The 454874-nt window shown below is 70.1% G+C and carries 439 protein-coding genes, 3 tRNA genes, 6 pseudogenes and 1 riboswitch (2 of these 449 cut by a window edge); of the genes and pseudogenes, 263 read left to right on the plus strand and 185 right to left on the minus strand.

The annotated features are described in order from the left end of the window. The 4 genes from OG381_RS29640 to OG381_RS29655 form a co-directional block, all read left to right on the plus strand. Window positions 1–580: the 3' portion of an IclR family transcriptional regulator gene (locus OG381_RS29640; protein ID WP_327719121.1), read on the plus strand. 185 nt of this gene lie to the left of the window's left edge; 580 of the gene's 765 nt are visible here — the last part of the coding sequence; its start codon lies off the left edge, out of view; its stop codon occupies window positions 578–580. Then, entirely contained in the window at window positions 577–996 is a 420-nt protein-coding gene (locus OG381_RS29645; RefSeq protein WP_327719122.1) for a RidA family protein, read from the plus strand. Before OG381_RS29640 ends, OG381_RS29645 begins: the two co-directional genes overlap by 4 nt. A gap of 113 nt (window positions 997–1109) precedes the next feature. Further along, complete coding sequence (locus tag OG381_RS29650; protein WP_327719123.1) at window positions 1110–2582, plus strand: GntP family permease; 1473 nt, start codon at window positions 1110–1112, stop codon at window positions 2580–2582. Window positions 2583–2742: 160 nt separating this feature from the next. After that, window positions 2743–3288 (plus strand): hypothetical protein, encoded by a 546-nt coding sequence (locus tag OG381_RS29655; RefSeq protein ID WP_327719124.1) that lies wholly within the window; start codon window positions 2743–2745, stop codon window positions 3286–3288. 73 nt (window positions 3289–3361) lie between these two features. Here the strand turns inward: OG381_RS29655 and OG381_RS29660 are convergent, their stop codons facing one another. Beyond that, complete coding sequence (locus OG381_RS29660; RefSeq protein WP_327719125.1) at window positions 3362–4711, minus strand: M14 family metallopeptidase; 1350 nt, start codon at window positions 4709–4711, stop codon at window positions 3362–3364. A gap of 244 nt (window positions 4712–4955) precedes the next feature. On the opposite strand from OG381_RS29660, the gene OG381_RS29665 reads away from it, so the two are divergent. Together OG381_RS29665 and OG381_RS29670 are read left to right on the plus strand one after the other, a co-directional pair. Then, window positions 4956–5441 (plus strand): ATP-binding protein, encoded by a 486-nt coding sequence (locus OG381_RS29665; RefSeq protein WP_327719126.1) that lies wholly within the window; start codon window positions 4956–4958, stop codon window positions 5439–5441. A 77-nt stretch (window positions 5442–5518) separates the two neighbouring features. Further along, complete coding sequence (locus tag OG381_RS29670; RefSeq protein WP_327719127.1) at window positions 5519–6844, plus strand: Nramp family divalent metal transporter; 1326 nt, start codon at window positions 5519–5521, stop codon at window positions 6842–6844. On the opposite strand, the gene OG381_RS29675 is transcribed toward OG381_RS29670, so the two are convergent. Both OG381_RS29675 and OG381_RS29680 read right to left on the minus strand, forming a co-directional pair. Beyond that, window positions 6820–8091: a hypothetical protein gene (locus OG381_RS29675; RefSeq protein ID WP_327719128.1), complete on the minus strand. Its 1272-nt coding sequence runs from the start codon at window positions 8089–8091 to the stop codon at window positions 6820–6822. The genes OG381_RS29670 and OG381_RS29675 overlap by 25 nt on opposite strands. 82 nt (window positions 8092–8173) lie before the next feature. Continuing rightward, window positions 8174–8683 carry a SigE family RNA polymerase sigma factor gene (locus tag OG381_RS29680; protein WP_266888627.1) on the minus strand — a complete coding sequence of 170 codons (510 nt, stop codon included), beginning with the start codon at window positions 8681–8683 and terminating at the stop codon, window positions 8174–8176. A gap of 166 nt (window positions 8684–8849) precedes the next feature. Here OG381_RS29680 and OG381_RS29685 point away from each other — a divergent pair, with 166 nt between their 5' ends. Further along, window positions 8850–9197, plus strand: coding sequence for a hypothetical protein (locus OG381_RS29685; RefSeq protein WP_327719129.1), 348 nt, complete (start codon window positions 8850–8852; stop codon window positions 9195–9197). A gap of 75 nt (window positions 9198–9272) precedes the next feature. Here OG381_RS29685 and OG381_RS29690 read toward each other — a convergent pair whose 3' ends face one another. Continuing rightward, window positions 9273–10961: a chitinase gene (locus tag OG381_RS29690; protein ID WP_327719130.1), complete on the minus strand. Its 1689-nt coding sequence runs from the start codon at window positions 10959–10961 to the stop codon at window positions 9273–9275. A 291-nt stretch (window positions 10962–11252) separates the two neighbouring features. Between OG381_RS29690 and OG381_RS29695 the strand changes: the two genes are divergently transcribed. From OG381_RS29695 to OG381_RS29760, 14 genes are all read left to right on the plus strand, one after another. Further along, window positions 11253–12104 (plus strand): hypothetical protein, encoded by an 852-nt coding sequence (locus tag OG381_RS29695; protein WP_327719131.1) that lies wholly within the window; start codon window positions 11253–11255, stop codon window positions 12102–12104. 40 nt (window positions 12105–12144) lie between these two features. Continuing rightward, complete coding sequence (gene cpaB, locus OG381_RS29700) at window positions 12145–12852, plus strand: Flp pilus assembly protein CpaB (protein WP_327719132.1); 708 nt, start codon at window positions 12145–12147, stop codon at window positions 12850–12852. Window positions 12853–12859: 7 nt separating this feature from the next. After that, complete coding sequence (locus tag OG381_RS29705; protein ID WP_327719133.1) at window positions 12860–14113, plus strand: AAA family ATPase; 1254 nt, start codon at window positions 12860–12862, stop codon at window positions 14111–14113. Beyond that, window positions 14110–14517, plus strand: coding sequence for a TadE/TadG family type IV pilus assembly protein (locus OG381_RS29710; protein ID WP_327719134.1), 408 nt, complete (start codon window positions 14110–14112; stop codon window positions 14515–14517). The genes OG381_RS29705 and OG381_RS29710 overlap by 4 nt, the downstream gene beginning before the upstream one ends. 1 nt (window position 14518) lies before the next feature. Then, window positions 14519–14869, plus strand: coding sequence for a TadE/TadG family type IV pilus assembly protein (locus tag OG381_RS29715; RefSeq protein WP_327719135.1), 351 nt, complete (start codon window positions 14519–14521; stop codon window positions 14867–14869). 72 nt (window positions 14870–14941) lie between these two features. Further along, entirely contained in the window at window positions 14942–16279 is a 1338-nt protein-coding gene (locus OG381_RS29720; RefSeq protein WP_327719136.1) for a CpaF family protein, read from the plus strand. 10 nt (window positions 16280–16289) lie between these two features. Beyond that, complete coding sequence (locus tag OG381_RS29725; protein ID WP_327719137.1) at window positions 16290–17234, plus strand: type II secretion system F family protein; 945 nt, start codon at window positions 16290–16292, stop codon at window positions 17232–17234. 14 nt (window positions 17235–17248) lie between these two features. Beyond that, window positions 17249–18136: a DUF5936 domain-containing protein gene (locus tag OG381_RS29730; RefSeq protein ID WP_327719138.1), complete on the plus strand. Its 888-nt coding sequence runs from the start codon at window positions 17249–17251 to the stop codon at window positions 18134–18136. 15 nt (window positions 18137–18151) lie between these two features. Continuing rightward, the gene (locus OG381_RS29735) at window positions 18152–19585 is read left to right on the plus strand and encodes a sensor histidine kinase (protein WP_327719139.1); all 1434 of its coding nucleotides are present in this window, start codon (window positions 18152–18154) and stop codon (window positions 19583–19585) included. Window positions 19586–19649: 64 nt separating this feature from the next. Next, window positions 19650–20456, plus strand: a complete 807-nt coding sequence (locus OG381_RS29740; protein ID WP_327719140.1) for a response regulator transcription factor — start codon at window positions 19650–19652, stop codon at window positions 20454–20456. Window positions 20457–20575: 119 nt separating this feature from the next. Next, entirely contained in the window at window positions 20576–20728 is a 153-nt protein-coding gene (locus tag OG381_RS29745; protein ID WP_307026437.1) for a hypothetical protein, read from the plus strand. Next, window positions 20728–21321 (plus strand): pilus assembly protein TadG-related protein, encoded by a 594-nt coding sequence (locus OG381_RS29750; protein WP_327722588.1) that lies wholly within the window; start codon window positions 20728–20730, stop codon window positions 21319–21321. Before OG381_RS29745 ends, OG381_RS29750 begins: the two co-directional genes overlap by 1 nt. 34 nt (window positions 21322–21355) lie before the next feature. Next, entirely contained in the window at window positions 21356–21937 is a 582-nt protein-coding gene (locus tag OG381_RS29755) for a hypothetical protein (protein WP_327719141.1), read from the plus strand. A gap of 7 nt (window positions 21938–21944) precedes the next feature. Continuing rightward, window positions 21945–22577, plus strand: a complete 633-nt coding sequence (locus OG381_RS29760; RefSeq protein WP_046262336.1) for an OmpA family protein — start codon at window positions 21945–21947, stop codon at window positions 22575–22577. A gap of 61 nt (window positions 22578–22638) precedes the next feature. On the opposite strand, the gene OG381_RS29765 is transcribed toward OG381_RS29760, so the two are convergent. Both OG381_RS29765 and OG381_RS29770 read right to left on the minus strand, forming a co-directional pair. Further along, window positions 22639–23112: a carboxymuconolactone decarboxylase family protein gene (locus tag OG381_RS29765; RefSeq protein WP_327719142.1), complete on the minus strand. Its 474-nt coding sequence runs from the start codon at window positions 23110–23112 to the stop codon at window positions 22639–22641. A 134-nt stretch (window positions 23113–23246) separates the two neighbouring features. Next, the gene (locus OG381_RS29770) at window positions 23247–23612 is read right to left on the minus strand and encodes a DUF192 domain-containing protein (protein WP_327719143.1); all 366 of its coding nucleotides are present in this window, start codon (window positions 23610–23612) and stop codon (window positions 23247–23249) included. A gap of 275 nt (window positions 23613–23887) precedes the next feature. Here OG381_RS29770 and OG381_RS29775 point away from each other — a divergent pair, with 275 nt between their 5' ends. Then, a complete protein-coding gene (locus tag OG381_RS29775; protein ID WP_327719144.1) occupies window positions 23888–24544 on the plus strand; it encodes a hypothetical protein in 657 nt (218 codons plus the stop codon). Next, on the plus strand, window positions 24532–25560 hold the full coding sequence (locus OG381_RS29780; RefSeq protein ID WP_443061944.1) for a hypothetical protein: 1029 nt from the start codon (window positions 24532–24534) through the stop codon (window positions 25558–25560). The genes OG381_RS29775 and OG381_RS29780 overlap by 13 nt, the downstream gene beginning before the upstream one ends. Before the next feature lie 80 nt (window positions 25561–25640). Here the strand turns inward: OG381_RS29780 and OG381_RS29785 are convergent, their stop codons facing one another. From OG381_RS29785 to OG381_RS29805, 5 genes are read right to left on the minus strand one after another with little or no spacing between them, the layout of a single operon-like run. Further along, the gene (locus tag OG381_RS29785; RefSeq protein WP_327719145.1) at window positions 25641–26294 is read right to left on the minus strand and encodes a hypothetical protein; all 654 of its coding nucleotides are present in this window, start codon (window positions 26292–26294) and stop codon (window positions 25641–25643) included. Continuing rightward, window positions 26291–26908, minus strand: a complete 618-nt coding sequence (locus tag OG381_RS29790) for a hypothetical protein (RefSeq protein ID WP_327719146.1) — start codon at window positions 26906–26908, stop codon at window positions 26291–26293. Before OG381_RS29790 ends, OG381_RS29785 begins: the two co-directional genes overlap by 4 nt. Further along, window positions 26905–27393, minus strand: a complete 489-nt coding sequence (locus tag OG381_RS29795) for a hypothetical protein (protein ID WP_327719147.1) — start codon at window positions 27391–27393, stop codon at window positions 26905–26907. Before OG381_RS29795 ends, OG381_RS29790 begins: the two co-directional genes overlap by 4 nt. Beyond that, the gene (locus tag OG381_RS29800; protein ID WP_327719148.1) at window positions 27371–28666 is read right to left on the minus strand and encodes a hypothetical protein; all 1296 of its coding nucleotides are present in this window, start codon (window positions 28664–28666) and stop codon (window positions 27371–27373) included. The genes OG381_RS29795 and OG381_RS29800 overlap by 23 nt, the downstream gene beginning before the upstream one ends. A 3-nt stretch (window positions 28667–28669) precedes the next feature. Beyond that, window positions 28670–28984 carry a hypothetical protein gene (locus OG381_RS29805; RefSeq protein ID WP_327719149.1) on the minus strand — a complete coding sequence of 105 codons (315 nt, stop codon included), beginning with the start codon at window positions 28982–28984 and terminating at the stop codon, window positions 28670–28672. Between the two features lie 523 nt (window positions 28985–29507). Here OG381_RS29805 and OG381_RS29810 point away from each other — a divergent pair. Together OG381_RS29810 and OG381_RS29815 are read left to right on the plus strand one after the other, a co-directional pair. Then, window positions 29508–30380: an LLM class flavin-dependent oxidoreductase gene (locus OG381_RS29810; protein WP_327719150.1), complete on the plus strand. Its 873-nt coding sequence runs from the start codon at window positions 29508–29510 to the stop codon at window positions 30378–30380. A 100-nt stretch (window positions 30381–30480) separates the two neighbouring features. Next, a complete protein-coding gene (locus tag OG381_RS29815) occupies window positions 30481–31287 on the plus strand; it encodes a class I SAM-dependent methyltransferase (RefSeq protein WP_327719151.1) in 807 nt (268 codons plus the stop codon). On the opposite strand, the gene OG381_RS29820 is transcribed toward OG381_RS29815, so the two are convergent. Beyond that, window positions 31278–32444, minus strand: coding sequence for a winged helix DNA-binding domain-containing protein (locus OG381_RS29820; protein WP_327719152.1), 1167 nt, complete (start codon window positions 32442–32444; stop codon window positions 31278–31280). The genes OG381_RS29815 and OG381_RS29820 overlap by 10 nt on opposite strands. A 742-nt stretch (window positions 32445–33186) precedes the next feature. On the opposite strand from OG381_RS29820, the gene OG381_RS29825 reads away from it, so the two are divergent. The 7 genes from OG381_RS29825 to OG381_RS29855 all read left to right on the plus strand — a co-directional run bounded on the left by OG381_RS29825 (window position 33187) and on the right by OG381_RS29855 (window position 40111). Then, the gene (locus OG381_RS29825; RefSeq protein WP_307026412.1) at window positions 33187–33960 is read left to right on the plus strand and encodes an isoprenyl transferase; all 774 of its coding nucleotides are present in this window, start codon (window positions 33187–33189) and stop codon (window positions 33958–33960) included. A gap of 321 nt (window positions 33961–34281) precedes the next feature. Then, a complete protein-coding gene (locus OG381_RS29830) occupies window positions 34282–35607 on the plus strand; it encodes a PhoH family protein (protein ID WP_327719153.1) in 1326 nt (441 codons plus the stop codon). A 401-nt stretch (window positions 35608–36008) separates the two neighbouring features. Continuing rightward, window positions 36009–36713 (plus strand): transglycosylase SLT domain-containing protein, encoded by a 705-nt coding sequence (locus tag OG381_RS29835; RefSeq protein ID WP_327719154.1) that lies wholly within the window; start codon window positions 36009–36011, stop codon window positions 36711–36713. A 152-nt stretch (window positions 36714–36865) separates the two neighbouring features. Further along, entirely contained in the window at window positions 36866–38188 is a 1323-nt protein-coding gene (locus tag OG381_RS29840) for an AI-2E family transporter (protein ID WP_327719155.1), read from the plus strand. Between the two features lie 170 nt (window positions 38189–38358). After that, a complete protein-coding gene (locus OG381_RS29845; protein ID WP_327719156.1) occupies window positions 38359–39213 on the plus strand; it encodes a MarR family transcriptional regulator in 855 nt (284 codons plus the stop codon). Between the two features lie 78 nt (window positions 39214–39291). Beyond that, window positions 39292–39678 carry a roadblock/LC7 domain-containing protein gene (locus OG381_RS29850; RefSeq protein WP_327719157.1) on the plus strand — a complete coding sequence of 129 codons (387 nt, stop codon included), beginning with the start codon at window positions 39292–39294 and terminating at the stop codon, window positions 39676–39678. Window positions 39679–39682: 4 nt separating this feature from the next. Next, window positions 39683–40111 (plus strand): hypothetical protein, encoded by a 429-nt coding sequence (locus OG381_RS29855; RefSeq protein WP_307026400.1) that lies wholly within the window; start codon window positions 39683–39685, stop codon window positions 40109–40111. A 52-nt stretch (window positions 40112–40163) separates the two neighbouring features. Here the strand turns inward: OG381_RS29855 and OG381_RS29860 are convergent, their stop codons facing one another. The 5 genes from OG381_RS29860 to OG381_RS29880 all read right to left on the minus strand — a co-directional run bounded on the left by OG381_RS29860 (window position 40164) and on the right by OG381_RS29880 (window position 44971). Beyond that, window positions 40164–42488, minus strand: coding sequence for an ABC transporter permease (locus OG381_RS29860; RefSeq protein WP_327719158.1), 2325 nt, complete (start codon window positions 42486–42488; stop codon window positions 40164–40166). Further along, window positions 42485–43171: an ABC transporter ATP-binding protein gene (locus OG381_RS29865; RefSeq protein WP_327719159.1), complete on the minus strand. Its 687-nt coding sequence runs from the start codon at window positions 43169–43171 to the stop codon at window positions 42485–42487. Before OG381_RS29865 ends, OG381_RS29860 begins: the two co-directional genes overlap by 4 nt. Further along, window positions 43168–43692, minus strand: coding sequence for a PadR family transcriptional regulator (locus OG381_RS29870; RefSeq protein ID WP_327719160.1), 525 nt, complete (start codon window positions 43690–43692; stop codon window positions 43168–43170). Before OG381_RS29870 ends, OG381_RS29865 begins: the two co-directional genes overlap by 4 nt. 116 nt (window positions 43693–43808) lie before the next feature. Then, window positions 43809–44042, minus strand: a complete 234-nt coding sequence (locus OG381_RS29875) for a hypothetical protein (protein WP_327719161.1) — start codon at window positions 44040–44042, stop codon at window positions 43809–43811. Continuing rightward, window positions 44039–44971, minus strand: coding sequence for an SPFH domain-containing protein (locus OG381_RS29880; RefSeq protein WP_327719162.1), 933 nt, complete (start codon window positions 44969–44971; stop codon window positions 44039–44041). Before OG381_RS29880 ends, OG381_RS29875 begins: the two co-directional genes overlap by 4 nt. Window positions 44972–45231: 260 nt before the next feature. Between OG381_RS29880 and OG381_RS29885 the strand changes: the two genes are divergently transcribed. Then, window positions 45232–47538 carry a transglycosylase domain-containing protein gene (locus tag OG381_RS29885; RefSeq protein ID WP_327719163.1) on the plus strand — a complete coding sequence of 769 codons (2307 nt, stop codon included), beginning with the start codon at window positions 45232–45234 and terminating at the stop codon, window positions 47536–47538. Between the two features lie 46 nt (window positions 47539–47584). Here OG381_RS29885 and OG381_RS29890 read toward each other — a convergent pair whose 3' ends face one another. The 4 genes from OG381_RS29890 to OG381_RS29905 all read right to left on the minus strand — a co-directional run bounded on the left by OG381_RS29890 (window position 47585) and on the right by OG381_RS29905 (window position 53983). After that, a complete protein-coding gene (locus OG381_RS29890; RefSeq protein ID WP_327719164.1) occupies window positions 47585–49630 on the minus strand; it encodes a SpoIIE family protein phosphatase in 2046 nt (681 codons plus the stop codon). 295 nt (window positions 49631–49925) lie between these two features. Beyond that, window positions 49926–50618, minus strand: a complete 693-nt coding sequence (gene fomD, locus OG381_RS29895; protein WP_327719165.1) for a cytidylyl-2-hydroxypropylphosphonate hydrolase — start codon at window positions 50616–50618, stop codon at window positions 49926–49928. A gap of 72 nt (window positions 50619–50690) precedes the next feature. After that, a complete protein-coding gene (locus OG381_RS29900) occupies window positions 50691–52076 on the minus strand; it encodes a class II fumarate hydratase (RefSeq protein WP_327719166.1) in 1386 nt (461 codons plus the stop codon). A gap of 239 nt (window positions 52077–52315) precedes the next feature. Next, entirely contained in the window at window positions 52316–53983 is a 1668-nt protein-coding gene (locus tag OG381_RS29905) for a fumarate hydratase (protein WP_266822505.1), read from the minus strand. Between the two features lie 155 nt (window positions 53984–54138). Between OG381_RS29905 and OG381_RS29910 the strand changes: the two genes are divergently transcribed. Continuing rightward, window positions 54139–54822, plus strand: a complete 684-nt coding sequence (locus OG381_RS29910) for a DUF1707 domain-containing protein (RefSeq protein WP_327719167.1) — start codon at window positions 54139–54141, stop codon at window positions 54820–54822. Between the two features lie 163 nt (window positions 54823–54985). Continuing rightward, complete coding sequence (locus OG381_RS29915) at window positions 54986–55360, plus strand: WhiB family transcriptional regulator (protein ID WP_307026377.1); 375 nt, start codon at window positions 54986–54988, stop codon at window positions 55358–55360. A 172-nt stretch (window positions 55361–55532) separates the two neighbouring features. Here OG381_RS29915 and glpX read toward each other — a convergent pair whose 3' ends face one another. Further along, window positions 55533–56567 (minus strand): class II fructose-bisphosphatase, encoded by a 1035-nt coding sequence (glpX, locus tag OG381_RS29920; protein WP_307026374.1) that lies wholly within the window; start codon window positions 56565–56567, stop codon window positions 55533–55535. Window positions 56568–56694: 127 nt separating this feature from the next. On the opposite strand from glpX, the gene OG381_RS29925 reads away from it, so the two are divergent. Further along, window positions 56695–57219, plus strand: coding sequence for a DUF4245 domain-containing protein (locus OG381_RS29925; protein ID WP_327719168.1), 525 nt, complete (start codon window positions 56695–56697; stop codon window positions 57217–57219). A 95-nt stretch (window positions 57220–57314) separates the two neighbouring features. Here OG381_RS29925 and OG381_RS29930 read toward each other — a convergent pair whose 3' ends face one another. The 4 genes from OG381_RS29930 to OG381_RS29945 all read right to left on the minus strand — a co-directional run bounded on the left by OG381_RS29930 (window position 57315) and on the right by OG381_RS29945 (window position 60992). Next, window positions 57315–57905 carry a malonic semialdehyde reductase gene (locus OG381_RS29930; RefSeq protein ID WP_327719169.1) on the minus strand — a complete coding sequence of 197 codons (591 nt, stop codon included), beginning with the start codon at window positions 57903–57905 and terminating at the stop codon, window positions 57315–57317. A 134-nt stretch (window positions 57906–58039) separates the two neighbouring features. Continuing rightward, the gene (locus OG381_RS29935; RefSeq protein WP_327719170.1) at window positions 58040–58273 is read right to left on the minus strand and encodes an exodeoxyribonuclease VII small subunit; all 234 of its coding nucleotides are present in this window, start codon (window positions 58271–58273) and stop codon (window positions 58040–58042) included. A gap of 91 nt (window positions 58274–58364) precedes the next feature. Further along, a complete protein-coding gene (xseA, locus tag OG381_RS29940) occupies window positions 58365–59573 on the minus strand; it encodes an exodeoxyribonuclease VII large subunit (protein ID WP_327719171.1) in 1209 nt (402 codons plus the stop codon). A gap of 48 nt (window positions 59574–59621) precedes the next feature. Next, window positions 59622–60992, minus strand: coding sequence for an APC family permease (locus OG381_RS29945; RefSeq protein WP_327719172.1), 1371 nt, complete (start codon window positions 60990–60992; stop codon window positions 59622–59624). Window positions 60993–61108: 116 nt separating this feature from the next. Between OG381_RS29945 and OG381_RS29950 the strand changes: the two genes are divergently transcribed. Both OG381_RS29950 and ppgK read left to right on the plus strand, forming a co-directional pair. After that, complete coding sequence (locus tag OG381_RS29950; RefSeq protein ID WP_327719173.1) at window positions 61109–62119, plus strand: 4-hydroxy-3-methylbut-2-enyl diphosphate reductase; 1011 nt, start codon at window positions 61109–61111, stop codon at window positions 62117–62119. Window positions 62120–62148: 29 nt separating this feature from the next. Continuing rightward, window positions 62149–62892 carry a polyphosphate--glucose phosphotransferase gene (ppgK, locus tag OG381_RS29955; protein ID WP_327719174.1) on the plus strand — a complete coding sequence of 248 codons (744 nt, stop codon included), beginning with the start codon at window positions 62149–62151 and terminating at the stop codon, window positions 62890–62892. Between the two features lies 1 nt (window position 62893). On the opposite strand, the gene OG381_RS29960 is transcribed toward ppgK, so the two are convergent. Continuing rightward, the gene (locus tag OG381_RS29960) at window positions 62894–63424 is read right to left on the minus strand and encodes a DUF6542 domain-containing protein (RefSeq protein WP_327719175.1); all 531 of its coding nucleotides are present in this window, start codon (window positions 63422–63424) and stop codon (window positions 62894–62896) included. Between the two features lie 168 nt (window positions 63425–63592). Here OG381_RS29960 and ychF point away from each other — a divergent pair, with 168 nt between their 5' ends. Beyond that, complete coding sequence (gene ychF / locus OG381_RS29965) at window positions 63593–64681, plus strand: redox-regulated ATPase YchF (protein WP_327719176.1); 1089 nt, start codon at window positions 63593–63595, stop codon at window positions 64679–64681. A 65-nt stretch (window positions 64682–64746) separates the two neighbouring features. Here the strand turns inward: ychF and OG381_RS29970 are convergent, their stop codons facing one another. The 3 genes from OG381_RS29970 to OG381_RS29980 all read right to left on the minus strand — a co-directional run bounded on the left by OG381_RS29970 (window position 64747) and on the right by OG381_RS29980 (window position 67273). After that, on the minus strand, window positions 64747–65328 hold the full coding sequence (locus OG381_RS29970) for a Uma2 family endonuclease (RefSeq protein ID WP_327719177.1): 582 nt from the start codon (window positions 65326–65328) through the stop codon (window positions 64747–64749). Between the two features lie 84 nt (window positions 65329–65412). Further along, window positions 65413–66321 carry a phytoene/squalene synthase family protein gene (locus OG381_RS29975; protein WP_327719178.1) on the minus strand — a complete coding sequence of 303 codons (909 nt, stop codon included), beginning with the start codon at window positions 66319–66321 and terminating at the stop codon, window positions 65413–65415. 46 nt (window positions 66322–66367) lie between these two features. Continuing rightward, complete coding sequence (locus OG381_RS29980) at window positions 66368–67273, minus strand: LysR family transcriptional regulator (protein WP_327719179.1); 906 nt, start codon at window positions 67271–67273, stop codon at window positions 66368–66370. Between the two features lie 82 nt (window positions 67274–67355). Here OG381_RS29980 and OG381_RS29985 point away from each other — a divergent pair, with 82 nt between their 5' ends. Next, window positions 67356–68186 (plus strand): oxidoreductase, encoded by an 831-nt coding sequence (locus OG381_RS29985; protein WP_327719180.1) that lies wholly within the window; start codon window positions 67356–67358, stop codon window positions 68184–68186. A gap of 16 nt (window positions 68187–68202) precedes the next feature. On the opposite strand, the gene OG381_RS29990 is transcribed toward OG381_RS29985, so the two are convergent. Continuing rightward, on the minus strand, window positions 68203–69174 hold the full coding sequence (locus OG381_RS29990) for an SMP-30/gluconolactonase/LRE family protein (protein ID WP_327719181.1): 972 nt from the start codon (window positions 69172–69174) through the stop codon (window positions 68203–68205). Between the two features lie 128 nt (window positions 69175–69302). On the opposite strand from OG381_RS29990, the gene OG381_RS29995 reads away from it, so the two are divergent. Next, on the plus strand, window positions 69303–69743 hold the full coding sequence (locus OG381_RS29995; protein WP_327719182.1) for a MarR family winged helix-turn-helix transcriptional regulator: 441 nt from the start codon (window positions 69303–69305) through the stop codon (window positions 69741–69743). Here OG381_RS29995 and OG381_RS30000 read toward each other — a convergent pair whose 3' ends face one another. Next, complete coding sequence (locus OG381_RS30000; RefSeq protein ID WP_327719183.1) at window positions 69744–70850, minus strand: pyridoxal-phosphate dependent enzyme; 1107 nt, start codon at window positions 70848–70850, stop codon at window positions 69744–69746. It abuts the gene before it with no gap. 28 nt (window positions 70851–70878) lie between these two features. On the opposite strand from OG381_RS30000, the pseudogene OG381_RS30005 reads away from it, so the two are divergent. Next, window positions 70879–71163: pseudogene (locus OG381_RS30005) on the plus strand (proprotein convertase P-domain-containing protein); the annotation flags it as partial. A gap of 4 nt (window positions 71164–71167) precedes the next feature. Here OG381_RS30005 and OG381_RS30010 read toward each other — a convergent pair. Continuing rightward, complete coding sequence (locus OG381_RS30010) at window positions 71168–72361, minus strand: serpin family protein (protein WP_327719184.1); 1194 nt, start codon at window positions 72359–72361, stop codon at window positions 71168–71170. Window positions 72362–72450: 89 nt separating this feature from the next. Here OG381_RS30010 and OG381_RS30015 point away from each other — a divergent pair, with 89 nt between their 5' ends. The 6 genes from OG381_RS30015 (at window position 72451) to OG381_RS30040 (ending at window position 78978) form a co-directional block, all read left to right on the plus strand. Beyond that, window positions 72451–73605 carry a DUF4190 domain-containing protein gene (locus OG381_RS30015; RefSeq protein ID WP_327719185.1) on the plus strand — a complete coding sequence of 385 codons (1155 nt, stop codon included), beginning with the start codon at window positions 72451–72453 and terminating at the stop codon, window positions 73603–73605. 147 nt (window positions 73606–73752) lie between these two features. Further along, entirely contained in the window at window positions 73753–74505 is a 753-nt protein-coding gene (locus OG381_RS30020) for a GntR family transcriptional regulator (protein ID WP_327719186.1), read from the plus strand. 309 nt (window positions 74506–74814) lie between these two features. Next, window positions 74815–75009 carry an SPOR domain-containing protein gene (locus OG381_RS30025; RefSeq protein ID WP_307026324.1) on the plus strand — a complete coding sequence of 65 codons (195 nt, stop codon included), beginning with the start codon at window positions 74815–74817 and terminating at the stop codon, window positions 75007–75009. A 30-nt stretch (window positions 75010–75039) separates the two neighbouring features. Further along, window positions 75040–75444, plus strand: coding sequence for a (deoxy)nucleoside triphosphate pyrophosphohydrolase (locus OG381_RS30030; protein ID WP_327719187.1), 405 nt, complete (start codon window positions 75040–75042; stop codon window positions 75442–75444). Between the two features lie 159 nt (window positions 75445–75603). Further along, window positions 75604–76041, plus strand: a complete 438-nt coding sequence (locus OG381_RS30035; protein ID WP_327719188.1) for an ATP-binding protein — start codon at window positions 75604–75606, stop codon at window positions 76039–76041. A 261-nt stretch (window positions 76042–76302) separates the two neighbouring features. Further along, window positions 76303–78978 carry a SpoIIE family protein phosphatase gene (locus OG381_RS30040; protein ID WP_327719189.1) on the plus strand — a complete coding sequence of 892 codons (2676 nt, stop codon included), beginning with the start codon at window positions 76303–76305 and terminating at the stop codon, window positions 78976–78978. 13 nt (window positions 78979–78991) lie between these two features. On the opposite strand, the gene OG381_RS30045 is transcribed toward OG381_RS30040, so the two are convergent. After that, on the minus strand, window positions 78992–80419 hold the full coding sequence (locus OG381_RS30045; protein ID WP_443062054.1) for a hypothetical protein: 1428 nt from the start codon (window positions 80417–80419) through the stop codon (window positions 78992–78994). A 229-nt stretch (window positions 80420–80648) separates the two neighbouring features. Here OG381_RS30045 and OG381_RS30050 point away from each other — a divergent pair, with 229 nt between their 5' ends. Beyond that, on the plus strand, window positions 80649–81638 hold the full coding sequence (locus OG381_RS30050) for a phosphotransferase family protein (protein WP_327719191.1): 990 nt from the start codon (window positions 80649–80651) through the stop codon (window positions 81636–81638). A 5-nt stretch (window positions 81639–81643) separates the two neighbouring features. Continuing rightward, window positions 81644–81964 carry a hypothetical protein gene (locus OG381_RS30055; RefSeq protein WP_327719192.1) on the plus strand — a complete coding sequence of 107 codons (321 nt, stop codon included), beginning with the start codon at window positions 81644–81646 and terminating at the stop codon, window positions 81962–81964. On the opposite strand, the gene OG381_RS30060 is transcribed toward OG381_RS30055, so the two are convergent. Genes OG381_RS30060 through OG381_RS30075 form a run of 4 tightly spaced genes read right to left on the minus strand, consistent with a single transcriptional unit; the run spans window position 81945 to window position 85804 of the window. Continuing rightward, on the minus strand, window positions 81945–82715 hold the full coding sequence (locus OG381_RS30060; protein ID WP_327719193.1) for a succinate dehydrogenase/fumarate reductase iron-sulfur subunit: 771 nt from the start codon (window positions 82713–82715) through the stop codon (window positions 81945–81947). The genes OG381_RS30055 and OG381_RS30060 overlap by 20 nt on opposite strands. After that, the gene (locus tag OG381_RS30065; protein ID WP_327719194.1) at window positions 82712–84655 is read right to left on the minus strand and encodes a fumarate reductase/succinate dehydrogenase flavoprotein subunit; all 1944 of its coding nucleotides are present in this window, start codon (window positions 84653–84655) and stop codon (window positions 82712–82714) included. Before OG381_RS30065 ends, OG381_RS30060 begins: the two co-directional genes overlap by 4 nt. Window positions 84656–84672: 17 nt before the next feature. After that, complete coding sequence (locus tag OG381_RS30070; RefSeq protein ID WP_327719195.1) at window positions 84673–85494, minus strand: hypothetical protein; 822 nt, start codon at window positions 85492–85494, stop codon at window positions 84673–84675. A 19-nt stretch (window positions 85495–85513) separates the two neighbouring features. Further along, window positions 85514–85804 (minus strand): hypothetical protein, encoded by a 291-nt coding sequence (locus OG381_RS30075; RefSeq protein WP_307026301.1) that lies wholly within the window; start codon window positions 85802–85804, stop codon window positions 85514–85516. Window positions 85805–86088: 284 nt separating this feature from the next. Between OG381_RS30075 and OG381_RS30080 the strand changes: the two genes are divergently transcribed. The 8 genes from OG381_RS30080 to OG381_RS30115 all read left to right on the plus strand — a co-directional run bounded on the left by OG381_RS30080 (window position 86089) and on the right by OG381_RS30115 (window position 97896). Beyond that, a complete protein-coding gene (locus OG381_RS30080; RefSeq protein ID WP_327719196.1) occupies window positions 86089–88281 on the plus strand; it encodes an ABC transporter family substrate-binding protein in 2193 nt (730 codons plus the stop codon). Between the two features lie 89 nt (window positions 88282–88370). Then, window positions 88371–88970, plus strand: coding sequence for a hypothetical protein (locus tag OG381_RS30085; RefSeq protein WP_327719197.1), 600 nt, complete (start codon window positions 88371–88373; stop codon window positions 88968–88970). 134 nt (window positions 88971–89104) lie between these two features. Then, window positions 89105–91012 carry a translational GTPase TypA gene (typA, locus tag OG381_RS30090; RefSeq protein ID WP_327719198.1) on the plus strand — a complete coding sequence of 636 codons (1908 nt, stop codon included), beginning with the start codon at window positions 89105–89107 and terminating at the stop codon, window positions 91010–91012. 643 nt (window positions 91013–91655) lie between these two features. Further along, a complete protein-coding gene (locus tag OG381_RS30095) occupies window positions 91656–92693 on the plus strand; it encodes an ABC transporter permease (RefSeq protein ID WP_327719199.1) in 1038 nt (345 codons plus the stop codon). A 121-nt stretch (window positions 92694–92814) separates the two neighbouring features. Continuing rightward, window positions 92815–94623 carry an ABC transporter substrate-binding protein gene (locus OG381_RS30100; RefSeq protein ID WP_327719200.1) on the plus strand — a complete coding sequence of 603 codons (1809 nt, stop codon included), beginning with the start codon at window positions 92815–92817 and terminating at the stop codon, window positions 94621–94623. A gap of 87 nt (window positions 94624–94710) precedes the next feature. Then, window positions 94711–95691 (plus strand): ABC transporter permease, encoded by a 981-nt coding sequence (locus OG381_RS30105; RefSeq protein WP_327719201.1) that lies wholly within the window; start codon window positions 94711–94713, stop codon window positions 95689–95691. A gap of 10 nt (window positions 95692–95701) precedes the next feature. After that, window positions 95702–96763 (plus strand): ABC transporter ATP-binding protein, encoded by a 1062-nt coding sequence (locus OG381_RS30110; protein WP_327719202.1) that lies wholly within the window; start codon window positions 95702–95704, stop codon window positions 96761–96763. Between the two features lie 11 nt (window positions 96764–96774). Continuing rightward, entirely contained in the window at window positions 96775–97896 is a 1122-nt protein-coding gene (locus OG381_RS30115) for an ABC transporter ATP-binding protein (RefSeq protein ID WP_327719203.1), read from the plus strand. A gap of 73 nt (window positions 97897–97969) precedes the next feature. Here OG381_RS30115 and OG381_RS30120 read toward each other — a convergent pair whose 3' ends face one another. From OG381_RS30120 to OG381_RS30145, 6 genes are all read right to left on the minus strand, one after another. Beyond that, complete coding sequence (locus OG381_RS30120) at window positions 97970–98710, minus strand: class I SAM-dependent methyltransferase (RefSeq protein WP_327719204.1); 741 nt, start codon at window positions 98708–98710, stop codon at window positions 97970–97972. 175 nt (window positions 98711–98885) lie between these two features. After that, window positions 98886–99932, minus strand: a complete 1047-nt coding sequence (locus OG381_RS30125; protein WP_327719205.1) for an ABC transporter ATP-binding protein — start codon at window positions 99930–99932, stop codon at window positions 98886–98888. A gap of 23 nt (window positions 99933–99955) precedes the next feature. After that, window positions 99956–100981 (minus strand): ABC transporter ATP-binding protein, encoded by a 1026-nt coding sequence (locus OG381_RS30130; RefSeq protein WP_327719206.1) that lies wholly within the window; start codon window positions 100979–100981, stop codon window positions 99956–99958. A 9-nt stretch (window positions 100982–100990) separates the two neighbouring features. Continuing rightward, complete coding sequence (locus OG381_RS30135) at window positions 100991–101971, minus strand: ABC transporter permease (RefSeq protein WP_327719207.1); 981 nt, start codon at window positions 101969–101971, stop codon at window positions 100991–100993. 82 nt (window positions 101972–102053) lie between these two features. Continuing rightward, window positions 102054–103832, minus strand: a complete 1779-nt coding sequence (locus tag OG381_RS30140) for an ABC transporter substrate-binding protein (protein WP_327719208.1) — start codon at window positions 103830–103832, stop codon at window positions 102054–102056. A gap of 80 nt (window positions 103833–103912) precedes the next feature. Further along, on the minus strand, window positions 103913–104941 hold the full coding sequence (locus OG381_RS30145; protein WP_327719209.1) for an ABC transporter permease: 1029 nt from the start codon (window positions 104939–104941) through the stop codon (window positions 103913–103915). A 448-nt stretch (window positions 104942–105389) separates the two neighbouring features. Between OG381_RS30145 and OG381_RS30150 the strand changes: the two genes are divergently transcribed. From OG381_RS30150 to OG381_RS30180, 7 genes are all read left to right on the plus strand, one after another. After that, a complete protein-coding gene (locus OG381_RS30150) occupies window positions 105390–107030 on the plus strand; it encodes a peptide ABC transporter substrate-binding protein (protein WP_327719210.1) in 1641 nt (546 codons plus the stop codon). A 6-nt stretch (window positions 107031–107036) separates the two neighbouring features. Next, entirely contained in the window at window positions 107037–107960 is a 924-nt protein-coding gene (locus OG381_RS30155) for an ABC transporter permease (protein ID WP_327719211.1), read from the plus strand. Continuing rightward, window positions 107953–108933 carry an ABC transporter permease gene (locus tag OG381_RS30160; RefSeq protein WP_327719212.1) on the plus strand — a complete coding sequence of 327 codons (981 nt, stop codon included), beginning with the start codon at window positions 107953–107955 and terminating at the stop codon, window positions 108931–108933. Before OG381_RS30155 ends, OG381_RS30160 begins: the two co-directional genes overlap by 8 nt. 7 nt (window positions 108934–108940) lie before the next feature. Further along, window positions 108941–109087 carry a hypothetical protein gene (locus OG381_RS30165; protein WP_327719213.1) on the plus strand — a complete coding sequence of 49 codons (147 nt, stop codon included), beginning with the start codon at window positions 108941–108943 and terminating at the stop codon, window positions 109085–109087. A 37-nt stretch (window positions 109088–109124) separates the two neighbouring features. After that, a complete protein-coding gene (locus OG381_RS30170; protein ID WP_327719214.1) occupies window positions 109125–109262 on the plus strand; it encodes a hypothetical protein in 138 nt (45 codons plus the stop codon). Between the two features lie 159 nt (window positions 109263–109421). Continuing rightward, window positions 109422–110396 carry an ABC transporter ATP-binding protein gene (locus OG381_RS30175; protein ID WP_327719215.1) on the plus strand — a complete coding sequence of 325 codons (975 nt, stop codon included), beginning with the start codon at window positions 109422–109424 and terminating at the stop codon, window positions 110394–110396. Next, window positions 110389–111441 (plus strand): ABC transporter ATP-binding protein, encoded by a 1053-nt coding sequence (locus tag OG381_RS30180; RefSeq protein WP_327719216.1) that lies wholly within the window; start codon window positions 110389–110391, stop codon window positions 111439–111441. The genes OG381_RS30175 and OG381_RS30180 overlap by 8 nt, the downstream gene beginning before the upstream one ends. 128 nt (window positions 111442–111569) lie before the next feature. Here the strand turns inward: OG381_RS30180 and OG381_RS30185 are convergent, their stop codons facing one another. Then, window positions 111570–113687: a S9 family peptidase gene (locus OG381_RS30185; RefSeq protein WP_327719217.1), complete on the minus strand. Its 2118-nt coding sequence runs from the start codon at window positions 113685–113687 to the stop codon at window positions 111570–111572. A gap of 176 nt (window positions 113688–113863) precedes the next feature. Here OG381_RS30185 and OG381_RS30190 point away from each other — a divergent pair, with 176 nt between their 5' ends. From OG381_RS30190 to OG381_RS30230, 9 genes are all read left to right on the plus strand, one after another. After that, window positions 113864–114058, plus strand: a complete 195-nt coding sequence (locus OG381_RS30190; protein WP_266888429.1) for a hypothetical protein — start codon at window positions 113864–113866, stop codon at window positions 114056–114058. A 19-nt stretch (window positions 114059–114077) separates the two neighbouring features. Next, complete coding sequence (mshB, locus tag OG381_RS30195) at window positions 114078–114938, plus strand: N-acetyl-1-D-myo-inositol-2-amino-2-deoxy-alpha-D-glucopyranoside deacetylase (protein ID WP_327719218.1); 861 nt, start codon at window positions 114078–114080, stop codon at window positions 114936–114938. After that, window positions 114935–115345: a DUF6113 family protein gene (locus OG381_RS30200; RefSeq protein WP_327719219.1), complete on the plus strand. Its 411-nt coding sequence runs from the start codon at window positions 114935–114937 to the stop codon at window positions 115343–115345. Before mshB ends, OG381_RS30200 begins: the two co-directional genes overlap by 4 nt. Before the next feature lie 160 nt (window positions 115346–115505). Next, entirely contained in the window at window positions 115506–118151 is a 2646-nt protein-coding gene (locus OG381_RS30205; protein WP_443061945.1) for a hypothetical protein, read from the plus strand. Between the two features lie 184 nt (window positions 118152–118335). Further along, entirely contained in the window at window positions 118336–118794 is a 459-nt protein-coding gene (locus OG381_RS30210) for a hypothetical protein (RefSeq protein WP_327719221.1), read from the plus strand. A gap of 148 nt (window positions 118795–118942) precedes the next feature. Then, window positions 118943–119848, plus strand: coding sequence for an ABC transporter ATP-binding protein (locus OG381_RS30215; RefSeq protein WP_327719222.1), 906 nt, complete (start codon window positions 118943–118945; stop codon window positions 119846–119848). Then, a complete protein-coding gene (locus tag OG381_RS30220; protein WP_327719223.1) occupies window positions 119845–120585 on the plus strand; it encodes an ABC transporter permease in 741 nt (246 codons plus the stop codon). The genes OG381_RS30215 and OG381_RS30220 overlap by 4 nt, the downstream gene beginning before the upstream one ends. A 5-nt stretch (window positions 120586–120590) precedes the next feature. After that, window positions 120591–121781, plus strand: a complete 1191-nt coding sequence (locus tag OG381_RS30225) for a sensor histidine kinase (RefSeq protein WP_327722591.1) — start codon at window positions 120591–120593, stop codon at window positions 121779–121781. Next, a complete protein-coding gene (locus OG381_RS30230; RefSeq protein ID WP_307026238.1) occupies window positions 121778–122392 on the plus strand; it encodes a response regulator transcription factor in 615 nt (204 codons plus the stop codon). The genes OG381_RS30225 and OG381_RS30230 overlap by 4 nt, the downstream gene beginning before the upstream one ends. Window positions 122393–122455: 63 nt before the next feature. On the opposite strand, the gene OG381_RS30235 is transcribed toward OG381_RS30230, so the two are convergent. Continuing rightward, window positions 122456–123307, minus strand: coding sequence for a transglutaminase-like domain-containing protein (locus OG381_RS30235; protein WP_327719224.1), 852 nt, complete (start codon window positions 123305–123307; stop codon window positions 122456–122458). Window positions 123308–123324: 17 nt separating this feature from the next. Beyond that, window positions 123325–124353, minus strand: a complete 1029-nt coding sequence (locus OG381_RS30240) for a GNAT family N-acetyltransferase (protein ID WP_327719225.1) — start codon at window positions 124351–124353, stop codon at window positions 123325–123327. 140 nt (window positions 124354–124493) lie between these two features. On the opposite strand from OG381_RS30240, the gene fdxA reads away from it, so the two are divergent. Further along, window positions 124494–124814, plus strand: a complete 321-nt coding sequence (fdxA, locus tag OG381_RS30245) for a ferredoxin (RefSeq protein WP_019058397.1) — start codon at window positions 124494–124496, stop codon at window positions 124812–124814. A 116-nt stretch (window positions 124815–124930) separates the two neighbouring features. Next, entirely contained in the window at window positions 124931–126025 is a 1095-nt protein-coding gene (locus OG381_RS30250) for a bifunctional succinyldiaminopimelate transaminase/glutamate-prephenate aminotransferase (protein WP_327719226.1), read from the plus strand. Between the two features lie 67 nt (window positions 126026–126092). Here OG381_RS30250 and OG381_RS30255 read toward each other — a convergent pair whose 3' ends face one another. Both OG381_RS30255 and OG381_RS30260 read right to left on the minus strand, forming a co-directional pair. Next, entirely contained in the window at window positions 126093–126539 is a 447-nt protein-coding gene (locus tag OG381_RS30255; protein ID WP_327719227.1) for an ATP-binding protein, read from the minus strand. A gap of 310 nt (window positions 126540–126849) precedes the next feature. Then, window positions 126850–127812 (minus strand): heavy metal transporter, encoded by a 963-nt coding sequence (locus tag OG381_RS30260; protein WP_327719228.1) that lies wholly within the window; start codon window positions 127810–127812, stop codon window positions 126850–126852. Between the two features lie 84 nt (window positions 127813–127896). Between OG381_RS30260 and dapE the strand changes: the two genes are divergently transcribed. Both dapE and OG381_RS30270 read left to right on the plus strand, forming a co-directional pair. After that, window positions 127897–128976, plus strand: a complete 1080-nt coding sequence (dapE, locus tag OG381_RS30265; RefSeq protein ID WP_327719229.1) for a succinyl-diaminopimelate desuccinylase — start codon at window positions 127897–127899, stop codon at window positions 128974–128976. Window positions 128977–129074: 98 nt separating this feature from the next. After that, the gene (locus OG381_RS30270; protein WP_327719230.1) at window positions 129075–129833 is read left to right on the plus strand and encodes a TIGR00730 family Rossman fold protein; all 759 of its coding nucleotides are present in this window, start codon (window positions 129075–129077) and stop codon (window positions 129831–129833) included. A gap of 142 nt (window positions 129834–129975) precedes the next feature. Here OG381_RS30270 and folP read toward each other — a convergent pair whose 3' ends face one another. Beyond that, entirely contained in the window at window positions 129976–130836 is an 861-nt protein-coding gene (gene folP, locus OG381_RS30275; RefSeq protein ID WP_327719231.1) for a dihydropteroate synthase, read from the minus strand. A 142-nt stretch (window positions 130837–130978) separates the two neighbouring features. Between folP and OG381_RS30280 the strand changes: the two genes are divergently transcribed. Together OG381_RS30280 and OG381_RS30285 are read left to right on the plus strand one after the other, a co-directional pair. Beyond that, window positions 130979–131353 carry a DivIVA domain-containing protein gene (locus OG381_RS30280; RefSeq protein ID WP_327719232.1) on the plus strand — a complete coding sequence of 125 codons (375 nt, stop codon included), beginning with the start codon at window positions 130979–130981 and terminating at the stop codon, window positions 131351–131353. Next, a complete protein-coding gene (locus OG381_RS30285) occupies window positions 131350–131931 on the plus strand; it encodes a DNA-3-methyladenine glycosylase I (RefSeq protein ID WP_327719233.1) in 582 nt (193 codons plus the stop codon). Before OG381_RS30280 ends, OG381_RS30285 begins: the two co-directional genes overlap by 4 nt. Before the next feature lie 3 nt (window positions 131932–131934). Here OG381_RS30285 and OG381_RS30290 read toward each other — a convergent pair whose 3' ends face one another. Beyond that, window positions 131935–132726 (minus strand): enoyl-CoA hydratase/isomerase family protein, encoded by a 792-nt coding sequence (locus OG381_RS30290; RefSeq protein WP_327719234.1) that lies wholly within the window; start codon window positions 132724–132726, stop codon window positions 131935–131937. Between the two features lie 364 nt (window positions 132727–133090). On the opposite strand from OG381_RS30290, the gene OG381_RS30295 reads away from it, so the two are divergent. Next, window positions 133091–133258 (plus strand): DUF3117 domain-containing protein, encoded by a 168-nt coding sequence (locus tag OG381_RS30295; RefSeq protein WP_003966491.1) that lies wholly within the window; start codon window positions 133091–133093, stop codon window positions 133256–133258. Between the two features lie 87 nt (window positions 133259–133345). Here OG381_RS30295 and OG381_RS30300 read toward each other — a convergent pair whose 3' ends face one another. Continuing rightward, a complete protein-coding gene (locus OG381_RS30300; RefSeq protein ID WP_327722592.1) occupies window positions 133346–133978 on the minus strand; it encodes an O-methyltransferase in 633 nt (210 codons plus the stop codon). 301 nt (window positions 133979–134279) lie between these two features. On the opposite strand from OG381_RS30300, the gene sigE reads away from it, so the two are divergent. The 5 genes from sigE (at window position 134280) to OG381_RS30325 (ending at window position 139460) form a co-directional block, all read left to right on the plus strand. Then, window positions 134280–134975 carry an RNA polymerase sigma factor SigE gene (gene sigE / locus OG381_RS30305; RefSeq protein WP_171147868.1) on the plus strand — a complete coding sequence of 232 codons (696 nt, stop codon included), beginning with the start codon at window positions 134280–134282 and terminating at the stop codon, window positions 134973–134975. Further along, on the plus strand, window positions 134972–135907 hold the full coding sequence (locus OG381_RS30310) for an anti-sigma factor family protein (protein WP_327719235.1): 936 nt from the start codon (window positions 134972–134974) through the stop codon (window positions 135905–135907). Before sigE ends, OG381_RS30310 begins: the two co-directional genes overlap by 4 nt. Before the next feature lie 155 nt (window positions 135908–136062). Beyond that, a complete protein-coding gene (locus tag OG381_RS30315; protein ID WP_327719236.1) occupies window positions 136063–137931 on the plus strand; it encodes a trypsin-like peptidase domain-containing protein in 1869 nt (622 codons plus the stop codon). Window positions 137932–138101: 170 nt separating this feature from the next. After that, window positions 138102–138542, plus strand: coding sequence for a sec-independent translocase (locus OG381_RS30320; protein ID WP_327719237.1), 441 nt, complete (start codon window positions 138102–138104; stop codon window positions 138540–138542). A gap of 261 nt (window positions 138543–138803) precedes the next feature. Continuing rightward, window positions 138804–139460 (plus strand): hypothetical protein, encoded by a 657-nt coding sequence (locus OG381_RS30325; protein WP_307026213.1) that lies wholly within the window; start codon window positions 138804–138806, stop codon window positions 139458–139460. A 61-nt stretch (window positions 139461–139521) separates the two neighbouring features. Here the strand turns inward: OG381_RS30325 and OG381_RS30330 are convergent, their stop codons facing one another. From OG381_RS30330 to OG381_RS30340, 3 genes are read right to left on the minus strand one after another with little or no spacing between them, the layout of a single operon-like run. Then, window positions 139522–140655, minus strand: a complete 1134-nt coding sequence (locus tag OG381_RS30330) for an Mrp/NBP35 family ATP-binding protein (protein ID WP_327719238.1) — start codon at window positions 140653–140655, stop codon at window positions 139522–139524. Between the two features lie 43 nt (window positions 140656–140698). Next, the gene (locus tag OG381_RS30335) at window positions 140699–141283 is read right to left on the minus strand and encodes a DUF1003 domain-containing protein (protein ID WP_327719239.1); all 585 of its coding nucleotides are present in this window, start codon (window positions 141281–141283) and stop codon (window positions 140699–140701) included. Continuing rightward, window positions 141273–142556: a magnesium transporter MgtE N-terminal domain-containing protein gene (locus tag OG381_RS30340; protein ID WP_307026206.1), complete on the minus strand. Its 1284-nt coding sequence runs from the start codon at window positions 142554–142556 to the stop codon at window positions 141273–141275. The genes OG381_RS30335 and OG381_RS30340 overlap by 11 nt, the downstream gene beginning before the upstream one ends. 175 nt (window positions 142557–142731) lie before the next feature. Here OG381_RS30340 and OG381_RS30345 point away from each other — a divergent pair, with 175 nt between their 5' ends. Then, window positions 142732–143487, plus strand: a complete 756-nt coding sequence (locus tag OG381_RS30345; protein ID WP_327719240.1) for a hypothetical protein — start codon at window positions 142732–142734, stop codon at window positions 143485–143487. 10 nt (window positions 143488–143497) lie between these two features. Here OG381_RS30345 and OG381_RS30350 read toward each other — a convergent pair whose 3' ends face one another. Next, window positions 143498–144010, minus strand: a complete 513-nt coding sequence (locus tag OG381_RS30350) for a hypothetical protein (RefSeq protein WP_327719241.1) — start codon at window positions 144008–144010, stop codon at window positions 143498–143500. A 37-nt stretch (window positions 144011–144047) separates the two neighbouring features. Further along, window positions 144048–145166: a magnesium and cobalt transport protein CorA gene (locus OG381_RS30355; RefSeq protein ID WP_327719242.1), complete on the minus strand. Its 1119-nt coding sequence runs from the start codon at window positions 145164–145166 to the stop codon at window positions 144048–144050. A gap of 478 nt (window positions 145167–145644) precedes the next feature. Here OG381_RS30355 and OG381_RS30360 point away from each other — a divergent pair, with 478 nt between their 5' ends. After that, on the plus strand, window positions 145645–146229 hold the full coding sequence (locus OG381_RS30360) for a suppressor of fused domain protein (protein WP_307026198.1): 585 nt from the start codon (window positions 145645–145647) through the stop codon (window positions 146227–146229). A gap of 30 nt (window positions 146230–146259) precedes the next feature. Here OG381_RS30360 and OG381_RS30365 read toward each other — a convergent pair whose 3' ends face one another. After that, on the minus strand, window positions 146260–147483 hold the full coding sequence (locus OG381_RS30365) for an MFS transporter (RefSeq protein WP_327719243.1): 1224 nt from the start codon (window positions 147481–147483) through the stop codon (window positions 146260–146262). 172 nt (window positions 147484–147655) lie between these two features. Between OG381_RS30365 and OG381_RS30370 the strand changes: the two genes are divergently transcribed. From OG381_RS30370 to OG381_RS30380, 3 genes are all read left to right on the plus strand, one after another. Then, window positions 147656–148297, plus strand: a complete 642-nt coding sequence (locus OG381_RS30370; protein WP_266888370.1) for a DUF6758 family protein — start codon at window positions 147656–147658, stop codon at window positions 148295–148297. Window positions 148298–148486: 189 nt separating this feature from the next. Continuing rightward, complete coding sequence (locus tag OG381_RS30375) at window positions 148487–149344, plus strand: PHP domain-containing protein (RefSeq protein WP_327719244.1); 858 nt, start codon at window positions 148487–148489, stop codon at window positions 149342–149344. A gap of 53 nt (window positions 149345–149397) precedes the next feature. Then, window positions 149398–150003, plus strand: coding sequence for a MarC family protein (locus OG381_RS30380; protein WP_327719245.1), 606 nt, complete (start codon window positions 149398–149400; stop codon window positions 150001–150003). A gap of 83 nt (window positions 150004–150086) precedes the next feature. On the opposite strand, the gene OG381_RS30385 is transcribed toward OG381_RS30380, so the two are convergent. Continuing rightward, window positions 150087–150239 (minus strand): hypothetical protein, encoded by a 153-nt coding sequence (locus OG381_RS30385; protein WP_095046964.1) that lies wholly within the window; start codon window positions 150237–150239, stop codon window positions 150087–150089. Window positions 150240–150445: 206 nt separating this feature from the next. Here OG381_RS30385 and OG381_RS30390 point away from each other — a divergent pair, with 206 nt between their 5' ends. Next, entirely contained in the window at window positions 150446–151336 is an 891-nt protein-coding gene (locus OG381_RS30390; protein ID WP_327719246.1) for an NYN domain-containing protein, read from the plus strand. Here OG381_RS30390 and OG381_RS30395 read toward each other — a convergent pair. Together OG381_RS30395 and OG381_RS30400 are read right to left on the minus strand one after the other, a co-directional pair. Further along, entirely contained in the window at window positions 151333–152241 is a 909-nt protein-coding gene (locus OG381_RS30395; RefSeq protein ID WP_327719247.1) for an alpha/beta fold hydrolase, read from the minus strand. The genes OG381_RS30390 and OG381_RS30395 overlap by 4 nt on opposite strands. 232 nt (window positions 152242–152473) lie before the next feature. Beyond that, the gene (locus tag OG381_RS30400) at window positions 152474–155122 is read right to left on the minus strand and encodes a DEAD/DEAH box helicase (RefSeq protein WP_327719248.1); all 2649 of its coding nucleotides are present in this window, start codon (window positions 155120–155122) and stop codon (window positions 152474–152476) included. 494 nt (window positions 155123–155616) lie between these two features. Here OG381_RS30400 and OG381_RS30405 point away from each other — a divergent pair, with 494 nt between their 5' ends. Then, complete coding sequence (locus OG381_RS30405; protein WP_266888354.1) at window positions 155617–156354, plus strand: ferritin-like fold-containing protein; 738 nt, start codon at window positions 155617–155619, stop codon at window positions 156352–156354. An 83-nt stretch (window positions 156355–156437) separates the two neighbouring features. Here the strand turns inward: OG381_RS30405 and OG381_RS30410 are convergent, their stop codons facing one another. The 4 genes from OG381_RS30410 to OG381_RS30425 form a co-directional block, all read right to left on the minus strand. Next, a complete protein-coding gene (locus OG381_RS30410; RefSeq protein WP_327722593.1) occupies window positions 156438–156707 on the minus strand; it encodes a hypothetical protein in 270 nt (89 codons plus the stop codon). A 197-nt stretch (window positions 156708–156904) separates the two neighbouring features. Beyond that, window positions 156905–157132: a DUF3107 domain-containing protein gene (locus tag OG381_RS30415; RefSeq protein ID WP_046262201.1), complete on the minus strand. Its 228-nt coding sequence runs from the start codon at window positions 157130–157132 to the stop codon at window positions 156905–156907. A 136-nt stretch (window positions 157133–157268) separates the two neighbouring features. Further along, window positions 157269–157910, minus strand: coding sequence for a TetR/AcrR family transcriptional regulator (locus OG381_RS30420; RefSeq protein WP_266822312.1), 642 nt, complete (start codon window positions 157908–157910; stop codon window positions 157269–157271). Window positions 157911–158101: 191 nt separating this feature from the next. Further along, the gene (locus OG381_RS30425) at window positions 158102–158320 is read right to left on the minus strand and encodes a hypothetical protein (RefSeq protein ID WP_327719249.1); all 219 of its coding nucleotides are present in this window, start codon (window positions 158318–158320) and stop codon (window positions 158102–158104) included. Between the two features lie 164 nt (window positions 158321–158484). On the opposite strand from OG381_RS30425, the gene OG381_RS30430 reads away from it, so the two are divergent. The 12 genes from OG381_RS30430 (at window position 158485) to moeZ (ending at window position 173185) form a co-directional block, all read left to right on the plus strand. Continuing rightward, window positions 158485–159540 (plus strand): alpha/beta fold hydrolase, encoded by a 1056-nt coding sequence (locus OG381_RS30430; protein ID WP_327719250.1) that lies wholly within the window; start codon window positions 158485–158487, stop codon window positions 159538–159540. 8 nt (window positions 159541–159548) lie between these two features. Continuing rightward, entirely contained in the window at window positions 159549–161147 is a 1599-nt protein-coding gene (locus OG381_RS30435; protein ID WP_327719251.1) for a DUF3152 domain-containing protein, read from the plus strand. Window positions 161148–161203: 56 nt separating this feature from the next. Next, complete coding sequence (locus OG381_RS30440; RefSeq protein ID WP_323185132.1) at window positions 161204–161296, plus strand: Ms4533A family Cys-rich leader peptide; 93 nt, start codon at window positions 161204–161206, stop codon at window positions 161294–161296. Between the two features lie 148 nt (window positions 161297–161444). Next, the gene (locus OG381_RS30445) at window positions 161445–163163 is read left to right on the plus strand and encodes an ABC transporter substrate-binding protein (protein ID WP_327719252.1); all 1719 of its coding nucleotides are present in this window, start codon (window positions 161445–161447) and stop codon (window positions 163161–163163) included. Between the two features lie 4 nt (window positions 163164–163167). Further along, complete coding sequence (locus tag OG381_RS30450; protein ID WP_327719253.1) at window positions 163168–164154, plus strand: ABC transporter permease; 987 nt, start codon at window positions 163168–163170, stop codon at window positions 164152–164154. Beyond that, entirely contained in the window at window positions 164151–165149 is a 999-nt protein-coding gene (locus OG381_RS30455; protein WP_327719254.1) for an ABC transporter permease, read from the plus strand. The genes OG381_RS30450 and OG381_RS30455 overlap by 4 nt, the downstream gene beginning before the upstream one ends. Further along, window positions 165146–166891: an ABC transporter ATP-binding protein gene (locus OG381_RS30460; protein WP_327719255.1), complete on the plus strand. Its 1746-nt coding sequence runs from the start codon at window positions 165146–165148 to the stop codon at window positions 166889–166891. Before OG381_RS30455 ends, OG381_RS30460 begins: the two co-directional genes overlap by 4 nt. 190 nt (window positions 166892–167081) lie before the next feature. Continuing rightward, window positions 167082–168773, plus strand: a complete 1692-nt coding sequence (locus tag OG381_RS30465) for a DUF3492 domain-containing protein (protein ID WP_327719256.1) — start codon at window positions 167082–167084, stop codon at window positions 168771–168773. Continuing rightward, a complete protein-coding gene (locus OG381_RS30470) occupies window positions 168770–170068 on the plus strand; it encodes a hypothetical protein (RefSeq protein ID WP_327719257.1) in 1299 nt (432 codons plus the stop codon). The genes OG381_RS30465 and OG381_RS30470 overlap by 4 nt, the downstream gene beginning before the upstream one ends. 178 nt (window positions 170069–170246) lie before the next feature. Next, on the plus strand, window positions 170247–171206 hold the full coding sequence (locus OG381_RS30475; protein WP_307026154.1) for an NAD-dependent epimerase/dehydratase family protein: 960 nt from the start codon (window positions 170247–170249) through the stop codon (window positions 171204–171206). Further along, window positions 171194–171943: a spherulation-specific family 4 protein gene (locus OG381_RS30480; protein ID WP_327719258.1), complete on the plus strand. Its 750-nt coding sequence runs from the start codon at window positions 171194–171196 to the stop codon at window positions 171941–171943. The genes OG381_RS30475 and OG381_RS30480 overlap by 13 nt, the downstream gene beginning before the upstream one ends. A 63-nt stretch (window positions 171944–172006) precedes the next feature. After that, a complete protein-coding gene (moeZ, locus tag OG381_RS30485) occupies window positions 172007–173185 on the plus strand; it encodes an adenylyltransferase/sulfurtransferase MoeZ (RefSeq protein WP_327719259.1) in 1179 nt (392 codons plus the stop codon). A 62-nt stretch (window positions 173186–173247) separates the two neighbouring features. On the opposite strand, the gene OG381_RS30490 is transcribed toward moeZ, so the two are convergent. The 3 genes from OG381_RS30490 to OG381_RS30500 form a co-directional block, all read right to left on the minus strand. Next, window positions 173248–174807: an alpha/beta hydrolase gene (locus tag OG381_RS30490; protein ID WP_327719260.1), complete on the minus strand. Its 1560-nt coding sequence runs from the start codon at window positions 174805–174807 to the stop codon at window positions 173248–173250. Window positions 174808–174937: 130 nt separating this feature from the next. Then, on the minus strand, window positions 174938–176482 hold the full coding sequence (locus OG381_RS30495) for an alpha/beta hydrolase (RefSeq protein WP_327719261.1): 1545 nt from the start codon (window positions 176480–176482) through the stop codon (window positions 174938–174940). A 118-nt stretch (window positions 176483–176600) separates the two neighbouring features. Beyond that, window positions 176601–179303, minus strand: a complete 2703-nt coding sequence (locus tag OG381_RS30500) for a lysylphosphatidylglycerol synthase transmembrane domain-containing protein (RefSeq protein ID WP_327719262.1) — start codon at window positions 179301–179303, stop codon at window positions 176601–176603. Between the two features lie 186 nt (window positions 179304–179489). Here OG381_RS30500 and OG381_RS30505 point away from each other — a divergent pair, with 186 nt between their 5' ends. From OG381_RS30505 to nudC, 5 genes are all read left to right on the plus strand, one after another. After that, window positions 179490–179855, plus strand: a complete 366-nt coding sequence (locus OG381_RS30505; protein WP_327719263.1) for an MGMT family protein — start codon at window positions 179490–179492, stop codon at window positions 179853–179855. 275 nt (window positions 179856–180130) lie between these two features. Beyond that, complete coding sequence (locus OG381_RS30510; RefSeq protein ID WP_327719264.1) at window positions 180131–183547, plus strand: ATP-dependent helicase; 3417 nt, start codon at window positions 180131–180133, stop codon at window positions 183545–183547. A 116-nt stretch (window positions 183548–183663) separates the two neighbouring features. Continuing rightward, window positions 183664–187182, plus strand: coding sequence for an ATP-dependent DNA helicase (locus OG381_RS30515; protein WP_327719265.1), 3519 nt, complete (start codon window positions 183664–183666; stop codon window positions 187180–187182). Window positions 187183–187192: 10 nt separating this feature from the next. Continuing rightward, entirely contained in the window at window positions 187193–188605 is a 1413-nt protein-coding gene (locus OG381_RS30520) for a dipeptidase (RefSeq protein ID WP_327719266.1), read from the plus strand. A 153-nt stretch (window positions 188606–188758) separates the two neighbouring features. Then, a complete protein-coding gene (gene nudC, locus OG381_RS30525) occupies window positions 188759–189700 on the plus strand; it encodes an NAD(+) diphosphatase (protein ID WP_327719267.1) in 942 nt (313 codons plus the stop codon). A gap of 58 nt (window positions 189701–189758) precedes the next feature. On the opposite strand, the gene OG381_RS30530 is transcribed toward nudC, so the two are convergent. After that, window positions 189759–190001, minus strand: coding sequence for a mycoredoxin (locus OG381_RS30530; RefSeq protein WP_307026129.1), 243 nt, complete (start codon window positions 189999–190001; stop codon window positions 189759–189761). Between the two features lie 182 nt (window positions 190002–190183). Between OG381_RS30530 and OG381_RS30535 the strand changes: the two genes are divergently transcribed. The 5 genes from OG381_RS30535 to OG381_RS30555 all read left to right on the plus strand — a co-directional run bounded on the left by OG381_RS30535 (window position 190184) and on the right by OG381_RS30555 (window position 194078). Continuing rightward, window positions 190184–192382, plus strand: a complete 2199-nt coding sequence (locus tag OG381_RS30535; protein WP_327719268.1) for an ATP-dependent DNA helicase UvrD2 — start codon at window positions 190184–190186, stop codon at window positions 192380–192382. A 197-nt stretch (window positions 192383–192579) separates the two neighbouring features. Next, entirely contained in the window at window positions 192580–192864 is a 285-nt protein-coding gene (locus OG381_RS30540) for a hypothetical protein (protein WP_095046840.1), read from the plus strand. A 175-nt stretch (window positions 192865–193039) separates the two neighbouring features. Then, window positions 193040–193408 carry a WhiB family transcriptional regulator gene (locus OG381_RS30545; protein ID WP_171145190.1) on the plus strand — a complete coding sequence of 123 codons (369 nt, stop codon included), beginning with the start codon at window positions 193040–193042 and terminating at the stop codon, window positions 193406–193408. Beyond that, complete coding sequence (locus OG381_RS30550; RefSeq protein ID WP_307026124.1) at window positions 193405–193731, plus strand: hypothetical protein; 327 nt, start codon at window positions 193405–193407, stop codon at window positions 193729–193731. Before OG381_RS30545 ends, OG381_RS30550 begins: the two co-directional genes overlap by 4 nt. A gap of 137 nt (window positions 193732–193868) precedes the next feature. Next, window positions 193869–194078, plus strand: a complete 210-nt coding sequence (locus tag OG381_RS30555) for a hypothetical protein (protein ID WP_327719269.1) — start codon at window positions 193869–193871, stop codon at window positions 194076–194078. Window positions 194079–194120: 42 nt separating this feature from the next. On the opposite strand, the gene OG381_RS30560 is transcribed toward OG381_RS30555, so the two are convergent. Further along, complete coding sequence (locus tag OG381_RS30560; RefSeq protein ID WP_327719270.1) at window positions 194121–195485, minus strand: ABC1 kinase family protein; 1365 nt, start codon at window positions 195483–195485, stop codon at window positions 194121–194123. Then, entirely contained in the window at window positions 195478–196722 is a 1245-nt protein-coding gene (locus OG381_RS30565; protein WP_443061946.1) for a TOMM precursor leader peptide-binding protein, read from the minus strand. Before OG381_RS30565 ends, OG381_RS30560 begins: the two co-directional genes overlap by 8 nt. 231 nt (window positions 196723–196953) lie before the next feature. Between OG381_RS30565 and OG381_RS30570 the strand changes: the two genes are divergently transcribed. From OG381_RS30570 to OG381_RS30585, 4 genes are all read left to right on the plus strand, one after another. Continuing rightward, window positions 196954–197550, plus strand: a complete 597-nt coding sequence (locus OG381_RS30570) for a M48 metallopeptidase family protein (RefSeq protein ID WP_327719271.1) — start codon at window positions 196954–196956, stop codon at window positions 197548–197550. 118 nt (window positions 197551–197668) lie between these two features. Beyond that, window positions 197669–199369, plus strand: a complete 1701-nt coding sequence (locus tag OG381_RS30575) for a TerD family protein (protein WP_327719272.1) — start codon at window positions 197669–197671, stop codon at window positions 199367–199369. Between the two features lie 11 nt (window positions 199370–199380). Then, complete coding sequence (locus tag OG381_RS30580) at window positions 199381–200061, plus strand: AIM24 family protein (RefSeq protein WP_062718094.1); 681 nt, start codon at window positions 199381–199383, stop codon at window positions 200059–200061. Window positions 200062–200078: 17 nt separating this feature from the next. Then, a complete protein-coding gene (locus tag OG381_RS30585; RefSeq protein WP_327719273.1) occupies window positions 200079–200834 on the plus strand; it encodes an AIM24 family protein in 756 nt (251 codons plus the stop codon). Window positions 200835–200885: 51 nt separating this feature from the next. On the opposite strand, the gene OG381_RS30590 is transcribed toward OG381_RS30585, so the two are convergent. Together OG381_RS30590 and OG381_RS30595 are read right to left on the minus strand one after the other, a co-directional pair. Continuing rightward, entirely contained in the window at window positions 200886–201401 is a 516-nt protein-coding gene (locus OG381_RS30590; RefSeq protein ID WP_327719274.1) for an NUDIX hydrolase, read from the minus strand. After that, window positions 201398–202840, minus strand: a complete 1443-nt coding sequence (locus OG381_RS30595) for a zinc-dependent metalloprotease (protein ID WP_327719275.1) — start codon at window positions 202838–202840, stop codon at window positions 201398–201400. Before OG381_RS30595 ends, OG381_RS30590 begins: the two co-directional genes overlap by 4 nt. Window positions 202841–203033: 193 nt before the next feature. Between OG381_RS30595 and OG381_RS30600 the strand changes: the two genes are divergently transcribed. The 4 genes from OG381_RS30600 to OG381_RS30615 all read left to right on the plus strand — a co-directional run bounded on the left by OG381_RS30600 (window position 203034) and on the right by OG381_RS30615 (window position 206160). Next, window positions 203034–204146, plus strand: coding sequence for an SDR family oxidoreductase (locus OG381_RS30600; RefSeq protein ID WP_327719276.1), 1113 nt, complete (start codon window positions 203034–203036; stop codon window positions 204144–204146). Window positions 204147–204248: 102 nt separating this feature from the next. Further along, window positions 204249–204710: a molybdenum cofactor biosynthesis protein MoaE gene (locus tag OG381_RS30605; RefSeq protein WP_327719277.1), complete on the plus strand. Its 462-nt coding sequence runs from the start codon at window positions 204249–204251 to the stop codon at window positions 204708–204710. Window positions 204711–204847: 137 nt separating this feature from the next. Next, a complete protein-coding gene (locus OG381_RS30610) occupies window positions 204848–205003 on the plus strand; it encodes a hypothetical protein (RefSeq protein WP_327719278.1) in 156 nt (51 codons plus the stop codon). A gap of 59 nt (window positions 205004–205062) precedes the next feature. Further along, the gene (locus OG381_RS30615; RefSeq protein WP_327719279.1) at window positions 205063–206160 is read left to right on the plus strand and encodes a YlbL family protein; all 1098 of its coding nucleotides are present in this window, start codon (window positions 205063–205065) and stop codon (window positions 206158–206160) included. 94 nt (window positions 206161–206254) lie between these two features. Here OG381_RS30615 and OG381_RS30620 read toward each other — a convergent pair whose 3' ends face one another. Then, window positions 206255–206797 (minus strand): PPA1309 family protein, encoded by a 543-nt coding sequence (locus OG381_RS30620; RefSeq protein WP_266888290.1) that lies wholly within the window; start codon window positions 206795–206797, stop codon window positions 206255–206257. A 163-nt stretch (window positions 206798–206960) separates the two neighbouring features. Between OG381_RS30620 and OG381_RS30625 the strand changes: the two genes are divergently transcribed. The 4 genes from OG381_RS30625 to OG381_RS30640 all read left to right on the plus strand — a co-directional run bounded on the left by OG381_RS30625 (window position 206961) and on the right by OG381_RS30640 (window position 212213). Further along, the gene (locus OG381_RS30625; RefSeq protein ID WP_327722596.1) at window positions 206961–209891 is read left to right on the plus strand and encodes a UPF0182 family membrane protein; all 2931 of its coding nucleotides are present in this window, start codon (window positions 206961–206963) and stop codon (window positions 209889–209891) included. Between the two features lie 59 nt (window positions 209892–209950). Beyond that, window positions 209951–210024: transfer RNA gene (locus OG381_RS30630), tRNA-Met, on the plus strand. A gap of 207 nt (window positions 210025–210231) precedes the next feature. Then, window positions 210232–212064, plus strand: a complete 1833-nt coding sequence (locus tag OG381_RS30635; RefSeq protein WP_327719280.1) for a tetratricopeptide repeat protein — start codon at window positions 210232–210234, stop codon at window positions 212062–212064. Window positions 212065–212139: 75 nt separating this feature from the next. Continuing rightward, window positions 212140–212213 (plus strand) — tRNA-Met (locus OG381_RS30640). A 50-nt stretch (window positions 212214–212263) separates the two neighbouring features. Here OG381_RS30640 and OG381_RS30645 read toward each other — a convergent pair. The 6 genes from OG381_RS30645 to hisN form a co-directional block, all read right to left on the minus strand. Further along, window positions 212264–213400 (minus strand): ABC transporter substrate-binding protein, encoded by a 1137-nt coding sequence (locus OG381_RS30645; protein ID WP_327719281.1) that lies wholly within the window; start codon window positions 213398–213400, stop codon window positions 212264–212266. Then, window positions 213397–214257, minus strand: a complete 861-nt coding sequence (locus tag OG381_RS30650; RefSeq protein WP_327719282.1) for an ABC transporter permease — start codon at window positions 214255–214257, stop codon at window positions 213397–213399. The genes OG381_RS30645 and OG381_RS30650 overlap by 4 nt, the downstream gene beginning before the upstream one ends. Further along, window positions 214254–215021: an ABC transporter ATP-binding protein gene (locus OG381_RS30655; RefSeq protein WP_327719283.1), complete on the minus strand. Its 768-nt coding sequence runs from the start codon at window positions 215019–215021 to the stop codon at window positions 214254–214256. Before OG381_RS30655 ends, OG381_RS30650 begins: the two co-directional genes overlap by 4 nt. 130 nt (window positions 215022–215151) lie before the next feature. Further along, the gene (locus OG381_RS30660) at window positions 215152–215568 is read right to left on the minus strand and encodes a Fur family transcriptional regulator (RefSeq protein WP_266822234.1); all 417 of its coding nucleotides are present in this window, start codon (window positions 215566–215568) and stop codon (window positions 215152–215154) included. Between the two features lie 131 nt (window positions 215569–215699). Further along, the gene (locus tag OG381_RS30665) at window positions 215700–216092 is read right to left on the minus strand and encodes a CBS domain-containing protein (RefSeq protein WP_327719284.1); all 393 of its coding nucleotides are present in this window, start codon (window positions 216090–216092) and stop codon (window positions 215700–215702) included. A 136-nt stretch (window positions 216093–216228) separates the two neighbouring features. Then, window positions 216229–217029 (minus strand): histidinol-phosphatase, encoded by an 801-nt coding sequence (gene hisN, locus OG381_RS30670; RefSeq protein WP_327719285.1) that lies wholly within the window; start codon window positions 217027–217029, stop codon window positions 216229–216231. 175 nt (window positions 217030–217204) lie between these two features. Here hisN and OG381_RS30675 point away from each other — a divergent pair, with 175 nt between their 5' ends. Next, entirely contained in the window at window positions 217205–217813 is a 609-nt protein-coding gene (locus tag OG381_RS30675) for a TetR/AcrR family transcriptional regulator (RefSeq protein ID WP_327719286.1), read from the plus strand. Between the two features lie 6 nt (window positions 217814–217819). Here OG381_RS30675 and OG381_RS30680 read toward each other — a convergent pair whose 3' ends face one another. From OG381_RS30680 to OG381_RS30695, 4 genes are all read right to left on the minus strand, one after another. Then, window positions 217820–218143 (minus strand): DMT family transporter, encoded by a 324-nt coding sequence (locus OG381_RS30680; RefSeq protein ID WP_327719287.1) that lies wholly within the window; start codon window positions 218141–218143, stop codon window positions 217820–217822. A 76-nt stretch (window positions 218144–218219) separates the two neighbouring features. Further along, window positions 218220–219230 (minus strand): ribosome small subunit-dependent GTPase A, encoded by a 1011-nt coding sequence (gene rsgA / locus OG381_RS30685; RefSeq protein WP_327719288.1) that lies wholly within the window; start codon window positions 219228–219230, stop codon window positions 218220–218222. 13 nt (window positions 219231–219243) lie between these two features. Continuing rightward, window positions 219244–220560 carry a 3-phosphoshikimate 1-carboxyvinyltransferase gene (gene aroA / locus OG381_RS30690; RefSeq protein WP_327719289.1) on the minus strand — a complete coding sequence of 439 codons (1317 nt, stop codon included), beginning with the start codon at window positions 220558–220560 and terminating at the stop codon, window positions 219244–219246. Window positions 220561–220658: 98 nt separating this feature from the next. Further along, on the minus strand, window positions 220659–221372 hold the full coding sequence (locus OG381_RS30695) for a M50 family metallopeptidase (protein ID WP_327719290.1): 714 nt from the start codon (window positions 221370–221372) through the stop codon (window positions 220659–220661). Window positions 221373–221732: 360 nt separating this feature from the next. On the opposite strand from OG381_RS30695, the gene OG381_RS30700 reads away from it, so the two are divergent. The 5 genes from OG381_RS30700 to OG381_RS30720 all read left to right on the plus strand — a co-directional run bounded on the left by OG381_RS30700 (window position 221733) and on the right by OG381_RS30720 (window position 226666). Beyond that, window positions 221733–222317 carry a sigma-70 family RNA polymerase sigma factor gene (locus tag OG381_RS30700; protein WP_327719291.1) on the plus strand — a complete coding sequence of 195 codons (585 nt, stop codon included), beginning with the start codon at window positions 221733–221735 and terminating at the stop codon, window positions 222315–222317. Next, window positions 222314–223063, plus strand: a complete 750-nt coding sequence (locus tag OG381_RS30705; protein WP_327719292.1) for an anti-sigma factor — start codon at window positions 222314–222316, stop codon at window positions 223061–223063. Before OG381_RS30700 ends, OG381_RS30705 begins: the two co-directional genes overlap by 4 nt. Before the next feature lie 213 nt (window positions 223064–223276). Beyond that, complete coding sequence (locus OG381_RS30710; protein WP_327719293.1) at window positions 223277–224905, plus strand: sulfite oxidase; 1629 nt, start codon at window positions 223277–223279, stop codon at window positions 224903–224905. Window positions 224906–224979: 74 nt separating this feature from the next. Next, on the plus strand, window positions 224980–225636 hold the full coding sequence (locus tag OG381_RS30715) for a fasciclin domain-containing protein (RefSeq protein ID WP_327719294.1): 657 nt from the start codon (window positions 224980–224982) through the stop codon (window positions 225634–225636). Between the two features lie 124 nt (window positions 225637–225760). After that, the gene (locus OG381_RS30720; RefSeq protein ID WP_327719295.1) at window positions 225761–226666 is read left to right on the plus strand and encodes a YihY/virulence factor BrkB family protein; all 906 of its coding nucleotides are present in this window, start codon (window positions 225761–225763) and stop codon (window positions 226664–226666) included. On the opposite strand, the gene OG381_RS30725 is transcribed toward OG381_RS30720, so the two are convergent. Genes OG381_RS30725 through OG381_RS30750 form a run of 6 tightly spaced genes read right to left on the minus strand, consistent with a single transcriptional unit; the run spans window position 226633 to window position 232039 of the window. Further along, on the minus strand, window positions 226633–227355 hold the full coding sequence (locus OG381_RS30725; RefSeq protein ID WP_327719296.1) for an alpha/beta family hydrolase: 723 nt from the start codon (window positions 227353–227355) through the stop codon (window positions 226633–226635). The two genes, OG381_RS30720 and OG381_RS30725, sit on opposite strands and share 34 nt — an antisense overlap. A 26-nt stretch (window positions 227356–227381) precedes the next feature. Continuing rightward, window positions 227382–228185 carry a DUF1295 domain-containing protein gene (locus tag OG381_RS30730; RefSeq protein ID WP_327719297.1) on the minus strand — a complete coding sequence of 268 codons (804 nt, stop codon included), beginning with the start codon at window positions 228183–228185 and terminating at the stop codon, window positions 227382–227384. Then, window positions 228182–228694, minus strand: coding sequence for a hypothetical protein (locus tag OG381_RS30735; RefSeq protein WP_443061947.1), 513 nt, complete (start codon window positions 228692–228694; stop codon window positions 228182–228184). Before OG381_RS30735 ends, OG381_RS30730 begins: the two co-directional genes overlap by 4 nt. Further along, window positions 228691–230001, minus strand: coding sequence for a class I SAM-dependent methyltransferase (locus tag OG381_RS30740; protein ID WP_327719298.1), 1311 nt, complete (start codon window positions 229999–230001; stop codon window positions 228691–228693). Before OG381_RS30740 ends, OG381_RS30735 begins: the two co-directional genes overlap by 4 nt. Beyond that, window positions 229998–230738 carry a DUF1365 domain-containing protein gene (locus tag OG381_RS30745; protein WP_327719299.1) on the minus strand — a complete coding sequence of 247 codons (741 nt, stop codon included), beginning with the start codon at window positions 230736–230738 and terminating at the stop codon, window positions 229998–230000. Before OG381_RS30745 ends, OG381_RS30740 begins: the two co-directional genes overlap by 4 nt. Next, on the minus strand, window positions 230735–232039 hold the full coding sequence (locus tag OG381_RS30750) for an NAD(P)/FAD-dependent oxidoreductase (RefSeq protein WP_327719300.1): 1305 nt from the start codon (window positions 232037–232039) through the stop codon (window positions 230735–230737). Before OG381_RS30750 ends, OG381_RS30745 begins: the two co-directional genes overlap by 4 nt. Window positions 232040–232254: 215 nt before the next feature. Between OG381_RS30750 and OG381_RS30755 the strand changes: the two genes are divergently transcribed. The 10 genes from OG381_RS30755 (at window position 232255) to OG381_RS30800 (ending at window position 242232) form a co-directional block, all read left to right on the plus strand. Further along, window positions 232255–233070: an SOS response-associated peptidase gene (locus OG381_RS30755; protein ID WP_327719301.1), complete on the plus strand. Its 816-nt coding sequence runs from the start codon at window positions 232255–232257 to the stop codon at window positions 233068–233070. 10 nt (window positions 233071–233080) lie between these two features. Continuing rightward, on the plus strand, window positions 233081–233710 hold the full coding sequence (locus OG381_RS30760) for an alpha/beta hydrolase family protein (RefSeq protein WP_327722598.1): 630 nt from the start codon (window positions 233081–233083) through the stop codon (window positions 233708–233710). 257 nt (window positions 233711–233967) lie between these two features. Beyond that, the gene (gene sigR, locus OG381_RS30765; RefSeq protein ID WP_266822218.1) at window positions 233968–234651 is read left to right on the plus strand and encodes an RNA polymerase sigma factor SigR; all 684 of its coding nucleotides are present in this window, start codon (window positions 233968–233970) and stop codon (window positions 234649–234651) included. Then, window positions 234648–234953, plus strand: coding sequence for a mycothiol system anti-sigma-R factor (gene rsrA, locus OG381_RS30770; protein ID WP_307026071.1), 306 nt, complete (start codon window positions 234648–234650; stop codon window positions 234951–234953). Before sigR ends, rsrA begins: the two co-directional genes overlap by 4 nt. Before the next feature lie 126 nt (window positions 234954–235079). Beyond that, window positions 235080–236369 carry an HD-GYP domain-containing protein gene (locus OG381_RS30775; RefSeq protein ID WP_327719302.1) on the plus strand — a complete coding sequence of 430 codons (1290 nt, stop codon included), beginning with the start codon at window positions 235080–235082 and terminating at the stop codon, window positions 236367–236369. Beyond that, window positions 236366–237598 (plus strand): HD-GYP domain-containing protein, encoded by a 1233-nt coding sequence (locus OG381_RS30780; protein WP_327719303.1) that lies wholly within the window; start codon window positions 236366–236368, stop codon window positions 237596–237598. Before OG381_RS30775 ends, OG381_RS30780 begins: the two co-directional genes overlap by 4 nt. Window positions 237599–237703: 105 nt before the next feature. Then, window positions 237704–238684, plus strand: a complete 981-nt coding sequence (locus tag OG381_RS30785) for a tetratricopeptide repeat protein (RefSeq protein ID WP_046260485.1) — start codon at window positions 237704–237706, stop codon at window positions 238682–238684. A 148-nt stretch (window positions 238685–238832) separates the two neighbouring features. Next, entirely contained in the window at window positions 238833–239483 is a 651-nt protein-coding gene (def, locus tag OG381_RS30790; protein WP_327719304.1) for a peptide deformylase, read from the plus strand. A 290-nt stretch (window positions 239484–239773) separates the two neighbouring features. Continuing rightward, window positions 239774–240859, plus strand: coding sequence for an epi-isozizaene synthase (gene cyc1, locus OG381_RS30795; RefSeq protein ID WP_327719305.1), 1086 nt, complete (start codon window positions 239774–239776; stop codon window positions 240857–240859). Beyond that, entirely contained in the window at window positions 240856–242232 is a 1377-nt protein-coding gene (locus tag OG381_RS30800) for a bifunctional albaflavenone monooxygenase/terpene synthase (RefSeq protein WP_327719306.1), read from the plus strand. The genes cyc1 and OG381_RS30800 overlap by 4 nt, the downstream gene beginning before the upstream one ends. Window positions 242233–242236: 4 nt before the next feature. On the opposite strand, the gene OG381_RS30805 is transcribed toward OG381_RS30800, so the two are convergent. Continuing rightward, a complete protein-coding gene (locus OG381_RS30805) occupies window positions 242237–243202 on the minus strand; it encodes a helix-turn-helix domain-containing protein (RefSeq protein WP_327719307.1) in 966 nt (321 codons plus the stop codon). Between the two features lie 92 nt (window positions 243203–243294). On the opposite strand from OG381_RS30805, the gene OG381_RS30810 reads away from it, so the two are divergent. Next, the gene (locus OG381_RS30810; RefSeq protein ID WP_307026056.1) at window positions 243295–243468 is read left to right on the plus strand and encodes a hypothetical protein; all 174 of its coding nucleotides are present in this window, start codon (window positions 243295–243297) and stop codon (window positions 243466–243468) included. 27 nt (window positions 243469–243495) lie between these two features. After that, window positions 243496–244272, plus strand: coding sequence for a hypothetical protein (locus OG381_RS30815; RefSeq protein ID WP_327719308.1), 777 nt, complete (start codon window positions 243496–243498; stop codon window positions 244270–244272). Here OG381_RS30815 and OG381_RS30820 read toward each other — a convergent pair. From OG381_RS30820 to OG381_RS30860, 9 genes are all read right to left on the minus strand, one after another. Further along, the gene (locus OG381_RS30820) at window positions 244265–244690 is read right to left on the minus strand and encodes a hypothetical protein (RefSeq protein ID WP_327719309.1); all 426 of its coding nucleotides are present in this window, start codon (window positions 244688–244690) and stop codon (window positions 244265–244267) included. The two genes, OG381_RS30815 and OG381_RS30820, sit on opposite strands and share 8 nt — an antisense overlap. Window positions 244691–244750: 60 nt before the next feature. Further along, window positions 244751–245761 (minus strand): ribonucleotide-diphosphate reductase subunit beta, encoded by a 1011-nt coding sequence (locus OG381_RS30825; RefSeq protein ID WP_327719310.1) that lies wholly within the window; start codon window positions 245759–245761, stop codon window positions 244751–244753. Then, window positions 245761–248130, minus strand: a complete 2370-nt coding sequence (locus OG381_RS30830; protein ID WP_327719311.1) for a ribonucleoside-diphosphate reductase subunit alpha — start codon at window positions 248128–248130, stop codon at window positions 245761–245763. Before OG381_RS30830 ends, OG381_RS30825 begins: the two co-directional genes overlap by 1 nt. A gap of 126 nt (window positions 248131–248256) precedes the next feature. Beyond that, window positions 248257–248385, minus strand: a riboswitch (cobalamin riboswitch). 52 nt (window positions 248386–248437) lie between these two features. Beyond that, the gene (locus tag OG381_RS30835; protein ID WP_327719312.1) at window positions 248438–248941 is read right to left on the minus strand and encodes a GNAT family N-acetyltransferase; all 504 of its coding nucleotides are present in this window, start codon (window positions 248939–248941) and stop codon (window positions 248438–248440) included. A gap of 71 nt (window positions 248942–249012) precedes the next feature. Next, window positions 249013–250623 carry a monocarboxylate uptake permease MctP gene (mctP, locus tag OG381_RS30840; protein ID WP_327719313.1) on the minus strand — a complete coding sequence of 537 codons (1611 nt, stop codon included), beginning with the start codon at window positions 250621–250623 and terminating at the stop codon, window positions 249013–249015. Then, complete coding sequence (locus OG381_RS30845; protein WP_266822188.1) at window positions 250620–250877, minus strand: DUF3311 domain-containing protein; 258 nt, start codon at window positions 250875–250877, stop codon at window positions 250620–250622. The genes mctP and OG381_RS30845 overlap by 4 nt, the downstream gene beginning before the upstream one ends. 124 nt (window positions 250878–251001) lie before the next feature. After that, a complete protein-coding gene (locus OG381_RS30850) occupies window positions 251002–251202 on the minus strand; it encodes a YbdD/YjiX family protein (protein WP_327719314.1) in 201 nt (66 codons plus the stop codon). Beyond that, window positions 251174–253312: a carbon starvation CstA family protein gene (locus tag OG381_RS30855; protein ID WP_327719315.1), complete on the minus strand. Its 2139-nt coding sequence runs from the start codon at window positions 253310–253312 to the stop codon at window positions 251174–251176. Before OG381_RS30855 ends, OG381_RS30850 begins: the two co-directional genes overlap by 29 nt. 88 nt (window positions 253313–253400) lie before the next feature. Next, the gene (locus OG381_RS30860; protein ID WP_307026037.1) at window positions 253401–254165 is read right to left on the minus strand and encodes a GntR family transcriptional regulator; all 765 of its coding nucleotides are present in this window, start codon (window positions 254163–254165) and stop codon (window positions 253401–253403) included. A 321-nt stretch (window positions 254166–254486) separates the two neighbouring features. Here OG381_RS30860 and OG381_RS30865 point away from each other — a divergent pair, with 321 nt between their 5' ends. The 4 genes from OG381_RS30865 to OG381_RS30880 all read left to right on the plus strand — a co-directional run bounded on the left by OG381_RS30865 (window position 254487) and on the right by OG381_RS30880 (window position 259203). Next, window positions 254487–255770: an extracellular solute-binding protein gene (locus OG381_RS30865; protein ID WP_327719316.1), complete on the plus strand. Its 1284-nt coding sequence runs from the start codon at window positions 254487–254489 to the stop codon at window positions 255768–255770. Between the two features lie 77 nt (window positions 255771–255847). Then, complete coding sequence (locus OG381_RS30870) at window positions 255848–256837, plus strand: carbohydrate ABC transporter permease (RefSeq protein ID WP_327719317.1); 990 nt, start codon at window positions 255848–255850, stop codon at window positions 256835–256837. A gap of 5 nt (window positions 256838–256842) precedes the next feature. Further along, window positions 256843–257709, plus strand: coding sequence for a carbohydrate ABC transporter permease (locus OG381_RS30875; RefSeq protein ID WP_327719318.1), 867 nt, complete (start codon window positions 256843–256845; stop codon window positions 257707–257709). A 9-nt stretch (window positions 257710–257718) separates the two neighbouring features. Further along, window positions 257719–259203: a glycoside hydrolase family 3 protein gene (locus OG381_RS30880; protein ID WP_327719319.1), complete on the plus strand. Its 1485-nt coding sequence runs from the start codon at window positions 257719–257721 to the stop codon at window positions 259201–259203. 161 nt (window positions 259204–259364) lie between these two features. Here OG381_RS30880 and nagB read toward each other — a convergent pair whose 3' ends face one another. Next, window positions 259365–260150 carry a glucosamine-6-phosphate deaminase gene (gene nagB / locus OG381_RS30885; protein ID WP_327719320.1) on the minus strand — a complete coding sequence of 262 codons (786 nt, stop codon included), beginning with the start codon at window positions 260148–260150 and terminating at the stop codon, window positions 259365–259367. A gap of 241 nt (window positions 260151–260391) precedes the next feature. Between nagB and OG381_RS30890 the strand changes: the two genes are divergently transcribed. Continuing rightward, window positions 260392–261462, plus strand: a complete 1071-nt coding sequence (locus OG381_RS30890) for an SIS domain-containing protein (protein ID WP_327719321.1) — start codon at window positions 260392–260394, stop codon at window positions 261460–261462. A 40-nt stretch (window positions 261463–261502) separates the two neighbouring features. Here the strand turns inward: OG381_RS30890 and OG381_RS30895 are convergent, their stop codons facing one another. Then, entirely contained in the window at window positions 261503–262264 is a 762-nt protein-coding gene (locus OG381_RS30895) for an SDR family oxidoreductase (RefSeq protein WP_327719322.1), read from the minus strand. Window positions 262265–262359: 95 nt separating this feature from the next. Between OG381_RS30895 and OG381_RS30900 the strand changes: the two genes are divergently transcribed. Both OG381_RS30900 and OG381_RS30905 read left to right on the plus strand, forming a co-directional pair. Beyond that, window positions 262360–262992, plus strand: coding sequence for a TetR/AcrR family transcriptional regulator (locus tag OG381_RS30900; RefSeq protein WP_327719323.1), 633 nt, complete (start codon window positions 262360–262362; stop codon window positions 262990–262992). Window positions 262993–263441: 449 nt separating this feature from the next. Then, window positions 263442–264908, plus strand: coding sequence for a sensor histidine kinase (locus OG381_RS30905; RefSeq protein ID WP_307037199.1), 1467 nt, complete (start codon window positions 263442–263444; stop codon window positions 264906–264908). A gap of 181 nt (window positions 264909–265089) precedes the next feature. Here OG381_RS30905 and OG381_RS30910 read toward each other — a convergent pair whose 3' ends face one another. Both OG381_RS30910 and OG381_RS30915 read right to left on the minus strand, forming a co-directional pair. Next, a complete protein-coding gene (locus OG381_RS30910) occupies window positions 265090–265347 on the minus strand; it encodes a WhiB family transcriptional regulator (protein WP_016639615.1) in 258 nt (85 codons plus the stop codon). 319 nt (window positions 265348–265666) lie between these two features. Next, window positions 265667–266635: a diacylglycerol/lipid kinase family protein gene (locus OG381_RS30915; protein ID WP_327719324.1), complete on the minus strand. Its 969-nt coding sequence runs from the start codon at window positions 266633–266635 to the stop codon at window positions 265667–265669. A gap of 172 nt (window positions 266636–266807) precedes the next feature. Between OG381_RS30915 and OG381_RS30920 the strand changes: the two genes are divergently transcribed. Continuing rightward, the gene (locus OG381_RS30920) at window positions 266808–267257 is read left to right on the plus strand and encodes a hypothetical protein (RefSeq protein ID WP_327719325.1); all 450 of its coding nucleotides are present in this window, start codon (window positions 266808–266810) and stop codon (window positions 267255–267257) included. A gap of 14 nt (window positions 267258–267271) precedes the next feature. On the opposite strand, the gene OG381_RS30925 is transcribed toward OG381_RS30920, so the two are convergent. The 3 genes from OG381_RS30925 to OG381_RS30935 form a co-directional block, all read right to left on the minus strand. Then, window positions 267272–268348 (minus strand): RNA polymerase sigma factor SigF, encoded by a 1077-nt coding sequence (locus OG381_RS30925; RefSeq protein ID WP_443061948.1) that lies wholly within the window; start codon window positions 268346–268348, stop codon window positions 267272–267274. A gap of 17 nt (window positions 268349–268365) precedes the next feature. Next, a complete protein-coding gene (locus tag OG381_RS30930; protein WP_030784224.1) occupies window positions 268366–268779 on the minus strand; it encodes an anti-sigma regulatory factor in 414 nt (137 codons plus the stop codon). Between the two features lie 259 nt (window positions 268780–269038). Beyond that, window positions 269039–269299: a UBP-type zinc finger domain-containing protein gene (locus OG381_RS30935; protein ID WP_095046657.1), complete on the minus strand. Its 261-nt coding sequence runs from the start codon at window positions 269297–269299 to the stop codon at window positions 269039–269041. A gap of 62 nt (window positions 269300–269361) precedes the next feature. Here OG381_RS30935 and OG381_RS30940 point away from each other — a divergent pair, with 62 nt between their 5' ends. After that, entirely contained in the window at window positions 269362–270957 is a 1596-nt protein-coding gene (locus OG381_RS30940; RefSeq protein WP_327719327.1) for a Na+/H+ antiporter, read from the plus strand. Window positions 270958–271044: 87 nt separating this feature from the next. Here OG381_RS30940 and OG381_RS30945 read toward each other — a convergent pair whose 3' ends face one another. After that, window positions 271045–271947 (minus strand): 1-aminocyclopropane-1-carboxylate deaminase/D-cysteine desulfhydrase, encoded by a 903-nt coding sequence (locus OG381_RS30945; RefSeq protein WP_327719328.1) that lies wholly within the window; start codon window positions 271945–271947, stop codon window positions 271045–271047. A 45-nt stretch (window positions 271948–271992) separates the two neighbouring features. Then, a complete protein-coding gene (locus tag OG381_RS30950; protein ID WP_327719329.1) occupies window positions 271993–272583 on the minus strand; it encodes an N-acetylmuramoyl-L-alanine amidase in 591 nt (196 codons plus the stop codon). Between the two features lie 283 nt (window positions 272584–272866). Here OG381_RS30950 and OG381_RS30955 point away from each other — a divergent pair, with 283 nt between their 5' ends. The 3 genes from OG381_RS30955 (at window position 272867) to OG381_RS30965 (ending at window position 276326) form a co-directional block, all read left to right on the plus strand. Next, on the plus strand, window positions 272867–274273 hold the full coding sequence (locus OG381_RS30955; protein ID WP_327719330.1) for a family 2B encapsulin nanocompartment shell protein: 1407 nt from the start codon (window positions 272867–272869) through the stop codon (window positions 274271–274273). Between the two features lie 113 nt (window positions 274274–274386). Then, a complete protein-coding gene (locus OG381_RS30960) occupies window positions 274387–275463 on the plus strand; it encodes a family 2 encapsulin nanocompartment cargo protein polyprenyl transferase (protein ID WP_327719331.1) in 1077 nt (358 codons plus the stop codon). 263 nt (window positions 275464–275726) lie between these two features. After that, window positions 275727–276326, plus strand: a complete 600-nt coding sequence (locus tag OG381_RS30965) for a GNAT family N-acetyltransferase (RefSeq protein ID WP_327719332.1) — start codon at window positions 275727–275729, stop codon at window positions 276324–276326. Between the two features lie 61 nt (window positions 276327–276387). On the opposite strand, the gene OG381_RS30970 is transcribed toward OG381_RS30965, so the two are convergent. After that, entirely contained in the window at window positions 276388–276978 is a 591-nt protein-coding gene (locus OG381_RS30970) for a TetR/AcrR family transcriptional regulator (protein WP_327719333.1), read from the minus strand. Between the two features lie 129 nt (window positions 276979–277107). Here OG381_RS30970 and OG381_RS30975 point away from each other — a divergent pair, with 129 nt between their 5' ends. From OG381_RS30975 to OG381_RS31000, 6 genes and pseudogenes are all read left to right on the plus strand, one after another. Beyond that, window positions 277108–277692 (plus strand): dihydrofolate reductase family protein, encoded by a 585-nt coding sequence (locus tag OG381_RS30975; protein ID WP_327719334.1) that lies wholly within the window; start codon window positions 277108–277110, stop codon window positions 277690–277692. Between the two features lie 26 nt (window positions 277693–277718). Further along, window positions 277719–277928: a hypothetical protein gene (locus tag OG381_RS30980; protein WP_327719335.1), complete on the plus strand. Its 210-nt coding sequence runs from the start codon at window positions 277719–277721 to the stop codon at window positions 277926–277928. Window positions 277929–278012: 84 nt separating this feature from the next. After that, window positions 278013–278426, plus strand: a complete 414-nt coding sequence (locus OG381_RS30985; RefSeq protein WP_327719336.1) for a YciI family protein — start codon at window positions 278013–278015, stop codon at window positions 278424–278426. Window positions 278427–278430: 4 nt separating this feature from the next. Then, window positions 278431–279626, plus strand: a pseudogene (locus tag OG381_RS30990) (RNA polymerase sigma factor). Window positions 279627–279635: 9 nt separating this feature from the next. Continuing rightward, window positions 279636–279962, plus strand: a complete 327-nt coding sequence (locus OG381_RS30995) for a DUF952 domain-containing protein (RefSeq protein ID WP_327719337.1) — start codon at window positions 279636–279638, stop codon at window positions 279960–279962. Next, window positions 279959–280198 carry a hypothetical protein gene (locus tag OG381_RS31000; RefSeq protein WP_327719338.1) on the plus strand — a complete coding sequence of 80 codons (240 nt, stop codon included), beginning with the start codon at window positions 279959–279961 and terminating at the stop codon, window positions 280196–280198. Before OG381_RS30995 ends, OG381_RS31000 begins: the two co-directional genes overlap by 4 nt. Here OG381_RS31000 and OG381_RS31005 read toward each other — a convergent pair. The 5 genes from OG381_RS31005 to sodN form a co-directional block, all read right to left on the minus strand. Beyond that, a complete protein-coding gene (locus OG381_RS31005) occupies window positions 280195–280935 on the minus strand; it encodes a VOC family protein (RefSeq protein ID WP_327719339.1) in 741 nt (246 codons plus the stop codon). The two genes, OG381_RS31000 and OG381_RS31005, sit on opposite strands and share 4 nt — an antisense overlap. A 15-nt stretch (window positions 280936–280950) precedes the next feature. Next, window positions 280951–281361 carry a VOC family protein gene (locus tag OG381_RS31010; RefSeq protein ID WP_327719340.1) on the minus strand — a complete coding sequence of 137 codons (411 nt, stop codon included), beginning with the start codon at window positions 281359–281361 and terminating at the stop codon, window positions 280951–280953. Between the two features lie 26 nt (window positions 281362–281387). Continuing rightward, window positions 281388–281780, minus strand: coding sequence for a helix-turn-helix transcriptional regulator (locus OG381_RS31015; protein ID WP_046260418.1), 393 nt, complete (start codon window positions 281778–281780; stop codon window positions 281388–281390). Between the two features lie 82 nt (window positions 281781–281862). Continuing rightward, entirely contained in the window at window positions 281863–282699 is an 837-nt protein-coding gene (locus OG381_RS31020) for an MBL fold metallo-hydrolase (protein ID WP_327719341.1), read from the minus strand. A 139-nt stretch (window positions 282700–282838) separates the two neighbouring features. Continuing rightward, complete coding sequence (sodN, locus tag OG381_RS31025) at window positions 282839–283234, minus strand: superoxide dismutase, Ni (protein WP_020123534.1); 396 nt, start codon at window positions 283232–283234, stop codon at window positions 282839–282841. 145 nt (window positions 283235–283379) lie between these two features. Between sodN and sodX the strand changes: the two genes are divergently transcribed. Next, window positions 283380–283814, plus strand: a complete 435-nt coding sequence (gene sodX / locus OG381_RS31030; protein WP_327719342.1) for a nickel-type superoxide dismutase maturation protease — start codon at window positions 283380–283382, stop codon at window positions 283812–283814. Here the strand turns inward: sodX and OG381_RS31035 are convergent. Then, the gene (locus tag OG381_RS31035) at window positions 283718–284347 is read right to left on the minus strand and encodes a CGNR zinc finger domain-containing protein (RefSeq protein ID WP_327719343.1); all 630 of its coding nucleotides are present in this window, start codon (window positions 284345–284347) and stop codon (window positions 283718–283720) included. The two genes, sodX and OG381_RS31035, sit on opposite strands and share 97 nt — an antisense overlap. A gap of 102 nt (window positions 284348–284449) precedes the next feature. Here OG381_RS31035 and OG381_RS31040 point away from each other — a divergent pair, with 102 nt between their 5' ends. After that, window positions 284450–285208 carry a class I SAM-dependent methyltransferase gene (locus tag OG381_RS31040; RefSeq protein ID WP_327719344.1) on the plus strand — a complete coding sequence of 253 codons (759 nt, stop codon included), beginning with the start codon at window positions 284450–284452 and terminating at the stop codon, window positions 285206–285208. 63 nt (window positions 285209–285271) lie between these two features. Here OG381_RS31040 and OG381_RS31045 read toward each other — a convergent pair whose 3' ends face one another. From OG381_RS31045 to OG381_RS31055, 3 genes are read right to left on the minus strand one after another with little or no spacing between them, the layout of a single operon-like run. Further along, window positions 285272–286033: an amino acid ABC transporter ATP-binding protein gene (locus OG381_RS31045; protein WP_327719345.1), complete on the minus strand. Its 762-nt coding sequence runs from the start codon at window positions 286031–286033 to the stop codon at window positions 285272–285274. After that, entirely contained in the window at window positions 286030–286983 is a 954-nt protein-coding gene (locus tag OG381_RS31050; RefSeq protein WP_327719346.1) for an amino acid ABC transporter permease, read from the minus strand. The genes OG381_RS31045 and OG381_RS31050 overlap by 4 nt, the downstream gene beginning before the upstream one ends. 30 nt (window positions 286984–287013) lie before the next feature. Beyond that, window positions 287014–287976 (minus strand): ABC transporter substrate-binding protein, encoded by a 963-nt coding sequence (locus tag OG381_RS31055; protein WP_327719347.1) that lies wholly within the window; start codon window positions 287974–287976, stop codon window positions 287014–287016. 614 nt (window positions 287977–288590) lie between these two features. On the opposite strand from OG381_RS31055, the gene OG381_RS31060 reads away from it, so the two are divergent. From OG381_RS31060 to OG381_RS31075, 4 genes are all read left to right on the plus strand, one after another. Continuing rightward, on the plus strand, window positions 288591–289811 hold the full coding sequence (locus OG381_RS31060; RefSeq protein WP_307025972.1) for an NAD(P)-dependent malic enzyme: 1221 nt from the start codon (window positions 288591–288593) through the stop codon (window positions 289809–289811). Window positions 289812–290150: 339 nt separating this feature from the next. Continuing rightward, window positions 290151–291116, plus strand: a complete 966-nt coding sequence (locus tag OG381_RS31065; RefSeq protein ID WP_327719348.1) for a zinc-binding dehydrogenase — start codon at window positions 290151–290153, stop codon at window positions 291114–291116. A 109-nt stretch (window positions 291117–291225) separates the two neighbouring features. Next, complete coding sequence (locus OG381_RS31070) at window positions 291226–291435, plus strand: helix-turn-helix domain-containing protein (RefSeq protein WP_007384656.1); 210 nt, start codon at window positions 291226–291228, stop codon at window positions 291433–291435. Next, complete coding sequence (locus OG381_RS31075; RefSeq protein ID WP_327719349.1) at window positions 291435–292001, plus strand: Clp protease N-terminal domain-containing protein; 567 nt, start codon at window positions 291435–291437, stop codon at window positions 291999–292001. The genes OG381_RS31070 and OG381_RS31075 overlap by 1 nt, the downstream gene beginning before the upstream one ends. 68 nt (window positions 292002–292069) lie before the next feature. On the opposite strand, the gene OG381_RS31080 is transcribed toward OG381_RS31075, so the two are convergent. Both OG381_RS31080 and OG381_RS31085 read right to left on the minus strand, forming a co-directional pair. Continuing rightward, on the minus strand, window positions 292070–293125 hold the full coding sequence (locus OG381_RS31080; protein ID WP_327719350.1) for a PadR family transcriptional regulator: 1056 nt from the start codon (window positions 293123–293125) through the stop codon (window positions 292070–292072). 1 nt (window position 293126) lies between these two features. Next, window positions 293127–294134 (minus strand): DUF4097 family beta strand repeat-containing protein, encoded by a 1008-nt coding sequence (locus OG381_RS31085; RefSeq protein WP_327719351.1) that lies wholly within the window; start codon window positions 294132–294134, stop codon window positions 293127–293129. A 150-nt stretch (window positions 294135–294284) separates the two neighbouring features. Here OG381_RS31085 and OG381_RS31090 point away from each other — a divergent pair, with 150 nt between their 5' ends. Together OG381_RS31090 and OG381_RS31095 are read left to right on the plus strand one after the other, a co-directional pair. Then, window positions 294285–295121 carry a hypothetical protein gene (locus tag OG381_RS31090; RefSeq protein ID WP_327719352.1) on the plus strand — a complete coding sequence of 279 codons (837 nt, stop codon included), beginning with the start codon at window positions 294285–294287 and terminating at the stop codon, window positions 295119–295121. A 62-nt stretch (window positions 295122–295183) separates the two neighbouring features. Further along, complete coding sequence (locus tag OG381_RS31095) at window positions 295184–295366, plus strand: DUF6104 family protein (protein WP_046261288.1); 183 nt, start codon at window positions 295184–295186, stop codon at window positions 295364–295366. 294 nt (window positions 295367–295660) lie between these two features. On the opposite strand, the gene OG381_RS31100 is transcribed toward OG381_RS31095, so the two are convergent. The 6 genes and pseudogenes from OG381_RS31100 to OG381_RS31125 all read right to left on the minus strand — a co-directional run bounded on the left by OG381_RS31100 (window position 295661) and on the right by OG381_RS31125 (window position 305572). Further along, entirely contained in the window at window positions 295661–299455 is a 3795-nt protein-coding gene (locus tag OG381_RS31100; protein ID WP_327719353.1) for a multifunctional oxoglutarate decarboxylase/oxoglutarate dehydrogenase thiamine pyrophosphate-binding subunit/dihydrolipoyllysine-residue succinyltransferase subunit, read from the minus strand. Between the two features lie 281 nt (window positions 299456–299736). After that, window positions 299737–300843: a HAMP domain-containing sensor histidine kinase gene (locus tag OG381_RS31105; RefSeq protein ID WP_327719354.1), complete on the minus strand. Its 1107-nt coding sequence runs from the start codon at window positions 300841–300843 to the stop codon at window positions 299737–299739. Beyond that, entirely contained in the window at window positions 300840–301580 is a 741-nt protein-coding gene (locus OG381_RS31110; RefSeq protein WP_046261291.1) for a response regulator transcription factor, read from the minus strand. The genes OG381_RS31105 and OG381_RS31110 overlap by 4 nt, the downstream gene beginning before the upstream one ends. Window positions 301581–301714: 134 nt before the next feature. After that, window positions 301715–302392: a spermidine synthase gene (locus OG381_RS31115; protein ID WP_327722599.1), complete on the minus strand. Its 678-nt coding sequence runs from the start codon at window positions 302390–302392 to the stop codon at window positions 301715–301717. A gap of 141 nt (window positions 302393–302533) precedes the next feature. Further along, window positions 302534–304258, minus strand: a pseudogene (locus OG381_RS31120) (glycoside hydrolase family 3 protein); the annotation flags it as partial. A gap of 24 nt (window positions 304259–304282) precedes the next feature. After that, window positions 304283–305572 carry an MFS transporter gene (locus OG381_RS31125; protein ID WP_327719355.1) on the minus strand — a complete coding sequence of 430 codons (1290 nt, stop codon included), beginning with the start codon at window positions 305570–305572 and terminating at the stop codon, window positions 304283–304285. A 178-nt stretch (window positions 305573–305750) separates the two neighbouring features. Here OG381_RS31125 and OG381_RS31130 point away from each other — a divergent pair, with 178 nt between their 5' ends. After that, window positions 305751–306410 (plus strand): TetR/AcrR family transcriptional regulator, encoded by a 660-nt coding sequence (locus OG381_RS31130; RefSeq protein WP_327719356.1) that lies wholly within the window; start codon window positions 305751–305753, stop codon window positions 306408–306410. A gap of 95 nt (window positions 306411–306505) precedes the next feature. Then, complete coding sequence (locus tag OG381_RS31135) at window positions 306506–307309, plus strand: rhomboid-like protein (protein WP_327719357.1); 804 nt, start codon at window positions 306506–306508, stop codon at window positions 307307–307309. Between the two features lie 203 nt (window positions 307310–307512). Here the strand turns inward: OG381_RS31135 and OG381_RS31140 are convergent, their stop codons facing one another. Next, window positions 307513–308268 (minus strand): GNAT family N-acetyltransferase, encoded by a 756-nt coding sequence (locus OG381_RS31140; protein ID WP_443062055.1) that lies wholly within the window; start codon window positions 308266–308268, stop codon window positions 307513–307515. Window positions 308269–308363: 95 nt separating this feature from the next. Next, window positions 308364–309008 carry a GNAT family N-acetyltransferase gene (locus tag OG381_RS31145; RefSeq protein ID WP_327719359.1) on the minus strand — a complete coding sequence of 215 codons (645 nt, stop codon included), beginning with the start codon at window positions 309006–309008 and terminating at the stop codon, window positions 308364–308366. A 164-nt stretch (window positions 309009–309172) separates the two neighbouring features. Here OG381_RS31145 and lon point away from each other — a divergent pair, with 164 nt between their 5' ends. Then, on the plus strand, window positions 309173–311587 hold the full coding sequence (lon, locus tag OG381_RS31150; protein WP_327719360.1) for an endopeptidase La: 2415 nt from the start codon (window positions 309173–309175) through the stop codon (window positions 311585–311587). A gap of 75 nt (window positions 311588–311662) precedes the next feature. Here lon and OG381_RS31155 read toward each other — a convergent pair whose 3' ends face one another. Further along, window positions 311663–312496, minus strand: a complete 834-nt coding sequence (locus OG381_RS31155) for a lysozyme (protein ID WP_327719361.1) — start codon at window positions 312494–312496, stop codon at window positions 311663–311665. A gap of 231 nt (window positions 312497–312727) precedes the next feature. Between OG381_RS31155 and OG381_RS31160 the strand changes: the two genes are divergently transcribed. Beyond that, window positions 312728–313222: a MarR family winged helix-turn-helix transcriptional regulator gene (locus OG381_RS31160; RefSeq protein ID WP_327719362.1), complete on the plus strand. Its 495-nt coding sequence runs from the start codon at window positions 312728–312730 to the stop codon at window positions 313220–313222. Between the two features lie 30 nt (window positions 313223–313252). On the opposite strand, the gene OG381_RS31165 is transcribed toward OG381_RS31160, so the two are convergent. Next, the gene (locus OG381_RS31165) at window positions 313253–314041 is read right to left on the minus strand and encodes a protein phosphatase 2C domain-containing protein (RefSeq protein WP_327719363.1); all 789 of its coding nucleotides are present in this window, start codon (window positions 314039–314041) and stop codon (window positions 313253–313255) included. A gap of 369 nt (window positions 314042–314410) precedes the next feature. On the opposite strand from OG381_RS31165, the gene OG381_RS31170 reads away from it, so the two are divergent. From OG381_RS31170 to OG381_RS31190, 5 genes are read left to right on the plus strand one after another with little or no spacing between them, the layout of a single operon-like run. Then, window positions 314411–317077, plus strand: coding sequence for a sensor histidine kinase (locus tag OG381_RS31170; protein WP_327719364.1), 2667 nt, complete (start codon window positions 314411–314413; stop codon window positions 317075–317077). Then, window positions 317074–317574, plus strand: coding sequence for a roadblock/LC7 domain-containing protein (locus tag OG381_RS31175; RefSeq protein WP_327719365.1), 501 nt, complete (start codon window positions 317074–317076; stop codon window positions 317572–317574). Before OG381_RS31170 ends, OG381_RS31175 begins: the two co-directional genes overlap by 4 nt. Further along, window positions 317571–317978, plus strand: a complete 408-nt coding sequence (locus OG381_RS31180; protein ID WP_327719366.1) for a DUF742 domain-containing protein — start codon at window positions 317571–317573, stop codon at window positions 317976–317978. Before OG381_RS31175 ends, OG381_RS31180 begins: the two co-directional genes overlap by 4 nt. Continuing rightward, complete coding sequence (locus tag OG381_RS31185; protein ID WP_327719367.1) at window positions 317959–318570, plus strand: GTP-binding protein; 612 nt, start codon at window positions 317959–317961, stop codon at window positions 318568–318570. Before OG381_RS31180 ends, OG381_RS31185 begins: the two co-directional genes overlap by 20 nt. Window positions 318571–318595: 25 nt before the next feature. Further along, window positions 318596–319843, plus strand: coding sequence for a styrene monooxygenase/indole monooxygenase family protein (locus tag OG381_RS31190; protein ID WP_327719368.1), 1248 nt, complete (start codon window positions 318596–318598; stop codon window positions 319841–319843). On the opposite strand, the gene OG381_RS31195 is transcribed toward OG381_RS31190, so the two are convergent. The 4 genes from OG381_RS31195 to OG381_RS31210 form a co-directional block, all read right to left on the minus strand. Then, window positions 319822–320871, minus strand: a complete 1050-nt coding sequence (locus OG381_RS31195) for a C40 family peptidase (protein WP_327719369.1) — start codon at window positions 320869–320871, stop codon at window positions 319822–319824. The genes OG381_RS31190 and OG381_RS31195 overlap by 22 nt on opposite strands. Window positions 320872–320974: 103 nt before the next feature. Further along, on the minus strand, window positions 320975–321286 hold the full coding sequence (locus OG381_RS31200; protein WP_327719370.1) for a hypothetical protein: 312 nt from the start codon (window positions 321284–321286) through the stop codon (window positions 320975–320977). 10 nt (window positions 321287–321296) lie between these two features. After that, window positions 321297–321944 (minus strand): TetR/AcrR family transcriptional regulator, encoded by a 648-nt coding sequence (locus OG381_RS31205; protein WP_327719371.1) that lies wholly within the window; start codon window positions 321942–321944, stop codon window positions 321297–321299. A 158-nt stretch (window positions 321945–322102) separates the two neighbouring features. Further along, window positions 322103–323041, minus strand: coding sequence for an AurF N-oxygenase family protein (locus tag OG381_RS31210; RefSeq protein WP_327719372.1), 939 nt, complete (start codon window positions 323039–323041; stop codon window positions 322103–322105). 89 nt (window positions 323042–323130) lie between these two features. On the opposite strand from OG381_RS31210, the gene OG381_RS31215 reads away from it, so the two are divergent. Next, complete coding sequence (locus tag OG381_RS31215) at window positions 323131–324237, plus strand: ferritin-like domain-containing protein (protein ID WP_327719373.1); 1107 nt, start codon at window positions 323131–323133, stop codon at window positions 324235–324237. Beyond that, the gene (locus OG381_RS31220; protein ID WP_327719374.1) at window positions 324234–325130 is read left to right on the plus strand and encodes an ADP-ribosylglycohydrolase family protein; all 897 of its coding nucleotides are present in this window, start codon (window positions 324234–324236) and stop codon (window positions 325128–325130) included. Before OG381_RS31215 ends, OG381_RS31220 begins: the two co-directional genes overlap by 4 nt. On the opposite strand, the gene OG381_RS31225 is transcribed toward OG381_RS31220, so the two are convergent. The 7 genes from OG381_RS31225 to OG381_RS31255 form a co-directional block, all read right to left on the minus strand. After that, window positions 325127–325633 (minus strand): DUF3291 domain-containing protein, encoded by a 507-nt coding sequence (locus OG381_RS31225; protein ID WP_327719375.1) that lies wholly within the window; start codon window positions 325631–325633, stop codon window positions 325127–325129. The genes OG381_RS31220 and OG381_RS31225 overlap by 4 nt on opposite strands. 72 nt (window positions 325634–325705) lie before the next feature. Next, window positions 325706–327163, minus strand: coding sequence for a penicillin-binding transpeptidase domain-containing protein (locus OG381_RS31230; protein WP_327722600.1), 1458 nt, complete (start codon window positions 327161–327163; stop codon window positions 325706–325708). A gap of 20 nt (window positions 327164–327183) precedes the next feature. Continuing rightward, the gene (locus OG381_RS31235) at window positions 327184–328545 is read right to left on the minus strand and encodes an FtsW/RodA/SpoVE family cell cycle protein (RefSeq protein WP_327719376.1); all 1362 of its coding nucleotides are present in this window, start codon (window positions 328543–328545) and stop codon (window positions 327184–327186) included. Window positions 328546–328586: 41 nt separating this feature from the next. Then, window positions 328587–329006, minus strand: a complete 420-nt coding sequence (locus OG381_RS31240) for an SH3 domain-containing protein (RefSeq protein ID WP_327719377.1) — start codon at window positions 329004–329006, stop codon at window positions 328587–328589. Between the two features lie 174 nt (window positions 329007–329180). Then, complete coding sequence (locus OG381_RS31245; RefSeq protein ID WP_327719378.1) at window positions 329181–330416, minus strand: HAMP domain-containing sensor histidine kinase; 1236 nt, start codon at window positions 330414–330416, stop codon at window positions 329181–329183. Next, the gene (locus OG381_RS31250; protein WP_327719379.1) at window positions 330413–331102 is read right to left on the minus strand and encodes a hypothetical protein; all 690 of its coding nucleotides are present in this window, start codon (window positions 331100–331102) and stop codon (window positions 330413–330415) included. The genes OG381_RS31245 and OG381_RS31250 overlap by 4 nt, the downstream gene beginning before the upstream one ends. Window positions 331103–331203: 101 nt before the next feature. Further along, the gene (locus OG381_RS31255; protein ID WP_327719380.1) at window positions 331204–331710 is read right to left on the minus strand and encodes a protein-tyrosine phosphatase family protein; all 507 of its coding nucleotides are present in this window, start codon (window positions 331708–331710) and stop codon (window positions 331204–331206) included. Between the two features lie 100 nt (window positions 331711–331810). Between OG381_RS31255 and OG381_RS31260 the strand changes: the two genes are divergently transcribed. Beyond that, on the plus strand, window positions 331811–332614 hold the full coding sequence (locus OG381_RS31260) for a nuclease-related domain-containing protein (protein ID WP_327719381.1): 804 nt from the start codon (window positions 331811–331813) through the stop codon (window positions 332612–332614). A 28-nt stretch (window positions 332615–332642) separates the two neighbouring features. Here the strand turns inward: OG381_RS31260 and ligD are convergent, their stop codons facing one another. Then, complete coding sequence (gene ligD, locus OG381_RS31265) at window positions 332643–333533, minus strand: non-homologous end-joining DNA ligase (RefSeq protein ID WP_327719382.1); 891 nt, start codon at window positions 333531–333533, stop codon at window positions 332643–332645. Window positions 333534–333602: 69 nt separating this feature from the next. On the opposite strand from ligD, the gene ku reads away from it, so the two are divergent. Further along, on the plus strand, window positions 333603–334646 hold the full coding sequence (gene ku, locus OG381_RS31270) for a non-homologous end joining protein Ku (RefSeq protein WP_443061949.1): 1044 nt from the start codon (window positions 333603–333605) through the stop codon (window positions 334644–334646). A 51-nt stretch (window positions 334647–334697) separates the two neighbouring features. On the opposite strand, the gene OG381_RS31275 is transcribed toward ku, so the two are convergent. Continuing rightward, window positions 334698–336476: a beta-ketoacyl-[acyl-carrier-protein] synthase family protein gene (locus OG381_RS31275; RefSeq protein WP_327719384.1), complete on the minus strand. Its 1779-nt coding sequence runs from the start codon at window positions 336474–336476 to the stop codon at window positions 334698–334700. Between the two features lie 466 nt (window positions 336477–336942). Here OG381_RS31275 and OG381_RS31280 point away from each other — a divergent pair, with 466 nt between their 5' ends. The 5 genes from OG381_RS31280 to OG381_RS31300 all read left to right on the plus strand — a co-directional run bounded on the left by OG381_RS31280 (window position 336943) and on the right by OG381_RS31300 (window position 342647). Then, entirely contained in the window at window positions 336943–337326 is a 384-nt protein-coding gene (locus OG381_RS31280; RefSeq protein ID WP_327719385.1) for a DUF6083 domain-containing protein, read from the plus strand. Window positions 337327–337750: 424 nt separating this feature from the next. Beyond that, window positions 337751–338365: a hypothetical protein gene (locus OG381_RS31285; RefSeq protein WP_327719386.1), complete on the plus strand. Its 615-nt coding sequence runs from the start codon at window positions 337751–337753 to the stop codon at window positions 338363–338365. A 461-nt stretch (window positions 338366–338826) separates the two neighbouring features. Then, complete coding sequence (locus OG381_RS31290) at window positions 338827–339642, plus strand: TIGR04255 family protein (protein WP_327722601.1); 816 nt, start codon at window positions 338827–338829, stop codon at window positions 339640–339642. Next, window positions 339639–340268 (plus strand): hypothetical protein, encoded by a 630-nt coding sequence (locus tag OG381_RS31295; protein WP_327719387.1) that lies wholly within the window; start codon window positions 339639–339641, stop codon window positions 340266–340268. Before OG381_RS31290 ends, OG381_RS31295 begins: the two co-directional genes overlap by 4 nt. Window positions 340269–342086: 1818 nt before the next feature. Beyond that, window positions 342087–342647, plus strand: coding sequence for an HD domain-containing protein (locus OG381_RS31300; protein WP_327719388.1), 561 nt, complete (start codon window positions 342087–342089; stop codon window positions 342645–342647). Here the strand turns inward: OG381_RS31300 and OG381_RS31305 are convergent. Then, window positions 342635–343105, minus strand: coding sequence for an NUDIX hydrolase (locus OG381_RS31305; RefSeq protein ID WP_327719389.1), 471 nt, complete (start codon window positions 343103–343105; stop codon window positions 342635–342637). The two genes, OG381_RS31300 and OG381_RS31305, sit on opposite strands and share 13 nt — an antisense overlap. Before the next feature lie 100 nt (window positions 343106–343205). Continuing rightward, window positions 343206–343937: an XRE family transcriptional regulator gene (locus tag OG381_RS31310; RefSeq protein WP_327719390.1), complete on the minus strand. Its 732-nt coding sequence runs from the start codon at window positions 343935–343937 to the stop codon at window positions 343206–343208. Window positions 343938–344098: 161 nt separating this feature from the next. Here OG381_RS31310 and OG381_RS31315 point away from each other — a divergent pair, with 161 nt between their 5' ends. The 12 genes from OG381_RS31315 to OG381_RS31370 all read left to right on the plus strand — a co-directional run bounded on the left by OG381_RS31315 (window position 344099) and on the right by OG381_RS31370 (window position 350941). Next, entirely contained in the window at window positions 344099–344455 is a 357-nt protein-coding gene (locus tag OG381_RS31315) for an SCO3933 family regulatory protein (RefSeq protein ID WP_327719391.1), read from the plus strand. Window positions 344456–344458: 3 nt separating this feature from the next. After that, window positions 344459–345799: an FtsK/SpoIIIE domain-containing protein gene (locus OG381_RS31320; protein WP_327719392.1), complete on the plus strand. Its 1341-nt coding sequence runs from the start codon at window positions 344459–344461 to the stop codon at window positions 345797–345799. A gap of 84 nt (window positions 345800–345883) precedes the next feature. Then, a complete protein-coding gene (locus OG381_RS31325; protein ID WP_327719393.1) occupies window positions 345884–346087 on the plus strand; it encodes a hypothetical protein in 204 nt (67 codons plus the stop codon). After that, entirely contained in the window at window positions 346087–346278 is a 192-nt protein-coding gene (locus OG381_RS31330; protein WP_327719394.1) for a hypothetical protein, read from the plus strand. Before OG381_RS31325 ends, OG381_RS31330 begins: the two co-directional genes overlap by 1 nt. A 74-nt stretch (window positions 346279–346352) precedes the next feature. Further along, complete coding sequence (locus OG381_RS31335; protein WP_327719395.1) at window positions 346353–347012, plus strand: DUF2637 domain-containing protein; 660 nt, start codon at window positions 346353–346355, stop codon at window positions 347010–347012. Between the two features lie 19 nt (window positions 347013–347031). Then, window positions 347032–347226 (plus strand): mobile element transfer protein, encoded by a 195-nt coding sequence (locus tag OG381_RS31340; RefSeq protein ID WP_327719396.1) that lies wholly within the window; start codon window positions 347032–347034, stop codon window positions 347224–347226. A 14-nt stretch (window positions 347227–347240) separates the two neighbouring features. Continuing rightward, on the plus strand, window positions 347241–347396 hold the full coding sequence (locus tag OG381_RS31345; protein WP_327719397.1) for a hypothetical protein: 156 nt from the start codon (window positions 347241–347243) through the stop codon (window positions 347394–347396). Between the two features lie 17 nt (window positions 347397–347413). Then, window positions 347414–347728, plus strand: coding sequence for a SpdD-like protein (locus OG381_RS31350; protein ID WP_327719398.1), 315 nt, complete (start codon window positions 347414–347416; stop codon window positions 347726–347728). A gap of 87 nt (window positions 347729–347815) precedes the next feature. Further along, entirely contained in the window at window positions 347816–348016 is a 201-nt protein-coding gene (locus OG381_RS31355) for a hypothetical protein (RefSeq protein ID WP_327719399.1), read from the plus strand. Then, window positions 348013–349386, plus strand: a complete 1374-nt coding sequence (gene repSA, locus OG381_RS31360) for a replication initiator protein RepSA (RefSeq protein ID WP_327719400.1) — start codon at window positions 348013–348015, stop codon at window positions 349384–349386. The genes OG381_RS31355 and repSA overlap by 4 nt, the downstream gene beginning before the upstream one ends. Before the next feature lie 11 nt (window positions 349387–349397). Continuing rightward, window positions 349398–349571 carry a helix-turn-helix transcriptional regulator gene (locus tag OG381_RS31365; RefSeq protein ID WP_327722602.1) on the plus strand — a complete coding sequence of 58 codons (174 nt, stop codon included), beginning with the start codon at window positions 349398–349400 and terminating at the stop codon, window positions 349569–349571. Beyond that, window positions 349568–350941, plus strand: a complete 1374-nt coding sequence (locus OG381_RS31370) for a tyrosine-type recombinase/integrase (RefSeq protein ID WP_327719401.1) — start codon at window positions 349568–349570, stop codon at window positions 350939–350941. The genes OG381_RS31365 and OG381_RS31370 overlap by 4 nt, the downstream gene beginning before the upstream one ends. A gap of 218 nt (window positions 350942–351159) precedes the next feature. Here the strand turns inward: OG381_RS31370 and OG381_RS31375 are convergent. Continuing rightward, window positions 351160–351231, minus strand: a tRNA-Arg gene (locus OG381_RS31375). 235 nt (window positions 351232–351466) lie between these two features. Here OG381_RS31375 and OG381_RS31380 point away from each other — a divergent pair. The 26 genes from OG381_RS31380 to OG381_RS31510 all read left to right on the plus strand — a co-directional run bounded on the left by OG381_RS31380 (window position 351467) and on the right by OG381_RS31510 (window position 379541). Then, entirely contained in the window at window positions 351467–351907 is a 441-nt protein-coding gene (locus OG381_RS31380) for a response regulator (protein WP_327719402.1), read from the plus strand. 136 nt (window positions 351908–352043) lie between these two features. Beyond that, a complete protein-coding gene (nrtL, locus tag OG381_RS31385) occupies window positions 352044–353324 on the plus strand; it encodes an ArgS-related anticodon-binding protein NrtL (RefSeq protein WP_327719403.1) in 1281 nt (426 codons plus the stop codon). Window positions 353325–353341: 17 nt separating this feature from the next. Next, complete coding sequence (gene lysA, locus OG381_RS31390) at window positions 353342–354733, plus strand: diaminopimelate decarboxylase (RefSeq protein WP_327719404.1); 1392 nt, start codon at window positions 353342–353344, stop codon at window positions 354731–354733. Window positions 354734–354877: 144 nt separating this feature from the next. Then, window positions 354878–356170, plus strand: coding sequence for a homoserine dehydrogenase (locus tag OG381_RS31395; RefSeq protein ID WP_327722603.1), 1293 nt, complete (start codon window positions 354878–354880; stop codon window positions 356168–356170). 6 nt (window positions 356171–356176) lie between these two features. Continuing rightward, the gene (gene thrC / locus OG381_RS31400) at window positions 356177–357235 is read left to right on the plus strand and encodes a threonine synthase (RefSeq protein ID WP_327719405.1); all 1059 of its coding nucleotides are present in this window, start codon (window positions 356177–356179) and stop codon (window positions 357233–357235) included. 239 nt (window positions 357236–357474) lie between these two features. Further along, window positions 357475–358404 (plus strand): homoserine kinase, encoded by a 930-nt coding sequence (thrB, locus tag OG381_RS31405; RefSeq protein ID WP_327719406.1) that lies wholly within the window; start codon window positions 357475–357477, stop codon window positions 358402–358404. 422 nt (window positions 358405–358826) lie between these two features. Beyond that, window positions 358827–360866: a transcription termination factor Rho gene (rho, locus tag OG381_RS31410; protein WP_327719407.1), complete on the plus strand. Its 2040-nt coding sequence runs from the start codon at window positions 358827–358829 to the stop codon at window positions 360864–360866. Window positions 360867–361039: 173 nt separating this feature from the next. Beyond that, window positions 361040–362782: a trypsin-like serine protease gene (locus OG381_RS31415; RefSeq protein WP_327719408.1), complete on the plus strand. Its 1743-nt coding sequence runs from the start codon at window positions 361040–361042 to the stop codon at window positions 362780–362782. Between the two features lie 204 nt (window positions 362783–362986). Next, window positions 362987–364123, plus strand: coding sequence for an LCP family protein (locus tag OG381_RS31420; RefSeq protein ID WP_327719409.1), 1137 nt, complete (start codon window positions 362987–362989; stop codon window positions 364121–364123). 160 nt (window positions 364124–364283) lie between these two features. Beyond that, the gene (rpmE, locus tag OG381_RS31425) at window positions 364284–364502 is read left to right on the plus strand and encodes a 50S ribosomal protein L31 (RefSeq protein WP_307025833.1); all 219 of its coding nucleotides are present in this window, start codon (window positions 364284–364286) and stop codon (window positions 364500–364502) included. Window positions 364503–364605: 103 nt separating this feature from the next. Then, window positions 364606–365682 (plus strand): peptide chain release factor 1, encoded by a 1077-nt coding sequence (gene prfA / locus OG381_RS31430; protein WP_327719410.1) that lies wholly within the window; start codon window positions 364606–364608, stop codon window positions 365680–365682. A gap of 42 nt (window positions 365683–365724) precedes the next feature. Next, on the plus strand, window positions 365725–366570 hold the full coding sequence (gene prmC, locus OG381_RS31435; protein ID WP_307025829.1) for a peptide chain release factor N(5)-glutamine methyltransferase: 846 nt from the start codon (window positions 365725–365727) through the stop codon (window positions 366568–366570). A 50-nt stretch (window positions 366571–366620) separates the two neighbouring features. Continuing rightward, window positions 366621–367268, plus strand: a complete 648-nt coding sequence (locus tag OG381_RS31440; RefSeq protein ID WP_307025827.1) for an L-threonylcarbamoyladenylate synthase — start codon at window positions 366621–366623, stop codon at window positions 367266–367268. Next, window positions 367265–367936, plus strand: coding sequence for an arsenate reductase/protein-tyrosine-phosphatase family protein (locus OG381_RS31445; protein ID WP_327719411.1), 672 nt, complete (start codon window positions 367265–367267; stop codon window positions 367934–367936). The genes OG381_RS31440 and OG381_RS31445 overlap by 4 nt, the downstream gene beginning before the upstream one ends. Window positions 367937–368157: 221 nt before the next feature. Then, window positions 368158–369399, plus strand: coding sequence for a serine hydroxymethyltransferase (gene glyA / locus OG381_RS31455; protein ID WP_327719412.1), 1242 nt, complete (start codon window positions 368158–368160; stop codon window positions 369397–369399). Window positions 369400–369528: 129 nt separating this feature from the next. Beyond that, window positions 369529–370869: an MraY family glycosyltransferase gene (locus OG381_RS31460; protein ID WP_327719413.1), complete on the plus strand. Its 1341-nt coding sequence runs from the start codon at window positions 369529–369531 to the stop codon at window positions 370867–370869. A 312-nt stretch (window positions 370870–371181) separates the two neighbouring features. Then, a complete protein-coding gene (locus OG381_RS31465) occupies window positions 371182–371613 on the plus strand; it encodes a hypothetical protein (RefSeq protein ID WP_327719414.1) in 432 nt (143 codons plus the stop codon). Window positions 371614–371886: 273 nt separating this feature from the next. Beyond that, window positions 371887–372657, plus strand: coding sequence for a F0F1 ATP synthase subunit A (atpB, locus tag OG381_RS31470; protein ID WP_327722604.1), 771 nt, complete (start codon window positions 371887–371889; stop codon window positions 372655–372657). Window positions 372658–372733: 76 nt separating this feature from the next. Continuing rightward, the gene (gene atpE, locus OG381_RS31475) at window positions 372734–372967 is read left to right on the plus strand and encodes an ATP synthase F0 subunit C (RefSeq protein ID WP_031485821.1); all 234 of its coding nucleotides are present in this window, start codon (window positions 372734–372736) and stop codon (window positions 372965–372967) included. Window positions 372968–373008: 41 nt separating this feature from the next. Continuing rightward, entirely contained in the window at window positions 373009–373557 is a 549-nt protein-coding gene (locus tag OG381_RS31480) for a F0F1 ATP synthase subunit B (protein ID WP_327719415.1), read from the plus strand. Beyond that, complete coding sequence (locus tag OG381_RS31485) at window positions 373554–374369, plus strand: F0F1 ATP synthase subunit delta (protein WP_327719416.1); 816 nt, start codon at window positions 373554–373556, stop codon at window positions 374367–374369. Before OG381_RS31480 ends, OG381_RS31485 begins: the two co-directional genes overlap by 4 nt. 122 nt (window positions 374370–374491) lie before the next feature. Further along, complete coding sequence (gene atpA / locus OG381_RS31490; RefSeq protein ID WP_307025814.1) at window positions 374492–376084, plus strand: F0F1 ATP synthase subunit alpha; 1593 nt, start codon at window positions 374492–374494, stop codon at window positions 376082–376084. Window positions 376085–376104: 20 nt separating this feature from the next. Beyond that, entirely contained in the window at window positions 376105–377022 is a 918-nt protein-coding gene (locus OG381_RS31495; protein WP_327719417.1) for a F0F1 ATP synthase subunit gamma, read from the plus strand. Then, complete coding sequence (gene atpD, locus OG381_RS31500; protein WP_046262508.1) at window positions 377022–378458, plus strand: F0F1 ATP synthase subunit beta; 1437 nt, start codon at window positions 377022–377024, stop codon at window positions 378456–378458. The genes OG381_RS31495 and atpD overlap by 1 nt, the downstream gene beginning before the upstream one ends. A gap of 132 nt (window positions 378459–378590) precedes the next feature. Next, entirely contained in the window at window positions 378591–378965 is a 375-nt protein-coding gene (locus OG381_RS31505) for a F0F1 ATP synthase subunit epsilon (RefSeq protein WP_046262507.1), read from the plus strand. 129 nt (window positions 378966–379094) lie between these two features. After that, window positions 379095–379541 (plus strand): DUF2550 domain-containing protein, encoded by a 447-nt coding sequence (locus OG381_RS31510; RefSeq protein ID WP_327719418.1) that lies wholly within the window; start codon window positions 379095–379097, stop codon window positions 379539–379541. 25 nt (window positions 379542–379566) lie between these two features. Here OG381_RS31510 and OG381_RS31515 read toward each other — a convergent pair whose 3' ends face one another. The 3 genes from OG381_RS31515 to OG381_RS31525 form a co-directional block, all read right to left on the minus strand. Further along, on the minus strand, window positions 379567–381393 hold the full coding sequence (locus tag OG381_RS31515) for a glycoside hydrolase family 18 chitinase (protein ID WP_327719419.1): 1827 nt from the start codon (window positions 381391–381393) through the stop codon (window positions 379567–379569). Window positions 381394–381542: 149 nt separating this feature from the next. Then, window positions 381543–382184, minus strand: coding sequence for a response regulator transcription factor (locus OG381_RS31520; RefSeq protein WP_327719420.1), 642 nt, complete (start codon window positions 382182–382184; stop codon window positions 381543–381545). Further along, window positions 382181–383371, minus strand: coding sequence for a sensor histidine kinase (locus OG381_RS31525; RefSeq protein ID WP_327719421.1), 1191 nt, complete (start codon window positions 383369–383371; stop codon window positions 382181–382183). Before OG381_RS31525 ends, OG381_RS31520 begins: the two co-directional genes overlap by 4 nt. Window positions 383372–383523: 152 nt before the next feature. Here OG381_RS31525 and OG381_RS31530 point away from each other — a divergent pair, with 152 nt between their 5' ends. Then, on the plus strand, window positions 383524–384057 hold the full coding sequence (locus OG381_RS31530) for a hypothetical protein (protein WP_327719422.1): 534 nt from the start codon (window positions 383524–383526) through the stop codon (window positions 384055–384057). Here the strand turns inward: OG381_RS31530 and OG381_RS31535 are convergent. The 3 genes from OG381_RS31535 to OG381_RS31545 are packed head-to-tail and all read right to left on the minus strand — an operon-like array spanning window position 384054 to window position 386185. Then, a complete protein-coding gene (locus OG381_RS31535) occupies window positions 384054–384626 on the minus strand; it encodes a cob(I)yrinic acid a,c-diamide adenosyltransferase (RefSeq protein WP_327719423.1) in 573 nt (190 codons plus the stop codon). The genes OG381_RS31530 and OG381_RS31535 overlap by 4 nt on opposite strands. Before the next feature lie 13 nt (window positions 384627–384639). Continuing rightward, the gene (locus tag OG381_RS31540; protein WP_327719424.1) at window positions 384640–385389 is read right to left on the minus strand and encodes an ABC transporter permease; all 750 of its coding nucleotides are present in this window, start codon (window positions 385387–385389) and stop codon (window positions 384640–384642) included. Window positions 385390–385402: 13 nt separating this feature from the next. After that, window positions 385403–386185: an ABC transporter ATP-binding protein gene (locus OG381_RS31545; protein WP_327719425.1), complete on the minus strand. Its 783-nt coding sequence runs from the start codon at window positions 386183–386185 to the stop codon at window positions 385403–385405. Between the two features lie 80 nt (window positions 386186–386265). On the opposite strand from OG381_RS31545, the gene OG381_RS31550 reads away from it, so the two are divergent. From OG381_RS31550 to OG381_RS31565, 4 genes are all read left to right on the plus strand, one after another. Then, window positions 386266–386907 (plus strand): TetR/AcrR family transcriptional regulator, encoded by a 642-nt coding sequence (locus tag OG381_RS31550; RefSeq protein ID WP_327719426.1) that lies wholly within the window; start codon window positions 386266–386268, stop codon window positions 386905–386907. A gap of 136 nt (window positions 386908–387043) precedes the next feature. Further along, entirely contained in the window at window positions 387044–387892 is an 849-nt protein-coding gene (locus OG381_RS31555; protein ID WP_307025789.1) for a 3-hydroxyacyl-CoA dehydrogenase family protein, read from the plus strand. A gap of 150 nt (window positions 387893–388042) precedes the next feature. Then, window positions 388043–388366: an STAS domain-containing protein gene (locus tag OG381_RS31560; RefSeq protein WP_307025787.1), complete on the plus strand. Its 324-nt coding sequence runs from the start codon at window positions 388043–388045 to the stop codon at window positions 388364–388366. Between the two features lie 254 nt (window positions 388367–388620). Further along, window positions 388621–391149 (plus strand): ATP-binding protein, encoded by a 2529-nt coding sequence (locus OG381_RS31565; RefSeq protein WP_327719427.1) that lies wholly within the window; start codon window positions 388621–388623, stop codon window positions 391147–391149. A 103-nt stretch (window positions 391150–391252) separates the two neighbouring features. Here the strand turns inward: OG381_RS31565 and nucS are convergent, their stop codons facing one another. Continuing rightward, the gene (nucS, locus tag OG381_RS31570) at window positions 391253–391936 is read right to left on the minus strand and encodes an endonuclease NucS (RefSeq protein ID WP_307025783.1); all 684 of its coding nucleotides are present in this window, start codon (window positions 391934–391936) and stop codon (window positions 391253–391255) included. A 249-nt stretch (window positions 391937–392185) separates the two neighbouring features. On the opposite strand from nucS, the gene OG381_RS31575 reads away from it, so the two are divergent. Beyond that, window positions 392186–392578 (plus strand): SCO5389 family protein, encoded by a 393-nt coding sequence (locus OG381_RS31575; RefSeq protein WP_327719428.1) that lies wholly within the window; start codon window positions 392186–392188, stop codon window positions 392576–392578. 84 nt (window positions 392579–392662) lie between these two features. Here OG381_RS31575 and OG381_RS31580 read toward each other — a convergent pair whose 3' ends face one another. Continuing rightward, window positions 392663–393691, minus strand: coding sequence for an LLM class flavin-dependent oxidoreductase (locus tag OG381_RS31580; protein ID WP_327719429.1), 1029 nt, complete (start codon window positions 393689–393691; stop codon window positions 392663–392665). Between the two features lie 222 nt (window positions 393692–393913). Here OG381_RS31580 and OG381_RS31585 point away from each other — a divergent pair, with 222 nt between their 5' ends. After that, on the plus strand, window positions 393914–394237 hold the full coding sequence (locus OG381_RS31585) for an ATP/GTP-binding protein (protein ID WP_327719430.1): 324 nt from the start codon (window positions 393914–393916) through the stop codon (window positions 394235–394237). On the opposite strand, the gene OG381_RS31590 is transcribed toward OG381_RS31585, so the two are convergent. The 4 genes from OG381_RS31590 to OG381_RS31605 form a co-directional block, all read right to left on the minus strand. Further along, complete coding sequence (locus OG381_RS31590; protein WP_307025776.1) at window positions 394234–395112, minus strand: ABC transporter permease; 879 nt, start codon at window positions 395110–395112, stop codon at window positions 394234–394236. The two genes, OG381_RS31585 and OG381_RS31590, sit on opposite strands and share 4 nt — an antisense overlap. Next, window positions 395109–396431, minus strand: a complete 1323-nt coding sequence (locus tag OG381_RS31595; protein WP_327719431.1) for an ABC transporter ATP-binding protein — start codon at window positions 396429–396431, stop codon at window positions 395109–395111. The genes OG381_RS31590 and OG381_RS31595 overlap by 4 nt, the downstream gene beginning before the upstream one ends. A 111-nt stretch (window positions 396432–396542) precedes the next feature. After that, window positions 396543–397313 carry an ABC transporter permease gene (locus tag OG381_RS31600; protein ID WP_327719432.1) on the minus strand — a complete coding sequence of 257 codons (771 nt, stop codon included), beginning with the start codon at window positions 397311–397313 and terminating at the stop codon, window positions 396543–396545. Then, window positions 397310–398272 carry an ABC transporter ATP-binding protein gene (locus tag OG381_RS31605; protein ID WP_327719433.1) on the minus strand — a complete coding sequence of 321 codons (963 nt, stop codon included), beginning with the start codon at window positions 398270–398272 and terminating at the stop codon, window positions 397310–397312. Before OG381_RS31605 ends, OG381_RS31600 begins: the two co-directional genes overlap by 4 nt. A 36-nt stretch (window positions 398273–398308) precedes the next feature. Between OG381_RS31605 and OG381_RS31610 the strand changes: the two genes are divergently transcribed. After that, complete coding sequence (locus OG381_RS31610) at window positions 398309–398755, plus strand: TetR-like C-terminal domain-containing protein (protein ID WP_327719434.1); 447 nt, start codon at window positions 398309–398311, stop codon at window positions 398753–398755. Between the two features lie 12 nt (window positions 398756–398767). Here OG381_RS31610 and OG381_RS31615 read toward each other — a convergent pair whose 3' ends face one another. The 3 genes from OG381_RS31615 to mce all read right to left on the minus strand — a co-directional run bounded on the left by OG381_RS31615 (window position 398768) and on the right by mce (window position 404622). Continuing rightward, complete coding sequence (locus OG381_RS31615) at window positions 398768–399706, minus strand: cellulose-binding protein (protein ID WP_046263072.1); 939 nt, start codon at window positions 399704–399706, stop codon at window positions 398768–398770. Between the two features lie 209 nt (window positions 399707–399915). Next, the gene (scy, locus tag OG381_RS31620; protein WP_327719435.1) at window positions 399916–403797 is read right to left on the minus strand and encodes a polarized growth protein Scy; all 3882 of its coding nucleotides are present in this window, start codon (window positions 403795–403797) and stop codon (window positions 399916–399918) included. Window positions 403798–404181: 384 nt separating this feature from the next. Beyond that, complete coding sequence (gene mce, locus OG381_RS31625) at window positions 404182–404622, minus strand: methylmalonyl-CoA epimerase (RefSeq protein ID WP_327719436.1); 441 nt, start codon at window positions 404620–404622, stop codon at window positions 404182–404184. Between the two features lie 148 nt (window positions 404623–404770). Here mce and OG381_RS31630 point away from each other — a divergent pair, with 148 nt between their 5' ends. The 3 genes from OG381_RS31630 (at window position 404771) to OG381_RS31640 (ending at window position 408335) form a co-directional block, all read left to right on the plus strand. Next, the gene (locus tag OG381_RS31630) at window positions 404771–405973 is read left to right on the plus strand and encodes an acetyl-CoA C-acetyltransferase (RefSeq protein WP_327719437.1); all 1203 of its coding nucleotides are present in this window, start codon (window positions 404771–404773) and stop codon (window positions 405971–405973) included. A 30-nt stretch (window positions 405974–406003) separates the two neighbouring features. After that, window positions 406004–406960, plus strand: a complete 957-nt coding sequence (gene meaB / locus OG381_RS31635; protein WP_327719438.1) for a methylmalonyl Co-A mutase-associated GTPase MeaB — start codon at window positions 406004–406006, stop codon at window positions 406958–406960. Window positions 406961–407108: 148 nt separating this feature from the next. Further along, window positions 407109–408335, plus strand: a complete 1227-nt coding sequence (locus OG381_RS31640) for an MFS transporter (RefSeq protein ID WP_327719439.1) — start codon at window positions 407109–407111, stop codon at window positions 408333–408335. A gap of 93 nt (window positions 408336–408428) precedes the next feature. Here the strand turns inward: OG381_RS31640 and OG381_RS31645 are convergent, their stop codons facing one another. After that, window positions 408429–409055 (minus strand): PepSY domain-containing protein, encoded by a 627-nt coding sequence (locus OG381_RS31645; RefSeq protein WP_327719440.1) that lies wholly within the window; start codon window positions 409053–409055, stop codon window positions 408429–408431. 695 nt (window positions 409056–409750) lie between these two features. Between OG381_RS31645 and OG381_RS49680 the strand changes: the two are divergent. Next, window positions 409751–409896, plus strand: a pseudogene (locus tag OG381_RS49680) (ATP-binding protein); the annotation flags it as partial. A gap of 14 nt (window positions 409897–409910) precedes the next feature. On the opposite strand, the gene OG381_RS31655 reads toward OG381_RS49680, so the two are convergent. The 5 genes from OG381_RS31655 to OG381_RS31675 all read right to left on the minus strand — a co-directional run bounded on the left by OG381_RS31655 (window position 409911) and on the right by OG381_RS31675 (window position 412964). Next, the gene (locus tag OG381_RS31655) at window positions 409911–410387 is read right to left on the minus strand and encodes a MarR family winged helix-turn-helix transcriptional regulator (protein ID WP_327719441.1); all 477 of its coding nucleotides are present in this window, start codon (window positions 410385–410387) and stop codon (window positions 409911–409913) included. A gap of 95 nt (window positions 410388–410482) precedes the next feature. Continuing rightward, on the minus strand, window positions 410483–411280 hold the full coding sequence (locus OG381_RS31660) for an AIM24 family protein (RefSeq protein ID WP_266887941.1): 798 nt from the start codon (window positions 411278–411280) through the stop codon (window positions 410483–410485). Beyond that, window positions 411277–411927: an AIM24 family protein gene (locus OG381_RS31665; protein ID WP_327722607.1), complete on the minus strand. Its 651-nt coding sequence runs from the start codon at window positions 411925–411927 to the stop codon at window positions 411277–411279. Before OG381_RS31665 ends, OG381_RS31660 begins: the two co-directional genes overlap by 4 nt. A 1-nt stretch (window position 411928) precedes the next feature. Next, window positions 411929–412561, minus strand: coding sequence for an AIM24 family protein (locus OG381_RS31670; RefSeq protein ID WP_307037188.1), 633 nt, complete (start codon window positions 412559–412561; stop codon window positions 411929–411931). An 85-nt stretch (window positions 412562–412646) separates the two neighbouring features. Further along, complete coding sequence (locus OG381_RS31675) at window positions 412647–412964, minus strand: DUF6191 domain-containing protein (protein ID WP_327719442.1); 318 nt, start codon at window positions 412962–412964, stop codon at window positions 412647–412649. 129 nt (window positions 412965–413093) lie between these two features. Here OG381_RS31675 and OG381_RS31680 point away from each other — a divergent pair, with 129 nt between their 5' ends. The 4 genes from OG381_RS31680 (at window position 413094) to OG381_RS31695 (ending at window position 418356) form a co-directional block, all read left to right on the plus strand. Next, complete coding sequence (locus OG381_RS31680) at window positions 413094–413441, plus strand: DUF3817 domain-containing protein (RefSeq protein ID WP_327719443.1); 348 nt, start codon at window positions 413094–413096, stop codon at window positions 413439–413441. After that, window positions 413438–413731 (plus strand): MTH1187 family thiamine-binding protein, encoded by a 294-nt coding sequence (locus OG381_RS31685; protein WP_266821886.1) that lies wholly within the window; start codon window positions 413438–413440, stop codon window positions 413729–413731. The genes OG381_RS31680 and OG381_RS31685 overlap by 4 nt, the downstream gene beginning before the upstream one ends. Window positions 413732–414610: 879 nt before the next feature. Then, complete coding sequence (locus tag OG381_RS31690; RefSeq protein WP_327719444.1) at window positions 414611–416398, plus strand: glycosyltransferase family 2 protein; 1788 nt, start codon at window positions 414611–414613, stop codon at window positions 416396–416398. Between the two features lie 2 nt (window positions 416399–416400). Further along, window positions 416401–418356, plus strand: coding sequence for a kelch motif-containing protein (locus OG381_RS31695; RefSeq protein WP_327719445.1), 1956 nt, complete (start codon window positions 416401–416403; stop codon window positions 418354–418356). A gap of 31 nt (window positions 418357–418387) precedes the next feature. Here the strand turns inward: OG381_RS31695 and OG381_RS31700 are convergent, their stop codons facing one another. Together OG381_RS31700 and OG381_RS31705 are read right to left on the minus strand one after the other, a co-directional pair. Then, a complete protein-coding gene (locus tag OG381_RS31700; protein ID WP_327719446.1) occupies window positions 418388–419386 on the minus strand; it encodes a glycoside hydrolase family 6 protein in 999 nt (332 codons plus the stop codon). Between the two features lie 152 nt (window positions 419387–419538). Further along, window positions 419539–420531 carry an ArsR/SmtB family transcription factor gene (locus OG381_RS31705; RefSeq protein WP_327719447.1) on the minus strand — a complete coding sequence of 331 codons (993 nt, stop codon included), beginning with the start codon at window positions 420529–420531 and terminating at the stop codon, window positions 419539–419541. A 100-nt stretch (window positions 420532–420631) separates the two neighbouring features. Between OG381_RS31705 and OG381_RS31710 the strand changes: the two genes are divergently transcribed. From OG381_RS31710 to OG381_RS31720, 3 genes are all read left to right on the plus strand, one after another. After that, window positions 420632–421882 (plus strand): MFS transporter, encoded by a 1251-nt coding sequence (locus OG381_RS31710; RefSeq protein WP_327719448.1) that lies wholly within the window; start codon window positions 420632–420634, stop codon window positions 421880–421882. 11 nt (window positions 421883–421893) lie between these two features. Further along, window positions 421894–422403, plus strand: a complete 510-nt coding sequence (locus OG381_RS31715; protein ID WP_327719449.1) for a MarR family winged helix-turn-helix transcriptional regulator — start codon at window positions 421894–421896, stop codon at window positions 422401–422403. Window positions 422404–422563: 160 nt separating this feature from the next. Continuing rightward, a complete protein-coding gene (locus OG381_RS31720; protein WP_327719450.1) occupies window positions 422564–423043 on the plus strand; it encodes a hypothetical protein in 480 nt (159 codons plus the stop codon). A gap of 3 nt (window positions 423044–423046) precedes the next feature. On the opposite strand, the gene OG381_RS31725 is transcribed toward OG381_RS31720, so the two are convergent. Beyond that, a complete protein-coding gene (locus tag OG381_RS31725; protein ID WP_327719451.1) occupies window positions 423047–423388 on the minus strand; it encodes a DUF3817 domain-containing protein in 342 nt (113 codons plus the stop codon). A 64-nt stretch (window positions 423389–423452) separates the two neighbouring features. On the opposite strand from OG381_RS31725, the gene OG381_RS31730 reads away from it, so the two are divergent. Continuing rightward, window positions 423453–425153 (plus strand): acyl-CoA mutase large subunit family protein, encoded by a 1701-nt coding sequence (locus tag OG381_RS31730; protein WP_327719452.1) that lies wholly within the window; start codon window positions 423453–423455, stop codon window positions 425151–425153. On the opposite strand, the gene OG381_RS31735 is transcribed toward OG381_RS31730, so the two are convergent. Beyond that, a complete protein-coding gene (locus OG381_RS31735; protein WP_327719453.1) occupies window positions 425129–425767 on the minus strand; it encodes a TetR/AcrR family transcriptional regulator in 639 nt (212 codons plus the stop codon). The genes OG381_RS31730 and OG381_RS31735 overlap by 25 nt on opposite strands. Window positions 425768–425971: 204 nt before the next feature. Between OG381_RS31735 and OG381_RS31740 the strand changes: the two genes are divergently transcribed. The 4 genes from OG381_RS31740 (at window position 425972) to OG381_RS31755 (ending at window position 430228) form a co-directional block, all read left to right on the plus strand. Further along, window positions 425972–426952: a tetratricopeptide repeat protein gene (locus tag OG381_RS31740; RefSeq protein WP_327719454.1), complete on the plus strand. Its 981-nt coding sequence runs from the start codon at window positions 425972–425974 to the stop codon at window positions 426950–426952. A gap of 665 nt (window positions 426953–427617) precedes the next feature. Continuing rightward, window positions 427618–428253, plus strand: a complete 636-nt coding sequence (locus OG381_RS31745; RefSeq protein ID WP_327719455.1) for a DUF6230 family protein — start codon at window positions 427618–427620, stop codon at window positions 428251–428253. A gap of 117 nt (window positions 428254–428370) precedes the next feature. Next, the gene (locus OG381_RS31750) at window positions 428371–428940 is read left to right on the plus strand and encodes a DUF6114 domain-containing protein (protein ID WP_327719456.1); all 570 of its coding nucleotides are present in this window, start codon (window positions 428371–428373) and stop codon (window positions 428938–428940) included. After that, window positions 428930–430228 carry a hypothetical protein gene (locus OG381_RS31755; protein ID WP_327719457.1) on the plus strand — a complete coding sequence of 433 codons (1299 nt, stop codon included), beginning with the start codon at window positions 428930–428932 and terminating at the stop codon, window positions 430226–430228. The genes OG381_RS31750 and OG381_RS31755 overlap by 11 nt, the downstream gene beginning before the upstream one ends. 124 nt (window positions 430229–430352) lie before the next feature. Here OG381_RS31755 and pyk read toward each other — a convergent pair whose 3' ends face one another. From pyk to pta, 3 genes are all read right to left on the minus strand, one after another. Next, entirely contained in the window at window positions 430353–431777 is a 1425-nt protein-coding gene (gene pyk, locus OG381_RS31760) for a pyruvate kinase (protein ID WP_327719458.1), read from the minus strand. An 82-nt stretch (window positions 431778–431859) separates the two neighbouring features. Next, complete coding sequence (locus OG381_RS31765) at window positions 431860–433083, minus strand: acetate kinase (RefSeq protein WP_327719459.1); 1224 nt, start codon at window positions 433081–433083, stop codon at window positions 431860–431862. Beyond that, window positions 433080–435185, minus strand: a complete 2106-nt coding sequence (pta, locus tag OG381_RS31770; RefSeq protein WP_327719460.1) for a phosphate acetyltransferase — start codon at window positions 435183–435185, stop codon at window positions 433080–433082. The genes OG381_RS31765 and pta overlap by 4 nt, the downstream gene beginning before the upstream one ends. 182 nt (window positions 435186–435367) lie before the next feature. On the opposite strand from pta, the gene OG381_RS31775 reads away from it, so the two are divergent. Then, window positions 435368–436393 (plus strand): ATP-dependent 6-phosphofructokinase, encoded by a 1026-nt coding sequence (locus OG381_RS31775; protein ID WP_327719461.1) that lies wholly within the window; start codon window positions 435368–435370, stop codon window positions 436391–436393. 31 nt (window positions 436394–436424) lie between these two features. Here the strand turns inward: OG381_RS31775 and OG381_RS31780 are convergent, their stop codons facing one another. Further along, complete coding sequence (locus OG381_RS31780; RefSeq protein WP_327719462.1) at window positions 436425–437138, minus strand: helix-turn-helix domain-containing protein; 714 nt, start codon at window positions 437136–437138, stop codon at window positions 436425–436427. Window positions 437139–437335: 197 nt separating this feature from the next. Between OG381_RS31780 and OG381_RS31785 the strand changes: the two genes are divergently transcribed. Continuing rightward, window positions 437336–437779: a PPOX class F420-dependent oxidoreductase gene (locus OG381_RS31785; RefSeq protein ID WP_327719463.1), complete on the plus strand. Its 444-nt coding sequence runs from the start codon at window positions 437336–437338 to the stop codon at window positions 437777–437779. A gap of 35 nt (window positions 437780–437814) precedes the next feature. Here OG381_RS31785 and OG381_RS31790 read toward each other — a convergent pair whose 3' ends face one another. The 3 genes from OG381_RS31790 to OG381_RS31800 are packed head-to-tail and all read right to left on the minus strand — an operon-like array spanning window position 437815 to window position 440928. Continuing rightward, window positions 437815–438669, minus strand: a complete 855-nt coding sequence (locus OG381_RS31790) for a carbohydrate ABC transporter permease (protein WP_327719464.1) — start codon at window positions 438667–438669, stop codon at window positions 437815–437817. Window positions 438670–438674: 5 nt separating this feature from the next. After that, complete coding sequence (locus OG381_RS31795) at window positions 438675–439535, minus strand: carbohydrate ABC transporter permease (protein WP_327719465.1); 861 nt, start codon at window positions 439533–439535, stop codon at window positions 438675–438677. Window positions 439536–439545: 10 nt separating this feature from the next. Beyond that, window positions 439546–440928 (minus strand): extracellular solute-binding protein, encoded by a 1383-nt coding sequence (locus tag OG381_RS31800; RefSeq protein WP_327719466.1) that lies wholly within the window; start codon window positions 440926–440928, stop codon window positions 439546–439548. Between the two features lie 175 nt (window positions 440929–441103). On the opposite strand from OG381_RS31800, the gene OG381_RS31805 reads away from it, so the two are divergent. Continuing rightward, complete coding sequence (locus tag OG381_RS31805; protein ID WP_327719467.1) at window positions 441104–441652, plus strand: hypothetical protein; 549 nt, start codon at window positions 441104–441106, stop codon at window positions 441650–441652. Here the strand turns inward: OG381_RS31805 and OG381_RS31810 are convergent. Continuing rightward, window positions 441639–442328: a response regulator gene (locus tag OG381_RS31810; RefSeq protein ID WP_327719468.1), complete on the minus strand. Its 690-nt coding sequence runs from the start codon at window positions 442326–442328 to the stop codon at window positions 441639–441641. The two genes, OG381_RS31805 and OG381_RS31810, sit on opposite strands and share 14 nt — an antisense overlap. Window positions 442329–442873: 545 nt before the next feature. Then, window positions 442874–444514, minus strand: a pseudogene (locus OG381_RS31815) (sensor histidine kinase); the annotation flags it as partial. Between the two features lie 152 nt (window positions 444515–444666). On the opposite strand from OG381_RS31815, the gene OG381_RS31820 reads away from it, so the two are divergent. Then, window positions 444667–446049 carry a cation:dicarboxylate symporter family transporter gene (locus OG381_RS31820; protein ID WP_327719469.1) on the plus strand — a complete coding sequence of 461 codons (1383 nt, stop codon included), beginning with the start codon at window positions 444667–444669 and terminating at the stop codon, window positions 446047–446049. A gap of 189 nt (window positions 446050–446238) precedes the next feature. Here OG381_RS31820 and OG381_RS31825 read toward each other — a convergent pair whose 3' ends face one another. After that, window positions 446239–446856, minus strand: a complete 618-nt coding sequence (locus tag OG381_RS31825) for a TetR/AcrR family transcriptional regulator (RefSeq protein ID WP_327719470.1) — start codon at window positions 446854–446856, stop codon at window positions 446239–446241. A gap of 125 nt (window positions 446857–446981) precedes the next feature. Here OG381_RS31825 and OG381_RS31830 point away from each other — a divergent pair, with 125 nt between their 5' ends. Continuing rightward, a complete protein-coding gene (locus OG381_RS31830) occupies window positions 446982–448655 on the plus strand; it encodes an MFS transporter (RefSeq protein WP_327719471.1) in 1674 nt (557 codons plus the stop codon). 80 nt (window positions 448656–448735) lie between these two features. Further along, window positions 448736–449506 carry a DUF2127 domain-containing protein gene (locus OG381_RS31835; RefSeq protein ID WP_327719472.1) on the plus strand — a complete coding sequence of 257 codons (771 nt, stop codon included), beginning with the start codon at window positions 448736–448738 and terminating at the stop codon, window positions 449504–449506. On the opposite strand, the gene OG381_RS31840 is transcribed toward OG381_RS31835, so the two are convergent. Continuing rightward, window positions 449503–449688 (minus strand): hypothetical protein, encoded by a 186-nt coding sequence (locus OG381_RS31840; RefSeq protein WP_327719473.1) that lies wholly within the window; start codon window positions 449686–449688, stop codon window positions 449503–449505. The two genes, OG381_RS31835 and OG381_RS31840, sit on opposite strands and share 4 nt — an antisense overlap. Here OG381_RS31840 and OG381_RS31845 point away from each other — a divergent pair. After that, window positions 449678–449890 carry a hypothetical protein gene (locus OG381_RS31845; RefSeq protein WP_327719474.1) on the plus strand — a complete coding sequence of 71 codons (213 nt, stop codon included), beginning with the start codon at window positions 449678–449680 and terminating at the stop codon, window positions 449888–449890. The genes OG381_RS31840 and OG381_RS31845 overlap by 11 nt on opposite strands. 124 nt (window positions 449891–450014) lie before the next feature. Continuing rightward, complete coding sequence (locus OG381_RS31850) at window positions 450015–451625, plus strand: ATP-binding protein (RefSeq protein ID WP_327719475.1); 1611 nt, start codon at window positions 450015–450017, stop codon at window positions 451623–451625. Here OG381_RS31850 and OG381_RS31855 read toward each other — a convergent pair. Both OG381_RS31855 and OG381_RS31860 read right to left on the minus strand, forming a co-directional pair. Next, window positions 451604–452498, minus strand: a pseudogene (locus OG381_RS31855) (aldo/keto reductase). The gene OG381_RS31850 and the pseudogene OG381_RS31855 sit on opposite strands and share 22 nt — an antisense overlap. Window position 452499: 1 nt before the next feature. Continuing rightward, window positions 452500–453414 carry an NAD-dependent epimerase/dehydratase family protein gene (locus OG381_RS31860; RefSeq protein WP_443061950.1) on the minus strand — a complete coding sequence of 305 codons (915 nt, stop codon included), beginning with the start codon at window positions 453412–453414 and terminating at the stop codon, window positions 452500–452502. 45 nt (window positions 453415–453459) lie between these two features. Between OG381_RS31860 and OG381_RS31865 the strand changes: the two genes are divergently transcribed. The 4 genes from OG381_RS31865 to OG381_RS31880 all read left to right on the plus strand — a co-directional run. Beyond that, window positions 453460–453969, plus strand: a complete 510-nt coding sequence (locus tag OG381_RS31865; protein ID WP_327719477.1) for an Lrp/AsnC family transcriptional regulator — start codon at window positions 453460–453462, stop codon at window positions 453967–453969. Between the two features lie 29 nt (window positions 453970–453998). After that, entirely contained in the window at window positions 453999–454388 is a 390-nt protein-coding gene (locus OG381_RS31870) for a MerR family transcriptional regulator (protein WP_046263232.1), read from the plus strand. Next, window positions 454385–454699, plus strand: coding sequence for a thioredoxin family protein (locus tag OG381_RS31875; RefSeq protein ID WP_327719478.1), 315 nt, complete (start codon window positions 454385–454387; stop codon window positions 454697–454699). Before OG381_RS31870 ends, OG381_RS31875 begins: the two co-directional genes overlap by 4 nt. 153 nt (window positions 454700–454852) lie before the next feature. Then, window positions 454853–454874 carry the beginning of a HelD family protein gene (locus OG381_RS31880; protein ID WP_327722608.1) on the plus strand. Its footprint extends 2192 nt past the window's final position, so 22 of the gene's 2214 nt are visible here — the first part of the coding sequence; the start codon lies at window positions 454853–454855; its stop codon lies off the right edge, out of view.

Here is a 454874-nt window from a genome sequence, read left to right on the forward strand (position 1 = left end):
CCTCATCGCGCTGGCCCAGGAGGCGATGGAGAACCTGGACATCCGCGAGATCGCCCACCCTCACCTCGTACGCCTCAACGAGCAGTGCGGCCACACCGTCCACCTCGCCGTGTACGAGGAGCCCGAGGTCCTCTACATCGACAAGGTCGAGAGCCGCTACCCGGTCCGGATGTACTCCCGGATCGGCAAACCCGTCGCCATCACCGTCGCGGCCGTGGCCAAGCTGCTCCTCGCCGACCTCCACGAGACCGAGCGCCGCACCCTCGCGGACAAGCTCGAGTACCCCATGTACACGTCCCGTTCGACCCCCAACGCACCCGCTTTCCTAAAGGAGTTGGAGCGCGTGCGCGAACAGGGCTGGGCCACCGACCTCGGTGGCCACGAGGAGTCCATCAACTGCGTCGCCGCACCGATCCGCGGCGCCGACGGCAGGGTCGTGGCCGCGATGTCGGTCTCCGCCCCGAACGTCGTCGTCACCGCCGACGAACTCCTCACCCTGCTCCCGCTGGTCCGCCGTACCGCGGACACCGTCAGCGGCGAGTACTCCGGCAGAACCCCCGTCAAGGAAGCCACCTCATGACCGAGAAGACCGAGAAGGTCGCGCTCACCCCCAGCACCCACACCACCCCGCCCGCGAAGTTCTCGCACGGCGTGCGCAAGGGCAACATCCTCCAGGTCGCCGGCCAGGTCGGCTTCCTCCCCGCCGAGGAGGGCAAGGCACCGACGCCCGCCGGCCCCACCCTGCGCGAGCAGACCCTGCAGACCCTCGCCAACGTCAAGGCGATCCTGGAGGAGGGCGGCGCGAGCTGGGACGACGTGATGATGATCCGCGTCTACCTCACGGACGTCGACCACTTCGCCGAGATGAACGGCATCTACAACACCTACTTCGAGGAGCAGGGCCTCACCGCGCCCCCGGCCGCCCGCACGACGGTCTACGTCGGCCTCCCCGCCGGACTCCTCATCGAGATCGACGCGCTCGCCGTACTCGGCTGAGCCCGCACCCCCTCAACTCCCGCACGCCGTAAGCAGACGGCATGGCCCCCACGGGTGGCCATGCCGCGATACCCCCTGCCCGAAAGCTTTATGTACTTAAGCAGAGGACCCCCATGTCCCAACCGCTCGCCGCAGCCACCGAAGCTCCCCCGCACACCGGTGGACTGCTCCTCCTCATCGACGGCACCGCCGGTCTCCTGACCGTCGCCGCCATCGGTATCGCCCTCCTCCTCTTCCTGATCATCAAGGTCAGAATCCAGCCGTTCGTCGCCCTCCTCGCCGTCTCCATAGCCGTCGGCCTCCTCGCGGGCCTCTCGGTCACCGAACTCTTCGGCACGGTCCAGCGCTCCGACGCCGTCTCCACCATCGAGTCCGGCATGGGCGGCATCCTCGGCCATGTCGCGATCATCATCGGCCTGGGCACGATGCTCGGCGCGATCCTCGAAGTCAGCGGCGGCGCAGAGGTGTTGGCGTCCCGCCTCCTCAACCTCTTCGGTGAGAAGCGGGCACCCCTCGCCATGGGCCTCACCGGCCTCATCTTCGGCATCCCGGTCTTCTTCGACGTGGGCATCTTCGTCCTCGCCCCGATCGTGTACGCGGCGGCGAAGCGCAGCGGCAGGTCGATCCTGCTCTACTGCCTCCCCCTCCTCGCCGGTCTGTCGATGACCCACGCCTTCCTGCCCCCGCACCCCGGCCCGGTGGCCGCGGCCGGACTGCTCCACGTGGACCTCGGCTGGGTCATCCTGATGGGCGTGGTCTGCGGCATCCCGGCGGTACTGGCCGCCTGGGTGTACTCCGCGTGGATCGGCCGGCGCGTCTTCGTGGCCGTACCGCAGGACATGGTGGAAGCGGCCGCGGAGGCCAGGCTCGCGGTCGTCAACGAGCAGCGCGAGCAGGGCGTGGAGCCCCGCGAGGACCCGGTCCCGCTGGGCACGGTCCTCGGCATCATCGGCACCCCGCTGGTCCTGATCCTCGCCGCCACCTTCTCCTCGATCGCCCTGGACCCGTCCACGGGCCGCTCGGTGATCGAGTTCTTCGGCAGCCCCTTCGTCGCCCTGACGATCGCGCTGCTCCTCGCCTACTACCTCCTGGGTCTGAGGCGGGGCTGGTCCCGCAAGTCCCTGGAGACCGTCTCGACGGCCTCGCTCAAGCCGGTCGGCAACATCCTGCTCGTCGTGGGCGCGGGCGGGGTCTTCGGCGCGATCCTCAAGGCGAGCGGTGTGGCCCAGGCGCTCTCGGACACCTTCAACGACGTCGGCCTTCCGGTGATCGTCCTGTCGTACCTGATCTCGGTGGTCCTGCGGGTGGCCCAGGGCTCGGCGACGGTGGCGATCGTGACGACGGCGGGCATCGTGGCGCCCCTGCTCTCGGAGGGCGACCACTCCCAGGCCTTCGTGGCCCTGGTCATCATGGCGATCTCGGCAGGCTCGATCTTCGCCTCGCACGTGAACGACGGCGGCTTTTGGATGGTGGCCAAGTACTTCGGCATCAGCGAGCGGGACACGCTGAGGACCTGGACGGTCCTGGAGACGGTCCTGTCGGTGGTCGGCTTCGTGATGGCGGCGGTGCTGAGCCTGTTCGTGTAGGCGGGCGGCGGTGATTGACGGATCTGTCCCCACACCGGCGGTGAACGCGTACGTGGCCGGTGCGTCGGCGGGGGGACAGATCCGCCGATTCGTCATACCCGGCAGGCGACCTCGGCCCCCGGCGCCCCACGGCACAGCTTCGTCCGCCATACTTCCCGCTGTGGAGCAGCGCATAGGTTCGAGCAGCAAGCCCCTGGAAGGTGCCGGGTTCGATCCGGCCTTCATCCCCGGGCTGACCTCACCCGTGTCCGGCGAGCCCGAGGACGTCGAGCCGGAGGACGCCGAGGAGCCCCTCGCGGAGGAGGTGTCCCTCACGAAGAAGGAGGCCGCCGACACCGAGGAGGAACCCACTCCCGACGAGCCGGAGGCGGACGCGGCGGACGGCCCTGTCTTCGAGGCGTCCGACCGCCGCGCGAAGATCGTCGCCGACGCGAAGGGCGTACGCCTGAGCCTCGACGAGGAGCGGTGCGAGTTCCGCTGGGACGAGATCGGCGCGGTCGAGACCGAGACGCCGCGCTTCGGCAAGCGGTACACGATCACCGTGCACACCCCGGACCGGCGCTGGTACCCGATCGAGATCGAGGCCACGTCGCGGGCGCGTTTCCAGGAGTGGGACGAGCAGTTGGACGCCGTCCTCGACGCCTACTTCGAAGACGACGCCACCACCACCGCCGACGACGTCGCCGACAAGACCGAGGACGACTAGTCCCACCCAGGGGCGCGGGGAACTGCGCGACCGGCCGTCACCGGTCCGCAGCTCCCCGCCGACCTGTCCGCCTCTAACTGCAGTACTGCGTCTCCTTGCCGATGGACCGGTACATACAGTCGGAGTTCTCCAGCAGCTGGAGCACGGCGTCCCGGTTGCGCGCGGTCTCCGCCGCGATCACCTCGTCGGGCGGGTAGAAGCCGCCTCCGGAGCTCGACGACGGGTACATCTCGAAGGTGTAGGCGAAGATCTTCTGGTTGCCCCACAGCCAGTCGTCGATCGACCCGTCGGTGATGTACAGGTCGCTGGACTGCTCGGGCGTGTAGCCGTTGCTCGCGGCCATCTTCCCGCCGACCGTCGCGAAGGCGTTGCGGTCGTCGGTCGTCATGCCGGTGGCGGTGTTCGCCGTCGTGTACCCGTAGGGCCACAGGACCAGTTCGCTGTACGTGTGGAAGTCGATGCCGGTCTTGATCTGCTGCACGCCGCCGACGACCCGGCTGCGGACGAAGTTGGCGACGACCTTGACCTCGGGCGCCGACTCGGCCGCCGTACCGCGATAGGTCTCCGAGGAGGTCGACCCGGACGAGCCGCCGCAGCAGCCCCACCGGTAGCCCCAGTTGCGGTTGAGGTCGGTGCCGACGTACGAGGAACCGGAGTTGGGCTGGCGGTTCTTGCGCCAGGAGCGGTAGGAGCCGGTCGCGACGTCGTACTCGCCGCCGTCGGGGTTGAGGTCCGGGACGATCCAGATCTCGCGGTTGTTGACCATGTTGGTCACGCGGGAGTCGGTGCCGTAGTCCGAGGTCAGCTCGTTGAGCAGGTAGAGCGCCATCTCGACGGTGAGGTGCTCACGGGCGTGCTGGTGGTGGGTGAACAGCACCTCGGGCTCGGACTCGTCGGTCGCCACGTTGTCGCTGATCTTGATGGCGACGATGTTCCGGCCCTGGTACGAGGTGCCGATCACGCGGGTGCTCGCGATGGACGAGTGGGCGGAGACGACCGAGTTGATCTCGCTCGTCATCTCCGCGTAGTTGTGGTACCTCGAGTCGGCCGAGGGGAAGTCGAGGATTCCGACCCCGTCGTCCGCGGCGGAGGACCGGTCGGGGACCGCGCCGAGCGCCGTGATGTCGTAGCCCTGAGCCCGCAGTGTCCTGATCTGGTCGGCGCGGCCGGAGATCACGACACCGTGGTCGTCCACCTCGTCGATGGCCACGCCGGCCTGCTGGAGGGCCGTGCGTTCCTTGACCGTGGCGTGCGTGTGGACCTCGTACTGGCGGATGGTGTCCGCCGAGGGAGCCGCCTTGGCGGTGCTGTCGGCACTGGCGCCCGGGGAGAGGGGTGCCGCGAGCGCTAGGGCGAGGAGGGCGGCGAACACGGCGGTACGTCTTGTGCCGCGGGCGCCTGAGCCTCGTATGCGAAGTCGCATGAAGTCTCCTAGTTTCTCCAGGGGGTCCGGGGTCTCCGGGCCTGGAGCAAGTGGGGATACAGGTGACTCACAGGTGCGGGTGCGGCGCTCATCGTGCGCCTATGGCATGAGCAGGTCAAGAGTCAATAAAGGCGCGGTGGCCGGAACCCGGCGGCCGTGGCCCGATCCCGAACTGATGTCCGTAGGCAGTGAATCGGGTATTCCTCCCCGTGTGCGTCACGGCCGCGGCGGACATCCTGCTCCCATGCTGCAACTCTCCGGGGGCCGCGCCCCGGACCGCGATCCTCGGTACGCCGCTTACCCCCAACCCCCCTTGGGGGCAGGCCATCTGAGCGTCAAGTACACCCCCCGTCCCGCCGCCGTCCGCGAGGCCCGCGCCACGGTCCGCCGACAGCTGGAGAGGTGGGGGCTCGCGGACCAGGAGGACCTGGTGGACAACGCCGAGCTGCTTGTCAGCGAACTCGCCACCAACGCCCTCCTCCACTCCGCGAGCAGCTTCCGCCTCACCCTGTTCGCCTCGCACGGCGTGCTGCGCTGCGAGGTCGCCGACGTCGGCCGCCGCACTCCCCAGGTGCTCCGGGCGGGCACCGCGGAGAGCGGCCGGGGGATGTTCCTGGTGGACGCGCTCGCCCGGCGCTGGGGCTGCCATCAGGACGGGCCGGGCAAGACCGTATGGTTCGAGCTCGGCACGTGCGGGTCCGACGACTGTGGTCGGCCGGAGTCGTTCTGACGTCGAGTACGGGCATCGGGTGAAGATCCACGCAGGCCCTCTTGCCGGGCAGGCCGCTTTGGGCTTTCTTGACCTGCATGGCGGACACCACGGGCAACCCCACGGACACCCAGGCATCATCCGACGACTCCCGACCTCGTAAGTCCAGTTGGAAGTACATCGGCCCCGGCATCGTCGTCGCGGCCACCGGCGTCGGTGCCGGCGACCTGGTCGCGACCCTCATCGCGGGCAGCAACTTCGGCTACACGCTCCTGTGGGCCGCCGTCATCGGCTGCCTCGTCAAGATCTCCCTCGCCGAAGCCGCCGGCCGCTGGCATCTGTCCACCGGCCGCACCCTCTTCGACGGCTGGGCGAGCCTGGGCCGCTGGACCTCGTGGTTCTTCGTCGCCTACGTGGTGATCTGGGGCTTCGTCTACGGCGCCGCCGCGATGTCGTCCAGCGCGCTGCCGCTCCAGGCGCTGTTCCCGGACGTGATGGACCTCAAGTGGTGGGCCGTCGCCTGCGGTCTGACCGGCCTCGTCTTCGTCTGGTTCAACAAGTACGAGGTCTTCGAGAAGGTCATGACGGTCCTGGTGGGCGTCATGTTCGTGGTCACGGTCTACCTGGCCATCCGCGTCACCCCGAACCTGGGGGACGCCTTCGCGGGCCTGCTGCCGGTCCTCCCCGACGAGAAGGACTCGATCCTCAACACCCTCGGCCTCATCGGCGGCGTCGGCGGCACCATCACCCTCGCCGCCTACGGCTACTGGGTCAACGCCAAGGGCTGGACCAACACCGGCTGGATGAAGGTCATGCGGCTCGACAACCGCGTCGCCTACGCCACCACCGGCATCTTCGTCATCTCCATGCTGTTCGTCGGCGCCGAGATGCTGCACTCGGCGAACATCGCCATCGCCAGTGGCGACAAGGGGCTCATCCAGCTCAGCGACATCCTGGAGGACAAGTACGGCTCGGCGACCGCCAAGTTCTTCCTCATCGGCTTCTTCGCCACCTCGTACACCTCCCTGATCGGCGTCTGGCACGGCGTGAGCCTGATGTTCGCCGACTTCGTCGCCCGCTTCCGCGACAAGGGCGAGGGCAAGGGGACGGGCGAGGAGGTCGCCTCCGGTGCGCGCGAACGCTCCTGGCCCTTCCGCGCGTACCTGCTGTGGCTGACCTTCCCGCCCATCGTCCTGCTCTTCCAGGGCCAGCCCTTCCGCCTGATCATCCTCTACGGCGTCCTGGGCGCGGCCTTCCTTCCCTTCCTGGCCGGCACGCTGATCTGGCTGCTCAACTCCTCGCGCACCCCGGCCGAATGGCGCAACGGCCTGATCAGCAACGGGATGCTGGTGATCGCCGGGCTGCTGTTCCTGGTGCTGTGCGTGAAGCAGATCTGGGATCAGCCCTGGTCGGAGTTCTTCTGACCGGTCAGCAACTCCTCCCGGCTCAGACCCCACTTCGAGCTGAGCGCGATCTTCTTGAGCTGCTCCATCGTCAGGGCGGGCTTGTCACGGCTCGGCTCGTCGTGCGGCCCGCCCGCGTTGAGGGCGCTGATCACGACGCGCGTACCGTTGATCCGCACCGTGTCGACGGTCCACCTGACGGTGCCCGGGACGTCCTTGTCGCCGGCGTCCTCGCGGGTGACGAGCATCGTGCCGTCGGAGAGGGACTCGGCGCCCTCGAAGATGCTCTCGCCGAGCAGGTCCTCCATGTTCGGCTGGACGTTGATCTCGACGAGGCTCTTGCCCTTGCCGTCGTCGACGACGACATAGCCCCACCCGGACGCGTCACCGCCCCTCGAGACCACCTCGACGTCGTCGGGCATGAGATAGGCGAGATCCTTGCGGATGTCGCCGCTGCCGGGGGACGTCTCCTCCGGCTTCGCCAGCGGGGGCTTGTCCTTCTTGGGGATGGCGTCGACCGCCGTCAGCCACGCCGGCGCGGTCACCAGCTTCTTCAACTCGGCGGCGTCCAGCGGCGGGTTCTCGCGGGTGACCGGTGAACCCTTCTCGGCCTCGGCGTTCCACTCGTACACCGCGACGTGCTGGCCCTTCGGCGTGATCAGGTCGGCGGTCCAGTGCTTGGTGGGCTCCCGCTTGTCGGGATACTCGTACCCCTGGAGGATCCGCAGCACGGAGCCGTTGTCCAGCCGGCTCGTGCGGCAACTGTCGTACGGCGTGAACGTCTTGTCCGGGCACTCGGTCCACTGCCGGGTCTGCTCGGTGCCGGGCTCGACCCGGTCCATGCTCACGGAGACGACGGAACCCCCGTCCCCGTCGTCCCACACGAGCCACGCGTACGGCGCGTCCTCGGTACCGCGACCGGTCTCCTGGCTGAACTTGCCGTACCCGAGCTGCTCCTTGAGCGTGCTGATCAGCTGCCGGCCGGAGACGGGCGGCACGGTCGCCGTGGCGCTCGGCTTCGAGGCCACCGAGGACGGGTCAGGGTCCGAACCGCCGCCGGGCAGGAGCAGCGCCCCGCCCACCCCGACGAGCGCGAGGGAGGCCGCGCCGCCCACGACGGCGGCCCGGCGCCGCAACCGCAGCCGGCGGCCACGGGCGAGGCCCGCGGTGGTGAGCGCGTGCGCGTCGGCGTCGAACTGGCCGCCGGCCTCACGCAGTTCGGCGACGACACGGTCCTCGAAGGGATCACTTTGCTGTTGAGCGGGCATGGCTAACCACCGTTTCCCCGAGGTGTGAAGGATGAGAAGTCAGAGGTGTGGATGAGGCGAGGCACAGGGACGGGTGGGGCCGTCAGAAGCGGGCGTACTCTCCGAGGTCCTCGCCCAGCAGCTCCCGCAGCCGGCCGAGGGCGCGGGTACAGCGGGTGCGGACCGCGGAGGAACTGGCGTTCATGGCGTCGGCGGTCTCCTCGATCGAACGGTCCTCCCAGTAGCGCAGTACGACCACCGCCCGGTCCTTCGCGGGCAGCCGGGCCAGGGCCTGGAGCAGCGTGAGGCGCAGCGGGACGTCGCCGTGGTCGGCGTAGACCTGCTCCGGGAACTCGGCGGTGGCGCGCTCCTTGCTGCTGCGGCGCCGCTGGTGGGCGAGGAACGCCCGGGTGAGGACGGTCTGCGCGTACCCGGCGGGGTTGCCGACCCGGGCCACCCGGTGCCAGCTGATGTACAGCCGGCCCAGGGTCTCCTGCACCAGGTCCTCGGCGAGATACGTGTCCCCGGCGGTGAGCAGGCACGCGGAGCGGTACAGATGCCCCGCGCGTGCCGCCGCGAACTCCGCGTACTGGTCCGCAAGGACCTGTCTCATGTGTTCCCCCTGCTCGTGGATGCGCCGACTGCGCGCTCTCACTTCACTGATGCGGTGGCACCCCGGAAATGTTTCACATGAGATGCGGGGAATCTTGAGACCGGGTACGACGAGTAGGTTGCCGTACGTACACACCCACGCACGCACACCGCCCCGGGGGCTCACCATGACCCACCCGCCCTACCCGCCCCAAGGCTTCGGCCCGCCCCCGCCGATGCCCCGACCGACACCCGTCGGCCCCGAGTTCCTCGCCGTCGACCGCCGCAGCTCGGTGTCCGTCGACGCCTCCGGAGTCACCCTGGAACTCAACGGCGTCGAGGCCGACTTCGACTGGCCGGAGATCCGCAGCGTCCACTACAAGGCGAGCCCGAACGGAAAGTCGCTGATGCTGGCCGTGGTCCATCTCGACGGCCAGTTCTACGAGTGCGTGGTGGACGCGAAGTCGAGGGACCGGCTGGGGGAGTGGTTCGCGGGGCTGGCGGCGGTGTTGGGGTACTACAGGCCGATGGGGTGAGCTGTGGTCCCAAGCGAGCCTGGGTCAGCTGAGCGTGGGGGCGACCGCGATCACCCCCACGCTCTGCTTCCGTCGCTACGGCAGCGCGTGCACGTGCGGGCCCACCGCGTTCGACCACGCGTTGCCCGCCGACGCGTCCCAGTTGGTCGACCAGGTCATCGCGCCACGCAGGTCGGGATAGGTCCTGGACGGCTTGAAGGAGCCGCAGGACGTGCCCTTCGTCAGGCAGTCCAGGGCGTTGTTCACCACGGACGGTGAGACGTACCCGCTGCCCGCGCCGCTCGTCGAGGCCGGCAGGCCCAGGCCCACCTGGGACGGGGAGAGGCCGCCCTCCAGCTGGATGCAGGCCAGGGCCGTCAGGAAGTCCACCGAACCCTGCGAGTACACCTTGCCGTCGCAGCCGAGCATCGAACCGCTGTTGTAGTACTGCATGTTGACGACGGTGAGGATGTCCTTGATGTTCAGGGCCGTCTGGAAGTAGGCGTTGGACGTCGACTGCATGTCGATGGTCTGCGGGGCCATCGTGATGACGAGGGACGAGCCCGCCTTCGACGCGAGCGACCGCAGCGCCTGGGTCATGTACGTCGCGTTGAGGCCGTTCTCGAGGTCGATGTCCACGCCGTCGAAGCCGTACGTCTGCATCAGCGAGTACACCGAGTTCGCGAAGTTCGCCGCCGAGGTGGCGTCGTTGACCGCGACCGTCCCCCGCTCACCGCCGACCGAGACGATGACCTTCTTCCCGGCCGCCTTCTTCGCCGCGATGTCCGCCTTGAACTGGTCGACGGTGTAACCGCCCAGCCCCGCCGAGTCGAGGTTGAACGTCACCGCGCCCGGAGTGGTCGTGGCGTCCGCGAAGGCCACCGCGATGATGTCGTACGAGGACTGGACGTCGGAGATCTTCTGGACCTTGGCCCCGTTGTTGAAGTTCTGCCAGTAGCCGGTGACGGCGTGCCTGGGCAGCGCCGGTCCGGTCGGCGTGGCCGTCGTCGTCCCCGTCACCGCCGCCGACTTCCCAGACTCGCCCGCCGAGTTGGTCGCGGTGACCTGGAAGGAGTACGACGTCGACGCCGCGAGCCCGGTCACCGTCGCCGACGTGCCGGTCACCGCCGTCACCTTCGTACCGCCGCGGTAGACGTTGTACCCCGTGGCCCCGGACACCGCGCTCCAGGCCAGGGACACCGACGACGAGGACGTACCGGAGACCCCGAGGCCGCTCGGCGCGCCCGGAATGGTCGGGGCCGGGTCGGTGCCACCGCCGCCGTCGGGGCCGTACACCGAGACGTCGTCCGCGAAGTACGCCGACTGCCCGTACCAGCCGTGGGTGTAGACCGTCACCGAGGTCGTCGAGGCGCCGGTGGTGAAGGTTGTCGACAGCTGCTTCCAGGAGGTGGAGTCGGGCGTCCATGTCGACACGTCCGTCGTACCGGTGCCGGTCACACCGAGGTAGGAGTACCCGCCCTGCACCCACGCGCTGAGCGTGTACGTCGATCCGGGCTTCACCGCCACCGTCTGTGTGCACTTCGCGTGGTCCTGCCCGGCCGGCGTCGCCTTCAGCGCGGCCGTGCCGCCGTGCACCGGCGAGGAGACGGTGGCCCCGCTCCCGGCCGTACAGGTCCAGTTCGTCAGGCCGGACTCGAAGCCGGCGTTCTTGGCGTTGTTGACATCCGCGGCGGAGGCCTGGCCTGTGCCGGACACACCGAGGGCGAGGGCTGCGAGAACCGCTGCCGACCAGAAGCGAGCAGAGCGTCGTCTGAGTATGGCCATGACAAGCAGACTGGTCCAGACCAATCGTGTCCGTCAATAGGTCCAGACCATCTTTGCGGGCCTGCGAGGCCCGCGGGGGTCCCCCGGGTCCTCCCGTAGGGGCATCGGCATATGCAATCCGCCCTGATTTGGGGAGCCTTGCGCAAAAACAGTTGCCATCAGCTGAAGAAACGCTGTTCTCCGGTCACATGGGCGTGGCTAGAGTGCTGACGTAGTCACGCAGTGAAGTCGACTGGGTGTGCCGGAGTAACGCCGGTCGGGCCGGCGGGGCATGGGAACGGGGAGCTGCGCGTGCCAACTGCCATTGCCGTGACCGGTGCCGACATGGCGCTGCCGCCGCAGGACGAGCGAACCGTGCCCGCCGTCGTGCTCAAGGGACTGGGCAAGGAACCGCTGGAGCGCACGCTGCTGGCCCTCCAGGCGCTCATCGACCAGCACGGCCATGTGATCGTCGTGTGCTCCCAGGCGGTGCCGAAGGCGGTCGAGCGACGCCTGCACACCGTACGGTCCCTCCTGGAGAGCGACCGTATCGCCCTGTTCCGCCCCGATCTGCCGCCCCTCGGGCTGGCCGTCCTGGCCCGCCAGTTGAGACAGCTCGCCTCCTGCGACCTCGGCCCCGGCGTGCTCGCCTCCGCGGGCCGGCTGCTCACCCACTACATCCACGCCGGGGCGGTCCTCGGCTCCGTCACCAAGCTCGACCGCGTTCCCGTCGACCTCAAGGCGCATGCCAAGTCATGGATGCCGGGAAGTCAGTTCGGTGTGATCGCCCACCCCGAACCGCAACTGGTCCGCATCGGCCCCGAAGCCGCTCTGAAGGGACCCGAGTTCGCCACCGCCCTCCTGGTCGCCAAGGGACAGTTCCCGGCCGACTGGGTCACCACCACCCTCGCCCCGTCCTGGAACGTACAGGGCCTGCGCGAAGTCCCGCTCCCCGCCGAGTCGGCGTCGTGGTGGGGCACCCCGAAAGTGGTCGAGTTCTGTTCGTTCCTGCCCGACCTCTCGGTCCTCTACCAACTGGTCACCTCGGTCCGCCAGAGCGCCTGCCACTGGTGCGGCATCGATGTGATCGGCGACCGCTGTGTGTTCTGTTCCGCCATGTCACCGCTCACCGAGAACCAGCAGAACCAACTCACCGCCGGGTGAGCCCTGTCGACCGATATCCCCCAATGAGGTTGTCCGGTTCATGAACTCCCGTCAGCGCCGCGGCGTCATACTCCTGATCCTGTCGGCCGTCTGCGCCCTCGCGGCCTTCGCCGGCGTCCTGTCCGTCATCAACGACGCCGAGTCCAAGGTCGGACCCGAAGTCACCGCCTACCGGCTCAAGGCGAACGTGGAGCCCTACAAACCGCTGAGCACGGCCCAGTTCGAGAAGATCGAGATGCCCGAGCGGTGGCTGTCCGACAACGCGGTCCGCAATCTCCGGGAGATCGACGGCAAGATCGCGGTCACCGCCCTGAAGAAGGGCTCCCTGCTGCAGAGCGACATGATCGTGGCACAGCCGGCTCTGCAGCCCGGGCAGCAAGAGGTCGCCATCATGATCGACGCGGCGACCGGTGTGGCCGGCAAGATCACGCCGAACTCCACGGTCAACGTGTACGCCACCTTCGAGGGTGAGCGGGAGGGTGCTCCCGACCAGTCCAAGATCATCGTAACCAACGCCAAGGTCCTCGACGTGGGCGACCTCACCCCGCTCCAGCCCGACGCCGACGACCGCACCCGCGAGGCCACCGAGGCCGTCCCCATCACCTTCGCGCTCTCCGCCATCGACGCCCAGCGCATCACGTACGCCGAGTCCTTCGCCAAGCGCGTCCGGCTCGCACTGGTCGCACCGGGGGAGACCGGCACCGTCCCCGACCAGGACCGCACGTACGAACTCGCGAAGGACAAGTGAGAGCCGTATGCCCACGAGGATCCTGCCGGCCGTAGGCGACGCGGACGCGGTCCGCTCCATCACCACCCTGCTCAGCCAGCTCCCGGACGCCGAACCGGTGGCCCCGGTCGTCGACTCCACCCAGCTCGTCGACACCCTCGCGCGGCTGGCCGCCGAGTCCTTCGACGAACTGCCCGAGGTCGTGATCGTCCACGAACGCATCGGCCCGGTCCCGGCGTTGGAGCTGATCCGCGAGGTCGCCCTGCGCTTCCCCGCGGTCGGCGTCATCCTCGTCTCCTCCGACGCGAGCCCCGGCCTCTTCCAGGCCGCCATGGACTACGGGGCACGGGGGCTGGTGGCACTGCCGCTGAGCTACGAGGAACTGGCCGTCCGGGTCCAGGCGGTCGCCCAGTGGTCGGTGGGCGTACGGCGCCATCTGGGCGGCACCGTCGACGTGTTCACCGGGGTCGGCGGCACGGTCGTCACGGTCAGCGGCGCGAAAGGCGGAGTGGGGACGAGCCTCACCGCCATCCAGCTCGCCCTCGCCGCCCAGGCGTCCGGCCGCAGCACGGCCCTGGTCGACCTCGACCTCCAGACCGGGGACATCGCCTCCTTCCTGGACGTCCAGTTCCGCCGCTCCGTGGCCGACCTCGCCACCATCACCGACATCTCGCCGCGCGTGCTGGCCGACGCCGTCTTCCGCCACGACACCGGGCTCGCCCTGCTGCTCGCCCCCGGCGAGGGCGAACGCGGCGAGGAGGTCACCGACCGGGCCGTCCGCCAGATCGTCAGCGCCCTGCGCTCCCGCTACGAGGTCGTCGTCATCGACTGCGGCGCCCAGATCGGCGGCGCCGGCGCGGCGGCCGTCGAGATGGCGGACACGGCCCTGCTCGTCACCACGCCCGACGTGATCGCGGTACGCGGCGCCAAACGGACCGTCCGCATGTGGGACCGGCTCCAGATCCGCAAGGCCGAGGAGACGACGGTGGTCGTCAACCGGCACACCCGCGGAACCGAGATCCAGCCCTCCCTGGTCCGGAAGATCACCGGCACACCGGTCGCGGGCGTGGCGATCCCCGCCAACTTCAAGGAACTGCAGTCGGTCGTGGACGCCGGACGCGTCCACGAGCTCGACAACAAGAGCGTCGTGAAGCAGGCGATGTGGGGGCTCGCGGGAGAACTGGGACTGGTCAAGCCGGCCGAGGGAGCGCACAAGGGCGGACGGTCCAGGGGCGACCGGGCCGCGGTGGGCTTCCGCCGACGCAAGGAGCTGGGGCCATGAGGCGGCCCGGGGTCATACGCCGGCTCGGGGTCATGGGGCGCCGGGACTCCGGCCAGGTCACCATCGAGTTCCTCGGCATGACCCCGCTGATCATCATCACCTTGGTGCTGCTGTGGCAGTTCGTGCTGGTGGGGTACACCTTCACGCTGGCGGGGAATGCTGCGGACGAGGCGGTACGGGCGGGAACGGCGGCGAGCCCGGGGGAGCGGCAGGGCGCGTGCGAGGCGGCAGGCCTGGAGAAGCTGCCGGACGCGTGGAGCGGCACCGTGGAGTGCGGCACCGGCGGCGGCTATGTCACGGCCGACGTCAAGCTCCAGGTCCCCGTCCTCTTCCCGGGCGCGATCGGCTTCCCGTTCGAGGTGAAGGGCCATGCCGGTGCCGTGGAGGAGGAGAAGGGGGACTGAGATGTCGTACGACAGGAAAGTCCGCGACCGCGGCCAAGTGGCCATCGAGTACCTCGGGTTCATCCCGATCCTGATCCTCGTCGCCATGGCGGGCGTACAGATCGGCCTGATCGCCTACACGGCACAGCAGGCGGGTACGGCGGCGCGGGCCGGCGCGCGGGCGGCCTCGCTGGAGAACAGCGCGCAGGAGGGCTGTACGACCGCGGTCAGCGACTGGCTGTCCGTCACGTGCTCCTCCGCGCAGGGCGGCGACGAGGTCACCGTCACCGCCACCGTCGCCATCCCCTCCATCGTCCCCGGCTGGGACTTCGGCGACGCGAACAAGACGGCGACGATGCCGCTCGACCACTGAACCCGGCTGGACCCGGGCGGACTTGGATCAAATCGGCTGAAATCGGCTGAAGTCGGCTGAACGAGGAGCACCATGAGCTTGCGGGCACGCATCAGCACCCCCGAGGAGAACGGCAGCCGGGGCGAGGACGGCCACCTGGTCGCCTCGTACCGCGCCAAGCTCCTGGAGGAGATCGACCTCGCGGAGATGAGCTCGCTGGCGGCCGCCGAGCGCAGGGCCCGCCTGGAGCGGGTGCTCGGGCACATCATCAGCCGCGAGGGCCCGGTGCTGTCGACGGTCGAGCGCTCGCAGCTCATCCGCAGGGTCGTGGACGAGGCACTGGGCCTCGGCATCCTGGAGCCGCTCCTCGAAGACGCGTCCATCACCGAGATCATGGTCAACGGCCCCGACGCGATCTTCGTCGAACGCGGCGGCCGGGTGGAGCAGTTGCCGCTCCGCTTTCCCTCCCACGACCAGCTGATGCAGACGATCGAGCGGATCGTCTCGACGGTCAACCGGCGCGTGGACGAGTCGAATCCCATGGTGGACGCCCGGCTCCCGTCCGGCGAGCGTGTGAACGTCATCATCCCGCCCCTGTCGCTGACCGGCGCGACCCTGACGATCCGCCGATTCCCGCGCTCCTTCACCCTCCAGGAGATGATCGGCCTCGGCTCGCTGGACGAGCACATGCTGTACCTGCTCGCGGGCCTGGTGCAGGCCAAGTTCAACATCATCGTGTCGGGCGCGACGGGCACGGGGAAGACGACCCTGCTCAACGCCCTGTCGGGACTGATCCCGGAGCGCGAACGCATCATCACCATCGAGGACTCCGCGGAACTCCAGCTCCAGCAGGCGCATGTGATCCGTCTGGAGTCCCGCCCGCCGAACGTCGAGGGCAAGGGCCAGGTGACCATCCGCGACCTGGTCCGCAACTCCCTGCGGATGCGCCCGGACCGCATCGTCGTCGGTGAGGTCCGCGGCGGCGAGTCCCTGGACATGCTCCAGGCGATGTCGACCGGCCACGACGGCTCACTGGCCACGGTCCACGCCAACAGCACGGAGGACGCCCTGATGCGGCTGAAGACCCTGGCGTCGATGTCCGAGGTCGGTGTCCCCTTCGAAGCGCTGCACGACCAGATCAACAGCGCGCTCGACGTGATCATCCAGCTGACCCGGTTCCCCGACGGAGCCCGCCGCATCACGGAGATCGCCCTCCTCGACAGCCACGGCGCCGAGCCCTACCGGCTGACCACGGCGGCCCGCTTCCACGCCCAGCCCATGTCGGCGGACGGCCGCGTCCACGGCGCCTTCGAGTACTTCCCGCTCCCACGCCGTACGGCGGACCGCCTCTACATGGCGAGCCAGCCGATCCCCCAGGCCTTCGGCGTGGCCCAGTCCGCGCTCGAACTGACGACCCGAGAAGCCAGGTAGGTACCGCCCGATGGAACTCCACTCGCTGATCACGCTCACCACGGGTATCGCCCTGCTGACCTGCGTCCTCGCCGTGGCGGGCCTGCACGCGTACGCCATGGGCAAGGCCCAGCGCCAGGCCCTGGTCGACCGTCTCTCGGCGACGGGCCAGATACAGGCGGGCGGCCGGCGGCGCCGCTTCCCGACCCTGGACCGCCGGCTGCGCCGCACCAAGCTCGGCAGGAAACTGGAACTGAGGCTGGCGGCGACGGGCCTGGACATCACCCCGGGCGAGTTCTTCGTCTACATGCTGGCCACGGCGGCCGGCCTGTGGTTGGTCAGCCAGGCGGCCCTGGCCCCCTTCTTCGGCCCCCTCGCCGGTCTGCTGGGCATCTGGGTGGCCGTGCAGTTCCTGAACTGGCAGCGCCAGAAACGTATCGAGAAGTTCATCAACCAACTGCCGGAAATGTCCCGGATCCTGGCCAACGCCACCCAGGCGGGCCTCGCCCTGCGCACGGCGATCGGCATGGCGGCGGAGGAACTGGAGGCACCGGCCGGGGAGGAACTGGGCAAGGTGGCCAACCAGCTGGCCCTGGGCGCCTCCCTGGACGACGCGCTGGGGGAGATGGCGGAGCGCCTGCCCTCGCGCGAACTGGTGGTCCTGGTGACGACGTTGGTGCTCTCCAACCGGGCGGGCGGCCAAGTGGTGGGTGCGCTGCGCAACTTGACGGAGACGCTGGAGGAGCGCAAGGAGACGCGTCGGGAGGTCCGCACCCAACTGGCGCAGGTCAACATGACGTCGTACGCCGTCCCGGTCCTCGGAGTGGGTTCCCTCTTCCTGATGAACGGCGTGAAGGACGGCGCCCTGGACCGTATGACCGGCTCCCCGGCCGGCCAGGCGGCGGTGATCGTCGCCTTCGCGCTCTACGCGGTGGGGTTCGTCCTGATCCGCCGCCTGTCCCGTATCGACGTCTGAGGGGGCGTACGCAGATGGCACTTCTTCTCGCCCTGCTGATGGGCCTCGGGGTCTGGGGCGTCTTCGCCGGGATCCGCATGTACCGGGCGGACGCGAAACTCCCCGGCGACCTGGTCCTCGCCCTGGAGGTCGGCGCCACGCGCACCGGCGCGGTGGACTCGCTGATCGACCGTCTCGGCATGCGCTACGCACCCGCCGTCCTGCGCCTGATGGGCCCCAAGCAGGTCGCGAAGTACCGCCGCAGGATCGACCTGGCCGGCAACCCCGGCGGTCTGACCATCGACCGCTACGCGGCCCGCCGCGCGGTCTACGGCTTCTTGGGCGGTTTCGGCGGCTTGGTCTTCCTGATGCGGGGCCAGTTCCTCGTGGCCCTGCTCCTGCTCGCCTTCGGGGCGTTCTGGACGGAGGTCGGCATCTGGTCGGCGATCCGGATCCGCAAGGACGTGATCGAGCGGACCCTGCCGGACTTCCTCGACGTCCTGGCGGTCGTGGTGAGCGCGGGCCTGGGCTTCCGGCAGGCACTGGACCGGGTGGCGATGAAGTACGAGGGGCCCTGGGCGGACGAACTCCGCATCACACTCCGCCAGATGGACCTCGGCATGGGCCGCCGCCAGGCCTTCCAGGAACTGCGCCGCCGCAACGACTCCGAACAGGTGGCCATGTTCGTCACGGCGCTCCAGCAGGGCGAGGAACTGGGCGCCCCGATCGTCGACACCCTGGTCGCCCTCGCCAAGGACATGCGCCGCACGGACGCCCAGAACGCCCGCCGCAAGGCCGCCCGCGCGGTGCCCAAGGCCACGATGATGATCACCACGTTCATGGTCCCGGCCACGATGATCCTCCTGGGCGCGGGCCTGCTGCTGGGCTCGGGGACCGACTTCGGCTCGATCACGGGCGACTAGGGGCGGGTGACGAGGATGTCGATGACCGGGGAACGCCGGGGGGCGTGGCGGCGACGGGCAGTGGAGCGGCTGGAGGAGCCGCTGCCGGGTGTGCCGAGGCAGCCGCGGACGGCGGCGGAGGGCGGAGGCGCCGCACAGGGGCCACCCGCGCGGGCTGACGCTCCCGCACGGCCTGAAGCACCCGCGGGGGTTGCCGCTGCCGCACAGGCCGATGCACCCGCACAGGCCGCCGCACCGGCAATCCCCATCCAGGTCAACGCCCTACAGGCCCTGGCCCGCCAAGTCTTCGGCTTCCGGCTGGCCATGATCGCCCTGGCCGCCCCCGCCGCCCTCCTCAACGCCAACCCGGGCCTGGGCGCCCGCCTGGTGGGCGCCGCGGTGGTCGCCACCTTCATGGGCTCGTACGTCCTCTTCAGGGACTGGGAACGCTTCGGCCCCCTCCTCCTCCGTCACCCCACCCTCCTCGCCGCGGACACCCTCTTCGGCTCCCTGCTCCTCATCTCCGCGGGCCCCGACACCACGCTCGCCTACGTCAGCGTCTGCACCCCCCTCCTCGCCGGCATCGTCTACGGCTGGCGAGGCGCCGCGGTCTTCGCGAGCCTTCAGTCCCTGATCTTCCTGCTGGTCTACGCGACGACACAGAACCCGGCCACCACCGTCGCCGAGCGACTTCTCCTTCCCGGCCTCTGTGTCATCGCCGGAGCGGTCGGCTCGGCCCTGCGCAACCTGATGTTCCGCTTCGGCGCGGCCACCCAGGCCCTGACCGAGGTCCAGGCCCGCCTGGCCGTCACGGAGGCGATCGCCGAGGAACGGGCCCGCCTGGCAAGGGAGATGCACGACTCGGTCGCCAAGACCCTGTACGGCGTGGCCCTGGCTGCGGACGGCCTGGCAGGCACGGCCGACCGCATGGACCCCGTGCTGGTCAAGGAACAGGCGGAGCTGGTGGCCCGCTCGGCCCGCCGGGCTGCCGCCGAGTCCCGCGAACTCCTGACGGACCTGCGCCGGGAGGCGACCGCCACCGACGTCCTGAGGGAACTGGCAGCCCGCACAAGGGACTTCGGCACCCGCACGAACCTCGCGGCCACCTACCACCCCACCGGCGAGGAGGAGACGCCCCTCATCCCGCCGGCCGTCGCCCGCCAACTCCTCACCATCGCCACGGAAGCGATGGACAACGCGCACCGCCACGCGGCACCGACCCGGGTGGACGTGAGCGCGGGGGTCCACGGCGACCTGCTCTGCATGACCGTCTACGACGACGGCCGGGGTCTGCCGCAGGGCACCACCCTCGAACAACTCCGCAGCACAGGCCACTTCGGCCTGGTGGGCATGGTCGAACGAGCCGCCTCGCTCGGCGCCCGCATCCGTATCGGCCGCGGCACCCACACCCAGGGCACGGAGGTCCGCCTGGAACTCCCGCTGACGACACCGGCCCCAGGCAGCGCTTGACGATCCGCACGACGCCGTCGCACAGTCCCCCACGCCACGCGAGACGACGAGAGGAGGCCGCAGAATGCCGGACCAGACGACTCCCCACCCCGGCGCCAAGCAGCCGCCGCCCCACGACCCGTTCGAGGACTTCCCGCCCCCCGCGCCGTCGACCGCCCTGCGCGTCGTGGTGGCGGACGACAATCCGGTGGTCCGCGCGGGCCTCACCGCCCTCCTCTCCGGCCGCGAGGACATCACGGTCGCCGCGGAAGCCGCGGACGGCCGCCAGGCCTACGAGGCGGCACTGGCCCACCACCCCGACGTGATCCTCCTGGACGTCCGCATGCCGGGCGTCGACGGCCTCTCGGCCCTCCCGCACCTGGTCCAGATCGCCCCGGTGGTGATGCTCACCTACAGCAGGGAGTCGGAGATCGTCCACGATGCCCTGCGCCTGGGCGCCGGCGGCTACCTCGTCCACGGCGAGTTCACGGCGGACCAACTCGTCGACGCCGTACGGAACATCAAGAACGGCCGGGCCCACTTCACACCGACGGCGGCGGACGCCCTGGTCGCCCGGCTACGGCAGACAAAGGAAGGCAGTGCGACTGCACACAATTACACCCCCCGCCAACCCAAGTCCCCATTGATTTCCGCGAAAAGCCTTTCGCAACTGCAACCAGTTATGGCACAGTCTGACAAGTCGCGGTTCCATCTGAGCGCAAGGGAGGCGGAGATCATGGACCTCATCGCATCCGGCATGAACAACCAACAGATCGCCGCCACCTGCTTCATCAGCGAGAAGACCGTCAAGAACCACATCAACCGCATCTTCGCCAAACTCCACAGCACCAGCCGCGCCGAAGCCGCCGCGAAGTGGCTAGGGGTGACCTGAGATGAGGGCTGGGGGGAAGAGGAAGGCGAATTGGGCCCGGAGTTGGGCCCAGGGACCCTCCGCGAAGGCATGCGCCACCTCATACGTTGCCCACACCACGGACAACGGAGGGCAACGCCATGCGGAACTGGAACGACGAGGGACAGACCGCGGTCGAGTACCTGGGGATCATCGCGGTGGTTGTGGCGATCGTGTTGGCGATTACGGGGACGGACATTGGCGCGCAGATCTTCGACGCGATCACCGCGAAGATTCAAGAGGTCATTGGTTGATCAGGCGCCGCAAGTGCGGCGACGCAGGGCAGGCCTTCCCCATCTACATCATGGTGGTGGCGGGCCTGCTCTTTCTTGCGTTCGCTTATCTTGCGGTCGGCCAGGCCGCGGCAAACCGTAACGGTGCCCAGACGGCAGCCGACGCGGCGGCGCTCGCGGCTGCACAGGACCTCCGGGACCAGCTCGCGGACGAGTGGGTGAAGGCCGTACTCGATCCGGCGGAGTGGCAGGACATCTTCGACGGCCATGCGCCGGGTGTGACGCTTTCTTGCGGGAGGGCCGACCAACTGGCGGCGCAGAACGCAGCACACGTAGTGGGCTGTGCTCCGGATGCTCTGAGCTACACGATCGAGGTCGAGAGCGATGAAGCCGTGGGCGATTCCATAGTCCCCGGCACGGAGGGCATGAAGGCGAAGGCGTCTGCCAAGGCGGTTGTCGAACCCCTGTGTACGTTCGAGCCGCCCGGTGCGGATGCCGGAGACGACGTGCTGCCGCAACTCATCTGTGAGGACAGGAACTGGGACTTGGATCCGGAGGACCTCGCCGTTCTGCCGGAACCCGAGGATCTGTTCGACGTCCATCTGGCCGACTGACAAGCGAACGACGAGGGACGAAGGAAGCGGAGTCATGAGCATTCGGTTCACTACGAAGGCCCGCAGGGGGATGGTCGCGCTGACTGTTGCGGCCGGGTTGGCTCTCGGCGTGGCCGGCTGCGGCGGTGGAGGCGACGACGACAAGAAGCCGGAGGCGTCGGCTTCAGCTTCCAAGGGAAGCGGCTCCGACCCGAGTGCTCAGGAAGGTCAAGCAGACACGCCCCTGGCCGAGTTGAAGGGGCCGGATGGACTGCTGCTTCAGGTCACCTCTGCCGAGCGGGATGCGGGCGGCTTCGTCACTGTCAACGGAAACTTGAAGAACGACGGTTCCGAGACCGTTGTCGTTCCTGCCGGGCTCAGGGGAGACGAAACCGAGATCATCAGGCACGGCAGGTCACTGGGTGGAGCCACGCTCGTGGATTCCGCAAGCAAGAAGCGCTACTACGTACTCCGCGACACTGATGGTCGTCCGCTTACGACCACGGACCTCAACTCGCTGAAGGCTGGTGAGTCTGCGCCCGTCTTCATGCAGTTCCCGGCTCCCCCCGCCGAAACGACCGAGGTCACCTTCCAGCTGCCCAGCTTCGCCGCCGCCACGATCACCATCTCCGGGTGAGGCCCCGATGACCCTCACCCCACCCCGCCTCGCCCTGACCCTCACCGCCGCGTCGGTCATGCTCGCCACGAACCTCTTCGTCGCGACGACGGCGGAGGCCGACGAAACCCCCAGCGTCCCCCCGGGCACCGAGGCCACCGCCGCGGCCCCCGTGAAGGTGGACGCCAACGACCCCGACCTCAAGCTCCCCGAGGGCGCCACTCTCGCCGAACCCAAGGTCCTGGACATCAAGCAGGTCGTGGAGGACCAGTCCGGCGAGGAACGCCGTGAAGACACGAACGCGGACGTCAAGTTCGCCCTCCAGGCGGAGGTCCTCTTCGGCAAGGACAGCGCGAAACTCAGCGGCCAGTCGAAGGCCCGTATCGCGGCGATCGCGGACGAGATCAAGAAGCAGAACGCGACGAAGATCCGCGTCTTCGGCTTCACGGACAACCTGGGCACCTCCGCCCACGGCGACGTCCTGTCGAAGCAGCGGGCCAACGCCGTGCAGGACGTCCTGGAAGCCGAACTGAACGACGCGAACGTCACGTACGAGGTACGCGGATACGGCGAGCAGTACCCGATCTCCGACAATTCGACGGAGGCCGGCCGCAAGAAGAACCGACGGGTCGAGGTCTCTTTCCCGCGCACGGAGAGCTGAACGACGAGGCGCCGGGGAGGAGAACTCCCCGGCGCCGTTGGAACGGTCGATCGTTGTTCGGTCAGCCGAACATGCCGGGCTGGTAGTCACCGGCGGGCTGCTGGATGATGACGTTGAAGCGGTTGTAGAGGTTGATGAGGGCGATGGTGGCGACCAGCGCGGCCAGCTGCTCCTCGTCGTAGTGCTTCTGGGCGTTGGCCCAGACCTCGTCGCTGACCCCGCCGGCCCCGTCGGCGATGCGGGTGCCTTCCTCGGCGAGTTCCAGCGCGGCACGCTCGGCCTCGGTGAACACCTTGGCCTCACGCCAGGCGGCGACGAGGTGGAGTCGTTCGTGGGTCTCGCCGGCGGCGACCGCGTCCTTGGTGTGCATGTCGGTGCAGAACCCGCAGCCGTTGATCTGGCTGGCGCGAAGCTTGACGAGCTCCGCCGTCGAGTGCGGCAGGGCCGAGTCCGCGACCGCCTTGCCCGCCGAGTTGACGTACCGGATGATCTTGCCGGCGAGCGGGTTTCCGAAGAGGTCGAGGCGGGCTTCCATGGTGAGCTCCTGTGGCGTTGGTGTCGATGCCTACACCCCCTAGACGGAACGACCCCACCGAGATGTGACACCCCTGAATGTGACGCGCGTCTCACGGTGCCCATCACTGGCGTGACAGCTCGGCCTGCGGTCCGTCACACATCCGTGGTCACGGCCACCCGTACCCCGGCCCGCAGCCCCCACCCGGCCATGGCTCCGGCCTCCGCCTCCAGCACATGCCGCGAACGGAGCCGGGGCAGCCCCAGTCGGCCTGGCTTCATGGTGCGTACGGCGGTGACGACGAGGTGGCGATCGAGGTAGGCGACATCGATGGGCATGCGCATGCGAAAGGTGTGCACACCGCCGGCGGGCGACAGCAGGATCGCCCCGTCCACGGAATCCCGCCCCAGCAGCCCTTTGGTACGGGCCCGATAGGACGCGGCGATCTCCAACGGAACGGAGGCCCCGGCAGGCTCCCCATGGACGACCAACGTCCCCCGCCCGTCCCGCAACCGCCCCATACCCGAACCGCCCCCTTCACCCACCACAACCTGCCCCTCCACCCCACCTGCGAACCGAACGAGGCCCAACCGACCACCCGTCAGCTTTGCGAGTTCATAACTGGAACCACCCGCTCACCACGCGTTATCCAACCGTTACGGCCCAAGTGGGGTCACGCAAGGCCGATTTGGCCGCATTTACCCCGCCCTCCGGCAACGGCAACCCTGGTGTCACCGCTGCCCCCTGGATAGCGTTGCTTCGCTCAAGAGAAGCCTCGCCTCACCGGGAGCCGACCGTGAACCGCCGCCCCACGCTGCTCGCAGCGCTAGCCCTGACCGCCACCGCGGCCCTGACGCTGTCCGCGTGCGGAAGCGACGACAGCTCCAAGGGCAAGGACAACGACAAGATCGCGGGAGCCGACACCGGCAAGACGTCGGCGTCGCCGAGCCCGTCCGCCTCGACGGCGGCCGACCGACCGAAGATCGACCTGCCCTCGGATCTGACCTACACCTTCGACTGGCCTAAGACGGGCGACAAGGACAAGGACGCGGTCCTGGCCGACGGGGAGCAGTCCATCAAGGCAGTGGATCTCGGGATCGTCAACCAGGACGCGCTCGACAAGGCATACCTCTACTACTACGAGGGTGAGGCTGCCGCCAGCACACAGGAGTTCATCCAGGCATACGTCAAGGCCAAGGCTCGGGTCACGGGCGCCTACCGCTATTACGACGCGTCCGCCAACGTGAGCGGGAAGGACACCGCCTCGCTGGTGTACTGCGAGGACCAGAGCAAGGCTTATGACATGTACCTGGAGGGCAAGAAGGTCAACAAGACGCCCGCCACGAAGAACAGCTACGTGCTCTACATCACCGAACTGCACAAGAACGCCAAGGGTGTGTGGGCCGTCGAGAAGATCGAGTCCCAGAGGGGAAGCGACAAGTGCCAGCCCTGAGCGCCACATCGCGCGCCCTGATCGCGCCGGTCGTCATCGGCGCGATACTGCTCAACGGTGCCACCGCCTTCGCGGACAACGAGATCGGCAGCGGCGCCCAGGCGCCGAGCGACCCCGCCAAGATCGACGACAAGGGGAACCTCTCCGTCACTGTCGGCGGCGTCGTCTTCGACCGCTCGAAGAACGGCAGCGGTGGTTCGACGGGCGCGCTGGCGTCGACCACCTCCTGGACACCCCCCGCCTGCTGGTACGCCCCGAAGTACACCCCGGAGCAGCTCCAGAAGTACATGGAGCCGATCTGGGAGGCCGGATCGACGGGCGCCGAATGGGACAACGAGCAGCGGAAGAAGTACAACGCCAACGACGAAGAGAAGGCCTTCAACAAGGACAAGACGGGCAAGGGCTACTGGTGGGACTCGTACGTCGACAAGAGCTACCGGCCGGGCTGGGACGCCTGTGACGACGGCCCCTTCTGGGTCGACACGGGCGACGCCCCGCCGGCCGACATGGAGAACGCCGTCACGCCGGAGATCCTCGCCGAACTCGCCTACAACGAGATCCGCGTCCCCGGCACCAAGGTGACCCTGGCCCCCGCCCAGGCGACCAAGGTCAACCTCCCGACCTGGGCCTGGCTCGACGGTGCCGAGTTCAAGCCGGTCTCCGTCACGGCCTCCGTCCCGGTGCTTGAGATGCAGGCAACTGCCACCGCGGTACCGGTCTCCCTCAAGATCGAGCCCGGTACGGCCGACGCCGTGACCTACCCGGCTTCCGGCGTCTGTGAGATCAACAACGGCCGCATCGGCGAGCCCTACGCCAAGGGCAAGGCGGATGAGACCCCACCCTGCGGAGTGAAATACCTCCGCTCCTCCGGTGACGGCACTTACCCGCTCCGGGCCACGGTCACCTGGAACATCACCTGGACCGGCACCGGGGTCCCCGGCGGCAGGCTGCCCGACGGCAGCTTCGGTGCCACGCAGGACGTCGTCGTACAGGAGATCCAGGCCATCAACCGCTGACGACCGCGAGATCCCGCGCTCGGGCGATCACTCCCCTCGGGAGAGTGATCGCCCGACGTGCTGTGGCGACCTGCCCGGGATCATGAGGACGTCCAGGTGTCCGCTTCCTCATCCGGGCTGATCCGGACGGTGCGGGCGAACTCGTCGACATGGTCGAGCGCCTTGAGGATCCGGCCGGCGTCGGGATCGGCCAGGATGATCAGAACGTCCGCGGCTTCCGTGCCCTTCTCGTAGCGCCAGGCGTAACGGAGGCCGACGTGCACCTCGTTGCTGTCCTCGTCCTGGTAGTAGCGCAGCACCCGCAACCCGGCTCCCAGATGCGGGGAGTGGAAGTCCTCGACAATGGGGGGCTCAATGGCGTAACCCGCATCGGCGTGGGTCAGGTCCCGCAGTGCCGCCTCCCGGTCTTCGTCCTCCTCGATCTCCACCAGGTCGACATACGCGGGAAGCGGGATCTCCCGCGGGTGGGGGAGATGGAGGAAGACCTCGAAGTCCGGGTAGGCCGCGGGTGCCCTGATGGCATACATCAACAGGATGTCGGCCAGCAGATCGACCTCGCCCGGTTCCGGCTTCTCCGGCGCGAAATCCTCCCAGAGACCCTCGGCGAAGTAACGTGCCCACGCCTCGGGCGTCTGGGCCTCCTCGACGTCCTCAAGACCCGGCTCCGGCCACATGAGCGGGATGCGGATCCAGGGGGACAGATCCATGGCGTGCTTGACGTTGAGCCAGCTCACTCGTAACTCCACTTGAACGTGCCGACCACCGCGTCGAACAACTCGACCAGCACGTCGGTGAATTCACTGTCGATATCGCCGTCACCCGGGGTGGAGAAGTCGATGCTGATCCACCGACCGGGGTCGTCCGCCACGGGGATCACATAGTCGACCCGCCGTGTCGGCAGCTCCTCCTCATCAGGGGCGGAGCGGTAGGCACGGCGGAGTGCGGGTGCCCCTGCCACGTCGACCGTTGTCGCCGTTCCGCCGGGCACCTCCTCGGCGGCCAGCTGTGCGAGTACCGCCTGTGGGGGAACCGTACGGTCCCGGCCGATCGGCAGCTCGGCGACGATGAACGAAGCCATGAGGAAGATGCCGCCGCGCGGGAGGATGGGAAGGTAGAGGTCGAGGCCGCCGTTCCTTCTGGCCGCGCGGGCCTGCTTCTCCAACTGGCGGCGCATCTCCAGCCGGAAACGCATCGCGTCGTCCCGGGGGATGCCCTCCGGGACTTGCTCCATGTGGGAGAAGAGGATCCTCTCGAGTGCTTCCTTCATGCCCTCGCGCAGGGGGATGCGGACCCAGCCGGGTGGCAGGACGAGTTCGTAACGGCGGGGAGTCAGATCGGAGACGCTCACACGCGGGCCTGCTTCTTGAGCTGGCGGTCGGCCACGAGGATCGTCAGGCAGCAGAGCACTGAAATGATGCCCAGCCAGTTGTAGCCGATGGTCCCGATGATGTTCCAGACCAGGTACATGATGGCAACCATCTTGATCGTCTGGGAGAAGTTGGCGCCGATATGCGGGTTACGGATGAGCTCTCGGTTCCTGAAAAACAGGGCCAGCATCAGGGCGGGCGAGATCATCAACGGCCATGCCACGTAGCCGTAGGTGAGCCAGTCCATTCCGCCGTATTTGCTGCCGAGGTCTTGGAAGGCGAAGCAGAAAAACGGTACCAGTGTGCACGCGGCGAGGAACTTCATGGCCCGGGATTCCTGCGGGCTTTTCGCCGGGATTGTCGCCACTATCTCCACTCCCTCGAACTTTGCTCTGAATTTGGTCGTGCCCGGTTGTTGCGGGTAAGTGCGCGCTCCGGTGTGTTCACCAACGGCTCCCGACTTCACGCGTCAGGACATCCTTGGCGTCGCCGTACTGGTCCTTGTATGGGCCTTTTTCTCCCAGTTTGTCGCCCACGTCCACCAGGGTGGCAGCCCCGTAGTTCAGCCGGAACTTCAGTACGGCCGTGTTCACCGTGTCGGCCGCCGCCCGCACGCTGGCATTCCCACCGAACTCAGCCCGCATAGCCTTCGCGAACTTACTCGCGCTGATGACCTCCCCATCGCCCCCCAGCAGGCGCTCCACCCGAGTCGCCATGGGACGTGTTTCTCGCGCCCCGATCCCCCGCAGGGATTGCAGCGCGCGCGCCGCTTTCGAGCCACGGACCGAGTTTTCACCGTATCGCATGACATTCTTGTGGAGCAGTTTCCGCAGATTCGCGTACCGCTGGAACCGTTCCGCCCTACTGGCGGTCTTGAGCGCTGTTGTCGCGGCCTTCACGCCCTTCATCGCGACACTGCCGAACCCCAGCGTCGCCAGCGCGAAGACGTCCATGGCGACATCCGCCCAGTTCCCGTCACCGGAGAGAGCCAGCAGCGTGTGCCCGACTCCGACGAGCGCTGTGAGGCTGATGGCGGTCACCGTGATGAGGGTCGCCAGCCATCCGACCGGGGTGAAGAGGAGGGCGATGATCCCGATGGCGGTCGCGGCCCAACTCAGGACTTCGACGACGGATTTGATGGTGTCCGCGTGCTCGTGCACCCCGTCCTTGAAGTTCTCCCAGGCGCTGTCCTTGATGATGTCCGAGATGTCATCGCCGATATTGTCGGCGTAGTGCTGGGCGCGGGAGTCGCGCTCGGAGACGATCTGGTTGAGCTGCTTGTGGTAAGGCGCCAAGTGGCTGTCGGGGTCGGATGACTCCGACGCGTTCTTTTCGCCGCTTTTCTTGGCCTCGGCTTCCTTCTTCTTCGCCTCGGCAACGTGTTCCTCATCCGCCCGCTTCGCGGCTCGGAGGACACCATCGGCCCGTTCCTGGAAGCCCTCCAGCTCATTGGCCCAATGGCCGAGGTCGCCGACAACACGTTCGTAGCGGGCCGCAGTCTCGCGGAAGTGCTTTTCGAGGTCGCCGGACTTGTCGCGGATCTTGTCGGCGTACTTGCCCGTCAGGGCGTCACCGTCGGCGGCCTTGCGCAGGATGCGGGCCTGGTCGCGGAGGGTTGAGGCGAGGTTCTTCATTCTGCCGACCTCGTCGCGGATGTCCTCCGGATCGCCGGGGACCGGGTCCTTCTCCGCCAGCGGATGCCAGTCGACCGGCCGGCGCCTGCCCTTGCCCGTACCCATCGGTCAATTGCCCCCGTTTTTCCCGTGCTTCTTCTCGTTCGCCTTCGCGAGATCGAGGTCCAGCTTCTGGAAGCTCTTGAGTGAGGTGTCTACTTGCTTGCCCAAGTTCTCGACGTTCTCAAGGAGTTCACGTCGATAGTTGTCCCAGTTGGTGACGAAGTCGTCCATCTTGCCGGCGATACTGCTATGGCCCCAGATGTCATGGATGTCGGCGCGGTGTCTGTCGATGCCGTCGAGGGCTTTCTTGATGTCCCTCAGATTCGTCCTCGAAGACGTCAGGAGTGTGTAGTCGACTACCAGGCGGTCGTGTTCCCCCATGGGCCTCTCCGTTTGCACTTACGTGGTCAGCACACTCCCGTTGGGCTCGACCCGCCGGCACAGTCACCGCACACGCCTCCCCGCTCCCGATCGATGATCGTGAGGCGGCCATGTTTGCTGCTGCATCTTCTCCCATCTCTGCCGGGCCGGCGCAACCGGGTCGCCAGGATCGGTGTGCTCACCGACCCGCGCTGGGGGGTTCTCGACTTCGCCCTTGGGCGAGGCCGAGAGGCACCGAACTGGCGAAAGATCGCCTGCGTGCTCCAGCCCGGCGGGACGTACTTCGCCCAACACGTCGGTAGCCGGGGCCTCTTCGAGCTCGTCAAGTGGGTGTCCCCGACGTCACCGTCGAGGACTACGAGACCCAACTGCGGTTCGTGCAAGAGCGGGTCAGGTCGGGTGGCCCTCACGTCGCTGCAGCGCCCGCCACATCCCCGAAGTACGGCAGCAGCCGCAGCCCCCTGGTCCAGGTGACCTCGTAAACAGGTTGTCCGCCCCTGCACGCTTGGGTAGTAAGGCCCCCATGACCCAACTCGGCGCCGTCTTCCGCCCCCAACTTCCCCCCGAGCGTCTCCGCGACATCGCCCGCCTCGCCGACGACTCCGGCCTCGAACAGCTCTGGCTCTGGGAGGACTGTTTCCGAGAGGGAGGTGTCTCGACGGCCGCTGCCGCGCTGGCGTGGAGCGAGCGGGTGCGGATCGGGGTCGGACTGTTGCCCGTGCCGTTGCGGAACGTCGCCATCACCGCGATGGAGGTCGCCTCGCTGCACCGGATGTTCCCGGGCCGGGCGATCGTCGGGGTTGGGCACGGTGTGCAGGACTGGATGGGGCAGGTCGGGGCGCGGGTCGAGTCGCCGGTGACCCTGCTGCGGGAGTACCTCGACGCGCTGCGGGCGCTGCTGCGGGGGGAGAGGGTGAGCGTCGAGGGGCGGTACGTCCGTCTCGACGACGTAGCGCTCGACTGGCCGCCGGCCGAGGCGGTGCCCGTGTTCGCGGGGGCGACCGGGCCGCGTTCGCTGCGGCTGGCGGGGGAGGCGGCGGACGGGACCATCCTCACCGCGGGCACCCCGGCCGACGGCGTACGACGGGCTCGGCGGCTCGTCGACGAGGGGCGGGAGTCGGCCGGCCGTAACGATCCGCACCAGGTCGTCGTCTACCTCCTCGCCGCCACCGGAGCCGACGCCGCCGCCCGTCTCCGGGCCGAGCTGGCCGACGAGGGACTCGCCGACGTTCCGGACCTCGGCGTCGCCGGAGACGCGGGTGCCGTCGCCAAGGCCGTGGAGCGGCTCGCGGAGGCCGGAGCGGACACGGTGATCCTGCAACCGACGGGGGACGAGCCGGACCCGGAGGGCTTCGTGCGGTTCGTTGCGGAGGAAGTCCGGCCGTTGGTGTCCTGACAGTCCGGGCGGGAGCGGGAACGCGAGAGGGGGCCGTCCGGCAGTCCGCCCGTGAAAAAATCAGCGGCGGTCCCCGGCCCCACCCTGCGACGATCACCCCATGCCGATCGACCACGCCCACCGCAGCTACGAAGCCCTCGTCGCCGAAGGCTCCTCCGTGCCCACCGAAGGCTGGGACTTCTCCTGGTTCGAGGGGCGGGCCAGCGAGGAGCGGCCCTCCTGGGGGTACGCCGTGGCCAAGGCCGGGCGCCTCTCCCGGGCCACCGCCGCGCTGGACGTCCAGACCGGGGGAGGGGAGGTCCTGAACTTCGCACTCGGCAGGGCGGCGGAGAGCTCGAAGGTGCCGGCCCTCGTCGTCGCCACCGAGGGCTGGCCGCCCAACGTGGCCAAGGCCACCGCGCTGCTCCGCCCCCACGGCGTCGCCGTCGTCGCCTCGCCCGAGGACGCCCCGCTGCCCTTCGCGGACGCGGCCTTCGACCTCGTCACCAGCCGCCATCCCGTCGCCCCCGACTGGCCGGAGATCGCACGCGTGCTCCAGCCGGGCGGCACCTACTTCGCCCAGCACGTGGGCCCGCACAGCGTCTTCGAGCTCGTCGAGCACTTCCTCGGGCCGCTCCCCGCCGAACAGAGCGCGAACCGCCACCCCGACCGCGAACGCGCCGGCGCCGAGGCCGCGGGGCTGGAGGTCGTCGATCTGCGTGCGGAGCGGCTGCGGGTCGAGTTCCACGACATCGGGGCCGTGGTCCACTTCCTGCGCAAGGTGGTGTGGATGGTGCCGGGCTTCACCGTCGAGGCGTACCAGCCCCAACTCCGCGCCCTGCACGAGCGGATCGAGTCCGAGGGGCCGTTCGTCGCCCACAGCACCCGCCATCTCTTCGACGTCCGGAAACCCGCGTCTCACGCGTGAGGCCCGACCGTCACCTCCCCGACCACCAACTCCGCCTCCGCCTCCAGCACTTCGCCCACCCGCTGCACCCGCTCTCCCAACTCCCGCTCCTGCCCCGCCGTGAGCCGCCGTAGCGGCTCCACCGTGACGGTCGTACGACGGCCCCGGCGCCGCTGATGCCAGACCCCGGCCACCACACCGTCGACCAGCAGCAGCGGAAAGTTGCCGGCCTGGCCGCCCGCCAGCGCCCGCCGGTACGCGGCACCGGGGAACAGCAGCTCACGCGACTGGGCGGCGATCCCGTACGCGTCGAAGTACGGCAGCAGCCGCACACCCCGTACCCCGTCCCGATCCCGGCCCCCGTCCCCGGGGAACTCCGTGTCGCCCGCCACCACCCAGGCCGCCGTCCCCTCGAAGTCGACCTCCTCGATCTCCCCGGCCTCCGCCATCCGCCCGAACAGCGCGCTCGACCAACCGCCGGGCGCCGCCAGCCACTTGGCGAACCACGCCGGGGTCCCGGGTCCGTAGGCGTGCAGATACCGTCGTACGAGAGTCCGTACGGCGTCGTCCGCCGGCAGCGGGTCGAAGTGCGGTGGGCGGGTGTACGTCACCTTGCGGCCACGGTTGGGGCCGAAGCACAGCGCGCCGGACCAGCCCGCCCGGTGCAGCACCTGCCGCCAGCGCGGCCACAGGGTCTGGAAGGCGGGCATCACCAGGTCACCGGCCCAGGCGCCGGTGCACGCCACGACCTCCTCGCCCAGCTCGTCCACGGTCAGGCACACCCCGTCCAGGGCGTCCCCGATCGCCGCCACGATCTGCCCGGCCTGCTCCTCGGTGACCCGTACGTCCGGCGCGAACACCGTCCCGGCCGGGACGGCCGGCAACGCGGCGCACCACAGTGGGAGTTCGGCCGTGGGCAGCAGATGGACGGTTCCGCGCGGGCCGTGCGTCTTCACCAGTGACCGGTCCTCCCAGAGCACCTCGCGCACGTGCGACCGTGTCGTCCCCTCGGTCCGCAACCCGATCGACAGCTCGGCCGCGGACAGCACCTGCGCATGCGCTCCGAGCATCGTGGCGACCACGTCGGCGACCGGGACGCCCGGCTTCGCGGGAGTGGCCAGGAACTGCCGTTCGAGTCGGCGTGCGCTCGCCTCGGCCCATGTGATCCTCAACGTCATGCTGCGACGCTAGGCCGGAACGAGGTCAGTTCCTGTCCTCTATGGAGACGCGTGGAGAGCGGCAGTCATCTTATTTGGGCAAATCGGGCAATCGTCGCATCAATGCCTCATCCCCCCTTCGTATCCATGGGATTCACGAGGTTTCCACATCGTTATCACCGTCAACTCGCTTCTTACCTTGATCTCACGTAAGTTCGGACCAAGGTAATTCGCGTGAGCAAAGTTGCGCGGGCGGCACCGCGCGGCGGAGGGGGCTGCGCGGTGCGCTGCCTTCGCAGCTCACCGGCCTCCTCGTGGAATCGGCGCCCGGCGTCAAGCGGAGGTTCGCGGCCGGGTCACCCACCTGGGGGATGCGAGCACAAGTCGTCGTGCATCCGGCAAGCCGCCCCAAAGCCTCCGGATCCCTGTGGAATCCACCCGATTGCCTTGGGAATCCGCTGTGATTCGGCCATGAATCCTCCGTGAGCGGGGCCTTTCCAGGCCATCGGCCCGTCGCCGTCCGACTCCGGAGAGTAGTTGTGGCACGCCGATGCACGCAGCATCACTTACGAAGGGTTATGGTGGAAACCCCCCCTCGGGCCGGTCCGTCTCCCCCCCCACGGACCGGCCCGTTTTTTTATGGGTCGACGTGCGGCTCCGCCCTGTTGGGTGACCGGCAACTCGACCCGGACTCAAGTCTTCCTCCACCACAGCGGTAGGCTTCCGCCCGCGGGGACCGCCGTACGGAGGGGCTGACAAGAACGTGAACCTGCGCGACAAGCTGCGCGGCCTGCTGGTCAGGCTGTACGCGCGCCGGGTGGAAGGCCACCTGGACCACGCTCAGGTGCCCAAGCACATCGGCGTCATCATGGATGGCAACCGCCGCTGGGCGAAGGCCGCCGGCTCCACCACCGTGCACGGTCACCGCGCTGGAGCCGAGAAGATCGAGGAGTTCCTCGGCTGGTGCTCCGAGACCGATGTCGAGGTCGTCACCCTCTGGCTGCTGTCGACGGACAACTTCGACCGGCCCCAGGACGAGCTCGGCCCGCTGCTGGGCATCATCGAGGACGTCGTGCGCACCCTCGCCGCGGACGGCCGCTGGCGGGTGCACCACGTCGGCACCCCCGACCTGCTGCCCTCCCAGATGCAGCTGGCGCTGAAGGAGGCGGCGGAGGCGACGGCCCATGTCGACGGGATACTCGTCAACCTCGCCATCGGCTACGGCGGTCGCCAGGAGATCGTGGACGCCATGCGCTCGATGATGCTCGACGCCGCCGACAAGGGGACCTCGCTCGAGGACCTCGCCGAGTCCGTCACCATCGATGCGATCGGCCGTCACCTCTACACCGGCGACCAGCCCCACCCCGACCTGGTGATCCGCACCAGCGGCGAGCAGCGGCTGTCCGGATTCATGCTGTGGCAGACGGCCCACTCCGAGTACTACTTCTGTGACGTTTTCTGGCCGGCCTTCCGCAAGGTCGACTTCCTTCGCGCCCTGCGCGACTACGCGGCGCGGCATCGCCGCTACGGCGGTTAGGGCGCGCGGCAAGCGCCCCGTCTACCCCGTTTGGGGCGGAAGTAACAAGGAGTTCACCAGCGCGCCGTCATACGTACCGGCATGGCAGCGCATGTTCGAGGGCATAAGCCAAGCAGGTCGACACCCGAACCACGGGTGTCGGATCTCAGCGGACGGCACCGGAGCCGTTCGCCCGGGAGGCCCTTTGCACCAGCTCGACCGTGCGGTTTCAGCACGGAAGAAGCAGTGGAGGGCCGGTCTCCGGCCCGTGCATCGCGGCCGTCGATCGGTCCAGCTCCACTCCGTCGCTCCCCGACCTCATCCGAGGGGGTACGTCCTTCCGTGGTGACCAGCACAAAGCGCCGTATGCCAGACCGGCGCACCTATGTTCTCGACACCAGCGTTCTGCTGGCCGATCCGAGCGCCATGACCCGCTTCGACGAGCATGAAGTCGTGCTCCCGATTGTCGTGGTCACGGAACTGGAGGCCAAGAGGCACCATCCCGAACTCGGCTACTTCGCTCGGCAGGCACTTCGCCTGCTCGACGATTTCCGGGTGCGGCACGGCCGTCTCGACGCCCCCATCCCGGTCGGGGACCTGGGCGGAACCGTCCGTGTCGAGCTCAATCACTCGGACCCCAGCGTGCTGCCCAGCGGCTACCGCCTGGGGGACAACGACTCCCGCATCCTCGCGGTCGCCCGCAATCTGCAGGCCGAGGGATTCGACGTCACCGTCGTCTCGAAGGACCTCCCGCTCAGGATCAAGGCGTCCTCGGTCGGGCTCCTCGCCGAGGAGTACCGCGCCGAACTCGCCATCACGGGCTCCTCCGGCTGGACCGGAATGTCCGAACTGACCCTGCCGGGCGAACAGGTGGACATCCTCTTCGAGGAAGGCCATGTGTACGTCCCCGAGGCCGCCGACCTGCCCGTGCACACGGGTCTGACGATCCAGTCCGAGCGCGGCAAGGCACTGGGGCGGGTCAGTCCCGAGGGCAACATCCGCCTGGTGCGCGGTGACCGGGAGGCGTTCGGCATCAAGGGGCGCAGCGCGGAGCAGCGCATCGCGCTGGACATCCTGCTCGACCCGGACATCGGGATCGTGTCGATGGGAGGCCGCGCCGGCACCGGCAAGTCGGCACTCGCGCTGTGCGCGGGTCTGGAGGCGGTCCTGGAGCGCCAACAGCACAAGAAGGTGATGGTCTTCCGTCCGCTGTACGCGGTCGGCGGGCAGGAACTCGGCTATCTGCCGGGCTCCGAGTCCGAGAAGATGAGCCCCTGGGCGCAGGCGGTCTTCGACACGCTGTCCGCGGTCGCCAGCCGCGAGGTCATCGAGGAGGTCACCGCACGCGGGATGCTCGAGGTCCTGCCCCTCACCCACATCCGCGGACGCTCGCTGCACGACGCGTTCGTGATCGTGGACGAGGCGCAGTCGCTGGAACGGAATGTGCTTCTCACCGTTCTGTCCCGAATCGGTGCCAATTCGCGGGTGGTGCTCACCCATGACGTGGCCCAGCGGGACAATCTGAGGGTGGGTCGCTACGACGGTGTCGTCGCCGTCGTGGAGAAGCTGAAGGGGCATCCGCTCTTCGCCCACGTCACACTGACGCGGTCCGAGAGGTCCCAGATCGCCGCCCTTGTGACCGAAATGCTGGAGGACGGGCAGATCTGACCCTGTCGTACAACTTCACAAGGGTTACGCAGTAGTTGGCGCCGTCCGGAAAGGCAATGAGCCTAGCCGGGCGGCGCCTCGGTGTGTGTGGCTTTCCTGAAATCCCTAGGGGCAAACGAGGTGTGAGCTTTCACACGCAACTCAGAATTGCCACTCGGCGTCCGCTTGCGGCAGAGTCTCATTCCTGTCAGGCCCCGCATACGACACACCTGTACCCCCAGCGGTACGGCACCACAGCACCACCAGCTTCAACTCCATAGCCGACGTCGTATGCCGCCCGAGCACCATGCGGCGCCTCCCTCACGGGAGTTGCCCACCGGGCCCGAACCTCCCGTGACCCAGCAGTTGGGAGGTCAGCGCCAGGGGCAAGATTGCGTCCGCCAGGGTCACCGAAGCGGGCGATGCTGGAAGGAAACCGTGTGAGTCCGATTTCGGTCCGGGGATTCGCAGTGGCCTCTGCCACCGCGGTCACCGCTGTCGGAAGCGTCGTCGGCGTTGCCTCGGGCAGCACCGCGCAGACGAACGACGCCGAGGCGGCAGTAGCCGATTCGACGCTCCTCGCGGACATACCCGCGGGCCAGCAGGCCCAGGTGCAGACCGCGTCCCTGACGCAGCAGGCCAATGTCCAGGCCATCGCCGCCGACGCGAGCGCGAAGAAGGATGCCGAGGAATCGGCTCGCAAGGCTGCTGCCAAGTCGGCTGTCGAGAAGAAGGAAGCCGCCGAAAAGGCGGCGAAGGAAGCCAAGGAGCGCGCCGAGGTCAAGGCCGCCGCCGCGTCCCGGAGCTCCTCCAGCTTCCCGGTCCAGAGCTCGTACTCCACCGCGCAGATCCAGGCGATGGCGCGCCAGATGGTGCCGAGCGGCCAGTGGACGTGCTTCAGCAACATCGTGGACCACGAGTCCAGCTGGAACTACACGGCGGTCAACGCCTCCTCCGGCGCCTACGGTCTCTTCCAGGCACTGCCCGGCTCCAAGATGTCCTCCGTCGCCGACGACTGGCGGACCAACCCGGCCACCCAGATCAAGTGGGGCCTCAACTACATGGACAGCCGCTACGGCAGCCCGTGCGAGGCCTGGTCCTTCTGGCAGGCCAACAACTGGTACTAGAGCCGCCCGGCTCCGGCCGACGCTCAACCCCGCGCAGCCCCTCACCGTCCTACGGTGGGGGGCTTTCGCCCTGTTGTACGGTCTGACGGACGACTCACGGGCTCCAGGGGGGAGTGGTGGGCAAAGACGGGGGAAAAGGACGGACACGGATCATGTCGCGAGTGCCTGGGTGGCTCGGCCGGCTCGGCCACGGACTGACCGAGATGGGTGACCGGTTGGACGAGCGCCGCGCGGAGGCGGAGCGCGAGGAGGAGGCCCCGCCTCCCGACGAGCCCCCGCCGCCCTACGAAGCGCCCCCCGCCGCGGTACCCCGCCCTGATCCCGCGCAGGCGGTCCCGTGGGGCATGCGCGTCGCCGCCGAGGCCGGCTGGCGACTGCTCGTCCTGGCGGGCACGGTCTGGGTCCTCATGCGGGTCATCAGCGCCGTACAACTCGTCGTGCTCGCCTTCGTGGCCGCGCTGCTGATCACCGCGCTGCTCCAGCCGACGGTGGCATGGCTGCGGCGCTACGGCGTCCCGCGCGGCCTCGCGACCGCGCTCACCGCGATCCTCGGCTTCGTCGTGATGGGCCTGATCGGCTGGTTCGTGACCTGGCAGGTCATGGAGAACATCGACAACGTCTCCGACCAGGTCCAGGACGGCATCGACGAGTTGCGCAACTGGCTGCTCAACAGCCCGTTCCATGTCACGGACAAGCAGATCAACGACATCGCCGAGAACCTGCGGGAGGCGGTCGGCGCGAACACGGACCAGATCACGTCGGCCGGTCTGGAAGGTGTGACGGTCGTCGTCGAGGCGCTGACGGGCATCCTGCTCGCCGCCTTCTCCACGCTCTTCCTGCTCTACGACGGAAAGCGTATCTGGGAGTGGACGCTGAGGCTGGTGCCGGCGGCGGCGCGGCCGGGCGTCGCGGGTGCGGGCCCGCGCGCGTGGCGAACGCTGACGGCCTATGTGCGCGGCACGGTGATAGTGGCTCTGATCGACGCCATCTTCATCGGCCTCGGCATCTACTTCCTGGGTGTCCCGATGGCCGTCCCGCTGGCGGTCTTCATCTTCCTGTTCGCGTTCATCCCGCTGGTGGGCGCGGTCGTCTCGGGCGCGCTGGCGGTGGTGGTCGCGCTGGTGACCCAGGGCGTCTTCACGGCGGTCATGTCCCTCGCGGTCGTGCTGGCGGTGCAGCAGATCGAGGGACACATCCTGCAGCCGTTCATCCTGGGCCGCGCGGTCCGGGTCCACCCGCTGGCCGTGGTTCTGTCCGTCGCCGCGGGCGGCATGATCGCCGGGATCGGCGGTGCGGTGGTCGCGGTGCCGTTGGTCGCGGTCACGAACACCGTGGTCGGCTATCTGCGGTCGTACTCCCAGGAGCAGACCCTGAAGCAGTCCCCCCGACCGAGAGGCGCCACGGCGTCGGACATCGCCCCCGTGACCCCCGCGGACGACCCCGCCCCCAAGGACGGCCCCGCCGATCTAGGGTGAGAATCGTTCAAATGAGCGCCGAACAAAGCGAATTGAACGGCTCCAGGCTTCAATTTCCGACAGCTGGGAGCAGCTCGGAATAACCCGGCCGAAATATGCCCCACGGCTGATACACATACCCCCCTCAGCGCTACGCGCCAGGCGTATGTGCGAAATGCCAGGGGGAAGTGATGTCGGGCCTCCGCGACCCCCTCGACCTCGACCAGGTCGGTCACGACCTGCTGGCACACGCCCTGACGCAGTGTGGGCGTGAGGAGTTCACCGGGGAACTGAGAGTGGCCGGTGCGCCCGGCGGCACCCTCCATCTGCGCAACGGCCTCGTCGTGGGCGCGCAGAGTCCCGGCGCCCCCGGCCCGGAGGCGCTGCTGCTGCGCTCGGGCCGGGTCAGCGGGGAGGAGTGGGCCGCGCTGGTACGGGAGTCGGGCGGCGAGCGCTGGCCGGCGGCCCGGCTGATCGCGCGCGGCTACGCCGGGGCCGCCCAGCTCAAGGTCGTGTGTGTGATGGCGCTGCACGACGCCGTGTTCGCCGTGCTCGCGGGCCGGGTGCACGGCTGTGAACGGGCCCCCGAGACCGAGCCGTTCGCCACGATCGCCGTCGGCGAGACCTCGAACCGGCTGCTCCAGGAAGGCACCCGCAGGCTCGCCGCCCTGGCCGCGCTGCCCCACCCCGTGCACCCCGACCGGGAGCGCCCGCATCCGGTCCCGGGCATGGACGCCGGCCCCCTCACCGCGCCGCAACGCGAGCTGCTCGCCCACGCCGACGGCCGCAGCACCGCCCGTGACCTGGCCTTCCGCACCGGGCGCGGCGTCTACACCGTCACCGTCGAGATGGCCCGACTGCTCGGCGAGGGCCTCCTGGAGCTGGCCGCGGCACCCACCCCGATCCCGGTCCGGCCCGTCCCCGACGGCCAGGGGGTGCGGCAGCGCGATCCGTCGCCTCCCACCGCCCCGCCGCTCGTCCCCGGCACCCTGCCCCGCCGTAAACCCGGCGGATTCTTCCGGATGCGAAACGGAGCCCCCCAATGAGAGCCCGAATGAGCCCGAAAGAGAGCCCTCGAATGAAGAAGCCGAACAGATCCGAACAGAAATAGGGGAGTTGAATACATGGATCACGAAGCACTGGCACGGGAAATGCGTGGACTGCGGGAACAGGTGACCGGCATCACCGACACGGCGGTCGCCGCCGCCGACGGACTGCTCATCGCGGCGGACACCGCCGACTCCATCGATCCGGAGGGCCTCGCCGCCCTCGCCGCGGCCGGCCTCGGACTCGCCCGCCGTACCGCCCAGGCGACCGCCCGGGGCACCCTGCGCCAGACCGTGGCCTACGGCAGTCACGGCTGTGCGGCGTTCTACGCGGTCGGTGACACCGCCCTCATGGTCGTCCTCGGCGACGAGGGCATGGACGTGGACCGACTGCACCGGGCGACCCAGCCCGCTCTCGACCGTATCGGCTCGATCCTGACGCACAAGGCAGCGGAAGGAGTCTGAAGGGATGGCGACGAAGCGTATGACCCCTGGTTTCTCCGATCAGGTGATGGGCCTGGTCAAGTCACTGCGTACCGATGCCCCCGACTGTGTCGCCTCGGGCGTGGTCGACATGTCCACCGGCATGCTCCTTTCGTACGAGACCGTCGAGAACCATCCGCCGGAGGTGCTGGACCTGCTGGCGGGCGCGACGCTCGACCTGTTCCAGGGCCGCACGGTCGTGATGATCGAGGACGTCTTCAAGGAACGCCGCGGGGTGGGCGGCGACAACCACTTCTTCCAGGAGATCCTGGTCAACAGCGAGAACCTCACCCACCTGTTCATCCGGCTGAACGAACAGCAGGACGTGGTGGCCGTGGTGGTCTGCCGGAAATCGGTGAACGTGGGCATGCTCTTCGCCCAGGTGCGGCGGGTGGTACGGGAGTACAGCCTCTGAGCACACGGAAAGGGCCCCTCCCGAACCGGAGGGGCCCTCGTCGTCGTACCGGCTACTCCGTGCGCAGCCCGTCCGGCCGCATCAGCCGCAGCAGCGGCGGCAGGCTGAGCAGCGTCACCATCAGGACGACCGCGGCGCCCGCGCCCGCCATCGACAGCACGCTCGCCCAGTCCACGGACACCGGGGTGTCCGTCATCTTCAGCAGGACCACACCGAGTGTCAGCCCCACCGTCGAGGCCAGCACCAGTCCGAGACCGACCGGGATCGCCGTCTGCCACAGCACCGACAGGCTCAGCGTGGAGCGCTTGGTGCCGAAGGCGATCAGGGCGGACAGCAGCTTCTTGCGTTCACGGAGCTGCTCCAGCTGGGAGACCAGCAGACTCGCGCCGATCAGCATCAGGACGCAGGTGGCGCCGACGAACAGGCCACCGCGGATGGAGGCGTAGTTCTCGTCGCGCACGGAGGACGTGATCTGGACGGGCTCCTGGTACGGGTCGATGGCCGCCGTCGTGTTGCGGACGTACTCGATGGCGTCCGGCACCGCGTCGTCGAGCCCCAGATACAGCTCGGGGGTGAGCAGCGGGTCGGCTCCCGAGGGCAGCGCCGCCGGTGTCATCAGGAGGCCCGCGCGCCCGAAGCGGGTCGAGTCCTCGGTGCCCTGGACGGCCTTGACGTCCTTCGGGACGGTCCAGGCGACCGGCTTCGTCGTCGCGTTGTCGTCGGAGTCGTCGAACCAGAGCTTGTTGCCGCTCTTGACCATCTTGCCCGTGTCGTAGGCGTAGTCGCCGGCCCTCAGGACGAACACGTCGCCGTCACGGCAGGAAGGGAGCTTCGCGACCTCGCGCAGGGCCGCACAGGTGCCGACGGACACGGGGGCGAAGTTCTGGGGGTCGAGGCGGCTGCTGCCGAGGTATCCGTCGGACAGGTGGTAGACGTGCTTGACGCCCCGGGTCGCCGCGAGCTTCTCCTTGGCCTCGGCGACCGGACTCCCCGTGGACAGCTGTACGGCCACCTGCGCGCCGGTGACGTTCTCGTCCTTGCGCTCCGTGTACTGGCCGTCGACTCCGGCGAACAGCATCTGCAGGGCGATCGCGCCGGCCACCGCCACCGCGATGCCGTTGACCATGCGGGCCGCTGTGCCGCTGCTCAACTGGAGTCTGCGAACCGCCAGTTGCCAGGCCACCGGGCCCGCTCCGAGCCGGGAGACGACCGCTTCGACAGCCCAGGGCAGCAGCGCGGTCACACCGACCAGCAGCAGCATGACGCCACCGATGGTGAGGTACTGGTTGAAGTTCCCGCTGTCGCGTCCCTGGCCGATCATCGGGTAGAGCATCGCGAGCCCGCCGAGCGGCAGCAGCAGCCGCCACCACAGCCGGCGCCGCGAGGGCTTCGCCGTACGCACCACGCCCAGCGGCTCGATGACGACACCGCGCAGCGCCAGCTGGGTGACCAGCACGGCGGCCGCGGGCACCGCGACGGCGACCAGCAGGGCCAGCAGGGGCGAGGGGTTGAGATAGCTCGGGAAGAAGCTGTAGTCGAAGAGCTCCACGGAGCCCGCGATCTGACGCCCGATCATGAAGAAGCCGGCGCCCAGGACCAGGCCCACCATGGCTCCGGCCATCGCCTCGCCCGCCGCGACCCGCCGGGTCATCCGCGCGTCGGAGCCCACCAGCCTCAGGGCCGCGAGCCGCCGGTCGCGCCGCTCGCCGCCGAACCGCACGGCCGCCGCGATGAAGACGGCGACGGGCGTCAGCAGGACCGCGAAGACGACGAGGATCAGCAGGAGCAGGACGGGATCCAGCGGTTCCTTGGACTGCTGCGGGGACCCGAACCGCTCGATGCGGTCCACGACACCGCCGTTGATCTTGGGCGCGAGTCCCTCGGCGCCGCGGTAGAAGGCGAGTTCGGCCGAGCCGATCAGACCGCTCTCCCCGATGGTCCCGACGATCCGGTCCGGCAGCCGCTCCCGCAGCACCTTCCCGTCGCCGGACTCCAGGAGCTTCTTCAGCGCGGGGGAGACCACCATCTCGCCCACCGCGGGAAAGGCGGAGAGCCCCGGCGGCAGCGGCGACTTCGGCCCCTCGGGCTCCAGCTCCCGGCCCCGCACGCTCTTGTCGTGATAGGTCGTGGTGATGTATCCGACGACCAGGGTGTCGTCGGCCTTCTTGATCCGGGTCGCGCTGAACGACATGTCGTTCCGCGCGGCCTCCCGGTCGTCCCGCGCCGACATCGCGCTCGGGATCGCGGTGGTCAGCAGCAGCAGCGCCACCCCGAGCCCCACCCCGACCGCCGTCAGCAGCACCCGGATCCAGCCTTCGCGTCCCCCCGCGAACGCGAATCTGACCCCCATCCCCAGGTCCCGCGTCCACTGCCTCATACGACTCGCTCCATGTCCCGGGACTTCCCGTCCCGTACGACGATCTCGCGGTCGGAGTAGGCCGCCACCCGCGCCTCGTGCGTGACCAGGACGACGGCCGCGTTGGTGGACCGCGCGGCCTCGGTGAGCAGCTCCATCACCCGCTCGCCGTTGAGCGAGTCGAGCGCGCCGGTGGGCTCGTCGGCGAACAGCACGCGCGGGCCGGTCACCAACGACCGTGCCACGGCGACCCGTTGCCCCTGCCCGCCGGAGATCTCACCCGGCCGCTTCTTCCTCAGGTCGTCGACCTCCAGCCGCTCCATCCACGTCACGGCGGTCCGCTCGGCCTCCTTGCGGGAGGTGCCGTTGAGCCGCAGCGGCAGGGCGACGTTCTCCACACAGGTCAGCTCGGGGACGAGCTGGCCGAACTGGAAGACGAACCCGAACTGGGAGCGCCGCAGCTCGCTGCGCTGGGCGTCGTTCATCGTCGCCATCTCGCGCCCGCCGTACATGATCGAGCCCGAGTCGGGCGTGACGATCCCGGCGAGACAGTGCAGCAGCGTGGACTTGCCGGACCCGGAGGGGCCCATCACGGCGACGACCTCGCCCGGGTGGATGGAGAACTGGGCGCCGTCGAGCGCCAGGGTCGGGCCGTACGCCTTGCGCAGGTCGTCGGCCACGAGCAGGGAACCAGCGGGAGTCATTCGGCCACCACCTGTGCGAGCTTGTCGAGACGCGCGGCGGTCAGTTCCAGCCAGCGCAGATCTGCTTCGAGATGGAACAGGGCGTGGTCGCAGATCAGCTGATCGGCGAGGTCCCCCTTCCGCTTCCGGTCGGTGAGGATCCGCATCATGCGCAGATGCTCAGAGCGCTGCGTGTCGAGGATGTCGGCGGCGTCGCGGTGCGTGAGCAGCGCGAGGACGACCTTCGTGTACAGCGTCGACTGCAGATACGGCTCGGGCTTCTCCGGCGTGGCCAGCCATCGCTGTACGTCGGTGATGCCGGCCTCGGTGATCGCGTACCGCTTGCGCTCGGGCCCGCCGCCGGCCTCGATGCCGTCGACCTCGACGAGCCCGTTCTTCAGCAGGCGGGACATCGTCGAATAGACCTGGCCGTAGTGCAGGGGCCGGTCGTGGCCGAACCTCTCGTCGAAGGCCCGCTTCAGGTCGTAGCCGTGGCGGGGGCCGGATTCCAGGAGTCCCAAAAGGGTGTGACCGATGGACATGCGGAGGACTGTACACGCGGCGTATACACGGCATGTATACGTCGAGTGTGCAGGTGCCACGGACGGGTGCCGAACCGCAGGTGAGGGCCGATTGTCACGGTTCTGCTACACGGATCTCAGGTCTCCGGATCGGCTGGTGGCCGGCCCCGGCGCGGGATGGGCCCGGCCTCGCCCGGCAGCCGTCCGGCGTCCGCCAGGGCCTTGCGCAACAGGAACTCGATCTGCGCGTTCGCCGACCGCAGCTCGTCCCCGGCCCACCGGGCCAGCGCCTCGTACACCGACGGGTCCAGCCGCAGCAGCACCTGCTTGCGCTGCTGCGGCCGCCGCTTGGGCGCGGACTCCTCCGTCACTGGTAGAGGGTCCCCGTGTTCAGGACGGGCTGTGCCGCGCGGTCCCCGCACAGCACCGCCATCAGGTTCGACACCATCGCCGCCTTGCGTTCGTCGTCCAGCTCCACGATGCCCTGCTCGCTGATCCGGGCGAGCGCCGCCTCGACCATCCCGACCGCCCCGTCCACGATCTGCCGCCGCGCCGCGACGATCGCCCCGGCCTGCTGCCGCTGGAGCATCGCCGAGGCGATCTCGGGAGCGTAGGCGAGGTGGGTGAAGCGGGACTCGATGATCTCGACGCCGGCCGCCTCCACGCGCGCGTGCAGTTCGAGGGCGAGCTTCTCGGTGATCTCCTCGGCGTTGCCGCGCAGGGACAGGCCGCTCTCCTCGTGGGCGTCGTAGGGGTACTCGATGGCGATGTGCCGGACGGCCGCCTCGGTCTGGGTGGACACGAACTCGATGTAGTCGTCCACCTCGAAGGTGGCCTGCGCGGTGTCCTCGATCCGCCACACCACGACCGCGGCGAGCTCGATCGGGTTGCCGTAGGCGTCGTTGACCTTCAGGACGGCCGTCTCGTGGTTGCGCACCCGCGTCGAGATCTTGGTGCGCGAGGTGAAGGGGTTCACCCAGCGCAGCCCGTCCTGCCGGATCGTCCCCTTGTAGCGCCCGAAGAGCTGCACGACCCGCGCCTCGCCCGGCGCCACCGTGTTCAGCCCGCACATGGCGAGAAACGCGGCGAGACCGACCAGGATCCCGCCGACGATCAGCGCGGCCTTCCCGCCGGTCGCCGAGACCGCCGTAGCGCCCGCAATCATTCCGGCGCCCGCGAACAGTCCGAGCAGCCCGAGGAGCAGGGCGAGCCCGCCGCCGATGCTGTGGGCGGTGAACTCCCGCACGCGTGGGGCGGGCATGTCGGGTACGTCGACGGTGGTGTCGTCGTGGGTGGTCATTGGTTGGTCCCCCGGTTCTCGAAGTACTGGTACGGCTAGCTGTGTGCTCACTAAGTGATATCACTTTTACCGCCGAAGGCAACCCTTCACACCCCTCGCTCGTCAGTTCCGTAAGGAACGGGTGCTGATTGTCACGTCCGCAAAAGACCGGATCGGCTGCCCTTTGTCACATCTCCCGGTGTTAGCTTTCTGAGCTGACCTGACCGGCGAACCTGTGTGACACATGCGCACACACGAGCGAAGCGGAGCAGAACGGACCCATGGGACGAGCGGAAGAAAGACGAGCGCGACAGCGCGGCGGTCACCGCGCCGCGCCCAAGGGCCGTTCGTCGAGGGCGGCCAGCGCTTCGACGGGCGCTTCGACCCGGGCTTCCGGCAGCGGCGACAAGAGCCTCATACGCTGGATCTTCACCTGGAAGAAGATCCTCGGCACGTTCCTCGGCTTCTGCCTGCTCGGCATCGGTGCCTTCATCGTCCTGTACATGATGGTGCAGGTCCCCGAGGGGAACGCGCAGGCCGAGCTCCAGAGCAACACCATCAAGTACAGCAACGGCGACGTCCTGGTCCGGGACGGCAAGGTGAACCGCGAGACCGTGGACCTCGCCAAGATCCCCAAGAAGGTCCAGCTCACCTTCGTGGCCGCCGAGAACAAGTCCTTCTACCAGGACTCCGGCGTCGACCTGAAGGGCACCGCCCGAGGTCTGCTCAACACGCTGTCCGGCAAGGGCAAGCAGGGTGGTTCGACGATCACCCAGCAGTACGTCAAGAACTACTACCTCACCCAGGACCAGACGGTCACCCGCAAGCTCCGCGAGCTGGTGATCTCGCTCAAGGTGGACCGCCAGAAGTCCAAGGACGAGATCCTCGCGGGCTACATCAACACCAGCTACTACGGCCGTACCGCCTACGGCATCCAGGCCGCCGCGCAGGCCTACTACCGCGTCGACGCCGAGGACCTGAGCGTCGAGCAGGGCGCCTACCTCGCCGCGCTGCTCCAGGCGCCGAGCCAGTACGACTGGGCGGTCGCCTCGGACTTCAGCAAGAAGCTGGTCAAGCAGCGCTGGAACTACGTCCTGGACAACATGGTCGAGGAAGACTGGCTGGACGCCTCCAAGCGCGCGGAGATGACGTTCCCGGTCCCCAAGGAGCCCAAGGCCGAGTCCGGGCTCAAGGGGCAGAAGGGCTACTTCGTCAAGCTCGCCAAGCAGCAGCTGATCGCGCAGCTGATGAGCAAGGACAGCCTCACCGAGGACGAGGCGCTGGCCCAGTACGACCGGGGTGGCTGGACCATCACCCTGAACATCGACAAGAAGAAGCAGGCGCAGCTGGAGAAGGCCGTCAAGAGCCAGCTGACCGACAAACTGGACCCCGACAAGCGGTCGGTCGACAAGGACGTCCAGGCGGGTGCCGCATCCGTCGACCCCAAGACGGGGAAGATCGTCGCCCTCTACGGCGGCCAGGACTACATCAAGCACTCCTACAACAACGCCAACCGGGTGGACTACCAGCCCGCGTCGACGTTCAAGCCGGTCATCCTGGCCGCCGCCCTTCAGGACGGCGCGGTGACCCAGGACGACGAGAAGATCACCACCAGCACGATCTACGACGGCACCAGCAAGCGTCCCGTCAAGGGCAGCGACATCGCCTTCGCTCCGGAGAACGAGGACGACCAGGACTACGGTGACGTCACCGTCCAGACGGCGATGAACAAGTCCATCAACTCGGTCTTCGCGCAGCTGGGCGTCGACGTCGGCATGGACAAGGTCCTCAAGACCGCCGCCGACCTCGGCATGGATACCGGTGACCTGAAGGCGCTGCCCGCCTACACCCTGGGCACGATGGGCGCGAGCCCGATCCAGATGGCCGGGGTCTACGCCACTCTCGACAACCACGGCAAGAAGGTCACCCCGACCATCATCAAGTCGGCCGAGCGCAACGGCAGCGAGGTCGAGATGCCCGACCCGATCGGCGAGCAGGTGATCAGCCGCAAGACCGCCGACACGGTGACCTCGGTGCTGACCGGCGTGGTCGACGACGGTACGGCCAAGAGGTCCGTCCGTGACAACCCCAAGCGCGACGGCCAGGAGGTCGCGGGCAAGACGGGTACGTCCGACGACAACAAGTCGGCCTGGTTCACCGGTTACACCCCCGACCTGGTCACCTCGGTCGGCCTGTTCGGCGAGAACCACAAGAAGCCGGGACAGGTCGAGATGTACGGGGCGGGCGGCGAGCCGCGCGTCAACGGCGGTGGCTTCCCGGCGCAGATCTGGGCGGCCTACATGTTCGGTGTGACGTCCACGTCCGCCGAGTTCGACCTGGACACCGACCAGGGCGCGGCGGTCGAGCCGACGTGGACGCCGACGCAGACGCCCACGCAGACCCCGACCCAGACCCCGACGCAGACGCCGACCCAGACCCCGACGCAGACGCCCACGCAGACCCCGACCCAGACGCCCACCCAGACCCCGACCCAGACTCCGACGCAGACGCCCACGCAGACGCCGACGACGAAGCCACCGACGGACGGCATCCCGGAGGATCCGGTGGACCCGGGGGACGATCTGTAGCGCAGCACGAAGGGCGCCCGGCATCCGCCGGGCGCCCTTCGTCCTCTCAGCTTCGGTTCAGCTCGAACCAGACGACCTTGCCGGTGCTCAGCCGGGTCGCTCCCCACCGGCGCGCCAGCTTGTTGACGAGGTACAGGCCCCGCCCGCCCTCGTCGGTGGCCCGGGCCTGCCGCAGCCGCGGCAGCTGGGGCACGTCGTCGCCGACTTCGCAGCGCAGCACATCGGTCCGCAGCAACCGCAGGGTCACCGGCCGCGAGGCGTACCGCACGGCGTTGGTCACGACCTCGCTGACGAGCAGCTCCACCGAGTCGGACATGTCCTCGAGCCCCCAGCGGGACAGGGCACGCCGGGCCAGCCGTCGGGCCCGCCCCGGTGCCGCGTCCTCCGGCTCCAGGAACCAGTACGCCACGTCACTCGGTGCGATCCCCTCGAAGCGGGCGGCGAGCAGCGCGATGTCGTCGTCCCGGTCGCCCGGTCCGAGCATGTCGAGCACCTCGTCGCACAGCGCCTCCAGCGGCGGCGGATGATCCGGCCCGGTCAACTGCGCGGTCGCGGCGAGCTTCTCGCGCAGTTGCTCTATGCCGCTCCACACGTCCCGCAGGCGCGATTCGACCAGCCCGTCGGTGTACAGGAGCAGGGTCGCTCCGGCCGGGGCGTCCAGCTCCACCGCTTCGAAGTCGACGCCGCCGACACCGATCGGCGCGCCCGGGGGGACCCGCAGCACCTCCGCCCGGCCGCCCAGGTGGAGCAGGACGGGCGGCGGATGGCCGGCGTTGGCGATGGTGATGCGATGCGACACCGGGTCGTAGACGGCGTAGAGGCAGGTCGCCATGCGGTCCGTGCCGAGCCGCTGGGCCTGCTCGTCCAGGTGGTGCAGGACCTCCTGGGGCGGCAGGTCGAGACCGGCGAGCGTCTGCGCCGTCGTCCGCAGCTGGCCCATGATCGCGGCCGAGGTCATGGAGTGGCCCATGACGTCACCGACGACCAGCGCGACCCGGCTGCCCGGCAGGGGGATCGCGTCGTACCAGTCGCCGCCGACGCGGGCGGTCTCGGCGGCCGGCAGATAGCGCGAGGCCAGCCGGACCCCCGTCGGCCGCGGGAGCGTCTCCGGCAGCATGGTGCGCTGGAGTTCGTCGGCGATGTACGCCTCACGGCCGTACAGCACGGCCTTGTCGATGCCGAGCGCGCTGTGCGTGGCGAGCTGGGCGGCGACCAGGAGGTCGTCCGGCTCGAAGGCGATGCGGTCCGGGCGGCGCAGGAACAGCGCGGCGCCGATGACCCTGCGCCGGCCGCGCAGCGGGGCGAGGATGGCGCGCCGACCGCCGGGGACGATCAACTCGCCGCCCTCGCCGAGGAGTTCCGGCAGCGCCGCGCGGGCCGCCGGAGAGTCCGTGAAGACGGGGCGTACGCCCCGCAGCACCTCGGCGAGCGCGCCGCCGGTGCGCACCTCGCACAGCTCGGCGGTCACGGCCGACAGTTCGGTCAGCTCGGTCGGCTCCGGCTGGGGCGCGGGCACGGTGAAACCGCCCTCGGTGTCCCGTTCCTCCGGTATCCGGTCCGTGCGGCGCAGCCGCAGCACCAGCGGGCCGGTGGGCCGCTCGTCGCCGACCGGCAGCGGGTCGCGCAGATAGACCAGGATCGCGTCCGAGAAGGTCGGCACGGTCGCCCGGCACAGCCCCATCACGATCTCGTCGAGGTCGATGCCACGGGCGATCCGCCGGGTCGCGGCACCCACGAAGCGCAGCCGGTCGCCGTCCCGCCGCATCGGCGTCGGCCGGCCGAGCGCCTGACTCTGCCCGGTCCGCCGCTCAGGGCCGTCGGACACGGCTTCCGACGGGAGGGGGACACTCTCGGGCGCCGGTCGCGGACGGTGGGTGTCCGGCTCGGCGGCCACGGTGGGCTGCGAGTGCTCGGGATCGCCGCCGGGCACCGGTGCCGCGATGTCGGACCCCGGAGACGGGGTCTCGCCGGCCCGGGCCTGTGCCGGTAAGGCGCTGTGCGGGGGCGTGGAGGCACGCAGGAGCGCCCCGCGAGGGTCCGCGGGGTCGGCGCCCGGCTGGGGGCGCTCGAAGGAGGTGGGCTGCTCCGTCACGCGTGTCGAATCCGTCCGTCGGTGGCTGCGCGCCGCGCGCTCAGTTCGTACCGCCGAAATGCCGATACCCGGTATACGTGCCCCAGGAACGGAATTCCCGCGTGGTCAGAGGATGTTCCTGTGCCACCGGCGGAGCGTCTGGCCTCCGTACCGGTGTTGCCCTCGTACCCCTCGCTCACGTCCTGCCGCCCCTCGGTGACGAATGGTCAAGCTCGATGCACGCTCCGGTAGTTGCCGCCGCGCGCTCTTGCGGAGGACGATCCTACGTTTGTTGCCCGGGGGCGCATCAAGGGTCTCATGAGGACATGTGCGCGGGCGTGCGGTCCCAGTCTTCCGGCAGCAACGGTACCGACCAGGACGGATCCGGGCGCCAGTGCTGCCAGCCGTCCGAGTACGGGGACCCCCAGGAGCGGATCACCTCCACCGCCGAACGCCCGGCCCGACGCACCTGTTCGGCCTGCGCCGCGTCCATCAGCCCGTCCCGCTGGGCCTGCGCGAACTCGTCCTCGTCCCGCCAGTGCCAACTGCGGTCCGGGTGCACGGAGATGTCCAGGAAGTGGTCCTCGGAGTCCACCCCGCCGTCCCAACGGGCCAGCGGCTCCTCCAGGTTCACGTACCAGTTCTTGAACAGCCAGCCCGGCTCCCAGAACAGCCACACCGACCACGGCTCGCCCGGCCGCGCCAGCTTCAGCACACCGGTGCCGAACCAGCGGTCGCGCTGCACGGTACGAGGCTTGGTGTACCGGCTCTCCAGCGGCTCCGCGTGCACCGAGGTGCCGTCGGCGAGGACGGGCTTCACACACTCGGTGCCGGGAGCCATCCACACGGCCAGCAGGTCGTGATCGTCCCGGACGACGGTGACAGGGCGTGCGATGTGAATACGCGCGGCGCCGTTCTCCCGGTACCGCCACAGGATCTGACTCCCGGGCTTCCAGAAGGACGTCGTTCTACCCGCTTCCGCCGCTCTCACCGCTCCACCGTCTGCCATGAACAGATATTAGGTGCCATGGCCATACGACGCTGCGGTGCGCGTCACGGTTCGCGTCCGGGGCGCCAATGGTTACGGACGCGTCATACGCAGGACATCCAGCGCTTCGTCGAGCTGTTCGACCGTGAGGTCCCCGCGCTCGATGTACCCGCCTTCCACGACGACTTGACGAATGGTCTTCCGCTCCGCGAGCGCCCTCTTGGCGACCTTGGCGGCTTCCTCGTACCCGATGTACTTGTTCAGCGGTGTGACCACGGAGGGTGACGACTCGGCGTACTCGCGGGCGCGTTCGCGGTGCGCGACGATCCCGTCGACGGTCCGGTCCGCGAGGAGCCGGGAGACGTTGGCGAGCAGCCGGATCGACTCCAGCACGTTCTTGGCGATGACCGGCAGCATGACGTTGAGCTCGAAGTTGCCGGCGGCCCCGGCCGTGGCGACGGTGGCGTCATTGCCGACGACCTGGGCCGCGACCATCAGCACGGCCTCGGGGATGACCGGGTTGACCTTGCCGGGCATGATCGAGGACCCGGGCTGAAGATCGGGGAGGGAGATCTCGGCGAGCCCGGTGCGCGGCCCGGAGGCCATCCACCGCAGATCGTTCGCGATCTTCGTCAGCCCGACGGCGATGGTCCGCAGCTGCCCGCTCGTCTCCACGATCCCGTCCCGGGCCCCCTGCGCCTCGAAGTGGTCGCGCGCCTCGGTCAGCGGCAGCCCGGTGACGCGGGCCACCTCCTCGATGACGGCGGCGGAGAAGCCGGGCGGGGTGTTGATGCCGGTGCCGACCGCGGTACCGCCCAGCGGCAGCTCGGCGAGCCGGGGGAGGGAGGCGTGCAGCCGCTCGACGCCGTACCGCATCTGGGCGGCGTATCCCCCGAATTCCTGCCCCAGCGTGACCGGCGTGGCATCCATGAGATGGGTACGCCCCGACTTCACGACGTCGGCGAACTCCTCGGACTTGGCCTCCAGGGAGGCCGCGAGGTGCTCCAGCGCCGGGATGAGGTCCCGGGTGACGGCGGCGGTGGCGGCGATGTGGATGGAGGACGGGAAGACGTCGTTGGAGGACTGGGAGGCGTTGACGTGATCGTTGGGGTGCACGGGCCGGCCGAGCCGCTCGGTCGCCAGCGTGGCGATGACCTCGTTGGTGTTCATGTTGGACGAGGTCCCGGACCCGGTCTGGAACACGTCGATCGGGAAGTGCTCGTCCCACCGCCCCTCGGCGACCTCACCGGCCGCCTCCCGCACGGCCTCGGCGATGTCCTTGTCGAGCACCCCCAGCTCGGCGTTGACCTTCGCGGCGGCACCCTTGATCCGCGCGAGCGCCTCGATGTGGGCACGCTCGATCCGCTGCCCGGAGATCGGAAAGTTCTCCACGGCCCGCTGCGTCTGCGCCCGCCACTTGGCCTCGGCCGGAACCCGTACTTCGCCCATGGAGTCGTGCTCGATGCGGTAGTCGCTCATACCGGGTACAGCGATCGGGGACGCCCCGATGTTCCGGGACTTGGGCCGAACGGAGACATGTTTTGCCGGCGCCGGTCCAGGTCTTTCAGCCTGTCCGGCGTTTGAGGACGAGGCCCCTTCAGGGCCGACGGGGGTCTGGGGGCGGAGCCCCCAGGGACCGGGGTCGAAGGGGCAGCGCCCCTGGGGATGGGACGGGTAGGGGCGGCGGGGGCGAAAAACGTCCGGCCGCCCCGAGAGGGCTACGCCAGCCCAGGCCCCCGCACCGGAATCGACGTGAACGTCGGCGCGGGCGCCGGGTCCTGGAAGAAGTCGTTGCCCTTGTCGTCCACCACGATGAACGCCGGGAAGTCCTCGACCTCGATCTTCCAGACCGCCTCCATGCCGAGCTCCTCGTACTCGACGACCTCGACCTTCTTGATGCAGTCCTGCGCGAGCCGGGCCGCCGGCCCGCCGATGGACCCGAGATAGAAGCCGCCGTAGGCATCACATGCCTTGGTGACCTGAGCGGACCGGTTGCCCTTCGCCAGCATCACCTTGGAGCCGCCCGCCGCCTGGAACTGCTCGACGTAGGAGTCCATACGCCCGGCGGTCGTCGGCCCGAAGGAGCCGGACGCGTACCCCTCGGGCGTCTTCGCGGGACCGGCGTAGTACACCGGGTGGTCCTTGAGGTACTGCGGCATCTCCTCGCCCGCGTCGAGGCGCTCCTTGATCTTGGCGTGCGCGATGTCACGGGCCACGACCAGGGGACCGGAGAGCGACAGCCGGGTCTTGACCGGGTACTTCGTCAGCTCGGCGAGGATCGACTCCATCGGCTGGTTCAGGTCGATGCGCACGACGTCACCGGCCTCGTCGAGGTGCTCGTCGGTCGTCTCCGGCAGGAACCGCGCCGGGTCCGTCTCGAGCTGCTCCAGGAACACACCCTCGGCGGTGATCTTCGCGACGGCCTGCCGGTCCGCGGAGCAGGACACGGCGATGGCGACAGGGCAGGACGCACCGTGCCGCGGAAGGCGCACCACGCGCACGTCGTGGCAGAAGTACTTGCCGCCGAACTGCGCGCCGATGCCGATCTTCTGCGTCAGCTCGAAGACCTTCTCCTCCAGCTCCTTGTCCCGGAAGCCGTGGCCCAGCTCCGAGCCCTCGGCGGGGATCTCGTCGAGGTAGTGCGCGGAGGCGTACTTCGCGGTCTTCAGCGCGTACTCGGCCGACGTGCCGCCGACCACGATCGCCAGGTGGTACGGCGGGCAGGCGGCCGTACCGAGCGAACGGATCTTCTCCTCCAGGAACTTCATCATGGAGGCCTCGTTCAGGACGGCCTTCGTCTCCTGGTAGAGGAAGGACTTGTTGGCCGAGCCACCGCCCTTGGCCATGAAGAGGAACTTGTAGGCGCCGCCGTCGGTCGCGTACAGCTCGATCTGCGCGGGGAGGTTGGAGCCGGTGTTCTTCTCGTCCCACATGGTCAGCGGGGCCATCTGCGAGTAGCGCAGGTTGAGGTTCAGGTACGCGTCGTAGATGCCCTTCGACAGCGCCGACTCGTCACCGCCCTCGGTCAGGACGTTCTGCCCGCGCTTGCCCATGACGATCGCCGTACCGGTGTCCTGGCACATCGGCAGGACACCCGCCGCCGCGATGTTCGCGTTCTTCAGCAGGTCGAGGGCGACGAACTTGTCGTTGCCCGACGCCTCGGGGTCGTCGATGATGCGCCGCAGCTGCGCCAGGTGCGCGGGGCGCAGGTAGTGCTGGATGTCGTGGATGGCCTCTTCGGCGAGCTTGCGCAGCGCCTCCGGCTCGACCTTGAGGAACGTGCGCCCGTCGGCCTCGAAGGTGGAGACACCCTCGGAGGTCACCAGCCGGTAGGGGGTGGTGTCCTCTCCCATGGGGAGCAGATCGGTGTACGCGAACTCAGGCATCTCAGCCCATTCCTCACTCGGCAGACGGCGACCCGCCTCCGTTGGCGAGCCTCACCAGCGTAGAACCTGCCCGAGGCCCGGAGCTTGTGAGGTAAGGCTCAGTTGGTCGCCCACAGGCCTAGTCGCGATCTATCGCGTTTGGGTACGCTGCTGCCGTGGACCTTGAGAAGCAGACTTCGCCCGCTGCCACCACCGACCTGCGCGCCTCCGACGCCGACCGCGACCGCATCGCCGACATCCTGCGCGAGGCGCTGGCCGAGGGCCGGCTCACCGCGGACGAGCACGCCGAGCGCGTCGAGGGCGTGCTGGCCGCCAAGACGGTCGGTGAGCTGGACGCCTTCATCCAGGACCTGCCCGCCGCCCACCGGCGGCGCACAGCGCCGGCCGCCGCCCCCAACCGTCCCACGGTCGGCGCCGTCCCGATCGAGCCCGACGAGAACGTGGTGGCGGTGTTCAGCAGCGCCGTCCGCAAGGGCCGCTGGCGCGCGGGCCGCCGTATCCACGCGTACGCGATCTTCGGCAGCATCGAGATAGACCTCAGCGAGGCCCTGTTCGAGTACCAGCAGGTCGTGATCAAGGCGATCTCGGTGTTCGGCAACGTCGAGGTCCGGGTCCCGGAGAACGTGTCGCTGCGCGGTACCGGCGGCGGGGTCCTGGGCAACTTCGAGGTGCACACCCTGGATTCGGAGGACCCCCAGGCGCCCGTGGTCTACGTCGACGGGTGGGCCGTGCTCGGCAACATCGAGGGGCGGCCCCGGCGGGGCAAGCTCGTCGCGGACATCCTCGATCGGGTGCAGCACAAGGTCGACAAGAGTTTGCGCAAGCATCTGGATCGTTGACGGTTGTTAATCGGGCCGCGCGCGAAACGATCGCTTCCACTCACACCCCAGCACGGGACCACCCGGAATCCAGCGGTTCGGAACTCAGTGCATAGGCACGCGCACAGCGGGTAGGCCTTGCTGCATCGTCGCTCGCTCGCGAAGCCGTCGTCAGGAGTAGACCGTGCTGCAACCGCCGCATTCGTCCCTGCAGGTAGCTGCCGTTCCGGCTCAGCGGGTGCCAGTGCGAGACAGGGACCAAGACGCGCCTTGGCACACCGAGGCGGTGTGCCGGCGCGACGAGGCCGGCCTGTTCTTCGCGCCCTCGAAGGAACCCACCGCCGCCCGGCTCTCCCGTGAGGAGGCCGCGAAGCGGGTCTGCGCCCGCTGCCCGGTCATGGTCGAGTGCCGCGAACACGCACTCCTGCAACCCGAGCCCTACGGCGTCTGGGGCGGCCTCACCGCGGCAGAACGCCGCGTGGTCCTGGCCCGCCGCAGGCGCCGCGACATGGAACTGAAGAAGGCGGCCGGAACCTCCCGCATAGCCCAGGCGGGCTGACCGCCGAGAACACGTAAAAGGGCGCCCCCACCGCACCGGGGGCGCCCTTTACTGTTCAGCTACTCCTCAATCGAGGAGGAGCTGGACGTCTTTCAGGGGCGCGGGGAACTGCGCGACAAGCCACAGCGCACCCGCAGCCGCCAACGCACCACGCCCCCCGAGCTGTCAGGCGCTATTTGGCGCGATCGAAGTCAATCGCGCTGTAAGCCCGCAGCTTGCTCAACCGGTGCTCGGAGTCGATCCTGCGCACCGTCCCCGACTTCGACCGCATCACGATCGAGTCGGTCGTCGCGGTCTCCGACCGGTACCGCACACCCCGCAGCAACTCACCGTCGGTGATCCCCGTCGCGACGAAGAACACGTTCTCGCCCGACACCAGGTCGTCGGTGGTCAGCACCCGGTCCAGATCGTGCCCCGCGTCGATCGCCCGCTGCCGCTCCTCCGCGTCCTTGGGCCACAACTTGCCCTGGATGGTGCCGCCGAGACACTTCACGGCGCAGGCGGAGATGATCCCCTCCGGCGTACCGCCGATGCCCAGCAGCATGTCCACGCCGGTGCCTTCGCGCAGCGCGTAGATGGAGCCCGCCACGTCACCGTCGGAGATCAGCTTGATGCGCGCACCCGCCTCCCGGATCTCCTGGATGATCCCCTCGTGCCGGGGCCGGTCGAGGATGACGACGGTCACGTCCTCCGGGGTGGACCGCTTCGCCTTCGCGACCCGCCGGATGTTCACGGACACGGGCGCGTTGATGTCGACGAAATCCGCGGCGTCGGGGCCGGTGACCAGCTTGTCCATGTAGAACACGGCGGACGGGTCGAACATCGACCCGCGGTCCGCTGCCGCCAGTACGGAGATCGCGTTCGGCATGCCCTTGGCGGCCAGGGTGGTGCCGTCGATCGGGTCGACGGCGATGTCGCACTCGGGCCCGGTCCCGTCGCCGACGCGCTCCCCGTTGAAGAGCATCGGGGCCTCGTCCTTCTCGCCCTCGCCGATGACGACCACGCCGTTCATCGACACGGTGGAGACGAGGGTCCGCATGGCGCGCACCGCGACACCGTCGGCGCCGTTCTTGTCGCCGCGACCGACCCAGCGGCCCGCGGCCATGGCCGCGGCTTCGGTCACCCGGACGAGTTCCAGGGCGAGGTTGCGGTCGGGGGCCTCGGAGGGTACTTCGAGCTCGGAGGGCAGATGATGATGCTCGGTCATCGGAGCGCACCTTTCTGATACGACGACGGCCGGATGAGGGTGATGCCGTCGACTCTATCCTCAGGCAGACAAAATGAGCAGGGGACCCCACGGATGAGCGGACCAGGGCACCTGCGACGATAGAGCGGTGGCAGGTTCGAGCGGCAAGCAGAAGACGGTCCGGGACATGGTTCTCTCCCTGGGCCTGATCAGTCTCATGGCGGGGGTCATCTACCTCTTCATCCCGCACGACGACTCTCCGCAGGAGGTCAAGCGGGTCGACTACCGCGTCGAGCTGCTCACGGCCCGGCGCGCGGCGCCTTATCCCGTGCTGGCGCCGACGGGTCTGCCCGCCACCTGGAAGGCCACCTCCGTGCGGTACGACGGCGCGGACTCCGACGCCTGGCACCTGGGTTTCCACACCCCCGGCGACGGCTACGTCCAGATCGAGCAGTCGACCCATGAGCCGGCCGCCGAGTTCATCGACGAGGCCAGCCAGGGCGGCGAGAAGACGGACACCACCGAGGAGATCGGCGGCCGGACCTGGACGCGCTACACCGGCGGTCGCTACGACGCGCTCGTCCACCAGGCCGACGGCGCGACGACCGTGGTGGCGGGCGCGGGGTCGCACGCGGAGCTGACGCAGATGGTGAAGGCGCTCAAGTCGGAGTGAGCGCCCCGAGACGCGAGGCGTCCGGAACACCCGGACACACCGGACACAGGAGAAGGGCCCCCGAACCGGGGGCCCTTCTCCTGTGTCCGGGTCGCTCAGACCGTGGTGACGACCTCGTCGTAGGCGAGGCGCGGGGAGCGCGGGTAGGAGGCGTCCTCGCCCGGCTTGCCGATGTTGACGACCATCAGCGGGGTGTGGTCGCCGTCGAGGAACTCCTTGCGGACGCCCTCGAAGTCGACGCCGGTCATCGGGCCGGCGGCGAGACCGGCGGCGCGGACGCCGATGATGAAGTAGGCGGCCTGGAGGGCGGCGTTCAGCGCGGCCGCGCTCTCGCGGGCCGGGCGCTCGCTGAAGAAGAGGTCCTTGGCCTGCGGGAAGTGCGGGAGCAGCGTGGGCAGCTCCTCGTGGAACTCGTTGTCCGCGGAGAGGATCGCGACCAGCGGGGCGGTGGACGTCTTGGGCTGGTTGCCCTCGGCCATGTGCCGCACCAGACGCTCACGGGCCTCGGGGGAGCGGACCAGGGTGATGCGCAGCGGGGTCTGGTTGAAGGCGGTCGGGCCGAACTTGACCAGGTCGTAGATCGCCTGGACCTGCTCGTCGGTCACCGGCTCGTCGGTGAAGGTGTTCGCCGTGCGGGCCTCGCGGAACAGCAGGTCCTGGGCGGTGGGGTCAAGGACGAGAGACATGCGTGAACCTTCTCGGGGACGTACGTCGGATCCGGGTTCCGGATCGGCTGACACGTATGACTGTACGCGGCACAGGTTGAACCTTCAACAAAAACCAGAGCGTGGTGACCCGCTTCACAGATCACCGAAGTCGGTTACTCGGAGCCGGCCTCGTCCTCCGCCGTCTCTCCCTCGGCGAGAGCCGCGTCCAGCCGCGCCCGCGCCCCGTCCAGCCACCGCCGGCACACCTTGGCCAGCTCCTCGCCCCGCTCCCAGAGCGCGAGGGACTCCTCCAACGTCGTACCGCCCGCCTCAAGGCGCCGTACGACGTCGATCAGCTCGTCCCGCGCCTGCTCGTACCCGAGCGCCTCATCCACCTTGCTGGTCATGCGCCCACCCTAAGCATCGACTCGGACAGTGCTGTGCTTTCCCGGGGGCAACCCCCGGACCCCCGGCCGGACCGCAGGGGGCCCGCGTTGCTCATTCGGCCCGGATCACCGTGAACTCACCCTCGGACACCCGCGCCCGCAGCACCTCGTCGGCGGTGACCTCCTCCGGGTCCCGTACGACATGCCCGTCGGCCTTCTGCAGCACCGCGTACCCCCGCTTCAGGGTCGCGGCGGGGGAGAGGGCCACCACGCGTGCGTGCGTGTGCGTGAGTTCGGAGTCGGCGCGGTCGAGGAGATGGCCGAGGGTGCGACGCGACCGCTCCACGAGCGCGGCCACGTGATCGGCGCGCTCGTCGATCATCCGGTGCGGATCCTCTATCGACGGCCGGGCGAGCGCCTGGGCGAGCCCGCGCTCCTCCCGCTGGATGAACCCCTCGACGCACCGCCGCGCCCGGTCCCGCAGCAGCCGCACGCGCTCGTACTCCTCGCCCACGTCCGGTACGACCTTCTTGGCGGCGTCGGTCGGGGTGGAGGCGCGCACGTCGGCGACATGGTCCAGGAGCGGGTTGTCCGGCTCGTGCCCGATGGCGGAGACGACGGGCGTACGGCAGGCGGCGACGGTACGCACCAACTGCTCGTCGGAGAAAGGCAGCAGATCCTCCACGCTGCCCCCGCCCCGGGCCACGATGATCACGTCGACGTCGTCGTTCTCGTCGAGCTCCTTGACCGCCTGCACCACCTGCGGCACCGCGTGCACGCCCTGCACCGCGACGTTGCGCACCTCGAAGCGGACGGCGGGCCAGCGGTGCCGGGCGTTCTCCAGCACGTCCCGCTCGGCCGCGGACGCCCGCCCGCACACCAGCCCGACGAGCTGCGGCAGGAAGGGCAGCGCCTTCTTGCGCTCGGACGCGAACAGCCCCTCGGCGGCGAGCGACTTCTTCAACTGCTCAAGGCGCGCGAGCAGTTCCCCGACCCCCACCGGCCTTATCTCCGCGGCCCGCAACGACAGCTGCCCCCGCGGCGCGTACCACTCCGGTTTGGCGAGCACGACGACCCGCGCCCCCTCGCTCACCACATCGGCGACGTCGTCGAACACCTGCCGGAAACAGGTGACGCTCACCGAGATGTCGTACGACGGATCACGCAACGTCAGAAACACCACACCGGCACCGGGCCGCCGGGACAGCTGGGTGATCTGTCCCTCCACCCAGACGGCACCGAGCCGGTCGATCCATCCCCCGATCAGCCGGGAGACCTCACCGACGGGCAGCGGCGTTTCCGCGGACGTGTTGAGAGCCATGCGCCGAGCGTAGTGGCCGGTGGTGACAACGCGGCCCACGTCCGCCGGTCACCGTGCGGCCTCCGTCCGCCCCCGCTGCCCCAGCAGGACCGCGAGTCCGATCACGAACCACACCGTCCCCACCACCTGTGCCGCCCCCGACGCCTCCACGATCACCGCGACGGTGATGGCCGCGCCGGCCACCGGCACCAGCACATGCCGCCACCAGCTCACCGCCCCGCCCCGCCGCCGCACCGCGAACCACCCCACCACGCTCGCGTGCAGCAAGGTGAAGGCCGTGAGCGCGCCGATGTCGACGACCGACACCAGATGGTCCATCCCGTCGTCCCGCCGGGCCGCCCACACCGCCGCCACCAGCGTGATGACGGCCGCGCACAGCAGCGCCACCCGCGGCACCCCCGCGTCCGTCCTCGCCAGCACCCGCGGCAGCCGCCGGTCCCGCCCCATCGCGAACAGCAGCCGCCCCGCGGCCGCCTGCCCGGCCAGCGCCGCGAACGCCGCCCCGATCGCCTTGCTCACCGCCACCAGATCGTGCAGCCAGGTCCCGACGGACACGTCCACGGCGTCGTAGAAGGCGGACCCCTGCTTCCCCGGCTCGGCCGCGAGTTCCGCCGACGACATCGGCTCCAGCAGCGCCACCAGGTACGTCTGCGCCACGAACAGCACACCCGCCAGCGCCAGACAGAACAGCACCGCCCGCGCCACCTTCGCCGACCCGCCGGTGACCTCCTCCGCGAAGGAGGCGATCGCGTCGAAGCCGAGATACGACAGCACCGCGATCGACACCGCGCCGAGCACCGCCGACAGCGCGAACGCCCCCTGCGAGCCGTCCCCCGACAGCGGCGACAGCCACCCCCGCGCGGCGCCGTCGCGCGCGAGGACGACGGTCGCGGAGACCATGAACACCAGCAGGACCACGATCTCCATCGCCAGCACCAGGAAGCCGACCCGGGCCGCGGCCCGTACGCCCCACAGGTTCAGCAGCGTCGTCACGACCACCGCCACCGCCGTCCACACCCACCGCGACACCTCCGGGACCAGCGCGTTCATCGCGATGCCGGAGAAGAGATACGCGACCGCCGGGATCAGCAGGTAGTCCAGCATCGCCATCCAGCCCGCGATGAACCCGGCCTCCTTTCCGAGCGCCACGCGCGCGTAGGCGTACACGGAGCCCGCGCGGGGGACCACCCGCACCATCTGCGCGTAGCTGAACGCGGTGAAGGCCATCGCGACCGTGGCGACGACATAGACCAGCGCCACCGCCCCGTGCGACCTGGCGTCGAGCGTGCCGAACACGCCGACGGGCGCCATGGGGGCGATGAAAAGCAGCCCGTAGACCACCAGATCCCGGAAACCGAGGCTGCGCCGCAGGTCGTGGCCGGGATCGGCGCCACGGGCCGTCGTCTGGGTCTCGGACATCGATGCCTCCGCCGCTGCTTCATCCGTCGACTGCCGTCGCGGGTTCCCCGCCCTTCACACGTCCCGGCCAGTCTCGCCAACAACGCGATCTTTGACCTGTCCGGCGCGGCCTTACGATGGGAGGCATGACTGCTTCGTCTGGCCGCCGTGTCCTGCTCGCCGCCCCCCGGGGCTACTGCGCGGGTGTGGACCGCGCCGTGATCGCCGTCGAGAAAGCCCTGGAGCAGTACGGCGCTCCGGTGTACGTCCGACACGAGATCGTCCACAACAAGTACGTCGTGCAGACCCTGGAGAAGAAGGGCGCCATCTTCGTCGAGCGGACGGAGGAGGTCCCCGAGGGGAACATCGTCATGTTCTCCGCGCACGGCGTCGCGCCCGTCGTCCACGAGGAGGCCGCGCGCGGCCGGCTCGCCACCATCGACGCGACCTGCCCGCTGGTCACCAAGGTCCACAAGGAAGCCGTCCGCTTCGCCAAGGAGGACTACGACATCCTCCTGATCGGGCACGAGGGGCACGAGGAGGTCATCGGCACCTCCGGCGAGGCCCCCGACCACATCACCCTCGTCGACGGCCCGGAAGACGTCGCCAAGGTCGAGGTCCGCGACGAGTCGAAGGTCGTCTGGCTCTCCCAGACCACCCTCTCCGTCGACGAGACCATGGAGACCGTGGAGGCGCTGAAGGAGAAGTTCCCGCAGCTCATCTCGCCCCCCAGCGACGACATCTGCTACGCCACGCAGAACCGCCAGATCGCGGTCAAGAAGCTCGCCGAGGACGCTGAGCTGGTGATCGTGGTGGGCTCGAAGAACTCCTCGAACTCGATCCGGATGGTCGAGGTCGCCCTGGACGCGGGCGCCCCCGCCGCGCACCTGGTGGACTTCGCCTCCGAGATCGACGAGGCCTGGCTGGAGGGCGTCACCACGGTCGGTCTGACCTCCGGTGCCTCGGTCCCGGACGTGTTGGTGGAGGAGGTGCTGGAGTGGTTGGGCGCGCGTGGCTACGGGGACGTGGAGACGGTGAGGACGGCCGAGGAGTCCATCACCTTCTCGCTGCCCAAGGAGCTCCGCCGCGATCTGCGCGAGGAGGCCGCGGCGCTGGTCGCGGAGCGTACGGGCACCTCGGCGGAGTGACTGTCGGTCGCCCGTCGTAACGTAGGGCCATGCAGATCTTCGGCTTGGACATCGGCGGATCCGGGATCAAGGGCGCCCCTGTGGACCTGGACAAGGGCGACCTCACCCAGGAGCGCCACAAAGTGCTCACCCCGCACCCGGCGACGCCCGACAGTGTGGCCGACGGGGTGAAGCAGATCGTGGACCACTTCGGGTGGACCGGCCCGGTCGGGCTGACCTTCCCGGGCGTGGTCACCGGCGGATCCCACATCCGTACGGCGGCCAATGTCGACAAGAGCTGGATCGACACCGACGCGCGCGCGCTGTTCAGCGACCGGCTCGGCGGCCTGCCGGTGACGGTGGTCAACGACGCGGACGCGGCGGGCGTCGCCGAGATGAGCTTCGGCGCGGGCAAGGACCGCAAGGGCACCGTCATCCTGCTCACTCTGGGCACCGGCATCGGCAGCGCGGTCTTCGTCGACGGCGTCCTCGTCCCCAACACCGAGCTGGGCCACCTGGAACTGCACGGCCACGACGCCGAGAAGAAGGCGTCCAGCAAGGCCCGGGAGGTCGAGGAGCTCACCTGGGAGCACTGGGCGCGCCGCGTCCAGAAGTACCTCGCCCATGTCGAGATGCTCTTCTCGCCCGAGCTCTTCATCATCGGCGGCGGCGTCAGCCGCAAGTCCCAGAAGTTCCTGCACTACATCGAGGGCATCAAGGCGGAGATCGTCCCGGCGCAGCTGCAGAACAACGCGGGGATCGTGGGGGCGGCGATGCGGGCGGCGCAGGACTAGCTCACGAGGGCCGGCGGTTCGCCTGCCGCCGGCGGTTCATCAGCCGGATCTTCCGTACGGTCACGATCAGTCCGGCGAGGAGTGTCCCGCCGTAGAGCCATCCGGCCTCGGTGGCGAGGGCCGTCACGAGGCCCATCAGCCGGGCGCCGAACCCGTCGCCTCCCTGGGCGACGGGCACGAGCCCCGCGGCGAAGGCGATCGGCACCACGATGGGTGCGGTGACCAGGTCGTTGCGCCGCACCCAGACGGCCGTCAGCACGCACACCGGCAGGAACAGCACGCCGTACAGCGTCAGCGAATCGAATGTCAGTGCGTCGAGGCAGCCGAGCACCACCATCACCGCGATGCAGAACAGACCACCCCCGAGCCCGGTGAGCCGGGGGTTGGGGAAGCGCCGCACCGCCTGCACGACCGGGGGAGCGGGCCGCCGTACGGCCGCCGGAGGGCGCCCGCCGCGGGCCGCCTGCGGGGGCAGGGATGGCGTCTCGCGTCGTGCTCGGATGTGCGGGGGTCGCGTCCTGTGTTGCTCCACCGGACCAACTTAGGACGGTTTATATGCAGAATCGCCCTTCAGACACGCCGAGGGATCGACCTTGGCCAAGTGTTCGACGCCTCGAAGGGGGCGGGCCCAGGTACGCCGTAGACTGGTGGATCGGCCCCAGCCCTCAGTCCTCTCCTCTCACGTACGGGAAGTCGCAACGTGTCGCTCACGATCGGAATCGTCGGTCTGCCGAATGTCGGCAAGTCGACCCTGTTCAACGCCCTGACCAAGAACGACGTGCTCGCGGCCAACTACCCGTTCGCCACGATCGAGCCCAACGTCGGTGTCGTGGGCGTGCCGGACGCGCGGCTGACGAAGCTGGCCGAAATCTTCTCCTCCCAGAAGATCCTTCCGGCGACCGTCGACTTCGTGGACATCGCGGGCATCGTGAAGGGCGCCTCCGAGGGTGAGGGCCTGGGCAACAAGTTCCTCGCCAACATCCGCGAGTCCGACGCGATCTGCCAGGTCATCCGCGCCTTCAAGGACGAGAACGTCGTCCATGTCGACGGCAAGGTCTCGCCCAAGGACGACATCGAGACGATCAACACCGAGCTGATCCTCGCCGACCTCCAGACCATCGAGAAGGTCCTGCCGCGTCTCCAGAAGGACTCGCGCATCAAGAAGGACATCGTGCCGAAGGTCGCGGCGGTCGAGGCGGCGAAGGAGATCCTGGAGCGGGGCGACACCCTCTTCTCGCAGGGCATCGTCCAGGGCTCGGGCAACGAGGAACTCCTTCACGACCTGCACCTCCTGACGACCAAGCCCTTCCTCTACGTCTTCAACGTGGACGAGGACGAGCTGGTCGACGAGACCTTCAAGGACGAGCAGCGCGCCCTGGTCGCCCCCGCCGAGGCGATCTTCCTCAACGCCAAGCTGGAGCAGGACCTCGCCGAGCTCGACGAGGAGGACGCCATGGAGCTCCTGGAGTCCGTCGGCGCCGACGAGCCCGGCCTGGCGACGCTGGCCCGCGTCGGCTTCGACACCCTCGGCCTCCAGACCTACCTCACGGCAGGCCCGAAGGAATCCCGCGCCTGGACGATCAAGAAGGGCGCCACCGCCCCCGAGGCCGCCGGTGTGATCCACACCGACTTCCAGAAGGGCTTCATCAAGGCGGAGGTCATCTCCTTCGCCGACCTCGTCGAGACCGGTTCGGTCGCCGAGGCCCGCGCCAAGGGCAAGGCGCGCATGGAGGGCAAGGAGTACGTCATGCAGGACGGGGACGTGGTGGAGTTCCGCTTCAACGTCTGATCAGCCGCAACGAAGGGGGCCGGGGCTCTGGTGAGCCCGGCCCCCTTCGCGTTCCCGTACGACCGCTACTTCCCGCTCGGCGGGGTGAGCTTGTCGAGATCCAGGCTGATCCCGAAAGGCACGGGGCGCTCCAGGGTGCCCCGGAAGATACCCGCGGGCGCGTAGCGGCCGGTCGGTTCGTCGAGTTCGTAGACGTGGACGACGGGCGCCCCGTCCTCGTCCTCGACGCACCAGTAGTGCGGGATGCCGGCCTCCGCGTACTTGCGGAGCTTGACCGTGCGGTCGCGGTGGGCGGATTCGGGGGAGACGACCTCGATGACGAGCCGTACCTCGTCCGGTGTGAACCAGGTGCGGTCTCCGTCGTACGTGGCTGTCGTCAACAGTAGATCCGGCTCGGGCCGGTTTCGGTCGTCCAGCTTTATGGTCATCTCGCGGCCGACTCTGACATCGGCGGGCGCCTGCTCCATGAGAGCGACGGTGAGCATGGTGACGAGGTGGCCGTGCCACCACCGCTGGGGCGACATCATGAAGACGAGAGCTCCGTCGATCAGCTCGGTATGGCGGGGTGCCTCGGGGAGGCGGTCCAGGTCCTCCGCGAACCAGCCTTCCGCGCGCGGCGGGCGCATCCAGTCGGGCAGTCCGGTCATGGCTCAACCGTAGCGATCCGACCGGGACCCGGCCACGAGATCGTCAACGGGGGCGACCGTCTTCACGCCGACGGGAGCTCCCGGTCAGGATGTCGTTCGGCGCAGCTTGCGGGCGTTCCACAGCACCCGCAGCGTGTCCGGCAGCGGCGGGCTCGCGGAGCCGTGCAGCAGCTCCGTTCCGCGCGCCGACACCGCGTCCGCGGTCAGGAGTTCGATCTCGATCACCGCGCTCAGCAGCGCCCGGCCCGGGGGCGCCGCCAGGGCGGGCAGTTCGCGTGCCGCCTTCAGGGCGGTCCGGGCGGCGTCGACCTGGTCGTGCACCAGGTCGCGCAGGCCCGGTGCCGCTCGGCCCGCCGTGAGGTCCTCCACTGTGAGCGAGTAGCGCCGCAGGGTCTCGTCCGGGATGCCGAGGCGGCCTTCCGGAAGGTCCTCGGCGAGGTCGTTGACGAAGTCCAGCCGCTGACTGCCCTCGATGAGGGTCCGGCACAGGGCCCGGTAGCGCCCGTCGTCGGTCTCCGGTCCCAGCAAGGTGCCGACCAGCATGAAGGCGGGCAGCGAGTAGGCGTCCACGTACGCCTGGAAGTCGGCCTCCGTCGCGAAACCGGTGAATTCCAACTCGGCTGTGGCGGTGGCCAGATACTCCTCCACCACCTCCCGCAGCCGCGGATACGCGGTCACGGTGTGCAGGAACGCGCGGATCGGCGGATCGTCGGCCACGCCCTTCTCCAGCGCCTCGCGCACCCGCTGCTCCCAGGACGCCCACGCCGCCACCCGCAGGTGCTTCGGGCCGGTGTCCAGGAGGTCGTCCCCGTGGTGCATGACCGCCGTCGCGGCCAGCACGTGCGGCAGCAACGGCCGCGGCAGCAGCACCCGGGCCGCGAGATACGAACTGCGCCGCTCGCGTGCCACCAGCCGCCGCTGTGCGTCGTAGTCGCTCCGCAGCTCCGGCTCTCGGATCTCCGCCGCGTCCAGGGCCCTCGTCCACGCGCTCATGCGGAGATCGTAGACAGCCCCGGCGCGCCGCGAAGCAGCCGCCCCGTCAGACTCCCGCGACCGACCGGCACGCCTCGGCGTACGCCCGTACCAGCGGTCTGCGGTCCCCCTTCCGCCAGGCGAGGACGTACCGGCTCGGGCTCACCCCGCGCACCGCCCTTGTCACCACCCCGCCCAGTGTGATCAGCGGGGCGTTGCCCTCGGCGACCAGGCAGATGCCGAGGCCGGCGACCAGGGCCTCGTACGTCTCCTCCGTGCCGGCGATCTCCGCGCCGACGCGGGCCGGGCGGCCGGCGCGTTCGTCGAGGGCGAGCCAGTGGTCGCGCAGGGGGCCCGTGCTCTCGGGGAGGGCGAGGAACGGTTCGTCGGCGAGGTCGGCGAAGTCGAGTTCCGGGCGGGATGCCAGGGGGTGGGTCTCCGGGAGGGCGATCAGGCGAGGTTCCTCGGCGACCACCGTCCACGCATAGCGGTCGGCGTCCGGCAGGGGCAGCCAGACGAACGCGACGTCCGCGTCCCCGTCCGCCAGGCCCGCGGTGGGGTCCTCCCAGCTCACCTGGCGCACCCGCAGTGCCGCGTCCGGATGGCCCGCGGTGAAACGGGACCGGATCGCCGGCAACAGTCCGCCGCGGCCGGGGCTGGTGCTCATCCCCACGACCAGCGTGCTGCGCTGGGCCGACCGGGCCGCCGCCACCGCCGCCGCGCCCTCCGCCCAGTCTGCCAGCACCCGCCGGGCATGCGGCAGCAGCGCCTCACCCGCCCCGGTGAGCGTCACGCCCTGCCGGTCGCGGCGGAACAGCTCGACGCCCAACTGCCGCTCCAAAGCCCGCACTTGCTTGCTCAAGGCGGGCTGGGACACATACAGCCGTTCGGCCGCACGCGTGAAGTGCAGGTCCTCGGCCACCGCGAGGAAGTAGCGCAGATCCCTCAGGTGCACGTCCGATGTCATAGCCATCGGTTATCACCGTGGGTCTTGGACGGGCAACGGACTTTCGCAGCAAGGTGGTTCACGAACCACTCGGATGAAGGGGATCGAGATGAACAAGGTCTGGCTGATCACGGGCGCGAGCAGCGGATTCGGGCGGGAGATCGCGCAGGCGGCCCTCGCCGACGGCGACGTCGTCGTGGGTGCCGTCCGCCGGCCCGAGGCGCTGGACGACCTGGTGGCCGCCCACCCCGACCAGGTGGAGGCGCTGCGTCTGGACGTCGCCGACACGGCGGCCGCCGAGGCGGCGGTACGGGACGTGGTGGCGCGGCACGGGCGGATCGACGTCCTCGTCAACAACGCGGGCCGCACCCATGTCGGCGCCTTCGAGGAGACCGGCGAGGACGAGCTGCGCGCGCTGTTCGACGTGCATGTCTTCGGGCCCGCGGCGCTCGTGCGGGCCGTGCTGCCGTCGATGCGGGAGCGGCGTTCCGGGGCGATCGTGCAGATGAGCAGCATGGGCGGGCAGATGTCCTTCGCGGGCTTCGGCGCCTACAGCGGGACGAAGTTCGCCCTGGAGGGCATGTCCGAGGCGCTCGCGGACGAGGTCGCGGAGTTCGGCATCAAGGTGCTGATCGTGGAGCCGGGTGCCTTCCGCACCTCGCTGTTCGAGGCGGACCGGGCCGGCGCGAGCGCGGACAGCGGGGTGTACGCCAAGGTCAGCGGCACCCGTGGCTTCGTCGCCGGCGGCGACGGCTCCCAGCCCGGCGACCCGGCCAAGGCGGCCGCGGTGATCCTGGCCGCCCTCCAGGCGGAGCACACGCCCCTGCGCCTCCCGCTCGGCGACGACGGCGTCACGGCGATCCTGGGCCACCTCGACCAGGTCCGCGAGAACGTCACGGCCTGGGAGAAGACCACCCGAGCGACCGGCTTCGACGACTGACCGCCCGAGCGGCCCCTCAGATCCCGTCCACCCGAGCCACCGTGAACGGGGTCTGCGGCACCCCCGGCCCGAACGGCCCGCCCTTGTCGAACTGGGCGCGCACGACCAGTAGTTGCCCCCGGCTGTGCACCAGCGTGGTCGGGATCTGCAGCGCGGGATCGCTGAACCGCCGCTCCAGCCGGGCCGATCCGGCACCCCGGCCCAGCCGCCACCTGCTGATCGTGTTCGAAGCGTTGTGCGCGACCCACAGCGTCCCGCGCACCAGCTCCAGCCCGTCCCCGTGCGCCATGTCCCCGCCGCGCAGCGCGACCTGGCGTACGGCACCGGTGGCCAGGTCCAACCGGAACAGGTCGCCCACGACCATGTCGACGACGAACAGGTGCCGTCCATCGGTCGCGATGCCGTTCAGGGTGTACGCCTCGCGCGGCACGCCGACCCCGCTCACGTCGGCGTACGGGCTCAGCGTCGCCCGGCCGCCGCGGGCACGGTCCAGGTCGGCCGGGGTGACGCGGTACACCAGCGGCCGGAGGCTGTCGGTCACATAGGCCGTGCCGTCCGGCGTGATCACCAGGTCGTTGATCAGGAACGGGGCGTCACCGGGCGGTGCGAAGCGGGCCAGCAGGGCACGGTCGCGGATGTCGTACACATCGACCCCGGCCGTCGAGTCGGTGACCCACAGCCGGCCCGCGCGGTCGGCCTTGATGCCGTTGGCGGTGGTCCGGCCGTCGGCTCCGGCGGGCAGGAAGACCTCGGCCCTGCGGCGGCCGGGTGTCGCCCGGTACACGGTGCCGGTGCCGTACGAGCCGACGTACACGTCGTCCTTGCGTGGGTCGACGGCGATGCCCTCGGGGTAGACGCGGTCGCCGGGCAGTTCGAAGGCGGTGGTGATCCGGGGTGCGGCCGCGGCGGGGGTCGCGGGGAGCGCCGCGGTGGCGGTGAGGGCGGCGGCGCTGGTCAGGAAGGTGCGGCGGGGCATCGTACGGGACACGGCAGAGCCTCTCGGTTCGGCTGCTCGCTAACTGATGAGTGTGAACTTAGATTAGAGCTCTAATCCTCGTCAATGCATTAATGGATGAGTGAGGGCTAATTGATGGTCGAGGCCGTTACCATGCGCAGATGACGTCCATGCCCGCCTCCGAGCGCCTCGGCTTCCATATCAAGCGGGCCGAACAGGCTCTCAACGCGACGAAGACCGCGGTCCTGAGGCCTGCGGGACTGACGGTCGCGCAGTACGCGGCGCTGCTGAACCTCGTTGAGAACCCCGGGATCTCCGCCGCGGCCCTGGCCCGGCTGTGCGGGGTCACGCCGCCGACGATGAACACCGTCCTGAAGAACCTCCAGGACCGCGCCCTCATCGAGCGCACCCCTCACGAGTGGCACCGCAATGTGCTGGAGACCCGGCTCACCGACGAGGGCCGCGCCGTCATGACCGACGCGGACGCCCGCGCCGTACGGGTGGAGCGGGCGCTGGCCGCCGAGTTCACGGACGAGGAACGCGAGGCCCTGACAGGGCTGTTGGGACGGTGCGTCGAGCTCCTGGAGAAGGAACGGCCGTAACTAGGCCTCCGCCAGCCCCGACTTCATCCCCGCCCCGCACAGCGGCACCACCCCGCTCCGGTCCCCGAGAACCCCCTCCCGCACGGCCGCCCAGCACGCCACCCCCGTGGACTCCACGAACAGTCCCATCGACGCCAGGTCCCGCTGGGCGTGCCGGATCTGGTCCTCGGTCACCGTCACGAAGGTGCCCCCGGACTCGCGCACCGCCCGCAGGATCTGCCGGGCCCGCGGCGGGCGGGGGATCGCGATGCCCTCGGCGAGCGTCGGCGCCGCCGCGGTCGTGCCGACCAGGTCCTCGGCCCCCTCCTGCCAGGCCTGGGCAAGCGGGGCCACCGCCGCCGCCTGGACCGCGTACAGGGCGGGCCGGCGGTCGATCAGCCCGGCGCCGTGCAGTTCGGCGACGGCCAGGGCGGCGCCCAGCAGCAGCGTGCCGTTGCCGACGGGAAGGACGAGGACGTCCGGGAGGCGGCCGCCGAGGTCCTCCCAGAGTTCATGGACGTAGGTCTTCGTGCCGTGCAGGAAGTACGGGTTGAAGACATGGGAGGCGTAGAAGGTGCCCGCCGAGTCCGCCGCCTCCCGGGCCGCCGCCGCGGCCGCCTCCCGGTCACCGGCGACCACCTCCAGGCGGGCCCCGTGCGCCCCGATCTGCTCCAGCTTCTTCGCCGACGTGCCCTCGGGGACGTACACCGTGCAGGGCAGCCGCGCCCGGGCGCAGTACGCGGCGACGGCCGTGCCCGCGTTGCCGCTGCTGTCCGCGACCACCCGGCGCGGCTCCAGGCGCAGCGCCAGCTCGGCGAGCAGTACCGCGCCCCGGTCCTTGAAGGACAGCGTCGGCATCAGGAAGTCCAGCTTGGCCGAGACGCCGTCGCGCAGGGGGACCAGCGGGGTGCGGCCCTCGCCGAGGGAGACCGAGGGGGTCGCCAGCGGGAGCGTCTCGGCGTACCGCCACAGGGAGTTCGCCCGCCCGGTGAGGGACTTGAGCGACGCCGGGGTGGGGTGGAAGTCGAGGTCGAGGGGGCCGTGGCAGACCGGGCAGCACCAGACGAGCGAACCGCCGGGGACGCGGGTGCCGTCGACGGGGCAGTAACAGTCCGGCAGTGGGGTCATGTGCGCAGCGTAGATGGGCCCCGCAGGGCCCTTGTGCAACTCCGGCGTCACGGGCAACGCGCCCTCGGCCCTGGCCGTCGAGGTGCACATCGTCCACACGTACATCGGCGACCTCCAGGTCCAGCTGATCGCCCCCGACGGCACGGCGTACACCCTCAAGGCCTACGGCACCGGCGGCAGCGCGGACAACATCGACACCACGTACTCCGTGAACGCCTCCTCCGAGGTCGCGGCCGGCACGTGGCGGCTGAGAGTCAGTGACAACGCGGCGCAGGACACCGGGCGGATCGACGCCTGGGCGCTGCAGTTCTAGTACGTCAACGCTCCCTCGGCCGACGATCGTCCTCGCGGACGGGCTCCGGGTCGGTGACCCAGCCCGCCGCGAGGACGAGCCGTGTGTCGCGGTGGACGGCGAGGAAGCCGAAGGGGCGGTCGAAGCCGGCGTGGGCCCGCCTGGACTCGTGCTCCGGCTCCGGTTCCCAGCCCATCCAGTCCATGGCGTACGCGGTCACGGCCGCCGCCCGGAACCCCTTCGCACCGAACGTCGCCGTCGCCGAGTGCCGTCCCTCCGCGAGCGCGAGCGGCGCGGGGCTGATGCCGGGGAAGTGGCCGGGGGCGCGGTCGGACGCCGTGGCCAGACCGAACAGCCCGGGGTGCGCCAGCAGGTTGTGATCCGCGGCGAGCGTGAACCCGACGGTGCTGAGCGTGAGGCTCGGCGGCTCGGGGCGCGCGGTGCGGACCGTCCCGACCCTGAGCCCGGGCCCGGCCGCGCCGAGCGGCAGACGGCTCCCGGGTACGGCCGGCACCGCGCCCGCCAGGAGGTCCACGCCGGTGCCGAGCACCTGCCCGGGCGTCAACTCCTCGTCGCCGAGCAGCAGATGGACATCGACGCCCTCGGTCCCCCGCACCCGCGCCTCGGTCACCGCCCCGACCGCCGTCCGCGCCACCGACACGCAGTCCAGATCAGGGTCGGTCCGGCTGAGCCCGGCCCGGTCCGGGCCGCACCACGGCACCGGCTCGCCCTCGAACGGCACCTCCCAGTCCGTCCGCAACGCCAGCGCGGTCGCCAGCACCAGCGAGGAGTCCGGCCCCAGCGTCACCGGCAGCCGCCCGATCGCCCCGCCGGTGCGCTGGGCGGCCCAGGCGTCCAGGGCCTCCTGATCGGCGTGGAGATCGCCGGTGAGCACACCGTGCGCCTCGGCCGGCAGCCCCGACGCCCACCCCTCCCGGAGCTCCACGAACCGCCGGGTCCACAGCCCGACCGCCGAGTCCAGCCCCTCCACGGCAGCCATCGTCGTCAGCAACTCCCGCGCCGCGGCGGCTGCCCGCCCCGCCGGGACACCGAGAGCCTCCGCCAGCTCCTCCCGCGCCCCGCCCGTCGCCCCGTCCGCCAGGAAGGCGAGCAGGGGCCAGACACCGGCCGCCGAGAAGACGGTCCCGCCCTCCGACGCCCCCGCCCACCGCGCGGTCAGGTCGTTGACCGCCCGGATCGTCGCATTGGTGACCGCCATTCCGCCCCCACTCACCCCGCGCTTACCATGCGCCAAGTCGCACGTGAGTTCTCCCGAGAACCCCAGCCCGAACCAGGAGCACGGTACCCGTGTCCATACCACCCCCTCCCGGCCCCCATCAGCCCCAAGGGCCGTACCCGTCGGGCCCCTACGCCCCGCCCGGCCCCTGGGGCTACGGCTACGGCGGATACGCGCAGCCCGTGCCCGTCAACGGCCTCGCCATCGCCGCCCTGGTCCTCGGCATCCTCTGCTTCCTCCCGGCCGTCGGGCTGGTCCTGGGGCTCATCGCGCTGAGCCAGATCAAGAGGAAGGGCGAGCGCGGCAAGGGCATGGCGGTCGCGGGTTCCGTGCTGTCCTCGGTGGGCCTGGTCCTGTGGACCCTGTCGCTCACCACCGGCGCCGCCGCCGACTTCTGGGACGGCTTCAAGGACGCCGCGAGCGGCGAGGGCAGCGCCTACTCGCTCAAGAAGGGCGACTGCTTCGACTCGGGCAGCGATGCCCTGACGGGCGAGACCTACGACGTTGACGAAGTGCCCTGCGCCCAGGCGCACCAGGGTGAGGTGTTCGCCGTCGTCAAGCTCCCCGGCGGCGACTTCCCGGGCGACAGCGCGGTCGAGGACACCGCCGACGACAAGTGCTACGCGCTCCAGGAGACGTACGCGATGGACGCCTGGGCCGTACCGGAGGACGTGGACGTCTACTACCTGGTGCCGTCCGAGGACAGCTGGGCCTTCGGGGACCGGGAGGTCACCTGCCTGTTCGGCAACGTCGACGAGGACAAGAACCTGACCGGCTCGCTGCGCAACGACGAGACGACCCTCGACGCCGACCAGCTGGCCTTCCTCAAGGCGGCCAACGCCCTGGACACGGTGCTCTACGAGGAGCCCGAGGACTACGCCGAGGACGACCTCCCGGCGAACACGGACTGGGCCGCCGATGTCGACACCGCGCTCGGCGAGCAGTCCGAGGCACTGGGCGGCCGCTCCTGGTCCGCCGGGTCCGCACAGCCCGTCGCCGACTTCCTGAAGGACATGAAGGACGCGCGCAAGGAGTGGGCGAAGGCGGCGGACGCGGAGGACGTCGACACGTACTACGAGCACTACGACGCCGGCTACGACTTCATCGACGGCAAGTCCACCGTCACCGCCCGCAAAGCTCTGGGCCTGGCCACCACGGTGCCGACGTACGAAGAGGGCGACGGCAGCGGGAGCGGTGGCGGGGATGCCGGGGAACTCGATGTGTGATCGCCCCTATAGCGGGGAGAAAGTGCCTGCGTAAAGCCCGAGGCGGGCACATGTCACTACATCGAGTGATTCTCTGGCCTTTGCTTGCATGGCGGAACCCACGGTTGCCACGCTGTTGCTGTCTGTACAACCTGATGGGAGCGGCCAGTGACATTCGGTGAGCAGCCGGCGTATCTGCGCGTCGCGGGCGATCTCCGCAAGAAGATCGCCGACGGGTCGCTGCCACCGCACACCCGACTGCCCTCCCAGGCCAGAATCCGCGAGGAGTACGGCGTCTCGGACACCGTCGCCCTGGAGGCGCGCAAGGTGCTGATGGCCGAGGGGCTGGTCGAGGGCCGCTCCGGCTCCGGGACGTATGTGCGCGAGCGCCCGGTGCCCCGCCGGGTGGCCCGCACCGGCTTCCGTCCGGACGGCGGGGCCACGCCCTTCCGGCAGGAGCAGGCCGACCTCGAGACGCGCGGCACCTGGGAGTCCCGCAGCGCGCAGGCCGAGGCGAGCGTCGCCGTCGCCGAGCGGCTCGCCATCCGGCCGGGCGACCGCGTGATGTGCACCAAGTACGTCTACCGGGACAACGGCGAGCCGATGATGCTCTCCACCTCCTGGGAACCCCTCGCCATCACCGGCCGCACCCCCGTGATGCTGCCCGAGGAGGGCCCGCTGGGCGGCATGGGCGTCGTCGAGCGCATGGCCGCCATCGACGTGATCGTGGACAACGTCACCGAGGAGGTCGGCGCCCGTCCCGGTCTCGCCGAGGAACTCCTCGCGCTGGGCGGCGTCCCCGGCCATGTCGTCGTGGTCGTCCACCGCACGTTCTACGCCTCCGGCCGCCCCGTGGAGACGGCCGACGTGGTCATCCCGGCGGACCGCTACCGGGTCGCCTACCACCTTCCGGTGAAGTAGCGCACGCCGCCACGGCAGTTGCCACCTGTACCCGTCCCATCGGGCCCCATGCGAGCGGCGTTGGAATCTGGCCGTTCTCGCAGGTGACCCCGGGCGTGCGCACACCGCTCTGACCGGATGCATTCCCGCGCGCGCACGGCGCGTTCGGCGTCGCACGCCCCCTGCGTTCTGGCTGGTTGCGTACCTCTTTGTGAGAATCCGTGTTCGCTCCGTAAAGGTTAGGCGTAGGCTCGGGCATATGCGGATTGCGGTTTCCTTAGCGGGCGGGGCAGGGCGAGAACCGCGAGCGGGAAGGGGCGGTGGGGCGCGATGAACGACGGCACGATCACTCTTCCCTGGCTCGTCATACGGCAGGACGACAACGGCAATCGCTATCGCGTGGGCCGCTATGCCACCCGGGCCGAGGCGCAGAAGATCGCGGACAGCCTCGACGGCCGCGGCCACAAGCAGCTGTACTGGGTCGAACGCATCGGCCAGAACGGCAGCACCGCGACGGCGAACTGACCGATCGACGCCTCCCGTAGGCTCCGGCGCATGACGGAACCGATCGTGGTGGTGGGCGCGGCCCTGCTCGACGCCGACCGCCTCCTCGCCGCCCGCCGCAGCGCACCCCCCGAACTGGCCGGCCGCTGGGAACTCCCCGGCGGAAAGGTCGAACCGGGCGAGACCCCACAGGCGGCGCTGGCGCGCGAACTGCGCGAGGAACTGGGCGTAGAGGTGGAAGTGGGCGAGCGAATCCCGGGGGAGTGGCCCCTGCGATCCCCGTACGTCCTCCAGGTCTGGACAGCGCAACTGCTCCCGGCCTCACCGGAACCCAAGCCCCTCCAGGACCACGACGACCTGCGCTGGCTGACACGGGAGCAGCTCTGGGACGTGCCCTGGCTGGACCAGGACGTGGATGCGGTCCGAAAGATCGCCGCCCGGCTGGATGCGCCCTAGGGGCGCGGGGAACTGCGCGAGCAACCACGAATCACCCGCAGCCGCCGAACAAGCACACCTCCCGAGCTCATAGGCGCCCCGGCATACGCCGTTCGCACCACAACGCGCCCTCCCAGGCGGTACCACGCCCCGAATATCGGGTATGTGCCCATTAACCCCATGAAACCGGACATGGACGTGGCCTGGGAAGTGATCGGCGTGATCGACACCGAAGGCGACCGCGCCGACTGGACCTTCCCCGCGGACCCCGGCGCCGTGCGCGCCGCCCGCACCGCCGTCCGCGGCCGACTGCGCGACTGGAACCTCGACAGCGTGGCCGACATCACGACCCTGCTGGTCAGCGAGCTGGTGACCAACGCGCTGCGGCACGCCACCGGCCCCATCGGCGTCCGCCTCGTCCGCCCCGCCGGTCTCGGTGACGTCCTGCTGGTCGAGGTCTCCGACCCGCTTCCGGACCCGCCGCGGGAGCGCGTCGCCCGCCCCGAGGACGAGAGCGGCCGGGGTCTGCAACTGGTCGCCCACTCCTCGCGCCGCTGGGGCACCAGACCAGGTGCGACGGGCAAGACGGTGTGGTTCGAGCTCGCGGTCCCGGGGTGAGGCGGGGCCGTCCCGGCTGTACGGCCCCGTCGGTGCTGTCCAGCGACTGGTTCAGGCCACTGACGGTTGCCGGAGTAGGTGGTTCGACAGTGTGTTGGCTGGTTAGAAGACTGGAAGTGTTGTCGCGGTGCGGTCCAAAAAACGCTGGGACCGTGCTGTGATCGTGAACACCGTGTTGTGCGGCGCCGTAGTGCTGGATACTGCGGGCAGCCGCTGCCGGTGACCGGTGCCGGACGCGGTGAGCTGGAGGGGACGGTTCGCGTGAGCGAGATACCAGCGAAGGCCACGGAGTCCGAGGACCCGTCGGACGGCGCGAGGTCGGAGGCCGCGGGTGACACCGCGGCGGACGTGACGCGTGGTGCCACGGGCGGGACAGGCCTGGAATCCACCGGTGGACCCGGCGGAGTCGCTGGCGTCCTGCGGGGCGACGCGATGTGGCAGAGCAGTCCGCCCGGCTCCATCTACGACTACATCAAGGTCGCGTCCTTCTCCATCGGCCCCGACGGCCTCGTGGACCAGTGGAGTGTGCGCGCCGAGCAGCTCTTCGGGATCCCCGCCGACCGGGCCGTGGGCATGGACCCCATCGAGGCGTTCATCGACGCCGACCGGCGCGAGGTCGGTCAGCGCAAGATGGCCGAGATCCTCGACGGGCGCGAGTGGACCGGGGTGGTCCCCTTCCGGGTGCCGGAGTCGGCCGACCAGGAGGCGGGCGAGGAGGGGCTGGCAGAGGTCTACGTCATGCCGACGCAGACCGCGGAGGGTGAGCGGGCCGCCGTCTGTATCGTCGTGGACGTCCGCACGCTGCGTCGGATCGAGACCGACCTTGCCGCCTCGCAGTCGATATTCGGCCAATCTCCGTTCGGCTTTCTGCTGATCGACCCCGATCTGCGGGTCCGGCGCGCCAACCACCGCTTCGCCTCCCTCTTCGGCGGCACCCCGGACGACCACCGCGGCAAGGGGGTCGGCGACTACCTGCCCCGCCCCGAGGCCGAGCGGGTGGCGGCCACCCTGCGCCGCGTCCTGGAGACCGGCGAATCCATCACGGACATGCACGTCACCGGCTTCCTGCCCGGCTCCGACGAGCGCCGCCACTGGTCGGTCAACCTCTACCGCGTGCGCAGCGGCTCCGGCCGCCCCATCGGCATCGCCTGGCTCGCGACCGACATCACGGCCCGCCGCGCGGCAGCCCGGGAAGCGGCGGCGGCGCGGCGCAATCTCGCCCTTCTGAACGAGGCCGGCGCCCGGATAGGCAACTCCCTCGACCTGGAGACCACGGCCCGCGAACTCCTGGACGTCGTCGTCCCCGGCTTCTGCGATCTGGCCACCGTCGACCTCTACCAGGGCCTCCTGGCGGGCGACGAGACCCCGCCGGGACTCGCCGACGGCAGCGCGGAACTCCGCCGCGTCGCCTTCGCCAGCGCCGTCTCCGACGCCCCCTTCATCAGCTCGGGCCCGCCCGTCTCGGTCGGAGCCGTCCACCACTTCCCCTTCAACTCGCCCTGCGCGGACGCCCTGCGCACCGCCCGCCCGCTGTTCATCCCGGCCGAGGAGGGTGGCCTGGTGCAGTCCACGCTCGCCGTGCCGATGGTCGCCCACGACACCGTCGTAGGACTGGCGCAGTTCGCCCGTACCAAGGGCAGCGAGCCGTTCGGGGACCGGGACCGGGATCTGGCGGTGGAGCTGGCGGCGCGGGCGGCGGTCTGTATCGACAACGCGCGGCTGTACCGGCGTGAGCACGAGCGGGCGTTGATGCTGCAGCGGTCCCTGCTGCCCCCGGGCGACCCGGTCGCCTCCGGCCTCGACATCGCCTGCCGCTATCTGCCGGGCAACTCCTCCTCCGACCGGCCCAGCGAGGTCGGCGGCGACTGGTTCGACGTCATCGAACTGCCCGGTCACCGTACGGCGTTGGTGGTCGGCGACGTGATGGGCCGCGGGCTGCGGGCGGCGGTCGCGATGGGTGAACTGCGCTCCGCCGTACGGACACTGGCGTTGCTGGACCTCGAACCGGCCGAAGTGCTCAGCGCGCTGGACGAGATCGCGCGCGGTCTCGGTGCGCCGGGCGGCGTCCAGCAGGCCACCCGCGCGGCCCGCCGGCCCCGTGAGGCGGACCTGTCCGAGGTGTACCTGGCGACCTGTGTCTACGCGGTCTACGACTCCGTGACCCGCCGCTGCACCTTCGCCAACGCGGGTCATCTGCCGCCGGTCCTCGTGGAGCCCGGCGAGGCGGCCCTCATGCTCGACGTGCCGCCGGGGATGCCGCTCGGCGTCGGGGGCGAGCCCTTCGAGGAGGTGGAGGTTGAACTGCCCGAAGGCGCGCTGTTGGCGCTCTACACGGATGGACTGGTCGAAAGCCGCGATCACCCCCTCGACGAGGGGCTCCAGGCCTTCGTGGGCGCGCTGACCGATCCCGCCGCGCCGCTGGAGGACGTCTGCGACCACGTCCTCAACACCCTCGACTCCCACCACGGCGAGGACGACATCGCGCTGCTGATGGCACGTGTCCAGGGCCTGCCCGAGGACTCCGTGGGCGACTGGACGCTGCCGCGCGAACCGCGGAGTGTGGGGCGGGCGCGGGAGTACGCCCGTACACGGTTGCTGGCGTGGGATCTGGAGCCGCTGGTCGACACGACGGAGCTGCTGGTCAGTGAGCTGGTGACGAACGCCCTGCGGTACGGCGAGGGCGAGATCAGGTTGCGTCTGCTGCTGGACCGGACCCTGGTGTGCGAGGTGTGGGACTCCGGGCTGGTGCAGCCGCGGCGGCGGCGGGCGCGGGACACGGACGAAGGCGGGCGGGGGTTGCAGCTGGTCGGGCTGCTGAGCGCGGCGTGGGGGTCGCGCCGGACGCCTCGCGGCAAGACGGTGTGGTTCGAACTGCCGCTGCCGGACGGGGAGACGGGGTTGGCGGACCCGGCGGAGGCCTTGCTCAGTCTGTTCTGAGTTCGCCCTGCCGCTAGGAAGGCGGGTTCGCGCCCATGCCGCGTGCTCGCGTCCGGGGGCCGCCGAAGGTCGTGGGTGTCTCGGCGTCCAGCAGTACCCCGCCCAGGATCGCCCCCGCGACCCCGCTCTCGTGCTCTGTCGCCGGGTTGCCGTGTACCCGTACGTCCTGTTCGGCGAGGTCGCGGGCCTCCGTGGCGTACTCGTCCGCGGCTGCCGGGTCGTCGGTGAGCAGTCGTGCCGCCTCCGCCAGCCGGGTGCGGGCCACCGCGCCCACCGCGCCCCGGTGGGTCGCGACGACGTCGTCCGCGGCGGCTGTCGCGGTACGGCCGACCAGCAGGGCGGCCGCCCCCAGCACCCCGGCCGTCGGCTCCGTCGTCAGCGGCACGGCCGACCGCACGATCCGACGCAGCGCGCCGAGGGGGTCGTACGGTCCGGTGGTCCGTTCGTCCCGTACGACGGCCAGGGCGGCGTCGGCATGCAGGATCCGGGCCCGCAGCTCACCGGCGGGCGCGTCGGCCGGCCGTTCCCGTGCCCTCGCGAGTTCCGCCTCCGCGCCGGTCAGTGCCGCCGGCAGCAGGGCCTCGGCGTTCGTCAGGGCTGCGCCGAGCCGTTCGACGCCGTCCAGGAAGACGGCGGCCTGGGCGATCGCGCCCTCGGCGGCACAGAGGTGCAGGGCGGCCTTGTCGGTCTCCGCGCGGTCGGCGCACTGGCGGGACTGGTTGAGGCGGACGGTGGCGAACACCAGGCGGTCCTTGGCCTGTTCGGTGTGGCCGGTGACGGGGGCGGTGGCCGAGGGGGCGTACCGCTCGTGCCAGTCGGCGAGGAGCGCCTCGACGGTCCCGGTGCGCCCGGCCAGCGTCCGGAAGCGGTCCTCGGCGATCTCCAGGGCCTCGCCCAGCTCCTTCTCCAGCGCCCGCAGCTGGTCGAACCCGGCCGCCTCCGCGTCCAGCCGCCGCCCGGCCTCCTCGCACCGTCCGACGATCCCGGCGAGCGCGTGCCGCCGGGCCGCGGGCTCCTCCGGTACGCCGTCGTCGTACTGCTGCCGTATCCGGAAGGCGGCCCTCAGCTCGCTCTCCGCTTCCCGCAGGGCCGCCGTGAAGGGCGCCGCGGCACTCTTCCCGAACCGTGCCTCGACGAAGCCTAGTTCCGCGCGGCTGGTGCGGACGCAGTCGTCGGCCGTGACGAGCAGGGCCTGTGCCTGGGCGTCGAGGTCACCGGCGGACGGTGTCCACGGGGCGGCGAGGGCGCCGCCGGGAGTGGTGCGGGTCCTGGCCCGCCGCGTACGCCGTACGTAGGTGTAGCCCGCGACCGCACCCGCGGCGCCCACCGCGAGGAGCGGAAGGACGAGGTCGGCGGCCGAGGATCCGTCCTCCTGAGCCCGGACCTGCTGCGCGGCCTCCGCCCGGGGCCCCGCGACCGCGCCACCGTCGTCGAACGCCATCCCCGGCAGCACCAGCCACACCACCCCGGCCAGCCCGCCCAGCAGGGTGTGCGCCACCCGCACGGATATGTGCGAGGTCGCGCGCCGCGGTCGGCCCCGGAACAAGGATGACGTCACATTTCGGAGCGTATGAGCAGGAATGCGGCGGCGCGACCGGGGTGGGGCAGGGGTGGGGTGCCCTGAGAAAAGCGGAGGCGGGCCGCCCCGCACGGCTGCGACGATCTGCCGGATGACCGCGACCCGGAAGTTCCTCACGCGCGACGACCTCGCACCGCTCGCCCGCACCGCCCTGGGCCCCCACCGCACCCTGGTCGGCGTGACCCGGCTGCGCGGCGGCTCGAAGAAGGGCGTCTACCGGCTCGCCCTCGACGACGGGAGCACGGCGGTCGCCTACGTCTGGTCGGCCGACGAGGACTACTGGGACTCCGGCCCCTCCGACCTGCGCGACCCCTTCTCGGCGGGTTCGAGCCTCGACGTGTTCACGGCCGCGCACGACCGCCTCGTCGCGGCCGGCGTCCGTACCCCCCGTCTCCTGCATGCCGACGCCACGCACACCCACGTGCCCGCGGACGTGGCGATCATGGAGGACATCACGGGCGGCAGCCTGGAGGAGGCCCTGGAGAGGGACCCGGTCGCGGCACGCGCCTCGATGGAGCGGCTGGCCGACGAGCTCGCGCTCCTGCACGCGCACGAGGGCCGGGACCTCGGGAAGGTCGTGGTCGTCGACAACGGCGGTGACTCGCAGTCGGGTTCCTGCGCGCGGCGGATCACCGAGGGCGCGCTGCGCGACATCGCCGCCACCGCCGTACGCGATACCCGGATCGCCGCCGTGGCGGACCGGCTGACGGCCAGGATCGGGGAGTTGGCAGCCGCCGTCCGTCCGCGCGACCGCCACACCCTGATCCACGGTGAACTCGGCCCCGACCACGTCCTGCTGGACAGTGACGGCCGTCCCGCCCTCATCGACATCGAAGGGCTCATGTACTTCGACGTGGAGTGGGAGCACGTCTTCCTGCGGATCCGCTTCGGGCCGCGCTACGACGCGCTGCGCGTCCCCGGCCTGGACGAGGACCGGCTGCGCCTCTACCGGCTCGCCATGCATCTGTCCCTGGTGGCGGGCCCGCTCCGGCTCCTGGACGGTGACTTCCCAAACTCTGGTCCCATGCGGGCCATCGCCGAGTCAAATCTCTTGCGTGTGCTGGAACTCGTGGAAGCATGATCGGCATGAACGAGGTGCTGGGGATCGTGGGCGCCGTGGTGATCACCACCGGCCTGGCGATCGGTACGGCCGCCGTCACCAAGGGCTGGCTGCTCCCGGGCCGGGGAAGCGCGAAGATACTCCGGCCCAGGGTGTGGGGATACGGCACACTCCTGAACCAGGCCGGGACGGGCGCGTTCCTCTTCCTGGGCCCGCTCGACGCGTCGCGTCACCCCGGCTTCTTCCCGTTCGCGCTGACCGGCGCGGCCGTGGCCGTGCTCGGCCTGTACGTGCAGCGCCGGGCCCAGTTCCCGGCGGGCACCGGAGCTACGAGGGCCTCCTCCTGATCTTCGACCCCAGCCACACCAGCGGGTCGTACTTGCGGTCCACCGCCCGCTCCTTCAGCGGGATCAGCGCGTTGTCCGTGATCTTGATGCCCTCGGGGCAGACCTCCGTGCAGCACTTGGTGATGTTGCAGTAGCCGAGACCGTGCTCGTCCTGGGCCGTCTTCTTGCGGTCCAGACCGCTCTCCTCCGCCGCGTCCAGCGGATGCATGTCCAGCTCGGCGACCCGCATCAGGAAGCGGGGCCCGGCGAACGCCGGCTTGTTCTCCTCGTGGTCACGGACCACATGGCAGGTGTCCTGGCACAGGAAGCACTCGATGCACTTGCGGAACTCCTGCGAACGGTCCACGTCCTCCTGCATCATCCGGTACTCGCCGGGACCCAGATCCGCCGGCGGCACGAACGCCGGGACCTCCCGCGCCTTCTCGTAGTTGAAGCCGACGTCCGTGACCAGGTCGCGGACGACCGGGAAGGCGCGCAGGGGAGTGACGGTGATCGTCTCCTCCCGGGTGAAGACCGACATCCGGGTCATGCACAGCAGCCGCGGCCGGCCGTTGATCTCCGCCGAGCACGAACCGCACTTGCCCGCCTTGCAGTTCCAGCGGACGGCGAGGTCGGGGGCCTGGGTGGCCTGGAGGCGGTGGATGATGTCCAGGACCACTTCGCCGTCGTTGACCTCGACCGTGAAGTCCTTGAGGCCGCCGCCCTGCACATCGCCGCGCCACACCTTGAAGCGGGCCTTGTAGCTGCTCACTCGTACAGCTCCTCTTCGGCGAGGTACTTGACCAGCTCCTCCTTGTCGAAGAGGGCGAGCAGGTCGGAACGGATGGGGTCGGTGGTCTCACGGGTGAGCTCGATCTGGCCGCGGACCGGGTCCGTGGCCGCCAGTCCGCCGGTGGGATCGGTGAGTTGGCACAGCAGGTTGATACGGCGCCACTTGCGGTCCATCGTCGGATGGTCCTCGCGGGTGTGGCCGCCGCGCGACTCCGTGCGCTCCAGCGCGGCCCGTGCCACGCACTCGCTGACCAGCAGCATGTTCCTGAGGTCCAGGGCGAGGTGCCAGCCGGGGTTGAACTGGCGGTGGCCCTCGACGCCGGCCCGCCGGGCCCGTACCCGCAACTCGGCGAGCTTCTCCAGGGCCTGCTGCATCTCGGGCTCGCGGCGGATGATGCCGACGAGGTCGTTCATGGCCTGCTGGAGCTCCTGGTGGAGGGTGTACGGGTTCTCCGGCGGACGTGCGTCCTGCGCGCCCGTCTCCGGGTACTCCGCCGAGTAGGGGCGCAGCGCCTCCGCGGCCGCCGCGTCGACCTGGAGCTCGTCCACCGCGGGGCGCTCGAACGCCTGGGCCGCCGCGTACTCGGCCGCGTGCAGGCCCGCCCTGCGGCCGAACACCAGCAGATCGGACAGGGAGTTGCCGCCGAGCCGGTTCGAGCCGTGCATGCCGCCCGCGACCTCGCCGGCCGCGTACAGCCCCGGCACCCCGCGTGCGGCGGCCGTGTCGGACTCGACCGCGATGCCGCCCATCACGTAGTGACAGGTGGGCCCGACCTCCATCGCCTCCGCGGTGATGTCGACGTCCGCCAGCTCCTTGAACTGGTGGTACATGGACGGCAGCCGGCGCTTGATGACCTCGGCGGGCATCCGCGTCGACACGTCCAGGAAGACCCCGCCGTGCGGGGAGCCGCGGCCCGCCTTCACCTCGGAGTTGATGGCCCTGGCGACCTCGTCGCGGGGGAGGAGTTCGGGGGGACGCCGGTTGTTGTCCGGATCCTCGTACCAGCGGTCGCCCTCGGCCTCCGACTCGGCGTACTTCTCCTTGAAGACGTCCGGGACGTAGTCGAACATGAACCGCTTGCCCTCGGAGTTGCGCAGCACACCGCCGTCACCGCGGACGGACTCCGTGACGAGGATGCCCTTCACCGACGGCGGCCAGACCATGCCCGTCGGGTGGAACTGCACGAACTCCATGTTCAGCAGGGGCGCGCCCGCCAGCAGCGCCAGCGCGTGGCCGTCGCCGGTGTACTCCCACGAGTTCGAGGTCACCTTGAAGGACTTGCCGATGCCACCCGTCGCGATGACCACGGACGGGGCCTGCAGGACGAAGAAACGGCCGGATTCCCGCTCGTAGGCGAAGACTCCGGAGACCCGGTTGCCGTCCTTGAGGACGCGGGTGACCGTGCACTCCTGGAAGACCTTCAGACGGGACTCGTAGTCGCCGGTCTCCTTCTTGTCCTGCTGTTGCAGGGAGACGATCTTCTGCTGGAGTGTCCGGATCAGTTCGAGCCCCGTGCGGTCGCCGACGTGGGCGAGGCGCGGGTACTCGTGGCCGCCGAAGTTGCGCTGGGATATCCGGCCGTCCTTGGTGCGGTCGAAGAGGGCGCCCCAGGTCTCCAGCTCCCACACCCGGTCGGGGGCCTCCTGCGCGTGCAGTTCGGCCATCCGCGACTGGTTGAGGAACTTGCCGCCGCGCATGGTGTCGCGGAAGTGGACCTGCCAGCTGTCGTGCTCGTTGGCGTTGGCCATCGCCGCCGCGATGCCGCCCTCGGCCATCACCGTGTGCGCCTTGCCGAACAGCGACTTGCAGATCACGGCCGTACGGGCGCCGCGCTCGCGCGCCTCGATGGCGGCGCGGAGGCCCGCGCCCCCGGCGCCCACCACGACGACGTCCCACTCCTGGTGGTCGACCACGGACATCAGAACGCCCCATCCATTTAAAAGAACCTCGGATCGTCGAAGACACCGGACGCGACGAGATACACGTAGACGTCGGCGAGGGTCACGCTCGCCAACGACGTCCAGGCCAGCAGCATGTGACGGGCGTTCAGCTTCCCCACCCAGCGCCACATCCGGTAGCGCACCGGGTGCTTGGAGAAGTGTTTGAGCTGGCCGCCGACGATGTGCCGGCAGGAGTGGCAGGAGATGGTGTACGCCCAGATCAGCACGATGTTGACCAGGAACACGAGGGTGCCGAGCCCCATGTGGCCCCACGCGTAGTGCTCGTCGCGGAAGGCGAGCACGGTGTCGTACGTGAGGACGCCGGCGACCAGGACCGCGGCGTAGAAGAAGTACCGGTGGACGTTCTGCAGGATCAGCGGGAAGCGGGTCTCGCCGGTGTACTTCTTGTGCGGCTCGGCCACCGCGCAGGCCGGCGGGGACGCCCAGAAGCCCCGGTAGTAGGCCTTGCGGTAGTAGTAGCAGGTCAGGCGGAAGCCGAGCGGGAAGATCAGGATGAGGATCGCGGGGGACAGGCCCCACCAGCTGCCGAAGATCTCCCAGTTGGGGCCGGCGTGCATCGGCTCGCAGCGTTCCGCCAGACAGGGCGAGTAGAGCGGCGAGACGTAGGGCGCCGCGTAGTAGTCCGTGTCGACGAAGGCCCGCCACGTCGACCACACGACGAAGACGAGCAGCCCGGCCGTGGTGGCGGCGGGCGCCAGCCACCAGCGGTCGGTCCGCAGGTGCGGGGCGTCGATCGCGGCGCGCGTACCCGTTCGTACACCGCCGCTGTTCAGATGGGGTTCCGTACCAGTGGCCAACGCATGACTCCGGTCGGGTTCAGGGGGCGTGGCGGTCGCGGGCGCCGAGTCCCTCGTCGTCCGAGTCCGTCCAGAGGGTGTTGTCGTACGGGGTGTCGGGGATGGAGACCAGATCGGGGCGCTTGGCCTTCGCGAGCGCCGGGTCGGCGTCCCTCAGCAGCGCGAGGCTCTCGCGGAGACGGTCGGCGTCCATGCGGACGCGGCGCATCTCGAGACCACCGCTGCCCAACTGCTGTTCCAGGCGTTTCACGTACCGGAGCAGCTCGTCGAGGCAGCGCTGTGCCGATGTCAGTTCGTCGTGCAGGGCCATGACGTGACCTCACTTAAGGGCGGCAACGTTCATGTGCGCCTGCGAGTGTTGCGCGTCACACCTGCCGGTGTGAAGGGACGTGCACGGATTGGCGGATCGTGAGCCTCCGTGCGCGCCCCCTGTACGCCCTGGATTGCGCCGCATGGGTGGGCTTCGGCGCCGCCTCGGCCGTGTCGCCGCCTTCTGCCGAACCCTTTCCTCTTCAGTGGCCGCATACATCTGATCAACTCCATATACCGCCAAACGTGATCCAAACCGGCGGTGCACCCCCGGAGGTATGTGGCATGTCCCACGACGGCGTCGGCCTGCGCGCGGTCATGCGCTCGGTCGCCTTCCTCACCGCGGGTGCGCTGGCCGTGCCCGCGCTCGCCGGCTGCAGTGCCAAGGACCCGGCCGGCAAGCCGCTCGCCGAGCCGGACGTCGCGTCCGTCGCCCGGGCGATGGTCGCCGACGGCGGCAGTCTCGGCTGGGCCGTGGACTCCGTGCCGGAGACCCTGAACACCTTCCAGGCGGACGCCGACGGCACCACCACCCGGGTCGCCCAGGCCGTGCTGCCCTCGATGTACCGGCTCGACGCCAACGGGCGTCCGCAGGTCAACCCCGACTACCTGGAGAAGGCCGAGGTCGTAGAGACCGAGCCCAAGCAGGTCGTGCTCTACAAGCTCAACCAGCAGGCGGTGTGGAGCGACGGCCGGGAGATCGGCGCCGCCGACTTCGCCGCGCAGTGGCGTGCCCTGTCCGGCAAGGACACCGCGTACTGGACGGCCCGCAACGCCGGCTACGACCGCATTGAGCGGATCGAGCGCGGGAAGAACGACCTGGAGGTCAAGGTCACCTTCGGGCGGCCGTACGCCGACTGGAAGTCGCTGTTCTCGCCGCTGTACCCGAAGGACGTCATGGGCACCCCGGACTCCTTCAACGACGGGGCGCGTAAGAAGCTCAAGGTCAGCGCGGGCCCGTACCGGGTCAAGAAGGTCGACCGCAAGGACGACGAGGTCACCCTCGACCGCAACCCGCGCTGGTGGGGCCACCCCGCCAAGCTGGACGAGATCGTGCTGCGGGCCGTGCCGCGCGAGGAGCGGGCCGCCGCCTTGGCAGCCGGCAAGCTCGACCTGGCCGAGATCGACCCGGAGTCCGTCAAGCGGATCACCGGCGCCGCCGGTCCCAAGCGCGGCACGGGCAGCACCCCGCTGATGGGCCCCGGCAGCAACCTCGGCGCCGCCGACTCCCTGCGCTCCTGGGCCGTCGCCAACGGCTCCGACGAGGAGGCCGCCGACGACGAGATCAGCGCCCGCGAGCAGCAGCGGACCGCGGCCGCGGCATACGCCCGTCAGCAGCAGGCGCTGCGCGGCTTCGAGGTCCGCCGCTCCCTGGAGCCCGCCTACACCCAGCTCGCCCTCAACGGCGCCGACGGCCCCCTCGCCGACGAGCGGGTACGCCGTGCCGTGGCCCGCGCCCTGGACCGGGAGGCCCTCGCCTCGGTGGTCCTCACGCCGCTGGGCCTGCCCGCCGAACCGGTCGGCAGCCACCTCGCGCTCTCCGGCCAGGCCGCGTACGCCGACAACAGCGGCGCGCTCGGCGGCCAGGACACCGCGGAGGCGCAGGCCCTGCTCACGGACGCCGGATGGGTGCGGGGCGGTCCCCTCAAGGAGGAGACGAAGAAGGGGGAGAAGGCGGCCGGGGCCGAGGGCGAGAAGGCCCGGGACACGTCGGAGGACGGCGACGACGACACGTACGTCGTCGGCGAGGACGACAAGGCGCGCCGCGAGGCCGACCGGGAGAAGAAGAAGGACCCCAAGCACCTCGCGCAGGACGGCAAGCAGTACTCGAACAAGCTGAAGCAGGGCGGGGCGCCGGGTGCGTACGCCCCGCGGGGCACCGCGGCGCCGGCGGGTACCGCGGCGGGCGCGCTGGCCAAGGACGGCAAGCCGCTCACGCTCCGCTTCGTCCTGCCCTCGGGCCCGGGCTCGCAGACCCTGGGCACCGTGGCCGACCGGATCTCGGGGATGCTGCGCAAGGTCGGTATCCGCACCGAGATCTCCAAGGTCAAGGACGAGAGCTACTTCAAGGACCACATCGCGTCGGGCCAGTACGACCTCGCGCTGTACTCCTGGCCCGCCTCCGCCTTCCCCGCCACCGACGGCCGCCCGATCTACGCCAAGCCCGTCCCGGCCGCCGACGGCTCCCTGAACGTCGAGCAGAACTACACCCGGGTCGGCACCGACCAGGTGGACCAGCTCTTCGACCAGGCGATGACGACGCTGGACGAGCGCGAGAGCCGGGGCCTGATCCGCAAGGCCGACTCCCGCATCTGGGCTGCGGCGGGGTCCATCCCGCTGTACCAGCGGCCCCAGCTGACGGCCGCGAGGAAGAACGTGGTGAACGCGGGGGCCTTCGGCTTCCGGACCCCGGTCTACGAGGACATCGGCTTCCTGAAGAAGGGCGCGAGGCCGGTGGCGAGCCCCACGGCCGGGTAGGGGATCATTCCCTCCAGCACACGATCGGCCGCCACCCCGCGACGAGCGGGGTGGCGGCCGTCGTACGGCCACAGAGAGGGATGACGGGGATGCGTACGTGGGTGGCGGGGGCGGCGCTGGTGGCCCTCGGGGCGGGGCTGACGGGCTGCGGCGGTGACACGGAGGACCGGGCCGGAGACTGCGCGGACGGGACGTACACATGGTCGGATGTCACCCGCACGGAGAAGCTGATCCGGCTGGCCGACCCCATCGTGATCAAGAAGAGGACGGCGTCCTACAAGGCCCGGCTCAAGTCCTACGACACCCTGCGGTACGAGCCCACGGTGAGCCCCGTGCCGGACGGGACGAACGCCGGGGCGGTGATCCTTGCGCTGGGCAGACACCTGAAGGTCGAGAAGCCGTTCGCCGACCCCTCCCAGGACGAGGACACCCGGTACGACACGTACTACGAGACGGAGACGGAACTCACAAAGGGCACGTACTACTCCTGGGACGCCCTCAAAATGGTCGACGCCGACTTCACCTACACCTGCGACGGCGGCGAGCCCGTCAAAGGGCACGTACGCACCTGGGACACCCTCGGCATCGGCTTCCTCTCCTGCGCCGAAAAGCCCCGCGAGGACACGGCCGCGCACGAGGCCGCGGTGCGCAGCTGCCCGGCCGGATCGCGGGCCGTCGAGGGGGCCTGAGTCCCCTGCGGAGGCCGCCCCCGTCAACGCCACGTACCATGGGGTGAGGCCGTGGCATGTACAGCCCGGCAGGGTCCGCGTAACACCAGACGTACGCGACGCCCCTTCCTAAGACTCCGGGAGTACGCCGCAATATGGCCACGCGCCACGACATCCGCAATGTCGCCATCGTCGCCCACGTCGACCACGGCAAGACGACTCTTGTCGACGCCATGCTGAAGCAGGCCGGCGCCTTCGCCGCGCACGCCGCCGAGTCGCTCGACGACCGCATGATGGACTCGAACGACCTGGAGCGTGAGAAGGGCATCACGATCCTGGCCAAGAACACGGCCGTGAAGTACCACCCCAAGGATGGCGGCGACGTCATCACCATCAACATCATCGACACCCCGGGCCACGCCGACTTCGGTGGCGAGGTCGAGCGCGGTCTGTCGATGGTGGACGCGGTGGTCCTGCTGGTCGACGCCTCCGAGGGGCCGCTGCCGCAGACCCGGTTCGTGCTGCGCAAGGCGCTCCAGCAGCGTCTGCCCGTCATCCTGTGCATCAACAAGACCGACCGGGCGGACTCCCGGATCGACGAGGTCGTCAACGAGACCTACGACCTCTTCCTGGATCTGGACGCCGACGAGGACCAGATCGAGTTCCCGATCGTCTACGCGTGCGCGCGGGACGGCGTGGCCTCGCTGACCAAGCCCGAGGACGGCACGGTCCCGCAGGACAGCGACAGCCTGGAGCCGTTCTTCTCCACGATCCTCTCGCACGTCCCGGCCCCGGAGTTCGACACCGAGGCCCCGCTCCAGGCGCACGTCACCAACCTGGACGCCGACAACTTCCTCGGCCGTATCGCGCTGCTCCGCGTCGAGCAGGGCGAGCTGCGCAAGGGCCAGACCGTCACGTGGATCAAGCGCGACGGCACCATGTCCAATGTGCGCATCACCGAGCTGCTGATGACCGAGGCGCTCACCCGCAAGCCGGCCGAGATGGCCGGGCCCGGTGACATCTGTGCCGTGGCCGGTATCCCGGACATCATGATCGGTGAGACCCTCGCCGATCCCGAGAACCCGATCGCGCTCCCGCTGATCACGGTCGACGAGCCGGCGATCTCCATGACCATCGGTACGAACACCTCGCCGCTGGTCGGCCGCGGCGGCACCGGCAAGGGGGCCTCGGCCAAGGCCGCGGTCAAGGACCGCAAGGTCACCGCCCGTCAGGTCAAGGACCGCCTGGACCGCGAGCTGATCGGTAACGTCTCGCTCCGCGTCCTGGACACCGAGCGTCCCGACGCCTGGGAGGTGCAGGGCCGCGGTGAGCTGGCGCTGGCCATCCTGGTCGAGCAGATGCGCCGTGAGGGCTTCGAGCTGACCATCGGCAAGCCTCAGGTGGTCACCCAGGAGATCGACGGCAAGGTTCACGAGCCGGTCGAGCGCATGACGATCGACGTCCCCGAGGAGCACATGGGCGCGGTCACGCAGCTCATGGGTGTCCGCAAGGGCCGGATGGACAACATGTCCAACCATGGTTCGGGCTGGGTCCGTCTGGAGTTCGTCGTCCCCTCCCGCGGCCTCATCGGCTTCCGGACCGAGTTCCTGACCGGCACGCGCGGCACGGGCATCGCCCACTCCATCCACGAGGGCCACGAGCCGTGGTTCGGCCCGCTGACGACCCGTAACAACGGTTCGCTGGTCGCCGACCGCGCGGGCGCCGTCACCGCCTTTGCGATGACGAACCTCCAGGAGCGCGGCGTGCTGTTCACCGAGCCCGGTACCGAGGTGTACGAGGGCATGATCGTCGGCGAGAACTCCCGCGCCGACGACATGGACGTGAACATCACCAAGGAGAAGAAGCTCACCAACATGCGTTCCGCCGCTGCCGACTCGTTCGAGGCGATCGTGCCGCCGCGGAAGCTGTCGCTCGAGCAGTCGCTGGAGTTCTGCCGTGACGACGAGTGCGTCGAGGTGACCCCGGAGGCGGTGCGCATCCGCAAGGTCGTGCTCGACCAGCGTGACCGCGCCCGTACCGCGAGCCGCGCCAAGCACGGCTGACAATCGGTCGTTTGAAGCCCGGGTGCCCCCATCTTGGGGGTGCCCGGGCTTTTTGCAACCCATTTTCAGGCGGGTTCGCGTCGGCCGATGTCCGTAATGCGGAGATCCACGCCCGATACCCATGTAACACGTCCGTTTCGCGGCCTTATCCCGCCAGACGGTTTGTCCAAATTTCGGAAGATGTACGCGTCAGCTGTGACTGAATCGAGATTTAAAGACAGTGGTCGCCGGTTGGCTCATGGCAGATAGTTAGCCGCGTAGCGCTCGGGTCAATGGGTCTCGCGCCGTGGGGACGGCGCCGACTCTCGAGCACCAGGGGGTGTCTGATCTTCCGTCAGGGGTGTCGGAAGAAAGACATGAACCCCCTCCTGTTGGTGAACACGTGGAGTCATGAGGAGGAGTCCCATGCGCGGTGTCACAAGCACCAGGTGGGTCACAGCGTCCGCAGTAGTCGGCAACTGCGCCCCGGCGCACGGCGATCGGCTCTGAAGGGCCACGCCCTTACCACTACGCGCGTCCGGCTGCGGGTTCTCCCGTGGACCGTACGTCGCCGCTGACGCTTCTTCATGATCCGAACCGCGATCGCGCAGCACTCGCGCCGGTCGCCGGTTCGGCACACCCACACCTGTGAAATGGGCGAACTGTGACAAGTCCTATCGACATCGAGGGCGGCGGTACGTCGGTCGTCGTCGACGGCGAGAAAGCGCCGAAGACGAAACCGGAGGAGGCCAAGCAGCTCGAGGGCCGCTCTCCTGGTCAGTTGATGTGGATCCGCTTCAAGCGCGACCGCACCGGAGTCATCTCGGCGTACGTCGTGATCTTCTTCTTCGTGGTCGGCCTCGCGGCCCCGCTGATCGCCAAGCTGTACGGCAAGGACCCGTACACGGTGTTCGCGGACGAGCGCCCCGAACTCTTCGACAGCGCCGGTGTGCCGATCCAGCCCAACGGCGGCATCAGCGGCGAGTTCTGGTTCGGCCTGGAGCCCGGCAACGGCTACGACGTCTTCACCAAGCTGCTCTACGGCATCCGCAACTCCCTGATGATCTCGCTGGCGGTCACCGTCGCGACGGTGCTGACCGGCATCCTCCTCGGGGTCGCGGCCGGCTATCTCGGCGGCCGTACGGACTACTGGATCAGCCGGGTCATCGACTTCCTCCTCGCCTTCCCGGCCCAGCTGTTCTTCATCGCGAGCATGCCGGTCGTGGTCTCGCTCTTCGTCAGCCCGCGCGACGAGACCCCGGTGTACGTCCGGGTCGTCGCCCTGATCACGGTGCAGTGGTTCCTGGGCTGGATGAGTCTGGCGCGCATCCTGCGCGGCACCACACTCGCCCTGCGAGAACGGGAGTTCATCGAGGCCGCCAAGGTCAGCGGGGCGTCCCCGACACGCATCATCCGCAGGGAGATCCTGCCCAACGTGGTCACGCCGATCCTGGTGCAGTCGACCTACATGCTCCCCAACTTCGTGACCGCCGAGGCCGGTCTGTCCTTCCTCGGAGTCGGAATCGTCGAACCGACGCCGGACTGGGGACAGATGTTCTCCAAGGCGTCGACCGAACTCGTGATGCAGAACGACATCACCTACATGTTCTTCCCGGGCATCTCGATGATCATCTTCATCGTGGCATTCAACCTGCTCGGGGACTCGGTCAGGGACGCCTTCGATCCCAAGACGGCTCGCTGACCGCCCAGTTGTGGGCATCCTCGCCCGACAACGACCGGATGGCACCTCTGATGCCGGTCCGCACTTCAATTCGCACTGGTGACAGGCACACCGGTGACACAAGATGGGTGGAATCTGAGTGATGGGTAAGGGTGGACGCCGCGCGTACGCCGGGCTCTCACTGCTCGCGGCGGGGGCTCTCGTGCTCACCGGCTGCAGCGAGGGTGGCAGCAAAGGCAGTGACAACGACAAGCAGGACAAGGAGAACGCCCAGCGGCAGCAGTCCGGCATCACCTTCGGCGACGAGAAGGCCTCGACCGGCCCGGCCGCCGAGGTGTCCGGCGCCAAGCCGGGCGGCACGATCACGGTGCTGCAGCGCGACAGCTTCGCGCACCTCGACCCCGGACAGATCTACGTCTCGGACGAGATGGCCCTGTCGCAGCTCATACACCGCGGCCTGACCAGCTACAAGGCGACCAGCAACGACGGCCAGAAGCACGAGGTCGTCGGCGACCTGGCCACCGACAGCGGTACCACCACCGACGGCGGCAAGACCTGGAAGTTCGAGCTCAAGGACGGGATCAAGTGGGCCGACGGCTCCCCGATCACCGCCAAGGACGTACGCCAGACCTTCGAGCGGCTCTTCGCACCGTTCGTCTCCAACGGCCCGACGTTCATCCAGCAGTGGATGGCCAACACCCCGGGCGCGGAGTACCGCAAGCTTCTCCCGGACGGTCCGTACAAGGGCAAGCACCTGCCGGACAGCGTCCTTGAGACGCCCGACGACAAAACGATCGTTTTCAAGTTCGAGACGGCCAAGCCCGACCTGCCGTACGCGCTCGCCATGGCGGGCTACTCCATCGTGTCGCAGGCCAAGGACACCAAGGAGAAGTACGACAAGGCCCCGATGACCTCGGGCCCGTACAAGATCTCCGAGTTCAAGTCCGGCAAGTCGATGACGCTGGTCAAGAACACCAACTGGGACCCGAAGACCGACGCGGTCCGCCACCAGTACGCCGACCGGTTCAGCTTCGAGTTCAACAAGCAGTACGAGGACTCCACCAAGGCGATCCTCGACGACTCGGGCGCCAACGCGACCGCGATCAGCTTCAGCAACCAGGTCGACGCGGGCAACCTGACCAAGGTCCTGAACGACGCGGCGCTGAAGTCCCGCACGGTCTCCGGCTACCAGCCGTACGTGGGCCAGATGAACATCAACCTGTCCCAGCCGGAGATGAAGTCGAAGGAGGTCCGCGAGGCCATCGCCTACGCCCTCCCGATCACGCCGTTCGTGCGTGCCTTCGGCGGCACCGACGCGATGGAGGTCGCCGGCGGTCTGATCAGCCCGACCGTGACCGGCTACGACCCGAAGTTCGACCCCTTCGGCAAGAAGGCCAAGCCCGCGGGCGACCCGGCCAAGGCCAAGCAGCTCCTTGAGAAGGCCGGCAAGGTCGGTCTGAAGCTGACCTTCGGCTACATCAACACCCCCGAGGGCCAGCAGTACTCCACCGCCATGGCGGCGGGCCTGGAGAAGGCCGGCTTCGACGTCCAGCGCCAGGAGATCCCGGCCGAGACGTACTACGACCAGGTCAGCAAGGTCAAGAACAACTACGACATCTACCACACCGCGTGGGGTGCCGACTGGCCGAGCGCGTCCACCGTGATCCCGCCGCTGTACGACGGCCGCCAGATCCAGGACGGCGCGTCCAACTACTCGCACATCGACGACCCGAAGGTGAACGCCGACATCGACGCGGCCGCAGCCCTCACCGACCCGGTCAAGGCGGCCGAGGCCTGGAACAAGATCAACGAGTACATCGTGAAGGACGTCGTCTCCAACATCCCGACGGCGTACTACAAGCAGACCCAGATCGCCGGGTCCAAGATCGGCGGCCTTGTGTACGACGACGTCATCGGCGGCGTCGACCCGCGCAGGCTGTACGTGAAGTAACCCGTCCAAGCGGCGCCGGTCGCGCCCCCTCCCGTGACGGGACGCGACCGGCGCCGCCAGGCCTGAAGCCCGAAAGCTGCCACTGAGATGCTGCGCTTCCTCCTCCGCCGGATCCTCGGCTCACTCGTGATCCTGGTCCTGCTGACCGTGGTCGCCTTCCTGCTCTTCTTCGGCATGCCCCGCGACCCGGCGCTGCTGATGTGCGGCAAGACGTGCACGCCCGACGCCCTGGCGAACATCCACCAGACGCTCGGACTCGACAAGTCGATCCCGGAGCAGTTCTGGATCTTCCTGTCGGGACTCGTGGCCGGTCGCGACAACTTCCCGCAAGGGCCGTGCCCCGCCCCGTGCTTCGGGTACTCGTACCACACCAACGAGGCGGTCTGGACGACCCTGTTGGACCGGCTGCCGCTCACGCTCTCCCTCGCGTTCGGCGCCACGATCATGTTCCTGTTCGTCGGCCTCGGCACCGGACTGCTCGCCGCCTGGAAGCGCGGCTCCCTCGTCGACAAGACGTTCACCGCGGGCTCCATGGCGCTCAGCTCGATGCAGATCTACTTCCTGGGCCCGCTCGCGCTCGCCATCCTCGTGTACCAGACGCACGCCTTCGACGAGCCCAAGTACACCCCCCTCACCGACAATCCGGCCGCCTGGTTCACCGGGCTGATGATCCCCTGGGTCGTCCTGTCGACGATCTTCGCCGCGCAGTACACCCGTATGGCGCGCTCCGCGATGATCGAGCAGCTCCAGGAGGAACACGTCCGCACGGCCAAGGCCAAGGGCATGAGCGGCCGTTATGTCTTCTTCCGGTACGCCTGGCGCGGCTCCCTCATCCCCATCATCACCATCCTCGGCATCGACCTCAGCTCGCTGCTCGGCGGCGCGATCATCACCGAGTACACCTTCGGACTGCCCGGACTCGGCCGACTCGCGGTGGACTCCGTGCAGTTCAGCGATCTGCCGCTGCTGCTGGGCGTGATGCTGTTCTCGGCCGCCGTGATCCTGCTGTGCAACGTCGTCGTCGACGCCTGCTACGCCATCATCGACCCGCGCGTGCGGCTGTCCTAGGAGTTCTGTCGTGACCACTCTGACCAAGGAGGCCGGGGCACCCGTCCCGTCCGACGCGGGCGCCTTCCTCTCGGTGCGGGACCTGCACGTCAGCTTCAGGACCGAGGACGGCATCGTCCGGGCCGTCGACGGGCTCTCCTTCGACCTGCAGCGCGGCAAGACGCTGGGCATCGTCGGTGAGTCGGGCTCCGGCAAGTCCGTGACCAACCTGACCATCCTCGGCCTGCACAACCCGAAGTTCACCACCGTCGAGGGCGAGATCCTGCTGGAGGGGCAGGAGTTGACCACCGCCCGCGAGTCCGAGCTGGAGAAGCTGCGCGGCAACAAGGTCGCCATGATCTTCCAGGACCCGCTGACCGCGCTGTCGCCGTACTACACGGTGGGCCGGCAGATCGCCGAGCCCTTCATGAAGCACACCGGCGCCTCCAAGAAGGTGGCCTGGGCGCGTGCCGTGGAGATGCTCGGCAAGGTCGGCATCCCCAACCCCAAGGAGCGGGCGAAGGACTACCCGCACCAGTTCTCCGGCGGTATGCGCCAGCGCGCGATGATCGCGATGGCGCTGGTGTGCGACCCGGACCTGCTGATCGCCGACGAGCCGACGACCGCGCTCGACGTGACGGTCCAGGCGCAGATCCTGGACCTGCTGAAGGACCTCCAGCAGGAGTTCGGTTCGGCGATCGTCTTCATCACGCACGACCTCGGTGTCATCGCCGACATGGCCGACGACATCATGGTGATGTACGCGGGCGGCGCCATCGAGCGCGGCACGACGAACGAGGTGCTGCGCTCGCCGCAACACCCCTACACCTGGGGCCTGTTGAACTCGATGCCGCGCATCGACTCCGACCTCGACGCCCCGCTCGCACCGATCCCGGGCGCCCCGCCCTCACTGCTCAACCCGCCCTCGGGCTGCCGCTTCCACCCACGCTGCACCTTCCAGGACCGGGTCGGCGGCACCCGCTGCGTCGACGAACGTCCCCTGCTGGCCCCGGACCGCGCCTCCGCCTGTCACCTCACGGCGGACCAGAAGCGGACCATCTTCATCGAAGAGATCAAGCCCAGCCTGGGCTAGGAGGACCCGTCATGAAAGAGGACCTCGTCCTCCCCGCCCCGCGAGGGGCCACCACCGGCTCGGCCGGCGACCCGTTGCTGGTCGTGGAGGGGCTCACCAAGCACTTCCCGGTCAAGGGCGGCTTCCCGATCCGCCGCACGGTCGGTGCCGTGCAGGCCGTCGACGGCATCGACCTGACCGTGAACGTCGGCGAGAGCTTCGGCCTGGTCGGCGAGTCGGGCTGCGGCAAGTCGACCACGGGCCGGCTGATCACGCGGCTCATGGAGCCGACGGCCGGCAGCATCTCGTACCGGGGCAAGGACATCACGCACGCCTCCCGCAGGGAGCTCGCGCCGATCCGCTCCGAGATCCAGATGATCTTCCAGGACCCGTACTCCTCCCTGAACCCGAGGCAGACGGTCGGCAAGATCATCTCCGGCCCCATGGAGATCAACGAGATCGAGCCGGAGGGCGGCCGCGAGAGGCGGGTCCGCGAACTGCTCGAGATCGTCGGTCTCAACCCCGAGCACTACAACCGCTTCCCGCACGAGTTTTCCGGCGGACAGCGCCAGCGCATCGGTGTGGCACGGGCGTTGGCCCTGGAGCCGAAGCTGATCGTCGCCGACGAGCCGGTGTCGGCGCTGGACGTCTCCATCCAGGCGCAGGTGGTGAACCTGCTGAAGCAGGTCCAGCAGGAGCTGGGCATCGCGTTCCTGTTCATCGCCCACGACCTCGCCGTCGTACGGCACTTCTCGCACCGTGTCGCGGTCATGTACCTCGGCAAGATCATCGAGGTCGGCGACCGCAACTCCATCTACACCCGGCCCCGCCACCCCTACACCCATGCCCTGCTGTCCGCGGTGCCCGAGGTGAACCTGTCGGACGAGGGCGCGCCCGACCGTGAGCGGATCCGGCTCGCCGGTGATGTGCCGTCGCCGATCTCGCCGCCGTCCGGGTGCCGGTTCCGTACGCGGTGCTGGAAGGCGCAGGACAAGTGCGCGGCCGAGGAGCCGCCGCTGGTCCAGATCTCCGGTAACCGGGAGGGGCATCTGACGGCGTGCCACTTTCCGGAGGATCCGACGATCGAGGGGCGCGAGGAGGACATCGTGCTGGATCCGGCGTTGGCTGCGCTGGAGGAGGAGCTGGGCGACTAATCGGTTGCCGGGGGCTGTGGAGTGTCGGCTGCGGGCGCGTCGTGGCTGGTCGCGCAGTTCCCCGCGCCCCTGATCAGGTGGCGCTTCGCGCCACCGTGATCAATTCAGGGCTTGCCTGCGTTACCGGGCCCCTTGCCCAGTCCCCGTACTGTTCCTCCACCACCAGACCGGCCTCGGCCAGGAAGCCCTCCAGGGCCGGCTGGTCGAGGAAGCGCAGTGTGCTGGTGGTGACCTGGGGGCGGTCCCAGCGGACGCCCTCGAAGGTGGAGGTGAACGTCACGCGGTCCCCGACCACGGGACGTACCACCTCGTGCCACATCCACGCGACGGTGCCGTCCGCGTCGGCGGCCTCGTACACCCGGTCCGGTGTCCAGGACTCCCAGGCGCGGGCCGCCGGGTTGCGGGTCTCGAAGACGAAGTGTCCGTCGTCCGCGAGGGCGGCCCGGACGGCACGCAAGCCGGCGCGCAGTTCCTCGTCGCCGACGAGGGTCTGGAAGGCGTGGCCGGTCATCGTGACGAGGTCGAACTCCCCGTACCAGGTACGTGAGCGCAGGTCTCCGAGCACCCACTCCACGCCGGGCTCCCGGCGCCGTGCCTGGACCAGCATCGCGGCGGCGGGGTCGAGCCCGGTGAGCTGCCCCGGGTGTCCGGTCCGGCGGGCCGCGGCGAGCAGACGTCCGGTGCCGCAGCCGACGTCCAGCACGGTGGGGGCGGACATCACGCGACCGAGGTAGAAGTCGTCGCCCGGACCCCACGGGTTGAGGGAGTCGTACAGCGCGGCGAGCGAGAGATCCGCGAACGAGCGATCGACCATCGCGGCAGTCTGTCACAGGTGCCGGAGCCATATGACGGGATCCCGGTATGACGAAGGCCCGTACCTGGGGAGGTACGGGCCTTCGTTCCCCTGGAGCGGACGTTCATGGGCTCGGGTCAATGGGCCGAGAAAGTCCGTTCCGCTAAGGGCGGCGGCTGACGGAAAAGGGGTGTTGTCAGACCGCGGCCTCGGGGTCCTTGGAGAGACGAGGGGCCGGAACGGTTCCCTCCGTCTCGGGGTAGTGACACGCGGTCAGGTGCCCGGGCTTGTTGCCCTCGACCTGGACCAGCGGGGGTGCCTCGGTCGCGCACTTCTCCGTCGCCTTCCAGCAACGGGTCCGGAAGCGGCAGCCCGAGGGCGGGTTCAGAGGAGACGGTACATCGCCGGTGAGCCGGATGCGCTCGCGGGTGGGTGTATCGTCCACCGTTGCCTCCGGCACAGCGGACAGCAGGGCCCGCGTGTAGGGGTGGCGCGGGTTGCCGTACAGGTCGTCACGGTCCGCGATCTCGACGATCTTGCCGAGGTACATGACCGCCACGCGCTGCGAGAAGTGGCGTACGACCGCGAGGTCGTGGGCGATGAAGACGAACGCGATGCCCAGCTCCTGCTGCACCTTCTGCAGCAGGTTCACGACCTGGGCCTGGATCGAGACGTCGAGGGCCGACACCGGCTCGTCGGCGACGATCAGCTTCGGTTCCAGGGCCAACGCCCGTGCCACACCGATGCGCTGGCGCTGTCCGCCGGAGAACTCGTGCGGGAAGCGGTTGTAGTGCTCGGGGTTGAGACCGACGATCTCCAGGAGCTCGCGGACCCGCTTCTCACGGCCGCCCTCCGGGACGACGTCGTTGATCTCCATCGGACCCGAGATGATCTTGCCGACCGTCTGGCGCGGGTTCAGCGACGCGTAGGGGTCCTGGAAGATCATCTGGATCTCGGAGCGGATCGGCGCGAGCTCCCTGCGGGACGCGTGCGTGATGTCCTTGCCCCGGTACGAGATCGTGCCGGCCGTCGGCTCCATGAGCCGCGTGATCAGCCGGCCCGTGGTCGACTTGCCGCAGCCCGACTCGCCGACCAGGCCGAGGGCCTCGCCCTCGTTCACCTGGAAGTCCAGGCCGTCGACGGCCTGCACGGCACCGACCGTGCGACGGATCGGGAAGCCGCCCTTGACCGGGAAGTGCTTGGTCAGACCCGCGACGTCCAGGAGGGGGGTGGTGTTGCTCATGGTGGTGAATCCCGTCTCGTACGTCAGTGGGTCCGGGCCGCGACGTGCTCGGTGAAGAGCTCGTGCTTCTGGTCCGCCGTCAGATGGCACGCCGAACCCCGCCCGTCGAGGACCTTCAGACCCGGCCGCTCACTGGAGCAGAGCCCGCCGGCGACCTTCTCCGCGAAGGCGCACCGGGGGTGGAAGCGGCAGCCCGACGGCGGGTTGAGCAGCGAGGGCGGCGAGCCCGGGATCGGGGAGAGCGGCACGTCGACCGGCCCGGTCAGGCTCGGCATCGAACCCAGCAGCCCCAGCGTGTAGGGGTGGTCGGGGGTGCGCAGCACCTCCTCCTTGGTGCCCCGCTCCACACAGCGCCCGCCGTACATCACCAGCACGTCGTTCGCGATGTCGGCGATGACACCGAGGTCGTGCGTGATGAAGATGATGGCCGTGCCGAACTCCTGCTGGAGGTCCTTGAGGAGGTCCATGATCTGGGCCTGGACCGTCACGTCGAGAGCCGTGGTCGGCTCGTCGGCGATCAGCAGCTCCGGGTCGCAGACCAGGGCCATCGCGATCATCGCGCGCTGGCGCATACCGCCGGAGAACTGGTGCGGGTAGTCGTCCACCCGCATGTCCGGCTGCGGGATGCCGACCCGGCGCAGCATCTCGATCGACCGCGCCCGGGCCTCCTTGCGGGAGGCGCCGGTGTGCTTGCGGTACGTCTCGCCGATCTGCGCGCCGATGGTGTGGTACGGCGACAGGGAGGCGAGCGCGTCCTGGAAGATCATGGACATCTTGTTGCCGCGCAGCTTCTCCAGCTCGCGCTCGGAGGCGGTGATCAGCTCCTTGCCGTCGAGCAGGATCTCGCCGTCGAGCCTGGTGTTGCGCGGGTCGTGCAGACCCAGGACCGCCATGTTGGTGACGGACTTGCCGGAGCCCGACTCACCGACGATGCCGAGGGTCTGGCCCTTCTCCACGTCGAAGGAGAGCCCGTCGACGGCTTTGACGACACCGTCCTCGGTGGAGAAGTGGACTTTGAGGTCGCGGACGGAGAGGAAGGGGGTGCTCATGGTCTCTCCTTAAGCGAGGCGCACGCGCGGGTCGATGAGGGCGTACAGGGCATCGACGACGATGTTGAAGACGACGATCGCGCCGGCGGCGACCAGGACGACACCGAGCAGCATCGGCAGGTCGTTGGTGCTGACCGCCTTGACGGAGAGCATGCCGAGGCCCTGGAGGCTGAACGTCGACTCGGTGATGATCGCACCGCCGAGCAGCACACCGAGGTCGAGGCCGAAGATGGTCACGATCGGCCCCATCGCACCGCGCCAGGCGAAGCGGAAGAAGACCGTGCGGCGGGACATGCCCTTGGCGCGGGCCGTACGGACGTAGTCCTCGCTGAGCGACTCCACCATCTGGGAGCGCGTCATACGGGTGTAGTTGGCCGTCCAGATCAGGGACAGCACGATCCAGGGCACCAGCAGACCCTTGGCCCAGGCCGCCGGGTCGTCCGTGAAGGGCGTGTAGCTGGCGCGGTCCAGCACCTGCCACTGGTCGACCAGCAGATAGGTGGCGAGGACGCCGACGACGTAGATCTGCATCGAGGACGCGACCAGCGAGGCGGAGCTCGCGATCTTGTCCAGGGCCTTGCCCTGCTTCACGGCGGCCAGCATGCCCGCGCCGATGCCGAAGGTCAGGTAGATGACCGAGCTGCCGAGCGACAGCGACAGGGTGGTCGGGAAGCGGTCCATGATGGTGCCGAGGACCGGCTCGCGGTTCTGGAACGAGTAGCCGAGGCAGGGCGCGTTGCAGTTGCCGAACGATGTGTAGTCGCGGCCCACGAAGATGCCCTTGAGCCAGTCCCAGTACTGCACAGGCAGTGGATCGGCGATCCCCAGGTTCTTCCGCACCAGCTCCAGAGTCTCAGGGGTGCAGGCCTTGCCGCAGGCGATGCGGGCGGGGTCGCGCGGGGCGGCGTAGAACAGGACGAACACGATCGCGCTGATGATCAGCAGGATCACCGCGGCGCCGACAATTCGTCGGGCAAGGAAGCGGAGCATGGCAGTTGGGATTTCCTGACGGATGCCGAAGGGGGGAAGGAGGCGGGGCGGCCGGGGGCCGCCCCGCCACGAGGGCCGGTCGTCAGGCCTTTACGAACGTCTTGTAGAGCAGGGTCGCGGAGAAGTTCGGGTCGAACATCGCCCCGCCGACCTTGTTGCCGTAGACGTAGTAACGGCGCTGGTACATCTCGGGGATGATCGGCGCGACTTCTTCCATGATCCGCTTGTCGAGCGCGGCCCAGGCCTCACCGGCCTTCTTCTGGTCGGTGATGACCACGTTCTTCTGGATGGTCTCGTCGATCCAGGGGACCTTCGTCTGGGAGACGTTGTAGAGACCGTCACCGACGCTGGCGCTGTCGAACAGCGGCTGCATCATCGTGTAGGCGGTCGGCCAGTCAGGGGACCAGCCGTACCACATCACGTCGAAGGAGTTGTCGACCTTCGCGATCTGGTCGTAGTACGTCGTCGAGTCGACCGGCTTGATGACCGGGGTGAAGCCGGCCTCCTTCAGCGCGTTCTCGATGACGACCTTGGTCTTGTTGTAGGTCGGGTCCTGCGGGAAGGCGTAGACGATCTTCACGCCCTCCTTGCCGGCTTCCTTCAGCAGCTTCTTCGCGGCGGCCGGGTCGCCCTGCGGCTTCTTCAGCTTGCCGTAGATGTCGAACTTCTCGCGGCCCAGGATGTCGGGGCTGAGGATCGTGGTCGCGAAGTCGCCGGAGGACGGGCCGCCGTAGATCTGGCGGATCTGCTGGAGCGGCCAGGCCATGTTGAGGGCCTGGCGGACCTTCAGGTCGGTGACGCGCTTGGTGTTGATCGCGTAGTAGTACGTGCCGGTGAGCAGGCCGTTGAAGGTGCGCTTCTTCAGGTCCGGGTCGGTGAGGACCTTCTGGATGCGCTCGGCGGGCACGCCCTTGTAGATGGAGACCGCGAAGGCGTCGTTGCCCTGGGAGGCGATGAGACGGTCCGTGGAGTCCAGGGTCTCGATGCCGAAGGTGAACTCGAAGCCGTCCGGGTAGTTGTTGCGGATGGCGTCGGTCGCCGGGTCCCAGTGCTTGTTGCGGACCAGCGTCATCGACTTGTCGGTCGTGTGGTTCTTGATCTTGTACGGACCACAGGCGGCCGGGTTCTTGTCGTACTTCTCCTTGGTGTCCAGCTTCGGGGACACCGCGGCGTACGAGTGCATCGCCATCGTGAAGTTGAAGTCGGGGCGGGCCTCGGCCAGGTTGAACGTGATGGTCCGCTTGGCCTTGTCCGTCACGATCTCGGAGAGGTGCTTGCCCTTGTAGGGGCCCTCGTAGGCGTCACGCCACTTGCCGCCCTTGCCGGTCAGCGCGATCTGGACGTAGCTGGCGGACTCGATGATGTACGGGGCCCACAGCCGCTCGATGCCGTGGCGCACGTCCTCGACGGTCAGCTCGCTGCCGTCCTCCCACTTCAGACCCTCCTTCAGCGTGAAGGTCCAGGTCTTGCCCGCGTTGGACATCGTGCCGGTGTCCGTGGCCAGGTCGCCGACGAGCTTCTGCGAGCCGTCCGCGGCGACCTTGTAGCCGGTCAGGCAGCGGTGCAGGAGCAGCGCGGCGGTCGAGTTGTACGCGTAGTAGATGCGGCCCGGGTCCAGGTGCGAGAAGTCGTCCGGGGCCAGGCCGTAGATCGTCCCGCCCTTCTTCGCCCCGGCGATCTCCGGCGCGGGGCCGGTCGAGTCCGCCGCGGTGCCGATGGTGACCTTGGAGTACGTCTTGGCACCCTCGGTCGCGCTGCCGCCGCTGCCGCCCGCGTCGCCGCTGCTGCACGCGGACAGCAGAGTCGAGCCCGCGGCCGCGACGCTTGTGGCTATGACGAAGTTTCTGCGGGAAAGAGACATGGCTGACCCGATTTCTTGTGGATAGGGATGGTGCTTGGGGTACTCCGGCCGGGCCCCGTCGCTCGGCGGAGTGGGGTGGCTCAGCGCTTCGTCTTGGGGTCCAGCGCGTCGCGGACCGAGTCGCCGAGCAGGTTGAAGGCGACGACGAAGATCACCATGGAGAGACCAGGGAAGAGCATGAAGGTGATGTCGTCCTGGTAGTACTTGGCGCCGAACTGGAGCATGACGCCCCAGTCGGGCGTGGGGTCGGTGAGTCCCACGCCGAGGAAGGCGAGCCCCGCCTCCGCCGTCACATAGGCGGGCAGCAGGAGCGTCGACTGGATCAGGATCGGCGTCCACAGATTGGGCAGCAGTTCCTTGAAGATGATCCGGGCCGGTGAGGCTCCGGTGACCTTGGCGGCCTCCACGAACTCCCGCTCGCGCAGGGCGAGGACCTCGCCGCGCAGCAGCCGGGCGATGGAGGCCCAGCCGAAGGCGGTCATCACGGTGATGAGGCTGGTGACCGTGAGCCAGATCGGGGTGTTCTCCTCCGGCGACACGAAGATCGCCAGCACGACCGGCCAGAAGGCGATGAAGAACAGCGTCTGCGGGAAGGCCAGCAGGATGTCGATGACCCGGCCGACGAAGTAGTCGGTGCGGCCGCCCAGGTAGCCGGCGGTGATGCCGATGACGACACCGAGCAGGGTCGTCAGGAGCGTGGCGGCGGTGGCGATGAGCAGCGAGTTGCGCATGCCGTAGAGCAGGAAGGTGAGGACGTCCCGGCCGAGCTGGGGCTCGACGCCGAACCAGAAGTCACCGCTGATGCCGCCGTTGGCCTTGACCGGGAAACCGAACTCGTTGAGCAGCCCCGGAGTGTTGATGCCGTACGTCGTGTACGGGTTCTTGCCGTAGAGCTTGGCGATCAGCGGGGCGCCGATCGACACGACGAAGAAGAAGAGGACCACGTACCCGGAGATGACGCCTGCGCGGTCCCGTTTGAAACGGCTCCAGGCGAGCCGTCCCGGCGAGCGGCTCTCGTTGCCCTTGAGAGCCGAGGACTTCACCGGTGCCGCGCTGTCTTCGTCGGTCACCTCGAGTGAAGTGACCGGGGAAGGGGTTGGGGGGGTCATGATGCTCCGTGCCCTGTGGATCAAGGACTCCGCAGGGCGGTCCCTACGGGCTACGCCGGACTTTTTCAACGCAATTCATTCAAGGTCAATAAATTCTCGGTCGACTTGGTCGGCTCTTTACTTTCTTTGCCTTCCATTGACTGATCTGTAGCTACGCGTGTAGCGTGCCGTGATCGGCCTGTGTCTTACATCGGGCCAACTGCCCCAATCGGGCAATGAGTTCGATATACGGACGTCAGAGTGTCGAAATCCGTACATAGGAGGGTCGCAATCCAACGGTTCGGCATCGGATCGCGAAGATCCATTGCACCCTCCATGAAAGATCCATTGTGACGAAGGTCGGACCTTCCCGGGCGTTCCCCTAATGGGGTGAGTGCATGTGCGGTCTGCCTGTTTTGCGCCGATATTGACCGGTAACGGAACAGTGCAGTCACACAGGAGGAACTCCATGCGCGGAGCCACGCACGCCAAATGGGCCGCATGCGCGGTGTCGGTCGCCCTCGCCGCCACGGCCTGCGGGGGCGGGGACAGTGACAGCGGCGGCGGCAGTGGCGACGGCGGCGCGGTGCTGAGCTCCTCCTGGGGCGACCCGCAGAACCCGCTGGAGCCCGCCAACACCAACGAGGTGCAGGGCGGCAAGGTCCTCGACATGATCTTCCGGTCCCTGAAGAAGTACGACCCGGAGACCGGCAAGGCCGAGGACATGCTCGCCGAGAAGATCGAGACGAGCGACTCCCAGAACTTCACCATCACCGTCAAGGACGGCTGGACCTTCAGCAACGGCGAGAAGGTCACGGCCAAGTCGTTCGTGGACGCCTGGAACTACGGGGCCAGCCTCAAGAACAACCAGAAGAACGCGTACTTCTTCGGCTACATCGAGGGCTACGACAAGGCGCACCCCGAGGACGGCAGCAAGCAGACCGCGCAGACGCTCTCCGGCCTGAAGGTGACCGGCGACCGGACCTTCACCGTCAAGCTCAGTCAGAAGTTCTCGACCTTCCCCGACACCCTCGGCTACCCGGCGTACGCCCCGCTCCCGCAGGCGTTCTTCACCGACCACGCGGCCTGGGTCAAGAAGCCGGTCGGCAACGGCCCGTACACCATCGACACGTACACCAAGGGCTCGCAGATGGCCCTGAAGAAGTGGGACGGCTACCCCGGTGACGACAAGGCGCAGAACGGCGGTGTGACCCTCAAGGTCTACACCGACAACAACACCGCCTACACCGACCTCATGGCCGGCAACCTCGACCTCGTCGACGACGTCCCGGCCGCCCAGCTCAAGAACGTCCAGAGCGACCTCGGCGACCGGTACATCAACACCCCGGCCGGCATCATCCAGACCCTCGCCTTCCCGTTCTACGACAGCGACTGGAACAAGAGCGGGATGGAGAAGGTCCGCACGGGCCTCTCCCGCGCGATCAACCGCGAGCAGATCACCGAGACGATCTTCCAGAAGACCCGCACCCCTGCCACCGACTGGACCTCCCCGGTCCTCGGCGAGGACGGCGGCTTCAAGGAAGGCCTGTGCGGCGACGCCTGCGAGTACAACCCCGCCGCGGCGAAGAACCTCATCGAGGAGGGCGGCGGCCTTCCCGGCGGACAGGTCAAGATCACGTACAACGCGGACACCGGCTCCCACAAGCAGTGGGTCGACGCGGTCTGCAACTCCATCAACAACGCGCTCGACAACGACAAGGCCTGCGTCGGCAACCCGGTCGGCACCTTCGCCGACTACCGCAACCAGATCACCGAGAAGAAGATGAGCGGCCCCTTCCGCGCCGGCTGGCAGATGGACTACCCGCTCATCCAGAACTTCCTCCAGCCGCTCTACTACACCAACGCCTCCTCCAACGACGGCAAGTGGTCCAACAAGGACTTCGACAAGCTCGTCAACGAGGCCAACGCCGAGACCGACACCGCCAAGGCCGTGGGGAAGTTCCAGGACGCCGAGGAGGTGCTGCGGGACAACATGGGCGCCATCCCGCTCTGGTACCAGAACGGCAGCGCGGGCTACTCGGAGCGGCTGTCCGACGTGAAGCTCAACCCCTTCAGCGTCCCCGTCTACAACGAGATCAAGGTCAGCTGACCCGCCATGGGACGCTACGTCGTCCGGCGTCTGCTCCAGATGATCCCGGTGTTCATCGGCGCCACCCTCCTCATCTTCCTCATGGTCAACGTGATGGGCGACCCCATCGCGGGCCTGTGCGGCGACCGGCAGTGCGACCCCGCCACGGCCGCCCAGCTGAAGAAGGAGTTCGGCCTCGACAAGCCGGTCTGGCAGCAGTACCTGACCTACATGGGGAACGTCTTCACCGGCGACTTCGGCACCGCGTTCAACGGGCAGGAGGTCACCGAGCTGATGAGGACGGCGTTCCCCGTGACGATCCGGCTGACGATCGTCGCGATCTTCTTCGAGATCGTCATCGGCATCACGCTGGGTGTCGTGACGGGCCTGCGCCGGGGCCGGCCCGTCGACACCTCGGTCCTGATGCTCACGCTCGTCGTGATCTCCGTCCCGACCTTCGTCACCGGTCTGCTGCTCCAGCTCCTGCTCGGCGTCGAGTGGGGCTGGATCAAACCGTCGGTGTCGACGGACGCCACGTTCGGCGAGCTGATCGTGCCGGGCCTCGTCCTCGCGTCCGTCTCCCTCGCCTATGTGACCCGGCTGACCCGTACCTCCATCGCGGAGAACAAGCAGTCCGACTACGTCCGTACGGCGGTGGCCAAGGGGCTGCCCCGCAGGAGGGTCGTCATCCGCCACCTGCTGCGCAACTCGCTGATCCCCGTCGTCACCTTCATCGGCACCGACATCGGCGCCCTGATGGGCGGGGCGATCGTCACCGAGCGCATCTTCAACATCCACGGCGTCGGCTACGAGCTCTACCAGGGCATCCTCCGGCAGAACACCCAGACCGTCGTCGGGTTCGTGACGGTGCTCGTCCTGGTGTTCCTGATCGCCAACCTGCTGGTCGACCTCCTCTACGCCGTACTCGACCCGAGGATCCGCTATGCCTGAGCAGCCGTACGACGACGACGGAGCGATCGCCCCGACCGGTATGGGCGGCACGATGGATCTCGCGACGGCGGAAGGGGAGACCCTGGAGGAGACACCCGACGGACCCCAGGGAACGGGCCCGGCGGACAAACCCCGCTCGCTCTGGTCCGACGCCTGGCGCGACCTGCGCCGCAACCCCGTCTTCATCATCTCGGGCCTGGTGATCGTCTTCCTGGTCGTCATCTCCATCTGGCCGTCCCTGATCGCCTCCGGCAACCCCCTCAAGTGCGACCTGGCCAAGGCGCAGGAGGGCTCACAGCCCGGACACCCCTTCGGCTTCGACGGTCAGGGCTGCGACGTCTACACCCGTACGGTGTACGGCGCCCGTACGTCCGTCACGGTCGGCGTCTGCGCCACGCTGGGGGTCGCGATCCTCGGCTCGGTCCTGGGTGGGCTGGCCGGCTTCTTCGCCGGGTTCTCGGACTCGATCCTGTCCCGCATCACCGACGTCTTCTTCGCGATCCCGGTGGTCCTCGGCGGCCTGGTCCTGCTGTCCGTGGTGACCAGCAACACGGTCTGGCCGGTCATCGGCTTCATGGTGCTGCTCGGCTGGCCACAGATCTCCCGGATCGCCCGGGGTTCGGTCATCACGGCGAAACAGAACGACTACGTCCAGGCCGCGAAGGCTCTGGGCGCCTCCAACTCCCGCCAGCTGCTGCGCCACATCACACCCAACGCGGTGGCCCCCGTGATCGTCGTGGCGACCATCGCGCTCGGCACCTTCATCTCGCTGGAGGCGACCCTGTCCTACCTCGGCGTGGGCCTGAAGCCCCCCACCGTCAGCTGGGGCATCGACATCTCCTCGGCCTCCGCCTACATCCGCCAGGCCCCCCACATGCTCCTCTGGCCGGCCGGCGCCCTCGCCCTCACCGTCCTCGCGTTCATCATGCTCGGCGACGCGGTCCGCGACGCCCTCGACCCGAAGCTGAGGTGACGGCGTCATGGTGCGAATGCCCTCGACCCGATGGGACGGCGGGTGCCTGCCCCGTGTCAGGTCGTGCGGTTTCACGGCCGGGACGGTCACCGAATCGGCGTTCGTCGTCCGCGAGGACCTGGTGCGCGACGCCCTCGACCCGAAGCTGAGGTGACGGCGTCATGGTGCGAGCAATGCCGGGTGCGGCGCGAATGCCCTCGACCCGATGGGACGGCGGGTGCCTGGCCCGTGTCAGGTCGTGCGGTTTCACGGCCGGGACGGTCACCGAATCGGCGTTCGTCGTCCGCGAGGACCTGGTGCGCGACGCCCTCGACCCGAAGGCGAGGTGACGGCGTCATGGTGCGAGCAATGCCGGGTGCGGGGAGGCCGGCCGTGTCGTGCGGCCTCCCGCGGCTCCGGACCCGGGGCGGTCACGGCGCCCGAATCCATTCCGCCCGGCGACGCGGTCCGCGAACGCCCTCGACCCGAAGCTGAGGTGAGTCGGCGTCATGCTGCTCGAAGTGCGTGATCTGCAGGTGGAGTTCCGGACGCGGGACGGGGTCGCCAAGGCCGTCAACGGGGTCGACTACTCGGTGGACGCGGGCGAGACGCTCGCCGTGCTCGGTGAGTCGGGGTCCGGCAAGTCGGTGACGGCGCAGGCGGTGATGGGGATCCTCGACATGCCGCCCGGGCGGATCACCGGCGGCGAGATCCTCTTCCAGGGCAGGGACCTGCTGAAGCTGAAGGAGGAGGAGCGGCGCAAGGTCCGCGGTGCCGAGATGGCGATGATCTTCCAGGACGCGCTGTCCTCGCTGAACCCGGTGCTGAGCGTCGGCGACCAGCTCGGCGAGATGTTCGTCGTCCACCGGGGCATGTCGAGGAAGGACGCGCGGGCCAAGTCGATCGAGCTGATGGACCGCGTCCGCATCCCGGGGGCGAGAGAGCGGGTCAAGCAGTACCCGCACCAGTTCTCCGGCGGTATGCGCCAGCGCATCATGATCGCGATGGCGATGGCCCTGGAGCCCGCCCTGATCATCGCCGACGAACCGACGACCGCGCTGGACGTGACGGTCCAGGCCCAGGTGATGGACCTGCTCGCGGAGTTGCAGCGCGAGCTCAACATGGGGCTCATCCTCATCACCCACGACCTCGGCGTGGTCGCGGACGTCGCCGACCGGATCGCGGTGATGTACGCGGGCCGGATCGTCGAATCGGCCCCCGTCCACGACATCTACAAGGCGCCGGCCCACCCCTACACCAGGGGTCTGCTCGACTCCATCCCGCGCCTGGACCAGAAGGGCCAGGAGCTCTACGCCATCAAGGGACTGCCCCCCAACCTCATGAACATCCCGCCGGGCTGCGCCTTCAACCCCCGCTGTCCCATGGCCCAGGACGTGTGCCGGACCGACGTACCCCCGCTGTACGACGTCTCCGAAGACCGCACGAGTGCCTGCCACTTCTGGAGGGAGTGCCTGAATGGCTGAGCCGATTCTGGAGGTCAGCGGGCTGGTCAAGCACTATCCGCTCACCACGGGCATCCTCTTCAAGAAACAGGTCGGCGCGGTGAAGGCCGTGGACGGCGTCGACTTCGCCCTCGAGCGGGGCGAAACCCTGGGCATCGTGGGCGAGTCGGGCTGCGGCAAGTCCACGGTCGCCAAGATGCTGGTCAACCTGGAACGGCCGACCGCCGGCACGATCAAGTACAAGGGCGAGGACCTCACCCGGCTCTCCGGCAAGGCCCTCAAGGCGGTGCGCCGCAACATCCAGATGGTGTTCCAGGACCCGTACACCTCCCTCAACCCCCGGATGACGGTGGGCGACATCATCGGGGAGCCGTACGAGATCCACCCGGAGGTGGCGCCGAAGGGCGACCGCAGGAAGAAGGTCCAGGACCTCCTGGACGTGGTCGGCCTGAACCCGGAGTACATCAACCGCTACCCTCACCAGTTCTCCGGCGGCCAGCGCCAGCGCATCGGCATCGCCCGCGGGCTGGCGCTCCGCCCGGAGGTGATCGTCGCGGACGAGCCGGTCTCGGCGCTCGACGTCTCCGTTCAGGCCCAGGTCATCAACCTGATGGACCGGCTGCAGAACGAGTTCGACCTCTCGTACGTCTTCATCGCCCATGACCTGTCGATCGTCCGCCACATCTCGGACCGCGTGGGCGTGATGTACCTGGGCCGCATCGTGGAGATCGGCAGGGACGCGGAGATCTACGACCACCCCACGCACCCCTACACCCAGGCCCTGCTCTCCGCGGTCCCGGTCCCCGACCCCGAGGCCCGGGAACACCGGGAACGGATCATCCTGTCCGGAGACGTCCCCTCACCGACCAACATCCCCTCCGGCTGCCGCTTCCGCACCCGCTGCTGGAAGGCCCGCGACCGCTGCGCCCTGGAGGTACCGGCCCTGGCGGTCCCGAGCGAGTTCCGCCTCCTCCCGGGCCCGGCGGCCCACGACTCGGCCTGCCATTTCGCGGAGGAGAAGCAGGTGGTGCCGCCGGAGGAGCCACACAGCAACGGACCGGGGTGACATGGCGCACCCCGGTCCGTTTACGGCACCCGCACGGCCGTACGTTCTTTAGCCTGGCCCGTCCGTATATCGGGATCGGGTCGACCAAGTTGCCTGTGTGTTAACGCAGTTCGTGGGTGTTTGTGCGGTTACGACAGCCCCAACGACCGCTTCAGGAAGTCGACCTGGAGCAGGAGCAGGTTCTCCGCGACCTGTTCCTGCGGGGTCATGTGGGTCACCCCGGACAGGGGCAGGACCTCGTGCGGGCGGCCGGCCGAGAGCAGGGCCGAGGACAGGCGCAGGGTGTGGGCCGCGACGACGTTGTCGTCCGCCAGGCCGTGCACGATCATCAGGGGCCGGTGCGGCTCGGCGGGGGAGGAGAGGCCCTCGTCGGTCAGCAGGGAGCTTCTGGCGTACGACTCCGGCGACGCCGTCGGATCGCCCAGGTACCGCTCCGTGTAGTGGGTGTCGTACAGCCGCCAGTCCGTCACCGGTGCCCCCGCGATCCCGGCGTGGAAGACATCGGGGCGGCGCAGCACCGCGAGCCCCGCCAGCCAGCCGCCGTAGGACCAGCCCCGGATCGCCACCCGGGAGAGGTCGAGCGGATACGACTTCGCCAGTGACTCCAGCGCCTCGACCTGGTCGTCCAGGGACACCGTGAGGTCGTGGTGGATCGCCTTCTCCCAGGCCGGCGAGCGACCGGGCGTACCCCGCCCGTCCGCGACGACCACCGCGAAACCCTGGTCGGCGAACCACTGCGAGGTGAGGTGCGCGTTGTGGGCGGCCAGGACGCGGGGGCCGTGCGGACCACCGTAGGGATCCATCAAAACCGGCAACGGGGTCGCACCGTCGTGATCTCGAGGCAGCAGCACGGCGCATGGGATCCGCCGTGCGCCCCCCTCGGTGAGGATCATGCGCGGGGACATACCGGGATCTTCGGCATACGACGTGACAGTCGACGTACGCTTCCCGTCCCGGAGCACCTGCGCCCGCGACCCGGCCCGCCCCGGCGTCGCCGACACCAGCACCGTCACGCCCCCGGCACGCACCGCCGAGTGCACACCCGGCTCCTGCGAGACGCGCTCCATGCCGAGCTCGTTCACCCGGTACACATGCACCTCGCCGGTCTCCGGCGCGGCCGCCCGCTCCCCGGCCGACGCCGAGATGAGCACGTCGTCGTCGGAGACGTCCAGCACCGCACGGACGTGCAACTGCGGCCCCGTCAGCGGGCGTTCGCCCACCGCGAGGACCCGCGCGCCGCCCTCGTCCGCGATCCGGACGAGCCGCCCGGAAGGGCTCCAGCAGGGCACTCCCGGGAAAAGATCAAGCCAAGTTGGATCTTCGTCGGCATGCACCATCCGCGTCGCCCCCGACCCCGGGTCCACGGCCAGGAACAGCTGGCTGCGCTGGTCCCGGGCCTGCACCAGCAACAGCGGGGCGCCCGCCGCTGACCAGTGCACATGCGCCAGATACGGGTAGCGCTTGCGGTCCCAGGACACCTCCGTGCGCGCCCCGTCGAGGCCGATCACGAAGAGCCGGACCTCCGCGTTCGCGGTACCCGCCGCCGGGTACGCGACGTGCTGTGGATCACGTTCGGGACGGGCCGGGTCGGAGATCCACCAGCGCCGTACTGGAGTGTCGTCCGCGCGCGCGACCAGCAGCAGGTCCGACTCCGGGGACCACCAGAACCCCCGCGACCGCCCCATCTCCTCGGCCGCGATGAACTCCGCGAGCCCGTAGGTGACGTGTTCCGACTCCGGCTCGGCCAGCGCCCGGTCCCCCTCGCCCTCGGCACCCGTGACGCGCAGGGCGCCCTGTGTGACATAGGCGACGAACCGGCCGTCGGGGGAGGGGCGTGGGTCGATCACCGGCCCCGGGACGGGGAGTTCACGTGCCGTGCCGGCCCGCAGCTCCGCCGCGAAAAGCCGTCCTGACAAGGCGAAAGAGGCCAACTCGACCGCTGTGTCGGTGGCGTAGCCGACGATCCCGGCCCCGCCCTCACGGCTCCGCTCGCGCCGCGCCCGCTCCTGCGGCGAGAGGTCCTCCGAGGCCCCGCCCAGCAGGGCGCGCGGGTCGGCGGCCACGCGCTCCCCGCCGTCCGCGGGGTCGAGCACCCACAGCGAACTCGCCCGGTCCGTACCGGAGGACGAGCGCAGGAACACGACACGGGAACCGTCGGGAGCCACCGCGAACGCACGTGGCGCGCCGAGCGTGAACCGCTGGGTCCGGGCATGCCGGCGAGGGAAGGAGTCGGACGTCGTCGTCATGCCCCGACCATATTGGCCATGCGCCCCCTTGTGCGGCAGTGCGCCGACGGATGCGCGCGCACGGATAGTTATGATCACTAGCGCATAGTGGGTATGAACCTGCTGGCGCCTGTATGGATTTATCTGCCCCCCTGGTCCGACCCCCGCGCTTCTGGGATCTTTGGAGGTGAGCCGCCGTGGCACTTTCGATTTCGGCGGTGGTGCTGCTGGCGATCATCGTCTTCCTGCTGGTCAAGAAGTCAGGGCTGAAGGCCGGACATGCGGTGGTCTGCATGCTGCTTGGCTTCTACCTGGCCTCGTCGACCATGGCGCCGACGATCAGCGAGCTGACGACGAACATCGCGGGGATGATCGGCAGCATCAAGTTCTGACGCCTTTAGGGTGGGGTCCATGACGGAACCACCCTCCCGGCGTCTGCTGCTGGTGCACGCGCACCCGGACGACGAGTCGATCAACAACGGCGCGACGATGGCCCGCTATGCCGCCGAGGGTGCCCTCGTGACCCTGGTCACCTGCACGCTCGGCGAGCGCGGCGAGGTCATCCCGGCCGAGCTCCAGCACCTCACCGGCACCGCCCTCGGCGAGTACCGGCTGGGCGAGCTCTCCGCCGCGATGCGTGAACTCGGCGTCCAGGACTTCCGTCTGCTCGGCGGCCCCGGCCGCTACCTGGACTCCGGGATGATGGGCCTCGCCGACAACGACGACCCCGCCTGCTTCTGGCGGGCGGACGTCGACGAGGCCGCCGCCCGGCTGGTCGAGGTGATCCTGGAGGTACGCCCCCAGGTGCTCGTCACCTACGACGAGAACGGCGGCTACGGCCACCCCGACCACATCCAGGCCCACCGCGTCGCCATGCGCGCCGCCGACCTGGCCGCCGAAGCGGGCTGGACGATCCCCAAGATCTACTGGAACCGCGTACCCCGCTCGGTCGGCGAACAGGCCTTCGAGCGGCTGGCCGAAGTGCTGCCGGGGCTCCCCTTCGACAAGCCGGGCGTCCTGGACGACGTCCCCGGTGTCGTGGCCGACGAACGGATCACCACCGAGATCGACGGCACCGCGTACGCCGCCGCCAAGGCCGCCGCGATGGCCGCGCACGCCACCCAGGTCACCGTCGCCGAGCCGTACTTCGTGCTGTCCAACGACCTCGCGCAGCCCGTCTTCACCACCGAGTACTACGAGCTGGTACGGGGCGAGAAGGCACCCGGAGCGCGCGAGACCGACCTTTTCGCCGGTACGGAGGCGACCTCGTGAACGAGCCCGGATCCCTGCTCGCCCAGCCCCTGAAGGCGCCCCCCGCCGGGCGGGCCCTGGTGTACGCCGGTCTCTTCGTGCTCGGCGCGGTCATCGGCGCCGCCGGGTCGCTGGTGCAGGCCGGCTGGTTCCCGGGCGGGCTGCTGCTCGCCCTCGCCGGTGAGGCCGGACTCTGTCTGGGCGGCGCGCGTGCCGTCGGCAGCCGGGGCGGGGCCGTCGCACCCGCCGCCGGCTGGATGCTCGCCGTCATCCTGCTCACCGCGAGCCGGCCGGAAGGGGATTTCCTCTTCGGCGCGGGCACCGGCTCGTATCTTTTTCTGCTCGGCGGCATGGCCACAGCTGTGATCTGCGCCACGCTTGGGCAGAGGCGGCAACCGGACGGCGATGCCGTCCGACTTGGCAAGTGACGTACCACTTCGCCGCGACTGGGACGTGCGAGTCCCGTGTGGGTTTCCCCAGCGGTCGTGGGATACGCGCCAGAAGTGGCCAGTATGGTGGAGCGCGCCGCCGAGCCGCCCGCGCAGTTGAGGTCGACACGGCCGGTGGAGCCAACCGGGAGAACCTGCCTTGAGTCGTGAAACTGACAGTCCGTCCTCCGGGCCCAACGGGCGCGGCGGAGCCGCCTACCCTTCGGGCACGCCGCCTTACGGGACCCCCATGGCTTCCGACGACGGTACGGACGCGGTCCGTTCGGGCACGCAGTCCGAGGAGCGCAAGACCGAGACCACGCTGACGACCCGGATCCGGATCAACATCCCCGGGTCGCGGCCGATCCCGCCGGTCGTCGTGCGTACACCGGTCGCGGATGCCGAGCCGACCGCGCCCGCCGCGGCCGAGGCGCCGGCACCGGGCGCCCCCACGGGCACCGTCGCGCCTCCGGCCGACCCCGCGCCGCCCGCCGAGGAGAAGGCGAGCAACTGGTTCGCGCCGCGCAAGTCCGGCCCGCCCAAGGGCGGTCAGGGCGGCGGTGCGACCAACGGGGCGGGTGCGCCCGGTGGTTCGGGTGCGGCGCCCGCCGGTTCCGGTGCCGCTCCCGGCGGTGCGCGTCCCGGCTCAGCTGCCGGACGCCCCGGTGGTGTGGTCGGCGCCATGAGCGTGCCGGGAGGTTCCCGTCCCGGCGGCGGTACGAACGGTGCGGGGCTCCCCGGTGCGACCGGCGGCCCCGTGGCGCCCGGGCACGGCGGCGGCACCGGCTCCTTCGACGTGACCGAGGCGCTGGGCAACGGCCCGCGTCCGGGCGGCGAGCCGCGGCGCGACGATCTGCCGTACTTCGCGGAGAACGGCGACGGCGGTCCGAACGGGCAGCACGGGCAAGGCGGCCAGGGCGGTTACGGAGCCCAGGGCAGCCTGGGTGGTGCGAACGGCTACGGCCCCTCCGACGACTTCAACAGCTCGACGGGCTCGCACAGCCTCGACGGCCTGAACGACTTCAACAGCTCGACGGGCTCGCACAGCCTCGACGGCCTGAACGACTTCAACAGCTCCACCGGCTCGCACCGCTTCGACGCCTCCAACGACTTCAACGGCCCGAACGACTTCGCCGGCCCGAACGGCCGTGGCGGCCCCCAGGGCCCCGCAGGCCCGACAGGCGGCCCGGTCACCGGTGACGGCCCGGTCGTCCCGCCGGTCAGCGGCGGTCCTGGTGGGCACGGCGGCCCTGGTGGCCCTGGCGCGTACGGCGGCCCCGGCGCTCCGGGCGGCGCTGGCGGTCACCGTCGGCCTGGTGGACCCGGTGGACCCGGTGGACCTGGGGCTTCCGGCGGACCGGCTGGTCCCGGCGTCCCGGGTGCGCCGGGCGGCCACGGCGGTCAGCAGCGTCCCGGCGTCCCGGGCGGGCCCGGCGCGCTCGGGGGTCCCGCAGGCCCTGGCGGTCCCGGTACCCCGGGCGGCTTCGGCGGCCCCGGTGCTCCCGGCGGAATGAACGGCCTCGCGGGGCCGGGCGCGGGCTCTCTCCCCGGTGCCGGTCCGCACGGCGGCCCCGGCGGACCGGGTCGTGCCCCCGGCGGCGGTCTGAGCGACGACACCGCGATCCTCACCCCGCAGAAGCCGGCCCCCGAACCCGGCACCCCCGGCTACGGCACCCCCGGCGCCCCGCCGGACAACGTCTCCGGGCACACCGTCACCAGCGGTATCCCGGTCGTGCCGCCGGGCACCCAGACCGCCCCGTTCGGGCCGGGCGCCCCGTCCGACGGACCGATGCAGCACACGGTGCCGAAGCTCCCCGAGCCGGTGGCGCAGAACGTGCCCGCCTCGTCGAAGAAGGCCAAGAAGAAGGGCCGCAACAAGCTGGTCCTGATCGGCAGCGGTGTGTTCGTCATCGCGGCCGGTGCCTACGGTGCCGGGCTGCTGATGAACCACTCCGACGTGCCCAAGGGCACCACGGTCCTCGGCGTCGACATCGGCGGCGGCACCCGCGACGACGCCGTCAAGAAGCTCGACGAGGCGTTCGGCGACAATGTGAACAAGCCGCTGAAGCTATCGGTCGGCGGCAAGACCGTCGAGCTCAAGCCGGACCAGGCGGGCCTCCAGTTCGACGAGACGGCCACGGTCGCCGTGGCGGCGCAGAGCGACTACAACCCGATGTCCGTCATCGGCTCCCTTTTCGGCAACCACCGGGTCGTCGACCCGAACATGCCGGTGGACGAGGAGAAGCTGACCGCCGCCCTGAAGGACGCGGGCGGCAGCTCCGGCTCGGTGACCGAGGGCACGATCGACTTCAAGTCCGGCAAGGCCGTCGCCGTGTACGGCAAGGCGGGCAAGGGCATCGACGTCGCCAAGTCGACCGCCGCGGTCACGGCGGCGTACCGCACCCAGGTGGAGACCGGCACCGTCGCCCCGGTCACGGTCGCGACGACCGCCCAGCAGCCGTCGATCACCGATGCCGAGGTCGACCGCGAGATGAAGGCCTTCGCGAAGCCTGCGATGTCGGCCAACGTCATCGTGCGCACGGACGCCACCCACTTCATCGAGTTCAGCCCCGAGAACTCCCTCTGGAAGTTCCTCCGCGTCAAGGCGGTGGACGGCAAGCTCGTCGACAGCCCCGACCTGGACGCGCTCAAGGAGCTCTACGGCCAGTCCTTCGACGGCGTACTGATCACCCGGGGCACCGGCAAGAAGACGGCCGTCACCCCCGAGGACGTCTATGTCGCCCTGCGCCAGGCACTGCTGAGCACGACCGACCGGGACGTCACCATCGAGACGAACCCGAGCTAGCCGAGCACGACCGAGGATGGGGCACCCAGCGACGCTGGGTGCCCCATCCTCGTCGTATGCGAAGGGACCGTTCCGGAGTGCCAACAGCAGCTGAATAAAAGCGAGTTGAGCTTCTCGTCCGATGATATTGTGACGCGGCTCTTCGCAAGATCAATCTCGTCGGCCACCTCAGACAGGAATCCGTATGCACTTCCTTCGTCGAGCCATGGTGTTCCTCGCCAGCCTGGTCACACTCACTGGCGCCACCGTGTTCCTCGCGGCCCCCGCACAGGCGGCCACCTCCTGCTCGGGCACTATCACCTACTCCGACACCGTCTCGCGCAGCGGCAGTGTCATAGGCGAGCTGGTGATCTACTACAACACCAGCAACGGCGGCACCAACAGCGCCTGCTTCTACCACCGTGGCGTGTCCTACGGCGTCTCGACCCCCACGTCCATCCAGATCCTTCGCTGTTCGCAGACGTCAGGTGTCGGCCAGGTGTGCACTCCGACCCAGAACTCTGTTCCGGACAGCGGCAGTTACGCCTACTACGCCGGTCCGGTCGGGGTGACGGGCACAGCGAATTACTGCGTCTCGGCGATCGGTGAGGTCTGGTGGGGTGGCAGCGGGTACTCCATCGACACCGGCAGGCGGGGCTGCTGAACCACGCGTCCTGACGGCCTCGGTCTCTGGGGGCGCCCGGCACACGCCGGGTGCCCCTTTGTCGTAGACGCCGTATGACATCTGTCATCCGGCAGTCAGGACCGCCGACACTGACGGGCGAGGGGGCCGGAGCGCCACTCTGGATCACATGACAACGACAGCGGTCGAATTCGACCAGGTGCGCAAGGCGTACGGCGAGGTCCGGGCCGTGGACGGGCTGAGCCTGGCTCTGTATCCGGGGGAGACCGTGGCCCTGCTGGGGCCCAACGGCGCCGGTAAGTCGACCACGCTCGATCTGCTGCTCGGACTCAGGAACCCCGACAGCGGCAGCGTGCGGCTCTTCGGCGGCGGGCCGCGCGAGGCGATCGTCGCCGGGCGGGTCGGCGCGATGCTGCAGAGCGGCGGACTGATGGACGAGGTGACGGTCGCCGAGCTGGTCCGGCTCGCCTGTGATCTGCACCCGCGGCCCTACCGCCCCTCCGACGTCCTGGCCCGCGCCGGGATCACCCAGCTCGCCGACCGCAAGGTCGACAAGCTCTCCGGCGGCCAGGCCCAGCGCGTCCGCTTCGCCCTCGCGACCGCCGGCGACAGCGACCTGATCGTCCTCGACGAGCCCACCACCGGCATGGACGTCACCACCCGCCAGGGCTTCTGGGCCACCATGCGCGAACAGGCCGACCAGGGGCGGACCGTCCTGTTCGCCACCCACTACCTGGAGGAGGCCGACGCGATCGCCGACCGCGTGCTGGTCCTGCACCGCGGCCGGCTCCTCGCGGACGGCACCGCGGCCGAGATCAAGGCGAAGGCGGGCGTCCGGCGGATCTCCTTCGACCTGGAGGCCCCGGTCGACGAGACCGCCCTGCGCGCCCTCCCCTTCCTGACCACCCTCACCGTCTCGGGCCCCACCGTCCGCATCCAGTCCACCGACGCCGACGCCACCGTCCACGCCCTCTACGGCCTCGGCGTCTACCCCCGCAACATCGAGGTCGCCGGGCTCGGCCTGGAGCAGGCGTTCGTCGCCATCACCGAGGCCGAGGAGGCCCGTACCGCATGAACAGTCTGATCAGGCTGGAACTGGCCCGCGCCCTGCGCAACCGCAAGTTCCTGTTCTTCTCGGTGATCTACCCCTCGATCCTGTTCCTGCTCATCGGCGGCAGCGCCGACAGCACGTCGAAGGTCGACGGGACGGGCCTGACCCTGCCCACCTACATGATGGTCTCGATGGCCTCCTTCGGCGCCCTCACCGCCGTCCTGATGGGCAACAGCGAGCGCATCGCCAAGGAGCGCGAGACCGGCTGGGTGCGGCAACTGCGGCTGACCCCGCTGCCGGGCCGGGGCTATGTCCTCGCGAAGACCGCGAGCGCCGCCGTGGTCAGTCTGCCGTCCATCGTCGTGGTCTTCGCCGTCGCCGCGGTCGTGAAGGACGTACGGCTGGACGCCTGGCAGTGGCTCGCCCTCACCGGCGCGATCTGGGCCGGCAGTCTCGTCTTCGCCGCGCTCGGCGTGGCCATCGGCTACCTCGCGAGCGGGGACGCGGTCCGCCCGATCACGATGATCACCTACTTCGGGCTGTCCATCCTCGGCGGCCTGTGGATGCCGACGACGACCTTCCCGGGCTGGCTCCAGGACATCGCCGAGTGGGTGCCCACGCACGCGTACGCTGCCCTGGGGCAGGCGATCGAGCAGAGCCAGGCCCCGCAAGCCAAGGACATCGCCGTCCTCGCCGTCTTCTTCGCCCTGTTCACCGGCGGCGCGGCGTGGCTGTACCGGAAGGACACGCTGAAGGCGTGAGGACGATGACGGACGACCAACTGCCCTCGTGGACCCGGCCGGAGAACCAGATCCGGGTGGGTCAGCCGCCCCGCAACCGGGCCGACGCGGTGCGCAAGCTCGTCTGGATACTGCCCTGGCTGATCTTCCTCGGCTCGCCGGTGCAGGACCTGAGCTCCGGCGACCACGGTACGGCCGCGACCGTGGCCGGCTGGGTGGCCCTCGCCACCTTCACCGGCCTCTATCTGACCCTGGTCTTCCGGAACATGGGGCGGCCGTTCGCCGAGCCGATCGTGGGCGCCCTCGTCTTCCTGCTCGGCGCCCTCGCCGTGACCCTGTGCCTCACCCTCGGCGGTGCGTGGATCGGCCTGTTCGTGTACGTCTCCGTCACCTGCGGCGCCACGCTGCCGCAACGGGCCGCGTACTGGGCGGTCGGGCTGAACACCCTGGCGATGGTCCTGGTCGGCGTGGACGTCGGCCTGGACGACTGGAGCCTGGTCCTGGTGGTGCTGCTCCTGGGCTTCGCGATGATGGGCGTGAAGCAACTGGTCCGGACGACCGTGGAGTTGCGCAAGGCCCGCGCGACGGTGGCCCAACTGGCGGCGAACGAGGAGCGGTTGCGCCTGGCCAGGGACCTGCACGACCTCCTCGGCCACTCGCTCTCGCTGATCACCCTCAAGAGCGAGCTCGCGGGCCGGATGCTCCCCGACCACCCCGGCAAGGCGGCCCAGCAGGTCGCCGACATCGAACAGGTCAGCCGCCAGGCCCTGGTCGACGTCCGCGCCGCCGTCTCCGGCTACCGGCGCGCCCGGCTGTCCGACGAACTCGCCGGCGCACAGGTCGCCCTGAACGCGGCCGACGTCACCGCGGAGGTGCCCGCCGAACCCGGCCTCGACGGCGTCCCCGAGGAGAGCGAGACCGCGCTCGCCTGGGCGCTGCGCGAGGCGGTCACCAACGTCGTACGGCACAGCGGCGCGACCCGCTGCACGATCGAGCTCCTGCGGCGCCAGACACTGGACGGGCCGGTGCTGGAACTCTCCGTCGAGGACAACGGCTCGGGAGGCTCGGGCAAGGGCCCCGGCAACGGTCTGACGGGCTTGACCGAACGCCTGGAGAAGGCGGGCGGCACCCTGGAGGCGGGCCGTACCAAGCACGGATTCCGGCTGGTCGCCCGAGTCCCCGCCACCACGTCGGCGGCCATAGGATCCGGCGCATGAGCCCTACGATCAAGGTCCTCCTCGCCGAGGACCAGTCGATGGTCCGCGAGGCACTCGCCGCCCTCCTCGGTCTGGAGGACGACATCGAGGTCGTCGCCCAGGTGGCCCGCGGCGACGAGGTGCTGGCCGCGGTCCGCGCCCACGACGTCGACGTGGCCCTCCTGGACATCGAGATGCCGGGCGCCACGGGCATCGAGGCGGCGGCCCAGGTCCACAAGGAACTCCCGGCGGTCAAGCTGGTCGTCCTCACCACCTTCGGCCGCCCCGGCTACCTCCGCAGCGCGATGGAGGCCGGCGCCGACGCCTTCCTGGTCAAGGACGCCCCCGCGGCCCAACTCGCGGAAGCGGTACGCAAGGTCCTGGCGGGGGAGCGGGTCATCGACCCGACACTGGCGGCAGCGGCGCTGGCGGACGGCGCGAACCCGCTGACCGACCGCGAGCGCGAGATCCTGAGGGCAGCGGAGGACGGCTCCACGAACGCCGAGTTGGCGACCAAGCTCCACCTGTCCCAGGGAACGGTCCGCAACTACCTCTCGACGGCGATCCAGAAACTGGCGGTACGCAACAGGGCGGAAGCAGCCCGGCTGGCAAGAGAGAAGGGCTGGCTGTAGCCACCTAGGGGCGCGGGGAACTGCGCGACCAGCCACAGCGAACCTGTAGTCGCCCCACAGCCATCAGTTCAACATCGCTCGCGCGGCATGAGCCTGCTGCCGAACCCGAGCCGCAGCAGACTCATCCACCGCCCCCACCACCTCCGCGTACGCATCCAACTCCGTCGCCCCGCCCAGAAAATCCCCCCGCTGCACCAACAACTGCGCCCGCTCATACCGCAACCGAGCCGGATGCGAAGGCAACAGCAGCCCCAACTCCACCGCCCACAACGCCACATCCGACCGCTCCGGCCGTGCCGCCGCCCACGCCCGCACGTTGTTGAGAATCCGCAGCACCACATCCAACGGATCCGCCGGCACCAGCATGGACGCCTGCAAGGGCGCCCCCGTCGCCCCCGCCACCAGCAACTCCGCGTCGGACCCGCTCAACACCCGCCCCCCGTCGAACGGATCGGCGAGCACCTGCTCCTCCTCCGCCCCGAACCCGACGACGAAGTGCCCCGGCAGCGCGACCCCGTACACATGAGCCCCGGCCCGCCGCGCCACCTCCATCCACACCACGGACAGCAGGATGGGCAGCCCCCGCCGCCGCTGCAGCACCGAGTGCAGCAGCGAGGACTCCAGCCGCTGGTAGTCGCCAGGGGTGCCACGGAATCCGAACCGCTCCCCGAGCAGCTCCCGCAGGGACACCGCCCAGGACCGCGGCCCGCCGGGCCGGAAGGGCAGCTGTCCCGCCAGCCGGTCCAGTTCGATCTGTGCCGCGTCCATGCCCGTCTCGTCCAGCGTCCCGTCCGCCTCCGCGCCCACCAGCAGGCACAGCGACGACAGATCGGGCCGCTCGGACCGCACCTCTTCGGCGAACCGGCGGCGCAGCTCGGCGGAGCGTTCCGGAGGCGGGGGGTAGAGGGGGCGCATAGCTGGGTCGTGCCCGGTCACGATGATCCGTACCGGCCGTCGCCGGGAACCGCCGGTTCCCGGTAGTGGTGGTACGCGTGATGCGCCGCGAAGCCCATCCCGGCGTACAGCGCCCGTGCACCCGTGTTGTCCGACTCGACCTGGAGCCATGCGGCGGACGCGCCCTCGTCGAGCGCCCGCCGGGCCAGCGCGGCCATCACCGTGGTGGCGAGTCCCCGCCGCCGCTGTCCGGGATCCACCTCGACGGCGGAGAAGGAGGCCCACCGTCCGTCGACGACACACCGCCCGATGGCGGCCGGAGCCGCCCCGTAGGAGGAACCCGGCACGGTCGCGAACCACACCGAGGGGCCGCTCCCCAGCACCTTCAGCGCCACCTCGCTCACGCCCTTGCGCTGGTACCGGGCGAGCCATGCCTCGTCCGCGTCGCGGGCCAGCAGCACCTCGTCCGCCTCGGCCCGGTCGGCGATCGGGGCCAGCGCGCCGATCCACAGCTCGGCGGTCACCTCGCGCTCCCACCCGCGCCGCTCCAGCTCCGCGCACAGCAGCTCCTGCGTGCCCTCGGCGCCGGTCGCGGTCTGGATGTACGCGGGCAGCCCGCGCTCGCCGTACCAGCGCCGTACGGCCTCCAGTGCCTCGTCCAGCGGTATCCCCGGGTCGCCGACCGGGAGCACCGAGTTGGCCCGCCGGGTGAAGCCCGACGCGGCCCGCAGCTCCCACTCGCCGAGCCGCTCGCTCTCCACCGGCCGCCACGCGCGCGTGGAGACATGCGCGAGTTCCTGGTAGGTGGCGGAGGGTCCGCGGCGGCGGGCCGGGGCGCTCGGCACGACCTTGCCCGCGACCAGCGAGGATTCCGCGATGTGGACGGTTTCGCCACCCTTCCGTGTGATCAGCAGCACACCGTTGTCCCATGATGCGAGAACACCCACCGTGTCGGTGAACTTCTCACCCGGAACCGCAGGATCGTTCATGCGGCGTACGGAGACCCGTTTACCCACGTCAGCGGCGGTGATACGGACCTCAAGGCGCCCCGTCGCAGAGATTTCCACAGGTCAGTTCACCCCTCCTGTTCGGATCATGCCCAAGAACGGAGATACTAGGGGCGGGCATCGACGACGCCGCGCTCCCGCGCGCCAGGCGGCAGGGCCTGAGGAGGCCCGCCAGCGCCCTATCGAGGAGGAACGACAGCGTGACCTACGTCATCGCGCAGCCTTGTGTCGACGTGAAGGACAAGGCGTGCATCGAAGAGTGCCCGGTCGACTGCATCTACGAGGGCTCCAGGTCCTTGTACATCCACCCGGACGAATGCGTCGACTGTGGTGCCTGTGAGCCGGTCTGCCCGGTCGAGGCGATCTTCTACGAGGACGACACTCCGGAGGAGTGGAAGGACTACTACAAGGCGAACGTCGAGTTCTTCGACGAGCTCGGCTCCCCGGGCGGTGCCAGCAAGCTGGGCCTGATCGAGCGCGACCACCCGTTCGTGGCCGCACTGCCGCCGCAGAACCAGTAAGGCGGCCCGCACCCCGCGCGTCGCCTCGGTCCCGTACGGCTCGATCACCTCTGATCGCTGTACGGGACCGAGGCGTTTGCCGTACGAGTGCTGTACCAGAAAGTGAGCCAGACACCGTGTCCGCAGTCTCCGACCGTCTTCCCACCTTCCCCTGGGACAAGCTCGAGCCGTACAAGAAGACGGCTCTCGCGCACCCCGGCGGCATCGTCGACCTGTCCGTCGGCACCCCGGTCGACCCGGTTCCCGACCTGATCCAGAAGGCGCTCGTCGACGCGGCGGACTCGCCGGGCTATCCGACGGTCTGGGGCACACCGGCGCTGCGTGACGCGATCACGGGCTGGGTGGAGCGTCGCCTGGGCGCCCGCGAGGTGACGCACAGGCACGTCCTGCCGATCGTCGGTTCCAAGGAACTGGTCGCCTGGCTCCCGACCCAGCTGGGCCTCGGCCCCGGCGACCGTGTCGCGTACCCGCGCCTGGCCTACCCGACGTACGAGGTCGGCGCCCGGCTGGCCCGCGCGGAGTACGAGGTCTACGACGATCCCACCGAGCTGGACCCCGAGGGCCTGAAGCTCCTGTGGCTCAACTCCCCGTCGAACCCGACGGGCAAGGTGCTGGGCAAGGAAGAGCTCACCCGGATCGTGGCCTGGGCCCGCGAGCACGGGGTGCTCGTCTTCTCCGACGAGTGCTACCTGGAGCTCGGCTGGGACGCCGACCCGGTCTCGGTCCTGCACCCGGACGTCAACGGCGGCTCGTACGACGGCATCGTCGCGGTCCACTCCCTGTCGAAGCGCTCGAACCTCGCGGGTTACCGCGCCGCGTTCCTGGCCGGCGACCCGGCGGTCCTCGGCCCCCTCCTAGAGATCCGCAAGCACGGCGGCATGATGACGGCGGCGCCCACCCAGGCGGCGGTGGTGGCGGCCCTCGGCGACGACGAACACGTCCGCGTCCAGCGCGAGCGCTACGCGGCCCGCCGCGAGGCCCTGCGCGGGGCCCTGGAGGGCCACGGCTTCCGCATCGAGCACAGCGAGGCCAGCCTCTACCTCTGGGCCACCCGGGGCGAGTCCTGCTGGACCACGGTCGCCCACCTGGCCGACCTGGGCATCCTCGTGGCCCCGGGCGACTTCTACGGCGAGGCGGGCGAGGAGTTCGTCCGCGTGGCCCTCACGGCGACGGACGAGCGGGTGCGGGCGGCCGTGGAGCGGCTCGCGTAAGCGTCACGCACACGGCGACGGGGTCCAGGGAGACAACCCTGGACCCCGTCGCCGTGTCAGCCGGACATCAGCCGAGCGGAAGGCTCTTCACCGGAAGGGACTCGGTCGGCAGGCCACCCTTGGTCAGGGAGTCCGTCGGCAGACCGCCCTTCGTCGCGGTGGACGCCGTGTCACCCAGGATGTCCCCGGCGGAGCCCGCCGCGTCGCCCGCCGTCTGCTGCGCGGCCGGTGCCGCCTTCTTCGCGACCTTGCCACTGGTCTTGCCCGCGGTCGGAAGCGCCTTCTTGACCGCGTTGCCACCGGTGTTGCCGGCGATCCCGGTGGCCTTCTGCGCCGCGCCGTCGACGGTGTTGCCGACGCTCGCCCCGTCCAGGGCGGTCAGTCCGCCGAGGTTCGAGGTGGGCAGTTCGGCGGGGGCCGCACTGGCGGAGCCGGCCGCACCGACCCCGGCTGCCGCTCCCGCAGCGACGAGCAGCGCGGCACGGGCGATCCTGCGGGTCAGGGGGAGGGACATGATGCTCCTTTGACGGGAGAGAACGGGGAAGTGTTCGACCGTGTCCGGCAGTTGATCACCGGACTCGGACGCAGTGACTACCGCTCGAAGCCCGCGAAGGTTGCGGCGGCCCAACGTAAAGAGTTGGCAATGCGTCGCATTATCGGCTGCGGATAAAAACGGTCAAAAGGTGTCCGGTCGGAAAGTGTGCCGAATCCTTACAGCCCTTTGTTCTCAAGGGTTTTCGCGAATACGAGGGTGACTGCGCGAAAACCTGCGCACACCGCCGTCCGTGGCGGCCCCGCGTAACCCCTACGAGTGATCGTCCGTACTACTGAGCAGTCAGGATCCGCACGGCCCCCGCGCCCTTCGCCGCCCCGCCGGTCTCTTCCGACGACATCGCCCGCCACTCGCTCTGGGTGTTGCCGGCGGTCCACTCCCGCCCGGCGTACGTGACGCGCTGGATGTGCAGCGCGGAGGCGTTGGCCACCGCCCAGTGCGCGAGCTGCCAGCCGCGCTCCCGGCTGCCGCGGCCCTTGGCGGCGCCGGTCACGGGCACGGTCACGGTCCGCCCGGACACCGTGGCCTGCGGAGCGGGCGTCGCCTCGGCGGCCCCCACCTCCTTGGCGGTGGTGTCCAGCGCGTCCCCGCCGAAGTCCCGTACGAGTGCCTCGCGCACCCCCTCCGGACCCGCGGCGAGGGTCGCCCCCGAGCGGCCGTCGCAGGTCAGCGCGGCTGCCGAGGACCCGGTGAGGGCGGCGGCGAGCACCGTCGCGTCCGGCTCGTGCTTGGCGTACGCCTCCGGATACCCGCTGCGCTGCACGCGCTGGGCGGCCTCGGTGAGCGGCAGCTTCGTGTAGCCGTCGACCTTGACCAGATGCTTGTAGAACTCCCCGGCCGCGTACGTCGGGTCCATGATCTGCTTCTCCGTGCCCCAGCCCTGCGAGGGCCGCTGCTGGAAGAGGCCGAGGGAGTCCCGGTCGCCATGGGTGATGTTGCGCAGGCCGGACTCCTGGAGCGCGGTCGCCAGCGCGATCGCCACCGCCCGCTCGGGCAGCCCGCGCCCGGTGCCGACGGCCGTGATCGTCGCCGCGTTCACCGCCTGCTCCGGAGTGAACTCGTAGGCCACCCCGTCGTCCTTGCCCGAGACGACCTCGCAGCCCGGGGCGTCCGTGCCCGCGGTGATGTACTGGACCACCAGATATCCGGCGACGGCACACAAAATCACGAAGGCCGCCAGACCACGGAAAAGGCGGCCACGACGACGCTGTTGAGGGCGGGACTGCGCTGGCATCCGTACAAGGTAGCGGAGGCCCCTGTGGTGTCCGAGCCGGGTGTGGACAGAGCGGGCGGAGCCCGGCGCGTTAGGGTCGAGGGCATGGCCGATACCCCGCTTGACCTCACGCTGGACGCCGCGCAGCTCACCGCGCGGCTCGTCGACTTCCCGTCCGTCAGCGGCACCGAGAAGCCGCTCGCGGACGCGATCGAGACCGCGCTGCGCGCGCTGCCGCACCTGACGGTCGACCGGTACGGCAACAACGTCGTGGCCCGTACGAACCTGGGCCGCGCGGAGCGGGTGATCCTGGCCGGGCACATCGACACGGTCCCGATCGCGGACAACGTGCCCTCGCGCCTGGATGAGGACGGCTACCTGTGGGGCTGCGGCACCTGCGACATGAAGTCCGGGGTGGCGGTCCAGCTGCGTATCGCGGCGACGGTCCCGGCACCCAACCGCGACCTCACCTTCGTCTTCTACGACAACGAGGAGATCGCCGCCGAGTTCAACGGCCTCAAGCACGTCTCCGAGACCCACCCGGACTGGCTGGCCGGCGACTTCGCCGTGCTGCTGGAGCCGACGAACGGCCAGGTCGAGGGCGGCTGCCAGGGCACGCTCCGGGTGCTGCTGAAGTTCAAGGGGGAGCGGGCGCACTCCGCGCGCGCGTGGATGGGCTCGAACGCGATCCACGCCGCGGCACCGGTGCTGGCGAAGCTGGCCGCGTACGAGCCGCGCAAGCCGATGGTGGACGGTCTGGAGTACCACGAGGGCCTCAACGCGGTCCGTATCGAGGGCGGGGTGGCCACCAACGTCATCCCCGACGCCTGCACGGTCACCGTCAACTTCCGCTACGCGCCCGACCGCAGTGAGGAGGAGGCGGAGGCGTTCGTCCGTGAGTACTTCGCCGACTGCGGGGTGGACGAGTTCGTGGTGGACGACCACACGGGCGGTGCGCGTCCCGGCCTGAACCACCCGTCGGCCGCGGCCTTCGTGGAGGCCGTCGGCGGCGAGGTCCACCCCAAGTTCGGCTGGACGGACGTGGCCCGCTTCAGCGCGCTCGGCGTGCCCGCGGTGAACTACAGCCCCGGCAACCCGCTGCTGGCCCACAAGGTGGACGAGCGGGTCAAGGTGTCGCTGATCCCCGAGGCGGAGGAGCGGCTGAAGTCCTGGCTGACGGCGTGAAGTGAGCCTCGTGCCGGTCGGACATCCGCATGTCCCCCCTCTGTAACCCGCGTAGATCTACGCTGAGGTGGAAACACCCGCAAGTGGAGGGAGCGCACATGGCTACCGGCAACCCCGAGGGGAAGAAGCAGCCACCGTCGGAGCAGCGCCTGGGACCGGTCCTCCGAAGGCGGGGCCAGGTGACGGCGAGCACGACCGACCAGCGCCTCCTGGACGCGGGCGGCCCGTCCGACTGGGTCCACACCGACCCCTGGCGGGTCCTGCGCATCCAGTCGGAGTTCATCGAGGGCTTCGGCACGCTCGCCGAACTCCCGCCCGCGATCAGTGTGTTCGGGTCGGCGCGGACGCCGGCGGACTCACCGGAGTACGAGGCGGGCGTGCAGCTCGGACGGGGCCTGGTGGAGGCCGGGTTCGCCGTCATCACCGGTGGCGGTCCCGGGGCCATGGAGGCGGCCAACAAGGGCGCCTGCGAGGCGAAGGGCATCTCCGTCGGCCTCGGCATCGAGCTCCCCTTCGAGCAGGGGCTCAACCCCTACGTCGACATCGGCCTCAACTTCCGGTACTTCTTCGTCCGCAAGATGATGTTCGTGAAGTACGCGCAGGGCTTCGTGGTCCTGCCCGGCGGTCTCGGCACCCTGGACGAGCTGTTCGAGGCCCTGACCCTCGTCCAGACCCAGAAGGTCACCCGCTTCCCGATCGTCCTCTTCGGCAGCGAGTACTGGGGCGGCCTCGTCGACTGGATCACCAACACCCTGGTGGCCCAGGGCAAGGCGTCGGAAAAGGACCTGCTCCTCTTCCACGTGACGGACGACGTGGACGAGGCGGTGGCCCTGGTCTCGAAGGAGGCGGGCCGCTAGAAACCCCCGCGGACATCGGACGGGCTGGGTTTCTCAGCCCGTCCGGCGTTTGAGGACAAGGCCCCTTCAGGGCCGAAGCGGGGGCCTGGGGGCGCAGCCCCCAGGGACGGGACGGGTAGGGGCGGCGGGGGCGAAAAAGGCCCTACGCCAGCCCCCGCCGGGCAACCGCCGGAGGGCGGTGGCCCGCGATGGACGCCACCATGTCCAGCACCTGCCGGGTCTCCGCGACCTCGTGCACGCGGTACACCTGCGCCCCCAGCCACGCCGACACCGCGGTGGTCGCCAACGTCCCCACCACCCGCTCCTTCACCGGCTTGTCCAACGTCTCCCCGACGAAGTCCTTGTTGGACAGCGACACCAGCACGGGCCACCCGCTGGACACCATCTCCCCCAACCGCCGCGTCGCCTCGAGACTGTGCCGCGTGTTCTTCCCGAAGTCGTGCCCCGGATCGATCAGCACCGACTCCCGGGGCACCCCCAGCGACACCGCCCGCTCGGCCAGCCCCAGGGTCACCCGCAGGATGTCGGCCATGACGTCGTCGTAGGACACCCGATGCGGCCGCGTACGAGGCTCCGATTCCCCCGCGTGCGTACAGACCAGCCCCACCCCGTACCGCGCGGCGACCTCCGCGAGCCCCGGGTCGACCCCGCCCCACGCGTCGTTCAGCAGGTCCGCCCCCGCCTCGCACACGGCCGCACCGACCGACGCCCGCCAGGTGTCCACGCTGATCACGACATCCGGGAACCGCCGCCGCACCTCCGCCACGAACCCGACCGTCCGCCGCGCCTCCTCCTCGGCGGAGACTTCCTCACCCGGCCCGGCCTTGACCCCGCCGATGTCGATGATCGCGGCACCCTCGGCCACCGCCTGCTCCACGCGCGCGAGGGCCGGCTCGTCACGGAAGGTCGCGCCCTGGTCGTAGAAGGAGTCCGGGGTCCGGTTCACGATCGCCATGATCACCGGCTCGTGCTGCCCGAATTCCCGCCTGCCCAGCCTGAGCATCCGCTGTGACCTCTCGTAGTACGACCTGGGTACGGCCGCTTCCTCGGCCGCCTGCGACCCTAACTGTCAGACTCGCATGGCACGATCGGACTCTGACACATTCGACTCCGAGCACATTCACCGAGCGTGGAGACCCCCAGCGATGGTTATGTTCTTGTTCCTCGTCGTCGCGCTCGCCGTCGTGGTCGCCGCGGTGACGCTCGCCGTGGTGGGCGGCGGCGAGACAGGCCCCCTGCCCGAGGCCGCCCCGGAGCGGCTCCAGGACCCCCTCCCGCTGGAGCGCCCGGTCAACCGCGCCGATGTCGAGGCCCTTCGCTTCCCGCTCGCCGCCCGCGGCTACCGCATGGGCGACGTGGACGACGCCCTCAGCCGCCTCGGCGCCGAGCTCGCCGAACGCGACGCCCGTATCGCCGACCTGGAGTCCGCCCTGGCCGGCGCCCAGGCCGTCACGCGCGGCGCGCCCGTCTCGCAGGTGTCCATGGAGAAGCCCGCCGAGGGTCCGGAGGAGCAGCGGTGACCGACGGCGCCGCCCTCGCCGGCCCGGACGGCGCCCTGCGCTGTCCCTGGGCGCTGTCCACCGAGGACTACGTCGCGTACCACGACGAGGAGTGGGGCCGCCCGGTCCACGGCGACGACGCCCTGTACGAGCGCCTGAGCCTGGAGGCCTTCCAGTCCGGCCTCTCCTGGATCACGATCCTGCGCCGCCGGGAAGGCTTCCGGGCGGCTTTCGCGGGCTTCGAGATCGCCAAGGTCGCCCTGTTCACGGACACCGACCGGGACCGCCTTCTCACCGACGAGGGCATCATCCGCAACAGGGCCAAGATCGAGGCGACGCTCGCCAACGCGCGCGTGCTGGCCGACTGGGCTCCGGGCGAACTCGACGACCTCATCTGGTCCCACGCCCCGAAGACACCGGGCCCGGCCCCCAAGGCGCTGGGGGACGTCCCGGCGATCACTCCCGAGTCGACGGCCCTCTCGAAGGCCCTGAAGAAGAGGGGCCTTCGCTTCGTCGGCCCGACCACGGCGTACGCGCTGATGCAGGCGTGCGGCCTGGTGGACGATCATCTGGCCACGTGCGTCGCCAGGCAGAGCTGACGCTCAGCGCCCCAGGTACTTGGGCGTCTCCTTGTTCACGAAGGCCTGCACGGCGATCGCATGGTCCTGCGAGGATCCCGCCCGCGTCTGCAGCTCGTCCTCCTTGTCCAGCGTCTCGGCCAGGGAGTGCGAGAACCCGTACGCGACGGCTTCCTTGATCGCCGCGTAGGCCACCGTCGGCCCCTCGGCCAGCGCCCGCGCGATCTTCTCGGCCTGGCCCGGCAGCTCGGTGGACGGTACGAGACGGTTCGCGATCCCCAGCTCGTACGCCTCCTGAGCCTTGATCGTCCGCGGGAAGAGCAGCAGATCGGCGGCGCGCCCCGGCCCGATCACGCGCGGGAGGGTCCACGAGACCCCGGAGTCCGCCGTCAGCGCGACCCCCGCGAACGACGTGTTGAACCCCGCCGTGTCCGCCACCACCCGATAGTCCGCCGCCAGCGCCAGTCCGAAGCCGGCCCCGGCCGCGACGCCGTTCACCCCGGCCACCACAGGCTTCGGCATCTGCGTCAGCGCCCGCACGATCGGGTTGTAGTGCTCCGCGACCGTGCTCATGACCTTCGTCGAGCCCTCGGCCAGCAGCCCGATGTGTTCCTTGAGGTCCTGTCCCACACAGAACGCCCGCTCCCCGGTCGAGGTCAGCAGCACCGCCCGTACGGCTCCGTCACCGGCCGCGGATTCCACCGCCTCCCGCAGCGCGACCTTCGTCGCGATGTCGAGCGCGTTCATCGCCTCGGGACGGTTGATCGTGATCGTCGCGAGCCCGTCGCTCACCTCGTAGAGCACGGTGTCGGCCATGGTCTGTCCCCTCCTGCGTCCCAGCGGGTTACTTGCGGGTTTCGAAGGACAGCATGGCGGAGATCACCGCCGAACGACCGGAACGGACGTGTGACCTGCGTCAAAGAATCTGCGACCGAAAGAGGCCGCCGGATACGTGTGCGGCCGCGCAGTATCGCAGTCACATCGCCGAATTGAGTGGTTTTGCTCGCGCGCGTTGCCCAAGCGATGCCGACTGATGTTGGTCATCGGGTCCTGAGATGCGGGATAATGGCCTGGAAGCAATGTGTTCGATGCCGGTGTCGCGTGCCCACGCACGACACGCGTGCCCTCTCCCAGGGCCGTCGGCTTTGACGATGAGCTGGTTTCAGGAAGGGGAACGAGCATGGCGGCCATGAAGCCGCGGACGGGCGATGGCCCGCTCGAGGTGACAAAGGAGGGGCGGGGCATTGTCATGCGCGTTCCGCTCGAAGGCGGCGGTCGGCTCGTCGTCGAGCTGACCCCGGATGAGGCCGACGCGCTCGGTGACGCCCTCAAGAAGGTCGTCGGCTGACGCGGAAGCGACCATACCCCTTCAGCTGCCCCGGCATCGTCATCGGTGTCGGGGCAGGTGTTTGCCCAGGTCAGAATGGTGCGAGGGTCAGCGCTTGACCGCGCAGAGCAGCCCGTCGCCCACCGGCAGCAGCGACGGCACCAGCTCCTGGCTCTCCCGCACCGCGCGCAGCAGTTCGCGCAGCCGCAGCACCTCGGTGGGCTGCGGACCCGAGTCCATCGTCCGGCCGTGCGCGAAGACACCCTCGAAGACGACCAGGCCCCCCTGCCGCAGCAGGCGCAACGATTCAGCGAGGTAGTCCATGACCTCCAGCCGGTCACCGTCGCAGAAGACGAGGTCGTAACCGGCGTCGGTCAGGCGGGGCAGGACGTCCAGGGCACGGCCCGGGATGAAGCGGGCCCGGTTGCTGGCGAACCCGGAGGCGCGGAAGGCCTGCCGGGCGAACTGCTGGTGCTCCGGCTCGGGGTCGACCGTGGTGAGCACCCCGTCCGGCCGCATGCCGTGCAGCAGATGGATACCGGAGACACCGGTACCGGTGCCGATCTCGGCGACCGCCTTCGCGTCGACGGAGGCCGCCAGCAACCGCAGGGCTGCGCCCGCGCCGGGCGACACCGAGCGCAGGCCCGCTTCACGGGCCCGGTCACGGGCCCAGCGCAGCACTTCGTCCTCGGCGACGTAGGCGTCGGCGAACGCCCAGCTCGTCTGCCGGTTGGCGGTAATGACCCTCTCCTGTCCCCGTGGTTGCCTGGGCGTGACTGTATCCGTTGGGCCCGGGAACCCGCAGATGGGACCGGGCGTTTAGAGGGGTGGAGACGCACCCGGGGGGACACAGTTGGATCACGATGCCGAGCACGGGCCCGAGCGGGCGGTGACGCAGCCGCACGAGCGGTATCAGCCCAGATCAAATTCTCGTAAAACCGCTTATCCGGAGCTAACGGGCGAGGTGGCTATGGTAGGGGCTCCACTGGACACCACCAGAGCCGACAGGGGAGGTGCGGCCGCGCCTTTGGATCGGGGAGGAGTGCTGCGGCGCTTCCTCGGATCGGCGGGTAGGCCGAAATCCGTGAACGACACCGCTGCTGACCACAGCCACGGCGAATACGCCACCGCGACCTTCTCCACCGACGCGGACGGGCAGGCCTGGACTCCTCCGACGTGGGAGGAGATCGTCAGCACGCACAGCGGCCGGGTCTACCGGCTCGCCTACCGCCTGACGGGCAACCAGCACGACGCCGAGGACCTCACTCAGGAGGTCTTCGTCCGCGTCTTCCGCTCCTTGTCGACGTACACGCCCGGCACCTTCGAGGGCTGGCTCCACCGCATCACCACCAACCTGTTCCTGGACATGGTCCGGCGCAAGCAGCGCATCCGCTTCGACGCCCTCGGCGAGGACGCGGCGGAGCGCCTGCCCAGCCGCGAGCCGTCGCCGCAGCAGGTCTTCAACGACGCGCACTTCGACGCGGACGTCCAGCAGGCTCTCGACACCCTGGCGCCCGAGTTCCGCGCCGCGGTCGTCCTGTGCGACATCGAAGGACTGTCGTACGAGGAGATCGCCGCGACCCTGGGTGTCAAGCTCGGCACGGTCCGCTCGCGGATCCACCGCGGCCGTTCCCAGCTGCGCAAGGCACTCGCGCACCGTTCGCCGGAGGCGCGGGCCGAGCGTCGCTCCTTCGTGCCCCGCGTCGCCGCTCTGGGGGGAGGGGGCGCGACCGCGTGAGTGGATCACGGCCCAATCCCGCCGAAGGGCGGTTTACTGAGCAGCACCTGGGAGACCGACTCGCCGCGCTGGTCGATGGCGAGCTCGGTCATGAGACGCGCGAGCGCGTCCTCGCCCACCTGGCCACCTGCGCCAGGTGCAAGGCCGAGGCCGACGCCCAGCGCCGACTGAAGAACGTCTTCGCGGAGGCCGCGCCCCCGCCTCCCTCCGAGAGCTTCCTGGCCCGCCTCCAGGGGCTGCCCGGCGGAGGTGACTCGGACGGCGGCTCGCCGTTCGGGGGAGGATTCGGCGACGGTTTCTCCGGAAGACCGGGCAGCGCCGGAGTCTTCGGCGTGAAGCGGGGCGAGCGTTTCGCGTTCGACTACGTCCCCGCGACGCCGCACGCCTCCGCGCTCAACCCCTCCAGCGGCGGTTTCCGCATCCATGACGTCAGCCGGCACGAGGCCGAGAGATCGGCGTCGCGCGGTATGCGGTTCGCGTTCGTCGTGGGCGGGGCGGTGTCGCTGGCCGCGATCGCCCTGGGCGGTGTCGCCACGGTCGCGCCGACCGACACCGACGCCCGTAGCGGCTCGGGCGGCAGCAATGTCACCCCGGCCCGCACACAGGGCGGCACGGGCACCGCGACACCCGACAGCCAGCGCCGTCGTGCGGTGGGTCCGCTGTTCGCCCAGGACCAGTCCCGGATCGACGCCCCGGTCGCCCCGACCGAGGTGTCCGCACCGCTGGTTCCCGGCACCCAGGCGCACGAGGCCACGCTGACGGCGCCCGTGGTGGCCGGCGCGGCCGCGATGTCCCCGTTGATACGTCCGCTCAGCGCGACCCCGCCGCTCACCCTGACCTCCTGGTCCACGTCCGCGGACCTCACCCCGCGGGGCCTGCTCGCCGCACCCGTCCCCCACGTGACCTCATCCCCCTCCGGCACCGCCCACTGACCCGGCCTCTGCGCGCCGGCACCCGAACCTGGTTGAATCCAGGGAGAGCCGTGCCCGCGCCTGTCCGGCAGATCAGGCCGTGATGGCGGCAGCGTGCCTGACAGGCGCAGGTGAGCGGGGCCGACGTGCCGGCCAGGCCCCGGTGTGGGGAGAGCATGAACGAGGGGAAGCCCACGAAGGCGAAGTGGTGGAGCCGACCGCGTCCGCAGGGCCCTGCGGGCCAGGCGGAGGGGGCTCCGGCCGCGCCGGGCGAGTACAGCGTGGGGACCGAGGGGGCACCTCCGGTGCCGGGTCCCACCGCCGACGGTGACTACGAGCTGAAGCAGCCTCAGCAGCCGGCCGGCACGGCCGATGACGGGGGCGACTTCGCGCTGAGGTCGCCGCGGGACGCCGTGCGCGAGGACGGTTCGTCCGTGCCCGTGCCCGTGCCCGAGCCCGTGCCCGAGCCCGAGCCCGGACCCGAGCCCGGGGCCGAGCCGCAGGACCGGGTCCCCGCAGGGACCCAGGGTGACGGTGACTTCGAGCTGAGCCTGCCCCTCACGCCCACCGCCCCGGCGGTGGGGGAGGGCACGGCGGACCCCTCTCCCAAGCCCCTGCACGACCCCGACCCCTACAGCACCCCGCCGTACGGCGAGCCCGGCCCCTGGGCCCCGGCCCCGCCGGTACAGCACCCGGCCAACACCCCGTCCCACGGCACGGCGATACCGACGCCCCCGCAGGCGCACGGCACCCCCGCGCCGACTCCCAGCGCCCCCTCCTACGCGGACGCACCCTCTCCGGCGCCCTACGCCGAGACCCCGTCCACCCCGCCCCCCGCCAACCCCTGGCGGAACTACGACCCCTGGGCCGCCGTCCCCCTCCCCACCTTGCTCCAGCAGCACGGCGCCGCCGTCCTCGCCAGGGACGGGCGCCGCAAGCGGGCCAGGAGGGTCCTCGTCGTCTGTGCCGTGCTGATCGCGCTGGTCTCCGGGGGCGTCGGCGGGGCCGTAGGGGCCTATCTGGAGCGCAATGGCGGTGTGGGGGACGTGGAGCTGCCGCAGGCCGATGCCGAGCCCGCAGGGCGGGCGCCGGACAGCGTGGCGGGGATCGCCGCACGGGCGCTGCCCAGCGTGGTGACCCTCCATGTGAGCGGCGCGGAGGAGCAGGGCACCGGCACCGGGTTCGTGCTCGACGACCGGGGCCACATCCTCACCAACAACCACGTCGTCGAGCCCGCCGGAGCCGACGGGGACATATCCGTCACCTTCCACAGCGGCGACACCGCCAAGGCCACCGTCGTCGGGCGGGACAGCGGCTACGACCTCGCCGTCGTGAAGGTCACCGGCGTCAGCGGACTCCAGCCCATGAACCTCGGCAACTCCGACAGCGTCCAGGTCGGCGACCCGGTCGTCGCCATCGGCGCCCCCTTCGACCTGGAGGGCACCGTCACCTCCGGGATCATCAGCGCCAAGGAGCGGCCCATCACGGCCGGCGGCGAGAGCGGCGACGGCAGCGACGTGTCCTACGTCGACGCCCTGCAGACCGACGCGCCCATCAACCCCGGCAACTCCGGCGGCCCCCTCCTCGACTCCAAGGCCCGGGTCATCGGCATCAACTCCGCCATCCGCTCCGCCGACGACGGCTCCGACTCCGGTGGCGCCCAGGCCGGCTCCATCGGCCTCGGCTTCGCCATCCCCATCAACCAGGGCAAGCGCGTCGCCGAAGAGCTGATCAACACCGGCAAGGCGACCCACCCGGTCATCGGCGTCACCCTCGACATGGACTACTCGGGCGACGGCGCCCGCGTCGGCACGAAGGGCAACGACGGCGGGCCCGCGGTCATCGCCGGCGGCGCCGGGGACAAGGCAGGCATCAAGTCGGGCGACGTCATCACCGAGGTCGACGGCCAGCGCATCCACTCCGGCGAGGAGCTGATCGTCAAGACCCGCGCCCACCGCCCGGGCGACCGGCTGGAGCTCACCGTGGAACGCGGCGGCGAGGAGCTGACCATCTCCCTGGTGCTCGGATCCTCGGACGGCGATTGAGCGCCCCCGATTAACAGAAACCTCACAGGGGCGCCCGCAAACCCGGCCCCACATGGCAAACAACCCTCAAAACCGCTCATGCCCGCGCACTCGGAGGCCTCGGGACAGTACCGGTCGTACCGGATCGCCGGGTACCGTGGACCCGGCCCGGACATCGCAAGGAGCTTCAGGTGTTCAATGACATAGGACCGCTCGAGCTGATGACGCTCGTTGTCCTCGCCGTGCTCGTCTTCGGTCCGGACAAGCTCCCGAAGGTCATCCAGGACGTCATGCGCACCATCCGGAAGGTCCGGGAGTTCTCGGAGAGCGCCAAGCAGGACATCCGCTCGGAACTCGGTCCCGAGTTCAAGGACTTCGAGTTCGAGGACCTGAACCCCAAGACGTTCATCCGCAAGCAGATGGACAACGACGAGCTGGGGCTCAAGGAGATCCGCAACGGCTTCGACATCAAGAAGGAGATGGCCGAGGTCACCGACGCGGTCCACGGCCGTGAGTCGGAGTCGTCCTCGTCCTCCTCCGGGTCGTCGTCAGGCGGCCGGATCGACATGACCAAGAAGCCCGACGACGACGGCAAGGACGACCGCCCGGTCTTCGACGCGGACGCCACCTGAACGTCGTACACCCGCAGTCGTCCCCATGCTCCTCAGCCGCACGTCAGTGACGTGCGGCTGCGTCGTACGTGACGCGTTTCATATCCCGCCAGGCCTCCGTGCGGCCTGATCCCGACGCCCGGACGCCCCGCGCGCCGGGCGCTTTCCCTGCTGGTCCCGGTGGGGTGGCTATGCTGCCGAGTTGTTGTGCGGACCGGACGAGTCGCCCGAAGGGGGGTGGGCCGTTCCGGACCGACGAGGAACGAGGAGGCGTCCGGGCACATGGAGACGACGAGTCAGGCGGTCGCACAGGCCCCGGCGGAGGGCGGACAGCAGGTCCCCTCCGCCCGGCGCACGGTCGACGGCTACCTGCTGGCGCCCTTCCCGTGGTACGGCCTCGACGAGGCCTTCACGGGTCCGCGCTGGCTGATGCAGGTCGGGACGGCGGCGGACGGTGCCGTCGAGCACGGTTCGATCGGGCACGGTGACGAGCCCTCCGTGCGGAACGAGGCGTCGGAGGACAAGGAGAAGTTCGCGGTGGTGGTGACCGTCGCGGCGAACCCGTCCCGCAGGAGCGCCGACGGCACGGGGCTTCTCGAGGCGACGTCGGTCTCCTCGGCGGCGTGGCTCGCGGGGGTCGGGCTGCTGTCCTTCACCTGGCCCGGCTCGATGGACCACTCGCTGCGCGACGACTGGCTGGACCAGCAGACGGAGACGGCGTGGGCCCTGGCCGACGACCTCGACGGTTCGGACTGGTCGACCCTGTCGCTCCCCGTGGACGGGGTGCCGACGTCCTTCCACTACCGCGAGTCCGAGTTCGGCTGGGTCCTCGCCGGGTCCACGCCGGAGGGCGTGCACGTGGGGGCGTACGGGAGAGGCATGAGCGCGTACGGGCTCGGCTTCGCCATGATCAAGGACATCTCGGCCTACGACGCGTAGCCGGTCCTACGACGAGGGGGCGCCGACTCCGTGAGCCGGCGCCCCCTCGTCGCAGGAGGATCTAGAACTTGTTCCGCGGGGTGATCCCCAGGGACAGGCCCGCGAGGCCGCGCTGGCGTCCGCCCAGCTTCCCCGCGATCGCCCGCAGGGCCGCGCCCGCCGGGGAGTCCGGGTCGCTCAGGACGACCGGCTTGCCGTCGTCGCCGCCCTCGCGCAGGCGGACGTCGATCGGGATGGAGCCGAGGACCGGGACCGTCGCGCCGGTCGTCTTGGTGAGGCCGTCGGCGACCATCTGGCCGCCGCCCGTGCCGAAGATGTCGACCATCTCGTCGCAGTGCGGGCAGGGCATGCCCGACATGTTCTCGACCACGCCGACGATCTTCTGGTGGGTCTGGACGGCGATGGCACCCGCCCGCTCGGCCACCTCGGCGGCGGCCTGCTGCGGGGTCGTGACGACCAGGATCTCGGCGTTCGGGACCAGCTGGGCCACGGAGATCGCGATGTCGCCCGTGCCCGGCGGAAGGTCGAGGAGGAGGACGTCGAGGTCACCCCAGTACACGTCCGCGAGGAACTGCTGAAGCGCCCTGTGCAGCATCGGGCCGCGCCACACCACCGGGGCGTTGCCCGGGGTGAACATGCCGATGGAGATGACCTTCACGCCGTGCGCCGACGGCGGCATGATCATGTTCTCGACCTGGGTCGGACGCCCGTCGGCGCCCAGCATGCGGGGCACGGAGTGGCCGTAGATGTCGGCGTCCACGACGCCCACCTTGAGACCGTCCGCGGCCAGCGCCGCCGCCAGGTTCACTGTCACCGAGGACTTGCCGACGCCGCCCTTGCCGGAGGCGACCGCGTACACGCGCGTGAGCGAGCCCGGCTTGGCGAAGGGGACCTCGCGCTCGGTCTGGCCTCCGCGCAGGGCCGTCGCCAGCTCCTTGCGCTGCTCGTCGCTCATCACGTCGAGCGTGACGTCGACACCGGTGACGCCCTCGACCGCCGCGACGGCGTCGGTCACACGCTGGGTGATCGTCTCGCGCATCGGGCAGCCGGACACGGTCAGGTAGACGGCGACCGCGACCGCTCCGTCCGCGCCGATGTCCACCGACTTGACCATTCCCAGTTCGGTGATGGGTCGGTTGATCTCGGGGTCGTTCACCGTCGCCAGTGCCTCGCGCACCGCGTCTTCGCTAACCATAAGGAAGATGGTACGGCTCGGCGGCGTGCCCCCGGGATGCCCGTCAGCGGTCTTCTACGTCACGTCCGGGCGACCGTTCTGCCGGGAATACGCCGTGGCCGTCCCCCCGCTCCTCCAGTTCCTTCATCAGGTCCTGCAGCTCGGAGCGGATCCAGTCCCGGGTGGCGACCTCGCCGAGGCCGATCCGCAGGGCGGCGATCTCGCGGGTCAGATACTCGGTGTCGGCGATCGAGCGCTCGTTCTGCTTGCGGTCCTGCTCAAGATTGACCCGGTCCCGATCGTCCTGCCGGTTCTGCGCGAGCAGGATCAGAGGGGCCGCGTAGGAGGCCTGGAGGGACAGCATCAGAGTCAGGAAGATGAAGGGGTAGTTGTCGAACTTCAGGTCGCCCGGCGCGAAGATGTTCCACAGCACCCACACGATGATGACGATCGTCATCCAGACGATGAACCGCCCGGTGCCGAGGAAGCGCGCGATGCGCTCCGAGAGCCGTCCGAAGGCCTCCGGGTCCCACTCGGGCAGCAGACGCCGCCGGGGCGGCCGGGGCTGGTCCAGACGGGCACGAGGGCGCGTGGCGGCGGTGGCCCCCGCGGGGGTGCGCTCGCGGCCCGTCTCACGCTCAGGAGCCATGCGGAGTCACCTCGTCCTCGTCGAGGTGGAACTCGGTCTCACGCCAGTCCTCCGGCAGCATGTGGTCCAGTACGTCGTCCACGGTCACCGCGCCCAGCAGCGACCCGGAGTCGTCCACGACGGGCGCCGCCACCATGTCGTACGTCGCGAAGAACCCGGCGACGACCGGCAGCGCGGCGTCCGGGTCCAGGGGCTGGAGGTCGTCGTCGATGATCGCGCTGACCAGGGTGTACGGCGGGTCCCGCAGCAGGCGCTGGAAGTGGACCGTGCCGAGGTACTTGCCGGTCGGCGTCTCGTCGGGCGGACGGCAGACGTAGACCTGGGCGGCGAGGGCGGGCGACAGGTCGGCGTTGCGGACCCGGGCGAGGGCGTCGGCGACGGTGGCGTCCGGCCGCAGGACGATCGGCTCGGTCGTCATCAGACCGCCGGCCGTGTGCTCCTCGTAGGACATCAGGCGCCGCATGTCGGCCGCGTCGGCGGGCTCCATCAGGCTCAGCAGCCGCTCCTGGTCCTCCTCGGGGAGTTCGGAGAGCAGGTCGGCCGCGTCGTCCGGGTCCATGGCCTCCAGCACGTCCGCGGCCCGCTCCTCCTTGAGCTTGCCGAGGATCTCGATCTGGTCGTCCTCGGGGAGCTCTTCGAGGACGTCGGCCAGCCGGTCGTCGTCGAGGGCCGCGGCGACCTCCGCGCGGCGCTTGGGGGAGAGGTGGTGCAGGACGTTCGCCAGGTCGGCGGGGCGGAGCTGCTCGAAGGTGGCGAGGAGGCTCTCGGCGCCCTGTCCGTGCTCCTCCAGGGAGAAGCCGGTGACCGCGGACCACTCGACGGTCAGCGTCTCGCCCTTGCGGCGGAAGGCACCGCCCTTGCCGCCCTTGCGGACGAAGACGCGGTCGATCTCCCAGTCCCGGCGGGCCGGCAGCTGCTGCACGGACACATCGAGGACGGTGACCTCTTCCTTGGCCTCGACGAGCGTCACGCGCCGGTCCAGGAGCTCGCCGAAGACCAGGCGCTCGGTGGGCCGCTGCTCGAAGCGGCGGACGTTGAGCACCCCGGTGGTGATGACCTGGCCGGACTCGATGCTGGTCACGCGGGTCATGGGCAGGAAGATACGGCGCCGGGTCGACAGTTCGACGACGAGGCCGAGCACCCTCGGTGGTCTCCGTCCGACGCGCAGCATGACGACCAGGTCGCGCACCCGGCCCACCTGGTCGCCGTTCGGATCGAAGACGGCGACTCCGGCGAGGTGCGAGACGAAGATCCTGGGGACACCCCCTGCCATGCCTGCGCCTCCTTTTCACGCCGATTGCCCGCTGCGACGGGCTTCAGGCTAGCCCGTCCCGATGCGGTACGCCCTGGTGGGGCGGTCCGGACGGACTGGCTCCGTCGGGCCCTCGGGGCCCCGGTACCCTGCGGTACGCCTCCGATGGACCCTCGTCAGAAAGGCAGCCCCACCTGTGACTGCGATTCCCCAGGGCCGCACCCGCCGGACCGGACTGCTCGGCGCGATGTGCGCCCTGGTCGTGACGGGAACGGGCCTGACCGGGTGCGGTGGTGACGACCCCGACGCGGGCACCAACGGGGTCGGCAAGCTGCCGGCCGCCCAGATCCAGACGAAGACCCAGGCGGCCGCCGAGTCCGCCGACACGGTCCGTCTCTCAGGGAACGTGGTCACCAGCGGGCGCACTTACAAACTCGACATGCGTCTCACGTCCGACGGCGGCTCGGGCTCGGTCACCTCCGAGGGCGCGACCTTCGGGCTGCTGCGGATCGGCGAGCAGCTCTATCTCAAGGCCGACGCGGGCTTTTGGGGTCAGCAGGACGGCAAGGGCGACTCCGGCACGGACACGGCCGCCGCGGACAAGCTCGACGACAAGTTCGTGAAGGTGCCGCAGGGAGACCCCTCGTACAAGAAGTTCAGCGGCTTCACCGACAAGGACGTCCTCCTGGCGGGCCTGCTGACCCTCCACGGCGAGCTGTCCACCGACGGCCACCACGAGCAGTCCGGCACCCGCACCATCCGCATCACCGGCGGCGACGGCGCCGGCGGCAAGCTGGACGTCTCCCTGGAGGGCAAGCCGTATCCGCTCCGCCTGGAGCGCGCGGGCGGCGCGGGCACCCTGACCTTCTCGGGCTGGGGCAAGCCCTTCAGCCTGGAAAAGCCGGAGAAGGACGAGACGGTGGACTACGGCAAGGAACTGCCGACGTCCTGACGCTTACCCCTTACTTCCGCTTGCGGCGCTTCAGCAGCAGCCTGGGAAGCCCGGCGGGGATCGGCTGCCGGGTCGTGGCCGTCGTGGGAACCGGCGCCTCGGCCAGATCCCCGTCCGGCAGCGGCAGCGTCGACCCCGTCGGCTCGAGCCGCAGCACCCGGCACTCGCGCGCCCAGCGCCCCGTCATCGCCTCGCCGTCGGGCGCGTTGAGCCGCTTGCCCTTGAGCTCGGCGACAGCCGCGTCCCAGGCCTCGGACCCGGCGGACAGCTCGACGACCTTCGCCGTCCAGGCCACCAGCCGCCCGCCCTTGTCCTTGCTGCGGACGGTCACCTCGGCCTCGGTCCCGTCGGTGAGCCCCGGCAGCGGCTGCTCGCCCGGCCCGTCGCCGACCAGACACACCGCACCCTCGTGCCACACGTGCCAGAGCGCCCGGGCCGGACCCTCGGGGCCCCTGACCCAGACAAGGCCGGACTTCTTGGTGGCCTCCTCGACGAGGGCCTGGTCGAGCAGCTCACTTGTCATGCGCCCAGCCTATCCAGGCGGGTTCACCGGGACCGGGTCACAGCCAGCCGTTGCGCTTCAGCGTGCGGTGGATGCCGAGGCAGATGACACCGGTGATCATCATGATCACGGGATAGCCGTACCGCCAGTGCAGCTCGGGCATGTGCTCGAAGTTCATGCCGTACACACCGCACACCATCGTCGGTACGGCGATGATGGCCGCCCACGAGGTGATTTTCCGCATGTCCTCGTTCTGCGCCACGGACGCCTGCGCGAGGTTGGCCTGGAGGATCGAGTTGAGCAGTTCGTCGAAGCCGATGACCTGCTCCTGGACCCGGGCGAGGTGGTCGGCGACGTCCCGGAAGTACTTCTGGATGTCGGGGTCGATGAGCCGCATCGGCCGCTCGCTCAGCAGCTGCATGGGACGCAGGAGCGGCGAGACGGCCCGCTTGAACTCCAGGACCTCACGCTTGAGTTGGTAGATCCGGCCGGCGTCCGTGCCGCGCGGCGAGCCCTTGCGCCCCGGCGAGAACACCTCCGTCTCGACCTCGTCGATGTCGTCCTGCACCGCGTCGGCGACCGCGATGTACCCGTCGACGACATGGTCGGCGATCGCGTGCAGCACCGCCGAAGGACCCTTGGCGAGCAGCTCGGGATCGTCCTGGAGGCGGTGGCGCAGCGCCCGCAGCGAACCCTGTCCGCCGTGCCGGACGGTGATGAAGAAGTCCCGTCCGGTGAAGCACATGACCTCGCCGGTCTCGACGATCTCGCTGTTGGCGGTGAGCTCGTCGTGCTCGACGTAGTGGATGGTCTTGAAGACGGTGAAGAGGGAGTCGTCGTAGCGCTCCAGCTTGGGCCGCTGGTGTGCCTGCACCGCGTCCTCCACGGCCAGCGGGTGCAGCCCGAACTCGCTGGCGATACCGGAGAATTCGGCCTCGGTCGGCTCGTGCAGCCCGATCCACACGAAGCCCCCGTCACGGCGCACCTGACGCATCGCCTCGTGCGGGGTCAGTGCCGTCGGCAGCTGGACGCGGGCCCCGTCGCGGTAGACGGCGCAGTCGACGACGGCCGAGGGCGTGCCGGGGTCACGCGTGGTGTCGTAGTCGGTGCTGCTGCTCTTGCGCAGCGAGACGCGGGAGGGTCGGACCACGGCACGCAGGTCGCGGATCATCGACATGGCGGGCTCCTTCGCGACAGGCAGCGGAAAGCCGCTTCAACGGATGGAACTGCCCGGAATGAGGACGTCCTGACTGCGGATGTTTGGCACGTCCACAAAGCGGGGAGCACCGCACCATTGCGGTAGCGGGTTTCGCTGCTGATACAGATCAAACAGATCAGGCAAAACGAGACGAAGTGCTCTTCCGACGATGAAGACGCGAGCGTGAGAGGCGGCGATCGGCCGAGGGCGGATCAGCTACATCAGTGGCCGGAAGAGCGAGTGGTACTACCAGGTCGACTTCGATCCATGACAGCCCCACCTCCTCCGGTCGGTCCCTCGTAAGGGACGAGCCATTCCCCGTAGGGGGAGTCTCACGGCGTCGGGACTCGATAGCGACGCTTCTGCGTGCTGCCCCGAACCACCGGCAAAGAGTATCAGCCGACCGAATAGTCAAGGCGCTGCTTTGCCCGGTACTGACGAGTTCTATGCTCGCGGCATGGCTGATGTTCTTCCCTTGGTCGAGGCCCGGTTGCGTACGGCGCTGGGCGAACCGGACGCGCGCGCCGCGGTCACCTTCCTCGGCACGGACCGCGTCGAGGTGCTGCGTTTCCAGGAGGGCGACATCGTCCGCTACGCCACGCTCGGCATGTCGGCGCAACCGATGGGCGACCCCACCGCGACGCTCGCCGACCCGGTCAAGGGGCCGCGCGCCGAGCTGGTCCTCTCGGTCCGCGCCGGACTCGCCGACACCGACAAGGTGCTCCGCCCGCTCGCCGTACTCGCCGCGTCCCCGCAGGTCGAGGGTGTGATCGTGGCCCCCGGCGCCTCCCTCGACGTCGGCGAACCCCTGTGGCCCGGCGCCCCGTTCACCTCGGTCCTGGTGGCCGAACCGGGTGGCCTGGTCGAGGATCTGGAACTCGACGAGCCCATGGACCCGGTCCAGTTCCTGCCGCTGCTGCCCATGACCCCGAACGAGGCCGCCTGGAAGCGCGTCCACGGTGCTCAGGCCCTCCAGGAGCGCTGGCTGACGAACGGGACGGACCTGCGGGATCCGTCCCGGAAGTCCGTCCCGCTGGAGTGACTGAGGTCACCAACCGGTGGCTGGAAAGCGTCAGTTGACGAAGACGGCCACGCTGTCCTCTGTGGCGTGCTTCGACTCCAGTTCCTCCGCTTCGTTAGTGAGCGCGTTCCGTCGTACGACGACCACGAGTGCGCCCAGGACGGCGGTCACCGCCGCCACCACGAACGGCATGTGGATGTCGCTCCACTCCTCGATCTTCGGCGCGAAGTAGGGCGCGGCAGCGGCCGCGAACCAGCGCACGAAGTTGTAGCCGGCGCTCGCCACCGGGCGCGGCGCGTCCGACACGCCGAGCGCCAGTTCCGTGTAGACGGTGTTGTTCACGCCGATGAACGCGCCGGAGAGGATCGTGCAGACGATCGCGACGGCGTGGCTGCCGTAGCCGAGGGCGAGCACGTCGACGGCGAGCAGGACGAGCGAGCCGCCGAGCACCTTCAGCGAACCGAACCGCCGCTGCAGACGCGGTGCCACGAGCACCGAGAACACGGCGAGCAGCACGCCCCAGGCGAAGAACACGGCACCCGACTTGTACGGGGTCATGTTCAGCACGAACGGCGTGAAGGCCAGCACGGTGAAGAACGTGTAGTTGTAGAAGAACGCCGAGGCGGCGGCGGAGGCGAGGCCGCCGTGGCCCAGTGCCTTGAGGGGGTCGAGCAGTGAGGTCTTGCGGGCCGGCCTGGGCTGCTCCTTCAGGAACACCGTGATGCACAGGAAGCCGACCGCCATCAGGAAGGCCGTGCCGAAGAACGGGTAGCGCCAGTTGGCGTCGCCGAGCAGCGCGCCCAGCAGCGGGCCGCACGCCATGCCCAGGCCGAGCGCCGACTCGTAGAGCAGGATCGCCGCGGCGCTCCCGCCCGCCGCCGCGCCGACGATGACGGCGAGGGCGGTCGAGACGAAGAGGGCGTTGCCGAGGCCCCAGCCCGCGCGGAAGCCGACGAGTTCGGCGACCGAGTTCGAGGTGCCCGCGAGGCCGGCGAAGACGACCACGAACGCGAGGCCGAGCAGCAGGGTCTTGCGGCCGCCGATGCGGCTGGAGACGAAACCGGTGACCAGCATCGCGACGGCGGTGATGAGGAAGTACGAGGTGAAGAGCAGGGAGACCTGGCTGGCGGTGGCGTCGAGGCCCTGGGCGATGGACGGCAGGATCGGGTCGACCAGTCCGATGCCCATGAAGGCGACGACGGAGGCACCGGCCGTGGCCCAGACCGCCTTGGGCTGTCGCAGGAGGCTGCCCGCTCCCGCGTCGAAGGCGTCCATGGTTTCTCCAATTCCGGCGAGGAGATGGTTGGTATATGCACATAGTAAGTTAGGGCAGCTAAATAATGCAAGCTACATCTAGTTGTCCCTGGTGGGGCGATCTGAAGGCGGTTCCGCCCGGACGGGTGATCGTCCTTGACGTGGGGGAGCAGGGGTAGGACCGTGGGGCCCTATGAGGGGCGAACCCAGTTGCCCGAAGTGTGGTGGCCGGGTCAGGGCTCCCGGACTCTTCGCCGACACCTGGCAGTGCGATGTGCACGGGACGGTGCATCCGCTCCAGCCGGTGATCCCGCCCAGCGTCGAGGCGCTCGACGTCGTGGTGCACCGCACACAGGTACCGGTCTGGATGCCGTGGCCACTGCCGGTCGGCTGGCTTTTCACGGGTGTCGGCTGCGCGGGCGACGACCGCAGCGGGGGTCGTGCGACGGCGGTGGCGTGCACGGGGCCCGGACCGCTGGGCGGTATCGGAGAACTGATCCTGGTCGCCGAGGAGCTCGGTGTGGGTCTCGGTGCGCGGTACGCCGGGATCGACGGGCCGGATCCGGGGCCGTACATGAACGTCGAGAAGCCACCACAGGCGAAGGTGCTGGCCGCCGGGCGGCCCACGCCGCTGTGGCATGTCTCCGGGGCGCCGGACGATCGGGCGGTCTTCGCGGGCGAGGCTCGCGGACTGTGGCTGTGGGCCGTGGTGTGGCCCGAGCAGTCGGGGCTGCTGATGTACGACGAGCTCGTGCTGACGGATCTGCGGGACGCGGGGGCCGAGGTGGAGCTGGTGCCCTGCGGAGCGTTGTCGCCGCGCTTGCTTGAGCCGTAGCGCCTACGGGGGTGGGGGCTTCGGTGCGTTGGCGGCTGCGGGTGCGTTGTGGTTGATCGCGCGGTTCCCCGCGCCCCTGGGTGGGTCTGTGTAAAGGTCTCTCATAGGTTTCGGGTGTGACTGGGGGGCTGTGAGTCCGGTTATCCTTTAGCGGTCCCTTGTGTTCCGTTGGTGTCTGGAGTTCGTGTCGTGCGCATTGATCTGCACACCCACTCCACGGCTTCCGATGGGACGGACACGCCTGCTGAGCTGGTGCGTAATGCCGCCGCGGCTGGGCTGGACGTGGTCGCGCTGACCGATCACGACACCACTCGCGGGTACGCCGAGGCGATCGCGGCGCTGCCGGAGGGGCTCACGCTCGTCACCGGGGCGGAGCTGTCCTGTCGTCTCGACGGCGTGTCCATGCACCTGCTGGCCTACCTCTTCGATCCCGAGGAGGCGGAGCTGCTCGCCGAGCGGGAGCTGGTGCGGGACGACCGGGTGCCGCGGGCGCGGGGCATGGTCGCCCGGCTCAACGAGCTGGGTGTGCCCGTCACCTGGGAGCAGGTGATGCGGATCGCCGGGGACGGGTCCGTCGGACGGCCGCATGTCGCCACCGCGCTCGTCGAACTCGGGGTCGTACCCACCGTGAGCGACGCCTTCACCCAGGACTGGCTCGCCGACGGCGGCCGGGCCCACGTGGAGAAGCACGAGACCGACCCCTTCGAGGCGATCCGGCTGGTCAAGGCCGCGGGCGGCGTCACCGTCTTCGCGCACCCGGGCGCCAGCAAGCGCGGGCACACGGTGCCGGAGTCCGCGATCGCCGAGTTGGCCGCGGCCGGGCTCGACGGTATCGAGGTCGACCACATGGACCACGACGACGAAACCCGGGCCGGGCTGCGCGGACTCGCCGCCGATCTGGGGCTGCTGGTCACCGGGTCCTCCGACTACCACGGCAGCCGCAAGACCGTCACGCTCGGCGAGTACCGGACCGACCCCGAGGTGTACGGCGAGATCATCCGGCGGGCCACCGGCGCGTTCCCGGTGCCGGGGACCGGCGGAGTCTGAGACTCGCTCTCACGTCCATCTGATCTCTCCCTTTCTCCTCGCAAGGCTCTCCTGTGTTCGACGCTGCCGTTTTCGGCTCCCTGTTCCTGACCCTCTTCGTCATCATGGATCCCCCCGGGATCACCCCGATCTTCCTGGCGCTGACCTCCGGCCGGCCCGCCAAGGTACAGAAGCGGATGGCCTTCCAGGCCGTCTGTGTCGCCGGCGGTGTCATCACCGTCTTCGGGCTCCTCGGGCACCAGATCCTCGACTACCTGCATGTCTCCGTCCCCGCGCTGATGATCGCGGGCGGACTGCTGCTTCTGCTGATCGCCCTGGACCTGCTGACCGGCAAGACCGACGAGCCGAAGCAGACCAAGGACGTCAATGTGGCGCTGGTGCCGCTGGGCATGCCGCTGCTCGCCGGGCCGGGCGCGATCGTGTCGGTCATCCTCGCCGTGCAGAAGGCCGACAGCGTCGCCACGCAGGTGTCGGTGTGGATGGCGATCCTCGCCATCCATGTCGTGCTGTGGGTGGTGATGCGGTACTCGCTGCTGATCATCCGGGTCATCAAGGACGGCGGCGTGGTCCTGGTGACACGGCTCGCGGGCATGATGCTCTCCGCGATCGCCGTGCAGCAGATCATCAACGGCATCACGCAGGTCATCCAGGCCAGCTGATCCCATGGCCGGACAGCGCAGAGCCCCCGCACGACATCGTTGCCGTACGGGGGCTCTGAAGCCTGGGTGTTACCGCGTATGTGTTACGAGGCCGAGGCCTCGGCCGGGCGGATCCAGAGTCGCTGGCCTATAGAGGCGGCCTGCTGAACGATCCGATTGACGGAGGCGGCGTCCACAACGGTGCTGTCCACGGGCGTGCCGTCGACGTCGTCGAGTCGCATGATTTCGAAGCGCATGGGCTTCTCCCTTCGTCTGGTCATCCTCCTGCGGAGAATTACTGCGTACACAGGTAGTCAACGGGGTGCGTGTTACAAACATTCCCTACGCTAAAGAAATTTTTCGAACAGCTAACTACTGACCGGTAAGCGACTCTCCGTCGTCCCATCGGGGACCGACCGGGACCGGTTGTGTTCGCAGCGTGACCGCCGGGACAATGGAAGCGATGAACGACGACCTCGCGGCACTCGCCGCCCGCATCGACCACACCAACGAGCTGCTGACACGCATGCTCGCCGAGGTGGCGAAGACACCCTCGACCCATGCGATCTTCGTCGACGCGGGGTATCTGTACGCGGCCGCGGGCCGCCTGGTCGCCGGGACCGAGGACCGCCGGGCCTTCGACCTGGACGCCGAGGGGCTGATCGAGGCGCTCATCGACCGGGCCCGCACGATCTTCGCGGACAGCAGGCTGCTGCGGGTCTACTGGTACGACGGCGCCCGGCGCCGCATCCACACCGCCGAGCAGCAGACGGTCGCCGAGCTCCCGGACGTCAAGGTACGGCTGGGCAATCTCAACGCCAACAACCAGCAGAAGGGTGTCGACTCACTGATCAGGTCCGATCTGGAGTCCCTCGCCCGGCACCGGGCGATCAGCGACGCGGCCCTGCTCGGCGGCGACGAGGACCTGGTCTCGGCGGTCGAGGCGGCCCAGGGGTACGGCGCCCGCGTCCACCTGTGGGGCATCGAGGCGCCCGAGGGCCGCAACCAGGCCGAGCCGCTGCTCTGGGAGGTCGACAGCCAGCGCGTCCTCGACCTCGACTTCTTCAAGCCGTACGTGTCACGGCGTACGTCCGCCTTCGACACCTCGGTGAACCGGCCCGGCCGTGAGGACGTCCGCTTCGTGGGCGCCCAGATCGCGGCGAAGTGGCTGGCGGCGCGGGGGCGGGAGTCGCTGGGGGAACTGCTGCCGGGGCACCCTTATCTGCCGGGGTCGGTGGACCAGGATCTGCTGGTGGAGGCGGAAGGGCTGCTGCAGTACTCCCTGCGGGGGCAGGTGGACCTGCGGCGGGCGCTGCGGGACGGGTTCTGGGAGCACCTGCAGAAGCAGTACTAACGGTTCTCGGCGGCCCGGCCCTGCTGGGGTGCGCGGGCGCTGTCCCAGAAGTCGGCGAGGGCGCGGGCCGTCTCCAGGGGGCGGTCCGTGTTGGGGGAGTGCTCGGCGCCGGGGATCACGGTCCTGCGGGCCCGCAGGCGGACGGCCATGTCGTCGAGCAGCGGCACCGGCCAGGTGTCGTCGTGCGAGCCGGACAGCACATGGAACGGCAGCGGTAGGGCGGCCAGTTCGGCCACCCGGTCCGGCTCGGCGGACAACTGGCGGCCGGTGGCGATGAGTTGGGCGGGCTTGGTGGCCATCCAGCGCCGGCGCAGATCCTCCCGGTCGTCGAGCCCGGAGTCCAGGGCGCCGCCGGTGTCGGTCTCCTCCGGCGGTTCCATGGCCTGGATCGCGTCCCACACGTCCGCCATGCCCATCACCGTCAGCGCGTCCCGGAGCAGCTTCACGCGCTGCTGCTGGGAGCCGGAGATCTGGGCGGGGCCCGAGGACATGAGGGTGAGGGAGTGGAAGGGGCCGGGGTCCAGGAGGACGGCGGCCCGCGCGATCTGGCCGCCGAGAGAGTGCCCGACGAGATGCACGGGCCCGCCGAGGGCCGCGGCCTGCGCGAGCACGTCCTTCGCCAACTCGTCCTGCGCGTACGCCGATTCGTCGTCCGCCGGACCGTCGGACTCGAACTGTCCCCGTCCGTCCACCGCGACCGTGCGGTACCCGCGTGCCGCGAGCGGCCCATGCAGCGGGTTGAAGTCCTCCTTGCTGCCGGTGAACCCGGGCAGCAGCAGAGCGGTTCCCCTGGGGGCGACGCCGTCCGCCACGGCCGCGTCGACGACGGCGAACTCACCGCGAGCGGTGCGCAGGGAGTGGGCGCGGGCGCCGGGGGGCGGGGCGAAGGTGGGGGGCCTGCTCATGCGACGAGGCTATCCGGCGGGGCGGGTGGAGGGCGGCAGTGGCTGTGTGAGGTGGGCCATGCGGGGCCCTGGCGGGGCGTGTGGCGGGCCGAGCGGCACGCCGTGGTTCATGTTGAGGCGGGTTCGTGGGCGGGGGCCATGTGGGTAGGTGAGCCGGGCTCGCTGCTCCGGAGGGGCCGGAAACGCCGACGGCCCGGCCCACGTGACGTGGGCCGGGCCGTCGGGTGAGCGGTCAGCTTTCCGCGGTCTCCGCGACCTTGCGGGTGCGGCGGCGCGGCTTGGTCTCCGGCTCCTCGGCGGCCTGCGCCGGGATGTCGGCGGCCGCGGCCGTCTTCCGCGTGCGAGCCGGCTTGGCCTCGGTGGCGGCGGCGGTCGACTTGCGGGCGCGTGTCGGCTTGGCCTCGGTCGTCTCCGTGGCGGCGGCCGTCTTGCGGGTGCGGCGCGGCTTTGTCTCCGCGCCCTCCGCCGTGTCCACGGCCGTCTCGGCGGCGGCTGCCACCTTGCGGGTGCGAGGCGGCTTGGCCTCGGTGACCTCCGGAGCCGCGGCGGCTTCGACGGTCTCGGCGACCTTGCGGGTGCGGCGGGTCCGGGGCTTGGCCTCCGTGGCCTCGGCGGTGTCGACCACGGCCTCGGCGGCCTCGGCGGCCTCGGCGACCTTGCGCGTACGGCGACGCGGCGCGGCGGCGGGGGCCTCGGCCGTGTCGACCGCGGTCTCGGCTGCGGCGGCGGCCTTGCGGGTGCGGCGCGGCTTGGCCTCCGTGCCCTCGGCCGTGTCCACCGCGGTCTCCGCGGCGGCAGCCGTCTTGCGCGTACGGCGCGGCTTGGTCTCCGGCTCCTCCGCGGCCTGCGCCGGGATCTCGGCGACCGGCGCGGCGGTCTCGGCGACCTTGCGGGTACGGCGGGTCCGGGGCTTGGCCTCGGCGGCCTCGGCCGTGTCGACCACGGTCTCGGCGGTGGCGGCCGTCTTCCGCGTGCGGCGCGGCTTGGTCTGCACGGCCTCGGCGGTGTCGACGGCGGCCTCGGGAGCGGTGGCGGCCTTGCGGGTGCGGCGCGGCTTGGTCTCCGTGCCCTCGGCCGTGTCCACCGCGGTCTCGGCGGCGGCAGCCGTCTTGCGCGTACGGCGGCGCGGCGCGGCGACGGGGGCCTCGGCCTCCGCGACCTCGACGACGGCCGGCGCCTCGACGGCGACCGTCTCCGCGGCCTTGCGGGTCCGGCGGCGGGGCTTCGTCTCGGTGGCCTCGGCGACGGGCGCCTCGGGCTCCTTGACCTCGGCCACGGTCTCCGGGACCTCGACGGTGACCGGCGCCTCGACGGCGGCGGTCTCCGACCTGCGGCTACGGCGGCGGCGCGGCTTGGTCTCCGCGGCCTCGGCCGTGTCGACCGCGACCTCCGCGGCCTCGGACGTCGTGGCCGTGGTCGGCACCGACTCCAGCGAGGCGGCTCCGTTGCGGGTGCGGCGACGGCGACGCGGGGTGCGGGACGCGGACGCGTCCTCGGTCACCGCGGTCTCCTCCGGCGCGGTCGTGCCCACCGGAGCGGCGGCCCCGTCCAGCGGTGTGCCGTTGCGGGTACGACGGCGACGCCGAGGCGTACGGGCCGGGCGCTCGCGCTCGGCGGAACGGGTCTCGTCCCGGCCACCGCGGCCACCTCGGTCGCCCCGGTCGGTGCGACCGCGGCCACCACGGCCACCGGTCTCACCCAGGTCCTCGACCTCCTCCGCGGCGAGGCCCGCGCGGGTGCGGTCGCCACGCGGCAGGACACCCTTGGTGCCCGCGGGGATGTTCATCTCCTCGTAGAAGTGCGGGGAGGTGGAGTACGTCTCCGGCGGGTCGTTGAAGTTGAGCTCCAGCGCCTTGTTGATGAGCTGCCAGCGCGGGATGTCGTCCCAGTCGACGAGGGTGATCGCGATGCCCTTGGCGCCCGCGCGGCCGGTACGGCCGATGCGGTGCAGGTACGTCTTCTCGTCCTCGGGGGTCTGGTAGTTGATGACGTGGGTCACGCCCTCGACGTCGATACCGCGGGCGGCGACGTCGGTGCAGACGAGGACGTCCACCTTGCCGTTGCGGAAGGCCCGCAGCGCCTGCTCACGCGCGCCCTGGCCGAGGTCGCCGTGGACGGCGCCGGAGGCGAAGCCGCGCTGCTGGAGCTGGTCGGCGAGATCGGCGGCCGTGCGCTTGGTACGGCAGAAGACCATGGCCAGTCCGCGGCCGTCGGACTGCAGTATCCGCGCGACCATCTCGGGCTTGTCCATGTTGTGCGCGCGGTAGACGAACTGCGCGGTGTTGCGCACCGTCTGGCCCTCGTCGTCCGGCGCGGTGGCGCGGATGTGCGTGGGCTGCGACATGTAGCGGCGTGCGAGACCGATGACCGCGCCCGGCATGGTCGCCGAGAACAGCATCGTCTGGCGGCGGGCCGGCAGCAGGTTGATGATCTTCTCGACGTCGGGCAGGAAGCCCAGGTCGAGCATCTCGTCGGCCTCGTCGAGGACGAGGGCCTTGATGTGCTTGAGGCTGAGCTTCTTCTGGCCCGCGAGGTCCAGCAGTCGGCCCGGGGTGCCGACGATCACGTCGACGCCCTTCTTGAGGGCCTCGACCTGCGGCTCGTACGCCCGGCCGCCGTAGATGGCGAGAACGCGTACGTTACGGACCTTGCCCGCGGTCAGCAGGTCGTTGGTGACCTGCTGGCACAGCTCGCGCGTGGGGACGACGACGAGGGCCTGCGGGGCGTCGGTGAGGTCCTCGGGCTTCGCGCGGCCGGCCTCGACATCCGCGGGGACGGTGACGCGCTCGAGGAGCGGGAGGCCGAAGCCCAGCGTCTTGCCGGTGCCGGTCTTGGCCTGGCCGATGACGTCCGAGCCCGAAAGGGCGACGGGGAGCGTCATCTCCTGGATGGGGAAGGGGGTGATGATGCCGACGGCCTCGAGGGCTTCGGCGGTCTCGGCAAGGATTCCGAGATCTCTGAACGTCGTAGTCAGGGTTTTGCCTCTTCTGTGTGCGCGGTGCGAGGCGAGCTCGGGGGTCGTCTAGGACCGTGCTGGGGACGTCGACTGCCTTACGGGGCTAGCCGTAATGGCACGGGACCTCTGCCGACGCTCAAGCGCTCGAACCGCTGAGGGTCCCTCCGGATGCCGTACGCACAGTGCCGTACGGCCAAGGAGAGCTGTCAGGTCGGAGCCGACCGGGGCCACCGACCGGGCATCCTCATACGTGCGGCCCGTCGAAATACGCGGTCCTCATAGACGTGCGTACTCAGCAGGCGCATTACCACCATACCCCGGAAACGCGCACATGCGATGGCCGATTTGGTCACGTAGTCGTCGTCACACTGCTTCACCAGGGACTTCCACCGCGCGGGGAGCGGGCTATTGTGCGCTTCATGACGACGCCTGACAACACCTCCGACGCTTCTCCCGAACCCACCGGAGTCGCCGCCCAGGACTGGGCGAAGGCCTCCGCCGAACCGCAGTACCGGGCCGCTGTCGTGGACCTGCTCGGCGCGCTCGCGTACGGGGAGCTGGCGGCGTTCGAGCGGCTCGCGGAGGACGCCAAGCTGGCGCCGACGCTCGCGGACAAGGCGGAGCTGGCCAAGATGGCGTCGGCGGAGTTCCACCACTACGAGAAGCTGCGCGACCGGCTGACCGAGATCGGTGCGGAGCCCACGGCGGCCATGGAGCCGTTCGTCGCCGCGCTGGACGGCTTCCACCGGCAGACGGCGCCCTCGGACTGGCTGGAGGGGCTCGTCAAGGCCTACGTGGGCGACTCGATCGCCAGTGACTTCTACCGGGAGGTCGCGGCACGGCTGGACTCGGACAGCCGTGAGCTGGTGCTGGCGGTACTGGACGACACCGGGCACGCCGGGTTCGCCGTGGAGAAGGTGCGGGCGGCCATCGACGCCGATCCTCGCGTGGGCGGACGTCTCGCTCTGTGGGCGCGGCGTCTCATGGGAGAGGCCCTGTCGCAGTCGCAGCGGGTCGTCGCGGACCGGGACGCGCTGTCGACGATGCTCGTGGGCGGGGTTGCCGACGGGTTCGATCTGGCCGAGGTCGGGCGGATGTTCTCGCGGATCACCGAGGCGCACACGAAGCGGATGGCCGCGCTGGGCTTGGCGGCCTAGCACTTCGCGGGGGGCGGCTCGGGTTGTTGCGCGACTGCCGGTTGTGAGGGCTGGTCGCGCATATCCCCGCGCCGCTGCCGGCCCTACGCCGGTGCCGACCTACGGCGGAGTCTTCCCGCGGGGCGCAGCAGGAGCGAGAGGGACGCGGCCGAGACGACCGCCGCGCCGATCAGATTCACCAGGATGCTGCCCGCGCCCAACGCGCTGTGCGTCACGAACGCGCCGAACAGGGCTCCGGCGATGCCCGTCGCCATGACCAGGGAGCGGGCCGGCAGGCGGTGGGCCAGCCGGTGCGCCGCCGCCGCGGCCAGGACGAGACCGAGCAACACGGAACCGAGTGCTTCCAGCAACATCATTCGGGGTCCCTCCCACACGGTCACGCTGCGCATTGCGGTCGTAGCCCGTCATACCCGTGACCTGCGGAATGCAACCCTCCTCTGTGGGTGACTTGTGCTCCATATGTGGGGAAAAAATCCTGCGGAGCCCTGTCCGTACGAACGAGAAGGGCCCGGCGACTTCAAGTCGCCGGGCCCTTCTCGTATGCGTCCGTCTACAGCGCGCCGAAGCCCACCTTGCGCGGGGCCGGCTCGCCGAGCTCCACGTAGGCCAGGCGTTCCGCCGGGACCAGGATCTTGCGGCCGTGCTCGTCCGTGAGGCTCAGCAGCTGCGACTTTCCGGCCAGTGCCTCGGCCACCACGCGCTCGACCTCCTCGGCACTCTGACCGCTCTCCAGAACGATCTCGCGGGGCGCGTGCTGCACGCCGATCTTGACCTCCACGGCTATGTCCCTCCGACGGTCAGTGAAGTGCGCGACCTTGCGCGCCGTACCCAGCACACATTAGCCCGGTGAGGGGACGTTCACGCTCCGCGCAAGAACGCCAGGAGCGAACAGCGGGCGGGAACAAAGTGTCGGGTCAGTGGTGATCGATGCCGTGCAGCGGGAAACCGGCGATCCCCCGCCACGCCAGGGACGTCAGCAGCTGCACCGCCTGATCGCGCGGCACACTGCGGTCGCTGTGCAGCCAGGAGCGGGCCACGACCTGCGCGAGACCGCCCAGGCCCGAGGCCAGCAGCATCGACTCCGCGCGCGAGAGGCCGGTGTCCTCGGCGATGACGTCGCAGATCGCCTCGGCGCACTCGTTCGTGACCTTGTCGACGCGCTCGCGCACGGCGGGCTCGTTGGTCAGGTCCGACTCGAAGACCAGACGGAACGCGCCGCCGTCGTCCTCGACGTACGCGAAATAGGCGTCCATGGTCGCCCGTACGCGCTGCTTGTTGTCGCTCGTCGAGGCGAGCGCGTGCCGGACGGACTGGATCAGGGACTCGCAGTGCTGGTCCAGCAGTGCGAGATACAGGTCGAGCTTGCCCGGGAAGTGCTGGTAGAGCACCGGCTTGCTGACCCCGGCCCGCTCGGCGATGTCGTCCATCGCGGCCGAGTGGTAGCCCTGCGCCACGAAGACTTCCTGTGCGGCGCCCAGCAACTGATTCCGTCGGGCACGGCGCGGCAGGCGCGTACCTCGAGGGCGTGCCGCCTCTGTCTGCTCGATGGCTGTCACGCCGCCTCCCAAAACTCGTCCACTCGCGGTGTGCGCCGCGCCGCCATCGTACTTTTCGGTAACCGTGGTGTGCGCGGTGCGAGCGCAGAATTTCACGTACCGGACGGCGGCGAAAGCCCCGCGAAGGTTTCAAAGGGGTACTTAGCGGGCAACGCCTGTCGCGCTCCCGCTCGGTGCTGGAGCCCGGGGCGTCACCGATAGTCCTCCTCGTCGATCTGGACGACGCGGGCCTGTTCGATGAGGTCGGCCTCGTCGGCCTGGCCTGTGTCGACGTCGGTCAGCGGGTCGTCGCGGTCCTGCGAGACGGCCTTCTGCTGCTCGGCGGCGTCACCCTCGGGCGCCTCGACGTCGAGTTCGACGTCACCGCCGCTGTCCTCGAAGGTGTCGGGGTCGCTGGGGTCGTAGGCCATTGCGGGCTCCCTTCCTAGAACGTCCCTGACCGATGCAGGGGGCCACATGCGGGTGCCCTGCGTACGAGCCTAGGAGACACACGATCTGGACGCTATGCGATGTGGGTGGACTCTGTGACGGCGAACACATGAACCACTGCGTGATCGTCTCGTAACATTGCCGCATGTCTTCGACCGAGTTGCCGTCCGTACCGGCCGCCAATGTGCTCCCGAAGGTGACGCCCGTCAGGGTGGCGGAAGGCGAGCGGCTCAGGTCGGTGGGGCTGCCGGGGATCACGCTGTCGGTCCGTTCGAGACCGCCCGCGCGCGAGGGTCTGCCGCCCGCGCTCTACGTCCACGGCCTCGGCGGTTCCTCGCAGAACTGGTCGGCGCTGATGCTGGAGCTCGAGGGCGTTCTCGACGGTGAGGCCGTCGACCTGCCCGGTTTCGGGGACTCGCCGCCACCGGACGACGGCGACTACTCGATCACCGCACACGCACGTGCGGTGATTCGTTTTCTGGACGCTTCCGGCCGCGGCCCGGTGCATCTCTTCGGCAACTCCCTCGGCGGCGCGGTCTCCACGCGCGTGGCCGCGGTCCGCCCCGACCTCGTGCGGACGCTGACGCTCGTCTCGCCGGCGCTCCCCGAGATCCGTGTGCAGCGCAGCGCGGTGCCCACCGCGCTCCTCGCGGTGCCGGGCGTGGCCGCGCTGTTCACCCGGCTCAGCCGCGACTGGACGGCCGAGCAGCGCGTCCGCGGCGTCACGGCGCTCTGCTACGGCGATCCCACGCGGGTCTCACCGGAGGGGTTCCGGCACGCCGTCGAGGAGATGGAGCGACGGCAGCAACTCCCGTACTTCTGGGACGCGATGACACGCTCCGCGCGCGGACTGGTCAACGCGTACACGCTCGGCGGCCAGCACGCACTGTGGCGCCAGGCCGAGCGGGTCCTCGCGCCGACCCTGCTCGTCTACGGCGGCCGCGACCAGCTCGTCGGCTTTCGCATGGCCCAGAAGGCGGCCCGGGCCTTCCGTGACTCCCGGCTGCTGACCCTGCCGGAGGCGGGGCATGTGGCGATGATGGAGTATCCGGACACGGTGTCCCGGGCGTTCCGGGAGCTCCTGGCGTACGCGGAGGGCTCCGACGGCGGGGGCGGGTCCGTGGGCGCGCCGGGTGGTGGGGTGCCTGTGGATGCCGGTGCGTCCGACAGTGCGGCCGAGACCGCGAGCGCGGGGAGCTGAGGGGCGGGGTGGGACGACACAGTCGCCGCCGCGGGCCCGCTCCCAAGAGCGACGCCGCGGACACAACCGCAAGACAAGAGGGCCGGGAGGCCGAGGCTGCTCCGCCGCGGCAGGGCGTGCGGGCGCCGGGCGGGCCCCCGGTGTACGGGGATCCGGTCTACCGGGAGGCCCCCCAGGGGGCTCGGCGGTTCCCGGACGGGGCGCCCGCGCAGGGGGCACCGAGGTCCGCCGACGGGACTCCGGCGCGGGGGGTGCCGCGGTTCGGGGGCGGGACGCCCGCGCGGGGGATTCCGCGCTCGGCTGACGGGACACCGGCTCGTGGTGTGCCGAGGCTCGCCGACGGTACGCCCGCGCAGGGTGTGCCGCGTCTTCCGGACGGCACTCCTTCGCGTGGCATGCCCCGACTCCCCGACGGCACCCCTGCCCACGGCACGCCCAGGTTTCCTGAGGGCACCCCCGCGCACGGCACCCCCCGGGTCCGTGGCGGTCACCCCGAGCAGCGTGAAGCAGGCGGTGCATGGGGTGAGTTGGGGGCGCACGGCATGGCCGGCGCGCCCGGTGTCGCGATACCGCGGCAGCGGCAGGCGCCTCCCGGAGGACCCCGGCAGTCAGGGGCGGGAAGTCCTCGGCAGGAGTATCTCGACGCCTTCGGGGACCAGGACGTCTTCGCGCCGCGCTCTCCTCGGGGACCGGCCGACCCGTACGCCTCCGTCACCGACTGGCGGACCGTGCCGCAGCCCCGTACCGATGTCGACGACGTCGACGACGAGCCGCCGACCGGTGAGCCCACGCGGCAGAAGGGCGGCAAGGGGCGGGCCTTCACCGGCATCGCGGCGGCCGCCGTCACCACCGTGCTGGCCATCGTCGTCGCGGGTCAGGTCGCCGACGGGCGGGACGACGACGGCGTACGGTCGCAGTCGGCCGCCGATCAGGCGCGGGACGGCCGGGATTCGGCCTCGCGCTCGGACGGGCGGCCGGCGCCGTCCTCGTCGGCGGGCGTGGCGACGCTGACGTACGAGCAGAAGATGGACAAGAGGTACGCGCTCGGCGCGAAGCTCGACGGGTCGGGGAAGTTCGACGCGGTCCAGGGCATCGACAAGGCGCCCGGTAAGGGCCAGAAGTTCACCTACCGGGTGGATGTCGAGCAGGGGCTCGGGCTGGACGGCGAACTGTTCGCCGAGGCCGTGCAGAAGACGCTCAACGACGACCGGAGCTGGGCGCACAACGGGGCCCGCACCTTCGAGCGCGTCTACTCCGGGAAGCCCGACTTCGTGATCACGCTCGCCAGTCCGGGGACGACCGCGGAGTGGTGTGCGAAGTCCGGTCTGGACACGACCGTGGACAACGTGTCCTGTGATTCGGCCTCCACCGAGCGCGTGATGATCAATGCCTTCCGGTGGGCTCAGGGGTCCCCGACCTACGGTGATCAAATTCACGCCTACCGGCAGATGCTGATCAATCACGAGGTCGGCCACCGGCTCGGCTACCACCACGTGACCTGCGACAAGAACGGCGAACTCGCCCCGGTCATGCAGCAGCAGACCAAGTTCCTGAACCACGACGGGATCACGTGCAAGGCCAACCCCTGGGCCTACCCCGGGAGTTGACGGGCGCCTCTTGTGCCGCGTTGACATGCGCAGAAAAGTCGTACATATTGCTGCGCATGTCGCCCCGTCACGCCTCCGTTCGCGCCGCCATCGAGCTGGCGCTCATCGGCGTGACCGCACTGTGCGTGGCCGATATTCACTGTCGCTGACGTCCGCCCTGAGGCGTTCGCGTCGCGATCCTTTTTCCTTCCCGTGACCTGGTCACGGTTTTTCGACGACCTGACGCCCGGGCAGACGTCTGTTCACTTTCGTCTCACCCCTTGTCTGTCTGTCTCACCATTCGAGAGGTCGTCTCCGATGCGTCATCCGTCCGTCATAGCGCGCCGCGTGGCCGCGGTGTCCGTAAGCCTGGTTCTGGCGGCGGGCGCCGCCGCCTGCGGGCCGGACGACAACGATGCCAAGGGCTCCGGTGGTGACTCCACGCCCCACAAGGGCGGCACCCTGACGGTCCTGAACTCCAACCCGCAGCAGGACTTCGACCCGGCCCGGCTCTACACCTCCGGCGGCGGCAACGTCCCGTCCCTGGTCTTCCGTACGCTCACCACCCGCAACCGTGAGAACGGCGAGGCCGGTGCCGAGGTCGTCCCGGACCTCGCGACCGACACCGGGCGCCCCAGCAAGGACGCGACCGTGTGGACGTACACCCTGAAGAAGGGGCTGAAGTACGAGGACGGCACCGCGATCACGTCCGCCGACATCAAGTACGGCATCGAGCGGTCCTTCGCCCCCGAGCTCTCCGGTGGCGCCCCCTATCTGCGGGACTGGCTGGTCGGTGCCGCCGACTACCAGGGGCCGTACAAGGACAAGGGCGGGCTCGACGCGATCGAGACGCCGGACGAGCGGACCATCGTCTTCCATCTGAACAAGCCCGAGGGCGAGTTCCCGTACCTGGCCACACAGACCCAGTTCACGCCGGTGCCCAAGGCCAAGGACACCGGGACGAAGTACGAGGAGCACCCGGTCTCGTCCGGCCCGTACAAGGTCGTCAAGAACGAGAACGACGGTGAGCACCTCGTTCTGGAGCGCAACACGTACTGGTCCGCCTCGACGGACGCCGAGCGCAAGGCCTACCCGGACAGGGTCGACGTACGGTCCGGGCTCGACTCCTCCGTGATCAACCAGCGGCTGTCCGCGTCCCAGGGGGCGGACTCGACCGCGGTCACCACGGACACCAACCTCGGGCCGGCCGAGCTCGCCAAGGTGACGGGCGACAAGGAGCTGGCCGCGCGCGTCGGCACCGGTCACTTCGGCTACACGAACTACATAGCGTTCAACCCGACGGTCAAGCCGTTCGACAACCCCAAGGTGCGGCAGGCGATCTCGTACGCCATCGACCGGTCGTCCGTGGTGAACGCGGCGGGCGGTTCGTCCCTCGCCGAGCCCGCGACCACCTACCTGCCGAACCAGAAGTCCTTCGGCTACGAGCCCTACGATCTGTTCCCGGCGGGTGACGCCGGCGACGCGGCGAAGGCCAAGGAGCTGCTGAAGGAGGCCGGTCACGCGAACGGGCTGACCATCACGCTGACCCACTCCAACGCCAAGGACTTCGAGACCAGCCCGGAGATCGCGACCGCGATCCAGGACGCGCTCAAGAAGGCCGGCATCACGGTCAAGCTGCAGGGTCTGGAGGACAACGACTACTCCGACAAGATCCACAACGTGAAGACGGAGCCCGGCTTCTTCCTCGCCCACTGGGGTGCGGACTGGCCGTCCGGCGGTCCCTTCCTCGCCCCGATCTTCGACGGCCGACAGATCGTGAAGGACGGCGCGAACTTCAACACGGGCCTGTTGAACGACAAGTCGGTCAATGCCGAGATTGACTCGATCAACAAGTTGACCGACCTTGACGCTGCCGCCAAGCGGTGGGGCGCGCTGGACAAGAAGATCGGCGAGCAGGCGCTGACCGTGCCGCTGTTCCACCCCGTCTACAAGCGTCTGGTGGGCAAGGACATCAAGAACGTCGTGATCAGCGACTGGACCGGGGTGCTGGACATCTCGCAGGTCGCGGTGAAGTAGCGCCGTGAGCGAGGCACTTGTCGCCACCCAGGCCCCCGAGGCGTCCGTCTCGGGGGCCTCGGGGGCCCGTCAGTTCTGGCGGCGGCTGCGGACGCAGCGCGCCGCCCTCGTCGCGGCGGCCGTCGTCGCGCTGCTCGTCCTGGTCGCGCTCGCGGCGCCGCTGCTGACCGCCCTCGAGGGCCAGGACCCGACCACCTACCACCCTTCGCTGGTCGACTCCGCGCGCGGTGGCGTGCCCGTCGGCTCCTTCGGGGGCATCAGCGGCGACCACTGGCTCGGCGTCGAACCGCAGACCGGGCGCGACATGTTCGCGCGGCTCGTCTACGGCGCTCGTGTCTCCCTGGGGGTCGCGCTGGCCGCGACCGTCGTGCAGGTGTTGATCGGCGTCCTGGTGGGCGTGACGTCCGCACTCGGCAGTCAATGGGTTGATCAACTGTTGAGCCGGCTCACCGACATCATCGTCGCCCTGCCCCTCATGATCATGGCACTGGCCCTGCTCGCGATCGTGCCGTCGGACTTCCCGCGGCCCGTCCTGGTCGCCCTCGTCATCGGCCTCATCGCCTGGGGCAACATCGCGAAGATCACGCGCGCGCAGACCCTCACCCTCAAAGGGCTCGACTATGTCTCCGCGGCCCGGCTCAGCGGCTGGAGCACCTGGCGGATCGCCCGCCGCGAGCTCCTTCCCGGCCTCGCCGCGCCGGTCATCACCTACGCGGCGCTCCTCGTCCCGATCAACATCACCGTCGAGGCGGCGCTGTCCTTCCTCGGTGTCGGAGTGAAACCCCCGACGCCGTCGTGGGGACAGATGCTGACCGCCGCCGACGTCTGGTACCAGGCGGCCCCGCAGTACCTGCTGCTGCCCGCGGGCGCGCTCTTCGTGACCGTGCTGGCCCTCACCGTCCTCGGTGACGGCGTCCGCACGGCGCTCGACCCGCGCGCGGCCTCTCGTCTGCGCGTCGGAACGGGCCGCAAGAGGGAGGCCAAGGCATGAGCGGCTTCACCGGCTTCGTGCTGCGCCGCCTCCTCGGCGCCCTGGTCACCCTGCTCGCCATCTCGGTGATCGTCTACGTCGTCTTCTACGTCACCCCCGGCAACGTCGCCCAGATCACCTGCGGCCCGCGCTGCTCGCCCGCCCAGGTGCAGCAGGTCGCCGGCCAACTGCACCTGAACGACCCGCTCTACACGCAGTACTGGCACTTCCTGCAGGGCCTCGTCGCCGGCCAGGACTACTCGACCGGCACCTCCGTGGAGCACTGCTCTGCGCCCTGCCTCGGGCTGTCGTACCAGAGCGACCAGCAGGTCACCCAGCTGATCCTGGCCAAGCTGCCGGTCAGCCTGTCGCTGGTGTTCGGCGCGATGGTGCTCTGGCTGATCCTCGGCGTCGGCACCGGCGTGCTGTCCGCGTGGCGGCGCGGCCGGCTCACCGAGCGCGTCCTGACCGGCATCACGCTCGCGGGTGTGGCCACGCCGGTCTTCGTCATCGGCCTGGTCCTGATGATCGTGGTCTGCGGGCAGCTGCAACTGCTGCCGTTCCCGCAGTACGTGAAACTCACCGACGACCCCGAACAGTGGGCGTGGAACCTGCTGCTGCCCTGGCTGTCGCTGGCCCTCATCGAGGCGGCCGCGTTCGCCCGCCTCACGCGCGCGTCGATGCTGGAGACGCTCGCCGAGGACCACATCCGCACCTTCCGCGCGTACGGCGTGGGGGAGCGGTCGATCATCGGGCGGCACGCGTTGCGCGGGGCGCTCGCGCCGGTCATCGCGCTCAACGCCAACAACTTCGGCGGCGCGGTCGGCGGCGCGGTGCTCACCGAGACGCTGTTCGGACTGCCGGGCATCGGTCAGGAGCTCGTCCACGCCGTCAAGGTGGTCGACCTGCCGGTCGTGGTCGGCATGGTCCTGGTCGTCGGCTTCTTCGTGGTCCTCGCCAACGCCCTCGCGGACGTGCTGTACGCGGTGGCCGACCGAAGGGTGGTGCTCGCATGAGTCTGGTGGACGTCAGGGACCTGACGGTGGAGTTCGGCGAGCTGCGGGCCGTCGACGGACTCTCCTTCCGCCTGGAGAAGGGCGCCGCCCTCGCCCTGGTGGGTGAGTCCGGCTCCGGCAAGTCCACGGTCGCCTCCGCGCTGCTGGGGCTGCATCGCGGCACGGGCGCGAAGGTCGGCGGTGCGATCGAGGTCGCCGGCATCGACGTAGCGGCGGCGTCGGACGAGGCGCTGCGGCGGCTGCGGGGCGGGAAGGCCGCGATGGTCTTCCAGGACCCGCTGTCGTCCCTCGACCCGTACTACGCGATCGGCGACCAGATCGCCGAGGTGTACCGCGTGCACGCGCGCGTGTCGCGCCGAGCCGCACGCGCGCGTGGGGTGGAGGTGCTGGACCGGGTGGGAATCGCGGACGCACCGCGCCGGTCCCGGTCCCGTCCGCACGAGTTCAGCGGCGGCATGCGCCAGCGCGCGCTCATCGCCATGGCACTGGCCTGCGAGCCGGACCTCCTGATCGCCGACGAGCCGACCACCGCCCTCGACGTCACCGTCCAGGCCCAGATCCTCGACCTGCTGCACACGCTGCGCGAGGAGACCGGCATGGGGCTGCTGCTCGTCACGCACGACGTGGGCGTGGCTGCCGAGAGCGTCGACGAGGTGCTGGTGATGCGGCACGGGCGCGTGGTCGAGCACGGAGCGGTGAGCGATGTGCTGGGGAAGCCGTCGCAGGCGTACACGCGGGAGCTGCTGGGGGCGGTGCCGCGGGTGGATGCGCGGCGGCGCGCGGCGGCCGGAGTACCGGCTGCGAGGGCGGGCTCGACCACAGCCGGCGTGCCGTCTCCCGGGGGTTCCGCGGAGCCGTCGAGCGTGCCGGGCCCCGCCTCGGGCGGGTCCTCGCCGAAGGTTGCCGGGCCGCCCTCGGGGGCGCTGTCGAAGCCCGCCTCCGAGGCGACTGCGCGGCCCACCGACGTCGTCCTCGAAGCGCGCGGCCTCCGCCGTGAGTTCGGCCGCGGCAAGCGGGCGTTCGTCGCCGTGGACGACGTGTCGCTGACGATCCGCCGCGGGGAGACCCTCGGCATCGTCGGGGAGAGCGGCAGCGGCAAGACGACGCTCGGGCGCATGCTGGTCGGGCTGCTGGAGCCGACGGCGGGGGAGATCGAGCCGGGCGGCGGGGTGCGCCCGGACGTGCAGATGGTCTTCCAGGATCCCGTCTCCTCCCTCAACCCCCGCCGCAGCGTGGGCGAGTCGATCGCCGACCCGCTCCGCGCGCGGGGCGAGAAGGACGAGACACGCATCAAGGGGCGTGTGAGGGAGCTGCTGGAGCGCGTGGGGCTCGAGGGGGCGCACTACGACCGCTATCCGCACGAGTTCAGCGGCGGACAGCGCCAGCGCGTGGGCATCGCGCGGGCGCTCGCGGCCGACCCGCGCGTCATCGTGTGCGACGAACCGGTCTCCGCGCTCGACGTGACGACCCAGGCCCAGGTGGTCGCCCTGCTCGGCGAGTTGCAGCGCGAACTCGGGCTCGCGCTCGTCTTCGTCGCCCACGACCTCGCCGTGGTACGGCAGGTCAGCGACCGGGTCGCGGTGATGCGCCGCGGCCGGATCGTCGAGTCGGGGCCCGCCGACGAGGTGTACGACAACCCCCGGGACCCGTACACCAAGCAGCTCCTGGCCGCCGTACCGGCGCTCGATCCCGAGGTGGCCGCGCGGCGCAGAGCGGCACGGAGAGAACTGGCCGCTGCCTGACGTAACGTAACTGCTTGATCTCTTAGCGCGATCGAACGCGGCCCGCACGGGAAAGTTACGACCGTTCACCCCTTCTGGTGGCGCGATGGACAACCGTCCGTCGCGCCACCGTCATGTCCGCATACGTTCGTCCCGCTGCGAGCCGCCGGACCAACGGCGGCTCCCCATACGGGAGATCGGGGGTGCGCTCGTGCGCATCGGACTGCTTACGGAGGGTGGCTATCCGTATGTGAGCGGTGACGCCAGGCTCTGGTGCGACCGGCTCGTGCGCGGGCTCGGGCAGCACGAGTTCGACATCTACGCGCTCAGCCGCAGCGAGCGCCAGGAGGACGAGGGCTGGGTCCCGCTTCCCCCGCAGGTCAGCCGAGTGCGTACGGCACCCCTGTGGACGGCCGAGGACGACGGCGTGGGGTACGGCCGTCGTGCGCGCCGGCGGTTCGCGGAGTGCTACGGCGAGTTGGCGGCCGTCCTCTGCGTCGGCCCCTCCGAGGAGCCGTCGGCCCTTGAGGCGGACCGTTTCGCCAGCGCGCTGTACGGTCTCGCCGAACTGGCCCGCGACGAGGGCGGGCTGGTGGGGGCGCTGCGCTCCGAAGCCGCCGTACGCGCCCTCGAACACGCCTGTCGTGCGCCGGGCGCCGCACGCACGGCCCGCGAGGCGCGCGTACCCGATCTGCTCGCCGTGGCCGCCCACCTGGAACGCGCGCTGCGCCCCCTGTCCCTCGACTGGTACGGGGACGACGGGCTCGGCTCGGTCGACCTGTGCCACGCGGCCTCCGGCGGCCCGGCCGCGCTGCCCGGACTGCTCGCCCGCCACTTCTCCGACGTCCCCCTGCTGGTGACCGAGTACGGGGTGCGGTTGCGGACGCACTACCTGTCCGCCACGGAGGCCTCGCCGTCGGTGCGGTCGCTGCTCGCCGCCTTCCACGGCCGGCTCGCCGCCGAGATCTACGGCCGCGCCGCGCTCGTCACCCCCGGCAACACACACGCCCGCCGCTGGCAGGAGCGCTGCGGTGCCGACCGGGGCAAGATCCGCACGGTCTATCCGGGCATGGACGCCGCCCGCTTCGCGGAGGTCGGCGAGTCCCCGGAGTGCACGGACCCCGACACCCTGGTCTGGGTCGGCCGCATCGAACCGACCAAGGACCTCATCTCCCTCCTGCACGCCTTCGCGGAGATCCGCAAGGAGGAGCCGAAGACCCGGCTGCGGATCATCGGAGCGCCGGCCGGTCCCGAGGGCACGGACTACCTGGGCCACTGCAAGGCGCTGGCCGCGCAGCTCTTCCCGGACGAGGCGGACGGTCTGCACGCCGTCGGCGACAACCCGGTCTCCTTCGGGGAGATCGGCGGCCCGGAGGTGCCGGCCCTCGCCGACGCGTACGCCTCGGGCGCCGTGACCGTCCTGTCCAGTGTCGTCGAGGGCTTCCCGATCAGCCTGGTGGAGGCCATGTTCTGCGGCCGCGCGACCGTGTCCACGGACGTGGGCGCGGTGGTGGAGGCCATCGGCGGCACCGGACTCGTCGTCCCCCCGCGCAATCCGCGGGCGCTCGCCGAGGCGTGCGTGACCCTGTTGCGCGACCCCGAGCGCCGTGCGCGCCTGGGCGCCGCGGCCCGCGCGCGGGCGCTCGAGCTGTTCACCGTCGAACAGAACATCACGGCATTTCACGGCATTTACCTGGAGATCGTCTCGCGGCACCCGGTCCGCCGGGTCGTCCTCGACACCACCGGAGAACCGCTGCCGTTCGCCGTCCCCGCCGAGGCCCACATGCCCGGCCGCTGGACAGACTCCGGGGCACGGGTCGTGGCCCGCGGCGGCCCCGGCTGGGCGGAAGGCCCTCCGGTGCGCGCCAACACCCCGCTGCCCGCCACGGAGGGAGCGCGATGAGCGACCTCGGCGAACTGGACCGTCCCGGCACTCCGGCCAGCCCCGGCCCGTGGGACGCACGCTCGCAGGACTGGCTGGTGGGGGACGGCGACGACGGCGATGGCGCCGAGGTCGACGGCACCGAAACCGTCGTAGCCGCCGCGGACGCGGACAGCACGACCCCCCGCGCCCCCGAGGCGACCCCGGCCCGCAGCCGGCCCCCCGCACCCCGCCGCACCGCCGGGGACCCCGTGAAGGCCCTGATCCACCGTCATCGCGAGCTGTGCGAACGGGCCGTGGATCCCTTGGAGATCGCGGCAGGCCTGGAGGCACACGGCGTCACCGACCGCACCGCGACCCGCTTCCGCCACCGGGACGTCTTCTCCCTCGCGGAGGAGATGTACGCGCGCGTGTCGAGAGACGGCGAACCCGCCGCACCCGCCGCCCCCTCCGACGCCCCCCGAGCAAGCGCCGACTGGATCCTGCTCACCCTTCTGCCGGGCGCACTGTGCGCCGCGACGGTGGCCGGACTCCGCCTCACCGACGGTCAGCCCCGTCTGGCCGTGGCCCTCGTGGGCACGCTCGCCGTGGCGCTGGCGCTGCGCGCGGCACTCACCCGCGGCCCCCTGAGCACCACCCACCACTCACCACCCCGCACCCTCACCCTGACCTGCTGGCTGATCGCCTACGCCCTCCTGGGCGACGGCCTCCTCCAGGCGGCCGTCACCGGCGGACCCGACGCCCTCCCCACCGGCGCCCCCGACGGCCCCTGGCCGCTGACGACCGCCCCCGTCCTGGCCCTCACGCTGTCCTGCGCCCCCGCGGCCTGGACCGCCCACCTCTTCACGGCCCGAGCCCGCCGCAAACTCACGCTCAGCCGGGGCCTGGAGGACTTCACCGCCTCCGTACTGCCGCTGCTGTTCGGCGTGTTCGCCCTGTACCTGTGCGCCCTGACGGCCCTGCTGATCCCGATCTCGGCAGTCCTGGGCGAACCCGCCCGCTACGCCCACACCCTCACCCTGGGCGCCCTCCTCTTCCTTTCCCGTCTCCTCACCACCCACGGCTTCACCCACGCCCCGGCACTCGTCCTGACCGCCACGGCCCTGACGGAACTGACCGCCATCGCCTCGGTCTTCACCGCCCGCCTCCCGGGCTGCGACTTCCTGGGCGCTCCGATCGAGACCCTCGCCGAGGCATGGGGCCCGGGCGGCGTCCCGGCGCTCGCCTGCGCGGCGGGAGCGCTCACCCTCCTGCTGCACGCGACCCGCAGGCTGACGAGGGCCTCGGCCCACGCCCCCACGGACCAGCAGTGGTGAGCCAACGGGGCGCGAACCCCACGACGCACGACGCAGCGGTACGGCGCCCCGCGCGCCCCCACTCACCCCAGCAGGCCGGCGCAGGCATCTCGCCCCTTTGCCGGCGGCACACCGTTCTGACAGGAGAGCACCACATGAACACCTCCCGACCCGAAGACCCGGCGACGGGAGCCGCGCGATGAGGGTCCTGATGATCGGAGCCAACGGCTACCTCGGCCGCTTCGTCGCCGACCGCCTGCTCGCCGACCCGGCCGTCCAGCTCACCGCCCTCGGCCGCGGCGACGACGCCGACGTCCGCTTCGACCTCGCGTCCGGCAGCCCCGGAGCACTCACCCGCTTCCTCGACGCGGTCCACCCCGGCGTGGTCATCAACTGCGCCGGCGCCACCCGCGGCGGTGCCCGTGAACTCGCCCGCCACAACACCGTCGCCGTGGCCACCGTCTGCGAGGCCCTGCGGCGCAGCGGCTGCGGGGCACGGCTGGTCCAGATCGGCTGCGGCGCCGAGTACGGCCCGAGCCAGCCCGGCTCCTCCACCGCCGAGGACGCCGTCCCCCGCCCCGGCGGCCCGTACGGCGTCAGCAAACTCGCCGCCACCGAACTGGTCCTGGGCTCCGGACTGGACGCGGTCGTGCTCCGCGTCTTCTCACCGGCGGGCCCCGGCACCCCCGCGGGATCCCCGCTCGGCCGCCTCGCCGAGGCCATGCGCCGCGCCATGCAGTCCGGTGACGGCGAACTCAAGCTCGGCGGCCTGGGCGCCCAACGGGACTTCATCGATGTCCGCGACGTCGCCCGCGCCGTCCACGCCGCCAGCCTCTCCGCCGCGCAGGGCGTCATCAACATCGGCTCCGGCCGTGCCGTCCGCCTCCGTGACGCCGCCGCCGTCCTGGCCCGCGTGGCCGGATACGGGGGCGCCCTCCACGAACTCGACGGACCTCCCGGCCCGCTCCGGGCATCCATCGGCCACCCCCGCTCCGAACCGGACCATGCCGCTCCGGCCGCGTACCCGTACCCGGACGGCTGCGGCAGCTGGCAGCAGGCCGATGTGCGCACCGCACGCGACCGGCTCGGCTGGCGCCCCCGGATCAACCTCGAAGAGTCCCTCGCCGACATCTGGATGGAGGCGGCATGCCGCATCTGACCAGCACGAAGAAGGCCGCGTCCGGTACCGGACTCCATACGGGCGTCGGTGTCCCCGGCTTCGCCCACCCCCTCGTCGCCCCCGCCGAATGGGCCGAGCTCACCCGCCCCGGCACCCCCGTGCACTGGGTCGTCCTCAATGTCGCCGACGGTCCCGGCAGCCGCCCCGACCCGCACTGTCTGGAGGCGGCCGGCCGGCTGCGCAACGCGGGCGTCCGGGTCCTCGGCCACATCGACGCGACCTACGGAGCGCGGAGCTTCGGCGAGATGATCTCCGACGCGCACCGCTACATCGACTGGTACAAGGCCGACGGCTTCCTCCTCGACCGCTGCCCGACCGAGCGCGCCGCGCTCCCCGAGATCCGCCGCACGGTCACCACGCTCCGCGCGATCCGCGACGACGCCCATGTCGTCCTCGGCCACGGCACCCATCCGCACCCCGGCTACGCGGAGAGCGCCGACCAGTTGGTCACCTTCTCCGGCCCGTGGAGCGACTACCGCTGGTCGCAGGTGGCCGAGTGGACCGCCGACCATCCGCCCGAGCGCTTCTGCCATCTCGTCCACGGGGTGCCGGGCGGCCATCTCGACGAGGCGCTGCGCATCGCCCGTTGGCAGGGTGCCTCGACCATCTACTTCACGGACCGCACGGACCGGGGCGGCCGGATCGATCCCTGGGAGGCCATGCCCGGCTACTGGGACGAAATCGTCTCGCGGATCGGAACAGGTGTCTCGGAATGAAGAAGGCCATGGCAGTGTTACGGGGAGAACAACCGTAGTGATTGACCGACCAACGGAGTCCCCGTGTCGCTGCCACCCCTGGTCGAGCCCGCTTCCGAGCTCACCGTAGACGAGGTCCGCAGGTACTCCCGCCACCTGATCATCCCCGACGTGGGGATGGACGGGCAGAAGCGGCTGAAGAACGCCAAGGTGCTGTGTGTGGGCGCCGGCGGCCTGGGCTCGCCGGCGCTGATGTACCTGGCCGCGGCGGGCGTGGGCACGATCGGCATCGTGGAGTTCGACGAGGTCGACGAGTCGAACCTGCAGCGCCAGATCATCCACAGCCAGGCCGACATCGGCCGCTCCAAGGCCGAGTCCGCGCGCGACTCCGTCCTCGGCATCAACCCGTACGTGAACGTGATCCTCCACGAAGAGCGGCTCGAGGCCGAGAACGTGATGGACATCTTCAGCCAGTACGACCTGATCGTCGACGGCACCGACAACTTCGCGACCCGCTACCTCGTCAACGACGCGGCCGTGCTGCTGAACAAGCCGTACGTATGGGGCTCGATCTACCGCTTCGACGGCCAGGCCTCGGTCTTCTGGGCCGAGCACGGCCCGTGCTACCGCTGCCTCTACCCGGAGCCCCCGCCCCCGGGCATGGTCCCCTCCTGCGCCGAGGGCGGCGTCCTGGGCGTGCTGTGCGCGTCCATCGGCTCCATCCAGGTCAACGAGGCCATCAAGCTCCTCGCGGGCATCGGCGAGCCGCTCGTCGGCCGCCTGATGATCTACGACGCCCTGGAGATGCAGTACCGCCAGGTCAAGGTCCGCAAGGACCCGAACTGCGCGGTCTGCGGCGAGAACCCGACCGTCACCGAGCTCATCGACTACGAGGCCTTCTGCGGCGTCGTCTCCGAGGAGGCCCAGGAGGCGGCCGCCGGCTCGACGATCACTCCCAAGCAGCTCAAGGAGTGGATCGACGACGGCGAGAACATCGAGATCATCGACGTCCGCGAGATCAACGAGTACGAGATCGTCTCCATCCCGGGCGCCAAGCTGATCCCGAAGAACGAGTTCCTCATGGGTACCGCCCTGGAGAGCCTCCCGCAGGACAAGAAGATCGTCCTGCACTGCAAGACGGGTGTCCGCAGTGCGGAAGTCCTCGCCGTGCTGAAGTCCGCGGGCTTCGCGGACGCCGTGCACGTCGGCGGCGGCGTGATCGGCTGGGTCCACCAGATCGAGCCCGACAAGCCGGTGTACTGACCGGATCTGCTGCGATCGGCGGGGGTTCCACGCACCACGGGTGCGGGGAACCCCCGCCGTCGTCATGAGCAGACCTTGCCGTCCTTGGGCACCGTGCCCTTGAGCAGATAAGCGTTCACCGTGGAGTCGACGCAGTCGCTCCCGCTGCCGTACGCCCCGTGGCCCTCGCCCTTCCAGGTGAGCACCACACCGACGTCCTTGCCCAGCTCGTCCGCCATCTTCCGGGCGCCCTCGTAGGGCGTCGCCGGGTCGCCGGTGTTGCCGACCACGAGGACCGGCGGCGCACCGGGAGCGCTCACCTCCGGGGTGTCCCACTGTCCGGTCACCGGCCAGTCGTGGCACCAGCCGGCCGTGTCCCAGCCCAGGAAGGCACCGAAGACGGGCGAGAGCTTCTCGAACGTCGGCAGCAGCTTCTTCGTCTCCGCGGCGGTCGGCCGCTGCTTGTCGTCCAAGCACGATATGACCCGCTGCGAGTGGGTCGTCGTGCCGTAGTGTCCCGCGGTGTCCCGCTCGTTGTAACCGTCGGCGAGCGTCAGCAGCTCCGAACCGTCGCCCTGTTCCGCGGCCTTCAGCGCACTGGTCAGGGTGGGCCAGCTGGACTTGCTGTACAGGGGAAGCACGATGCCCGTGACCGCGAGCGTCTGCGTCAGCTTCCGGTCGGAGCCGGTCGGCAGCGGGTTCGCGTCGAGCTTCTTCAGCAGGTCGGCGATCTTCCGCGTGCCCTGCTCGGGGGCCTGGCCGGTCGACTTCAGATAGTCGTCGAGCGCCCGCTGGAAGCCCCGGGTCTGGTTCTCCGCGTGGCCCACCGTGTCGGCGCTCGGGTCGACGACCGCGTCGAGGATCAGCCGCCCGACCTTCTTCGGGAACAGGTGGGCGTAGACGCCGCCGAGTTCGGTGCCGTAGGAGATGCCGAAGTAGTGCATCTTCGTGTCGCCCAGCACCTGGCGCATGAGGTCCATGTCGCGGGCGGTGTCGGTGGTCGAGACGTGCGCCAGGAGCGCCCCGGCGGCCTTCTGGCAGCCCTTGCCGAAGGTGGTGGCGTCCTTGAAGTACGCCGCTTCCTCAGCCGCGGTGTCCGGCGTCGCGTCCACGCTCTCGGCGGACTGGATCTCCTTGTCGCCGCGACAGCGGACGCCCTCGCTGGCGGCGACCCCGCGCGGGTCCCAGCTCACCAGGTCGTACCGCTCGCGGAGCGTGGAGACCGTCGCGCCGTACAGCGGCATCATGGACACGCCCGAGCCGCCCGGGCCGCCGAAGTTGAACAGCAGCGAGCCGATGCGCTCGCCGCTGTCGCCGCGGGCCTTGGCGCGGATCAGCGCCAGACCGATCGTCCTGCCCTCCGGCTTCGCCCAGTCCAGCGGCGCCTTGAGCGTCGCGCACTGCCATTCGCTGCTCGGCGCGGGGGAGTCCGCCGTGCCCTTGCAGCCCTTCCAGTCGAGTTTCTGAGAGGTCAGCGAGGACGGCAGCGCGGCGGCCGCCTCGGTGTCGGAGGCACCCGACGACGGAGTGGACGTGTTCGTGCCCTCGTCGTTCTTGCCGTCGTCGGACGAGCCGCCGCTGCAGCCCCCCGCCAGCAGTGCCGCGGCGGCGGCCAGGGCCGTCCACCGTACGAAACGCGTCATCGCAGTCCCCCCATGCAGGCCGTCCGCACTGTGCCGCGGATGGCGGTCCTGCCATGGTAGGCGGCCCGCATCACAGCTGCGCGTGCCTGTGGATAACGCTCTGACCTGCTGATTTTCCGGAATCCTCGGGTCAGGAGCAGATCGTCCCGGCCGCCGGTACCTTCCCGTCCAGCAGATAGCCGTTCACCGCGCCGTGCACACACGTGTTCTCGCTGCCGTACGCGCCGTGCCCCTGCCCCTTGTACGTCAGCTCCACGCCCACGCCCTTGCCCAGCGCGTCCACCATCTTCCGTGCCCCCTCGTACGGTGTGGCCGGGTCGCCGGTGTTCCCGATGACAAGGATCGGCGCCGAGCCGGCCGCACTCACGTCCGGGTGCTCGGCGGCGCCCGCGACGGCCCAGTCGGTGCAGCTGACCATGCCCCATGCCAGGTAGTCGCCGAAGACGGGGGAGACGGACCGGAACTCCGGCAGCTTCCGCTCCACGTAGTCCTCGGTGTAACGGGGCTTGTCGTCGGCGCAGTTGATGGCGATGTTGGCCGCGCTGAGATTGCTGTACTCGCCGTCCTCGTTGCGCCCGTTCATGGAGTCGGCCAGCAGCATCAGCACCCGGCCGTCCCCGTCGTAGGCCTGCTCCAGGCCCTCGGTGAGGTACTCCCAGAAGTCCTGCGAGTACAGCGACTGGGCGATTCCGCTGGTCGCGGCGGTCTGGGTCAGCTCGCGCAGACCGACACCGGGGATCGGTGCGCTGTCGAGGTCCTTCAGCAGCTTGGCGATACGGGCCTTGACGTCCTGTTCGCTGTCGCCGATCGGGCAGTCTTCCGTCTGCGACACACAGTGCTCGGCGAAGTTGTCGAGCGCGCGCTGGAAGCCCTTGGCCTGCCCGAGGGAGCCCTGCTCCGAGTCCTCGGTCGGGTCGACGACCGCGTCGAAGACGGCGCGGCCCACCTTCTGGGGGAACAGGTGGGCGTAGACGCCGCCGAGTTCGGTGCCGTAGGAGATGCCGAAGTAGTGCAGTTGCCTGTCGCCGAGGATCTGGCGCATCAGGTCCAGGTCGCGGGCGGCGTCGGTGGTGCGCACATGGGAGAGGACTTTCTCGGAGTTGTCCTCGCAGGCCGCGTTGAACTCCTTGGTGTTGTCCAGGAGCCTGGTGCGCTCGGCCGTGTCGTCAGGGGTCGCGTCCTGCTGGAAGTACGCGTCGAGCTGGAGGTCGTTGAGGCACTCCACGGGTTCGCTGCGGCCCACCCCGCGCGGGTCGAAGCTCACCAGGTCGTAGCGGGTGCGCAGTTTCGCGTAATCCTCGCCGAAGGCGGGCAGCGTGGTGACGCCCGAGCCGCCGGGGCCGCCGAAGTTGAAGATCAGGGAGCCGATCCGCTTGCTCTCGTCGCCGCTGGCCTTCGCCCGGATCAGCGCGAGCCCGATCTTGTCGCCCTTGGGCTTGTTCCAGTCGAGCGGCGCTTTCAGGGTGGCGCACTGCCACGTGTCGCCGTTCGGCAGAGGTGACGGGGCGTCACCACCGCCCTCCGCCGCGTCCGGTGCCGGGCAGTCCTTCCAGCTCAGCTTCTGGGCTGTGACGTCCTGGTCCTCGGAGTCGTCGCCGCAGCCCGCCAGCAGGGTGGACAGCAGGACGGCGGAGACGGTCAGGGCGGCGACGCGCAGGCGGGGAGGGTTCGGCATGACCCCATCCTGCGGGCGGCCACCTCGGGCCGCTCGGGGCACGGGCCGTACGAGGTACGCGCGCGTGCCGGTCCTCCGGGGCACGCGCACGTGGCCGACGTACGGCCTGCGCGCGTGCCTACAGCGCGCCCTTGCGGGACAGGTGGTTGAAGGCCAGCCAGCCCGGCAGCACCGGAATCCACAGGGTCAGCAGCCGGAACAGCAGCACGGCCGGAGCGGCGACCTCGCTCTCGAGGCCCACGGCGATGAGGCCGACGGTCAGGGTCGCCTCGACCGCGCCCACACCGCCCGGCGTCGGGGCCGCCGAGCCGAGCGCGTTGCCGGCGAGGAAGACGACGGCGACGCTGGCGATGCTGATCGAGGAGCCCTCGGTGCCGAAGGCCCGGATCGAGGCGTCCAGGCACATCACGAAGCAGGCGGTCAGCAGGAGCATGCCGCCGATGCCGGTGAGAAGCTTCTGCGGTCGCTGGAGCACGTCGAGCATGCGCGGGATGACGCCCGCGAAGAGCGACCGCACGCGCGTGACGACGAACTTCCGCAGGAACGGCACGGAGGTGACGACGAGCACGAGCACCGCCACCGTCAGCAGACCCGCGATGACCGTCCGGGACGGCGACAGCGACGGTGTCTTCTCGGTGCCGGTCAGATAGCCGAAGGACAGCAGCATCAGGATGTGGCAGCCGAGCCCGAACAGCTGCGAGGCGCCGACACTGGCCACCGCGAGCCCGGGCCGCACGCCCTGGCGTTGCAGGAAGCGCGTGTTGAGGGCGACACCGCCCACCGCGGCCGGCGCGACGATCTTCACGAACGACCCGGCGACCTGCGCCCCCACGGTCCGCGTGAACGGCACCCGCTCGGGCACGAACCCCAGCAGCGACATCGCCGCCGCGAAGTAGCTCGCCGCCGAGAACAGCACGGCCGCGGCGACCCAGCCCCACTCCGCGTTCTGGATGAGCGGGCCGAACTCGATGTGGGTGAGCTGCGTCAGCAGGAAGTACGCGCCGATGGCACCGGCGATGACGCTGATCAGGGTGCGCGGCCGCACCCGCTCCAGGCGGGCCGGCTCGACCGGTGCCTGCGGCCTGATCAGCAGCACCGCGTGGCGGATCTGAGTGAGCAGGTCCTCCTCGCGGGCCTCCTCCAGCGCCTCGTCGATGGCCCGCTTCTCGGCCCGCGCCTCCGCGCGTACGGCCTTCTTGTCGGGCTTCTCGAGTACGGGTGTGGCGTCGTCGTGCGTTTCCTCGAGCCTGGCCTGCTTGGCCTGCTGTGACGCCTCCAGGATCGCGTCGCGCTCGCGCTGGGCGCGTTCGCGGGCCAGTGTGCGCAGCGTCGCGCGCGTGGAGCGGCTGAGGGCGATGGGCTGGAGCATCGGCAGACAGTCGGCCACGGCGTCGGGACCGAGCACGCTCACCGCCGCGGCCACCGCGCGCTCGGCGCCCACCCGCAGGCCGAGCGTCACCAGCAGCTGAGAGATGTCCATGCGCAGCAGCAGGTCACCGGCCGCGATCTCGCCGACGCGCAGATCGGTGAGGATCACCGTGCCGGAACGATCCACCAGAATCGCGTCGCCGACGAGGCGCCGGTGGGCGATGCGCCGGGACTGCAGGGCCCGCACCTGGTGCCAGGTGTCCCGGAGCAGGTCGTCGGTGATGTCCTCGTCCGGCAGCGAGTCGAGGGTGCGGCCGCCGGTGTGCTCGTAGACGAGCATCACGGCGTCGGGACCGAGCTCGGAGGTCGCGATGAGCTTGGGGGCGTTGGCACCGGCCGCGATGGCCGCGTAGGCGAGCAGGGCCTCCTGCTCCAGGGCCTGGCGCAGCGAGGGAAGGCTGCTGCGGGTGGCGAAGCCGCGCAGGGTCAGATTGCGCCACGCGCGGTAGAAGAACCCCTGCGCCTGCTGTTCCCGGTCGACCACCGTCACGTCCAGCGGCGGACCGTCCTCCAGCGTGACGAAGTAGCGCCGGCCCCGGTCGCCCGTCTCCGGGGTCTCCGCGACCTCCTCGCGGGCCGCGCTCACCGGATGGAAGCCGACGTGCCGAAGGCCCGCCATCAGCGTCCGTCCCGTGGGCTGGACGTTGGGCGAGCCCACCGCGTACAGCGTGCCGTAGGCCACCGTCCAGCCGATCAGCACCGTCAGGATGATCGAGAACGGCGTGGTGTAGCCCGTGACGAGCATCGAGAAGGCGTCGAGCATCAGTACGATCCACAACACCGCGCGCCAGCGCGGCCGGCGCGACATGCCGACCGCCGTCATGTAGGCGATGACCGGCGCGAGATAGCCGTGCACCGGGTCGGTGAGGGCGTGGATGTCACCGGGGGAGGGCTGGGTGAGCGCCTCCTGGATCGAGTCGGGGGCGGCCTTGGCGACCCACAGGTCGGTGGCGAGGGTCACTCCGTGCGCCAGGACCGCCGCGAGCACGCCGTCCGCGATACGCAGCCCGTCGCGCTTGATCAGCCGCTCGATCGCGAAGGCGACCGGCACCAGCAGGATCGCGATGCTGGAGGCCAGGCCGGCGATCTTGATGAGTAGGTCGGGCGCCTGTCCCGTGCCCTTGTTGATGTCCTGTTCGAGACCGGAGGTGGTGCCGTGTGCGAACGCGGCGATCGCCAGCAGGATCACCACCGCCAGCACACCGACCAGGAGCCGCATGAGGTCCGAGGGACGGTGCACGCGCGCGGGGAGGAGGGGTTCGTCGCCCTCGACCGCGTCGCTGTGCGTCTCGTCCTCGAACTCGGCCGCCGCGTCTTCGCCACTGGTGCCCGGGCGCGACGAAGCGTCAGAGGTGCTCTCCGCGCCCTCCGGGTGCACGCCCTGTTGCTTCATCGTCTCTTCTTGATCTCGTATCACCGGTCACCGCCCGCACGATGGTGGCATGCCCCACCGACACACGGGGGCATCAGGGTGCAAACGCGGGGGCGCACAGTCTGCCCGAAGCGCCGCCCCGGGGCGAGGGATACGCACGGTGGTCAGCGCGTCACGTTGTCGGTGGGGTGGGGCAGGATGGGGCGGATGAGTGACGAGAGCCTTCCGCGTGACGCCCTGCCGGAGTACGCCGAGCGCGTCCTGGAAGTGGCGGAACTCATCCCGCCCGGGCGCGTCATGACGTACGGCGACGTGGCCGAGTGGCTGGAGGAGGGCGGCCCGCGTCAGGTCGGCCGGGTGATGGCCCTCTACGGGGGAGCCGTCCCGTGGTGGCGGGTCGTCCGCTCGGACGGCGTGCTGCTCCCGGGCCACGAACTGCGGGCGCTCGACCACTACCGCGCGGAGGGCACACCGCTCAGGACCGCGAGCAGGGCCGCCGAAGGCCACCTGCCGCGCCTCGACATGAAGCGGGCGCGATGGGACGGCGGCGAACGCGCGGAAGGTCACACCTGACAGCTTCCGCCATCGGACGGGTCCAGGGGTGGCCTGTGATCCGTACGGGGGAAACGGGCGAAAGCGGGCATGTCCGTGGCATGGCGTACGTTCGTGGGGCGAGGGACACAGGTGTCGCGAGCGCCGTGAGTGTCGTACGGGAAGAAGCGGAAGACCTGCTTCCGGTCTCTTCGTCGGCGTAGCGTCGGCTGCACGCGTCCCCCTCATCCCGCGATCACCGCCCCGCACGTACGGCGGACGCCCGACCAGCACACCCACCAGGACCGGCGAACCACGTGAGCTCCTCTTCCTTCACCAGGCGCCTGCCGCACCCCCAGGTGCGGCAGGGGAGCCGTGGCGCTTACCGACTGGTGCGTACCCCGCCGGCCCGCGTGGTCCCCCCTCGTCTGGACGCCGCACAGCGCTCCGTGGTTGAGCACGGGGCCGGTCCGCTGCTCGTCCTCGCTGGTCCGGGCACCGGCAAGACCACCACGCTCGTGGAGTCCGTGGCGGCCAGGATCGCCCGGGGCGGTGACCCCGCGCGCGTGCTGGTGCTGACGTTCAGCCGCAAGGCGGCCGTCGAGCTGCGCGACCGCATGGCCCTGCGCATAGGGGCCGCCCGCGCGCCCCGGGCGACCACCTTCCACTCGTTCTGCTACGCCCTGGTCCGCGCCCACCAGGACAGCGACCTGTTCGTGGAGCCGCTCAGGCTGCTGTCCGGCCCCGAGCAGGACGTCGCCGTACGCGGACTGCTCGCCGGCCAGCCCGACCTGGAGCGGCTCGGCCTCGCGCATGTGCGCTGGCCGGACGAGCTGCGCGCCTGCCTGACCACCCGCGGTTTCGCCGACGAGGTCCGCGCGGTGCTCGCCCGCAGCCGCGAACTGGGCCTGGGCCCGGAGGCCCTGGACGCCTTCGCCCGCGGCATCGGCCGCCCCGACTGGCGGGCCGCGGCCGCCTTCCTCGCCGAGTACCTCGACGTCCTCGACCTCCAGGGCGTGCTCGACTACGCGGAGCTGGTCCACCGCGCGGTGCTCCTCGCCCACCGTCCCGAGGTCGCCGGGCGGCTCGCCACGCAGTACGACGCCGTGTTCGTGGACGAGTACCAGGACACGGACCCGGCCCAGGTACGGCTGCTGCACGCCCTCGCCGGAGGCGGCCGCGACCTCGTCGCCTTCGGCGACCCCGACCAGTCGATCTACGCGTTCCGGGGCGCCGACGTGAACGGCATCCTGGACTTCCCGCAGGCCTTCCCGCGCCTCGACGGCCGCCCGGCGCCCGTCGAGGTCCTGCGCACCTCCCGCCGCTCCGGCGACGCCCTGCTGAACGCGACCCGGCTGCTGACCCAGCGGATGCCGCTGACCCGGCTCCCGGCGGAGAAGGCACGCGCCCACCGCGCGCTCGCCCCGGTCCGGGAGGGCGGTCGCGTCGAGGTCTTCACGTACCCGACGCCCGGCACGGAACTGGACAACATCGCCGACATCCTGCGCCGGGCGCATCTGGAGGACGGCGTCCCGTGGGGCGAGATGGCCGTACTGGTGCGCGCGGGGTCACGCACCATCCCGACGGTCCGCCGAGCCCTGACGTCGGCGGGGGTGCCCCTCGACATCGACGGCGACGATCTGCCACTGCGGCACGAACCGGCGGTGGCGCCACTGCTGACGGCATTGCGGGCGGTGGCCGCGGCGGAGGCCTCGGCTCGCCCCGACGAGGAGGCCGCTCCGGGGGAGAGCACTGCCGTGGAGGTGTCCACTGAAGGGACTTCCGCCGATGAGACCCCTGTTGAAGAGACGTCCATGGATGACGCGCCCGATGAGGCGGCCGTCGAAGAGCAGGCCCCCTGCTGGCTCGACACCGAGACCGCCCTCACCCTCCTCGCCTCCCCCCTCGCCGGCATGGACGCCGCCGACCTGCGCCGCCTCGGACGAGCCCTGCGCGACGAGGAGCGGGCGGCCGGCAACCCGCTGCCGCCGCCCTCGGACGAGCTGCTCGCGCGGGCGCTCGCCGAGCCGGAGCGGCTGGCCGTGCACGACCCCGCGTACGCGCGTGGCGCCCAGCGGCTGGGCGCACTGCTGCGCAAGGCCCGTGAGCGACTCGCGGGCGGCGGCAGCGCCGAGGAGGCGCTCTGGGACCTGTGGGAGGGAACACCGTGGCCCACGCGCCTGGAGCGGGCCGCCCGGCGCGGCGGCGCGGCCGGCCGCAACGCCGACCGTGACCTGGACGCCGTCTGCGCCCTGTTCGCGACCGCGACCCGCGCGGAGGAGCGCACCGGCGGCCGGGGCGCCCTCAACTTCCTGGAGGAGATCGACGCCGAGGACATCGCCGCCGACACCCTTACACGACGTGCCGTACGTCCTGACGCCGTCCGCCTGATGACCGCGCACCGCTCCAAGGGCCTGGAGTGGCGCCTGGTCGTCGTCGCGGGCGTCCAGGAGGGCCTGTGGCCCGACCTGCGCCGCCGCGGCTCCCTGCTGGAGGCCGACCGCATCGGCCGCGACGGACTCGCCGAGCCGCTCACCCCGGGCGCGCTGCTGGCGGAGGAGCGCCGCCTGTTCTACGTCGCCGCCACACGCGCGCGTGAGCGTCTGGTCGTCACGGCGGTCAAGGCACCCGCGGACGACGGCGACCAGCCCTCCCGCTTCCTCACCGAACTCGGCGTCGAACCCAAGGACGTCACCGGCCGCCCGCGCCGCCCCCTGTCCGTCGCCGCGCTCGTCGCCGAACTCCGTGCCACCACCGTCGACCCGCGGGTCTCGGACACCCTCAGGGAGGCCGCCGCCCGCAGGCTGGCCCGGCTCGCCGCACTCGCCGACGAGGACGGCCGTCCGCTCGTCCCGTCCGCCCACCCCTACCGCTGGTGGGGCATGTTCGAGCCGACCGAGTCCAAGGTGCCGCTGCGCGACCGCGACCAGCCCGTCGTGCTCTCCGGCAGCGCCCTCGACCAGCTCGCCAACACCTGCGCCCTGCAGTGGTTCCTGGGCCGAGAGGTGAAGGCCGACGCACCCGCCACGGTCGCCCAGGGCTTCGGCAACGTCGTCCACGTCCTCGCCGACGAGGTCGCCTCCGGACACACCCCGGCCGACCTCGCCGTCCTGATGGAGCGCCTCGACTCCGTGTGGAACGCGCTCGCCTTCGACGCGCCCTGGAAGTCGGCGCAGGAGAAGGCGCACGCGCGTGTGGCGCTCGAACGCTTCCTCCAGTGGCACGTCATGGACCGCACCGGACGCACACCGGTGGCCAGCGAGCACGACTTCGACGTGACCCTCGGAGCGGGCGACTACGAGGTGCGCATCCGGGGCCAGATGGACCGCGTCGAGGCGGACGGCGAGGGGCGCGCCTACGTCGTCGACTTCAAGACCGGCAAACAGGCGGTGAGCAAGGCGGAGGTGGAGCACCACCCGCAGCTCGCCGTCTACCAGCTGGCCGTCCGGGAAGGTGCCGTCGACGAGGCGTTCGACGGGGTACGCCCGGAGCCGGGCGGCGCGGAACTCGTCCAGCTGCGGCAGGGCGCCGCCAAGCGGGACGGTGGCGAGACGTTGCCCAAGGTGCAGGCACAGGAGCCTCTCGAAGGGGAGTGGGTCGGCGATCTGCTCGCCACGGCCGCCGGCAAGGTCCTCGACGAGCGGTTCACGCCGAGCACGGGGCAGCACTGCACGCACTGCGCGTTCCGGGCGTCGTGCAGCGCTCGCCCCGAAGGACGTCACGTGGTCGAGTGACCCTCCTGGTGTGATCGGTTGCACCACCTGTGCTGACCTGCGCTTCTTCCGGCCCGGATGTGCTCTGGAGGGCGATTCGTCCTCGACTGTCAGTGCGCGCCGCTAGCCTCTCCGACATGGCCGCCCGCATCACCGATCCCGATCAGCTCAAAGAGCTCCTCGGTATCCCGTTCACCCCGGAGCAGACGGCCTGCATCATCGCGCCGCCCGCACCGCAGGTGATCGTGGCCGGTGCCGGGTCGGGCAAGACGACGGTCATGGCGGCCCGCGTGGTCTGGCTGGTCGGCACCGGCCAGGTCGCCCCCGAGCAGGTCCTCGGCCTCACCTTCACCAACAAGGCCGCCGGCGAACTCGCCGAGCGCGTCCGCAAGGCGCTCATCAAGGCGGGCGTCACCGACCCCGACGTCATCGACCCGGACAACCCGCCCGGCGAGCCCGTCATCTCGACGTACCACGCCTTCGCGGGCCGCCTGCTGACCGACCACGGTCTGCGCATCGGCCTGGAGCCCACCTCCCGCCTCCTCGCCGACGCCACCCGTTACCAGCTCGCCGCACGCGTGCTGCGCGAGGCCCCGGGCCCCTACCCGGCCCTGACCCGCTCCTTCCCGGACCTGGTCGGCGACCTCCTCACCCTCGACGCCGAGCTCGCCGAACACCTCGTACGGCCGGAAGCGCTGCGCGCGTACGACGCCGAGCTGCTGCTCTCCCTCGAGAGGGCCAAGCTCACCAACGCCGACCTGCGCAAGGTCCCCGAGGCGGCCGCCGCGCGCCGTGAACTGGCCGAGCTGGTGGTCCGCTACCGCGCGGCCAAGCGTGAGCGCGACCTGCTCGACTTCGGCGACCAGATCGCCCTGTCCGCCGAGCTCGCCCAGATCGCCGAGGTGGGGCGCATCCTGCGCGACGAGTTCCGGGTGGTGCTGCTCGACGAGTACCAGGACACCTCCGTCGCCCAGCGCGTCCTCCTGGCGGGTCTCTTCGGCGCCGGCACCGGCCACCCGGTGACCGCGGTCGGCGACCCCTGCCAGGCGATCTACGGCTGGCGCGGCGCCTCCGTCGCCAACCTCGACGACTTCCCCGAGCACTTCGCCCACGCCGACGGCCACCTGGCCACCCGCCAGTCGCTCAGCGAGAACCGCCGCAGCGGCGGCCGCCTCCTCGACCTCGCCAACGGCCTCGCCGAGCCCCTGCGCGCCATGCACGCGGGCGTGGAGGCACTCCGCCCGGCCCCCGGCGCCGAACGCGACGGCATGGTGCGCTGCGCCCTGCTGCGCACCCACGCCGAGGAGATCGACTGGATCGCCGACTCGATCGCGCATCTGGTGAACACAGGCAAGGCGCCCGGCGAGATCGCCGTCCTGTGCCGCACGGCGACCGACTTCGCCGAGATCCAGGGCGCGTTGGTCGCCCGGGACGTCCCGGTCGAGGTCGTCGGCCTCTCCGGCCTGCTGCACCTGCCCGAGGTCGCCGACCTGGTCGCCGTCTGCGAGGTCCTCCAGGACCCCGGAGCCAACGCCTCCCTGGTCCGGCTGCTGACCGGCCCCCGCTGGCGCATCGGACCACGCGACCTCGCCCTCCTGGGGCGCCGCGCCCGGCGCCTGGTGACCCACGCACGCGTGGACGGCGACGACGACCCGGACCGCCGGCTCGCCGAGGCCGTCGAGGGGGTCGACCCGTCCGAGGTGATATCGCTCGCGGACGCCCTGGACACGTTCCTGGAGACACCGTTCGACGGCGGCGGGGACGACGACGGGCTGCCCTTCTCGCCGGACGCGCGCGTGCGGTTCGCCCGCCTGGCCACCGAACTGCGCGACCTGCGCCGCTCCCTGGCCGACCCGCTCATGGACGTCCTGCACCGCGTCCTCGCCGTCACCGGCCTGGAGGTGGAACTGTCGGCGTCCCCGCACGCCCTGGCCGCCCGCCGCCGCGAGACCCTCTCCAACTTCCTGGACATCGCCGCCTCCTTCGCCGCCGGGGACGGCGAGGCGACCCTGCTGGCCTTCCTCGGCTTCCTGCGCACCGCCGCCCAGTACGAGAAGGGCCTCGACAACGCCCTGCCCGGCGGCGAGAACACGGTCAAGGTGCTCACCGCGCACAAGTCCAAGGGCCTGGAGTGGGACGTCGTCGCCGTGCCCGGCCTGGTCAACGGCACCTTCCCCAGCACCCAGGGCCGCGAGAAGTGGACCGCCCAGGGCAAGGTGCTGCCGCACGACCTGCGCGGCGACGCCGACACCCTGCCCGACGTGGAGGCGTGGGACTCCCGCGGCTTGAAAGCCTTCCAGGAGGCCATGAAGGAGCATCAGCACACCGAGGAACTCCGCCTCGGCTACGTCACCTTCACCCGCCCCCGCTCCCTCCTCCTCGGCTCCGGCCACTGGTGGGGCCCCGCCCAGAAGAAGCCCCGCGGCCCGTCCGACTTCCTTCAGGCCCTGTACGCGCACTGCGAGGCCGGCCACGGCGAGATCGAGGCGTGGGCGGACGAGCCCGCCGAGGACGAGCAGAATCCGGCCCTCCACGCGGCCACCGTCGACCAGGTCTGGCCCCTGCCCCTGGACGACATGGCCCTGACCCGCCGCCGCGCCGCAGCCGAGACGGTCCTGGCCCACCTGGAGCGCCTCGCCACCCACACGGACGGCCACCCCGCCGCCGAGCACGACCCGGAGACGTACAGCGACCCGGACTGGCCGCCACCGGAGGACGACGAGCCTCCCTACGAGGACGAGGTCTTCCCCGACGACGCGGCCGACCCCGCCGACGCGGCCGACTGGGACACCTGGACGACGGACCGCCCGGCAGTCCCGCACCAGGCGACGGCACCCGACACCGCTGCGACCGCGCACGCGCGTGCCCACCCGGCGGAACCCGACCCGGACACCGAGCCGGCCCGCCCCCGCCTCACCCCGGAGGAGGCCCGCACCCTCGCCTCCTGGGACCGCGACCTCGACGCCCTCACCGGGGAACTCCTCCGCGCGCGGGAGGCCGTCACCGACGTACCCCTGCCCGCCTCGCTCACCGCGTCCCAGCTGCTGCGCCTGGCAGCCGACCCGGACGGTTTCGCGCAGGAACTCGCGCGCCCCATGCCGCGCCCCCCACAACCCGCCGCACGCCGAGGCACCCGTTTCCACGCATGGGTGGAGGCGCGCTTCGAGGCGCTGACGCTGCCCATGCTGGAGCCGGAGGAGCTGCCCGGCAGCGAGGCCGAGATCGCCGACGAACGCGACCTGGAAGGCCTCAAGGACGCCTTCGAGCGCACCGAGTTCGCCCACCGCACGCCCTACCGGGTGGAGGCCCCCTTCCAGCTGGCCATCGCCGGCCGCGTGGTGCGGGGCCGTATCGACGCGGTCTACAAGGAGGGCGACGGCGAGACGGCGACGTACGAGATCGTCGACTGGAAGACCAACCGCGACCGCACCGCCGACCCGCTGCAGCTCGCCCTGTACCGGCTCGCCTGGGCCGAGCAGCAGGGGGTGCCGCTGGAGTCGGTCACGGCCGCTTTCCTGTACGTCCGCAGCGGTGAGATCGACCGGCCGGACGACCTCGCCGACCGGATCGCGCTGGAGCGGCTGCTGCTGGAGGACCCTTCCGCGTCGGCGGAGTGTGAGGAACCGCCCACTGAGGATGTCGATGCGGGCCGATAGGCTCGTGACCATGAGCCACCCCGTTGACAGTGCCGTCAGCGCCGTCCGTACGTACATCGAGCAGCACCGCACCGCCTTTCTCGGCGACCTCGCCGAGTGGCTGCGCATCCCCTCCGTGTCGGCCCAGCCCGACCACGCGCCCGACGTACGCCGCAGCGCCGACTGGCTCGCCGCCCGACTCCAGGAGACCGGCTTCCCGACCACCGAGGTCTGGGAGACACCCGGCGCCCCCGCCGTCTTCGCGGAGTGGCCCTCCGACGTCCCCGGCGCGCCCACGGTCCTTGTCTACGGCCACCACGACGTGCAGCCCGCCGCCCTGGAGGACGGCTGGGACAGCGACCCCTTCGAACCCGTGGTCCGCGAGAACCGGCTCTACGCGCGCGGGGCGGCCGACGACAAGGGCCAGGTGTTCTTCCACACACTCGGCGTCCGCGCCCACCTCGCCGCGACCGGCCGCAGCACGCCCGCCGTGCACCTCAAGCTGCTGATCGAGGGCGAGGAGGAGTCCGGCTCGCCGCACTTCCGTGCCCTCGTCGAGGAGCGCGCGGAGCGGCTCGCCGCCGACGCCGTGATCGTCTCCGACACCGGCATGTGGGCCGAGGACACCCCGACCGTCTGCACCGGCATGCGCGGTCTCGCCGAGTGCGAGATCCGGCTCCACGGCCCCGACCAGGACATCCACTCCGGCTCCTTCGGCGGCGCCGTGCCCAACCCGGCGACCGCCGCCGCCCGCCTGGTCGCTGCCCTGCACGACGACGACGCACGCGTGGCCGTCCCCGGCTTCTACGACGGCATCGTCGAACTGACCGACCGCGAGCGCGAACTCTTCGCCGAGCTGCCCTTCGACGAGCGGCAATGGCTGAGCACGGCCAAGTCGTACGCCACGCGGGGCGAAGCCGGTCACACCACCCTGGAGCGCGTCTGGGCCCGCCCCACCGCCGAGGTCAACGGCATCGGCGGCGGCTACCAGGGCCCCGGCAGCAAGACGATCATCCCGTCCTCCGCGATGGTGAAGCTGTCCTTCCGCCTCGTCGCCGGACAGGACCCCGATCACATCGAGAAGGCCGTCCGCGCGTGGGCGGCCGGGCAGGTGCCCGCCGGGATCCGCTGCGAGATCACGTTCGGCGCGGCCACCCGCCCGTGTCTGACCCCGCTGGACCACCCGGCCCTGCAGTCCGTCGTCCGCGCCATGGGCCGCGCCTTCGACAAGCCCGTCCGCTTCACCCGCGAGGGCGGCTCCGGACCGGCCGCCGACCTCCAGGAAGTCCTCGGCGCCCCCGTGCTCTTCCTCGGTATCTCCGTCCCCTCCGACGGCTGGCACGCGCCGAACGAGAAGGTCGAGCTCGACCTGCTCCTCAAAGGCGTCGAGACCACCGCGTACCTGTGGGGAGACCTCGCCGAGCACTGGCGGCACGCGCCCTGATCACCCCGAGGCGTCCGGACCGGCATGGAGCACGGGGCAGACTGGAAGAACTGTCCCGTACCGCCGAACACCGGACGCGGTCGCCTCCCGCCGTACGTCCCGCCGCACCGCCCGCCGAAACAATCCGTTCCACCGGGGGAGTTGGAAGTACCCGTGACCACCTGGACCGACCACACCGCCGATCGACCCATCTCGCTCACCGCCCCCAGCGGCATCGACCGGGCCGCCCACCACCGGCTCGACGAGGCCTGGCTCGCCGCGGCGTGGAGCCACCCCACGACCCGCTGCTTCGTGGTGTCCGGCGGTCAGGTCCTCGTCGACGAGACGGCCGACGGCCGTACCGAACTCCTCATGACGCCCGCCTTCGAGGCGCCGCTCACCGAGGCACACCGCTACTTCCTCGGCATCGACGAGGAGGGCGTCAGCTACTTCGCCCTCCAGAAGGACGCCCTGCCCGGCCGCATCGACCAGTCCGCGCGCCCGGCGGGTCTGCGCGAGGCGGGCCTGCTGCTGTCGCCGCGCGAGGCGGGCCTGATGGTGCACGCGGTCGGTCTGGAGAACTGGCAGCGCACCCACCGCTTCTGCTCCCGCTGCGGCGAGCGCACGGTCATCGCCGCGGCCGGCCACATCCGCCGCTGCCAGGCCTGTGGCGCCGAGCACTACCCGCGCACCGACCCCGCCGTGATCATGGCCGTCACCGACGAGGACGACCGCATCCTGCTGGGCCGCCAGGTCCACTGGCCCGAGGGCCGCTTCTCGACGCTGGCCGGCTTCGTCGAGCCGGGCGAGTCCATCGAGCAGGCCGTGCGCCGCGAGGTCTTCGAGGAGGCCGGCATCACCGTCGGCCAGGTCGAGTACATCGCCAGCCAGCCCTGGCCGTTCCCGTCCAGCCTCATGCTCGGCTTCCTGGCCCGCGCCACCTCCACCGAGATCAATGTCGACGGCGACGAGATCGGCGAGGCCCGCTGGTTCTCCCGCGACGAACTGGGCGCCGCCTTCGACTCCGGCGAGGTCCTGCCGCCCTACGGCATCTCGATCGCGGCCCGCCTGATCGAGCTCTGGTACGGAAAGCCGCTGCCGACGCGCGGCGTCTGACAGCGCAGTGGGGCGGCTCCCGACCGGGAGCCGCCCCACTGCGCTGTAGGTGCGTCGCTTACGCGGCGATCTTCTGCTTCACCTGGGCCAGCGACGGGTTCGTCAGCGTCGAACCGTCGGCGAACAGCACGGTCGGGACCGTCTGGTTTCCGCCATTCGCCTTCTCGACGAACGCCGCGGACGCCGGGTCCTGCTCGATGTTGATCTCGGTGTACGCGATGCCCTCGCGGTCCATCTGCTTCTTCAGCCGCTGGCAGTAGCCGCACCACGTGGTGCTGTACATCGTCACAGTGCCCTGCATGTCTCGCGCGCTCCTCTGGTGGCCGGGGACGAGGTGGTCCACACAGGGGAACGTATGCGACCGGAGCGCCATTCCCGACCGCGCTGCCCGGCAGGGTGACGCCTGCCGCATTAGTACGACTGCGAGCCCCTGCCTGTGGACAACCGGCACAGCCGTCCCCGCCGACCTGGCAGCATGGCGGTGTGACAGCAGCAACGCACTCCACCCTTTTCCCGCAGGTCCCGGACACGGCCGACGCGGTGCTCGAAGGGCTCGATCCCGAGCAGCGCGAAGTGGCCCTGGCGCTGCACGGGCCGGTGTGCGTGCTGGCGGGCGCCGGGACGGGCAAGACACGGGCGATCACCCACCGCATCGCCTACGGAGTGCGCGCCGGCATCCTGCAGCCCTCCAGCGTGCTGGCCGTCACCTTCACCAACCGCGCCGCCGGCGAGATGCGTGGCCGGCTCCGCCAGCTCGGTGCCGCCGGGGTCCAGGCCCGCACCTTCCACTCGGCCGCCCTGCGCCAGCTCCAGTACTTCTGGCCGAAAGCGGTCGGTGGTTCCATGCCCCGGCTCGTCGACCGCAAGATCCAGCTCGTCGTCGACGCGGCCGCCGCCTGCCGCATCCGCCTCGACAGGGGCGAGCTGCGGGACGTCACCGCCGAGATCGAGTGGTCCAAGGTCACCCAGACCGTCCCCGGCGACTACGCCCTCGCGGCCGCGAAGGCGGGCCGGGACGTCCCCCGCAACCCCGCCGAGATCGCCCAGCTCTACGCCGCCTACGAGGACCTCAAGCGCGAGCGCGGCGTCATCGACTTCGAGGACGTCCTGCTGCTCACGGTGGCCGTCCTCCAGGACCGGCACGACATCGCCGACCAGGTCCGCGCCCAGTACCAGCACTTCGTCGTCGACGAGTACCAGGACGTCAGCCCCCTCCAGCAGCGCCTGCTGGAGCTGTGGCTCGGCGACCGGGACAACCTCTGCGTCGTCGGCGACGCCAGCCAGACGATCTACTCGTTCACGGGAGCAACCCCCGACCACCTGCTCGACTTCCGCACCCGCCACCCCGGTGCCACCGTCGTCAAGCTGGTCCGCGACTACCGCTCCACCCCCCAGGTCGTCCATCTCGCCAACGGCCTGCTCGCCCAGGCCAGCGGCCGTGCCGCCGATCACCGCCTGGAGCTGGTCTCGCAGCGCGCCCCCGGCCCCGAGCCCGTCTACACCGAGTACACCGACGAGCCCGCCGAGGCCGAGGGCGCCGCCCGCCGCATCCGCGAACTGATGGCCGCCGGTGTCCCGGCCGCCGAGATCGCCGTCCTGTTCCGTACGAACGCCCAGTCCGAGACGTACGAACAGGCCCTCGCCGACGCGGGCGTCCCCTATCAGCTGCGCGGTGCCGAACGGTTCTTCGACCGCCCTGAGGTGCGCAAGGCCGGCATCGCGCTGCGCGCCGCCTCCCGCTTCGGCGGCAACGACGCCCTCCTGGACGACGCCCCCGACCTGCCCTCCCAGGTGCGGGCCGTGCTCTCCGGAGAAGGCTGGACCACTCAGCCCCCGGCAGGATCCGGCGCGGTCAGAGAGCGCTGGGAGTCGCTGGCCGCCCTGGTGAACCTGGCGCAGGACTTCGCCGCGGCAAGATCCGGCGCCACCCTCGCCGACCTCGTCGCCGAACTGGACGAGCGGGCGGGCGCCCAGCACGCCCCGACCGTCCAGGGCGTCACCCTCGCCTCCCTGCACTCGGCCAAGGGCCTGGAGTGGGACGTCGTCTTCCTGGTCGGGGTCGCCGAGGGCATGATGCCGATCACCTACGCAAAGACCGACGAGCAGATCGAGGAGGAGCGCCGTCTCCTCTATGTCGGCGTCACCCGCGCCCGCGAGCACCTCCATGTCTCCTGGGCACTGTCCCGCTCGCCCGGCGGACGCCCCAGTCGCCGCCCCAGCCGCTTCCTCGACGGGCTGCGCCCCGGTTCGACCGGTGCCGCCGCGCGCGCCGCCACCGGCGGCCCAGGCGGTGTGGAGCGCGGCTTCACGAGCGGTCCGGCCGGTGCCGTGCCCCGGCGGGCCCGGCGCACCCCGGCCCGCTGCCGGGTCTGCGGCCGCACTCTCACCGACGCCGGCGAGATGAAACTGATGCGGTGCGAGGACTGTCCCTCCGACATGGACGAGGGCCTCTACGAGCGGTTGCGCGAGTGGCGGGCGGAGCAGGCGCGGCGCAGCGGACAGCCCGCGTTCTGCGTCTTCACCGACAAGACACTGATGGCGATCGCCGAGGCCGTCCCCGACGACGAGGGCGAGCTCGCGCGGATCCCCGGGGTCGGCGTCCGCAAGTTCAACCGTTTCGGAGCCGATGTGCTGGCGATCTGCGCAGGCCAGGAGCCTGGGGCGGAAGAAGCGGGGAACTGATCCGAACTCGTCGCAAAAATAGTTTGCGCATGCCCCGGCAATCCCCATAGGTTCTTTCCACGGGAACGGAGGCCTTCTCGGAGGCCCTGATTCCGTGCTCTACTTACATACCCGCAGGACTGGTTCATCCCGGTCCCCCGAGACGCCGAGAGGAGGCGAGCCCAGTGACCAGCATCAACGCCAGCTTCACCGCGAAAATGACCGATCGCTCGGTCGTCGCCTCCCTGTGCATGCTCGCTGTCTCGAACCAGGGCACCGGTCTGTCCGGCATTCGTGTCGCCGGCCCGGCAGCCTCCGTGTCTCGCGCCGGTCTTCCCGTTCGTGAGCGCAATGAGCGACCGACCAAGGCACTGGAAGCAGTAGAGGGACAGGCGCATGCCTATGCCTTTACGGCGGCCGGTGCCGGAAGCCGGAAGCAGGCGACGCAGCACCACCTGATGTGGGCCTTCCGTGGGCCAGAACCCTGGAGTGATCCAGCCTGATGTGATCAGGCCGGCGCCTTCAGGGCCGCGGAACCCCATCCGGGATCCGCGGCCCTTCTGTTTGTCCTCGAACGGGGATGACGGAGCGAAGGGGCCTCGGGACAAGAAAAGAACCCGGTACCTAGCCGACCACCGGCCCAACAGGGCCGGGCCGACCAGACGAGGAAAACGATCCGTGCAACTCGAAGCGCACGCCCCGTCCGTACCGCCTTCCGAAACGATCCCCCCGCCCGGCCTCACGGAGGACTCCACCTTGATCCCGCTCACCGCGCTCACCGCGCTCGACGACGCCATCGAGAGCCTCGGCGTACCCGTCCCCTGCCGTTCGTACGACCCGGAGGTCTTCTTCGCCGAGTCGCCGGCCGACGTCGAGTACGCCAAGTCCCTCTGCCGCACCTGCCCGCTGATGGAGGCCTGCCTCGCCGGCGCCAAGGAGCGGCGTGAGCCCTGGGGCGTCTGGGGTGGCGAGCTGTTCGTCCAGGGTGTCGTCGTCGCCCGGAAGCGGCCGCGTGGCCGCCCGCGCAAGAACCCGGTCACGGCATGAACACCATCGCAGGAACGATCGACCGCCCCCTCACGCTCGACCCCAAGAAGCAGGCCCCGATGAAGCCGTCCACCACCGAGCCCGCCGGCTCCGCGATCCCAGACTTCACCACCGTCGGCGCGAGCGACTTGCGCCAGAACAGGACCCGAGAAATGCAACTTCAACCAGAAGCCCTCGCTCGTGCGCATATGCACGAGCGACTGCACCAGGCGGAGCAGGAACGCCGGGCCGTGAGCCTGGCGGCCGCGCGCCGCATGCAGCGCCGGGCCGAGCGCGCGTCGATGCGTGCCCGCCGTGCGCTGGCCATCGCGGTCATGCAGTAGGCGAAGCCACCTGAAGCAGTGGCCTTCCGGACTCCGGGAGGCGAAAGCTCCCCGCGGGGGCCGGTCCGTGCGAACGGACCGGCCCCCGCGGTGCGTTGCGCGCGCCGATCCGCCGGCCGCGGCGATATCGTCGCCGCGTGACGAGTCATCCGGGAGGCAGCGAAGACAGCGGCTCCGCCACGGAGCCCCGGCCTCTGGTGTGCGCCCGCTGCGGCACCACCGCCGACGGCCCGCGGCCCACCTGGATCTGCTCCGTGGAGAACGGCGTCCGTCAGTACTTCTGCGACACCTGCTCGAGGGACAACCTCAGAGCGATCGAGGGGCGCTTGGACTCCGCTTGGTGGTAGGGCCTCCCTGACGCCGTGCCGCCGCCCCGGTTCACCAGCGGCTCACGCCTCCGCCGCCGAGTCCTCGCTCTCCTCTTCCAGCACGAACCCCGGCAGCCACTCCTCCAGTTCCTCCCGCAGCCGTACCGTCGCGCCCAGTTGGCACAGGACGCCGATCGTGCTCAGGGTCACGCGGTGGATGAGGAGGTAGGCCGGGGGAAGGTTCAGCTGCTTGCCCAGCTGGTAGGCGGGGGAGCGGATGTCGGCGATGCGGGCCGCCTGGCTGCGCATCCAGCCGCGGGTGAAGGTGAACTCGTCGAGCAGGGCCGGTTCGATGATCGGCCGGAGATAGTCGAGGACCGCGTCGGGTTCCAGCTCTATGGACTCCTTGACGAAGCCCTCCAGACACAGCAGTTCGTAGACCGCCTCCGCCTCGCCGTCGAGGGTCATGCGTAGGGAGTCGCCGATGGGAGTGGGCAGGCCGCCCGGAAGGCGATCGACCGTGCCGAAGTCCAGGACGCCCAGGCGCCAGTCGTCCTCGCCGTCGGGGCCGCCGGGCAGGAGGCGGAAGTTGCCGGGATGCGGGTCGGCGTGGAGCAGGCCGGTGCGGGCCGGGCCGGAGAAGAGGAAGCGGGCCAGCAGCTGGCCGGCGCGGTCGCGTTGTTCCTGGGTGCCGTCCGAGATGACCTCCGACAGGGGGACGCCGCCCATCCACTCGGTGATCAGGATCTGGTCGCACTGGTGGACCACCGCCGGCACCACGACGTCCGGGTCGTCCGCGAACTCCTCGGCATGGACCTGCTGGGCCTGGGCCTCCAGGCCGTAGTCCAGTTCCTCGGAGACCCGGTCCCTCAGTTCCGCGATGAGCGGCTTGATGTCCATGCCGGGGATCAGCGGGCCCAAAAGGCGGGCGAAACGGCTCAATTGGTTCAGGTCGGACAGGAGGGCGTCGCCGGCTCCCGGGTACTGCACCTTGACCGCCACCTCGCGGCCGTCGTGCCACACGGCATGGTGCACCTGGCCGATCGACGCCGCGGCGGAGGGCTTGTCCTCGAACTCCGCGAACAGTTCCTGCCAGTCCTCCCCGAGCCGCTCCTCCAGCACCCGGTGCACCGTGCGCGTCGGCATCGGCGGTGCCGCCTCCTGGAGCTTCGTCAGCGCGGCCCGATAGGGACCGGCGACCTCCTCGGGCAGCGCCGACTCGAAGACGGACAGGGCCTGGCCGAACTTCATCGCACCGCCCTTGAGCTCGCCGAGCACCTTGAACAGCTGCTCCGCCGTGCGCTGTTGCAGCTCACGGCCGACGATCTCCGCGGACTCCCCGACGATTCTCTTGCCCAGCCCCCAGGTGGCCCGGCCTGCGAAGCCGAGCGGGAGCGCGGCGAGCTTGGCGGTACGGGTGACCGCCTTGCGGGGAAGATCAGACATGCGCCCTCCAGGTCCCAGCAGGCCGTGCCGCATCCGCCTCGCGGCGCAATTCCTTGGACGGCCCTTGCTCCGCCATTGTCTCGTGCGACTCCCCGTCCTTGACGGTGTGTTCCTCCTTACCTTTCTGCGCGGCTCCGCACCGGCACGCGGGATGTGCCCAGACCGGCCGAGCATGCCAGTTCAGCGCGGGAAGGGACACCTCCCAGCGGGCGCCGGCGCTCGACGGGGTCCGGCCGTCGAGGAAGGAAAGGGTGTGCGCGGCCGCCAACCCTGCCACCGTAGTGGCCAGCGCCAGGTCGCACGGACGCACCTGGCGAGACCGCCCCGAACCCGACCGCCACTGCGCGACCAGCCGGGGCCACACCGGATCCCGGTCGGCCCGCCCCTCGTGCAGACAGCCCGCGCAACCCGTCACCCCCGGCAGGACGAGAGGGCCGACGACACCGGTCGCCTCCACGACACCGGCGTACAGATGCGGCGTACCGGAGTCGACGAGGGGGTCGGCGGGCGGCGGGGCGTGCACCGCGACGTCGTCCCTCGGGGCGAGGATCACCAGGGCGAACCCGGGTTCGCCCGTCCCGGAGGGCGGCCGGCGTGGAGAGCGGTCCGGCGCGGACCGGCGGGCCGCGCGCCGGGCGGCCTCGTCCCGGCGCTCGCCGATCGCCTCGGCGGGCAGTCCGCCCGGGGCGACGTCCCACGGCTCGACCTCGCCGACATCACGCACGTCGACCTCGCCGACCCCGGCGCCCGCGAGCAGCGAGGCCAGCACCGCGCCCACCCGGCCCGCACCCCTGATCTGTACGCGCAGCGAGCGGCGGGCGGCCAGCAGCTCGATCCCCTCGCCCGGCTCGGACGTCGTCAGGGACAGCGAGGCCAGATCGGGGCGGAGCCGGTCGAGGACCCGCTTCTTCCTTCGCAGGGTGTCACCGGCCCGGCCGCCGCCCCGCGCGTCGTCGAGCAGCCCGGCCCGCGCCAGCCGCTCCAGGAGCCGGTCGACATGGCCGTCGGGCAGATCCATGCGCCGCCCCTCCTCGCGCAGCAGCCCCGGACCGCGGGTGCCGTTGAGCAGATCGAGGAAACTGCCCGTAGCCGTGTCCATCGGGCCCAGCGTCATCGCGTGCGCCGGGGTCATCCCGAACTGCACGGTGTTCAGGTCGCGCCAGCCGCGCCGCAGCGCGGGCTTCACCAGCGGAACCAGTGGGATCGCCGTAACCGGCGGATCTTGTGAAGACTGCATGACAGGCCCCCGTAGCCCTCGTGGAACATCCCCGTGCGCCGCCCGGAGACCCCTCGGTGGTCGGTCGTGCTCCGTCGGCGCATGCCAGCATGCCCGGATCGGTGACACGCCGCCGAAAGTTGTCCACAGGCGGTGGGTATTCGTCGTACAAATCAAACGCTTGGCGGGGGATCCGGACCGAACCGTCCCGGAGTCGGGACTTCCAGCCCTCACAGCGGGTAACGTCGGGGCGTGTCCGCCGACCCACTGCACCGCGCCGGAACACCACAGCGACGCACGTCGAGCCAGCCGCCCAGCGGCTCGGGTGCGAGCGCGATCGAGGTGCGCAGGAGCGCCCGACGACGCCGGACGGTCTCCGCGTACCGCGAGGGCGACCGCACCGTCGTGCTGATCCCTGCCCGGATGTCGGAGGCGGAGGAGCAACGCTGGGTGAGCGTCATGCTCGACAAGCTGGCCGCCCAGGAGAGCAAGCGGGTCCTCGGCGACACCGAACTGGCCGAGCGCGCCGCAAGGCTGTCCGCCCAGTACTTCGAGGGACGCGCCCGACCCGCCTCGGTGCGCTGGGTCACCAACCAGAACACCCGCTGGGGCTCGTGCACCCCCTCCGAGGGCAGCATCCGCCTCTCGCACCGGCTGCAGGGCATGCCCGAATACGTCGTCGACTACGTCCTCGTCCATGAGCTGGCGCATCTGCTCGTGCCCGGACACGGGCCCCGTTTCTGGCGGCTCCTGGAGGCGTATCCGCGCACCGAGCGGGCCCGGGGCTATCTCGAAGGCGTGGTCGCGGCCGACCGGCTGCCGCATGTGCCCGGCACGAGCGGAGAGTGACCGGTACACCCCCGGCCGGGGATTGTGTACCGGGTCTGTACCGACTTCGTCCACTGTCCGAGTTTGCCGTTAGCCTGGCGCGACGCACTCGCACTTGGATGGGGGACGGTCGTTACGCATGGCCAGGGAATTCCAACGCGGCCACAAGGCCAAGGTCAGTGACCTCACCGCGGGCACGGATCTGTACGTAGGTGTGCAGATCACCGGCCCCGGACTGAGCTTCGACATCAGCTGCTTCGGTCTCGACGCCGACGAACGGCTCTCGGACGACCGGTACTTCGTCTTCTTCAACCAGCCGAAGTCCCCCGAGGAGTCCATCCAGCTTCTGGGCGCCCAGGCGGGAGACTCGGAGTCCTTCCGGGTCACCCTCGACCGGATCCCGGCGCAGATCCACAAGCTGTCCTTCACGGCGACGATCGACGGCGCCGGCCAGATGTCGCAGATCGCCCCCGGATACCTCCGGATCGTGGCCGGCGGCGAGGAAGTGGCCCGCTACTCCTTCAACGGCTCGGAGTTCTCCACCGAGCGGGCCGTGATGCTGGGCGACTTCTACCTGAAGGACGTCTGGCGCTTCGCCGCGGTGGGACAGGGCTTCGACGGCGGCCTCGAGGCACTGCTGAAGAACTTCGGCGGCGAGGTGGCGGAGGAGGAGACCCCCGCGGCCCCGCCGCAGCCGCAGGCCGGCGCCACCCCGGGCTTCGCCCCGCCGGCCCAGGCCACCGCGCCGCCCGCGTTCGGCGCCCCGGCGCCCGCACCCGCCCCGCAGGGCTACGCGCCCCCGCCCGGAGCGACTCCGCCCCCGGCCCCGGCACCCGCGCCGAACGTGCACGCCCAACCCACCATCATTGCGCCCATGACCCCGCCCGGCGGCGCCCCGGTGCCGCCCCCGGCCCCGGCTCCCGCGCCCTACGGCCAGCCGCAGCAGCCCCCGTACGGCCAGCCCGCCCCGCCGCCCGGCTACGGCGCCCAGCCCCAGGCCCCGCAGGCGCCCCAGGCTCCGGGCCCGCCGCCCGGCTACGGCCAGCCGACCCCGCCCCCGGGCTACGGCCAGCCGACCCCGCCCCCGGGCTACGGTCAGCAGCCTCCGTACGGCCAGGTCCCGGGCCAGCAGGCCCCCTACGGCGCGCCCCAGGGCGTACCGCAGGGCGCACCCCAGGCCGCCGGGGTCGCCGGCGCTCTCCAGCAGTTCAAGGAGACGCCCACCGGCCAGCGCTGGACGCAGCAGAACAAGAAGCTCGTCCGCGTGGACCTCGGCATCGGCGGGCACCCCGTGCTGGCCCGGCAGGGCAGCATGGTGCTCTACCAGGGCAAGGTCGACTTCAGCTACAAGGGCGCGGGCTTCGCCGGCCGGGTCGTCGGCAACGCGACCGGCCAGGAGATGCAGCTGATGCGCTGCACCGGCCAGGGGCAGGTCTTCCTCGCCGAGAACTCCACGATGCTGCACCCCATCGAACTCCAGGGCGACGGCATCTGCGTCTCCGCCGAGAACGTCCTCGCCTTCGACGAGAGCCTCCAGTACGAGGTCCGCCGTATCGAAGGACATGGCATCCCGGGCGGCGCGCTGTTCACGATGCTGTTCCAGGGCACCGGCACGATCGTCCTCAAGACGCACGGCACGCCCGTGGTGCTGCCGGTGACACCCACGACGTTCGCCGACGCCAACGCCGTGGTCGCCTGGTCGTCCGCCGCCCAGGTGGTCGTCTCCAGCCAGGTCCGGATGCGGCGCAACGCCTACCCCGGCGACACCGGGGAGAGCGTCAACCTGCAGTTCCGGGCCGCGCCCGGCAACTTCATCGTCGTCCAGCCGTACGAGATCTGAGGGAGTCCGTCATGAACCAGCCACTCGCGGGCTTCGCTCCCGCACCCGTCACGGCCCGCATGGAGAACCACGGCAACCACATGGCGAAGATCGCCATGCAGACCGGCAACGACCTCTTCGCGCGCGTGGGGTCGATGGTCGCCTACGAAGGGTTCGTCCAGTACGAGCCCAACCCGCCGGCCGTGCGCCAGATCGCCAAGGACTGGATGACCGGCGAGGGCGCGCCCCTGATGAAGTGCACGGGCGACGGACTGCTCTATCTCGCCGACTACGGCGCCAACGTGGTCGTCATCAACCTCAACGGCGACGGCATCTCCGTCAACGCCACCAACCTGCTCGCCTTCGACGCGCACCTCACCTGGGGTGTCGAGCGCGTGAAGGGCCTGGCGAAGTTCGCCGGGCAGGGACTGTGGAACACCAAGATCTCCGGGCAGGGCTGGGTCGCGCTGACCTCCCGGGGCAAGCCGATCGTCGTGGACTGCGGCGGTGGCGAGGACGAGACGTACGTCGACCCCGACGCGCTCGTCGCCTGGTCCCCGAACCTCAAGGTGAAGGGCAAGCGCAGCTTCAAGGCGCAGTCGCTCATCGGCCGGGGCAGCGGTGAGGCCTACCAGATGGCCTTCTCGGGCCAGGGCATCGTCGTCGTCCAGCCCAGCGAGGACAGCACCGACCGCCTCCGGGTCCGGGGCTGAGGGGGAGCCAGAACGTCATGCAGAGTCCGCTTTTCGCCTACAACGACCAGCAGACCCAGGACCGCTGGAGCCTGCAGAACAAGCAGATGCTCCGCGTCAGCCTGGAGGGCCACGACGACATCCTCGCCCGCAAGGGCACGATGGTCGCCTACCAGGGCCTGATGGAGTTCGACGCCGAGTACCAGAGCAACCAGCAGGGACGCGCGCGTGCGCAGACCGGCGAGGGCCTGGATCTGATGCGCTGCCACGGGCAGGGCACGGTCTATCTCGCCAATCTCAAGCAGCACGTCCATCTGGTGGACGTGGAGCAGGACGGACTGACCGTCGACAGCAGCTACGTCCTCGCCATGGACTCGTCGCTGCACCACGAGGTCATCGCCGTCGACAGCCTCTACGGCATCTCCGGCTCGGGGAAGTACCAGCTCAACATCACCGGCCGCGGCAAGGTCGCCCTCATGACCTCCGGCGCGCCGCTGATGATGCAGGTGACGCCCGACAAGTACGTCAACTGCGACGCCGACGCGATCGTCGGCTGGTCGACCTCGCTGCGCGTCCAGATGCAGGCCCAGACGCATTCCTCCGGGGTGTTCCGGCGCCGGGGCAACACCGGTGAGGGCTGGGAGCTCAGCTTCATGGGCAGCGGTTACGCGATCGTCCAGCCCAGCGAGCTGCTGCCGCCGCAGAACGCCCAGATCGGCTCCGGCCTCGCCGCGCAGTACGGGATGGGGCAGCAGGGCGCCCGCGGCCAGAACCAGGGCAACGCCTGGAGCTAGCCACACGTGACAGGTAAGGGGCGACCACCATGGTGGTCGCCCCTTACGCGTTCACAGCCTGGCCCGGGTCGCTTCGAGCAGCCGTACGACGGACTCGTCCGCCACGTCCGATACCTCGTCGTACGCGTACCAGCGCAGGTCCAGGGACTCGTCGCTGATCGCCTCCGCCGCCCCGGCCGGGGCCAGCGCCGCGTACTGGACGTCGAGGTGCCAGGCGCACGGCGTGTGATGGCGGTCCAGACGGACCGGGCCGCCGGGCAGCAGGGTCAGCCCCTCGATGCCGGACTCCTCGGTGCCCTCGCGCAGGGCGGCCGCCGCCAGGCTCTCGTCGACCGGTTCGCAGTGGCCGCCCATCTGGAGCCACATCCGCAGCTTCCGGTGGAGGGTCAGCAGGACCTGCCCGCGCGACGGGTCGATCACCAGCGCGCTCGCCGTGATGTGCCCGTCGCCACAGGCCTTCCACATACCGTCCGGGTGCGTCGCCAGATGATCCAGATAGGTCTGGCGCAGCTCTTCCTGGTCCTCGTAGCCCTTCAGTACGAGGACCGCGTCGTCGAACAGGCTCACTCGGTGTCGTCGTCCTTGTCGTCCTTGTCGGCGTCGGCGTCCTTCTTCTTCAGGTCGGGCTTCTGCGCCGCCTCGCCGAGCATCTTGTCCAGCTCGGAGAAGTCCAGCTGCTCGCGGTGGACGAAGCCGTCCGGGTCGTCCAGGTCGGAGGCGGTCGGAAGCATGTCCGGGTGGGCCCACAGCCCGTCCCGGCCGTCGACACCGCGCGCGTCCGTGAGCGAGGCCCACAGCCGGGAGGCGTCCCGCAGCCGGCGGGGGCGCAGCTCCAGCCCGATCAGCGTGGCGAAGGTCTGCTCCGCCGGGCCGCCCGAGGCGCGACGGCGGCGCAGGGTCTCGCGCAGCGCGTCCGCCGACGACAGACGAGGCTTCGCGGCGGCGTGGACCACCGCGTCCACCCAGCCCTCGACGAGCGCCAGAGCCGTCTCCAGACGGGCCAGCGCCGCCTTCTGCTCGGGCGTGTCCTCCGGCTGGAACATGCCCTGCTGGAGAGCGTCCTGCAACTGCTCGGGGTTCTGCGGGTCGAACTGGCCGACCACGTCCTCGAGCTTGGCGGTGTCGACCTTGATGCCGCGCGCATACCCGTCGACCGCGCCGAACAGGTGCGAGCGCAGCCACGGCACGTGCGTGAAGAGACGCTGGTGGGCGGCCTCGCGCAGCGCGAGGTACAGCCGCACCTCGTCCTGCGCCACGCCCAGGTCCTTGCCGAACGCCTCGACGTTGAGCGGCAGCAGCGCGGCCTTGCCGGCCGGGCCGAGCGGCAGGCCGATGTCGGTGGAGCCGACGACCTCACCCGCCAGCACGCCGACGGCCTGCCCGATCTGCGTGCCGAACATGGCGCCGCCCATCGAGCGCATCATGCCGATCAGCGGGCCGGCCATGGCCTGCATCTCCTCCGGCAGCACGTCGCCCATGGCGTTGCCGACGCGCTCGGCCACCGGGTCGACGAGCTCCTTCCACGCGGGCAGGGTCGCCTCGACCCACTCCGCGCGGGACCACGCCACGGCGGAGCCCGCGCCGGACGGCAGGGACGTCGCGTCGTCGAGCCACAGGTCGGCCAGGCGGACGGCCTCCTGGACCGCGGTGCGCTCGGCGGGGCCGACACTCGCGTCCTTGGTGCCGTCGGCGGTGCCCTGGGAGACCGTCTGGCGGGCGATCTGCTTGGCCATGTCCCAGTTCACCGGGCCGCCCTCGTACGAGAGCATCTGGCCCAGCTGCTGGAACGCGGCGCCCAGGTCGTTGGGGTTCAGGGAACCGAACATGGCAGCGAACGGGTTGTCGGCACCAGGGGCACCGAAGCCGCCGGCTCCAGGCAGCCCGCCGAAACCGAACGGGTTGGCCGGGCCCTGACCACCACCGCTCTGCTGGTCCTTCTTCTTGCCCTCGTCGCCGTCGTCCGGCTCCTCCGGCGGAAGGCCGAATCCGAATGGGGTGTCACTCACGGGATTCCTCGGCTGGTAAGGCCGCCGGTGTCTCTCCGACGGCGCGACTGCCCGATAACACCACCCAGCCTAGACACCGCGAGCGGATCGGGCCTCGGTGCTCCGCCGAGTCTCGGCCTGCGGCAGGATGGATGCCACCTGGTACGTACGCGTCACTCGCGCCCGTACTGAAGACAACCGCTGGAGACGCCCGGTGAGTTCCCCTGATCCACAGGTTCGCGCAGCGCGAAACCGGTCAACCCATCCCGGCCTGCGCGGACCGGTCGTCGCCGTGACCGGCGCCGCCGCCGGTGTCGGCGCGCTGCTCACCGAGCGGCTCGCCGCTTCGGAGGAGATCAAGCAGGTCATCGCCATCGACGAGCGGCGGGGCGAGTGCGCGGCGGCACAGTGGCACATCCTGGATGTGCGGGACCCGGCGATCGCGGAGAAGCTGCGGGGCGCGGACGTCGTGGTGCATCTGGCGCTCGATCTCGATCTGGAGACCGACGGCGCCGCCCGTACGGCCTACAACGTGCGCGGTACGCAGACCGTGCTGACCGCCGCGGCCGCGGCCGGCGTGCACCGGGTCGTGCTGTGCACCTCCGCCATGGTCTACGGCGCCCTTCCGGACAACGAGCTGCCGCTGTCCGAGGACGCGGAGCTGCGGGCGACGGCGGAGGCGACCGGGGTCGGGGACCTGCTGGAGGTCGAGCGGCTCGCGCGGCGCGCTCCGCGGGCGCACCCCGGGCTCAATGTCACCGTGGTGCGGCCCGCTGTCCTCGTCGGAGGCATCGACACCGCGCTGACCAGGTACTTCGAGTCGCCGCGGCTGCTGGTCGTGGCCGGCTCCCGGCCCGCCTGGCAGTTCTGCCACGTCGAGGATCTGTGCAGTGCTCTGGAGTACGCCGTCCTGGAGAAGGTCGAGGGCGAGCTCGCCGTCGGCTGTGACGGATGGCTGGAGCAGGAGGAGGTCGAGGAGCTCAGCGGGATCCGGCGGATGGAGCTGCCCTCGGCCGTCGCGCTGGGCGCGGCGGCCCGGCTGCACCGGATCGGGCTCACGCCGTCTCCGGCCGGGGATCTCGCCTACACGATGTACCCCTGGGTGGTGAGCGGCAGCCGGCTCCACGACGCCGGATGGCGGCCGCAGTGGACCAACGAGGAGGTCCTCGCGGAGCTGCTGGAGGAGGTCTCCGGACGGCACACGGTCGTGGGACGCCGACTGGGCCGCAAGGACGCGACGGCCGCGGGCGCCGCGGGTGCGACGGTGGCGCTGCTGGGCGCGGCGGCCGTGGTGCGGCGGGCGCGGAAGGCCCGGCGGCGGATCTGAGATCGAGGGGTCCAGGCCTGTAGGAGGCTCCAAACGCCCACGCGCGCGTGCCGGGCGATCACGCTATTCCGTGTGGTCGCGGGCATGAGGCACGATGGGGGCATGGCAGCCATCGACGATCACCCCGGTGAGCGGGGCGCGCAGGACGCGATCAAGCTCATCGCCATTCGTGAGACCGCGCTCTCCCTGGACGAGGTCTTCAAGGCCGTCGGGGACGACGCGGCCGGGGGGACCGCGCTGTTCGTCGGGACCGTGCGCAATCACGACGGCGGAGCCGATGTCGACGAGCTCGGCTATTCGTGTCATCCCAGTGCCGAGGCGGAGATGCGGCGGGTCGCGGAGAAGGTCGTCGCCGAGTACCCCGTGCGGGCGCTGGCCGCGGTGCATCGCGTGGGGGACCTGAGCGTCGGGGATCTCGCCGTCGTCGTCGCCGTGTCGTGCCCGCATCGCGGGGAGGCCTTCGAGGCCTGCCGGAAACTGATCGACGAACTCAAGCACGAAGTGCCGATCTGGAAGCACCAGAAGTTCTCCGACGGAACGGAGGAGTGGGTCGGCGCCTGCTGAGCCCACGGCCTCTGCCGAATCCTTCCTTCTGTTGTCTCCGGTTGCGTAACCGCACCCCTGGCGTGAGCGTTGTCAGTGCGGATGGTTAATCTGCTGATCAGTCAGTTGCGGTCGCGCACCGGGGTTGGGAGGACGACATGGCGGCGCTCGCCTGGTTGCTGATTCCGCTCTTGGCCGCGATCGGCGCAGGTCTGTGGGGCAGTTGGGCCAACCGGACCCGCAGGACCCGCAGCGACGGGCCCGAGCTGGACGGGTACGCCCGGTTCCGCGAGGCCATGGAGAAGCAACCCTGAGACAGTCCTTCAGGCGGCCCTGACGGGTCGCTGACAGGGGCGTCCCGTACTGTCGTGCCATGCCACGCCGCACCGCGACGATGCTCGCCTCCACCCTGATGCTGATCGCACTCCTGTGCGCGGGTGTGTTGATCCCCGTGCCGTACGCGGAGATGTCCCCCGGGCCGACGGTGAACACCCTGGGCGATCACGACGGCGAGCCGGTGCTCCAGATCTCCGGCCGGAAGACGTACGCGACGAGCGGCCACCTGAACATGACCACCGTCCGGGTCACCAGCGCCGACTACAAGATGAACCTCGTCGAGGCCGTGTACGGCTGGCTCGCGCACGACAACAAGGTCGTGCCGCACGACACGCTGTACCCGGACGGCAAGACCGAGGAACAGTCCACCCAGGAGAACGCCGAGGAGTTCAGCCAGTCCCAGGAGAGCGCCAAGGTCGCCGCCCTGAAGGAGCTGGACGTCCCCGTGAAGTCCTTCGTGATCGTCTCCACGGTCGTCAAGGACTCCCCGGCCGAGGACCGGCTGCACGCCGGTGACGTCATCAAGGCCGTCGACGGGACCGCCGTCAAGGCGCCCGCCGACGTCGCCGAGCTGGTCACCAAGCACAAGACCGGCGAGAAGGTCGTCTTCACCATCGTGCCCGCCAAGGAGCAGGCCGCCGCGGAGAAGGAGCAGCGGACGGCGACCAGAACCGAGGACGTGACCGTCACGACCAGGGCGTCCGACGACGACGGCGAGAAGCGCGCCGTCGTCGGGATCTCCGCCGGGACCGACCACACCTTCCCGTTCACCATCGACATCAAGCTCGCCGACGTCGGAGGTCCGAGTGCCGGGCTCATGTTCGCGCTCGGCATCTACGACAAGCTCACCCCGGGCAGCCTGACCGGCGGCACGTTCGTGGCCGGCACCGGCACCATCGACGACGACGGCAAGGTCGGCCCGATCGGCGGCATCGAGATGAAGACCGTCGGCGCCCGCGACAAGGGAGCCCGGTACTTCCTCACGCCCGCCGACAACTGCGCGGCCGCCGCCAAGGACACTCCCGGCGGGCTCACGCTGGTGAAGGTGAACACCATCGCGGACGCCCTCGGCGCCCTTAAGGACATCCGCTCCGGCGACACCGACGGCCTGCCCAAGTGCACGACCAAGGGCTGACGGAACAGACACGCGCGCGTACGTGAACGGGGGCGCCCCAGGACCGGGGGCGCCCCCGTTCACGTACGGGAAGAGACGGTCGTACCGGAAGGACTCAGTCCTCGAACGTCGCCGACAGCGCCTCCGCGAGCCCCGGCACCAGGGCGCCGCCCGTGAGGACCTCCGTCGGGGAGTCCTTCTCACGCAGTCGCAGGGCCGAGTCGCGGGTGCCGTCCCGCAGGACCGCGACCGTCATGCGGACCTCCTGACGGTCGGGGTGCTTGGCGACCCACTGGGAGAGCTTCTTGTCGCTCAGGCCCTCCGGGACCGACGCCTCGGCGGACGGCGGGAGCATCAGGCGCTCCACCGTCAGGGCGCAGCCGACGACCGGGTCGGGCCAGGCGATCGTGCCGAGGAACTCGTCCAGCGGCTTGCCCGCCGGGATCTCCTCCTGCTCGATCGGGGTGAGACCGGTGGTCGCCTGCTCGTCCTCCAGGCCGAGCTGGGCCGCGAGGCCCGGTTCCTGAGCGCGCAGCCGGGCGGTGTCTACGAGGGCGAAGAGGCGAGCGGGCTGGTCCCAGCCGAGGCCGGACACGTACTCGTCGATCTCGAGTACGGCCCGGGTCAGGGGGCTCGCTGCCATGGGTGTGTTGGACATGGTCACAATCCTGCCTCGTTCATGGCCCGAATCGGGAACCGAGTAAAGCGTGAGTAAGTTGCATAGGTGAGGGCCTACGATCACGTGGCCCACGGACGGCCCGCGGGGACGCGGGTCTGACGGACCAACAGCGACTTTCGAGGTGCGCACCTTGGCTTTCCAGATGCCGGACCGCGGCGGAGGCCCGACGGGGCCACGGATCAGAGTGGGCCGCCCGTCCCGGCGTGTCCGGACCCTGCTCATGACACTGGGCGTCCTTGCCGTGCTCGGCATGGCGTTCACCATGTTCGCCGGGTTCTGGACGGACTGGCTCTGGTACCGGTCGGTGAACTACTCGTCCGTGTTCACGACGACCCTGTGGACGAAGATCGGTCTGTTCTTCGTCTTCGGCCTGCTGATGGCCCTGGCGGTCGGCTTCAACATCTGGCTGGCGCACCGGCTGCGGCCACCGCTGAGCGCGATGTCGATGGAGCAGCAGAACCTCGACCGCTACCGCATGGGCATCGCGCCCTACAAGAAGTGGCTGCTGCTGGGGATCACCGCGCTCGTCGGCCTCATCGCCGGCGCCTCGGCGTCGAGCCAGTGGCGGACCTGGCTGATGTGGGTCAACGGTGTGTCCTTCGGTGAGAAGGACCCGCAGTTCAAGCTCGACATCTCCTTCTTCACCTTCGACCTGCCCTGGTACCGGTTCCTGCTCGGCTTCGGCTTCGCAGCTGCGATCCTGTCCGTGATCGCCGCCGCGCTGACGCACTACCTGTACGGCGGGCTCAGGATCACCAGCCCGGGTGCGCGCGCCACGGCCGCCGCCACGGGCCATCTGTCGGTGCTGATGGGCGTCTTCGTCGCCCTGAAGGCGGTGGCCTACTGGCTCGACCGGTACGGTCTCGCGGTCAAGTCCAGCGACTTCAAGGCGACCGACAACTGGACCGGCCTGAGGTACGTCGACGCGAACGCCTATCTGCCGGCCAAGACGATCCTGTTCTGCATCGCCGTCATCTGCGCCCTGCTGTTCTTCGCCACCCTGTGGCGGCGCACCTGGCAGCTGCCCGTCATCGGCTTCGGTCTGATGGTGCTGTCGGCGATCCTCATCGGCGGCCTGTACCCGGCGATCGTCCAGAAGTTCCAGGTCCAGCCGAACGAGCAGGCCAAGGAAGCGCCGTACGTCACCAAGAACCTCAAGGCGACGCGCGAGGCGTACGGCATCGACGACGCCGACGTCAACGAGTACGCGGGCACGTCCACGACCACGGACAAGACCAAGCTGCGCGACGACGTCGACAACACGGCCAGCATCCGCGTGGTGGACCCGAACATCGTCTCGCCGACGTTCCAGCAGCTTCAGCAGATGCGCAACTACTACGGGTTCCCGATCAACCTGGACGTCGACCGCTACACCAAGGACGGCAAGGACCAGGACACGGTCATCGGTCTGCGCGAGCTGAACCTCGCCGGCATTCCGAAGAACAACTGGATCAACGACCACTTCCGCTACACCCACGGCTACGGCGTGGTCGCCGCCAAGGGCACCGCCGCCGACTCCGAGGGCCGCCCGGTCTTCACCGAGTCCGACCTGCCCTCGCAGGGCGACCTCGGCACGTATCAGCAGCGGGTCTACTACGGCGAGAAGACCACCGAGTACTCGATCGTCGGCGGTCCCCAGAAGGAGATCGACTACTCCGACGACAGCGGCGAGAAGACCTTCAGCTACAACGGCAAGAGCGGGGTCAACCTCTCCAACCCGGTCAACCGGGCCGCGTACGCGGTGGCGTTCAACGAGCCGCAGATCCTCTACTCCGGCGCGATCGGCGAGGGTTCGCGGATCCTGTACAACCGCACGCCCAAGGAGCGCGTCGAGGCGGTCGCCCCGTGGCTGACCATCGACGGCGACGCCTACCCGGCGGTCGTGGACGGGAAGATCCAGTGGATCGTCGACGCCTACACGACGACGAACGGCTACCCGTACTCGTCGCGTACGACCCTCGGTGACACCACGGCCGACTCGCTGACCGCGACGAACAACTCGCGCGCGGTGGTGGCCCAGCAGAACCAGGTCAACTACATCCGCAACTCGGTGAAGGCCACCGTCGACGCCTACACCGGCCAGGTGAGCCTGTACCAGTGGGACACCAAGGACCCGGTCCTGAAGACCTGGATGAAGGCGTTCCCGGGCACGGTGAAGTCGAAGACCGCGATCTCGGACTCGCTGATGGCTCATCTGCGCTACCCGCAGGACCTGTTCAAGGTCCAGCGCGAGCTGCTCAGCCGGTACCACGTGAAGGACGCGACGACGTTCCTCAGCGGCTCCGAGGTGTGGCAGGTGCCGGACGACCCGACCAACACGTCGGGCGACGCGGTGCCGCCGTACTACCTGAGCATGAAGATGCCCGACCAGAAGGCGCAGGCGTTCTCGCTCACGACGACGTTCACGCCCAACGGCCGTGACCAGCTCAGCGCGTTCATGTCGGTCGACGCCGAGGCGGGGACCAGCGACTACGGCAAGATCAGAATCCTGAAACTGCCGACGAACACCACCGTCCCCGGACCCAAACAGGTGCAGAGCCAGTTCAACTCCGAACAGAACATCGCCGAGACCATCAGCCTCCTCAACAGAGGTGATTCCAAGGTGGAGTACGGCAACCTGCTGACGGTGCCGCTCGACGGAGGACTGCTGTACGTGGAGCCGGTCTACGTACGCGGTGGTGGACTGAAGTACCCGCTGCTGCGGAAGGTGTTGGTGACCTACGGAGGCAAGACCGCCTTCGAGGACACCCTCGACGAGGCCCTCAACAAGGTGTTCGGGGCGGACGGCGAGACCACCACGCCACCGGAGGACGACGGCGGGGACACCACGAAGCCGCCACCGACCTCCGACAACCCGACGGTCCAAGAGGCGTTGGACGACGCCCAGAAGGCCTTCGAGGACGGCCAGGCGGCCCTGAAGAAGGGCGACTGGGAGGCGTACGGCCTGGCGCAGAAGGACCTCGAGGAAGCGCTGCAACGGGCCGAGGACGCACAGTCCAAGGAGGACAAGACCGGCGGCAGCAGCCCGAGTCCGAGCGGCAGTCCGAGCCCGAGCAGCAGTCCCAGCGGCTGACCGGTTCCTGAGCTGGTCAAATGCCCCTCCCGCGCCGTGGTACGGTTTGAACACAACGGCGCGGGGTGGAGCAGCTCGGTAGCTCGCTGGGCTCATAACCCAGAGGTCGCAGGTTCAAATCCTGTCCCCGCTACTGAAAACGAAGGCCCGGATCCTGATCAAGGATCCGGGCCTTCGTGGTGTGCGAACGCATGTGCCGGACAGAGGGACGGCTGTGCCGCCGTGGGGAGTTGGGCGAACTGTGTTTGACTTGTCTCTCTGTGGGCATGTCGACAAAACGCTGAAGTGACCTCACTGGCTGCGGTATACCAGGTGTACCCAGGTTGCAGGTGGTGCGACGATGGACGTTATGGGGGACAAGGCAACTCTGTTGGAGACAGGGCGGTTTGAGCAGTCTGCTGACTTTGTGCAGTCTGCCGATCTTGTGCAGCCTTCCGACCGGGACGAGACCGGTGAGGCCGCCGAGGAAGCAAGGCAGCGGCTCGCCGCGGAAGCCGGCGATGTCGAGGCGATGAGCGTCCTCGGGGCCATGCTGCTGCGCCGCGGTGATCTCGACGGAGCCGAACCCCAGCTGCGTGCCGCCACCGCCGCGGGTGACCGGGCCGCCGCCAACAACCTGGGCGTCCTGCTGCACCAGCGCGGATACGCCGACGACGCCGCCGGATGGTGGCGGATCGCCGCCGTCGCCGGGTCCGCCGCGGCCGCGCACGCGCTGGGCCGCCACCACCGGGAGAAGGGCGACGAGCCCGCCGCCGAGTACTGGCTGCGCCAGTCCGCCGAGCAGGGGCACGCCCTCGGCGCGTACGCGCTCGCCGATCTGCTGGAGCACCGCGGGGACGCCGCGGCCGGGCAGTGGATGCGCGCCGCGGCCGAGCGGGGGCACCGTGAGGCGGCCTACCGGCTGGCGCGCGCTCTTGATCGCGAAGTGTCCGCCGAAGGGGACGACGGGCCCGACAACGGTGTCTCCCCGGCGGCCGAGCAGTGGTACCGGCAGGCCGCCGCGCGCGGACACCGGCGGGCCGCGCTGCACCTCGGCGCGATCCTGGAGCGGCGCGGTGAGCTGAAGGAGGCCGGGCGCTGGTATCTGACCTCCGCCAAGGACGGCGAGGCACGGGCCGCCTGCGCCCTCGGGTTCCTGATGCGTGACGCGGGAGACGTCGAGAGCGCCGCGGTCTGGTGGCTGCGTGCCGCTCAGGACGGGGACGGCAACGCGGCGAACGCGCTGGGGGCGCTGCACGCCGAGCGGGGCGAGACACAGACCGCCGAGCGGTGGTACCGGGCCGCGATGGACGCCGGTGACGTCAACGGCGCGTACAACCTCGGGCTGCTCTGCGCCGAGCAGGCGCGGACCGCGCAGGCCGAGCAGTGGTACCGGCGGGCGGCGTACGCCGGACACCGGGAGGCGGCGAACGCGCTGGCGATCCTGCTGCTGCAGGGCGGGGACACCGCCGGGGCCGAGCCGTGGTTCTCCAAGGCGGCCGAGGCCGGGAGCGTGGACGCGGCGTTCAACCTCGGGATCCTCTTCGCGGGGCGGGGCGAGGACGCCGTCGCGCTGCGGTGGTACGAGCGGGCCGCGGCCGCCGGGCACACCGAGGCGGCGCTCCAGGTCGGGATCGCGCGACTGCGGGACGGGGACGAGGCGGCGGCGGAGCGGCATCTGCGGTGTGCGGCGGGAGGAGGCAGCTCGGAGGCGGCGTACCGGCTGGCGACCGTGCTGGACGCCCGGCGCCCGCCCGTGCCCGCGCATGAGCTGGGGGAGCCGGTCCACTCCTCCAAGAGCGAGTGCGAGGAGTGGTACGAGCGGGCGGCGTCCCAGGGGCATCGGCGGGCGCAGGTGCGGGTGGGCATGCTGGCCGCTGCCCGCGGGGATGTCGTGGGGGCGGCTCGCTGGTACCGGGAGGCGGCCGAGGCGGGCTCCCGCAACGGTGCCTTCAATCTCGGGCTGCTGCTGGCCCGGGAGGGGAGCGAGCCCGAGGCGGCGGTGTGGTGGACCCGTGCGGCGGACGCGGGGCACGGGCGGGCGGCTTTGCGGCTCGCCCTGGTCTACGCGCGTCGTGGGGAGCTCGCGGAGGGCCAGCGCTGGGCCGACCGGGCCGTGACGCTGGGACCGCGGGAGGTGTCGGAGCGGGCGGCTCGTCTGCGGGACGCGCTGCGGCAGGAACTGTCGGCCTGACGGGCCGGCTCCGGGGACCGTGGGAAAAGCGATTTGCTTCCGTCCTCCGCGTTGACGTAGTGTTCATTTCACCGACGCGGGGTGGAGCAGCTCGGTAGCTCGCTGGGCTCATAACCCAGAGGTCGCAGGTTCAAATCCTGTCCCCGCTACTGAAGGCCGAGGGCCGGAATCCAGAAGGATTCCGGCCCTCGGTGTTTCTTCATCGCCGGTGGCCCACCGCCTCCTCGTACAGGGTGCGGTCGACTGTCCTGGACTCCGGCAGCGGGTCGCCCTCGAAGACTCCTTGCGCGGTGTATGCCGCTTGCAGACGGTCGGTCGTGCCTTCGCGGATCTCCCAGTCCATCCGCAGGGACGGGGTCGAGCGGAGGATCCGCTGGTCGGCCTTCAGGAGTTTCGCCAGGTAGGTGACGTAGGCCTCGTCCTTCTTGTAGTCCGTCGCGAAGTACGAGTTCACCGTGCGGATGTACGCCCGGAGCAGGGCCACTCCCGCGTCCACGTCCCGCTGGAGCAGTGAGGGGCCGTACAGCATGCCGCCCAGCGGCTCGCCCTGCGGCTGGCCGCCGAGGAAGGCGTAGGCGGGCTGTCCGTCGACCTTGCGCCACACCGGGTCCAGGAGCCAGGCCGAGTCGACGCCGCCGTTCTCCAGGGCGGTGAGGACGTCCGCGGAGCCCAGCTGCTGGTACTGGATCCTGTCGAGGGCGCCGCCGTGCTTCTCCAGGGCCTTTTCCATGGGGTACGCGATGACGGAGCCCTTGCCGATCATCGTGCCGAGTCTGCGGCCGGCCATGGACACGTGGGACGCGCTCTCGCCGTCCTTCAGCCGCACCCACAGGCCGCTCTTCGAGCCGGGGTCCGGTGAGAAGTTCCCCGCGACCCACTTGATGTCGAAGCCGCCCCGGAGACCGTTCATCACGGCCGCCTCCGGAGCCGCCCAGATCGCGTCGAGGTCGCCCTTGGCGAGCAGGGGCAGCGCGTCCGGCGTGGGGAGGACCTTGAGGGTGACGTCCAGGCCCTCACGTGCGAACTCGCCCTTGTCCAACGCCACTTGCAGCGGTGCCACGTACTCGGCGCTCAGCGTCCCCGTCGCGATCGTCAGCTTCCGCCTCTCCGCCAGGGGCTTCGGGGCCGGTGCGCCGGGCTGGCAGCGGGCCGGCAGACGGCTCGGGGAGAGGTCGGCCGGGTCCGTCCAGGACGTGGCGCCACAGCCCTCCACCGGGCTGATCGTGCGCTTCCCGGCGTCCGCCCGCGGTGCGTTGTCCTCGTACGGCGACGAGCAGGCCGCCGAGGTCAGCAGTACGGCGGTCAGCGCCGCCACCACACACGTCCGTCCCCTCATGACTGCCCCCGTCCACGGTCCCGCGGTGCCCAGGGGGTGAGCAACCGGCCCACCACCCGCACCAGTTCGGAGAAGACGACCCCCAGGGCCGCCACACAGACGATCCCCACGAACATCACGTCGTTCTGGAACAGCGCGCGGGAGTCGAAGATCAGATGGCCCAGGCCGTTCGTCGCCGCGATCTGCTCCGAGGCGACGATCACCAGCACGGCCACGCCCGCCGCTATGCGGGCGCCCACCAGGACCGACGGCAGTGACGCCGGCAGCAGGACGTGGCGGAACATCTGCCAGGGCGAGGCGCCGAAGACCTGGCCCGCGTCGCGGTGGCCTGCCGGGATCGACATGACCGCGGACATCGTCGAGATCCACACGAAGAAGAAGACCGTGGCCGCGACCAGGGCCACCTGCGGGCCCTCGCCCAGGCCGAACATGTTCAGGAAGATCGGCAGCAGGGCCAGTTTCGGGACCACGTACAGGGCGTCCAGCAGGGGCTCCAGTGCCGCTCTGACCAGGGAGAGCGAGCCCATCAGCAGGCCCAGCGCGTACCCGGCGGCCGTGCCCACCGCGTAGCCCGCCACGACGCGCTTCGACGTGGCCCATACGTCCGGCCACAGGTCGCCCTCCGCGGCCCGGTCCCAGCCGTCCGCGAAGATCGTGGACGGTGCGGGGTAGACACGGGAGTCGATCCAGGCGCGGTCGGCGGCCAGTTGCCACAGGAGGACCAGGAACAGCGGGACGGCCGCGGCCAGGGACAGTTCCAGGGCGCGTCGGCGCCTGTGGGTGCGTACGGGATGGAGCTCGTGCGGGCCCGGGGCGCGGACCAGGACGGACTCCCGTGCGGGAGCGGTCGTCGTCATGCCGGTACCGCCTCCTTGCGCAGCAGGTCCCACAGCTCGCTCTTGAGGTCCGTGAACTCCGGCGCGGAGCGGATGTCTCCGGTGCGCGGGCGGGGGAAGGGCGGGCGGCGCTCGGCGATGACGCGGCCGGGGCGGGCGGACATCACCAGGACGCGGTCGCCCAGGACGATCGCCTCCTCCAGGCTGTGGGTGATGAAGAGGGTGGTGGTGCGGGTCGTCTGGGTGAGTTCCAGGAGCTCGTCCTGGAGGATCATGCGGAGTTGGGCGTCCAGGGCCGCGAACGGCTCGTCCATCAGGAGGAGTTCGGGCTCCACCGCCAGCGCCCGGGCGATCGCCACGCGCTGGCGCATGCCGCCGGAGAGGGTCGAGGGGTAGGCGGTGGCGAAGTCCGACAGGCCCATGCGGGCCAGCCAGCCGTCGGCGCGGGCGTCGGCCTCGCGGCGGGGGACGCGCTGGATGTCGAGGCCGAAGCGGACGTTGGCGCGGACCGTCTTCCAGTCGTAGATGCCGTAGTCCTGGAAGATCATGGCGGCCGGGCGAGGGCTGGTCGTACGGATCTCCAGGCGGCCCGTGCTGGGGCGCAGCAGGCCCGCGGCGATGCGCAGCAGGGTCGACTTGCCGCAGCCCGAGGGGCCGACGACACAGACGAACTCACCGGCGCTCACGGACAGGTCCAGCGGGCCGAGGGCGGGCACCGCGCCGGGGCCACGGCCGAAGGTTCGGGTCAGATCACGTGCGCTGAGTTTCGGATACGGCTCTCCCACGGGGTCTCCTCGCGGAGTGCGGAACGGACTGGTGGGTGCCGATGACCATATGACGGCCCGTCAGATCCGGGAAGCCTGTAGACAGCACAAAGCCCCGGCGCCCTTGGGGGCCGGGGCTTCGGAAGCGGGGCTACGCCGCCGCGCAGTTCGGGCAGACGCCGCGGTACGTCACCTCGACGCCCGAGACCGTGAAGCCGAAGCGCTCCGAGTCGGGGAGGTCGGTGAGCGGGTCGCCGCTCGGGTGGACGTCGCGGATCGCGCCGCACTGGGCGCAGACCAGGTGGTGGTGCGGCCGGTGCGCGTTCGGGTCGTACCGCTTGGCGCGCTTGTCGGTGGCGACCTCGAGCACCTCGCCGAGGGAGACCAGCTCGCCCAGCGTGTTGTAGACGGTCGCGCGGGAGATCTCGGGCAGCTTGGCGACGGCCCGTGCGTGGACCTCGTCGGCCGTCAGGTGGACGTGATCGCCGTCGAGGACCTCGGCCACGACACGCCGCTGCGCGGTCATCCGCCATCCGCGGCCGCGCAGTCGTTCCAGAAGGTCACTCATAGGGGTCACCTTAACAGCAAGGGGGACCAGGCTCCGAATAGGTGTGAATTTAGAGTGCACCTCGAGTTGGACAATGTCCAGTGTGGCGGGGGGCGTGCCGGGTCCGCCCGGCCCACCCCCCGGTACTGCGCTCAGGCCGGGACGTGCTGTCGTGCCGGTGCCCAGCAGCGGATGATGTCGCGGACCGAGACGATGCCGACCGGCTCGCCGTGGTCCAGGACGATGAGGTGTCGGAAGCCGCCGTGGGTCATGGCCCGGGCCGCCTCCTCCAGGGTCCAGGACGGTGTCGCGAAGACGACGTCGGTGGTGGCGTGGTCGTGGACGCGTTCCGTGTCCGGGCTCTGGCCCAGTCCCACGGCATTGAGGACGTCGCGTTCGGTGAGGATGCCGATGCCGCCGGCGTCGGGGTCGTGGATCACGGCCGCGCCGACGCGCCGGGCTGACATCAGGGCGGCGGCTTGGCGGAGGGTGTGGGCGGGGCCGATGGTGAGGACCACCGTGCTCATGGCGTCGCGGACGAGCATGGGTGCGGAGTCACCTCCTACGAATCCCCGGGATAGTTCGAGGATTCACAAGTTCACAAATGAGGGTCCCCTCAGAGTCGCAGGCAAAGCGAGAGTCAACAAGGGGGCGCGTGCGGCCGATTGAGGGCGTACGCGCTCAGTAGCGCTGGTTGAGATATCCCAGCATCTCGTCGTGGAGCAGACCGTTGGAGGCGGCCGCGTTGCCGCTGTGCGGGCCCGGGCGGCCGTCGAGGCCGGTGAAGGAGCCGCCCGCCTCCGTCACGATGATCGCGTTGGCGGCCATGTCCCACAGGGACAGCTCGGGTTCGGCACAGAGGTCGACCGCGCCCTCGGCGACCAGCATGTAGGGCCAGAAGTCGCCGTACGCGCGCGTGCGCCACACGTCGCGGGTCAGGTCCAGGAAGCCGTTGAGGAGGCTCCGCTCCTCCCAGCCGCTCAGGGAGGAGTACGCGAAGGAGGCGTCCGACATCTTCGAGACGCGGGAGACATGCAGCCGGGAGGCCGAAGTGAGGCTGCGTCCGGTGAAGGCGCCGTTGCCCTTCGCGGCCCACCAGCGGCGGTTGAGCGCCGGCGCGGAGACGACGCCGACAACGGGCTGGTAGCCGCCCTCCGCCACCTCCATCAGGGAGATCAGGGTGGCCCAGACGGGGACACCCCGGACGTAGTTCTTGGTGCCGTCGATCGGGTCGATCACCCAGCGGCGGGGGCCGGTGCCCTGGACGCCGTACTCCTCGCCGAGGATCGCGTCCCGCGGACGGGCGCGCTGGAGATGGGTGCGGATGATCTCCTCCGCCGCCTTGTCCGCTTCGCTCACCGGGGTCATGTCCGGCTTCGTCTCGACCTTGAGGTCCAGCGCCTTGAAGCGGTCCATGGTGGTTGCGTCGGCCGCGTCCGCGAGGACATGGGCGAAGCGGAGGTCGTCGAGGTAGTCCGGCATGGGACGAACGCTATCCGCCATGGTCGCTGCGGGGCTACACGGGACCAAGGTGCGGACGGGCCCCGGCGGACGGCGCGCGGTGGATCAAGGGCGCCCCCCGATGCCCTCGCGAACCCTTGACAGTGCCCTCACGCGCGTCAAATCTGGGCCCAGAGCCGCTCGCCCCTAGGAGGCGATGATGCCTGCAGCGAGGGAATCCCTGCTGGACGCCGCGTACACGGCGCTGGCCCGCAGGCCGTGGTCCACCGTGCGGATGGTGGATGTCGCGGCGGCGGCAGGAGTGTCCCGGCAGACGCTTTACAACGAGTTCGGGAGCAAGGAAGGACTGGCCCGCGCCCTGGTGAGAAGGGAGGCCGACGGCTATCTCGCCGGTGTCGAGCGCGCGCTCGCCACCCACAGCGACGCCCGTGACCGGCTGACCGCGACCGCCGAGTGGACCGCGGCCACCGCCAGGGACAACGCGCTCGTACGGGCCCTGCTCACCGGCTGCTGGAGCGAGCGGCTGCCCTCCCCGACACTGTCCGCGGTCCCGTCCTCCTCGGCCGTACCGGCACAGCGCCGGGCGGACGGCCCGCTGCCGTCGCCCGGCGACTTGGTGGCGCTGGTCCGCGACCGCGCTGTGGCGGTGCTCGGCGGACCGGGTGCGAACAAGGCGGACCACGCCGACCTCGCCCGCTCCTGCGAGCTGACCGTCCGGGTCGCACTGTCGTGCGTGGCCGCCCCGCCGGGTGAGGGCGGGGTCGCGGACCTGGTACGCAGCGCGCTGCACCGGCAGCCGGTGTGAAAGCCGTCAGTGTGCCGAGCCGGACAGCTGGAGGCCGATCACGCCCACGATGACCAGGCTGATCGAGACGAGCTTCAGCGTCGACACCAGGTCGCCGAGGAAGATCATGCCGTAGATCGCCGTACCGGCCGCCCCGATGCCGGTCCACACCGCGTACGCCGGGCCCACGTCGAGCTTCTTCAGCGACAGCGTCAGCAGGCCGAAGCTGCCGAGGGCGAAGACGCAGAACGCGACCGTGGGCCACAGTCGGGTGAAGCCGTGCGAGAGCTTGAGGCACACGGCGAAACCGGTCTCCAACAACCCGGCGACCACTACCAGCAGCCACGCCATGTGCTGTCCTCCCGTAGGTCCGGCTCGGTGCGATTATGCCTTTGCCTCACCTGTACGGAGCCAAACAACGCGAAGGTCAGTCGCCTTCCGTGCGTTCCCTGGTCGCCAGCAGACGGCGGAGCGAGTACAGCCGCGCCGGGTCGGCGTGTCCCTCGGCCACCCACTCGTCCAGCGCGCAGTCCGGCTCATCATGACTGCACGCACGGGGACAGCCTTCGGTTCCCGGCACCAGGTCCGGGAAGGCGAGGATCACGCGGGACGGATCGACGTGGTGCAGGCCGAACGACCGCAGGCCCGGGGTGTCGATCACCCAGCCCGCGTCGCCCGCCAGGGGCAGCGCCAGCGCCGAGGTGGTGGTGTGGCGGCCGCGGCCGGTCACCGCGTTCACATGGCCCGTCACCCGGCGGCGGTCCTGCGGGACCAGCGCGTTCACCAGCGTCGTCTTGCCCACGCCCGAGTGACCGACGAACGCCGTGATCTTGCCGTCGAGTTCCGCGCGCACCCGCTCCACCGCGCTGCCGTTCTCCAGTTCCTCGCGGCTGGTGACGACGTGCGGGATGTCCAAGTGGCCGTACAGCTCCAGGAGTTTGTCGGGCTGGGCGAGGTCCGACTTGGTCAGGACCAGGAGCGGGGTCAGACCGCCGTCGAACGCCGCGACCAGGCAGCGGTCGATGAGGCGCGGGCGGGGCTCGGGGTCGGCGAGGGCCGTGACGATCGCCAGCTGGTCGGCGTTGGCGACGACCACGCGCTCGAAGGGGTCGTCGTCGTCCGCGGTACGGCGCAGCACCGAGGTGCGCGGCGCGATGCGGACGATACGGGCCAGGGTGTCCTTCTGGCCGGAGAGGTCGCCGACGATGGCCACCCGGTCTCCGACGACGGCGGCCTTGCGGCCCAGTTCGCGGGCCTTCATGGCCATCACGACCGTGTCGTCGACCAGACACGTCAGCCGGCCACGGTCGACGGTGAGGACCATGCCCTCGACCGCTTCCTCGTGCTTGGGGCGGATGTTGGTACGCGGCCGGTTGCCCTTGCGGTTCGGGCGGCTGCGGATGTCGTCCTCGTCGGTGTTCTTGCCGTAGCGACGCATGATGTCCAGACCCCTACGCGCCGAGCATCCCGGTCCAGAGTTCCGGGAAGTCCGGCAGGGTCTTCGCCGTCGTCGCCACGTTCTCGATCTGCACGCCCTCCACCGCGAGACCGATGATCGCGCCGGCCGTCGCCATACGGTGGTCCTCGTACGTGTGGAAGATCCCGCCGTGCAGACGGCGCGGGCGGATGTGCAGTCCGTCGGCCGTCTCGGTCACATCACCGCCGAGCTCGTTGATCTCCTTGGTGAGCGCGGCCAGACGGTCCGTCTCGTGCAGGCGCAGATGGGACACGCCGCGCAGCGTCGAGGGGGAGTCGGCCAGCGCCGCCACCGCCGCGATGCCCGGCGTCAGCTCGCCGACCTCGCCCAGGTCCACATCGATACCGTGAATCGCACCCGAACCGGTGAACACCAGGCCGTACTCGGTGAGTTCGCAAGAACCGCCCATCTCGGTGAAGATCTCCCGCAGCCTGTCACCGGGCTGGGTGGTGCGGCTCGGCCAGTCGGGGACGACGACCTTGCCGCCGGTCACCAGGGCCGCCGCCAGGAACGGCTGGGCGTTGGAGAGGTCCGGCTCGATCGTCAGGTCCCGGCCGAGCAGCGCCCCCGGCGTGACCCGCCAGACGTTGGGCTCGCCGCCCGACTCCGGGGTGTCGACCTGGGCGCCGACCGCGCGCAGCATGTCGACGGTCATACGGATGTGGGGGAGCGAGGGGAGGGTGGAGCCCACATGACGGACCTCCACGCCCTGGTTGAAGCGGGGGCCGCTCAGCAGCAGCGCGCTCACGAACTGCGACGACGAGGACGCGTCGATCTCCACCGGGCCGCCGTCCAGGGCACCGCCGCCGTGGACCGTCAGCGGCAGTGCGCCGCGGCCGTCGTCGTCGATGCGGGCGCCGAGGACGCGCAGGGCGTCGATGACGCCGTTCAGGGGACGCTCGTACGACCTCGGATCGCCGTCGAAGCGGATCTCGCCGTCGGCGAGGGCGGCGACGGGAGGGAGGAAGCGCATGACGGTGCCGGCGTTGCCGACGTGCACCGTGGCGGGGCCGCGGAGGCCTGCCGGCAGGACGCGCCAGGACTCGCCCGTGCCGTCGGGGCCCACGCCTTCCTCGATGCCCACGCCCATTTCGCGGAGGGCCGCGGCCATGAGGAGGGTGTCCCGGGAGCGCAGGGGGCGGCGCAGCCAGCCGGGCTCGCTGGCGAGGGCCGCGAGGACCAGGGCCCGGTTGGTGACCGACTTGGACCCCGGTACGTGGACCGTTGCGTCGACGGCTCCGGTCGCATAGGGGGCGGGCCAGAGGGCGGTGTCTGCGGGGTTCAAAGCCATGGGGTCCACTTTAGTAGGGGGCTGTGGTTCGGGTGCTGCGCCGTTGTGGCTGGTCGCGCAGTTCCCCGCGCCCCTGACGCCTGCCCCTTCGGGGCGCGTCACACCTCCAGGAGCCACCTGCCGCCGCCTATCAATGAGCACAGGCTCACCGCGTGGAACAGGAACAACCAGAGTCCTGCGGGTACGTGCGTCAGGCGCGACAACTGGTCCGCATCGGAATCCCCCGCCCCTCCCCGCACCCGCTTCGCCTGCAACTCGAAAGCGGGACGGACGCCGCCCGTCAGCAGGAACCACACCGCCGCGTACGCGAAGGCCGCCTGGACCTGGGGGCCCGCCAGCCAGGACACCACCACGAACGTGGCGCCGGTGACGATGACCGTCAGGGCGCCGTAGGCGTTGCGGATCATCACCAGCATCGCCACCAACAGGGCGGTGGCCACCCAGAGCAGCAGGGTGATGCGGCCCGTGGCCAGCAGGGCCGCGCCGCCCAGGCCCAGCAGCGGGGGAGCGGTGTAGCCGGCCGCCGCGGTGAGGATCATGCCGATGCCGTGCGGCTTGCCCCGGCTGACCGTGAGGCCGCTGGTGTCGGAGTGCAGCCGTATACCGGTGAGGGTGCGACCGGTGAGCAGGGCGATCAGACCGTGGCCGCCCTCGTGGGCGATGGTGATGGCGTTGCGCGAGACACGCCACAGACCGTGCGGGACCACTATGGCGAGCGCCGCGACCAAGGTGGCCAGAACCACCCACAGGTCGGGGTCGGGCTGGGTGCCGATCAGCTCGCCCCAGAGAGAGGTCGCTGTGCTGGTGTCCATGTCTCCCGGTGGCTCCCTCTCGGTCGTACGGAGTCTGGCAGTGTGGCACGGATGTCCGGACGTCAACTGAGACGTCCACGTGGCGGCGATCGTTCCTGACGGCAAACATGCAGGTCGCAGCGTTGTGGCCGGGATGGCCGCAGTCCGTTCCGGGACGGTTCCGTGACGCTGGGGCGGCGCGGGACGGCGGGCTGCATCCACGACGGGCCGTCGGCCGGAATCCCCTTCGGTGACGCGAGGGCGGATGTGTTGTGTCCGCGTCCTCGTGCGTCACCTGCGTTTTCATCGTCATCGGGACCAATCCGCCGCCTCAGCTGGATCGGATTACGTCCGGAGATGTCCCGACCGCGGAGGCCCTCGGTGAAAGAAGCTGTACATATCGGCAGAAATCCTTCTGTCGAGCCGAACCTTGAGGAGCTCGTGGGCTGTGTGGCCCTGGGCGACGACAAGGCGTTCGCCTCGGTGTACGACGCCGTCGCGGGCTCGGTCCTGGGCGTCGTCCGTGCCGTACTGCGCGACCAGGCGCAGTCGGAGGAGGTGGCCCAGGAGGTCCTGGTGGAGGTGTGGCGCACCGCGCCCCGCTACCGCCGTGACCGGGGTACGGCCATCAACTGGATCCTCACGCTGGCGCACCGCAGGGCGGTGGACCGGGTGCGCTCGGTGGAGGCCGCGGCCGTCCGGGACCACAAGGCGGCCCTGCTGGAGCGCACGCCCGAGTACGACGAGGTGACCGAGCAGGTCGAGGCGCGGCTGGAGCGGGAACAGGTACGGCGCTGTCTGCGCACGCTGACCGAGATCCAGCACCAGGCCGTCACGCTGGCCTACTACCGCGGACTGACCTACCGGCAGGTGGCAGAGGCGCTGTCGCTGCCGCTGGGCACGGTCAAGACCCGGTTGCGGGACGGACTCATCCGGCTGCGCGACTGTCTGGGAGTGACGGCATGACGGCCACCGACCTGCACCGGCTGACGGGTGCCTACGCACTGCACGCCCTGCCCGACGGGGAGCGCGAGGCGTTCGAGCGGCACCTCGCGGGCTGCGAGGCGTGCGCGCAGGAGGCGGCCGAACTGGCCGCCACCGCGGCCCGCCTGGGGCTCGCGGCCTCGGTGACGCCTTCCGCGGCGCTGCGGGAGCAGGTGCTGCGGCGGATCACCACCGTCCGGCAGGAGGGGCCCGACGGCGCGGCCCCGTCCCGCTGGGGCCGTACGCGGCCGCGGGCCCGGCTGCTGTCGCGGTGGACGCTGGCCGCCTGTCTGGCGGCCACCGCGCTCGGCGGTACGACGGTGTGGCAGCACCAGCGGGCCGAGGAGGCGCTGGGCCGGGCGCACCGCGCCGAACAGGGGACGGACGAGATCGCCGCCGTACTGACCGCGCCGGACGCCCGGACACGGGTCGCGGATCTGGCCGGGGGCGCCACCGGCACGGTCGTGGTCTCCCGTGACCTGGACAGGGCCGTCTTCCTCGTCTCCGGGATGGCGAGTCCCCCGGGCGGCAAGGTCTACCAGCTGTGGTTCGACGACGCCGGAGCGATGCGGTCGGCCGGCCTGATGGACCCCGCCCGCGCCGACCAGGCCGTCCTGATGCGGGGTCCCGTGGACTCGGCGTCGGGCATGGGCATCACCGTCGAACCCAGCGGCGGCTCGAAGCGGCCCACCTCGGCTCCGCTCGCTTTGATGACCTTCCCGGCCTGAAGGCCTGACCGCTCCCTTTCCGGCGCAAGCCGGACCTTTACAGTCCCGGGCGCCCCTGATTCCGCTTTCTGGAAAAGGGGCGCCGGGATTTTTTCATGTCCCGGCGAACGCCGCTTATCCGTAGCGGCAGCCGATGTGGATTGGTCCGGAAAAAATAATTCATCCGATCGAGGGCCGACCAATCCACCGGCCGCTCGGGACCGGATTCCCCACGTGACCGATGACGAGAAGGAATTCCGGAACACCCGCGGGTGGACACGGCCTGCGTTGGCCGCGCTCGGTGGCGCGCTGGCAGGTTTCGCCGCGCTCGCCACGGCGGAGCTGGTGTCGGCGGCGGTTCGGCCGCAGTCCGGTCCCGTCGTCGTGGTCGGCGGCGCGGCGATCGACCGGACGCCCGCCGCGGTGAAGGACTGGGCGATCCGGAATTTCGGCACCGACGACAAACTCTTTCTCCAGCTCGGTGTTCTTTCCGTGCTCGCGGTTTTCGCCATCGCTCTGGGAATGGCGGCGCTGCGATTTCGCCGTACCGCCGCCGCCGGTGTTCTGCTGTTCGGTGCCGTCGGAGCGGCCGCGGCCATCAGCCGGCCCGATTCGAACGGTTTCTCCGATGCCCTGCCGTCCATCGCGGGCGCGATCGTCGGAGCCGTACTGCTCCTTTTCCTGGCCGGCCGTCTCGTCCTCCGGGGCCCGGTGCCGGACGCGACAGCCAACCCGGAGACCGGTCCGGAGAGCGGTCCGCCCGTGGGGCGGGGATGGGATCGCCGTGGCTTCGTCATCGCCGCTACGACTGCCGCCGCGGCCTCCGCCGGGGCCGGCGTACTGGGGCGGGCCCTCAACGGTTCGAGCGGCCGGGGCGCTGTCGCCTCGCGCGACGAGGTCGTGCTGCCCGCTCCGGTCTCCGCGGCCCCGGCCGTCCCCAGGGGGGCCCGGTTGCGGATCCCCGGCATCAGCTCCTTCACCACACCGAACGGCGACTTCTACCGCGTCGACACCGCGCTCGTGGTCCCCAAGGTGAACGCCAGGACCTGGCGGCTGCGCATCCAGGGCACGGGCGTTCGCCGCCCGCTGTCCCTCTCGTACGACGATCTGCTGCGGCGTGAGCTCATCGAGCGCGACATCACCCTGACCTGTGTCTCCAACGAGGTCGGCGGCCCGTACGTCGGCAACGCCCGCTGGATCGGCGTACGCCTGTCCGAGCTGCTCTCCGAGTGCGGTGTACGGCCGCCCTCCCGGGGTGGTCCGGCCGACCAGCTGGTGGCCCGCTCGGTCGACGGCATGACGATCGGCAGTCCGGTCGAGGACGTCATGGATGGCCGGGACGCTCTTCTCGCCCTGGGCATGAACGGTGAACCGCTGCCCTTCGCGCACGGGTTCCCCGTCCGGATGGTGGTGCCCGGCCTGTACGGCTACGTCTCGGCCTGCAAGTGGATCGAGGACATCGAACTCACCACGTTCGACGCCTACGACCCCTACTGGGTCAAGCGTGACTGGGCCCGCAGGGCACCGGTCAAGACGCAGTCGCGGATCGACACCCCGAAGCCGTTCGCCCGTCCCCAGGCCGGCCCGGTCATGGTCGCCGGGGTCGCCTGGGCCCAGCACCGGGGCATCGACAAGGTCGAGGTCCGCGTCGACGACGGCCCCTGGCGGGAGGCCCGGCTCGCCGCCGAGGACACCCGCGACACCTGGCGTCAGTGGTCCCTGGCCTGGCAGGCCCCGAAGGGCGGCCACACCCTCACCGTCCGCGCCACCGACCGCACCGGCCGGGTGCAGACCGAGAAACGCGCACGGACGATCCCCGACGGCGCCAGCGGATGGCACTCCGTCGTGGTGACCGTCGACTGACGCCCCCTCAAGCCACTTCTTCCCTTCCCAAGTGAACGCGGCCCCGGCCGCGTCGATCCCACAGGAGAAACACTATGAACACCCGTTTCCGCCGTACCGCCGTGACCCTCGCCGCGGCCGCCGTGCTGCCCCTGGCGCTGAGCGCCTGCTCGGACGACAGCAGCGACTCGGCGTCGTCGGACTCCTCCACCAAGGCGTCCGCCCCCGCGTCCGCCTCCGACGACGGCATGGCCGGTTCCGGCACCCCGGCCGGCGACCAGCCCTTCGGCCCCGCCTGCGCGACGGTCCCCGAGAGCGGTGCCGGCTCCTTCGAGGGCATGGCCCAGGACCCGGTGGCCACCGCCGCCTCCAACAACCCGGCCCTGTCCACGCTGGTCACGGCCGTGAAGAAGGCCGGTCTGGTCGACACCCTCAACAACGCCGAGAACATCACCGTGTTCGCGCCGACCAACGACGCCTTCGCGAAGATCCCGAAGGCCACCCTGGACAAGGTCCTGAACGACAAGGCCCAGCTGACCAAGATCCTCACGTACCACGTCGTCGGACAGCGGCTGGCCCCGGCGGACCTGGAGAAGGGGTCCTTCGACACGCTGGAGAAGTCGAAGCTGACCACCTCCGGCTCGGGCGAGTCCTATACAGTCAACGACTCCTCGAAGGTCGTCTGCGGAGACGTCAAGACCGCCAACGCCAACGTGTACATCGTCGACACCGTGCTGATGCCCACCAGCTGACCGCACACGGCCCCGGGGGACGTCACCCATGTGACGTCCCCCGGGGTCTTTGTTCGCACAGCCGAGATGGAATCCGCCCGGCGCGGGGTATGCGGGAGTGGATCCGGGTGAGAGGCGCAGGGGCATGAGCAGACCGTTCACGTACGCCGCCGTGGGCCGCCATGTGCCCCGGCTGCCCGCCGCCTGGTGGCCGGCGCTGCGGCGCACGCCGGTGTCCCTGTGGAACGACGACATCACGGACTACGCGGCGGCGCTGACGTACTACGCGATCCTGGCCGTGCTCCCCGGGATGCTGGTCACCGTCCTCGCGTTCGGGCTGATCAGCCCGGACACGGCCGAGGAGTTCGTCACCCACGTCACCGCCTATGCCCCCGCCGAGTCCGGTGCCGACCTGCACGCCGTGCTGTCCCGTGCGCTGAGCCCCGACGGGACGGCATGGCCGCTGATCGTGACCGGTACGGTCAGCGCGATGTGGTCGGCCTCCAGCTATCTCGCCGTCTTCCGCCGTGCCCTGCACCGTATGCACCGGGTGGAGGACCGGCGCTCGACCTGGCGCAAGGCGCACCGGATCGTGCTGACCGCCCTCGTGCTGCTGGGACTGCTCCTCGCCGGCTCGCTCGTCCTGCTGCTGACCGGCCCGCTCGCCGCGGCGGCGGGCCGGATCCTCGGCGTGGACACCACCGCGACCTGGGCCTGGAGCGTGCTGCGCTGGCCCTTCCTGCTGTGCCTGGTCGCCCTCCTGGTCGTGGTCGTCTTCCACACCGGTCCGACCGCGGCCCGTCCGCGTGCCCGCAGCCTGCCCGGCGGGGTGCTGGCCGCCGCGCTGTGGCTGACGGTCTCCGCGGGCTTCGCCTGGTACGCCTCGAGCCTGAGCGCGTACAGCAGGCTCTACGGCTCGCTCGCGGGCGTCGTCGTCTTCCTCGTCTGGCTGTGGCTGTCCAACCTCGCCCTGCTGACCGGGGCGCAGTTCGCCGCGGAACTCGCGGGGCCGCGCGGTCAGAGCACGGGGAAGTTGTCGGCCGTGCCGTAGGACTCCGCGGGCAGCGGGTCGGGCACGGAGCCGGGGTCCAGGAGGTGGGCCACGGCTGCCGCGGCGGTGCGGTGCCAGAGGGTGTGGCGGCGCAGCATCGCGTGGTCACCGCCGCCGACCAGGGCCATGCCCGCCCGTGCCGCCGTGCCCCGCGCCCGGCGTACGTAGTCGGCCGCTTCCACCGGCGAGGTGACGCGGTCCCGGTCGCCGTGCAGGACCACCAGGCGACGGCCCGCCGTCTGCTCCACCGGCTCGCCCGGCGGACACCAGGGCGCCAGCGCGAGGACGGCGCTCACCTGCGGGTGGCCGGCGGCGCGCAGTGCCGCCCGGGCGCCCATCGAGTGGCCGACCAGCACCGTGGGCACCGGGCCTGCCAGCTCCGCGAGGCGGTCCAGCGCCCGGTGGGTGTCGGCCACGGGGTCGGCGTCGACGTCGTTCCAGCCCCGGAGGCGATAGCGCACCCGGGCCAGCAGGACGTCCCGGCCGGGCAGTTCCGCCGCCAGCGACCACAGGAACGGGCGCATCCGCAGGGCGGCGAGGTGCCAGGGCCGCGACGGGCGGCGGCCGACCGCCCGCCCTCCGTGCAGGACCAGCACGGCCGCCCGGGGCCGCGTCGGAAGGCGCAGCGGCAGGAGTGCGGCGCCGGGCGTGCGCGGCGGCCCGGTCTCGTCACGGGGCACTGCGGGCATTCCTCGTCTCCCTCTCCACGGCACGGTCAGCGTCGGCGCGGTGGGCGGGGAAAGAAGCCGCTGGTCCGCGCCACGTACTCGGCGTAGCCGGGACGGCCCGCCATGTGCCGCTCCAGCAGCCGCTTCCCGCTCCCGCGCACCAGCAGCAGGCTCATCACCAGCGGGGACACGACGGACACGGCAGCCGACTGCGGCGCGTCACAGGCGAGCAGGAACAGGCCCCACCACACACAGAAGTCACCGAAGTAGTTGGGGTGCCGGGTCCACCCCCACAGCCCTCGGTCCATGATGCGGCCCCGGTGGGCGGGATCGGCCTTGAACCGGGCGAGCTGGGCGTCGCCGACCGCCTCGAAGCAGAGGCCCACCGCCCACACCGCGACCCCGGCCCAGGCGAGGAACGTCGGCGGGCCGGACACGTACTGCGCCGCCTGGACGGGCAGGGACACCAGCCAGACCAGGGCGCCCTGGAGCAGGTACACCATGCGCAGGGCGTACAGGTTCCGACTGCCGGGCGCCTTGGCCAGCATCGCCTCGTAGCGCGGGTCCTCGCCGTGACCCCGGCCGCGGCGGGCGATGTGCACGGCGAGCCGCAGCCCCCACACCGCGGTCAGGGCGGTCACCAGCACCCGCCGCGCCGGGTCCCCGTGCCCGGCGGAGGCGACGAGGGTCACGGCGGCGACGGCGGTGAACCCGACACCCCAGGCGATGTCCACGATCCGGTGCAGCCCCGCGCGCACCGCGAGCGCGAAGGTGACGAGCATGACCGCGAGCGCCGCGCCGGCGGCCCAGGCGAGATTGGCCGCGAACGCGCTCCAGGCGAACCCGCTCACAGCCGGTCCAGCCCCTCGTACCAGGCCCGCGTGGTCGACGGCATCCCGCGGTAGTGGTGGCTGACGGCGGCCCGGTCGCGGGCCCGGCTGTGCAGGCCGCCGCGCAGCCGGGCCTGGGAGGCCGGGGCGGACGGACGCGGGCCCACGGCACCGAGCCGTACGGCCGTGGCGAGGGCACGGCCCCGGTCGGCGGGCGTGAGCCGGGGCGGGCGCAGGCCGCGCTCCCGCTGCGCGGCCCACACCGTCCGCAGCCCCTGGGCCAGGTCGCCCTCGATGTCGACCTCACCGGTGACGTAGGCCTGCGCCAGGCCCGGTTCGCCGGGCTGCCACAGCAGTCGGCGCAGTGCGCGCCGGGAGCGCACGACGACCACGGGGGCGCCGGCCGGGCCCGTCTCGCTACCGTCCCAGGCCCGCAGCCGGACCGGCAGCGGGCCGCCGAGGAGGTCCTCGGCGAGGGCGGCGAGCCGGTGGGCGGCACCGGGCCGGGCGGAGATCTCGGTGGCGGTCATCGGAGGGGGTTCTCCTTGGTGAACAGGTACTGCTGGACGTCCAGGTAGCCGGAGCGGAACCCGGCCTCGGAATAGGCCAGGTAGAAGGTCCACAGGCGGCGGAAGGTCTCGTCGAAGCCGAGCTCCTCGGCCTCCCCGGCGCGTTGCGTGAACCGCTCCCGCCACAGGCGCAGCGTCTCGGCGTAGTGGGCGCCGAAGCCGTCACGCCGGGTCAGACGCAGCCGGGTGTGGTCGCGGGCGGTCTCCTCGACGGCCCGGGTGGACGGGATCTGCCCGCCGGGGAAGACGTACTTGTGGATCCAGGTGAAGGTGGAGCGGGTGGCGAGCATCCGCTCGTGCGGCATGGTGATGGCCTGGAGCGCCGCCCGGCCGCCCGGCGCCAGCCGCTCGTCCAGGGCACGGAAGTACACCGGCCAGAACTCCGCGCCCACCGCCTCGATCATCTCCACGCTGACGACGGCGTTGTACTCCCCGCGGGCCTCGCGGTAGTCGCACAGTTCGACGCGGACCCGCTCCTCGAGTCCCGCCGCGCGGATCCGTTCCCGGGCCAGGGTCTGCTGTTCCCGGGACAGGGTGAGCGTGGTGACACGGGCACCGCGCGCGACGGCCCGCAGGGCCAGTTCGCCCCAGCCGGTGCCGATCTCCAGCAGCCGGGTGCCCGCGCCGACGTCGGCGAGGTCGAGCAGCCGGTCGATCTTGCGGTGCTGGGCGGCGGCGAGCAGGTCCCGGCTCGCCGGGAAGCCCCGGAAGAGAGCCGAGGAGTAGGTGAGGGTGTCGTCGAGGAAGAGGGCGAACAGGTCGTTGGACAGGTCGTAGTGGCGGCTGATGTTGGCCCGGGAACCGTCGGGGGTGTTGCGCTGCTCGTCGGGCCGGCGCAGCGCCCACAGGCCGCGCAGCCCCTGCAGCGGTGCCGGGACCAGATCGGCGGCGTGCGCGGCGAACGCGGTGAGGACGCCGACCAGGTCGGGGGCGTCCCACTCGCCCGCCATGTAGGACTCCCCGAACCCGACCAGTCCGTGGGTGCCCACGCGCGCGTGGAAGCTCTCCGGATCCCGCACCTCCAGCAGTGGTCCGCCCCGGCCGAAGGGCTCGGAGCCGGCGAACCGTGTCCACAGGGGCAGCCCGCGCAACGCACGCCGAACGAGGGCCCGCGTCACGGCGGTCCGGGGCCACGACGCCTTCGGTACGGCGGCGATGTCCGGCCAGTGGGCGGCGTCCACGGGGGCGCTGCGGCCGTCGCCGGTGCTGGTGGGACCGGTGTGCCCGTGGGGGGCGGTACGGGGCTCTGCCGGCCTCGCTGTCGTCATGTCGCTTTCTCCGAGGTGCGGTGTTCCGGGCGGGGCTGGACGGGCAGTCCGCGCAGGTACAGGCGGATGCCGTGGGCGCGGATCGCGGCCGACACGGCGAGGGTGGACCAGGGGTGCCGCACCGCCAGCCGCAGCAGGGACGCCGTGCTCACCGGGCGCCGGGCGCCGCGCACGGTCGCGGTGAAGGCCCGGCCGCCCTCGCGGTCCAGGCGCACGGTCAGGTCGAGCCGCGCTCCGGGCGGCGGAAGGCGCATGCGGTAGCGGCCGTCGACGGGGAAGAACGGCGAGACATAGAGCTTCTTGTCGGTCCGGAGCTCCTTCCCGGCGCCGGCCGCGTCCGGATGCAGCAGGTAGCCGTGGCGTCCGCCGTAGGTGTTGTGCACCTCCGCGACCACACAGCGCAGTTCCCCGGCCGGGCCGTGGCACCAGTACAGGGTGAGCGGGTTGAAGACGTACCCGAGCACGCGCGCGTGGGTGAGCATCAGCACCCGCCCGCGGTCCAGGTCCACGCCGTGCGCGGCCAGGAAGGCGTCCAGAGCGGCCCGGATCGTGGGCCGGTCACCGGTGAAGTGGTCGCGCGGGTCGAACCGGGCGAACGGCCGCAGCGGAAGCGGGAGTCGGGGCGGACGGTCGGGGTCGACGAGCCACATGTACGTGCGGTGACGCAGCGCGTACCGCCGGGGCGTGGTCCGCACATGGGCGATCGTGCAGGGATACAGGGCCGGTACGGTGCTCACCAGCGCACTCCGAGCGCGGCGGCGGCCTCGACCCCGGAGCGGCAGCCGTCCTCGTGGAACCCCCAGCCGTGATAGGCGCCCGCGAACGCGCAGACCGGGCTGTTCAGCTCCGGCAGGCGCTGCTGAGCGGCCACCGACTCCGGTGTGTAGACGGGGTGTTCGTAGACCATGCGGGCCAGCACCCGGCCGGGGTCCACGCGGTCCTCGCCGCCCAGCGTGACCACGAACCTCTCGGCGGCGTCGAGGCGTTGCAGCCGGTTCATGTCGTAGCTGACCCGCACCCGGTCGGCGCCCGCCGTGCACGACGGCATCAGGTAGTTCCAGGAGGCGCGGGCACCGCGCGCACGCGGCAGCAGCCCGGTGTCGGTGTGCAGGAGCGTGGAGTTGCGGGAGTACCGGAACGCGCCCAGCACCTCCCGCTCACGCGTGGTCGCGTCGGCCAGCAGCCGCAGCGCCGAGTCCGGGTGGGCCGCGATCACCACGGCGTCGTACGACTCGGTCGTGCCGTCCTCGGTGGTGATGTCCACGCCGTCGGCGTGCCGTCGTACGGCCCGGACGGGAGTGGCGGTGCGGACCTCGTCGACGTGCTTGGCGACCCGGTCGACGTACTCGCGCGAGCCGCCGGTCACCGTGCGCCACACCGGTGAACCGCCCACCGAGAGCATCCCGTGGTGGGCCAGGAAACGGAACAGATAGGCGGCGGGGTAGAGCTGCGCGGTCGCGGCGTCGCAGGACCACACGGCGGACACCACCGGCGTCATGAAGTGGGCGCGGAAGTAGCCGGAGAAGCCCTCCCGGTCCAGGAACTCGCCGAGGGTGAGCGGGCCCCCGGGGCTTTCGGCGAGCAGCCGGCGGGCCGCCCGGTAGAACGCCGGAACCTCCGCCAGCAGCCGCAGATAGCGGCCGCGCAGGAGGCTGCGAGGTCGCGCGAGCAGGCCGGCCGGGCCACGGGCACCGGCGTATTCCAGTCCGCACCCCTCGCACCGCACCGACATGCTCATCTCCGACTCCTGCGTGGCGACGCCGAGTTCGTCGAACAGCCGCAGCAGATACGGGTAGGTCCGCCGGTTGTGCACGATGAAACCGGAGTCGACGCGGTGCACCCGCCCGTCGTGCGGCGAGGTCAGCTCATGGGTGTGTGCGTGTCCGCCGAGCCGGTCGTCGGCCTCGTAGAGGGTGACGTGACGGTCCGGGCCCAGGACGTACGCGGCGGTCAGCCCCGCGACCCCGGCGCCCACGACGGCAATGCGCCGCCCCGCGTGCTCCGGCGCTCGCGACGCCCCCCTCGACGTGCGTTCCATCGCCCTTCCTCCTGTCGGCCGCGATCAGTGCTGTCCCGCGTAATCCGGATCAGGTCGGGCGTCGGATTGGCCCCGCGACGGATCGCCTGCACGGCACCGGGCCGCCGGGCCCGTCTCCGGTCCGCCGGCACACCCGGCGTGGGCGCGGCGGTGGTCTGCCACTCTTGGATGTGTCCCGGTGGACGGGGCGCAGGAAGCCGGAGGGGTGGTTACGGATGTGCGGGCGGTATGCGGCGAGTCGGGGGCCCGGGGATCTCGCCGGAATCTTCGAGATCGAGAAGTGGGAGCCCGAGGAGACACTGGCCCCCGACTACAACGTGGCCCCCACCAAGGAGGTCTACGCCGTCCTCGACCGTCCCCTCAAGGACGCGGATGACCCACGCCCGGTCCGCCAGCTGCGCACGCTCAAGTGGGGACTGGTGCCGAGCTGGTCGAAGACCCCCGAGGGCGCCGCCCGGATGATCAACGCCCGCGCCGAGACCGTCCACGAGAAGCCGTCGTACAAGCGGGCCTTCTCCACCCGCCGGTGCATCATCCCCGCCGACGGCTACTACGAGTGGGTCACCGCCAAGGCGGAGCGGGACCTGGAGGTCGAGGGCAGGAAGAAGCGGCCGCGCAAGCAGCCGTACTTCGTGCTGCCGGCCGACGGGTCCGTCTTCGCCATGGCGGGGCTGTACGAGTTCTGGCGGGACAAGACCCTCCCGGACGACCACCCGCAGGCCTGGTGGGTGACCTGCTCGGTCATCACCACCGAGGCGGAGACCAGCCCGCTCGCGGTCGCCCCGGCCGACGGACCGTACGCCCTCGCCGACATCCACCCCCGGATGCCGCTGATGCTCACCCCGGACCGCTGGGACTCCTGGCTGGACCCCTCCCGCACGGACGTCGAGGACCTCCGCTCCCTCCTGGAGCCGCCCCCCGCGGGGCTGATGCGCGCCTACCCGGTCTCCACGGCCGTCAGCAACGTCCGCAACAACGGACCGGAACTGCTGACCGAGCTGGAGGCACCCGAAGAGGGCACACTCTTCTGACGTGACCACAGTGACCACCGAGATCATCGGTACGGATGCCGGCGACGCCCGCATCACCTGGCACCCCGCGCGGAAGGCGCGCCTCGTGCTCGCCGTCAGCCATGGCGCCGGGGGAGGGATCGAGGCGAGGGATCTGCAGGCTCTCGCGGGGACTCTCCCGGACCACGGCGTGAGCGTCGCGCTCGTCGAGCAGCCCTGGCGGGTGGCGGGCAAGAAGGTGGCGTCCCCGCCGAAGACGCTCGACGTGGGATGGCGGGGGATCTGGCCCGCCGTGGCCGCGCCGGGGCTGCCCGTCGTCTCCGGCGGGCGCAGTGCCGGGGCCCGGGTGGCCTGCCGTACCGCCGTCGAGCTGGGCGCCGCCGCCGTGCTCGCCCTCAGCTTCCCGCTGCATCCGCCCGGCAGGCCCGAGAAGTCCCGGGCCCACGAGCTGCTCGGGTCCGGGGTGCCCACGCTGGTCGTACAGGGCGGCAACGACCCCTTCGGGAAGCCGGAGGAGTTCCCGGCCGGCGCTCATGAACTGGTCGAGGTGCCGTACGGGGATCATGGGTTCGCGCTGCCGAAGAAGGCGGACCTCACCCAGGAACAGGCCGTGACACTCATCACCGACGCGGTGGTGAAGTGGGCCGGGTCACTCGGGTAAAGGCTCGGGAATGCTGAGCCCCGGAGCTCTGTTGTGGCGGACAGAAGTGCTGAAGAACCAGCACCGACCGTCGTAGAGAGGAAGTCCGCCGCATGGGTTCGACCATCTGCCCGAGCCGCAGCAGCCGCGCTGACCTGGACTGGACGGTGCTGCACGCGGCCAAGACCGGCCCTATTCGGGCGGCGGGCGGACCGGATCGTGTTCTATCCTCCGATTCTGGTGGGATCGGTTTCGGTCCTGCCCGCAATCTTGAGGAGGTGGGTCCGGTTCCCGGTACCGACGCAGGGACCGAACACGGCCAGGCGGAGCAGCCCGAGGGCCAGGGCACGAGCACGGAGACCACGTCGGAGCGCACCGCGCGCTTCGAGCGGGACGCGCTCGAATTCCTCGACCAGATGTACTCGGCCGCCCTGCGCATGACGCGCAACCCGGCCGACGCCGAGGACCTGGTGCAGGAGACGTACGCCAAGGCGTACGCGTCCTTCCACCAGTTCCGCGAGGGCACCAACCTGAAGGCCTGGCTGTACCGGATCCTGACCAACACCTTCATCAACTCGTACCGCAAGAAGCAGCGTGAACCCCAGCGCTCCGCGGCCGAGGAGATCGAGGACTGGCAGCTCGCCCGCGCCGAGTCGCACATGTCGACCGGTCTGCGCTCCGCCGAGTCGCAGGCGCTCGACCACCTGCCCGACTCGGACGTGAAGGAAGCGCTCCAGGCGATCCCCGAGGAATTCCGCATCGCCGTCTATCTGGCGGACGTCGAGGGCTTTGCGTACAAGGAGATCGCGGACATCATGGGGACACCCATCGGTACGGTGATGTCCCGGCTGCACCGGGGCCGCCGTCAACTGCGCGGCATGCTCGAGGACTACGCCCGTGAGCGCGGGCTGGTCCCGGCCGGCGCCGGAGAGTCGAACGAAGCGAAAGGTTCGGGCTCATGAGCTGCGGAGAGCCGCACGAGACGGACTGCAGTGAGGTACTCGATCATCTCTACGAGTTCCTCGACAGTGAGATGCCGGACGTCGACCGCGACAAGTTCAAGCAGCACTTCACGGAGTGCTCGCCGTGCCTGGAGAAGTACGGCCTGGAAGAGGCCGTGAAGAAGCTGGTCAAGCGGTGCTGCGGTCATGACGACGTCCCCACCGACCTGCGCTCCAAGGTCCTGGGGCGGCTCGATCTGATCCGCTCCGGGCAGGCGGTGCCCGACCACGACATCACCGCGGCCCCGGCCCAGGAGGCCTGAACTCCCTTCGGGGAACGGGCTGTCGTCACTCGAACGTGCTAATCCGCGGGTAATCGGCCCGCGGAACCCCCTCTTGCCCTCCTAGGCTCCGAGCTGAGCAGGCTCGGGAGATCTCTAAGGGGCGTCATGGAGGGGACAGCGGCACGGGCACGCGTGTACGTGGTCGGTGTCGCCCTCAGCGCCCTGTACTGCGTGCACGCGCTGCCCGCGGTGACCGCCCCCTGGTGGGCGGTCGCCCTGCTCGCCGCCCTCTACGCCGGGGGCGAGCGGTTGTCCGGCACTTTCTATCCCGTGCTGCTCGCCGGGGCCTTTCTGCTGCCGCCCCCCGCCGCCGCGCTCGTCGCGCTGCCGGGGGCGCTGCTCTCCCCGGTCGTGCAGCGGCCGCGCTCGATCCGCCGGATCTGGCGGGCCGCCCAACTCGCCGTCGCCGTCTGGGCGGCGTCCCGGGTGCACTGGACGCTGGGCGGCAGGGACGCCGTCGTGGCCCCCGACTTTCCCTACGTGCTCGTCCCGGCCGGGGCTGCCGTCATCACCTTCTGTCTGGCGCTGACCGTTCTGGACGGGGGCATCCTGGCGCTCGCCGAGCGGGTGCCGGTACGACTGGCCTGGCGCGGTCTGTTCCTGCGTTCCCTCGCACCGATCGCCGTGCACGGGCTCGCCGGGCTGATGATGGCCGTGCTGTGGCGCAGCCCGTACGGACCTGTCGCCGCGCTGCTCGTGCTGCTGCCGATGTGCGTGTCCTGGTGGGCGTTCGCCCAGTACCACCGGGAACAGGCCGCCCATCAGGCCACCATCCGCGCGCTCGTGCAGGCCGTCGACATCAAGGACGAGTACACCCGCGGACACAGCGAGCGCGTCGGCCAGGCCTCGATGATGATCGCCCGTGAACTCGGCATGGACGAGGGCCGCGTCGAGGTGCTCCGGTTCGCCGGGATCCTCCACGACGTCGGCAAGCTGGGCGTGCCGACACGGCTGCTGCGCAAGGACGGGCCGCTGACCCCGCAGGAGCGGCGCGTCATCGAACTGCATCCCGAGTACGGGCACGAGATGGTGCGGGGGATCTCGTTTCTGGGGGAGGCGCGGGCTGCGGTCCTGCATCACCACGAGCGGCTGGACGGGAGCGGGTATCCGTACGGGCTGGTGGGGGGCCAGATCCCCGAGTCCGCGCGGGTGGTGGCGGTCGCCGACGCCTTCGACGCCATGACGTCCACGCGGTCCTATCGCCGCGCTCGGCCTGTCGCCACCGCGCTGGAGGAGCTGGAGCGGTGCGCGGGGTCGCAGTTCGACCCGCGGATGGTCACGGCGCTGGTGCGGGCACTGAGCAGACACGGCTGGCACCCCGCGGTGACCGCGGACGAGGAACGCCCACCGAGGCCCCGACGCCCGGTCTCCAGCCGCCCCGGAGCGCACCGATGAGGTGGCCCCGGCTGCTGGTGCACGGTGCGGCCGGGGTGCTCGCGCTCGTGTCGCTCGGGGTCATTCTCTGGACGGGGCTCGAGGAGCGCGGGGTCGCGCTGGCCTTCGGGGTGCTGATCACCGTCGGGGAGCTCGCGCGGTGGACCGGTGCCCGGGTCCGGGAGGCCGCGCCGCTCGGGGCCGCCGGGGCGCTGGCGTACGCGCTGCTCGGGCCGGACGCCGGGCGGCCCACCACGCACGGGGTCCTCCAGGTCGTCGCCGTCGTGCTCGCCGCCGCGCTCCTCGGCAGCGTGCCGCACATCGCGCGCGGGCAGGGTCCGATGGTCGACCATCTCTCGCGACGCCTGCTCAGCACCGCGTTCTGCGCCGTCTGCTTCCAGCCCCTCTACAACCGGGGCGTCCTCGACGACTGGGGCGGACCGGCGTACGCCCTCGTCCTGATCGCGCTCCTCGCCCTCACCGCGCTCTGCGACGCCGTGCTCGCCGCCGCACTCGCGCACTCCCGCACCCGCTGGCCCTTCGCCCCGCTGCTGAGGCACGAGCTGCGGGCCCTGCTCGGCATCGGGTCCGCCGTCTGCGCGACCGGCGCGGTGATGGCCCTCGCGGTCGCCGTCGCCGGACTGTGGGCGCTGCCCGTGTTCTCCGTGCCCCTCCTCCTCACCCAGCTGGCCTTCCGGCGGTACGCCGCCGTACGGACCACCTACCGGCAGACCATCGCCTCCCTCGCCAGGGCCACCGAGATCGCCGGGTACACCCCCGCGGGGCACGCCCGCCGCGTCGCCGAGCTCAGCAAGGCCGTGGGGCGGGACCTGGGGCTGACCGGACCCGATCTCACCGTCCTGGAGTACGCCGCCCTCATGCACGACATCGGACAGCTGAGCCTGATCGATCCGGTCCCGGCGGGGGCCACCGCGGGGCTGCCCGCCGAGGAGCAGCGGCGGATCGCCCTGCTCGGCGGGGCCGTCGTGCGGCAGACGGGGGTGGACGGCACGGTCGCCCTGGTCGTGGAGCGGCAGGCCGATCCCTTCCGGCAGCAGCCGGTCGCCGCGCGGATCGTGCGGGCGGTGAACGCCTACGAGGAGAAGGCGCGGGACGCCGGGCCGGGCGGGCCTCTCACCGCTCTGGAGGAGCTGCGGCTCGCCACGGCGGGGGACTACGCGCCCGAGGTCGTGGAGGCGCTGGCCCGGGTGCTGGCCAGGGACTGTCTTACCCTGCCCTCGGCTGGGTAACCCATGGGTAATGAGCGCCCTTCCAGCCGCGCATGGTTGGATGCGAAGAAGAGGGTGTCCGGGGGCGATGGCCAGCCCACTGAACGGAACTGGCAGGCGGGAATCGTGAGGATCTTCGGCAAGGGACGGCACCGGCCCTCCGCCTCCTGGCGGCAGGCCACAGACCGCGCGTTCACGCTGATCGGCGACGGTCGGTACGAGGACGCGGGCGCGCTGCTGACGCGCGCCGCCGATCTGGAGCCCTGGCTGTCCGAGTCCTGGTTCAACCTCGCCCTGCTGCACAAGTTCCGGCACGACTGGGAGCAGGCGCGGGCCGCGGGACTCAGGGCCGTCGCGCTGCTCGACCGGGAGACGGGCGCACCCGACTGGTGGAACGTCGGGATCGCGGCCACCGCGCTCCAGGACTGGCCGCTGGCCCGGCGGGCCTGGCAGGCCTACGGGCTGCGGGTGCCGGGCGGGGCCGCGGATCCCGGGGAGCCGGTCGGCATGGACCTCGGCAGCGCCGCCGTGCGGCTGTCCCCGGAGGGGGAGGCCGAGGTGGTGTGGGGCCGGCGGCTGGATCCGGCCCGCATCGAGGTGCTGTCGATCCCGCTGCCGTCGTCCGGGCGGCGCTGGGGTGAGGTCGTGCTCCACGACGGGGTGCCGCACGGCGAGCGGACCACCGCTGCCGGGCACTCGTACCCCGTGTTCGACGAGATCGAGCTGTGGGCGCCGTCGCCGGTGCCGACGTGGGTGGTGCTGCTGGAGGCTGCGACGGAGGCCGACCGGGACGCCCTGGAGCAGCTGGCCTCCGACGCGGGGTTCGCCGCGGAGGACTGGTCGTCGTCCGTGCGGCTGCTGTGCCGGATGTGTTCCGAGTCGCAGATGCCGTCCGACGAGGGCGACGGGGAGCATCTCGATCCGCACGACCACAGCGAGCCGGGACATCCGGGGCCGCTGGGGCATCGCACGGACGGCCAGTTGTGGGTGCCGGAGCGGGAGTGCGGGGTGGCTGCGCCGGCCGCGCTGGTGCGGGGGCTGCTGGACGGGTGGGTCGCCGACAGCCCTGATTCGCGGGACTGGCGTGATCTCGAAGAGGTGTGCTGACGGATTTCGGGCGCGGGCCCGTCGTGGCTGGTCGCGCCCCCGCGGCGGAGCCGTCTCGGGCACAGCCCCGCGCCCCTGAAAGCAAGCTCCCCTTACCCTGTATCAGCATCAAACCCCCGTTCTTGTTTGAGGAAGGCATACGTCGGTCATGGCGCAGCAGGACACCGATCAGCAGCACGCGGGCGTGCTCCCCGTGGACGACGAGGGCTTCGTCATCGACACCGAGGAGACCGAGGAGCGGGAGAACGCCTGGCGGGAGCGTGGGACCTCGCGGCCCATCACCGTGGTCGGGAACCCCGTGCTGCACAAGGAGTGCAGGGACGTCACCGAGTTCGGCGCGGAGCTGGACCAGCTGGTGGCGGACATGTTCGCCTCGCAGCGCACCGCCGAGGGCGTGGGCCTGGCCGCCAACCAGATCGGCGTCGACCTGAAGGTCTTCGTGTACGACTGCATGGACGACGAGGGCAAGCGGCACGTCGGCGTGGTCTGCAACCCCAAGCTCGTCGACCTGCCCGCCGACCGCCGCGTCCTGGACGACAGCAACGAGGGCTGCCTGTCCGTGCCGACCGCGTACGCGCCGCTCGCCCGCCCCGACTACGCGGAGCTGACCGGGCAGGACGAGAAGGGCAACCCGATCAAGGTCCGCGGCACCGGGTACTTCGCTCGGTGTTTGCAGCACGAGACCGATCACCTTTACGGATACCTCTACATCGACCGGCTCTCCAAGCGGGAACGCAAGGACGCGCTGCGGCAGATGGCCGAGAACGAGCCCCGCTACCCCGTGGTCGCCAACGACTGAGACCTCTCGGGATCACCCAAGTCCCTTGCGCACGGCGTCTGTTCAGGTTCCCCTCGCTGACCAGGCGCCGTTCGTCTGTCCGTCGCACGTTCGATCGGATGTGCTCCCTTAGTGATCCAGATCCAGTCACACAAGGGGAGATTCTCGGCACGGTGGGGTAGTGAATGGTGCAAATGCGTTCCCAGATCGGTCAGTTGTGGTGCTGAATGGGAAGTGCGGGGATACGCAACGGCGCACGCCCGGCACTGCGGGAGGGGCGCGCGTAACTGGCGGCTGAGAGGGGTTAGTTCGTGCATGCTTTCTCACACGGCACCACAGCGACACCGGCAGCGATCGCGGTCCCGCCGTCGCTCTCTCTCCCGATGATCGAGGCGGCGTTTCCCCGGCAACTCCACTCGTATTGGCCCCAGCTCCAGGAGAAGACACGCACCTGGCTGCTGGAAAAGCGGCTCATGCCGGCGGACAAGGTGGAGGAATATGCCGACGGCCTTTGCTACACGGACCTCATGGCCGGCTACTACCTGGGCGCCCCCGACGAGGTCCTCCAGGCGATAGCGGACTACAGCGCCTGGTTCTTCGTCTGGGACGACCGGCACGACCGCGACATCGTCCACCGCCGGCGCGGGGCCTGGCGGCGGCTCAAGCACCGGCTGCACGCGGCACTCGACTCCCCCGGGGAGCACCTGCACCACGAGGATCCCCTGGTCGCCGCGTTCGCCGACACCATGGTGCGGCTGTACGCGTTTCTGCCCGGCACCTGGAACGCACGGTTCGCCCGGCACTTCCACTCGGTGATCGAGGCGTACGACCGGGAATTCCGCAACCGCACGGAAGGTGTCGTGCCGACCGTCGAGGAATACCTCGCGCTCCGGCGCCTCACTTTCGCGCACTGGATCTGGACCGATCTGCTGGAGCCGAGCGCGGGCCGGGAACTCCCGGACCGGGTGAGGAAACACCCGGCATATCGGCGGGCGGCACTTCTGAGCCAGGAATTCGCCGCCTGGTACAACGACCTCTGTTCGCTGCCGAAGGAAATAGCGGGCGACGAGGTCCACAATCTCGGGATCAGCCTCATCAAACACGAGGGGCTGACGCTCGAAGAGGCCATAAAGGAAGTCCGGCGACGGGTCGAGGAATGTGTCGGTGAATTCCTTGTCGCCGAGAAAGCAGCCCTGCGGTTCGCCGCGTCGCTCGACGACGGAACCCTGCGCGGAAAAGACCTGAGCGCCACCGTGCGGGCCTGCGTCGGCAATATGCGCAACTGGTTCAGCACCGTCTACTGGTTCCACCACGAGTCCGGCCGCTACATGGTCGACAGCTGGGACGACCGGTCCACACCCCCGTACGTCAACAACGAAGCGGCAGGTGAGCAATGACCGTCGAGTCTGTGAAGCCCGAATCCCCGGCCACACCGGGGCCCGGGCCGCGTGAACCGGTCCTCGCGGGAGGGGCCGTCCCGGTCCTCGGGCACGGGCTGAAACTGCTGCGGGATCCGCTGGCCTTCATGTCCCAGCTGCGTGACCACGGCGAGGTCGTACGCCTCAAGCTCGGACCCAAGACGGTGTACGCCGTCACCACGCCGGCCCTCACCGGGGCCATGGCACTCGACCCCGACTACGTCATCGACGGGCCGCTGTGGCAGGCCCTGGAGGGCCTGCTCGGCAAGGAGGGCGTGGCCACCGCCAACGGTCCGCGGCATCGGCGGCAGCGGCGCACCATCCAGCCCGCCTTCCGGCTCGACGCGATACCCGGATACGGGCCGATCATGGAGGAGGAGGCGCACGCGCTGACGACGCGCTGGCAGCCCGGGGAGACCATCGACTGCACCTCCGAGTCCTTCCGGGTGGCCGTGCGCATCGCGGCCCGCTGTCTGCTGCGCGGCGACTTCATGGACGAGCGGGCCGAGCGGCTGTGCGTCGCGCTCGCCACCGTCTTCCGGGGCATGTACCGGCGGATGGTCGTCCCGCTCGGACCGCTGTACAACCTCCCCCTGCCGCCCAACCGCAAATTCAACGCGGCCCTGGCCGATTTGCATCTGGTGGTCGACGAGATCGTCGCCGAGCGCCGCACATCTGGTCAAAAGCCGGACGATTTGCTGACGGCATTGCTGGAGGCGAAGGACGACAATGGCGACCCCATCGGGGAACAGGAGATCCACGACCAGGTGGTCGCCATCCTCACCCCGGGCAGCGAAACAGTGGCCTCCACGATCATGTGGCTGCTCCAAGTGCTCGCGGAACACCCGGAACACGCGGACAGGGTGTGCGAGGAGGTGCAATCCGTAACGGGCGGCCGTCCTGTCGCATTCGAGGATGTCCGGGCGCTGACCCACACGAACAATGTCGTCGTCGAGGCCATGCGTTTGCGCCCCGCCGTGTGGATATTGACGCGCCGGGCGGTCGCCGACACGGAACTCGGCGGGTATCGCATTCCGGCCGGAGCCGACATCGTCTACAGCCCGTACGCGATCCAGCGCGATGCGAAGTCGTACAAGGACAACCTGGAGTTCGACCCCGACCGCTGGCTTCCCGAGCGGGCCAAGGACGTACCGAAATACGCCATGAGCCCGTTCAGCGTGGGCAACCGCAAGTGCCCCAGCGACCACTTCTCGATGGCGCAGCTGTCGCTGATCACGGCGGCGGTGGCGACGAAGTACCGCTTCGAGCAGGTGTCGGGTTCCGACGACGGGACGCGGGTGGGCATCACGCTGCGCCCGCACAAGCTGTTGCTGAGGCCCGTGGCGAGGTGACCGCTCAGGCCGCTTCCGGCCCCCTGAACGCCCTTCGGTAGGCGTTCGGGGTGGTCCCCAGCGCCCGGACGAACTGGTGGCGCAGTGCGGCCGCGGTGCCGAACCCGGTTCGGCCCGCGACCGCGTCCACCGTTTCGTCGGTCGCCTCCAGCAAGTGCTGGGCCAGCAGCACCCGCTGGCGCAGGATCCAGCGGTAGGGGGTCGTGCCCGTCTCCTGCTGGAAGCGACGGGCGAAGGTGCGCGGGGACATGTGGGCGCGGTCGGCGAGCTGCTCGACGGTGACGTCCTCGTCGAGGTGGTGCTCCATCCACACCAGCACCTCGCCGACGGTGTCGCACGAGTTCTTCGGCAGCGGCCGCTCGATGTACTGCGCCTGTCCGCCGTCCCGGTGCGGGGGGACGACCATGCGCCGGGCGATCTTGTTCGCGACCTCGGGTCCCTGTTCCTTGCGCACGATGTGCAGACAGGCGTCGATACCGGCGGCGGTGCCGGCGGAGGTGATCACCGGGTCCTCGTCGACGTACAGCACATCGGGCTCGATGACCGCCCGCGGGTTGCGCACGGCGAGCTCGTCCGCCTGCCGCCAGTGCACACTGCAGCGCCGCCCGTCGAGGAGTCCGGCGGCGCCGAGCACGAAGACGCCGGAGCAGACGCTGAGCACCCGGGCGCCCCGGTCGACGGCCCTCCTGAGCGCGTCGAGCAGCTCGGGCGGATAGTCGCGCACGACATAGCCCGCCCCCGCGGGGACCGCGATCAGGTCGGCCTCCTCCAGCCGCTCGAGGCCGTACGGCGTGCCCACGGTGAGGCCGCCGACATGCGTGGTCAGCGACGGACCCTCCGCCGAGGCGACCGCGAAGTCGTACGTCGGCAGCCCCTCGTCGCTGCGGTCGATGCCGAACACCTCGCAGATCACCCCGAGTTCGAAGGGGTGCACGCCGTCGAGCAGTACGGCCGCCACGTTTTTCAGCATGGTGTCAGTATGCCTCGGAAGTGGCAGTAAATCGAGGTTGTACGGCAGTCCTGCCACTGTTGGTAAGGAGTGTCCAGCGCGACAGTGGTGTCATGACTACCGCACAGACAGAGGGACTGATCGGAATGCTCATCGTTCTCGGAATCCTGGTCCTGCTGGTCACCCCCGCCGTGATCGGCATCGTCCGCGACCGCCGCATGGACCGCCAGATCAAGGCAGCCCAGCAGCACAGGGGCACCTCCCGTCGGCTGGCTCGCACCGTCTAACCTCTCCTGCACCAACAGGGGAGGATCATGAGACACAGAACATGGGCCGTGGCAGGCGGGACGGTAGCGCTCGTACTGCTCACGGCCACGGGGGCGCACGCCGAGGGGAAGGGCGACATCCGGGTCACGAAGACGGTCGTCAACGACGGCGGCAACGTCATCGTCGGCACGGCGAAGACCGTCAAGTACCCCGTAGCGATCACCATCAAGGACGACTCGGGCGTCAAGAAGATCACGGATCTCTTCACGTTCAACAAGACCAACGGCTACGGCTTCGCGACCTGGGACGGCGACTCGTCCTGCGTGAAGAAGAGTTCGACGACGTCGGTGTGCACGGGTACGGTCACGATCGACCCGGGCTGGATCGCCGACAGTGACGACATCGACAGCAACAAGGTCGCCGGCGTCTGGCGGGTCGACGCCACCGTCAAGGCGAACGACGGCGACTACTGGATCTCGGACGACATCGCCCAGTACAAGGTCAAGCGCGCCTCCAAGCTCACGACCGACGCCACCCCCGAGCCGGTCGCCAAGGGCGCCAAGCTCACCATCAACGGCAAGCTCTCCCGGGCCAACTGGGAGGACCTCAAGTACCACGGCTTCACCGGCCAGGAGGTCAAGCTCCAGTACCGCCCCGCCGGCGCCGCCCACTACAGCACGGTCAGGACCGTGAAGACGGGCGACGCCGGAAAGCTGAGCACCAAGGTCACCGTCACCTCGGCCGGCAGCTGGCGCTGGTACTTCCCCGGCACGACGACGACCGCACGGGTCGTGTCGGTGGGGGACGCGGTCACGCTCAAGTGATCACCACGGTGACCGACCAGTCCTGAAGGCCCTTGCAGGCGACCTTGCCGGTCTCGGTGGCGCACAGCGGGCGCGAGGAGCTGAGTTCGGTGCGGCCCGCCGACACCGCCTCGAACGCGGCGTTCGCGTCGCCCGGCAGCAGCACGACGCCGCTGTTGGTGGCTTTCAATCCGCTGCCCTCGGTGGTGACCGGTGTCCACGGCCGGTCCTTCGCCCCGTCCAGGGCGACCCGGACCGTGCCGCCCACCGCCAGGCAGACCGTGCGGCCACTGTCGGCGGCGTGGAGTTCGGGTGCGGACGTACAGCCCGAGGGCGACGGTGACACGGAGTCACCGCTGTCACCCCGGTCGTCGCCGGTCTGGGTTCCGCACCCGGCCAGCAGCAGGGCTGTGACGGCGAGAGTCGCGATACGGCGCATGAAGAATCCCTCCTCACCGTTGTGACGTAACAGCGGCGAGGAGGGATCCACGATCCTCGGTCAGAAGTCCTCGTCCAGGTCGACCGTGCCCTCCACGGCGACCTGGTACGCGGACGGCCGCCGCTCGAAGAAGTTGGTCAGCTCCTGGACGCCCTGGAGCTCCATGAAGGAGAAGGGGTTCTCGGAGCCGTAGACCGGGGCGAAGCCGAGGCGGGTGAGGCGCTGGTCGGCGACGCACTCGAGGTACTGGCGCATCGACTCGGTGTTCATGCCCGGCAGCCCGTCACCGCACAGGTCGCGCCCGAACTGGAGCTCGGCCTCCACGGCCTCCTTCAGCATGTCGACGACCTGGTCCCTGAGCTGGTCGTCGAAGAGCTCCGGCTCCTCCTTGCGGACGGTGTCGACGACCTCGAACGCGAAGGACATGTGCATGGTCTCGTCCCGGAACACCCAGTTGGTGCCGGTGGCGAGGCCGTGCAGCAGGCCCCGGCTGCGGAACCAGTAGACGTAGGCGAAGGCGCCGTAGAAGAACAGGCCCTCGATGCACGCGGCGAAGCAGATCAGGTTGAGCAGGAAGCGGCGGCGGTCGGCCTTGGTCTCCAGGCGGTCCAGCTTCTCGACCGAGTCCATCCACTTGAAGCAGAACTCGGCCTTCTCGCGGATGGAGGGGATGTTCTCCACCGCGTCGAAGGCGGCCGCACGGTCCTCCGGGTCGGGCAGGTAGGTGTCCAGAAGGGTCAGATAGAACTGGACGTGCACGGCCTCCTCGAAGAGCTGGCGCGACAGATACAGGCGCGCCTCCGGGGAGTTGATGTGCTTGTAGAGGGTCAGGACCAGGTTGTTCGCGACGATCGAGTCGCCCGTCGCGAAGAAGGCCACCAGGCGGCCGATCATGTGCTGTTCGCCCTCGGACAGCTTCGCCAGGTCGGCGACGTCCGAGTGGAGGTCGACCTCCTCGACGGTCCAGGTGTTCTTGATGGCGTCCCGGTAGCGCTCGTAGAAGTCCGGGTAGCGCATGGGGCGCAGAGTCAGCTCGAAGCCGGGGTCGAGCAGGTTCTGATTGCTGGGCATTACTGGCAGGCCTCGCAGGACTCGGGGTTTTCCAGGGAGCAGGCGAGGGCCTCTTCGGAGGTCACCTGCTGGACGGGGAGGGTGTTCTCGGGCTGGGCCTGCGCCTGGGCCGCGCGGGCGATCCTCGTCGCCGGGCGCGAACGCAGGTAGTACGTCGTCTTCAGGCCCTGCTTCCAGGCGTACGCGTACATCGAGGAGAGCTTGCCGATGGTCGGCGTCTCCAGGAACAGGTTCAGGGACTGCGACTGGTCGAGGAACGGGGTCCGGTCCGCCGCCATGTCGATCAGGCCGCGCTGCGGGATCTCCCACGCCGTGCGGTACAGGTCGCGGACGTCCTGCGGCACCCAGGTGAAGCCCTGCACCGAGCCGTTGGCCTCGCGCAGCGCCTCACGGGTCTGCGCGTCCCAGACGCCGAGCTTCTTCAACTCGGCCACCAGGTAGGAGTTGACCTGGAGGAACTCACCGGACAGCGTCTCGCGCTTGAAGAGGTTCGAGACCTGCGGCTCGATGCACTCGTACACGCCCGCGATGGACGCGATGGTGGCCGTGGGGGCGATCGCCAGCAGGAGCGAGTTGCGCATGCCGACCGCCGCGATGCGTTCCCGCAGTGCCGCCCAGCGCTCCGGCCAGGTGAGCTCCACGTCGTAGTGGTCGGGGTGCAGGACACCCTTCGCGGTACGGGTCCGCTCCCACGCCGGCAGCGGGCCGTTGCGCTCGGCCAGGTCGGCGGAGGCCTCGTACGCGGCGAGCATGATGCGCTCGGCGATCCGGGTGGAGAGCGCCCTGGCCTGCGGGGAGTCGAAGGGCAGCCGCAGCTTGAAGAAGACGTCCTGGAGGCCCATCGCGCCCAGGCCCACCGGGCGCCAGCGGGCGTTGGAGCGGCCCGCCTGCTCGGTCGGGTAGAAGTTGATGTCGACGACCCGGTCGAGGAAGGTCACGGCGGTGCGGACGGTCTCGTCCAGCCGCTCCCAGTCGATGTCGTCGCCGACCACGAACGCGCCGAGGTTGACGGACCCGAGGTTGCAGACCGCCGTCTCCCCGTCGTCGGTCACCTCCAGGATCTCGGTGCACAGGTTGGACGAGTGGACGACGCTGCCCGCCTCGGCCGTCTGGTTGGCGGTGCGGTTGGCGGCGTCCTTGAAGGTCATCCAGCCGTTGCCGGTCTGCGCGAGGGTGCGCATCATGCGGCCGTACAGGTCACGGGCCGGGATGGTCTTCTTGGCGAGGCCCTTCGCCTCCGCCTCGCGGTACGCCGCGTCGAACTCGGCGCCCCACAGGTCCACCAGCTCGGGCACGTCGGCGGGGGAGAACAGGGACCACTGGCCGTCGGCGTTCACCCGGCGCATGAACTCGTCCGGGATCCAGTGCGCGAGGTTCAGGTTGTGCGTACGCCGGGCGTCCTCACCGGTGTTGTCCCGCAGCTCCAGGAACTCCTCGATGTCGGAGTGCCAGGTCTCCAGGTAGACCGCGGCCGCACCCTTGCGCCGGCCGCCCTGGTTCACGGCGGCGACCGAGGCGTCGAGCGTCTTCAGGAACGGGACGATGCCGTTGGAGTGCCCGTTGGTGCCGCGGATCAGCGAACCGCGGCTGCGGATGCGGGAGTACGACAGTCCGATGCCGCCGGCGTGCTTCGAGAGACGGGCGACCTGGTGGTAGCGGTCGTAGATGGAGTCCAGCTCGTCCAGCGGGGAGTCGAGGAGGTAGCAGGACGACATCTGGGGGTGCCGGGTGCCGGAGTTGAAGAGCGTGGGGGAGGAGGGGAGGTAGTCGAGGCGGCTCATGAGCCGGTAGAGCGCGGCGACCTCGTCCATGGCCCGGGCCGTGTCGTCCTCGGCGAGGCCGGACGCCACCCGGAGCATGAAGTGCTGGGGGGTCTCGATGACCTGGCGCGTGATCGGGTGCCGCAGGAGGTAACGGCTGTGCAGGGTGCGCAGGCCGAAGTAGCCGAAGCGGTCGTCGGCGTGCACGTCGATCAGGGCGTCGAGCCTCGCGGCGTGCACCCGGACGAACTCCGCCGTGCGGTCCGCGATCAGGCCCTCACGGTGGCCGACCGCGACCGACTCGGTGAAGGTCGTGACGCCCTGCGAGGCGGCCTCGGCGGCGATGCTGATCGTCAGCAGCCGGGCGGCGAGCCGGGAGTAGGCGGGGTCCTCGGAGATCAGCCCCGCGGCCGCCTCGGTCGCCAGCTCGCGCAGCTCCGACTCGTCGGCCCGGGCGGACCGGCCGCGCAGCGCGGCGGCGGCGACCCGCCCGGGGTCGGCGTCGGGGAGGTCGGCGGTCAGCTCGGTCAGGATCCGCAGCAGCGCTGTTCCGGGACCGTCGGTCTCCGCCTGCGTCACTGAAGCCGGGTCGACTGGCGCGATGGTCACGTGGGGGCTCTCCCTCGCTCGGCACGGGGCCTTGCGGAGGGCAGGGGGCAGCACACGAGCGCACGGGGCGTCGCGTCCACCGGCCCACTCCACGAGGCCCGGACGTCTTGGCACCCGGGCCACGGCGGCCTGGGCACACTGTCGACAGGTCCTCGGACTGACTCTCATATGCGCTTATGCACACATGAGTACACCGTTGCGGGACAGTTCCGGATTCGCACCGGATTCCCCTGCGGCGACAGCGAGCATGAGCATACATCTTGTGCCGGGTTCAGTTGGCACCCCTAGATGTTGTGTCGCAGCGACTTCAGAGAGTCAACTCATAGGTGAGGAGCGTGAAGTCGACGCCCTCGATCGGGTTCCAGTCGCGGGCGGGGGCGCGGGTGAAGCCGAGGCGTTCGTAGACGCGGTGCGCGGCGTGCATGACCGGCTGCGTCGACAGGACCATGCCGGTGCAGCCGTCGGCGGCTTTCGCCCGGTCGACGCAGGCACGGACGAGGGCTTCGCCGGCTCCTCTGCCGCGCGCCGCCCGGGACACGGCCAGCATGCGGATCTCGGCCTCCCCGGGGCGGGAGAGCTCCGCCATGGGGCCGCCGGCGGGGACGTAGGTGACGGTGCCTATCGGCTCGCCGCCGAGGAGGGCCACGAGTACCTCTGCCGCCGCGGCTCGTTTGGCGACGTCTCTCAACTCGCCCAGGTACCAGTCGCTCTCGCCGAAGGCGAGGAGGCCGTCCAGGAGGTAGGCCTGGGCCGTGATCTCGCCGATCGCGTCGTATTCGGTGGGGTCCGCTGCCCGGATCTCGATGTCCATGAGGGCGAGTGTGCCCGACCGCACGCCGACGGGCCGCCGGATATTCCGGCGGCCCGTCGGTCAACGTGACCCTAGTGAGCGGAACCCGCGGTCGCCGGCGGCAGTTCCACCTGTACGCCCGGGTCGCCCGCGTCCGCCGTGTAGTCCTCGGGGCGCGTCTCGTCGATGCCCTCGGGGGCCTTCGCGGCCCTCAGGACGAACGTGAGGACCACTGTGACCGCCACGTTGAGCACGAACGCCGTCAGACCGATGTAGCCGATCTCGCCGATGCCCGGGATCTCCTTCGACGAGCCGCCGAAGTGCTTCTGCGTCGGGGAGGCCACGCCGTACGCGGCGACCGTGCCGTAGATCATGCCGACCGCCCAGCCCGCGAGCAGCGCCCAGCGGTGGAACCAGCGGGTGAACAGGCCGCCGACCAGCGCCGGGAAGGTCTGGAGGATCCAGATGCCGCCCAGGAGCTGGAAGTTGATGGCGACCGTCTTGTCCATGGTGAGGACGAAGATCAGGGCGCCCACCTTCACCAGCAGCGAGACCAGCTTGGAGATCTTCGTCTCCTGCTGCGGCGTCGCGTCCGGCTTGATGAAGTCCTTGTAGATGTTGCGGGTGAAGAGGTTCGCTGCCGCGATGGACATGATCGCCGCCGGCACCAGCGCGCCGATGCCGATCGCCGCGAAGGCCACGCCCGCGAACCAGCTCGGGAACATGTCCTCGAAGAGCTGCGGGATCGCCAACTGCGGGTTGGTGACGTCGACACCGGCCGCGATGGCCATGAAGCCCAGCAGGGCGAGCAGGCCCAGCATCAGCGAGTACAGGGGCAGGATCGTGGTGTTGCGGCGGATCACCTCACGGCTCTTGGAGGAGAGCGTCGCGGTGATCGAGTGCGGGTACATGAACAGCGCGAGCGCGGAGCCCAACGCCAGCGTGGCGTACGTCCATTGGCCCGCCTCGATCGGGACCAGGCCGCCCGCCTTGGCGGCGGTGTACTTGTCGTTCGCCGCGCCGAAGATCTCGTCGAACCCGCCCAGCTTGATCGGGATGTAGATGATCGCCACCGCGATGACGATGTAGATCAGCGTGTCCTTCACGAACGCGATCATCGCGGGGGCGCGCAGTCCCGAGGAGTAGGTGTACGCCGCCAGCACACCGAAGGCGATGAGCAGCGGGAGGTCCTTGACGAACCAGTTGGTGTCCTCCCCGCCGCCGACGCCCATCACGTCCAGCACCGCCTGGATGCCGACGAGTTGGAGGGCGATGTAGGGCATCGTCGCCAGGATGCCCGTGACGGCCACCGCCAGCGACAGGCCCTTGGAACCCCACCGGCCGCGCACGAAGTCGGACGTCGTCACATAGCCGTGCTTGTGGGAGACCGACCAGAGCCGGGGCAGGAAGGTGAAGATCAGCGGGTAGACGAGGATCGTGTAGGGCACCGCGAAGAAGCCGGCCGCGCCCGCCGCGTAGATCGCCGCCGGTACGGCGACGAAGGTGTACGCCGTGTAGAGGTCGCCGCCGAGCAGGAACCAGGTGATCCAGGTGCCGAACGACCGGCCGCCCAGGCCCCATTCGTCCAGCGTGTGTTCGTTCTCGGCCTTGCGCCAGCGCGAGGCCAGGAAGCCCATGACCGTGACGGCCAGGAAGAAGATGATGAAGACGGCGAGTGCCACGCCGTTCACGCCGTCGTTCACTTGGAGGCACCTTCCCGGCGGGCGCGCTGGTCACGCTGCCACAGCTTGTACGCGACCATCGTCAGCGCGGTCGAGATGAGCACCCACAGCATCTGGTACCAGTAGAAGAACGGGATGCCGATGAACGTGGGGTCCACCTTGGCGTACGAGCCGACCCACAGCATGGCGACGAACGGTGCCAGGAGGCACAGGGCGATGACGACCCGCACCGGTGTCACCACCGGTGGTCTGGCCTCGGGCGAATCTGTTGACATACGGCGGCTCCGATCCTCACTGATCACCGTGTAACGCGCAGGCAATCTAGGTCACGGTGTGACAGGAGTGGAAGACCTCGTCCGCATATCGGTATGTCGATTCGGTGAAGGTCCGCAATAGGTGTCAGCAGCAGCGGAATCCCTGCCGGGGGTCCGCCTCCTGCCGGTCCGTCCGCATCCGCTCGAACGCCCGCCGGGTCGGCACGGCCGCCTGCGGGTGGTCCCGGCGGACGTGCGCGACATAGCGGTCGTACGCCGACTCGTCGGTCAGCTCGCGCACATACCAGCGCACACCCCTAAGTGCGCGCCGCAGTGCCGACCTCATGGCGTGCCTCCTCCTTCTCCTCCTGGGTCGGGAACAGCCCGGCCGGGGCGACGAGTTGCGACTCGACGTACGGCGACTCGCTGAGCGTGGAGAGCGCGGGACGGCGTACGTGCCGGACGCAGACCCGCAGCGCGTCGGCGATCACCACCACGATCAGCAGCGCGAGGACGGCCGTCAGTACGCCGTCCACCGTGGAGTTGGTGACCACGGTGCGCATGTCGTCCATGGTCTTGGCGGGCGGCAGCACCTCACCCCGGTCGATGGCGTCCTGGAAGATCTGCCGCTGCTTGAAGAAGCCGACCTTGGGGTCGTCGGAGAACACCTTCTGCCAGCTCGCGGTCAGCGTGACCGTGGCGTCCCAGGCGAGCGGGATCCCGGTGATCCAGGCCCACTTGAGACGTCCGGACTTCACGAGCAGCGTGGTGCAGACGGCCAGGGCGACGGCGGCGAGCAGCTGGTTGGAGATGCCGAAGATCGGGAACAGCTGGTTGATCCCGCCGAGCGGTTCGTGGACGCCCACCCAGAGGAAGTACCCCCACAGACCGCACACGATCGCGCTGGTGATGACGAGGCCGGGCTTCCAACTGATGTTCTTGAAGGGCTTGATGACGTTGCCCAGCATGTCCTGGAGCATGAACCGGCCCACGCGCGTCCCGGCGTCGAGTGCGGTCAGGATGAACAGCGCCTCGAACATGATCGCGAAGTGATACCAGAAGGCCCGCAGGCTCCCTCCGGTGACCTTGGAGAAGATCTCCGAGACCCCGATGGCCAGGGTGGGTGCCCCGCCGGTCCGGGACAGCAGCGACGACTCCTCGACCCGCTCGGCCGCCCGGGCCAGAGCGTCGGGGGAGATCGCGTAGCCCCACCCGGTCACCACCCGTGAGGCCTCCTGCACGGTGGTGCCGATCGCTCCCGAGGGCGCGTTCATCGCGAAGTACAGGCCCGGGTCGATGATGCTGGCCGCGACCAGCGCCATCACGGCGACCGACGACTCCATCAGCATGGAGCCGTAGCCGATCATCCGGACCTGCGTCTCCTTCTGGATCATCTTCGGCGTGGTGCCGGAGGAGATGAGGGAGTGGAAGCCGGACAGGGCGCCGCAGGCGATGGTGATGAAGACGAAGGGGAACAACGACCCGGCGAACACGGGGCCGTTGCCCTGCGAGGCGAAGTCGGTGACCGCGTCCATCTTCAGGGTCGGCAGGGAGACGACGACACCGAGCGCGAGCAGGAAGATCGTGCCGATCTTCATGAAGGTGGAGAGGTAGTCGCGCGGTGCGAGCAGCATCCACACCGGCAGGATCGAGGCGATGAAGCCGTACGCCACCAGCCAGACGACCAGTGTCGAGGGCGCGAGGGTGAAGGTGCCGGCCCACGAGGACTCCGCGACCCAGCGCCCCGCGACCAGGGCGAACAGCAGCAGCGCCACGCCGATGAGCGAGACCTCGGCGATCCGGCCGGGGCGCAGGACCCGCAGATAGAAGCCCATGAGCAGGGCGATCGGGATGGTCATCGCGATGGAGAAGGTGCCCCAGGGCGACTGGGCGAGGGCGTTGACGATGACCAGGGCCAGCACGCCGAGCAGGATGATCATGATGGCGAAGGCGGCGATGAGGGCGGCCGCGCCGCCGAACGGGCCGATCTCCTCGCGGGCCATCTGGCCGAGCGAGCGGCCGTCGCGCCGGGTCGAGAAGAACAGCACCACCATGTCCTGGACGGCGCCCGCGAAGATGACGCCCACGATGATCCAGATCGTGCCGGGCAGATAGCCCATCTGCGCGGCCAGCACGGGACCGACGAGCGGTCCGGCGCCGGCGATCGCCGCGAAGTGGTGACCGAGGAGGACGCGCCGGTCGGTGGGGTGGAAGTCGATGCCGTTGTCGAGGCGTTCGGCCGGGGTGGCCCGGGTCCTGTCGACCTTGAGGACCTTGTACGCGATGAACTTCGCGTAGAAGCGGTAGCCGATCGCGTACGAGCCGAGGGCGGCCGCGACCATCCAGGCGGCGGAGACGTCCTCACCGCGGGAGAGTGCGAGCACGGCCCAGCCGGTGGCGGCGATCAGCGCGACGACGGTCCAGATGGCGATGGTTCGGACGTTCGCGGTACGCACAGCGCGGTCCTCCCGTCCATACGGAGACGGGAGGACCGTAGAGCAGGATGTGCCGTAGCGCTACACCGCGTGCGGTATTGAAAGCCCGCTAGTCGACAGGCCTCTTGAGCCTCGCCACGAACTTGTACCGGTCCCCGCGGTACACCGACCGGACCCACTCCACCGGCTGGCCGTCCCGGTCCAGGGAGTGGCGGGACAGCATCAGCATCGGCAGGCCCACGTCGGTGCCGAGCAGGCCGGCCTCGCGGGGAGTGGCCAGCGAGGTCTCGATGGTCTCCTCGGCCTCGGCGAGATGGACGTCGTAGACCTCGGCGAGCGCGGTGTAGAGGGACGTGTACTTCGCGAGACTGCGCCGCAGTGCCGGGAAGCGCTTGGCGCTGAGGTGGGTGGTCTCGATGGCCATCGGCTCGCCGTTCGCCATACGGAGGCGCTCGATGCGCAGCACCCGGCCGCCGGCCGTGATGTCGAGGAGCTCGGCGAGGCGGTCGTCGGCGGTGATGTAGCCGATGTCCAGGAGCTGCGAGGTGGGTTCGAGGCCCTGGGCGCGCATGTCCTCGGTGTACGAGGTGAGTTGGAGCGCCTGGGAGACCTTCGGCTTGGCGACGAAGGTGCCCTTGCCCTGGATGCGTTCGAGGCGGCCCTCGACGACGAGCTCCTGGAGGGCCTGGCGGACGGTCGTGCGAGAGGTGTCGAACTCCGCGGCCAGGGTGCGCTCGGGCGGGACCGGCGTACCGGGCGACTGGGTCTCCGTCATGTCGAGCAGGTGCTTCTTCAGGCGGTAGTACTTGGGCACGCGCGCGGTACGGACGCCGGCCCCGCCCTCGTTCTCCGCACTGCTGACGTCGGTAGTCATGCTCTGCCTTCCCGGCTCCGGATGCGGGTCACATCGTGATCCCTTCTGTATACCGTCGCCGCCTCTTTTGGTCTAGTCCATAGCCCCAGGTGGTCTAGTGGAAGACAGTACTCCGGCGGTGCTGATTTCGCTGGCTTCTTACTTAAAGGTTCTTGCATATGTAGGTCGGATAACGGCTGGTCAGAGCCTATTCGGACACCCTTGACAGGCTTCCTGGTCTGGTCCAAGCTCCCGGTACTGGTCTACACCATTGGTCCAGGTCCCGGCCCAACGCTCGTGCGGGGAGGCAGGGGGGTTTGTGGCATCCCTGAGGAGGGTGGCGTGAAGCGCAAGCTGATAGCCGCGATCGGTATCGCGGGCATGATGGTCTCCATCGCGGCATGTGGGGACAGTGACAGCGGCAGCTCGGACAACAGCGGCGCCGACGCCAAGGAACTGACCGTCTGGCTCACCGTGGACGCGCAGAACAACTGGCCCGAGCTGGTGAAGGCCGCCGACGCGGCCATCGTGAAGAAGCACCCGGGCATCAAGATCAAGCACGAGTACTACGGCTGGCCGGACAAGAACGCCAAGCTCGACGCGGTCCTCGCCACCGACAAGGCCCCCGACGTGGTCGAGATGGGCAACACCGAGATGCTGAGCTACATGGTCAAGGGTGCCTTCGCGCCCGTCGACCCGGCGAAGTTCGACAGCTCGGACGCCTGGCTGGACGGCCTCAAGGCCTCGGTGACCTACGACGGCAAGACCTACGGCGTCCCGTACTACGCCGGTGGCCGCGTCGCCAACTGGCGCAAGGACCTCTTCGCCTCGGTCGGCGTCAAGTCCACGCCGAAGACGTACGACGAGCTCACCGCCGCCCTGGACAAGGTCCAGAAGAAGGAGGGCGACAAGTTCAACGCCTGGTACCAGCCCACCCGTGACTGGTACGCGGCCATGTCCTTCGTCTACGACGCCGGCGGCTCCATCGCGGTCGAGTCCGGCGGCCAGTGGAAGGCCAACCTCTCCTCGCCCGAGTCCGTCAAGGGCCTGAAGGCGTTCCAGAACGTCGTCGACACGTACATGCACGGCGACAAGACCAAGGACGAGTCCGACCGCTACATCGTCTACGGCCAGGGCAAGTCCGGCATGATCTTCGCTCCCGCCTGGGAGGGCGCCACCGCCGCGGCCAAGGAGAACGACAAGACCGGCAAGCTCGAGGGCAACGTCGAGAACTTCGTGATGCCCGGCCCGTCCGGCAAGAACCTCCCCGTCTTCCTGGGCGGCTCCGACCTCGCCGTACCGGTGAAGTCCGACGCGCAGGCCGTCGCCGCCGAGTGGATCAACGCCTTCACGGGCACCTCCGGCCAGAAGGGCCTGATGGCCAAGGGCAACCTGCCCAACAACAAGACCGACCTCGCCACCCTGAAGAACGACCCGGCCACGGCGGTCCCGGCCACCGCGGCCGAGTCCAACTGGTTCGTCCCGATGGCGCCCGGCTGGGGCCAGGTCGAGAAGGCCCAGGTCCTGCAGACCATGCTGCAGTCCATCGGCACCGGCAAGAAGTCGGTCGAGGACGCCGCGAAGGAAGCGGACGCCAAGATCGACAAGGTCATCAACACCAAGTGACCACCGGCGGGGCCCCGTTGAGCGTGACGGGGCCCTGCTTCTCGTTCGACCTCGAAGGACCGCTGAGGAGCGCGCGGATGAGTGCCGCAGACACGACCACTGCCAAAGTGCCGCCGGCGCGGCAGTCACCACCACCAGCACCGGCCGTGCGGAAGAAGCCGGCCGGAAAGCGCAGTACCGGCGGAGCCGGCACCCCCTGGCTGCTGCTCGCCCCCTGTCTGCTGATCCTGGCGCTCGTCCTCGGCTATCCGCTGGTCCGCCTGGTCACCCTGTCCTTCCAGGAGTTCGGCCAGTCCCAGCTGTGGGGCTTCAAGCCGGCCGAGTCGGTCGGGTTCGACAACTTCGGCAAGGTGCTGGGCGACGGCGAGTTCTGGGCGGTCGTCGTGCGCACGGTCGTCTTCGCGGCCGGCTGCGTCATCTTCACGATGGTCGCCGGCATGCTGATCGCGCTGCTGCTCCAGCGGGTCTCCGGCTGGGTGAAGACCCTCGTCAACATCGCCCTCGTGGCCAGCTGGGGCATGCCGATCATCGTCGCCACCACCGTCTTCAAATGGCTCTTCGACGCGGACTACGGCATCCTCAACGCGCTGCTCAGCAAGGTGCCCGGGGTCGAGATGGTCGGCCACAACTGGTTCGCGAGCGGACCGCAGGGCCTGGCCGTGATCATGCTGCTGGTGGTCTGGGGAGCCGTCCCCTTCGTCGTGATCACCCTCAGCGCCGGGCTCACCCAGGTCCCGGCCGAACTGGAGGAGGCGGCCCGCCTCGACGGCGCGGGCGCCTGGGGCGTCTTTAGGTTCGTCACCCTCCCCATCCTCAAGCCGATCATCGTGATGCTCACGACCCTCTCGGTCATCTGGGACATGGGCGTCTTCCCGCAGGTCTTCGTGATGCGCAACGGACATCCGGAGGCCGAGTTCCAGCTCCTCACCACCTACTCCTACGACCGTGCCTTCGTGGTCAACGACTACGCCCAGGGCTCGGCGATCGCCCTGCTCACCGTGCTGCTCCTGCTCGGCGTGGTCGCGGTCTACATGCGTCAGATGCTGAAGATCGGAGACGTCGAATGACCAGCATGAGCGCGACCACCACGCCGGGGCGCGGCTCGAAGGGCCGTTCGGGACGCCGGAAGTCCAAGGCCGGCTGGAACCTCCTCGGTCTCCTCGTCTTCGTCACCGCCGGCTTCCCCGTCTACTGGATGCTCAACACGGCCTTCAAGCCGGCCAAGGACGCCATCGACCCGGACCCGAGCCTGCTGCCCACCGGCATCACGTTCTCCAACTTCGACCGGGCGCTGAACATCGCCGACTTCTGGGGCCCGGTCGGCCGCAGCCTCGTCGTGTCCCTCTCGGTGGTGGCGATCGGCATCGTCATCGGCCTGCTGGCCGCGCTCGCCATCTCCCGGTTCGCCTTCCGCGGCCGCAAGATCGTGATCGTCGGCATCCTGGCGGTCCAGATGGTCCCGCTGGTCGCGATGATCATCCCGGTCTTCCTGCTGCTCAACGACCTCGGCCAGTACGACCGGCTGTCCGGCCTGGTCCTCACCTATCTGACCTTCATCCTCCCCTTCACGGTGTGGACGCTGCGCGGCTTCATCGTCAATATCCCGAAGGAGCTGGAGGAGGCGGCGATGGTCGACGGCTGCTCCCGCACGACCGCGTTCCTGCGCGTGGTCTTCCCGCTCCTCGCCCCCGGCATGGTCGCCACCTCGGTCTACGGCTTCATCCAGGCCTGGAACGAGTACCTCTACGCCCTCATGCTGCTCAGCCAGGAGAACCAGACGGCGACCGTCTGGCTGGGCAACTTCACCACCAAGCACGGCACCGAATACGCCCCGATGATGGCCGGATCCACCCTGATGGCCGTGCCGATCGTCGTCCTGTTCCTCCTCGTCCAGCGCAAGATGGCCGCGGGCCTGACCGCCGGCGCGGTGAAGGGATAACGCCACCCGATGACGACTTTCGCCAGCGGTACGGACACGCTCACCCGCGACGCCCTGACCGTCCTCCAGCCCGGTTTCACCGGCACATCCGCCCCCGACTGGCTGCTGCGCCGCCTGGGGGAGGGGCTCGCCTCGGTGGGCCTGTTCGGCCGCAACATCGACTCCCCGGACCAACTGGCCGCGCTCACCGCCCAGTTGCGCGCCGAACGCGACGACGTCCTGGTCGCCATCGACGAGGAGGGCGGTGACGTCACACGCCTGGAGGTGCGGACGGGCTCCTCCTTCCCCGGCAACCACGCGCTCGGCGCGGTCGACGACGTGGACCTGACGCGCGAGGTGGCCTCCGAACTCGGCCGCCGCCTCGCCGCCTGCGGGGTCAACCTCAACTGGGCCCCGTCGGCCGACGTGAACTCGAACCCGGACAACCCGGTGATCGGCGTCCGCTCCTTCGGCGCCTCCGCGGACCTGGTCGCCCGGCACACGGCGGCCTATGTCACGGGCCTTCAGTCGGCCGGGGTCGCCGCCTGCACCAAGCACTTCCCGGGCCACGGCGACACGGCGATCGACTCCCACCACGCCCTGCCGCGCATCGACGTGGACCTCCAGGTGCTGATGTCCCGTGAACTCTCCCCGTTCCGCGCCGCGATCGCGGCCGGCTCCCGGGCGGTGATGAGCGCCCACATCCTGGTCCCGGCCCTGGACCCCGAGCACCCGGCGACGCTGTCCCGCAAGGTGCTGACGGACCTCCTCCGCGGCGAACTCGGCTACGACGGCCTGATCGTCACCGACGGCATGGAGATGCGGGCCATCGCGGACACCTACGGCATCGAACGCGGCAGCGTGCTCGCCGTCGCCGCCGGCGCGGACGCGATCTGCGTGGGCGGCGGCCTGGCGGACGACGAGACGGTACGACGGCTGCGCGACGCGCTGGTGTCGGCGGTCCGCTCGGGCGAACTCCCCGAGGAACGCCTGGCGGACGCGGCGGAACGCGTCCGCTCCCTGGCTCGCTGGACGGCGGCGGCATCGGCGGCCGACCCGGCGACCGACCCGGACCCGGAGGTTGGCCTCCGCGCGGCCCGCCGAGCCCTCACCCTGACCGGAGCGAGGCCCACGCCCCTCACCGAGCCGCCCTATGTCGCCGCCTTCACCCCGGTCGCCAACTTCGCGGTGGGCGACGAGACCCCCTGGGGCGTGGCCGCGGAACTCAGCCGCCTGCTGCCCGGCACGGAGACGGGCAGCTTCGCGGGCGAGGGCGCCGGCATGGCCGCACTGGCGGCAGCGGGCCGGCGCCGCATCGTCGCCGTCGTCCGCGACGAACACCGCCACCCCTGGATGACGGCGGCCCTGGACAGCGTCCTCCGCAGCCGCCCGGACACGATCGTGGTCGAAATGGGCGTCCCCCAGGCCCCCGCCCGCGGCGCCCTGCACATCGCGACACACGGCGCGGCGAGGGTTTGCGGCAGAGCGGCGGCGGAAGTCATCGCGGGCGAGTAGCCGCAACGACAAGACAGGCGCCGGTTCCTGAAAAGGAACCGGCGCCTGTCTTGGCTTTCAGGGGCGCGGGGCTGTATGGATTGCGGCTCCGCCGCGTGGGCGCGACCAGCCACATCGGACCCGCACCCGGCAGCAAACCGAACCTGGCAGACGAGACCCCGCTAAATCCCCTGCCACTCCGGCTTGTTGACATACGTGTGCCGGAAGTAGTCCGCCAACTTCAACTTGGACGCGGCACCCTCATCGACCACAACCGTCGCATGCGGATGCAACTGCAACGCCGACGCCGGACACACCGCGGCAACCGGCCCCTCCACCGTCGCCGCCACGGCATCCGCTTTCCCCTCACCCGTGGCGAGCAGCACCAGATGCCGAGCCTCCAGGATCGTCCCGATCCCCTGAGTGATCACGTGATGCGGCACCTGCGAGATGTCCCCGTCGAAGAACCGCGCGTTGTCCACCCGGGTCTGCTCGGTCAACGTCTTGATCCGGGTCCGCGAGGCCAGGGAGGAACACGGCTCGTTGAACCCGATGTGCCCGTCGGTCCCGATCCCGAGCAACTGCAGATCCACACCCCCGGCGTTCGCCAGCGCCGCGTCATACGCCTCGCACGCCCCCTGAACGTCCTCCGCCGTACCGTCCGGCCCGATGAAGGAGGACATCCCGATGCCCAGCGGCTCCAGCACCTCGCGCCGCAGCACCGACCGGTACGACTCCGGATGCTCGGCAGGAAGCCCCACGTACTCGTCGAGCTGGGCGATCCGCGCCCGAGAGGCGTCCACCGCACCGGCCCGCACCTTCGCGGTGAGCGCGTGATAGATCGGCAGCGGTGTCGAGCCGGTGGCCACGCCGAGCAGCGCGTCGGGCTTGCGCCGCAGGAGCTGCGCCATGGCCTCGGCGATGAGCTCGCCGCCCGACTTGGCGTCCGGAACGATGACAACTTCCACGCTGGGCCTGCCGTTCTGAAAGGGCTGTGTGGTTTAGACCAATTTAACAGAACCGGCTTTCCCTGCCCAGGTGAAACGGCCCGTACGAGACGGCCGCGAACAGGTGTGGACGAGATGCCGGCACGGACGGATCCGCACCCCGCACAGGCGTCCTGGCACCCGGGGGAGTGGAATGGGAGAGGCCACCTGCCGCTGGCCACTCGAGAACCGGACGCACGGCCCCACCCGGGAGGACCCCCGCATGACCGCCACGACATCGGAGCCCCAGAGCGAACTCCCCGGCCGGATCATGGCCCGCGAGATGGCCGAGCAGCCTGCCGTGCTCCGCCGGATCCTGGAGGAGGGCGCCCCCGGCATCCGGCAGGTCGCCCAGGAGATCGCCGCCCGCAACCCCCGCTTCGTCCTGCTCACCGCCCGCGGCACCTCCGACAACGCCGCGCTCTACGCCAAGTACCTCCTGGAGATCCGCCTCGGCCTGCCCTGCGGTCTGACCTCGATGTCGACCACCACCGCCTACGGCGCGCGCCCCGACCTCACCGACGTCCTGGTCGTCACCGTCAGTCAGTCCGGCGGCTCCCCGGACCTCGTGGCCTCGACCCGGGCCGCCCGCGAGGCCGGCGCGATCACCCTCGCCGTCACCAACAACCCCGACTCACCGCTGGCCGGCGTCTCCGAGTACCACATCGACATCATGGCCGGACCGGAGAAGGCCCTCCCCGCGACCAAGACCTACACCGCCTCCCTCCTCGCGCTCTATCTCTTCGTCGAGGGCCTGCGCGGCGGCGACGGCGCCTCCGCGAAAACCCTGCCCGACCTCGCCGAGCGGCTCCTCGCCCGGCAGGACGAGGTCCGCGCCCTCGCCTCCCGCTACCGCTTCGCCGAACGCATGGTGATCACCTCGCGCGGCTACGGCTACCCCACCGCCAAGGAGGCCGCCCTCAAGCTGATGGAGACCAGCTACATCCCGGCTCTCTCCTACTCCGGCGCCGACCTTCTGCACGGCCCCCTCGCCATGGTCGACAACGTCTCCCCGGTCATCGCGGTCGTCACCGACGGCAAGGGCGGCGAGGCCCTTCAGCCCGTCCTCGACCGACTGCGCGGCCGAGGCGCCGACCTGGTCGTCATCGGCCCCGCCGACCAGGTCGAACAGGCCTCGGCCGGCTTCGTCCTGCCCACCGAGGGCATCGCCGAGGAGCTCCAGCCCGTCCTGGAGATCATCCCGCTGCAACTCCTCGCCTACGAGGTCACGATCGCCCGCGGCCAGGACCCGGACGCGCCGCGCGCCCTGGCGAAGGTGACGGAGACCCGCTGATGGAGACCCACTGACGGCCGGGGCGGGATCGGTCAGGGAGCTAGTGCAGGCTCAGCAACGACCCCCCGGTCGCGTCGATGTGCTGCCCCGTGACCCAGCGGGAGTCCGGTGACGCCAGGAACGCCACCACATCGGCCACGTCGGACGTGGTGCCGACGCGCTTGAAGACCGATACGGACTCCGCGTGCGCACGTATCGCGGGGTCGGCCAGGGCCGCGCTCGTCAGGTCGGTGTCGATGAAGCCGGGACCGACCGAGTTGGCGGTGATGCCGCGCGGTGCCAGCTCGGCCGCGAGGGAGCGGGTCAGGGTCGTCACGGCTCCCTTGGCCATGTGGGTCGCGGCTATGGGGGAGATGGCGGCGTCTGTCGCCGCCGTGACGTTGATGATCCGGCCTTGGTCGCGCAGTCGCCGCAGGCCGTGCTTGACGATGAAGAACGGCGCTCTGGCGTTGACCGCCTGCGTCCGGTCGTAGAGCTCCTCGTTCGTCTCCTCGACGGTCGCGAAGAGGGCCATCCCCGCGTTGTTGACCAGGATGTCCAGTCCCCGCGCCTGCCGGTCGAAGGCCTCCCACAAGGACTCCGCGTCGCCGGGTACGCCCAGCTCGGCCCGGATCGCGAAGGCGCTCCCGCCCGCCGCCTCGATCGCGGCGACCGTCTCCTTCGCCGCCGCCTCATTGCTGCCGTAGTGCACGGCGACCCGCGCCCCGTCGCGCGCCAGCCGCTCGGCCACCGCCCGCCCGATCCCCCTGCTCGCCCCCGTGACCAGTGCCGTCCTGCCCGCGAGCACACCCGTGCCACCCATGCCGACGCCCCCTCGAAATTCCCTAGCGGTCGATACACAAAGACCGTACAACAGGGCGCCGACAATTCTCTAGCACCCGCTATAAAATGCACTCCATGGTGAACAGTGAGGAGACCAAGGCGAAGACCGCCCCTGTGGCCAGGCCCCGCGGCCGGCCTCGTTCCTTCGACCGGGAGACCGCCCTGGAGAAGGCGATCCTCGCCTTCTGGGAGCACGGCTACGAGGCCACCTCGGTCTCCGACCTCACCCGGGTCATGGACATCGGCGCCCCGAGTCTCTACGCCGCCTTCGGCGACAAGCGCTCCCTCTTCGACGAAGCCGTCCGCGTCTACACCGCCCGCTACGCCGCCTTCGCCGACCGGGCCCTCGCCGAGGAACCCACGGCCCGCGCCGTGGTGGAACGGACCCTGCGGGAAGCCGCCGCCAAGTACACGGACCCGGAGCGCCCGCACGGCTGTCTCATCGCCCACGCGGCCATCAACTGCACGACCCCGGAGGTCGCCGACTCCCTGCGCGACCGGCGCAACGCCACCATCGCCGCCTTCGAGAGTCGTATCCGGGCGGACATCGCCACCGGCGCACTCCCGCCCGGCGTCGACGCCGCCGCGCTCGCCCGCCATACCGGGGCGATCATCAACGGCATGTCCCAACAGGCGCGCGACGGCGCGAGCCGCTCGGAACTGGAGGCGCTCGCGGAAATTGCCATGGCCATCTGGCCCCGCACATGAACCCACACGGGTTAGGCTGCGTGGTGGATGCTAGGGCGTCCGATCAGTTCTCCAGCGGGGGTCGAGCCACTTCTGGGACCCTCGGAGAACTGACAACAACGAACAGCCTCCAACGCATGGACACATCGAGTGGTCTAGTCCACAATGCGTTGCAGAGAACTGAATACGCAGACTTCCGTCTTCCCCGCACAGGAAGGCGGACCGAGGAACCGGTGCTCTCTGCCCTGACTGCCCCGGCTCCTCATCCTTCGGCCGACCGGGACCGCACACCCCGCGGCCGTTGTTGCTCCGGGCTGCGGTGCCGAGAGGGTTGAGGGTCCCTCTCAGGCGCCGCGGCCCGCGGGTGTTCTCAGGGCCCGTCCGGACCGGCCCGGTGCGCAGGACCGTACGGTCCCCGGCGCTTTTAGGCCATCCACATACCCCCAGGTACGCTCGCACACGTGCCCTCCATGAACGAACTGGTCCGCCAGCACACCGCCCTCGACGACTCCGACCTCGAGTGGCTCCATCTGCTGGTGTCGGAGTGGCAGCTGCTCTCCGACCTCTCCTTCGCCGACCTCGTGCTGTGGGTGCCCACCCGGGACGGCGCCCGGTATGTGTCCGTGGCGCAGATGCGCCCCAACACCGGCCCCACCTCCTACCAGGACGACATGGTCGGCCACCTCGTCCCACGCGGCCGCCGCCCGCTCCTCGACGCCGCGCTCGACGAGGGCCGGATCGTGCGCGAGGGCGACCCGGAGTGGCGCGAAGAGGTCCCCGTACGGGTCGAGTCGATCCCCGTACGACGGGAGGGGCGCGTCCTCGGTGTCATCGCGCGCAACACCAACCTGCTCACCGTGCGCACCCCGAGCCGTCTCGAACTGACGTATCTGCAGAGCGCGTCGGACCTCGCGCAGATGATCGCGGCCGGTTCCTTCCCGTTCGCGAACCAGCAGATGGACATGGACGCCGCCCCACGCGTCGGCGACGGCCTGATCCGCCTCGACGCCGACGGTGTCGTCCAGTACGCCTCCCCGAACGCGCTCTCCGCCTACCACCGTCTCGGCCTCGCCTCCGACCTGGTCGGCCACCACCTCGGCATGACCACCGCCGAACTCGCCCCCACCCGCGGCCCGGTGGACGAGGCACTCGCCAAGGTCGCCAGCGGCTGGGCGCCGCGCGAGTTCGAGATCGAGTCGGGTGACGGGGTCATCCAGTTCAGGGCGATCCCGCTGAAGCCCAAGGGCACCCGCATCGGTTCGCTGGTCCTGCTCCGTGACGTCACCGAACTGCGGCGCCGCGAGCGCGAGTTGATCACCAAGGACGCGACCATCCGGGAGATCCACCACCGGGTCAAGAACAACCTCCAGACGGTCGCCGCGCTGCTGCGCCTCCAGGCCCGCCGTATCGAGTCCGATCGCGGCCGCGAAGCCCTCGAAGAGGCGGTCCGCCGGGTCGGATCGATCGCGATCGTGCATGAGACGCTGTCTCAGAACCTGGACGAACGCGTGGAGTTCGACGAGATCGCCGACCGGGTCCTGGCGATGGTCGCGGAGATCTCGCCCGGCAAGGTCGCCGGCCGGCGCACCGGCCGCTTCGGCATCCTCGACGCCGAGGTCGCCACCCCGCTGTCGATGGTGTTGACCGAGATCCTCCAGAACGCCCTGGAGCACGGCTTCCGTGAGGGCGAGACCGGCACGGTCGAGGTCTCGGCCGTCCGTGGCGGTACGACCAAGGAGGCTCGCCTCCTCGTCACGGTCCAGGACGACGGGGTCGGTCTGCCCGAGGGCTTCGACCCGCACACCGGCGGCAACCTCGGTCTTCAGATCGTGCGGACGCTGGTGGAGGGCGAGTTGGGCGGCACGTTCGACATGGTTCCGGTGCCGGAGGGCGGTACCCGGGTGATCCTGGACGTCCCGGTGAGCGCGAACAAGTAGGAGTGAAACGCGCTGTGTTCAGTAAACGGGCACAGCAAGAAGCCCCGGACCTGAAGTGGTCCGGGGCTCGAATGCTCGTTGCCAGCTTGTGCTGCGCATCGGGGGTACTGCGCGCTGCGGCTCGGGGGCGGGAGATGCGTACTCGCTGTACGCGCCGCCAAGCTCAGGCGGGGTGGGTGCGTCAGGCAGAAGCCTGACGGGCCCGGTTGCGGGCGGCGCGGCGCTTCATGGCGCGACGCTCGTCCTCGCTGAGACCACCCCAGACGCCGGAGTCCTGGCCGGACTCGAGCGCCCACTGCAGGCACTGCTCCATGACGGGGCAGCGGCGGCAGACGGCCTTGGCTTCCTCGATCTGCAGCAGCGCAGGACCGGTGTTGCCGATGGGGAAGAAGAGCTCGGGGTCTTCCTCGCGGCAAACGGCGTTGTGACGCCAGTCCATGGCTGCTACCTCTCCTTGGTATTACATGCAAGTTGCTTGTGAATGTGAACGCTTTCACGAATCCCTCAACAAGTGAAGGGCCGAACGTCAGGTTTCCCCGGCGTGGTCCTGGGTTTTGATGAGGGGTTCCGGTGATCTGTGGAGCCGGTGTTGCGGGCTGTCCCGATCGCCACGTAGAGACTCGCAAACCTCAGCGGCGGATACAACCCCTTCCGGAAAGTTTTTTTTGATTCCTCGGTGTCGACTAGGTCACAGCCGTACTTCCATGGGGTGGATGCTGGCCTAAACGTTCGAGTGAAAGGACTTCAGCCCTTTCTGCTCACACAATCACACGCAGTGCACGGCGTACGCCTGTGAACGTCACGCTCGTACGCAGCCCTAGGTGGTCGCCGTCCATCTGAAGGGGCAGGGGCACCTTGGAATGCAAGGTGAACTGGTCCAGGTCGTGCAGGGAGAACGCATGCTTGCCATGCGGGCCACGCTCGGGGGACGAAGTGAGCAACTGGGTGCCATACCGGGCAACAGCGGTCGTCGTCATTCGGCTGAGACCGAGTACGTCGAGGCCTTTATCGAACGAGGCCTTAGGCGACGCGTACATCGGGTGATTGCCCAGGAACGTCCACGGAGAAGTGTTCGAGACTATGGACAGCACCAGATCGGTCACCGGATCGGCGTCCGGGCGCTCCACGGTGATCGTGCCGTGCCGGCGGTGGGCCTCGCCGAAGAACTGACGCATGGCCTGGCGGACGTACAGCGCGTGCGTCGACTTCCTGCCGCGCTCGCGCTGCTGCTCGACCCGGCCCACCACGCCGGCGTCGAAACCGAGGCCCGCGTTGAAGGTGAACCAGCGCGCGGGCACCGCCTCGTCCTCCGTGCCGGGCGTGCCCGAGGTCAGGCCCAGGCCGACCGTGCGCTCGCTGCCGTCCCGCAGGGCGTCCAGGATCGCGCCGGTCGCCTCCACGGCGTCGTTGGGCAGGCCCAGGGCGCGGGCGAAGACGTTGGTGGAGCCGCCGGGGACCACGGCGAGACGGGGGAGCCGCTCCGGGTCGGGCCCGGCGTGCAGCAGACCGTTGACGACCTCGTTGACCGTCCCGTCGCCGCCGAGGGCGACCACCAGGTCGACGTCCCGGCTCTCCGCCGCCTGCCTGCCCAGATCGCGCGCGTGCCCTCGGTACTCGGTGGTGACCGCCTCGAGCTTCATCTCGCTCGCGAGCGCGTGGATCAGCACATCGCGCGTACGTGCGCTTGTGGTGGTAGCTGCCGGATTGACCACGAGAAGTGCACGCATGAGTTGCAGGGTACCTACTGGGTGGTACCCGGCACAGGCCGAGGTAGGGATCACGTAAGAGATGAGCACGTGAACCTCGCCACGGAGGCGGTGCCGGGCACGCGTCCGGAACCGCCGGAGAGACGCTCGGGCCCGCCATGGGGACGCGCTGGGTGGCCGATACCCTTCAGGGGTGACCAGTGAGCAGACGCCCGTCCCCGAGGAAACCGCCGGTCCGCGTCCGCGGCGGCTGATCTACGCCGCCGCGCTGGCCGCGCTGGAGGGGCTCGCCCTGGTGGTCGGAGGCGTGTGGATGCTCGTGGCGGGACTCACGGGCGACTCGGGCGACAGGCAGACCGGTGTCACCGGCGGTATCACGGTGATCGTCCTCGCCCTGCTGCCGCTGCTCGCCGCGCGGGGGCTGCTCGCCCGTCGCAGCTGGAGCCGGGGGCCCGCCGTCATCACCCAGATCCTGGCGCTGCCCGTGGCCTACAACCTGCTGCAGGCCGACAGTGTGGCGATCCCGGCGGGGATCGTGCTCGCGGTCGTCGCGGTCACCGCGCTCGTCCTGCTCGTCAACGCGGAGACGACCCGGGCCCTCGGAATCCGCGGACCCGGCAACGCCGGCGGCGCGGAGAAGTAGGGCCCGGCCCTCGACTACTCCTCCACCAGGAGCTTTTCCCGCAGCTGCGCCAGTGTCCGCGCCAGCAGCCGGGAGACATGCATCTGCGAGATGCCGACCTCCTGCGCGATCTGCGACTGCGTCATGTTGCCGAAGAAACGCAGCAGCAGGATCCGCTTCTCGCGCGGGGGCAGGTCCTCGAGGAGCGGCTTGAGCGACTCGCGGTACTCGACGCCCTCCAGCGCCTCGTCCTCCGCGCCCAGGGTGTCCGCCACCGCTGGGGACTCGTCATCGGTGTCCGGGACGTCCAGGGACAGCGTGGAGTACGCGTTGGCGGACTCCAGGCCCTCCAGGACCTCCTCCTCCGAGATGCCCAGCTTCTCGGCCAGCTCGTGGACCGTGGGGGAGCGACCGTGCAGCTGCGAGAGCTCCGCCGTCGCCGTGGTGAGCGAGAGGCGCAGTTCCTGCAGCCTGCGCGGGACGCGGACCGCCCAGCCCTTGTCCCGGAAGTGCCGCTTGATCTCGCCGACGACCGTCGGGGTCGCGTACGTCGAGAACTCGACGCCGCGCTCCGGGTCGAAGCGGTCGACCGACTTGATCAGGCCGATGGTGGCGACCTGGGTCAGGTCGTCCAGCGGCTCGCCGCGGTTGCGGAAGCGGCGCGCGAGGTGCTCGACGAGCGGCAGGTGCATACGGACCAGCCGGTTGCGCAGGTCCGCGTACTCCGCGCTGCCGTCCTGCAGCTTGCGCAGCTCGATGAAGAGTGCCCGCGCCCCGCTGCGGTCCTGAGGGTTGTGCTGCGTGGCCTGCCCGCTCTGCGCGCCCTGTTGATCGTCTCGCTGGTGCTCGCTCATCGTCCCGCCCGTCGCCCTTCCCCGAGCCCTCGTCTCTGCTCGGACAGGGGAGACCCCGATCCGTCCGTCCAGAGACACGCTCTGCACGGCACCTTCCTGATCCCGCTGCCCGTCGTCCAGGAAGCCGGCCCCCGGCGAGTCGTCCTCCGGATGCGGCCGGGCCTGTTCGGGGATGCCGTTGACACCGTCCCCCATGCGTCGGGACCCGCCTGTGCCCTCGGCCGGCAGCTCCCGTGTGCCGCGCTCTTCGTCACGCACCGGCCCGTCCCCTGTCCTCACGCCGGCCCGGGTCCCGCGCCGCGCTGTTTGTAGAGGCTGATCGAAACGGTTTTGTCGTCGTCCACGGCTGAGGAGACCTTGCCCGCGAGAGCGGACAGGACGGTCCAGGCGAAGGTGTCACGCGCGGGGGCGTGACCGTCCGTGGTCGGCGCCGAGACGGTGACCTCGAGTGAGTCGTCGACGAGGCGGAAGACGCAACTGAGGACCGAGCCGGGCACGGCCTGCTGGAGCAGGATCGCGCACGCCTCGTCCACCGCGATGCGCAGGTCCTCGATCTCGTCGAGGGTGAAGTCCAAACGGGCCGCGAGGCCGGCAGTCGCCGTACGCAGCACCGACAGGTAGGCACCCGCAGCCGGCAGCCGGACTTCCACGAAGTCCTGGGTCGCGGGCTCGCCTGCGATCTGGGACACCCTCACCTCCAAGGTGGTACAAGCTTTTCGGGGCCGAGGGTCGCCCCCCGGGGTAACGCGAAGTGTGGTTCAGCGGTGACGCTATCGCGCTCTCAACTTTCCTGTCCCCAGGACCCCAACCCCTCGGCGTCACTCACAGTAAAACTGTGGATACGCTCCGTGTCTAGGGGTCTGCGGCTCCAATTGGGAAGAACGCGCGCCGGGTTGACGTACCCAGACGTCAGACGGTCGAACCGTCGAAAACCGGAGCGGTCCGAGGTCATACGAGAACGTGGTCCACGAAGCACCATCGCCAGCTCTCACCGGGTTCGAATGTCCGCATGATCGGGTGTCCGGAATCCTTGTGGTGCTCGGTGGCATGTCTTCCCGGCGAGGAGTCGCAGCAGCCGACGTGGCCGCAGTCGAGGCACAGTCGCAGCTGCACCGGGTGCCGGCCCTCGCGCAGACACTCGACGCACGTGTCGCTCAGCGGGGCGGGTTCCGGGTGCGGCAGCGCGTCGGCATGCGTGCACTGTTTCATGATTGCCAGATTACGACGGCCGCGCGGAAGACCGTGCGGAAAAACGAGGGTGGGCGAAGACCATGGACGTGATGCCACTGCTGCTGCTGGTGGCGGGAAGCGCCGCGGTCGCCGCGGCGGCCCGGCGCACCCCGGTGCCGGCGCCCCTGCTGCTGGTGGCCGTGGGGCTGGTGCTCTCGTACGTCCCGGGGGTCCCGGAGTACACCCTCGACCCGGACATCGTCCTGCCCCTCGTGCTGCCCCCGCTGCTGCACTCGGCGGCCACCGACAGCTCCTACCTCGACCTGCGCGCGCAACTGCGGCCCGTGGCGCTGCTGTCCGTGGGGTACGTGCTCTTCGCGACCATCGTCGTCGGCTGGGCCGCCTACCGGATCGTGCCCGGCCTGTCGCTGACCGGGGCGCTCGTCCTGGGCGCGGTGGTGGCGCCGCCGGACGCGGTCGCGGCGACGGCGGTGGCGCGCCGGGTGGGGCTGCCGTCCCGGATCACCACGATCCTCCAGGGCGAGTCCCTGGTGAACGACGCCACCGCGATCACCGCCTACCGGGTCGCCCTCGCGGCCGCGGTCGGCGAGGGCGCGTCCTGGGCGGGCGGCATCGGCGAGTTCCTGCTCGCGGCGGTCGGCGGCGTGGCGGTCGGTCTGATCCTGATGGTCCCGATCCACTGGCTGCGCACCCACCTCAAGGAACCGCTGCTCCAGAACACCCTCTCCCTGCTGATCCCCTTCGTCGCCTACGCCGCCGCCGAGCAGTTCCACGCCTCCGGAGTCCTCGCGGTCGTCGTCGTGGCCCTCTTCCTCGGACACCGCGCGTGGGAGGTCGACTTCGCCACGCGCCTCCAGGAGGACGCCGTGTGGAAGATGGTCGCCTTCGTCCTGGAGTCGTCGGTGTTCGCCCTCATCGGTCTGCAGCTCCGCGTCGTGGTGAAGGGGCTCGGGGAGTACGAGGGCGGCGACGCCGTCATGTACGCGGTGGCCGTCTTCGCGGTGGTCGTCGCGTCGCGGTTCGTCTGGGTGTACCCCGCGACGTTCCTGCCGCGCCTGCTCTCCGCGCGGATCAGGAAGCGTGAGGACAACCCCACCTGGAAGGCGCCGTTCGTCATCGCCTGGGCCGGCATGCGCGGTGTGGTCTCGCTGGCCATCGCCTTCTCGATCCCCGAGACCATGCACGGCGGCGAACCGTTCCCCGGCCGCAACCTCATCCTCTTCCTGACCTTCACCACCGTCATCGGCACCCTGGTCGTCCAGGGCGTCACCCTGCCCCCGCTGATCCGCCTGCTGAAGCTCCCCGGCCGCGACGCCCAGGCCGAGACCCTGGCGGAGGCCAACGCCCAGGCACAGGCCTCCCGGGCCGCCGAACGCACCCTGGACGGCCTCCTCTCCGACGAACGCAACTCCCTCCCGCAACCCCTCGCCGACCGCCTCCGCTCGGTCCTGGAACGCCGCCGCAACGCCGTCTGGGAGCGCCTGGGCGCGGTGAACCCGGTGACCGGCGAGACCGTCGACGACACCTACCGCCGGCTGTCCCGGGAGATGATCGGCGCCGAACGCGAGGTGTTCGTGAAACTGCGGGACGGGCGCTACATCGACGACGAGATGCTGCGGACCCTGCTGCGCAGGCTGGACCTGGAGGAGGCGGCGGCGTACCGCGAGGCGACGTGACGAGTGCGGGGCTGGGACACCGGGGACGACTTCGTCCAGGGCGCCAAGAAGGCGACGGGGCGCAAGTCCCGCAAGAAGCCCCGCCGGTCACCCGTCGTACGGCGCTCCGGTGATCACGGCGGTCACCCTGCTCCCCGGCTCGAACGCCCCCTCTTCCGCCAACGCCGCAAGTCCATACAGCAACTTGGCGACATACAGCCGCTCCACCCCCACCCCGTGCCGCCCCTCGAAGTCCTCCGCGAAGGCGTCGAGTTCGGGTGTCGTGCGTGCGTACCCCCCGAAGTGGAACCGGTCGTCCAGCGCCCACTCACCGCGGCGCCCCCCGAACGCCTCCCGCTGCAGACCCTCTATGCCGGCCGTCAGGAACCCGCCCTTGAGCACCGGTATCCCCAACGCCCGCTGACCCGCCCCCAGCCCGGCCGCCAGCCCCGCGAAGGTCCCGCCCGTCCCGCACGCCACCGCGACCACGTCGGCCCGCCCCCGCAGCTCCTCACCGAGCGCCCGGCAGCCCCGTACCGCGAGTGCGTTGCTCCCGCCCTCGGGCACGACGTACGCGTCCTCGGCCCCGGCCGCGCGCAGTACCGCCGCCAGAGCCGACGGCTCGTTCTTGCGGCGATAGGTCGATCTGTCGACGAAAGACAGCCGCATGCCGTCGGACACGCAGCGGGCCAGGGACGGGTTGAGGGGCCGGTCGGCCAGTTCGTCGCCGCGGACCACGCCGACCGTCGGCAGCCCCAGCAACCGCCCCGCGGCGGCCGTCGCGCGCAGGTGGTTGGAGTACGCGCCGCCGAAGGTGAGCAGGGTGCGGCCGGCCGCGGCCGTGAGGTTCGGGGCGAGCTTGCGCCACTTGTTGCCGACGAGGTCCGGGTGGATCAGGTCGTCGCGTTTCAGTGACAGGCGGACACCCCGGCGGGTGAAGCGGTCGTCCTCGATCTCCTGCAGCGGCGACGGGAGCCGGGGGCGCAGGTCGGCGAGGTCGGTGCTGGTCACGCCCTCATTGTCGCCTGTGTGGCCGCCCCCGGACCAGCCGTGCCGTCACGTCAGACGGTCCCTGATCCGGGTCCGCATCGACGCCATCGTGAAGCCGCGTGGGTCCACCTTCCCGGGCTGCCACTCCAGGTGGCCGATGACCGACCGTTCCGTCCAGCCGTGGTGGCGGCAGATCGCGGCGGCGACCTTCTCGATCGCGTCCAGCTGGGCCTCCGGCCACGGGTCCCGGCCGTCGCCGAGGTTCTCGCACTCGAAGCCGTAGAAGTGGCGGTTGCCGTCGGTGTTCGCCTCGTTGTCCGCCGGCAGGGCCGTCTCGGCGATCACCGCGCGCAGGACGTCGTCGTCGCCGAGGCCCGCGTGGTTGGCGCGGCCGTAGCCGACGAGGTGGACGCGGCCGTCCTTGGTGATCACGCCGTGGCAGAGCGGGCCGGGGAGGTCCTCGTAGCCGTCGCGGCAGAGTTCGACGGTGCGCGCGCTGCCCTTGGTCACCGTGTGGTGGATCATCACGCCGTGCACCGGGCCCCAGGGGCCCTTGTGATTGCGGTTGTGATGTCTCCAGTCGCCGACCTGGACGACGGTGACGCCCTCGTCCTGCAGGGCGTCCAGGAACGTGTTCGCGGACATGGGTGGGGCCATGCCGCCTCCTTCGCTTGCGCGGCGACCGCCTGTCGCGACCGGCTCGTACCGCTGCTTGTACCCGGGGCGGACAGCCGGGACCACTTGGTTCGCACGGTGTGCGAGCTGTTTCGGACACCGGGCCGGGAACAGTGTGCGAGATCTCGGTATTGCCCAGTTATCGAAGATCCATTCCAACTCTTTCGTGTAATAGCACCAGCACACTCCGTGATGGAAGGCTGGTCCGCAGTTCGATGCCCCGGTGCAGACCGGCGCCGGGGTTGACCGGGAGGGCAATTCTCATATGTCGGTAGGCGAAGAGGTCCGCACCGAGCAGGGCCGGCCGCAGCAGAGCCTCGGCACGGCGGCCGCGCGGAACCTGGCCACCACCACCAAGTCCGCACCCCAGATGCAGGAGATCAGCTCGCGCTGGCTGCTGCGCACGCTGCCCTGGGTGAATGTTCAAGGCGGTACGTACCGCGTGAACCGGCGGCTGACCTACGCCGTGGGGGACGGCCGGGTCACTTTCGTGAAGACGGGCGAACGGGTCGAGGTCATCCCGGAGGAGCTGTGCGAACTGCCGGCGCTCCGGACGTACGACGACGAGGAGGTGCTCACGGAGCTCGCCCGGCGGTGTGAGCAGCGCGAGTTCGCGGCGGGGGACGTGATCGCCTCGTTCGGCAGCCAGGCCGACGTGGTCTTCCTGCTCGCGCACGGCAGGGTGGAGAAGATCGGCACGGGCCCCTACGGCGACGACGCCGTCCTCGGAGTCCTCGCCGACGGCGCCTACTTCGGCGACCAGGCGCTGCTGGACCCCGAGGCCATCTGGGAGTACACCGCCCGCGCGGTCACCGCCTGCACGGTGCTCGTCCTTCCGCGCAACGCCGTCGAGCAGGTCGCGGAGCGCACCGACTCCCTGCGTGATCACCTCCAGGCGCTGCGTTCGATCCCGGAGCAGAGCACCAACAAATACGGTGAGAAGGCGATCGACCTCGCGGCCGGCCACAGCGGCGAGCCGGACATCCCGCACACCTTCGTGGACTACGAGGCCCGGCCGCGCGAGTACGAACTGAGCGTGGCCCAGACGGTGCTGCGCATCCACTCGCGCGTGGCCGACCTCTACAACCAGCCGATGAACCAGACCGAGCAGCAACTGAGGCTCACTGTGGAGGCGTTGAAGGAGCGCCAGGAGCACGAGCTCGTCAACAACCGCGAGTTCGGACTGCTCAGCAACTGCGAGTACGACCAGCGCATCCAGCCGCACGACGGCGTGCCCAGCCCCGACGACCTGGACGAGCTCCTCAGCAGGCGGCGCGGCACCAAGCTGCTGCTCGCGCATCCGCGCGCGATCTCCGCGATCGGGCGTGAGCTCAACAAGCGCGGACTCGTCCCCGAGACCATCGACGTGGGCGGCAACCGCATCCCCACCTGGCGGGGGGTGCCGATCTACCCGTGCAACAAGATCCCGGTCACCGAGGCCCGTACGACCTCGATCATCGCGATGCGTACCGGCGAGGCCGAGCAGGGCGTCATCGGTCTGCAGCAGGCCGGCATCCCGGACGAGATCGAGCCGAGCCTGTCGGTGCGGTTCATGGGCATCAACGAGCAGGCGATCATCAAGTACCTGGTGACGGCGTACTACTCCGCCGCGGTGCTGGTGCCGGACGCGCTCGGTGTGTTGGAGAACGTCGAGATCGGCCGGTGGAGGTGACGTTCCCGCAGCTGGGAACCGTGTCCCCGCCCCCGCGGGCGGGTACACCCCGGTCGAACGCGCCCAGCCGCGGCGGAAACGCCACCGTCCGCGGACTCTCCGAGGAGACCTCCATGGCCGAGCTCATGAGGGAGGTGCCCCAGCACCCCGCCGGGACGGAGCCGCTCGACGGGCACGAGGCGGCGGTGATCCTGGAGCGGGCCCGGGCCTCGGTCGACCCCGTGCTGCGCGAGGCGATCGACTCGCTGCCGGGCTCCATGCGCCGGATCGCGCTCTACCACTTCGGCTGGGAGCACGCCGACGGCACCCCGGCGGCGGGCAACGCCGGCAAGGCGATACGGCCCGCACTCGTCCTCACCGCGGCCGCCGCACTGGGGGGAGCGGCGGCGCGGGAGGTGGCCGTGCGGGCGGCCGCGGCGGTGGAACTGGTCCACAACTTCACGCTGCTGCACGACGACGTGATGGACCGGGACACCACCCGGCGGCACCGGCCCACCGCGTGGACGGTGTTCGGTGACGCCGACGCGATCCTCGCCGGTGACACCCTCCAGGCGCTCGCCCTCGGGCTGCTCGCGCAGGACCCGCACCCGGCGGCCGGGGCCGCGGCCGCCCGGCTCGCGGCCTGTGTCGTCGAGCTGTGCGCCGGCCAGCACGCGGACACGGCCATGGAGACACAGGACCCCGGCGAGGTCACCCTCGACGAGGTGCTCGCCATGGCCGAGGCCAAGACCGGCGCGCTGATCGGATGTGCCTGTGCGGTGGGCGCGCTGTACGCGGGCGCGTCGCGGGAGGACGTCGAGGCGCTGGACGCGTTCGGCCGGGAGGCCGGGCTCGCCTTCCAGCTCATCGACGACGTGATCGGCATATGGGGCGACCCGCGCCACACCGGCAAACCGGCCGGGGCCGACCTCGCGGTCCGCAAGAAGTCCCTGCCGGTCGTCGCCGCGCTGGCCTCCGGCACCCCGGCGGGCGCGGAACTGGCGGAGCTCTACACGACTCCGTACGCGAAGGAGGACCTGGACCGGACGGCACTCGCCGTCGAGCGGGCCGGCGGACGTGACTGGGCGCAGGTCCAGGCGGCCGACCGGATGGCCCGCGCGATCGCGGAACTGTCCCGTGCGGTGCCCGAGCCGGCGGCGGCGGAGGGACTGCTGGCCCTGGCCGAGTTCGTGACACGGCGTACCAGTTGAGCGCTGGTACCCCCGTAGGCCGTACTGCTCTGCGGAAGCAGTCGATCCGGACCCCGGAGCCCCCGGGGCCGTGCGGCTCCTGACCCCGCACGGCCCCGAGGGGCTCCGGTCAGGCGGGTCCCGCACATCCCCACGGCGTGCGGGCCCCGCCCTCTCTTTTTTGGCAGCTCGGTTCCCCTTCGACTCACTCGCCTCTCCCTTCGGCCCCCCTATAGAGTCAACGCCCGTACGATCAAGGGCGGTTGAGAGAGGGGCGGCGGAACATGGGTGTGGCGATCCGGGCGGCGGGCGAAGGGGATCGTGAACTGGTCGTCGGACTGCTGGACGCGGCGTTCCAGGACGACCCGGTCAGCCGGTGGGTGTTCCCGGGTGACGAGCACCGTCGTACGGCCCACCCTCGGCTCATGGCCGCCTTCACCGACATCGTGCTGGCCGAGGGGCGCGTCGACGTCACCGAGGACGGTACGGCCTGTGCGCTGTGGCTCCCGGTGCCGGACGGCGAGCACGCGGACGAGGAGGGTGCCGACGGTCCCGCCGAGCTGCGCGCGGAGGTCGACCCGGACAACGAGCGCGTCGAGCTGATCGGCCGGCTGACGGCGGACATCCACCCCGCCGGCCGCGCCCACGAATACCTGTGGATGATCGGCGTGGCACCGGGCCACCAGGGCCAGGGCCTGGGCAGCGCGCTCATCGCCTCGGTCCTCGACCGCTGCGATCGCGAGGGTCTCTGCGCCTACCTGGAAGCGAGCAGCGCCCGCAGCCGCGCCCTGTACGAGCGCCTCGGCTTCGAGCTCACCGGCCCCGCGCTGGACCTCCCGGACGGCCCCCGGATGTGGCCGATGTGGCGCGAGCCGCGGGGCTGAGCCGACCCGAGCGGGACGCGGGGGTGCGTGCGGCCACAGGGGCGCCGGGTGGGCCGAGCGGCTACCCCTCCGGCACCACCATCGCCACCACCCGCTCCACCATCCCTTCCGGCACCCCCACCCCGGGCAGCACCCCGTCCAGTACCCCCGGCAGGGTCAGGTGTTCCAGGATCAGGCCGAGCATCGCGAGGTAGAGGACCACGACCGTTTCGTCGCCGCCGGGCAGCCCCGCGTCGCGGTGGAACCGCATGGCGTAGTCGAGGTCTCCGCGTACCGACTCGGTGTAGGACTCCCGGAGTCCGGGGCGGCGGGTGGCTTCGAGGCGCATTTCCAGAAGGGCCAGGTAGCCGGTGCGGTCGCGGGTCGCGCGGGCCATGAGGTCGTGCATGAAGGCCGTGACCAGCGCGCGGTCCTTCGGTCTCGTCATCAGCTCGGCGAGCACCGAGGGGTCCGGAGCGAGTCGTACATGGAGCCGGGCGTCTATCTGGCGCAGCAGGTCGTCGCGCCCGGTGAAGTAGTTGGAGGCGGTCCCCACCGGCACCCCGGCCTCCGCGTCCACCGCGCGGAACGTCAGCCCCCGCGCCCCCTCCCGTGAGAGCACCTCGATCCCCGCGTCGACCAGCGCCGCCCGGCGCTCCGGATTGCTCGCCATGCGGAATCCCCTTTCCTACTTGTGCCAGGTGCCGAAAACATCTTGCAACCACTACAAGTGAAGCACTATAAATGAAGTGGTTCAACGGACAATGCACAGCCGGTACCCGGCCGACGGAAAGAGACCAGCTTGCGCAAGCTCACCTACTTCATCGCCTGTTCCATCGACGGCTTCATCGGGGACGAGAGCGGCGACGCGGAGTTCATGATGCCGTTCGTCGACGAGGAGTTCCTGGCGTTCCTCGCGGCCGAGTACCCGGAGACCCTGGCGACCGCGGGCCGCAGGGCCCTCGGTCTCGACGGCCTCGCGAACAAGCGCTGGGACACCGTCGTCCAGGGCCGCGGCAGCTACAACGAGGGCCTGAAGCAGGGCGTCACCAGCCCCTACGCCCACCTGCGGGAGTACGTCGCCTCGCGCACCCTGACCGAGTCGCCCGACCCCCACGTCGAGATCATCGCCGACGACCTGGTCGGCAGGGTCCGCGAGCTGAAGGCCGAGGAAGGGGAGCTGGGGATCTATCTGTGCGGCGGATCCCGGATCGCGGGCGAACTGTTCGACCTGATCGACGAGCTCGTCATCAAGACGTACCCGGTCACCATCGGCTCGGGCATGCCGATGTTCGGATCCGGCTTCTCGATCACCGAGTTCGGCCTCGACGACGTCCGCACCTTCAAGAACGGCGTGTTCGTGCGGACGTACAGCAGGAAGCGCTGACGTCCTGTCCGCCCTACCCTGAAGGCATGGACAGCGAGAGAAATGCCTGTCCCGCCTGTGGACAGTCTGTCGAGACCGTCGTCAAGCGTCACAAGACGCTGGGCGCGTGGGTCCCGGTCTGGGTGGCCGGGCCGTGCCGGAATCCGAAGTGCGAGGCGCACGTCCAGGAGGGCACTGAGCCCGAGGACGAGCGCGCGAGGAAGACCGGCTGGAAATCCGCCGCGAAAAAACCCTGAACCCTGTCGAGAACCCGGGCCCGGCTCCGACGTCCCCTGTGAGAGCCGCCCGTCAGGGGCGGCCGGAGCCGAAGGAGTGGACTCATGAAGTACCTGGTCATGGTGCAGGGAACCCAGGCCGACTACGAGGCCATGCGCGGCAAGGGCTCAGCGAACTCCCCGGCCTGGAGCGAGCAGGAGATCCAGGCGATGTACGCCTTCATGAGCGCGATCAACGACGACCTGGCCGAGAGCGGCGAGATGGTCGACGGCCAGGGCCTCGCCGAGCCCGCGAAGGTCCGGCACGTCGGCCTTGGCCCGGACGGCAAGGCCGTGATCACCGACGGGCCGTACAGCGAGACCAAGGAGCTGCTGGCCGGCTACTGGGTGCTGGACTGCGCGAGCCTGGAACGGGTCACGGAGATCGCCGAGCGCATCGCCCGCTGCCCGCAGCCCGCGGGCGCCCCCGAGTACCCGGTGGTGATCCGCCCCATCCTGGACGGCGCCGGGGACATCTGAGCCCGTGCGGAGGACGACCGACGTCGAGGACCTGCTGCGCCTGCACGCGCCGCAGGTCCTCTCCGCGCTGATCAGGCGCTACGGCCATTTCGACACCGCCGAGGACGCCGTACAGGAGGCACTCCTCGCGGCGGCCGGCAGTGGCCCGAGGGCGGGGTGCCGGACAACCCGCGCGGCTGGCTCATCAAGGTGGCCTCGCGGCGGCTCGTGGACGCCCTGCGGGCGGAGGACGCGCGGCGGGCTCGGGAGGAGAAGGCGGCGGCGCTCGCCCTGCCGCCGGCCGAGCGGGTCCCGCAGGACGACGACACCCTCTCCCTCCTCTTCCTGTGCTGCCACCCCGACCTGCCCCCACCCGCGCAGATCGCCCTCACCCTGCGCGCGGTCGGCGGTCTGACGACGGCCGAGATCGCCCGCGCCCACCTGGTGCCCGAGGCGACCATGGCCCAGCGCATCAGCCGTGCCAAGCAGAAGGTGAAGGGGGTGCGCTTCGGGCGGCCCGACCACGGGGTGGAGCGGCTGCCGGCCGTCCTCCACACGCTGTACCTGATCTTCAACGAGGGCTATACGGCGACCTCCGGCCCGGCGCTGCAACGCCGCGACCTCGCCGGCGAGGCGATCCGGCTGACCCGCACCGTCCACCGTCTCCTCCCCGGCACCGGCGAGGTCACCGGACTGCTCGCCCTGATGCTGCTCACCGACGCCCGCCGCGAGGCCCGCACCGGCCCGCACGGCGACCTCGTGCCCCTCGACGAACAGGACCGCGACCGCTGGGACAAGGCCGCGATCGAGGAGGGCGTGGCCCTCATCACCCACGCCCTGAGCAGCGGCCCGGCGGGCCCGTACCAACTGCGCGCGGCCATCGCCGCCGTGCACGACGAGGCACCCTCCGCCGAGGCCACCGACTGGCGGGAGATCCTCGGCCTCTACGACGTCCTGGTCCGCCTCGTCCCCGGCCCCGTCGAACTCCTCAACCGCGCGGTCGCCGTCGCCATGGTCCACGGGCCCGCGGCGGGCCTCGCCGAAGTGGACGCCCTGGAGGGCGAGTTGGGACACCGGCGGGACGCCGTACGGGCGCATCTGCTGGAGCGCGCCGGATCGTACGACGAAGCCCGCGCCGCCTACGAGTCGGCGGCCGCGCAGACGCTGAGCCTGCCCGAGCAGCGCTATTTGCACGCGCGGGCGGCACGGCTCAGGGCTTAACGTGAGCGCATGTCCACGCCGATCGTGCACCTGACCGAACGCTCCCTGTGGGAAGCCGCCCGCGCCCGCGGCACGTACGAGATGTCGACCCGCGGCAAGACCCTCCAGCAGGAGGGCTTCATCCACTGCTCGACGCGCGCGCAGCTCCCGGGTGTCGCCGCCTTCCTCTACGGCTCCTACGACGGCCCCGACGACCTGGTGCTCCTGGTCATCGACCCCGACCGGCTCGGCGTACCCCTGAAGTACGAGGCCCCGGAGCCCGGTGCCGAGGCGTTCCCGCACATCTACGGGCCGCTCCCGGTGGACGCCGTGGTCGACGTGGAGCCGTGGGGGTGACCCGACGGTCCCGGTTATGGCGCCGGGCCGTGATCGCGTGGGCGGTCGCGGTGGTCGTCGGCGCCGGTCTGACCCGGTGGCTCCAGGACTCCGCGGAGCCACCGGAGCCACGCGTCTGGGAGCAGAGCAGTCCGGAGCCCGCGCTCCCCGACGGCTGGGAGACCGCGTGCCCGGCCCCCAGCACCGAACCGGACGGCGACTCGGTGCTGTATGCCTGCGCCTTCGCCACCGGTTAGGCCGGCAGTCCGCCCGTCTCCGGATCCCGGCCCGTCAGGCAGTACGTCCCGCCCGCCGGGTCCCGCAGCACCGTCCAGTGCTTGCCGTGCGTGACCGTCGCCGCGCCCAGCGCCTCGTGCCGGACCCGGGTCGCCTCGATGTCCGCGCAGGCCAGGTCGAGATGGGCGGAGCCGGCGCGCTCCTCGCCCAGCCGCTGGAGCAGGATGCGGACCGGGAGACCGGGCGGCGGCACGAGGACGTGGAACTCGGGCAGGGAGCCGGGGCGGGACTCCCAGTCGGGCAACAGGGCGCTCCAGAACGTGACTTCGCCGTCGTGGAGCGAAGGCGCGATGTCGAGACAGACCTGGTCGAGGCGGCTGCCGTGGACGACGGGCGGGCGGACCGACTCCCCGTGCCAGGGCACCGCGCAGAACAACTGCCCGGCGGGAGAGCGGAGTACGGCCCACCCCTCGTGCTCGGCGGCCATGGTCGCGCCCAGACGCAGAGCCGACCGCACGAACTCCGGCAGGCCGTCCTCGTCCACGCAGAAGTCGAGGTGGGCACCGCCGTGGCCCTCGTCGACGCCCTGGACCTTGACGCAGGGGTCGGCGCCGTCGGGCAGGAGGGTCACGAACTCGCCCCGCGAGCCACGCGGCGCGGACAGCTGAGTCTCCGTGACCGCCGTCCAGAACTCATGGGCCCGGTCGAGGAGTTCGATGCGACGGTCGACGAAGGCGTACGTCCAGCGGATGCTCATGCCGGGGATCGTAGATCAGGGGGACTGCATGAACCGCAGCATATTTCCGGCGGGGTCCCGGAACGCGCAGTCGCGCACCCCGTACGGCATGTCCGTCGGTTCCTGGATCACGTCGGCGCCGGATTCCCGGACGCGCGCGAAGAGGGCGTCGCAGTCCTCGGTGGTGAAGTTGACCCCGCGCAGCACACCCTTGGCCAGCAGCTGCTCCATCGACTCCCGGTCGGCCGGGGAGAGGTCGGGGTTGGCCGCGGGCGGCTCCAGGACGATCGACACGTCCGGTTGCAGCGGCGAGCCTACGGTCGTCCACCGCATGCCCTCGTACTTGACGTCGTTGCGGACCTCCAGGCCCAGGACGTCGCAGTAGAAGGCGATCGCCTTGTCGTGGTCGTCGACGGCGATGAAACAGGTGTGGAGCTTCAGGTCCATGGGACCAACCTAAGCTCGGAACGGCGTCATGTCCGTCTGGGGCGCGTGTACGCCCGCACCACGCAGGGCGGGATCTCCGCGCTCTCCTCGTGCGAGCGGGCCCGGTAGGAGCTCGGCGTCTCGCCCACCAGTTCGGTGAAGCGGGAGCTGAAGGAGCCGAGGGACGTACAGCCGACCGCCATGCAGACATCGGTGACGGAGAGGTCGCCGCGGCGCAGCAGCATCTTCGCGCGCTCGACGCGACGGGTCATGAGATAGCCGTACGGCGTCTCGCCGTACGCCTCCTTGAAGCTGCGCTGGAAGTGGCCCGGGGACATCAGGGCGGTGCGCGCGAGGGCGGTCACGTCGAGGGGCTCGGTGTACTCGCGGTCCATGCGGTCGCGTGCCTTGCGCAGTCTGACCAGATCCTCACGGTTCACCTCGCCAGCATCGCACGCGGGCACAGGCTGACGGAAAGGGGGCGGGGTCCGCCCCCGGTGCGGGAGGCGCTCGGGTGCTCCGTCACCCTTCGTCGTCCAGCGCGAAACGCAGATACCGCTCCGCCGAACGCCGCACCGCGGCCGCCCCGTCGGCGGTGACCACCCGTCCCCAGAACGCCCCGTAGATGCGCTCGAAGCCGAACGGCTCGACCAGCCGCAGCGCGCGCCGGACGGTCCGCGGCCGCTCCGGGATGAAGTTGGGGATGCTGTACATGAAGCTGACCCACCGCCGGTCCATCACCACCATGAAGATGTCGCCGCTGAACAGCGCACCGCGCCCCTCCGGGTCGTCCGCCCAGTGCAGCACGGTGCCGCCGGCGAAGTGCGTGCCCGCGTTGATCAGCGTCATGCCGGGGGCGATCGGGTGGGTGTCGCCCGACCAGTACTCGATCAGCGGATCGGGGCGGCCGACCCAGTCGCGGTCCGCGGCGTGGACGTACACGGGGGCGTCGAAGACCCGGCCCCACTCGGTCATCGCGCCGTGGAAGTGCGGATGGCTGACGGCGATCGCGCTGACGCCGCCCAGCTTCTCGACCTCGGCGGCGAGTTCGTCGTCGAGGTAGCCGAGGCAGTCCCACAGCACGTTCCCGGCCGGTGAGCGCAGCAGCAGCGCCCGCTGCCCGATGGCCACGGACGGCTCCGCGGCGACGCCGACGACGCCGGGCCCCTCCTCGCGCAGCCGCCCGCGGTGGCCGCTGTCGCGCAACTCGGCCAGGCTGGTCCAGCGCTGGCCCTCCCAGCCGACGTACTGCCGCTCGTCCAGGCAGACCGGGCAGTCGGCGCGGGGTGCGGCGTACTGCATTCCGCAGGTGTGGCAGATCGGGAGTTCGGTACCGGACACGGGCTTGAGGGAGGACACCACGACTCCTTCGCTCTGGCTGCTTGCCGACGCACGCCGAAGGGGTCCGGCCAGAACTTCGGCCGGACCCCTTCAGATTCCCGTTCCCGCTGACCCGCGATGGTGCACCGATCGCCGGTCACGGGCGGCTGACTGTACGTCAGGCCTTCTTGGTCTCCCAGAAGATCTTGTCGATCTGGGCGATGTAGTCCAGCGCCTTCTGGCCGGTCGCCGGGTCGGTGGACGCCTTGGCGGCCGAGAGGGCCTTCAGGGCGTCGTTGACCAGCTGGTGCAGCTCCGGGTACTTCTCGAAGTGCGGGGGCTTGAAGTAGTCGCTCCAGAGCACGGAAACGTGGTGCTTCGCGAGCTCGGCGCGCTGCTCCTTGATGACCGTGGCACGGGCCTGGAAGTGCGGGTCGTCGTTGGCGGCCATCTTCTCCTGCACGGCCTTCACCGACTCCGCCTCGATGCGGGCCTGGGCCGGGTCGTACACACCGCAGGGCAGGTCGCAGTGTGCGCTGACCTTGACCTTGGGGGCAAACAGGCGGGAAAGCATGGAGCATTCCTTCCTCGTGATCGTCTTCTCAGGTGCGACATTACTCCCTGGGAGAGGCGATTTCGCGAGTGCCCCCATGGGCTTAGGACAAAAGTCCGGGGTCAGTATCAGACTGGTGGATGAACGGACAGGGGAGGTGCCGGGGATGCCGGAACTGTCGCAGGAGACCGAACACAGGGGTGCGCTCCTGCCCTTCGGGCCGGCCGAGGTGACCGGGCCGTCGATGGTGCCCACGCTGCACCACGCGGACCGGCTCCTGGTGCAGTACGGGGCCCGGATCCGGCCGGGTGACGTGGTGGTCCTGCGGCATCCGTTCCAGCAGGACCTGCTGGTCGTCAAGCGGGCCGTGGAGCGCCGCGAGGGCGGCTGGTGGGTGCTCGGGGACAACGCGTACGCGGGCGGCGACAGCACGGACTACGGGGTCGTGCCCGTCGAGCTGGTCCTCGGCAAGGTGCGTCTGCGGTACCGGCCGCGCAGGCCGGATCAGCGTTCGCCGTTCGCCGTCGCGCGCTGGGTGCTGTCCTGCGCCAGGCCCGTCCTCTCCGACCGGTCGGCCTCCAGGCGTTTGCGGGCGCGGTAGGCGGCCACGTTGGCGCGGGTGGCGCAGCGGTCGGAGCAGTAGCGCCGGGAGCGGTTCGTGGACGTGTCCAGATAGGCGTTGCGGCAGGGCGACGCCTCGCACAGGCCCAGGCGGTCCACGCCGTACTCGGTGAGGTGGAAGGCGAGGCCCATCGCCGCGATGGCCGCGTAACCGGCGGTCGCGTTGGACGGGTGGTCCGCCAGGTGCATGTGCCACAGGGGGCGGCCGTCGTCGTCGCGGTGATCGTGCCCGGAGATCTGCGGGCTCACCGGGAACTCCAGGAGGAGCGAGTTCAGCAGGTCCACGGCGAGCGTCTCGTCGCCGCCGTCCGCCGCCTCGAAGACCGAGCGCAGCCGGCCCCGGACCGAGCGGAAGCGGGTGACGTCCGCGTCGGTGGCGCGGCGGGCCGCCGACGCGTTGCCCCCGAACAGGTCGCGAACGGCCTCGACCGAGGTGAGCGAGTCCTTGCCCCGGGCCGGGTCCTCGGTGTTGACGAGGCGCACGGCGTAGTCCGAGTAATAGGCCAGTTCCACTTGTAGTCCTTACGGAGGCGTTCTATCGTCGTCGTGCGGGCGGTTGGTAACAGCTGATCGTGCTTCCAGGGTATTACGCATACGTTCGAAGAGGGGGCTCCCATGACGACGAGTACCGGAACCGACTGGCAGGCCTGGCAGGAGAGCTGGGACCGCCAGCAGGAGTGGTACATGCCCGACCGGGAGGAGCGCTTCCGGATCATGCTCGACATGGTCGAGGCCCTCGTGGGACCCCGCCCCCGGGTACTGGATCTCGCATGCGGCACGGGAAGTATCACGGCCCGGCTGCTCGCCCGGTTCCCGGAGGCCGTCAGCACGGGTGTCGACCTCGACCCGGCGCTCCTCGCCATCGCCGAGGGCACCTTCGCGGCCGACGACCGGGTCACCTTCGTGACGGCCGACCTCAAGGACCCGGACTGGACGGCGAAGCTGCCCTGCACGTCGTACGACGCCGTCCTGACCGCCACGGCCCTGCACTGGCTGCACAGCGAACCCCTCGCGGCCCTCTACGGTCAGGTCGCGGGCCTGGTCCGCGACGGCGGTCTCTTCATGAACGCGGACCACATGATCGACGACACCACGCCCAGGATCAACGCGGCCGAACGCGCCCAGCGCCACACCCGGATGGACCAGGCCAGGCACGACGGCGCCCTCGACTGGTCCGAATGGTGGCAGGTCGCCGCCAACGACCCCGTCCTCGCGGAGCCCACCGCCCGCCGCTTCGAGATCTACGGCGAGCACGCCGACGGCGACATGCCCTCCGCCGCGTGGCACGCGCGCGTACTGCGCGAGAAGGGCTTCGGGGAGGCTCGCCCGGTGTGGTGCTCGCCGTCGGACACGCTGCTGCTGGCGTTGAAGTAGCGCATGTGGAAGGGGCGGTACGGGAATCCCGTACCGCCCCTTCCACGTCACGTCGTACCGCCGCTACAGCACCTTCGACAGGAACGCCTGCGTCCGTTCGTGCTGCGGGTTGGTCAGGACGTCGCGGGGGTTGCCGGACTCGACCACCACACCGTCGTCCATGAAGACCAGGCTGTCGCCGACCTCGCGGGCGAAGCCCATCTCGTGGGTGACGACGACCATCGTCATGCCGGACTCGGCGAGGTCGCGCATGACGTCGAGGACGTCGCCGACCAGCTCCGGGTCGAGGGCCGAGGTCGGCTCGTCGAACAGCATCAGCTTCGGGTCCATGGCGAGGGCCCGGGCGATGGCGACGCGCTGCTGCTGGCCGCCGGAGAGCTGCGAGGGGTAGGTGTCGGCCTTGTCGGCCAGTCCGACCCGGTCGAGCAGCTCCCGCGCCCGCTCCCTGGCCTGGGCCTTGCTCACGCCCTTGACCTGGACCGGCGCCTCGATGATGTTGTCGGCGGCCGTCATGTGCGGGAACAGGTTGAACCGCTGGAACACCATGCCGATGTCCTGGCGCTGGAGCGCGACCTCGCTGTCCTTGAGCTCGTACAGCTTGTCGCCCTTCTGGCGGTAGCCGACCAGCTCACCGTCGACGTACAGCCGTCCGGCGCTGATCTTCTCGAGGTGGTTGATGCACCTCAGGAAGGTCGACTTGCCGGAGCCGGAGGGGCCGATGAGGCAGAACACCTCACCCTGCTTGACCTCCAGGTCGATGCCCTTGAGGACGTGCACCAGGCCGAAGGACTTGTGGACGCCCTCGGACTTCACCATCACGGTCATGCTCCGCCCCTTTCACGGCTGAAGGCCATCAGGTTGACCCTGATCTTCTGCCACGGCGTCGGCGGCAGGCTCCGGGACGTGCCGCGGGCGTAACGGCGCTCCAGGTAGAACTGGAAGACGCTGAAGACGCTCGTCATGACCAGGTACCAGATGGAGGCGACGAACAGCATTTCCATCACGGCGTACGAGGTGGAGCCGATGGACGACGTGGCGCGCAGCAGCTCGTTGTACGTCACCGCGTACACCAGCGCCGAGGTCTTCAGCATGTTGATGAACTCGTTGCCGGTCGGCGGCACGATCACCCGCATCGCCTGCGGGATCACGATGCGGCGCAGCGTCTTGGCGTGGCTCATACCGAGGGCGTGCGAGGCCTCGGTCTGGCCCTCGTCGACGGCCATCAGGCCGGCGCGGCAGATCTCCGCCATGTACGCCGCCTCATTGAGGCCGAGGCCGAGGAGGGCGCACATGAACGGCGTCATGACGTCCGTCATCTCGTCCTTGTAGATCGGACCGAGATTCAGCATCGGGAAGATCAGCGCCAGGTTGAACCACAGCAGGAGCTGGACGTAGACCGGCGTCCCGCGGAAGAACCAGATGTAGACCCAGGCCACCCAGCTCGTCACCGGGTTCTTCGAGAGCCGCATGACAGCGAGCACGATGCCGAGGACCACGCCCAGGATCATCGCCAGGATGCTGATCAGCAGGGTGCGGCCGGCACCGGCGAGGACCGTGGAGTCGAACATCTTGTCGCCGACGGCGCTCCACTGGATCTTCTCAGCGGTGGCGAACGCGTTGACCAGCAGGCCCACCAGGGCCAGGACCACGAGGCCGCTGACGTAGCGGCCGTAGTGGCGGACCGGGATGGCCTTGATCGCCTCCGGTGGAACGGAGGCTTCCTTGGAGACCGGCGGCGTCGCGTCCGCCGGCTCCTTGTCGAACTTGTCAGTCACAGTGACTGCCCTTCAGTGCTGCTGGGTCGGTCACTTGCCGCCGTTGACGGCGGCCTTGTCGATGGCGCCGCTCTCGGCGCCCCACTTCTCCAGGATCGTCTTGTAGGTGCCGTCCGCGATGATCGCGTTGACGGCCTCCTCCAGGGCGGCGGAGAGCTCCTTGTTGTCCTTGTTCACGGCGATACCGAACGGGCCGGCGTCGACCTGCTCGCCGACGACCTCGAACGCGTTGCCGCCGTCGGCCTTGCGGGCCATGTCGATGGCGACCGGGTAGTCGTTGACGCCGGCGACCGCGCCGCCCGACTTCACACGGGTCTGGGCCTCGGTGTCGTTCTCGAACGACTCGATCGTGATCTTCTTCTTGCCGTCGCCCGTGCAGGCCTTCGACTGCTTCTGCAGGGCCTGCTCGTACGTCGTGCCGCGCTGCACGGCGGCCGTCTGGCCGCAGAGGTCGGCGATCGAGTTGATCTTCTTCGGGTTGCCCTTCTGGACGTACACGGCGGTACCGGCCGTGAAGTAGTCCACGAAGTCGACACCCGGGCCGAGCTTCTTGCCCTTGTCGTCCAGGCCCTCCTGACGCGCCTTGGTGTCCGTGATGGAGGACATGGCGACGTCGTAACGGCCCGAGTTCAGCGAGGTGATCAGGCCGTCGAAGGAGCCGGAGGTGAACTTGAACTCCACGCCCAGCTGCTTGCCCAGCGCCGCGGCGATGTCGGGGTCGACGCCGACGATCTTGCCGCCGTCCTGGTACTCCATGGGGGCGTACTCGGCGTTGGTGCCGACCTTGATGACACCGGCCTTCTGGATATTGGCGGGCAGCTTGTCGAACAGCGGGGCGCTGCTGGAGGACGCCGTCTCCTTGGAGCCGCTGTCGTTGCCGCCCTCGGTCTGGTCACCGCAACCGGTGAGAAGCAGGGCGCCTGCGACCGCGATCGCACCTACCGCGGCAGTCCTGGAGCGCGCGGCGGTCGTACGACGGGAGCTTGCGGTCATTTTGGGTTCCTCCGGCGGATGGGTGGAGTTGCCGATGGGGCGGGCATCTGTCGACGGTGCCGACGGACGCCTTGTTTTCTCAGGTCGACGAGAGCACACGCCTTCGAGTGTCGCGACCTCGTGTGATTACGGCATCTTGCCATTCGGACTGGACCATTCAGGGGGCCAGCCATGTCAAAATCGGATAACGGGTGACCCCCGAACCGCATCAGGTCGGACATCACGGCCGCACCTTCTGCGGGAATCCATCCTTCCGGCCGGAGGATCTTCGGCGCATCTCAGGATGCGAGCGTGGCCTTGACGTCCGGGCCCGCGGATCCAGCCCTTGTCAAGAGGCGATCGAGGATGAGTCCGCATACTTGACCATGATTCATGTCACCGGTCCGGGGCCCACAAGGTCCGTCATGTGACCTTGCACTTATGGACTCGTCGCGGGTGCCGTCCGTCCGGTAAGAAGGTTCTTTACACCCCTCATCCGGGGCTCAGGGCGCGTGTGCGGCGCGCCCGTCGCGCACGACCCATACGCATCACCGACAGGGTCGTACGCGGTGCCCGCCCACTTCTCAACCAGGAGTGGCCACCCTCAAACCATGAATATCTAAGGGGTAGAACAAGTGGCAGCGGAGATCGTCAATCCTCGCAGCGACAGCGATACGGGCCAGGACGGGGCGGAGCCCCTCGATTCCTTCGACCCCGCGTTCGCGCTGCATCGCGGCGGCAAGATGGCTGTGCAGGCCACCGTGCCGATCCGCGACAAGGACGACCTGTCCCTCGCGTACACGCCCGGCGTGGCGAAGGTGTGCAGCGCCATCGCCGAGCAGCCCGACCTCGTCCACGACTACACGTGGAAGTCCTCCGTCGTCGCCGTCGTCACGGACGGCACCGCCGTGCTCGGACTCGGTGACATCGGGCCCGAGGCCTCCCTTCCGGTGATGGAAGGCAAGGCCATCCTCTTCAAGCAGTTCGGCGGCGTCGACGCGGTGCCGATCGCGCTGGCCTGCACGGACGTCGACGAGATCGTCGAGACCGTGGTCCGGCTCGCGCCGTCCTTCGGCGGCGTGAACCTGGAGGACATCTCGGCGCCCCGGTGCTTCGAGATCGAGAAGCGCCTCCAGGACGCCCTCGACATCCCGATCTTCCACGACGACCAGCACGGCACGGCCGTCGTGACCCTTGCCGCCCTGCGGAACGCCGCGCGGCTGACCGGGCGCGGGGTCGGTGAGCTCCGTGCGGTCATCTCGGGCGCCGGCGCGGCCGGTGTCGCCATCGCGAAGATCCTCGTCGACGCCGGGATCGGGGACGTCGCCGTCGCCGACCGCAAGGGCGTGGTGTCGGCCGACCGGGACGACCTCACCCCGGTCAAGCGGGAGCTCGCGGGCTTCACCAACAAGGCCGGCCTCACCGGGTCCCTGGAGGCCGCTCTGGCAGGCGCCGACGTCTTCATCGGCGTCTCCGGCGGCACGGTGGCGGAGGAGGCGGTGGCGTCTATGGCAGAGGGTGCCTTCGTCTTCGCCATGGCCAACCCGAACCCCGAGGTGCACCCGGACGTCGCGCACAAGTACGCGGCGGTCGTGGCCACGGGCCGCTCCGACTTCCCGAACCAGATCAACAACGTCCTCGCGTTCCCGGGCATCTTCGCCGGGGCGCTCCAGGTGCGGGCCTCCCGTATCACCGAGGGTATGAAGATCGCGGCGGCGGAGGCGTTGGCGGCGGTGGTCGGTGACGACCTCGCTGCGGACTACGTGATTCCGTCGCCGTTCGACGAGCGGGTGGCTCCGGCCGTTACCGCGGCTGTCGCGGCCGCGGCGCGTGCGGAGGGTGTTGCCCGCCGCTGAGGCAGGTGGCTGTGGGTGGCCCCGTCCGGTTCGCCGGGCGGGGTCGCTTTTTTTTACCTGGGCGGGGGGCTGGTTGGGTGGTTTTTCGCCCCCGCCGCCCCTACCCGTCCCATCCTCCAGGGGCGTGCCGCCCCTTCGACCCCGCCCACAGGGGGCTCTGCCCCCTGGACCCCCATCGGCCCGAAGGGCCTCGTCCTCAAACGCCGGACGGGCTGAAACAGCAGGACCGGCGAGCCCTCGTCCTTGAACGCCGGAGACGCTGGATCCGTCGCGCAAGAGGGTGTGTGTCACACGGCTTTCCGGTTCCCCGTGTCGCCGGTGGACCCTATCGTCAAGGTCATGTTCGCCGCCTATGCCGCCCGCATCGACCGTGACCAGCCGCTCTCCGGACTCGAGTTGGGGGAGCGTCCGGCTCCCGAGGCCCGACCCGGCTGGAGCGTGATCGACGTCAGGGCCGCCTCCCTCAACCATCACGACCTCTGGTCCCTCAAGGGCGTCGGCCTGTCCGAGGACAAGTTGCCGATGATCCTCGGCTGTGACGCCGCCGGTGTCGACGAGGACGGCAACGAGGTCGTCCTGCACTCCGTGATCGGCCAGACCGGACACGGCGTCGGCCCCAGGGAGCCCCGCTCCATCCTCACCGAGCACTACCAGGGCACGTTCGCCGAGCAGGTCGCCGTGCCGACCTGGAACGTGCTGCCCAAGCCCAAGGAGCTGTCCTTCGCCGAGGCCGCCTGTCTGCCCACGGCGTGGCTGACGGCGTACCGGATGCTCTTCACCAACGCGGGCGTACGTCCCGGCGACTCGGTCCTCGTCCAGGGGGCCGGCGGCGGGGTCGCCACGGCCGCGATCGTGCTCGGCAAGGCCGCAGGTCTGCGGGTCTTCGCCACCAGCCGGGACGAGGCCAAGCGCAAGCGGGCGATCGAGCTGGGCGCCGTGGAGGCGCTGGAGTCGGGGGCGCGGCTGCCGCAGCGGGTGGACGCCGTCATCGAGACCGTCGGTGCCGCCACCTGGTCCCACTCGGTGAAGTCCCTGCGGCCGGGCGGCACGCTGGTCATCTCCGGTGCGACCAGCGGCGACCGGCCCTCGCACGCCGAACTCACCCGGATCTTCTTCCTGGAGCTCAAGGTCGTGGGCTCGACCATGGGCACCAAGGACGAGCTGGAGGACCTGCTGTCCTTCTGCGCGGCCACCGGGGTGCGCCCGGTGATCGACGAGGAGCTTCCGCTGGACCGGGCCCGCGAGGGCTTCGAACGGCTGGCTTCGGGCGAGCAGTTCGGGAAGATCGTGCTCACGCATTCCTGAGGTGACGTGAGGTGACGTGAGGCGGGTCCGGGGTTCCGGGCCCGCCTCTTTTGCGCTCGAGGTGTCAACTCTGGTTGACATGCCACTCGCGTCAACGTAAGTTGACGTCATGACCGAAGCGACGGATCTCGCCGAGCGTGCCGGCGACCGCGATCCACGGGTCGGCCTGCGGGCCGTCGCCGCCCTGCGCCGGCTGCTCGAACAGCTGGAGTCCGTGCAGGTGCGCAGCGCGCGCAACCAGGGCTGGTCGTGGCAGGAGATCGCCGCCGAACTCGGTGTGAGCAGGCAGGCCGTGCACAAGAAGTACGGGAGGCATTGATGTTCGAGCGGTTCACGAAGGACGCCCGCGCCGTGGTGCAGTCGGCGGTGACACAGGCCGAACGGACGGGCGCGGACACCGTCGACGCCGAGCACCTCCTGCTCGCGCTGCTCGACCGGGAGGCGAGCCGTGCCTCCTTCGCGCTGGCCTCGCTGGGCGTCGCGGAGGAAGGCAAGGAGTCGGTCCGGCAGTCCCTGGCCGAGGCCCGGCGCCGCGCCGGCCTCTCCCAGGCCGAGACCGACGCCCTCGCCGGACTCGGCATCGACGTCGCGCGGATCGTCGTCCGCGTCGAGGAGGTGCACGGCGTCGGAGCGATGTCCGGCGACCGCAAGGGCAGGAGCGGCCTGTCCGGGCGCCGCCCCTTCAGCCGGGGCGCCAAGGACACCCTGGAACGCTCCCTGCGCACCGCCGTCGCCCGCCACGACCGCCATATCGGCGACGAACACCTGCTCCTCGCCCTCACGATCCGCCCCGGCGCCCCGGGCGAGGTGCTCGCCGACCACGGGGTGACGTACGAGTCGCTGGTCCGCGTGCTCTACGGCGACGGGGAGGCGAAGGCGGGCTGAGGGGGAGGGGGAGGAGGCGGACCCGGGGCGGTGCGGCGGCGCCGGGTCCGGAGGTGGGCCTGGGGGACTCAGGCCTTCGGTGTCCGCAGCAGCGCCCCGATGTGTGCCGCCGCCGTCGACAGGTGCCGACGGGCGTCGCGGAGCTGGTCCGAGGTGACGCCGTGGTCCCGGGCCGCGTCGCGGATGTCGTCCCGGAAGCGGTCGAGGAGGCGGTCCAGGTCGCGGGCCGGGTCCCCGGTGCCGTCCTCATGGGCCCAGGCCGGTTCGTAGTCGGCGGGGAAGTCCTCGGGGGTCTGTGAGTACTCGGGCGCGCCCGCCGCCGACTTCGCGCCGTCCTTCTCCGCGTTCCCGTGCCCGAACCCGAAGTCCTTGCCGAGTCCCCTGCCGTAGTCCCGCCCGAACTCGCCGAACTCCTTGGCCAGTTCGGTCAGCCCCTCGCGTACCCCCGTCGGCCAGTCGCCCCGCGCGAAGTGGTCCTGCACCTGCTCCTGGACCCGCCGTGCGATGCGCTGCACCTCCTCCTGGGCCTGGACCCGCGCCCGCTCCTGCGCCTCCTTGGCCTGACGCCGGGCCCGCTGGGCCTCCTCACGGGCCCGCCGGCTCTCGTCCTTGGCGCGCCGGGCCTGCTCCTTCCACTCCTGCTTGACGCGGCGCATCTCCTCCTTGGCCGCGCGCCAGGACTCGCTGTCGGTGTGGTCCCCGAACTCCCCCGGGGGGCTGTCCTGGTCGCCGCTGGCGCGGGCCTGCGAGGCGGCCGCCCGCATCTCGCGCCGCAGGTCGCCCGCCGCGCCGCGCACATCGGCCCGGATCTCGGCGGCGAGCTCGGCGACCGACTCCCGGATCTCCAGCTCCAGATCGGCCAGCTCACCGCTGCGGTCGGCCAGTTCGGCGCGGCCCGCGTCCGTGATCGCGTACACCTTGCGGCCGCCCTCGGTGGTGTGGGTGACCAGGCCCTCGGCCTGCAACTTGGCGAGACGGGGGTAGACGGTGCCGGCCGAGGGTGCGTACAGCCCCTGGAACCGCTCCTCCAGCAGCCGGATCACCTCGTAGCCGTGACGGGGGGCCTCGTCGAGCAGCTTCAGCAGGTAGAGGCGGAGGCGGCCGTGGGCGAAGACGGGAGGCATGTCAGAGCACCTTCTTGTCGGTCGTGCCGTCGGCCGGGGTGTCGTCGGCGTCGGCCGCGTCCACGGCGTCAGCGCCCTCACCCGGGCCGGAAACGGAATTGTCCCCCGAGTCGCTCTGCGGATCGGCCACTGGGCCGGGGCCCGATCCTGCCTTCTCGGGCGCGGGGCTCATGTCCGCCGGGTCCGCGTCCCACGGCACGTCCTCGGTCGGTGGGCGGCGCAGCAGGGCGATCGAGCCCGAGACGGTGGTCGCCTTCAGGCTGCCGTTGCCCGCGCCGAGCCGGCCGGTGATCCGTTTGGCGCCCCACTGGCCGCCGACCCGCAGGTCCTCGAAGGCGTTGGAGACCTTTCCGCTCGCCGTGTTCGCCTCCACCTCCGCGTCCGCGGGGTGGGGGAGGCGGATGGCGATCTCGCCGGAGACGCTCGTGAGGTTGATGTCGGTCGGGCGGCTGGTCGGATCGAGGTCGACGATCATCGAACCGCTCACCGAGTCCGCCTTGACCGAGGAGCCCGCCTCGACCACGGTCAGGTCGCCGGAGACGGAGTTGAAGCGGAGGTCTCCGCGGAGGGCCTGGGCCTCCAGGTTGCCCGAGACGGTGTCGGCGCGGACGGGGCCGGTGAGCCCCACGAGCGTGGTGTCGCCGGTGACCCCCTTGACCTCCGCGCGTCCGTCGATCCCCGAGACCACGGCGGCGGCGCCCACCACGCCCACCTCGACCCGGGTGTCGGCCGGCACGGCCAGCGAGACGACGGCGCTGCGCCGCCAGCCCTTGCGGTCCAGCCACTTGAGGAAGCCCTTCCAGGGCAGGTCCTCGTAGGCCACCGTGAGGGTGCCGCCCTCCTGGGTCACCATCAGGGGCGGCCCCTCCAGCTCGGAGACCTCCAGTCGGGCGGAACCTTCGTCCGTGCCCACGACGTTCACCGTTCCGTTGACGATGCGCACATGGAGCTGGGTCACCGGCTCGTCGAACGTGAGCTTCCTCGGCTCCGATACGGACCACTCGGACATGGTGCAGACCTCCCCGTGACACCGCACACGCCATATCGCGTCTTCCGCTATTCACGATATATCGCGGAAACGGAAAGTCAAGACACCCGTTCTGGGGATGTCCGACGCCCAAAAATGCCCAAACCATATGAATCCGCCTAGCGTGTGAGCATGTCCCCGACGGAAGCCCCTCGTACCGGCCGCGCCCCGGGTGCCCTGCTGCTCTGCCGCGCGGAACCCGAAGCCGTCGCCCCGGCCGCCCGGCTGCTGCGCGAGCGAATGCTGCTCACGAGCGCGGGCGCGCGGTGGAGCGTCCTCGTCCCCGAGGGCACGCCCTGGCAGCAGGGCGGCGAGCCGGTCGACCGCGTCCTCACCGGCTGGGCCACGGCACTGGCCGTCGGCGCCCCCTGGCCCGTCCTCGCCCTGTGGTGGGACGCCGACCGCAGCGGCTACACCCTCGCCGCCGGCTTCCGCCGCCCCGTCGGCTACGTCTGGCTCGCGAGCGGCACCCCGGCCGGCGAGGACGAGGCCATGCGCACCTTCGCCACCCGGCTGGGCCTGGACCCGGTCCTGGACGTGCAGTCCCTGAACGCCCTCGTGCAACCCGACCCGGCCGCCGACGCCCGCGCCCGCCTCCTCGGCCTCCTCGCCGTCCTCACCCGCGCGGGCCTGACCCTGCCCACCGGCCTCACCCCCGGCGAACCCGCCGACCGCCTCCGCGAGGTCGCCCGCGTCCAGCCGGACGCCCGCCCGGTCGAGTGGGCGGGCTGGCGGGACGCGGTCCGCGCGGAGCTCGACGTCGTCGAGAGCAGCCGCCTGGGCCCCTGGCTTCCCTGGGCAGGCACCCCCAGGGCGCGTGTTCTCGCCCTGGCCCAGGTGGCCGCGGGCGTCCCGCTCACGGCCCTCGGACTGCGGCGCCGCAGCGGCGGCTGGATCACGGCAGGCGCCCTGCTGCTGGCGCACGGGACGCTGGGACTGGCGTACGACCTGGGGCGGCCGCGCGACTGACGTACGGCATACCCTGAGGGAGTACGTCCGAGGGCAGTGCCCGTCCGTATCAGGAGCGAGAGTTGTACTTCACCGACCGTGGCATCGAAGAACTGGAGAAGCGGCGCGGCCAGGAGGAGGTCACCTTCGAGTGGCTCGCCGAGCAGCTGCGGACGTTCGTCGATCTCAACCCGGACTTCGAGGTGCCGGTGGAGCGCCTGGCCACGTGGCTGGCCCGACTGGACGACGACGAGGACGACGAGTAGTCGGTCCGCCCGGCCGACGGGCGGCAGATACCGCGGCCGCCCGTCCGGATCGGTCACCGCGGCCAGAGGGTGCCGCCGACAGACTGATCCGCGCGTTCAGCACCGCGACCGCGTGGTCATCCAGTGGCGGCAGCGCGCCTCCCTGGGCGGCGCCCGGGTATCTCCCCCAGTTCTCCGCCGCGGGCGGGCACGACCTGGATCGCGTACTTCCCGTCGAGTTGGGGTAGCGGGAAGGGCCCGGCCCCTGGACGGGGTCGGGCCCTTCTGCGATCAATTGATCAGCTGTTCCGAGACCTACGCCTCGAACACCTCACGCACCAGCTGTTCCTGCTCGGCCTGGTGGCGCTTGGCCGAGCCGACCGCCGGGGACGAGCCGTGCGGGCGCGAGATGCGTCGCAGGCGCTCGCCGTGCGGGACGTCCGCGCCGACCGCGAGGTCGAGGTGGTCGATCAGGTTGAGGGCGATGAAGGGCCATGCGCCCTGGTTCGCCGGCTCCTCCTGGGCCCACAGGTACTTCTCGGCGTTCGGGTACTTGGCGATCTCCGCCTGGACCTCGGCGCCGGGCAGCGGGTACAGGCGCTCGATACGGATGATCGCCGTGTCCGTGTTGCCCCGCTTGGTGCGCTCGGCATCCAGGTCGTAGTACAGCTTGCCCGTCACGAAGACGACCTTGCGCACCGCGGCCGGGTCCGGCACCGTCGAGTCGCCGATGACCGGGCGGAACTGACCCGACGTGAACTCCTCCGTCTTCGACGCGGCGGCCTTGAGGCGCAGCATCGACTTCGGGGTGAAGACCACCAGCGGCTTGTGGTGCGGGTTGTGCACCTGCCACCGCAGGAGGTGGAAGTAGTTCGACGGCAGGGTCGGCATCGCGACCGTCATGTTGTTCTGGGCGCAGAGCTGGAGGAAGCGCTCGACACGGGCCGAGGAGTGGTCCGGGCCCTGGCCCTCGTAGCCGTGCGGGAGGAGGAGGGTGACGCCGGAGGTCTGGCCCCACTTCTGCTCCGCCGCCGAGATGTACTCGTCGACCACCGTCTGGGCGCCGTTGACGAAGTCGCCGAACTGCGCCTCCCACATCACGAGCGCGTCGGGGCGGGCCAGCGAGTAGCCGTACTCGAAGCCCATGACCGCGTACTCGGACAGCAGGGAGTTGTAGACGTTGTAGCGCGCCTGGTCCTCGGCGAGGTACTGGAGCGGGGTGTGCTCCTCGCCCGTCTCACGGTCGATGAGGACCGCGTGGCGCTGGCCGAAGGTGCCGCGCTGGGAGTCCTGGCCGGAGAGCCGGACCGGGGTGCCCTCCAGCAGGAGGGAGCCGACGGCCAGCGTCTCGCCCATGCCCCAGTCGATCGTGCCGTCCTCGACCATCGTCGCCCGGCGCTGCAGCTGCGGCAGCAGACGCGGGTGGACGTGGAAGCTGTCGGGGATGTTGACCTGGGACTCGGCGATCCGCTTCACGGTCTCCGAGGTGATCGCGGTGTTCACGGCGACCGGGAAGTCCGCCTGCGGGTCCGAGATCGGTCCCGCGGCCGGCTGGGCCGTGATGGCCTCGCGGACCTCGGTGAAGACCTTCTCCAGCTGGCCCTGGTAGTCCTGAAGGGCCTGCTCGGCCTCTTCCAGGGTGATGTCGCCGCGACCGATGAGGGACTCGGTGTAGAGCTTGCGCACCGAGCGCTTCTTGTCGATCAGGTCGTACATCAGCGGCTGGGTGAAGGCCGGGTTGTCCGACTCGTTGTGACCGCGGCGGCGGTAGCAGATGAGGTCGATCACGACGTCCTTGTTGAACGCCTGACGGAACTCGAAGGCCAGCCGGGCCACGCGGACGACGGCCTCGGGGTCGTCGCCGTTCACGTGGAAGATCGGCGCCTCGATCATGCGGGCCACGTCCGTGGCGTACATCGAGGAACGCGACGACTCGGGAGCCGCCGTGAAGCCGACCTGGTTGTTGATGACGATGTGGACCGTGCCGCCGGTGCGGTAGCCGCGCAGCTGCGACATGTTCAGGGTCTCGGCCACCACGCCCTGGCCCGCGAAGGCCGCGTCACCGTGCAGGGCGACCGGCAGGACGGTGAAGTCCGTGCCGCCCTTGTTGATGATGTCCTGCTTGGCGCGGGCGATGCCCTCGATGACCGGGTCGACCGTCTCCAGGTGGGACGGGTTCGCGGCCAGCGAGACGGTGATCTGCTCGCCGTCCAGGCCGGTGAAGGTGCCCTGGGCGCCCAGGTGGTACTTCACGTCGCCGGAGCCGTGCATCGACTTCGGGTCGAGGTTGCCCTCGAACTCGCGGAAGATCTGGGCGTACGACTTGCCGACGATGTTCGCGAGGACGTTCAGCCGGCCGCGGTGGGCCATGCCGATGACGACCTCGTCCAGGCGCGACTCGGCCGCGCTGTCGATGACCGCGTCCAGCAGCGGGATGACGGACTCGCCGCCCTCGAGCGAGAAGCGCTTCTGGCCGACGTACTTCGTCTGCAGGAAGGTCTCGAAAGCCTCCGCCGCGTTCAGCCGGCGCAGGATGCGCAGCTGCTCCTCACGCTCCGGCTTGGAGTGCGCGCGCTCGATGCGGTCCTGGATCCACTTGCGCTGCTTGGGGTCCTGGATGTGCATGAACTCGACACCGGTGGTGCGGCAGTACGAGTCGCGCAGCACGCCCAGGATGTCGCGCAGCTTCATCAGGGACTTGCCCGCGAAACCGCCGACCGCGAACTCGCGCTCCAGGTCCCACAGGGTGAGGCCGTGCTCGGTGATGTCCAGGTCGGGGTGCTTGCGCTGGCGGTACTCCAGCGGGTCGGTGTCGGCCATGACGTGGCCGCGGACCCGGTAGGAGTGGATCAGCTCGAAGACGCGGGCGGCCTTGGTGACGTCGTCGTCGTGGCTGGCGTCGATGTCCTTGAGCCAGCGGACCGGCTCGTAGGGGATGCGCAGGGCCTCGAAGATGTCGTCGTAGAAGCCGCCCTCGCCGAGGAGGAGGTTCGCGACGATCCGCAGGAACTCGCCGGAGGCGGCGCCCTGGATGACCCGGTGGTCGTAGGTCGACGTGAGCGTCATGACCTTCGAGATGCCGAGCTTGTTCAGGGTGTCCTGGGAGGTGCCCTGGAACTCCGCCGGGTAGTCCATGGAGCCGACGCCCATGATCACGGACTGTCCGGGCATCAGACGCGGCACGGAGTGCACGGTGCCGAGGCCGCCGGGGTTGGTCAGGGAGACCGTGACACCCGAGAAGTCGTCCATCGTCAGCTTGCCGTCGCGGGCGCGGCGGACGATGTCCTCGTAGGCCTGCCAGAACTCGAAGAAGTTCAGCGTCTCGGCCTTCTTGATGCCCGCGACGACCAGCTGGCGGTCGCCGTTGGGCTTCACCAGGTCGATGGCGAGGCCGAAGTTGATGTGCTCCGGCTTGACCAGGGTCGGCTTGCCGTCCTTCTCCGTGAAGGAGTAGTTCATCGACGGCATGGCCTTGATGGCCTGCACCATCGCGTACCCGATCAGGTGCGTGAAGGAGATCTTCCCGCCCCGGGCGCGCTTCAGGTGGTTGTTGATGACGATGCGGTTGTCGAAGAGCAGCTTCACCGGGACCGCGCGCACGGACGTGGCCGTGGGCACCTCGATCGAGGCGTTCATGTTCTTCGCGACGGCGGCGGCGGGGCCACGCAGCGTGACCAGCTCCGGGCCGCCCGCGGACGCGGCGGCGGGCTCGGCCTTCGGCTTGGCCGCGGCGGGCTGCGCCGCGGCCGGAGCCGGGGCGGCGGCCTTCACGGGCGCCGGAGCGGCGGCCGCGGGCTGGGCGGCCGCGGGCGCGGCGGGAGCCGGAGCGGGCACCGCGGGAGCCGGTGGAGCGGCCGGGGCGGCAGGCGCGGCCTGGGCCGGCGCGGCGGCGGGGGCCGGAGCGGCCGCCGTCGGGGCGGCAGCGGCGCCCGGCTTGTAGTCGGCGAAGAAGTCCCACCAGGCTCGGTCGACCGAGTTCGGATCCTGGAGGTACTGCTGATAGATCTCGTCGACGAGCCACTCATTGGGACCGAACGCAGCAGCAGGGTTCTTCCCCGCTTGGTCGGTGTCGGTCGAGATGCTCGAGTTACTGGGGGACTGTGACGACACGGCGGCAACCGCCCTCTTCCGCTTCACAAGGTGATGGACAGCGGGAATAAAGGCTACGCCCCCATGGCCGGGAAGTTCAGGCCGGGCAAGGTCATCGTCGTGTAAGTCACATCGGAAAGCGTGTTTCGGGGCCAGAAATGGCGGGAAACAAGCGTGGTTCCGCTTCAGAAGGGAAGGGCGCAGCCGGACCCCGGACGCCGATGGCGCGGGCCTGTGGCCGATCACACGTGTCCGTCAGCGCGGACGCACATGGATCTTGTGGCTCCGGTTCGAACTTTACGTCAACTTGGCAGAGATGGAAGTCCCGGAAGGGTGACAAGGATCCGGCAACCCCGCTCGGATTCAGCCACTCCGATCCGGCCGCCGTGCAGATCCACCGCCCAGCGGGCGATCGCCAGACCGAGCCCGGTGCCGCCGTCGCTGCCGGGACCGTGCGGCCGGTTCACGGCCCCCCGGTTGAACCGCTCGAAGACGCGATGCCACTCCGAGCGCGGGATACCGGGGCCCTCGTCGAGAACCTCCAGCTCCAGGGAGTCCGACAGCGCCCCGCGCCGGGCCTTCACCGTCACGCGCCCGTGCGGCGGGCTGTGCTTGACCGCGTTGTCGATCAGGTTGGCCACGACCTGGTGGATCCGCTCCGGGTCCGCGTTGGCGGTCAGCTCGGGCGGGGACACGTCCAGGTGCAGATGCACGTCCGTACGCGTGTGACTGCCCGATCCGGAGGCGATGCCCGCACGCGCCGAAGCGACCATGTTGGCCTCCTTCAGCACGCCCGACAGATACGGCCACACCTCGAAACGACGCGTCTTCAGCGGTACGACGCCGTTGTCGAGGCGGGAGAGGTCCAGCAGCGTCTCGACCAGTCGGCCGAGCCGCTCCGTCTGTTTCAGTGCCGTCCGCATCGTCTCGGGGTCCGCGGGCGAGACCCCGTCCACGATGTTCTCCAGCACCGCCCGCAATCCCGCGATGGGGGTGCGCAGCTCATGGGAGACATTCGCCACGAGCTCCTTGCGCTGCTGCTCCTGGGCCTCCAGGTCGTCGGCCATCCGGTTGATGGTCTCGGCGAGGTCGCCCAGCTCGTCCCGGCGGTTCTCCCGCACCCGGCGCGTGTAGTCGCCGTGCGAGATGGACCGGGCCACCGCGTTCATCTCGTCCAGCGGAGCCGTGAGCGAATGCGCCACGAACTGCGTAATGAGCAGTGTGGCGATCATCGAGAACACCGTGATGAAGCGCAGCTCCGTCTTGGTGCGAACCGCGATCATCGACAGACCCGTGGTGATCAGGACCGAGGTGACGACGAGCGCACCCAGCTTGGTCTTGATCGAGAACGGGCGCACGCCGCCCCAGGGCTCCCAGGGACCTCTCCGTCCGGACGGACCGCCGCTCATGGCGTCGGCGTCTCCAGGGCGTAGCCCACGCCGTGCACCGTGCGGATCCGCTCGGCACCGATCTTCCGGCGCAGCGCCTTGATGTGGCTGTCGACCGTGCGGGTGCCGGAGGCGTCCGCCCAGTCCCACACCTCGGCGAGCAGCTGCTCGCGGGAGAGAACCGCGCGCGGGGTGTTCGCCAGGCACACCAGAAGGTCGAACTCGGTCGGCGTGAGGTGAACATCCTCACTCCGCACCCGCACCCGGCGCTGCGCGTGGTCGATCTCCAGCTCGCCCAGGCGCAGGATGCCGCTTCTGGGCGTCGCGGCGGCCAGCGCGGCCCGCTCCACCCGGCGCAGCAGCACATGCACGCGGGCGGCCAGCTCACGCATGGAGAAGGGCTTGGTCATGTAGTCGTCGGCGCCGACCCCGAGTCCGACCAGCATGTCGGTCTCGTCGTCGCGCGCGGTGAGCATCAGCACCGGCACCGGCCGGGCGGCCTGCACGCGACGGCAGACCTCCAGACCGTCGAAGCCGGGCAGCATGATGTCGAGGATCAGCAGATCGGGCTGCCAGGCCTCGGCCGTGTCGACCGCCGCCGGACCGTCGCCCGCGGTCTGCACGAGGAATCCCTCGGCACGCAGGCGGGTCGCGATGGCCTCCACGATCGTCGGGTCGTCCTCGACCACGAGCACCCGGCGCTGTGCGCCGGGAGTGGCGGTGGCCGTGCCGTTGTGGGAGGTGTGTGTCTGCTCCATCGCCCGCCCCAAGGGTTGCTTTCCGGAATCAGTGGGGTGATCCCGCTTACTGGCTTATGCCTGCGCATGCTTGCGATTGACGCTTGAATGATCTGCGCCAGGGAAGCAGAGTACGGGGAGTCACCACGCCTCGGCTATCCAGGTCGGACCCCGAGATGCACGACGTCCGGAACGCCCCGGGCAACCGGCACCTCTTCGGTACGCACCCCCCGGAACCCGGCATTCCGTAGGGATCCCTCGAATTCCGGCGAAGGCTGCGCCGACCACACGGCGAGCACCCCGCCGGGTCTCAACACCCTTGCGCAGCTGGCCAGTCCGCTCGCCGAGTAGAGCCCTTCGTTGCCCTCCGTGACGGTCCAGTCGGGTCCGTTGTCGATGTCCAGGCACAGCGCGTCGTACGTGTTCGATGTCTCATTCACATAAGCGACAAGATCCGTTTCCAGAATCTCGGTCCGTGGATCGGCGAGCGCCGGCGCCGAGAGCGCGGACAGCGGGCCGTGGCGGTGCCAGTCGATCACGGCCGTCTCGCGCTCCACGACGGTGATGCGGCCCCAGCGGGGATTTGCGGCCGCGTGGGCGAGCGAGAACCCGACGCCGAGCCCGCCGATCAGCACACGCGGCTCGGGCCGCCCGTCCAGCGCGTCGAGCGCCACGTCCATCAGCAGCCGCTCCGAGCGCCCGTCGGAGGTGTCCATCAGGAAGCACCCGTTGGCGATGATCTGCAGCAACTCACCGTGGCGGCGCAGCACGACCTCACCGTGCGGGCCCTCACGACGGTCCAGGACTTCGGGGATGTCGTACGAGATGGGCATCCGCCCATTCTGGCAGTCCGGTGGCGGGTGCACAGGGAATTGCCCGGGGCCCGGCTCCCCCCACGGGACGGGCCCCGGGCGGGCGGGGATGGATTCAGGTCCCCGCCGGTCAGGGGTGCTCTGCAGGGCCAGTCCGTGGCCGTACGGGAACACCGGGTCCTCGGTGTCGTCGGGAACGTCGGACCGTGCGGCCGCCACCGCCGCCATGGAGCGCGGCAGTTCGAAGGGCAGCCGGCCCTCCGCCCGTGCCCGTCCGAAGGCCACGTCGAGCAACGCGGCGTCGCAGGCGCCGAAGTCGGCGACCAGGGCGGCCGCGCGCTCGGCGATCTCCGGGAGCACGGCGGGCCGTTCGAGGTTGACGCACACCAGCGTCGGCACGGTGTCCAGGAGCCGCAGGATCTCCTTCAGCTGGTCCTCGGGGAAGGCGAGCGAACCCGCGTGGAAGAAGGACTCGAAGGCGCCGGTGCGCGGCTCGAAGGGCGTCCGCAGCCGCAGCACCGCCACGTCCGCCTCGGCCGGGTCCGCCACGACATTGCCGTACGCCGCCGCCGTCTTCTCGCTCACGCCCCGGACATAGAGGTCGGGGCGCTCGGCGAGGGGCAGCAGGGAGTGGTTGGTCAGGACGGTCAGCGCGCGGCGCTGGGCGGCGGCGCCGAGGGCGGTGAACTCGCTCGCGCCCACGGTCTCCTCGGCCCGGTCGACATCGACGTACGGATTCTCGAAGAGCCCGAGGACGAACTTCTCGCGCAGCAGCCGTCGTACGGAGTCGTCGACACGGTCCTCGGAGATCCGGCCGGAGCGGACCAGTTCCACGATCACCTCGGGGCACTGCTCGCCGCCGAACTGGTCGGTGCCCGCGTCCAGGGCCTTCGCGGCGCGTTCGGGAACCGACAGGTGCTCCACGCCCCAGGCGCGGGCCTCGGCGGGTTCGCCGAGGATCTCGGCGTCGTTGAGGAGGCCCCAGTCGGTGCAGACGATGCCCCGGAAGCCGAGGCGTTCGCGCAGGAGGCCGGTCAGGACGTCCTTGTTGAAGCCGAAGCCGACCTCCTCCCAGTCGGTGCCGACGGGCCGGCCGTAGTACGGCATCATCTGCGAACACCCGGCCTCGATCGCGGCCTTGAAGGGTTCCAGGTGGTGGTCGCGCATCCCGCCCGGGTACACCTGGTCCTTGCCGTGCGCGAAGTGCGGGTCCTCGCCGTCCTTCTGCGGGCCGCCGCCCGGGAAGTGCTTGACCATCGCGGCGACCGACTCCGGGCCGAGCCGCGGGCCCTGCAGGCCGCGGACGTACGCCCGGACCAGCTCGCTCGTCACCTCCGCGCTGGAGCCGAACGTGCCCGACTGGCGGGACCAGCGCGGCTCGGTCGCCAGGTCGATCTGCGGGTGCAGGGCGACCCGGAAGCCGACCGCCAGATACTCGCGGCGCACGGTGTCCGCGAACCTCTCCACCAGCTCGGCGTCCCCGATCGCGGCCAGGCCCAGCGGTTCCGGCCAGGCCGAGAAGTCGCCGGCCAGGAAGGAGGCGCCCGGGTTGTCGGTGAACGCGTGCCGCGGGTCGGTGGAGAGGGTGAGCGGAATGCCGAGCCGGGTGCTCGCGGCCAGTTCCTGGACCCGGTTGACCCAGGTGGCCATCTCACGGGCGGTGCCCTGGCCGATCAGGTTGAAGTGGCTCAACCGGCGCTCCGTCACGAGTTCGGTGGTGCCGCACGTCAGGAACGAGCCGTCCTCGGCGAGGGTGCCGTCCGGGCCCATGGCGAGCATGGTGTGGAAGAGCTGGCCGGCCTTGTCCTCCAGTGTCATGCGGGAGAGGAGGTCCGCCACGCGCTCGTCGACGGGGCGGTTCGGATCGCGGTACGTGGGGGTCGTCATCCCGGAATTCCCTAAGACGTGGGCTTACTTGACGCTACGGATGCACTGGACGGCCAGCGCGCCCAGTACGGCGGCGATCGCGCCGAACAGGAACAGCGCGCTGTAGTTGCCGCCGCCTGTGCCGATCGCGAGGAACGCGGGGGCGACGATGGGGACGAGGGACTGGGGGAGGGCGTTGCCGATGTTCAGGACGCCCATGTCCTTGGCGGACTCCTCCGGGTTGGGGAGCACGGCCGCGGCGAGCGCCATGTCGACGGAGAGGTAGAGCCCCTCGCCGAAGCCGAAGACGACCACGGCGGCGACATACATCCCGAAGGACTGGGCTGTGGCGATCATGGCGAGGCTGACCGCCATGATCAGCGAGGAGCCCAGCACATACGGCTTGCGGCGGCCCGAGCGGTCGGAGAGCTGGCCGCCGAGCAGGGAGCCGAGGACGATCGCGACGACCATGGCGACGGTGCCGGTGAAGAGCTTTCCGGTGACCTGTTCGTCGGAGTAACCGAGGCGGTCCATGAGGAAGTACACCTGGTAGCTGGTGACGCAGGAGGCGCCGGTGAAGACCAGGAAGCGGCCGGCGAAGTTCCACGCGAAGTCGGGGTGCTTGCGCGGGTCGACCCAGAAGCTGCGCAGGAACTCCCGCAAGCTGTACGGCTGGAAGGCGCCTGCGCGGGCCGGGCGGTCCTTCATCACGGCGGCGAGCGAACCGACCGTGACCAGGCCGATCACGCCGGGCACCAGGAAGGCGAGGGCCATCGAGCCGCTGAACGCCTGGGCCATGGCGGAGCCGGCGATGATCGCGAACGGGGTGGTCATGCCGACCATGCCGCAGACGCGGCCCATCTGGCGCTGCGGGATCAGGTCGGGGATGCAGGAGGTCAGCGCGGCGAGGGTGGCGTTGATGCCGAGCTGGGCGAGGGTCCAGCCGAGCAGCAGGGTCGGCACGTCGGTGCCGACGGCGACCACCGCGAGTCCGCCGAGGCCGGCCAGCATGCCGCCGACAAGCCATGGGCGACGGCGGCCGAAGCGGCTGGTGGTGCGGTCGGAGAGGGCTCCGAAGACCGGGTTGCCGAGCATCGCGAGCAGCGCGCCGACGGAGAGCACCTGGCCGAGGGCCGCGCCGCGGTCCGCCTCCGGGACGATCTGGCTGACCCGGAGGGCGAGGGTCACCATGACCGGGGTGAGGACGGCGAGGTAGGCGCCGAACTGGGCGAGGGCGAGAGCGGCGATCAGCTTGGCGGGGGCGGCCTGCTGCGGGGTCTCGACGGACGCTGGGGAGGTCGTCGCGTCGAGCGGGGCGTCGTGGCTCACGGCCATGAGGCACTCCTGGGGGACGGGGGCGGCTTCGTTGCGCGCCGGCCCGCTCAGGGAAACAGCAAAACCGAGTGGGTACTAGGTTTTGTTCGCGTGGGCAGAATCACGCCGCACATGGCTTGAAATATGGGGCGTTTGACACGTGTAACCATCGGTCCGGGCGTCGGTTATCGTGACGGGCATGGAGCCCAAGGAGAGCACCCGCACCGGCAAAGCCGCAGGCCGCGGCAGCTACGCGGTGGGTGACGAACGACGCTCGCGCATCCTCGACGCCGCCGTCGAACACTTCGCCCAGTGGGGCTTCCACGCCTCCTCCCTCGCCCGTATCGCCAAGGACGTCGGCATCACCCAGGGCGGTCTGCTGCACCACTTCCGCAGCAAGGAGGACCTGCTCGTACAGGTTCTGGAGCGCACGGAACGGCAGGACAAGGAGCGGTTCTTCGCGGAGGAGTCCGGCACCGCGGTGCAGTGCTACGCCAACCTCGTCCGCCTCCACGAGCACAACGCCGCACGCCTCGGCCGCACACGGATGTTCAACGTCCTCCTGGCGGAGGCGGGCGATGTCGGTCATCCCGCGCACGCGTACTTCGTACGGCGGTACGCGGAGCTCGTCGAGGTCATGTCCGCCGCCTTCCGGCACGCGGTCCAGAGCGGTGAGCTGAGGCCCGGCACGGATGTCGTGGCCCTCGCGGAGGAGACGGCCGCCGTCATGGACGGGCTCCAGCTCCAGTGGGTGCTCGACCCGAAGGGCTTCGACATGGTCGGGCGGTTCCGGCAGTACGCGGACCGGCTGCTGCGGGCGGTCACCGTGGAAGGGATCGGGCTGCCGGACGGTTCTTGAGAAGTACCTGTGAATCGGGGCCCGCGTGGCGCCGGTCACAGACACGGGGGCGGCGGAGTGCGAAGGCTGGAGCGACACGGAAGGAGCGCCTCACGGTGGAACGCAGCGAGGTCGCCGCGCGGGCTTCTGAGGACAGGGCGGGGACGACGTCCGTGCCGGACAGCGCATCGGGCCTGCTGGACGGGGTGCCGAAGCAGCGCGGGCCGGTTCCTGTCCCGGCCGCTCTCCCGGTCGCCGTGGCCGCCCCCGAGGTCCGCCCGAGGATCCGCCCGTGGCGGCTGTTCCCCACCCCCACCGGGACGCCGTTCACCTTCGGTTACGCCGCCGTCCTGGCCGTCACCTCGCTCGTCACGGAGTACGCCGACCCGTCCCTCGTCCACACCCTGCTCCAGGGCTCCAGTACCGACGTGGCCCACCTCGTGCGCACGCCCGTGCTCGTCCTGTTCGCCAGCGCGCTGTGGATCGCGGGCGGGATCGCGTCGCCGTACGTCCTCGGCTTCCTGCTGGTCATGACCGCGCTGGAGCGCCGGATCGGCGGCCTGCGCGCGGCCGGCGTCTTCCTCCTCGGCCATGTCCTGGCCACCCTCGCGACCGAGGTCCCGGTGGGCCTCGCCGTCCTGGCCGGCCACCTCCCCGACACCTCCCTGCACCGCCTCGACTACGGCATCAGCTTCGGCGTCGCCGCCGCGACGGGCGCGCTCGCCGGACTGCTCCCGCCATGGCTGCGATGGCCGCTGCTGGGCTTGTACGGGGCGATGCTGGTGCAGGACCTGCTCGCCTTCACCGACCCGATGACCGAGTGGGGGCACCTGATGGCCCTGGCGATCGGGGTGGCGACCTGGCCGGTGGTCCGGCGCTGGTACGGGCTTCAGGTCCCGGGCGCGGCCACCGCCGCATAGTCCCCGGCCGCGCCCGGCTCGGCGCGGACGGGCCGAACACCTGGTCTCCGGCGGGGCGGGTGCGTCGGGAGCGCTGGACCGTCCTCGGCCTTACCGACCAGGGCCATGCCGACGCGGGCGGCCACGGCGGCCGGACGACCGAGGAACGCACGGCCGTCATCCGGACCGGAACTGGTCGCCGGCACCGCGCAGATCCTCCCGCCTCACGCCGTGCGGGGCGGGTTCCAGACGTACGGCGTGGTCGTCGTCACCGGCTCGAAGCCGAGGCGGCGCAGGATGGGGGCGCTGTCGTCGGAGGCGTCCACGTGCAGATACGTGACGCCGCGCGCGGTCGCGAGGGCGGCGCGGGTGGCGACCAGGGCGCGGTAGATCCCCCGGCCCCGCCACTCGGCGAGCGTGGAACCGCCCCACAGGCTCGCGAACGCCGTGCCCGCGCGGAAGGCCAGCCAGGCCGCGCAGACCACCTCGCCGTCCGCCTCGGCGACGTAGACCGCGATCTCGTCGGGAGCGGCGGCGACCCGGCCGATGAGGTCGTCGGCGAGCCAGCTGCGGTCCTCGCCCCAGACGGTGGACTCCATGGCGGCGACGCGGCGCATGTCGGCGTCCGTCGTGACCCGCCGCAGGGTCACACCCTCCGGCAGGACGGGCTCGCGTACGGCCATGTCGGCCGCGCGCCCGATCAGCACCGTCTCCCGCTCCTCCGGCAGGAAGCCTGCCGCGCGGAGCCGTTCGGTGAGGTCGGCCGGGGTGTCGTGGCCCCGGGTCTTCCACTCCACGGCCTCGCCGCGCGCCGCGAAGAAGTCCCGCTGCGAGGCGATGAGCCGGTCCAGTGCGTCCCCGTCGACGCCGAGTTCGCGCGGCCCGCTCACAAAGCCCCGGAACTGTCCGACGATCCGCAGCAGCGGGCCGTCCTTCTCGTACGTCACTCCGGCGGGCGGGGTGGGCGGCGCACCGCGCATCTGGTCGTCGTAGGCGGCGAGGAAGATCTCGGTGTCGGTCACGGCACGACCGTACGGCGTCCGGCACAGGAGGCAACCGGTTTTGCGCGGCGCCCTCAGCCGGTGAACTTCGCGCTGGTCAGTGGCGCGGTCACCGTCCAGCCCAGCGACTCGTACAGCCCCCGGCCCGCGGGCGTCCCCGCCAGGACGCAGAGCTCCACGCCCTGTTCCGAGGCGGCCCGCTGGAGGGTGTGCATGACGACCGTGCCGAGGCCCTTGCGGCGGTGCAGCGGCGAGGTCTCGATCTGGTCGACGACCGCCGTCGCGCCGGTCGGGGCGAGCTGGCCGCGGGCCGCCCAGGAGCCGTCGGGGGCGGCGAGCATGGTGCGGGTGACGCCGCCGCGGGACCAGGTGCGCAGACGGTAGCCGTCGGGGACCGTCGGCCGGTCGGGTGCGGTGGTCAGGGGGAGGGCCATCAGGTAGCCGGGCTCGGGGTCGATCCACCAGCCCTCGCCGAGCCAGCCGCCGACCACGCTCGGATCCCGGAACACCTTGAGCCACACACCGGCGCCGGTGACCGCCCCGGCCACCTTCCGCACGGCCGTCTCCTCGACGCCGTCGCCGACCGCGCCGAACACATGCCGGGCGACATGTCCGTCCGAGCCCACGTCGATCGTGCACCCCCACGCCTCGACCACCGGCGGGGCCGCCCCGCGCGAGAGCACCCAACCGTCCACCCATGCCCGTACGAGCCGGTCCATGGCACCCCTTCCGGTAACGAATGAAAGCCGTCCGGGGTTATTACAGTCGCAGGTCACGCTTCCCCGCAGATGTGATCGCTCACAGCGAACGCGTCCCGGGGAACAATCAAGGGCTCACGTGCATTGAGTCGGCATAGCTCAACTTGAGTGCCGAAGGGGAGATCATGGCTTCGACGTCCACACCGCTCACTCTGCCCGTGCTGCCGCTCGACGACGAGGTCGTGCTTCCCGGCATGGTCGTACCGCTCGACCTGAACGATCCCGACGTACGCGCCGCGGTGGAGGCCGCCCAGGCCGCCGCCCGGTCCGAGCCGGGCAAGCCCAAGGTCCTGCTGGTGCCGCGCATCGACGGCACCTACACCGGTACCGGCGTCCTCGGCACCGTCGAGCAGGTCGGCCGGCTGGCCGACGGCGACCCTGGCGCGCTCATCCGCGGCCGGGGACGGGTGCGCATCGGTGCCGGGACCACGGGGCCGGGTGCCGCCCTCTGGATCGAGGGCACCCGTATCGACGAGACCACGCCCGAGCCGCTGCCGGGCCATGTCACCGAACTGGTCAAGGAGTACAAGGCCCTCGCCACCGCCTGGCTGCGCAAGCGCGGCGCCTGGCAGGTCGTGGACCGCGTCCAGGCCATCGACGACGTCTCCGCGCTCGCCGACAACTCCGGCTACTCGCCCTTCCTGACCACCGACCAGAAGGTCGAACTGCTGGAGACCGCCGACCCGGTGGCCCGCCTCAAGCTCGCGACCCAGCACCTGCGCGACCACCTCGCCGAGCAGGACGTCGCCGAGACCATCGCCAAGGACGTCCAGGAAGGCGTCGACAAGCAGCAGCGCGAGTTCCTGCTCCGCCGCCAGCTGGAAGCCGTGCGCAAGGAGCTGCGCGACCTCAACGGCGAGAAGGACGGCGAGGAGTCCGACGACTACCGCGCCCGCGTGGAGGCCGCCGACCTGCCGGAGAACGTCCGCGAGGCGGCCCTCAAGGAGGTCGACAAGCTGGAGCGGTCCAGCGACCAGTCGCCCGAGGGATCCTGGATCCGGACCTGGCTGGACACGGTGCTCGAACTCCCGTGGAACGAGCGGACCGAGGACTCCTACGACATCCAGGGCGCCAAGTCGGTCCTGGACGCCGAGCACGCGGGCCTGGAGGACGTGAAGGAACGGATCACCGAGTACCTCGCGGTGCGCAAGCGCCGCAACGAACGAGGGCTGGGTGTGGTCGGCGGCCGCCGTGGCGGCGCCGTCCTGGCGCTGGTCGGCCCGCCCGGCGTCGGCAAGACGTCCCTGGGCGAGTCCGTCGCGCACGCCATGGGCCGCAAGTTCGTCCGCGTCGCCCTCGGCGGGGTGCGGGACGAGGCCGAGATCCGCGGTCACCGGCGTACGTACGTCGGCGCGCTGCCCGGCCGGATCGTCCGTGCCGTCAAGGAGGCCGGGTCCATGAACCCGGTGGTCCTGCTCGACGAGATCGACAAGGTGGGCTCCGACTTCCGGGGCGATCCGGCGGCCGCCCTGCTGGAGGTCCTCGACCCCGCGCAGAACCACACCTTCCGGGACCACTACCTGGAGGTGGAGCTGGACCTGAGCGACGTGGTCTTCCTCGCCACCGCCAACGTCCTGGAGGCCATCCCCGAGGCCCTGCTCGACCGTATGGAGCTGGTCCGCCTCGACGGCTACACCGAGGACGAGAAGGTCGTCATCGCCCGTGACCACCTGCTCCCGCGCCAGCTGGAGCGGGCCGGCCTCGACAAGGACGAGGTGACCCTGGACGAGAGCGCCCTGCGCAAGCTCGCCGGCGAGTACACCCGCGAGGCGGGCGTCCGCACCCTGGAGCGGTCCATCGCACGGCTGCTGCGCAAGGTCGCGGCCCAGCACGAACTGGGTGAGCGCAAGCTGCCGTTCACCGTGACGGACGAGGAGCTGCGGGGCCTCATCGGGCGCCCGCACCACGTGCCGGAGTCGGCGCAGGACCCGGCGGAGCGCCGTACCGCGGTGCCGGGTGTGGCGACGGGCCTGGCGGTCACGGGAGCCGGCGGTGACGTGCTCTTCGTGGAGGCGTCCCTGGCGGACCCGGAGACGGGTGCGGCGGGTCTGACCCTGACCGGCCAGCTGGGTGACGTGATGAAGGAGAGCGCGCAGATCGCGTTGAGCTTCCTCCGCTCGCACGGCGCCGAACTGGAGCTGCCGGTGGGCGACCTGAAGGACCGGGGCGTGCACATCCACTTCCCGGCGGGCGCGGTGCCGAAGGACGGCCCGAGCGCGGGCGTCACGATGACGACGGCACTGGCGTCGCTGCTGAGCGGGCGGCTGGTGCGGACCGACGTCGCCATGACGGGCGAGGTCTCGCTTACGGGCCGCGTGCTGCCCATCGGCGGTGTGAAGCAGAAGCTGCTGGCCGCGCACCGGGCGGGCGTCACCACCGTCATCATCCCCAAGCGCAACGAGCCCGACCTGGACGACGTCCCCGCCGAGGTGCTGGACAAGCTCGACGTCCACGCCGTGACGGACGTCCGCCAGGTCCTGGAGCTGGCGTTGTCGCCGGCCGTGGCCGGGGCGGCGTCGGAGGTTCCGGTGGCGGCGTGACGGACGCCATCGGATGAGGTGAAGGCCCGGGTTCTCGTGAGGGAGGCCCGGGCCTTCGCCGTACCGGGGAAGGGGTCAGCCCTTGGCGAGCGCCTGCACCCTGTCGAGCGCCCCGTTGAACCGGTCGTGGTCGCCGACCGTCGGCCCGGACGAGGTGTACTGCCACATCGTGTAGGTGCTCCACCCGGCCGGCAGGGTGCCCGCGGTCGAGGCATAGCGGGCGATCCAGAGCGGGTTGGCGGCGAAGCCGGCGTAGTTGCCGGTGCACTGGGTCCACCAGCTGGTGGAGGTGTAGATGACGGCGTCGCGGCCGGTGCGGGCCTTGTACTGGTTCAGGAAGTCACGGATCCAGCTCACCATCGCGCTCTTGGTCTTGCCGTAGCAGGAGTCGCCGTACGGGTTCCACTCGATGTCGAGGGTGCCGGGCAGGGTCCTGCCGTCGGCGGACCAGCCGCCTCCGTGGTCGACGAAATAGTTGGCCTGCGTTGCGCCGGTCGTGGTGTCCGGGGTCGCGAAGTGGTACGCGCCGCGGATCATGCCGACGCCGTAGGAGCCGCTGTACTGCTGGGAGAAGTAGGGGTTCGTGTAGTACGTCCCCTCGCTCCCCTTGGTGTAGGCCCACCGGACCCCGCTGTTCCAGAGGGTCGTCCAGGCGACGTTGCCCTGGTAACTGGCCACGTCGACGCCCTCGGTCTGGGCGGCGCGGGTGTCGGCGGGCAGGCCGCCCTGTCCGTCGTGGGCGACGACGCCCATGCCCATGCGGGCGGTGCCGCGGGTCGGTGTGGCGGTGGCGTCGGGCGACTCGGCGGCCGACGCCGGGGCTATGGACAGCAGCGCGAGCACGGCGGTGAGGACGCCGGTGAGGAACAGCGGGCGAGGGCGGGGCGATCCGGGTCTGTGCACGGGCATGGCGTGCCTCCGAGGGTTTCGATGATGCTCGGTGGGGGACACCCGGCCGGGGTGTATGGCGTGGGCATGCCAGTCAGCGCCTGGTCAAGAAGCTACGCACGTCGACGAGCGGGTGGGAAGAGGGACCGGTTGCTGCCGTTGGTCTAGCCCTGCGAAATACTTACCGAGCTGCGGTGACGGCGCAATTTGGCGGAAACTTTCAGGACCGGGAAGACCGAGGCAGGGGCTGACGTGCACCAAGACGGGAACGACGGCGGACACGGAGACGGGCCCGAGGGGCCCAGGACTGGTCTGGACCAGCCCGAATTCCTGGCGCTGGAACGCGAGTTGACCGTGCTCCTGCGGCGCGCCCGGGCCAACCAGGGCGAGATGGCACGCGAAGTCCACCCCGACCTGGAGTCCGCCGCCTACGGACTGCTGGTGCGGCTCGAGGAGTCCGGACAGCAGCGCGCCACGGAACTCGCCGCCTACATCGGCGTCGGCAAGGCCACCATGTCCCGCCAGTTGCGCGCCCTGGAGACCCTGGGCCTCGTCACCCGCGCCCCGGACCCCGCGGACGGACGCGCCTGGCTCGTCGAGCTCACGGAGGAGGGACGGTCCCGGGTCGGGCGGGTACGGAACGCGCGACGGGCGCGGTACGCGGGCCGGCTGGCGGACTGGAACCCCCGCGAGGTGTCCGAGCTCGCGCGGCTGCTGCATGAGCTGAACCGGGGCACGGAGCGCTGACCCGGCCGCCGGACGGCAGCCCGGCCCGCCTCACAGCTCGGCGTACACCACCGTCGCATCGTCATGCGTCTTGCTCCGCCCCAGATACATCCGCGCCTCCGCATCCGCGCTCTCCAGCTCCCGCACCCGCGCCACCAGCGCCCCCGCCCCGTCCTTCCGTACGAAGGTGAGGCAGTCCGTCCAGTCCCCCTCGCGGAACTTCTCCACCCACCGGGCCGCCCCGTCCGTCAGCGCGGCCAGGGACCGGACCGACGAACGCGGCAGCGCGCCCGTCACCGCCCGGCCCGCCACCGACGGATCGGCCGCGGCGGTGAAGAAGCCGCCCTCCATGTTGCGCAGGGTCGAGTCGATGAGGGCGTCCGTGGCCAGGGCGGAGCGGGGGAGGCGGGCGAGGCGGTCGTCGAGGACGGCCGTCACCGTGCCGTCCTGCGACTCCAGCAGCAGGGCCGAGTCCGAGAGGACCAGGTACTCCACCGTCCGCGCCGACCAGCGGGCGACGACCACCGTGGCCTGTGGTGTGCGTGGGTGAGAAAGGTCACAGGCGTGCGCGTGGGACTCGGAGGTACGAGAGACCGCGAGGCCCAATGCCTCGGTCAGCGGAACATCGGGGAGGGAAACGGTCAGTTCGGTCAGCGCGCCACCCAGTCGCGCCGTGAACCAGGGGACGGAATGCAGACACCCCGTCCCGCCCGTCGGCGGTGTGACGCCGTCCAGGACCACGAGCGCCCCGCCCTGTCCGGAGGCCGGAAGGGCGACGCTCGCGAAGTCCTCGTTGGGGCGGGCCCGGTCGCCGGGCTCCGAAACAAGTTCCGTACGCATCCGGCCAGTCTGCACGAGCCCTTCACGGTGTTCACAAAAGGCTGGCAATGGTTGCCGGACGGGCGCAGTCGCGCAGGTCAGGCGCCTGGTTTGGGAGGGATTGGTTCACTCCGGGAAGACGTGGTGGCGGATAATGCCATCGGTCGGCGGCGACGTCCAACCGGCCCGCCGGTCAAGGTCGCTGACCATGCCACCGGAACTTGCTCGCCAACTCCCGTCCGGGGTTCACTCCTTCGGGTGGCGGGTCGGGTGATGCGCGCCCGCTGCCCAGCGGCACTGGGAGGGTCGGGAAACGTACCCGGTGTGTGACTCCAGTTGACGGAGCGTCACCCGGGCCCATGGGTACACGAGTCAGGAATGCGAGCACCGGTGCAGAAGACGCGGCCACGTCGTACGAGCAAGCAGACGGCCCCCGCCGATCCCACCACCGCCGACGGTTCCGCCGTCGGCAAGGGCCGCCCCACCCACGTACGCAACCGGCTGATCATCGCCGCGGCCGTCGTGGCCGCCGCCATCGCCGGCGCCGGGGCCCCCTCGATCCTCGCCGCCTCGGGAGAACTGAGCGACTCCCAGGACCTGGTGACACTCGCCGAGCAGACCCAGGACGCCCTGATCCTCGCGCACTCGCTCGCCGACGAGCGGGACGAGGTCACCTCGTACGTCGCCGCCGGACGCGCCAAGTCCAAGGCCCCCTCCGAGCAGCGCGGCGCCCGCGTCGACCGCCAGGTCGAGGAGTTGCGCGCCGACACCGACACCCCCGCCGACCTCCGTACGGACCTCGACGGCATCGCCGCCCTGCGCCGCGCGGCGCTCACCGGCAAGAGCTCCGCCCTCGAGGTGCACCAGACCTACTCCGCGGCCATCAACGAGCTGCACCGTCTCGCCGAGCACCTGGCCGAGCAGATGCCGCCCCGCGCGGGCTCCGGCGCCTACGCGCTCGCCGAGCTGGACTCCGCCGTGCAGCAGGCCGCCGCCACCCGCGGCCTGCTGCTCGCGGCGCTCAACGTGCCCCGCACCACCCAGACGGTCACCGACCCCATCACCGGGATCGCCTCCACCGCCGTCACCTCCTCGGCCGCCGACACCAGGCAGCGCGACGCCCTCACCGCCGCCGCCCAGCAGGCCCGGCTGCGCTCCGACGCCGCCCTCGCCGACTTCCACGACACCGCTCCCGAAGCCGCGAAGAACAGCTTCGACTCCACGGTCACCGGCCCCGAGGTCAACTCCGCCGAGAAGTACCTCGCCGGCCTCACCGACCGGGCCACGCTCTCCGACGGCGAACTCGACACCAGCACCAAGAAGGCCGACGCCGCCCTCTCCGCGCGCGTGGACCTGATGCGCGGTGTGGAGTCGGCCCTCTACAACCAGCGCACCAAGGACCTCGCCCAGCTCCGCGACGACGACGTCACCGCGCTGGAGCTGCGCGTCGCCATCCTCGGCGCCCTCATGCTGCTCGCCGTCGGTATCGCCACCGCCATGGCCCGCACCCTGACCCGCCCCCTCGCCGTCCTGCGCCTGGGCTCGGCCCGGTTGGCGCAGTCCGAGGAGCCGACCACCGAGGAACCGGTCAAGTTCACCGGCCGCAACGACGAGTTCGCCCAGGTCGTCCGCTCCGTCAACGCCCTGCACGCGCACGCCGTCGCCGTCCAGGAGCGCGTCGCCACCCTGGAGTCCGACCGCAAGCACCTGGTCGGCCAGCGTCAGAAGATGGCCGACGCCCGCGAGGAGCTGCGCACCGAACTCGCCGAGTCCGCCGTTCAGTTGGCGCGCCTTCGCGAGAGCATCGGCGGCACCTTCGTCAACCTCGCCCTGCGCACCCTCGGCCTGGTGGAACGCCAACTCGCCGTCATCGAGAACCTGGAGGAGCGCGAACAGGACCCCGACCGCCTCGCCACCCTCTTCAAGCTCGACCACTTCGCCACGGTCATGCGCCGCCACAGCGAGAACCTCCTCGTCCTCGCCGGCACGGAACACGTCCAGCAGCACGCCGGCCCGGTCCCGCTGGTGGATGTCGTCCGGGCCGCGGTGAGCGAGATCGAGCGCTACGAGCGCGTCCGTATCGCGGCCCTGCCCCCGCACGCGCATGTCGCGGGCTTCGCGGCCGACGACCTGTCCCACCTCCTGGCCGAGCTGATGGAGAACGCCACGTCGTTCTCCCCGCCGGACATGCCCGTCGAGGTCTCCGGCTGGCTCCTGGAGAGCGGCGAGGTCATGCTCTCCGTCCAGGACGAGGGCATCGGCGTGCCCGACGAGCGGCTGACCCGGCTCAACTCCCGCCTCGCCGACTTCGACCCGGACTCCCCGTACGACCAGGAGGGCGAGGAGGGGCTCGGTCTCGGCCTGTACGTCGTCGCCCGCCTCGCCCACCGCCACGGCGTCCGCGTCCAGCTCCGCGAGCAGAAGCAGGGCGGCATCGCCGCGGTGGTCGTCCTCCCGAAGGGCCTGCTGGCGCCGGCACCGTCCGCCGCGGTCCCCTCCTCGGACCCGCTGCCCGGCACCCCCCACACCGTCTCCCTGCCGGGCGCCGACGCGGAGGCCAACTCCAACGTCCTGCCTACCCGTTCGGGCACCGGCGACGTGCTGGTGGCCCTGGCGGAGAAGGCGGTACGGACATCGCAGACGGCGGGGGCGGAGACCCCGGCCGAGACGACGATGGAGCTGTTGCTGCCGGTTACGGCGGAGCCCGAGGCAACCCCCGAACCCGCGGCCGCCGACGGCGAGGAACCCCCACAGGGGTCACCCGCGCCCGACGACGGCGAGACGGAACACGAGCGCACCCCGGACGAGGACCAGCTCACCGCGAAGGGCCTCCCCAAGCGCACACCGAAGATCACCGCGCCCGCGACCACACCGCGCCCGCGCAGCAGTTCCGTGGACGCCGAAGCCCTCCGCCGGAGGCTCGGCGGCTTCCGCCGGGGGGCGGAGGCGGGCTACCGCGACGTAGAAGCAGAGATCGCCGAACAGACGGGCCAGATGAGGACGCCCGCACACAGCGAAGATTCCACGGGGGGCACTCCCGAGGAGGCAAGCAGTTGACCGCGCCCAGTACCTTCGGACTGAGCAGTGAAGCCCGCAATCTGCACTGGCTGCTGACGAACCTGGTCGAGGAGGTGCCGGGCATCCAGTCAGTAGCGGTGGTCTCATCGGACGGCCTGCTCCTGCTCTCCTCCGACCCCGGCACCAACGACGAGGCCCGGCAGACCCGCACCACCCCGAAGGGCCCACGAGGCTCCTCCGCCGATCTCGCGACCATCGTGTCCGGCATCGGCAGCCTCACCATCGGCGCCGCCAAGCTCATGGAGTCCGGCGGGGTGAAGCACACGATGGTCGCGATGGACGAGGGCAGCCTGTTCGTGATGTCGATCAGCGACGGCTCGCTGCTCGGTGTGCACGGCTCCGCGGACAGCGACATGAGCGTCGTGGCGTACCACATGGCCCTGTTCGTCGGCCGTGCCGGGCACGTCCTGACCCCCGAACTCCGCAGTGAGCTACGGCAGTCGCTGGAGTCCGAGAGCGCGGGGGGCGGACGATGACCGGCCGTCCGAACCTCCCCGTCCGCGGCGGCGACCGCAAGCCCGCCCGCGTGCGCCCCTACTCGCTCACCGGCGGCCGCACCCGCTTCGGCCACGTCCTCCTCGTGGAGACGTTCGTCGCGGCGCTGGAGGCCGCCGAGGAGCGCAAGGAACTGGCGAATGGTTCCCTCAACACCCGGGTCATGCCGGAGATGCGGGCCATCGTCGAACTCTGCCGCCGTATGCGCACGGTGGCCGAGATCGCCGCGCTGCTGAAGATGCCGCTCGGCGTGGTCCGCGTGCTCCTGAGCGACCTCGCGGACCAGGGAAAGATCCGTGTGTACGGCACCGGCACCGGTCACGGGACCGGTCGCCCGGACCGCGCTCTGCTCGAAAGGGTGCTGAGTGGACTCCGCCGTCTTTGACGACACCGACGAGGACGTGAAGTCCTGGCAGACGGACCGTACCCGGGCCCCGATCGCGACGAAGATAGTCGTGGCCGGCGGCTTCGGCGTCGGCAAGACCACGCTCGTCACCGCCGTCTCGGAGATCACGCCCCTGGAGACCGAGGCGCTGATGACCGAGGCGAGCGAGGAGACCGACGACCTCACCGCCACGCCCGGCAAGCTCACCACCACCGTGGCCATGGACTTCGGCCGCCTCACGCTCGACGACGACCTGGTGCTCTACCTGTTCGGCACGCCGGGCCAGCAGCGGTTCTGGTTCATGTGGGACGACCTGGTGCGCGGTGCGATCGGCGCGGTCGTGCTGGCCGACACCCGCCGGCTGAAGGACTGCTTCCCGGCGCTGGACTACTTCGAGAGCTGCGGACTGCCGTACGTCGTCGCGGTCAACCACTTCGACGACAGCGAGCTGTTCGAACCGGAGGACGTGCGGGAGGCGTTGACGATCCCCGCGCACATACCTGTAATGATCATGGATGCGCGCCGCAGGATCTCGGTGATCGAGAGCCTCCTGGCCCTCGTCGGCCACGCGCTGGACGAAACACCCGAGTAGTCGCGACCTAGGAGCCACCAGCCGTATGCGGAAGATACTCGTCGTAGGGGCCGGCCAGTCCGGTCTCCAGCTCGCCCTCGGACTCCAGTCGCACGGGTACGAGGTCACCCTGATGTCGAACCGGACGGCGGACGAGATCCGCTCCGGCCGGGTCATGTCGACGCAGTGCATGTTCCACACGGCACTGCAGCACGAGCGCGATCTCCAGCTGAACTTCTGGGAGTCCCAGGCCCCGAAGATCGAAGGACTCGGCGTCTCGGTCGCGGCCCCCGGCTCGTGGGCCGAGGGCCCCGCGGCCCGTGCGATCGACTGGGTGGGCAAGCTCGACGGGTACGCGCAGTCGGTCGACCAGCGCGTGAAGATGGCGGGCTGGATGGAGACGTTCGCCCAGCGCGGCGGCCAGCTCGTCATCCACGGCGCGGCGGTCTCCGACCTCGACTACTTCTCCCGTACGTACGACCTGGTGCTGGTGTCGGCGGGCAAGGGCGAACTGGTGTCGATGTTCGGCCGGGACGCCTCCCGTTCGCCGTACAGCGAGCCGCAGCGCGCGCTGGCCGTGTCGTACGTCCACGGCCTGGGCCCCCGGCCCGAGCACCCGGACCACGACGCGGTCCGCTGCAACCTGGTCCCCGGTGTCGGCGAGCTGTTCGTCATGCCGACCCTCACGACCTCCGGCCGCGCCGACATCCTGTTCTGGGAGGGCATACCCGGCGGCCCGCTCGACGTCTTCAACGGCGTCAAGGACCCCGCGGAACACCTCTCCCTGACCCTGGAACTCATGGAGCGGTTCACGCCGTGGGAGTACGCGCGGGCCACGAAGGTCGAACTGACCGACGCCGGTGGCACATTGGCGGGCCGGTACGCGCCCACCGTCCGTAACCCCGTCGGCCGGCTGCCCGGTGGCGGTCTCGTCCTCGGTGTCGCCGACGTCGTCGTCGCGAACGACCCGATCACGGGTCAGGGCTCCAACTCCGCCTCCAAGTGCGCCGCTTCGTACCTCGCCTCCATCCTCGAGCGCGGCGAGAAGGAGTTCGACGAGGAGTGGATGCGAGGGACGTTCGACCGCTACTGGGACACGGCCCAGCACGTCACCAAGTGGACCAATGCGATGCTGGCGCCGCCGCCGGAGCACATCCTGAACCTCATCGGCGCGGCAGGGCAGTTGCAGCCCGCCGCCGACCGGTTCGCCAACGCGTTCAACGACCCGGCCGACTTCGAGAACTTCTTCTACGAGCCCGAGAAGACGGCGGCCTACCTGGCCTCGCTGTCCTGATCAGGGCGTACGGCTCCGAGGATCGGGTTCGACGCGATCGGCGACACCTTGACCTTCTCGCCGGTCCTCGGAGCCTGCACGATCTTGCCCTTGCCCAGGTACATCCCCACGTGGGTGGCGTCGGGGAAGTAGACCACCAGGTCGCCGGGGCGCAGCTCCTTCAGAGGGATACGGGGGAGCAGCGCCCACTGCTCCTCGCTGGTCCGGGGGATGGGCGTCCCCGCATGGCCCCACGCCTGCGAGGTCAGACCTGAGCAGTCGTACTCCTTCGGCCCCTCCGCACCCCACTTGTACGGCTTCCCGAGCTGGTCCAGGGCATAGCGCACCGCCTTGTCGCCCTGGTCCGACGGCTTGGCGTCCTTGTCGCTCAGGGCGCCCGACGCGACGAGGTCGTCCTGTGCCTCGGTGATCTCGTCCTCCTCGAACCGGGCGAGCTCCCGCACCTGCTCCGCGCTCAAGGAGGAGAGCAGCTCCTCGACGTCGTGCAGCTTCTTCCGCACCTCGTCCCGGTCCTTCTTCTGGCGTGCGGCCAGCGTGAGTTGGCCGTCCAGCGCCTTGCGGGCCGCGCGCGCCAGACCGTCGGCCTTCTTCTCGCTTCCGGTCAGGCGGCCCACCGTCTCGGCGCGCTCCCGGGCCATCTGTCCGATGACATGGCCCTCGTCGAGGGCGCGCTGGGGGTCGCGGGCCAGGAGCAGCCGGACGTACGGGGAGATGTCGGTGCTGTTCTGGTACTGCTGGCGGGCCAGACGGCCGGCCGCGCCCCGGCTGTCGTGGAGGGAGAGCCGGGCCCGGGACAGCGCGGTGTCCAGACGGAGCACCTCCGCCTTCTGCTTCCTCAGCTTCTCCTCGGTCGCGTTGTACGTCTCCGTGGCCCGCTCCGCCTCCCGGTACAGGCGCTGAAGGTCCGTCAGCAGTTCGGCGACGGTGCGCTCCCCGGGTTCCGGTACGGCGTTCGCGGGCACGGGCGCCAGGGCTGCGGCGGCCGCGATCGCCGCCGTACACGCCAGGCGCAGAAGCCTTCCTGACACGTCATCACCTCCGGTGCGGAACAGCCACTCTGTCCCGCACCGCGAGCATGGGACGGGCCGCAAGGGCGCGCGCGTCGAGCGTGCGCGGTTCGGCCCAATCACGTCACCCGTCGGTGTCCTCCCGCTTGCCGCCCGGCGTGGCGTCGGGCTTGGCGGCGGGTTTCGACCATGGCCAGCGCAGCCGGGAGGGCGTGCCCTCGGGGTCGTACTCGTACTTCCACCCCTGCGGGAGGCCGAGCCGCTTGCTCTGGCCCCGGGGGACACGGCGGTAGACCAGCACGGTGGGCGGGCCGCCGGCGGCGTCCGGGACCGGGATGCGGTACTGCTTGGGCGGGTGGCCGGTGGGACCCAGGAGGACGGGCAGTACGCGGCCGTCCATCGGTCCGCCCTCGAAGGGGGTGTCTTCGCTTTTCACGGGACCAGTCTCAGATATGCGACGTGAGGGCCTGCGCCAGCGTCGCCGTCTGCGGGTCGCGGGCGGCGGTGACGGTGAGTACGGCGACGAACTGGTCGACCAGCCAGTCGCGGAGCTCGTCGAGGGGAGGCTGCTTGCCCTCGTCGAGCCAGATCAGTGACGCCGCCTCCACGGCGGTGATCCACATGCGTACCGTCATGCGGAGCCGGAGGCCCGGTTCGGTGACCCCGAGGTGGCTGAGGATGTGCTCGGCCGCGGCCCGGCGTACGCCGTCCACGATGGCCGTCGTGCGGGACGTCTCCACCACGCTGCCGCCCTGGAGCAGGGCGCTGAACCCGGCGTCGTGCTGGTCGACGAAGGCGAGGTAGCGGTCCAGGGCACGGGAGAGACGGATGAGGAGCGGGCCCTCGCGGGGCTCGTCGAAGCACTGCCGGAGTTCATCGGCGGCGGACCGGAGAGCGGCCTCGTACAGCTGCTGCTTGCCGCCGGGGAAGTACCGGTACACCAGGGGGCGGGAGACTCCGGCCGCCTCCGCCACGTCGTCGAGCGACACGTCCTCGGGTGCGCGGTGCGCGAAGAGGCCGAGGGCGGCTTCGAGGAGCTGGGTGCGGCGCTCCTCGACACTCAGACGGCGGTAGGCAGGGGCGGCTGGGGTCATGCCTCGAAGGGTAGTCGGCCGTCCGGGGGCCCGTTGTGGCTGGTCGCGCAGTTCCCCGCGCCCCTGGGTGGGTGCAGCCAAAGACATGCCTGGCTGTCCCGACCTCTTAGGGGCGCGGGGAACTGCGCGACCAGCCCCCACCGGCCCGCAGACAACCGTCAAGCCAGCAACCCCGAAGCCCTCCACAGCCGTCGCCCGACACCCCGCAACACCCCGATGTCGTCCAGGAAGTCCGTCAGCTTCTTCGCACCCGTCTGCATGACCTCCCGACGATGGCCGCTCGCCTTCACCTGCGCCATCGCCTCCCGGCTGTCCAGCCCCACATTCGTGTAGACCTCGGGGTTGACGAAGGCCACGGAGAAGACGCGCGCGAACTCACCGGAGGTGACCCGCGTGAACTCCTGCGACCACCGAGGCGCCGTCATCATCTGGCGGCGCAGTTCCTCACGGGCGTAGCGGACATGGCGGGCCTCCTCCACGACGTGGATGCGGGTCACGCCCCGGACCAGGGGCTGCACCCGCTCGTCGGGGAACGTCAGCCGCTGCATCCAGTCGAGGACCTCCTCGCCGAGCAGCGTCGCCGTGAAGGAACCGGGGGTGGTGGAGATGGTCTTGAAGAGGCGGCCCAGGTTCTGGTGGGCCCGGCTGACCGGGTACCAGGGGGTGCCGCCGCGGGAGATCAGGCGGGCGAACATCTTCGAGTGCCGGCACTCGTCCTCGATCTCGGTCAGCGCGTAGCGCACATGCGCACTCGTCGCCGCCTTGTCGTAGATGTGCCGGACGAGCAGCTGCATCAGGATGATCTCGAACCAGATGCCCAGCGAGGCCAGCGCCGCCGCCTCGTGCTGGGAGAGCAGGATGCGCTGCTCCTCGCTCATCCGTTTCCACATCGGGGTGTCGTAGAGGGAGACCAGTTCCGGCGGCCAGAACCACTTGCCCTCCTCGAAGGGCGCGTCCCAGTCCAGTTCCTTGTCCGGGTCGAAGGAGTGCTTCGCGGAGGAGTCGAGGAGCCGCTGGGCCACCTGCTCCCGGTCCTTGAGCAGGCCGAGCGCATCGCGCAACCCCGCGAGCGCGTCGGCGTCCGTCAACGTCGTCATGCCCTTATGAGACTGCTTGTCAGCAAGCTCGTCAATCCCTCGCGCGCGACTTGTTGACCCCGCGTCTACCGCGTGTGAGCCTGCGGGACATGCCGACTTTCGACCTGTACGCCACAGATCCGGGAGATCCCCACTGGCAGGTGCCGGCTACCGGCGCGGCGCGTTTCAGCTGGGAGTACGACGATGGACGGGACCGTCTGCTCGCCCTCTACCAGAAAGGCAAGGACAAGCAGTGGGACGGGCAGAAGCGCATCGACTGGGAGCTGGAGGTCGATCCGGACGACCCGCTCGGAACGCCCGACGAGTCCATGTCCCTGTACGGCACCAAGCACTGGGCGAAGCTGACGGAGAAGGACAAGGGGGAGCTGCGGCGGCACTACGCCTCCTGGCAGTTCAGCCAGTTCCTGCACGGTGAGCAGGGCGCGATGGTGTGCGCCGCGCGGATCGTCGAGTCCGTGCCCGATCTCGACGCCAAGCTCTACTCGGCGACCCAGGTGATGGACGAGGCCCGGCACGCGGAGATCTACGGCCGGTTCCTGCACGAGAAGATCGGGACGCTCTACCCGGTCAACGACAACCTCCAGTCCCTGCTGGGCGACACCCTGCGGGACAGCCGGTGGGACATGCCCTATCTGGGGATGCAGGTCCTCATCGAGGGGCTCGCCCTCGCCGCCTTCGGGATGATCCGCGACACGACCGACAAGCCGCTGCCGAAACAGATCCTCGCCTACGTCATGCAGGACGAGGCCCGGCACGTGGCCTTCGGACGGATGGCGCTGCGGGACTACTACAAGCAGCTCAGCGACGCCGAACTGCGGGAGCGGGAGGAGTTCGTCATCGAGGGCTGCTACCTGATGCGGGACCGGCTGCGGGGCGTCGAGGTCCTGGAGAACTTCGGGATCCCGACCGCCGAGGCCGAGGAGTACAGCGAGAACTCCGAATTCCTCGCCCTGTTCCGGCAGTTGCTGTTCTCGCGCATCGTGCCGTGCGTCAAGGACATCGGGCTGTGGGGCAAGCGGCTCCAGCAGGCCTACGTCGACATGGGGGTCTTCGAGATGGGGGACTCCAACCTCGATCTGCTGATGGCCCAGGACGAGGAGATCGCCGAGAAACTGGATGCGGAACGGTTCGCGGCGGAGGAGCATGAACGCGTCGCCGAGGTGCGGCAGTCGATCGAACTGGGGGCCAGTGAGTGACCATCGTCCCGGACCGTGTCGCCGCGCGGCGCAGCCTGGAGGGCCTCGCCCTCGGCGACGCGTTCGGCGAGCGGTGGTTCCCGCTCTTCCGCGAGCCCCGGCAGGCGTACAACGAGGTCCGGGACCGTCGGGTGCCGCAGGAGCCCGAGTGGCACTGGACCGACGACACGGCCATGGCGCTCGGGATCTTCCGGGTGCTCGACGAGTTCGGCGAGGTACGCCGGACCGAGCTGGCCCAGGCCTTCGCGCTTGGCTACGACGCCGACCCCGCCCGCGGATACGGCCATGGCATGCACCAGTTGCTGCCCCGCCTCCTCCACGAGCCCGGCCGCTGGCCCGAGTTCGCCCGGGAGCTCTTCGGCGGCGAGGGCAGCCTCGGCAACGGCTCGGCGATGCGGGTGGCGCCGTTGGGTGCGTGGTTCCATACCGATCTGTCCCGGGTGGTCGAGCAGGCCACCCTGTCGGCCGAGGTCACGCACGCCCATCCGGAAGGGGTCGCGGGGGCGGTCGCCGTGGCGGTGGCGGCGGCGCTGTCGGTCGGGCACGAGCTGACGCTGGACGCGGTGGCGGCGCTGACACCCCGGAGCGCGGTGCAGGAGGGTCTCGTCCGGGCCGCGGAAGTCCCCTTCTCCACCGAACCGTGGAAGGCCTCCGACCTCCTCGGCAACGGACAGCGGATCCGCGCCGACGACACCGTCCCCTTCGCCCTCTGGACCGCCGCCCGCCACCCCGACGACCTCGTCTCCGCCCTCTGGTCCACCGCCGAGGGCTTCGGCGACGTCGACACCACCTGCGCCATCACGGGCGGTGTCGTCGCCGCCCGCACAGGCGTGGAGGACGTGCCGGAGGGGTGGCTGCGACGGCGGGAGGCGGTACCCGGCGGAGCCGGCTAGACCCCGCAGCCCAGATCCTCCGGCACCGCGAACGACACCGGCTCCGCACCCTGGGCCGGGAACGACGTCCGCAGGGTGAAGGCGTACGGTGTCGGGCCGTTCGCCCGCAGGTGCAGAAGGCGGGACTCGGCCTCCGCGACCGTCGGGCGACGGCCGGCCGGGACCCACCACAGGGCCGTCATCGCCTCCGCGACCTTCTCGAACCACTCGCGGCGCCGGGCCAGCATCTCGCGGTGCTGCCCCTGGTACATGAAGGCCGTCAGGGCGTCGGTGTCCCGCCACACCGTCAGGTTGATGATCAGCCAGTCGTCGCCGAAGACCTTGATGTCGGTCGCGTCGCCCCCCTCGGACTGCAGACGCCAGACGTAGCCGTCGGCTGCCTCCGCGGAGGCGTTGACCGGGTCGAGCGCGTCGACGAAGTCCTTCAACTCCGGTGAATCCAGCGGGAACTTGAGGCGGGAGATATTGACCTGGGCGAGTTCGTGAGCGACGGCTGAAGTCATGTACCGAACGGTAGGTCGGTCCTCCGTCGGAAGTACAGACCCCGTCTCACCACGTGAACAGACCCCGCTGCCCTACGAGTTGAGCACCGCCTCCATCACCGCCCGGGCGATCGGCGCCGCGTCCCCGCCCCCGCTGATCTCGCCCCGGTCCGCCTCCGCGTCCTCCACCACCACGGCGACCGCGACCTTCGGTTCCATGTCCCGCTCGCCCTGCGCCCAGGAGATGAACCAGGCGTACGGCGTCCCGGAGTTGCCGATCCCGTGCTGCGCGGTGCCGGTCTTGCCCCCGACTGTCGCGCCGGGGATCGCGGCGTTGGTGCCGGTGCCCTCTCGCACCACGTCCTCCATCAGCTCCTTCAGACGTACCGCGGTCGACGGGTACATCGCCTGCCGTACCGGCCGGGAGCCGGACGTCGCCACGGTGGCGCCGCCCGAGCGGGTCGTACGTTCCACCAGATACGGCGGCCGCACCTGACCCCCATTGGCGACAGCCGCCGACACCATCGCCATCTGCAGCGGTGTGGCCCGCGTGTTGTACTGCCCGATCGACGACAGCGCGAGCTGCGCCTTGTCGACGGAGACGTCGAAGGTGCTCTCGGCGACGGAGAACGGGATGCCGAGCCCCTGGTCGTTGAAGCCGAACCCCGCCGCCGTGGCCGCCATGTCCGCCACCCCGACCCGCACCCCCAGCTTGGCGAACACCGTGTTGCACGACCACACGAAGGCCGCGTGCACCGAGGCGTCCTCGCAGCCCGTCGCCTCGTTCACCAGCGAGGTCGAGGTGCCCGGCAGACGGTAGGGGTCCGGCGAGCGGGTCGGCTTCTCCACGTCCGTCACCACCCCCGCGTCCAGCGCGGCCGCCGCGGTCACCACCTTGAAGGTCGAACCCGGCGGATAGGTCTGCCGGATCGCCCGGTTGAGCATCGGCTTGTCCGGGTCCTCGTTCAGCCCCGCCCAGGACCGCTCCACGGCCGCGCCGTTCCCGGACAGCACTCCGGGGTCGTACGACGGGCTCGACACCAGCGCCAGAATCCGCCCGCTCGACGGCTCGACGGCCGCCACCGCGCCCTTCCGTCCGGCGAGCCCCGCGTAAGCGGCCTCCTGGGCGGCCCCGTTGATCGTGGTGACCACGTGCCCGCCGGGGCTCTGGGCGCGGGTGAAGTCGTTCCACAGCGGGAACCCCGAGAGCATCGGGTCGGTCCCGGACAGGATGCCGTCCTCGGTGTGCTCCAGGAACGTCGTGCCGTAGATCTGCGAGGCGAACCCGGTGACCGGCGCGTACAACGGGCCCTTCGGATACGTCCGTTCGAAGCGCAGCCGCCCGTCCGTGTCCTGGGAACCGGTGACCGGCTCTCCGTCGACCAGGATGTCGCCGCGCGGCTGGCCGTAACGGGCGATGGTGGAGCGGCGGTTGGCGGGGTTGTCGTCGTAGGACCGGGCCTCGAAGACCTGGACGCGGGTGGCGTTGACGAGCAGCGCCGCGAGCAGCAGGGCGCAGAAGCAGGCCGCGTGCCGGATGTAGCGGGTCATGTGCCGGGTCCTGTCCCGGGTCATGCGGCTTCCTCCCCGTCGTACTGGCTGCGGGCCGAGTCGCTCACCCGGATCAGCAGCGCCACGATCGCCCAGTTGGTGACGACCGACGAGCCGCCCTGCGCCAGGAACGGCATCGCCATCCCGGTCAGCGGGATCAGCCCGGTCACCCCGCCGGCGATGACGAACACCTGCAACGCCACGATCGAGGCGAGCCCGACGGCGAGCAGCCGCCCGAAGGGATCGCGCAACGCCAGCCCGGCCCGGATCCCGCGCTCCACCAGCAGGGCGTAGAGCAGGAAGATCGCCGACAGTCCGGCAAGCCCCAACTCCTCGCCCGCCGTGGCCAGGATGAAGTCCGACTTCGCCGCGAACCCGATGAGGATCGAGTGGCCGAGCCCCAGCCCGGTGCCGAGCATGCCGCCGGCGGCGAAGGCGAACAGGGACTGCGCGAGCTGGTTCGGACCCTGGCCGGCCTCGATCGAGGCGAACGGATGCAGCCAGTCCTCGACCCTGCTGTGCACATGCGGCTCCAGCCAGCCGACGGCGACCGCGCCGAAGGAGGCCAGCAGCAGGCCCACGGCGATCCAGCCGGTGCGCCCGGTGGCGACGTAGAGCAGGACCACGAACAGTCCGAAGAACAGCAGCGAGGTCCCCAGGTCCCGCTCCAGCACCAGCACGCACACGCTCAGCAGCCAGATCGCCACGATCGGCCCGAGCACCCGCCCGGTCGGCAGCTGGAGCCGCCACACCCGGCGCCCCGTGTACGCGAGCGCGTTGCGGTTGGCGGCGAGGTAGGCCGCGAAGAAGACCGCGAGCAGCACCTTCGCGAACTCGCCCGGCTGGATGGAGAATCCGGCGATCCGGATCCAGATCCGGGCCCCGTTCACGGAGGGGAAGAAGATCGGCAGGGTGAGCAGCACGAGGGCGGCCGCCACGCAGACGTACGCGTACCGCTGGAGCACGCGATAGTCGCGGAGCAGCAGCACGGTCACGATGAACAGGGCGACGCCGACCGTGGACCACACGAGTTGGGTGGGGGCCGCCCGGTCGCCGGGCGTCTCCAGGTCGAGCCGGTAGATGAGGACCAGGCCGAGCCCGTTGAGCAGGACGCCGATCGGCAGAAGCAGCGGATCGGCGTACGGCGCCCGGTAACGCACCACGAGATGCGCGACCAGCGCCAGCACACCGAGCCCGGCGCCGTAGCCGGCGGCGCCGGGCGGGACGGCGCCGTAGGTGGCGAGGCCGACAGCGCAGTAGCCGTACACGGAGAGCAGTACGGCGACGACGATGAGGGCGAGTTCGATGCCACGGCGCCGGGGGAGACGTACAGCGGGAGCGGGGGGATCCGCTTGAGCCACGGTGGTTCCGGCCTTGGTCATGTCCGGAACTTACCCAAATGGTGCAGGTTGTCTTCCTAGCCTCAGCACCAGCGTGGCGCGGCCCCGATGTTGTCGATGTACCGGGCGGCGCCCCAGGCCCAGGTGCCGTCCGTGAGGAGGTACCAGAGGTGGTTGCCGTCGACGTTCTGACCGCCGGTCTTGCAGAAGATGGAGACGATCTCGCCCCGGTAGGCGTAGCGGATCACCTGGGACCCGGTCGTCGGCTTGCTGCGCAGCCGCAGCGTACTGGCCGTCACGACGCCCTTGTAGAGACGCTGGTTGCTCTGGTGGTGCTGACCCCAGTCACCACGGGAGCCGCTCTGGGAGTCACTCTGGGAGTTGCTCTGGGACTCGCCTTGAGAGCCACCCCAGTCATCGTTCGCGACGGCGGGGCTGACGGCGGCCGCGGCGACAAGGGCGCCGGCGACGACGGTTATGGAGAGGCGGGAACGCAGGGACATGGGGGAGACCTCCACGTATGGGGCGAAGCTGACTATTCGCCACATTAGGAGGAGCGTCCGAGGGGCGCCTTTCAGGCTGGGCCATAGGAGAACCCCCAGGAGCGCGGGGCTGTATCCGATATGCGGCTCCGCCGCGTGGGCGCGACCAGCCACACACAACCGCCAGACCGCCAACTACCGCAGCACCAACGTCGCAACCGCCCCACCACCACCCGCATTCGCAAACGAAAGCCGCGCCCCCAACACCTCCGCCTGCCCGAGCGCGATCGTCAACCCCAGCCCATGCCCCTTGGAACCCCCCTCCGTCCGAAACCGCTGCGGCCCGTGCTCGACCAGATACTCCGGAAACCCGTCCCCGTGATCACGAACGACCACGACCGGCCCGTCAACCGTCAGAGACACCGGCCCCCGCCCATGCCGATGCGCATTGGCCACCAGATTCCCCAGCACCCGCTCCAGCCGCCGCCGATCCGTCTCCACGGAAACATCCCGTACGACGACGACCTCGGTGTCCGTCCCGGACGCCCGCACCACCCGCTCGGCCAGCGCCCCCAACGGCTCGGTGTCCAGCTCCACCCGCTCCCGCCCGGTGTCCAGCCGCGAGATCTCCAGCAGATCCTCCGTCAGCGTCCGCAGCGCCCCCACCCGGTCCCGTACCAACTCCGTCGGCCGCCCCGGAGGCAGCAGCTCCGCCGCCGCGTGCAACCCGGTCAACGGCGTCCGCAGCTCATGCGCCACGTCCGCCGTGAACCGCTGCTCGCTCAGCAGCTTCCCCTGCAACGAGGCCGCCATGGAGTCCAGTGCCGCGGCGACCGCGGCGACCTCGTCCTGGGGGCGCGAGGGATCCTTCGTGCGGGGATCGTCGACCCGTGCGTCCAGGTCGCCCGCGCTGATCCGCCGGGCCACCCGCGCCGTGGCGTGCAGCCGCCGGGTCACCCGGGTCACCGCGAAGGCCCCCACCAGCAGCGTCGCCCCGATCGCCAGGGCCGAGGACCACAGGATCGACCGGTCGAGGGCGGCGATGGTGCGGGCCTGCTGGCGGTAGTCGACGCGGACCGCGAGGGCCCGGTTCCCGTCGGCGGGGCCGGCCGCCCACATCGTGGGATCGCCGTCCCGGGTGGCGACCATCGTGCCGCGGTCGCCCGCCACGGCCAGGTCCCGCAGGGAGCCCGGCAGTCCCGGCGGATCGACGCCCGCGAAGGGTCCGGGGGTGTCCCCGGCCTCGTACGCCGAGGTCGCGTCCTCGAGCCGCTGGAGCGCGAGGTCGCGGGCCTGGCCGACGGTCTGGTTGGTCACCGAGACATGCACGAGGACGCCGAGCAACGCGGCGAGCGCACAGCACATCACCGTGATGAACACGGCGGCCTTCACGGCGAGGGTGCCGGCCCACCGTGGGAGCGCGACCCTCACCGCGTGCTCACCGACGGGGACGGGCTCTTGCCGATGTGCAGCATCTCGTCGTGGGTCAGCAGCATGACGTGCTGCTCCGGATCCCAGGTCCACTGGAAGCGGTACTCGTAGTCCGCGAGGTCGGACGGCGCGTGGATGATCACCGAGCGCCCGGCCAGCTCGACCCCGCTCACGGCGTCGTCGTTGGCCATGACCTGGAGCAGCCGGCCGCCCTCGAAGGTGTAGACGCGCACCGCCGTCTGGTGGCCCGGAAGCAGCCGGAACCCCAGCGTCAGATCGTCGTGCCCGTCGCCGGTGAGGTCGCGGTAGTACGCCTTGAGCAGCGGGCACCGGTGGTCGGCCGGCTTCCTCCCGCAGTACGCCATGCGGCGGGCCGTCTCGCGGTACGGCGCCTTCGCACCGGAGTAGTCGTCGGGATGCTGGGCGATCTCCGCCTTCACGACGGCCACCGGATCCACCTCGCGGACGTCGTCGCCCGGCGCGGTGATGCCCTTCATGGCCTCGGACTCGCCGTCGTCGTAGTTCCAGGCGGGACTGGCGGCAGGGGTCAGATTCGGCCACAGCCGGGCCGGGCTGGTCGCGGTCGAGGTGGGGCCCGCGCCGTGCAGTCCGCCCGCGTCACCGCAGCCCGCGGCGGTGGCCAGCACCAGGGCTGCGGTGACAAGGGAACGGACGGGGCGTGGCACTGTGCTCCTGGCGGGACGGGCAGGCGGTGGGGTGATGACCGGCCCGTACACCTTATTCGTACGGAAGTCCTTTTTGCGCACCTGAGGGGCGGGGCGTGGGCCTACTCTGCCAGCTCCTCCAGCAGCCGCGCGGTCGGCAGCCCCGCCCGCAGATAGTCGACGAACAGGTCGTTGTGCAGCGCCCACGGCGAGCGGCGGGCCCGGACCGTCCGGATCGCCTCCTCCGCGGAGCGCCCGCTCCGGATCAGCGCGTGCGCGATGACCAGTCCCGAGCGGTTGTAGCCGTGATAACAGCGGACGAGGACCTTGCGGCCCTCGTCCAGTGCGTCGCTCGCGGCCTGCGCGAGGCGTATCACGCCCGCGAGCTGGGTTCCGTCCAGTGGCCCGTCGGGAATCGGCCAGACATGGTGTTCCACTCCCGGGTCGGGCCCGTGCCCCGGCAGCCTCAGCAAGGTCTGGACGAGATCGAACTCGTCCCGTACGACGGCGAATTCCAGTTGCCCCGAGTGCCCCCTGAACTCGTGCCCGCCCATCCACAGGCCGGGCACTATCTCGTTCCAGGGACTGTCCGGGGCCGGTACGTCGGGCTGCTTCCTGCGGGTACGCAACAACGCCTCCCCAACTCCCCCACCCAACTACTCCCAAAGGTAACCGCCTTCTTGCCCCTGGAGCACCCCGCCTGTTCCCATGGTCAAGGGGTGATGGTGCATGAGCGGACTGCGCGTCATACCGACCTGGCGCCACGGCCAGGAGCGGCTCTACGTGTGCCTGACGGACGGGCGCAACGTCGCCTGGTACGACCGTGAGGCGGCCCGGGTGAACCTGTTGAGCGAGGACCGCAGGGACGACGTACTCGAAGTCCTCGGGCCCTTCCTGACCGGCCCGGTGGCGGTGGGTCCGCCCCCGGTGCCGACACCGGCGGAGCTCGCCCGCCTTACCCTCCACCCGGACGACGACCTGGCGCCCAACCGCCCCGGCGAGGCCCTCCAGATCGCCCTCGACCGCGACCCGGGACCACCGCACCGGCTGCGCGCGGACCCGCGCCGCAGGGCACTGCTGGCCGAGCAGGCGGTGGGGGAGGCGCTGGACCGGCTGGACGGGGCGGGCTGGCACGTCCTGCACTCGGTCCCGTTCCCCGGCGGCGACCGCGTCCACCATCTGGCGATCGGTCCCGGCGGCCTCTTCGCGATCCATTCGGTGTACGCCCGCAAGCAACGGGTGACGGTCGCCGACCCCATGGTCACCCTGGGCCGCCGCGACGCCCACCCGCTGCTGCGCCGCGTCCGCGCCGACGCCGACCGCGCCTCGTACGCCCTGACCGCCGAGGTCCACCCCGTCCTCGCCCTCGTCGGCCCGGCGGACGTCCGGATCACCGCCCCGCCGAGGGAGGTCCGGATCATCGCGGACACGGAGGTGGAGAGCCTGGCCCGGCTCGGCGGGATGCTCAAGCCGGCGGACGTGGAGGCCCTGCACGCGATGGCACGCGACCGGCACACCTGGACGCGGGTGTGACCACGTCACCGGCCTGAGTCGATGACGGTCACCGGAGCGAGGGCAGCCGAGCGACGTCAGCGCTGTCGAAGAGCGGGGCGAGCAGGTCGCCGTGGTCCTGGAGGCGGGGTGCGATGTCCGTCGCGAGGAAGGCGAGTTGCCCGGGTGACCGGCACTCCTCGACCTCGTCCCAGGTGACGGGGGCGGAGACGGTGGGCTCCTGTCGGGCCCGCAGGGTGTAGGGCGTGGCGGTCGTCTTCCGGGCCGCGTTCTGGCTCCAGTCGACGAAGACCTTTCCGGGCCGCAGGCTCTTGGTCATCCGGTGCACGGCCAGGCGCGGGAGGGCGCGCTCGGCGGCGACGGCCAGTTCCTTGGCGTACTCGGTCACCCGATCGGACGGCGTGGGGTGCACGGCCGCCAGCAGATGCAGCCCCTTGGACCCGGACGTCTTGGCGTACGCCTCGATCCCGTCCTCGGCGAGCCGCTCCCGCAGCCAGAGCGCGACCTCGCAGCAGTCGACGACGGTGGCCGGGGGACCGGGGTCGAGATCGAAGACAATCCGGTCGGCGCGGTCGGGCCGCTGGATCGCCCACTGGTGCGTATGGAACTCCGTGACGAGGTTCGCGGCCCACATCAGGCTCGCCAGATCCTGGACCAGCACCATCCGCGCCGGCCCCTCCGACCTGGGCACCTCGGCCGTGGTGACCCAGTCGGGCGTACCCGGCGGCACGTTCTTGGCGAAGAACACCTGACCGTCGGGGCCGTCCGGATACCGCAGGAAGGACACCGGCCGGTCCCGCAGATGGGGGAGCAGGGCGTCGGCGGCGGTCGCGTAGTAGTGCAGCACCTCGCCCTTGGTGAACCCGGTCGCGGGATACAGCACCTTGTCCAGATTGCTGAGTGCGAGCCGGTGCCCGTCCACCTCGGTGATCGGCGTCATACGATGAGAATCCCACGGAATGGGTGGATAACACCCTAAAGGCCTTTATGTTCCGGAAAGGTGCTGATCGTGCGATCCATATGGAACGGCGCCATCTCGTTCGGCCTGGTCAGCATCCCCATCAAGCTGGTCAACGCCACCGAGAGCCACTCGATCTCCTTCCGTCAGATCCATCTGGAGGACGGCGGCCGCATCCGCTACCGCAAGGTCTGCGAGCTGGAGGAGAAGGAGGTCGGCTCGGCCGAGATCGGCAAGGGCTACGAGGACGCCGACGGCACGATCATCCCGATCACCGACGACGATCTCGCCCACCTCCCCCTCCCGACGGCCAAGACGATCGAGATCGTCGCCTTCGTACCGGCCGACCGGATCGACCCGCTCCAGATGGACGCGGCGTACTACCTCGCGGCGGGCGGCGCCCCGGCGGCGAAGCCGTACACACTGCTGCGGGAGGCGCTGAAGCGCAGCAACAAGGTCGCCATCGCCAAGTTCGCGCTACGGGGCCGGGAGCGCCTGGGCATGCTGCGGGTGGTGGAGGACGCGATCGCCATGCACGGGCTGCTGTGGCCGGACGAGGTCCGGGCCCCGCAGGGAGTCGCGCCCGACACCAGGGTCACGGTGAACGACAAGGAGCTGGACCTCGCGGACGCGCTGATGGACACCCTGGGCGAGATCGACCTGGACGACCTCCACGACGAGTACCGCGAGGCGCTGGAGGAGGTCGTCGCCGCCAAGGCGGCCGGCGAGACCGTGCCCGAGGCTGCGGAACCCGCGAAGGGCGGCAAGGTCCTCGACCTCATGGCCGCCCTGGAGAAGAGCGTCCGCGACGCGAAGGAGTCCCGGGGCGAGGAGCCCGCGGAGGTCCACCGCCTGCCCCAGCGCAAGTCGGCACGCGCCACGCCGAAGCAGGCGGGGGGCAAGAAGTCGACGGCGGCGACCGCGGCGGCCTCGGCGAAGAAGTCGACGGCGACGAAGAAGACGGCGTCAAGATCCACGGCGTCGAAGTCCACCGCATCGAAGTCCACGGCGTCGAGATCCACGGCATCGAAGTCCACGGCGTCGGCGAAGAAGACGACGGCGAAGAAGACGACACCCCGCAAGCGCTCGGCCTGAGTCGAGCCCCGCTGTCCCTTCCCGCACCCCGGCCCGGCGGTGCCTGCCGAACTATGCGAGCCCGAGCCGCCGCAGGGCCAGTACCGCGTTGTGCCCCCCGAACCCGAACGAGTTGCTGAGCGCCAGGTCGCCGTCGGCCGGCAACTCCCGCGGCTCCCCGAGCACCACATCCAGCCCGACCGCGTCGTCGACCTCCCGGCACCCCACGGTCGGCGGCACCACCCCGTGATGCAACGTCAGCACGGCGGCGATCGCCTCGACCCCGCCCGCGGCCCCCTGCAGATGCCCGAGGTGCCCCTTCAACGCGGTCACCGGCACCGACCGCCGCCCCAGCACGGCCCGCAGAGCGCCCGCCTCGGCAAGGTCCCCCTCCACGGTCGCCGTCGCGTGCGCGTTCACATGGACGACGTCCACCACATACCCACCCGCGTCCCGCACCGCCCGCCGCACGGCCAGCGCGACCCCGCTCCCGGACGGATCGGGCGCGGCCATGTGATGCGCGTCGGCGGAGAGCCCCCATCCGGCGGCCTCGCAGTAGATCCGCGCACCCCGGGCCCGGGCGTGCTCCTCGGCCTCGAGTACGAGCACCCCCGCGCCCTCCCCGTTCACGAACCCGTCCCGGTCCTTGGCGAACGGCCGCGAGGGTGACCCGTCGGCCAACCCCGCCTGGGACAGGGCCCGCATGGAGGCGAACGAGGCCATGATCGCCGGCGTGACGACAGCTTCGGCGCCACCCGCGAGAGCGAGGTCGACCCGGCCGTACCGTATGCGGTCGATGGCCTGCCCGATCGCCTCGGTCCCGGAGGCGCAGGCGCTGGTGACGGTCCGTGCCTCGCCGGTGATGTGCAGGTCGAGGGAGACCTGGGAGGCGGCCTGTGAGGGCACGGTCATGGGTGTGGTGAGGGGTGAGACCCCACGCGGCCCCTTGTCCCGCAGCTTCCGGTCCCCGCCCACGAGCACGGACGCGTCCCCGAGAATCGCCCCGAGGCTCACCCCCACCCGAGCCGGGTCGAGCCCGCTCTCGACCGTCCCGCCCTCCACGAACCCGGCATCTCCCCAGGCCTCCCGCGCGGCCAGCACGGCGAACTGGGCGGCACGGTTCATCCGCCGGGCGGCGGCGCGGGGCAGCAGCGTGAGGGGATCGACGGGCACGGTCCCGGCCACCCGCACCGGCAGCTCACGGAACTCCTCGTCGTCCAACTCCCGTATCCCGTGCCGCCCGTCGAGCAGCCCACGCCACAGCTCGTCGACCCCGACACCGAGCGGAGTGACGGCCCCGAGCCCGGTGACGACGACCCGCCGGGGTCCGGAGGCGGCGGCCTCACGCACAGGCCGAGGGTGATGCCGTACGACGAACCCCTCCCGGTCCGCGTCGGCGGCCCACCGCCGCACGTCACGGTCGGAGGCGGGCGCGTCTGCGCAGTGGTCGAGATCCCGGTGCCAGACCCCCCACCGCCGTACGAAGGTCACCTCGACGGCACCCGGATCGACGGCCCGCAGGGACCCCACGCGGTCCCCGTCCCGGAACTCGACGTCGTCGAGAGGGGGCGTGGAGAGCCGGGGCACCCCGGCGACATCCATCCGTCGGCACGCGACGGTCACCGGCCGCTCCCGCCCGAGCACCTCGTCCCGGTCCACCCCGCCCAACGGCGGCCGCAACGTCAGCCGGATCGTCTCCGGCGACTCGGGCAGCGTGTGCGTGACGACGTACCACCGAGGCGCCTCGACATCCTCCGGCGCCAGGGCGACGAGATCCCCTGGGATGACCTCGGCGGCGCTAACGGGGTGGGGATTTATCGGTACTTGCGGATTCTCGGACGATTTGGACATATCCGTACATGCTTCCTGTGGTCCGAACTGCCTTGCGGCAGGCCGTCCCGAGTGAACTGGACGAAAGCCGGAAAGGCCATAGTTGAAAGGGAAACATGCCCGCTTTCTTGCCCTCCGCAAACAAGGCCCGAAACGGACACACCGTCAACTCACCTCGGCCGGAGCAGAGTTGCCGACCGCAGCTACGGATGATCTGTGTGGAAGGTCACGGTCGCACACGAACCGATCATCACCCGGCACCGGCGAAACGAGCGAGAGACGCGACCGCGAACGCCGACCCGAGCCGCAGCGTCCGTCGCCGCCGCGCAACGTCGTCGGATCGTGAGATCTCGGCCGCGCACTGTCGGTCGTCAGTTGCGGGGCGCACCTTCCGCGTTGTGCGCAGTTTCAACAATGGGTGCCCGCACCAGGCGTTGCGTCCGATTCCCCTCTTCGCACGGGGGCCCGGGCTGCCGACCCTCGCGGTATGGCGGCTTTGGACGAGGGACCACGCAGGCTGGAACGCGGGCGGTCACGCTGCCCCTACTGCGGCTTGCCGGCCGAACGCGTGGCGACACTGGAGTACGACTGGGTGCTGCTCGAGCCGGACATGGAGCCGTTGGCCCACACCGTGCCGGCGGAACACCGATGGATCGAACTGTCCGACGGGCGGGTGACGGTCTACGGCGTCTGTCCGCCGGACCCCTTCCAACGGTGCCGCATCGAACACCGACTGGCCTGCTCGGCCCAACCTCTCCCCGACCTCTGGCCATGGCTGACAAGCCTGCGAAACGAAAACACACGCCGAGCGGACCGCCAGCAGCCTTCAGACCCACCCCCACCCCCGGAGACACTGCCGGACGCCGGGTGAGAACTCCTCGACCACGCCTCGACCCATGGAGCCCCAGGGCGCCTACGCATACGCGAAGACCCCGCACTCAGCATTGCTGCTGTTTACGGGGTCTCTGGGCACCTCATACAGGGTGCCCCCGGCAGGATTCGAACCTGCGCACACGGCTCCGGAGGGCCCTTCAGTGCACGGGTAACGTGCTGGTCAGAGGCTCTATTGCGTCAAGTTGCCGGGAATCTGTCCACAAATAGTCCAGCGTCCGGAGTCTTCCGTCCGAGCTCTCACCAGGGTCGATGCACCGCCGACGGAAGCGTGCGTGATCTGATGTTGCTGGCTCAACCTCGCTGAGCGCCCGTTCTGCGCCCTTGCGGCAAGCCTCATTGCAGGTCACCGTCAGTTCTCGTAGTTGCCTCTGACAGTGCCACGAGTGCGAGGGGGAACAGGGATGGCGGAGCGCAGCACAAGCGAGTCATGGTCGCAGGGCGTCTTTGGTGAACTGGCTGCACCGTTGTCGAAACTGATCCCAGAGTGCATTGTCAGGGCCCACGAACGGGCGCGGGACGGCCACCGGGGAGTGGGAACACAGACTCTGGAAGCGTACGGTCACGGTCTTCACGCTTCCCAATACGAGGAGCTGGCGGCCGGGCTCGCTGACCTTTCAGGCGCTACTGCGGTACGTCTGCAAGCGCGCACAGTGATGGTTGTTGCTGGCCAGGTGCTGTACCCCATCCGCTACGCCAAGCGAGATGTACCGGTCACGGTGACCCGTCTTCGCCGTGCGGTCGGCCTTCGAGCCGATTTGATCCGCCGCCACGGTCCGGAGCCTCTGCAGGGGGAGTTGGATCTAGGGCTTGAGGAGCTGCAAGAACAGGAGTTCCACAAAGACTTGAGCCAGCTAGACCCCGATGCCGGGCTGGTTCTCCTGGCTTACGCATGCGCCATGGGTACGGGGGTCATGCGCCTTGAATGGGGAGATGCAGAGCTGCGCCGCGGTGACCGACACCTACTGTGGCATCACCATGAGCCGCTCGACCTGCCCGATGCACGCCGATCTGCCTAGCAGCGTCACCGCTGAGCGTTTAGGGCTCCGACCTGCCGCGCTGTCCAGGCCGGAATTGTCGGCATCCAACTCGACCGCGGCATCCCAGAGCGGCGCGCTTCACTGATCCGTGAAACTCGGCGCGCAACTGGTCGAGTGAAGGCGGACCTAGGAACGAATCTGGCATGAAGGGCGGGCCAATGTGCGTGATGTGATCTAACGTCTGCCATGCCACTTATCTAAATGTGCTTTGCGGCGAATTCGTTAGACAGCTGTGCTGGTGTGAGTGATGTTTGCTCTGCGAGGCGATGGGCCAGACCCAATCGATCATGTGTTCGAGTGGTGAGCTTCAATCGCAAGGTGTCGCTACGGAGGGTTAAAATTCACCCAGGGGATGTAACTCAACGTGCTTCTGTCGGGGCGGCCTGAAGTCGACGCGAGCGATGACGGCGGCGGCGATGTGAAGTAGTGTGTGAAGTATGATGACGCGCCAGCTCCGAACACCCTTTGGCGATGAGCCATGCGAGGATGTGCCCCTGAGTGAGGCTCCGTTGGCGCGCGTCCTCGCGCAGCTGCGTTTTGAGCCGCTGGCTGCCTTGGAGTCTTCCAATACTGCCACCCTTTTCGGTGCCGAGATTGGCAGCAAGTATCCATATATTGAGAAGGCTTCGCAGTTCAACATGCTGATCAGCCCTGGTCAGGTGTCCCCTCAGGTGGGCCAAAATCCGGTGTGGCGTTTCCGTTCACCGGACAAAAAGACAGTGGTTTCCCTGGCGAATGGGTCAATCTCGCTAGAGACAACCGCGTATCCCGGGCGTACGAGTTTCTGCGCTGATCTGTCTGATCTTGCTGCGGCACTCAAGAAGGTCGCGTTCGTTCCTGCCTATGATCGCATCGGATATCGCTACACAAATAGGGTTACCGGCGATGAGGTGCTGGAGGGTCTTCCTGGCCTGATTCGCTCGGAGATTCTGGGTGTCTCTGGTTCTACTTTTGGGGGCAGTGCGAAGTTGCAGCACTGTTTGGCGCAAGCAAGTTTTCTCGTGGATGAAAATCACGGGCTCCTGGCGCAGTGGGGTGAGATGCCCCCTGGGGGAACGTTTGATCCCACTTTGTCGGCCGTGCAAGAGCACTCATGGATTCTTGATCTAGATTCCTACTTTCAAAGTGCTGCGGTTAGCTCGGAACCGGAGGACGTGAAGCTTTACGCAGAACGTTTGTCCACGTCTGCGTACCGCTTCTTTCGCTGGGTCGTGACTGATGAGTTCCTGGCTCGCTATGGGGGAGATGTGCGATGACAGGTTTGATGAGTGAATATCAGGGCAATGCCATTGCGCAAGTACTCACCGACTCGGCAGCTTCTCCGGCGAGAGTCATGCAATTTGATATTCTAAAGAACCCCGGCCCGCGCGTCTGGATTGCAGGTTTCGCATGCGCAGCGACGATTGCTACATCGACTTTTGTCGGCTCTTCAGTAGCTGAAGCGCTGTCGCTTTCTGAACAGACTACGTCTCCTGCTTTCGCCAGCCCGGAAGAGGAGTCGATTACTGCCGAGCAGAGAACCAGCGAAGTCGAAGTGGTTCCTCTGAGTGCAGAAGAACTGGTTAAGTTGATCCACGATGAGAGCGGCTTGACGTGGGAACAGCTCAGCCGTGTATTGGGGGTGAGTCGGCGCTCCGTGCATCTTTGGGCATCGGGCGGACGTGTAAACGCTCGACACGGTGAGATGCTGGTCCGCCTCGCCGAGATCATCAAGGCGGCTCCTGTCGTTGACCCCTCGCGTGTCCGAGCGTGGTTGTTTGCCTCACGCCCCGGTGAGGGGAGTCCCTTGGAGATCTTCCAAGAGCAGTACAGGAAGCGCGGTGCGCCTGTACAAGGTGTTGGATATACTCCGGCGCAGCTGCTCAGTAACGAAGCTGAGTGACTCACGGGGCGAGGGAGCAAGTGAGTGCGTCTTCTTTCAAAGTCAGCCTTGCTGGGCCGCTTGAGGGGGATGCGCAGACGGCGAGTGGCCGTTGCTGACTGGACTGAACGCATCAAGGAATACCGACAAGGCGACGTGATCAACGTCGAGAGCATCTCCCTAATGACAGGGCGGGGGGATGTGGAATGGGTTCCTACTCCGCTTGGTGCGGCTGTAATTACCCAGACTTGTGATCTCGTTCTGCCGGATAGGCCGACGGCGCACCTAGTACCCGTCGTCGAGCTTAGCGCTAATGAAGCCAAGGCCAACCGAACCGGTAGGCGCCCCCATCTTGTCCCTCTCCCGGAATTGGGCGACACTTTCTTCGCGGACTTGACTTATATCGGGACGGTAGGCAAGTCGGTAGTGGTTAGTTCGACACGTCGCCCTGGTGTCACAGATATTGACGACGTGCGTAAGTTTGGCCAACGAGTCGGCCGGCGGTTTAGTAGATTTGCTTTTCCTGACGAAGTTGTACCGTGGATTCGTCCGCTCCAATCCATTGTGGAGAGCAGGGCAGGTAAGGGGACGAGCCCGTTGGGGTGGGCTTTGGAAAGAGTGGCCTCGCTTCGACTTGAGTGCGATGGGGAGTGGAAAGAGGGCCCGTACTCTCTGACGCTTTGTGTGGTCACGGAGCCAGGTGTGCTTCCGCCTTTCCCTCCAGATGAGATCCCTGGTTGCCCTAAGTCCTTGCATCAGTGGCTTTATGGGTCTTCCGGTGATTCTCTTCTCCGTAAGTCGAGTGAGATAGCCCAGCGGCTTTATGGCGGAGGAAAGGCCTCCCTTGACGCTGTGGAACGTTACTGGCTTTGGAGTGCTCTAGCTGATTCCTGGGCTGCTATGTGCATTGCGCCGCCCCAGGCCGAGGTGGATGTTCTTTCGGCAGTTGAGGGCGGATACATTAATTCGGATATTATTTCAAGTGAAGATTTCCCTTTCGAGAGGTATAGGCATTCTGAGGAAATTGACCTTGATCACCTCTCATCCCCATTGCCAATCTAAGGGATTCCTTAGGAGCAGATTGGTAACAAGGTCGGTGGAGTGACTTTGGCCGGGAGCTGCTTTGGCGCGAGTGATCATGGCCCCGTAAGCTCATGGCGAGTCGGGCAGTCTGTGGACCTGCCCGTTAAAGCACGACGTTGGGGCCATGATCTTCGAGGCTCGCGCCAAAGTGGCTGGCTAAAGTCGTGGAGCCGACCGCCCCAGCCACGGGGCAACGGCCCCGGTAGCGAGGTAGCCCGCGGGGAACCGCCGCCGCGATCCGGCCTTCTCGGTAACACAAAGCGTCGTTGACCTGGTGTGCGGCAATCCCCTGTACCTGATGACCCCGGTGCTTGGTTCTTGGCCGCTGCTGGTGGCGACGGGCGGGCGACGGTGCGCGGCCGGTGGCGGAGACATAGAGGCGGCGCGGCGGCGACCGACCGGCGCCGCCGCGCGTGCGCGGCCCTCGGTCCCCTGGGATCGATCCCGACTTCGTTGGGCGGCTCGGGTCTTATGGTCTTGATGGGGTGTCTCGTGCTCGTGCGCCTTGTGGGTCCTGCGGGTGCTGATGGGTCTTCCATCCCTAGGCCGGATCGCGGCGGCGGTTCCCCGCGGGCGTGCCCTGCGTTACCGGAGCAAGAGCCCCAGGTCATAGGGCGGTTGGTGTTCGCGGCCGGTGCATGGCGGCCGCGAGCGCAGCGAGCCTTGATGAAGTAGGGAAACTCTTACCGCGCCAAGATTCGGAACGACTGGTGCCGGGCTGTCGGCCAAGCGTCCGACTCGGCTACGGTGCCGTTCATGCCTTCTGTACTGGACACGCCCCAGGGCGCGGCCGAACTGGCCGAGTCCCTGTTGCCCCCGCTCGGGAACCGCTGGCTGCACACTCAGGCCGTTGCGGCTCGTGCTCGTGAGGTATCCGCGGCTGTGTCCGAAGAGGAACGCGAGCTGCTCGTTGCTGCTGCTTGGCTGCACGACATCGGCTACGCCCCGGAGCTGCGTGAGACGGGGTTTCATCCCCTCGACGGTGCTCGCCACTTGGAACGGCTTGGAGCGCCGTCAAGGCTCGTGCGGCTGGTTGCTCATCACTCCGGAGCCGTGTACGAGGCGGAACAGCGTGGCCTCACAGACGAGCTGGCGGTGTATGAGCGGGAGGATTCCCCGGTAGCGGATGCGCTTGTCTGTGCCGACATGACGACTGGTCCAGCCGGGCAGTCCTTCGACTTCGATCAGCGCATTGACGAGATCCTGGAGCGCTACGAGCCGGGCAGTGAGGTGCACAGCGCAATCAGCAAAGCGCGGCCTTACCTCGGTGCTGCTGTCGAGCGGACGCGCGCCCGTCTGGCTGATCAGCCGATGTAGGGCTTCGGTCGGTTGGCCAAGCCGTGGTCAATCCGCATACGCATGGATGGGTGAATGTTCAGCGCGTCCAGCTGGCTCGGTGGGACGAACGCTACTTCCTTGCTCTCGCTGCTGGTCCGCAACTCTCCGCCGACGATGCGTGCCGTGAAGCAGATCGAGAACTGTTGGCGGACCTCGCCGTCGTCGTACGCCAGCACGTGAGCGGGGTTGGTGTAGAGGCCGACCAGATCGGTCACCTCGACGTCGAACCCGGTCTCCTCTTTGGTCTCCCGTACGGCCGCATCGGCGGCTGACTCGCCGAGGTCGACTCCGCCGCCGGGCAGAGCCCACAGGTTGTTGTCGGTCTTGTGGATCAGTAGCACTTCCCCGGCGTCGTTGAGGGCCACGGCGGTCACGGAGGGGACGATGCTGTTCGCTTTCGGAGCGTTCGGATCGTTGAAGTAGTCGACTCGGGCCATGCCTCCAGCGTCGCACGTTCGGCTACCGAACCGAGTCGGCCGGGGACCGGGTGCCGGTTCTGCCGGCGCCCGCAGCCCCGGCACCCAAGTGTGTCGCTGCCTACGCTGGTCGACCGCGCTCCCACGCGTAGTCGAAGCTCCGCATGTAGTGCCGGAACGTCCGGGCTCCGGGGATGTAGCGGAAGTGCAGAACTGGGTTCTGCCCGGCTGGTGCTCCGAGGACGTGAGGGTTCACCAACACGTCTTCGTCGAATCGGTAGATCGAGTTGTACAGAATTGTGTCGTGCAACCTGATCTCGATGCCGGGTGTCGTAGCCGCCGGTTCGAGGTATCGCCGTGTGATCCGCGCTCGTGCGGCTAGGCCGTCGCCTATGCCCTCTTCTTCGCCACGCTGGCGAACCATCTCGGATTCGGGGTCGCCCAACAGGACCCGCACCTGTGTTCCGGCCTTCGCCTTGTCGGCCAACTGGTAGGGAAGATCAGGGAAGCCGTCGAAAAGGAACGTCCCGCCGTAAACGAGGATGTCTACCTGATCCTTCGACTTCTCGATCAGCGACGACCACAGGGACGTGGGGACAGCGCCCCGGTGGGGGTAGTACGTGATCAGCTCGGATGAGCTTGCCGACTCGGCCTGCTTCTCAACGGTCGGCCAGAGGTAGACCTCGTCGACACCAAGGAAGCTCGCAGCCTTCCAGCGGTGTCCGCGGTGCGGGGTCCGGGCGGTAGTGATCCAGCGTTCCACGCTCTTCGGGTCCACTCCGACATGCTGCGCCAGAGACTGGATGGTCTCGCCCTTCGCTGAAATCGCCGCGCGCAGACGCTCGTTCGCCATGACGGGCCCTCTCTTGGGACGTCTCAGGGACGTTTTGACGATAGCTCAGACGTCCTCAAACGTCCATACGGGCCGTGATGCGTCCATCGCCCTTCGGGGTCTCCTGATCTCACCGACGAAACAGTCGGCGCCAACTCCCCGCTAGATCAGGAGAACAGACCATGCGTCAGATTCCCGTCGACACCACCGGTGCGATCGTGATGGTCGCCAAGAGTCCGCAGCCGAAGGTCAAGGACCGTCGTACCGGCGAGATCGCCACCGACGCTGAGACCGGTGCCACGCTGATGACCGTGGACGTGATGTTCGCGGCCAATGACGAGGTTGAGATCCTCTCCCTCACCGTCCCGGAGCCGGGCATCACCGGTGAGCTGGCCATGGGTACCCCTGTGGCGCTGACCGGGGTGATCGCGCGGCCGTGGGAGAACGAGTTCAACGGCCAGAAGCGGCACGGGATCGCGTTCCGTGCGGTCGCCGTCACCTCGCTCGCCGCCGCTGCGTCGAAGCCGAAGGCGGCCTGAACCATGGGGGAGCTGTTAGGGATCGTGCTCGCGGTCCTGGTCGGGCTGGCGCTGCTGCTTCGGTGGCGCCGTCCGGTCTGGTACTGGCTGAGCTTCGGCGTCACCCTCGCCATGTTGCGGGTGCGGTTCCGCTACGCCACCACCATGGAGGCCTGCCGCCTGACCATGCCCGCTTCGCGGATGCGTCGCGCGGTGGCCCGCTGGGCAGGCAAGCCGGTTCCACCGCAGCGGGTGCCGCGCCTGTTGTGGATCAGGCCGACCCGGACCGGTGTCCGGCTGCGGATCAGGCTGTGGCCGGGGCAGGACGCGTTCGAGTTCTCCGCTGCATCTGATCGGCTGCGGCACTCCTTCGCCGTCCATCAGGTCACCTCGCGTGAGATAAAGCCGGGTGTCATCGAACTGACCCTGACCGGCTACGACGTCCTCAAGCGGGTGCAGATGCCCGCCACCGTTGAGCGCGATGTGCTGAAGATCCCGGTCGCCCTGGTCGAGGACGGCACAGTCCATTACCGGGACTACCGGGAGGTTCCGCACTCGGTCACGGTCGGCGCCACGATGTCCGGCAAGTCCGTCACGCAGCGCACCGTGATCAAAGAACTCGCTGCCCAGCACGTCGCGTTGGTCGGCATCGACTGCAAGAAGATCGAGCTCGGGCCGTTCGCCCGCCGGTTCTCCGCGCTGGCCGACAACCCGGATGACGCGATGGAGTTACTCGAAGCACTCGTTGCCCGGATGGAGGGCATCTACGACGTGATCCGCATCGAGCAGCGGATCAGCGCCGACACCCCCGATGGGGAGATCGCCGCGAACATCTGGGACCTGCCCGTACACCTGCGGCCGGTGCCGATCGTGGTCACGATCGATGAGATCGCCGAACTCACCCTGAGCACAAAGAAGAACGACCCGCGCCGCGACCGGATCGTCAAAGCCCTGGTCCGCCTCGCCCAGCTCGGCCGGGCTGCGGGGATCTTCCTGGACATCTACGGCCAGCGCTTCGGCTCCGAACTCGGCGACGGGATCACCATGCTCCGTGCGCAATTGACCGGCCGGATGGTGCACCGCGTCAACGACGAGTCCACCGCGAAGATGGCCTTCGGGGACATCTCCCCGCACGCGGTCTTCGCGGCCACGCAGATCCCCAACGACCGGCGCGGCATGGCGATCGTCGGCTACTCGACCGGCGAGTGGGTGCGCATCCGTACCCCGCACACCTCGATGCGGCGGGCCGTGTCCGCCTGCAACCGGCATGCGGACCTGACCCCGGACCTGCCGGAGCTGGCGCGCTTCCGCCCGCTGCTCGATCACGCGCCCATCGAGGCGCCCGCGGTGGCCCAAGCCGCCTGAACCCATCCCGTTCCACGGTCGGCGTGACCGCCTCGCGCCAAGTCCCTACCCGATCCATGCCTGATGGAAGGGAGATCGCTTCCCATGTGCCCGCACTGCGAGGACTTCGCCCGCACCGTCGAGATGCTCGCCGCCCTGGCCCTCTACTCCCACGTTGACGGCGCGGACATCGCCTTCATCGACGCCATGGGCCCGTCGCTGGCCGCATCCCTGCCCGCGCCGCCGCCCGGCACCCTCCCGCCCGGCTACAACCCGGACGACGGCCCCCAGTACCCCGGACAAGGGTGATGGCCGTGGCCACCGCGAGGAAGCCCGTCCGTCGCCGGACCGTCAAGCCGGAGCCGGTCAAGTGCACGCCGTGCGGCGGCACCGGGGAGGTCTCCCGCCCTGTCCGTGTCGGCCGCAAGGGCCGTGTCGTGGGCCAACAGACCGGGATGTGCCTGGCCTGCTTCGGCTCCGGCGAAGCCACCACCGACTGAACCGCCGGGGCTGGGCGGCCGGACACCGATCCCCGCCCCGCCCCTGGCCCAACACCCCTGAAGGAGGTGAGGACATGACCCGCCAACTCCGCTTCGATGCCGTGCTCATCCAGGCCGTGATTGCCGGGGCGCTGTCCTTCGCCCACCTGCACGACCTCGCCGCCGCGGCCGGGCAATCCGGCTGGAAGGCCTGGGCCTACCCGGTCTCCGTCGACCTGCTGCTCGTCGCCGCCTGGCGCAGGCTGCGTACCGGCGGCTCGTCCCGCCTGGCCTGGTCCTGGTTCCTGATCGCCCTGGTCGCCTCGCTCGGCGCGAACGTCGCCACCGCCGGATTCCTCGACCTGGCCCACCCTCCGGCCTGGCTGCGCTTCGGCATCGCCGGATGGCCCGCGCTCGCCTTCCTCGGCGGCACTCTCCTCGCCCACGCACCCTCGCCTGACCCGGCCGGGGACCGGGTGCCGGTTCTGCCGGCGCCCGCAGCCCCGGCCCCCCAACCCGACATCCAGCCGGAGCAGGCACCGCAGAGCATCACGCCCGCCGCCGACGAAGACACCCCCGCACTGCCCGCCGCCGACCCGGCCCCGCCGGTTCCTGCGGCGCTGGTGGACCACGCGCGCAAGGTCGCCGACGACCACCACGCACGCACCGGTAGCCCGATCGACACCGACACCCTGCGCGCCCGCCTCGGCGTTCCCGCCCCCATGGCCGACGCGATCGCCGCCCAACTCACCTGAAATGAAAGGACGTTCACCCATGGGTCTCTACCAGATCTGGAACGAGCTGCACCGCGTCGGCACCACCCACATCGGCGGCGGACCCGACCGACGCACCGGCGAGATGAAGTACGTCGCCGCCTGCGAGTCCGAGGACTGCGGCTGGTCGTCCGCCTACGACACCTTCGAAGCCGCCTCCGTCGCCGCCCGCGGCCACGTCTGCCCCGTCCGCTGAAAGGAGATCGCGCGATGTCTATCCCGCTGTGGTTCTTCCTCGCCTGCCTTGGCTGGGTCGGCGTCAAGCTCATCCGCCCGCCCTGGTGGCTCGTCCTGGTCCTGCTGCTCGGCGGCTACCTCCTCGCCGACAGCGTCCTGGCCCCCGCCATCGACACCGCAACCAAGTAGAGAAGGGAGACCTCGTCATGATCCGTCCAAAGGTCCCGGTCAACCCGATGCCGACCAGCTACGCCGCAACGCCCGCCGTCGTCGAGCCGACCGCCGTCATCCCCAGCAGCCCGCACGCCGCGCCGCCCGCCCCGACCGCTCCGCCGTCCCGGCCGGTCGTGCAGCTCACCCCCGGCACGGTCGTCGCCACCGCCGGGATGGGCGTGGCCGTCGTGCTCGTCATCGGCGCGGTGCTCGTCTCGATGCTCCTCGCCGTCGCCATCACCGGCGCATCGGTCGCGATCTGTGCCGTGGTGATCCGCTCGATCCTCGCCAGCGACACCCGACGCTAACCGGCCCCCGGGCGGCCTCAACCGCCAAGCATCAGCCGCCCGGGCGCCTTCCCCAACCGATCCAATGAACCGGAAGGAACTCCCATCATGACCGGCCCCAACCTGGCCCCGCAGTCCCTCACACGGGTCTGCCCGAGCTGCCACGGCTTCGCCTCTGCCGCTGTCACCTCCGGCCTCAGCCGCGACCACCACGGCCACCTGCCCACGATCACCGTCGACTGCCCGGCCTGCCACGGCCACGGCACCGTTCCGGCTCGCGCCGTCCAGATGGCCGGGGGCCGCGCATGAGCGACACCGCGACCCTCGCGGGCCTGGACCCGGTCACCCTCGCCGACGCACTGCGGGTGGCCGGGCAACCGGGCTTCGAGCGCTGGCAAGAGCAGATCAAGCGGACCGGAGGCTGTGCCGACCCGATCCACCTGACCGGCTGGGTCTTGCACAAGGACAAGACCAGCGGTGAGGTCCTGCACCGCTACAGCACCGAACACGAACCCGGCGGACGGCTGCGTATCGCCTGCGGCAACCGGCGTGCCTCACGCTGCCCGGCCTGCGCCTGGACCTATGCGGGCGACACCTACCACCTCATCCGCGCAGGGCTCGCCGGAGATGACCGCCGGGACATCCCCGCCACCGTCCGCGACCACCCCCGGGTCTTCGCCACCCTCACCGCGCCGTCCTTCGGCCCGGTCCACAACCGGCCCGACCGCGGCGCCTGCCGCTGCGGGACACGACACGCTGGCGACGATCCCGCCCTCGGCTCCGCCCTCGACCCGGCGACCTACGACTACGCGGGCGCCGTGCTCTTCAACAACCACGCGGGCGGGCTGTGGATGCGCTTCACCAACCGGCTGCGCCGCGAGATCGCCGCCCGCGCCGGACTGACCCAACGCGAACTCGCCGACGCCTGCCGCATCTCCTACGGCAAGGTCGCCGAGTTCCAGAAGCGGGGCGCCGTCCACTTCCACGCCGTGATCCGCCTCGACGGACCAGACGGCCCCGACTCCCCGCCGCCCTCCTGGGCCACCACCGATCTGCTCACCGACGCGATCCGCGCCGCCGTCCGGCACACCTACACCAGCGTCAGCATCCCGCCCTCCGGCGACCAGCCCGCCCGCACCTTCCGATGGGGCCGACAGCTCGACATCCGCCCCGTCAAAGCCTTCGGGGACGGCTCAGAGCTGACCGAACGGGCCGTCGCCTCCTACGTCGCCAAGTACGCCACCAAAGCCGCCGAGAGCACCGACACCGTTGACCGCCGGATCGGCAACAAGGAAGCCCTGGACCTCCTCGACATCCCCGACCACCCCCGGCGACTCATCGCCGCCTGCCTGGACCTGCACGCGCTCTACCCGGACCGCAAGCTACGCGACTGGGCCCACATGCTCGGCTTCCGCGGCCACTTCAGCTCCAAGTCCCGCCGCTACTCCACCACCCTCGGCGCCCTCCGACAGACCCGCGCCGACTACCGCGCCGCCCAAGAACGCCAGACACGCGGCCTCGACGACATCGAGCCGGACACCGTCCTCGTCCTCGCCGACTGGCAATACACCGGACACGGCCACACCCCCGGCGAATCCGCCCTCGCCGCCACCATCGCCCGCGGCCTTCAGCTCAACCGCGAAACCGCCCGCGACGCATTGAAGGGGGAACCGGCGTGAAAGACGAGCTGATGACCGTTCCGGAGATCCTCGCCGAACTCAAGGGCATCTCACGCCGGACCTTCTACCGCTGGCGCGAACTGGGGCAGGCCCCGCAGGCATTCAAGCTGCCAAACGGTGAACTGAGGGTGTGGCGGAGCGACTTCACGGCATGGCTGAACAGCCGAGAAAGGGTGGCGGCGTGAAGTCGCTCGACGTGAAGGTCTGGGGTGTACGCAAGAGGAACACCAAAAAGCCGTCCTATGACATCCGGTGGATTGTCGCCGGGAACGTGTTCTCTGATCAGTTCCGTACCAAGGGACTTGCCGACAACTACCGTTCCAAGCTGCTCCGCGCCATGCGTGATGGCGAGGAATTCGACACGGTGACGGGGCTGCCGGATTCGATGGTCGAAAAGGCGCCTTCGATGACGTGGTACGCCTTCGCCCTGAAGTACCTCGCCATGAAGTGGCCGCATGCTGCGCCGAACACGCGCGATGGGGTCAACGAGTCGCTGACCGCGCTGACTGTGGCGCTCCTCGACGACCGCCCGGGACGACCGGCGGATGAGCTGCTGAGGAAGGCTCTCCGTAACTGGGCCTTCGTCCTGCCCGGTCCCGACGACTGTGAGTTGCCGACAGAGATTGCGAACACGCTGCACTGGGTGGCCAAGGCTTCGCGCCCGCTCTCGGACCTCGGGGACGCAGTGATCGGCCGGGCCGTGCTGGACTCGCTGAAGCTGAAGCTCGACGGGACAGCAGCTGCTGCAGAGACCGTACGGCGCAAGCGGCGAACGCTGGTCAATGCGATGCATTACGCGGTTGATCTCGGCGAATTCAAAGAGAACCCGATCACCTCGGTGCGCTGGAAGAAACCGAAGGTCGTCAAGGAAGTTGATCCGCGCGTGGTCGCGAACCCGGAGCAGGCTCGGTCTCTGCTGGTCGCAGTCTCCTACATCGGCGGCTATGGCCGGGCTCGCGGTCGTCGACTAGTCGGCCTTTTCGCCTGCATGTACTACGGCGCGTTCCGTCCGGCCGAAGCTGTCGGTCTCAAAGAGGCGGACTTGAAGCTGCCGGAAAAGGGCTGGGGTACGGCGCTGCTGAATAGCACTCGTCCCAGTGTCGGTAAGCGTTGGACCGACTCCGGCGAAACGCACGACGATCGCGGTCTGAAGAACCGGCCCGTGGAAGAGGTCCGACCCGTGCCGATTCCGCCTCACCTCGTCGCGATCCTGCGGGATCACATCGACACCTTCGGCGTAGCGGATGACGGACGCCTGTTCACCAACGAGCGTGGGGGAGTGGTCGGTTCGTCGACGTACTTCCGGGTGTGGCAGGAGGCTCGCGCGCTGGCACTCCCGCCAGCCGTCTTGGCGTCACCGCTCGCCGCCCGCCCGTACGACCTTCGGCACTCAGCGCTGTCGACCTGGCTCAACTCGGGTGTTGACGCAACCGAGGTCGCCGAACGGGCGGGCAACAGTGTCGAGGTCCTGTTGAGCCGTTATGCGAAGTGCATCGACGGTCGACAAGGGATCGCCAACCGCAAGATCGAGGAGCTGTTGCGCGAGTACGACTGACCCCGCCCGCCCCGCGCTAGGCTTCAGGCCCCTGGATTCGTCCGGGGGCCTTCGCCGTTTCTAGGGCTGACCAGGGACGATGCCTCAAGATCCCGTCCACGAATAGTCCACGGACCCCGACATAGGGCCGCTCAGTGCTGCATACGCCTGCACATACGCCAAGACCCCGCACTCAGCATCACTGCTGGTTACGGGGTCTCTGGGCACCTCATACAGGGTGCCCCCGGCAGGATTCGAACCTGCGCACACGGCTCCGGAGGCCGTTGCTCTATCCCCTGAGCTACGGGGGCGTGTCGGTCGCGTTGCTCGCGGCGACGGGTAGAACACTACCAGCTCCGTCGGGGTGTTCATGAACGGGTTTATCGGCGTCGTAGCCCTGTCCGGGAGGGGGTGTGGTGGTCGGTTGTGGGGACTGGTGATCTCGTTCGTTCCCCGGTGGGGGCAGAAGTCGGTAAAACCCGGACGCGGTGGCCGGTCCGGACCTACTCTCGAGTTGTGCCAGGCGCGTCGGGCCGGGTGCTTGTTGTGGACGACAACAAGGTCATCCGGCAGTTGATCAGGGTCAATCTCGAGCTGGAGGGCATCGAGGTCGTGACCGCGGCTGATGGTGCCGAGTGTCTGGATGTGGTGCATCAGGTGCGGCCCGATGTGGTGACCCTTGATGTCGTTATGCCCCGACTCGATGGGCTTCGGACCGCCGCTCGGCTGCGTTCCGATCCGCGGACCCGTGATCTTCCTCTGGCCATCGTCAGCGCGTGCACGCAGCACGAGGTCGAAAGCGGTCTCGATGTCGGCGTCGACGCGTTCCTGGCCAAGCCCTTCGAGCCCGCCGAACTCGTCCAGCTCGTACGGCAGTTGATCGAGCGCAGGCATGCCGCGGACCCGGTCGAGGAGGACAGCGACGACGTGTTCGGGCGCGTCCTCGGCGCCGGCGAGACCGAGAGGGCCGGACGCACCGGCGCCTGAGCCGCCCGATCGCCCCGCCCGCCACCCACCTCACGCCCCACGCCCGCCTGGCCCGGTATCTCGCCGCCGTCCACATCGCGGACCTTCGCCCAAACCGACTCGCCTACCCACCCCCCTCCTCCCCTACGCTTGTCCCGTGACCCCCGTCGAGCTCTCCCGCACCGTGCTGCGCGCGGTCCGTCGCGCTGTCGACGGCGGGGAGCTGAGCGTGACCGTTCCCGGACGGGCCGTCGTCACGCCCCCAGGGCCCGGTGGCTGTGGTGACTACGCCACCAACATCGCCCTCCAGCTCGCCCGCCCCGCCGGGCAGCCGTCGGCAAAGGTCGCCGAGATCCTCCGGCCGCATCTCCTCGACACCCCCGGCGTCACCGACGTCGTCGTCACGGGACCGGGGTTCCTCAACATCAGTCTGCGCGACGCCGGCCCCACCGGGCTTGTCGAGGAGATCCTGCGGCGCGGGCTCCGGTACGGGCACAGTGACCGTCCCACCGGACAGACCGTGCGGCTCCACGCCCCGCACGAGGTCCGCGCCGTCGTCGTCATGGACGCCATCGCCCGCATCCTGGTCTCCCAGGGCGCCCTCGTCCGTACGTCCTCGCAAACCCCGCCCCGGCCGGAGTGGACCGGCCTCCTGGGCGCACGCGTCGACGCCTCCGGCACCCCTGACGCGCCCACCCCCCTCGACGTCGACGTCCGTCCGGTGGTCGCCCCCGCTGACCCCGCCTCCTCTGGGGCGCGCGTCGATGCCTTCGGCACCCTCAAGGCGCCCGCCTCCCTCGACGCCAACGTGCGACCGGTGTCTGCCCCCGCCGACCCCACCCCCTCCGGCACCCCCGACGCACCCACCCCCCTCGACGTCGACGTCCGCCCGGTGCCCGCCCCCGCCGACCCCACCCCCCTCGGCCGTGACGCCGCCCGCTGGGCCCTGCTCCATCCCGCCGCCCACGACCGGCCCCGGATCACCGACGAGCACCTCGTCCAGCGCGAGAGCAACCCTCTCTTCCGCGTCCGCTACGCCCACGCCCGCACCCGGGCCCTCAGCCGCAACGCCGCCGACCTGGGATTCGACGCCCAACCCGGAGACGTACGGTCTGACGATCCGTACCCCGGAGACGTACGGCCTGGCGATCCGCACCCCGGCGAGCCGCGAGTCACCGCCGGCGTTCTCTTCGGCGTCCTCGCCGACCACCCCCGGATCCTGGGCGTCGCCGCCACGGCGTATGCGCCGGACCGGCTCGCCCGCCACCTGGTCACCGTCGCCGACGCGACCCTCGCCTTTCTTCCCACGGTCCTCCCGCTCGGCGACGAGAAACCCTCGGTCGCCCACCGTTCCCGGCTCGCCCTCGCCGAGGCCGCCGGGACGGTGCTGGCCGGCGGCCTGACCCTGCTCGGCATCGACGCACCCGACCACATCTAGAGAGCCAGCCACAGACCATGAGCCGTTCCGCACACCCCGCCGGGCCCCGTCACGCCGATGTCCTCCCCGAGGGCCACTACTCCGCGCCGCCCGCCGACCTGAACACCCTCGACCCGAAGGTCTGGGCCCAGACGGTCACGCGCGACGAGGACGGTGTCCTCACCGTCGGCGGCATCACCGCCACCCAGCTCGCCGAGGAGTACGGCACCCCCGCCTACGTCATCGACGAGACCGACTTCCGCGCGCGGGCCCGCGCCTGGCGTTCCGCCTTCGGTGCCGACGCCGACGTCTTCTACGCCGGCAAGGCGTTCCTCTCCCGTGCCGTCGTCCGCTGGCTGCACGAGGAGGGGCTCAACCTCGACGTGTGCTCCGGTGGCGAGCTCGCCACCGCCCTGTCCGCCGGTATGCCCGCCGACCGCATCGCCTTCCACGGCAACAACAAGTCGAAGGAGGAGATCGAGAGGGCGATCCGCGCGGACGTCGGCCGTATCGTCCTCGACTCCTTCCAGGAGATCGTCCGCGTCGCCCACATCGCCCAGGAACTCGGCAAGCGGCAGCGCGTCCAGATCCGTGTCACCGTCGGCGTGGAAGCACACACGCACGAGTTCATCGCCACCGCCCACGAGGACCAGAAGTTCGGCATCCCGCTCGCCGGCGGGCAGGCCGCCGAAGCCGTACGGCGGGCTCTTCAGCTGGACGGCCTCGAACTCATCGGCATCCACTCCCACATCGGGTCGCAGATCTTCGACATGTCCGGCTTCGAGGTCGCCGCCCACCGGGTCGTCGGGCTGCTGAAGGACATCCGTGACGAGCACGGCGTGGAGCTTCCCGAGATCGACCTCGGTGGTGGCCTCGGTATCGCCTACACCTCCGACGACGACCCGCGCGAGCCCCACGAGATCGCCAAGGCGCTCACCGAGATCGTCACGCGTGAGTGCGAGTCCGCCAAGCTCCGCACCCCCCGGATCTCCGTCGAGCCGGGGCGTGCCATCGTCGGCCCCACCGCGTTCACGCTCTACGAGGTCGGCACCACCAAGCCCCTCGACGGCCTTCGCACCTACGTCTCCGTCGACGGCGGCATGTCCGACAACATCCGGACCGCGCTGTACGACGCCGAGTACACCGTCGCCCTGGTCTCCCGCACCTCCGACGCCGAGCCCATGCTCGCGCGGGTCGTCGGCAAGCACTGCGAGAGCGGGGACATCGTGGTGAAGGACGCGTTCCTGCCGGCCGACATCGTGCCCGGTGACCTCATCGCGGTCCCTGCCACGGGTGCCTACTGCCGGTCCATGGCCAGCAACTACAACCATGTGCTGCGGCCGCCGGTCGTCGCGGTGAACGATGGTGAGTCCCGGGTCATCGTCCGCCGTGAGACGGAGGAGGACCTGCTGCGTCTCGACGTCGGGTGAGCCCTCGGCGGCGGGTGGAAGATCTCCTGTCTTCCACCCCCGTACAAATGAAATAGATGTCTCACGATCCGGACGAAGGGTAGAAACTCCCGTCCAGTGAGTGAGACTGGTCCAACCGTAGACGGTATGAGGAAACGAGGTCGGATGATGCGTACGCGTCCGCTGAAGGTGGCGCTGCTGGGCTGTGGGGTTGTCGGCTCAGAGGTGGCGCGCATCATGACGACGCACGCCGACGACCTCGCCGCGCGCATCGGCGCCCCCGTCGAGCTCGCCGGGGTCGCCGTGCGACGGCCCTCCAAGGTGCGCGAAGGCATCCCGGCCGAGCTCGTGACCACCGACGCCACCGCCCTCGTCAAACGCGGGGACATCGACGTCGTCGTGGAGGTCATCGGCGGCATCGAGCCCGCGCGCTCCCTCATCACCACGGCCTTCGAGCACGGCGCCTCCGTCGTCTCCGCCAACAAGGCGCTCCTCGCCCAGGACGGCGCCGCCCTGCACGCCGCCGCCGAGGAGCACGACGCGGACCTCTACTACGAGGCCGCCGTCGCCGGTGCCATCCCGCTGATCCGGCCGCTGCGCGAGTCCCTCGCCGGCGACAAGGTCAACCGCGTGCTCGGCATCGTCAACGGCACGACCAACTTCATCCTCGACAAGATGGACTCCACCGGCGCCGGCTACCAGGAGGCCCTCGACGAGGCCACCGCCCTGGGGTACGCCGAGGCCGACCCCACCGCCGACGTCGAGGGCTTCGACGCCGCCGCCAAGGCCGCCATCCTCGCCGGTATCGCCTTCCACACGCGCGTGCGTCTCGACGACGTCTACCGCGAGGGGATGACCGAGGTCACCGCCTCCGACTTCGCCTCCGCGAAGAACATGGGCTGCACCATCAAGCTGCTCGCGATCTGCGAGCGGGCCGGGGACGGCGAGTCCGTCACCGCGCGCGTGCACCCCGCGATGATCCCGCTGACCCATCCGCTGGCCTCCGTGCGCGGCGCCTACAACGCCGTCTTCGTCGAGTCGGACGCGGCCGGTCAGCTCATGTTCTACGGCCCCGGCGCCGGTGGTGCTCCCACCGCCTCGGCCGTGCTCGGCGACCTGGTCGCCGTCTGCCGGAACCGGCTCAATGGTGCGACCGGTCCCGGCGAGTCCGCGTACGCCGCCCTTCCCGTGTCGGGCATGGGTGAGGTCTTCACGCGGTACCACATCAGCCTTGACGTGGCGGACAAACCGGGTGTTCTCGCCCAGGTGGCCACTGTGTTCGCCGAACACGGGGTGTCCATCGATACGGTTCGCCAACAGGGCAAGGACGGCGAGGCCTCCCTCGTCGTCGTGACCCACCGCGCGTCCGACGCCGCCCTGGGCGGGACCGTCGAGGCGTTGCGCAAGCTCGACACCGTGCGCGGTGTCGCCAGCATCATGCGGGTTGAAGGAGAGTAACCAGCAATGACCCACCAGTGGCGCGGAATCATCGAGGAGTACCGGGACCGGCTGCCCGTCTCCGACAGCACGCCGGTCGTGACGCTCCGCGAGGGCGGCACGCCCCTCGTGCCCGCGCAGGTGCTCTCCGAGCGCACGGGCTGCGAGGTCCACCTCAAGGTGGAGGGCGCGAACCCGACGGGGTCCTTCAAGGACCGCGGCATGACCATGGCCATCACCCGGGCCAAGGAGGAGGGTGCGAAGGCGGTCATCTGCGCCTCCACCGGCAACACCTCCGCCTCCGCCGCCGCGTACGCGGTGCGCGCCGGCATGGTCTGCGCCGTACTCGTCCCGCAGGGAAAGATCGCGCTCGGCAAGATGGGCCAGGCGCTCATCCACGGCGCGAAGATCCTCCAGGTCGACGGCAACTTCGACGACTGCCTCACCCTCGCCCGCGCCCTGAGCGACAACTACCCCGTGGCGCTGGTCAATTCGGTCAATCCGGTGCGCATCGAGGGTCAGAAGACCGCCGCCTTCGAGATCGTGGACATGCTCGGCGACGCACCCGACATCCACGTGCTCCCGGTCGGCAACGCGGGCAACATCACCGCGTACTGGAAGGGCTACAAGGAGTACGCCGCCGACGGCATCGCCGCGAAGACCCCCCGCATGTGGGGCTTCCAGGCCTCCGGCAGTGCCCCGATCGTGCGCGGCGAGGTCGTCAAGGACCCGTCGACGATCGCCACCGCCATCCGCATCGGCAACCCGGCCTCCTGGAACTACGCCCTCGCGGCCCGGGACGAGTCCGGCGGCCTCATCGACGAGGTGACGGACCGTGAGATCCTGCGCGCCTACCGCCTGTTGGCCGCGCAGGAGGGTGTCTTCGTGGAGCCCGCCTCCGCCGCGTCCGTCGCCGGTCTGCTGAAGGCCGCCGAGCAGGGACTGGTCGACCCGGGCCAGAAGATCGTGTGCACCGTCACCGGCAACGGCCTCAAGGACCCCGACTGGGCCGTCGCCGGCGCCCCGCAGCCGGTCACCGTCCCGGTCGACGCGGCCACGGCGGCCGAGCGCCTCGGCCTCGTATAAGAGACATCCCTGGAGCGACATCCCCAAGGGGGTGCACAGGGGGCTTACGACACGCATCGTGCGCCTCCTGTGCGCCCTATGTCGCCACAGAACCTTCCTTCGATAGGCTGTACTGAACCCGCCCGCCGCATATGCCCCCGCGCATGGCCGGGAGTCGTGTCATCTCCGCGACCCGAGGGTTTCCAGGTACGTATCGAATGTCTTCGACAATCACGCAGCTCAAGGAGAGTCATCGAGCGATGGCCGGTCCAGCGTTCCGCGCCGCCGCCGTCCGGGTGCGCGTCCCCGCCACCAGCGCCAACCTCGGCCCGGGCTTCGACGCCCTCGGCCTGTCGCTGGGGCTCTACGACGACGTCGTCGTCCGGGTGGCCGACTCCGGGCTGCACATCGACATCGCGGGTGAGGGCAGCGAGACCCTCCCGCGCGACGAGAAGCACCTTCTCGTACGGTCCCTGCGCACCGCCTTCGACCTGCTCGGCGGACAGCCGCGCGGCCTCGAGATCGTGTGCGCCAACCGCATCCCGCACGGCCGTGGCCTGGGCTCCTCCTCGGCCGCCATCTGCGCGGGCATCGTCGCCGCGCGTGCCGTGACCATAGGCGGTGAGTCCAGGCTCGACGACACCGCGCTCCTCGAGCTCGCGACCGAGATCGAGGGCCACCCCGACAATGTCGCGGCGTGTCTGCTCGGCGGTTTCACGCTCTCCTGGATGGAGGCGGGCGCCGCGCGCGCGATCAGGATGGAGCCCGATCGTTCCGTCGTTCCGGTGGTTTTCGTGCCCGGGAAACCGGTGCTCACCGAGACCGCGCGCGGACTGCTGCCGCGCACCGTGCCGCACGTCGACGCCGCCGCCAACGCGGGCCGCGCCGCGCTGCTCGTCGAGGCCCTCACCCGGCGCCCCGAGTTGCTGCTCCCCGCGACCGAGGACCGGCTGCACCAGGAATACCGGGCTCCGGCCATGCCGGAAAGCGCCGCGCTCGTAGAGCGATTGAGGGCGGACGGAGTTCCGGCCGTGATTTCCGGAGCGGGCCCCACGGTTCTCGCGCTGGCCGATGAGGACAGCGCGGACAAGGTGGCCCATCTGGCAGGCGAGGGCTGGGCCGCCAATCGGCTCGAACTCGATGGTCAGGGGGCGATTGTGCTGCCGCTCGCTGCCACCGGTGACATCTGACAGCGACATTGGAAAACCGGCGGCGAGCCGGATTTGGAGAGGGGGAATGTTTGTTGGATCCGGTAGTGTTAACCTCAAGTCTGCACCCGACCCCACCATGGCGAGGTGCTTCACGTCCCCGTCCGGGACAGACATTCTTCCGGGAGCCTCCCAAGCCGCACTGTGTTTCGTACGACGTACGCGGGCTGTACCTCGTACGCGGGCACTGAGCGACTTGCCGGGCACGCTCCGGAACCGGTGCGACCGAGCCATGTGACACAGACCGTCGGTGTCACTGCTCTGGGAAGCGCCATCACCAGATTCCTCCGCCGCCCAGGCGGACAACCGCCCCGGCACGGTCCACAAGGATGGGACCGCCGTCGGACAGCACAAACGGTCGCCGAGCCAGACAGGCCGACGTCCGCTCCAGGGAAGGACCCTTCGTGAGCGACACCACCGATCTGATGGGCGCACGTGTCGAGGAGACCGCTGCCGCGCCCTCCACGGACGCCTCCGCGCCTGCCACCGGTGCCGGCTCCCGGCGGCGCCGCGGTACCGGCCTCGACGGCATGGTGCTGGCCGAGCTGCAGCAGGTCGCATCCGGCCTCGGCATCAGGGGCACCGCGCGTATGCGCAAGAGCCAGCTGATCGAGGTCATCAAGGAGGCACAGGCCGGCGGTGGTGCCGCCCCGGCCAAGGCCGCGTCATCCCCCGCCGGGGACGTCGCCGAGACCAAGCCCAAGCGCCGTGCCACCTCCAAGGCCCGTACCGGCGAAGCCGCCGAGAAGAAGGCGGAGAAGGCGGCCGAGGCCCCCGCCGAGAAGGCCGTGGCCCAGCAGCAGATCGAGATTCCCGGCCAGCCCGCCAGCGACGACGCTCCCGCGGAGCGCCGTCGCCGTCGTGCCACGGCCGATGCCGGCAGCCCCGAGACGGTGGTCGCCGAGGCGAAGAGCGAGCCGAAGGCCGAGACGCCCGCGCAGGCGCAGGGCGACGCCGGTGACGCGGACGGCCGTCAGGGCCGTCGCGACCGCCGGGACCGTACCGACCGCGGTGACCGCGCCGAGCGTGGTGACCGTGCCGAGCGCGGTGACCGTGACCGGGGTGGCCGGGACCGCGACCGCCGCGGCAAGGGCGACGACCAGCAGGGCGGCCAGCGCGGCCAGCAGCAGAGCCAGCAGCAGGGCGGCGGTCGTCAGGACCGCCAGGACCGCAACGCCGGCCCGCAGGACGACGACGACTTCGACGGCGGCCGCCGTGGCCGTCGCGGCCGTTACCGGGACCGTCGTGGCCGTCGTGGCCGTGACGAGATGGGTGGCGCCGCCGAGCCGCAGGTAGCCGACGACGACGTCCTGATCCCCGTCGCGGGCATCCTGGACATCCTCGACAACTACGCCTTCATCCGTACGTCGGGCTACCTCCCGGGCCCCAACGACGTGTACGTCTCCCTCGCCCAGGTCCGCAAGAACGGCCTGCGCAAGGGTGACCACGTCACCGGTGCGGTCCGTCAGCCCAAGGACGGCGAGCGCCGCGAGAAGTTCAACGCGCTGGTCCGGCTGGACTCCGTCAACGGCATGGCGCCCGAATCCGGGCGCGGGCGGCCGGAGTTCAACAAGCTGACGCCGCTGTACCCGCAGGACCGCCTCCGTCTGGAGACGGACCCGGGCATCCTCACCACCCGCATCATCGACCTCGTCGCGCCGATCGGTAAGGGCCAGCGCGGTCTGATCGTGGCCCCGCCGAAGACCGGCAAGACCATGATCATGCAGGCGATCGCCAACGCGATCACGCACAACAACCCCGAGTGCCACCTGATGGTCGTCCTGGTCGACGAGCGTCCGGAAGAGGTCACCGACATGCAGCGGTCGGTCAAGGGCGAGGTCATCTCCTCGACCTTCGACCGCCCGGCCGAGGACCACACCACGGTCGCCGAGCTCGCCATCGAGCGCGCCAAGCGTCTGGTGGAGCTGGGTCACGACGTCGTCGTGCTGCTCGACTCGATCACGCGTCTGGGCCGTGCGTACAACCTCGCCGCGCCCGCCTCCGGCCGCATCCTGTCCGGTGGTGTCGACTCGACCGCCCTGTACCCGCCGAAGCGCTTCTTCGGTGCGGCCCGCAACATCGAGGACGGCGGCTCGCTGACCATCCTCGCCACCGCGCTGGTGGACACCGGGTCCCGCATGGACGAGGTCATCTTCGAGGAGTTCAAGGGCACCGGCAACGCCGAGCTCAAGCTCGACCGCAAGCTCGCGGACAAGCGCATCTTCCCGGCGGTGGACGTGGACGCGTCCGGTACCCGTAAGGAAGAGATCCTGCTCGCTCCCGACGAGCTCGGGATCGTCTGGAAGCTGCGCCGGGTGCTGCACGCGCTCGACCAGCAGCAGGCGGTCGAACTGCTCCTCGACAAGATGAAGCAGACGAAGTCGAACGCCGAGTTCCTGATGCAGATCCAGAAGACGACGCCGACCCCCGGTAACGGCGACTGACGTAAGTCTTCGTAAAGAGGGCCACCCTTGTTGCAAGGGTGGCCCTCTTCGCTGTCTGTGGCTCGGTGTACGATCGCGCTCTTCGGTCACTTTTTCGACCCTGGAACTTCTGATCCCGAGGGGGGACTTGAGTGGGTACAGCCACGTCCGGAGCCGGTCGCCACAGACGTCGGATGCGGATCGCCCTGCCCATCGGCGCGGCAGGTGTCGCAGCCGCTGTCGCCGCCGCGCTGCTGACCACGTCGGCCGGTGCCGCGACCACGCTTCCGAAGCCGACGGTCAAGCCCGCCATCAGCACGGTGTCGCAGGCCGAGCTGGAGAAGCGGGTGGCCGGCGCGGTCGCCGGTGACGACACCGCGGGGGAGAACACCAGCAAGTCGTCGCTGAGTTCGAGCAGCGGCACCGTCGACGCGAAGATCATCGGCGGCTCCACCACGACCATCACCTCGGCACCGTGGATGGCCCAGCTCTGGTACTACGACGACACCACCGACACCGGCTTCTTCTGCGGTGGCACCGTCGTCTCGCCCACGAAGATCCTCACCGCCGCGCACTGCGCCAAGGGCTACGACTGGGCCAAGTACGGCGCGATCGTGACCGGTGCCACGCAGCTGCCCGACGACGCGGGCAACACCACCGGCGAGGTCTCCGGCGTGGTCCGTCAGTGGACCCACCCGTCGTACAGCTCGCGGACCATCGACAACGACATCGCCGTCCTCACCCTGGCCTCCCCGGTCAAGGCGACGCCGATCCGTATGACGACGTCCACGGACACCGCCTCGTACACCGCCGGTACCAGCGCCAAGGTCTACGGCTGGGGCCGCACCAGCTCCACCACCCAGGACGTCTCCAACACCCTGAAGACGGCCACGCTGCCGATCCAGTCGGACAGCACCTGCGCCGGCTACTACGGCACCGACTTCGTCAAGGGCCACATGGTCTGCGCGGGCAAGCCCGCCAGCGGCAGCGACGCCGGTACGACGTCCGCCTGCAACGGTGACTCCGGTGGTCCGCTGGTGGTGGGCGGCCGCATCGTCGGTGTTGTCTCGTGGGGTGTCGTGGACTGCGTCGAGAAGGGCGCGTACAGCGTCTTCTCGAAGGTCAAGACGTACCTCGGTGCCGCCTACGCCCAGGTCGACGACGCCAACATGAGCTACGCCGACGCCAAGGCCGACCTCTACGTGCGCAACGCGTCCACGAAGACGGGCTACCAGAAGAACTCCAAGGGCACGTCCTTCGGCGCCCGGCAGAGCCTCGGCGACTGGGGCGGCGTCAACCTCGTCACGCAGACGGACTTCGACCGGGACAGCGTCCAGGACCTGGTGTACCGCCGCAGCGACAACGGCGACGTCTACTGGACGCACTACGACTGGTCCATCCAGGACTGGGCGACCAAGCAGATCTTCGACAACTGGAAGACCCGCACCCGCATCATCACCCCGGGCGACCTGACCGGTGACTACAAGCCCGACCTGGTCTCCGTGGACTCCGCCGGCAAGGCGTGGCTCTACCCGGGCAAGGGCAACGGCACCTTCTCGGCCCGTGTGCAGATCGGCACCGGCAGCGGCTGGAACGCCTACAACATGGTCCGCGGCAAGGGCGACTTCAACGGTGACGGCAAGGCCGACCTGCTCGCGCGCAACAAGAGCACCGGCGCCATCTACCTCTACAAGGGCACCGGCAAGGCCTCCAGCCCCTTCTCCGCCCGCGTGAAGGTGCGCACCTGGAGCAACACGACGTACAACGCCTTCGACGCCATCGGTGACATGACCGGCGACGGCAAGGCCGACTTCCTGGCCCGTACGCCCGGCGGCACCCTGTACCTGTACAAGGGCACCGGCAAGGCCACCAGCGAGATCTTCGCCACAAGGATCTCGGTCGGTACCGATTTCAAGCAGTACGACATCTTCGGCTGAAATAGCAGGTGAGCGCGGTACGCCCGCGTTCAACGACTACGCACTGTGCCCACCCTTCCACGGGGTGGGCACAGCGCGTTGTGCAACCCTTTCTCGGGTTTACCCGTCTGACCAGGCGGGGCGACCATGGTGAGGTTCGGGTCGTAACGACCACGTCTGACCCTGAAAGCAGGGGGTAACCGACCGGACGAGAATGAGGAGCACATGTCTGCCGAGAGCACGCCGGAACCCGGCATACCCGGGGAGTCCGGCACCACGGGCCCGCGCCGCCGCGCCAAGGGCCGCCGCCGCAAGACCCGCGGCCAGCGCAAGGGCCTGCTGATAGCGACCTGGACCGCCGCGGGCATCGTCGTGCTGGGCGGCACGGGCGCCGGCTATCTGTACTTCAAGCTCAACGGCAACATCAAGAGCATCGACATCGACCAGGCCCTCGGCACCGACCGGCCCACGAAGGTCGACAACGGCTCCGAGAACATCCTCGTGCTCGGCTCCGACACCCGTTCCGGCTCCAACAAGAAGCTGGGCGGCGGCGCCGACGACGGCAGCGCCCGCTCCGACACGGCGATGATCGTGCACGTCTACGAGGGCCACAAGAAGGCCAGCGTGGTCTCCATCCCCCGCGACACCCTCGTCGACCGCCCCGAGTGCACCGACTCCGAAGGCACCGAGCACGACGCCGCGACCAACGTGATGTTCAACTCCGCGTACTCCACGGGCGGTGCCTCCTGCGCCGTGAAGACCGTCGAGTCGCTCACCGACATCCGCATGGACCACTATCTGGAGGTCGACTTCTCCGGCTTCCAGAAGCTCATCGACGAGCTCGGCGGCGTCGAGGTCACCACCACGAAGAGCATCACCGACCGCGACAGCCACCTCGACCTGAAGGCCGGCACGCACACGCTCACCGGCAAGCAGGCCCTCGGCCTGGTCCGCACCCGGCACGGCGTCGGCGACGGCTCCGACCTCGGGCGCATCCAGCTCCAGCAGGCGTTCATCAAGGCCCTGATCAACCAGATCAAGACCGTCGACCTCTTCGACAGCCCGAAGAAGCTCTACAACCTCGCCGACACCGCGACCAACGCCGTGACGACCGACACCGGCCTCGGCTCGGTCGACAAGCTCATGTCCTTCGCGAACGGCCTCAAGGGCATCAGCTCCAAGAACATGACCATGGTCACCATGCCGGTCCAGTACGACCCCCGGGACGGCAACCGGGTGCTGGTGGACGAGGACAAGGCGAAGCTGGTCTGGAAGGCCCTGGAGAACGACCGGGCGATCCCGAAGAGCGCCACCAAGGGCACCGCCACCGGCCAGGCCAAGGGCGTCGTCACCTCCTCGTAGGCCCGTGCACGACCCCCCGCCGGGGCGCTGGGAATAGATCGCCCCGCCTCCCGGTTTTGGGGGATGCGGCCAGTGCTGGCAGACTGGTACGTCGGCCCCGGTTCACGCCCCCGCAACCCGCGGACGGCGACCCGGTGCCCTCCCGAAACTAGGAGACACCTTGAAGCGCGAGATCCACCCCGAGTACGTCGAGACGCAGGTCAGCTGCACCTGTGGCGCGTCGTTCACCACCCGTAGCACGATCCAGAGCGGCGCCATCCGCGCCGAGGTCTGCTCCGAGTGCCACCCGTTCTACACGGGCAAGCAGAAGATCCTCGACACCGGTGGCCGTGTGGCCCGCTTCGAGGCCCGCTTCGGCAAGGCTGCTGCCAAGAAGTAGCGAGCCACCAGCGCCGGTCCACGCCGCACTCCTCGGAGTGCGCCGGGACCGGCGTTTTTGGTCGCCCGCCTTCCCCCTTCATCCGCAGTACAGGAGCCCTGAGATGTTCGAGGCCGTCGAGGAACTCGTCGGTGAGCACGCCGACCTGGAGACGAAGCTCGCCGACCCGTCGGTCCACTCCGACCAGGCCAACGCGCGCAAGCTGAACAAGCGCTACGCCGAGCTCACCCCGATCGTCGCCACGTACCGCTCCTGGAAGCAGACCGGCGACGACATCGAGACGGCGAAGGAGTTCGTCGCCGACGACCCGGACTTCGCCGCCGAGGTCAAGGAGCTGGAGAAGCAGCGCGAGGAGCTCACCGAGAAGCTGCGCCTGCTGCTCGTTCCGCGGGACCCCAACGACGACAAGGACGTCATCCTCGAGGTCAAGGCGGGCGCCGGCGGCGACGAGTCCGCCCTGTTCGCCGGCGACCTGCTGCGCATGTACCTGCGCTACGCCGAGCGGGTCGGCTGGAAGACCGAGATCATCGACGCCACCGAGTCCGAACTGGGCGGCTACAAGGACGTCCAGGTCGCCGTGAAGACCAAGGGCGGCCAGGGTGCCACCGAGCCCGGGCAGGGCGTCTGGGCCCGGCTGAAGTACGAGGGCGGCGTGCACCGCGTGCAGCGGGTGCCGGCGACCGAGTCCCAGGGCCGTATCCACACCTCCGCGGCCGGTGTCCTCGTGACCCCCGAGGCCGAGGAGGTCGACGTCGAGATCAACCCGAACGACCTGCGCATCGACGTCTACCGTTCCTCCGGCCCCGGCGGCCAGTCCGTCAACACGACCGACTCCGCCGTGCGCATCACGCACATTCCCACCGGAGTCGTCGCCTCCTGCCAGAACGAGAAGAGCCAGCTGCAGAACAAGGAGCAGGCGATGCGTATCCTGCGCTCCAGGCTGCTCGCGGCAGCCGTGGAGGAAGCGGAGCGGGAAGCCGCGGACGCCCGCCGCAGCCAGGTCCGCACCGTCGACCGCTCCGAGAAGATCCGCACGTACAACTTCCCGGAGAACCGCCTCTCGGACCACCGCGTCGGCTTCAAGTCGTACAACCTGGACCAGGTCCTGGACGGCGACCTCGACGCGGTGATCCAGGCCTGCGTCGACGCGGATTCCGCGGCCAAGCTGGCGGCCGCGTAAAGAGGTACCTACGCACGACCGAGTACGACACGGAGGACTTGCGTGAACCTGCTGCTCGCAGAGGTGGCCCAGGCCACCCAGCGGCTGGCCGACGCCGGCGTGCCCTCGCCGCGCAACGACGCGGAGGAGCTCGCCGCGTTCGTGCACGGCGTGAAGCGGGGCGCGCTGCACTCCGTGAAGGACTCCGACTTCGACGCCCGGTACTGGGAGGTCATCGCCCGCCGGGAGCAGCGTGAGCCGCTCCAGCACATCACCGGACGGGCCTTCTTCCGCTACCTGGAGCTCCAGGTCGGTCCCGGGGTCTTCGTGCCCCGGCCCGAGACCGAGTCCGTGGTCGGGTGGGCGATAGACGCCGTACGCGCCATGGACGTCGTGGAGCCGTGCATCGTCGACCTGTGCACCGGCTCCGGCGCCATCGCGCTCGCCCTCGCCCAGGAGGTCCCGCGCTCCCGGGTGCACGCCGTGGAGCTGTCCGAGGACGCCCTGCGGTGGACGCGCAAGAACACCGAGGGGTCCAGGGTCGACCTGCGTCAGGGCAACGCCCTGGACGCCTTCCCGGACCTCGACGGCCACGTCGACCTCGTCATCTCCAACCCGCCCTACATCCCGCTGACCGAATGGGAGTACGTCGCTCCCGAGGCGCGGGACTACGATCCCGAACTCGCCCTGTTCTCAGGGGAGGACGGCCTCGAACTCATCCGCGGTCTGGAACGGACCGCACACCGGCTCCTGCGCCCGGGCGGCGTCGTCGTCATCGAGCACGCCGACACCCAGGGCGGCCAGGTGCCGTGGATCTTCACCGAGGAGCGGGGCTGGGCCGACGCGGCCGACCACCCGGACCTCAACAACCGCCCCCGGTTCGCCACGGCCCGCAAGGCGATGCCGTGAGCCCCACCCCCCAGTCTTCAGAGCAGTACGTGTACGAGGAGGCCCGCTAAATGGCACGGCGATACGACACCAACGACGCGACCGACCGCTCGACCGGTCTGCGCGAAGCCGCGTCCGCCGTCCGCCGTGGCGAGCTCGTGGTCCTCCCGACCGACACGGTGTACGGCATCGGCGCCGACGCGTTCTCCTCGGAAGCGGTGCACGACCTGCTGGAGGCCAAGGGCCGGGGCCGCAACATGCCCACGCCCGTCCTCATCGGCTCCCCGAACACCCTGCACGGCCTCGTCACGGACTTCTCCGAGCTGGCCTGGGAACTCGTCGACGCGTTCTGGCCGGGCGCGCTGACGCTGGTCGCCAAGCACCAGCCGTCGCTCCAGTGGGACCTGGGGGACACGAGGGGCACGGTCGCCGTCCGTATGCCCCTGCACCCCGTCGCCATCGAGCTGCTGACCGAGGTCGGTCCGATGGCGGTGTCCTCGGCGAACCTGACGGGCCACCCGGCGCCGGAGGACTGCGACGCGGCCCAGGAGATGCTCGGCGACTCGGTCTCCGTGTACCTCGACGGCGGTCCGACCCCGGGCATCGTCCCCTCCTCGATCGTCGACGTCACCCGCGAGGTGCCGCTGCTGCTGCGCGCGGGCGCGATCTCCGCGGAGGAGCTCAGGAAGGTCGTACCCGACCTCGAGGTGGCGAATTGACGGCCCCTGACGCGGGGCGTGGCATATGGGACCCGGAGGAGACGCGGACCTTCACAGGGCTCCCGCGTGACACCTTCCGCATCCTCCACGTCAGCACCGGCAACGTGTGCCGCTCGCCGATCACCGAGCGGCTGACCCGCCATGCCCTGGCGGACCGGCTCGGCGACCCGCTGTGGGGCGGGCTCGTCGTGGAGAGCGCGGGGACCTGGGGCCATGAGGGCGCGCCCATGGAGGCCAACGCGGAGGCCGTGCTGGCCGACTTCGGCGCGGACGCGACCGGCTTCACGGGCCGCGAACTCCTCGACGAGCACGTCATCATGGCCGACCTCGTCCTCACCGCCACCCGCGACCACCGTCAGCAGGTCATCTCGATGGGCCACTCGGCGGGTCTGCGCACCTTCACCCTGAAGGAGTTCACCCGCCTGGTCCGCGCGATAGACCCGACCACGCTGCCTCCCCTGGAGGACGGCGTGGTGGCCCGCGCCCGCGCCCTGGTCCGCGCCGCGGCGGCTCTACGCGGGTGGCTCCTGGCCCCGACGGCAGAGGCGGACGAGGTGTACGACCCCTACGGCGCCCCCCTGCCGTTCTTCCGGTCGATCGGGGACGAGATACATCAGGCGGTGGATCCTGTCGTCACCGCGCTGACGGGCGTGCCTGCCCGGATGTGACGCGGCGGGGGGTGAGCCGGTCGACGGAGTCCGTCGGGGAACGGGTCCCGTACGGCGCCCCGCTGCCGTTCTTCCGGTCGGTCGGGGACGAGATACATCAGGCGGTGGATCCTGTCGTCACTGCGCTCACCGGAGTAGCCGCCAGGACGTGACGACCGAGCACCTCACCGGTCCCGGGCCTACATTGGACGTACGTCACCGTCGACGCCCCGGAGTCCACCATGTCGGTCACCCATGCCCCCGAGACCGCCGACATCCTGCGGCGGCAGGATCCCGAGCTGGCCGAGATCCTGCTCGGTGAGCTCGCGCGCCAGTCGACGTCGTTGCAGCTGATCGCCGCCGAGAACTTCTGCTCGCCGGCCGTGCTGGCCGCGATGGGGTCGCCGCTGGCGAACAAGTACGCCGAGGGGTACCCCGGTGCCCGGCACCACGGCGGCTGCGAGATCGTCGACGTCGCCGAGCGGATCGCCGTGGACCGCGCCAAGGCCCTCTTCGGCGCCGAACACGCCAACGTGCAGGCCCATTCGGGGTCGTCGGCCGTGCTGGCCGCCTACGCCGCGCTCCTGCGCCCCGGGGACACCGTCCTCGCCCTCGGCCTGCCCTACGGCGGTCACCTCACCCACGGTTCGCCCGCCAACTTCTCCGGCCGCTGGTTCGACTTCGTGCCCTACGGCGTCGACGCGGAGACCGGGCTCATCGACTACGACCAGGTCCGCACGCTCGCCCGTCAGCACCGGCCCAAGGCCATCGTGTGCGGCTCCATCGCCTACCCCCGGCACATCGACTACGCCTTCTTCCGCGAGGTCGCCGACGAGGTCGGGGCGTATCTCATCGCCGACGCCGCCCACCCCATCGGGCTCGTCGCCGGGGGAGCGGCGCCCAGTCCGGTGCCGTACGCCGACGTCGTCTGCGCCACCACGCACAAGGTGCTGCGCGGACCCCGCGGCGGCATGATCCTGTGCGGCGCCGATCTGGCCGAACGGGTCGACCGGGCCGTCTTCCCGTTCACGCAGGGCGGCGCGCAGATGCACACCATCGCCGCCAAGGCCGTCGCGTTCGGCGAGGCGGCAACACCTGCCTTCGCGGCGTACGCCCATCAGGTGGTCGCCAATGCGCGGGTTCTCGCGGCGGGGCTGGCCGCCGAGGGGCTCGTCGTCACCACGGGCGGGACCGACACCCATCTGGTCACCGCCGATCCGGCCCCGCTCGGCGTCGACGGGCGGACCGCGAAGGGCCGGCTCGTGGCGGCCGGCATGGTGCTCGACTGCTGTGCGCTGCCGCACGCGGACGCCCGCGGCCTGCGCCTGGGAACGGCCGCCGTGACCACCCAGGGCATGGGGGAGGCGCAGATGGAGCGGATCGCCGTACTGCTCGCGGGGGTGCTCAGAGGTGAGGCCGAGACGCAGAAGGCACGTGAAGAAGTCCGGGATCTGGTCGGGGGATTTCCGCCGTATCCGGCCTGAGCGGGGGTACGCGTTCCGAGGTGCACAGCCACTCGTGCAACCATCGTCGCTACCCGAAAGTCCCCATCCATATGCGTCCATCGCTAGGGTGTGGGGCTGAGATGGCCAGCGAGACCTGTGGGGAAGCCCGTGCGTGAATACCTGCTGACGCTCTGCATCACGGCCGCGGTGACGTATCTGCTGACAGGGCCGGTACGTAAGTTCGCGATCGTGGCCGGAGCGATGCCGGAGATCAGGGCCCGTGACGTGCACCGGGAACCGACTCCGCGGCTCGGCGGTATCGCCATGTTCTTCGGCCTGTGCGCGGGCCTGCTGGTCGCCGACCACCTCACCAACCTCAGCCAGGTCTTCGACAAGTCGAACGAGCCCAGAGCGCTGCTCAGCGGCGCCGCGCTGATCTGGCTGATCGGCGTCCTGGACGACAAGTTCGAGATCGACGCCCTGATCAAGCTGGGCGGCCAGATGATCGCCGCCGGCGTCATGGTCATGCAGGGTCTGACGATCCTGTGGCTGCCGATCCCCACGGTGGGCAATGTCGCGCTGACCCAGTGGCAGGGCACCCTGCTGACGGTGGCGCTCGTCGTCATCACCATCAACGCGGTCAACTTCGTCGACGGTCTCGACGGCCTCGCGGCGGGCATGGTGTGCATCGCGTCGGTGGCGTTCTTCCTCTACGCCTACCGCGTCTGGGTGTCGTACGGCATCGAGGCCGCCGCCCCGGCCACGCTGTTCTCGGCGATCCTGATGGGCATGTGCCTGGGCTTCCTGCCGCACAACATGCATCCCGCGCGGATCTTCATGGGCGACTCCGGCTCCATGCTGATCGGTCTGGTGCTGGCCGCGGGCGCGATCTCCATCACCGGCCAGGTCGACCCCGACGCGTTGAAGCTGTTCGCCGGGTCCGAGAAGGCGGCCGTGCACCAGACGGTCCCGGTCTACATCCCGCTGCTGCTGCCGCTGACCATCATCGCGATCCCGGCGGCGGACCTGATCCTGGCGATCGTGCGCCGCACCTGGCGCGGTCAGTCGCCGTTCGCCGCCGACCGCGGGCATCTGCACCACCGGCTCCTGGAGATCGGGCACTCGCACAGCCGCGCGGTGCTGATCATGTACTTCTGGTCGGCGCTGATCGCGTTCGGCGCGCTCGCGTACTCCGTGAACTCCGCGTCCATGTGGATCGTCCTGAGCGTGGTGTTCCTCTCCGCGATCGGCCTCCTGCTCCTGCTGCTGCCGCGCTTCACGCCGCGCGCCCCGAGGTGGGCGCAGGCCTTCCTGCCGCCGCGCTACCGCCGTCGCAGGGCCGTTGCGGAATCCACGCCGGTCGCCGAACCGGCCGCCGCGGCAGGGGAGTCGGAGGAGGACGAGGAGCGCGCTCCGGTCGCCGTCGGGGTGTCCGGCGTCAACGGCGCGACCGCGCTCGGCGCCCGTTCGCGCTTCCTGGACAGGCGGAAAGCCGGAACGTCGCGCTGACGCGGCAAGGTAAGAATCTGACGAGAGCATTGCCAAGTCGTGGGAGTGGGTTGGGGATGCAAAGCGCCCCAATACCAGACAAATGGGCGGCGTTTTTGCACAGACGCGCACTGTCACTCTCATGTGTGACACCGAGCACACCCACCAGGTAAAGACCTCATCAAATAGTTTGTGATACGGTTCACGAGAACCCCGGGTAGAGCCGAAGGACCGTAGTGCGACGGTCCGTTGGTGTGAGGTCCACCCTCGGCCCGGGACTACGCTCGTCCATGACGACACCCCTTCCCCCACCGTGAAAGCGGAGTTGCCGCCATGCCGTCCAACGACGTCCGGACCCTGCTCCAGGCTGCTGTGCCCACAGCCGCCGCCGGAGCTGTTGCTGTCGTCGTCAGCGGAGTGGTCGCAGGCGGCAAGGGGGCGATCGGGGCGGCGGTCGCGACACTGCTCGTGATTCTGTTCATGGGGCTCGGGTTCTACGTCCTGCAGCGCACTGCCAAATCGCTTCCGCATCTGTTCCAGATGATGGGGCTGATGCTGTACGCGGCGCAGATCCTGCTGCTGTTCATCTTCCTGTCCATGTTCAAGGACACCACCTTGTTCAACCCCCGTGCCTTCGCGATCACGCTCCTCGCCGGCACGCTCGTGTGGATCGCCGCGCAGACGCGCGCCCACATGAAGGCCAAGATCCTCTACGTCGAACCTGATTCGGGTGACAAGCCCGAAAAGACAGGGCACTCGTCGTGAGAGGTAGGGCCGGGATAAGGGCGCTCGGGAGACCCTGCTATCGTCCGGTGCCAACTGCGGCATCGCGGGCGCGGGCATCTGAGCTGACGCCTGCTCAATCGCGAGGCTTGATGCCCCCCAGCCGCCCCCACATCCGTAAGACCTGTCCGGTGCCGACCAGCGGCTGCGTGCCGCGCCGACACAACGAGGTAGCCGTACCCATGCGTCACGCCGAAGGAGCCCGTGGTGAGTGCTGACCAGACCCAGCTCGCCTTTGACTGGAGTTGTCGGATCATGTCCGACAACGGGTGTGGCTTCCCGGCTCCGGGCCTGCACTCGTTCCTGTTCAAGCCGATCGCTACGGTCGGCGGGTTCGAGTTCAACAAGGTGATGCTGCTCGCGCTCATCACCACCCTGCTCGTCATCACCTTCTTCTATGCCGCCTTCGGCAAGGCCAAGGTGGTACCGGGCAAGCTCCAGATGGTCGGCGAGGCCGGCTACGACTTCGTGCGCCGCGGCATCGTCTACGAGACGCTCGGCAAGCGCGAGGGCGAGAAGTACGTCCCGTTCATGGTCTCGCTGTTCTTCTTCATCTGGATCATGAACATCTGGTCCGTGATCCCGCTGGCCCAGTTCCCGGTGTCGTCGATCATCGCCTTCCCGATGGTGCTGGCCGCCATCGTCTGGATCATGTGGGTCTCGGTGACGTTCAAGCGTCACGGCTTCGTCGGCTTCTTCAAGAACGTCACCGGCTACGACAAGTCGCTGGGTCCGGTTCTGCCGCTCGTGATGGTCATCGAGTTCTTCTCGAACCTGCTGGTCCGACCGTTCACACACGCGGTCCGACTCTTCGCCAACATGTTCGCCGGCCACCTGATGCTGGTCATGTTCACGGTCGCCTCCTGGTACCTGCTGAACAGCTGGATGATCCCGGCTGCCGGCGTCTCGTTCGTCATGACGATGGTCATGATCCTCTTCGAGCTTTTCGTGCAGGCCGTCCAGGCGTACGTCTTCGTGCTGCTGGCCTGCTCGTACCTCCAGGGCGCTATGGCCGAGCACCACTGAGTCGTATCGCTCACAAGCCCCCAGAACGTCCGGTGGTCAACCCCCGCCGGTCCATGAAAGAGAAGGAAGAATCAGCATGGCTGCCCTTGAGACCCTCGCCGCTGTCGAAGGCAACATCGGTTCCATCGGTTACGGCCTTGCCGCCATCGGCCCCGGCGTCGGCGTCGGCATCATCTTCGGTAACGGCACCCAGGCCCTCGCCCGTCAGCCCGAGGCCGCCGGCCTGATCCGTGCCAACCAGATCCTCGGCTTCGCCTTCTGTGAGGCGCTTGCCCTCATCGGCATCGTCATGCCGTTCGTCTACGGATGATCGAAACCTGACGAGCCAACCTTTCCACGAAAGGCACTGATGTGATCGCCAACCTGGTACAGCTGGCGGCCGAGGAAGAGCAGAACCCGCTCATTCCTCCGGGCCCCGAGCTGCTCGTCGGCACCATCGCCTTCGCCATCGTGTTCTTCTTCTTCTGGAAGAAGCTGCTTCCGAACATCAACAAGGTTCTGGAAGAGCGCCGCGAGGCGATCGAAGGCGGAATCGAGAAGGCCGAGGCCGCGCAGGTCGAGGCCCAGAGCGTCCTTGAGCAGTACAAGGCTCAGCTCGCCGAGGCCCGGCACGAGGCCGCGCGTCTGCGCCAGGAGGCGCAGGAGCAGGGCGCCACGCTCATCGCCGAGATGCGCGCGGAAGGCCAGCGGCAGCGCGAGGAGATCGTCGCCGCCGGTCACGCGCAGCTCGAGGCCGACCGCAAGGCCGCGTCCTCCGCGCTGCGCCAGGACGTCGGCAAGCTCGCCACCGACCTGGCCGGCAAGCTCGTCGGCGAGTCCCTCGAGGACCACGCCCGACAGAGCCGCGTGATCGACCGCTTCCTCGACGAGCTCGAGGAGAAGGCCGAGGCCGCGCGATGAACGGAGCGAGCCGCGAGGCCCTGGCAGCCGCACGTGAGCGTCTCGACGCGCTGACGGACAACACGTCCGTGAACGTCGGCACGCTCGCCGGGGAGCTGGCCGCCGTCACCACGCTGCTCGACCGCGAGGTGTCGCTGCGTCGGGTCCTCACCGACCCGGCGCAGGCCGGCGAGGGCAAGGCCGACCTGGCCCGGCGCCTCCTCGGTGGCCAGGTGGGCGGCGAGGCCGCCGATCTGGTGTCCGGCATGGTGCGTTCCCGCTGGTCGCAGTCGCGTGACCTCGCGGACGCCCTGGAGGAGCTGGCGAACCTCGCCGACCTCACCGCCGCGCAGCAGACGGGCGCGCTCGACGACGTCGAGGACGAACTGTTCCGGTTCGGCCGGATCGTCTCTTCGAACACCGAGCTGCGTGCCGCGCTGACCGACCGCGCCGCGACGGCGCCGGCCAAGGGCGAGCTGCTGCGCACTCTGCTCGGCGGCCGTGCGCACGCGACCACCGAGCGTCTGGTGACGCGTCTCGTCACCGCGCCGCGGGGACGTAGCCTGGAGTCGGGACTGGAGTCCCTGTCCAAGCTCGCCGCCGAGCGCCGGAACCGACTGGTCGCCGTCGTCACCTCGGCGGTGCCGCTGAGCGACACGCAGAAGCAGCGCCTGGGCGCCGCCCTCGCGAAGCTCTACGGCCACACGATGCACCTCAACATCGACGTGGACCCCGAGGTCCTCGGCGGGATCCGGGTGCAGGTCGGCGACGAGGTCATCAACGGCTCCCTCGCGGACCGTATCGAGGACGCCGGCCGCCGCCTGGCGGGCTGAGCAGCAACTTCATAAGCAGTACGTACAGACGGCCCGGTTGGGCCGTGCAGAGGATTCCTGGGGGTCGCCCCCAGACCCCCAAGTTGAAACTTCGGGCCCAACAAGGAGAGCAGGGAACCCAGATGGCGGAGCTCACGATCCGGCCGGAGGAGATCCGGGACGCGCTGGAGAACTTCGTCCAGTCGTACAAGCCGGACGCGGCCTCGCGCGAGGAGGTCGGTACGGTCACCCTTGCCGGCGACGGCATCGCGAAGGTCGAGGGTCTTCCCTCGGCCATGGCCAACGAACTGCTGAAGTTCGAGGACGGCACCCTCGGACTCGCGCTCAACCTGGAAGAGCGCGAGATCGGTACCGTCATCCTCGGCGAGTTCAGCGGCGTCGAGGAGGGCCAGCCGGTCACCCGCACCGGCGAGGTCCTGTCCGTCGCGGTGGGCGAGGGCTACCTCGGCCGCGTCGTCGACCCGCTCGGCAACCCGATCGACGGCCTCGGCGAGATCGAGACCAGCGGTCGTCGCGCCCTTGAGCTGCAGGCTCCGGGCGTCATGGCCCGTAAGTCGGTGCACGAGCCGATGGAGACCGGCTACAAGGCCGTCGACGCGATGACCCCGATCGGCCGTGGCCAGCGTCAGCTGATCATCGGTGACCGTCAGACCGGCAAGACCGCCCTGGCTGTCGACACGATCATCAACCAGCGTGACAACTGGCGCTCCGGCGACCCGAAGAAGCAGGTCCGCTGCGTCTACGTCGCCATCGGCCAGAAGGGCTCGACCATCGCCTCCGTGCGTGGCGCCCTCGACGAGGCCGGCGCGCTGGAGTACACGACCATCGTCGCCGCCCCGGCGTCCGACCCGGCCGGCTTCAAGTACCTGGCGCCGTACACCGGTTCGGCCATCGGTCAGCAGTGGATGTACGAGGGCAAGCACGTCCTCATCATCTTCGACGACCTCTCGAAGCAGGCCGACGCCTACCGCGCCGTGTCCCTGCTGCTGCGCCGCCCGCCGGGCCGTGAGGCCTACCCGGGTGACGTCTTCTACCTGCACTCCCGTCTGCTGGAGCGCTGCGCGAAGCTCTCCGACGACCTGGGCGCCGGTTCGATGACGGGTCTGCCGATCGTCGAGACCAAGGCGAACGACGTGTCGGCGTTCATCCCGACCAACGTCATCTCCATCACCGACGGCCAGTGCTTCCTGGAGTCGGACCTGTTCAACGCCGGTCAGCGCCCCGCGCTGAACGTCGGTATCTCCGTCTCCCGAGTCGGTGGTTCCGCGCAGCACAAGGCGATGAAGCAGGTCTCGGGCCGTCTGCGCCTCGACCTCGCCCAGTACCGCGAGCTGGAGGCGTTCGCCGCCTTCGGTTCCGACCTGGACGCCGCGTCGAAGTCGCAGCTGGAGCGCGGTCAGCGGCTGGTCGAGCTGCTCAAGCAGGCTCAGTACCAGCCGATGCCGACCGAGGACCAGGTCGTCTCCGTGTGGGCCGGTACCACCGGCAAGATGGACGACGTCCCGGTCAACGACATCCGCCGCTTCGAGAAGGAGCTCCTGGAGTACCTGCACCGCAAGGAGCAGGGCCTCATGACCTCCATCAAGGAGGGCGGCAAGATGTCGGACGACACGCTCACCGCCATCGCCGACGGCATCGCGGACTTCAAGAAGCAGTTCGAGACCTCGGACGGCAAGCTTCTCGGCGAAGACGCGCCGGCCGCCGCGGCCAAGTGACGACGGAAGGGACCTGACTCATGGGAGCCCAGCTCCGGGTCTACAAGCGTCGTATCCGATCCGTCACCGCGACCAAGAAGATCACGAAGGCGATGGAGATGATCGCCGCCTCGCGTGTCGTCAAGGCACAGCGCAAGGTGGCGGCCTCCACGCCGTACGCGACCGAGCTCACCCGCGCGGTCACGGCGGTCGGAACCGGCTCGAACACCAAGCACCCGCTGACCACGCAGGCCGAGACGGTCGTGCGGTCCGCGGTGCTGCTCCTCACGAGCGACCGTGGTCTCGCCGGCGCCTTCAACGCCAACGCCATCAAGGTGGCGGAGAAGCTCACCGAGCGTCTCGAGGCCGAGGGCAAGGAGGTCGACACGTACATCGTCGGCCGCCGCGGTCTGGCCCACTACAACTTCCGCGAGCGCAAGGTCGCGGAGTCGTGGTCGGGCTTCACCGACGAGCCCACGTACGCGGACGCGAAGAAGGTCGCGGGTCCGCTGATCGAGGCCATCGAGAAGGACACGGCCGAGGGCGGCGTGGATGAACTCCACATCGTCTTCACCGAGTTCGTCTCGATGATGACGCAGACGGCGCTCGACGACCGTCTGCTGCCGCTCAGCCTCGAAGAGGTCGCCGCGGAGGCCACGCCCAAGGGCGAGATCCTTCCGCTGTACGACTTCGAGCCCTCGGCGGAGGACGTCCTCGACGCCCTCCTGCCGCGCTACGTGGAGAGCCGTATCTACAACGCGCTGCTCCAGTCGGCCGCTTCGAAGCACGCCGCCACGCGGCGCGCGATGAAGTCGGCCACCGACAACGCGGGAGAGCTGATCACCACTCTCTCCCGTCTTGCCAACGCGGCCCGCCAGGCCGAAATCACCCAGGAAATCAGCGAGATCGTCGGTGGCTCCGCAGCCCTGGCCGACGCGACCGCGGGGAGTGACAGGTAATGACGACGACAGTTGAGACGGCCGCTGCCACGGGCCGCGTCGCCCGGGTCATCGGCCCGGTCGTCGACGTGGAATTCCCCGTCGACGCGATGCCGGAGATCTACAACGCTCTGCATGTCGAGGTGGCCGACCCGGCCCTCGACGGCGCCAAGAAGACGCTGACCCTGGAGGTCGCCCAGCACCTGGGTGACGGCCTGGTCCGCACCATCTCCATGCAGCCCACCGACGGTCTGGTCCGCCAGGCCGCGGTCACCGACACGGGTGCCTCCATCACCGTGCCGGTCGGCGACTTCACCAAGGGCAAGGTGTTCAACACCCTCGGCGAGGTTCTGAACACCGACGAGCAGTACGACGGTGAGCGCTGGGGCATCCACCGCAAGGCTCCGAACTTCGACGAGCTCGAGTCGAAGACCGAGATGTTCGAGACCGGCGTCAAGGTCATCGACCTTCTCACCCCGTACGTCAAGGGTGGAAAGATCGGTCTGTTCGGTGGTGCCGGCGTCGGCAAGACGGTGCTCATCCAGGAGATGATCTACCGCGTCGCCAACAACCACGACGGTGTCTCCGTGTTCGCCGGTGTCGGTGAGCGCACGCGTGAGGGCAACGACCTCATCGAGGAGATGGCGGAGTCGGGCGTCATCGACAAGACCGCCCTGGTCTTCGGTCAGATGGACGAGCCCCCGGGCACCCGTCTGCGCGTGGCCCTCGCCGGTCTGACCATGGCGGAGTACTTCCGCGATGTGCAGAAGCAGGACGTGCTGTTCTTCATCGACAACATCTTCCGCTTCACGCAGGCCGGTTCCGAGGTCTCGACCCTGCTCGGCCGGATGCCCTCCGCGGTGGGTTACCAGCCGAACCTGGCCGACGAGATGGGTCTCCTCCAGGAGCGCATCACCTCGACCCGTGGTCACTCGATCACCTCGATGCAGGCGATCTACGTCCCCGCGGACGACCTGACCGACCCGGCCCCGGCCACCACCTTCGCCCACCTCGACGCGACGACGGTGCTCTCCCGTCCGATCTCCGAGAAGGGCATCTACCCGGCCGTGGACCCGCTGGACTCCACGTCCCGCATCCTGGACCCCCGCTACATCGCGGCGGACCACTACAACACGGCCATGCGTGTCAAGGGTGTCCTGCAGAAGTACAAGGACCTCCAGGACATCATCGCGATCCTCGGTATCGACGAGCTGGGCGAAGAGGACAAGCTCGTCGTCCACCGCGCCCGTCGCGTGGAGCGCTTCCTGTCCCAGAACACCCACGTCGCCAAGCAGTTCACCGGCGTCGACGGGTCGGACGTCCCGCTGGAGGAGTCGATCACCGCGTTCAACGCGATCATCGACGGCGAGTACGACCACTTCCCGGAGCAGGCGTTCTTCCTCTGCGGTGGCATTGAGGACCTCAAGGCCAACGCCAAGGAGCTCGGCGTCTCCTGAACTCGGACCTGAAGAGTCCTGAGCTCTGAGTTCGACTGAGGGGGCGGGGCACGTCCCGCCCCCTCTTTCACGCCTACTAGACTTGTAACCAACACCCGGCCGAACCGCCGGGTGGTGACCCGAGGAGCCACCTTGGCTGCTGAGCTGCACGTCGCGCTGGTCGCGGCCGACCGAGAGGTCTGGTCCGGCGAGGCCACCCTGGTCGTCGCGCGCACCACGTCCGGCGACATCGGCGTCATGCCCGGTCACCAGCCGCTGCTCGGTGTGCTGGAGTCGGGCCCGGTGACCATCCGTACGAGTGATGGTGGAACGGTCGTCGCCGCGGTGCACGGCGGTTTCATCTCGTTCGCGGACAACAAGCTGTCGCTGCTGGCCGAGATCGCCGAGCTGTCGGACGAGATCGACGTCCAGCGCGCGGAACGCGAGCTGGAGCGGGCGAAGGCGGAGGGTGACGCCGCCGCCGAGCGTCGCGCGGACGTACGGATCCGTGCGGCGGCGACGCGCTAGTCGGCGCGTCACGCCTATGACGTCACTCAGCCGCGGCTGGGACCGGAGCAATCCGGCCCTGGTCGCGGCTGAGGCAAATGTGGATGTTTTTTCCATTCCGTTACCGAGTAGACGAGGAGGTCGGTGTCGATGGCCCTCGCTCTGACTGTGTGCGGAATCGTCGTGGCACTTGTTGTGCTGGGACTGTTCGTCTTCGGCCTTCGTCGCAGACTCATCCAGCGCTCCGGCGGCACCTTCGACTGTTCGCTGCGCTGGGACGTCCCGGAGAAACCCGACACCAACGGCAAGGGCTGGAGCTACGGTGTCGCCCGCTACAACGGCGACCGCATCGAGTGGTACCGCGTCTTCTCCTACGCCTACCGCCCGCGTCGCGTCCTGGAGCGCGCCGCGATCGAGGTCGCCGGGCGCCGGCTGCCGGAGGGCGAGGAGGAGCTGGCACTGCTCTCCGATGCCGTGATCCTGACCTGTCTGCACCGGGGCACGCGGCTGGAACTCGCCATGAGCGAAGACGCGCTGACCGGTTTCCTCGCGTGGCTGGAAGCAGCCCCGCCCGGTCAGCGCGTCAATGTCGCCTAGGTCCTACTGACGGTCGTCAGCCTGCTTACGACAGCCCGCTGTTGATGGCGCTCACCAGCTCACCGTTGCCGGTGTCGCCGCTGAACTCCCAGAAGAACGCCCCGCCCAGGCCCTGGTTCTTGGCCCAGGTCATCTTGGTGCCGATGGTGGCCGGGGTGTCGTACGACCACCAGTTGTTGCCGCAGTAGGCGTACGCCGTGCCCGCGATGGTGCCGGTGGCCGGGCAGGACGTCTTGAGGACCTTGTAGTCCTCGATGCCCGCCTCGTAGGTGCCCGGGGCCGCGCCGGTCGCCGTGCCGCCGGGGGCGGCCTGGGTGACACCGGTCCAGCCACGGCCGTAGAAGCCGATGCCGAGCAGCAGCTTCTTCGAGGCCACGCCCTTCGACTTCAGCTTGGCGATCGCGTCGGCGGAGTTGAAGCCCGCCTGCGGGATGCCGGAGTACGAGGTCAGCGGCGAGTGCGGGGCCGTCGGGCCCTTCGCGTTGAAGGCGCCGAAGTAGTCGTACGTCATCACGTTGTACCAGTCGACGGAGGCCGAGGCGCCGCCGTAGTCGGCTGCGTCGATCTTGCCGCCGGAGGAGCCGTCGGCCGTGATGGCCGCGGTGACCAGGTAGTTCGAGCCGAACTCGGTGCGCAGGGCCTGCATCAGGTTCTTGAAGGCCGCGGCGCCCGAGGTGTCACAGGTCAGTCCGCAGGCGTTCGGGTACTCCCAGTCGATGTCGATGCCGTCGAAGACATCGGCCCAGCGCGGGTCCTCGACGACCGCCTTGCAGGACTTGGCGAAAGCGGCCGGGTTGGCCGCGGCCTGGCCGAAGCCGCCGGAGTAGGTCCAGCCGCCGAAGGAGTACAGCACCTTGATGTGCGGGTACTTGGCCTTCAGCTGGCGCAGCTGGTTGAAGTTGCCGCGCAGCGGCTGGTCCCAGGTGTCGGCGGTGCCGCTGACGGACTGGTCGGCGGTGTAGGCCTTGTCGTAGGCGGCGTAGGTGTCGTCGACGGTGCACTGACCGTTCTTGACGTTGCCGAACGCGTAGTTGATGTGCGTGATCTTCGCCGCGGAGCCGGAGCTGACCAGGTTCTTGACGTGGTAGTTGCGGCCGTAGACGCCCCACTCGGTGAAGTAGCCGAGCTTGACCTTGTCACCGGTGGGCGGCGGCTCGGTGGTGCCGCCGGTGGTGCGCACCGCGCGGGCGCCGCTGACCGGCCCGGTCTGGTCGGCGGTGTCGCGGGCCTGGACGCTGTAGGAGTAGTCGGTGCCGGCGGTCAGGCCGGTGTTGGTGTACGACGTCGTGGTCACGGTGGCGACCTTGGTGCCGTCGCGCAGGACGTCGTAGTTCTTGACGCCCTTGTCGTCGGTGGCGGCGCTCCAGGAGAGCTTCACCGAGGTGTCGGTGATGTCCGAGGCGGTGGGAGTGCCGGGGGCGCTCGGCGCGCTGTCGCCGGGGGTCGAGGTGCCGCCGTCACAACTGCCGCCGTTGAGCTTGCAGTTGGCGGGGGAGCCGGACCCGGAGCCGTTGAAGCCGAAGGAGACGGAGGCGCCGGGGGCGAGGGTGCCGTTCCAGGACTTGTTCTTGGCGGTCCAGTGGGTGCCGGAGGAGGTGACGTCGGCGTCCCAGGCGGAGGTGACGGATGTGCCGGAGGGGAAGTCCCACTCGACGGTCCAGGAGCTGAGGGCCGTGTCGCCGGTGTTCTTGACGGTCCACTTGCCTTCGAAACCGGTGCCCCAGTCCTGCGGCTTGGCGTAGGTGGCGGTCGCGGATGTCGCGGCCTGGGCGGGGCTCGCGAGGCCGACGAGGCCGGCGAAGGGGAGCACCAGGGTCGCTATCCCTGCCGCCACTCTGTGTCTGAAGCGCATGTAGCGCCTCCTTGTCTGATTTTTCGGGGCGCCTGAGCCCTTGGGGAGGGGTGTTGGGGCGCAACTGAGCCTTCACGCCCACGGTGCGGCGAGAATAGAAAGGTCTGGACCACGGGTCAATAGGTCTGGACCACTCAGTATGCGATCGCTCAGACACCCAACTCCTGCGCCAGCACCGCGGCTTGCACGCGGCTGCGCAGTTCCAGCTTCCCCAGCAGTCGGCTGACGTGCGTCTTCACTGTCGCCTCCGCCATGTCGAGACGGGTCGCGATGTCCGCGTTGGACAGTCCCTCGCCCAGACAGGACAGCACCTCGCGTTCCCGGCGCGTGAGGGTGTTCAGCACCGCCGGGTCGGCGCTCGGCTGCCGGACCGGCCTGGCGGCGAACTCGGAGATCAGCCGCCGGGTGACGGCCGGAGCGACGATCCCCTCGCCCCGCGCCACCGTACGGACCGCTTCCACCAGGTCCCTCGCCTCCGTGTTCTTCAGCAGGAACCCGGCCGCCCCGGCCCTGAGCGCCCCGAACACATACTCGTCGAGGTCGAAGGTGGTCAGCACGAGGACGTCCGCGAGCCCCTCCTCCGTGACCTTCCGGGTCGCCGACACCCCGTCCAGACGCGGCATCTGTACGTCCATCAGCACCAGGTCGGGCCGCAGTTCCCGGGCCAGCGCGACCGCCTGCTCGCCGTCCGCGGCCTCGCCGACCACCTCGATGTCGGGCGCGCTGCGCAGGATGAGGACCAGCCCGGCGCGGACGGCGGACTGGTCCTCGGCGACGAGCACGCGGATCATGCGGGATCTCCTTCAGCGACGTCGGCGACGGGCAGGATGGCGCGTACGGCCCAGATCTTGCCGTGCGCCGAGCTCTCGGGGCCGGACTCGAAGGTGCCGCCGAGCAGCGCCGCCCGCTCCCGCATACCCACCAGACCGGCGCCGGAACCGGGCGCGCTCGGCCCGTCGCGGTCGCCGTACGGGCTGGTCACGGCGATGGCGAGGGAGCCGTCCGCCTGGCGCAGCAGCACGGTGACCCGGCCGGGGCAGGCGTGCTTGAGGGCGTTGGTGAGGGACTCCTGGACCATCCGGTAGGCGGCGAGCTCGACGGGGGCCGGCAGGGTCGTGCCGTGCTCGGCCTCCAGCGTGACGTCGAGGCCGTTGGCGCGGGCGTCGTCGACCAGGACGCTGAGGCCGTCGAGGGTGGGGACCGCGCTGGGCGCACTGTCGCCCTCCCGCAGGATGCCGATCAGCCGGCGCATCTCCTCGAGTCCCTTGACGCTGTTCTCGCGGATGACGCCGAGGGCCTGCCGGGACGTCTCCGCATCGTCCAGCGACAGCGCGGCGGTGGAGTGGATGGCGATCGCCGACAGATGGTTGGCGACCATGTCGTGCAACTCCCGTGCCATCCGGGCGCGTTCGGCGACGACGGCCTGGGTGCGGTCCATCTCGGCGAGCAGGGCGGTCTGTTCGGCACGCAGGCGTGCGGCCTCGGCGGCGTCGCGGTGGTTGCGGACGATCCAGCCGGTGGCCGCGGGTCCGTACGCCACGACACCGACGACCACGCCGATCAGCAGCGCCTCCGGCACCCGCCACACCGCGAACGGCACCAGCGTCCCGGCCACCGTGAGCAGACCCGTGATCCACTGGATGCGCCGTGCCGAGGCGAGCGGACCGTACAGGACGGCCGCGTAGACCACGTCGGTGAACATCAGCACCGACGCGAGGCTGCCCTGGGTCACCAGGTCCGCGCAGATCGCGACCGTGCCGGTCAGCAGAGCCGCGCGGGGCGCCGTGCGGCGCAGCAGCTCGCAGCCGGCCAGCACGGTGAGCGGCACCAGCACCGGCCAAGGACCGTCGAAGAGGGTGATCGGATCGTCGGACCGCCGGGTGCCGAGACCCGCGAGGACGAGCAGCAGCCCGCCGAGCAGCCCGCCGGCCGCGATGTACACGTCGAAGCGGTGCGGGCGGGGGAGTCGAACGGCCATGTCCCCATGAAACACGGCCCGCGCGGCGCCCGCCTGATCCCCGGGGACGGTCCTGGACTGCATCTTTCGATGTACGGCGACTTCGTCAGCGGCGACGACGAAAGCGGCGGCGCGCACCGGGAGCCTGGAAGGGTGACTGAGGGGAGCGAGCCGTGATCGTCGGACTGATCGTCGCCTGCGAGGTGGCGTTCTGGGTGCTGCTGGCCGCGGGCCTGGCCTTCCGGTACGTCTTCGGGATGCCGCGGGTGGGGCTGGCCCTGCTGCTGTGCGAGCCGTTGCTGGAGCTCGTGCTGTTCACCGTCACCGCGGTCGATCTGCGCGGCGGCGCCGAGCCCGACTGGAAGCACGGCCTGGCCGCCGTCTACATCGGCTTCACCGTGGGCCTCGGCCACTCCACGATCCGCTGGGCCGACGCCCGCTTCGCCCACCGCTTCGCGGGCGGCCCGCCGCCGGTACGGCCGCCGAAGTACGGCACGGCCCGCGCCGTCCACGAGTGGAAGGTCGCGGGCCGCTGGATCCTCGCCGCGGTCGTCGCCATGGCGCTGCTCCAGGGGGCGATCTGGTACGTCGGCGGCGAGGGCGGAACCGAGTCGCTACGGGCCTGGCAGCAGCGCATGGTGTGGCTGATAGGCATCAACGTGATCATCGCCGCCGGCTACACCCTGTTTCCCAAGCGCGAGCGTTAACGCTCCCCGCCCGGGACCCAGAGCACGTCCCCGACGTCCTTGTTGGCCGAGCGGGCAAGGATGAACAGCAGGTCCGACAACCGGTTCAGGTAGGTCGCCGTCAGCGGGTTCATCACCTCGCCGTGCACCTCCAGTGCGGCCCACGTGGAGCGCTCGGCACGTCGTACGACCGTGCAGGCCTGGTGCAGCAGGGCCGCACCCGGAGTGCCGCCGGGCAGGATGAAGGACCGGAGCTTCTCCAGCCGCTCGTTGAAGTGGTCGCAGTCCGCCTCCAGCTTGTCGACGTAGAACTGCTCGACCCTGAGCGGCGGGAACTCCGGGTTCTCCACGACCGGCGTCGACAGGTCCGCGCCCACGTCGAACAGGTCGTTCTGCACCCGGGTGAGGACCTTGACGATCTCCTCGTCGAGTCCGCCCAGCGCGATCGCCGTGCCGATCACCGCGTTCGCCTCGTTGGCGTCGGCGTACGCCGAGATCCGCAGATCGGTCTTGGCGACCCGGCTCATGTCGCCGAGGGCGGTGGTGCCCTGGTCGCCGGTCCTGGTGTAGATGCGCGTCAGATTGACCATGAGGTCAGCGTAGTTACGCCCCGGCCGTTCGGAACACGCGTGTGCCCACCGTCACGGCGAGTGCCGTGAGGGCGAGGGCGACCAGCACGCCGTACGCCATGTGCGCCGAGGCGTAGGAGCCGACGTAGGCGTCCCTGACCGCGTCCACCAGATAGCGGAACGGCACGAAGTGCGAGAGGACGTCCAGCCAGCCCGGGCCGAGGGTCATCGGGAGCATCAGGCCGGACAGCAGCATCATCGGCATCGTCAGGGCGTTGACCGCCGGACCGAACTCGCCCGGCGTGTGCAGCTTCATGGCCAGCGCGTACGACAGCGAGGCCAGCGACACCGTCAGCAGCGCGACGAACGCGAAGCCGATCAGGATGCCGGCCAGCGGGGCCCGCAGCCCCATCGCCAGCGCGGCCAGCACGAGCAGCACCGCCTGGAGGACGAAGACGGTGGCGTCGCGCAGTACCCGCCCCAGCAGCAGCGCCAGCCGGCTGACCGGCGTCACCCGCATCCGCTCCACCACTCCCTGGCTCTTCTCGACGATGATCGCGAACCCCGCGAACGAGGCGCCGAACAGACCGAGTTGAAGCAGCAGCCCGGGCACCAGCATTTGCCAGGAGCTGCCCGCCCCGCCCAGCGGGAGATCGGTGAGCAGCGGGCCGAAGAAGAGGAGGTAGAGCAGCGGCATCAGCACGCCGAAGAGCAGGGCGAAGCGGGACCGCAGCGACTGACGGAGATAGCGGCCGTAGATCAGCGCGGTGTCGTGGAGAAGCATCGTCGGGGGATTCCTATACGGCTACGGGGGCGGCGTCGGCCGGTGTGGCGCTGCGGCCGGTGATGGCGAGGAAGGTGTCCTGGAGGGAGGCGTCGATCGAGCCGCCGTACTCCAGCTTGAGCGCGGTCGGTGTGCCCTCCGCGACGACCACGCCCTTGTCGACGACGACCAGGCGGTCGGCGAGGGCGTCGGCCTCGTCCAGGTAGTGGGTGGTCAGGAAGACCGTGGTGCCGTGCTCGTCGCGCAGCCGGCGGACCAGGTCCCACAGGTCGGCCCGGCTGCCGGGGTCGAGTCCGGTGGTGGGTTCGTCGAGGAAGAGCACCTTCGGGCGATGGGTGAGGGCCATGGCGATGTCCAGGCGGCGGCGCTGACCGCCCGACAGCGCCCCGCACTTGCGGTCGAGCAGCCCGGTCAGATCCAGGTCCCGGGCCAGCTCCTCGGCCCGTTCGGCCGCCCGGGTCTTCGTCAGGCGGTAGAGGCGGCCCTGGGTGACCAGTTCCTCCCGCACGGTGATCTGCGGGTCGACCCCTCCCGACTGGGCCACATAGCCGCAGGCCCTCCGCACCCCGGCGGGGTCGGTGGCGAGGTCGTGGCCGGCGACGGTGGCGGCGCCGCCGGTGGGTTTCAACAGGGTCGTGAGCATCCGCAGGGTGGTGGTCTTCCCGGCGCCGTTCGGGCCGAGGAAGCCGAGGATCTCGCCCTCGCGGACCCTCAGGTCGATGCCGCGGACGGCCTCCACCGGGCCGAGTTTCGTCTGGAAGGTACGGGCCAGGCCCGCCGTACTGATGACGGTCATGGCCACAGAAAAACAGAGTCTCTTAAATTTTGCAATGACCCCAAAGTTTCAGAGAGTCCAGCGAAGCTAGGATGTGGACCATGGCTGAAGGGCTCAGGGAGCGGAAGAAGCGCGAGACGAGACAGCGGATCTCGGACATCGCCACCGGGCTGTTCCTGGAGCACGGGTTCGTGACCGTGACCATCGCGGAGGTGGCGGAGGCCGCCGATGTCTCCGTGAACACCGTCTACAACTACTTCCCGGCCAAGGAGGACCTCTTCTTCGACCGCTCCTCCGGCGTCGTCGAACAGCTCTCGCGCTGGGTGCGCGCCCGGGACGTGGGGGAGTCGGCCGCGCGGGCCGTGCTGCGCGAGCTGCGCGCGGAGGCGGAGGCGGTCTCGCCCCGGATCGGCCTCATGGCGGGCTACGACCGTTTCATGCGCTGCATCCACGAGGCGCCGCCGCTGCGCTCCCGGCTGTGGAGTCTCCAGCAGGAGATCCACGACCACCTCGAAGCGACCCTCCGGGAGGCGACCGGTGCCGCCGACGCGGACCCGCTGCCGGGGCTGATCGCCGGTCAGATCTGCTGGGTCCACTCGGAGGTGTTCGTGCACGTGGGGCGTGAGATGGTCGCCGGGCGCAATCCGGACGAAGTGTCACGAGAGGTGCTGACGCTTCTCGACGACATCGAGGAGCTGTTGAGCGAGAACGTGCTCAACTACGCCGTACGTGACCACCGATGAGCCGTGCCGGTGTGATGTCCGTCAGATGAGACGTGACGCGCATTACTAACCCGCCACACAGCACCTCACGCCCGCTAAGGTCCGCCGAAGAGGCAGATGTCAACAGCGTGTAAGGCGTTCGAAGGGGAGTCGCACAGTGGCACGGAAGCTTGCCGTCATCGGCGCCGGCTTGATGGGTTCCGGGATCGCCCAGGTCTCCGCTCAGGCGGGCTGGGACGTCGTCCTGCGGGACGTCACCGACGAGGCGCTCAAGCGTGGCACCGACGGCATCAAGGCCTCGTACGACAAGTTCGTGAGCAAGGGCAAGCTGGAGGCGCACGACGCCGACGCCGCCCTCGGCCGGATCACCGCCACCACCGACCTGGACGCCGCCGCGGACGCCGACATCGTCGTCGAGGCGGTCTTCGAGAAGCTCGAGGTCAAGCACGAGATCTTCCGTGCCCTCGACAAGATCGTGCGCGAAGACGCCGTGCTCGCCTCCAACACCTCCGCCATCCCGATCACCAAGATCGCGGCGGCCACCGAGCGCCCCGAGCGGGTCGTCGGGGTGCACTTCTTCTCGCCGGTGCCGATGATGCAGCTCGTCGAGCTCGTCCGCGGCTACAAGACCAGCGACGAAACCCTCGCCACCGCCCGGGAGTTCGCCGAGTCCGTCGGCAAGACCTGCATCGTCGTCAACCGGGACGTCGCCGGCTTCGTCACCACCCGGCTCATCTCCGCCCTCGTCGTCGAGGCGACCAAGCTCTACGAGTCGGGCGTCGCCACCGCCGAGGACATCGACCTCGCCTGCAAGCTGGGCTTCGGCCACGCCATGGGCCCGCTCGCCACCGCCGACCTCACCGGCGTCGACATCCTGCTGCACGCCACGAGCAACATCTACACCGAGACCCAGGACGAGAAGTTCGCCCCGCCGGAGCTGATGCGCCGGATGGTTGACGCCGGTGACATCGGGCGCAAGAGCGGGCAGGGCTTCTACAAGCACTGAAACCGCACAGGCCCCTGAGGTATCACTCCCGGGGGTGAATTCGGTATCGGTTCGCTTACAGACGGCAACCTCTGACCGTCCAACTCAGTCAGACGTTGCATCACCGGACATCACATTCGCGGAGCACGAGACGCACCACGGGGAGCGCATATGTTCATCAGGGGCGACCACGCCGAGCTGGTCGTCGGGGGCCGCCTCGACGTCCGCAGCGCGGCGGACGCCCGTACGGTCCTGCACACGGCCGTCGACGACGGAGTCGGCGACCTGGTGCTGGATCTGTCCGAGCTCGACTCCTGGGACGCCACCGGACTCGGGGTGATCATGGGGGCCCACCGAAGGGCCGGCCGCTGCGGCCGGCGCCTGGTGCTGCGCGAGGTACCGCCGCAGCTCCAGCGCCTGCTGGTGGCCACCCGACTGCACCGGATCCTGGCGATCGAGGGCGGCATCGGGGTGGAGTCACTGCCCCGGGTGTGACCCCTTGTGTGAATGCGGTGTGAGGGCCGGGTGCTGCGGCTGTGAAGCGCAGGTCGCGCACAATCCTCACGAGACTGTGACGTCTCGGACGGCGCGGTACCCCGGGCTGTCGTAGATACTGTGCGAAGGTTTAGGGTTCGGTCGCCCGCTGAGTGAACATCCCTGAACGAGCGGGCCCGGACCAGAAGCGACAGCGCGGTGTGCAGCAAGGCCGGGAGGGGCTCGGCACACGACGCTTTTGGGGGGCTTGACCTATGGACCCGAACAACCGGGGACCCGAGGAGTACGGCCATGACGGTGACGGCGATTCGCCGCGCCAGCGCCCGCCCAGGGACCCCCTCACACCCGACTTCGGCCAGAGCCGACCCGCCCTGGCTCGCACGGTGCAGCTGGTGTCCGGCGACTACCTGCTCACCGTCAACCCCGTCGACGGCAGCGAGATAGAGGTCTGCCCGCCAGGCGAACGGCCCTCGCGGCCCCGGAAGCTCAGCGCCACCGAACGCGCCGAGCTGGACCGCGCGGCCAAACCGCCCGTGCCGGCCGGCCTCAACCGGCCCGCACTGCACCTCCTGGCCCGCCAGGACGAGCGGGAACGGCTGGTACGCCTGCTCGCCCGCGGCCGTTCCGTACGTCTCACCGGCCCCGCCGGCTCCGGTCGCACCAGCCTGCTCGACCTTCTCGCCGAGGACTGCTCGGACCTCGCCCCCGACGGCGTGATCCGGCTGACCGGCTTCCATCGCACGGCCGACGACCTGCTGTACGACCTCTTCCACGCCGTCTTCGACGCCCCCCTGCACCGGCCCGCACGGGACGAGCTGCTCGGCTACGTCCGGGAGATAGGCGCGGTCGTCATCCTGGACGACGTCGAGTTCGGCGGGGCCGCGCTCGACGAACTCCTGGACGCCACCCCCGAGTGCGCCTTCCTGGTCGCCACGACACCGGACGTGCCCGCGCCGTCCGCCGACTCGGCCATCGAGGAGGTCTTCCTCAGCGGCCTGGACCGGGCCGGCGGCGTGGAACTCCTGGAGCGCGGTGTCGGCCGGGTCCTCACCGAGGAGGAGGCCAACTGGGCCGGCGACCTCTGGTTCGAGTCCGAGGGGCTGCCGCTGCGCTTCGTCCAGGCCGGCGCCCTGCTCCGGCAGCGCGACGAACTGCGGGCCAGCGCGGAGGCCTTCGACGAGTTCGGCGTCTTCCAGGAAGCCCAGGTCGACGCGCCCTTCGAGGCCGGCGACGGACACGACGTACCGCTGCCCTCGCTCGCCGAGGGAGCCGCGCCCGCGGCCCTGCTCGCCACCCGGCTCAGCGACTCGGCCCGCGCCGCACTGCGGTTCGCCGTGGCGCTCGGCGGCGAGGTGCCGCACCAGGCACATCTGCCCGCCCTCGTCGGCGACACCCATGCGGACGCCGCCCTCGGCGAACTGCTGGGCTGCGCGCTGGTCTCCCCGGTCGGCTCCCGCTACCGGCTCGCCGCCGGGGTGCAGGCCCAGCTGGAGGCCGCCGGATACGGCACCGACACCGAGGCCCAGGCCCTCGCCGCCGCCCGGCACTACGCCTGGTGGGCCGGGCATCCCTCGGTCACTCCCGAGCGGGTGTGCGCCGAGGCGGACGCCGTGCTCGCCGCGCTCGGCATCCTCGTGCCGACCGCCGTCCCGCCCGCCGAGGACGAGGAGTCCGTCACCGTCCAGCTGGCCCGCACGGCGGCGCCCGCGTTCGCCGCCGGGCTGCACTGGAGCGCCTGGGAACAAACCCTGCAGCTCGGGGCCGAGGCCGCCCGGGTCGCCGGTGACGGGAGTGAACGGGCCTACTTCCACCACGAGTTGGGTGTCCTCGCGCTCTGCGCCGACCAGCTCGACCGGGCCCGCTCCGAACTGGAGGCCTCCGTCGGGCTGCGCGGCGCACTCGCCGACAAGCGCGGCACGGTCGCCGGCCGCCGGGCTCTGGCGCTGGTCTCCGACCGCTCCGGCGCCCCGCTCGCCATCGGCGCGACGGCCGGTGAAGAGGTGCCCGACGCCCGGTCCGAGGAGTCCCAGTCGCCTCCCGGGGGCGTCCCCACGGCCTTCCCGCCGCTCCAGTCGCCGTTCGACAGCTCGACCCTGGTCACCAACCGGGTCCCGGCGGCCCCCGTTCCCAACCGCAAGGCCCGGGGCGGTCTGAAGGGTCTGGCCCGCCGCAACCTGGTCGCGGCCGGCGCGGGCGCGCTGCTCGCGGCGGTGCTCGGCACGGTGGTGACGCTCGGCGCCACCTCCAACCCCGACAACGACGGCCCGTCCACCAAGGTCGGCCCCAACCCGTCGGCCAGCCAGGACCTGAACGACGGCAGTCTGGGCGCCGACGTGCCGAAGAACGGCGACGAGGGCGACACCGGCGAGGCCACCAGCCGGCCGACCGACCCGGGCCCCGACGGCACCTACGGCACGTCCGACGACCCGACCCCGACGGACACCGCGGAGCCTTCGGACGACCCGAGCGGGACGAAGGGGACGGGCGGGCCGTCGAGCTCGCCGAGCAAGCCGCCGACGACGAAGCCGCCGACCTCGACCTCGAAGCCGCCGACCTCCAAGCCGCCGACGGAGTCTCCGGATCCGACGCCGACCGAGACATCCGAGCCGCCGTCGCCCACGACGAGCCCCACGCCGGATCCTTCGGACGAGCCGTCCACCTCCGACTCGGCCAGCGGCCCCGCCGCGTCCAGCGCACCGGCGAGCACCTCCGCCGGCGTCCCGGCGAGCAGTGGCGCGGGTTCGCCCAGCGCCACGGGCTCGGCGTCGAACGCGGTGATCTGACGCCGGTACGGCAGCACAAGAAGGCCGGGTCCTGGAGACAGGACCCGGCCCTCTTCGCCGTAGAAGAACCGCCGTAGAAGAACCGCCGTGGCAGAAGGACCCGTCAGAACAGCCGCAGCTTGTCGTCCTCGATGCCGCGCAGGGCGTTGTAGTCGAGGACCGTGCAGCCGATGCCGCGGTCCGTGGCCAGGACGCGGGCCTGGGGCTTGATCTCCTGGGCCGCGAAGACGCCGCGGACCGGGGCGAGATGCGGGTCGCGGTTCAACAGCTCCAGATAGCGGGTGAGTTGCTCCACGCCGTCGATCTCGCCGCGCCGCTTGATCTCGACCGCGACGGTCTGGCCCTCGGCGTCCCGGCACAGGATGTCGACCGGGCCGATGGCCGTCATGTACTCGCGGCGGATCAACGTATAGCCGTCGCCGAGGGTTTCGATGCGGTCGGCGAGCAGTTCCTGAAGGTGTGCTTCCACGCCGTCCTTGATCAGGCCGGGATCCACACCCAGTTCGTGCGAGGAGTCGTGGAGGATCTCCTCCATGGTGATGATCAGCTTCTCGCCGCCCTTGTTGACGACGGTCCAGACGCCCACGGCGCCCTCGGGAAAGTCTCCCGATTCCTCCTTCAACGTGCAGGGCGGCGACATCCAGTTCAGGGGCTTGTAGGCCCGGTCGTCCGCGTGGATCGACACGCTGCCGTCCGCCTTCACCAGGATGAGACGGGGGGCGGACGGGAGGTGGGCGGTGAGCCGGCCCGCGTAGTCCACGGAGCACCGGGCAATGACGAGACGCATGGTCGGCAACGCTACTCGACGGGCCCGGGTCCACGCGATTCGCCCCAGAAACGCGATGTTCTTTTGTGGCCGATTGTGTCCCCAACCAGGGCTCTCTATGTACGCGTTCGCCTGGTGCGGTCACCGTCCGTTGCTTACCGTAGTAACCGGGAGGTCGCGGAGCGTGCACTCAGAGTGTCCAGATTCGCGAACTCCCTTACCTGTCCGGCAACCCCTGAATACCTGTTCGGGGGTGCGAGAGGAGAACCCATGTCGCTCGACGTCTCACCGGCCCTACTCGAGAAGGCCGAGCGAGGCGAGGTCGACGAAGCGGAATTCGTCGACTGCGTCCGGACCTCCCTGCCCTACGCATGGGAGATGGTCAGCTCCCTGGTGGCCCAGCTGAAGGTCGACGGCGGCAAGTTCGCCGACAACCAGACGCCTCCGCCGGACGAGCAAGCACGCGGTCAGCTGCTGCGTGCGCTCGCGAGTGACGCGATACGCGGCGCGCTGCAACGGCACTTCGGGGTGCGACTGGCTTTCCAGAACTGCCACCGTGTGGCGGTGTTCCCGCTGGACGGCTCGGTGGACGAGTCACTGGCCCGTTTCACCTCGGTCCGTAGCCAGCTGCTCAATCAGTCGCCGGAGTTCCGGGACTGCTGACAGCGAACTGCTTGCTTGCCGCCCCGTACGCGGGAGGTGCATCAGGTACCGGGGCGGCAGGCACGGCGGGTGCGAAACGCACGGTCAGCCGAGGTGGGGGAGCACCTCGGCACCCAGCCGCCGGACGTTCTCCTCCGTCGCCGCCAGATCCCCCGAGCCCTCCGTGAGCAGGGCGAAGCGGGTGATCCCGGTCCGCTCGCTGGTCGCCGCGAGCCGGTCGGCGCAGAGCCGCGGAGTGCCCACCGGGTGCAGCCCGCAGAGCAGTTCGGTGTACGCCACCGGGTCGCGCATCGATCGATGCCGGCCGTCGACGGTCACATGGGCCTCCAGGCCCTGCCGCAGCCAGCCCGGCATCGCCTTCACCAGGGTCTCCACCGCGTCCGTGCGCCGGTCCGCGATCTGGCAGACCCCGGCCGAGACATGGGCGGCGCCCCGCACCTCCTGCGGCGAACGGCCCGTCGCGCGCGCGTGGGTGCGCCACAGGGAGACCATCTCGGCCTTCTCCTCGTCCCCCACGTGCATCCCCAGCAGCATCGGCAGTCCACGCTCGGCGGCCAGCCGCACACTCGCCGGGGAGGTGCACGCGACGACGACCTCGGGCCCCGGCTCCTCCGACAGGGACTCCGACGGCCGTGGTACGACGGGTACTTCACGGAAGGTGAAGCGCTCCCCGGAGGCACCCACCGACGGTTCGCGCAGCCAGCGCACCAGCAGATCGAGTGATTCCGGGAACCCCGTCTCGTACGCCTCCAGGCCCGCGCCGAACACCTCCAGGTCGACCCACGGCCCGCCGCGCCCCACGCCCAGCGAGAACCGTCCGCCGGACGCGATGTGCAGCAGCGCGGCCTGCTCGCCGAGGGCGACCGGGTGGACGGTGGGCAGCACGCTGACCGCGGTGCCGACCCTGAGACGACTGGTGCGGCCCAGCAGTAAAGCCGCCAGGGTGATCGCCGACGGACAGGTGCCGTACGGCACGAAGTGATGCTCGGCCAGCCAGACCGAGTCGAGCCCGGCCTCCTCGGCCACCTCGGCCGAGCGGACCGCGCGGTGCAGCGCCTCCCCCTGGCCCTGCCCCGGGAACTGGGCCGCCAACACGAAACTTCCCACGTGCATTGCTTTTCCTGCTTCCTTGGCTCCGACGCGGAGCTCCCCCACCCGGCATAACCGTCTGACACGTGCCGAGGACACGGCCTGCCGAAGAGATACTCGGATTGTCTGCAGAATGGACCGATATGAAGGGGCACTTGTGGGGGTTGGTCCCCTACGCCTACCCAGGCTCGTGCCGCGTAGGCTGGACACGGCCCATGCTTCCTGTATAGCCCCGTGAGGTGTCCTGTGTCCCCGCGTCGCAACCGACCCAAAGGAGCCGACCCCTCAGGCGGGGACGACCGCTCGGGGCGTTACGGCGGTTTCCAGTCCTCCGAGAGCTGGCAGGGCGAGGAGTGGAACATCCGCCATGTGCCGGGGGCGAGTGCCCAGGGCAAGTCCTACCGCTGCCCGGGCTGCGACCAGTTGATCCCCGACGGCGTCCCGCATGTGGTGGCCTGGCCGGACCACTCGGGCGTCGACGAGCGCCGGCACTGGCACAAGGCGTGCTGGAACGCGAAGGACCGCCGCACCACGCGGGTGCAGCGGTCCCGTAACGCGCCGAGGTTCTAGACGTCCCGCTGGTTGAGGAGGGCGTAGGCGCCGGCGAACGCGGCGGCCGTCACCCCCGCGATGATCCACAGCGGGTCCCAGCCGGAGGGGCCGGTCTCGGTGAGCGAGTTGGAGTAGAAGACGCTCAGCTGGTTCGGGATGGAGTACTCGAACAGGGCCGTGCGCAGGTCCTCCAGCGAGGACGAGAACATGAACAGGGCGATGACCAGCGGCGCCAGCACCAGGCCGATCATGATGGTGATGGCGCCCGCCGAGTGCCGGATGATCGAGCCGACGACCAGCGAGAGCAGGCCGAGCAGCGCGATGTAGAGCGAGATGCCGAGGGTGCCCTTGAGCCACTCGCTGCCGGAGGGGTCCTTCACACCGGTGCCGTCGAGGAGGGCCACGTCGGCGAGGGCGACCAGCAGGACCGACACGAACGTGACGACGAAGGCGACCAGGAAGAAGACGACGGCCTTCGCGGTCAGCACCCGGCCACGGCTCGGGCACGCGGTCATCGTCGTGCGGATCATGCCGGTGCCGTACTCGGAGGCGGTGGTCAGCACGCCGAGCGTGATCACGCACATCGTGCCGAGCAGCAGTCCGAAGAAGCCGAACGACAGCGGGTTCTCACCGGACAGATCGCCCTCGGTCGCGCTGCTCGACACCACGGCGGCGGCGAGCAGGCCGATACCGACGACCAGCAGCACGAAGACGCCCAGCGTCCACATCGTCGAGCGCACCGAGCGGATCTTCGTCCACTCCGAGGCGATCGCGTGCCCGAGGTGCGTGCGCACGACCGGGATCGGCGAGGTGTACGCGGCGTACGAAGGAGCGGGCGCCGCCTGCCAGTCGGGTGCGGCGGCCTGCGGCATCGGGGGCTGGGGCGTACTCATCGGGCGTCCTCGGACTTCGTCAGGTCGGCGGCGGGCGCGGGGGCCGGGGCGGGTGCGGTGGGCTGCGGTGCGGCCGTGGGCGGCGCGGGGGCCGCGGCGGGCGCGCTCGGGGCGGGCTGCCGGTCCGCGGGCGGGGCCGCCGGGACGGAGGGCTGCGCCGGGGCCTGGGGGGCCTGGGGAGGCGTCTGGGCGTACGGGTTGGGCTGATCCGCGGCGGGGGCGGCGTACGGGCCCGCCGGGGGCTGCCCGGTGCCGTACGCGCCGGCGGGGGCGCCCGCGAGCGGCCGGCCGCCCTGCTGCGGCGGCGGAGGCGCGTACCAGCCGGGCTGGCCCTGGCCCGGGACCGGCATCGGGGGCTGCGCCCCCGGCGGGAGGAGCTGCTGGAGGCCCGCCTTCTGGTCGGTCGTCGAGCGGTAGTCGACGGCGCCCTGGGTCATCCGCATGTACGCCTCTTCCAGCGAGGCCTGGTGCGGGGAGAGCTCCCACAGGCGTACGTCCGTGTCGTGGGCGATGTCGCTGATGCGGGGGAGCGGCAGACCCGTGATGCGCAGCGCGCCGTCCTGCTCCGGCAGCACGTGCCCGCCCGCCTCCGTCAGCGCGGACGTCAGCTTCTCGCGCAGCTGCGGGTCGGTGTCGGGGGTGCGTACGCGCGCGAAGCCGGCGGAGTTCGCGGCGATGAAGTCCTGCACGCTCATGTCGGCCAGCAGCTGTCCGCGCCCGATGACGATCAGGTGGTCGGCGGTCAGCGCCATCTCGCTCATGAGGTGCGAGGAGACGAAGACCGTACGGCCCTCCGCCGCGAGCGACTTCATCAGGTTGCGCACCCAGAGGATGCCCTCGGGGTCGAGGCCGTTGACCGGCTCGTCGAACAGCAGCACCTGGGGGTCGCCGAGCAGTGCGGCGGCGATGCCGAGCCGCTGGCCCATGCCGAGGGAGAAGCCCTTGGAGCGCTTCCTGGCCACGTCCTGGAGTCCGACCACGCCGAGCACCTCGTCCACCCGGCGGGCCGGGATGCCGGACAGCTGGGCGAGGCAGAGCAGATGGTTGCGGGCGTGCCGGCCGCCGTGCACGGCCTTGGCGTCGAGCAGCGCGCCCACCTGCCGGGGGGCGTTGGGCAGCTTGCGGTACGGGTAGCCGCCGATCGTCACCTGTCCCGACGTGGGATTGTCCAGACCGAGGATCATCCTCATCGTCGTCGACTTGCCGGAGCCGTTGGGGCCCAGGAAACCGGTGACGGCGCCGGGCCGTACCTGGAAGGAAAGGTTGTACACAGCGGTCTTGTCGCCATATTGCTTGGTCAGGCCGACTGCCTCGATCATGCTCCGCACCCATCGAAAGGTTCAGGACAGCAGGGCACACGCCCCCGTAAGGGTTAGGAGCTTATCGGGGCGCTGACGGTTCCACTCAAGAGCGAGCAAAGCTCCGGGTCGTCAGGCGTCCCTCTTCTTCAGCAGGACGTACCCTCCCGCGACCGCCGCGACCACCCACAGCACCATGATCCCGAGCCCGCCCCAGGGACCGTACGGAGTGTCGTCGTCGATCGGGGTGACCACCTGCATGATCTTGCTGCCGGCCTGGTCGGGCAGGTACCGGCCGATCTTCTTGGTCGCCGAGACGTTGCCGAGGATGTTGGAGATCAGGAAGAAGAACGGCATCAGGATGCCCAGCGACAGCATCGGCGAGCGCAGCATCGTGGCCACGCCCATCGAGAACACCGCGATGAGGGTCATGTAGAGCCCGCCGCCGATGACCGCGCGCAGCACTCCCGGATCGCCGATCTCGGCCCGGCGCGAGCCGAGCATTGCCTGGCCGAGGAAGAAGGTGACGAAGCTGGTGACGAGGCCGACGACGAGGCAGAGGCCGGCCGCCACCGCGATCTTGCTGAACAGGAAGGTGCCGCGCTGCGGTACGGCGGCCAGCGAGGTGCGGATCATGCCGGTGCTGTACTCGTTCGACACCACGAGCACCCCGAACACGATCATCGCGAGCTGGCCGAGGCCCATCCCGGCGAAGCTGATGTAGGTGGGGTCGAAGGAGAGCTGGTCGTTGCGGCTCATGTTGTCGAACTCGTTCTTCGACAGGGCCGCGATCAGCATGCCGAGGGCGAGGGTGACGACCACGGCGAGGGAGAGCGTCCACACGGTGGAGGCCACCGACCGGATCTTGGTCCACTCGGACCGTACGACCTGGACCGCCGTCATGGTCGGTTCCCCTTCCAGTCGCCCCACTGCTCGGCCGGCGCGGCGACGGGGGTGTCGGAGTGTGCGTGGTACTCGACCGACTCCGCGGTCAGCTGCATGAACGCCTCTTCCAGGGAGGCCTGCTGAGGGCTCAGCTCGTGCAGCACGATCTGGTGCCGCGCGGCCAGCTCCCCGACGTGCTCGGGCTTGCCGCCGTCGACCTCCAGCGTCCCGTTGCCGGCCTCCACGGCCGTGATCCCCGCCTCGTGCAGCACGTCGAGCAGCCGCTCGCGCTGGGGTGAGCGGATCCGGACGTACGACCGCGAGTTCTGCTCGATGAATTCGGCCATGGAGGTGTCGGCGAGCAGCCGCCCCTGACCGATGACGACGAGGTGATCGGCGGTCAGTGCCATCTCGCTCATGAGGTGGGAGGAGACGAAGACGGTCCGCCCCTGTGCGGCGAGCGATTTCATCAGGTTGCGGATCCAGTGGATGCCCTCGGGGTCGAGCCCGTTGACCGGCTCGTCGAACATCAGGATCCGCGGATCGCCCAGCAGCGCGCCCGCGATGCCGAGCCGCTGTCCCATGCCGAGGGAGAACCCCTTGGCCTTCTTCCTCGCCACTGCGGTGAGGCCGACGGTGTCGAGGACCTCGGCGACCCGGCCGCGGGGGATGCCGTTGCTCTGGGCGAGGCAGAGGAGGTGGTTGAAGGCGCTGCGCCCGCCGTGCATGGCCTTGGCGTCCAGCAGGGCGCCGATGTACTTCAGAGGCTCTCTGAGGTGGTCGTAGTGCTGCCCGTCGATCCGGACGTCACCGGCGGTGGGGCGGTCGAGGCCGAGCATCATCCGCATCGTCGTGGACTTGCCGGCGCCGTTGGGACCGAGGAAGCCCGTGACGATGCCCGGTCTGACGGCGAAGGTCAGGTTGTTGACCGCCACCTTCTCGCCGTACCGCTTGGTCAGGCCCTCGAGCTCGATCATGCGGCCACGCTAAGACGGGCGTTCGGGGGCTGCCACTTGAGCGGGCGGGGAGAGTGCGACGAGGGCGGCGAGCACCGTGAAGGCCGTCGACCAGAGGAAGGCGTCCGGGAAGGCCGCGGCTCCCCGCCCGCGTGCCAGTACGGCGGCCAGGACGCGCCACCGCACCGGGTGCCCGACACCGGCTCGCTGCGGGAAGACGTACTGGAGGTGCTCCGGGCGGGTGCGCGCCGCCAGCGGGAGGTCGGCCCGGACACGCTGCACGGGCTGCTCGCCGAGGCCCGGGACGTGGACCCGTCCTTCTTCGGCATCATGCGGGGCGTGCTGCGCACGGTCGTCGAGCGGGCCGCCGAGCGCGGCGAGATCCTGCTGAGCCGGGAACAGGTGACGGACCATGCGCTGACGGAGATTGTCGACCACGTCTTCCTGCCCCCGGTGGGCACGCCAGAGGCCCGCACCTTCGGGGGAGACGGTGCGGGCCTCTGAGCGTGCTGCTGCTTACCGGGACTGCTGAGCCGGGACCCCACGGGAGATCGGCTCGTCGTCCGTGGCCGGCGAACCGGCCGCGGCCACCGCGGCGCCCGTGAGCGTGGCGAGCATCTCGCGCACGTTCGTCAGCTGGGCGTTGATGCTGTCGCGGCGGTTGGTGAGGGCGGCCAGCTCGCGCTCGGATTCCGAACGGATCCGGTCGGCCTTGGCGTTCGCGTCGGCCACGATGTCCTCGGCCTGGCGCTGCGCCGTCTCGACGGTCTGACGGGCCCGGCGCTCGGCGTCGGTGCGCAGCTTCTCGGCCTCGAGACGCAGCTGCTCCGCGCGGTGCTCGATCTCCGCGAGGCGCTTCTCGGCCTTCTGCTGGCGGGACGCCAGGTCGCGCTCGGACTGCTCGCGACGCTTGGCGAGGTTCGTCTCGAAGTCCGCAGCGGCCTGGGCGGCCTTGGCGCGGGTCTCCTCGAAGAGGGCGTCCGCCTCCTCGCGCTTCTGCTGCGCGTCCTTCTGTGCCTCCTGGCGCAGCTGAGAGGAGTCGCTCTTGGCCTTCTCGACGATCCGGACGCCTTCGTCCTCGGCCTTGGCCTTGCGCTCCGCGGCGAACGACTCCGCGTCATTGCGGACCTGCTGGGCCGCCGACTCGGCGAGTTCGCGGTGCTGCTCCGCCGCGCGACGGGCCTCCTCGCGCAGATCCTTGGCCTCCTCCTCGGCGAGGCGGAGGATCTTCTCGACACGCGCGCCGAGACCGGCGTACGAGGGCTCGGCGTCGGTGACCTGAGCCTGCGCGTTCTGCGTTTCGAGGTGGAGCTCCTCGATGCGCTTTTCCAGAGCGGTGATGCGGGAGAGAGCGCTGTCACGGTCGGAGACGAGCTTGGAGATCCGTTCGTCCACCTGAGCGCGGTCGTACCCACGCCGCACAAGCTCGAAGCCGTAGGGGGAAGTGTCGCTCATGGGGTTCCTGTCAAATGAGACCGGTGAGGTGATAGGGGGAATCCTAGGGGCCGAAGCGGTGTGTCATCGAGCGGATACGTGTTTGATCTGGAGAATGACACCCCTTTTGAGTGGCTAACCCCGGGACGGCTTGCCAAAAACTTGGTCAAAGGCCCCAGACGGCACCGGAATTCGACCTGTCGGTCAGCCTTCGGACAGCTGTCCGACGCCTAACTGTCGGACGGCTTGCCACCCGATCGAGGGGCGCCGACCGTGACGCCGGCCTTGACGCCACCGTCCTTGCCCGCCGAAGGAGCCTCGAAGGATTCCAACGCCTCCAGGACGTCCTGGACACGGGAGATCTCGGCGTTGATGTCCTCGCGGCGACGCACCAGGATCTCCAGCTCGCGCTTGCCTTCCTCCACCGTGCGCCGGGCCTCGCGGATCGCCTCCGCCTTCAGCTCCTCGGCCTCCCGCACGAGCGTCGCCTTCTTCTGCTCGGCCTCCTTCAGGAGCCCCTCGGCCTTCTTCACGGCGGCGATACGGACCTTGCCCGCCTCGGAGTTCGCCTCCGAGACCAGCTCCTTGGCCTTCGCCTGCGCCTTCGCCAGCTGCTCCTCGGACGCCTTGATGAGCGCGTCGCAGCGGTCGCCGGTCGACCTCATCGTCTCGGCGGCCTCGCGGCGGGCCCGCTCGTGCAGGTCCTCGATCTCGGCCGTGATGCGCTCCCGCAGCTCCTCGGCGCGCTCCCTTATGGCGGTGGCGTCCCGGCGGGCACCGACGAGCAGCTCGTCCGCGTCCGTACGGGCCTTCTCCACCAGGGAGTTGCCCTCGACGGTCGCCTCCGAGATCAGCCGGTCCGCCTCCGAGCGGGCCGCGCCCACCATGGAGTCGGCCTGCCCCTCCGCGTCCGCGGTGGTCTTGTGGGCCTGCTGCTGCGCCTCGGTGAGGAGCTTGTCCGCCTCGGCCGTGGTCTCCGTGATGAGCGTGTCGACCTGCTCGGCCACGTCCTGGCGCCGCTTGTTGGCGTCCTTGCGGGCCTCGTCGAGGGTCCGCTCGGCCTCCTCGCGCGCGGCCGTCGTGACCCGCTCGGCCTCGGCCAGCGCGTCGGCCTTGAAACGCTCGGAGTCGGCGCGCACCCGGTCGGCGTGCTGCTGCGCGGAACCGACCGTGTCGGCGGCCTCGGCGCGCAGCCGCTCCGCGTCCCCGGAGGCGTCCGCGATCAGCTTCTCGGCCTTGGCGACCGCCTCGGACCGTACGCGCTCGGCCTCGTTGACCGTGTCCGTGCGCAGCCGGTCGGTGTCGGCGAGCGTCTCCGTGGTGAGCCGCTCGGCCTCGTTGCGCGCCTCGGTGATGAGGGCGTCGGCCTGCGAGGCCGCGTCGGAACGGATCCGGTTGGCGTCCTCACGGGCGTCCGCCCGGGTACGGGCGGCGGCCTGGTCGGCCTCGGCGATCGTGTTCGAGGCGTCCGTGCGCACCCGCTGGGCGTGCTCGGCGGCGTCCGACCTGAGCCGCTCCGCCTCGGCGATCGCCTCCCCGACGGTGCGCTCGGCGAGCGCCTTGGCGGCCTCCGACTCCTCGTTCGCCTCGCGCCGGACGCGGCCCGCGTCCTCGCTGGCCCGCTCCCGCTCGGCGTAGGCGTCGCCGCGGACCCGGTCCGCCTCCTCCTCGGCCTCGCGCCGGGTGCGCTCCGCCGCGTGCTCGGCGGCGCTGCGCAGCCCGGTGATCTCCTCCTGAGCCTGCTCGTGCAGCCCGGCCACGGAGTCCCGTACCTGCTGGGCGTGCTGTTCGGCCGCCGACACCATCTCGGTGGCGCGCCGGTCGGCCTCCTCGACCAGCCGCACCGCCTCGGCCTGCGCCTCCTCCACACGGTTGCGTGCGGAGGCCAGCAGCTCCTCGCTCTGCTCGCGGGCCCGCTGGCGCTCCTGGTCGGCCTCCTGGCGCGCCGAGCCGAGGGTCTCCTCGGCCTCGCGGCGGCGCCGGACGGCCTCCTCCTGGGCGGCGGCCAGCGTCTCGGACGCCTCCGTCGCGAGCCGCTCGGCGGCGGCCTGCGCCTCCGCACGGACCCGGTCGGCGGTGTCCTGGGCCTCCGCCTTCAGCTGCTCGGCCTCGGCCGCGGCCGCCGAACGCAGCCGTACGGCGATGGCCTCGCCCTCCGCGCGGGACGCGGACGCGTCGGAGGCGGCCTCGTTGCGCAGCCGTTCGGCCTCCGCCTCGGCCTGCTGCTGCAGGGTGCGGATCCGCTCGGCGGACTCGGAGCGCAGCCGCTCGCTCTCCTCGACGGCCTCGCGACGGATCCGTGCGGCCTCGGCGCGAGCGTCGGTCAGCGCCTGCTCGGCGGCGGCGAGCCGCTCCTCGGCGTCGGTGCGCAGCCGGGTCAGTTCCTCGGCGGCCTCGGCCCGGCGGGCCGCTATGGCCTGCTCGGTCTCCTCGTGCAGCTCGCGCGCGGCCCGCTCGGCGTCCGCCTTGATGCCCTCGGACTGCTCGATCACCTCCGCGCGGTGCCGCTCGGCCTCCTGGCGGGTGCGCTCCAGGGTCTCCTCGGCCTGCCGGCGCAGCGTGGTGGCGCGCTCGATTGCCTCGGTGCGGACCTTCTCGCTGTCCGTCGTGGCCGTCTGACGCAGCTCGTCCGCGTCCTGCTTGGCCTTCGCCAGCAGTTCCTCGGCGGTCTTGGCCGCCTCCTCGATCTGCTGGACGGCCTCCTTGCGGGCCTCCGCGCGGATCTTCTCGCCCTCGGCGACCGCGTCGGCGCGCAGCTGCTCGGCCTCGCCGCGCAGCCGGCGGGCCTCCTCCTGGAGCTCGACCGTCTTGGCCCGGTACTCCTTGGTGTCGTCCTTCGCCGAGCCCTTGAGCTGCTCGGCGATGTCATGCGCCTCGGCGCGCAGCCGGTCCGCCTCGGCCTCGGCCTCGGAACGGATCCGCTCGGCCTCCTCGGCGGCGGCCTTGGTGGTCCTACGGGCGTCCTCGGACGCCTTGGTGAGGACGTCCTCGGCGGTCTTGGCGGCCTTGCCCAGCTGGGACGCGGTCTCCTCGGCGGTGAGCGTGCGGGCCTTCTCGGAGGCCTGGGCGACGATCTTCTCGGCCTCCGCGCGGGCGTCCGCGACGAGCTGCTCGGCGTCCGCCTTGGTGGCCTCGGCCTCCTTGGTGGCCTCGGTGACCAGCCGCGCGACCTGCTCCTTGGCCGTACGCGTGCGCTGCTCGTTGGCCGACTCGGCGCTGGAGAGCGTCTTCTCGGCGCTCGCCTTGGCCTCGGCGAGCAGCTTCTCGGCCTCGCTCTGCGCCTTGCGGAGCGCCTCCTCGGCCTCCGTCATCCGCTGTTCGGCCGCGCGGCTCAGCTCGGTCGCCTCACGGCGGGCGCTGTCCGACTCGCTCGCCGTGGAGTTGCGCAACTGCTCGGCGTGGTCGGTGGCCTCCTGGGCCTGCGTGGACGCGGCGTTCAGCAGCCGCTCGGCGTCCGTGCGGGCGCGGCGCAGCAGTTGCTCGGCCTCCGCGCGGGCCGTCTCGGCCTCGCTCTGGAGCCGCTGGCGGGCCTCGGCGGCGACCCGCTCGGCCTCCGCGCGGGCGGCGGCCATGGCCTGCTCGGCCTCCGCGCGGGACTCCTCCAGGAGCCGGCGGGCCTGCTGCTCGGTACGGGCGCGCAGCTGCTCGGCCCACGCCACGTTCTCGTTGACGTGCGACTCGACGGTCTGGCGGCGCTCGGAGAGCTCCTGGTCCAGCTGCTGGCGGCGGGTGACCGCCTCCTGGTGCAGCTCCGCCTGGAGCCGCGCCGCGTTCTCGGCGTGCTCCTGGAGGATGCGCTGGGTCTGCGCCCGCGCCTGGCTCAGCTCGCGCTCGGCGTCCTGGCGCAGCTGATCGGCCTGGATCTGGGCGTTGCGGAGCAACTGTTCGGCTTGATAGCCGATGTCGCCGCCGTCGTAGGACGGTCGGGACATGAGGGTGCGCCGCGCCTCGTGCAACTTGGCGCGCAGCACCTCGACCTGGTAGCCGAGGTCCTCGGCGTGCTGGATCGCCTTTTCCCGCTCGGTCTTCAGCCGGTCCATCTCGGCCTCGAACCGAGAGAGGTGGTCGACGTCAGCCGCCGGCACTCGCTCCTGGCTTTCGTAGCCCCGCACTGCGCGGTCCCATCCGTCCCCTGGTCGCGTGTCTGCCCAAACGAGCTCCGTCCATCCGCCGAACGGGGCCCCCGGGGAATGGTGTCAGATCAACGGCGGAGCAAGGGCTGCCGCCCCGACGCTTGTCCCCCGAAACCCGGACCCCGGCGGCTTCTCCGGTCAAAGGTGGTGTCGTCCGCCCGAAGGGCGGGCCCCGCGGCGTCTGGTGCGTGCGATCGCAAGGCGCCGGAAGGTCCTCGTAGCGGAGCTACTAGGGCCTTTCGGCAACGCGGCGAGCGTGCGTACCAGACGTCGCGGGGCAGGCACCACCTTTGACCGGGGGAGCCAGGTCGCCCCCCAAGAGCGGCGACCGCCCCCAACCCTACCGGCCCATATGTACGGGGGTCAGTGCTCAGGTGACTCAACAGGCGCCGAAGTGACCAGTTCTGTCAGTACTCCATGGCAATCCTTGGGATGCAGGAACGTGATCCGTGACCCCATGGAGCCGCGTCGCGGCTCCTCGTACAGGACGCGTACGCCCTTGCCGCGGATGTCGGCGGACTCGCCGTCCACATCCGCCGTACCGAAAGCGATGTGGTGCACGCCCTCACCGTTCTTGGCGAGCCACTTCGCGACGGTGGAGTCCTCGCGGGTCGGTTCGAGGAGCTGCAGGTAGGAAGCTCCGCCGTCCGACGTCTCGTTGATCTTGAGCATGGCCTCGCGCACGCCCTGCTCCTCGTTGACCTCGGAGTGGTACACCTCGAAGCCGTAGGTGGCCCGGTAGAACTCGACAGTCTTGTCCAGGTCGAAACAGGCGATCCCGATGTGGTCGATTCGCGTCAGCATGGAACTCAGTGCAGCGCTCCGGAGGTGGTTACGCAACGTGCGCGCGATCACACCGACAGCCCGGTGACGGCACGGAGTGCCACTCAGTACATTCGAAGTAAACCCTCGTTCACTCCTCAGCTGTGCAGCTGAAAGGGGATCGCACCTCATGTCTGGTTCGAACAGCACGACGTCCGTCATCGTGGCGGGTGCCCGCACCCCGATGGGACGGTTGCTCGGCTCACTCAAGTCCTTCTCCGGAGCCGACCTCGGCGGCTTCGCGATCAAGGCCGCCCTCGACCGTGCGGGGATCGGCGGCGACCAGGTGCAGTACGTGATCATGGGCCAGGTGCTCCAGGCCGGGGCCGGCCAGATCCCGGCGCGCCAGGCCGCGGTCAAGGCCGGCATCCCGATGGGCGTCCCGGCGCTCACCATCAACAAGGTCTGTCTGTCGGGCCTCGACGCGATCGCGCTGGCCGACCAGCTGATCCGCGCGGGCGAGTTCGACGTGATCGTCGCGGGCGGCCAGGAGTCCATGACCAACGCCCCCCACCTGCTCCCGAAGTCCCGCGAGGGCTTCAAGTACGGCGCCATCGAGATGCTCGACGCCATGGCGTACGACGGTCTGACCGACCCGTGGGAGAACATCCCCATGGGCGAGTCGACCGAGAAGCACAACACCCGCCTCGGCATCCAGCGCGCCGAGCAGGACGAGATCGCCGCCCTGTCCCACCAGCGCGCCGCCGCCGCCCAGAAGAACGGCCTCTTCGAGGCCGAGATCACCCCGATCGAGATCCCGCAGCGCAAGGGCGAGCCGGTCGTCTTCAGCAAGGACGAGGGCATCCGCGCGGAGACGACCGCGGAGTCCCTGGGCAAGCTGCGCCCGGCGTTCACCCGCGACGGCACCATCACGGCGGGCACCTCCTCGCAGATCTCCGACGGTGCCGCGGCCGTGGTCGTGATGAGCAAGACCAAGGCGCAGGAGCTCGGCCTGGAGTGGATCGCCGAGATCGGCGCCCACGGCAATGTGGCGGGACCGGACAACTCCCTCCAGTCCCAGCCGTCCAACGCCATCCTCCACGCCCTGAAGAAGGAGGGCCTGGACGTCTCCGACCTCGACCTGATCGAGATCAACGAGGCCTTCGCCGCCGTCGCGGTCCAGTCAATGAAGGACCTCGGGGTGTCCTCCGAAACGGTGAACGTCAACGGCGGTGCCATCGCCCTGGGCCACCCGATCGGCATGTCCGGCGCCCGTCTGGTGCTGCACCTGGCACTGGAGCTGAAGCGGCGCGGCGGCGGTGTCGGCGCGGCCGCGCTGTGCGGCGGCGGCGGTCAGGGTGACGCGCTCATCGTGCGGGTACCCAAGGCCTGAGCTGTACTTTTCTCACGGATCGGAGCTGTGATGCAGGACGTCTCCTCTCTGGTGGCCCAGGCGAGGGAGGGCAGGCCACGTGCCGTGGCCCGGCTGATCTCCCTGGTGGAGGGGGCGTCCCCGCAGCTCAGGGAGGTCATGGCGGCGCTCGCCCCGCTGACGGGCAACGCGTACGTCGTGGGCCTCACCGGCTCGCCGGGCGTGGGCAAGTCCACGTCCACGTCCGCCCTGGTCACCGCGTACCGCAAGCAGGGCAGGCGGGTCGGCGTCCTGGCCGTCGACCCGTCCTCGCCCTTCTCGGGCGGCGCCCTGCTGGGCGACCGCGTCCGGATGTCGGACCACGCCTCCGACCCGGGCGTCTACATCCGCTCGATGGCCACCCGCGGCCACCTCGGCGGCCTGGCCTGGTCGGCCCCGCAGGCGATCCGGGTCCTGGACGCGGCGGGCTGCGACGTCGTCCTGGTCGAGACGGTCGGCGTCGGCCAGTCGGAGGTCGAGATCGCCTCGCAGGCGGACACCAGCGTCGTCCTCCTCGCCCCGGGCATGGGCGACGGCATCCAGGCGGCCAAGGCCGGAATCCTGGAGATCGGCGATGTGTACGTCGTCAACAAGGCCGACCGGGACGGCGCCGACGCCACCGCCCGCGAGCTCAACCACATGCTGGGCCTCGGCGAGTCCCGCGGCCCCGGCGACTGGCGCCCGCCCATCGTGAAGACGGTCGCCGCCCGCTCCGAGGGCATCGACGAGGTCGTCGAGGCGCTGGAGAAGCACCGCGCCTGGATGGAGGAGCGCGGCGTCCTGGCCGAGCGCCGCCGCGCCCGCGCCGCCCGCGAGGTGGAGACCATCGCGGTCACGGCCCTGCGCGAGAGGATCGGCGACCTGCACGGGGACCGGCGCCTGGACGCGCTGGCGGACCGGATCGTGGCCGGGGAACTGGACCCGTACAGGGCGGCCGACGAGCTGGTGGCGGGCCTGACGCAGGGCTGAGGCGCCCTGGTCAACTCCGCGGCGCCGCTGATACGTTGATCCGCATGTTCCTCTCCCTGGCATAGAGCGCACACCGAGTCACGGTCGAGCACACCGCTCCCGTGACTCCCCGGTGTCCGCCTTCCGCCTCTTCTCCGAGGAACTCACCATGTCCGCGTCCTACGCGCGCGTACTGCGCATTCCGCATGCCCGCCGCACCTTCGCCACCGCCCTGGTCGGCAGACTGTCGTACGGCATCGTCCCGCTGTCCGTGATGCTCGCCGTGACCCGCGCCTCCGGCTCGTACGCCGTGGCGGGCACCGTGATGGCCCTGTTCGGCGCCACCGTCGTCTTCCTGGCGCCCGCGAGGGCCTCGCTGATCGACCGGTACGGGCCGCGCCGGGCGCTCGTGCCGATGCTCGTCGCCTACACCGTCCTGCTCGGTCTGCTGACCGCGGCCGTCTGGCGGCCCGGCGCGCCGGCGTACGTCCTGGGCGCCCTCACCGCCCTCGCCGGCGCCTGCGTGCCGCCGCTCGGCCCGACCATGCGGACCGTCTGGAGCCGGCTCGCCCCGGACCGCGACCTGCTGCAACGCGCGTACAGCCTCGACGCCGTCGCCGAGGAACTGCTCTTCGTCTCGGGCCCGCTGCTGGTGGGCGTCCTGGTCGGGGTCGCCGCGCCGGCGGCCGGGATCGTCGTGGGGGCGGCGCTGATGGTGACGGGGGCGGTCGGGTTCGTGTCGTCGCCGGTGGTGCGGGGCATGGCGCCCGCGGGCCGCAGTGGGGCCGACGGCCGGGGCGGGCGCGGTCGTCCCGTGCTGCGGAGGATCGGACGGCCCGTCACCGCCGCCGTGGCCGTCGGGATCGCTCTCGGTGTGCTCGATCTGCTGGTCATGGTCTTCGCCGAACGGCACCACCACGGCGGGGCGAGCGTGGCCTGGGTACTGGCCGCGCTGTCCGCCGGGAGCGCCGTCGGCGGCCTGCTGAACGGTGCCGTCCACTGGCGTATGTCCGCCCCGGTCCGGCTGGCCCTGCTGACGGCGGGCCTCGGTCTCGCGCTCCTCGGCGCCGGTCTCGCCCCGGGCCTGGGCACGCTCACCCTGGCCATGACGGTGGCCGGCTTCTTCGTGTCGCCGGCCCTCACCACCGCGTATCTCCTCGCGGACGAGGCCGTCGCCGACGCGGCGCGCACCCGGGCCGGTGCCTGGGTCAACACGGCGGTCAACGCCGGGAGCACGGCCGGTACGGCCGCGGCCGGTGTCCTCGCGGGACGGCTGCCGGTGGCCGGGTGCTTCGCGGTGACCGGCGCGGCCGTCGTCCTGACGGCACTGGCCGTGGCGAAAGGCGCCCGGCGCGGCCGTACGGCTGAGGCGAAGGCAGCCCTGGCCGCCGTATGACGAGACCGGCGGGCGCGGCCAGAAGCCGCGCCCGCCGGGTGGGGGGATCCGAGGGCCCGGCGGGGGAGGCCGGGCCCTCTGCGGAGGGGAAGGTCAGTCGTCCTGGTCCTGGGTGAGCTTGCCCGTGTCGAGGGCGCCCTTCCACTCGGAGGTCACCTTGTTCTTCACGGTCTCCACGCTCCACGCCACGGTGCCGTTGTCGTCGTCGACGCCGACCTCGGTGACCGTGCCCTTGGCCGCGGCCGCCTTCGCGATCTCACGGGCGTCGAACTCGGCGCCCTTCAGCGCGGCCAGTTCGGCGCGGTCCTCGCTGTCGTTGTCCTCGTCGGCGTCGCGGTGGGCGCCGAGGACCTTGCCGGTGTCCGGGGCGACGTTGACGCTGTACTCGGCGCCGTCGCCCTTGACCACGTCCACGTCCCACGTGCCGGCGTCGGCGCCGTCGTCGTCCACGTCGGCGGAGACGGCGGTGCCCGGGGTGTGCTTGAGCGCGGCCGCGATCGCCTCGGCGGCGGTGACGTCCCCGTCGGCGGTCGCCGTACGGTCGTCGTCGTCGCGGTCGTTCACGTCGTCGGCGTCGTCCCGATCCGCGATCACCTGCGCGCCGGCGCTCGCCTGACGCTGCGCCGTCGTGTCGTCGTCGCCCGCCGCGAAGGCCGCGACGGTCCCGCCGGTGACCAGGGCGGCGGCGGTCAGGGTGGCGATGACGATGTTGCGCTTCATGAGGTTTTCCTGCCTATTCGGTCGGCTTCACTCGGTTTCAGCGATTCGCTCGCTTTCGACATGACCAAACATCGCCGATCGACACTGAGGGGAACCTGAAGCCACCTGAAGCGATCTTCAGCTCGGCTTTGCGAACCTTTACGTACGTGGCGCCTCATCGACGGGCGGACACCCAGGCGGAACGCTCGGCACGCGGCGTGGCCACCCTGCTCGCCACCGGGAAGTGCTACGCCGACCTTGACCTGGCCGACGAGAACCCGGTCCAGGTCGTCGACGCGAACGGCACGCTGGTCGCGGTCAGCGACGGCCTGGAGCGGATCAGCGGCACCGCCACCGACGCGGTGAAGGCCCAGGCGTACCGGGCAGCTCGAGCGGCTCGGGCGACGACGACGCGGACGACGGCACCGCCCGCGAACCCGGCGAGAGTGGGCGCCGCCCATCCGGAGTTGCTGGACGTCCCGGGCACGCGCAGTGCAGGACACCGTACGACTCCTGCGGCTCGCCGCCGATCTGCTGGTCGCCGGGAGGCGCGGGCGCGCGACGGGGTGGCCGTCGAGTTGGCGGACGTGGAGGTGGCCGGGGCCCGGAGCCGGCTGGGGCGGGTGATCGGTGATCTGCTTGACCACGCCCAGCGGCACGCCCGTTCGGCGGTCGGTGTGACCGTACGGCGGGACGGGGCGTGGGCCGCCGTCGACGACCAGGCCCGCAGCCGTGATGGCGGCGGCGCCGGGCTCGGGCTCGCCATCGCCCGGACGTCGCCGCACGTCACGGCGGCACGCTCACGGTCCGCGACGCACCGGCAGGCGGAGCCCTGTTCGAACTCCGCCTGCCGCTCGGTTAGCTGTCGTTACCCGGTCAGGGGCGCCCGCGCTGGCCGCGCAGATGCTCCGCGATGGGCTTGAGGGACTTGTCGAGCTCCGCCAGGGAGTCGGGGTTCAGCAGGTCGATGAAGTGGCGCCGCACAGACGCCACGTGGTGTGGCGCGACCTTCTTCATCGTCTCCATGCCGTGCTCGGTCAGGACCGCGTACAGACCGCGGCGGTCCGACTCGCAGTTCTCGCGCCGCACCAGGTCCGCGTTCTCCATACGGGTGATCTGGTGCGAGAGGCGACTCTTGGACTGGAGGGTGGCGGACGCGAGATCGCTCATCCGCATCCGTACGTCCTCCGACTCGGAGAGATTCACCAGGATCTCGTAGTCGTTCATTGTCAGGCCGAACGGCTGGAGGTCCTTCTCGAGCTGGTACGTCAACAGCCTGTTGACCTCCAGGTGGGTGCGCCAGGCGCACTGCTCCGCATCAGTCAGCCAGGGCGTGGCCGTCTCGGTCTCCATGAATGAAGTCTACCTAAGAAGTTGAAAGGCGAACTAGTGAGGGTTTCGGCGTGACGGCGTGCACACGTTCGACGTCACACTCCGCAGACTACCGCTCACAGCCCGAAGCGACGCTGGAGGTCCCCCAGCTGTCCGGGAAGGCGCGGTGTGCCCGCCTGCTGTGAAGGGCCTGTGGAGGGCACTCCGGAACCGGGTACTCCGGCCTGCTGGGGAACCGCCCCCGTGGCCTGCTCCGCCATCAGTGCCTCGGACGACTGGAGCAGTACGGTGCCGGCCCCCACGAACTCGAACTGATGCTCCTCCCCAGAGGCCCCGCCCAGGCCCGTCATCGCACGTAGACCGCCCATCAGACCGGTCATGTAGCCGTGGTCGTAGTGATGGCACGGCGACGGGCAGTCGGCCCAGCCGACGAGCGCCTGCGGGTCCACCCGGATCGGGGGTTCCATGAACACCACCGGGCCGTTAGATGCGGCCACGAACTTTCCGGTTCCGATCAGGGTCAGAAAACCCGGCACGATCGATTGCTTGAGGGCGAGACTTGGCTGAAAAGCGAGCAGGTTGCCTGAGCGAATGGTCAGGTTGCCGTTCTCGAGATCGTACGAATTCACGTCGAAGGCCCGGTCGGCGAGCAGCATCTTGCCCGAACCCTCGGCCACGACCCAGTCGCTAGCGTGCAGAGGCGAATGGAAGGACGTACGGACAAGTCGGTCGAGTCGCCCGTGCCCGACACCGTTGAAATCGATCGAACCGTAGTAGGCGATCATCTTCCCCTTCTGCAGGAACCACTGGCTCCCCTTGAGCTCCACGCAGAAGGTGTAGTTGTTCACGTTGTCGTCGACGGGCAGTGTCGCGGGGTCGTGGACGGTGGGGCCCGCGCCCGGGTAGGTGCTCACAGCTTCTCCTCCGACGCCTGGACGAACACCGATCCGTGACCACTGAGCTCCAGCTGGAAGGCCTCGCCGGAGCCGCGGCCCACCATGTCGCGCCAGCCGAGCGCGGTGGACAGCTTGTTGCGGACGTCCCCGTGGTGGGCGACGTAGGCCTGCGGGTCGACATGGACCGGACGCTGCGGGGTGATCGGCAGCTCGATGACGCCGCCGTGGGCCATCACGGCGACCGAGCCGTGTCCCTTGAGGGTGGTGGTGAACAGCCCCTGGCCGGTGACCTGGCCGCGGACCATGCCCATGACGCCGCCCTGCGAGCCCATGAACATCGTGCCCTGATCGAGGGTGCCCTCGAAGGCGAGAAGGCGGTCCGCCTCGACGTACAGGGTGTCGCCGGTGAGGTTGATCACCTGGACGTGGTGGCCGCCGTGCCCGAACAGGACGGTGCCGCTGCCCTCCACGGTCATCAGGGGAGTGACCTCGCCCGCGACCCGGCGCCCGATCATCGACGCGATCCCGCCCTGGCCGCCCTGGGTGTTGGGCGTGAAGGACACCTCGCCCCGGTAGGCGAGCATCGCGCCGCGCTGACTGAACAGCCGCTGCCCGGGCATGACGGTCGCCTCGACCATCTTCGAGTTCAGCTCACGGAAGGCCATCTCAGACATCCCCCGCGATCGTGTTCCGCTCACTGGGCTGGACGTACACCAGACCGTCCCCCTCGAAGCGGATCTGGAAGGCCTCGCCGCCGCCCTCTCCCATGAGGGTGCGGAATGTCACACCGGACTGGAAGGACTGCCGCAGATTCCCCTGGTGCGCGATGTACGCCCCCGGGTCGACGCTCAGCGGGTACTGCGGGCTGACCCGCAGCACCACGGCCGGACCGTCCGAGGTGATCGCCGCCTGGCCATGGCCCTCGACGGTGGTCGTGAACAGCCCGTTGCCCTGCGAGGCGCCGCGCAGCCCCGTGAAAGTGGTCCCCGTCCGCAGCCCCCCGTCGGTCGCGAGTAGATTGCTCGACTCCACGTAGAGCTTGTCCCCCTGGAGACCGACGAGATTGATCTCGGAGGCGCGATCGGCGAACCAGCAGGTCCCCTGCCCCCTCACCTCCATCACCGTCATCTGCTCACCGGTGATCCGCCGGGTCACCATGCCCCGGATGCCCTCACCGCCACCGCTGAGCTTCTTGAACGCCATCTGTCCGTCGTACGCGACCATCGAGCCGTTCTTCGCCTTCACGGCGTCCCCGGTCATCTCGACGGCGAGCACCTTGCTTCCTTGAAGTCGGAACATCGCCACGCTGCGAAGGTAGCCCGCGGAAAGGCCTTGCCGACAGAGCCCGTGGGTGGAGAGGGACCCTGATCGCACCCCTAGGGGGTCAGCGACGGGCTCCGGGCAGCCGTATGACCGCCTTCCCCGAGGTCAGGTCGACGGTGGAGTGCGGGGGCGCGCCGTCCTCCTCGTCGTCCCGCATCACCAGCGCGCTCTGGCGTTCCTTCAGCTCGCTCTGCTTGCCGGGCGAGAGGGCGGCGTGCAGTTGCTCGAAGCCGGTCGCGGAGACCTGCCCCTGCCGGGCAGCGTTGCGCCAGGGCAGCGCTCCGGCCCGGCCGGCCCGCAGCAGCAGCTGATCGACGAAGGCCAGCACAGTGAGCAGCACGACCAGTCCCGGCAGGGTCATGAAGAAGACGAACTGCACACGCGCTCCTGGCTGCGAGACACCGACGACGGACCCCCCAGCCTGTCCCCGCTCGGCCGTTTGCCACAATGGACAAACGTTTGTGCACGCATTCACAAAGCGTCGACGCCCCTCCACCGAAGGTGACCCGTGGACCTCAAGACCGCCAGCGCCCTCCGCCGCCTCCGCCTCGTCTCCGCCCCCGAGGCGGTCTCGTTCCTGCTCCTGCTCGTCTGCTCGGTCCTGAAGCGGACCACGGAGTTCAACGCGGTGCCCGTGATGGGCATGGTCCACGGCGTCCTGTTCGTCCTCTACGTGATCTTCTGGGCCGACGCCTGGAACCGCACGAAGTGGCCCGTGAAGACCGCCGCCCTCTACTTCGTCCTCTCGGTCCTGCCCACCGGCGGCTTCTTCGCCGAGCGCAAGCTCAAGCGCGAGGCCGAGGACGCGGTCATCGCCTCCCGCGCCCGCCAGGAGAGCGCGGTGAAGGCGTCGTGATCGTCGCCTTCTCCGTCACCCCGCTCGGCGTCGGCGACGAGGTGGGGGAGTACGTCGCCGACGCCGTCCGCGTCGTCCGCGAATCGGGCCTCCCCAACCGCACCGACGCGATGTTCACCTCGATCGAGGGCGACTGGGACGAGGTCATGGACGTCGTGAAGCGCGCCGTCGCCGCGGTCGAGGCACGCGCCCCGCGCGTCTCCCTGGTCCTCAAGGCGGACATCCGCCCGGGCGTGACCGACGGCCTGACCTCCAAGGTGGCAACGGTGGAGCGTCACCTCACCGACTGAGCGCCCCTGGAAGCACGGTGCGGCTCCGTCGTGGCTGGTCGCGCAGTTCCCCGCGCCCCTTCGGGGCGCGGCGGACAGTGAGCCGCAACGCCCCGGCCCCCGACGGGCACCACAGACGCATGCGCACTGCCCCCCAAGCGGGACGCACCCGCAGGCGCACCGCCGCACCGCCCCCAGGCGGGTCGGCCCCGCGCGCACCGCCCAGGCGGAACGCAGCCGCACCGCCCCCGGCGGGGCGCCACCCACGCATACGCACCGCCCCCAGGTGGGACACCCACGCTCGCGCGCCGCCTCCAAGCGGGACGCCCCCGCAGGTGCACCGCCGCACCGCCCCCCAGGCGGAACGCAGCCGCATTCGCCCCCGGCGGGGCACCACCCACGCATGCGCACCGCCCCCAGGCGGGGCACCCACGCATGCGCACCGCCCCCAGGCGGGGCACCCACGCTCGCGCGCCGCCTCCAAGCGGGACGCCCCCGCAGGCGCACCGCCGCACCGCCCCCCAGGCGGAACGCAGCCGCATTCGCCCCCGGCGGGGCGCCACCCACGCATGCGCACCGCCGCACCGCCCCCAGGCGGGACGGGCCCGCGCATGCGCAACGGCGAGAAGGGGACGTACCGGGGGGTGTCCGCCCGCAGCGTCGGGCGACCAACCAACCGCACATGCCCAACCCACAGCACCGCCCGACCGAGGACGGACACCCCCCGGTGCGGCACCGACCCCCAACGACGAGTAGTGCGCAACGCACGCCCCCACCGAAGCCGCCACAGGCCGCCGCAGGCACCCCGCACCCCCACTCGCCTGGACCCTCCCAGTTCGACACGCCCCTAAATCTCCACTTGTGTGTGGATATCGGCTCGTTCGATCACTGGAGGGCGCTGTGCGGCCGGAGGGCTACGACTACGACACCCACAGCCGACTTGCCGGACCGCTCACCGAGCCGTCCGAAGAGAAGTACCGGGTGCAGTACACCTCACTCCTCGCAGGCGAGCCGCACCGAATACGCGCGATCCTTCTGATGACCCTCGCGCCCCTGCTCACCGGCGCCCTGCTGGTCTACCTCGTCTGGCCCACCCACTGGGTCGAACGCGAGGGCGGCGACGGGTGGATGGTCGGCCTCGACATCACGATGCTCATAGCCATCGCGCTCATCGAGCTGTTCATGGTCGTCAACGTCGTCTCCGTCGCCCACGCCACCCTCGTGGCCCGCGACCCCGTCCCCGTCACCCCCGAACCCGGCACCCGCGTCGCCTTCCTCACGACGTACGTCCCGGGCAAGGAACCCCTGGAGATGGTCCGCGCCACCCTCGAGGGCGCCACGAGGATCACCCACACCGGCCCCCTGGACGTCTGGCTCCTGGACGAGGGCGACGACGAACCGGCCAAGGCCCTGTGCGCGGAACTCGGTGTACGGCACTTCACCCGCCACGGCGTCCCCGAGTGGAACAGACCCAAGGGCGTCCACAAGGCGAACACCAAGCACGGGAACTACAACGCCTGGATCGCCATGCACGGCGACGCGTACGACTTCTTCGCCTCGGTCGACACCGACCACGTCCCGCTCCCCAACTTCCTGGAGCGGATGATGGGTTACCTCCGGGACCCGGACGTCGCCTTCGTCGTGGGCCCGCAGGTGTACGGCAACTACCACAACCCCGTCACCAAGGCCGCCGAGTCCCAGCAGTTCCTCTTCCACGCGCTGATCCAGCGCGCCGGCAACCGCTACCGCGCCCCCATGTTCGTCGGCACCAACAACGTCGTACGCATCGCGGCCGTGAAGCAGATCGGCGGCCTGTACGACTCCATCACCGAGGACATGGCCACCGGCTTCGAGCTCCACCGCCACCGCAACCCGAGAACCCGCAACCACTGGCGCAGCGTCTACACCCCCGACGTCCTCGCCGTCGGCGAAGGCCCCGCCTCCTGGACGGACTTCTTCACCCAGCAGATGCGGTGGTCGCGCGGCACGTACGAGACGCTCTTCAAGCAGTACTGGAAGGCACCGTTCACGATGCCGCCCGGGCGCCTCCTCTCGTACACGCTGATGCTCGTCTACTACCCGATGACGGCCGTCAACTGGTTCCTGGGCATCCTGAGCTGTTTCCTGTTCCTCTGGTTCGGCGCGTCCGGCACTCAGGTCGCCGCATCCGTCTGGCTGATGCTCTACAGCGACGCGGCCGCCCTCCAGATCGGCCTCTACCTCTGGAACCGCCGCCACAACGTCTCCCCGCACGAGCCCGAGGGCTCCGGCGGCCTCGCGGGCATGGCGATGTCGGCCCTCTCCGCGCCGATCTACCTGAAGTCCTTCGGCGAGGCCCTCATCCGCCGCCCCAGCCGCTTCGTCGTCACCCCGAAGGGCGGCGACGCCAGCCCCGACCGGCTGCTCACCTTCCGCATCCACCTGTTCTGGGCGGCCCTCCTCGCGACCTCGCTGGCCGGCTCGGTCGTCCTGGACCACACGCATGTGGCGATGCGCACCTGGGCGGTCCTGGCCATGGCGATATCCCTGGCCCCGGTCGGTGTGTGGATCTCCACCCGCCTGAAGGAACGCCAGGCCCACCGCTCCAGGACGACGGTCACAGCCACAGCCTCAGTCACCCCCCGTCCCGTCGACGGCACCGAGCCCGCCCTCGCCACCACCTCCAGCACCACGACAGGAGGCAACTAGGCATGGCCTACCAGCCGTCCCAGCGCACCAAGAAGACCGTCCTCGGCATCGGCGGCATCGCCGTCCTCGTCGGCCTGAACGCCCCGGCCGCGCTCGACTTCGCCGGTGATCAGTACTACGCGTACAAGATCGCCCAGCCCGGGTACAAGGCGAAGTACGGGAGTTGGAGCCGGGTCGACATCCCGGAGGAGTACCGCACCAACGCCATCCACGCGGCGCTCCTGCACACCGGCAAGGTACTCATCGTCGCGGGCTCCGGGAACGAACAGAAGAAGTTCGACGAGGGGTCCTTCGACACCGTTCTCTGGGACCCGGCCAAGGACACCTTCAAGAAGATCCCGACCCCCGACGACTTCTTCTGCTCGGGGCACGCCCAACTCCCGGACGGCAGGCTCCTCGTGGCCGGCGGTACGGCCCGCTACGAGCTGCTCGACGGCGAGGTGGACCGGGCCGGCGGCGGCATGCGCGTGAAGAACGAGAACCCCGACAAGGCGATCGTCCTGAAGAAGGGGACCCGCTTCCGCTCGCCCGCCGGGGTCGAGTACGCCACCAAGTTCGACGTCACCGTCCCCAAGGCGAAGAAGACCTTCAAGGTCACCTACAACGCCCGCGGGGTGATGCAGCCCTGGCAGACGAAGGTGACGGCCGCCGAGGCGCGGGTCTTCGTGGAGGCCGTGGAGAAGGGCCCGATGTCCGTCACGGAGAAGCAGGCCCAGTACGAGATCGTGGGCCTGAACGGCGAGGACGCGGACAACGCCTACGGCCTCAGCGAGAAGATCACCCTCGACAAGCAGGACTTCCAGGGCATCCGCGCCGCCTACGAGTTCGACCCGCTCGCCGAGAAGTACATCCCGGTCGACCCGATGGACAAGGCCCGCTGGTACCCGACCCTGGTCGGCCTCGACGACGGCCGCGTCCTCGCCGTCTCCGGCCTGGACGACGTGGGGATGATCGACCCGGGCGACAACGAGATCTACGACCCGAAGACGAAGAAGTGGTCACCAGGCCCCAAGCGGTACTTCCCCACGTACCCGGCGCTCTTCCTCACCAAGGGCGGCAAGCTCTTCTACCCGGCCTCCAACGCCGGTTACGGGCCTGCCGACATGGGCCGCGAACCGGGGCTGTGGGACCTGAAGACCAACACCTTCGAGAAGGTCCCCGGTCTGCGCGACGCCGACGAGACGGAGACCTCGGCGTCCCTCCTCCTGCCGCCCGCGCAGGACCAGAAGGTGATGATCCTCGGCGGCGGAGGCGTCGGCGAGTCGAAGAAGTCGACCCCGCGCACGGCCGTGGTCGACCTGAAGAAGGACAACCCCGTCTTCGAGGACGGCCCCGACCTCCCGCAGGGCACGCGGTACCTGAACAGCGTGATCATGCCGGACGACACCGTGTTCACCGCGAACGGCGCCGAGGACTACCGCGGCCGCAGTGCCAGCAACATCCTCAAGGCGCAGTTCTACGACCCGAATGGCAACGTCTTCCACGAGGCCGCGTCCCCGACGGTGGGCCGCAACTACCACTCCGAGGCGCTGCTGCTGCCCGACGGAAGGGTCGCCAGCTTCGGCTCCGACCCGCTCTACGACGACCAGCAGAACACCAAACTGGGTCACTTCGAGCAGCGCATGGAGATCTTCACACCGCCGGCCCTGCACCGTGGCGGCGCCGACCGCCCCGAACTGAAGGACGGACCGAAGGAACTCGGCGCGGACCACCGCGCGACCTTCCGCACCGCCGACGCGGACCGGATCGCCGAGGCGCGGCTGATGCGGCCGAGCGCGGTGACGCACACCACCGACGTCGAACAGCGCTCCATCGAGCTCGGCATCACGAAGAACGCGAACGCCGTCACCTTCGAGGTGCCCAAGGACCCGGCTCTGGTGCCGCCCGGCTGGTACATGCTGTTCGTGACGGACGCGGACGGCACCCCGTCCGAAGCGAAGTGGATCCAGGTGAAGTAGACGGAGCGGTTGGCGCGGTCGAAGTGGCCGGTCAGTTCCGGGAGTTGTCCGCCAGCCCCAGGGCGTACTCCGGCCACCACTGCCCGGCGTCCGGACCGCCCTCGCAGGTCCCGTCCGACTCGCCGGGCCGCTTGACCCACAGATAGGCGTCCAGGGCCGTCTCGCCGGTGCTCGTCGTCGGCGCGGTGCCCAGCGCCCGGCCGGGCGGGTTGCACCACACGCCCGGCAGCGGCCCGTTGCCGTTACGGCTGCTGTCGATGACGAAGTGCTTGCCGTCGAGGTCCTTGGAGAGGCGGCGGCCGTACTCCTTGGTGACGGCGTCGGTCTGGAAGTTGGAGACGTTCAGCGAGAAGCCGTCGGCCTTCGCCACGCCTGCCCGCAGCAGTGGCTCGACCAGCTTCTTGGGCTGCCGGATCCACGACGGGTTGCCCGCGTCGAGGTACACCTTGGTGTTCGGCTGCCGCTTCAGCCGGTCGATCGCCTCGGCCAGCAACTGCTCGCGCTCGGCGTGGTATTCGCCCGGTGTGCAGCCGTCCACGATGTGCGCGACCGCGTCGGGTTCCAGGACGACGAGGGCCTTCGCGTCACCGAGCGCGTCCGCGAACCTCCCGATCCACTGCCGGTAGGCGTCCGCGTCCGCGGCCCCGCCCGCCGAGTGCTGGCCGCAGTCCCGGTGCGGGATGTTGTACGCGACGAACAGTGCCGTACGGTCCTCGGCCGCGGCCGAGCCGATGGCCGCCCTGACGGTCGGACCCGGGTCGATCTCACCGGCCGGCCACAGCGCGGCCGGCTGGTCCGCGATCTTCTGGAGCCGCGCCGCGTCCCGGGTACGGCCCTCCCGCTGCCACAGCTGGATCTGCTGGGCGGCGGAACTGTTGGGGTCCACCCAGAACGGGGACGCCGGATCCGTGTCCGACTTCCTGCTGGCCGCGCCGGCGACGGAGGCCTCCTCGACGTCGGACGCGGAGGAGCAGCCTGCGGCGAGCGCGAGGGTTGTGAGGACCGCGAGGGTGTGGGTCAGCCGGGGCATGCTGCTCCCTTGCGCGAGGGTGACGTTGGGTAAGGGTGCGTCACCCATCGTCACATGGGTCACCTGTCCGAACCGGATGCGACACCGCTCCGCGGGGAGGGCCGCGTTCGTCTGCGGGTTGGTGGGGGCTGGTCGCGCAGTTCCCCGCGCCCCTAGCGAGGCGCTGGCGCGGCCCCGCTCAGGGCGATCCCCAGCGGGGTGCGTTCGTACAAAACCTGGTGGCCGTACCTTCTCGCGGTGAGCAGGCCCGCGTCGCGCAGGACCGTCAGGTGGGCGGAGACGGATGACGGGGCGAGGCCGAGGCGGTGGGCCAGGGCGGTTGTGGTGGCTGGTTCGTCGAGTGCGGCGAGTACGGCGGCCCGGCCGCGGCCGAGGAGTCGTACGAGCGAGTCGGACGTACGGTCGTCGGGCTCGGCCCACAACCCGCCGATGCCCCGCGCCGGATACGCGAGGGTCGGCTGCCAGGGCGGGTCGAAGGTGCTGACCACGTCGGGCCAGATGAAGACGCTCGGCATGAGCACCAGCCCCTGGCCCTCGAGCCGTCGCTCGTGCTCGCCCCGGTGCTCGACGGTCAGCGTCCCCGCGTCCCACCCGAACCGCCGGCTGATCTCCGGCAGCAGTCCGCCGAGCCCCACCTCGGCCAGCCGGCGCGAGTGGAAGGCGACGTCGGCCTCCAGCAGGGCGCGCAGCCGGGGCCAGTCCGGGGCGACGAGGGTGCGCCAGACCTCCTCGACCGCGTCGGACAGTTCCCGCACCATCCGGACGGGATCCCGCATCCAGGCCCGTCCGTGCACCGACTCCAGGGCGCCGGGCGTGCACGCGAGCGACTTCGCGGTGTCCGCGCGCGCGGCCGCCGGATCACTCGCGCGTACGGCCGCGATCTCCTCCTCGAAGGTGGCCCCGGGCCCGAGCGGGGGCGGGCCCAGCCAGTCGGGGGAGTGCCCGCGGCGGGGCATGAGCAGCCACAACGGCGTGAGGTCCAGCTCGGCGGCCGCGGTGCGGATCCGGCGCAGCCAGGGCGTGTGATAGCCGTGCCGGTCGGGCCGCTTCAGGGTGCGGACGACTTCCTGCGTCTCCCAGAGAGGGGAGATCGCGAAGCGGCAGCGGAGGAAGTCGTCCTCACCGAAGTGCAGTCGCGAAGGCATACGCGTCCCTGGCTGGATGGCTGGATGAGTGGCTGGCAGGAAGATTCGGCTGTGTCCGAAACTCTAGGGCGTGGGCGGGGCGGTCGGCACGCTGCTGCACATGACGGACGACACCCTCACCGCCGCCCCGCCCACCGGCTACGGCCGCGTCTTCGCCGTACGGGAGTTCCGCGCGGTCTTCGTGGCGCATCTGCTCTCCCTGTTGGGTGTCGTGGTCAGCGAGATCGCGCTCTCGGTCCTCGTCTACGACCTGACGGGCTCGCCCCTGATGAGCGCGCTGGCGTTCGCGCTCGGATTCCTCCCGTACGTCGTCGGCGGCACCCTGCTCGCGGGGATCGCCGACCGCTTTCCGGCCCGGCGGGTGCTGGTGGTGTGCGACCTGGTGTGCGCGGCGTGCGTGTTGCCGATGGCGGCGCCGGGGGCGGGCATCGGGCTGCTGCTGGCGCTGCGGTGCTGTCTGGCGGTGGTGGCGCCGGTGTTCCAGGGGACGCGGATGGCGACGCTGGCCGACATCCTCGGGGACGGCGATCTGTTCGTCCTGGGTCGCTCGCTGCTGCGGATCGTGTCGCAGAGCGCGCTGCTCGTGGGGTATGGGGTGGGCGGCCTGCTGCTGACCGTGGTGGCGCCCCGGCATGCGCTGCTGATCACGGTGGCCACGTTCTGCGCGTCGGCGGTGCTGCTGCGGTTCGGTACGCGGCGGCGGCCGGCGCGGGCGGGGGCCGGGACGGCGCTGGTGACGGAGTCGCTGAAGGGCGCGCGGCAGGTGTTCGCGAACCGCAGGGTCCGGGTGCTGCTGTTCCTCTTCTGGGTGCCGCCGATGTTCTCGGTGGTGCCGGAGGCGCTGGCGGCGCCGTACGCGGACGATCTGGGCGCGGGGTCGGTGGGGCTGGGGCTGCTGATGTGCGCGCTGCCGGTGGGCACGATCGCGGGGGAGCTGTGGGCGGGGGCGCGGCTGGGGCCGGCGGCCCGGGAACGGATCGCGTTGCCGCTGGTGGGCGTGACGCTGGTGCCGTACGTGGCGTATGTGCTGCACCCGGGGCTGTCCGTCTCCCTGCTGGTGTTGGTGCTGTCGGGGGCGGGGTCGGCGTACACGCTGGGCCTGGACCAGTGGTTCGTGCGGGCGGTGCCGGAGGAGCTGCGGGGCCGGGCGATGACGCTGCTGACGGCCGGCCTGATGACGATCCAGGGCGTGGGAATGGCGCTGGCGGGGGTGGTGGCCGAGTTCGCGGGGGTCGCGGGGACCGTGGCGGGGGCGGGAGTGCTGGGCACGGCGTGCTGTGTGCTGCTGGCCGTGGCGGCCCGCCGGACCGAATGCCAAGACGGGGCTGACCAGCATGTGACCGGCCGGTAAGGTCTGGTGCCGTGCCGAAGCCGCTCAGTCTTCCCTTCGATCCCATCGCCCGCGCCGACGAACTCTGGAAGCAGCGCTGGGGAAACGTGCCGTCCATGGCCGCGATCACCTCGATCATGCGCGCCCACCAGATCCTCCTCGCCGAGGTCGACGCGGTCGTCAAGCCCTACGGACTGACCTTCGCGCGCTACGAGGCCCTGGTCCTGCTCACCTTCTCCAAGGCCGGCGAGCTGACCATGTCCAAGATCGGCGAACGTCTGATGGTCCACCCCACGTCGGTCACCAACACGGTCGACCGCCTGGTGAAATCGGGCCTCGTGGACAGAAAGCCCAACCCCAACGACGGCCGCGGCACACTCGCCGTCATCACCGAAAAGGGCCGCGAGGTCGTCGAATCCGCCACCCGCGACCTCATGGCCATGGACTTCGGACTCGGCGTCTACGACGCGGAGGAATGCGCCGAACTCTTCGCGATGCTCAGACCCCTACGGGTGGCGGCGCACGACTTCGACGAGGGCTGAGGCGGTCGGTCAACCCGCGGGAGCGGATCGCACCTGAAGGTGATCTCACCCGCGCATGATCGATACGGCAGCCAGGGGCCGATGTTTTCCCTGCGATCTTGTTGGGCGGTCATCGTCCGGGCGATGGAGTCCGGGCCCAACAGGAACAGGGGAATCCGCCGTGTCGAAGCTTCGTACTGCCACTCGTCGCTTACTGACCGCCGGGAGCGCCGTCGCGGTCATCGGTGCCGTGACACTGGGCGCCGGAGGAGTGGCGAGGGCCAGCGCCACCGGGACCACCGCGATCGGGACGTTCGACTACGACCTGCGCGGGGCGGGGGTGAAGGTCCCCGTGGGGTGCTTCCTGACGCACTCCATCGACGGCTCGGGCAAGCGCATCACGAGCCAGTTGGCGGGCGTGGACTGCATGGGACTCGCGGCGACCTTCTCCAAGTTCTGCAACTGGAGGATCGACTTCACCTACGCGGACACCGGCAACCGGACGTACAAGACCGCCCGCGGCAAGACGCACACCGAATGCCGTCGCGATCCGCTGCGACGCAACTCCGCGCAGACGCTGCCGAAGTACGGAAAGGCCTGCGCGAGGTTCTACGTGAACGGCAAGCTGCGCGCCACGCAGTGCCACTTCATCACGAAGTGAGCGTCAGGCCGCGGCGGTCTTCGGGGCGGGGTCGTCGATCACGAGCGGTGTGACCTCCCGGGTCACCTTGCGCTCGACGAAGAAGGCGGCGGTCGGAACCGTGCCGGCGAGGAGCACCCAGGCGAGGCGGCCCAGCGGCATCTTCGCCTTGGTGCCCAGGTCGAAGGCGAAGACCAGGTAGATGACGTACAGCCAGCCGTGGGCGATGCCGACCACCGAGACGAAGCCGTCGAACCCGTCCAGGCCCAGCAGTCGCTTCCCGATCACGCCGATCGTCAGCAGGATGAGCAGGACGGCGGTGACGTAGGCCATCACCCGGTAGCGGGTCAGGACGCTCTTCTTCATGCCGTCGAGAGTAACGGGTGGGTTGCCGTCGACATTTACTAGGACGTCCTAGTAAATTCGAAGCATGGACGCTGACGCCATCGAAGAGGGCCGCCGACGGTGGCAGGCCCGGTACGACGCCTCGCGTAAGCGGGAGGCGGACTTCACCACGTTGTCCGGGGATGCCGTGGAGCCGGTGTACGGGCCCCGGGCGGGGGACCGGTATGACGGGTTCGAGCGGATCGGGTGGCCGGGGGAGTATCCGTTCACGCGGGGGCTCTATCCGACCGGGTACCGGGGGCGCACGTGGACCATCCGGCAGTTCGCCGGGTTCGGGAACGCCGAGCAGACCAACGAGCGGTACAAGAAGATCCTCGCCAACGGGGGCGGGGGGCTGTCCGTCGCTTTTGACATGCCGACCCTCATGGGGCGGGACTCCGACGACCCCCGGGCGCTCGGCGAGGTCGGGCACTGCGGGGTCGCCATCGACTCGGCCGCCGACATGGAGGTGCTGTTCAAGGACATCCCGCTCGGGGACGTCACCACCTCCATGACCATCAGCGGGCCCGCTGTTCCCGTCTTCTGCATGTACCTCGTCGCCGCCGAGCGGCAGGGTGTCGATCCCGGGGTGCTCAACGGCACGCTCCAGACCGACATCTTCAAGGAGTACATCGCGCAGAAGGAGTGGCTCTTCCAGCCCGAGCCCCATCTGCGGCTCATCGGGGATCTCATGGAGTACTGCGCGCAGGGCATCCCCGCGTACAAGCCGCTCTCCGTCTCCGGGTACCACATCCGCGAAGCGGGATCGACGGCCGCGCAGGAGCTCGCCTACACGCTCGCCGACGGGTTCGGGTACGTGGAGCTGGGGCTGAGCCGCGGACTCGACGTCGAGGTCTTCGCGCCCGGGCTCTCCTTCTTCTTCGACGCCCACGTCGATTTCTTCGAGGAGATCGCCAAGTTCCGCGCGGCCCGCAGGATCTGGGCGAGGTGGATGCGGGACGTGTACGGGGCGCGGAGCGACAAGGCGCAGTGGCTGCGCTTCCACACCCAGACCGCCGGGGTCTCGCTGACCGCGCAGCAGCCGTACAACAACGTCGTACGGACGGCCGTCGAGGCGCTCGCGGCCGTGCTCGGCGGCACCAACTCCCTGCACACCAACGCCCTCGACGAGACCCTCGCGCTCCCGTCCGAGCAGGCCGCGGAGATCGCGCTGCGGACCCAGCAGGTACTCATGGAGGAGACCGGGGTCGCCAACGTGGCGGATCCGCTGGGCGGTTCGTGGTACGTGGAGCAGCTGACGGACCGTATCGAGGCCGACGCCGAGAAGATCTTCGAGCAGATCAAGGAGCGGGGGCTGCGGGCCCATCCCGACGGGCGGCATCCCATCGGGCCCATCACCTCCGGCATCCTGCGCGGCATCGAGGACGGCTGGTTCACCGGCGAGATCGCCGAGTCCGCGTTCCAGTACCAACGGTCCCTGGAGAAGGGCGACAAGAGGGTCGTCGGCGTCAACGTCCACCACGGCTCCGTCACCGGCGACCTGGAGATCCTGCGGGTCAGCCACGAGGTGGAGCGGGAGCAGGTGCGCGTGCTGGGTGCCCGCAAGGGCGCGCGGGACGAGGCCGCGGTACGCACCGCCCTCGACGCGATGCTCGCCTCCGCGCGGGACGGCGGCAACATGATCGGGCCGATGCTGGACGCCGTACGGGCCGAAGCGACCCTCGGTGAGATCTGCGGGGTGCTGCGGGACGAGTGGGGCGTCTATACGGAGCCGGCGGGGTTCTGAGCGGAGGTCAGCCCCAGGAGCAGCACCCTCGTGAAGCTCCGTACCCACTCCTCGTCCGCCGCGCCCGCGCTCACCAGGGTGCGGTGGACGACGGCGCCCGCGACGACGTCGAAGATGAGGTCCACCGTGCGCGCGGCTTCCTCCGGATCGGGCTCCGGGGGAAGTTCCCCGCGTTGTTCGGCGCGGGCGCGGCCCTCCAGCACGAGCCGTTTCTGGCGTTCGACGATCGACTCGCGGATGCGTTCGCGCAGGACCTCGTCGCGGGTGGACTCGGCGATCACCGCCATCAGGCCGCTCTTGGCCTCCGGGCGGTCCAGGATCCGTGCGAACTGCAGGACCACGCCCTCGATGTCGGCGGCGAGTGTGCCGCGGTCGGGGAGTTCCAGTTCGTCGAAGAGTTCCGCCACCGCGTCGACGACCAGTTCGTTCTTGCCCGCCCAGCGACGGTAGAGCGTCGTTTTCGCGACCCCCGCGCGGGCCGCCACGTCTCCCAGGGTGAGCTTGGACCAGCCCAGTTCCACGAGAGCCTCACGGGTCGCCGCGAGGATCGCCGCGTCCGCGGTGGCGCTGCGGGGGCGTCCTGTGGCCCGCGGGGCGGGAGTGCGGCTCTGCATCCCATGACCATAACCGGCGTTTCCCGTGCGGCCGTGAGGGAGATCACCGGGCCCGGGTGGCCCCGAGGCACCCCGTGCCATTACGCTACGACCCGTAGCGAAACCACTGGCGCGGGGTGGGGACCCGGCGCTCGGCAGTACAGAAGCGGTACCGGCTTTCTCAACGCTTTTCACTTGCACGCGCGGACGGGGGAGGATAGACGCATGCAGCCACGGAACATGTCCATGAGCGGAGTCGTCGACCTCGCCGCGGTGAAGGCGGCCCAGGAGGCCAAGGAGAAGGCGGAGCAGGCGCGCGCCGCAGCGGCCCGGCAGGGCGGCGGCACCGCAGGCGTCTCGCCGGCCGATCTCGTCATCGACGTCGACGAGGCCGGATTCGAGCGGGACGTCCTGCAGCGCTCCACCGAGGTACCGGTCGTCATCGACTTCTGGGCCGAGTGGTGCGAGCCCTGCAAGCAGCTCAGCCCGGTGCTGGAGCAGCTCGTCGTCCAGTACAACGGGCGCCTCCTCCTCGCCAAGATCGACGTCGACGCCAACCAGATGCTGATGCAGCAGTTCGGGGTCCAGGGGATTCCGGCCGTCTTCGCGGTGGTGGCCGGACAGGCCCTGCCGCTCTTCCAGGGAGCCGCCGGCAAGGAGCAGATCCAGCAGACCCTGGACCAGTTGGTGCAGGTCGCCGAGGAGCGCTTCGGGCTCACCGGGATCACGGTGGACCCCGACGCCCGGCCCGGTGCCGCGCAGGCCGCCGCGCCCGCGACGCCGGTCGGACCCTACGACGCGCTGCTCGAGGCCGCCGTACAGGCCCTGGACGCGGGGGACTTCGGCGGTGCGGTGCAGGCGTACAAGAGCGTACTGAGTGACGACCCGGGCAACTCGGAGGCCAAACTGGGCCTCGCCCAGGCCGAGTTGCTCCAGCGGGTGCAGGGTCTGGACCCGCAGCAGGTCCGCAAGGACGCCGCCGAGAAGCCGGCCGATGTGCCGGCGCAGATCGCCGCCGCCGACCTGGATCTGGTGGGCGGACATGTGGATGACGCCTTCGGACGGCTCATCGACACCGTGCGGCGCACGTTCGGTGACGACCGGGATGCCGTACGTGTACGGCTGTTGGAGCTCTTCGAGGTCGTCGGGGCCGATGACCCGCGGGTGGTCGCGGCGCGCCGGGCGCTGGCGCGGGCCCTGTTCTAGGGGAGGGGTGCCGACCGGGGCGGGAGCCCCGTTCTGACCAGTCCCTAAACATCCGGGCCTGTGGTGCCCGAGTGAAAGATTTGCCGACGGAGTGCCACTGCGGCCGCGCTTTACCAAATCTTGGTAAACGCGGCCGCTGTTACTGCAAGTAAGTTTTGGACGTTGATCTGTCGGTTTCTGTCCGGCGATCAACAATTTTGTCCGGCCCCTTCGCGCCACCCTGAGTCGTCGGCCGAGACCAGCGGGTCGTTGTTCGGTTATCCGGCCGTTACTACCGAGTAACGAAGCCCCTTGTGCGGGCGGCGAGAATGCACCACGATCGGCGACGCTCGGTCCATTCCCCGCACCCCGACAGCCGGTCGGGCCCGCGGGAACTCCTGGGTCCCCACCGAGTAGAGCAGGCAGCAGTGGTGCCTGCTCTTGGGCAGGGGGGTCTTCGCCTTCCGGTGAAGCCTGTCCAGCAAGGTTGTGCGTGATGTGCTCAGGCGCGACCAGTGGTTGTCGCTCGGGGGTGATCGCCGGTGATCGGTGCGCGGTTCGCGCCTCCGAGTACGGGCGCTCCCCTTCCCGAGGACGTAGCACTTCTCCCATCCCTGCCCGGCTGAGCCGTCATGTTCGACAGGGGCAGTCAGGGCCAGGAGATGTACGTCCGAGAAGGAGGAAATATGGAGTCCCAGGTGCGTGGCGGGACCAGATGGAAGCGGTTCGCCGTCGTGATGGTGCCCAGCGTGGCCGCCACGGCTGCGATAGGTGTCGCCCTCGCGCAGGGCGCTCTCGCCGCGTCGTTCAGTGTGTCGGGCCAGTCGTTCAAGGTCACCGCGGACAAGCTCGTCGGTACGGGCTTCTCCCAGTACGGTGCGCTTGACTCGGGGTACACCCTCGACGGCAAGAAGACGGCTCACCCCGTCGCGGTCTCGGCGTTCAAGTCGGCCTCGATCACTGACATGTGTCAGTCCGTGGTCACGCCGAACATCCCGATCCTCGGGTCGGTCAGCCTGATCCTGAAGGCGGGCGGCGGCAGTACTCCCGTCCAGGCCGAGAACCTGTACATCGATGTCCAGGACCTCGAGGCCGACGCGACGTTCGAGAACATCGACATCGGTGTGGCCGCCAAGGACGCCAGCAAGGGTCCGGGCATGAAGGGTGGCGGCGAGCAGGCCAACCCCTTCGGCTTCGCCCAGCAGGCCGACAAGGCCACGCTGACCGACGTGAAGCAGACGGCGTGGGCGACCACTGCCGGAACCTTCAAGCTCAGCGGCCTCAAGATGTCGCTGTCGTCAGGTGTCAAGGAGTGCTACTAAGCACTCGCTGACGGGCGGGGGAGCCGATGGCGCCCCCGCCCGTCCACTGTGAAGCGCGGTTCTTCACGTGCCGTACAACTCACCACCACAGCAACGCCGCACCAGGGAGCTGTATCCATGAGCGCCGAGACTCCTGCCGTACCCGGCCACGATGAGCACTACATCCGGGTCATCAAGCGGAAGTTCCGCGCCTGGCGGGGCGACCGGCCGTTCTGGGCCGGCCTGTTCGTCCTTCTGGGCGGAATCCCCATCGCGTACTTCCCTTACGCACACATCCAGATCGGTCACCTGACCCTCGCGATGGCCACCACCGCGGGCGCCGGGTCCCTGATCATCGGCGTGCTGCTGGTGGTCCTCGGCATCAGCCTCTGGTTCCAGAAGCACGTGCGCACTTTCGCGGGCGTGGCGGCGATCCTGCTGGCCCTGGTGTCCATCCCCGTGTCCAACCTCGGCGGCTTCCTCGTCGGCTTCCTCTTCGCCCTCGTCGGCGGAGCGATGGCCGTGGCCTGGGTGCCGGGCGGGCCGCCGGTGCAGGAGCCGGGCCAGGAGGGCACCGCGGGTGAGGGCAGTGCCCCCGAGGGTGCGGTTCCCACGCTCTCCAAGGACGCGTACGACGTCGGTGAGCCGAACGATCTGTCAGGAACGAGCCCGGCGAACGGGGCGAACGGGAGGCACAGTGCCGGCTGACGAGGTGACCCACGGGACCGATGTGGAGGGGTCCCGTGCGAGAACCGGGCCACGGCATGCGGCGCCCAAGAAGCCGCTGTTCACCCGCTTCCACATGCCCGCCGGCAAGGCGATAGCCCTGGCGGCGATGCCGACCGCGGTCCTCATGGGGATGGGGTTCACGCCGACGCTCGCCGCCAACGCGGAGGACCAGCCCGCCTCCAAGAGCCTGACGGCCGACGAGTACAAGGACTGTGTCGCGGCCCTGGAGGACGACGCCTCGGCGTCCGCCTCACCGTCGCCGTCGGCCTCCGCCAGTGACTCCGCCGACGACACCGAGGCGTCTCCCTCGGCGTCCGCTTCCCCGGGCTCCGGCTCGGGCGGCGACTCCTCGTCGGATTCAGGTTCCGACGACGAGACCGAGCCCACGCCGTCGGCGTCCGCCAGTTCGTCCTCGCCCAGCTCCAACGACGCCCAGTCCGGTGCCACCGCCACACCCTCGCCCTCGGCCTCCGAGAGCAGCGGGAACGTGCTGGAGGACATCGGCGACGCCATCGAGGACATCTTCACGGGCGGCGAGAGCGCCTCGCCGTCCGCGAGCGCCAGCCCGACGCCGTCCGCCTCGGCCTCGGAGAGCGCCTCCGACGACAGCAAGGACGACGCGTCCGACGCCGTCAAGGACACCACCGACAAGGTCGCCGACACGGTCGAGGACACCGCGAAGGACACGACCGACGCGGCGTCCAAGGCTGCCGAGGACACCACCAAGGCTGTCGAGAAGGCGGCCGAGGCGGCCACCGCCAGCCCGTCGCCGAGCTCCAGCACGGACGTCGACGACTGCCCGGTCGCCACCGACGCGGAGGGCGGCGTGGACAACGCCGTGCCGCTGCCGGTCGACCCCTGGTACCTGAACGCCAGCTCGCTGCTGCTGAAGGGCGCCGACTACAAGGGCATCGTCAAGGTGCGCACGGCCGACGGCACCGTCAAGGAGGTGCTGAAGTACGTCATCTCCGACGGCACCGACATCGGCGACCTGCACCAGACGGTGAAGGACGAGCAGTCCGGCAAGACCTACCACGTGCAGGCGGCCAAGGGCTCGACCTCCACGATCCGTGACGGCGACACGGTGATGTACACGGAGAGCATCTCCGGCAACCTGCTGGGACTGATCCCGGTGACGTTCAGCCCGAAGAGCCCGCCGCCGCTGAACATCCCGCTGATCTACTTCACCAAGGTGACGGTCGTGCAGGCCGGCCAGTTCGGCGGCACCCTGCACGTGCCCGGGCTGCACAACTTCACCACCGACTGAGCGCCCCCACAGGCCCGTTCGGGAGCCGCGACACGCCTGAGGGCGCCCCCTGATCCAGGGGGCGCCCTCAGCGCCGTACAGGGGCCTTCTCGGCCGTCGGGGCCCCCGGAGGGGCCCCGGGGTGCTACTTGTGGCCGCCCAGGTGGTGGACGCGGAGCATGTTGGTGGTGCCGGGGATGCCGGGGGGCGAGCCGGCGGTGATGATGACGATCTCGCCCGGGTTGAAGCGGTTGATCTTGGCGATCTCCTGGTCGACCATGTCGACCATTTCGTCGGTGCTGTTCACGAACGGCACGACGTGCGACTCGACGCCCCAGCTGAGCGTCAGCTGGTTGCGGGTGCTCTCGTCGGTGGTGAAGGCGACGATCGGCTGGACCGCGCGGTAGCGCGACAGACGGCGGGCGGTGTCGCCGGACTGGGTGAAGGCGACCAGGGCCCGGCCGCCGAGGAAGTCGGCGATCTCGCACGCGGCACGGGCGATCGAACCGCCCTGCGTGCGCGGCTTCTTGCCCGGGACGAGCGGCTGCAGACCCTTGCTGAGCAGCTCCTGCTCGGCCGCGGTGACGATCTTCGACATCGTCTTGACGGTCTCGATCGGGTAGGCGCCCACGCTCGACTCGGCGGACAGCATGACCGCGTCCGCGCCGTCCAGGATCGCGTTGGCCACGTCGGAGGCCTCGGCGCGGGTGGGACGGGAGTTGGTGATCATCGACTCCATCATCTGGGTCGCCACGATCACCGGCTTGGCGTTGCGGCGGCACAGCTCGATGAGGCGCTTCTGCACCATCGGGACCTTCTCGAGCGGGTATTCGACGGCGAGGTCACCACGGGCGACCATCACGGCGTCGAACGCCATCACGACGTCCTCCATGTTCTCCACCGCCTGCGGCTTCTCCACCTTGGCGATGACGGGGACCCGGCGGCCCTCCTCGTCCATCACCTTGTGGACGTCGGCCACGTCCTTGGCGTCGCGGACGAAGGACAGCGCGACCATGTCGCAGCCCATGCGCAGCGCGAAACGGAGGTCCTCGACGTCCTTCTCGGACAGCGCGGGCACGTTCACGGCCGCGCCGGGCAGGTTGATGCCCTTGTGGTCGGAGACGACACCGCCCTCGATGACGATCGCCTTGACCCGGGGGCCCTCGACGTCCAGGACCTTCAGCTCGACGTTGCCGTCGTTGATGAGGATCTGGTCGCCGCGCGAGACATCGCCCGGCAGGCCCTTGTAGGTGGTCCCGCAGATCTGCTTGTCACCCTGGACGTCCTCGGTCGTGATGACGAACTCGTCACCGCGCTCCAGCTCCACCGGGCCCTCGGCGAAGGTCTCCAGGCGGATCTTGGGGCCCTGAAGGTCGGCGAGGACACCGATGGCCCGGCCCGTCTCCTTGGCGGCGGCACGGACGCGGTCGTACCGCCCCTGGTGTTCGGCGTGCGTGCCGTGGCTGAAGTTGAAGCGGGCCACGTTCATGCCGGCTTCGATCAGGGACACGAGCATTTCGTGGGAGTCGACCGCGGGGCCGAGAGTACAGACGATTTTCGAACGGCGCATGGGGCGATCCTATCGGTTTGTTTCGCTACGGAATATTCCGTCTGGTGGAAGATACAAATGGGCGCCTATCTGCTCAGGCGTGTTACTGGCGTGTATTACTTCCGACCAGCGCGTAGGTCTGTGTGGCGATCTCCAGTTCTTCGTCGGTGGGCACCACGGCCACGGCCACGCGTGCGTGCTCCGGGGAGATCAGCCGCGGCTCGTCGCTGCGTACGGCGTTGAGCTCGCTGTCCACCGCGAGGCCCAGCTGCTCCAAGCCCGACACCGCAGCCTCCCGCACCGGGCTCGCGTTTTCCCCGACTCCCGCTGTGAAGGCGATGGCGTCCACCCGGCCCAGCACCGCGTAATAGGCGCCTATGTACTTCTTCAAACGGTGAATGTAGATGTCGAAGGCGAGTTGCGCCTGTTCGTCACCCTCGTCCACGCGGCGGCGGATCTCCCGCATGTCGTTGTCCCCGCACAGTCCGATCAAGCCGCTCTTCTTGTTGAGAAGAGTGTCGATCTCGTCCGTGGACATTTCGCCAACACGCATCAAATGGAAGATGACGGCCGGATCCACGTCTCCGGAGCGCGTACCCATCACGAGCCCCTCCAAAGGCGTCAGCCCCATGGAGGTGTCCACGCACCGGCCCTTCTCGACGGCGGAGGCCGAGGCCCCGTTGCCCAGGTGCAGCACGATGACGTTGACCTCCTGCGGCGCCTTGCCCAGCAGCTTCGCGGTCGCCCGGGCGACGTACGCGTGCGAGGTGCCGTGGAAGCCGTAGCGCCGGATGCGGTGCTCGTCGGCGGTGGCGACGTCGATCGCGTACCGGGCGGCCGACTCCGGCATCGTCGTGTGGAAGGCGGTGTCGAAGACGGCGACCTGGGGCAGGTCGGGGCGCAGCGCCTGGGCGGTGCGGATGCCGGTGAGGTTGGCCGGGTTGTGCAGCGGGGCGACCGGGATCAGCCGCTCGATCTCGGCGAGCACGGCGTCGTCGATGACGGTGGGCGCGGTGAAGGACTGCCCGCCGTGCACGACCCGGTGGCCGATGGCGGCCAGCTCGGGGGAGTCGAGGCCGAGCCCGTCCTTGGCCAGTTCCTCCGCCACGGCCTTCAGGGCGGCCTCGTGGTCGGGGATCGGGCCGGTCCGCTCACGGGAGTCGCCCGTGGTGAGGGACGTGTGCTTGAGCCGGGAGGACTCCTCGCCGATGCGCTCGACGAGGCCCAAGGCCAGCCGGCTGCTGTCCTGCATGTCGAGCAGCTGGTACTTCACCGACGAGGAGCCGGAGTTGAGGACGAGGACACGGGTGCCGCGGGGCGAGCTCACTGCTGGGACGCCTTCTCGGTGGGGGACGGGGCGGGGGACTGGGCCTGGATCGCCGTGATGGCGACGGTGTTGACGATGTCCTGGACGAGCGCGCCCCGGGACAGGTCGTTGACCGGCTTGCGCAGACCCTGGAGCACCGGGCCGACGGCGATCGCGCCGGCCGAACGCTGCACGGCCTTGTAGGTGTTGTTGCCCGTGTTGAGGTCGGGGAAGATCAGGACCGTCGCCTGCCCGGCCACCTCGGACTCCGGCAGCTTGGTCGCCGCGACGGTGGGCTCGACGGCGGCGTCGTACTGGATCGGTCCCTCGATCCGCAGGTCGGGCCGCCGCAGCCGCACCAGCTCGGTCGCCTCGCGCACCTTGTCGACGTCGGCGCCGGAGCCGGAGGTACCCGTCGAGTACGACAGCATCGCGATCCGCGGGTCCACCCCGAACTGCCCGGCGGTCGCGGCCGCCTGGATGGCGATGTCGGCCAACTGCTCGGCGTCCGGGTCCGGGTTGACCGCGCAGTCGCCGTAGACGAGGACCCGGTCGGCCAGGCACATGAAGAAGACGGACGACACGATGTCGGCGTCCGGCTTGGTCTTGATGATCTCGAAGGCGGGCCGGATGGTCGCGGCGGTGGAGTGCACGGACCCGGACACCATGCCGTCGGCGAGCCCCTCCTGCACCATCAGCGTCCCGAAGTAGTTCACGTCGGAGACGACGTCGTACGCCAGCTCCACCGTCACGCCCTTGTGGGCGCGCACGGTCGCGTACTTCTCGGCGAAGGAGTCGCGCAGCTCGCTGGTGGCCGGGTCGATCAGCTGGGCGTGGCCGAGGTCGATGCCGAGGTCGGCGGCCTTCTTGCGGATCTGGTCGACAGGGCCGAGCAGGGTGAGTTCACAGACCCCGCGGCGCAGCAGCACCTCGGCGGCGTGCAGGACGCGGGGCTCGGTGCCCTCGGGCAGCACGACGCGGCGCTTGTCGGAGCGGGCCTGCTCCAGGAGCTTGTGCTCGAACATCATCGGTGTGACGCGGTCGCTGCTGGGTGCCGAGACCCGCTTGAGCAGGTCGCCGCTGTCGATGTACCGCTCGAAGAGGCCGAGCGCGGTCTCCGCCTTGCGTGGCGTGGCCGCGTTCAACTTCCCTTCCAGGGAGAAGAGTTGCTCGGCGGTCGGGAAGCTGTTGCCGGGCACCGAGAGTACCGGGGTGCCCGGGGCGAGGCGGGCGGCGAGGGTGAGGACGTCGTCGTTCGGCACCTCGCCCAGGGTGAGCAGCACACCGGCTATCGGCGGGGTGCCGGCGCTGTGCGCGGCGAGCGAGCCGACGACCAGGTCGGCGCGGTCGCCCGGGGTCACGACGAGACAGCCCGGGGTCAGGGCGCCGAGGAAGTTCGGCAGCATGGCGCCGCCGAAGACGAAGCCGAGCGCGTCCCGGGCCAGCCCCGAGTCGTCGCCGAGCAGCACCTTGGCGCCGAGGGACTGGCCGATCTGCGCGACGGTGGGCGCGGACAGCGCGGGCTCGTCGGGCACGACGTAGCAGGGCACGGGCAGCCGGGAGGAGTCCAGCCGCTCGGCGATGAGGTCCCGGTCCTCGCGGGCGACGCGGTTGGTGACCATGGCGAGGACGTCGCAGCCCAGCCCGTCGTAGGCGCGGTACGCGTTGCGGGTCTCGGCCAGCACCGACTCGGCGGGCTGCTTGCGGCCGCCGACGACGGGGATGACGGACGCCCCGAACTCGTTGGCGAGCCGGGCGTTGAGCGAGAGCTCGTCGGGGAGCTGGGTGTCGGCGAAGTCCGTCCCGAGGACGAGGACGACGTCGTAGTCGCGCGCGACGAGGTGGAAGCGGTCGACGAGCGTCGAGACCAGCTCGTCCGTCCCTCGTTCGGCCTGGAGCGTGGACGCCTCGTGGTAGTCCATGCCGTAGACCGTCGTGGGGTCCTGGGAGAGGCGGTAGCGGGCGCGCAGCAACTCGAACAGGCGATCGGGACTGTGGTGGACGAGGGGCCGGAAGACACCCACCCGGTCGACCTGCCGGGTCAGGAGTTCCATGACCCCCAGCTCGACGACCTGGCGGCCGTCGCCGCGGTCGATTCCGGTCACGTACACGCTGCGGGTCACGCGTGCTCTCCGTTCCAAAGAGGGGGCACAAAAATCGCCCACCGAGGTGAGCAGAACCCTCTTGACAATACCTCTCGCGCTGGATAAGGCGCCCGTCAGGAGTGGGGGCGGCAGTGCGGTGTGGGACGTGAAACAATCGGACTGGCTCACCGGTATCAACAGCGAGCAGGAGACACAGCACGATGCGTATCGGAGTTCTCACCGCAGGCGGCGACTGCCCCGGCCTGAACGCAGTGATCCGGTCGGTCGTGCACCGAGCGGTCACGCAGTACGGCGACGAGGTGATCGGCTTCGAGGACGGCTACGCGGGCCTCCTGGACAGCCACTACCGCAGCCTCGACCTGGACGCGGTGAGCGGCATCCTGGCCCGCGGCGGCACGATCCTCGGCTCCTCCCGTCTGGAGCGCGACCGTCTGCGCGAGGCCTGTGAGAGCGCGCCCGACATCGCCCGTGACTTCGGCATCGACGCGCTGATCCCGATCGGCGGCGAGGGCACGCTGACGGCGGCGCGGATGCTGTCGGACGCGGGCCTCCCGGTCGTCGGCGTCCCGAAGACGATCGACAACGACATCTCCTCCACGGACCGGACCTTCGGTTTCGACACGGCGGTGGGGGTCGCCACGGAGGCGATGGACCGCCTCAAGACGACGGCCGAGTCGCACCAGCGGGTGATGGTCGTCGAGGTCATGGGCCGCCACGCCGGCTGGATCGCCCTGGAGTCCGGCATGGCCGCCGGCGCCCACGGCATCTGTCTCCCCGAGCGCCCCTTCGACCCGGCCGACCTGGTCAAGTTGGTCGAGGAGCGCTTCTCCCGCGGCAAGAAGTTCGCGGTCATCTGCGTCGCCGAGGGCGCGCACCCCGCCGAGGGCTCCATGGACTACGGCAAGGGCGCCATCGACCAGTTCGGCCACGAGCGCTTCCAGGGCATCGGTACGGCGCTGGCGTACGAGCTGGAGCGACGGCTCGGCAAGGAGGCCAAGCCGGTCATCCTGGGCCACGTCCAGCGAGGTGGCGTACCGACGGCGTACGACCGCGTCCTGGCCACCCGCTTCGGGTGGCACGCGGTGGAGGCCGCGCACCGGGGCGAGTTCGGGCGGATGACGGCGCTGCGCGGGACGGACATCGTGATGGTGCCGCTCGCGGAGGCGGTGACCGAGTTGAAGACGGTGCCCAAGGACCGGATGGACGAGGCGGAGTCGGTCTTCTAACCCGCGTTCACCCACCCCCTCGCCGGGCCCGCTATCCCGTGACCTTCTGGACGTTCGTCCAGAAGGTGTCCACGATCCGGTCGAGGAAGTCCCGGCCCGAGTGGCTCGAATCGCCTGCCGCGCTGCCTTCTCCCCAGCTCAGCGTGGCGACCATCTGCCCCTGGTACTCCTGGTGCAGCTCCTGGAGGACGTCCTCCAGGAGCCGCCGGTCCAGGGGCACGATCTTGCTCACGGGACGGACGTACGCCTGCCAGCGCGTGGTGACGGCGCTGCGGAGATGCTCCGTCAGCCGTGGCTCGCGGCCCGTGACGGTGACGAAGTCCGGCAGAGTCAGGTCCAGCACCTCGGCGAGGACGGCGGACTGACGGTCGTTGCCCCGCCAGTCGTTGTTCTCCTCCATGCTCAGATAGGCGAGGAGTTCGAGCCCCAGGGCATGGGCGACGTCCTCGGGGGCCAGGCCGCGTCTGATCCGGTGCTCGCGCAGGGTGCGCGGCTTGCCGATGAGTTCGCCGGCGGAACACCACAACACGCCCGCGAGAGCGGTGAGTTCGGGGCTGGTGGGATTCGTCGTGCCCCGTTCCCACGCGATGACGAGGTCCGGGGTGACGTAGGGCAGCCCGTAGGAGGCCCGCATGCCGTAGGCGACATGTTCGGGGCCCATGTTCAGGGCGGCACGGAGGCGGCGGGCGGCGGGGGCGTTGAAGGGAGGGCCTGGCTGGTTCGGAAGGGCTGGGGGTCGGCGCACGGGGCACAACGTAGGGGCGTTGGGCTCCGGTTACTACGGTCTGTTCGGCCAGGATCACGGATTGTAGGAACGTACGGTTCAGGCCCCGGTCGGGGGTGGCTGAAGATCGCCTGTCGGGTGGGCGCGGGTGGTGGCGAGGATGGCGCGCAGTGGCGTGATCGGGATTCCGGGAAGGCGTGTGGATCTTCGTGTACGAGGTGAATGGCAAGGTAGAGGGGCATATTCGCGAGCGCTTGCTGGCGCCGAACTTCTGGCACCTCGCGACGGTGGGGCCGGACGGGTCTCCGCAGGTCTCGCCCATGTGGGCGGATCTCGAAGGGGAGTACGTCATGGTCAACACGGCGATCGGGCGCGTGAAGGAGGAGAATCTTCGGCGCAATCCGAACGTTTCCCTGTCGCACCACGACCCCGAGAACCCCTACGACCGGGTGGAGATCCGGGGACGGGTCGTGCGTTTCGTCGAGGGGGAGGAGGCGGAGCGGTCCATGGACCGGCTCACCCGGAAGTACATCGGGGAGGAGCGGTATCCGTGGCTGCTTCCCGGGGAGCGCCGGGTGATGTTGTTGATCGAGCCGGTGCGGGTACGGAGGGTCGTGGGGGTGGAGCCGTTCCGTCCCGGGGTGCTGCCTGAAGAGGGTTAGGGGAGGTCGGCGGGACGGGGAGTGCAGGGGGCCCGTCACCCCTTGACCGCCCCGCCCAACGCGAACCCTCCGCCCAACCGCCGTGCCACCAGCACGTACAGCAGGATCACCGGCGTCGAGTAGATCACCGAGAACGCCGCCAACTGCCCGTACGCCACCATCCCCCGGTTGCCGAAGAACTCGTTGATGCTCACCGCCGCCGGCATCTGATCCGGTGTGAGCAGCAGCATGAACGGGACGAAGAAGTTGCCCCACATCATGACGAACGAGAAGACCGTCACCACCGCCACACCGGGCCCCATCAGGGGCAGCACGATCCGGAGCAGGGACTGGAAGGGCGACGCGCCGTCCGTCCAGGCCGCCTCCTCCAGTTCCTTCGGTACGCCGTCCATGAAGTTCTTCATCAGCCATATCGCGAACGGCAGTTGAGACGCCGCGAAGAAGAAGATCGTGCCCTGGAGGGTGTCGATCAGGTTCACCTGGACGAACAGCGCGTACACCGGGACCATGATCGCGGTGATCGGGAGGCTCGTCGCGAAGAGGATCGTCAGGAGGAAGGGGCGGTTCAGGCGGGAGCGGAAGCGCGACAGGGGGTACGCCGCCAGCGCCGCGCACACCACCGTCAGCAGCGTGCCGCCCCCGCACAGCAGCAGACTGTTCAGCAGCGGGGTGAACGTGATCTCCGGGGTCAGGACCGCGTCGAAGTGGGACAGGGTCACTCCGTCGGGGACCTTCACGCGGAGGTTCGCGTCCGGGTCCACCGAGGACAGGAGCACCCACGCCAGCGGGAGCATGAACGCGGCGGCCACCACCAGGAGGCCCGCGTCGGCGGCCAGGCGGCGGGTGGTTCTGCGGGATGCCATGGAGGCACCGGATGCCCTGGATGCCATCGGGGTCAGACCTCCGTCCGGAGCAGCCGCACGTACACCGCCGAGAACAGCGAGCCCACCACCAGAAGCAGCAGCGCCACCGCCGTGCCGTAGCCGATCATGCTCTTCTGGAACGCCTCCTCGTACATGAACAGCGGCAGCGTCTGGCTCCTGCCGCCCGGGCCGCCCCTCGTCATCACCCAGATCAGGCCGAACACGGACAGGGTCTGGAGGGTGATGAGCATGAGGTTCGTGCCGATGGAGCGGCGGATCATCGGGAGGGTGATGTGCCACATGCGGCGCCAGCCGCCCGCGCCGTCGACCTCCGCCGCCTCGGTGATCTCCTGGGGGATCTCGTTCAGCGCCGCCGAGTAGACCAGCATGGAGAACGCCGTGCCCCGCCACACGTTCGCGAACGACACCGCGAGGATCGGCAGGGTGAACAGCCAGTTCTGGGTGGGCAGATGGAGCCGGTCCAGGACGGCGTTCAGGGTGCCCTCGCGGCGGAAGAAGGCGTAGAGGAGGAAGCCGGCGACCACCTCCGGGAGCACCCACGCCGCGATGACCACCGCGCCGACGACCGTGCGCACCGGCTTCGACGCGCGCCGCATCAGCGCGGCCAGCGCCAGGCCCAGCGTGTTCTGGCCGATCAGCGCCGACACGACCGTGAAGACCAGCGTCAGCCACACCGCGTTGCGGAACGCCTCGTCCCCGAAGGCCGTACGGAAGTTCTCGAGGCCGATGAACGACTCCTGGGCCTGGCCGGTGAGTTGGAGGTCGGTGAAGGCGATGTAGGCGCAGTAGGCGATGGGGCCGGCCAGGAAGAGGAGCAGGAGGATCACGGAGGGGGCGAGGGGGAGCGCGCGGGCGGTCCTCGTGAGTCTCATGGGAGAGGGCTCACTTCTCGATCACTTTGCCGTCGGCCGCCGTTCTCAGCTCCTCGTCGTAGGCCCTCGCCGCTTCCTCCACCGACATGTCGCCCGTCGTCACGCCCTCCATCGCCTCCTGGATCGCGGTGGAGACCTTCGGATACGCCGGATAGGCGGGCCGGTAGTGCGTGCTCGCGACCAGGTCGGTGAAGAACGTGATGCCGGGCTGGGCGTCGGCGTACGCGGGGTCCTCGGCGACGTCCTTGCGGACCGCGATGCCGGAGTTGGCGATGTACCACTTCTGGGCGTTCGCCTTGGTCTGCATCGTCCTGATGAAGTCGAAGGCCAGGTCGGGGTTGGCCGCCTTCGACGGGATGGCCCAGGTCCAGCCGCCGGACATGCTCACCTTGCCGGGGGCCTGGCCGTGCTGGGTGGGCATGTACGCGAGGCCCAACTTCCGTGACCACTCGGGCCATTCGTGCCCGCTGCCCTCCAGCCAGTCCTGCGGGAGCCAGGAGCCGTCCAGGTCGATGCCGAGCTTGCCCTTGGGGAGGAGGTCGCCGCGGATGATGGTCTGGATGTTGGGGTCCAGGGCGGTCTCGACGTCCGGGCCGAGCTTCTCCCTGTAGACCGTCTCGACGAAGGAGAGGGCGTCCTTGAAGCCCTGGCCGCCGGCGATCCACTTCTTGGTGGCCGTGTCGTAGAGGGGGTCCGCGGTGCCGTCGGCCGTGCCGTAGAGCAGCATCTCGAAGCCCTGCATCGTCGCGGCCTCACCCGCGGGTTTGCCGGTGTAGACGTTGAGAGGCGTGACGTCGGGGACCTTCCTCTTGATCGTGCGGGCGGCTTCGAGGACCTCGTCCCAGGTCTTCGGCTGCCAGTCGGCGGGGAGACCGGCCTTGGCGAAGACGCCCTTGTCGAACCACAGCCCCCGGGTGTCGGTGCCGTCCGGGACGCCGTACGTCTTCCCGTCCTCGGCCTTGGCCGCCGTCTTCGCCGTGTCGATGAACTGGCTCCAGTCCGGCCACTTGGCGAGATAGGCGTCCAGGGGCTTCAAGTACCCGCTGGTGATGTCGGAGTTGATGAGGAAGGTGTCCTCGTAGACCAGGTCCGGGGCGGTCTTGGGGGAGCGGAGCATCTGCTGGACCTTGGTGTAGTACTCCGAGTCCGGGGCCTTGATGGGGACGAGCTCGACCTTCTTGCCGGGGTTCTCCTTCTCGAACTGCTTCTTGATGCCGGCCAGGAACTCGTCCATCACCTTGATGGAGTTGTCCGTGGACTGCTTGAAGGAGACCTTCAGGGTGTCCGGGTCGCTTCCGGAACCGGAACTGCACGCGGTGAGGGCGGTGGCGGTGAGGGCGGCGGCGAGGAGTGCGGGGAGCGCGGTGCGGACGGCGGTGGGGCGCACGGGCATGACCTCCTACGGGCTCACGTGGGGGTGGCCGGGTGGCTGCCCGGTGAACGTAGGGGGAGTGGTCTAGTCAGGTCAATGAGTCTGCGCCGGATTGGGTGCCCGGGGCTGCCATCGCTCCCTTAAGGTACGGCCAGGTGACCTGTGCGGGGATGCCGTCGGGACCAGGGGAGAGCTGATGCCGGACCAGCACGACGTCACCGTCGGGCAACTGCTCCTCGCCGAGTACCAGAGCCTCAAGGACGAACAGAAGACCCGCATCGGCTTCCGCGACAACCTCCTCTACGTCACCCTCACCGTCGTCGCCGCGGTCATCGCCGCCACCGCCCAGGCGAAACGCCCCGACATGCTGCTCGCGCTCCCGCCCGTGTGCGTGGTGCTCGGGTGGACGTACCTCGTCAACGACGAGAAGATCTCCGCGATCGGCCGGCACATACGCCATGACCTGGGACCGAAGCTCGCCCAACTCGCCCGGGCCGAGCACGCGTTCACCTGGGAGACCGTCCACCGCTCCGACGCCCGCCGGCGTCAGCGCAAGGTCATCCAGTGCGGGATCGACCTCCTGGCCTTCTGCGTCGTCCCCCTCGCCGGGCTCACCGTCTACTGGGCGGCGGGAGCGAACGGCGCCGGACTTCTCGCCCTGTCGCTCGTCGAGGCGCTGACCGTGATCGGGCTCGCGGCCCAAGTCGTCGTATACACGCGGCCGTTCGGTCCTACGGCCCCTTGACCCACCGGTACTGCAACTCCGGCCGTCCCACCGTCCCGTACTGCGGAGCCCGCGCCGCCCTCCCCGCGTCCACGAGATGCTCCAGATACCGCCGGGCGGTGATCCGGGAGATCCCCACGACCTCCGCGAGTCCGGTGGCCGTCAGTCCCTCCCCGCTGTCCCGCAGCGCCACGGTGACCCGTTCCAGCGTCGGGGAGCTCAGCCCCTTCGGCAGCGCCGCCGGTCCCGGCGCCCGCAGTGTCGCCAGCGCCCGGTCCACCTCGTCCTGTCCGCTCGCCTCGCCCACCGACGCGTGGAACTCGGCGTAGCGCACCAGCCGGTCCCGCAACGTGGCGAAGGTGAACGGCTTCAGGACGTACTGGACGACACCCAGGGAGACGCCCTCCCGTACCACCGTCAGGTCCCGCGCCGACGTCACCGCGATCACGTCCGCCTGATGCCCGGCGGCCCGGAGCGAGCGGGCGAACTGCAGACCGTGCACGTCGGGGAGGTGCAGGTCCAGCAGGAGCAGGTCCACCGGCGTACGGTCCAGCAGGCGCCGCGCCTCCGCCCCGGTGTGCGCCTTGCCGACGGCCGTGAAGCCCTGCACCCGGTTGACGTACATGACGTGCGCGTCCGCGGCGACCGGGTCGTCCTCCACGACCAGGACACGGATCGGCTGTGGCTGGGTCGTCATGCGTCGCCTCCAGAAGCGGTACCCCGCGAACCGGCGCCCTCCGGTTCGCCACCCTCCGGCCCCGGGGTCCGCGGCTCGATCCCCACCGGTACGGCACCTGCCGTCGACGCATCTTCGGCCACGCCCGCGCCCACCGTACGCCCGCCCCCCACACCCCCGCCCCGCGAGGCCTCCCCACCGTTCCCCCACGAGGACACGCCCCCGACCTCCGCCTCGCCCCCGACCTGCCCTCCGCCCCGAGCCTCCGCCTCACCCGCGCCGCCCCCGGCGGCCGTCTCGCCCCCGACGTTCCCGGCCTCCGCAGCGCCCCGGGTCTCCACCCCGCCCTGGACCCGCACATCGCCCCGGGTCTCCGCCGCGTCTCCGATGCCCCTGGCCTCCGCGTTGCCCCTGGCCTCAGCGGCGCCCCGGGTCTCCGTCTCGCCCCCGACGCTGCGGGTGTCCACCCCGCTCCGGACCGCCCCGTCGCTCCGGGCCCCCGCCCCGCCCCCGACCCGCACCTCGCCCCGGGCCTCCGCCTCGCCCCCGACGCCCCGGCCTTCCCCGTCGCCCCCGGCCCGAGCAGCCCCCCGCGCCCAGGCCTCGCCCGGGCCCCCGCCCCGCAGCGGTACGCGCACCTCGAATTCCGCTCCGCCCCCGGCCGCCTCCGCCACCGTCAGGGTTCCCTCGTGGCGGCTGACCGCCTGGCGTACGAGGGCCAGGCCGAGGCCTCGGCCGCCCGGGCCCGCGGGCTTTGTCGAGAAGCCTCGCTGGAAGACCGCCTCCGTGTGTGCCGGGTCCACGCCCCCGCCGGTGTCGGAGACGCGCAGGATCAGTTCGGCGGCTTCCGTGTACGCCGTCACCGTGACCCGCGCGCCCACGCTGCCCTGCGCCGCGTCCACCGCGTTGTCGATCAGGTTGCCGAGGATCGTCACCAGGTCGCGTGCGGGGAGCGAGGCCGGCAGCAGGCCGTCGTCCAGGCGGCTGTCCTCGGACACCACCAGCTCCACGCCCCGCTCGTTCGCCTGTGCCGTCTTCCCGAGCAGCAGGGCCGCCAGCACCGGTTCGCTCACCGCCGCCACCACCTGGTCGGTGAGCGCCTGCGCCAGCTCCAGTTCGGCTGTGGCGAAGTCCACCGCCTCCGCGGCCCGGTCGAGTTCGATCAGGGAGACGACCGTGTGGAGACGGTTCGCCGCCTCGTGCGCCTGCGAGCGCAGCGCCTGGGTGAAGCCGCGTTCGGAGTTCAACTCGCCCATCAGGGACTGGAGTTCGGTCACGTCGCGCAGGGTCACGACCGTGCCCCGGCGGTCCCCTCCGGACACCGGTGAGGTGTTGATGACCAGGACCCGGTCCGCCGTCAGGTGCACCTCGTCCACCCGAGGCTCCGACGCCAGCAGCGCGCCCGTCAGGGGTGCGGGCAGGCCGAGTTCGGCCACCGAGCGGCCCACCACGTCCTCGGCCACGCCGAGCAGTTCCCGGCCGCCGTCGTTGATCAGCGCCACCCGGTACTGCCCGTCCAGCATCAACAACCCCTCGCGCACCGCGTGCAGCGCCGCCTGGTGGTAGTCGTGCATATGGCTGAGCTCGGTCGCGTTCATGTTGTGGGTGTGGCGGCGCAGACGGGCGTTGATGACGTACGTGCCCACCGCGCCCAGCGCCAGCGCGCCCGCGGCGACGCCCAGCAGGGCCGTCAGCTGGCCCTGCACCCGCTCACTGATCTCCTCCACCCGGATACCCGCGCTGACCAGGCCCACGACCTCGCCGTGCGCCTTGATGGGGGTGACCGCGCGGACCGAGGCGCCGAGCGTGCCGGTGTAGGTCTCGGTGAAGGAGTCGCCGCCCAGGGCGGGAGTGATGTTGCCGAGGAAGTGCTTGCCGATCTCCTCCTCGCGGGGATGCGTCCAGCGGATCCCCTGCGGATTCATGATCGTGACGAAGTCGACGTCGGCGTCGTGCATCACCCGCAGCGCGTACGGCTGGAGCTTCGCGGACGGATCGGGCGTACCGATGGCCTCCCGTACCGAAGGGGCGTCCGCGACCGCGCGGGCCACCCCCATCGCCTGTCGGCCGGCCGCGTCCTCGGCCTGGCTGCGGTCGCTGACGTAGGTGAAGAGCGCGTACCCGGCGACGAGCACCGCTATCAGCACGGCCTGCATGGCGAAGAGCTGGCCGGCCAGGCTGCGGGGTCTCGGGACCGGTATGTGCATGTCGTCAGTGTGCCTCCGACAGTAAGTGTGAACTAAATGAACGGAAGGGTGACCGCCCTCACAGGGCAGGAGATAGTCACGGCATTCCTCTAAAGCCCGGACGTGAGCCGCACGCCGGTGACAACCGACGAAGACGTCAAAGGAGGGCAGCCGTGGCCGCCAGCACCCCCGAAACCGCATCTGCCGCGCCCGCCAAGCGGGACCGCACCCATTATCTGTACATCGCGGTGATCGTCGCGGTCGCCATCGGCATTCTTGTCGGCATGGTCGCGCCCGACTTCGCCGTCGAGCTGAAGCCCATCGGTACGGGCTTCGTGAACCTGATCAAGATGATGATCTCGCCGATCATCTTCTGCACGATCGTGCTGGGTATCGGTTCGGTGCGGAAGGCCGCCAAGGTCGGTGCCGTCGGCGGTATCGCGCTCCTCTACTTCACGATCATGTCGATGGTCGCGCTGGGCATCGGCCTCGTCGTCGGCAACATCCTGGACCCGGGCACCGGCCTCGCGGTGACCGACGCGGTCAAGGACGCCGGTCACGCGCAGGTCGACGCGGAGGCCAAGGACACCACCGAGTTCCTGCTCGGCATCATCCCGACCACGATGATCTCCGCGTTCACCCAGGGCGAGGTCCTGCAGACGCTGCTCATCGCCCTGCTCGCCGGGTTCGCGCTGCAGGCCATGGGTCCCGCCGGGGCGCCGGTCCTGCGCGGTGTCGAGCACATCCAGCGGCTCGTCTTCCGCATCCTCGCCATGATCATGTGGGCCGCTCCGATCGGTGCCTTCGGTGCCATGGCCGCCGTCGTGGGCTCCGCCGGCGTGGACGCGCTGAAGGACCTCGCCCTGCTGATGCTGGGCTTCTACACCACCTGCGTCCTGTTCGTCTTCATCGTGCTCGGCACGCTGCTGCGGGTGATCGCGGGCCTCAACATCCTCACGCTCTTCAAGTACCTCGGCCGTGAGTTCCTGCTGATCCTGTCGACCTCCTCCTCCGAGTCCGCGCTGCCGCGGCTCATCGCGAAGATGGAGCACCTGGGCATCAGCAAGCCCGTCGTCGGCATCACCGTCCCGACCGGCTACTCCTTCAACCTCGACGGCACCATGATCTACATGACCATGGCCTCGCTGTTCATCGCCGACGCCATGGGTACGCCGATGTCGATCGGTGAGCAGATCCCGCTGCTGCTCTTCCTGTTCGTCGCCTCGAAGGGCGCCGCCGGTGTCACCGGTGCGGGTCTGGCCACGCTGGCCGGTGGTCTGCAGTCGCACAAGCCGGCCCTGGTGGACGGTATCGGCCTCATCGTCGGCATCGACCGCTTCATGAGCGAGGCCCGCGCCCTCACCAACTTCGCGGGCAACGCCGTCGCCACGGTCCTGATCGGCACCTGGACCAAGGAGATCGACCGCGAGCGCGTCGACCAGGTCCTCGCCGGTCACCTCCCGTTCGACGAGAAGACCCTCCTCGACGACGGCCACGAGACCGTTGTCGCGGATGTGCCGGAGCAGGGCGGCGAGAAGGAGCTGGCGAAAGCGTAGGCGCTCCGCTGGGCGAGCCGTCGAGAACTCGGGGCTTGCTCTGGTCGGGAACCGCGGGTCCGCTCTGGCTGGTCGCGCAGTTCCCCGCGCCCCTTCGGGGCGCTGCCCCGACCGGCATCAAAAACTCCGGGCGGCTGAGAAGCTCCCCCGTCGCTCAGCCGCCCGGGCCACAACCGGCAGCAGTACAACTCAATCGCTCAGCTTCGCCACCAGTTCGGTGGCACGAGAGGCGGGTACGCCCGCCGCGGTCAGTACGGTGACCGCGGCGGAGCGGCCCGCCTCTTCGGGTGCCAGGAGGCCGTCGTTCACCGCCTCCATCACCGCGAACACCAGCTGTTCATGGACGTACGCCAGGGCAGGCACGGGCAGCGGGGAGGCGAAGACGCCCGCTGCCAGGCCGCGCCGCAGCAGGTCCTCGCTGGCCTCGCGCACCGGCGCCAGACGTTCCCGGATGCCCTGCATCGTCACGCTGCGCTGGGCCAGCGCGACCAGGATGCGATAGCGGTCGGCGACCTCCCAGACCGCCAGGATGGAGGCGGCCAGCGCCTCTGCCGGGTCCTCGACGTCCCCGCGCCCCGCCTCGTCGGCCGCCGCCACCGCTTCCACGGCTCCGTCGACGAGCGTGCTCACCAGCGCCTCACGGCTGGGGAAGTGCCCGTACACGGTCCGCCGTACGACTCCCGCGGCGCGCGCGATCTGGTCCATGGACGCATCCGGATCGCGCAGCAGCTCGGCGAGCGCCACGTCGAGGATGCGGCGGCGGTTGGCGTCGGCGCGGCTGGGGTTACCCGTGGTCATGGACGCCATTGTGCCTCTTCCCTCATCGACTTGCACAGTGCTGTGCAAGGAGCGTACATTGCACAGTGTTGTGCAAATGCACAGCGCTGTGCAACCCGTGGAAAACAAGTCCGCTGAGGAAGGCCACCCCTGCCATGCGACTCGTCATGACCGAACCGGTCGAGAGGATGGACCGCCCCTACGCCCGGCGTTGGTGGGCGCTCCTCGTCCTCTGCCTGAGCCTGCTGATCATCGTGATGGCGAACACCGCCCTCACGGTCGCCGCGCCCGCCATGACCCAGGACCTCGGTCTGTCCAGCGCCGACCTCCAGTGGGTCATCGACGGCTACACCGTCCCGTACGCCGCGCTGATGCTGCTGCTCGGCGCGATCGGCGACAAGTACAGCCGCCGCGGCGCCCTGCTGCTCGGCCTGGTCGTGTTCGGCGGCGGGTCCGTCTTCGGGTACCTCGCCGACAGCTCCACGACGGTCATCGCGGCCCGTGCCGTGATGGGCACCGGCGCCGCGATGATCATGCCGGCGACGCTGTCCCTGCTCGCCTCGACCTTCCCGCGCGCCGAGCGGGCCAAGGCGATCACCGTGTGGACCGCCACGTCGGGCGTGGCCATAGCGGCCGGTCCGCTGGTCGCGGGCGCGCTCCTGGAGAACCACGCCTGGACCTCGACGTTCCTCATCAACGTCCCCGTCGCCGCGCTCGCGATCGTCGGCGCCCTGGTCCTCGTCCCGCCGTCCAAGGCCAGGGACAAGGGCCGGATCGACTACGTCGGCGGACTGCTGTCGGTGGTGTGGATAGGCTCGCTCGTCTACATGATCATCGAGGGCCCGCACTTCGGATGGGGTGCGAAGGCGATCGGCGCCGCGGTCGTCGCGGTCGCCGGACTGCTGGCCTTCGTCCTGTGGGAGCTGCGTCACCCGCGCCCCGTCGTCGACGTCCGCCGCTTCACCGACCGCGGTTTCGCCGGCTCCAACCTCGCCGTCGCCCTGTTCTTCCTCGCCGTCTTCGGCGCCTTCTACTACCTCACCCAGCACCTCCAGTTCGTCCTCGGCTACAGCGCCCTGGAGACCGGCCTGCGCATGCTGCCGCTCGCCGGCGCCGTCTTCGTCGGCTCGGCCCTGACCGGCTTCCTCACCCCGCGGGTCGGCATGAAGTGGACGGTCACCGCGGGCATGGTGGGCGGCACCGCGGCGCTCGCGCTGCTGACCCAGGTGGACGCGAGCTCGTCGTACGGCGATTTCGTCGCCCCGCTCGCCGTCCTCGGTCTGGCGATCGGCCTCGCCCTCTCGCCCGCCACGGACGCGATCATGGGGGCGTTCCCCGAGTCCGAACTGGGCGTCGGCGGCGCGGTGAACGACACCTCGATCGAGCTCGGCGGTTCGCTCGGCATCGCGATCCTCGGCTCGCTGCTGGCGACGTCGTACTCCGGTCACCTCGCCGACGCCACCGGCGGCAGCAAGCTCCCGGCGGCCACGCTCGACACCGCGCAGGACTCGGTCGGTGCCGGGTACACCGTCGCGCAGGGCATCGGGGAGCAGGCCCGGCAGGTCGCCGGACAGGCCGCGAAGGCCACGGACCCCCAGCAGGCGGCCCAGCTGAAGGCGCAGGCCGATCAACTCGCCGCCGGGGCCAAGCAGATGGCCGAGGCGGTCGGCTCCTCCTTCTCCGACGCGGTCGCCCACACCAGCCTGATCGGGGCCGTGGTCCTGGGCGTCGGCACGGTGCTGGTCGCGGTGCTGCTGCCGGGGCGGAAGAAGGCGGCGGAGCCCGTCGAGACGGCCGAAGCGGAGAAGGAGTTGGCCGGCAGCCGCTGACTCACCGAACTCTTACCCCCTCCCGGTAGCGTGCCGCGTCTGTCCAGTACAGGCGCGGCACGTCGGTGGAGGCACGGGGGATGGCGATCGACTGGGACCGACGGACGTGCGCGCGGCGCGGACATGTGACGTACGCGCCGGACGAGCTCCGGCTGCGGGCGGGACTGCACGCAGAGACCGCCCTCGGGGAGGTCTGGCGCTGTCTGCGCTGCGGCGACTTCGCACTGGGGGAGCCGCACGGTTCCGGGCCGGCCTCCGAAGCCCCGCTGGTGCCGCGCGGCAAGGTCCTGCGCGACCTGTTCGTCCTGCGCTTCCTCGCCGTCGAGCGGGCGGTGCGCGGGGTGTTCATCGTGCTGGTGGCGCTGGCGGTCTGGAAGTTCAGCAACAGCCAGGACGCGGTGCGCAACCTCTTCGACGAGTATCTGGACGTCTTCCGCCCGGTGTTCAGGCACTTCCACTACGACCTCGACCACTCACCGGTCGTGGGCACCATCCAGAGGACCTTCGGCTACGGTCACGACACCCTGCTCCTGGTGGCGGTGCTGCTCCTGGCCTACGCCGTGATCGAACTCGTCGAGGCGGTCGGCCTCTGGTACGCCAAGCGCTGGGCGGAGTATCTGACGGTCGTCGCCACGGCCGCCTTCCTCCCGCTGGAGATCTACGAACTCACCGAGCACATCAGCTGGTTGAAGATCGCCACGCTGGTCCTCAACATCCTCGCCGTGGTCTACATCCTCCTCGCCAAGCGCCTGTTCGGCCTGCGCGGCGGCCACCGCGCCTTCGAGGCGGAACGGCGCACCGCCTCGCTGCTGGAGGTCGAGGAGGCGGCGAAGGCGGGAGCCCCGGCCTAGACCGTGGCCGCCGGGCTGCCGGAGGGGAGGACCGAGGTGGGGTACTCCCGGAGCGGCAGGGCCGCCAGTACGGCGACCACCGCGGAGGGAGGGAAACTGGCCGCCCTCATCACCCGGCTGTCACCCTGCGTGGTCTCCTGGTCGACCGAGGACTGAGGGTTCTCGACCCCTGTGACCCCCACGACCCCCGCGACCGAACCGGCCGAGGCGCCGCTCACGGAGAACGGCACCTACTTCATGGCCGGCTACAAGAAACAGGGCTGGACGCTCCACGCCCGGCACAGCAGCCTGCGGACCTGGAGTTGGTCCACCGTCATGGTCACCGAAGACGTCTGCTTCGGCCGGGTCACCGAAGAGGAACAGGCTCTGCTGGACGCCACCTGAGTGACGCCTCCCGTCCCTTTCCGGTCTGTTCACGACCACTTGCCCGAAATGCTTTGACCCGTGGCTCGCAGGGGCGCACGCTGGAGAACCTTGGGGCCCGGGGCAGAGCGACGCGGAGGCGGACATGGGGGAGCCCGGTGGGGTGGAGATCGTCAGCAGTGCCGAGTACGAGGCGAGGTACGGGAAGGACCGAGAGCCCTCGCCACTGCCGCTGGACCGGGTCAACGAGCTGTTCCACGAGTTCCTCATGGCGGTCGCCCGCCCGAAGCGTGCCGACGCCGACGGCAGCCGCGACCTCGCCAAGCGGCTCCGCGACCACCTGGGCTCGGCTCCGGCGGACCGCCCGGTGGTGAAGGCCGCGTATGCCTCCTACGACCTGCCCAACGTCCACCTCGCCCTGGAACGCTGGTTCGCCGCCGAAGGCCGTACGCATGAACTGATCGGCATGCGCGGCTCCCAGCACCACGGCGAGCTCACCCTCGGCGACATCCTCGAAGTAGCCGACCGCCACCAGCGGTTCGTGATCGGCGCGGTCGACTACGCCCACCTGCCCGTCTCCCCGGACGAGGAACTGGCCTGCGTCTCCTGCGGGTTCTACCTCGGCACCGAGGGCGACGAGCGGTTCGCCGTCCTCCTGCGCGGCCCGCAGGACGAGTACGGGCGCAACAAGGTCGAGCTCGAAGTCCTCGCCGGGGACAAGGAGTTCGGGGACCGCTTCCTCGCCGGGATCGACGCCCTCCTGCGCGAGCACAACGTCTTCCGCGGACAGGTCCTCTCCTTCGAGGGCTCGGAGTTCGGACACGGCCTCGGACCGTTCCGCTTCCACCGCCGCCCCGGCCTGAACCGCGACGACATCGTGCTGCCGGCCGGACTCCTGGACCGCGTGGAGCGCCAGGTCGTCGGCGTGGCCCGGCGCCGTGAACAGCTCCGCGCGGCCGGTCAGCATCTGCGCCGGGGCCTGCTGCTGTACGGCCCGCCCGGCACCGGCAAGACGCACACGATCCGCTATCTCCTCTCCCACCTCCCGCAGTTCACCGCGGTGATCCTGTCCGGCGAGAGCATCAGGGCCATCGGCCCGGCCTGCGCCCTGGCCCGGATGCTCCAGCCCGCCCTCGTCGTCCTGGAGGACTGCGACCTCATCGCCGAGGCCCGCGACTACGGCGGCGGCGAACAGCCCCTGCTCTTCCAGGTGCTGAACGAGATGGACGGCCTCGGCGACGACGCCGACGTGACCTTCCTCCTCACCACCAACCGCGCCGACCTCCTCGAACCCGCCCTCGTGCAGCGCCCCGGCCGGGTCGACCTCGCCGTCGAGATCCCCCTCCCGGACGCCGCGGGCCGCGCCGCCCTGCTCGGCCTGTACGGGAGCGGGCTGGGCCTCGGCCAGGACATCGCGGACGAGGTCGTGGCCCGCACGGAGGGCACGACCGCCTCCTTCACCAAGGAGCTGGTACGCCGGTCCGTGCTCATCGCCGCCGAACGCGAAGCGGCCCGCACCGAGGCGCGGGACGTCCGCGAGGCCCTCGACGAGCTGCTGTCCGACGGGGACCGGCTCACCCGCCGGCTGCTGGGGGTGCGGGGCGCCGAGGACATCGAGGACGAGGACTGGATGACGGACGGCGACGAGGACGGGAGAGGAGGGGCGCAGGCCGTCAGGGGGCCGGGCCCGGGGCCGGGTCTGTACCCGGGGTACCCGGGGATGCCTCCCGGCTGTTACGAGCCGCCGTTGCGCTGAGCGTCCAGCCGGGCCAGCTCCCGCGCGTTCAGGACGAGGTCCGCCGCGCCCGCCGAGTCCCGGATCGTCTCCGGCCGGCTCGCGCCGGGAATCGGGATCACGGTCGGCGACTTCGCCAACAACCAGGCCAGGCAAACCTGTTGGGGGCTGACCCCGCGCTCGGCCGCGACCTCGCGGAAGGCGCCGAAGCGTTCCGCCCCCGGCAGCCGCGACGGCCCGTCCAGCGCGCTGCGAGATACCGCCCAGCGGACTCCACGGCAGGAAGGCCAGACCGAGTTCCGCGCACAGCCGCAGCTCGGCCTCGCTGTCGCGGACCTCGGAGGAGTACCGGTTCTGCACCGACACCATCCGGTCACCGAGGATCGCGCGGGCCGAACGGATCTGCTCCCCCTCGGTGTTGGAGACCCCGGCGAGACGGATCTTTCCCTCGTCGAGCAGCTCCCGCAGTGCGCCGACCGACTCCTCGAAGGGCACGGCCGGGTCGGGCTTGTGCAGCTGGTAGAGGCCGATCGCCTCGACGCCGAGCCGCTTGAGGGAGCCCTCGGCCGCCCGCTTCAGATGGCCCGGGTCGCCCGTCACCGTCCAGCCGCCGTCGGCCGCGCGGCCCCGGCCGCCCTTCGTCGCCACCAGTACGTCGGAGGTGTCACCGCCGTACGCGGCGAGGGCGCGGGCCACCAGCAGTTCGTTGTGGCCGGGCTCGGCGCCGGGCGGATGGTACGAGTCCGCCGTGTCCAGCAGGGTGACGCCCGCGTCCAGTGCCGCGTGCACGGTGGCCAGGGCGCGCCGCTCGTCCGGGCGGCCCTCCAGGGACAGCGGCATCGCGCCCAGCCCGACGGCACTCACCCGCAGATCGCCAAGTGTGCGGTACCGCATGTCAGTCGCCGTCCTTCCCGAGGGTCTCGGTGATCGCCGTGGGCAGCCACTGCCGTACGTCGCCGAAGGCGAAACCGAGCCGTGCGGCGCGGGAGTTGTCCATGCCGTAGGAGCGGGAGAAGGAGAACGGCGAGACCTCGCCGACCTCGACGAGCTGGAGCACCACCTTGCCCCGGGGCAGGTGCGCGGTCACCGCCTCGCACAGCTCCACGGTGGTCAGCAGTCCGTGGGAGGCCGCGTTGACCGGTCCCGTGAACTCCTCGCCGGCCGCCCACGCCAGGAAGTCGGCGATCTCCTCGACGTGGATGTAGGTGGCGGGCTGGTTCGAGAAGGGCACCGCGATCGGCTCGCCGGCGCGGATGCGGGAGGCGTAGTGGTCGAGGCGTCCGGTGAAGTCGTCGTCCCCGCCCAGCACATGGGCCACCCGGACGGCCGCGTACGGGAAGTCCGGGGCGGCCGCGAACACCGCCTCCGCCTGCCGCTTGCCCTCGCCGTAGTGGGTCTCCAGGAACGTCGGGTCCTCCCAGGGGAGTTCGGTGTCGACGGTCACCGTCAGCGGATCGACGGCGTCCTCCCGTACGAGGGCGATGGAGTCCTCGTACTCGTACACCTCGACCGTCGACGTCATCACATAGCGTCCGGTGCGCCCCGCGAAGACCCGGCGGGCGATCTCCGCCTGCCGCGGGGTGTAGCAGACCTGGTCGACGACGACGTCGAACACGCGTGGACCGAGGGCGTCCGTCAGGGACGTCTCGTCGTTGCGGTCGGCGACCAGATGGGTCGCGCCCGGTGGTGGCGGCGAGGATCCCCGATTGAGTACGGTCACGCGGTGTCCGGCGGCCAGCAGCCGTGCGATGAGGCGCTTGCCGAAATAGCGGTTGCCGCCGATGACCAGTATCTCCCGTGCCTTTTCCATGACCATAATTCTCCCGGCGTACATCCACGTTCTGAAGGGGGAACCATGGGAGTTCGGTCCGTGGCACCGAAAGAACCTCGGCCGCTGCGAGCTGCCGCCGAGGAAACCTCGGTGGCCTTCGACGCGGTGGACCGGCAGATCCTGGAGCTCCTCCAGAGCGACGGCCGGATCAAGCTGAGCGAGCTGGGGCGCCGGGTGCGGCTGAGTCCGGCGGCGGTCACCGAGCGGGTGCGGCGGCTGGAGACGGCGGGTGTGATCAGCGGCTACGGCGCCCATGTCGCGCCGGCCCGGCTCGGCTACGGCATCCAGGCGTTCATCCGGGTCAACCCGCACGGCGGCTACACGCTGAAGCATCCGAGGACCCTGGAGCTGATCGGGCGCCCCGAGATCACCGAGGTGCACCACGTGGTCGGCGAGGACTGCTGGATCCTCAAGGTCGCCGTCCGCGACACGGTCCACCTGGAGGAGGTTCTCGAAGCGGTCTCCGCGCTGGGCCGCACGACGACCTCGATCGTGCTCACCTCTCCCGTGGAGCGCAAACCCCTGTTGCCTTGACGTCGGGGTCAAGGCTTACGTTCGTACGCATGCGAATCGGCGAGCTGGCCGCACGGGCCGGGACCACGACGCGGACGCTGCGGTACTACGAGTCCCGTGGGCTGCTGCCCGCGCGGCGCGGCGACAACGGGTACCGGGCGTACGACGAGAGCGATCTGAAGCTGCTGCGGCAGATCAGGACGCTCCAGGACTTCGGGTTCGACCTGGAGGAGACGCGGCCGTTCGTGGAGTGCCTGCGGTCCGGGCATCCCGAGGGCGACTCGTGCCCCGCCTCGCTCGCCGTCTACCGGCGCAAGCTGACGGAGCTGGACGAGCTGATCGGCGAACTGCAGACCGTGCGGGCGCAGATCGGCGTACGGCTGGCGGCCATGGCCGGGGACGAACCACCGTTGTGCGAACTGGGAGGGCAGGAACTGTGATCGATGTGACGGACGCGGATTTCGCGACGGAAGTGATCGGGTCGGAGATGCCGGTGCTCGTGGAGTTCACGGCCGATTGGTGCCCGCCGTGCAGACAGATGGGGCCCGTGCTGCGCGCCCTCGCCGCCGAGGAGGCCGACCGGTTCAAGGTGGTGCAGTTGAACGTGGACCACAATCCGCTGACCACGAACGCCTACAAAGTCCTCTCGATGCCCACGTTCATGGTCTTCCGCGGCGGTGAGCCGGTGAAGTCCATGGTGGGAGCCAGGCCCAAGCGCCGGCTGCTGGAGGAACTGGCCGACGTCGTCTGATTACGCATAACGAAAAAATCCCCTCGGCAATTGCGCCGGGGGGATTTCTTTGGTTACACTCAATGGTTCGCGACTTTACGGGAATTCGGTCGCGGAGAAGCTCAGTAGGCACAGTATATCGGCGTGGGAGTGGAATTGTCAAACAGCGGTGAAATTCGCGGTGAGCAGGAATTCA

Origin of the sequence: Streptomyces sp. NBC_00490 (assembly GCF_036013645.1) — a bacterium.
Taxonomy (GTDB): Bacteria; Actinomycetota; Actinomycetes; order Streptomycetales; family Streptomycetaceae; genus Streptomyces; species Streptomyces canus_F.

Bases quoted from the DNA above. Each gene is read 5' to 3' on its own strand.
- OG381_RS29645 (WP_327719122.1), top strand. From the start codon at position 577: ATGACCGAGAAGACCGAGAAGGTCGCGCTCACCCCCAGCACCCACACC.
- OG381_RS29650 (WP_327719123.1), top strand. From the start codon at position 1,110: ATGTCCCAACCGCTCGCCGCAGCCACCGAAGCTCCCCCGCACACCGGT.
- OG381_RS29660 (WP_327719125.1), bottom strand. From the start codon at position 4,711: ATGCGACTTCGCATACGAGGCTCAGGCGCCCGCGGCACAAGACGTACC.
- OG381_RS29665 (WP_327719126.1), top strand. From the start codon at position 4,956: ATGCTGCAACTCTCCGGGGGCCGCGCCCCGGACCGCGATCCTCGGTAC.
- OG381_RS29670 (WP_327719127.1), top strand. From the start codon at position 5,519: ATGGCGGACACCACGGGCAACCCCACGGACACCCAGGCATCATCCGAC.
- OG381_RS29675 (WP_327719128.1), bottom strand. From the start codon at position 8,091: ATGCCCGCTCAACAGCAAAGTGATCCCTTCGAGGACCGTGTCGTCGCC.
- OG381_RS29680 (WP_266888627.1), bottom strand. From the start codon at position 8,683: ATGAGACAGGTCCTTGCGGACCAGTACGCGGAGTTCGCGGCGGCACGC.
- OG381_RS29685 (WP_327719129.1), top strand. From the start codon at position 8,850: ATGACCCACCCGCCCTACCCGCCCCAAGGCTTCGGCCCGCCCCCGCCG.
- OG381_RS29690 (WP_327719130.1), bottom strand. From the start codon at position 10,961: ATGGCCATACTCAGACGACGCTCTGCTCGCTTCTGGTCGGCAGCGGTT.
- cpaB (WP_327719132.1), top strand. From the start codon at position 12,145: ATGAACTCCCGTCAGCGCCGCGGCGTCATACTCCTGATCCTGTCGGCC.
- OG381_RS29705 (WP_327719133.1), top strand. From the start codon at position 12,860: ATGCCCACGAGGATCCTGCCGGCCGTAGGCGACGCGGACGCGGTCCGC.
- OG381_RS29710 (WP_327719134.1), top strand. From the start codon at position 14,110: ATGAGGCGGCCCGGGGTCATACGCCGGCTCGGGGTCATGGGGCGCCGG.
- OG381_RS29715 (WP_327719135.1), top strand. From the start codon at position 14,519: ATGTCGTACGACAGGAAAGTCCGCGACCGCGGCCAAGTGGCCATCGAG.
- OG381_RS29720 (WP_327719136.1), top strand. From the start codon at position 14,942: ATGAGCTTGCGGGCACGCATCAGCACCCCCGAGGAGAACGGCAGCCGG.
- OG381_RS29725 (WP_327719137.1), top strand. From the start codon at position 16,290: ATGGAACTCCACTCGCTGATCACGCTCACCACGGGTATCGCCCTGCTG.
- OG381_RS29730 (WP_327719138.1), top strand. From the start codon at position 17,249: ATGGCACTTCTTCTCGCCCTGCTGATGGGCCTCGGGGTCTGGGGCGTC.
- OG381_RS29735 (WP_327719139.1), top strand. From the start codon at position 18,152: ATGTCGATGACCGGGGAACGCCGGGGGGCGTGGCGGCGACGGGCAGTG.
- OG381_RS29740 (WP_327719140.1), top strand. From the start codon at position 19,650: ATGCCGGACCAGACGACTCCCCACCCCGGCGCCAAGCAGCCGCCGCCC.
- OG381_RS29745 (WP_307026437.1), top strand. From the start codon at position 20,576: ATGCGGAACTGGAACGACGAGGGACAGACCGCGGTCGAGTACCTGGGG.
- OG381_RS29755 (WP_327719141.1), top strand. From the start codon at position 21,356: ATGAGCATTCGGTTCACTACGAAGGCCCGCAGGGGGATGGTCGCGCTG.
- OG381_RS29760 (WP_046262336.1), top strand. From the start codon at position 21,945: ATGACCCTCACCCCACCCCGCCTCGCCCTGACCCTCACCGCCGCGTCG.
- OG381_RS29765 (WP_327719142.1), bottom strand. From the start codon at position 23,112: ATGGAAGCCCGCCTCGACCTCTTCGGAAACCCGCTCGCCGGCAAGATC.
- OG381_RS29770 (WP_327719143.1), bottom strand. From the start codon at position 23,612: ATGGGGCGGTTGCGGGACGGGCGGGGGACGTTGGTCGTCCATGGGGAG.
- OG381_RS29800 (WP_327719148.1), bottom strand. From the start codon at position 28,666: ATGGGTACGGGCAAGGGCAGGCGCCGGCCGGTCGACTGGCATCCGCTG.
- OG381_RS29805 (WP_327719149.1), bottom strand. From the start codon at position 28,984: ATGGGGGAACACGACCGCCTGGTAGTCGACTACACACTCCTGACGTCT.
- OG381_RS29810 (WP_327719150.1), top strand. From the start codon at position 29,508: ATGACCCAACTCGGCGCCGTCTTCCGCCCCCAACTTCCCCCCGAGCGT.
- OG381_RS29815 (WP_327719151.1), top strand. From the start codon at position 30,481: ATGCCGATCGACCACGCCCACCGCAGCTACGAAGCCCTCGTCGCCGAA.
- OG381_RS29820 (WP_327719152.1), bottom strand. From the start codon at position 32,444: ATGACGTTGAGGATCACATGGGCCGAGGCGAGCGCACGCCGACTCGAA.
- OG381_RS29835 (WP_327719154.1), top strand. From the start codon at position 36,009: ATGCTGGAAGGAAACCGTGTGAGTCCGATTTCGGTCCGGGGATTCGCA.
- OG381_RS29840 (WP_327719155.1), top strand. From the start codon at position 36,866: ATGTCGCGAGTGCCTGGGTGGCTCGGCCGGCTCGGCCACGGACTGACC.
- OG381_RS29845 (WP_327719156.1), top strand. From the start codon at position 38,359: ATGTCGGGCCTCCGCGACCCCCTCGACCTCGACCAGGTCGGTCACGAC.
- OG381_RS29850 (WP_327719157.1), top strand. From the start codon at position 39,292: ATGGATCACGAAGCACTGGCACGGGAAATGCGTGGACTGCGGGAACAG.
- OG381_RS29855 (WP_307026400.1), top strand. From the start codon at position 39,683: ATGGCGACGAAGCGTATGACCCCTGGTTTCTCCGATCAGGTGATGGGC.
- OG381_RS29860 (WP_327719158.1), bottom strand. From the start codon at position 42,488: ATGAGGCAGTGGACGCGGGACCTGGGGATGGGGGTCAGATTCGCGTTC.
- OG381_RS29865 (WP_327719159.1), bottom strand. From the start codon at position 43,171: ATGACTCCCGCTGGTTCCCTGCTCGTGGCCGACGACCTGCGCAAGGCG.
- OG381_RS29870 (WP_327719160.1), bottom strand. From the start codon at position 43,692: ATGTCCATCGGTCACACCCTTTTGGGACTCCTGGAATCCGGCCCCCGC.
- OG381_RS29880 (WP_327719162.1), bottom strand. From the start codon at position 44,971: ATGACCACCCACGACGACACCACCGTCGACGTACCCGACATGCCCGCC.
- OG381_RS29885 (WP_327719163.1), top strand. From the start codon at position 45,232: ATGGGACGAGCGGAAGAAAGACGAGCGCGACAGCGCGGCGGTCACCGC.
- fomD (WP_327719165.1), bottom strand. From the start codon at position 50,618: ATGGCAGACGGTGGAGCGGTGAGAGCGGCGGAAGCGGGTAGAACGACG.
- OG381_RS29900 (WP_327719166.1), bottom strand. From the start codon at position 52,076: ATGAGCGACTACCGCATCGAGCACGACTCCATGGGCGAAGTACGGGTT.
- OG381_RS29905 (WP_266822505.1), bottom strand. From the start codon at position 53,983: ATGCCTGAGTTCGCGTACACCGATCTGCTCCCCATGGGAGAGGACACC.
- glpX (WP_307026374.1), bottom strand. From the start codon at position 56,567: ATGACCGAGCATCATCATCTGCCCTCCGAGCTCGAAGTACCCTCCGAG.
- OG381_RS29930 (WP_327719169.1), bottom strand. From the start codon at position 57,905: ATGTCTCTCGTCCTTGACCCCACCGCCCAGGACCTGCTGTTCCGCGAG.
- OG381_RS29935 (WP_327719170.1), bottom strand. From the start codon at position 58,273: ATGACCAGCAAGGTGGATGAGGCGCTCGGGTACGAGCAGGCGCGGGAC.
- xseA (WP_327719171.1), bottom strand. From the start codon at position 59,573: ATGGCTCTCAACACGTCCGCGGAAACGCCGCTGCCCGTCGGTGAGGTC.
- OG381_RS29945 (WP_327719172.1), bottom strand. From the start codon at position 60,992: ATGTCCGAGACCCAGACGACGGCCCGTGGCGCCGATCCCGGCCACGAC.
- OG381_RS29950 (WP_327719173.1), top strand. From the start codon at position 61,109: ATGGGAGGCATGACTGCTTCGTCTGGCCGCCGTGTCCTGCTCGCCGCC.
- ppgK (WP_327719174.1), top strand. From the start codon at position 62,149: ATGCAGATCTTCGGCTTGGACATCGGCGGATCCGGGATCAAGGGCGCC.
- OG381_RS29970 (WP_327719177.1), bottom strand. From the start codon at position 65,328: ATGACCGGACTGCCCGACTGGATGCGCCCGCCGCGCGCGGAAGGCTGG.
- OG381_RS29975 (WP_327719178.1), bottom strand. From the start codon at position 66,321: ATGAGCGCGTGGACGAGGGCCCTGGACGCGGCGGAGATCCGAGAGCCG.
- OG381_RS29980 (WP_327719179.1), bottom strand. From the start codon at position 67,273: ATGGCTATGACATCGGACGTGCACCTGAGGGATCTGCGCTACTTCCTC.
- OG381_RS29985 (WP_327719180.1), top strand. From the start codon at position 67,356: ATGAACAAGGTCTGGCTGATCACGGGCGCGAGCAGCGGATTCGGGCGG.
- OG381_RS29995 (WP_327719182.1), top strand. From the start codon at position 69,303: ATGACGTCCATGCCCGCCTCCGAGCGCCTCGGCTTCCATATCAAGCGG.
- OG381_RS30000 (WP_327719183.1), bottom strand. From the start codon at position 70,850: ATGACCCCACTGCCGGACTGTTACTGCCCCGTCGACGGCACCCGCGTC.
- OG381_RS30010 (WP_327719184.1), bottom strand. From the start codon at position 72,361: ATGGCGGTCACCAATGCGACGATCCGGGCGGTCAACGACCTGACCGCG.
- OG381_RS30025 (WP_307026324.1), top strand. From the start codon at position 74,815: ATGAACGACGGCACGATCACTCTTCCCTGGCTCGTCATACGGCAGGAC.
- OG381_RS30030 (WP_327719187.1), top strand. From the start codon at position 75,040: ATGACGGAACCGATCGTGGTGGTGGGCGCGGCCCTGCTCGACGCCGAC.
- OG381_RS30035 (WP_327719188.1), top strand. From the start codon at position 75,604: ATGAAACCGGACATGGACGTGGCCTGGGAAGTGATCGGCGTGATCGAC.
- OG381_RS30045 (WP_443062054.1), bottom strand. From the start codon at position 80,419: ATGGCGTTCGACGACGGTGGCGCGGTCGCGGGGCCCCGGGCGGAGGCC.
- OG381_RS30050 (WP_327719191.1), top strand. From the start codon at position 80,649: ATGACCGCGACCCGGAAGTTCCTCACGCGCGACGACCTCGCACCGCTC.
- OG381_RS30055 (WP_327719192.1), top strand. From the start codon at position 81,644: ATGAACGAGGTGCTGGGGATCGTGGGCGCCGTGGTGATCACCACCGGC.
- OG381_RS30065 (WP_327719194.1), bottom strand. From the start codon at position 84,655: ATGTCCGTGGTCGACCACCAGGAGTGGGACGTCGTCGTGGTGGGCGCC.
- OG381_RS30075 (WP_307026301.1), bottom strand. From the start codon at position 85,804: ATGGCCCTGCACGACGAACTGACATCGGCACAGCGCTGCCTCGACGAG.
- OG381_RS30080 (WP_327719196.1), top strand. From the start codon at position 86,089: ATGTCCCACGACGGCGTCGGCCTGCGCGCGGTCATGCGCTCGGTCGCC.
- OG381_RS30085 (WP_327719197.1), top strand. From the start codon at position 88,371: ATGCGTACGTGGGTGGCGGGGGCGGCGCTGGTGGCCCTCGGGGCGGGG.
- typA (WP_327719198.1), top strand. From the start codon at position 89,105: ATGGCCACGCGCCACGACATCCGCAATGTCGCCATCGTCGCCCACGTC.
- OG381_RS30100 (WP_327719200.1), top strand. From the start codon at position 92,815: ATGGGTAAGGGTGGACGCCGCGCGTACGCCGGGCTCTCACTGCTCGCG.
- OG381_RS30105 (WP_327719201.1), top strand. From the start codon at position 94,711: ATGCTGCGCTTCCTCCTCCGCCGGATCCTCGGCTCACTCGTGATCCTG.
- OG381_RS30115 (WP_327719203.1), top strand. From the start codon at position 96,775: ATGAAAGAGGACCTCGTCCTCCCCGCCCCGCGAGGGGCCACCACCGGC.
- OG381_RS30120 (WP_327719204.1), bottom strand. From the start codon at position 98,710: ATGGTCGATCGCTCGTTCGCGGATCTCTCGCTCGCCGCGCTGTACGAC.
- OG381_RS30125 (WP_327719205.1), bottom strand. From the start codon at position 99,932: ATGAGCAACACCACCCCCCTCCTGGACGTCGCGGGTCTGACCAAGCAC.
- OG381_RS30130 (WP_327719206.1), bottom strand. From the start codon at position 100,981: ATGAGCACCCCCTTCCTCTCCGTCCGCGACCTCAAAGTCCACTTCTCC.
- OG381_RS30135 (WP_327719207.1), bottom strand. From the start codon at position 101,971: ATGCTCCGCTTCCTTGCCCGACGAATTGTCGGCGCCGCGGTGATCCTG.
- OG381_RS30140 (WP_327719208.1), bottom strand. From the start codon at position 103,832: ATGTCTCTTTCCCGCAGAAACTTCGTCATAGCCACAAGCGTCGCGGCC.
- OG381_RS30145 (WP_327719209.1), bottom strand. From the start codon at position 104,941: ATGACCCCCCCAACCCCTTCCCCGGTCACTTCACTCGAGGTGACCGAC.
- OG381_RS30150 (WP_327719210.1), top strand. From the start codon at position 105,390: ATGCGCGGAGCCACGCACGCCAAATGGGCCGCATGCGCGGTGTCGGTC.
- OG381_RS30155 (WP_327719211.1), top strand. From the start codon at position 107,037: ATGGGACGCTACGTCGTCCGGCGTCTGCTCCAGATGATCCCGGTGTTC.
- OG381_RS30160 (WP_327719212.1), top strand. From the start codon at position 107,953: ATGCCTGAGCAGCCGTACGACGACGACGGAGCGATCGCCCCGACCGGT.
- OG381_RS30165 (WP_327719213.1), top strand. From the start codon at position 108,941: ATGGTGCGAATGCCCTCGACCCGATGGGACGGCGGGTGCCTGCCCCGT.
- OG381_RS30170 (WP_327719214.1), top strand. From the start codon at position 109,125: ATGCCCTCGACCCGATGGGACGGCGGGTGCCTGGCCCGTGTCAGGTCG.
- OG381_RS30175 (WP_327719215.1), top strand. From the start codon at position 109,422: ATGCTGCTCGAAGTGCGTGATCTGCAGGTGGAGTTCCGGACGCGGGAC.
- OG381_RS30180 (WP_327719216.1), top strand. From the start codon at position 110,389: ATGGCTGAGCCGATTCTGGAGGTCAGCGGGCTGGTCAAGCACTATCCG.
- OG381_RS30185 (WP_327719217.1), bottom strand. From the start codon at position 113,687: ATGACGACGACGTCCGACTCCTTCCCTCGCCGGCATGCCCGGACCCAG.
- mshB (WP_327719218.1), top strand. From the start codon at position 114,078: ATGACGGAACCACCCTCCCGGCGTCTGCTGCTGGTGCACGCGCACCCG.
- OG381_RS30210 (WP_327719221.1), top strand. From the start codon at position 118,336: ATGCACTTCCTTCGTCGAGCCATGGTGTTCCTCGCCAGCCTGGTCACA.
- OG381_RS30215 (WP_327719222.1), top strand. From the start codon at position 118,943: ATGACAACGACAGCGGTCGAATTCGACCAGGTGCGCAAGGCGTACGGC.
- OG381_RS30220 (WP_327719223.1), top strand. From the start codon at position 119,845: ATGAACAGTCTGATCAGGCTGGAACTGGCCCGCGCCCTGCGCAACCGC.
- OG381_RS30225 (WP_327722591.1), top strand. From the start codon at position 120,591: ATGACGGACGACCAACTGCCCTCGTGGACCCGGCCGGAGAACCAGATC.
- OG381_RS30230 (WP_307026238.1), top strand. From the start codon at position 121,778: ATGAGCCCTACGATCAAGGTCCTCCTCGCCGAGGACCAGTCGATGGTC.
- OG381_RS30235 (WP_327719224.1), bottom strand. From the start codon at position 123,307: ATGCGCCCCCTCTACCCCCCGCCTCCGGAACGCTCCGCCGAGCTGCGC.
- OG381_RS30255 (WP_327719227.1), bottom strand. From the start codon at position 126,539: ATGTCCCTCCCCCTGACCCGCAGGATCGCCCGTGCCGCGCTGCTCGTC.
- OG381_RS30260 (WP_327719228.1), bottom strand. From the start codon at position 127,812: ATGCCAGCGCAGTCCCGCCCTCAACAGCGTCGTCGTGGCCGCCTTTTC.
- dapE (WP_327719229.1), top strand. From the start codon at position 127,897: ATGGCCGATACCCCGCTTGACCTCACGCTGGACGCCGCGCAGCTCACC.
- OG381_RS30270 (WP_327719230.1), top strand. From the start codon at position 129,075: ATGGCTACCGGCAACCCCGAGGGGAAGAAGCAGCCACCGTCGGAGCAG.
- folP (WP_327719231.1), bottom strand. From the start codon at position 130,836: ATGCTCAGGCTGGGCAGGCGGGAATTCGGGCAGCACGAGCCGGTGATC.
- OG381_RS30280 (WP_327719232.1), top strand. From the start codon at position 130,979: ATGGTTATGTTCTTGTTCCTCGTCGTCGCGCTCGCCGTCGTGGTCGCC.
- OG381_RS30290 (WP_327719234.1), bottom strand. From the start codon at position 132,726: ATGGCCGACACCGTGCTCTACGAGGTGAGCGACGGGCTCGCGACGATC.
- OG381_RS30295 (WP_003966491.1), top strand. From the start codon at position 133,091: ATGGCGGCCATGAAGCCGCGGACGGGCGATGGCCCGCTCGAGGTGACA.
- OG381_RS30315 (WP_327719236.1), top strand. From the start codon at position 136,063: ATGAACGAGGGGAAGCCCACGAAGGCGAAGTGGTGGAGCCGACCGCGT.
- OG381_RS30325 (WP_307026213.1), top strand. From the start codon at position 138,804: ATGGAGACGACGAGTCAGGCGGTCGCACAGGCCCCGGCGGAGGGCGGA.
- OG381_RS30330 (WP_327719238.1), bottom strand. From the start codon at position 140,655: ATGGTTAGCGAAGACGCGGTGCGCGAGGCACTGGCGACGGTGAACGAC.
- OG381_RS30335 (WP_327719239.1), bottom strand. From the start codon at position 141,283: ATGGCTCCTGAGCGTGAGACGGGCCGCGAGCGCACCCCCGCGGGGGCC.
- OG381_RS30340 (WP_307026206.1), bottom strand. From the start codon at position 142,556: ATGGCAGGGGGTGTCCCCAGGATCTTCGTCTCGCACCTCGCCGGAGTC.
- OG381_RS30350 (WP_327719241.1), bottom strand. From the start codon at position 144,010: ATGACAAGTGAGCTGCTCGACCAGGCCCTCGTCGAGGAGGCCACCAAG.
- OG381_RS30355 (WP_327719242.1), bottom strand. From the start codon at position 145,166: ATGTCGATGATCCGCGACCTGCGTGCCGTGGTCCGACCCTCCCGCGTC.
- OG381_RS30360 (WP_307026198.1), top strand. From the start codon at position 145,645: ATGGCTGATGTTCTTCCCTTGGTCGAGGCCCGGTTGCGTACGGCGCTG.
- OG381_RS30365 (WP_327719243.1), bottom strand. From the start codon at position 147,483: ATGGACGCCTTCGACGCGGGAGCGGGCAGCCTCCTGCGACAGCCCAAG.
- OG381_RS30370 (WP_266888370.1), top strand. From the start codon at position 147,656: ATGAGGGGCGAACCCAGTTGCCCGAAGTGTGGTGGCCGGGTCAGGGCT.
- OG381_RS30385 (WP_095046964.1), bottom strand. From the start codon at position 150,239: ATGCGCTTCGAAATCATGCGACTCGACGACGTCGACGGCACGCCCGTG.
- OG381_RS30390 (WP_327719246.1), top strand. From the start codon at position 150,446: ATGAACGACGACCTCGCGGCACTCGCCGCCCGCATCGACCACACCAAC.
- OG381_RS30395 (WP_327719247.1), bottom strand. From the start codon at position 152,241: ATGAGCAGGCCCCCCACCTTCGCCCCGCCCCCCGGCGCCCGCGCCCAC.
- OG381_RS30400 (WP_327719248.1), bottom strand. From the start codon at position 155,122: ATGACGCTCCCCGTCGCCCTTTCGGGCTCGGACGTCATCGGCCAGGCC.
- OG381_RS30405 (WP_266888354.1), top strand. From the start codon at position 155,617: ATGACGACGCCTGACAACACCTCCGACGCTTCTCCCGAACCCACCGGA.
- OG381_RS30410 (WP_327722593.1), bottom strand. From the start codon at position 156,707: ATGTTGCTGGAAGCACTCGGTTCCGTGTTGCTCGGTCTCGTCCTGGCC.
- OG381_RS30425 (WP_327719249.1), bottom strand. From the start codon at position 158,320: ATGGCCTACGACCCCAGCGACCCCGACACCTTCGAGGACAGCGGCGGT.
- OG381_RS30430 (WP_327719250.1), top strand. From the start codon at position 158,485: ATGTCTTCGACCGAGTTGCCGTCCGTACCGGCCGCCAATGTGCTCCCG.
- OG381_RS30440 (WP_323185132.1), top strand. From the start codon at position 161,204: ATGTCGCCCCGTCACGCCTCCGTTCGCGCCGCCATCGAGCTGGCGCTC.
- OG381_RS30445 (WP_327719252.1), top strand. From the start codon at position 161,445: ATGCGTCATCCGTCCGTCATAGCGCGCCGCGTGGCCGCGGTGTCCGTA.
- OG381_RS30455 (WP_327719254.1), top strand. From the start codon at position 164,151: ATGAGCGGCTTCACCGGCTTCGTGCTGCGCCGCCTCCTCGGCGCCCTG.
- OG381_RS30460 (WP_327719255.1), top strand. From the start codon at position 165,146: ATGAGTCTGGTGGACGTCAGGGACCTGACGGTGGAGTTCGGCGAGCTG.
- OG381_RS30470 (WP_327719257.1), top strand. From the start codon at position 168,770: ATGAGCGACCTCGGCGAACTGGACCGTCCCGGCACTCCGGCCAGCCCC.
- OG381_RS30475 (WP_307026154.1), top strand. From the start codon at position 170,247: ATGAGGGTCCTGATGATCGGAGCCAACGGCTACCTCGGCCGCTTCGTC.
- OG381_RS30480 (WP_327719258.1), top strand. From the start codon at position 171,194: ATGCCGCATCTGACCAGCACGAAGAAGGCCGCGTCCGGTACCGGACTC.
- OG381_RS30490 (WP_327719260.1), bottom strand. From the start codon at position 174,807: ATGACGCGTTTCGTACGGTGGACGGCCCTGGCCGCCGCCGCGGCACTG.
- OG381_RS30495 (WP_327719261.1), bottom strand. From the start codon at position 176,482: ATGCCGAACCCTCCCCGCCTGCGCGTCGCCGCCCTGACCGTCTCCGCC.
- OG381_RS30500 (WP_327719262.1), bottom strand. From the start codon at position 179,303: ATGAAGCAACAGGGCGTGCACCCGGAGGGCGCGGAGAGCACCTCTGAC.
- OG381_RS30505 (WP_327719263.1), top strand. From the start codon at position 179,490: ATGAGTGACGAGAGCCTTCCGCGTGACGCCCTGCCGGAGTACGCCGAG.
- OG381_RS30515 (WP_327719265.1), top strand. From the start codon at position 183,664: ATGGCCGCCCGCATCACCGATCCCGATCAGCTCAAAGAGCTCCTCGGT.
- OG381_RS30520 (WP_327719266.1), top strand. From the start codon at position 187,193: ATGAGCCACCCCGTTGACAGTGCCGTCAGCGCCGTCCGTACGTACATC.
- OG381_RS30530 (WP_307026129.1), bottom strand. From the start codon at position 190,001: ATGCAGGGCACTGTGACGATGTACAGCACCACGTGGTGCGGCTACTGC.
- OG381_RS30540 (WP_095046840.1), top strand. From the start codon at position 192,580: ATGACCGATCGCTCGGTCGTCGCCTCCCTGTGCATGCTCGCTGTCTCG.
- OG381_RS30550 (WP_307026124.1), top strand. From the start codon at position 193,405: ATGAACACCATCGCAGGAACGATCGACCGCCCCCTCACGCTCGACCCC.
- OG381_RS30560 (WP_327719270.1), bottom strand. From the start codon at position 195,485: ATGTCTGATCTTCCCCGCAAGGCGGTCACCCGTACCGCCAAGCTCGCC.
- OG381_RS30565 (WP_443061946.1), bottom strand. From the start codon at position 196,722: ATGCAGTCTTCACAAGATCCGCCGGTTACGGCGATCCCACTGGTTCCG.
- OG381_RS30575 (WP_327719272.1), top strand. From the start codon at position 197,669: ATGGCCAGGGAATTCCAACGCGGCCACAAGGCCAAGGTCAGTGACCTC.
- OG381_RS30580 (WP_062718094.1), top strand. From the start codon at position 199,381: ATGAACCAGCCACTCGCGGGCTTCGCTCCCGCACCCGTCACGGCCCGC.
- OG381_RS30585 (WP_327719273.1), top strand. From the start codon at position 200,079: ATGCAGAGTCCGCTTTTCGCCTACAACGACCAGCAGACCCAGGACCGC.
- OG381_RS30605 (WP_327719277.1), top strand. From the start codon at position 204,249: ATGGCAGCCATCGACGATCACCCCGGTGAGCGGGGCGCGCAGGACGCG.
- OG381_RS30610 (WP_327719278.1), top strand. From the start codon at position 204,848: ATGGCGGCGCTCGCCTGGTTGCTGATTCCGCTCTTGGCCGCGATCGGC.
- OG381_RS30615 (WP_327719279.1), top strand. From the start codon at position 205,063: ATGCCACGCCGCACCGCGACGATGCTCGCCTCCACCCTGATGCTGATC.
- OG381_RS30620 (WP_266888290.1), bottom strand. From the start codon at position 206,797: ATGTCCAACACACCCATGGCAGCGAGCCCCCTGACCCGGGCCGTACTC.
- OG381_RS30625 (WP_327722596.1), top strand. From the start codon at position 206,961: ATGCCGGACCGCGGCGGAGGCCCGACGGGGCCACGGATCAGAGTGGGC.
- OG381_RS30635 (WP_327719280.1), top strand. From the start codon at position 210,232: ATGGACGTTATGGGGGACAAGGCAACTCTGTTGGAGACAGGGCGGTTT.
- OG381_RS30645 (WP_327719281.1), bottom strand. From the start codon at position 213,400: ATGAGGGGACGGACGTGTGTGGTGGCGGCGCTGACCGCCGTACTGCTG.
- OG381_RS30650 (WP_327719282.1), bottom strand. From the start codon at position 214,257: ATGACGACGACCGCTCCCGCACGGGAGTCCGTCCTGGTCCGCGCCCCG.
- OG381_RS30660 (WP_266822234.1), bottom strand. From the start codon at position 215,568: ATGAGTGACCTTCTGGAACGACTGCGCGGCCGCGGATGGCGGATGACC.
- OG381_RS30665 (WP_327719284.1), bottom strand. From the start codon at position 216,092: ATGCTCGTCCGCGACGCCATGAGCACGGTGGTCCTCACCATCGGCCCC.
- hisN (WP_327719285.1), bottom strand. From the start codon at position 217,029: ATGCCGGACTACCTCGACGACCTCCGCTTCGCCCATGTCCTCGCGGAC.
- OG381_RS30675 (WP_327719286.1), top strand. From the start codon at position 217,205: ATGATGCCTGCAGCGAGGGAATCCCTGCTGGACGCCGCGTACACGGCG.
- OG381_RS30680 (WP_327719287.1), bottom strand. From the start codon at position 218,143: ATGGCGTGGCTGCTGGTAGTGGTCGCCGGGTTGTTGGAGACCGGTTTC.
- rsgA (WP_327719288.1), bottom strand. From the start codon at position 219,230: ATGCGTCGCTACGGCAAGAACACCGACGAGGACGACATCCGCAGCCGC.
- aroA (WP_327719289.1), bottom strand. From the start codon at position 220,560: ATGGCTTTGAACCCCGCAGACACCGCCCTCTGGCCCGCCCCCTATGCG.
- OG381_RS30695 (WP_327719290.1), bottom strand. From the start codon at position 221,372: ATGGACACCAGCACAGCGACCTCTCTCTGGGGCGAGCTGATCGGCACC.
- OG381_RS30705 (WP_327719292.1), top strand. From the start codon at position 222,314: ATGACGGCCACCGACCTGCACCGGCTGACGGGTGCCTACGCACTGCAC.
- OG381_RS30715 (WP_327719294.1), top strand. From the start codon at position 224,980: ATGAACACCCGTTTCCGCCGTACCGCCGTGACCCTCGCCGCGGCCGCC.
- OG381_RS30720 (WP_327719295.1), top strand. From the start codon at position 225,761: ATGAGCAGACCGTTCACGTACGCCGCCGTGGGCCGCCATGTGCCCCGG.
- OG381_RS30725 (WP_327719296.1), bottom strand. From the start codon at position 227,355: ATGCCCGCAGTGCCCCGTGACGAGACCGGGCCGCCGCGCACGCCCGGC.
- OG381_RS30735 (WP_443061947.1), bottom strand. From the start codon at position 228,694: ATGACCGCCACCGAGATCTCCGCCCGGCCCGGTGCCGCCCACCGGCTC.
- OG381_RS30740 (WP_327719298.1), bottom strand. From the start codon at position 230,001: ATGACGACAGCGAGGCCGGCAGAGCCCCGTACCGCCCCCCACGGGCAC.
- OG381_RS30750 (WP_327719300.1), bottom strand. From the start codon at position 232,039: ATGGAACGCACGTCGAGGGGGGCGTCGCGAGCGCCGGAGCACGCGGGG.
- OG381_RS30755 (WP_327719301.1), top strand. From the start codon at position 232,255: ATGTGCGGGCGGTATGCGGCGAGTCGGGGGCCCGGGGATCTCGCCGGA.
- rsrA (WP_307026071.1), top strand. From the start codon at position 234,648: ATGAGCTGCGGAGAGCCGCACGAGACGGACTGCAGTGAGGTACTCGAT.
- OG381_RS30775 (WP_327719302.1), top strand. From the start codon at position 235,080: ATGGAGGGGACAGCGGCACGGGCACGCGTGTACGTGGTCGGTGTCGCC.
- OG381_RS30780 (WP_327719303.1), top strand. From the start codon at position 236,366: ATGAGGTGGCCCCGGCTGCTGGTGCACGGTGCGGCCGGGGTGCTCGCG.
- def (WP_327719304.1), top strand. From the start codon at position 238,833: ATGGCGCAGCAGGACACCGATCAGCAGCACGCGGGCGTGCTCCCCGTG.
- OG381_RS30800 (WP_327719306.1), top strand. From the start codon at position 240,856: ATGACCGTCGAGTCTGTGAAGCCCGAATCCCCGGCCACACCGGGGCCC.
- OG381_RS30805 (WP_327719307.1), bottom strand. From the start codon at position 243,202: ATGCTGAAAAACGTGGCGGCCGTACTGCTCGACGGCGTGCACCCCTTC.
- OG381_RS30810 (WP_307026056.1), top strand. From the start codon at position 243,295: ATGACTACCGCACAGACAGAGGGACTGATCGGAATGCTCATCGTTCTC.
- OG381_RS30815 (WP_327719308.1), top strand. From the start codon at position 243,496: ATGAGACACAGAACATGGGCCGTGGCAGGCGGGACGGTAGCGCTCGTA.
- OG381_RS30820 (WP_327719309.1), bottom strand. From the start codon at position 244,690: ATGCGCCGTATCGCGACTCTCGCCGTCACAGCCCTGCTGCTGGCCGGG.
- OG381_RS30825 (WP_327719310.1), bottom strand. From the start codon at position 245,761: ATGCCCAGCAATCAGAACCTGCTCGACCCCGGCTTCGAGCTGACTCTG.
- OG381_RS30835 (WP_327719312.1), bottom strand. From the start codon at position 248,941: ATGGACATCGAGATCCGGGCAGCGGACCCCACCGAATACGACGCGATC.
- OG381_RS30845 (WP_266822188.1), bottom strand. From the start codon at position 250,877: ATGTCAACAGATTCGCCCGAGGCCAGACCACCGGTGGTGACACCGGTG.
- OG381_RS30850 (WP_327719314.1), bottom strand. From the start codon at position 251,202: ATGAGGTCGGCACTGCGGCGCGCACTTAGGGGTGTGCGCTGGTATGTG.
- OG381_RS30860 (WP_307026037.1), bottom strand. From the start codon at position 254,165: ATGACTACCGACGTCAGCAGTGCGGAGAACGAGGGCGGGGCCGGCGTC.
- OG381_RS30870 (WP_327719317.1), top strand. From the start codon at position 255,848: ATGAGTGCCGCAGACACGACCACTGCCAAAGTGCCGCCGGCGCGGCAG.
- OG381_RS30875 (WP_327719318.1), top strand. From the start codon at position 256,843: ATGAGCGCGACCACCACGCCGGGGCGCGGCTCGAAGGGCCGTTCGGGA.
- OG381_RS30880 (WP_327719319.1), top strand. From the start codon at position 257,719: ATGACGACTTTCGCCAGCGGTACGGACACGCTCACCCGCGACGCCCTG.
- OG381_RS30890 (WP_327719321.1), top strand. From the start codon at position 260,392: ATGACCGCCACGACATCGGAGCCCCAGAGCGAACTCCCCGGCCGGATC.
- OG381_RS30895 (WP_327719322.1), bottom strand. From the start codon at position 262,264: ATGGGTGGCACGGGTGTGCTCGCGGGCAGGACGGCACTGGTCACGGGG.
- OG381_RS30900 (WP_327719323.1), top strand. From the start codon at position 262,360: ATGGTGAACAGTGAGGAGACCAAGGCGAAGACCGCCCCTGTGGCCAGG.
- OG381_RS30905 (WP_307037199.1), top strand. From the start codon at position 263,442: ATGAACGAACTGGTCCGCCAGCACACCGCCCTCGACGACTCCGACCTC.
- OG381_RS30910 (WP_016639615.1), bottom strand. From the start codon at position 265,347: ATGGACTGGCGTCACAACGCCGTTTGCCGCGAGGAAGACCCCGAGCTC.
- OG381_RS30915 (WP_327719324.1), bottom strand. From the start codon at position 266,635: ATGCGTGCACTTCTCGTGGTCAATCCGGCAGCTACCACCACAAGCGCA.
- OG381_RS30935 (WP_095046657.1), bottom strand. From the start codon at position 269,299: ATGAAACAGTGCACGCATGCCGACGCGCTGCCGCACCCGGAACCCGCC.
- OG381_RS30940 (WP_327719327.1), top strand. From the start codon at position 269,362: ATGGACGTGATGCCACTGCTGCTGCTGGTGGCGGGAAGCGCCGCGGTC.
- OG381_RS30950 (WP_327719329.1), bottom strand. From the start codon at position 272,583: ATGGCCCCACCCATGTCCGCGAACACGTTCCTGGACGCCCTGCAGGAC.
- OG381_RS30955 (WP_327719330.1), top strand. From the start codon at position 272,867: ATGTCGGTAGGCGAAGAGGTCCGCACCGAGCAGGGCCGGCCGCAGCAG.
- OG381_RS30960 (WP_327719331.1), top strand. From the start codon at position 274,387: ATGGCCGAGCTCATGAGGGAGGTGCCCCAGCACCCCGCCGGGACGGAG.
- OG381_RS30965 (WP_327719332.1), top strand. From the start codon at position 275,727: ATGGGTGTGGCGATCCGGGCGGCGGGCGAAGGGGATCGTGAACTGGTC.
- OG381_RS30970 (WP_327719333.1), bottom strand. From the start codon at position 276,978: ATGGCGAGCAATCCGGAGCGCCGGGCGGCGCTGGTCGACGCGGGGATC.
- OG381_RS30980 (WP_327719335.1), top strand. From the start codon at position 277,719: ATGGACAGCGAGAGAAATGCCTGTCCCGCCTGTGGACAGTCTGTCGAG.
- OG381_RS30985 (WP_327719336.1), top strand. From the start codon at position 278,013: ATGAAGTACCTGGTCATGGTGCAGGGAACCCAGGCCGACTACGAGGCC.
- OG381_RS30995 (WP_327719337.1), top strand. From the start codon at position 279,636: ATGTCCACGCCGATCGTGCACCTGACCGAACGCTCCCTGTGGGAAGCC.
- OG381_RS31005 (WP_327719339.1), bottom strand. From the start codon at position 280,935: ATGAGCATCCGCTGGACGTACGCCTTCGTCGACCGTCGCATCGAACTC.
- OG381_RS31010 (WP_327719340.1), bottom strand. From the start codon at position 281,361: ATGGACCTGAAGCTCCACACCTGTTTCATCGCCGTCGACGACCACGAC.
- sodN (WP_020123534.1), bottom strand. From the start codon at position 283,234: ATGCTTTCCCGCCTGTTTGCCCCCAAGGTCAAGGTCAGCGCACACTGC.
- sodX (WP_327719342.1), top strand. From the start codon at position 283,380: ATGCCGGAACTGTCGCAGGAGACCGAACACAGGGGTGCGCTCCTGCCC.
- OG381_RS31040 (WP_327719344.1), top strand. From the start codon at position 284,450: ATGACGACGAGTACCGGAACCGACTGGCAGGCCTGGCAGGAGAGCTGG.
- OG381_RS31045 (WP_327719345.1), bottom strand. From the start codon at position 286,033: ATGACCGTGATGGTGAAGTCCGAGGGCGTCCACAAGTCCTTCGGCCTG.
- OG381_RS31055 (WP_327719347.1), bottom strand. From the start codon at position 287,976: ATGACCGCAAGCTCCCGTCGTACGACCGCCGCGCGCTCCAGGACTGCC.
- OG381_RS31065 (WP_327719348.1), top strand. From the start codon at position 290,151: ATGTTCGCCGCCTATGCCGCCCGCATCGACCGTGACCAGCCGCTCTCC.
- OG381_RS31070 (WP_007384656.1), top strand. From the start codon at position 291,226: ATGACCGAAGCGACGGATCTCGCCGAGCGTGCCGGCGACCGCGATCCA.
- OG381_RS31075 (WP_327719349.1), top strand. From the start codon at position 291,435: ATGTTCGAGCGGTTCACGAAGGACGCCCGCGCCGTGGTGCAGTCGGCG.
- OG381_RS31080 (WP_327719350.1), bottom strand. From the start codon at position 293,125: ATGCCTCCCGTCTTCGCCCACGGCCGCCTCCGCCTCTACCTGCTGAAG.
- OG381_RS31085 (WP_327719351.1), bottom strand. From the start codon at position 294,134: ATGTCCGAGTGGTCCGTATCGGAGCCGAGGAAGCTCACGTTCGACGAG.
- OG381_RS31090 (WP_327719352.1), top strand. From the start codon at position 294,285: ATGTCCCCGACGGAAGCCCCTCGTACCGGCCGCGCCCCGGGTGCCCTG.
- OG381_RS31105 (WP_327719354.1), bottom strand. From the start codon at position 300,843: ATGAGCGGCGGTCCGTCCGGACGGAGAGGTCCCTGGGAGCCCTGGGGC.
- OG381_RS31110 (WP_046261291.1), bottom strand. From the start codon at position 301,580: ATGGAGCAGACACACACCTCCCACAACGGCACGGCCACCGCCACTCCC.
- OG381_RS31115 (WP_327722599.1), bottom strand. From the start codon at position 302,392: ATGCCCATCTCGTACGACATCCCCGAAGTCCTGGACCGTCGTGAGGGC.
- OG381_RS31125 (WP_327719355.1), bottom strand. From the start codon at position 305,572: ATGGCCGTGAGCCACGACGCCCCGCTCGACGCGACGACCTCCCCAGCG.
- OG381_RS31130 (WP_327719356.1), top strand. From the start codon at position 305,751: ATGGAGCCCAAGGAGAGCACCCGCACCGGCAAAGCCGCAGGCCGCGGC.
- OG381_RS31140 (WP_443062055.1), bottom strand. From the start codon at position 308,268: ATGCGCGGTGCGCCGCCCACCCCGCCCGCCGGAGTGACGTACGAGAAG.
- OG381_RS31145 (WP_327719359.1), bottom strand. From the start codon at position 309,008: ATGGACCGGCTCGTACGGGCATGGGTGGACGGTTGGGTGCTCTCGCGC.
- lon (WP_327719360.1), top strand. From the start codon at position 309,173: ATGGCTTCGACGTCCACACCGCTCACTCTGCCCGTGCTGCCGCTCGAC.
- OG381_RS31155 (WP_327719361.1), bottom strand. From the start codon at position 312,496: ATGCCCGTGCACAGACCCGGATCGCCCCGCCCTCGCCCGCTGTTCCTC.
- OG381_RS31165 (WP_327719363.1), bottom strand. From the start codon at position 314,041: ATGCGTACGGAACTTGTTTCGGAGCCCGGCGACCGGGCCCGCCCCAAC.
- OG381_RS31180 (WP_327719366.1), top strand. From the start codon at position 317,571: ATGACCGGCCGTCCGAACCTCCCCGTCCGCGGCGGCGACCGCAAGCCC.
- OG381_RS31190 (WP_327719368.1), top strand. From the start codon at position 318,596: ATGCGGAAGATACTCGTCGTAGGGGCCGGCCAGTCCGGTCTCCAGCTC.
- OG381_RS31205 (WP_327719371.1), bottom strand. From the start codon at position 321,944: ATGACCCCAGCCGCCCCTGCCTACCGCCGTCTGAGTGTCGAGGAGCGC.
- OG381_RS31210 (WP_327719372.1), bottom strand. From the start codon at position 323,041: ATGACGACGTTGACGGACGCCGACGCGCTCGCGGGGTTGCGCGATGCG.
- OG381_RS31215 (WP_327719373.1), top strand. From the start codon at position 323,131: ATGCCGACTTTCGACCTGTACGCCACAGATCCGGGAGATCCCCACTGG.
- OG381_RS31225 (WP_327719375.1), bottom strand. From the start codon at position 325,633: ATGACTTCAGCCGTCGCTCACGAACTCGCCCAGGTCAATATCTCCCGC.
- OG381_RS31230 (WP_327722600.1), bottom strand. From the start codon at position 327,163: ATGACCCGCTACATCCGGCACGCGGCCTGCTTCTGCGCCCTGCTGCTC.
- OG381_RS31235 (WP_327719376.1), bottom strand. From the start codon at position 328,545: ATGACCAAGGCCGGAACCACCGTGGCTCAAGCGGATCCCCCCGCTCCC.
- OG381_RS31240 (WP_327719377.1), bottom strand. From the start codon at position 329,006: ATGTCCCTGCGTTCCCGCCTCTCCATAACCGTCGTCGCCGGCGCCCTT.
- OG381_RS31260 (WP_327719381.1), top strand. From the start codon at position 331,811: ATGAGCGGACTGCGCGTCATACCGACCTGGCGCCACGGCCAGGAGCGG.
- ligD (WP_327719382.1), bottom strand. From the start codon at position 333,533: ATGACGCCGATCACCGAGGTGGACGGGCACCGGCTCGCACTCAGCAAT.
- OG381_RS31275 (WP_327719384.1), bottom strand. From the start codon at position 336,476: ATGTCCAAATCGTCCGAGAATCCGCAAGTACCGATAAATCCCCACCCC.
- OG381_RS31280 (WP_327719385.1), top strand. From the start codon at position 336,943: ATGGCGGCTTTGGACGAGGGACCACGCAGGCTGGAACGCGGGCGGTCA.
- OG381_RS31285 (WP_327719386.1), top strand. From the start codon at position 337,751: ATGGCGGAGCGCAGCACAAGCGAGTCATGGTCGCAGGGCGTCTTTGGT.
- OG381_RS31290 (WP_327722601.1), top strand. From the start codon at position 338,827: ATGACGCGCCAGCTCCGAACACCCTTTGGCGATGAGCCATGCGAGGAT.
- OG381_RS31295 (WP_327719387.1), top strand. From the start codon at position 339,639: ATGACAGGTTTGATGAGTGAATATCAGGGCAATGCCATTGCGCAAGTA.
- OG381_RS31300 (WP_327719388.1), top strand. From the start codon at position 342,087: ATGCCTTCTGTACTGGACACGCCCCAGGGCGCGGCCGAACTGGCCGAG.
- OG381_RS31305 (WP_327719389.1), bottom strand. From the start codon at position 343,105: ATGGCCCGAGTCGACTACTTCAACGATCCGAACGCTCCGAAAGCGAAC.
- OG381_RS31310 (WP_327719390.1), bottom strand. From the start codon at position 343,937: ATGGCGAACGAGCGTCTGCGCGCGGCGATTTCAGCGAAGGGCGAGACC.
- OG381_RS31315 (WP_327719391.1), top strand. From the start codon at position 344,099: ATGCGTCAGATTCCCGTCGACACCACCGGTGCGATCGTGATGGTCGCC.
- OG381_RS31320 (WP_327719392.1), top strand. From the start codon at position 344,459: ATGGGGGAGCTGTTAGGGATCGTGCTCGCGGTCCTGGTCGGGCTGGCG.
- OG381_RS31325 (WP_327719393.1), top strand. From the start codon at position 345,884: ATGTGCCCGCACTGCGAGGACTTCGCCCGCACCGTCGAGATGCTCGCC.
- OG381_RS31330 (WP_327719394.1), top strand. From the start codon at position 346,087: ATGGCCGTGGCCACCGCGAGGAAGCCCGTCCGTCGCCGGACCGTCAAG.
- OG381_RS31335 (WP_327719395.1), top strand. From the start codon at position 346,353: ATGACCCGCCAACTCCGCTTCGATGCCGTGCTCATCCAGGCCGTGATT.
- OG381_RS31340 (WP_327719396.1), top strand. From the start codon at position 347,032: ATGGGTCTCTACCAGATCTGGAACGAGCTGCACCGCGTCGGCACCACC.
- OG381_RS31345 (WP_327719397.1), top strand. From the start codon at position 347,241: ATGTCTATCCCGCTGTGGTTCTTCCTCGCCTGCCTTGGCTGGGTCGGC.
- OG381_RS31350 (WP_327719398.1), top strand. From the start codon at position 347,414: ATGATCCGTCCAAAGGTCCCGGTCAACCCGATGCCGACCAGCTACGCC.
- OG381_RS31355 (WP_327719399.1), top strand. From the start codon at position 347,816: ATGACCGGCCCCAACCTGGCCCCGCAGTCCCTCACACGGGTCTGCCCG.
- repSA (WP_327719400.1), top strand. From the start codon at position 348,013: ATGAGCGACACCGCGACCCTCGCGGGCCTGGACCCGGTCACCCTCGCC.
- OG381_RS31365 (WP_327722602.1), top strand. From the start codon at position 349,398: ATGACCGTTCCGGAGATCCTCGCCGAACTCAAGGGCATCTCACGCCGG.
- lysA (WP_327719404.1), top strand. From the start codon at position 353,342: ATGAGCCGTTCCGCACACCCCGCCGGGCCCCGTCACGCCGATGTCCTC.
- OG381_RS31395 (WP_327722603.1), top strand. From the start codon at position 354,878: ATGATGCGTACGCGTCCGCTGAAGGTGGCGCTGCTGGGCTGTGGGGTT.
- thrC (WP_327719405.1), top strand. From the start codon at position 356,177: ATGACCCACCAGTGGCGCGGAATCATCGAGGAGTACCGGGACCGGCTG.
- thrB (WP_327719406.1), top strand. From the start codon at position 357,475: ATGGCCGGTCCAGCGTTCCGCGCCGCCGCCGTCCGGGTGCGCGTCCCC.
- OG381_RS31415 (WP_327719408.1), top strand. From the start codon at position 361,040: ATGCGGATCGCCCTGCCCATCGGCGCGGCAGGTGTCGCAGCCGCTGTC.
- OG381_RS31420 (WP_327719409.1), top strand. From the start codon at position 362,987: ATGTCTGCCGAGAGCACGCCGGAACCCGGCATACCCGGGGAGTCCGGC.
- prfA (WP_327719410.1), top strand. From the start codon at position 364,606: ATGTTCGAGGCCGTCGAGGAACTCGTCGGTGAGCACGCCGACCTGGAG.
- OG381_RS31440 (WP_307025827.1), top strand. From the start codon at position 366,621: ATGGCACGGCGATACGACACCAACGACGCGACCGACCGCTCGACCGGT.
- glyA (WP_327719412.1), top strand. From the start codon at position 368,158: ATGTCGGTCACCCATGCCCCCGAGACCGCCGACATCCTGCGGCGGCAG.
- OG381_RS31465 (WP_327719414.1), top strand. From the start codon at position 371,182: ATGCCGTCCAACGACGTCCGGACCCTGCTCCAGGCTGCTGTGCCCACA.
- atpB (WP_327722604.1), top strand. From the start codon at position 371,887: ATGTCCGACAACGGGTGTGGCTTCCCGGCTCCGGGCCTGCACTCGTTC.
- atpE (WP_031485821.1), top strand. From the start codon at position 372,734: ATGGCTGCCCTTGAGACCCTCGCCGCTGTCGAAGGCAACATCGGTTCC.
- OG381_RS31485 (WP_327719416.1), top strand. From the start codon at position 373,554: ATGAACGGAGCGAGCCGCGAGGCCCTGGCAGCCGCACGTGAGCGTCTC.
- atpA (WP_307025814.1), top strand. From the start codon at position 374,492: ATGGCGGAGCTCACGATCCGGCCGGAGGAGATCCGGGACGCGCTGGAG.
- OG381_RS31495 (WP_327719417.1), top strand. From the start codon at position 376,105: ATGGGAGCCCAGCTCCGGGTCTACAAGCGTCGTATCCGATCCGTCACC.
- atpD (WP_046262508.1), top strand. From the start codon at position 377,022: ATGACGACGACAGTTGAGACGGCCGCTGCCACGGGCCGCGTCGCCCGG.
- OG381_RS31510 (WP_327719418.1), top strand. From the start codon at position 379,095: ATGGCCCTCGCTCTGACTGTGTGCGGAATCGTCGTGGCACTTGTTGTG.
- OG381_RS31515 (WP_327719419.1), bottom strand. From the start codon at position 381,393: ATGCGCTTCAGACACAGAGTGGCGGCAGGGATAGCGACCCTGGTGCTC.
- OG381_RS31520 (WP_327719420.1), bottom strand. From the start codon at position 382,184: ATGATCCGCGTGCTCGTCGCCGAGGACCAGTCCGCCGTCCGCGCCGGG.
- OG381_RS31525 (WP_327719421.1), bottom strand. From the start codon at position 383,371: ATGGCCGTTCGACTCCCCCGCCCGCACCGCTTCGACGTGTACATCGCG.
- OG381_RS31535 (WP_327719423.1), bottom strand. From the start codon at position 384,626: ATGGTCAATCTGACGCGCATCTACACCAGGACCGGCGACCAGGGCACC.
- OG381_RS31540 (WP_327719424.1), bottom strand. From the start codon at position 385,389: ATGCTTCTCCACGACACCGCGCTGATCTACGGCCGCTATCTCCGTCAG.
- OG381_RS31545 (WP_327719425.1), bottom strand. From the start codon at position 386,185: ATGACCGTCATCAGTACGGCGGGCCTGGCCCGTACCTTCCAGACGAAA.
- OG381_RS31550 (WP_327719426.1), top strand. From the start codon at position 386,266: ATGGCTGAAGGGCTCAGGGAGCGGAAGAAGCGCGAGACGAGACAGCGG.
- OG381_RS31560 (WP_307025787.1), top strand. From the start codon at position 388,043: ATGTTCATCAGGGGCGACCACGCCGAGCTGGTCGTCGGGGGCCGCCTC.
- OG381_RS31565 (WP_327719427.1), top strand. From the start codon at position 388,621: ATGGACCCGAACAACCGGGGACCCGAGGAGTACGGCCATGACGGTGAC.
- nucS (WP_307025783.1), bottom strand. From the start codon at position 391,936: ATGCGTCTCGTCATTGCCCGGTGCTCCGTGGACTACGCGGGCCGGCTC.
- OG381_RS31575 (WP_327719428.1), top strand. From the start codon at position 392,186: ATGTCGCTCGACGTCTCACCGGCCCTACTCGAGAAGGCCGAGCGAGGC.
- OG381_RS31580 (WP_327719429.1), bottom strand. From the start codon at position 393,691: ATGCACGTGGGAAGTTTCGTGTTGGCGGCCCAGTTCCCGGGGCAGGGC.
- OG381_RS31590 (WP_307025776.1), bottom strand. From the start codon at position 395,112: ATGAGTACGCCCCAGCCCCCGATGCCGCAGGCCGCCGCACCCGACTGG.
- OG381_RS31595 (WP_327719431.1), bottom strand. From the start codon at position 396,431: ATGATCGAGGCAGTCGGCCTGACCAAGCAATATGGCGACAAGACCGCT.
- OG381_RS31600 (WP_327719432.1), bottom strand. From the start codon at position 397,313: ATGACGGCGGTCCAGGTCGTACGGTCCGAGTGGACCAAGATCCGGTCG.
- OG381_RS31605 (WP_327719433.1), bottom strand. From the start codon at position 398,272: ATGATCGAGCTCGAGGGCCTGACCAAGCGGTACGGCGAGAAGGTGGCG.
- OG381_RS31615 (WP_046263072.1), bottom strand. From the start codon at position 399,706: ATGAGCGACACTTCCCCCTACGGCTTCGAGCTTGTGCGGCGTGGGTAC.
- mce (WP_327719436.1), bottom strand. From the start codon at position 404,622: ATGCTGACGCGAATCGACCACATCGGGATCGCCTGTTTCGACCTGGAC.
- OG381_RS31630 (WP_327719437.1), top strand. From the start codon at position 404,771: ATGTCTGGTTCGAACAGCACGACGTCCGTCATCGTGGCGGGTGCCCGC.
- meaB (WP_327719438.1), top strand. From the start codon at position 406,004: ATGCAGGACGTCTCCTCTCTGGTGGCCCAGGCGAGGGAGGGCAGGCCA.
- OG381_RS31640 (WP_327719439.1), top strand. From the start codon at position 407,109: ATGTCCGCGTCCTACGCGCGCGTACTGCGCATTCCGCATGCCCGCCGC.
- OG381_RS31645 (WP_327719440.1), bottom strand. From the start codon at position 409,055: ATGAAGCGCAACATCGTCATCGCCACCCTGACCGCCGCCGCCCTGGTC.
- OG381_RS31655 (WP_327719441.1), bottom strand. From the start codon at position 410,387: ATGGAGACCGAGACGGCCACGCCCTGGCTGACTGATGCGGAGCAGTGC.
- OG381_RS31665 (WP_327722607.1), bottom strand. From the start codon at position 411,927: ATGGCCTTCCGTGAGCTGAACTCGAAGATGGTCGAGGCGACCGTCATG.
- OG381_RS31670 (WP_307037188.1), bottom strand. From the start codon at position 412,561: ATGTTCCGACTTCAAGGAAGCAAGGTGCTCGCCGTCGAGATGACCGGG.
- OG381_RS31695 (WP_327719445.1), top strand. From the start codon at position 416,401: ATGGCCTACCAGCCGTCCCAGCGCACCAAGAAGACCGTCCTCGGCATC.
- OG381_RS31700 (WP_327719446.1), bottom strand. From the start codon at position 419,386: ATGCCCCGGCTGACCCACACCCTCGCGGTCCTCACAACCCTCGCGCTC.
- OG381_RS31705 (WP_327719447.1), bottom strand. From the start codon at position 420,531: ATGCCTTCGCGACTGCACTTCGGTGAGGACGACTTCCTCCGCTGCCGC.
- OG381_RS31710 (WP_327719448.1), top strand. From the start codon at position 420,632: ATGACGGACGACACCCTCACCGCCGCCCCGCCCACCGGCTACGGCCGC.
- OG381_RS31725 (WP_327719451.1), bottom strand. From the start codon at position 423,388: ATGAAGAAGAGCGTCCTGACCCGCTACCGGGTGATGGCCTACGTCACC.
- OG381_RS31730 (WP_327719452.1), top strand. From the start codon at position 423,453: ATGGACGCTGACGCCATCGAAGAGGGCCGCCGACGGTGGCAGGCCCGG.
- OG381_RS31735 (WP_327719453.1), bottom strand. From the start codon at position 425,767: ATGCAGAGCCGCACTCCCGCCCCGCGGGCCACAGGACGCCCCCGCAGC.
- OG381_RS31740 (WP_327719454.1), top strand. From the start codon at position 425,972: ATGCAGCCACGGAACATGTCCATGAGCGGAGTCGTCGACCTCGCCGCG.
- OG381_RS31745 (WP_327719455.1), top strand. From the start codon at position 427,618: ATGGAGTCCCAGGTGCGTGGCGGGACCAGATGGAAGCGGTTCGCCGTC.
- OG381_RS31750 (WP_327719456.1), top strand. From the start codon at position 428,371: ATGAGCGCCGAGACTCCTGCCGTACCCGGCCACGATGAGCACTACATC.
- pyk (WP_327719458.1), bottom strand. From the start codon at position 431,777: ATGCGCCGTTCGAAAATCGTCTGTACTCTCGGCCCCGCGGTCGACTCC.
- OG381_RS31775 (WP_327719461.1), top strand. From the start codon at position 435,368: ATGCGTATCGGAGTTCTCACCGCAGGCGGCGACTGCCCCGGCCTGAAC.
- OG381_RS31790 (WP_327719464.1), bottom strand. From the start codon at position 438,669: ATGGCATCCAGGGCATCCGGTGCCTCCATGGCATCCCGCAGAACCACC.
- OG381_RS31795 (WP_327719465.1), bottom strand. From the start codon at position 439,535: ATGAGACTCACGAGGACCGCCCGCGCGCTCCCCCTCGCCCCCTCCGTG.
- OG381_RS31800 (WP_327719466.1), bottom strand. From the start codon at position 440,928: ATGCCCGTGCGCCCCACCGCCGTCCGCACCGCGCTCCCCGCACTCCTC.
- OG381_RS31805 (WP_327719467.1), top strand. From the start codon at position 441,104: ATGCCGGACCAGCACGACGTCACCGTCGGGCAACTGCTCCTCGCCGAG.
- OG381_RS31810 (WP_327719468.1), bottom strand. From the start codon at position 442,328: ATGACGACCCAGCCACAGCCGATCCGTGTCCTGGTCGTGGAGGACGAC.
- OG381_RS31825 (WP_327719470.1), bottom strand. From the start codon at position 446,856: ATGGCGTCCATGACCACGGGTAACCCCAGCCGCGCCGACGCCAACCGC.
- OG381_RS31830 (WP_327719471.1), top strand. From the start codon at position 446,982: ATGCGACTCGTCATGACCGAACCGGTCGAGAGGATGGACCGCCCCTAC.
- OG381_RS31835 (WP_327719472.1), top strand. From the start codon at position 448,736: ATGGCGATCGACTGGGACCGACGGACGTGCGCGCGGCGCGGACATGTG.
- OG381_RS31850 (WP_327719475.1), top strand. From the start codon at position 450,015: ATGGGGGAGCCCGGTGGGGTGGAGATCGTCAGCAGTGCCGAGTACGAG.
- OG381_RS31860 (WP_443061950.1), bottom strand. From the start codon at position 453,414: ATGGAAAAGGCACGGGAGATACTGGTCATCGGCGGCAACCGCTATTTC.
- OG381_RS31865 (WP_327719477.1), top strand. From the start codon at position 453,460: ATGGGAGTTCGGTCCGTGGCACCGAAAGAACCTCGGCCGCTGCGAGCT.
- OG381_RS31870 (WP_046263232.1), top strand. From the start codon at position 453,999: ATGCGAATCGGCGAGCTGGCCGCACGGGCCGGGACCACGACGCGGACG.